A 450333-nucleotide genomic window follows, 5' to 3' on the forward strand; every position below is an offset into this window, starting at 1 on the left:
GCACTGGAGGTCGAGCGTGAGCGCGTCCGCCGGGTCCTGCGCGCCCCACATGCTCCACATCAGGCGCCGGTTGACGGCCGCGGCCACGGCAGAAGAGGTTGGCGCGGCGAAACTTCCGGGCCAGCGCCTGCGCGGCCGGCAGCAGCTCGTGGGGCGCGTGGACGGAGCGGACGAGGCGGCCGGCCAGCGCCTCCTCGGCGCCGAACAGGTCCGCGGTCATCACCCATTCCTGCGCCTGCTGCATGCCGACCAGCCGCGGCAGGAACCAGCACGAGCCGCCTCCATCGCCATGCCGCGCCGGTTGAAGACGAAGCCGACGCGCGCGCTGCTCGACATCAGGCGGACATCCATGGGCAGGCACATGGTGATCCCGACGCCGACAGCCGCCCCGTGATCGCCGCCACGACGGGCTTCAGGCATTCGAGGATGGCGAGCGTGATCGACTCCCGGGCCTCGCGCTTCTGCGGCCGGGGCGCCGTCGTTCCAGACCTGGAAAGCGCCGCTGCCGGCCGAGATGTCGGCGCCGGCGCAGAAGGCCCGCCCGGCACCGGTGACGACGATGGCCCGGACCTCATCCATCGCATTCACGTCGCGGAAGAAGCCGATCAATTCGCGGCTCATCACCGTATCGAAGGCGTTGAGCTTCTCGGGCCGGTTCAGCGTCAGGGTCATGACGCCGTCCTCGAGATGGGTGAGCAAAGTCTCGTAGGTCATGGATTTTCCTCTCCCGGTCGTTCCGCAGCGCAAGATCGAATGTCGTTGCGTGGCTGAGCGGTTTACGAAACATTCGCCGCCAACCCCGTCATTCGCAATCCCGGAGGAAGCCCGATGTCCCACCTGCTGAAGACCGTCGAGGACGGCGTCATGAAGATCACCCTCAATCGCCCCGACGCGATGAACGCGCTGTCGCGCGACATGATGGGTGGCCTGATGGAGGCGCTCGACGAGGCGGCGGGCTCGCGCGACGTCGGCTGCGTGGTGGTCCGCGGCGCCGGCGACAAGGCCTTCTGCGCCGGCGGCGACGTGAAGTCGATGGCGGCCGGCCGCGACCAGGACAAGACCTACGAGGACAAGGTTCACGACATCCGCCAGCGCATGCGCGTGTCGGAGCTGCTGCACGAGATGGGCAAGCCCACCATCGCGATGGTGAACGGCGTGGCGGCGGGCGCCGGCCTGTCGCTGGCGCTGGCGGCCGACATGCGCTTCGTGGGCAAGAGCGCCCGCATGACCACGGCCTTCGCCAAGGTCGGCTTCTCGGGCGACTTCGGCTCGCACTTCTTCCTGCACAAGCTGGTCGGCACGGCCAAGGCGCGCGAGCTCTACTTCACGGCCGAGATCCTGAACGCCGAGCAGATCGAGAAGCTGGGGCTGGCCAACCGTGTCGTCGACGACGCCAACCTCGACGGCGAGACGATGGCCTTCGCCAAGAAGCTGGCCGCCGGCCCGCGCGTCGCCTGGTGGCACGTGAAGAAGAACATGAAGGTGGCCGAGGAGGGCACGCTCTCCGAAGCTCTCGACAGCGAGGCCGCGCGCATGATCCGCACCGGCGAGACCGAGGACCACAAGGAAGCCGCGCGCGCCTTCGTCGAGAAGCGCGCCCCCGTGTTCAAGGGCTACTGAGCCGCCGGCGCGCCCGCCAGCGCGCGGCGCGGCCGACCAGTCCGGCGATGCCTTCGGGCATCGCGACGATGGCCGCGATCAGGAGGGCGGCGTAGAGCAGGGCCGACAGGCCCTTGCCGAGGCCCGCCGTCACGTCAGGGAAGAACTGCAGGAACAGGCCGCCGGCGATGGCGCCGGCGGGCGCCTGCATGCCGCCGATCACCAGGCCGAACAGCATCTGCACCGAGAGCGAGAAGGTGTAGCCGGTCGGTCCGACATAGCCGTACTGGAAGGCCGACAGGCAGCCGGCGAGCGCGATGTAGCCGCCGGCGATGGCCGAGATCGTCGCCCGCGCCTGGTCGACCCCAATCCCCTGGGCGGCGGCGGCGAGCTCGTTGTCGCGCGCGGCCCGCAGCGCGCGGCCCGAGCGGCTGGCGATGAGGTTGACCGCCAGCCACAGGCCGGCGCCGAGCAGTGCCAGCGTCATCAGGAACGCCCAGCGATCGTTGCTCAGCCCCAGCGGCGGCACGGGGAAGTCGAGGTAGAGGCCCTGGACGCCGCCGGTCCAGCGCTCGATCACGCGCCAGCGCAGGAGCTGCGGGAAGGCGAGCGCGAAGGCATAGGTCACCAGCGCCTGGGTCCACAGGCTCTGCCCACCGGCGATACGGCCGAGCGCCCAGCCCGCGGCATAGCCGGCCAGGGCCGCCAGCGGCAGGCCCCAGTAGGCGGTCACCCCGGCCTGGTTGGTGACGATGGCGGCGGCATAGCCGCCGATGCCGAACAGGGCGGACTGGGCGAAGGAGAACTGACCGCTTACCCCGCACAGCAGCACGAGGCCGACCAGGGCGATCGACCAGATCGCCGCCTGGGTGAAGCGGAAGACGATGAAGTCCGGCAGGCAGAAGGAGAGGGCGGCCGCTGCCACGAAGCCCATGGTCCACACGGTCCGCATGGTTCTACGATAGAGCGGATCGCGCCGGGGTGGAATCGCCCGGCGACGGCACGTCAACGAGACCAAGGGGAGGATTGCGATGAAGCTCCGGCAATGCGTGTTCGTGGCCGCCGATCTCGAGGCCTCGCGCGAGGAACTGTGCGACATCCTCGGCCTCGACGTGGCCTTCCGCGATCCCGGCGTGGCGAAGTGGGGCCTCGCCAACGTCGTCTGCCCGACCGGCAACGACTTCCTCGAGATCGTGGCGCCGATGCAGCCCGGCACCTCGGCCGGCCGCTACATCGAGCGGCGCAAGGGCGACGGTGGCTACATGGTGATCATCCAGGTGCCGGACGCCCGGGCGGAGCGGGCGCGGGTGACCGGGCTCGGCGTGCGCGCCGTCGCCCAGAAGGACCAGCCGGAATATGCCTACACGCACTTCCATCCCTCGGACACGGCCGGCGTGCTGCTGTCGCTCGACACGACCTTCGCGCCGCCCGGCGTCGATCCGAAACTGTGGTGGCCGCCGGCCGAGAAGGACTGGCGCCTGCACGCGCGATCGGACGTCACCAACGGCCTGGCCGGGGTCGAGATCCAGGCCGAGGATCCCGATGCCGCCGCCGCCCTGTGGTCGCGGCTGCTGAACCGGCCGGTCGTCGACGACATCATCCGGCTGGACGATGAAGGCCAGGTCCGCTTCACGCCCATCGTCGATGGTCGCGGTCCCGGCGTGTCGGCCTTCGACGTCAAGGTGGTCGACCGCGAGCGTGTGATCGCGGCCGCGAAGAAGCGCGGCCGCGACCGCGGCCCCGCTCAGGTCGAGGTCTGCGGCTGCCGCATCAACCTGGTCTGAGGCCGCGCGAACAGGAAGGTCAGCACGGCGAGGTTCACGAGGTTGAGGACGAGGCCGGCCGAGAAGGCAGGCAGGTAGCTGGCGAAACGGTCGTAGAGCAGGCCGGCGCCCCAGCCGCCGCCCGCCATGCCGAGCAGGCCGGCGAACATCACGGTCGGCACGCGCCAGTTCGCCTCGCGCACCGAGTAGCAGTCGCGGATCACGATGACGTAGGCCGGCAGAAGGCCCGACAGGCCGAGGCCGAAGGCGGCGGAGACCAGGTAGAGCGCGGCGAGATCGCGGGTCAGCAGGAAGCCCGCCAGCGCCGTCGCCTGGACCAGCGAGCTGAGCAGCAGTGTCGGGAAGCCGCCGATGCGGTCGCTCAGCCAGCCCCAGAACTGGCGCGCCAGGAACGCCGAGCCGAGCAGCACGGAGAGCATGGCCGCGCCGTACTGCGACGCGAAGCCGAGATCGCCGCAATAGGCGACGACGTGTTGCATCGGCATGGCCATCGGCACGCAGCACGAGAAGACCGCGACCATCAGCAGCACCATCAGGAGGTTGGGCGGCAGGCCGAGGGTCGACTCGCGGCGACGGTCGGCGCCAGGACCACCGGCATGGGTCGACGGTGCGATGGGCGCGGGATGGAGGAAGATCAGCGTGAGGGCCGCGCCCGACACCAGCACGAAGGCGGCGAAGGCCAGCATCGTGTGGCGCCAGCCGAGCCGGTCGATGCCCATCTGCAGCAGCGGTGGCCAGATCGCGCCGGCGACCGCCTGGCCGGAGGCGATCAGGGCCACCGCCGAGCCGCGGCGCTTCTCGAACCACAGGCTGACATAGGTGAGCAGCGGCGAGAACATGCAGGAGGTGCCGAACAGGCCCATCAGCACGCCGTGGCCGACATAGAGCTCGGCGAGGCCGCCCTGGGCCGAAACGAACAGACCCGCCGCGACCATGGTCGAGCCGAACAGAACGATGCGGCGGATGCCGATCCGTCCCGCCAGCCAGCCGGCGACGATGCCGCCGAAGGCGGCGCCGACATAGGGCAGGGAGGCCGCACCCGCCGGCCCCGAGCGCGCGGTGCCGAGCTCGGCCGCGACCTGCTTCATGGCGACCACGACGACCAGCGGCGCGCCGTAGGCGACGGTCATGATGGCCAGCGCGGCGGTCGCCGTGATCCAGGCGGTGCGGCTGTCGAGCAGGGACCTCACAGCGCCATCACCCGGTCGGCAAGGCGCCGCACGACGTCGGGCGAGACCTGGCGGGCGAGCTTGGCCTCGGCGCGTCGCCAGGCGGCGAGGGCGGCCTCGAGGCGTCGGGCACCGGCCTCTGTCAGCCACACCATGCGCTTGCGCTGGTCGCTCTCGACCACGGCGATCTCGACCAGGCCCTCGGCCGCCAGCGTGCGCAGCGTGCGCGACAGGGTCGACTGGTCGAGGCCCATGCGCTCGGCGAGCGCGCCCACCGTGTCGTCGTCGGCGGCGGCGATCTCCGCCATCAGCCCGAACTGCGGGAAGGAAAGGCCGGCGCCGGCCATCTCGGCCTCGAGGAACTGGGCGGCGCGCCGGGCGGCCCGCCGGAGGTTGAGGCCGGGACAGTCGGCGACGGCACGCCGTGCGTCGGCGCGCAGCGTGCGGGGTTGCTTGGAACGAATGGTCATCGTATGTAGGTACATAGAATGTAGATACATGGAAAGCAAGGGAGGATCGCGATGGCCACGCTCCTGATCGTCGGCAGCTACCTGTCGCCCTATGTCCGCAAGGTGCTGGCCTGCCTCGAGACCAAGGGCATCGCCTACGAGGTCGACCATTTCGTTCCCTTCTTCGGTGACGACCGCTTCTCCCGGTTGAGCCCGCTGCGCCGCATCCCGGTGATGGTCGACGGGGATCTCGTTCTCTCGGACTCGTCGGTGATCTGCCAGTACCTCGAGGACCGCTGGCCGACGCCCGCCCTGTTTCCCGCCGACATCGCCGACCGGGCGCGTGCCCGCTGGCTGGAGGAGTTCGCCGACACCCGCATGGGCGACGTCTTCATCTGGCGCCTGTTCAACCAGATGGCCATCCGGCCGGCGGTGTGGGGCGAGAAGGGCGACCGCGGGCTGTTCGACCGCACCGTGCGGGAGGAGGTGCCGCCGGTGCTGGACTATCTCGAGAGCGAGGCGCCGGCCGACGGCTTCCGCTTCGGGGCCGCGCTCTCGATCGCCGACATCTCCGTCGCCGCCTTCTTCCGCAACGCCGCCTGGGTGCGCTTCCGGATCGACGCCGACCGCTGGCCGAAGACCGCCGCCTGGGTCGGCCGCGTGCTCGCGTCGCCCGCCTTCACCCGGCTGGCGACGATCGAGGACGCGCTCCTGCGCGTTCCGATCGCCGAGCAGCGCGCGGCTCTCAAGGCGATGGGGGCGCCGATCAGTGCCGAGACCTATGCCGGCACCGCGCCACGGCGTGGTATAATATCACTCTAGGTGCGGCTGCGACCGCGGCGAGAGGTAATGCACGCGGTTCCTCCCTTCATGGCGGCACAGTTCATCACGGCCGTCGCCCTCGGCACCGCCGTCGGTGCTTTTGCCGGCTGGCAGATGGCCTTGCTGGGAGCCGGCGCGATCGGCGGCGGCACGGCGATCAGCATCGTCATTTCAGCCATGATCTGGCCGACCCAGCATGTTTCGGGCTGGAAGCTCGCACTCGTCGCCATGCTGGCGAATCCGACGATGCTGCTCGCGCTGCTGGCGACGGGCATTGGCTGGCAGTGCGCGATCGGCCGCATGCACGACTTCGGCTGCATCGCCTCCTTTGCAGGCGCCTTGGTCGTGATCATCTGCCTGCTGTCGGTCTGTGCCGGATTGCTGTGGCGCTGGTGGAAGGGTCGAACCGACGTGATGAAGACGTAGTCGATGCGCCGCATCCATCCTTTCGTTGCCGGCCACGTCGTGGCCGGCCTGATCGTCGGCGCCGGCGTGGGTGTCACGCTGGACGCCGAGGCGGCGGTCCTGGGCGGGGCGCTGCTCGCGGCCGGCGCGGCGGTGAGCTCGCTGGTCTGCTGGTGGAAGCCCGGCCTGGAGGCGCCGGCCTGGCAGCTCCTGCCGGTCGCGCTGCTGGCCAATCCCCTGATGCTCGTCGCGCTGGGCTACATGGCGAGCGAGTTCGACTGCGTGGTCGGCGCGCGGCGTGGCTGGGGCTGCCTGGGAACGGCGATCGCCATCGTGGTCGCCGGCGCCTGCGTGCCGCCGCCGCTCCTGGCCGGCGCCTGGCGCTGGTGGCGCCGGCGCCGTGCCTCGCCTGGCTGACCCGGCGCGCCTGCGGCGCCCCGCCGGATCAGGCGGCGATGGACTTGGCGAGCTTGTCGCGGATCATCGTCTCGGCCTCGCTGACGATGCGCTCGATCAGCTCCTTGCAGCTCGGCACGTCCCGGATCAGGCCCATCACCGTGCCCGCCGACCAGATGCCATGCTCGAGGTCGCCGGTCTCGTAGACGACCTTGCCGCGCGCGCCCGCCACCAGCGGGCCGATCTCCTGGATGGTCTTTCCCTCGTGCTCCATCTCGATCGCCTTCCTGGCGACCGAGTTGGCGTAGACGCGGCTCGTATTGCGCATGGTGCGGAAGATCAGGGAGGTTGCGCGCTCGTCGCCGTCGACCAGCGCCTGCTTCACCTTGTCGTGGATCGGCGCTTCCTTCGTGGCCATGAAGCGCGTGCCCATGTTGATGCCTTCGCAGCCCAGCGCCAGCGCCGCGACGAGGCCGCGCGCGTCGCCGAAGCCGCCGGAGGCCAGCATCGGGATCTTGATGACGTTGGCCGCGGCCGGCAGCAGGACCAGGTTGGGGACGTCGTCCTCGCCGGGATGGCCGGCGCATTCGAAACCGTCCATCGAGATGGCGTCGACGCCGGCCTTCTCGGCCGACACGCCGTGGCGCACCGAGGTGCACTTGTGGATCACCTTGATGCCGGCGTCCTTGAGCTTGGGCAGGAAGGGTTTGGGATTATTGCCGGCCGTCTCGACGATCTTGACGCCGGACTCGACGATGGCGTCGATGTACTCGCCGTAGGGGCGCGGCACCAGGGTCGGCAGGATGGTGAGGTTCACGCCGAACGGCTGGTCGGTCATCCCGCGGCAGCGCACGATTTCCTTGCGCAGGTCGTCGGGCGTCGGCTGGGTGAGGCCGGTGAGGATGCCGAGCCCGCCCGCGTTGGACACGGCCGAGGCCAGCTCGGCGCGGCCGACCCATTGCATGCCGCCCTGCACGATCGGGTGCTTGATGCCGAACAGTTCGGTGAAGCGTGTCTTGATCATTGGCCGTTTTCTCCCGCGCGTCTCCAGTCCGCGGCCAGCATTAGCGGACCGCGGCCGGAGGCACTAGCCGGGTTTCGGAACGGCCTTCCGCGGAGCGGCTAACCTAGACGAGCTTGGCATCCAGGGTGATGTCGGCCTTGATGACCTTGGACAGGGGGCATCCTGCCTTCGCCTTGCCGGCCAGCTCCTCGAAGGTCTTCTGGTCGGCGCCCGGGATCTTGGCGCGCAGCGTGAGATGGACGGCGGTGATGGCATAGCCGCCGTCGACCTGCTCGAGGGTCACCTTGGCGGTCGTGTCCATCTGCTCGGCGGTGAGCTTGGCCTCGCCCAGGATCAGCGACAGGGCCATGGTGAAGCACCCGGCATGGGCGGCGCCCAGCAGTTCCTCCGGATTGGTGCCTTTCTTGCCCTCGAAGCGGGCGGCAAAGCCGTAGGGATAGGTGCTGAGAGCACCACTTTCGGTCGAGATCGAGCCCTTGCCATCCTTGAGGCCGCCGGACCAGGCGGCGGACGCGGTGCGGTTGATCTTCATGCTGGACCTCCAATGTTGCCGGCGACGCTACACGCCCGGTGTGACGATCGTCGGTCAGACTTGGGGAGCCGCTCAGGCCGTTTCCAGCCAGGCCAGCACATCGGTCCGGGTCGGCGCCCGGCCGCTCAGCAGGTCAGCCATCGCGGCGACCACGTCGACATGGCCGACGCCGGGATAGAGCTTGAGCTCGACCGGCGCGCCGGCCGCGCGCCAGGCGGCGGCGAGATTGATGCTGTTGCGCGGCAGGACCGTGGTGTCGGCCGTGCCGTGGATCAGCAGCGCGGGCGGCAGGGGAGCACGGGCGAAGGTGATGGCCTCGATGCGCGGATCGTTGGCGCTGCCGAAGATATCGATCAGCCGGGCCGAGGTGAGTGGCAGGAAGTCGTAGGGGCCGGAGAGGCCGACGGCGCCGCGCAGTCTCGTGCGGTCGACTCCCGCTGCCGCGAGATACGGCGTGTTCGCCGCCAGCATCAGCGCGATGTGGGCGCCAGCCGAATGGCCCATGACGACCAGTCGGTCGACGCCGAACCGGTCGGCGCTCCAGCGCACGGCGCGCGCGCCGTCCTCGACGAAGGCGGGAAAGCGGACCTCGGGATAGAGGCGGTAGTCGGGGATGACGACAGTGTAACCCTGGGCGGCGAGCGCCTGGGCGACGAACAGGTAGTCGTCCTTGCTGCCCGAGTCCCAGGACCCGCCATAGAAGAACACCACCACCTTCCCGTCGGGTTGCGGCGTTTCGGGCCGGTAGAGGTCGAGCTTCTGCCGGGGGGCGGGTCCGTAGGCGATGTCGGCCTCGCGCGTGTAGCCGTCGCGCGGCACGGTCGTGTTGAGGAGTGTCGCCGGCGAGCAGGCGGCCGGCAGGGCCGAAAGACCGGCGAGGAGGGCGCGGCGGCCCCAGCTCATGCCGGGGCGATGGCGCGTACCCGCTCGGCCAGCGCCAGCGAGGCGGTGAGGCCGGGCGATTCGATGCCGAAGAGGTTGATGAGGCCGGGCACCCCGTGGTCGTCCGGCCCCTGGATCACGAAGTCCTGGGCGGGCGCGCCCGGCGGCACGGTCTTCGGCCGGATGCCGGCATAGCCCGGTTGCAGGGCACCATCCTTGAGGCCCGGCCAGTAGCGGCGGACGGCGGCGTAGAACTTGTCGGCACGGTGCGGATCGACCGTGTAGTCGATCTCGGGAATCCATTCGACGTCCGGGCCGAACTTGGCCTGGCCGCCCATGTCCACGGTGATGTGCACGCCGAGGCCGCCCGGTACCGGCACGGGATAGATCAGTCGGGAGAAGGGCGAGCGGCCGGCCAAGGTGAAATAGTTTCCTTTGGCGTAATACGCGGTCGGGACGCGATCGGATGGCAGGCCGACGATCTTGTTGGCGAGCGCCGGAGCGTGCAGGCCGGCCGAGTTGACCACCAGGCGGCAGCGCAGGCGCATCGGCTCGGCACCGCCGACCTCGACGTCGATGCCCTCGTTCATCACCCGGCCGCGCTCGACCGGGCTGTGGAAGGCGAACATGGCGCCCCGTTCCTCGGCGTCGCCCTGCAGGGCCAGCATGTAGGAATGGCTGTCGATGATGCCGGTGCTGGGCGACAGAAGGGCCGCCGTGCACTGCAGGTTGGGCTCGAGCGCGAGCGCCTCGGCGGCGCTCAGCAGGCGCATCCCCTCCACGCCGTTGGCCTCGGCGCGACCCTTGATCTCGGCCAGGCGCTCGCTCTCGGCCGGGTTGGTGGCGACGATCAGCTTGCCGCAGTTGACGTGCGGCACGCCGTGCTCGGCGCAATACGCATAGAGCATGCGCCGCCCCGCCACGCAGGTGAGGGCCATCAGGCTCCCCTTGGGATAGTAGATCCCGGCGTGGATGACCTCGGAATTGCGTGAGCTGGTCTCGGTGCCGATGCCCTCGGCGGCCTCGACCACGATGACCTCACGGCCAGCAAGGGCAAGGGCGCGGGCCACGGCCAGACCGACGACACCTGCTCCGATGACAACGCAGTCGACGGTTTCGAACGGGGACGAAGTCATGGGCGCATGCTACTAGAGCGGCGTCATGAGGCTAGCAAGACGTCCCGCGGCATGAAGGGCGCATTGGTGACGGGGGGCGCCGTGCGGATCGGCCGTGCGCTGGCCCTGGCGATGGCCGCCGACGGCTGGTTCGTGTTCGTGCATCACAACCGGTCGGCTGCCGAGGCGCGTCGGACGGTAGCCGAGATCGTGGCAGCCGGTGGCCGCGCCAAGTCTGTGCGTGCCGACCTTGCCTCGCCGCGCCAGGCCGAAGCGCTGGTCGGCCGCTGCCGGGCGCCTGGCGTCGCTCTCACCTGCCTGGTCAACAGCGCCTCGCTGTTCAAGCTCGACCGGGCGCCGACGGCGCAGGCCGCCGACTTCGACCGCCACATGGCGATCAACCTGCGGGCGCCGATGCTGCTCTCCCAGGCCCTGGCACGGCAGCTCCCGTCCCACGAGACCGGCGTGATCGTGAATCTGCTCGACCAGAAGCTCTACAACCTCAACCCCGATTTCCTCACCTACACGCTGTCCAAGGTCGGGCTGCAGGGGCTGACCACGCTGCTCGCCCAGGCGTTCGCGCCGAGGCTGCGCGTGGCCGGGATCGCGCCCGGCCTGACTCTGCGCAGCGGCAGCCAGACCGACGCGCGCTTCGCCGAGCAGCACGCCGACAACCCGCTGCGGGTCGGCGTCACGACCGACGACCTGGTGCGGGCGCTCCGCTTCATCCTGCAGACGCCCTCGTTCACCGGCGACACGCTGATCGTGGACAGCGGCGAGCATCTCACCGGGCGGCCGCGCGACGTCGCGTTCCACCGCAAGGCTGGAGCCTGACATGGAACGCCGCATCTTCCTCCGCGACTTCAGGCTGCCGGTGTCGATCGGCATCCACGATTTCGAGAAGGAGGGGCCGCAGACGGTGGTCGTCAACGTCGACCTCGTACTGGAGCCTCCGACGCGGGCGCACGAGGATCGCATCGCCAACGTGCTCGACTACGACAAGGTCCATGACGGCATCGTGGCGCTGGCGTCGTCGCGGCACTTCAACCTGCAGGAGACGCTGGTCGACGCCATCCTCGACCTCTGCCTCGGCCAGCCCGGGGTGATCGAGGCGCGGGTCTCGACGGAGAAGCCCGACGTCTACGGCGACTGCCGGGTCGGCTTCGAGGCGGTGCGCCGCCGCTCGGCCGGTTGACCGTCGCCGATGGTCGCTCCGTCCGCCGGCGCGCTGAAGCGCGCCACGCTGGTGCTCCTGCTGTCGGCGCTGATCTGGGGATCGATGATCCCCGTGCTGGCGGACCTCGCGGCTCACTACGACAAGTGGATGCTCTCGTGGCTGCGCTACGTGCTCGGCCTGCCGGTCCTGTGGCTGGCGGTGCTGCTCAGTCCGCAGCCGACTTCCGTGCGTCCCCTGCGGGCCGGCCGTCTGCTGGCGCTGGGCACGGCGATGACGGCCTTCTCGGTCCTCTACACGTTCGGCGTCGCGCACGCCCATCCCGCCACCTCGGCCATCGTCCTGATGTGCGGACCGGTCTGGGCCACGCTGCTCGCGCGGGTGATGCTGGGAGCCCGCATGCCGGCGGGCTTCGCCGTGACGCTGGCGGCCGTGGTCGCGGGTGGCATCGTCGTCGTGCTGGGTGCGCCGTCGCGCGGGACCGGCGGTTTCGGGCTGGAGGGCGGCGAGCCGCTCCTCGTCGTCGCCCAGCTCTGCTGGAGCTGGTACTCGATCAAGGCCCAGCAGTGGCTGGCCGACCGCGGCCAGATCGCGCTGTCGGCGCTGACCTCGACCGTCGCCGGCGTGCTGCTGGGCGGGGTCTGCCTCGTCGTCTGGGCGACCGTCGGCATCGAATGGCCCGCCGCGTCGCCGCCCGTGACCGACTGGATCATGATGGCGTGGATCGGCGTGATGGGCGTCGCCGTCGCGCTGCTCCTGTGGAACGTCGGCGTGTCCCTGGTCGGCGTGCCGGTGGCCTCGCTGTTCGGGAACTCCGCCCCGGTCTTCGCCATCGGCCTGGCGGCGCTGATGGGACGAGAGCCCACGCTTCTCCAGCTGACGGGCGGCGGCATCGTCCTGGCGGCGATCGCCCGCCATCAGCTCCTGCAGATCCGGCGGGCCCGGCGATGATGCGCGAGCATCGCCACCTGCTGGGCGCCTTCGCCGCCATGGTGTTCGTCGGCGCGAGCTGGGGCGCCAACCTGCCGGTCAGCAAGGTGATGCTCGGCTATTTCGACGTCTTCCCGATGACGGCGATTCGCACCGTGGCGGCCAGCCTCGTGCTGGCCCTGCTGCTGGCGGCCGTCGAGGGAGCGTCGGCCCTGCGCATCGACATCGGGCTTCGGCGCTTCGTCCTGCTCGGGCTGATGATGGGCGGCTTCTTCGCGACCTATTCGCTCGGCCTGCTGTTCAGCAACCCGATCACGGCGGCGGCGGTGCAGGTGGCGGGCCCGCTGGTGGCCGCCGTGACCGTCCGCTTCGCCACCGGCCAGCGCTTCGATCCCGGCTTCCCGACGGCACTGGGGCTGACCCTGCTGGGCGGCGCCATCCTCGCCTCGTCGGGCCTGGTCGCCGGCGGTTCGGTGAGCTTCGGCGGCGGCGAGATCATCGTGCTGCTGTCCAACGCCATCTGGACGCTCTACGCGATCAAGGCCCAGGCCTGGTTCAGCCGCGCCAGCCAGCTTCACCGCACCTACGTGGCGACCCTGTCGTCGACGGCCTGGCTGTCGGTGCTCAGCGTGGGGCTGGTGGCCCTGGGCTGGACTCGCTCGCCGCTGGAGGTGAGCGATCCCTGGACCTGGACGCAGCTGCTGGTCGTGGCGGTCCTGGCCGGCGGCCTCGGCGGCTACCTGTGGAACGTCGGCGCCAGCCGGCTCGGCGTGGCGATCGCCTCGCTGTGGGTCAACCTGGTGCCGTTCTTCGCCGTGCTGTGGTCGATGGCCTACGGGTTCGTCCCCAACGCCTTCCAGATCGTCGGCGGACTCGTCGCGCTCGGCGGAGTGGTCTACATGCAGTGGCGCAAGCTGCAGACGGCGGGAGGCTGAGCGGTTCCGTGGCGACGACGACAGGGTCCGGTTTCCGGACGCGCAATTGCCGATGGATCGAGGTGCGCGGCGCCGCCGACGCCCGCGGCCGCATCAACTTCATCGAGGCCGGCGCGGGGCTGCCCTTCCAGCCGCGGCGGCTGTTCTGGCTGCACCATATCGCACCCGGCCAGTGGCGCGGCCGGCACGGCCATCGCGAGAGCGAGCTCGTGCTGGTGGCCCTGCACGGCGGCTGCCGGGTGCATCTCGACGACGGTCGGGAAAAGGAAGCGGTCCCGCTGGACGACCCCGGACGGGCCCTCTTCATCGGCACCTGGGTGTGGCACGAGCTCACCGATTTCACAGACGGCGCCGCCATCCTCGTGATGGCCTCGACGCTGTACGACGAGGAGGAATACCTCCGCGACTACGAGGCTTTCCGGCAGGAGGCGGCGACGCGCCCATGATCCCCTTCCTCGACTTGAAATCGGTCTATGGCGAACTGAAGGACGAGCTCGATGCCGCCTATCGGCGGGTCATGGAATCCGGCTGGTACGTGCTCGGCCACGAGGTCGAGGCGTTCGAGGCCGAGTACGCCGCCTTCTGCGGCACGCGCCACTGCATCGGCGTGGGTAACGGGCTGGAGGCGCTCGAGCTGACGTTGCGCGCCTGGGACATCGGTGCCGGGGACGAGGTCATCGTCCCGTCGAACACCTACATCGCGACCTGGCTGGCGGTGAGCGCGGTGGGGGCGACGGTGGTGCCGGTGGAGCCGACGCCGGCCGGACCCAACATCGATCCCGAGCGCATCGCCGCCGCCATCACGCCGCGGACGCGCGCGATCATGCCCGTCCACCTGTATGGCGAGCCGGCCGACATGGAAGCGATCATGGCGCTGGCCGGACGGCACGGGCTCAAGGTCGTGGAGGACGTGGCGCAGGCCCAGGGTGCCAAGGTACGGGGCCGCCGCGCAGGGGCGCTCGGCGATGCCGGCGCGCACAGCTTCTTTCCGACCAAGAATTTCGGCGCCTTCGGCGACGGCGGCGCCGTCACCACTGACGACGCACGGATGGCCGACCGGCTGCGCGCGCTGCGCAACTACGGCAGCAAGGTCAAGTACGTGAACCTGGAGCGGGGCGTGAACTCACGGCTGGACGAGCTGCAGGCGGCCCTGCTGCGCGTCAAGCTGCCGAGGCTCGACGCCTGGAACGAGCACCGCCGCCGGCTGGCGGCGCGCTATGACGATCGGCTGGCGGGTGTCGCGGGACTGACGCTACCGCGGGCCCCGCAATGGGCCGAGCCGGTCTGGCATCTCTACGTCGTGCAGACGGACCGTCGGGCCGCTCTTATAGAAGCGCTGGCCAAGGAGAGTATCGGGTCGCTCATTCACTACCCGATCCCGCCGCATCTCCAGGAGGCCTACGCCGATCTCGGCCTCGGCCGCGGCGCCTATCCGCTGGCAGAGCGACTTGCGGACACGGTTCTCAGCCTGCCCATGGGCAGCCATCTCTCCGAGACGGCCGTCGACACGGTGGCGACGGCCGTCCGCAAGGCTCTGGAGTAGGACGAAGGCCTACCAGCCGGTCCGCTCGGGGCCGCCATGCTGGCTGCCCTGGTAGTTGCGGTAGTAATCCCAGCGCGACGAATAGACGTTCGACTTCTGGAAGTTCGGCGGCTCGGCGACATAGTAGGTGTTCGCCGGCGCGGCCGTCGTGACCGCCGCCGTCCCGACGGGAGTCGAGTAGTAGGTGGTCTGGGCAGGGACATAGGCAGTCTGCGCCCGCGGGACGTAGGTGGTCTCGGTCGCGCTGCAGCCGACGATGGCGGCGGCGGCGGTTCCGAGGATGATCAGGGAAACGACAGGCTTCATGGTGATCTCCTTCTGCGGGAGACAACCCGCCGCGCGCGTTTCGGTTCCCGCGTCCTCCGTGCCGCCACAATCATGTTAGTGTGCGCCGGCTGGGCCGGACCGGCCAGGGAAGGGAAACGCATGAAGATCGGCGCCGTGATGTTCTTCACGATGGAGTCCATGCAGCCGGGGCCGCTGGGGCAGGCCCTCGAGGCGCGCGGCTTCGAATCGCTGTGGGTGCCGGAGCACACCCACATCCCGTCGTCGCTCTCCTCCGCCTACCCGGCGAGCGGCGGCCTCGTCCGGGCCTACTACGAGCTGATGGACCCGTTCCTCGCGCTGAACACGGCCGCCAACGCGACCACGCGGCTCAGGGTCGGCACGGGCATCGCCCTGGTGATCCAGCGCGATCCGATCGTCACGGCGAAGATGGTGTCGACCATCGACCAGCTGTCGGGCGGCCGCTTCCTGTTCGGCGTCGGCAACGGCTGGAATCGCGAGGAGGTCGAGAACCACGGCACGGCCTTCGAGAGCCGCCACAAGCTGGCGCGCGAGCGCATCGAGGCGATGAAGGCGATCTGGACCGCGGACGAGCCCGAGTACCACGGCGAGTTTGTCGACTTCGACAGGATGAAGCAGTGGCCCAAGCCCTTCCAGAAGCCGCATCCGCCCATCATCGTCGGCGGTGCCTTCCCCTATGCCGCGCGGCGGGCGGTGCGCTACGGCGACGGCTGGATCCCGCGCGACGACTGGCTCGACCGGGACGGCATCGAGATTCTCGACAAGTTCCGGGCGATGGCGCGCGAGGCCGGGCGCGACCCGGCCGGCCTGCCGATCACCACCTTCCGGGTACCGCCCGACCTCGACCGCCTGAAGCGCTATCGCGAGCTCGGCATCGACCGCGTGGTCTTCTCGCTGCCGGCGGAGAAGGAGGACAAGCTCCTGCCGATCCTCGACCAGTGGGCTGACCTGCAGGTCCGGCTGGGCGCATAGTTGTCGGAGCGCGGACCTCCAGGTCCGCTCATGCAGGTCCGCATCATGATCTCGAGCGGACCTGGAGGTCCGCGCTCCAAGGAGGCGCCGGTCCTCCGTCAGCCGGCGAGGCCCAGCCGCTCGCCGCGATAGGCGCCGCTCATCACGCGCTCCCACCAGCCGCGATTGTCGAGGTACCAGCGCACGGTCTGGCGCAGGCCGGATTCGAAATCGTGGCGCGGCCGCCAGCCCAGTTCGGTCGCGATCTTGGTGGCATCGATGGCGTAGCGGGCGTCGTGGCCCGGCCGGTCGGTGACGAACTCGATCAGGCGGTCGTGCGGCCGGTGCGGGCTGTCGGGCACCATCTCGTCGAGCAGGCCGCAGATGCCGCGGACCACGTCGATGTTCCGCCGCTCGCTGTCGCCGCCGACATTGTAGGTCTCGCCGGGCGTGCCGCGGCGCAGCACCAGCGTCAGCGCCTCGGCATGATCCTCGACGTGCAGCCAGTCGCGCACGTTCTCGCCCTTGCCGTAGACCGGCAGGCTCTGGCCCCGCAGGGCCCGGATGATGGTCAGCGGGATCAGCTTCTCGGGGAAGTGATAGGGCCCGTAATTGTTGGAGCAGTTGGTGGCGAGCGTCGGCAGTCCGTGCGTGTGGTGCCACGCCCGCACCAGATGGTCGGACCCCGCCTTGCTGGCGGCATAGGGCGAGTTGGGCGCGTAGGGGGTGGTCTCGCGGAACCGGCCGGTGGCGCCGAGCGAACCGAACACCTCGTCGGTCGAGATGTGCTGGAAGCGGAAGCGGCCGCGAGCCCCGGCGTCGAGGCCGCGCCAGTAGGCCAGTGCCGCCTCGAGGAGGGTGAAGGTGCCGACGACGTTTGTCTGGATGAAGGGCGCCGCGCCGTCGATCGAGCGGTCGACATGGCTCTCCGCCGCGAGGTGGAGGACGGCATCGGGGCGGAAGGCTCGGAAGACCTCGTCGATCCCTGCGCGGTCGACGATGTCGACCTTGTAGTGGGTGTGGCGGTTGCTGTCGCGCACCTCGGCCAGCGATTCGAGGTTGCCGGCATAGGTGAGCTTGTCGACGTTGGCCACCGTCCAGTCGGTGTCGCGGACGATGTGGCGGACGACGGCCGAGCCGATGAAGCCCGCGCCGCCCGTGACCAGGATTTTCATCGTGTCGTTCTAGTGGTTGCGATCGCGGAGGAGTAGTTCGTTGCTGTCACCCCGAGCGGAGCGAGGGGCCCTTGAGGTTGGAGCAAAGGTCCCTCGCTGCGCTCGGGATGACAGCTGGTCTGTACCGGGGAAAGCGCTTTTCAGTGATGCAGGATCTGGCCCAGGAACAGCTTGGTCCGCTCGTTGCGCGGATTGGCGAAGAAGGCCTCCGGCTCGTTCTGCTCGACGATCTCGCCGCGGTCCATGAAGATCACGCGGTCGGCGACGGCGCGGGCGAAGCCCATCTCGTGGGTGACGACGAGCATGGTCATGCCCTCGCCGGCCAGCTCGATCATGACGTCGAGCACCTCCTTCACCATCTCGGGGTCGAGCGCCGAGGTCGGCTCGTCGAACAGCATGATCTTCGGCCGCATGCAGAGCGCGCGGGCGATCGCCACGCGCTGCTGCTGGCCGCCCGAAAGCTGGCCCGGATACTTCAGCGCCTGCTCGGGGATGCGGACCCGCTTCAGCAGGCTCATCGCGATCTCCTCGGCCTCCTTCTTCGGGGTCTTCTTCACCCAGATCGGCGCCAGCGTCAGGTTGTCGAGGATGGTGAGGTGCGGAAAGAGGTTGAACGACTGGAACACCATGCCGACCTCGCGGCGGATGGCCTCGATGTTCTTGACGTCGTTGCTGAGCGTCACGCCGTCGACCACGATGTCGCCCGCCTGGTGCTCCTCCAGCCGGTTGATGCAGCGGATCAGTGTCGACTTGCCGGAACCCGAGGGGCCGCAGATGACGATCTTCTCGCCTTCCTTGACCTCGAGGTTGATGTCGGACAGCACGTGGAACTGTCCGAACCACTTGTTGACCCCGGTCAACGTGATGACCGAGGGGGCGCTCGACAGGTCGTGGGCGGTGACGGCCATTGTGTCCTATTTCCCCGCCTATCGGCGGGTCCCCTTGTTCAGCTCGATCTCGAGATACTTGGCGTAGCGGGACATCGAGTAGCAGAAGCAGAAATAGATGAAGGCGGCGAACAGGTAGACCTCGCCGGGATAGCCGGCCCACGACGGATCGACGAGCGCCTGGTTGGCGGTCCCGAGGAAGTCGAAGATGCCGATGATCAGCACCAGCGACGTATCCTTGAAGAAGCCGATGAAGGTGTTGATCAGCGGCGGGATGACCACGCGCAGCGCCTGCGGCAGGATGATGAGCGTGGTTTTCTGCACGTAGTTCAGGCCCATCGCGTCGGCGGCCTCGAACTGCCCCTTGGGCAGCGATTGCAGGCCGCCGCGGATGATCTCGGCGATGTAGGCGCCGGCGAACAGGATGACGGCGACCTGGGCGCGCAGGAACTTGTCGAAGGTGACGCCGGTCGGCAGGAACAGCGGCAGCATCACCGACGCCATGATCAGCAGGCTGATCAGCGGCACGCCGCGAATCAGCTCGATGAAGCCGACGCACAGGCCCTTGATCAGCGGCAGGTTGGAGCGTCGGCCGAGCGCCAGCAGGACGCCGTAGGGGAAAGCGAAGGCGAGCCCGTAGGTGGCCAGGATCATGGTGACGGGCAGGCCGCCCCACAGGCCGGTCTCGACGTAGCTGAACGGCGCGATCGGCAGCTTCCAGCCCGGCAGGAGGCCGGTCATACGCAGCACCAGGCCGACGACGCCGATGGCGACGAGTGCCCGATAGGCGTTGATCTCGGCCGGCGAGCCCAGCGTCTTGCGCGCCGACAACCCGACCGCGCCGACCGCCAGCGCCACGGCGAAGAACAGGCTGAGCGGGATGTGAAGCTGGCCGAACATCAGCAGGAAGGTGACGAACGAGCCGATGCCCCAGATGACGAACAGGCGCCACGGCCGCCACATGCGCCGGTCGGCGGTGGTGACCAGCATCGCCAACATGGTGGCGACGGCGAGCAGCGGCCGCCACTGCTCGTCGTAGGGGAAGGTGCCGAAGAAGATCAGCCGCAGCTTCTCGCGGATCAGCGCCCAGCAGGCGCCCTGGCCGCGGCATTCGCTGCCGGTCTGGGCCGTGATGTTGGCGGTGAACACCGCCCAGTCGAGGAACCACGCCAGGATCCAGCCGATGGCGGCGACCAGGACGATCGTCGTGATGCCGTTGGCCCAGCTGGAGAACAGGTGCTTGCGCATCCAGCCGAAGGCGCCGCTGTCGTCTCTGGGAGGGGCGAGCTGCTTGCGCTCGCCGACGGGCATGGCGTCGGTCATGGCTCAGCGCTCCCTCAGGGCGATACGCTTGTTGTACCAGTTCATGAAGGCCGAGATGGATAGGCTGACCGACAGGTAGGCGGCCATGATGATCAGGACGTTCTCGATCGCCTGGCCGGTCTGGTTGATGGTGACGTTGATCGAGGCGACCAGGTCGGGATAGCCGATGGCGATGGCCAGCGAGCTGTTCTTGGTGATGTTCAGATACTGGCTGGTCATCGGCGGCACGATCACGCGCAGCGCCTGCGGCAGCAGCACCAGCCGCATCGACTGGCCGCGGCTGAGGCCGAGCGCTGCAGCCGCCTCGCTCTGGCCCTTGTGCAGCGCCAGGATGCCGGAGCGCACGATCTCGGCGATGAAGGCCGAGGTGTAGACGACGAGGCCGACCAGCAGCGCGGTGAATTCCGGCTGGATGACCGTTCCGCCCTGGAAGTTGAAGCCCCTGAGAGCCGGCCAGCTCATGTGGTGCGGTGCTCCGCCCAGCAGCCAGACGATGGCCGGCAGGCCGACGATCAGGCCGAAGCCCGCCGAGATGGCGGGGAAGGGCTGGCCGGTGGCGTCCTGCCGTCGGCGCGCCCAGCGGTGGAGCCACCAGGCGGCGACGATGCCGACCAGGAACGCCACGCCCATCCACTGGTGGATCGGGTCGGCGAGCGGGACGGGAAAATAGACGCCGCGATTGGACAGGAAGATGCTGTTCCAGAAGTTGATCGCCTGGCGCGGGCCGGGAAAGGCCTCGCTGATCAGCTTGTAGAAGAGGAACAGCCACAGCAGCAGCGGCACGTTGCGGAAGGCCTCGACGTACCATTCGCAGATCTTGGACAGCAGCCAGTTGTTCGACAGGCGCCCGACGCCGAGCAGCGTTCCCAGCACGGTGGCCAGCAGGATGCCCAGCACCGACACTTTCAGCGTGTTGAGCAGTCCGACCAGGATGGCGCGGCCGTAGGTGCTGGCCGGCGAATAGGCGATCATCGTGTCGCCGATCTCGAAGCCGGCCTCGCGGTCGAGATAGTGGAAGCCGCTGGCGATCTTCTGGCGTTGCAGGTTTTCGACGGTGTTCGAGACGAGATACCAGGCGAGCAGCCCGACGAGGCCGACCACGACGATCTGGAAGACCCATCCCCGGATGACGGGATCGTTCCAGGGAGCGACCCTGGCGCGCGGGCCGGAACTCACTGCTTGAACGGCCATTCGATCTGTCCCCCTGGCAGACGCCGTTTCACCGCGTCCCTTCGCCGATCTTCATTGCGGGCAGTGTAGGTTGGAATCCCGCGCTTGCAACCGGACCAGCGCTCCCCGCGCTGGCCCGTCTCGTTTCGGGTCCCGCACCCTCGCGGGCCGCGGACGATCACTAGCGGATCGGCGGGGCGTACTGCAGGCCGCCCTTGGTCCACAGGTTGTTCAGGCCGCGGTCGATCTTGAGCGGCGAGCCCATCCCGACGTTGCGGTCGAAGCTTTCTCCGTAGTTACCGACCTGCTTGATGATGTTGTAGACCCACTTCTCGTCGACCCCGAGCGCCTTGCCCATGCCCGGCGTCACGCCGAGGATGCGCTTGATGGTGGGGTTGTCGCTCTTCAGCATCTCGTCGACGTTCTTCGACGTGATGCCGTTCTCCTCGGCCTCGACCATCGCGTACTGGGTCCAGCGCACGATGTCGGCGAACTGGTTGTCGCCGTGCCGGACGGCCGGCGCCAGCGGCTCCTTGGAGATGATCTCGGGCAGGATGACGAAGTCGTCCTGGGTGAGCGGCGCCGGCACGTTGGCGACCCGGACGGCGGCAAGGGCCGACGAATCGGTCGTGTAGACGTCGCAGCGTCCAGAGAAGAAGGCCGCGCGGATCTCGTCGGCCTTCTCGATGACGACCGGCTTGAAGTTCATCTTGTTGGCGCGGAAGTAGTCGGCGAGGTTCAGCTCGGTGGTGGTGCCCGGAGCCACGCAGACCGTGGCGCCGTCGAGCTCCTTGGCGCTCTTCACGCCGAGTTTCTTGGGCACCATGAAACCCTGGCCGTCGTAGTAGGTGACGGCCGTGAAGTCGAGGCCGAGCGCGGTGTCGCGGGTCAGCGTCAACGTCGTGTTGTTCGACAGCATGTCGACCTCGCCCGACTGCAGGGCGGTGAAGCGCTGCTGCGAGGTCAGCGGCACGTACTTGACCTTCTCGGCGTCGCCGAAAATGGTCGCCGCGACGGCGCGGCACACGTCGACGTCGAGGCCGACCCACTTGCCCTGGCTGTCGGCGAGCATGAAGCCGGCCGTGCCGGTGCCCACGCCGCAGATCAGGTTGCCGCGCGACTTGACGGCGTCGAGGATCTGGCCCGCTCCGGCGGTCCCGGACAGGACCATGGCGGCAAGGCCGGTTGCAGCGGCCATCGTGATATTGCGCATTGAAGCCCCTCTTATGTTTTCTCCCGGCACGAGTGTCAGGCTTGGAGGGCGTGCAAGCAACAGGCCAAATGGCAAACCGCCGCCCGTGGGGGCGGCGGTTTCCGTCCTGATTTCCTCCGGGGGAGACCCCGCGCCGGTCGTCCCGAGCCCGGATGACCGCGCGATCTTCCCCTCGGTCCGAGGCGCCTTACCGGATCGGCGGGGCGTACTGCAGGCCGCCCTTGGTCCACAGGTTGTTCAGGCCGCGGTCGATCTTGAGCGGCGAGCCCATCCCGACGTTGCGGTCGAACATCTCGCCGTAGTTACCGACCTGCTTGACGATGTTGTAGACCCACTTCTCGTCGACGCCGAGCGCCTTGCCCATGCCCGGCGTCACGCCGAGCACGCGCTTGATGGTGGGGTTGTCGCTCTTCAGCATCTCGTCGACGTTCTTGGAGTTGATGCCCAGCTCCTCGGCCTCGACCTGCGCGAAGAGCGCCCAGCGCACGATGTCGCCGAACTGGTTGTCGCCGTGGCGCACCACCGGGCCGAGCGGCTCCTTGGAGATGATCTCCGGCAGGATGACGTAATCGGACGGGTTCGGGGCATTCGCCGCGCGGGTCGAGTAGAGGCCCGAGGCATCCGTCGTGAAGACGTCGCAGCGGCCGGCGAAGAAGGCGGCGCGCACCTCCTCGACCTTCTCGATGACGACCGGCTTGAAGTTCATCTTGTTGGCGCGGAAGTAGTCGGCGAGGTTGAGCTCGGTGGTGGTGCCGGGCTGCACGCAGACCGTGGCGCCGTCGAGCTCCTTGGCACTCTTCACACCGAGCTTCTTGTTCACCATGAAGCCCTGGCCGTCGTAGTAGTTGACGCCCGTGAAGTCGAAGCCCAGCGCCGTGTCGCGGGTCAGCGTCCAGGTCGTGGTGCGGACCAGCAGGTCGACCTCGCCAGACTGCAGGGCGGTGAAGCGCTGCTGCGCGGTGGTCGGCACGAACTTGACCTTCTCGGCGTCGCCGAAGATCGTCGCCGCGACGGCGCGGCACACGTCGACGTCGATGCCGGTCCACTTGCCCTGGCTGTCGGCGCTGGCGAAGCCGGCGACGCCGGTGCTGACGCCGCAGATCAGGTTGCCGCGCGCCTTGATGGCGTCGAGATCCTTGCCGGCGAAGGCGGTGCCGGCGCCGCCGACGAGCGTCGCCGCGGCGACGCCGGCGGCCAGGTACTTGCTGAGCATTTCGTCTTTCCCTCTTGAGTTTCCGTGATCCCCGTCGGCCACCTGCGGACCAGCCGCGGCGACAATGGCGCAATTCCTAGGCGATCGGGCAGGAGGGTGCAACGGCACCCGCCCGGGGAACCGGCCCGATGATGGCCGCGACCTGCTAGAGGCGGTCGAGGCTCTGCGAGGCGAAGGGGTTGTGGCTCCAGGGCTCCGCGCCGTGCAGGCCGCGGAACTGGTCCTGGCGCGTATTGTCTTTGCCGCCCGCGGCGCGGCGCACGTCCTGCTGCCACTGCCGGTAGGAGACGAGGCTCTCGCCGACCAGCACGCTGTCGCCGCCCTTCTCGGAGATGTACTTGGCCGGATCGACGAACTGGCCGTTCACGATCACGGAAAAGTGCAGGTGCGGACCGGTCGAGCGGCCGGTGGAGCCGACGAAGCCGATGAGGTCTCCCTTGCGCACGCGGCTTCCCGGGCCCATCCCGTCGGCGAAGCGCGACATGTGGGCGTAGAGCGTCTCGAAATTGTCGGCGTGGCTGATCTTCACGGTCCGGCCGTACTGGAAGTACCAGCCCTGATGGTTGATCATGCCGTCGGCGGCCGCGTAGATCGCGTCGCCGGTCTTGCCTTCGAAGTCGATGCCGTTGTGGAAGCCGCCGCCGCTCTTGCGGCCGTAGTAGCGGCGGGTGCCGAACGGCGAGGAAATCCGGGAATGGGGGCGCGGCTCCGCCAGGGCGCTGCCGCCCAGACGGCGACCGTGCTGGTCGAACCAGCCCTCGGGCTGGTTGGGCGGCGCGAACCACCAGAAGGTCTGCTTGGACGGGCCGTCGCCGAGGCTGGCGACCAGCAGGCGCGGCGCCCCGTCCGACGTACGGCCCTTCCACACGTCGACCTTGGCGGCGTTGGGCGCGAAGCCCGAGAGGGCCTGGGCCAGCTCCTTCAGGGTCGCGCTGCTGGCGCCGGTCGAGGCGAGGGTCGAGGCGAGCCCGGTCGTGGTGGTGCCCTTCACGAGGCTCACCGAGCCGGCGACGATCGTGCGCGCGCCGGCGCTGGCCGGCGCCGCCGTCGCCCCCGGCATGCTGGAGGTGCGCTCGTCCTCGGACTCGGTCGAGTTGGGCGCCAGCTTGAAGCCGTAGCTGCCGTCGGCACCGCGATGGAGATCGACGGCCAGCGACTTGGCGGAATAGATTTGCAGGGAGACGAGGCGCTTGGGCTGGCCGGCGCCCTGGGCGAGCAGGACGGCCCTCCCGGAGGACGCCGTCTTGGTGTCCATCTGGGCCATTGCCTTGCCGACGGCATCCGCCGCGGACTGCGCGTCGGCGGGATCGATGTTCATGGCGGACAGCTGGCCGGCGACCGAACCGTCGGCGGCGATCGAGAAGGGGCGGATGTCTTCGACCGGCGCGCTCGGCGCCGGCTGTGCGCGGGAGGAGGACTTGAGGTGGTGCTTGCTGGGCGCCTTGACCTGGGCCATCGACCCGGCGGCGCACACGAACTGAAGGGCGGAAAGTGCGAAGGTGGTGGCTAGAAGGCTCGGGACGATTCGCCAGCGCGGGGCGCGGTGGTCTTGCGTCGTCGTGAACGCCATCGGCCTCTCCCGTTCATTGAACTCGGCTACTCTTCTTCGTCATGAGGCCAATTGCGAACTCACCGACCCCCCGGTCGGCGCCCCCCGCTTTTGCCCTGCTGCGGGCGATACTGGCGACGGATAATCCACAAGTCCATAAAAAGTTGCAAAAATGCAACACCCGTGAAAGTGGCTTGAAATCTGCGTTCTGAAAGGCTTTGGCGATCCCGGCGCCGCGATTCCGGGGCGCCGGAGAAAGCCCTGAACGCCGGGCAACCGAGGCGATTCCGATGGTGCGAAGCAGTCGCGAAAACCGCCTTTCGAATCGGCAGGCGAAAGAGCGCCGCTGCTCGCTGGGCGCGTATGGCGGAACGTCGCAGGCGGTGAGAGGCTCGCGGAAGGCGGACGACGGTCCGTCTCCAGGGCTTCGGCCGTCGTGGCACTCGGGGCGCGGCATCGGCATGATGCGCTCCGGTAAGGTGCGTGAGGGGTGGCATGGTCGATCCGATTGAGCTTCTGGTGCAGGGCCGTGCCCACGAGCTCGGGCCGGGCTTTCCGGTCCGGCGCGTCCTGCCCAGCGTCAAGCGGCGCATGGTCGGGCCCTTCATCTTCCTCGACCATTTCGGCCCCATGACCGTGGCGCCGGGCGGCGACGGCATGGAGGTGCGGCCCCATCCCCACATCGGGCTCGCCACCGTGACCTACCTGTTCGAGGGCGGCATCTTCCACCGAGACAGTCTCGGCTACGCGCAGGCCATCCGGCCGGGCGACGTGAACTGGATGACGGCCGGCAGCGGCATCGCCCACAGCGAGCGCACCGAGCCGGAGATGCGCCGCACCGGCTTCCGCATGCACGGCATCCAGACCTGGGTGGCGCTGCCGCGCAGCCACGAGGAGACGGCGCCGTCGTTCGAGCATGTCGAGGCGCCGCGTCTGCCCGCCTGGCAGGAGGGTGGTGCGGCCTTGCGCCTGATCGTCGGCACCTATGGCGGGCGCACGGCGCCGACCACGCACTTCTCGCCGATCTTCTATGTCGCCGTCGAAGCGCCGGCCGCCGCCAAGCTCGCCATCCCGGCCGAGCATGCCGAGCGGGCGATCTACGTCGCCGATGGCGCCGCGGCGCTGGGCGACCGCCTGCTCACCGTGGGCGACCTGGCCGTCCTGCAGGCGGGGCAGCCGGTCGAGATCCTGGCCGGCGCCGACGGCGCCAAGCTGATGCTGCTGGGCGGGGCGCCGATCGACGGGCCGCGCCACATCTGGTGGAACTTCGTGTCGTCCGATCAGGCCCGTATCGATCGGGCCAAGGCCGACTGGCGCGACGGCCGCTTCGCCAGGGTGCCGGGCGACCCGGAATTCATTCCCCTGCCGGAGCGCTGATCGCCGGTGGCGACCAGCGCGTGTCCTCGTCGAGCGGGTAGACGGGCCGCGGCAACTGCGTCCAGGTGAAGTTGGCCAGCAGCGGCGAGGTCAGCCCGGGGCAGTCGACCTCGTAGATCTGGCCCGGCGCGAAGAACTCGTCGAAGCCGCCGCGGAAATGGCCGCGGCTCTTCACGACAACGACGCGGGCCTCGGCGATGTCGAGGCCGAACATCTCGAACTGCATCGGGTCCATGCACTGGCATCGGTTGCTGATCACGACGAGCTGGATGCCGCCCATGTCGAGCAGGGCGGACGGGCCCATGTCGGCCGAGACGTTCCTGAGCACGCCGCGGCGGCCGACATAGCGGCCGTCGGAGAGCTTCGCGACCCGGACCTCGCAGTCGTAGGGCAGGGAGAATTCCTGGTGGTCCTGCGAGTTGAAGGAGGCGGTGAAGGTCGCGCCCTCGCCCAGCGCATGTGCCCTGGCCGCGACGGCGGCATCGTTGAAGACGCCGAAGATCACGTGCTGGGCGCCCGCCGCCTTCAGCGCGCGCAGCAGGTAGGTGGTGTTGCCGCGCCCGCCGCCGCCCGGATTGTCGGCGACGTCGGCCAGGACGATCGCCTTGCGGCGACGGTCGCGGCCGACCGAGACGGCAAGCTGCACCGCGTCGGCCAGCGAGGTCATCTCGCGCTTGAAGCGCTCCTTCATGCCCCAGGCGCGCTCGGCGATGTCGAGCGCCAGCGCCGCGGCCGCCGCGCGGTTGCCGTTGCGCGCCGTGACGACCGCCGTCAGTCCGTTCTTCGGGCTGTCGCTGTAGGCGAAGCCCGCCATGACCGAGACGTTCATGATGTCGCCGCCGACGCGCGTCTGGCCGTACCTGATCAGGTCGGCATAGGGGCCCTTCGCCGTCAGCAGCGAGATCTGCGGCGGCACCAGCGGCAGCTTCACCATCTCGACCGCCGTGCGGGCGCCGGCCAGGCATTCGCGCATGTGCCGCCCCGCCTCGATGCCGCGCTCGTGGATGTCGATGTGGGGATTCTCGAGATAGCCGACGAACACCGACAGGTTGTCGGTCATGCGGCGCGAGACGTTGGCGTGCAGGTCGAAGGTCGACACGACGGGCACGTCGGGGCCGACGATGCGGCGGATCAGGTCGAACAGGTCGCCGTCGGCATCGTCGGTGCCCTGGGCCAGGGCGGCGCCGTGGGCCGAGACGAAGACGGCGTCGAGCGGCAGCGCCGCCTTCAGCCCGGTCTCGATCTCTCCCAGGAACGCGTTGAAGAAGCCTTCCTCGACCGGGCCGCCCGGTTGCGCCTGGGACACGCGCAACGGCACCGGCGTCCAGGTGCCCGTGCGATCCATCTCGGCGAAGAAGCCGGGCAGGTCGGGCAGGGTGATCGAGGCCGGCGAGCGGCATTCGCTCACGATCTGGTTGCCGCGGATGTCGACGTCGGTCTCGAAGTCGGCGGCCGTGGTGACGGGCGAGAAGCGGTTGCACTCGATCGCGAAGCTGAGAACGGCAACCCGCGGATTGTCCTTGGACACGTCTCCTCCTGGCTGCGGCCGGAACGGTCTAGCCGCGCGCTGCGAGGAACTCCTCGACAAGCCGGTTGAAGGTAGCGGCGTCCTCGAAATATGGCGAGTGGCCGGCCTGGGGAAGGAGATGGGCCTGGCCGCAGGGCAGGCTTGCCGCGATGGCGGTTGCCAGGAAGGGCGGGAAGACGATGTCGCGGCCGCCGGCGATCAGCAGCGTGGGGACGCTGAACTCGGCGAGGTCGGCGAGACGCCGCCGCGCCGTGCGCCGCAGGCCCTGGCGCAGCTTATCCTTGTCCAGGGCGCCGGCCATGGCATCGATGCCGGCATAGAGCTGGTGCAGGGCGGGCGAGCGCGCCGCCGCGTCGCGGCCCATCGCCGGATGGATGCCGTCGGCGAGGCCGGCGGCGGCCTCCGCCTCCGCGGCCTTCGCCCAGGCATCGTAGGCGCTGCCGCCCGAGGGATCGCAGCCGCGCCGGTCGAGCGTGCCCGAGGTCGAGCTCAGCACCAGCGCCTCGACCCGGTCGCGATGGGCGAGGGCGTATTCGAGCATCGTCCAGCCGCCCATCGACTGGCCGATCAGGCGAACCTCGTCGAGGCCGAGATGGTCGATCAGGGCGGCGAGGTCGCCGGCATAGTCCGCCGGATCGGGACCGCCCGGGATGGCGGTCGAGGGCGCGAAGCCGCGATGGGCGAAGGCGACGCAGGTGTGGCGCGGCGCGAAATGAGCGACCTGCTGCCACCAGCTCAGATGGTTGCCGCCCAGCCCGTGGGCGAAGACCAGCGCCGGCCCGCTGCCGGTGACTTCGTAATAGAGCGTGCCGAAGGGACGATCGAGCCGGCCGGTGCGGCGCGGCGGGGCGACGTAGGTCATGGATGGGTCCGGGCAAGAAGAGTGGCTAGATCGTCGGCCAGCGCGGCCGGGGTGGCAACATCCAGCCGGGCGCGCACGGAAGAGGAGGTGTCGAGCACCTCGACCGCATCGCCGCGCACCGCGAGGACCTGGCCGCTGACCGCCCGGGCGGCCGGCGTGCAGAGCGCCGCGACGAGACCGGCCGTTGGCGTCGCGTCGTCGCCGCTGGCCGGCCGCAGGACGGCGTTGACCGTCGTTCCCGCAGGCGCGAGTTCGTCTGCGGCAGCGCGCATCAGCGCCAGCAGACCGGCGTCGGTCGCAGCGGTAGCCGCCTGGCCGTCGTGGTAGTCGGCGTCGGCCGAGGAAGAGATGAACACGACACGGCCACGCCCGTCGCGCGCTGCGAGGGAAGGCGCCGCCGCGGCCAGGAGGTGGAAGGCGGCGGACAGGTTGGTGTGCAGCACGGCCTCCCAGTCGCCCGGCTCTGCGCGGCCGATGCGAACGTCGCGACGGATGGTGGCCGCATGGATCAGCAGATCGAGCCCACCGAACGCCCTCACCGTGCGGTCGACCAGCTGCCTTGCGGCGCCCGGCGAGGCGACGCTGTCGGCGAACGCGACCGCCTCGCGGCCGAGGGCGGCGGCGACCGCGGGCGCGACGGTCGGATCGGCGCCCATCCCGGCCTCGGACGTTCCGCTGTCGGCCACGACGACGCGCGCGCCTTCGGCGATCAGCCGGCCGGCGATCGCGCGCCCGATGCCGCTCCCGGCGCCGACGACGATCGCGATGCGGCCATCCAGGAGCGCCGTCACATGTCGGCTCCCGTCTTGCGTCCCGCCGCCGCCATCTCGGCCGCCGTGTAGAAGGCATCGGCATGGATGTCGCCCTGGCGCAGGCCGCGCTGCTCGAGCAGGCGGGCGGTCGCCTCGACCATGGGAGGGGGACCGGCAAGATAGGCCTTGCAACCGTCGAACGTCGCGAAGTCGGCCGCCAGCGCCTCGTGCACAAGCCCGCTCCTCGACCCCGCCGACGCGCCCTCGCTCACGACCGGCACGAAATGGAGGTTCGCATGGCGCCGCGCCAGGGCGGCGAAATGGTCGTGCAGGTAGAGGTCGCGCGGCTCGCGGACGCCGAAATAGAAGTGGATCGGCTGCGGCAGGCCCTTCTGCAGCGCGCGCTCGACGATCGCCTTGATCGGCGCCATGCCCGAGCCGCCGGCCACGGCGATGATGGGGCCGCGATGGGATTCGCGCAGGTAGGCAGGGCCGAACGGCCCCTCGACGGACACCGGGTCGCCCAGGGCCAGCCGGCCGAAGACGTGGGGCGAGGTGGCGCCGCTCGCGGTGCGCCGCACGTGGAACTCGAGCACGGGATCGCCGGGCGGGTTGGCCATGGAATAGTCGCGCGGCGGGCAGGTTTCGAAGGTAACGGAAGCGAACTGGCCGGCCGAGAAGTCGAAAGGTCCGCCGGCTTCCACCGAAAGCCGCACGCGCTTGATGTCGTGCGTGGCGTCCTCGAGCCCGACCACGCGGCACTCGAGTCGGCGGCGGGGATGGGTGACGAGGTCGTCCTCCTCCACCCAGGCGACTTCGCAATCCTCGCGCGGACGGGCGCGGCAGGCGAGGATGAGGCCGCGGGCGCGCTCGGCGTCGGAGAGTGCGAACTCCGAGTAGGCCGCGAGGCCGACCGCGCCCCGCACCAGCACCGACTTGCAGGCGCCGCAGTTGCCCGACTGGCAGCCGAACGGGTAGTCGATGCCGGCGTCGAGCGCAGCCTCGAGGATGGTGGCGCCGCCCAGGACGTCGACGGTGCGTTCGGCCTGTACGACGCGGACTTTGAAACTCATACGGGCGTCCCGCACAATTTGTTTGATCGCCAAACAATCGGCGTTTACCACTGGCAGCATGGGCCGTCCACCGGACAGAGGGAGCGACAGCGCCGACAGACGTCGGCTCGACCACGGCCTTCTGCCGTCGCTGCTGGGCTACGTGCTGCAGCGCGCCCAGACCTCGGTGTTCGCCGACTTCTCCGCAACCTTCGCCCGCGCCGGCGAGGCGGTGACGCCGGGCGAATTCGGCTTGCTCGTGCTGGTCGACCGCAATGCCGGCATCAGCCAGACCCGCCTGGCCGGCGCGCTGGGCATCGACCGCTCGACCCTGGTGCCGATCCTCGACCGGCTGCAGGACCGTGGCCTGCTGGCGCGCAACCGCTCGCCGACCGACGGCCGCACGCACGCGCTGGCGCTGACGGCGGCCGGCAGGAAGGCGCTGGCACGCTTCTCGCGCCTGGTGCGCGGCCACGAGAAGCGGGTCGCGTCCGGGCTTTCGGCGGACGAAACGCGGACGCTGATCGCGCTGCTCGACAAGGTGCACCGGGCGGCGCGTTCGCTATAGTCCGCCGCCCATGAGCACGACCCATCCCGACTTCGCCGGCATCGACGTCGCCTCGCTCGACGATGCGGCGGCGCTGCGCATCCTCAAGGCCAATGCCGCCGGCCCGACCCGCGTCCTGAACGGCGAGATCCAGGACATCGATTCCCGGCGCGGCACCTGCCGCTACCGGTTCGAGATCGTTCCCGAGTTCTGCCATTCGCAGGGCCGCATCTGCCAGGGCGGGTTCCTGACCGGCATGGTCGACGTCGCGATGGCCAACGCCGCCATGGCCAGAAGCGGCTTCACCGTCGCGGTGCCCACGCTCGAGCTCAAGATCAGCTTCCTGGAAGCGGTCGGTCCCGGCATCGTCGTCGCCGAGGGGCGCGTGCTGCGCTGGGGCGGCTCGGTCGGTTTCCTCGACGGCGACATCCGCGACGCCGAGGGCCGGCTGGTGGTGCACGCGACCTCGACCATCAAGATCGTCCGGCCGAGGAAGTAGCAACCACTGTCACCCCGAGCGAAGCGAGGGGCCTTTCCCGTTGCCTTGAAGGTCCCTCGCTCCGTTCGGGATGACAGTCGCCTCGGGGCCTAGCCGAACCTCTCGATCCAGTGCTCGGCGATCTGGCGGCGGGTCGCGAACCAGGCGCCGCCCTTGCCCTTCATGTGCGAGACGATGCGGTCGAGGGCGGCGATGCGGCCGGGCCGGCCGATCATGCGCAGGTGCAGGCCGATCGACATCATCTTCGGCGTGCGGGCGCCTTCCTCCCACAGCGTGTCGAAGGCCTCGGTCGTGTAGTCGGCGAAGTCGCGCGCCGTCACGAAGCGGTGGAAGCCCTGGTGATAGTGCATGTCGTTGGTGTCGAAACTGTAGGGCAGCACGACATGGCGGCGGCCGGCGATCTCGACGAAGAACGGCAGGTCGTCGGAATAGTCGTCGCTGTCGTAGAGGAAGCCGCCGTCCTCGACCAGCAGGCGGCGCGTGTTGGGCGACGGCGCCGAACGCGTGTGCCAGCCCACCGGCCGCTGGCCGGCGATCCCGGTCAGCACCTCGACGGTGCGGGCGATCGCCCGGCGCTCGTCGGCCTCCGCCATGTGGGCATGTCGTTCCCAGCGCCAGCCGTGGCAGGCGATCTCGTGGCCGCGCGCCACCGCGTCCTCGATCAGCCAGGGCGACAGCGCCGCCGCCTGGCCGCAGGCGCTGACCGTGGCGGCCACACCCTGCCGCTGCAGGGAGTCGGCCACGCGCCACCAGCCCGCCTTGGTGCCGTACTCGAAGTGCGATTCCATGCAGCGGTCGGGAACGCCCGTGATTTCGTCGGTGACCTCGTAGACCTTCTCGTTCGAGGCGTCGCCGGCCGACAGCGACATCTCGGCGCCTTCCTCGAAATTGATGACGAACGAGACGGCGACGCGCGCGCCGTCCGGCCAGCCTGCGTCGGGCGGAGTGCGGCCGTAGCCCTTGAGGTCGCGGCTCACCGTGTCACGCGTCCCGGTGGCCGATCACGGCGGCCAGACTGGCGGACAGGCCCTTGGAGTCCTTGGCGTCGGGGCGGCGGTAGGTGCCGACCGTGGCCTTGCGCGGCTGCATGCGCACCAGCCCCTCGGCCATCACCACGGCGGCCTGGATGCCGTCGACCAGCGGCACCGGCACGCGTTCTCGGATCTTGTTGGCGAGGCCCGCCAGCGGCGCGCCGGCGAGGATGATCACGTCGGCGGCGTCGTTCTTCACCGTGCGCAGCGCGAGGTCGACCAGCACCGACTCCTTCTCGTCCTGCACCGCGTCGATCGAGGTGAAGCCCTCGTCGAGCATGCGGATGGCGGCGCAGCGCTCGGTCATGCCGTGCCAGGCCACGATCTCGGCGAACCACGGCTCGAGCGAGCGCGAGAAGCTCACGATGCCGAAGCGGCGGCCGAGCGTGCAGGCCATCAGCATCGCCGCCTCGGCCATGCCGACGACGGGGAAGTCGAACAGCTCGCGGGCACCGCCCAGGCCCGGGTCGCCGAACGCCGCGACGATGGCGGCGTCCATCGTGCCCCGCCGCTCGGCCAGCATGTCGAGGGCGGCGGCTGCGCCGATCGCGGCCTCGGCGCGGGTGGCAATGTAGGGCACGCCATAGGCGGCCGTCATCGGCTGCAGCTCGGTGCCGGGGCTGGCAACCAGCTTGCCGGAGGCGACCAGCCGCTCGGTGACGCCGGTCGAGGTGTTGGGATTGGCGACGAGAATCTTCATGAGGGAATCCTATCCGATCGGGTGGCGGCCGGCGCGTTGCCACAGGCGGTTGGCGACGGCCTGGGCGCGCGCGACGATGGCATCGCCGTCGGCCAGCGCGAGCCGGCCGCCGGCCAGCACGACGCGGCCGTCGACGATCACCGTGTCGACGTCGTGTCCGGACGCGCCGTGGACCAGCAGCCCATAGCCGTCGACCAGCGGCGCCAGCGACGGCGAGGTGCGGTCGAGCAGCACGATGTCGGCACGCTTGCCGATTTCGAGCGAGCCCACCGCGTCGCCGAGACCGAGCGCGGCGGCGCCCGCTGCCGTGGCCCAGCCGAGCACGGTGCGGGCATCGAGCACGTGGCCCTGGCGGTGGATGCGCTGCATGGACAGTGCCCAGCGCATCGCCTCGACGAGGTCGCCGGAGAAGGTGTCGGTGCAGAGCGCGATGCGCGCGCCGGCCTCGGCGAGCTCGACGATCGGCGCGATGCGCCCGCCCTTGGCGTTGCCGATCGGCGCATGCGCCACCGTCATGCCCGAGCGGCCGCACAGCGCGATGTCGTCGTGCTCGAGATGGATGCAGTGGGCGGCGATCAGGCGCCGGTCGAGCAGGCCCAGCCGATCCATGAGCTGCGGCGGGGTGAGGCCGCTGCGCGCCTTCACGGCCTCGACCTCGTTGGGGAGCTGCGACAGGTGGGTGTGGATGTTGCCGCCATGCGCTTCGACCAGCTTCGCGACCTCGCGCAGCAGGTCGTCGGAGCAGGTGTCGGGCGCGTGCGGCGCCCAATCGCAGCGGATGCGGCCGCCGTCGTGGCCGTTCCAGCGCTCGATCAGGGCGGCGTTCTCGGCGAGGCTCGCTTCGCCGATGCGCGTCAGGTGCTCGTAGCGCCCGGTCGCCAGCGCCGCGGGGTCGGCGTCGTGCACGCGGCCGGCGATCACCGCGCGCACGCCGAGCTCGGCGGCGGCACGCGCCAATGACTGGGGATAGCGGTAGAAGTCGACCACCGTCGTGCAGCCCGAGCGCAGCACCTCGTAGAGGCCGAGGCAGGACAGCGCGTGGGCGTCGTCCTCGCTCAGCCAGTGGCCCTGCGGAATGCCCGGCGTGTACATCGGCGCGAGGCCGACATCCTCGATCATGCCGCGCGTGATCATGAGCGGCGTGTGGTTGTGCACGTTGACCAGGCCGGGCAGGGCGAGCCGGTTGCGGCCATCGATGCGTGCCGCCGGAGTCCAGCGCGCGGCGACGTCGCGGGCCGGCCCGATGTCGACGATGCGGCGGTCGCGGATGGCGATGGCGCCGGAGGAGAGGATCCGGTCCTCGCCGTCGAGGGTGAGGATCAGCGTGTCGTCGACCAGCAGGTCGCAAGGGTCGGGGGTGTCGGTCATGTCTTCGGTCGGCGGCAGCAAGGACTATGCCGCGGGTCCGGCCTTGAGCCGCGCCACTTCCTCCTCGAGCTCGCGGATGCGGCGGGCGAGCTGGTCGACGGCGGGTGCGACCTCGGCCTCGGTGTATCGCGGCACGATGTGCTGCTGGCAGTTCACGTCCCACACGTCGAGCGTGAAGGCGATCGCGCGCTGCGGCCGGGCGCGATAGGCCGGGTCGACCAGCCGCTCCATCAGGGCGGGATCGTCCTCGATCACCCGCGCGCGGCCCCACAGCTTGACGCGCTGGCGGGTGGCGAAGTGCAGGATGAAGAGGTGGGCGCGGTCGTTCTCCTTGAGATGACCGAGCGTTATGTACTGCCGGTTGCCGGCGAAGTCCGCGAAGGCCAGCGTGTTGCTGCCGATCGCCTTCAGGAAGCCCGGCGGCCCGCCGCGGTGCTGGATATAGGGCTGGCCGTCGGCGCTGGCGGTGCCCAGGAAGAACGTGTCGACGACCGAAAGGAACTGGCGCAGATCGTCGGTGATCTCGGTCTTCCAGTCGCGGTCCTCGAACATCGCCCGCGACCCCAGACGCGCCTGCTCCGCCTTGACGGCGGGCGAGAACATCACGTCTTCGGGGTCGGCCATGGCTACTCCAGCTTCTTGCCGAGCTGGCCTGCCACTTCCTGGATGAACTGCCAGGCGACGCGGCCCGAGCGCGAGCCGCGCGTGACCGACCATTCGATCGCCTGCTTGCGCAGGCTGTCGGTGGGCACGTCGAGGCCGTAGCGGCTGGCATAGGCCTCGATCATGGCGAAGAAAGTGTCCTGGTCGGCATTGTGGAAACCCAGCCACAGGCCGAAGCGGTCGCTGAGCGACACCTTCTCCTCGACCGCCTCCGAGGGATTGATGGCCGTCGAGCGCTCGTTCTCGATCATGTCGCGCGGCATCAGGTGGCGGCGGTTGGAGGTCGCGTAGAACACGACGTTCTCGGGCCGGCCCTCGATGCCGCCTTCCAGCACCGCCTTGAGCGACTTGTAGGCGGCATCCTGGCCGTCGAAGGACAGGTCGTCGCAGAAGACGACGAAGCGGCGCGGCGAGGTCCGGATCATCGCCAGTAGGGCGGGCAGGGACGGGATGTCCTCGCGATGGATCTCGACCAGGGCGAGCGGGCCGGGCGGACCGCCCATCTCCCGGTTCACGTGGGCGTGAACGGCCTTCACGATCGAGCTCTTTCCGGCGCCGCGCGAGCCCCACAGCAGGGCGTTGTTGGCCGGAAGGCCCTGCGCGAAGCGCCGCGTGTTCTCCAGCAGCGTCTCTTTCTGCCGGTCGATGCCCTTCAGGAGATCGAGCTCGACGCGGTTGACGCGGGGAACCGCCTCCAGCCGATGGCCCGACGCGTGCCAGACATAGGCCTCGAACCCCTCGATGTCGGCGGTGGCGGCGGCCGGCGGGGCGAGCCGGTCGAGCGCTTCGGCAATGCGTGAAATCGTGGCTTTAAGGTCTTGATCCATCGTGTCGGGCGGCGTCAAAAGGGAGCGACCATACGCTCCTGCCCTTGCGTTGCAAAGCGGGGGGAGACCGCTATAGTCCGCGCGCTTTTTCGGCAGGCACCGGGCTGCGGGGCCGCCGGGCAGGCCGCCGGAATTTTCGAAGGATCGGAGCGGAAGATGTTCATTTCCCAGGCATGGGCGCAGTCGGGCGGCGCGGGTGGTGGCGATTTCCTCGTCCAGCTGTTCCCGCTCATCCTCATCTTCGTCGTTTTCTATTTCCTGCTGATCCGCCCGCAGCAGGCCAAGGTGAAGGCGCAGCGCGAGATGCTGGCCGGCGTCAAGCGCGGCGACCGGATCGTCACCGGCGGCGGCATCATCGGGCTGGTGACCAAGGTGATCTCCGACGACGAGATCCAGGTCGAGCTGGCCGAGGGCATGCGGGTGCGCATCCTCAAGCAGACCATCTCCAGCATCCTGGCCCGCGGCGAATCGGTGCGCGGCCCCAAGGAGGGCGAGGAGGACCTGAAGCCGATGCTGCCGCCGCCGGCGCCGGCCCCCGAGCGGAAGAGCCTTCTGGGCAGCCTGTTCGGCGGCAAGAAGTAGCCGCAATTTCGCGTCAGTAGGTCGGGATGCTCAATCTTCAGCGGTGGCAGACGTTCGCCGTGATCGCCTTCACGGCGGTCGCCGCGCTGTTCGCTCTGCCCAACGTCTTGCCGGCGCCGGTGCTCGATCATCTTCCGGGATGGTACCAGCAGAGCCGCATCAACCTCGGGCTCGACCTGCGCGGCGGCGCCCACTTCCTGCTCGACGTCGACCTGCGCTCGGTGATGAACGAGCGCCTGACCAACCTCGGCGACACGGTCCGGGGCGAGCTGCGCAAGCAGCAGGTGCCCTACAAGGACATCACCGTCGATTCCGGAAAGGCCGTCGTCGTGGTGCTGCGCGACGCCGACCAGCGCGCCCGCGCGGTCGAGGCGATCCGGGCGCTCGACCCCTCGCTCGCGGTCTCGGGCGACGGCGACACGATCCGCCTCGCCTATTCGGAGCAGGACCTGACCCGGCGCAAGAAGGAGGTGCTCGACCAGTCGATCGAGATCCTGCGCCGCCGCGTCGACGAGACCGGCACCATCGAGCCGACCATCGTCCGCCAGGGCGACGACCGCATCCTGTTGCAGATCCCGGGCATCAAGGACACGACCGACCTCAAGCGCAAGATCAACCAGACCGCCAAGCTCACCTTCCACCTCGTCAACGAGGACGTGGCGGCGGCCGGCCAGAACATCCCGTCGGCGCTGCCGCCGACGACCATGCTGGTGCCGACCCGCGAGGGCATGCAGCAGCTCAAGGCCACCAATCCCAAGGCCTGGGAAGACATCCAGGCGGCCAATCCCAAGCTCTCGCCCGACCAGATCTGCCGACGCTACCAGCCGCAATGCCTGCCGGTGCTGAAGCGCATCGTGGTCGGCGGCGAGGATCTCGACGACGCCAAGGCGACCTTCGAGCAGCAGCAGGGCGGCCGGCCGATCATCTCCTTCACCTTCAACGCCGCCGGCGGCCGCGCCTTCTGCGCCGCCACCCGCGCCAACGTCGGCAAGCGCCTGGCCATCCAGCTCGACAACGAGATCATCAGCGCGCCGGTGGTGCAGGGGGCGATCTGCGGCGGCAGCGGCATCATCACCGGCACCTTCACCACCCAGCAGACCCAGGAGCAGGCGCTGCTGCTGCGCTCGGGCGCGCTGCCGGCCACGCTCACCATCATCGAGGAGCGCACGGTCGGCGCCGACCTGGGTGCCGACGCCATCCACGACGGCACGGTGGCGGCCCTGGTCGGCACGGCGCTGGTCGTGGTCTTCATGCTGATCGTCTACGGGCCGGTGTTCGGCGGCTTCGCCAGTCTCGCCATGGTGGTCAACATGCTCCTGGTGTTCGCCGGCATGTCGATTCTCGGTGCTTCGCTGACGCTGCCGGGCATCGCCGGCCTGGTGCTGACCGTCGGCATGTCGGTCGATTCCAACGTGCTCATCTACGAGCGCGTCCGCGAGGAGAAGGCCAACGGCCGGACGCCGCTCAGCGCGCTGGCCACGGGCTACGAGCGTGCGCTCACGGCGGTGATCGATTCCAACCTCACGGCCCTGATCGCGGGCATCCTGCTGTTCGGCTTCGGGTCCGGCCCCATCAGGGGCTTCGCCACGTCGCTGACGCTCGGCCTGCTCACCCATCTGTTCACCGCCACCATCTTCACCCGCATGCTGCTGGCGCTCTGGGTGCGCTGGCGGCGGCCGACCGAACTGCCGATCTGAGGCGCCGCCATGCTGTGGAGACCGCACCACCTCATCCGCCAGCGGACGAACTTCGACTTTCTGGGGAAGCGCAAGATCGCGCTCGCCGTCTCGACGCTCATCAACATCGCCTCGCTGGTCGGCGTCTTCGTCTTCGGCCTCAATTTCGGCATCGACTTCCAGGGCGGCATCGCCGTCCAGGTGCGGGCCAAGCAGGGCAACGTCCAGCTCGAGCAGCTGCGCTCGGAGCTGGGGGCGCTCGGCGTCGGCGAGGTCGCGCTGCAGGAGTTCGGCGACGCCACGACCGCCCTGATCCGGGTCCAGCGCCAGGAAGGCGATTCGCAATGCGTCGCCAACGCCGACCGCGTCATCAAGCGCCGCGCCGGCGACGGCTGGAGCGCGAAGCCCGGCCCCGCCGGAACCGGCGATGTGGAGTTCGCCGCGCCCCAGGCGATGGACGCGGCCAACTGGCGCGACGCGGTGAGCCGGGTCGGCCTCACGATCCAGGAGCGCCAGCTGCCACGCGGCACGGTCAACACGGCCAGGATCGAGATGACGCCCGAGCAGCGCGCCGAATGGTGCCAGCAGGTGGCGATCAAGCTGGTCGAGGACGCGATCGGCAAGGACTACGAGCTGCGCGGCACCGAATCGGTCGGCCCCAAGATCGGCGCCGAGCTGATGCAGAACGGCATCATCGCCGTGCTGGCGACGCTGGGCGCCATCGCGATCTACGTCTGGTTCCGCTTCGAATGGCAGTTCGGCGTCGGCGCGCTGATCGCGCTGCTGCACGACGTGCTGTGCACCGTCGGCCTGTTCGTGCTGCTCCAGCTCGACTTCAGCCTGACCGCGCTGGCCGCGCTGATGACCATCGCCGGCTACTCGATCAACGACACGGTCGTCATCTTCGACCGCGTGCGCGAGAACATGCGCCGCTACAAGAAGATGGGGCTGATCGAGCTCCTGAACTTCAGCATCAACGAGACCCTGGCCCGCACGCTGATGACCTCGGGCACGGTGTTCGTGGCCGTGCTGGCGCTGGTGCTGTTCGGCGGGCCCGTCCTCTACAGCTTCTCCATCGCCATGCTGTGGGGCGTGATCGTCGGCACCTACTCGTCGATCTGGGTCGCGTCCGCGTGCCTGGTCTACCTGAAGCTCCGTCCCGAGCAGCTGCGGACCGACGAGGACGACAAGGCCGAGAAGGCCAGGGCGTGAAGCCGCCGGCGCAGGGTCCCTTCGACAAGACGCTCCCCACGCCGGACCCGTCGCAGGTCCAGCTGATCCGCCGCTACGGGCCCGGTCGCTTCCTCATCGGGGAGCGGGAATGGCACGAGCCGGTGCTGGTGACGCCGCTGCGCACGGTCGCCTGGCCGGTGACGCGGGCCGAGGAGCTGGCGCTCGACAATCTCGCGGCCCTGCGCGAAGGGCCTGTCCCGGCCGAGCTCCTGGTCGTGGGCTGCGGCCCGCGCAGCATCTTCCTGCCGCCGCCGCTCAGGGCGTCGTTCAAGCAAGCGGGGCTGGGACTGGAAGTGGTCGACACGGGCTCGGCCTGCCGCATCTACAACGTGCTCCTGGCCGAGGAACGGCGGGTGGCGGCGGCGCTCATTCCGCTGTAGGCAGCGGTCATGCCGCTCGACCTCTACCTGGCCTTCGTCGCCGCCTGCGTCGTCCTGATCGCGATTCCCGGTCCCAACGTGGCGCTGATCGTGGCCAACAGCGTGGCCCATGGCGTGCGCTTCGGCCTCGTCACCGTCGCCGGCACCTCGGCCGCGATGGTCGTGCACCTGACGCTGACGGTGCTGGGGGCCGGCGCCCTGCTCGCCCTGCTGGCGGAAGGCTTCGAATGGCTGCGCTGGCTGGGCGTCGCCTATCTCGTCTGGCTCGGCGTCGCGGCCTGGCGGTCGACCGCGCCCGACCTGTCGGCGGTGGGGCCGCAGCATCGCTCGGCACGCCTGATGTTCGGCCGCGGCCTGCTGGTCGGCCTGACCAATCCCAAGACGCTGCTCTTCTACGGCGCCTTCTTCCCGCAATTCGTCGTCCCGGAGGCCGACATCGCGGGCCAGCTCCTGCTGCTGGCGGCGACGTTCCTGGTCGTCGCCGTCGTGCTCGACAGCGCCTGGGCATTGCTGGCGGCCCGCCTGCGTGGCCTTCTGGCGGCGCGCGCCCGGCTGCGCCAGCGTCTCACCGGCGGGTTGCTGGTCGGGGCGGGGGTCGGCCTCGCGCTGGCGCGGCGTCCCTGAGCGGCACCGCGCCGTCGCCGCTCAGACCGGCGCGTTCTGCTGCGCCACCATGCAGTAGAGCATGGCGATCGAGAGCATGGTGTTGAACCGGCTGGCATAGAGGGCGGGCTTGGCCGCCGCCGCCTTCTCCTCGGCCGTCGCCTCGACCAGGCCGAGGATCCGGCGCTGGTTGGGCCAGATGATGAACCAGACGTTGAAGGCCATGATCAGGCCCATCCACATGCCGAGGCCGATCATCACGACGCCCGTCTGAAGCGTCAGCGCCTCGACGATGAAACGCTGCATCCAGGCCAGCAGGAGGCCGGTGACCACGGTGGCGAGGGCGGCGTAGCGGAAGAACAGCAGCACCGTGGGGGCGATGTACCTGGTGATGGCGCTGCGGCTCTCGACCGGCTGGATCTGCGGCATGGTCGGCACCTGCACGAAGTTCAGGTACCAGAGCAGCCCGATCCACAGCACGCCGCTCAGGACGTGCAGCCAGCGCATGACGAAGGTGGCATAGGCGTGGTCGACCTTGAGCGTCTGACCGGTGGCGAGGCCCACGACGACGACCATGAGGATGAGAAGAACGACTCCGGCGGTGACCGTCCGGCCGGGAGATGTGAAGATGAAACCCATGTCAGCTTTCCTCTCCATCTTGTTGCGGAGACTGGGAAATCTCCGATTTATGCAGTGTACGCGCATGTCCGGATTTTCACAACCAGCGCAGGTGGAAAAGGTCGTCCGATGACGGCGCCCTACCGCGCTCCCGAGGCCTCGCACCGTTATGCGCTCGAGCTCGTGCGCGGTGCCGACCGCGACCGTTTCCTGGGCGCGCTGTTCGCGCCCGAGCCGGCGCGGTCGGGGCTGCTGGCGCTGCTCGCCTTCGAGCACGAGCTCGGGCGGACGCGCTCGGTGACGCGCGAGCCTCTGCTGGCCCGCATCCGGCTGGAATGGTGGCGCGAGGCGGTGGGCGAGGCGCTCGGCACCGGCCCGCCGCGGGCCCAGCCGATCGTCGAGGCGCTGAGCGAGACGGTGCGGCGTTGCGGTCTCGACCCCGCGACGCTCGACGCGATGATCGCCGCGCGCGAGGAGGAGATCGAGGGGGCGCTCGACGTCGTGCGCGCGGGTCACGCCCTGGCCGATCTCGAGCTCGCCGTGCTGGGCATCGAGGACGAGCCGTCGCGGCGCGCGGCGCGCGCCGTCGGCGCGGCCTGGCTGATGGGGCCGGGACCCGAGCGCGACGCCCTGCTGGCCGAGGCCCGCGCGCTGCGTCCGCAAGTCGATCCGCGCGCCGTGCCGGTCCTGCTGCCCGCGCTCGCGCTCGACGACCTGCCGGCGTGGCGCAAGCCGCTCGCCTATTGGTGGGCGGCGCGGCGTGGGCGATATTGACTGAAACGAGTGGAGGCATCGTGGCGCGCGTCAAGGCCAACGGCATCGAGATCGAGTACGAGACGGCCGGCGACAAGGGCAACCCCGCCCTGTTGCTGGTGATGGGGCTGGGCGCCCAGCTCACCATATGGCCCGACTCCCTCGTCGAGGGACTGGCGGCGAAGGGCTTCCACGTCATCCGGTTCGACAACCGCGACACCGGCCTGTCGACCGACTTCGGCGCCGCGGGCCTGCCCGACATCCCGGCGGCGATCGGCAAGGTCATGAAGGGCGAGCCGGTACCTGCGCCCTACCGGCTGCCCGACATGGCGGCCGATGCGGTGGGGCTGCTCGACGCGCTGGGCATCGAGAGCGCCCATGTGGTGGGCGCCTCGATGGGCGGCATGATCGCCCAGATCGTCGCCGCGACCTATCCGGCGCGCACGCGCTCGCTGGTGTCGATCTATTCGACGAGCGGCCGGCCCGGACTGCCCACAGGCAAGCCCGAGGCGCTGGCCATGCTGACGGCGCAGCCCGAGGGACCGTCGCGCGAGCAGCGGGTGACGCACGGCATGAAGCTGCGGCGCGTCATCGCGGGCTCGGGGTATCCGATTCCCGAGGCCGAGCTGCGCGCCTTCGTCGAGAAGAACGTCGACCGCCGCTGGTATCCGGAGGGCGGCGCGCGCCAGTACCTGGCGATCATCGCCTCCGGCGACCGGGTCGAGCTTCTGAAGACCATCAAGGTGCCGACGCTGGTGCTGCATGGCGAGGAGGATCCGCTGCTGCCGGTCGAGTGCGGCCGCGACGTCGCGCGGCTCGTGCCCGGCGCCGAGATCGAGACGATCGCGGGCTGGGGCCACGACTTTCCGCCGGCGCTCGTTCCGCGACTGGTCGACCGCATCGCGGGGTTTTGCAAGGCGGCGTGACCGGGAGATTGCCTTCGACTGCGATACGGGGGACGCTCGGGCAACGATCGTGATCCTCGCCGCCCACGGGCGCGGGACGTCAGGGAGGCGGCAGGCATGAAGTTCGGCATCTTCTACGAGCACCAGCTCCCGCGGCCATGGGGCCCGAAGAGCGAGTACCAGCTGCTGCAGGACTCGCTCAGCCAGATCGAGCTCGCCGACCGCCTGGGCTACGACTATGCCTGGGAGGTCGAGCATCATTTCCTCGAGGAGTATTCGCACTCCTCGGCGCCGGAAGTGTTCCTCGGCGCGGCCAGCCAGCGCACCAAGAACATCCGGCTCGGCCACGGCGTCGTGCAGCTCACCACCAACCAGCCGCATCGCGTCGCCGAGCGCGTCGCCACGCTCGACCTGCTGTCGGGCGGCCGCGTCGATCTCGGCATGGGCGAGGCGGCGGGTCCGGCCGAGCTGCATCCCTTCAACATCCGCGTGCGCGACAAGCGCGAGCGCTGGGAGGAGGCCGTGAAGGCCATCGTCCCGATGTTCACGAAGGAGAGCTGGGAGTTCCACGGCCAGTACTACGACTTCCCGGCGCGCAACGTGATCCCCAAGCCGTTCCAGAAGCCGCATCCGCCGCTGTGGGTCGCCTGCTCCAACATCCAGACGATCGGCAAGGCCGGTGAATGGGGCATGGGCGCGCTCGGCTTCACCTTCGTGACGCCGGAGGCGGCGCGCGCCTGGGTGCACAAGTACTACAACAACCTGCTGAACAATCAGGCCAAGCTCGCCGACTATCCGAGCAACCCGAACGTCGCGATGGTGTCGGGCTTCATGTGCGCCGCGACCGACGCAGAGGCCGAGGCCAAGGCGGCGGGCTGGACCTTCTTCATCTTCGCGCTCAGCTACTACGGCCGGAAGGGCGTCGACGCGCCGGGCACGTCCGATCTCTGGCAGGAGTACCAGAGCTGGCGCGGCGGACCGGAAGAGAAGAAGGCGCTGGAGTCCGGCCTGATCGGCTCGCCCGAGACGATCCGGCGCAAGCTGCGGCTGTTCCAGCAGAGCCGCGTCGACCAGGTGATCCTGCTGAACCAGGCGGGGAAGACCAGCCACAAGGACATCTGCCACTCGCTGGAGCTGTTCGCACGCGAGGTGATGCCCGAGTTCCACGCCGCCGAGGCCGAGCACGCGGCCTGGAAGCAGAAGGTGCTGGCGCGCGAGATCGTGCTCGAGGATCTCGACGTCCAGAAGTACGACATCTACAGCCACCAGAACGAGCACATCGTCCGGCTCACGCCGGAGCAGCTCAAGGCCAAGATGGCCGAGAAGGAAGCCGCGGCGAAGCGGGCGTGATTGTCGTGCTTTCAGGCTCCTCTCCCCCAAGGGGGAGAGGAACATGAACCACGTCCCCGTCCTGATTGCGGGCGGCGGGCCGGTCGGGATGACGCTGGCGCGCACGCTCGCTGCGCTCGGCATCCGCTGCCAGCTGGTCGAGCGCAACGCCTCGACCACGCGGCATCCCAAGATGGACATCACCAACGGTCGCTCGATGGAGCTGTTCCGGCGGCTCGGCCTGGCGGACCGGCTGCGGGCGGCGGCGGTGCCGGAGGAGAACTGCTTCGACGTGTCGTGGATCACGTCGCTGGCGCGCGACCGGGGCGGGCGCGAGCTGCATCGCTTCCGCTATCCCTGTGTCGCCGAGAAGCGCGCCGAGATCCTCGCCTGCAACGACGGCACGCAGGCGCGCGAACCCGCCATGCGGGTGAGCCAGGTGAAAATCGAGCCGGTCCTGCAGGCCGCGATCGTCGGCGATCCGCGGGTCGACGCGCGCTGGGGCGTGGCGCTGGAGGATTTCACCCAGGATGCCGACGGCGTCACCGCGACGCTGCGCACCGTCGAGACCGGCGAGACCGGCGAGACGGAACAGGTCCGCTGCGACTTCCTGGCCGGCTGCGACGGCGGCTCGAGCATCGTGCGCGACCGGCTGGGCATCGGCCTCGAGGGCAGGGCCGCGGTCGCCCATCGCTACATGATCCATTTCCGCTCCGATGCGCGCGATCTGCTGCAGGCCTTCGGCATTGCCTGGCACTACCAGACCGCGCGCGGCACGCTGATCGCCCAGGACGATCGCGATACCTGGACGCTCCAGACGCGACCGCCGCCCGGCACGGACGTGGATCGCCTCGATCCTCATGCCGTGCTCGACGCCTGGGCCGGCCGGCCGTTCGAGCGCGAGGTCCTGGTCGACAATCCCTGGTTCACGCACCTCCTGCTGGCCGAGCGCTACGCCGGCGGCCGCGTGTTCCTGGCCGGCGACGCGGCGCACCAGTACATTCCGACCGGCGGCTACGGCATGAACACGGGCATCGCCGATGCCGTCGACCTCGGCTGGAAGCTCGCCGCCACGCTCAGGGGCTTCGCCGGCCCCGGCCTGCTGCGCTCCTACGAGGCCGACCGCCGGCCGGTCGGCCTGCGCAACCGGCAGGCGTCGGAGCGCCATACCGATGTGCGCATCCGGATCGGCGAGCTCTACGAGCGCATCGCCGATCCGCAGGCGCTCGGCCGCGAGATCGCCGCGCTGGGCAACGCCGAAAACGAAAGCTGGGGCATCGAGCTCGGCTATCGCTACGACGGCGTCGAGGGCGATCCCGTGCGCTACGAGCCGACCACCGCGCCGGGCGCGCGCCTGCCCAGTACCTTCCTGCGCGACGGCTCGGCGCTCTACGACCGGCTGGGCCCGTGGTTCACGCTGCTGGTGTTCGGCGGCGCCGATCCGTCGCCGCTGATCGACGCCGCGCCGGCGCCGCTCGACACGGTGATCGTCGACGATCCCGCCGTGGCGCCGTTCTACGAGGCCCGCCTCGTGCTGGTGCGGCCCGACACCCATGTCGCGTGGCGCGGCAACGGCTGCGCCGACGGACGCGCGGTGTGGCGGGCGGTGCTGCAATGACGAGGATCGCGGTGGCCGGGGGCGGCATCGGCGGCCTTGCGGCGGCGCTGCATCTCCTGCAGGCCGGGTTCGACGTCCAGGTCTACGAGCAGGCGCCGCGCATCGGCGAGGTCGGTGCCGGCATCCAGATCAGCCCCAACGCCGCGCGCCTGCTGATCCGCCTTGGCCTGAAGTCGGCGCTCGACCGCGCCGGCGTGCGTCCGCAGGCCGTCCACCAGAAGCGCTGGGACGACGGGCGCACGCTGCAGCGCGCGCCGCTGGGCGCGGCGGTCGAGGAGACGTTCGGCGCGCCGTACTACCATGTCCATCGCGGAGATCTCGTCGAGCTGCTGGCCGCCGCGCTGCCGCCGGAGCGCCTGCATCTCTCGCATCGGCTCGTCGACGTCGCGGAGACCGGCGGACGGGTCACGGCGCAGTTCGAGAACGGAGCATCGGCCGAGGCCGACCTGCTGGTCGGCGCCGACGGCATCCACAGCCGCGTGCGTCACATCCTGTTCGGCGCGGAGAAGCCGCGCTTCACGGGCTGCGTGGCGTGGCGCGGCCTGGTCCCGGCCGAGCGCGTGCGCCATCTCGGCATCGAGGTCGCCTCGCACAACTGGATGGGACCGGACGGGCACGTGGTCCACTACTGGGTCGGCGCCGGGCGGTTCATGAACGTGGTCTGTGTCACCGAGCACGGGGCGTGGACGGACGAGTCGTGGACGCAGAAGGGGCGGGTCGACGAGGCGCTGGCGCGCTACGAAGGCTGGCATCCGATGGTGCGCGGGCTGATCGAGGCCTTTCCCGAGACCTTCGTCTGGGCCCTGCATGACCGCCTGCCCCTGCCGCGCTGGAGCGAGGGCCGGATCACGCTGCTGGGCGACGCCTGCCATCCCATGCTGCCCTTCATGGCGCAGGGTGCGGCGCAGTCGATCGAGGACGGCGCCACGCTGGCCGCCGTGCTGACGGCGATGCAGGGCGACGTTCCCGCGGCGCTCGCGCGCTACGAGGCGCTGCGCAAGCCGCGGGCCACCCGTCTGCAGGAGGCAAGCTCGGCCAACCGCATCCGGTTCCACTTGCCCGACGGGCCGGCGCAGGAACAGCGCGACGCGGCACTGGCCGCGTCCGGAGATCGATCGATGGCCAATATCGGCTGGCTCTATGCGCACGATGCCGGGCAAGGGACCTGAGCCCGCCCGAAGGGAGACGTCTGGAATGTTCGAGCGGTGCTTTCAACGGGCCATGGCGGCGGGGGCACGCCTTCTGGACGGCGTGCTGCAGGGCCTTCTGACGAGGCCTTCTGGTCTCGCGCCAAGGCAGCTCCTTGGCCGGCCTCTGTGCGCCGAAGAGGGCGGTGGCGTAGTTCCCTCCTGTCGTCCTGAGCGAAGCGAAGGACCTCATGGCCGTGAAACAGGGACTCCGGTGGCCATCATCATGAGATCCTTCGCTTCGCTCAGGATGACATCGGGCTCCAGGGGCGGGCGTCCCCTCATCGCACCGCGGCCGCGGTCATGACCCTCGTCTCGGTCACCGTCCGGCCTGGGGACCAACTGGAGCTTCTTCGTTGCCGAGGTGTTGCGCCGTCACCAACGCGGCGCTGCCGCTGTTCGGCGCGCTCCTCGTCTATCGCTTCGACCAGTGGGTGACCCTGCCGCGCCCCTGACCGACTCGCGACTTCGGGCGGCCGCCGCGATCCCGTAAGGGGGACCGCGGCTCGAGCCGCCCGAAGCTTGTATGGGCTGGAGGGCCTAGTAGTAGTTCTGGCGCGGGGCCGTGGCGGCACCGATGGCCGCGCCGCCGACGGCGCCGACCGCCGCACCGGCCAGCGGGTTGCCCGCCGCCGCGCCCACCAGGGCGCCGCCGCCGGCGCCGATCGCACCGCCGGTCAGGGCGCGGTCGACCGGGCGGTCGCCGCAGGCAGCCGTGGCCAGCGCCAGGGCGCCGACGATCGCGAAGGTCTTGATCCGCAGCATGTTCGCCTCTCCTCGTTTGTGTCTCGACGGGGTGAACGGCGAAGGCGACCAGAGGGTTGCAGCGGAACCTTCAGGCGATCCCGTGGCCACTTCTCGGCCACGGGACGTCGCGTGCCGCGACGGTTCAGGCCTTGCTCGGGTCGATCAGGAACTTCTCGCCGGTCGCGCGCTTGCCGTAGGCGGCGATGTTGGCGACGTCGAGCGCCTCGGGCAGCGACACGGTCCTCGTATAATGGCTGGCGAAGGTGGTCTTGAGCCCCTTCACGACGCGCTCGCGCAGGCGGACCTGCTCGGGGCGACCGATCTTCTGGAGGAATGGCGTCAACAGCCAGCCGCCGACGCCCCAGGCCATGCCGTAGTTGCGCGTGAGCTCGACCGGACCGGTGGCGAGGCTGCCGTAGATGTAGACCTGCTTGTGCGTGGTGGAGCCGTAGCGGCTGTACTCCTTGGCCGTCTTGCCGAGCGCGATCTCCATGCAGGTCAGGATCTGGCTGGCGAGCTTGCCGCCGCCGATCGCGTCGAAGGCGATGGTCGCGCCGGTCTCGACCAGCGCCTGCGTCAGCGCGTCCATGAAATCGGGCGCCGTCGAGTCGACGACATGCTTCGCACCGATATCGTGCAGGATCTTCGCCTGGGCGGCGCTGCGCACGATGTTGACCAGCGGGATGCCGTCCTCGAGGCAGATCTTGTTCAGCATCTGGCCGAGGTTGGAGGCGGCGGCGGTATGGACCAGCGCCGTGTGGCCCTCGCGCTTCATCGTCTCGGTCATGCCGAGCGCGGTCAGCGGGTTGACGAACCACGAGGCGCCCTCGGCTGCCGTGGTGCCGGCCGGCAGCGGCTGGCAGTCGGTCGCCTTGAGCAGGCGGTACTGGGCGTACATCGCGCCGCCGATCATCGATACGGTCTTGCCGAGCAGCGCCTGCGCCGCCTCCGACGAGCCCGCCTTGACCACCGTGCCGGCGCCCTCGTTGCCGACCGGCATCGCCTGGTCGAGGCGGGCGGCCAAAAAGGGCAGGGATGCCGCCGGTACCTTGGCCGTCACCTTGACGCCGGCGCCGCTGCCCGACGCCTTGAAGGTGGCCATGTCGGCCGGCCCCAGCAGCAGGCCGAGGTCCGAGGGGTTGATCGGTGTCGCCTCGACCTTGACGACGACCTGGTCGGGGCCGGGCTCGGGGGTCACGACCTCCACGAGCGACAATTCGAGGTCGCCGCCCTTGCTGATGCGCGAGCGTAGCTGCAGTCCCTTGGTCTCGGTGGCGCTCATGGCCCTGTCTCCCGCTGTTCGTCGATGGGCAGCGTTGTTAGCATGCCGCCGACCGGACAGGGGAGAGCGCGATGGCGAACTGGCAGGCATCCCTGCTGATGCAGACGCTGAGCACCGGGACGGTGCTGGTCCTCCAGCGCGACAGGGCGGATCCCGACGAGGTCCCGACCCTGCACGGCGGCGACACGTTCTACGGCAGCCTGCCCGACGGCGACCCGTTCGGCGGCACGGTGATGGAGCGGCACGACAACCGCGCCGTCGTCGAGGTCGCCCAGAAGCGCTACCGGCTGCACAAGGCGCAGCCGCACGAGACCACGGACCGCGACCTCAACATCGACCAGCCGCACGAGTTCTGGGTCGTCGACTGAGCCGTCGCGCGGCGGATCGCGCCCGTGTCGCGCGCGGCTGACGCTTGACGCGTCCAGTATATTGGACAAGCCTCCAGAACGATGGATATCAACGATCGCATCGCCGCGCGCGTGCGCGGGTTGCGCGCCGAGCGCGGGCTGGCGCTCGACGCCCTGGCCGGCCAGTGCGGCGTCAGCCGCTCGATGATCTCGCTGATCGAGCGCGGCGAGTGCAGCCCGACGGCGGTCGTGCTGGAGAAGCTCGCGACCGGGCTCGGCGTGCCGCTCGCCGCGCTCTTCGAGGCGCCGTCGCCGCCGGCCGATCCGGTGTCCCGCCGCAAGGACCAGGTCGAATGGCGCGATCCGGCGTCGGGCTACGTCCGGCGCAACGTCTCGCCGGCCGGCGTCGCCTCGCCGCTGCAGATCGTCGAGGTCGTCTTTCCCGCCGGTGCCCGCGTCGCCTACGAGACCGGGGCACGGCCGGGCGTCACGCATCAGCAGATCTGGGTGCTGCAGGGGACGATGGAGGTGACGCTGGGGGAGGCGCGCCACACGCTCGCTTCCGGAGACTGCCTCGCCATGCAGCTCGACCGGCCGATCACCTACCGCAATCGCACGGCGAAGCCCGCACGCTACGCCGTGATCATCGACCACCGGCCGCACGGCTGAACGGCCCGGCCATGGACGCGATCGACGTCGCCGCCGCGCTCGCGAGCGCCGCCCTGCACGCCGGCTGGAATGCAGCCGTGAAGGCGAGCCGCGATCCCGCGCGCGCCATGGCGGCGCAGATGCTGGTGGGCGCGCTGCTCGTCGTGCCGGCGCTCTTCTGGTCGGGTTTGCCGGCGATGGCCGCCTGGCCCTGGATCGCCGCTTCGACGGCGATGAACGTGCTCACCATCCGCGCGCTCCTGCGCGCCTACGAGCTGGGCGGCTTCGGCGTCGTCTATCCGGTCAACCGGGCGATCGCCGTCCTCCTGGTCGTCCCGCTGGTGGCGATCTTCGCCGGCGGCTGGCCGGGTTCGGCCGCGCTCTCCGGGATTACCGTCATCGCTCTGTCGCTCGCGGTCCTGTCCTGGGACACGCTGCGCGATCGCGGCTTCTCGAGGCCGGCCCTCGGCTGGACCTGCATGGCCGGACTGGGGACGGCGGCCTACATCCTGTGCGATGCCCAGGGTGTGCGGGCGGCGGGATCGCCGCTCGCCTACGGCTTCGTCGTGTCGATCACCAATGCCGCGGCGATGTGTTGGCGGCAGCGCGAAGCAGGCCCGCCCTGGCGGTGGCTGCGCGATCACTGGGTCGTCGCGACGCCCGTCGCGCTGGCATCGATGGCGTCGTATCTCCTCATCCTCTGGGTCTGGGCTCACGCGCCGATCGCCCCGGCCGCGGCCCTGCGCGACACCAGCGCGGTCTTCGCGCTGCTGATCGCCGTCCTCTGGCTCAAGGAGTCCTTCACGCGGGCGCGAATCCTCGCCGTGCTGCTGGCCGCCGCCGCCGTGCCGCTGCTGCGGCTGGGCTGAGGGCGAGCGTTCAGGCCGGCCGCGACGGGACGCTCCGCCCCGCCGCGTGCTCGACGATGCCCTCGGGGAGGGACGCGGTGTCGATGATCAGAAGCAGCCCGTCGCGCAGCGGCCGGCGAAGATCGACGTCCGGCGGCATCGTCACGAGCTGCGACGATCGCCCCAGCTTCCGGATGGCGTTGCGGGAGAGCCCGAGCTCGCTCGCCAGCAGCCGATCGGCGCGCAGTCCGGTCGCCTGGGATACCCGGCACTCGATCTCCAGCCGCTGGAACGGCCGCGATCCTTCGGACAGCACCTGCCTCGTCACCAGCACCTCGTCGAATTCCCGCACCTGTGCCGTCCATCGCCCGAGGCTCGCGGCGTCGAAAGCGAGGCGATGCACCAGGTCGGGATCGTTCGCTTGCAACGCCTGGAGGAGCGGACGGCCGAGGGTGGAGACCTCCCGGCGTTCCACGACGGGGCGGTTCCACGTCCCGTCGCAGGCGGTGCATCGATAGATCAGCCAGGCATCGATGCGCCGGCCGTTGGCATTGACCCGGAACCTGTCGCTGCTGCGGAAGCATCGCGAGGCACGACAGCGGCTGCAATGGAGCCAGGGTTGCGGGGCTAGAAGGGGAGTGATCGTCCATCGGACGCTGAGGATGCTGGACACGCCGGTTGGCTCTTCCCGTTGGGAAGCCCGGCGAAGCGGCGACAGGAGCGAGGCCCGGGACGGGCACGGCGTGGCAGGGACGATCGAGAAGCGGACAGGGAGCAGCTCGTGCAGCCGTCGGGAGGACGCGCGCGGTCAGCGATGCCAAACCGGTCTCCAACCGCCGCCCCGACGAGCTCATGCGCAAAGACACGCGGCGTCGCAGGGGCGTCGCCGCACGATCGGGGAACTGCTGAGACCGGCGTTTACTTGGGCAAGGGAGACTCTGCTGCTTTCTGCTGGCTTGCCCTGCCTAGTCGAGGGGGGCCGAACTGGCAAGCCGACGCGCCACGACGGCCGATCGCTCGTCCGGCGCCGGTCGCCGATCCGGGGTTCACACCGTCTGCACCCTGTCGTAGGACAGACTCCATGACGGATAATCGTGACCTTCGCCGTCGGTCGCTGCTGCAGGCGGGACTTGGCGCGGCGGCGCTCGCTTCGGTCGACGGGCCGGCGATCGCCCAGACCGCCGGTGGCGGGGCCGCGCCGGCTCGTCCGGCCAGCCGCGCCTCGCCGCTCGGCCGTCCCTACAACGTCGTCCTCGTCATCACCGACGAGGAGGCCCACCATCTGCGCCCGGCGGAAGGCTACGCGACGCCGGCCCGCGAAGAGCTGCAGCGTCGCGGCACGACGTTCCTCAACCACTATATCGCGGCGGCGATGTGCACGCCCTCGCGCGGCGTCATGGTCTCGGGCGTGCCGCCGCAGGTGAACGGCGTCTACGACCAGATGGAGCTCGGCTACGTGCCGAGCCTGTCGCCCGAGCGGCCGAGCCTGGGCAAGATCTTCAAGAAGCTGGGCTACGCGACGACCTGGTTCGGCAAGTTCGAGCTGCGTCGCGACATCATCTATCCCAAGCGGACGGTGAACTACAGCGACGCGCTCACGGCCTACGGCTTCGACAATTTCGCGCCCGACGGCGACAAGGTCGGCGCGCCGAACCAGGGCTACGACACCGACGTCTACACCGCCGCCGAGGCGGTCCGCTGGATGCGCACGCACGGCCAGGCGCTGAACGCGGCCGGTACGCCCTGGCTGCTGGTGGTGAGCTTCGTGTCGCCGCACGACATCATGTACGGCGACGTCAACCAGCCGGGCCGGCCGGAGCAGAAGTCCATGGTCGGCCAGACCATCACGCCGCCGCCGGACAACGAACTCTATGCGAAGCGATGGCGCTTCGCGCCGTCGCCCAGCCAGCGCGAGCCGCTCGACAAGCCCGGCCGGCCGCGCGCCCAGCTCGCCTACAAGGTCGGCTGGTCGGCTTTCCTGGGCGAGATCCCGGTCGATGCCGACGCGATGTGGACGGACTACTACAATTTCTATCTCAACCTGATCCGCGACAACGACCGCAACCTGCAGACCGTCATCGATGCGATGTCGGCGCTCGACCTCTGGTCGTCGACCGTGATGGTGCGCACCGCAGACCATGGCGAGCTCGGCGGCTCGCATGGCGGCCTGCGGGGCAAGGGTCCGCTGCCCTACGAGCAGGAGACGCACGTGCCCATGGTCGTGGTCCATCCCGAGCATGCCGGCGGACGGACGTGCCGGGCGCTCACGAGCCACATCGATCTCGTGCCGACGCTCGCCGGCCTCGGCAGTGGCGAGGCGGCGCGCCGGGAGATCGAGGCCGCCGGGCTGCCGGGGCGCGATTTCAGCCCGCTGCTGCGCGATCCCGGCCAGGCGGCGCTGGACGCGGTGCGCGAGGCCGTGCTGTTCAACTATGTCGGCCTGCAGACCGTCGATCCGCTGTACATGATGCGCGTGTGCCGCGACGTGGCGACCCATCGCGCGGCGCCGCCCTTCACCGAGGTGCGGCCCGACATGACCTTGCGCGGCTTCATCAGCTTCGCCTACGACGGCCGCCACAAGTTCTCGCGCTACTACGCGCCCGACAATTTCAACACGCCGACGACGTTCGAGGCGCTGCTGGCCGGCAACGACCTCGAACTGTTCGACCTCGAGCGCGACCCCGACGAGCTGGTCAACCTCGCCGTCGACCCGCAGGCCCACCGCGCCCTTATCCTGCGCCTGAGCGAGCAGCTCAACCGGCTCATCGCGCGCGAGGTCGGCGTCAACGACGGTCGCTTCCTGCCCGAGGTCCTGCGCCGCCGCTGAGCGGCGGCACGCCCGGCCCGGTCAGGACGGGAGGCGGCGCAGGAGATAGGTGTCCATGATCCAGCCGTTGGCCGCGCGAGCGGCATGCCGCCGGCGATGGATTTCCTCGGCGACGTCGTCGATGCGGCCGGCGACCAGGATCTGCCTGGCCGTGCCGAGATAGGCGCCCCAGAAGATCTCGACGTCCTGGCCGACGAAGCGGCGATAGGTGTCCTCGCCGTCGAGCAGCACGACGACGCTGGCGATGCCGGGCGGGAAGCCGTCGGCGAGCAGCCGGCCGGTAGTGACCGTCACCGCCTCGGCGATTCGGTTGAGCGGGATCCTGTGCGCGGCCGCCAGTGCCTGGATGGCGGTGATGCCGGGAATGACCTCGTGCGTGAAGGCGAGGCCGGCCGCCTTGAGGGCATCGAGGTTGCGCAGCGTGCTGTCGTAGAGCATCGGATCGCCCCAGACGAGGAAGGCGCCGGTCTCGCCCTCCGCCAGCCCCTCGATCAGCGTCCGGAACACCGCCTGCTTGGCCTCGTTCAGCGCGTCGACGCAGGCTCGATAGTCGGCCGGCGCGCCGTCGCGCGGCGGGCTCGGCGCTTCGGCGATGCGGTAGGGCCGCTCGCCGGCATGGCGGCGCAGGATCTCCTCGCGCAGGCCGCGCAGGTCGGCCTTCTCGCGGCCCTTGTCGAGCACGAAGAAGACATCGGCGCGGCGCAGCGCCTGCACCGCCTGCAGGGTGAGCTGGTCGGGATCGCCGACGCCGATGCCGATGACGAGGATGGTCTTCATGGCGGCCTTGTCGCACCCGCGACAAGCACTATGGTTATTGTTCCGGCAATACTTCCGTGCTACCATTCAGCGAGGCATTCGCTCTATTCATCGTTGGTTCGTCGGTGTGATGTCGGGGAGCGCCACGGCTCCCCGACGAACTCGTCAGCGAAACTATCTTTTCTATCTTAATTCGGCGGGACGCCACGGATAGGGCAGCACCTCGAGTGAGCCCACAAGTGCTTGCGTCCTGGGCGCTCCAATTAAGATAGGGCGAAACCATCCTAATCCATCTAGTTGAGGAGGTGACGCTCGCCCGACGGTGTCGCTGGCGCGAGTAGACGGCGCGCGGCGGCGCAATCGGCGGCGGCCCGGGCGCCGTCCTCACCGGCGGCGCTGCGGGCGATGCAGCGGTTGAGATGGGCCTGCCCGAAGCCCGGGTCGATCGCGAGGGCCGCGTCGTAGTCGGCCACGGCGCCGGTCCGGTCGCCGATGGCGAAGCGGACATAGCCGCGATTGTAGTGGGCGAGCGCATGGCCTGGCTGGCGGGCGAGGGCCTCGTCGAGGTCGCGCCGCGCCGCGTCGAAGGCGCCATCGGCCGCCAGGAGGGCGGCACGGTTGACCCGCGCGTCGACGTTGCCGGCGTCGAGCGACAGCGCGGCCTGGTAGTCCGACCGTGCCAGGGTCGGCTGACCCAGCGCGGCGCGGGCGACGCCGCGCAGCACGCGCGCCTGGGCCTCGGCCGGCGCGAGCGCGACGAGCCGGTCGAGGTCGGTCAGGGCGGCGCGGTAGGCGCCCTGCCGCAGATGGGCGTCGGCCCGGAACGTCAGGGCGTCGCGGTTGCGGGGCTCGACGACCAGCACGCGGTCGAGATCAGGCAGCGCCCGAGCCGGCGCGGCGCCGAGGGTGGACAGAAGGACGGCGCGGTTGAGCAGGGCCGGCACGGAGTCGGGAAACCGCCGCAGCACATCGTCGTAGGCGGCGAGCGCGCCGTCGACGTCGCCTTTCCGGTGCAGCGCGTAGGCGCGCTGGACGTCGGCCGAGGAGTTGTCGGGGCCGACCGGGGCATGCGGCCGCGCGGCGGCGTAGTGCGTGGCGGCGATTCGCAGGGCGTTGCCGGCCAGCGCGGCCTGCTCGGGCTCGCGTCCCGAGGCGGGAAGAGCGGCGGTGAGGATCGCGACGAACAGCACGAGGCGAAGGATCGGGGACGGGGACATGGCGGGCTCCTGATGGGAGCCACCATGGCGGCCGGCGGTAACCCGCCGATTGCGCGGGCGCGGCGAATCGTTTCGTGCGTTGCGTCGATTGGCGGTCGGGCCGGACGGTCAGGCGCCAGTCCAGGCCCGTCGCGTCGTCGAGAAGGCGAGCAGCAGCGAGAAGGCGACGATGCCGGTCGCAACGCAGGCGTAGAGGCCGGACACGCCCCAGCCGAAGCGGTCGAGCGCCAGCATGCTGCCGCCGGCGGCGATGGTGATGCGCGTGAGGTTGGCGGCGACCGGCCAGTACATCTCGCCGGTGCCCTGAGAGGCGAAGTAGAGCGCCATCGCCACGCCGAAGAAACCGTAGGCCGGGCCGACGATGCTGAGATAGTGACGGCCCGAGGCCAGCGCGCGCGGATCCTGGGTGAACAGGCCGAGCCACAGGTCGGGCCACAGCGCCACGACGAGGCCGATCAGTGCCGCGACCGCGCCGGCCATCGCCGCGCCCGTCCAGGCCAGGCGCCGGGCACGGGCGTACTGGCGGGCGCCGATATTGGTGCCGACCAGCGCGGTCAGCGCTGCGCCGATGCCGAAGCTGATCGGGATCAGCATGTACTCCAGCCGGCTGCCGATCCCGTAGCCGGCAATGGCCCCGTCGCCCTCGCGGCCGATCAGCCCGGTCACGACCAGCACGGTGCTGTTGGTGAGGATCACGACCAGGCAGGCGATCAGGCCGACCTTCAGGATGTCGTTGAAGGCGCGCCAGCGGAAGCCGTCGCGCGGCCAGCGCAGCCGCAGCGCGGCGTTGGCACCGGTGAGGCGGCTCAGCATCCACACCGCGGCGATGGCGAAGGCGATCACGGCGGCCAGCGCCGGGCCGCGGATGCCGAGCGCCGGCAGGCCGAACCAGCCCAGCGTCAGTGCGCCGGTGAGCGGGATCTGCAGCGCCGCCGTCGCGACCAGGGCATATCCCGGCGTCTTCATGTCGCCGGTGCCGCGCAGGACGGATGCCATCGAATTCGCGACCCAGTGGGCCGAGCAGCCCAGGAAGAGGATCGTGGCGAAGGCCTCGGCGCGGTCGAGCGCAGCGCCGCTGCCGCCGAGCAGGCCGAAGATGCTGCGACCGAAGCCCACGAACACGATGGCGAACAGGACGGACATGCCGAGCGCGATGGCGAGCGCATGCGCCGCCGCCGCCTCGGCGGCCGCCCGGTTGCCGGCGCCGAGCGCGCGCGCCACGGAGGAGGAGATGCCGCCGCCCATGGCACCTGCCGACATCATGCCGAGCGTCATCTGGGTCGGGAAGACGAGGGCGAGCGCGGCGAGGTCGACGGTGCCGAGCCGGCCGACGAACAGCCCGTCCGAGACGCTCACCAGGCTCTGCATGGCCACGTTCAGGACGTTGGGCGCGGCCAGCGCCAGGATGGTGGGCACGATCGGCCCGGCCAGCATCATCTGCCGGCGCTCGGCGGGACTCATGGGCTACCTGTGTAGATACACGTTTGACGCCGGCAATCTGGCAGAGTTCGGCAGAATTGCCCACGAGCTTATCTCATGGGGGCATGCGCGGGATGTGTCGGAGAAGCGGGGGCGGCGGCGCGGGACGCGATCGGCCCCCGCACGCTGTCACATCCTGCTGCCGCCCACGGCCTTCTCGATGGCCTTGTCGGTTCGCCAGTTGCTCAGCGCATAGATGGCCCACAGGGTCGCCGGCAGCCAGCCGATCAGCGTGATCTGCAACACCAGGCAAATGACGCCGGCGATCGGCCGGCCGATCGTGAAGAAGGTGAGCCACGGCAGGAGCAGGGCGATCAGGAACCTCATGCCGTCTTCTCCTCACACCGTCCGCGCCTCGCTGCGGAGACGTGCGCCATCTTTCCAGCGCCGAGGGCCGAAGTCACGTCTGAGGAAGACGCCGTAACCTGCCGCCGTCACCCCGCCGCGCGCAGCGCCACGATCGCGTCGGCGAGCTGGTCGACCGTGCGCACCTCGGCGACGATGCGGGTGGGGATGGAGACGTCGAAACGATCCTCCAGCTCCATGAGCATGTCCATGAGCGTGAGCGAATCGATGGTGGCGCCGTCGCTGATGACGGTCTGTCCCGTGATCGGCGCCTCCCGGGTCTGGTAGGGCGTGAGGTAGCGGCGGATCTCGCGCAGGATGTCGAGCTGCAGGGTCACATGCTCGACCGCACCGAAAGCAAGACTGTTGGGGCTCTGCACGTCGGCCTCCGTTGAGTGGGTCAGGGAAGTTCATGTGACCGCGCCGCGGAGCCGAAGGGAAATAACGATTGATTTCGGGCTGTTGCGTCCTGTTACGGAGTGTTACTCCGCGGCGAGCGGCGCGGGGCCGAGCCAGCCGTCGAGATCGCGCAGGGCGCGTGCACTCAGTGCCTGCTTGCGCTCCTTGCCACGCAAGGTGCCCTCGATCGGCGGAAAGAGTCCGAAATTGACGTTCATCGGCTGGAAGGTGCCGGCATCGGCGCCGCCGGTGATGTGGGCCAGGAGCGCGCCCATCGCCGTCGTGGATGGCGGCGGTGCGGCGGTGATGCCCTGCCGCTCGGCGGCCGCGAAGCGGCCGGCCATCAGTCCCACGGCGGCGCTTTCGACATAGCCCTCGCAGCCGGTGATCTGGCCGGCGAAGCGCAGACGGGGTAGCGCCCTGAGACGCAGGGCGCCGTCGAGCAGGCGCGGACTGTTGAGGAAGGTGTTGCGGTGCAGGCCGCCCAGGCGCGCGAACTCGGCGTTCTGCAGGCCGGGGATGGTGCGGAACAGCCGGGTCTGCTCGCCGTGCTTCAGCTTGGTCTGGAAGCCGACGATGTTCCACAGCGTGCCAAGCGCATTGTCCTGGCGCAGCTGCACGACCGCCCACGGCCGGTGGCCGGTCCGCGGGTCGCGCAGGCCGACGGGCTTCATCGGCCCGAAGCGCAGCGTCTGCGGGCCGCTGGCGGCGATCACCTCGATCGGCTGGCAGCCGTTGAAGTAGGGCGTGTTGTGCTCCCACTCCTTGAACTCGGTCTTGTCGCCGGCCAGCAGCGCCGCCACGAACGCTTCGTACTCCGCCTTGTTCATCGGGCAGTTGAGGTAGTCGGCGCCGTCGCCGGCGGGGCCGCCCTTATCGTAGCGCGACTGCTTCCAGGCGATCGACAGGTCGATGCTCTCGTAGTGCACGATCGGCGCGATGGCGTCGAAGAAGGCGAGGGACTCCTCGCCGCTCAGTGTGCGGATCGCGTCCGCCAGGGTCGGCGAGGTGAGGGGACCGGTGGCGACGATGACGCTGTCCCAGTCGTCCGGCGGCAGGCCGGCCACTTCCTCGCGCCGTAGCTCGACCAGCGGATGGGCGAGCAGCGTCTCCTGGACGGCCGCCGAGAATCCGTGACGGTCGACGGCGAGCGCGCCGCCGGCCGGCAGCTTGTGGCGGTCGGCCGCGCGCAGGATCAGCGAGCCCGCCCGGCGCATCTCCTCGTGCAGGAGGCCGACGGCGTTGTTGGCGGCGTCGTCGGAGCGGAAGGAATTCGAGCAGACGAGTTCGGCGAGGCTGTCGGTCAGATGCGCCTCGGTCCCGCGCACCGGCCGCATCTCGTGCAGCACGACCGGAACCCCGGCCGACGCGATCTGCCACGCCGCCTCGGAGCCGGCGAGGCCGCCGCCGACGATATGGATGGGCGAAGTGCTTGACGTCATGCGGTCCGGATGGGTTCCTGTCAGGACGACGACTATTAGATGGGGGAGCCTGCCATGGCCATCAAGTTCAACAACCCGAAGACCGTGTCGCTGGCCGGCAAGTACAGTCTCGGGGCCGAAGTTCCGGCGGGAAGCCGGCTCTACTATGTCTCCGGCCAGGTCGGCGTCGATTCCAAGGGCAAGCTGCAGGCCGGGATCGAGAAGCAGGTCGACCAGGTGTGGAAGAACATCCGCGAGGTGCTGAAGAGCGGCGGCATGGGCTTCGGCGACGTCGTGAAGGTCAACGTCTTCCTCACCGACAGCCGCTTCATCGTGCCCTATCGCACGATCCGCGACCGATACTTCCCGAAGGCGCCGTATCCCGCCTCGACGCTGCTGATCGTCCAGGGCCTCGCCGATCCCGGCATGCTGGTGGAGGTCGAGGTGGTGGCCGCCAGGTAGCGACTGCCGGCCCTTGACCGTTTATGCTCAAAAGTAGCATTATTCTATAATACTCAGTACGAGCATAAAAGGTTTCCGCCATGGCAAGGTCGCTCAAGGTCGCGCTGGCCCAGCTCAATCCCAAGGTCGGCGACGTCGCGGGCAACCTCGCCAAGGTGCGGGCCGCACGGGCCGAGGCGCGCCGGCAGGGCGCCGATCTCGTGCTGACGCCGGAGCTGGTCCTGTCGGGCTATCCGCCGGAGGACCTGGTGCTGAAGCCGGCCTTCCAGCGGCGTTGCCACGAGGCGGTCGAGGCGCTGCGCGCCGACACGCTGGACGGCGGACCGGCGCTGTTCGTGACCACGCCGTGGCGCGAGGGCGACAGGTTGCACAACGCCATCGTCGGCCTCGACTGCGGAACGGTGATCGGCAAGCGTTTCAAGGTCGACCTGCCGAACTACGGCGTGTTCGACGAGAAGCGCGTCTTCGCCCCCGGCCCGATGCCCGGCCCGCTGGTGTTCGACGGCGTGCGCATCGGCGTGCCGATCTGCGAGGACGTGTGGTCGCCCGACATCGTGGAATGCGTGTCGGAGACCGGCGGCGAGATCCTGCTGGTGCCCAACGGCTCGCCCTTCGAGCTGGGCAAGACCGACATCCGCGTGCAGCTCGGCGTCGCGCGCGTGGTCGAGAGCGGCCTGCCCTTCGTCTATCTCAACCAGGTCGGCGGCCAGGACGAGGTCGTGTTCGACGGCGGCTCGTTCGTGCTGGGCGCCGACCGGGCGCTCAAGGCGAAGCTCGCCTCGTTCCGCGAACAGGTGACGACCGTCGAGTTCCGGCAGGGCGGGCCGGGGCAGGGCAGCGGCTGGGAGTGCCTGCCCGGTCCGATCGCACGGGAACTGGGCGAGGTCGAATCGATCTACCAGGCGATGATGCTCGGCCTGCGCGACTACGTCGACAAGACGGGCTTTCCCTCGGTCGTGATCGGCCTGTCGGGCGGCATCGATTCGGCGCTGACCGCTTGCGTGGCCGCCGACGCGCTGGGACCCGGGCGGGTCCACACGATCATGATGCCGTCGCCGCACACCAGCCGGGAGTCGCTCGAGGATGCGCGCGCCTGCGCCGAGGCGATCGGCGTGCGCCATGACATCGTGGACATCGCCCCCGCCATGGAGGCCTTCCGGACGATGACCCGGCCGCTGTTCGGCGACGCGCCGCCCGACGTCACCGAGGAGAACATCCAGAGCCGGGCCCGCGGCGTCACCCTGATGGCGGTCTCCAACAAGCTCGGCGGCATGGTGGTGACGACCGGCAACAAGTCGGAGATGGCGGTGGGCTACGCCACGCTCTATGGCGACATGTGCGGCGGCTACAACGTGCTGAAGGACGTCTACAAGACCGCGGTCTTCGCGCTCTGCCGCTGGCGCAACGAACATCGTCCCGACGGCGGCCTCGGTCCTGCGGGCCGGGTGATCCCGGAGCGCATCCTGGCCAAGCCGCCCTCTGCCGAATTGCGGCCGGACCAGAAGGACGAGGATTCGCTGCCGCCCTATCCGGTGCTCGACGCCATCCTGAAAGGGCTGGTCGAGGGCGACCTGGCGACGGACGAGGTGGCGGCGCAGGGGCATGATGTCGCCACCGTCGAGCGGGTCTGGCGCCTGCTCGAAGCGGCGGAGTACAAGCGGCGGCAGGCCCCTCCGGGCGTCAAGATCACCACCCGGCTGATCAGCAAGGAGCGGCGCTATCCGATCGTCAACGGATTCCGGGGCTAGGCCATGCTGATCGCGCAGATCTCGGACATGCACATCAAGGCGCCGGGGGAGCTGCTCTACAGACGCATCGACACGCCGAACCATCTGGCGTGTGCCGTTGTCCACATCAATGCCCTGCGGCCGCGGCCCGACGTCGTCCTCGCGACGGGCGACCTGGTCGAGGGTGGCCGGGCCGACGAGTACGCCCATCTGCGCGACCTCCTCGCGCCACTCGCCATGCCGGTCTTCCTGGTGCCCGGCAATCACGACCGACGGGCAACGCTGCGCGAGGCCTTCGCCGACCATGCCTATCTGCCCGCGACCGGCTTCATCCAGTATGCGGTTGAAGGGTTTCCGGTGCGCCTGATCGGCCTCGACACGCTGGTGGAAGGCAAGGGGCACGGCGCGCTGTGCGACCAGCGGCTCGGCTGGCTGGAGGCGCGCCTCGGTGAAAGCGCCCGGCCGACCGTGCTGTTCCTTCACCATCCGCCGTTCGATTGCGGGATCGATTCTTTCGATGGGATGCGCCTGAACGAAGGGGCCGAACGGCTGGCGGCGATCGTCCGTCGCCATCCGCATGTCGAGCGGGTCATGTGCGGCCACGTGCATCGTCCCATCCAGATGCGCTGGGCCGGCACGCTCGCATCGATCGCGCCCAGCACGGCACACCAGGCGACACTCGATCTGCAACCGGATGCGCCGCTGTCGCTGATGATGGAGCCGCCGGGTCTGGCCCTGCATCTGTGGCGCTCCGGCAACGGCCTGGTGACCCATGTCAGCTACACAGGAACCTACGAAGGTCCCCAGCCGTTTCGGCCGCTGACATGATCACCACCGTCTGACATGACGATCGCCCAGACCGCGACGCAAGCGGCCAATCCGCAGCCCAGTCGCTGGAGCCTCGAAGGCCTGTTCAAGCGCCTGGGGCCGGGGGTCATCACCGGGGCGGCGGACGACGATCCCAGCGGCATCGCAACCTATTCCCAGGCCGGCGCGCATTCGGGCTTCGGCCTGCTCTGGACGGTCGTCCTGACCTGGCCGCTGATGGTGGCCGTGCAGTCCGTCAGCGCCCGGATCGGCCGTGTCACCGGACGGGGCCTCGCGGCCAACATGGTGCAGGCCTTCCCGCGCTGGGTCGTCACGGGCCTGGTGGGGCTGCTGTTCGTCGCCAACACCATCAATCTCGGCGCCGATCTCGCCGCGATGGGCGCCGCGACCAAGCTCGTGCTGGGCGGCAGCGCACGCCTCTACGCCGTGCTGTTCGCGCTCGGGTCGCTGGCGGCGATCGTCTTCATTCCCTACCACCGCTACGTCGGCCTGCTGAAGTGGTTCACCTTCTCGCTGCTCGCCTATGTCGGCGTCGTGTTCGCGGCCAGGATCGACTGGCTGGCGGTCGCGCACGGCGCCTTCGTGCCGCAGGTGAAGCTGACCGGCGAGAGCCTCACTCTGGTCGTCGCCATCTTCGGCACCACCATCAGTCCCTATCTCTTCTTCTGGCAGAGTTCCCAGGAGGTCGAGGACGAGGAGGCCGATCCGGATGCCGCGCCGCTCAAGGAACGGCCCGACCAGGCCGAGCGCGAGCTCAACCGCATCGGCTGGGAAACCTGGGTCGGCATGGCGATGTCGAACCTGATCGCCTTCTTCATCATCCTGACCACCGCCGTCACCCTTCATGCCCACGGCAAGCTGGACGTCGAATCGGCGGAGCAGGCGGCCGAGGCGCTGAAGCCGATCGCCGGCGAGGCGGCGTTCGTGCTGTTCAGCCTCGGGCTGATCGGCACCGGTCTGCTCGCGGTCCCGGTGCTGGCCGGATCGGTCGCCTATGCGCTCGCCGAGGTGCGGGGCTGGCGCTCCGGCCTCGAACGGCCATTGCACGAGGCGAGGCCCTTCTATCTTGTGATCGCGCTCGCCATCCTCGTCGGCGTCGGCCTGGGCTTCACGCCGCTCACCCCGATCAAGGCCCTGCTGTGGAGTGCCGTGGTCAACGGCGTGATCGTCGTGCCCATCATGGTCGCGATGATGATCGTGGCGAGCCGGCCGAAGATCATGGGCAGCTTCGTCGCGGCGCCCTGGCAGAGGATCCTGGGCTGGGCGGCGACCGCGGTGATGGCGGCGGCGGCCGTCGCCATGTTCGTCGCGCTCTGACGGTCAGTCGCGCACCGCGGGCAGCACAACGCGCGTGAAGATGCCGGCGGGTATCACGCCCTGCAGTCCGCTGGCGTAGTGGCCGGCGCTGATCATGACCACGAGGTCGAGGGCGGGAACGATGTAGAGACGTTGGCCGCCGAGGCCCACGCCGGCCACCCAGCTCAGCTCCGCGCCGTTGTGGAAGCTGCGGCCGAGCCACCATTGATAGCCGTAGAAAAAAAGCCCGTCGCCGTTGATGCGCGGCCGGATCGACTGGGCGGCCCAGCCGGCAGGAACGACCTGCCGGCCGTTCCACTGCCCGTCGGTGAGCAGCAGGCGGCCGAGCTTGGCCGTGTCGCGCGGCCTGAGCCGCAGCCCTGAGGCGGCGGCGCGCAATTCCCCGGCCAGCGGCAGGCCGATCCATTCGAAGCTGAGAATGTCGAGCGGCATGAAGAGCTTGTCGCGCGCATAGTCGTCGAGCGGCTGGCCGGCCGCCTTGCTGACGGCGGCGCCGAGGATGGTCGTGTTGCCGCCGTTGTAGTTGTAGGTCGATCCGGGAGGGGTGACGACCGGCTGCTCGAACACGTACTTCAGCGGCGTGGGCGATGCGATCAGCCGACGTTCGCTGTTGGCCGGGTCGGTGTAGGGGATGGACTCGTTCCACTTCAATCCCGACGACATGGTCAGCAGGTTGGCGAAGGTGATGCGCGCATTGTCGGCGGTCCTGAGCGGCGCGAGCTCGGGAAAGAAATCGATGGCGGGCGAATCGAGCGACGGGAAACGTCCTTCGCCGAGGGCAATGCCGACCAGCAGGGAAGTCACGCTCTTCGAGATCGACCGCAGGTCGTGCCGGGTCTCGGGCCCGAACTGCACGGTGCCGAGGGGACGGCCCCAATTCTCGTCCGCGCCGGTGAAGTAGCGCTCCATGACGAGCCTGCCGTTGCGTGCCACGACGACCGCATGGATGTTCGCGTCCGGCCATTGCCCGAGGAAGGCGTCGAGCCGGCAGAGCTGGGCCGGATCGATGCCGACCTCGGCCGGCGCAGCGATGCTCCACCCGTCGTCCAGGGGCGCGGGCGTGCCGCAGGCCTCGCCGTCCCTGGCGTGGGCGGGGAGGCAGAGCGCCAGGAGCACCAGCAGGGACATGAGAGACTTTGTCATCGAGCCCGAGCATACATCGTGCGCGTTGCGCCGACATCGCGTGATAGCGTCCGCGCCATGAAACTCTACTCGGGACCGCTCAGCATGTTCGGCGCCAAGGCCGAGATCGCAGCCCGTGAGAAGGACATTCCCTTCGAGCTGGTCATGGTGCCGTTCGCCATGAAGACGCTCTACCAGCCGAAGCATCCCGAGGTGCTGCGCATCAACCCCAAGCAGCAGGTCCCGGTGCTGGTCGACGGCACCGTCGAGATCTTCGATTCGACGCAGATCTTCGAGTATCTCGAGACGGTCCGGTCCGATCCGCCACTGTGGCCCGCCGATCCGGCGGCGCGCGCGCGGGCGCGGCTGCTGGAGCACAAGTCGGACGAGGTCTACTTCCCGTCGGTCATCCGGCTGATGGGCCTGCAGGCGACGCCGGAGGACCCTGCCGCCGTCGCGGCGCGGGCCGCCGCCGTCGCCTTCTACGACGCGCTCGAGCGTACGATGGACGGCCGGACCTCGCTGGCCGGCAACTACTCCTATGCCGACATCGCCTTCTTCATGGCGCAGCTGTTCGGAGAGCGCATGGGCGCGCCGCTGGGCGCCGGCCATCCCCGTCTGATCGCCTGGCGTGCGCGCATGGGCGAGCGACCGGCGGTGCGTCGCGTCGCCGGTGCCATGGCGCGTTACCTGCAATCGCAGGGCCGGCCGCTGCCGGATTTCCTGGCGCCGCTTGCAGCCGCGGCATGACCCGCGTGCTCTTCCTGCCCGGCTCGGGCGCGTCGCCGGACTTCTGGAAGCCGGTCGGCGAGCGGCTGCCGGCGGCCTGGCCGAAGGAATATTTCGGCTGGCCCGGACTCGGCCATCAGCCGCATGATCCCGCCGTGCGCGGCTGGGACGATCTGGTCGCCATGGTCGCGGCGCGGATGGACGAGCCGGTCGACCTGGTCGCGCAGTCGATGGGCGGCGTCATCGCCGCGCGTCTCGCGGTCGAGCGTCCGAACCTGGTGCGCCGCCTGGTGCTGACCGTCACGTCGGGTGGCGTCGACATGGCCGGGATGGGCGCCTCGGACTGGCGGCCCGACTATCGCGCGGCCTTCCCGAACGCGGCAGCCTGGATCACCGAGGACCGGCCGTCCGCGGCCCTGCCGGTGGAGAAGATCGCGGCGCCGACTTTGCTCCTGTGGGGCGACGTCGATCCGATCAGTCCGGTCGCGGTCGGCCGCCATCTCGCGGCCCGCCTTCCCGACGCGAGCCTCCATGTCGTGCCCGGTGGCGACCACGATCTGGCGCGAACGCACGCCGAACTCGTGGCGGGCCTGGTCGCCCGCCATCTCGGCTGATCAGGCGGTCGGTTGCCGACCCACCACGACGAGGTCCGCGCCGGCGCCTCGGCGTAGGACGACGATCTCGCCGCTGGCCGGCGACACCGCGCTCAGGCCCGAAATCACCACCTGGTGGGTCACCAGAACGGTGGCGCGCTCGAGCGGCAGCGCGGCGAGCCAGGCCCGCAGGTCGGCGATCTGCTGCGCGCCGCGGCCACGGTCCTCGGCGAAGGAATTGAGCAGCGGCTGCGGAACCACCTCACCCAGGCCCAGCAGCGTCGCCGTCTCGAGGCAGCGGCACCATTGGCTGGAGAAGATCTGCGCGCGCGCGACATCGTTGGCGCGAAACAGGTCGCCGATGCGCTCGGCCTGCCGGCGGCCCTCGGCGGACAGGTTGCGCTGGGTCGCGCAGTCGCCGAGGCGAAAGCCCGGGGGATCGAACGTTCCCGGCGCCACGGCATGGCGGATCAGCGCGACGTGCGCGGGCGAGCGCAGGGCGGCCCAGAGCGCGCTCGCGCGCACGGCACGGCCGGCGCCGAGCAGGGGTGCTGCTGCCAGGCCGGCGAGACAGAGCCGACGGCTCGCATCGCCCCGGATCACCGCTTGACGGTCCGGCCGAGCGCCGTCTCGTAGACGCGCAGGATCGACGAGCTGTCGCTCGAGCCCAGCTTCATGCCCCGGGCCAGCCGCTGCAGGTTGTGGGTCGAGGACCCCTGCGGCAGCGGCACGCCGAGCTCGTCGCCGAGCTCGAGAGCGAGGTGGAGGTCCTTGTAGGCGAGGTCGAGCGCGAAGCTCGCCTTGAACTCGCCGCTCAGCGCCCGCTCCGACAGGCTGCGAAAGCCGTTGGAGTTGCCGCTGGAGTTCGACACGACCTGGATCAGCTTGGCCGGATCGAGTCCCGCCGTGACGCCCAGCATCAGCCCTTCGGCGGCCGCGGCGGCGTTGCAGAAGGCCAGCATGTTGTTGACCAGCTTGGCGACTGTACCGGTTCCCAGCTCGCCCATGTGGATGACGTTGGCGCTGAACGACTGCAGGACGGGCAGCGCGTCGTCGAACACCTTCTTGTCGCCGCCCACCATGATGGCGATGGTGGCGGCCTCGGCGCCCACGGTGCCGCCGCTCACGGGCGCATCGAGCATGGCGATGCCTTTTTCCGCCATGGCCGCGCCGATCTTCTTCACCATCGTGGGCGCGTTGGTGCTGAGGTCGATGTAGGTCTGCCCCTTGCCGATGCTGGCGAGGATGCCGCCGTCGCCCAGCGTCACCGCCTCGACGTCCTTCGGCATCGGCAGCGAGGTCATCACCACGTCGGCGCCCTTCGTCACCTCGGCGATCGACCGGCCGGCCGTGGCGCCGAGGTCCGTGCAGGTCTTCACGGCGGCCTCGTTGAGGTCGAACACCGTCACCTGGTGATTGCTGCGCTTGATGATGTTGCGGCACATGGGGCCGCCCATGTTGCCGACGCCGATGAATCCGACCTTCACGCTGCCCTCCCGCGACGATGCGACGGCCGACTATACGCCGCGCCGCAGGAACCCGCAGGGGTGACTTTCGCGTTGCAATGCCGACGGCTGCCATGCGAAGGCGGCGCCATGGGAAGGCGATGACCCGCGATCTCGACCGCGCCCGCGATCTGCGCCGCATCAAGCTCCTGGCGACGGGGCTGCTGATCCTGACGGCGGGCCTGTTCGTCGTCGCCCGCCATTTCGAGCCGCTGCACTGGGCCTGGGGCTATGTCGCCGCGTTCGCCGCCGCCGCGACGGTCGGCGGCCTGGCCGACTGGTATGCGGTGGTCGCGCTGTTCCGCCGGCCGCTCGGCCTGCCGATCCCGCACACCGCCATCGTGCCGCGCAACCACCTGCGCATCGCCGATACGCTGGGCGAGTTCATCGAGACCAACTTCCTGGCGCCGGAGCCGGTCGAGGCGAGGCTGCGGGATGTCGACTTCGCGGCGCTGGTCGCCGACTGGCTGTCCGAGCGTGCGCGCGCCGCCGCCCTCGCGGACTTCGCGCTGCAGCTGCTGCCGCAGGCATTGGCCGCGATCGAGCAGTCGGGCCTCAAGCGCTTCGTCGGACAGGGGATCATGGGCGAGCTCGAGCGGGTCGAGCTGGCGCCGCTGGCCGCCAGCCTGCTGAGCGCCATCACCGAGAAGGGCCGGCATCAGCGCCTCCTCGACGAGCTGCTGGGCGCGCTGGACAAGGTGCTGGCCGACGAGGCGACGCTGGCCGCCCTGCGCGAGAAGATCCGCAAGGAGCTGCCGGCGCTGTTCAACCTCTACCGGGCCGACGCCTACCTGCTGCGCAAGATCGTGGCGTCGACCAGCGCCTTCATCCAGGAGGCGCGGGCCGATCCCGGCCATCCGCTGCGCGGCGAGTTCGACCGTTTCGTGGCCGGCTACATCGAGCAGCTGCGCAGCTCCGAATCCTTCGCGCGGCGCGCACAAAACCTGAAGCGCGACCTGCTCGCCCGTCCCGAGCTGGCGGCGCTGGCCGAAGGCGCGTGGGAAAGCCTGCGGGCCTTCATCGAGCAGGACGTCGCCGCCGACGACGGCCAGGTTCGCCGCGAGCTGGTGTCGATGCTGGTGGCGATCGGCGGCCAGCTGCAGCGCGATCCGGCGATCCGGGCCGAGATCAATCGCGGCATGGTCCGCGTGCTGGGCGAGTTCGTCCAGCGGCAGAAGAGCGGTGTCGGACGGTTCATTGCCGACCAAGTGAAGTCGTGGGACATGTCGGTGCTGATCTCGCGCATCGAACTCACCGCCGGTCCCGACCTGCAGTACATCCGGTTCAACGGCACGCTGATCGGCGGGCTCGCCGGATTGGCCTTGCATGCGCTGGAGCAAGGGTTGAAGCTTGCCACCTGACCCAAGGAGGTTCGCATGGCCGACTCATCGCAGAACTTCACCGACATGTTCCGCAAGCTGGGCGAGCAGCTCAACCTGCCTCAGGTCGACATGGCCAGGATCATGCAGCACCACCAGAAGAACCTCGATGCCATGACACGGTCGTGGCAGGCGATGGCGACCGGCGCCGGCGAGATCGCCAAGAAGCAGCGCGCCATCTTCGACGCCGCGGTCCAGGACGTGTCGGCGATGGTGAAGGACTACCAGCCGACCGGCAGCCCGCAGGAGATGGTGACCAAGCAGACCGAGTTCGCCAAGAAGGCGATGGAAGCGGCGATCGCCAACACGCGCGACATCGCGGAGCTCGTTCAGAAGTCCAGCACCGAGGCCTTCACCATCGTCCAGGACCGCATGAAGGAATCCTACGACGAGATCCGCTCGAGCCTCGAGAAGAAGCCCTGAGGGAACTCCCCTAGCAGCCGGCCCTCGCCGCGTGGCTATACTGCGCCCGATCAGGGGGATTGAGGGCGCATGGATCGGTTCTGGCTGAAGAGCTACCCGCCGGGGGTGCCGTCGGACATCGATCCCTCGCTGTACCCCAGCGTCGTCGACCTGCTCGAGGAGAGCTTCGCCAAGTACCGCGACCGCGACGCCTATGTCTGCATGGGCAAGGCGCTGACCTTCGGCGAGGTCGACCGGCTCTCGCTCGCCCTGGCGGCCTGGCTGCAGGGGCGGGGGCTCGCGCCGGGCGCGCGGGTGGCGCTGATGATGCCCAACGTGCTGCCCTATCCCGTGGCCCTGGCGGCGGTGCTGCGGGCAGGGCTGATCGCAGTCAACGTCAATCCGCTCTACACCGCCCGCGAACTCCATCATCAGCTCCAGGACTCGGGAGCCGAGGCGGTGATCGTGCTGGAGAACTTCGCGGCGACGCTCGAGGCCGCGATTGCCGGCACGGCGGTGAAGCACGTGGTCGTGGCGTCGATGGGCGACCTCATGGGCTTCCTCAAGGGGCTGGTCGTGAACTTCGCCGTGCGCTCGCTGCGCCGGATGGTGCCGCCCTGGTCGCTGCCGGGTCATGTGCGGTTCGGTGACGCGATAGCCGCCGGCTCGGCGATGTCCTTCAGGCGGCCCGACATCGCGCCGGGGGACGTCGCGGTTCTGCAGTACACCGGCGGGACCACCGGCGTCGCCAAGGGCGCGACGCTGCTTCACCGCACCATCGTCGCCAACCTGCTTGCCTCGGAAGCCTGGATGCAGCCCGGTCTGCGGCGGAAGACGCTCAGCGGACAAATCACCATCGTCTGCGCGCTGCCGCTCTACCACGTCTTCGCGTTCATCACCTGCGGGCTGCTCGGCATGCGCACCGGCGCCCTCAACATCCTCATCCCCAACCCGCGCGACCTCGCCGGCACCGTCAAGGAGCTGGCCAAGCACCGGATGAACATCTTCCCGGGCGTGAACACGCTGTTCAACGGACTGGCCAACCGGCCGGACTTCGCCCGGCTCGACTTCTCCGGGCTGGTGATCACCAACGGCGGCGGCATGGCTGTGCAGGAGGTGGTGGCGCGCAAGTGGCTGGCGATCACCGGCTGCCCGATCGTCGAAGGCTACGGACTCAGCGAGACCTCCGCCGGCGTTACCTGCAACCCCACCGATTCGGATGCCTATACCGGCACGATCGGCCTGCCGCTGCCCAACGTCGAGATCCGAATCCTCGACGACCGGGGCAACGACGTGGCGCTGGGCGAGCCGGGCGAGATCGCCATCCGCGGGCCGCAGGTCATGCGGGACTACTGGCAGCGGCCGGACGAGACGGCACTGGTCATGACACAGGACGGCTTCTTCAAGTCGGGCGACATCGGCGAGATGGACGCGCGCGGCTACATCCGGATCGTGGACCGGAAGAAGGACATGATCGTGGTCTCGGGATTCAAGGTCTATCCCAACGAGGTCGAGGCGGTGGTCGCGGGCCATCCGGGCGTCCTGGAATGCGCCGCCGTCGGGGTGCCCGACGCCGGGTCGGGCGAGGCCGTCATGCTGTTCGTGGTGAAGAAGGATCCGTCGCTCACCCGCGAGGCGCTGGACGAGTGGTGCCGGCACGAGCTGACCGGCTACAAGCGGCCGAAGTTCATCGAGTTTCGCGCCGCGCTGCCCAAGACCAACGTCGGGAAGATCCTGCGGCGCGAGCTGCGCGACGGCGTGGTCGGGAAGGCCGCCTGACCGGTTGCCCCGATTCTTCCCGCACCGCGCAGGGACCATGGCAACCCGATCGCACCCCCGCACGTTCCCCGGGTCACGAATCCAGAGGAGGGGTGTCATGAAGTCACTGAAGATCGCTCTCGCCGCCGCCGTGGGCCTGTCGGCGGCCGCCTGCAGCTATACCGAGACCCGCACCGAGGCGCCGGCCCCGGCGACTGCGGCGGTCTACACCGCCCCGGCGCCCGTTCCGGGGTCGACGACGGTCTACACGACCGCCCCGGCGTCCCGGACGACCTTTGTTCCTTCCGCGACCACGCCGCCCGCGGGCGAGCAGGCCTTCCGCGACGAGTACGGTTTCCGCTATGATGGCCAGGGGAACAGGCTCGACGCGCGCGGCAACATCATCAGCCCGCAGTCGACCAATCCCTGATATGGGGGCGCGATGGCTGCGAGATGGTTGATTGCTGCAACGGCGGGCGCGGTTCTCGCCGGGTGTAATCCGCTGCCGCGGCCCGACTATGTCGACGTCCAGTATCCGGCGTCCTATCGGACCGAGCCGAGCGGTGTTCGGATCGACAATGCCGACTACCGGCTCGACAATCAGGGTTACCGGATCGATGCCCAAGGGGCGCGCATCGGCATGGTCGACGTGCCGGTGAAGACCGAGGGCGACAATTCCAACGCCATCGCCGGCTACTACATCAGCAGCACGGGCCAGACGGCGCCGGGGCGGGTCGCGTCGACCAGCGACGTGACCGTCACCCCGAGCGCCCTGCCGACGCCTGCCCAGATGCCGCAGCAGGCGCCGATCCAGCCCTCGTCGGGCAACCTGCCGCCGCCGCCGGGCTATCGCTGATAGCCCGCCGGCCGCAGCGGCCGGTCTACTCGATCTTCACCCCGGCCGCCTTGATCACCGGCGCCCACTTGGCGATCTCGTCCTTGATGAACTTCGCCGTCCGCTCCGGCGAGGTGTCGGTCGTCGGCACCGCGGCAATTCCTTCGAGGAACTTCACCATGTCGGGGTCCTGCATCAGCTTGCGCGACGCCTGGTCGAGCGTGTCGACCACCGGCTTGGGCAGGCCGGCCGGCCCGAGGATCAGGTTGAACGTATAGGCTTCGTAGCCCGGCACGCCGGCCTCGATCATCGTCGGGATCTCGGGCGCGATCGGGGCGCGCTTGGCATGGGCGTAGGCCAGGATGCGGACCTTGCCGGCGCGATGCTGCTGCAGCGTGGTGCTGAAGGTCTCGAACATCCAGGCGCACTGGCCGGACATGACGTCCTGGAGGGCGGGCGCCGAGCCGCGATAGGGAACGTGCACGACGTCGATGCCGCCGACCTCGCGCTTGAAGTACTCGGTGGCGAGATGAAGGATGCTGCCGTTGCCCGACGAGGCGTAGGAATACTTGCCGGGGTTCTTCTTCATCAGCTCGACGAGGCCCATGACCGTGTCGGGCATCGACGGGTTGACCACCAGCACCAGCGGGTTGACGCAGATCGACGAGATCGGCGTGAAGTCCTTCACGGCGTCGTAGGCCGGGTGGACGAAGGCGGTGGGGTTGACGGCGTGGGTCGAGGACGGCGCGAACAGCAGCGTGTAGCCGTCCGGCTTGGCGTTCTTGACCTCGACGGCGCCGATCGAGCCGGCGGCGCCGGCCTTGTTGTCGACGATCATCGTCTGGCCGATCAGCGGCGTGATCTTCTCGGCCACCTTGCGGCCGATGATGTCGGTCGGTCCGGCCGGCGCGAAGGGCACGACCAGGCGCACGGTCCGTTCGGGATACTTGGCGTCGGCCCGGGCAACGGCCGGGGCCGCCAGGGCGCCGAGGCCGGCGGCGAGCAGGTGACGTCTTTTCATGCGATTCCTCCGGGACGCGGTACTTTCACTCGATTGTCGAAGGGAGCGACGGTCGCCCGACACGGGCGCCGGTCCGCCGCCGCGTGGTCGATGGGGCTGGTGGCGGCACGAGCCCGCCGATGGTCGCTGATGGGTGCCCGCAGGTTTCGTTCCGGCTGAGCATTCGTTCCTCCCTGGCGGCGCGAGATTAGGGTGGTCTGTGGCCTGATGGAACGGCCGGCGATTGCACAGGCAGCGAATCGGACGCCCGAGTCTCTCCTGGCGAACGGCGCTCCCGGCTCCGGCTCGCCCGACCCGACCCGGCACCGCCGGCCGGATCGATTGCCCGCGCCGGGGGTGTCCGCTAAGGTGCCGGCATGTCGTCCCTTCCGGTCCCCGCCGCGGTCACTGCGCGATGTAACTGAAGTCCCGCCCGTCTTCCGGGCGCCAGGACTTTGGGCAATCACATTCGGGGAATAGGGGCCATGTCCCTCGTCGTCTACAACACGCTGTCGCGCGAAAAGGAAACGTTCGCACCGCTCGATCCGGGCCATGTGCGCATGTATGTCTGCGGCCCGACCGTCTACGACTACGTGCACATCGGCAACGCGCGGCCGGTCGTCGTGTTCGACGTGCTCTACCGCCTGCTGAAGCGGCGCTATCCGCGCGTCACCTATGTGCGCAACATCACCGACATCGACGACCGCATCATGGTGCGGGCGGCCGACAACAAGGAGAGCATCGAGGCGCTGACCACGCGCACCGCCGACGCCTATCGCAGCGACATGCGACGGCTGGGCGCGCTCCCGCCCGACGCCGAGCCGCGCGCGACGCAGTATGTCGGCGAGATGATCGCCATGATCGAGCGGCTGGTCGCCAACGGCCACGCCTATGCCGCCGAGGGCCACGTGCTGTTCAGCGTTCCGAGCATGGGCGACTACGGCCGCCTGTCGCGGCGCTCGCGCGATGAGCTGGTCGCCGGCGCCCGCGTCGAGGTCGCGCCCTATAAGAAGGATCCCGCCGACTTCGTGCTGTGGAAGCCGTCGGCGGCCGACCAGCCGGGCTGGGCGAGCCCGTGGGGCCGCGGCCGGCCGGGCTGGCACATCGAATGCTCGGCGATGAGCGGCAAGCTGCTCGGCGAGACCTTCGACATCCATGCCGGCGGCCTCGACCTGATCTTCCCGCACCACGAGAACGAGATCGCGCAAAGCCGCTGCACCTTCGGCCATCCGCTGATGGCGACCTACTGGATGCACAACGGCTTCCTCAACATCTCGGGCGAGAAGATGAGCAAGTCGCTCGGCAACTTCTTCACCGTGCACGAGCTGCTCGACCAGTATCCCGGCGAGGCGATCCGCCTGCTGCTGCTGTCGGCGCACTATCGCCAGCCGCTGGATTTCACCCACGAGGGGCTGGTGCAGGCCAAGGCGACGCTCGACCGCTGGTACGGCGCGCTGCGCGGCCGGGACGTCGCCGCCGCGCCGGCGGTGCCGCAGCCGGTCGAGGACGCGCTGTCGGACGACCTCAACACGCCGCTCGCCATCAGCGCCATCCACCAGCTCGACGATCCCGCCCTGCTGCGCGCGGGCGGGCAGGCGCTCGGCCTGTTGCAGCAGGACGCCGAGGCGTGGTTCCGCTGGACGCCGGAGGGTGTCTCCGGCCCGAGCGAAGCCGAGATCGAGGCCGCCATCGCTGCCCGGCAGGCGGCGCGCAAGGCGAAGGACTTCAAGGAGTCCGACCGCATCCGCGACGAGCTCAAGGCCGGCGGCGTGATCCTTGAGGACGGTCCCAAGGGCACGAGCTGGAAGCGGGGCTAGAGACCCGCGGCAGATTGAAGAACGAGCCGGAGGCTCGCGGTCCGAAAGACCATGAGGCCTTCCGCTCTGCTGGACCGCGAGCCTCCGGCTCGCTCATGATTCGGCAGCGGACCCGTCACCGCTTCTCGAACAGCACGCTCTGCACGGCGCGGCCGAAATAGCCGTCGCGGTCGGCGAGGCGCGCCGCGGCGATGCCGATCGAATCGGGGCCGGCCCAGGTCTCGGCGTCGAGCAGGATCCACTCGCCGACCGGCTCGCGCGCCAGGCTGAGGGTGAGGTCGCCGTTGATGAAGGTCCAGTGCGCGAAGTCGAGCACCGCCGAGGTGCCGTTGCAGAAGTCGGCGGCGATGGCGGCGCGCATCAGCGGCGACAGCGGGGCGCCCTCGACGATCGGGCGGGCGGCGCGATACCAGATGGCGGCGGGGCCGGGCGTGCGGAACGATCCTTTCGCCACCCGCATCTCCAGTCCCGACAGGAACGGCGTGTGCGACAGGCCCGTCTCGGTCGGGTCGGGACTGTCCTCGGGGCTCCGGATGTCGATCGGCGGCCACGGCGCCTCGACCGGCAGGACCTGCTCGAGGCGGCGCACGCGCAGCGCGGTGGCGCGCACGACCTCGTGGTTGCCGGCACGCAGGCGGATCGACACGAGCTGGATCTTGCGGCCCTCGCGCAGCACCTCGGTCTCGATGGAAAGCGGCGCCACCGGCACCGGCCGCATCAGGTCGACCGTGAGCCGCGCCACCCGCATCGGCACGGGAGCGGGCAGCCGCTCGATCGCCCAGCAGATCAGCGAGGAGGGCGCCGCGCCATGCTGCAGGCCGCGATCCCACGGCCCTCCGGCAAAGGCGCTGGTCTGCGCCGTCGCGCCCTCGATGCGGTAGATCGCCTCCATCTGGCCACTCCGTGCAGAACCCGGGACATCGCGGTCGACGCGCGCCGCATCGGTCGGGAACCGGAAGTGCGGCGCGCCTTCATAATGTTCGCGCCGACTGCCGGCAATCGGCGACGCGCGAAGGGATGCGCCCGGCACCGTCAGCCGTCGATGACGCGACGGGTAATGACTTGACGAAAGGCCATTCCGTATTTAACAAGTCAGTTAAATATGGATCCGCTCTCCCAGACCTTCTCGGCCCTCGCCGATCCGACGCGGCGCGCCATCCTGGCGCGGCTGGCCACCGGCGCCGCCACCGTCGGCGAGCTCGCCGAACCGTTCGACATGTCGCTGCCGGCGGTGTCGCGGCATCTCAAGGTGCTGACCGAGGCGGGGCTGATCGAGCGCCACACCGAGGCGCAGTGGCGGCGCTGCGCGCTGCGCGCCGAAGGCATGCGCGCCGCCGCCGACTGGATCGAGGAGTATCGCCGGTTCTGGGAGCAGCAGTTCGACCGGCTGGACAACTATCTCAGGCGCACGGCGCCGCAACCGGGGAAGAAGGGCCATGGTCGCAAGCGCCGTTCCTGACGACCGCACGCTGGAGATGGTGCGGACCTTCGACGCGCCGCCCGAGCGCGTGTTCGCCGCCTGGACCGATCCGGTGCAGCTCCTGGACTGGTTCGGTCCGCCGGGCATGCGCAACACCCACTGCCGCCTCGACCTGCGCGTCGGCGGCGGCTGGGAACTGACGGCCGAGGGACGCGGGACGACGCGGGCGCTGTCCGGCCGCTACCTCGCCATCGACCCGCCGCGCCTCCTGGCGTTCACCTGGGCCTGGCACGAAGCGGGCTCTCTCGACACGCCGCGCGAGCACGAGACGGTCGTGACCCTGGCGTTCCGCAGCGTGGGCCACCGCACCGAGATGACGCTGACCCAGACGCGCTTCCGCGACGCCGACGGCGCCGCGCGGCACCGCTGGGGCTGGACGGGCACGTTCGAAAGGCTGGACGCGTTCCTGCGCCAGCACGGGGATCATCCCGAAGGAGGGGACAATGGCTGACATCAGGATCTACGGCGTGACGCCCAGCAGCTTCACCCGCACCGTGCGTCTCGCCTGCCACGAGAAGGGAATCGGCTACGAGCTGGTGCCGACCATCCCGAGCCAGGCGGGCGCGCTCAATCCCTTCCACAAGATCCCGATCATCACCCACGGCGATCTGACGCTCTACGAATCAACGGCGATCCTGCGATACCTCGACCGCACATTCCCCGGCCCGAAACTGTGGCCGGAGGAGTCGCGCGCCGCGGCGTTCTGCGACCAGTGGATCAGCGCCTTCTGCGATTCGATGGTCAACTCGGCATTGCGCTATCTCGCCCACCAGTTCGGGTTCCTGCCCGTGCCGCAGGAGATGGCCGACAAGTATCTCGCGAAGGCCCGCGAGGTCATCCCGGTGTTCGACCGCCAGCTCGGCTCCTCGCGCTACCTGGTCGGCGACCGCGTGACGGCGGCCGACCTGTTCCTGGCGCCGCTGGCGCTCTTCCTGCCGCAGGTCCCCGGGCTGAAGGAGATCGCCGAGTCGGCGCCGAACCTCGCGCGCTGGTCGGCCGACATGTCGGGCCGGCCGAGCCTGGCGGCGACCGTACCGGACCCGATTCCCGCCGTTGCCGCTTGAAAGCCGGCCCGGCGTCATCACCTAATGCCGGTACCCGATCACACGGACCGACACAGATGACACGCAAGGCTACCTGGCACGGCAAGACGATCGCCGAGAGCGATCGCACCCTGGAGGTGGACGGCTACGTTTACTTCCCGCGCGACACCGTTCGCATGGACCTGCTGAAAAGCACGGACCGGACGGCGAACGACCTGAAATGCCCGCACGGCGTCCAGTTCTACGACGTCGTCGAGGGCGGCACGACCAGCCCGCGGGCGGCATGGTCCTACGAGGCGCCGCAGGCGAAGATGAAGCCGGTCGATCACTGGATCGGCTTCTGGGAAGACGTCGCCGTCGACTGATGCCCTTCGAATACGCGAGCGTCGAGGAGGCGATCGGACGCCGCGGCCTGCGCATGATCGTGGTCGGCGGCGTGCCGAGCCCGTGGGGCGAGGCGGCCAAGGGCATCCTGCACGTGAAGGGGATTCCCTGGACGGCCGTTCGCCTCGCGTACGACAGCGAGCCGCTCAGGCGATGGGCCGGCCAGCGCAGCGGCCCGGTGGCGATCCACGACGACGAGCGGCCGCGCTCGGGGTGGGCGGAGATCCTGCTGCTGGCCGAGCGGCTGGCGCCGGAGCCGGCGCTGCTGCCGCGCGACGCCGGCCAGCGTGCCCTGGCCTTCGGCCTCGCCCACGAGATCTGCGGCGAGGACGGGCTCGGCTGGGCCCGACGCCTGCAGCTGATCCATGCCGGCCTACGCGGCGAGGGCGGTTTCGCGCCGCCGGTCGCGGCCTATCTGGCGAAGAAGTACGGCCATTCGGAAGCGGCCGGCGCGGCGGCGACGGCGCGCGTCGTTTCCCTGCTCGGCCTCCTCGCGACCCGGCTGGCCGCCCAGCGCGACGCCGGCAGCCCCTACTATGTCGGGACGTCGCTGACGGCGGTCGACATCTACAGCGCCACCTTCATGGCGCTGTTCCGGCCCCTGCCGGAGGATCTGTGCGTGATGGACAAGGGCTCGCGCGCCGCGTTCGAAACGCTGGATGACGCGACCCGAGGGGCGCTCGTCCCGATGCTGCTCGAGCATCGGGACCGCATCTATCGGGAGCGGCTGGAACTGCCGCTGTCGCTTTAGGCCGCGACCCGGCTTAGCTGGCCGGCGAGATCTTCGTGATGGTGAGCGGGGTCGTGAGGCCGATCACGACGTCGCCGACCTTGATCTTCTTCAGCATGTCCTGCTTGGCGATGCTGGTCGCCTTGTAGGTGCGCACCGTGCCGCCGTCGCCCTCGATCACCGACACCGTGTTGTTGGCGAGATCGACCGCCGTCACGGTGAGCGTGAACCGGCCGGCCTCGATGTCGGTGCGGTTCGGCTTGACGTTCATCTGGTCCTTGCGCGCCGCCTTGGAGCCCGGGCCCTTCTGGCGCAGGTTCAGCATGTTCACGACCTGCGTGTAGGTCACGTTCGCCATCGAGCCGTCAGCGATCGCGCCGAGATTGCCCGCGCCTTCGCTCACCGGCAGGACCAGCACCTGGCCGTCCGGCAGCGAGAAGACGACGGTGCGGCCCTCGGTGTCGACGCTCATGACCCGGACCGTCTGGGTGACCGAATCGCTGAAGGACACGCCTTCGCGCGGCACGGCCTGAACCTGGGCCGACGCCTGTCGCATGGGCAGGGTCGTCCCCACCGCCACGACCGCCGCCAGCAGGGAAGCTCCCGCGGCCCACTTGATCGAACGGATTGTCATCGGCGTGTTACCTCGTAAAACCCTAACGCGCCGGACAATAGCGATCCGAACCGGCGACGCAACCTCCAAGCCGGGTTGGCGAGGAAGGCGACGGGGGATCAAGTCAGGCGACGTGCGAAAGGACGGCGCGGGCGACCGCGTCGGGCTGGTCGAGATAGGCGAGATGGCCGGCGCCGGCGACCGTCTCGACGCGGGTCGAGCCGTTGATGCCGCGGGCGAACTTGCCGGCATAGGCCGGCGGCAGGACGGCGTCGCCCTCGCCCCACAGGATCAGCGTCGGGGCGGCGATCAGCGGCAGGCGCTTCTCGAGCCTGGTGTTGCCGAGTGGCCAGAAGGCGCGCGCCGCCGCCTCGGAGGCGCGGGTCATCTCGATCGGCCATTCGATCGAGTTGGCGCCTTCGGGCGCCGCCACCAGCTCGTTCCACTTTTCGGCATCGGCGCACATCAGGCCGGCGACCTTGTCGCGGCGCTGGGCCCACGGATCTGCGGCGGGCTCGTCCTCGTCGAACAGGCCGAACGGGGCGATCAGCACCAGCCTGCGGACATGGCCGGGGAAGATCGCGGCCATCTCGGCGGCGAACGCCCCGCCCACCGAGGCGCCGACGAGATCGGCGCCGGCCAGGCCGGCCTTGTCGAGGATCTGGCGGACCGCCAGCACCCAGTCCAAGTGGCTGTCGAGCGCGGTGTGCCCGGCGGCGCCGGGATAGCCCGGCAGGGACGGGGCGATCACGGTCCGCGTTTCCGCCAGCCGGTCGAGGAAGGGCAGCCAGCGCGGCAGCCCGCCCAGCCCGGCGAGGAAGCCGAGTTTGGGGCCACTCCCCTTGCTCCACACGCGGCAGGGGAACCCGTTCACCTCGACGGTGCTGGTCGTGGGCTGGGACAAGGGTCTACTCCGCGGCGGCGAGGTGCGAACGGAAGGCGGGCACGGCGGCGCGCTGCTCGCGCGCCATCGGTTTGGGCCACCACTTGTCCTCCCAGTCGCCGAACAGGTCCTTGACCTTGGGCATCACCTTCTCGGCGAAGAGGCGCGTGTTGTACTTGGTGACGTCCTTGCTCATGTTGCCGTACTGCAGCAGCAGCATGAGATGGCCGACGTTGAGGCTGGTGCCGACATGGCGGATCTGCTCCACGACCTCGTCGGGCGAGCCGATCAGCACGTAGCCGCCGTCGACGATGTCCTTCATGTTGGTCGCCTTCAGCGCCGCCTTGGTCGACGGATTGGCGATGTTGGCCGCCTTGGTCATCATGCCCTCGATGCCGGCCCGCTGCGTCGCCTCGGTCGTGTAGCCGGGCGGCAGCGCGAAGCGCGGATCGACGTGCAGGCAGCGGCCGTAGAAGTACTCGGCCGGCTCGGTATAGAGGTCGAGCGCCTGCTGGCGGCTCTCGGCGACGCCGACGAACTGCAGGAAGCCGGCGCGGTAGGGATTGCGGTCCTTGCCGAGCTTGGCCATCTCGTTCCAGAAGCCCTGCATCGTCGTCAGCCCGGCCTTGTAGCCGTAGTACGAGAGATAGCAGTAGACGTAGTCCATCTCCGCGCACCACCGCCAGGTCTCGACCGAGCCGCCGCCCGGAATCCAGATCGGCGGATGCGGGTCGTTCTGGATCGGGCGCGGCCAGATGTTGACGTAGCGCTGCTGGTTGAAGCGGCCGGAGAAGGCGAACGTGTCCTTCTCGGTCCACGCCTTCTTCACCAGGTCGTGCGCCTCGTAGTAGCGCTCGCGCAGCTGGCTCGGGTTCTGGCCGTAGGCGTAGCAGGTGTCCATCGGCGATCCGACCGGGAAGCCCGCGATCAGCCGGCCGCCGGAGATGCAGTCGATCATCGCGAACTCTTCGGCGACCCGCGTCGGCGGATTGTAGAGCGCGAGGGAGTTGCCCATCACGCAGAGCGCGGTGTCGGTGGTGCGCCGGGCCAGCGAGCTCGCGATCAGGTTGGGCGAGGGCATCAGCCCGTAGCCGTTGGAATGGTGCTCGTTCACGCAGATGGCGTCGAAGCCGCACTCGGCGGCGTATTCGAGCTCATCCATGAAGTCGTTGTACATGTGATGCGCTCGGCGTGGGTCGAACAATGACGAATGAATGTCGACCCACACCGAGGGATGCTTCTGATTGAAGTCGTCGGGAAGCTCCGTGTACGGCATCAAGTGAAACCACATGAGCTTCATTGGCGTCCTCCCTACCCGGACCGTAGGTAAATGGTCGTTTACCTACCGCAGCCTTCCGTGTTTGGCGGGGAGGGTCAATGTGGGATTCTCGATTTTCGTGGGTAATTAAGTTGTTTTTCCGCTGACTGAATTGCAACGTTGTGAAATTTGTGCGTTGCACTCTCGCGCGCGCAGCAATAGGTTTGCCGCACTGCGAGAGGGAGTCAGCAACAATGTCCGTGGTCGCCTTCAGCCCCCGGCCTCATCCGACGGCCAACCAGCCGCGCAAGGATCTCTACGAGATCGGCGAGATCCCGCCGCTCGGCCACGTGCCGAAGAACATGTACGCCTGGGTGATCCGGCGCGACCGTCACGGTCCGCCCGAGCAGTCGATGCAGCTCGAGGTCGTCCCCACCCATGCTATCGGCGAGGACGAGGTGCTGGTCCTCGTGATGGCGGCGGGCGTCAACTACAACGGCGTGTGGGCCGGGCTCGGCCTGCCGATCTCGCCGTTCGACGTGCACAAGCAGCCGTTCCACATCGCGGGCTCCGATGCCTCGGGCATCGTCTGGGCGGTCGGCGCCAAGGTGAAGCGCTGGAAGGTCGGCGACGAGGTCGTCATCCACTGCAACCAGGATGACGGCGACGACGAGGAGTGCAACGGCGGCGATCCGATGTTCTCGACCAGCCAGCGCATCTGGGGCTACGAGACGCCGGACGGCTCGTTCGCGCAATTCTGCCGCGTCCAGGCTCGCCAGCTCATGAAGCGCCCGGCCCATCTCACCTGGGAGGAGGGCGCTTCCTACACGCTGACGCTGGCGACCGCCTACCGCATGCTGTTCGGCCATCGTCCGCACATCCTGCGGCCGGGCCACAACGTGCTGGTGTGGGGCGCGGCGGGTGGCCTGGGGTCGATGGCGATCCAGCTCATCGCCACGGCCGGCGCCAACGCCATCGGCGTTATCTCCGATCCGTCGAAGACGGACTTCGTGATGCAGCTCGGGGCCAAGGGCGTCATCAACCGCAACGACTTCGACTGCTGGGGCCAGCTGCCCGACGTCGACGACCAGAAGAACTACGCCGAGTACATGAAGAAGGTCCGCAAGTTCGGCGCGGCCATCTGGGAGATCACCGGCAAGGGCAACGACGTCGACTTCGTGTTCGAGCATCCCGGCGAGCAGACATTCCCGGTCTCGTGCAACATCGTGAAGCGCGGCGGCATGGTCGTCTTCTGCGCCGGCACCACCGGCTTCAACCTCACCATGGACGCCCGCTTCGTGTGGATGCGCCAGAAGCGCATCCAGGGCAGCCACTTCGCCAACCTCCTGCAGGCGAGCCAGGCCAACCAGCTCGTGGTCGAGCGCCGCATCGATCCCTGCATGAGCGAAGTCTTCGAGTGGGCCGACATCCCCAAGGCCCACACCAAGATGTGGAAGAACCAGCACAAGCCCGGGAACATGGCCGTGCTGGTCTCGGCCAAGCGGCCCGGCCTGCGCACGCTCGAAGACGCGCTGGACGACTGATGCTGCTGGACAATCTGCTCGGCCTCGCTTCCCAGGCGGAGGGCGACGCCGAGGCGTACGAGGTCGCCGCCCGAGAGGCGGTGCGCCGGCTGGTGGCGCCCACCGGCAAGGTCGATCCGGCGATCCTGGAGCGCGAGCAGTTCGCCGCGCACGGCTTCGCCTGGATCGCGACCTACGTCTCCGCCCTGCGCCAGATGCGGCGCTGGGCCGAGCAGGGGCCGAAGGGAGAGCTCGAGCTCCTGATGCTGCAGTCGGCATTCGGCGAATACCTGGCCCAGCTCTCGGGCGGCATCGCCATCAGCCAGGTCGAGATCGTGCGGCCGGGCGACCTCGGCCTCGACGCGAGCGCCCTCGATACGCCGGCGGTCGCCAAGCTCGTCGCCGCCAACAGCTCGGCCGTGCGCCTGCGCATCGCCGAGCTGATCGCCGACGGACTCGACACCGGCAATTTCGGTGCGCTCGGGCTCGATGACGAGGCTCTCGAGGAGGTGCGGCGCCAGTTCCGCCGGTTCGTCGACGGCGAAGTGGCGCCCTACGCCCACGACTGGCACCTGAAGGACGAGCTGATCCCGCTGCCGGTGGTCGAGAAGATGGCCGAGCTCGGCGTCTTCGGGCTCACCATTCCCGAGGAATGGGGCGGGCTCGGCATGGGCAAGCTCGCGATGTGCGTGGTCACCGAGGAACTGTCGCGCGGCTATATCGGCGTCGGCTCGCTCGGCACGCGCTCGGAGATCGCCGCCGAGCTAATCCGCGCCGGCGGCACCGAGGCGCAGAAGGAGAAGTATCTCGGCCGCATCGCCTCGGGCGAGCTGCTGCCGACCGCGGTCTTCACCGAGCCGAACACCGGCTCGGACCTCGCCAGCCTGCGCACGCGCGCGGTGCTGGAAGGCGACGTCTACAGGATCCAGGGCAACAAGACCTGGATCACCCACGCCGCCCGCGCCGACATCATGACCCTGCTGGCGCGCAGCGACGCGTCCAAGCCCGGCTACCAGGGCCTGTCGATGTTCCTGGCCGAAAAGCCCCGCGGCACCGACGGCGAGCCGTTCCCCGCCAAGGGCATGAGCGGCGGCGAGATCCGCGTGCTGGGCTATCGCGGCATGAAGGAATACGAGATTGGCTTCGACGGCTTCGAGGTCCCGGCGGCGAACCTGCTGGGCGGCAAGGAAGGGCAGGGCTTCAAGCAGCTCATGGCGACCTTCGAGAGTGCCCGCATCCAGACCGCGGCGCGTGCCGTCGGCGTGGCGCAGAACGCGCTCGAGCTCGGACTGCGCTACGCCCGGGAGCGCATCCAGTTCGCCAAGCCGCTCTATGCCTTCCCGCGCGTTGCCGGAAAGGTCGCCTGGATGGCGGTCGAGACCATGATCGCCCGCCAGCTCACCTATTTCGCCGCCCGCGAGAAGGACAGCGACCGCCGCTGCGACATCGAGGCGGGCATGGCCAAGCTGCTGGCCGCGCGCGTGGCCTGGAGCAATGCCGACAACGCCCTGCAGATCCACGGCGGCAACGGCTATGCGATGGAATACCCGGTGAGCCGCGTCCTGTGCGACGCCCGCATCCTCAACATCTTCGAGGGCGCCGCCGAGATCCAGGCCCAGGTCGTCTGCCGCGGCCTGATCGACGGACGGAACTGACCGCCGGGAACGGGACGGTCGGGAACGGGGCGGCCGGCGCGTCGTTGCCCGAGACACCGGCGCGCCCCGCTTCCGACGCAAGTTGGACTTCTTGGCGGCAGCCGGGGATAGCGGCCGGGGAGCGGCCGTAGCGCCTTGTGGGGCGGCGTTCGTGCCCCGAAGGACGGGCCGACACATGAGCAACGACATCGACGCCGCGCTTGCCCTCTCCCGGTTTGGTCTCGGGGCGAAGGACGGCAGCCTGTCTGCGATCCAGCCCGATCCGCGTGCCGCCTTGCGCCGCGAAATCACCGAGCGGGCGCTGGCGATGCCTGCCGGGCCCGATCTCAAGTCCTCCGCCGAGCTGCTGGTGGAGCTCTTCGCCTATCAGAAGGCGCAGCGCCTGGAGCGCGAACGCAAGAAGACCGAAGCCTCCGGCGACAAGGCGAAGTCGGGCCCTGCGATGGCCGAGATGGCCAAACCCGAGGGCGGGATGGAAGCGGGCGAGATGACGCGCCGCCGCTTCCTGCGTCCGTCGATGGAGAAGCCCGCGCCAGGGCCCGGGACAGGGAACAAGCCCGCGACCGGGAAGGCGATGGCGGACTACAAGCCGCAACTCGTCTACCTCGCCGAGGTCGATGCCCGCTTCAACGGCACGATCCGCGAGCCGGTGGTCGGCTTCCCGGAGCGGTTGGCCATGTTCTGGGCCAACCATTTCGCGGTCGCGGTCAACAAGGGCGGGGAGGTCCGGGTGACCGCCGGCGCCTTCGAGCGCGAGGCCATCCGGCCGCACCTGTTCGGCCGCTTCGAGGACATGCTGCTGGCCGTCGAATCCCATCCCGCCATGCTGGCCTTCCTCGACAACCAGCAGTCGATCGGACCGGGCTCGCGGGCCGGCGCGCGCTCCAAGCGCGGCCTGAACGAGAACCTGGCGCGCGAAATCCTCGAGCTCCACACGCTCGGCGTGAACGGCGGCTACAGCCAGCGCGACGTCACCTCCCTGTCCGCGATCATCACCGGCTGGACGATCGCGCGCGGCCAGCAGATCGCCCGTGGCCAGCCGCTCGGTCCGCCGGGGACCTTCGCCTTCAATCCGAATACCCACGAGCCGGGCCCCCAGACGGTGCTCGGCGTCAGCTATCCCGACCGGGGCGTCGAGCAGGGGCGGGCCGCCCTGCGTGCCCTCGCCAGCCATCCTGCGACGGCAAAGCATCTCGCGCTCAAGCTGGCGCGGCACTTCGTGGCCGACGCGCCGCCGCCCAACCTGGTGGCGCGCCTCGCCGAGACCTTCGCCCGCACGCGCGGCGACCTCTCGGCCATCTACCTCGCGCTCATCGATTCGCCGGAGGCCTGGACGCCGGAACGCCGCAAGATCCGTTCGCCTCAGGAATACGTGGTGGCGATGCTGCGGACGAGCGGCGAGCGTCCGCGCCCGCAGGCGATCGTCGGCCTGCTGCGGGCGCTCGGCCAGCCGCTGTGGAACCCGTCGGGTCCGAACGGCTATGCCGACAGTGTCGATGCCTGGGCCTCCTCGGAGGGGCTCGCCACGCGCATCGACGCCGCCAACCTCGTCGCGGCGTCCGCGCGCGGCCATGGCGATCCGAGGAACCTGGTGCGCGAGGCGCTGGGTCCGCTCCTGTCGCCGCAGACGGATCAGGCGATGGCGCGGGCCGAGGACCGCAAGCAGGCCTTGTCGCTCGCCTTCCTGTCCCCCGAGTTCCAGAGGCGCTGACCATGGTTCTCCCGTTTCGCCTTCCCTCCCTGTCGCGCCGCTTGATCGCCGGTGGTGCGGGTGCCGTCTTTGCCTCGGCCTTCATGCCGCGGGTGCTGAGCGCCGCCGGCGCTCGCGATCCCAGGCTGGTGGTCATCGTGCTGCGCGGCGCCCTCGACGGGCTGAGCGCGGTCCCGCCGGTCGGCGATCCCGCCTACAGGGAGCTGCGCCAGCAGCTCGCGTTCGACCTCGACGGGCCGAACAAGGCCGTTCGTCTCGACGACCTGTTCGGTCTGCACGGCAGCATGGGCACCGTCGCGCGGCTCTATGTGGCCCGCGAGGCCGCGATCGTCCATGCCAGCGCCACGCCCTACCGCGAACGCTCGCATTTCGACGGACAGGACGTGCTGGAATCGGGCTATGCCGCTCCGGGCCGCATCGACTCCGGCTGGCTCAACCGCCTGATCGCGGCCCTGCCACGGGGCGAGCGGGTCGCCACCCAGGCGCCGCCGCGCGGCCTGGCCGTCGGTCCGACCGCGCCGCTCGTGATCCGCGGCCCCGCGCCGGTCCTGGGCTGGGCGCCGGCGACCCTGAAGGCGGCCGATCCGGACCTGCCGCGGCGGTTGACCGACCTCTACGCCCACACCGATCCGATGTTCGCTCGGCTGCTCGAGGAAGGGATCGAGACCGGCAAGATCGCGGCGGGGCTCGACATGAAGGCCCGCGGCAGCGCCGGCGATCCGGTCGGCATGGAACAGATGGCGGCCGGCGCGGCGCGCCTGCTGGCCCAGCCCGCCGGCCCGCGCGTCGTCGCGCTGGCCTTCGAGGGCTGGGACACCCATGCCCAGGAGCTCGGCCGCCTGGCGCGGCTGCTGAGCGGCCTCGACGGCGCCATCGCCGCCTTCCACAAGGAGCTCGGCCCGGCGTGGAAGGACACCGCGGTCGTCGTCGTCACGGAGTTCGGCCGCACCGCGCGGGTCAACGGCACGCAGGGCACCGATCACGGCACCGGCACGGTCATGCTCCTGGCTGGTGGCGCCATCCGGGGCGGCCGCGTGATCGGCGACTGGCCGGGCCTGGCGCAGAACCGGCTGCGCGACGGCCGCGACCTTGCACCGACGACCGACACGCGGGCGGTGATCAAGGGCATCGCCGCCGACCTGTTCGGCGTCTCCGCCGCCGCGCTCGACCGCGACGTGTTCCCGGAGTCGGCCGCCGCCCGGCCGATGAAGGACGTGGTCGCCTAGTCTAGGGGCGAATCAGTGGAGCGGGGACCTCCAGGTCCGCATCATGATCATGAGCGGACCTGGAGGTCCGCGCTCCGGCAGCATCACAACTTCTCCGCGACGCTCGCGGCTCACGAGGCCGGCGCGTCGCGCCGGTCGGCGACGTTCAGTCCCATCACCTTCTTCGGCGGATACTTGCGGAAGGTCGCGAGATGGTGGCGTGCCCCCAACTGGAACGCTTCGACGTAGGCCAGCTTGCGCGTCAGGTAATTGTGCTGCTCCTTGGGGTCCAGATAGAGGTTGAACAGCTTCGGGTAGGTGTAGCGCTCGAGCACGCCGGTGAAGCCGCCGGGACCCGCCGCATCGGTGGCGTCGTCGCTGGTCGCCGACAGGACCATCTTGTACTCGCCGCACCGCAGGCCCGAGAAGGTCTGCGACAGCCAGTAGTAGTGGTACTTGCGGTTCGACAGGCCCTCCGGCGCCAGCAGGAAGCTCGTCTGGTCGACGCCGTCGATGTAGCGGTCCGACGGCAGCAGCTCCGACGCGCCGGCCAGCCCGAGCGCCGTCGGCAGCAGGTCGTTGAAGTCGAACAGCCCGTCGCTCTGGCGGCCGGCATCGATCGTGCCGGGCCATACCATCAGGCCGGGCACGCGCACGCCGCCTTCCCAGGTCGAGCCCTTGGCGCAGCGGAACGGGGTGAAGGCCGAATCGGGCCAGGTCTCCATGTGCGGGCCGTTGTCGGACGACACGAAGATCAGCGTGTCCTCGAGCTGGCCCGATTCGCGCAGCGCCTCGACGAGGCGACCCATGATGTCGTCGAGCTCGAGCAGCGTGTCCTTGTAGGGGTGCTTCGCCGGCGAGCGGCCGAGGTACTTCTCGTGCGGATAGTTGTCGAAGTGGGCCCCGCGCGTGCAGTGATAGAGCAGCCACGGCCTGTCGCTCGTCGCCTGCTTCTTGATGAAATCGATGGAGTAGCGGCACCACTTCTCGTCGAGCTCCGAGAGGACGGGGATCGTCACCTCCTCGACATTGGTCGCCTCGCCGCCCCTGGTCGCGTGCACGAAGCAGCGGTTGAAGGGCATGTTCTTGATCCACTCGGTGCGGGCGCCGGAGTAGACGATCTCCGGGAAGAAGTGCGGATCGCGCCACTCGGTGTACATGTCCGACACCGACAGGAAGCCGTAGAAGTCGTCGTAGCCGACATGCTGCGGCTGGCTCTCGCGGTTCTCGCCGATATGCCATTTGCCCACGGCCTGCGTGGTGTAGCCGGCCTGGCCGAGCAGCATGGGCAGCGTGATCTCGCCCTGCAGGCCGCCCGGTTCGCCGTACATCGGCGGGCGGTGCAGCCCGTGGCGGTTGGGCACGCGGCCGGTGTGCAGCGTGGCGCGCGAGGGCGAGCAGGACGGCTCGGAATAGCACGAGGTGAGCTGCAGGCCGTTGCGCGCCAGCCGGTCGAAATGAGGCGTCGGCGCGCCGACCGCGACTCCGCCGCCGTAGCAGCCGAAGTCGCCCCAGCCGACATCGTCCATCAGGTAGATCAGGATGTTGGGCTTCTTCCGTCGCGCCGCGAGCTTGCGGGCGGCCGCCTCGATGTCGGCGCGGTGCTCGAAGGCCGGTTCGAGATGGTCCGCCCGGCGCACGGTCGGCGTGGCGATGGCATCGAATGTCGTCATGTTTCCCCCGTCGGTCTTGGCTCTTCCATAGCCGCGCCCGGCACGGGCGTCAGCCGGCATCGGCGGCGATGTCGGCGGCAAGCGTCCGCAACAGGGGGCCGTAGCGCGTGCCCGCCGCCGTCTCGTCCATGGCCGAGCGCGTGAAGCGCATGGAGATGCAGCCGAGCACGCGGCCGCGCCGGCGGATGGCGACGGCGATTCCCTGCAGGCGCGCCGGCCGGTCGAGGACGGTGAAGGCGTGGCCCTGGCGGCGGATCCGGGCGAAGGCCGCCTCCATCGCCGCGTCGGGGCGGACGCCGAGGTCGCGCAGGGTCGCGGCGCGCTCGTCGTCGGGGCAGAAGGCGAGCCAGACGCGGCCCAGCGCGCCCGACAGGATCGGGCTTCGCCGCTGCAGCGCGGCGCGCTCGAACGACAGCGGGCTCTCGGGCGCGGTGGAGAAGCGGATGGTCATGGCACGGTGGCTGATCGTGCCGAGATACAGCGGCCAGCCGTGCGCCCGGGTGAAGCGGCGCATGTGCGGCGCCGCGGCATCGACCAGATGGTCGATGAAGCGGATGCCCTGGGCAAGGCCGAGAACGCGGTCGGTGAGCCGGTAGCCCATGCTGCGCGAGATGCGCGTCACGTAGCCCAGATCGATCAGCGTGTGCAGGAGGCGCACCACCGTGGGGCGGGGCAGGGCGGTCTCGGCGGCCAGTTCGGAGATCGTCCCGTGCGGGCGGCGGCTCAACGCCTCGACCAGCGCGAAGCTTCGCCGGACGGGATCGACGGTGCGCGACATGCCGCCGACGTTATTCCGTACGACGGACTTCGTCGACTCGGGCGGAGCCAGCCGCGACCGGTCGCGCTAGGCTTCGCGCAACAACGAAATACCGGAGGAAGCGCCATGCGGCGCAGCAGCTCATGATCCGCAGACGACACCTTCCCCTGCTGCTGGGCGCGGCCGCCGCCGCCCGGCCGGCGCTGGCCCAGGCGCCGAAGTTCCCGTCGGGACGCGTCACCGTCGTCGTGCCGTTTCCCGCCGGCGCCGCGACGGACATCAGCGCCCGCATCTACGCCGAGCGCCTGTCGGCCCTGTGGAACCAGCCCGTGGTCGTCGACAACAAGGGGGGCGGCAACGGCATCCCGGCGGCCGAGGCGGTGGCGCGCGCCAGGCCCGACGGACTGACGATCTTCGCCACCTCGGCGATGACCCAGGCGGTCAACCCCGCGATCTACGACAAGCTGCCCTACGACCCGATCGCGAGCTTCGAGGCGGTCACCCGCATGGGCACGTCGCCCTTCGTGCTGCTGGTCGACCGGAACAGCCCGATCAACAGCGCGGCCGAGCTGACGGCGAAGCTCAAGGCCGAGCCCGGCAAGCACAATTACGGCGCCGGTGCGCTGCCCGCGCGCGTTGCATCCGAGCTCTACAAGCTCGCCGCCGGCGTCGACGCGACCTACGTCGGCTACAAGAGCAATCCGCAGGCGATCCCCGACGTGCAGAGCGGCCTGCTCACCTTCATGATGATCGACACGGTGAACGCCAAGGTCGCGATCGACCGCGGCGCCCTGAAGGGCCTGTTCGTGACCGACGCCGAACGCTATGCCGCCGTGCCCGACCTGCCGACCGCGGCGGAGGCGGGCTACCCCGACGTGCTGCTGACGACCTGGACCGGCTTCTACGTCCCGAAGGGAACGCCGCGCGAGATCGTCGAGACGATCAACGCCGACATCCGCAAGGTCGCCGCCCTTCCCGAGGTCCTGGAAAGGCTGGCGTCGATCGGCGGCGTCCCCAAGCTGATGAGCCAGGCCGAGTTCGCCGCCTTCACGGCCTCGGAGAAGGAGCGCTGGGGCAAGATCATCAATCGTGCCAATATCAGGCTGGAGTAGGAGAGAGCCATGCAAGGTTCGCTGCGCGGCAATGGCGGCCCCCGCTACCGTCACACGGCCGATGAAGGGGCGCCGTACGAGACCATCACCATCGACAAGCTGACGCCCATCATCGGGGCGGAGATCGGCGGCATCGACCTCAGCCAGCCGCTCGGCAATCGCCAGCACGACGAGCTGCATCGCGCGCTGGCCGAGAACCTGGTCATCTTCTTCCGCGACCAGCACGTCTCGCCCGACCAGCATCTCGCCTTCGGCCGCATGTTCGGCGACCTGCACGTCCATCCGGCGGCGCCGCACGAGGCGGGCAAGCCCGAGCTCATGGTCATCCACGCCGACAAGGACAGTCCGCGGGCCAACGGCGAGGGCTGGCACACCGACGTGAGCTGCGACCTCGAGCCGCCGATGGGCAGCATCCTGTACATCAAGACCTGTCCGCCCAAGGGCGGCGACACGCTGTTCGCCAGCATGTACGCGGCCTACGAGGCGCTGTCGGACCGGATGAAGGCCTATCTCGAGGGCCTGACCGCGATCCATGACGGCGAGCAGGTGTATCGCGGCCTCTACCGGAACTACGGCGTTGCCGACAAGCCGGAGTATCCGCGGGCCGAGCATCCGGTGATCCGCACGCATCCGGTGACCGGCAGGAAGGCACTCTACGTCAATCGCGGCTTCACGCGCGCCCTCGTCGGCGTGCCGCGCGACGAGAGCGACGGCATCCTGCGCTATCTCTACGAGCACATGGAGAATCCGCTGTTCCAGTGCCGCTTCCGCTGGCGCGAGAACTCGATCGCCTTCTGGGACAATCGCTGCGTCCAGCATCGCGCGATGTGGGACTACTGGCCGCATACGCGCAGCGGAAACCGGGTTACAGTGGCCGGCGACAAACCCTACTGACGTCGGCCCCTTCGGCGGGCCTGGCAACCCGAAGAAGGCCGTACTTGCTTGTGATCTTCGATTGCGACGGCGTGCTGGTCGACAGCGAGCCGCTCGCCAATGCGAGCTTCTCCCGTGCGCTCCAGCCGCACGGGCTCGACTGGACGGTCGAGGAGACGATGCGGCGCCTGATGGGCCGGTCGCTGGCATCCTGCATCGAGATCTGCGAGGCCGAGCTCGGCCGCAAGCTTCCCGAGGATTTCCTCGAGAAGATGCAGGCCGTGACCTACCGACACTTCTGCGAAGCGCCGCTGCAGCCGGTTGCGGGCGTCCGGGCCGCGATCGAGGCGATGCAAGCCAGCGGGCTCGCGACCTGCGTGGCCAGCTCGGGTTCGCCGGACAAGATGCGCTTCACCCTCGGCCTGACCGGCCTGTGGGAGCTGTTCGAAGGCCGCATCTTCAGCGCCAGCCAGGTGCCGCGCGGCAAGCCGTTCCCCGACCTCTTCCTGCATGCCGCGATCGCCATGGACGAGCAGCCCTTCGCCTGCACGGTGATCGAGGACTCCGTGCCCGGCATCCAGGCGGCGCGGGCGGCGGGGATGCGGGCGCTCGCCTACGCCGGCGCGCCGTATGCCGACCGGGCGGCGCTGGCGGCCGCGGGCGGCGAGCTGTTCGACGACATGGCGCTGCTGCCCGCGCTGGTGCGGCCGTGACCGGCTCGTGGTCGATGGGCGCCGGCACGGCCGAGCGCGTGCTGGTGGTCGGCGCCGGCATGGCCGGCCTGGTGGCCGCGCGTCTGCTGCACGATTCGGGCTTCGCGGTCACCGTGCTGGAGGCGCGACCCCGGCTCGGCGGCCGCACCTGGACCGACAGCACGCTCGGCGCGCCGCTCGACCTCGGCGGCTCGTGGGTGCACGGCGTCGATGGCAATCCGCTCACTCTGTGGTGCGAGAAGCTGGGCATCGCCCTGGTCGAATCCCAGGGCGACCGGCTGCTGATCGACGACCGCGCGACGGCGCCGACGCGCGAGGGCCAGCGCCGCCGGGCCGTGATGGGCCGCATGGCCTTCCGGGCCGCCATCGAATGGGCGAGCTGGCGCAGCCGGGCGCTGACGCGGGTCCACGGGCCGCGCTCGATCTCGGTCAGGCAGGCGGTCGAGCCGCTGGTGCGCGCCTCCTGGCTCTCCGATGTCGACAAGCTGGTGATCGGCACCTTCATCGAGATGAGCGAGGGCGTGCAGGGCGCGCCCTGGGACGCCATCGCCGCGGAGGAATGGTTTCCCACCGAGGGGCTCGAACGCAACGCCCAGCCCCGCGGCGGCTTCCACACGCTGGTCGAGGACGCCGCCCGGGGCCTCGCGGTGCGGCTCGGAGCGCCGGTGCAACGCATCCTCTGGACCGGCTCGAGCGTGGAGGCGGTGCTGGCGAGCGGCGAGCGCCTGTCCGCCGACCGGGCGCTGGTCACCGTGCCCGTCGGCCTGCTGCGGGCCGGGCTGCCGGCGCTCGACCCGGCGCCCCCGCCGGACCAGCAGACCGCCATCGGCCGGCTGGGCTACGGCGCCGGCGTGCTGGGCAAGATCTACCTGCGGTTTCCCCGCCGGTTCTGGCCGGAGCATCCCAAGTGGTTCGGCCGCCTGCCGGATTCGCCCGAGCGGCGGGGCACCTTCAACACCTGGGTCAGCCATCTCGACGAGACCGACCAGCCGATCCTGCTCAGCTTCAGCAACGGTCCGACGGCGGCACGGCTTGACCGCAGCGCCGGCGACGACGAAGTAAGGGCGCTGGCGGTGTCGTCGCTGCGCAAGATGTTCGGCGACGCGGTGGTCGAGCCGGAGGCGATGCTCTTCCCACGGTGGCTGAGCGATCCGTGGTCGCGCGGCGGCTATTCCTATCCGGGGGTCGGCAGCGCGCCGGAAGACCGCGCGGTCCATGCGCGGCCGCTCGGCCAGCGCGTGTTCTTCGCCGGCGAGGCCACCGAGCCGGTGGAGTACGGGACGGTGCATGCCGCCCTGTGGTCCGCCGAGCAGGCGGCGGAGGCGATCTTCCGGCGGGCGACGGGCGTCGCGGCGACACAGGCGGCGCGGCCGTGGGCCGGTGCGCGCCGGGGTGCCGGGCGGCACAACGAAGGGATGTGAGCGATGGCGGCGAAGATATTGTTCGTGCTGGTGATCGTGTCGGGGCTCGCGACGCTCGCCACCCTGTTCATCGGGCTCATCAGCATGAGCCGGAATGCCAACAGCAGCGTCGAGGGCGGGCGGCGCAGCAACCGCATCATGTGGTGGCGCGTGCGGCTGCAGTTCCTGACGATCATCCTGATCGGCCTTTGGTACCTCGCGAGCCGGGCCTGAGCGCATGGTCACGCTGACCCGCATCTACACCCGCGGCGGCGACGCCGGCGAGACCTCGCTGGGGCGCGGCGAACGCGTGCCCAAGCACGACGTGCGGGTCGAGGCCTACGGCACGACCGACGAGGCCAATTCGGTGATCGGCCTGGCCCGCGTCGCCATCGCGCGCGCCGCCGCCGGCGATCCCCGGCTGGCCGAGGCCGACGCCATGCTGGGCCGCATCCAGAACGACCTGTTCGACCTCGGCGCCGACCTCTGCACGCCCGAGGGCGAGGAGCGGCGCGGCGAGGGGGCGCTGCGCATGGTCGCGTCCCAGGTCGAGCGCCTGGAACGCGAGATCGACGCCATGAACGCCGAGTTGCAGCCGCTGAAGTCCTTCATCCTGCCCGGCGGCAGCGAGGCGGCGGCCTGGCTGCATCTTGCACGCACCGTGGCCCGCCGCGCCGAGCGCTGCATGACCCGCCTGGCGGCCGACCAGCCGGTCAATCCCGAGGCCATCAAGTACATCAACCGGTTGTCGGACCATCTCTTCGTGCTGGCGCGACGCGTGAACGACAACGGCGCCAACGACGTGCTCTGGGTGCCGGGCGGCAGTCGTTGATCGAGGTTCGTGACGTGGAGAGCACGGATCATCCGGAGTGGCACAGGATGTGGCGGGCCAATTGCGCTCACTACGGCGTCTCGATACCCGCGGCGGATGACCGCGAGCTGTGGCGCCGGATCATGGACCCGGACTATCCGATGGGCGCGCTGATAGGCGGTACGCCGTCCGTCGGCATTGCGAACTACGTGCTCCACCCTCACACGTTCAGCAGCCGCATGGTCTGCTATCTCGAAGACCTCTGGGTCGAGCCGTCCGCACGAGGTGCGGGATGGGGTCGCAAATTCATCGATGCGCTCGTCGCCCGCGGTCGCGACCGGGGATGGCGCCGAGTCTACTGGCATACGGAACGCGACAACGTGGCGGCGCGCCGGCTGTACGACCGTGTCGCCCGCGCCACCGACTACGTTCGCTACGACATATCCATGCCGTGACGGTGCGACGCGCGCCCTTCGGTTGCCGGGTGGAGCCCGCCCGCTGCTACAAGCTGTTGAAAAAACGAACAAAAACGTCCCGCCCTGCGATTTTGTGCAGTGCGCCATAGCCTTGACATGGTCGGCTGAACACCCCTACACGAAAACCCCTTCGCCGGGCGGGAGGTCTGGCGGCAACTCACCTATAGGCGCAACGCGATGAAAGTGCTGGTCGCGGTCAAGCGGGTCATCGACTACAACGTCAAGATCCGCGTCAAGGCCGACAACACGGGCGTCGAGACGGCGAACGTCAAGATGTCCATGAACCCCTTCGATGAGATCGCCGTGGAAGAGGCGATCCGCATGAAAGAGAAGGGCGCCGCGACCGAGATCATCGCCTTTTCCGCCGGCCCGGCCCAGTGCCAGGAGACGATCCGCACCGCGCTCGCCATGGGCGCCGACCGCGGCGTGCTGGTGCAGACCGACGCCGAGCTGCAGCCGCTGGCCGTCGCCAAGCTGATGAAGGCGGTGGTCGACAAGGAGCAGCCCGGGCTGGTCATCGTCGGCAAGCAGGCGATCGACGACGATTCCAACCAGACCGGCCAGATGCTGGCCGCGCTGCTGGGCTGGTCGCAGGGCACCTTCGCCAACAAGCTGAACGTCGCCGACGGATCGGTCGAGGTGAAGCGCGAGGTCGACGGCGGCCTGGAGAACATCAAGCTCAAGCTGCCGGCCGTGATCACGACCGACCTGCGCCTCAACGAGCCGCGCTACGCCTCGCTGCCCAACATCATGAAGGCCAAGAAGAAGCCGATCGAGACGCTGGCGCCGGACGCGCTGGGCGTCGACGTCGCGCCGCGCCTCAAGACGCTGAAGGTCGAGGAGCCGCCCAAGCGCAAGGCCGGCATCAAGGTGAAGACCGTCGCGGAGCTGGTCGACAAGCTGCGCAACGAAGCGGGAGTGATCTGACATGGCCGTCCTGGTTGTCGCCGCGCACGACGGCAAGACCGTGCGCAGCAACGTCGCCAATGCCGTGACGGCGGCGGCGCAGATGGATCCCGAGGTCCATGTCCTGGTGGCCGGCAGCAACGCCGGCGAGGCCGCCAAGTCGGCCGCCGCCCTGCAGGGCGTCGCCAAGGTGCTGGAGGCCGAGGACGCGGCCTACGCCAACTGGGTGGCCGAGGACGTGGCGCCGCTGGTCGTCAAGCTGGCGCCGTCCTACAGCCACGTCGTGATGGCCGCCGATTCGGTGGGCAAGAACGTCGCCCCGCGCGTCGCCGCGCTGCTCGACGTCGCCCAGGTCTCCGAGGCGATCCAGGTCGTCTCGCCCGACACGTTCGTGCGGCCGATCTACGCCGGCAACGCCATGGCGACCGTGCAGACCGCCGACAAGATCAAGATCGTCACCATCCGCCCGACCAACTTCAAGGCCGCGGCGGCCGGTGGATCGGCGCCGGTCGAGAAGGTCGACGGCACCGGCTCGACGGGCCTGTCGTCCTATGTCGGCGCCGAACTGTCGAAGAGCGAGCGGCCCGAACTGACCAGCGCCAAGATCGTCGTCTCGGGCGGCCGCGGCCTGGCCAGCGGCGAGAACTTCAAGATGCTCGAGGACCTGGCCGACAAGCTCGGCGCCGGCCTGGGCGCCAGCCGCGCCGCCGTCGACGCCGGCTACGTGCCCAACGACTACCAGGTCGGCCAGACCGGCAAGGTCGTGGCGCCGGACCTCTACATCGCCGTCGGCATCTCCGGCGCGATCCAGCATCTTGCCGGCATGAAGGACAGCAAGACCATCGTGGCGATCAACAAGGACGAGGAAGCGCCGATCTTCCAGGTCGCCGACTACGGCATCGTGGGCGATCTGTTCCAGATCGTGCCCGAGCTGACGGCCGCGGTGGAAAAGAAGTAACGCGGAGTATCGCGTCATGATCAAGCGCATCGGCGTCATCGGCGCCGGCCAGATGGGCAGCGGCATCGCCCATGTCTGTGCTCTCAAGGGCTTCGACATCCGGCTGTCGGATGTCGACCAGGGCCACCTCGACAAGGGCATCGACGCGATCGAGCGCAACATGGACCGGCAGATCGGCCGGGGCATGATCCGGCCGGAGGAGAAGGACGCGGCGCTCGGGCGCATCTCGACCAGCGTCGACTACAAGGCCTTCGCCGACTGCGACCTGATCGTCGAGGCGGCGACCGAGAACGAGGGCGTCAAGCGCGAGATCTTCAAGAAGCTGTGCGAGGGCCTGCCGCCGAACGTGCTGCTGGCGACCAACACCTCGTCGATCTCGGTGACGCGCCTGGCGTCGGTGACCGACCGGCCGGGCAAGTTCATGGGCATGCACTTCATGAACCCCGTGCCGATGATGGGGCTGGTCGAGCTGATCCGCGGCATCGCCACGGAGGAGGAGACCTTCCGCACGGTTCGCGACGTGGTGGTGCGCCTCGAGAAGAAGCCGGTGAATGCCGAGGACTTCCCGGCCTTCATCGTCAACCGCATCCTGCTGCCCATGATCAACGAGGCCGTCTATGCCCTCTACGAGGGCGTCGGCAACGTCGAGGCGATCGACACGGGCATGAAGCTCGGCGCCAACCATCCGATGGGACCGCTCGAGCTGGCCGACTTCATCGGCCTCGACACCTGCCTGTCGGTGATGCAGGTCCTGCACGAGGGCCTGGCCGATTCCAAGTATCGCCCGTGCCCGCTCCTGGTGAAGTACGTCGAGGCCGGCTGGGTCGGCCGCAAGGTCAAGCGCGGCTTCTACGACTATTCGGGCGAGCGGCCGGTCCCGACCCGCTAGAAGCGACGGTCGTCTGCGAGGGCATATGAGCGTGAAGGCGGCGAGCATGACGGCCCTGGCGGGCTTGGCAGCGCTGGTCGGCGTGGTCCTGCCGGTCGTTCCCGCCGAAGCGCAATGGGTCTTTCTCGCCCGCCGCGCGCTCGGCCGCATCGAGCACATGCGCGAGGGCGGACAGCAGCCGGGCCAGTCGCAGTCCGACTTCGCCACGGTGATCCTCGATGCGCCCGCGGCCCGCGTCTACGAGACGGCGCTGGCGGCGGCGCGCAAGAATCCGAGGGTGGCGGTGATCATGCAGGATCCGGGGCAGCATCGGCTGCAGATCGCCGAAGGCGACCGGACGGCGACCCTGACCGTCGTGCCATTCAGCGACGAGGTCTCGCAGCTCATGATCGCGGGCCACGCCCGACCGGGCGAATCGCCCACCGCGTCGCTGGTCGTGCAGGCCGTCCTGCGCATCTGCCGGGAGATGGGCAAGCACTGCCAGCTGGGCGGCTGACTCCGGATCTCCGACGGGCCGTCCGCAACGGGGCGGCTACAGCGCCGCCTTCATGAGCGCGATCCCCTCGGGGGAATCCCAGTCGGCATCGCCTTCGATGCGGCCGATCTCGCGGCCCGCCGGATCGACCAGGATCGAGGTCGGCAGCAGCGACACGTCGAGCGTCGACATCGCCTTGCGCCCCTTGTCGTAATAGATGCCGAGATGGGTGAGCCCCTTCTCCTTGTAGAAGGGCGGCACCTTGGCCCGCGACGGCCCGTCGAGCGAGATCGGCAGCACCACGAACTTGTCCTTGGGCAGCGCCGCCTGCAGGCGGTCGAGGCTCGGCATCTCTTTCACGCAGGGCGCGCACCAGGTCGCCCACAGGTTGATCAGGCGGACCTTGCCCGTGAGGTCGGCGAGGCGCATCGGCTTGTCCTGCGCGTCGAGGAATTCGAGGTCCGGCATCGGCTTGGGCGGGACGGTCGGCTTGAACCGTTCCATGGCCCCCTTGATGAGCGTCGGCGGCAGCGCGGCCGCGGCGAGGCGGGGCAGCGCGATCGCGGCGACGATGCCGCTCACGACCGCCCGGCGGCCAGGGAGGAAATCTCGTACGGGATATGCCATAAGCCGCGTTCCTGAAGGTTCAATGGCTCATATTCATGGCACGGAAGAACACGACTGCGCGAGCACGCAAGACGCCGGCGGGCAAGCGGCCCTCCAACACGATGTGGGGCGGCCGATACAAGCTCGGCCCGGCCGAGATCATGGAGAAGATCAACGCCTCCATCGGCTTCGACCGCCGGCTCTACGCGCAGGATATCGAAGGCTCGATCGCCCACTGCGACATGCTGGTGGCGCAGGGCATCCTGACGCCCAAGGACGGGCGCGCCATCAAGCGCGGCCTCGCGCTGGTGCGGGCGGAGATCGAGGCAGGTCACTTCAAGTTCTCGACCAAGCTCGAGGACATCCATTTCAACGTCGAGGCGCGGCTCACCGAGCTGATCGGGCCGGCCGGCGGGCGCCTGCACACGGCGCGCTCGCGCAACGACCAGATCGCCCTCGACGTGCGCCTGTGGGTGCGCGACACGATCGACCGCTTCGAGGCGATGCTGCGCGACCTGCAGGAAGCGCTGATCGACCGTGCCGAGGAGCATGCCGCCACCATCATGCCGGGCTTCACGCATCTGCAGACCGCCCAGCCCATCACCTTCGGCCATCACCTGCTCGCCTATGTCGAGATGGTCGGCCGCGACCGGAGCCGGTTCGCCGACTGCCGCGCGCGTCTGAACGAATCGCCGCTCGGCGCGGCGGCGCTGGCCGGCTCGCCTCATCCGATCGATCCGCGCAAGACGGCGAAGGCGCTGGGCTTCGCGCGGCCGATGGCCAACTCGCTCGACGCCGTCTCCGACCGCGACTACGTCGTCGAGTTCATCGCCGCCGCCTCGCTGACCGCCGTGCATCTGTCGCGCCTGTCCGAGGAGATCGTGATCTGGTGCTCGGCGCCGTTCCGCTTCATCTCGCTCTCGGACGCCTTCACGACCGGCAGCTCGATCATGCCGCAGAAGCGCAACCCCGACGCCGCCGAGCTGACCCGCGCCAAGGTCGGCCGCATCGTCGGCGCCTTCACGGCGCTCTGCATCATCCTGAAGGGCCTGCCGCTGACCTACGGCAAGGACATGCAGGAGGACAAGGAGCCGCTGTTCGACGCCGCCGATTCGCTGGAGCTCGGCATCGCGGCCATGACCGGCATGGTGCGTGACCTCAAGGCCAATCCCGGGCGCATGCGCGCGGTCGCCTCGGCCGACTACTCGGTCGCCACCGATCTCGCCGACTGGCTGGTGCGCCAGGTCGGGTTGCCGTTTCGCCAGGCCCATCACGTCACCGGACGCCTGGTCGGGATCGCCGCCGACCGGGGTGTCGACCTCGACAAGCTGGCGCTGGCCGAGATGCAGGCGGTCGAGCCCAAGATCGATCGCGGCGTCTATCGGGTGCTGACCGTCGAGGCTTCGGTCAATGCCCGCCGGAGCCTGGGCGGCACCGCGCCGTCCAACGTCGTGCGAGCCGTGGCCGAGGCCCGCAAGCGCTTCCTGGGAAGGAAGTAGGATGAGCGACCCCAACGCTCCTCTCATGTTCCTCTCCCCCTCGAGGGAGAGGTTAGGCGAGGGCCCCCAACGCGCAGATCGTCTCCTTCATCGCCCCCTCACCCAGCCTCCCCCCCAAGGGGGAGAGGAGCATGATCTTCAGGACGGCCGAGCATCATGACCTTCTTCTCCTACAAGGACGGCGAGATGCACGCCGAGGGCGTGGCGCTCGGTGCCATCGCCGACAAGGTCGGCACGCCGTTCTACTGCTACTCGGCCGGCGCGCTGCGGGCGGCCTGGCAGGAATTCGCCGACGGCATCAAGGGGTTCGACGCCGATATCTGCTACGCGATGAAGGCCAATTCGAGCCTGGCGGTCATCCGCCTGTTCGGCGAGCTGGGCGCCGGCGCCGACATCGTGTCGGTAGGCGAGATGCGCCGCGCCCTGGCGGCCGGCATCCCGGCCGGGCGCATCGTCTATTCCGGCGTCGGCAAGAAGGCCTCCGAGCTGATGGCCGCCCTCGAGGCGGGCGTCGGCCAGATCAACGTCGAAAGTTCGGCCGAGCTCGAGACGCTGAACGCCGTGGCCGGCCAGCTCGGCGTCCGTGCCGACATCACCATCCGGGTCAACCCCGACGTCGACGCCGAGACGCATGCCAAGATCACGACGGGCCGCAAGGAGAACAAGTTCGGCATCGACATCGATCTCGCGCGCGAAGCCTTCCGGCTCGCCGGCGGCCTGCCCAACCTGCGGGTCGTGGGCGTCGCCATGCACATCGGCTCTCAGCTCACCTCGCTCGAACCCTATCGGGCGGCGATCGTGCGGGTCCGCGAGCTGATCGGCCAGCTCCGCGAGGACGGCCACCGCATCGAGCGCTTCGACATCGGCGGCGGGCTCGGCATCGTCTATGCCGCGGAGAAGCCGCCGGCCGTGGGCGACTTCGTCGCCCTGGTGGGCCGCGAGACGGCGGGGCTCGGCTGCAAGCTCACCTTCGAGCCGGGCCGCCGGCTCGTCGGCGAGGCGGGCGTGCTGGTCTCCGAGGTGATCCTGGTGAAGCCCGGCGCGGCCAAGACCTTCGTGATCGTCGACGCGGCCATGAACGACCTCATCCGGCCGACCCTGTACGAGGCCTGGCACGATATCGTGCCGGTGCGTGAACGCCCCGGTGCCGCCACGATCCGTTGCGACATAGTCGGGCCGATTTGCGAGTCGGGCGACTTTCTCGCACAGGACCGTGATCTGCCGCCGCTGGCTGCTGGCGACTTGGTCATGGTACGCTCGGCGGGTGCCTACGGGGCGGTGATGGCGTCGAGCTACAACAGCCGCCCGCTGGTGCCCGAGGTCATGGTCGATGGCACGCGTTTTGCGGTCACCCGCCCGAGGCCGACGATCGACGAAATGCTAGCGGCCGAACGGTTCCCGCCCTGGGTGGAGCCACCCGGTACAGAGTGAAAGGACGGCGATGGACGCCAGCCAGACCACGAGCTTCCAGGCCCCCGGCGTGGGGCGCAAGATCGGTTTGGCCTGGCTGGCGCTGGCGTGGGAAGGATTGTGGCCGCGGCTGGCGCCGGCGCTCGCCTTCGTCGCCCTGTTCGTGGCGGCCGCCCATCTCGACCTCTTCGCCGGCCTCGATCCCTGGGTCCATACCGGCCTGCTCGCGGTCCTCGCCCTTGCCCTGATCGGTCTTCTCGGATGGCGCCTGTGGGATTTCGCGTGGCCCACGCGGGAAGCCGCCATCCGGCGGCTGGAGCGCGACAGCGGCGTGCCGCATCGTCCCCTGGTCGCGGTCCAGGATCGCCTGGCGTCCGGCGGGACCGATCCCATGGCGGCCGCCCTGTGGGAGGCCCATCGCCGCCGCGAGGCCGAGCGGCTGGCCAGCCTGTCGAACGGTCCGGCGCATCCCGGGCTCGCGGTCCTCGACTCCTGGGCGCTGCGCTTCGTGCCGGTGCTGGCCCTGATCGTTGCGCTGGCGGTCGCCGGCGGCTGGCGCAGCGACCGGATGCTGGCGGCCGTGACCCCGGCCTTTCCGCCGCCGCCGCCCGTCGTCGCCAACCTGTGGATCGCGCCGCCGGCCTATACCGGCAAGCCGCCGATCTATCTCGACATGGCCGAGCACGACAAGGTCCTGCGCGTCCCGGTCGGCAGCAAGCTCGCGGGCTTCGTCGACGACGTGCGCGGCCGCAAGCCGCCGCAGCTCCTGGTGGACGGCAAGGCCACGGACTTCGCGACCGTCGGCAAGGGCAAGTTCCAGGTCGAGCAGGTCATCACCGAAGGCAAGGAGATCGCGCTGCAGGCGCGCGGCGAGCAGCAGGCGCACTGGAAGCTCCACGTCATTCCCGACCTCGCGCCGACCATCGAGTTCGCCCGGCCGATCGGCGTCGACAAGTGGTCGACCAAGGTCGAGTACATCGCCGGCGACGATTTCGGCGTCACCGGCGTGCAGCTCCAGATCCGCCTGCACGGCAGCGTGCTGGGCGACGACATGCTGAGCGACGACGAGGAGCCGGAGGTGCTGCGCATCGACCTGCCCGTCGCCGGCAACACCAAGAAGGTCGCCGACACCTTCGTCCGCGACCTCACCAGCCATCCCTGGGCCGGCCTCAAGGTCACGGTGATGCTGTTCGCGACCGACGCGATCGGCCAGAAGGGCCGCAGCGCGGTCGAGACCTTCCTGCTGCCCGAGCGCGTGTTCAACGATCCGACAGCGCGGGCGCTGATCGTTCTGCGCAAGGCGCTGACGCGCGATCCCAAGGCCTATCGTGCCGACGTGGCCGACGGCATGCGGATGATCCAGGCCAAGCCGGACGATTATCGCAACGACCCCGTGGTCCAGCTCGGCCTGCGCGTCGGCGCGGCGCGGCTGGCGCAGGGCACCGACAAGGAAAGCATCACCGAGACGCAGAAGCTCCTGTGGGACCTCGCCATGCGCATCGAGGGCGGCGCCATGTCCGACGCCGAGCGCGCGGTCGAGAACGCTCGCCAGGAACTGCGCGATGCCATGCAGCGCCAGGCCGGTGACGAGGAGATCGAGCGCCTGATCCAGCAGCTCTACGACGCCATGGCGAAGTGGCAGAAGGAGCTGGCCGAGAAGATGAAGGATCCCGAGGAACGCCGCCGCATGCAGGAGCAGGCGGAGAAGATGGATCCGAACAACGCCATCACCGGCGACGACATCCAGAAGATGCTGGATAAGATCCGCGAGATGGCGAAGAACGGCCAGCGCGAGGAGGCCAAGCGCCTGCTCGAGGAGCTGCGCAAGATGATGGAGAACGCCACGCCGATGATGGCGGGCCCCAACCAGCAGGGCCAGCAGGGACAGCGCGGCCAGCAGGGCCAGGGCAGCCAGCAGGGCCGCGAGATGATGAACCAGCTCGACCGCCTGTCGCGCCGGCAGAACCAGCTGCTGGGCGAGTCCGAGCGCGAGGGCCGCCAGCAGCAGGGTCGCCAGGGTCAGCAAGGCCAGCAAGGGCAGCGCGGCCAGCAGGGTCAGCAGGGGCAGCAGGGCCAGCGCGGGCAGGGCAACCAGCCCGGCGACGGCCAGTGGGGCGACCAGCAGCGCGGCCAGCAGGAGGGCCTGCGCCGGCAGCTCGGCGAGTTCATGAACAAGCTCGACGAGAACGGCATGGGCATGCCGGAATCGCTCGGCCGCGCCGAGCGCTCGATGCGCGAGGCCGAGGAGGCTCTGCGCCGCGGCGATCCGCGCGAGGCCTCGCGCTCCCAGCGCCGCGCGCTCGACAATCTGCAGCAGGGCATGACCGACATGGCCGAGCAGATGCGCCAGCGCGGACCGGGCAACGGCCAGGACATCGCCGAGATCGAGGAGCGCGAGCGCCGCAACGAGGACCGCGATCCGCTGGGCCGCTCCGACGGCAACTACGGCGATGCGGTCGACACCGGCACCGACAAGGTGCCGCTCGAGCTGGAGCGCCAGCGCAGTCGCGAGATCCTGGACGAGCTGCGCCGCCGGGCCGGCGAGCAGCGTCCCAAGGAAGAGCTCGACTACATCGATCGGCTGCTGAAGACCTACTGACGTCCGGAAGCGGCGCGATGTGGTCCGTAAAGGCGCTCGCCGGGGTGCTCCTTCTGCTGGCCCTCGGCGCAGGACCGCTGGCGTCTCAGACCCAGGCGGACATGAACGCGCAGGTCGGTGCCGAGCTCGAAGCGTCCGATCAGCGGCTGAACACCGCCTACAGGGCGCTGCGCGCCAAGATCTCCGAGGCGGGCAGGGGGAGGCTGCAGGCCGCCCAGCAATCGTGGCTGCGCTTCCGCGACCAGGAATGCACCTTCGAGACGGCGGGCACGGTCGGCGGCTCGATCCACGGCATGATGGTCGCCCTGTGCCAGAAGCGTCTCATCGACCAGCGCACCGCGGACCTGGAGAAGCTGCTGAACTGCCAGGAGGGCGATCTCTCCTGCGCCGGGCTGTAGTCGCCCGGCGGGCGGGCTAGACCGTCTTCTCGACGACCCCGATGTACGGCAGGCCGCGGAAGCGGTGGGCCCAGTCGAGCCCGTAGCCGACCAGGAACTCGTCGCCGCAGGTGAAGCCCACGAAGTCGGCCTCGAGCGGGGTCTTCCGCTTGCCCGGCTTGTCGAGCAGCGTGCAGACCGAGACATGCCGCGCGCCGCGCTCGAGAAGCAGGTTGCGGGCGAAGCTCAGCGTCAGCCCCGATTCCAGGATGTCGTCGACCAGCAGCACCTCGCGCTGGCGCACGTCGTCGACGATGTCGCGTACCACGCGGACGCGGCCGCTGGTCACCGTGCCGGTGCCGTAGCTCGACAGGGTGAGGAAATCCATCGACCAGTCGGCGCCGGCCAGGCTGAGCGCGCGGATCAGGTCGGCGGCGAACACGAAGCTGCCCTTGAGCACCGACACGACCAGCGTGTCGGCGGGCAGCCGGGCGGCGAGCTCGCCCGCCATGACGTCGACGCGGGCGGCGATCTCGGCGGCGGAGAAGCGGATCGTGACGTTGGGACGGCCGGACATGGATCGCTCGCGGGTCAGTGGCGAAAGAAGCTCGCCATGGTGTCGGGATCGAGCGCGCTCCGCCACTGCGGCGGCAGGCGGTCGGCGATCTCGCTGGCGAAGGCGAGGGCGGCGAGAACGGCCACAAAGGCGACGCCCAGGATACCGGCCAGCCAGGCATGCGACCGCGGCCGCGGTGGCGGCGTGGTCAGCGCCGGCAGGCCCGCCTTGTAGGACGATGGCGGCGCCCCGGGCGGGGCGACGGGCGGAGGCTCGACGCGCGGCGGGGGAGGCGGTGCGGCGGCGACGGCCTCGGCGGTCGCACGCTCGCGCCATTGATGGCTGCAGCGGGCGCACTGGACGGTGCGGCCCGCCGGGCCGATCGCCAGCGGATCGACGGCGTAGCGCGCACGGCAATTGGGGCAGATGACTTGCATGGACGAGGGGGGTGCTTGCGGCCGGACATTAGGCCACTAATAGTGGGCTTACAACCAACACCACCCCGCCTCGTGATCTCCGCCATGCTCGGCCTCCGGCTGCGTTCGTTCCTGTTCAATGTCGGCTGGTATGTCGGGACGGCGGTCATCGCGATCGTCGGGCTGCCGATCCTCCTGATGCCGCGACGCGCGGTGGTCGCCTGGGCCGACCTGTGGATCGACTTCTGCCTGTGGTGGCTGCGGATCACGTGCCGCATCACGCATCGCGTGCGCGGGCTCGAGAACCGGCCCGCTGGCCCGGTCATCCTCGCCTGCAAGCACCAGTCTTCGTGGGAGACGCTCGCCTTCCACCGCCTCTTCCCCAATGCCGCCACGGTGCTGAAGCGCGAGCTGGTCTTCATCCCGGTCGTCGGCTGGGCGATGGCCCGGGCCGGCAACATTGCCGTCGAGCGCGGCAGCGGCGCCTCGGCGCTGCGCGGCCTGCTGCGCCAGGCACGGGCGACGCTGGCGGCGGGGCGCTCCATCCTGATCTATCCCGAGGGGACGCGCACGCCGGTCGGCTCCGACGCCCCCTACCAGGCCGGCACGGCGGCGCTCTATCGCCAGCTCGGGGTGCCGGTGGTGCCGGTGGCGCTCAATTCCGGCGTCTTCTGGGGCCGCCGCAAGTTCATCAAGTGGCCGGGCGTGATCGATGTCGAGGTCCTCGAGCCGATCCCGCCGGGGCTCGACCGCGAGACCTTCATGGCCACCCTGCGCGAGCGCATCGAGGGGGCGACGGGCCGCCTGGTGGCGGACGCGGAACGGCGGCCGGCCTGGAACGAACGCGGAACAAGCTGTTGATATCGGCCCCTGCGAAGCCTAGGTTTCGCAGATGGATTGGGCGCCCGTCTCCCAGCGTATCTGGGACATGAAGTATCGGTTCCGCGACGCCTCGGGGGCGTCCGATGCCGACATGGAGGCGACCTGGTGGCGCGTAGCGCGGGCGCTGGCGGCGCCGGAGCGCGATCCCGACCTGTGGGCCGGTCGCTTCCACGAGGCGCTCCAGGGCTTCAAGTTCCTGCCTGCCGGACGCGTGATCGCCGGGGCCGGCACGGGCCGATCGGTGACGCTGTTCAACTGCTTCGTGATGGGTACGATCCCCGACGACATGTCGGGCATCTTCGAGAACCTGCGCGAGGCCGCGCTGACCATGCAGCAGGGCGGCGGGATCGGTCACGATTTCTCGACGCTGCGGCCGCAGGGCGCGCCGGTGAAGGGCGTCGGCGCCGATGCATCGGGCCCGCTCTCGTTCATGGACGTGTGGGACGCGATGTGCCGCACCATCATGAGCGCCGGCAGCCGCCGCGGCGCGATGATGGCGACGCTGCGCTGCGACCATCCCGACATCGAGGCCTTCGTCGACGCCAAGCGCGACCCGCAGCGGCTGCGCATGTTCAACCTCTCGGTGCTGGTCAGCGACGCCTTCATGAAGGCGGTGAAGGACGATGGCGACTGGGACCTGGTGTTCGGCGGCCGAGTCTTCCGCACGGTGCGGGCGCGCGCGCTCTGGGAGCGCATCATGCGCGCGACCTACGACGTCGCCGAGCCCGGCGTCATCTTCATGGACCGCGTCAACCGACGGAACAATCTCTACTACTGCGAATCCATCCAGGCGACGAACCCATGCGTCACCGCCGAGACCATCGTCCAGACGGCGGACGGGCCGCGACAGGTGGCCGAGCTGGTCGGCCGGCCATTCGTTGCCCGGGTCGACGGCGAGGATTTCGGCAGCGGGCCGGAGGGCTTCTTCAGCACCGGTATCAAGCCGGTTCTGCGCCTGTGCACCACGGCCGGTCACAGCCTGCGCCTGACTGCCGACCATCGGGTGCTCAAGGTGACGCGCCTGACGCGGTGGTCGCGCGACACGGGCTGGGCGGCGGCCGGTACGCTGAAGCCCGGCGACCAGGTCGTCCTGCACGACCATCGCCGTGCCCCGGCATGGTCCGGTCGCCATGGCGAGGCCGAGGGTTACCTGATGGGCCTGTTGCTGGGCGACGGCACCCTCAAGGAGGACAAGGCCGTCCTCAGTGTCTGGAAACCGGCGGCCGCCTGCAACGGCGACACCGGACCCGCCGGAGTGGACGGGGTCATGGCGGCGGCGCTCGCCGCCGCACGGACCCTGCCTCATCGCGCCGATTTCGCCGGCTGGATGGAGGTGAAGGGCCGCAACGAATGGCAGCTCTCGCTTGGTGCGGTCCGCCGTCTCGCCGACGGGCTGGGCGCGCGGCCGGGCGGCAAGACCGTCACGCCCTCGATGGAACGGACCTCGTCGGACTTTCATCGTGGCCTGCTGCGCGGCCTCTTCGATTCCGACGGTTCGGTACAGGGGACACAGGCCAAGGGTATCAGCGTCCGGCTGAGCCAGAGCGACCTGCCGGCGCTGGAAGCCGTGCAGCGGATGCTGCTGCGCTTGGGCATCGCCTCGACCGTCTACCGCGACCGTCGGACGGCCGGGCGGCGCCCGCTGCCCGACGGGAAGGGCGGCCACGGGCTCTACGACTGCGCCGCTCAGCACGAGCTCGTGATCTCGGGCGAGAGCGTCGGCGCCTTCGCCGACCGTGTCGGCTTCGCCGATACCGAAAAGGCCCTGCGGCTGCGGACGCTGCTCACGGGCTACCGGCGGCTGCCCAATCGTGAGCGGTTCGTGGCCGAGGTCGAGAGCGTCGAGGCAGATGGCGTCGCCGAGGTCTACGACGTGCAGATTCCGGGCGTGAACGCCTTCGATGCCAATGGCTTCTACGTGCACAATTGCGGCGAGCAGCCATTGCCGCCGTACGGCGCCTGCCTGCTGGGCTCGGTCAACCTGGCCGCCTTGGTGAAGGACCCGTTCACGCCGCAGGCCCGCCTCGACGGCGAGGCGCTGGAGCGGCTGGTACCGCTGGCGGTGCGCATGCTCGACAACGTGATCGACGTGTCGCGCTTTCCGCTGCCGCAGCAGGAGAAGGAGGCGAGGGCCAAGCGCCGCATCGGCCTCGGCGTCACCGGCCTCGCCGACGCGCTGATCTTCTGCGGCGTGCGCTACGGGTCGCCCGAGGCCGAGGCGCTCGCCCGCGACTGGCTGGGCGCCGTGCAGCGCCTGTCGTATCTCGCCTCGGCCGACATCGCCGCCGAGAAGGGCAGCTTCCCGCTCTACGACCGTGCCCGCTACCTGGCCGGCGAGACGGTGAAGGCGCTGCCCGAGGAGGCTCGCTCCGCCATCGGCCGCTACGGCATCCGCAACGCGCTCCTGAACTCGATCGCACCGACCGGCACGATCTCGCTGCTGGCCGACAACGTCTCGTCCGGCATCGAGCCGGTCTTCGCCTTCAGCTTCGTGCGCCACGTCCTGCAGCCCGACGGCACGCGCCGCGAGGAGCAGGTCGAGGACCATGCGATGCACGTCTGGCGCTCGCTGAAGGGCAGCGAGCCGCCGCCGGCCGACATCTTCGTCGACGCCCAGACCCTGACGCCCGCCGACCATCTCGCCATGCAGGCGGCGGCCCAGGACTATGTCGACAGCTCGATCTCCAAGACCATCAACCTGCCGCGCGACATCTCCTTCGAGGCCTTCCAGGGCGTCTACGAGGAGGCCTACGCGTCGGGCTGCAAGGGCTGCACGACCTACCGGCCCAACGACGTCACCGGCGCGGTTCTCGAGGCGCGTCCCGCCGAGCCGCGCAGCCTCCCCGTGCCGACGACGGGCCGCGACAGCGGCGTGGTCTACATCGCCCAGCCGCTCGACCGGCCGGAGGAACTGCCGGGCCGGACCTACAAGACCAAGTGGCCGGGCAGCGACCACGCCATCTACATCACCATCAACGACGTGGTGCAGGACGGCCGTCGCCGGCCGTTCGAGATCTTCATCAACTCCAAGAACATGGAGCACTACGCCTGGACCGTGGCGCTCACGCGCATGATCTCGGCGGTGTTCCGCCGCGGCGGCGACGTGTCGTTCGTCGTCGAGGAGCTGAAGGCGGTGTTCGACCCGCGCGGCGGGCACTGGATGGAAGGGCGCTACGTGCCCTCGCTGCTGGCGGCGATCGGCGGCGTGATCGAGCGCCATCTGGTGGAGATCGGCTTCCTGGCGCCGGCCGAGCCGGCGGTGGCGGGCGACGCGGCCGAGGCCGCCCTGAGGCTCGCCGCGGGCGCCCGCGAGGCGGCGGGCGACGGCTCGAGCGGCGGGGCGGGCGCGCGCCCCTTGGGGCAGTGCCCGAACTGCGGGGCGGCCGCTCTGTCGCACCAGGAAGGCTGTGACGTCTGCCTGAATTGCGGCTATTCCCGCTGCGGCTGAGCATCGGGCGGGCGCGACCGGCCGGGCCGTGATTCGGCCCGCGAATTGACCTATGAGTGGACAGGATCCGGACCGGGCAGGAGGCAGGATGGGTCGGCGGACGATTCTGGCGACGATTTTTCTGGCAGGCGCGCTGATGGCCGGAACGGGGACGGTAACCGCCCAGCCGCTGCCGTCCGACCGCAGCGACCTGGCCTATTCCTATGCGCCGCTGGTCAAGCGCGTCTCGCCGGCCGTCGTGAACATCTACACCACGACCACGGCCCGGGCGCCGCGGCGGCTGCCCTTTCCCTTTCCCGGCATGCCGCTGCCGCCGCAGGCCGGCGAGCGGGTGCAGAACTCGCTCGGCTCGGGCGTCGTGGTGAATGCGGACGGGCTGATCGTCACCAATGCGCACGTCGTGAAGGGCGCCGACGAGATCCGCGTGGTGCTGGCCGACCGCCGCGAGTTCGAGGCCAAGCTGGTCACCCAGGACGAGCGCTACGACCTCGCCCTGCTGCGCCTCGACACGAGCGGCGAGAAGTTCCCGTTCCTCGAGCTGCGCGATTCGGATTCGGCCGAGGTCGGCGACATCGTGCTGGCGATCGGCAATCCGTTCGGGCTGAACCAGACGGTGACCAGCGGCATCATCTCGGCGGTGGCGCGGTCGGCCGGCGGGGTGAACGATTCGAACTTCTTCATCCAGACCGACGCGGCCATCAATCCCGGCAATTCGGGTGGCGCGCTGGTCAGCCTCGACGGCCGGCTGATCGGCATCAACACCGCGATCTATTCCCAGACCGGCGGATCGGTCGGCATCGGCTTCGCGACGCCCTCCAACATCGTCGCCCGCATGGTGGCGATCGGCGAGAAGGGCGGCCGGATCGTGCGGCCCTGGCTGGGCATCAGCATGCAGCGCGTCACGCCGGACATCGCCGCGGGGTTCGGTCTCGCGCGCCCGGCCGGCTTGGTTATCAAGGAAGTCTATCCGGAAGGGCCCGGCCGGGATGCCGGCCTTAAGCGCAACGACGTGATCATCGCCCTGCGCGACCAGCCGATCGACGACGAGGCCAGCCTCCGATTCCGGCTGGCGACGCTGCAGGTCGGCAACACCGTCCCCGTGCACGTCATCCGCGGCGGCAAGGAGGTGGTGGTGCACCTCAAGCTCGCGGCACCGCCCGAGGATCCGCCGCGCGACTACTCCGTGCTGCAGGGCCGCCAGCCGCTGTCCGGCGCCGGCGTCGCCAACATGTCGCCGGCCGTCGCCGACGAGCTCGGGCTCGTCGAATGGCGCCCCGGCGTCGTCGTGCTCGAGGTCAAGCCCGGCTCCTATGCTGGCCGCTTCGTGCGCCCCGGCGACATGATCCTGGCGGTCAACGGCCAGGAGGTTAAGAACGTGGCCGAGCTCCGGAAGCGGGTCGGCTCCAGCGTGGCGAGCGTCAGCATCGCCCGCGAGGGCATGGTGTCGACCGTCCAGTTCCGCTGAGACGGGCCGAGCCGTGCCGGCCGAACTCTTCGCCTCGCTCGCCCCGACGCCGCTGGCCGAGCGCCTGCGGCCGGGCGCGCTGGGCGACATCCTGGGACAGGACCATCTGCTCGGTCCCGAAGGGCCGCTCGGCCGCATGCTGGCGGCCCGCAAGCTCGCTTCGCTGATCCTGTGGGGGCCGCCGGGCTGCGGCAAGACGACGATCGCCCGCCTGCTGGCCGAGAACACCGACCTGCATTTCGAGCCCCTGTCGGCCGTCTTCTCCGGCGTGGCCGACCTCCGCCGGATCTTCGAGGCGGCCCGCCAGCGCCGCCGGGACGGCAAGGGCACGCTGCTGTTCGTCGACGAGATCCACCGCTTCAACCGCGCCCAGCAGGACGGCTTCCTGCCCTATGTCGAGGACGGCACGGTGACCCTGGTCGGCGCGACGACGGAGAACCCCTCGTTCGAGCTGAACGCCGCGCTGCTGTCGCGCTGCCAGGTGCTGGTGCTGCGCCGGCTCGACGACCGCGCCCTCTCGACGCTGCTGTCGCGGGTCGAGGCGGCGCTCGGCCGCCCGCTACCGATCGACGAGGAGGGCCGCCAGGCCCTGTTCGCCATGGCCGACGGCGACGGGCGCTATCTGATCACGCTCGCCGAGCAGCTCTCCCAGCTCAAGGACAAGGGGCCGGTGCCGCCGGCCCGGCTGGCGACGCTGCTGCAGAAGCGCGCGCCGCTCTACGACAAGGCGCAGGAAGCGCACTACAACCTGATCAGCGCCCTGCACAAGTCGCTGCGCGGTTCCGACGTCGATGCGGCGCTCTACTGGTTCGCCCGCATGCTGGAGGGCGGCGAGGACCCCAAGTACATCGCCCGCCGGCTGGTGCGCTTCGCCGTCGAGGATGTCGGCATGGCCGATCCCCAGGCGCTCACCCAGACGCTGGCGGCGTGGGACACCTACGACCGGCTGGGCTCGCCCGAGGGCGAACTGGCGATCGCCCAGGCCGTGATCTATCTCGGCACCGCGCCGAAATCGAACGCGGGCTACGTCGCCTTCGGCGCGGCCAAGCGGGCGGCCAAGGAGCACGGCTCGCTGACGCCGCCGATGCACATCCTGAACGCGCCGACCAAGCTCATGAAGGAGCTGGGCTACGCCAAGGGCTATGCCTACGACCACAATGCCGAGGACGGCTTCTCGGGACAGAACTACTTTCCCGACGGCATGGCGCGCGAGGAGTTCTACCGTCCCGTCGAGCGCGGCTTTGAGCGCGAGATCCAGAAGCGCCTCGACTACTGGAAGAAGCTGCGCGAGAAGCGGCGATAGCGGGCGCCACGCCGTAGCGCATCATTGGAGCGCGGACCTCCAGGTCCGCATCATGGTCATGAGCGGACCTGGAGGTCCGCGCGCCGGCTAGGGCTTGGCCATCGCCCGCACGACGCGGCGGTCGCGGCCGTAGACGTCGTCGCGGAAGGTCGGCACGCCGTCCGGCGCCGCGCTCACCGTCCGGTAGGTCACGTAGAGCGTGATCGGCTCGGGAAAGGTGTAGTGGGCCTGCTGGCCGGCATCGATCACCTGGCGCACGCGCTCCTTGCTGAAGCCGCCGCGGCCGCCGAACGCCTTTTCGGCGAAGTCGAGCGGGTTCTGCAGGCGGATGCAGCCGTGGCTGAAGTTGCGGCTGCCTTCCGTGAACAGCCAGCGGCTCGCCGTGTCGTGCATGTAGATCCCGTACTGGTTGGGGAACGGGAAGAAGATGTAGCCCAGCGCGTTGCCGGCGCCGGGATCCTGGCGGATACGGAACGGGAAGGCCTTGGGATGCACCGAATTCCAGTCGACCGTGTTGGGATCGAGCTCGGTGTCGTCGCTCCAGCTCTCGAAGATCTTGAAGCCGGCGGCCTGCAGCGCATTGGGATCGCGGCGCAACATCGGCAGGTATTCCTCGCCCGAGATCGACTGCGGCACGGTCCAGTAGGGGTTGGTCTGGAACCCTCGCATCGTCGACTGGATCTCGGGTGTCGGATTCCGGGGCGTGCCCACGATCACCAGGCTGCGGAAGACCGGCTCGCCGCCGTCGACAAAGACCATCGAGTAGTCGCCGGCGTTCACCAGGACGTAGCGGGTGCCCAGGTCCTCGGGCAGCCAGCGGCGGCGCTCGAGGTTGGCGATGATCTGGACAATGCGCTCGTCGATCGAGGTGTTGAGCGACTGCAGGGTCTTGGCGCCGATGATGCCGTCGACCGTGAGGCCCTTGGCTTCCTGGTAGGCCTTCACGACCGCGACCAGCGGCTCGTCGTAGCTGTCGGCCGTCGTGACGGGAGCGGGTACCGCGAGGTCGAGCTCGGCCAGCCGATTGCGCAGGAGTTCGACGCGCGGATCGGTCGCGCCGGGCTTCAGCGCCGCGCCGTCGGGCACGGGCGTGTAGGCCGCGCCGTCGCGCTTGGCGCGCCACGTGGCGAGCGCCTTCTGCAGGGCCGGATAGTCGCCCTTGGGCGGCAGGCCGGCGAGGTAGGCGGCGAAGTCCGTCGCCTCCGCGGCGGCCTTCAGCAGGTCGGCGCGCTCGACCTTGCGCTGCTTGATGTCGATCTCGCGGTCGACCCGGTTGGCCCGCACGCGGCCGGTCGAGATGTCGCCGGCATAGGCCACGAAGGCCGCCGTGAGCAGCGTCTCGGCCAGGGCCGGGTCGGCGCCCGGCGCGGCCGCCTTCTCGAGGGCGGCGAGCCCGTACCAGGAAGGATCGAGCCCGTGATCGGGGGCGGAGCGGATCGCCTGCAGCAGGGCGGCGGCACGGGCCTCGCCCGCTGTCGAGCCGACCCACAGCGTCTCGTTGGCGAAGGATGGAAACGGCCCCGTAAGAGGGGCCAGGAAGGCCAGCAACGCGGCGAGCAAACGGAAGCGAATCACGCAGGAATCCTAGCAGGAATCGCCGGAATCGTCCATTGGGGCGCGAAATCGTGGGCGCGCAGGAACTCGATCAGATCGCCTGTCGCCCGTCGCTTGAGCTCGGGCGTGCCGCCGCCGCCGCGGGCGCCACGGGTGACGCAATGGCGCCGCGCCCAGGCCTGGTACTCCGGCTCGCTCATCGCCCGTCCCGCCGCGACCACGAAATGCCGGCCGTCGTCCTCGATGTAGTTGCGGCAGCACGACCAGTTCTCGGCATCCTTGATGTCGAACACCGGCCCGACCGATTCCCAGCCATGGTGGGCGCTGCCGTAGACCTTGACCCGGATCCGGTCGTTGCCGGCCAGCCGCATGCGATGGGCATACTCCACAGCGAGCGGCGCCGGCGTGTAGTCGTCGCGCGCCGCCAGCATGAAGAACATCGGCCTCCCGAAGGTGGCGGCATCGCGATGCTGGGCGGTGGCGCCGGGGCAGATGGCGACGTGCAGGTCGAAAAGCGCGCCAAAGTCGCCGCGCCAACGCCGACGCACGGTGATCGCCGCGTTGAGCGCCGCGCCGCCGCCCTTGGACACGCCCATGATCCCGATGCGCGCCGGATCGATGCGCGGGTCGTCGCGCAGCAGGGCGAGCGCGGCGAAGGCGTCGCCCTCCATCTGGGCGGCGGAGACCAGGCTCTGGTCGGCGACGGTGCGGCGCACGCCGCGGCTCGTGAAGCTGTCGACGATCAGGGCGGCCACGCCCGCGTCGTTCAGCGCCTGGGCGTAGTAGTGCTCGCGGTGGCGCTGCACGCCGGCGCTGCTGGTCAGGATCACCATGCAGGGCGCCGGGCAGGGCGGGGACGATGCGTCGCCGGGCGGCAGGTGGAGGGTCGCGGCCACCCGTGCCGGCCGGCTGGCGGCCGGATGGTCGAAGGTCAGGGTGTCGAACGACAGCGACTCCATGGACCCTGTGTACCTTGTCGCCTAGGTTGCGCGCCATGACCGCCGGCCCCCAGGTCCATGCTCGCGTCCGCACGCGCGCCGTCTCGAAGGACGAGGCGGGGCTGCGCCTGGACCGATGGTTCCAGCGCCATTTCCCCGATCTTGGGCACGGCGCGCTGCAGAAGCTGCTGCGAACCGGGCAGGTGCGGATCGACGGCCGCCGCGCCGAGGGTCGCGACCGCGTCGAGCCGGGGCAGACGATCCGCCTGCCGCCGGGGGTCAGCGTCGCCCCGCCGCCGCGGCCGCGCGAGATCCCGACCGTGTCGGACCGGGACGCCGCCGAAATTCGCGCGCTGGTCATCCACAGGGACGACGAGGTGATCGTGCTCAACAAGCCGCCCGGGCTAGCGGTGCAGGGCGGCACCGGCACCGAGCGGCATGTCGACGGCATGCTGGACGCGCTGCGCTTCGATGCCGCCGAGCGGCCCCGGCTGGTGCACCGCCTCGACAAGGACACGTCCGGCCTGCTGCTGCTCGCGCGGACCGGACAGGCCGCTCGCCGGCTGGGCGAGGCCTTTCGCGACCGCGAGACCGAGAAGCTGTACTGGGCCGTCGTTGTGGGCGCGCCGCCGCGGGCCGAGGGCGCGATCGACCTGCCGCTCGCCAAGCGCCCCGGACCGGGCGGGCTCGGCCGCGACCGCGAGCTCGTGCAGGTCGACCACGAGGAGGGCCAGAAGGCCCTGACTCATTTCAGGGTGCTGGATCACGCCGGCAAGCGCGCCAGCCTGCTGGCGCTGTGGCCGCGCACCGGCCGCACCCATCAGCTTCGCGTCCATTGCGCCGCCATCGGCTGCCCCATCCTGGGCGACGGCAAGTACGGGGGCGAGGAGGCGCTGCTGGCCGCCGTCGCCGATGCCCGTCGCCTCCACCTCCATGCCCGCCGGCTCGCCCTGCCGCATCCTTCGGGCCGCGGCGAGCTGGTCGTCGAGGCCGAGCCGCCGCCGCACTTCCGCCGCACGCTGGCGGCATTCGGCTTCTCGATCGACGGCGTTTGAGCGAGAATCGGACCGCATGCGCGTTCTCTGGAAGCGGCTGACCTGGCTCCTCATCCTGGCGATCCCGATCGCGGCGGTGATCGGCGTGTGGTGGCTCGGCTCGCGCGACCTCTCGCAGTACCAGGCGCGTCTGGCCGGGCAGATCCAGAAGGTGACGGGCCGCGAGCTCGTCGCCCGGGTGCCGCTCTCGGTCAAGCTCGGCACCGAGCCCGCCATGGTCGCCGAAGGCGTGACGCTGTCGAATGCCCCCTGGGGATCGCGGCCGGAGCTCGCGCGCGTGCGCAAGGTCACGCTGTTCCTCGATCCGGTCTCGCTGTTGCTGGGCGAGATCAAGATCGGTCGGGTCGTGCTGGAGGGCGCCGACATACTGGTCGAACGCGACGAGGTCGGCGACACCAACCTCGAGATGCTGCCGCCGCCGGACGGGTCGGGACCGCATCCCTCGCAGCACCGCTCGCTGCGCCTGCGCGCCGCGCCGGTCTTCCCCTGGATCGGCGACATGGAGCTGCGCGATTCCGTCCTCACGGTCGCCGAGGGCGGCGACCGGCCGCCGGTCGTCATCGAGATTCCGTCGGCCCGGCTCAAGGCGGCGGCGTCGAACCAGGCCCTGCAGATCGAGGGCCGCTTCGCCGCTCCCGGGGCGGCGGCGCTCGACCTGTCCGGCACCGCCGGCTCGTTCGACGGCTGGATGCGCGGCATCCCCGGGAACATCGACCTGCAGGGGGGATTCGGCGGCGGCAAGATCGCGGTCAAGGGCGGCATCACCACCAAGGGCACGGGCCTGCAGATTTCGGCCGAAGGTCCGGATGTGGCCGTGTTCGGTCCCTACATCCGCCTCCCGGTACCATCGGGCGGGCCCTACACGCTGAATGCCCGCGCGGCCACGCAGCGCAACGCGTTCAAGGTCGAGGTCACCACCCTGAAGGTCGGCTCGAGCGAGGCGACGGGCGATGCGCTGTTCCGGGTCGACCGCCGCGGCACGCCCACGGTCTCGGTCAATGCCGACGTCGCGCGGCTCGACTTGGACGGGCTCAAGGCGCCGCCGTCGGCGCCCGCCCCCGATACGCCGCCGGGGCCTGCCCGGCTCGTCCCGGTGCTGCCGTTCTCGGCCACCTGGCTCGGCCGCTCCACGATGTCGGTCAGCGTCCGCCTCACCGAGGTCGTCGGGCTCAGCAGCCCGGTCCAGAACGCGTCCGTGTCGCTGAACGCCAGCGCGCGACGATTCGCCTTCCGCGCCGCCGGCACGGTGGGCGGCGGCACCGCGGGCATCGACCTCGTCTACGATCCGACGGGCCGCATCGGCCAGGCGACGCTGACGGCCTCGGCCAACCGCGTGTCGCTGGGCGACCTGACGCGCCTGATCGGCTTCGACCTCGGGCTGCGCGACGCCGTGGGCGACATCGACCTGCGCCTGCGCGGCGGCGGCCGCAACACCCGCGACGCGCTCAACAATGCCAGCGGCTCGATCGAACTGGTCGTGACCAAGGGCCAGTGGCCGCGCGACCGCCTGTCGAGCTGGCCTCCCGAGACCCAGCGCCTGCTCGGCGGCAGCGGCTCGGTGCCCTTCAACTGCATCGCCGGCCGCTTCGACGTGAGCGGCGGCACGGCTTCGCTCCGCCGCCTCGTCGTCGACACGCCGCGCGCCACGCTCGTGGGCGGCGGCTACGTGCACATGCGCAGCGAGGGCTGGGAGTTCATCCTGGCGCCCGAAGCGCGCGATCACCAGAACGCAGGCCTCGCCGTGCCGCTGCGGCTGAAGGGCGGCAGCGGCCGCGACACGGCGGCTGCGCTCGAGCCCAATCTCGCGCGCCTCATCATCGGCGCGGGCACGGTCCCCAGCCTGGTGGCGCAGGTCAACCAGGCCGGCCGTCAGCCCAACGCCAATCCCTGCGCCATCGTCGCCCCGCGCGTCGACGGGCTGCGGCCGGGTCTGCGGGCACAGCTCCCGGTGCCGCCGGCCGACCACCGTCGCGGCGGCCGGCCGTCGCGGACGCCGGCGCCGCAGCGCAGCCAGCAGCGCTGACCCGCGCCCTTGTCGGCGGCCCGGCCGGGCGTGTAAGCCCTCGCCTCGATGAAGCGGTTCTACAAGGAGACGGCGACCGAGGCCGGAGAGGGCGGCCATCGCGTGCTGCTCGACGGCCGGCCGATGCGCACGCCCGCCAAGGCCGTGCTGGTCGTGCCCACGCCCGCGCTGGCCGAGGCGATCGCCGCGGAATGGCGCGCGGTCCCGGCGGACGCCGAGATCAACGTGTCGCACCTGCGGCTGACGCGCCTCGCCACCACCGGACTGGACCGCGTGACCGGCCAGCGGGAGCGCGTGCTCGAGGACACGGCCAAGTACGCCGCCTCCGACATGCTGTGCTATCGCGCGCCCGAGCCGCCGACGCTGGTCGAGCGCCAGCGGGCGACCTGGCAGCCGCTGCTCGACTGGGCCGCCGAGCGCTACGGCGCGCCGCTGGCGGTGATCGAGGGCATGACCTTCGCCGAGCAGCCGGCCGCCGCGGTGGCGCGCCTGCGCGAGGCCGTCGCGGCCCACGGCGATCTCGCCCTGTCGGCGCTCTACAATCTCACGCACATCACCGGCTCGCTAGTCGTGGCGCTGGCGGTCGCCGAGGGACGCCTGTCGGCCGCCGAGGCATTCGCCGCTGCCCAGCTCGACGAGCTCTACCAGATCGAGCGCTGGGGCGAGGATCCGATCGCCGCGCAGCGGCACGAGGGCATCCGCCGCGACATCGACGCGGCGGCGCGCTTCCTGGCGCTGCTCGGGACAGACAGGCTGAGGGGGGAGTGATGGGCGCGGGAACGAAATTCCGGGAGATCCTGGCCAGCAAGGGCCTCGTCGAGGCGATGGCGGCGCATAGCCCGCTGTCGGCGATGCTGGCGGCCGAGGCTGGCTTCGACGCGATCTGGGCGTCGGGCTTCGAACTGTCGGCGATGTACGGCGTGCCCGACGTCAGCATCGTGTCGATGACCCAGCATCTCGACATGACGCGGGCCATGGCCGAGCGCTCGGGCCTGCCGGTGGTGGCCGACATCGACACCGGCTTCGGCAATGCCATCAACGTGCTCCATGCCGTCGACCAGTACGAGCGGGCCGGCGTGGCGGCCATCGTCATGGAGGACAAGAGCTTCCCCAAGGTCACCAGCCTGATCGCCGGCGGCCGCCAGGACATGGTCCGCGTCGAGGAATTCCAGGGCAAGATCGAGGCCGCCTGTGCGGCGCGCCGGGACCGGGACCTGGTGATCGTCGCGCGCACCGAGGCGCTGATCGCGGGCCTCGGCCAGGACGAGGCGCTGCGCCGCGCGCGCGCCTACGAGCAGGCCGGCGCGGACCTCATCCTGGTCCATTCCAAGCAGAAGACGCCCGACGAGATCGAGGCGTTCGTCGCGGCCTGGGACGGCAAGGCGCCGATCGCGCTGGTGCCGACGGCCTATCCGCAGATGACCGTCGCCCGCGTGCGCGAGCTCGGGAAGATCGGCCTGCTGATCTGGGGCAACCATGCGATCCGCGCCTCGGTGCGCGCCATGCGCGAGACCTTCGCCCGTATCCGCGCGGAGGGCGGCATCCACGGTGTGGAATCGAGCATCGCCTCGGTCGACGAGGTGTTCGACCTGCAGGGCATGCGCAAGGTCAAGGACGACGAGAAGCGCTTCCTGCGGTAGAGGTCACATCTGGACGCAGGCGTCCTAATGGCCGAAAACGGAAGGCAAGGGGCCGGAGAACCATAGATGCAGCAGATGTTGGAAGAGCTCGAGCGCCGTCGTGCCGCGGCACGCCAGGGCGGAGGGCAGCGCCGCGTCGAGGCGCAGCACGCCAAGGGCAAGCTGACGGCCCGCGAGCGCATCGATGCGCTGCTCGATCCCGGCTCGTTCGAGGAATACGACATGTTCGTCGAGCATCGCTCGATCGACTTCGGCATGGAGAACCAGAAGATCCCGGGCGACGGCGTGGTGACAGGCCACGGCACGATCAACGGCCGTCTGGTCTATGTCTTCAGCCAGGATTTTACGGTGTTCGGCGGCGCGCTGTCGGGCATGCACGCGGCCAAGATCTGCAAGGTCATGGACATGGCCATGAAGGTCGGGGCGCCGGTTCTTGGGCTGAACGATTCGGGCGGCGCGCGCATCCAGGAAGGCGTCGATTCGCTGGCCGGCTATGCCGACGTCTTCCAGCGCAACGTGCTGGCCTCCGGCGTCATCCCGCAGATCTCGATGGTCATGGGCCCGTGCGCCGGCGGCGCGGTCTATTCGCCGGCGATGACCGACTTCATCTTCATGGTGAAGGACAGTTCCTACATGTTCGTCACCGGTCCCGACGTCGTGAAGACCGTGACCCACGAGACGGTCACCCAGGAGGAGCTGGGCGGGGCGCTCACCCACACCCAGAAGTCGGGCATCGCCGACCTCGCCTTCGAGAACGACGTCGAGGCGCTGCTGCAGCTCCGCCGCTTCGTCGACTTCCTGCCGTCGAACAATCGCGAGAAGCCGCCGGTGCGCCCGACGGTCGATCCGGCCGACCGCGACGACCTCTCGCTCGACACGCTGGTGCCCGACAATCCCAACAAGCCCTACGACATCAAGGAGCTGATCCTGAAGGTCGTGGACGAGGGCGACTTCTTCGAGCTGTCGCCGGAATGGGCGGGCAACATCGTGGTCGGCTTCGGCCGCATGGCCGGCCGCCCGGTGGGCTTCGTCGCCAACCAGCCGATGGTGCTGGCCGGGTGCCTGGACATCGACAGCTCGCGCAAGGCGGCGCGCTTCGTGCGCTTCTGCGACGCCTTCAACTTCCCGATCGTGACCTTCGTCGACGTGCCGGGCTTCCTGCCGGGCACGGCGCAGGAATATGGCGGCATCATCAAGCATGGCGCCAAGCTGCTCTACGCCTATGCCGAGGCGACGGTGCCCAAGGTCACGGTGATCACCCGCAAGGCCTATGGCGGCGCCTACGACGTCATGGCGTCCAAGCACCTGCGCGGCGACCTGAACTATGCCTGGCCGGGCGCCGAGATCGCCGTCATGGGCGCCAAGGGCGCCGTCGAGATCATCTTCCGGTCCGACATCGGCGACGCCGCCAAGATCGCCAAGCGCACCGAGGAATACCGCGAGAAGTTCGCCAATCCGTTCGTGGCGGCCAACCGCGGCTTCATCGACGACGTGATCATGCCGCACGGCACGCGCCGCCGGATCTGCCGGGCGCTCGCCACGCTCGAGAACAAGAAGCTCGACAATCCGTGGCGCAAGCACGGCAACCTGCCCCTGTGACGGAATGGCGGTGCATCTGCCACCGGAGGAGCGGATGAGGCGCGCCCGCATCGTGCGCCAGCACCTCATCGCGGCGCTGCTCACGCTCCTGGTGCTGATCGCCGTGAACGCCATCTTCAGCAGCCGCTATCCGTGGTGGCTGTGGGTGCTGGTGGCCTGGCTGCCGCTGATCGCCGCCCATACGGCGTGGGCCAAGGGCCTTTTCGATCGAGAGAGAAAGGAACCGTGACGATGGCCGCCAAGAAGAAGGCCGCGAAGAAGAAGGCCGTGGCGAAGAAGGCGCCGGCACCCAAGGCTGCGATGCCCAAGGCCGCGCCGGGCCAGCCGGCCGACGGCCGCCCGCTGTTCGACAAGATCCTGATCGCCAACCGGGGCGAGATCGCCTGCCGCGTCATCCGCACCTGCAAGCGGCTCGGCATCAAGACGGTCGCGGTCTATTCGGAGGCGGATGCCGACGCGCTGCACGTGCGCGAGGCCGACGAGGCGGTGCTGATCGGGCCGCCGCCCTCGACCCAGTCGTACCTGCTGGTCGACAAGATCGTCGAGGCCTGCCGCAAGACCGGCGCCCAGGCGGTCCATCCCGGCTACGGCTTCCTCTCCGAGAAGCAGGAGTTCCAGCAGGCGCTGGCCAAGGCCGGCATCGTCTTCATCGGCCCCGAGGCCCGCGCCATCCACGCCATGGGCGACAAGATCGAGAGCAAGAAGCTCGCCCAGAAGGCCGGCGTCTCGACCGTGCCGGGCTGGCTGCATGCGCTCAAGAATGCCGACGAGGCGGTGAAGATCGCCAACCAGGTCGGCTACCCCGTGATGATCAAGGCCTCGGCCGGCGGCGGCGGCAAGGGCATGCGCATCGCCTGGAACGACGCCGAGGCGCGCGAGGGCTTCACCTCGGCGACCAACGAGGCCAAGTCGTCCTTCGCCGACGACCGCGTGTTCATCGAGAAGTACGTCGAGGAGCCGCGGCACATCGAGATCCAGCTCATCGCCGACGGCAAGGGCAACTGCCTCTACCTCTGGGAGCGCGAGTGCTCGATCCAGCGCCGCCACCAGAAGGTGATCGAGGAGGCGCCGAGCCCGTTCCTCGACGCGAAGACGCGCAAGGCGATGGGCGAGCAGGCCGTCGCCCTGGCCAAGGCGGTCAAGTACAGGAGCGCCGGCACCGTCGAGTTCATCGTCGACAAGAACCGCAAGTTCTACTTCCTCGAGATGAACACCCGCCTGCAGGTCGAGCATCCGGTGACCGAGCTGATCACCGGCCTCGACCTGGTCGAGCTGATGATCCGCGTCGCCGCCGGCGAGCGGCTGCCGCTCGAGCAGAAGGACGTGAAGATGAACGGCTGGGCGGTCGAGGCGCGCCTCTACGCGGAGGACCCGTTCCGCAACTTCCTGCCCTCGACCGGGCGGCTGGTGAAGTATCGCGAGCCCGCGCCCGGCCCGGACGTCCGCGTCGACACCGGCGTCTACGAGGGCGGCGAGATCTCGATGTTCTACGACCCGATGATCGCCAAGCTCTGCAGCTACGGGAAGACCCGGCTGGAGGCGATCGACCGCATGCGCCGGGCGCTGGACGAGTTCTATGTCCGCGGCGTCTCACACAACGTGCCGTTCCTGGCGGCGCTGATGGCCCATCCCCGCTTCCGCGAGGGCCGGCTCACGACCAACTTCATCGCCGAGGAGTTCAAGGGCGGCTTCACCGCGGCCCATCTGCCGCCGCGCGACCCCGCCCTGCTGGCGGCCGTGGCGGCCGTCGCCGACCGCATCAAGGCGGCGCGGCTGGGGACGACGCAGGACCGGCGCGTGGTCATGCTGAACCGCGAGCCGACGGACGTGACGGTGACGGCCGGCAATCCCGGCGGCTTCAGCGTCGAGACGGGCGGGCGCACGCTCGCCGTCGAGACGGACTGGACCCCCGGCGAGCCGCTGTTGCGCGCCACCATCGACGGCCACGCCGTGGTCGTGCAGATCGACGCCGTGGCCTCGGGCTGGCGCCTGATCAACGAGGGCGGGCAGGCCGAGGCGCTGGTGCTGACCCCGCGCCAGGCCGAGCTCTATGCCCTGATGCCGGTGAAGGCGGCGCCCGACACCTCGAAGTTCCTGCTGTCGCCGATGCCGGGCCTGCTGGCCTCGGTGGCGGTCCACGAGGGCCAGGAGATCAAGGCGGGCGAAGCCCTGGCCGTGGTCGAGGCGATGAAGATGGAGAACGTGCTGCGCGCCACGCGCGACGGCACGGTCAAGACCCTGCATGCCAAGGCGGGCGACAGCCTGCGGGTCGACCAGAAGATCATCGAGTTCGCCTGAACCGATGGCGCTTCAGGCTCGCCTCGTCATCACCGGCCGGGTGCAGGGCGTCGGCTATCGCGACTGGACGATCACGACCGCGCGCCGGCTCGGCCTCACCGGCTGGGTCCGCAACCGCACCGACGGCGCGGTCGAGGCGCTGATCGTCGGCGAGGACGCGGCGGTCGGCGAGATGATCGCCGCCTGCCGGCGCGGCCCGGCACTAGCAAGCGTCGACAATGTCGACATCGAGCCGGTCGACCTCGACGTGCTGCCCGAGGGGTTTCGCCAGTTGCCGACGGCGTGAAATGCGTCCTCCCATCGCTCGTGCGATGGGGAGGAACGTTACGCGGCGGCCGACGGTCTGACGTCCTGGCCGAACACCCCGTCGAACGTCTCGGCCAGTGCGGTGTCCAGGTCGGCCAGGGTGACCGGAAGGCCGAGGTCGACCAGCGACGTCACCCCGTGGTCGGAGATGCCGCAGGGCACGATCCCGGCATAGTGCGACAGGTCGGGCTCGACGTTGATCGACAGGCCGTGGAACGACACCCAGTGGCGGATGCGCACGCCGATGGCGGCGATCTTGTCCTCGCGGGGGCTGCCGTCGGGCAGGGGAGGCTTGTCGGGACGGGTCACCCAGACACCGACCCGGCCGGCCCGGCGCTCGGCCGTGACGCCGAACCGGGCGAGGCTGAGCATCGTCCAGTCCTCGAGGCCCGACACGTAACGCCGCACGTCCTGGCCGCGGGGCGCGCAGGTCGAGCATGACGTAGGCGATGCGCTGGCCCGGCCCGTGATAGGTGTACTGGCCGCCGCGGCCGGAGACGTGGACCGGCAGGCGCGACGGGTGGAGCAGGTCGGACGGCCGGGCGCTGGTGCCGGCCGTGTAGAGCGGCGGGTGCTCGAGCAGCCAGACCAGCTCGCGCTCGCGGCCCGCCCGGATATCGGCGACGCGGGCCTCCATGGCCTGCAGGGCCTCGAGATAGGGGACGGGGCCGTCCGAAATACGCCACTCCGGCTGGTTCATTGTGGCAAAATCGTTCCTCGGATGGGCGTCCGCAAGGGGACGACTTGCCACTGGCATGATGGTGTCGGAGCTGCCTTGCCACTGGGGTGCCTATTTGGTATCCCCCGCCCCATCGACCGGCGCGGCCATGGCGGAATTGGTAGACGCGCTAGCTTGAGGTGCTAGTGCCGCGAGGCGTGGAAGTTCGAGTCTTCTTGGCCGCACCAAACTCGCCGGTTCGATCGAAAAGGTGACAGTGTCGCCGCCCTTCGGGGCGGCCCTTTTTGTTGGGGGGAACGGGCGTGGCGGACGAACTGACCGAAAGCGCGCTCCGCTACCATCGCATCCCCCGGCCCGGGAAGATCGAGGTCGTCCCGACCAAGCCCCTGGCCACCCAGCGCGACCTGTCGCTGGCCTACTCGCCGGGCGTCGCCGCGGCCTGCAACGAGATCGTGCGCGATCCGGCAATGGCCGCAGAGCTCACCGGTCGGGCCAACCTCGTCGCTGTCGTGACCAACGGCACGGCGGTGCTGGGGCTGGGCGACATCGGCCCGCTCGCCGCCAAGCCGGTCATGGAAGGCAAGGGCGTCCTGTTCAAGAAGTTTGCCGGCATCGACGTCTTCGACATCGAGCTGGCGGAGAAGGACCAGGAGCGGCTGGTCGACATCGTGGCCGCCCTCGAGCCGACCTTCGGCGGCATCAACCTCGAGGACATAAAGGCGCCGGAGTGCTTCTACGTCGAGCAGAAGCTGCGCGAGCGCCTGTCGATCCCGGTCTTCCACGACGACCAGCACGGCACCGCCATCATCGTGGGCGCGGCCGTCCTGAACGGCCTGTCGCTGGTCGGCAAGGACATCGCGACGGTGAAGCTGGTCGTTTCCGGCGCCGGCGCCGCGGCCCTGTCCTGCCTCGGCCTGCTCGAGAAGCTCGGCCTGCCGCGCGAGAACATGTGGGTGACCGACATCAAGGGCGTGGTCTGGAAGGGCCGCAACGAGCTGATGGACCCGTGGAAGGAGCGCTACGCCCGCGACACGCCGGCGCGCAGCCTGGGCGAGGTGATCGACGGCGCCGACGTCTTCCTCGGCCTGTCGGCCGGCGGCGTGCTGAAGAAGGAGATGGCGGCCCGCATGGCGGCGCGGCCGCTGATCCTGGCGCTCGCCAATCCCAATCCCGAGATCACGCCCGAGGACGTCGCCGCCGTGCGCGACGATGCGATCGTCGCCACCGGCCGCAGCGACTATCCCAACCAGGTGAACAACGTCCTCTGCTTCCCTTACATCTTCCGCGGTACGCTGGATGCGGGGGCGCGGACGGTCAACGACGAGATGAAGATCGCCTGCGTGCGCGCGCTCGCCTCGCTGGCCCGCAAGGAGCCGTCCGAGGTCGTGGCGCGGGCGTTCGGCGAGCAGGCCGGCGGCGGCTTCGGCGCCACCCAGATCATCCCCAAGCCGTTCGACCCGCGGCTGATCGTCGAGCTGGCGCCGGCGGTGGCGCGGGCGGCGATGGATTCGGGCGTCGCCACGCGGCCGATCGCCGATTTCGAGGCCTATCGCCAGCAGCTCAGCCAGTTCGTCTTCAAGTCCGGCCTGGTCATGCGGCCGGTCTTCGAGCAGGCGCGGGCGCGGCCCAAGCGGGTGATCTTCAGCGCCGGCGAGGACGACCGCGTGCTGCGCGCCGCCCAGATCATCCTGGACGAGGGCGTGGCCGTGCCCATCCTGATCGGGCGGCCCGAGATCGTGCGCCGCCGTGCCGAGCGGCTCGGCCTTCGCTTCCGGCCGGGCGTCGATGCCGAGCTGATCGATCCGTCGAGCGATCCCCGGTACGACACGTACTGGGGCGCCTACCACCAGATCATGGAACGGCGCGGCGTCACCGAGCCGACGGCGCGCAACCTCGTGCGCACCAGCCCGACCCTGATCGCCGCCCTGGCCGTGCGCCTGGGCGACGCAGACGCGATGATCGCCGGCACCTACGGCCGCTTCCGCACCCATTTCGGCCATATCCGCGAGGTGATCGGCACGCGCGAGGGCGTCAAGCGGATGGCGGCGCTCAGCCTGGTGGTGATGCCGACGCGCGCGCTGTTCATCGCCGACACCTACGTCAACGACGACCCCGACCCGGAAACCCTGGTCGACATCACCCTGCTGGCCGCCGATGCCGTGCTGCGCTTCGGGATCCAGCCCAAGGTGGCATTGATCTCCCATTCGAGCTTCGGCAGCTCGGACCATCCCTCGGCGCGCAAGATGGCGGCGGCGGTGAAGATGCTGCAGCAGCGGGCGCCGGCGCTCGAGGTCGAGGGCGAGATGCACGGTGACGCCGCCCTCGACGAGGAGATCCGGAACAACGTCTTCCCGCGCTCGCGCCTCAAGGGCTCCGCCAACCTGGTGATCTGCCCGTCGCTCGATTCGGCCAACATCGCGTTCAATCTCGTGCGGAATGCCGTCGACGGCCTCCATATCGGACCGATGCTCCTGGGGACCGCCCTGCCGGCGCATGTGCTGACGGCGTCGGTCACGGCGCGCGGCATCCTCAACATGACCGCCCTGGCGGTCGTCGAAGCCCAGCGCCTGGCCGAGGCGCGGGGATGAGCGGCGAGCCGGACGTCCTCGACGAAGTTCCGCCGGAGCTGGTCCGGCGCGTCGAGGAGGCGCTGGCGGAAGATCGCAGCGAAGAGCTCAGGGGGCTGCTGGGCGGGCTGAGCGCTGTCGGCCAGGCCTCCATCCTGGAGCAGCTCTCCGAGCCGGAACGAGACCAGCTCGTCACGATCACCAAGGGCGAGCTCGATCCGGAGACCCTGATCGAGCTCGACGAGGAGGTCCTGGAGAGCGTCCTCGACCAGCTCGACAGCAAGGACATCGCCGCCGCCGCGCGCGAACTCGAGACCGACGACGCGGCGAGCATCCTCGAGGAGCTGCGCGACGAGGAGCGGCAGGAGGTCCTGGCCGAGCTGCCGGCCGCCGAGCGCGCCGAGATCGAGAGCGCCCTCGCGTATCCCGAGGGGACGGCCGGGCGATTGATGCAGCGGTCGCTGGTCAAGGTGCCCGACAGCTGGGCGGTCGGCGAAGTCATCGATCACTGCCGCGAGGCCACCGACCTGCCGGACGACGTCTACGACATCTTCGTCGTCGATGCCGGCGGACGACTGCGCGGCTCGGTCCCGCTCGGCCGCATGCTGCGCACCAAGCGGCCGGTGCCGATCGTGAACATCGTCGATCCCGACATCCGGTCGGTGCCCGCAACCGCCGATCAGGCCGAGGTGGCTCATCTCTTCCGCGACCACAATCTCGTATCCTGTCCGGTGGTCGACAGCCGCGGCCGGCTGGAAGGCGTGATCATGGTCGACGACGTGGTCGACGTGATCGACGAGGAGGCCGAGGAAGACCTGCTGAAGATGGGCGGCGTCGGCCACGACGACATGTATGCCAGTCCGGTGCGCACCGCCCGCCTGCGCATGGTCTGGCTCACCGTCAATCTCGCGACCGCCGTGCTGGCCTCCCTTGTCATCGGGCAGTTCGAGCATTCGATCGAGAAGCTCGTCGCGCTGGCCGTGCTGATGCCGATCGTCGCCTCCATGGGCGGCAATGCCGGCACGCAGACGGTGACCGTGGCGGTGCGCGCGCTGGCGACCGGGCAGCTCACCGCCGCCAACGCGCTGCGCTTCGTCGCCAAGGAGGCGGCGGTGGGCGGGCTGAACGGCTTCCTCTTCGCTTTCGTCATGGGCGCTGCGGTCGTCGCCTGGTACGGCGACTGGCGGCTGGGCGCCGTCATCGCCGCGGCCATGGTCTGCAACCTGATCGCCGCGGCACTCGCCGGCACGCTGATCCCGCTCGGCCTGCAGAAGTTCGGCATCGATCCCGCCGTGTCGTCGACCGTGTTCCTGACGACGGTGACCGACGTCATCGGCTTCTGCGCCTTCCTCGGGCTGGCCACGATCTTCCTGCTCTGAGCCTGGGACGCCGGCGACTAACGGGCGAAGTCGAGGCGCTCGTCGCGTCCGGCGCGCCCCGGCCAGGGATGGCGCGAAGCGGCGTCGCGCAGGGCGGCCAGAACCTCGCTGTCAATTTCCTCCCGCCAGGTCAGCACCACTCGACGTTCGAGCGCGAGGCCGCGGATTTCGGCCGACGCCATGCCGTCGCGCAGCAGCGAGCGGGGCATCAGGCTGACGCCGAGGCCCGACTGGACGGCCGCGGCGCAGCGTTCCTCGTCGGCCGACCTCAGGACGGCGCGCGGACGGATGCCTCCGGCACCGAAGCCGCGGGTGGCGTCCTCGTGCGCCTCGCAGGCGGCGCGCAGGACGAACGGCGTCTCGGCGAGTTCGACCATCGACCATCGGTCACGGGTCGCGATGCGGTCGTCGATCGCCGAGGCGAGGACGAAGGGCTCGCGCCACAGGGACTCCACGCAGGCTCCCTCGACCGTGGCGCGGGCGGCAAAGAGAGCGGCATCGCAGCGGCCGCGGCGGCAGCGTTCGGCCACCGCCGCGCTGGTGCCTTCCGAGACCTCGACATCGAACGGCTGGAGGCGCCGGGCCGCCGCCAGCCACTGCAGCGCCGAAGCGATGGGCAAGGTCGAGGCAATCGCTATTCGCAGGAGGCGCGGCCGTGCGCTCGACCGCTCCTCGGCCCGCGCCAGGCGCCAGGCCTCGACCATGGCGCGCGCGTGCGGCAGCAGGCGGTGGCCGGCGGCGGACAGGCCGCTCTGCCGGCCCCGTACCAGGAGACGTGCCCCGACCTCCTGTTCCAGCCGCGCGATCCCGGCGGACAGGGTGGGCTGGGTCACATGGCAGTGCTCGGCCGCGGCGGTGAAGCTGCCGGTCTCGGTCACGGCCAGGAAGTAGCGGACGAAGGCCAGGTTCATGGATAGATAATGTCGATATAGAGGAAAGAAATAATCGATTTTCCCTATCTTAGGGCCTGTCCTAGGGTCCGGCCATGAGCAATCTCGACCTTGCGATCACGCCGGAGGGCATCGCCGTCGTCACCCTCGCGCGGCCGCCGATGAATGCCATGGACGCCGCGCTGCTGGAGGAGCTGGCGATCCTCTTCGACGGGCTGGGCGGCGATCCCTCGGTGCGGGCGGCGGTCATTGCCGGCGAGGGACGCGCCTTCTCGGCGGGTCTCGATCTCAAATCCGCTCCCGGCCTCGATCCTCTCGGGCGCCGTCGGCTGGTCGACGCCCTCAACGGAGCCTTCGGCACCCTCTACGGCTGGCCGAAGCCCCTGGTCGCGGCGGTCAACGGCCATGCCATCGCGGGCGGCCTGATCCTCGCCCTGTGCGCCGACTGGCGTCTGGTGGCCGAGGCGCCGATGCAGGTGAGCCTGGCGGAGATCCGGGTCGGCGTGACCTATCCGGTGGCGCCGCTGGAGATCGCCCGGAAGGAACTCACGCCGTCCGTGGCCCGCCGCCTGGTGCTGCTGGGCGAGGCGCTCGACGCCGACGCGGCCTGCGCGCTCGGCGTGTTCGACCGACGCGTGCCGCGGGCGTCGCTCCGCGACGAGGCCGTCGTCGCCGCCGAGCGCCATGCGGTGCTGCCGCCACAGGCCTTCGCCACGACCAAGCAGGAGCTGCGCGCGGAGGCGTTGATGCGCATCCGCCGGGCGCGGGCGGGCCAGGGCGAGCCGCGGCTGGCGGGCTGGCTGGGCGAGGAGATGCGGCGGGCGTCGGACGCGGTCCTGCGCGCATCGTCGCCCGCGAGGCGGGGGACGGCCTGACGGCGGCGCGCGCGGGACGCACGACGATGACGTTCGGCGGTTCCCACGCCGACGCGTCCTGCTCTATCGTGACGGTCGGGAGGAACCTAGATGTCGGCGATCGTCCGCATGGCCGGCGTGCTGGCGCTGCTCGTGCTGGCATCGACGGCGTCGGCACAGAACAGGGTGCCGACGGAGCGCGCCCTCGAGGCGCTGGTCAAGGCGAACCTGCTGTCCTTCAACGATGCCAACGTGACGGGCAACTACGACGTCTTCCACGCCAAGCTCTCCAAGCCGTTCCGCGACCAGTTCCCGCCCGACCGGCTGAAGTCCCGCTTCAAGGAATTCCACGCCCGGCACATCGACTTCGACGTCATCGCCGCGCTCAAGCCGCAGTACGAGCCGGCGCCCCGGGTCGACGACGACGGCAAGCTGCTGGTCGAGGGCTTCTTCCCGACCGAGCCCCTGCGCCTCCATTTCGACCTGAAGTTCATCCCCTCGGACGGCGAGTGGAAACTGATCGCCATCAACGTCAAGATCGGCTCGCGCTGATCGCGCCCCTCAAGCAAGGCAAGGCAAAGACATGATTCCCAACGCGATGCCGCCCTTCGATTTCGGCCTGGGCGAGACGGCCGATGCGCTGCGCGACCAGGTCCAGCGCTTCGCCGCCGACCAGGTGGCGCCGATCGCCGCCGAGCTCGACAAGACCGATCGTTTCCCGCGCGAGCTGTGGCCGAAGATGGGCGAGCTCGGGCTGCACGGCATCACCGTCGAGGAAGAGTATGGCGGTTCGGGTCTCGGCTATCTCGAGCACGTCATCGCGGTCGAGGAGGTGAGCCGGGCCTCGGCCGCGGTCGGGCTCTCGTACGGAGCGCATTCCAATCTCTGCGTCAACCAGATCAGGCGCAACGGCAACGACGAGCAGAAGAAGCGCTTCCTGCCCAGGCTGATCTCGGGCGAGCATGTCGGCAGCCTCGCCATGAGCGAATCGGGCGCAGGCTCCGACGTCGTCTCGATGAAGCTGCGCGCCGACAGGAAGGGCGACCGCTACGTGCTGAACGGCACCAAGATGTGGATCACCAACAGTCCGGACGCGCAGGTGATCGTGGTCTACGCCAAGACCGATCCCGCCGCCGGCCCGCGTGGCATCACCGCCTTCATCGTCCCGACCGACGCCAAGGGCTTCAAGGTGGCGCAGAAGCTCGACAAGATGGGCATGCGCGGCTCCTCGACCGGCGAGCTGGTGTTCGAGGATTGCGAGATCCCGGCCGAGAACGTGCTGGGCCAGGTCGGCAAGGGCGTCAACGTTCTGATGAGCGGCCTCGACTACGAGCGCGCCGTCCTGGCGGCGGGGCCGATCGGCATCATGCAGGCGGCCCTGGACGTCGTCGTTCCCTACGTCCACGAGCGCAAGCAGTTCGGCCAGGCGATCGGCGAGTTCCAGCTCGTGCAGGGCAAGCTCGCCGACATGTACACGACCATGAATGCCTGCAAGGCCTATGTGTACGCCGTCGCCAAGGCCTGCGACCGCGGCCAGACCACGCGCAAGGACTCGGCCGGCGCCATCCTCTATGCCGCCGAGAAGGCCACGCTGGTGGCGCTCGACGCCATCCAGCTGCTGGGCGGCAACGGCTACATCAACGACTATCCGACCGGCCGCCTGCTGCGCGACGCCAAGCTCTACGAGATCGGCGCGGGCACCAGCGAGATCCGCCGCATGCTGATCGGCCGCGAGCTGTTTGCCGAGACGGCCTGATCCTTCCTCCCCGCGCCGAGCGCGAGGAGGAGAATTTGACGGCTGCGGTGTTTACGTACACACTGTGTACGTAAACCATGCCGCGCTATCTCACCGACCAGGACATCGCCGACTTCCGCGCCGAGCTGTGCAAGGTCGCGACCGAGCGCTTTGCCCGCTTCGGCTACGACGGCGTGACCATGCGCCAGCTCGCCGAGGCGCTGGGCTGCAGCCCGAAGACGCCCTACCGCTACTTCAAGGACAAGGCCGACATCCTGGCAACGGTGCGAGCCCAGGCCTTCGCCAAGTTCTCCGACGCGCTCGAGAAGGCGAGGGCTGGCGTCAGCGATCCGGGCGAGCGCGGGCGTCTGACCAGCGAGGCCTATGTCGGCTTCGCGCTCAAGAACCCGCACGCCTATCGCATCATGTTCGAGATCGATGCGCCGGTGGACGAAAAGCACCCCGAGCTGGGTCCGGCTGCCGAGCGGGCGGCACGTTACATCACCCGCGGCGCCGAGGAACTGGCGGAGGCCGGCGTCATCGAGGCCGACGCCAAGCTCTTCGGCTGGTCGATGTGGGCAGCGCTGCATGGCATCGTCATGCTCCACCAGTCCGGTATGCTGACGCACGGGCCCGACTACAAGACGCTCTCGTACTTCATCGGACTGACCATGATGAAGGGCGCCGGCGCGAAGTTCGGTCCAGGCGGAATCGCGCAAGCAGCGAAGGGCAGGAAGAAATGACACCGGGAGTGACCGCGGGCGATCGCTTCAGGAGCTGGGCCGAGATCCAGGCCAACGCCGCGCGCGGCGCCGGCGGATTCGCCTCCCTCGGGCTCGGCGAGGACGATGCCGTCGCCCTGATGCTGCGCAACGACTTTCCGACCTTCGAGGTCAACATGGCGGCGGGCCAGCTTGGCCTCTATGCCGTGCCGATCAACTGGCACTTCACGCCGGAGGAGGCGGGCTACATCCTGGCCGACAGCGGCGCCAGGGTGCTGGTCGCGCACAGCGACCTGCTGGCCCAGATCGCCGGCGGCGTGCCGGCCGGCGTCACGGTGCTGGCCGTGCCGACGCCCGAAGAGATCGCCGCCGCCTACGGCGTCCCGGCCGAGAAGCGGGTTGCGCCCGAAGGCGTCGAGACCTGGGAGGCCTTCGTGGCGCGCCATGCGCCCAACGCCCAGCCGGCCAAGGCGGCGCGCGGCAGCATGATCTACACGTCGGGCACGACCGGCCGGCCCAAGGGCGTGCGCCGCCAGCCGGCCTCGCCCGAGCAGCAGCAGCTCGCCGCTGGGGAGGCCGCCCGCTACTGGGGCATCAAGCCCGATCCCTCGACGGTCGTGATGATGAACGGGCCGATGTACCATTCCGCGCCCGCCGCCTACGGCATGGGCAGCGCGCGGCTCGGGTTGCACATGGTCCTGCAGCCGCGCTTCGATGCCGAGGACATGCTGCGGCTGATCGATCGCCACAAGGTCAGCCACATGCATATCGTGCCGACCATGTTCGTGCGCCTGCTGCGGCTCCCGGACGAGGTCAAGCGGCGCTACGACCTCGGCTCGCTGCGCTGGGTCGCTCACGGCGCCGCGCCCTGCGCGCCGGCGGTGAAGCGCCAGATGATCGAGTGGTGGGGGCCGGTCATCAACGAATACTACGGCGCCACCGAGACGGGCATCGTCGTCTGGCACGATTCGCAGGAGGCGCTCCGGAAGCCGGGTACCGTGGGCCGTGTCGTCGAGGGGGCGGCGCTGCGCATCGTCGACGAGCAGGGCCGCGACGTGAAGCAGGGCGAGGTCGGCGAGATCTACGTGCGTGGCCCGCACCTCGCCGAGTTCACCTACAACAACGACGACGCCAAGCGGCGCGAGATCGCGCTCGGCGACCTCGTGACGGTCGGCGACGTCGGCTACCAGGATGCCGACGGCTACGTCTTCCTGTGCGACCGCAAGCGCGACATGATCATCTCGGGCGGGGTCAACATCTATCCGGCGGAGATCGAGGGCGCGCTGATCCAAATGCCGGGGGTCCGCGACTGCGCGGTCTTCGGCATCCCCGACGAGGAGTTCGGCGAGCAGATCTGCGCCTATGTCGAACCGCAGGCCGGCGCGGCGATCGATGCGACAGCCGTCCGGGGCTATCTCGGCCAGCATCTGGCGCGCTACAAGGTGCCGAAGGTCGTCGAGTTCGCGGCCGCCCTGCCGCGCGAGGATTCGGGCAAGATCTTCAAACGCAAGCTTCGCGCTCCATATTGGGAGAAGGCAGGCCGCAGCATCTGAGGTGAAGCGCATGGCCGACGACGACGTGACCCTGTTCGGCAAGCTCAAGAGCAAGCTGATCGACAGCAAGCAGAAGTGGGCCGAGGACGGCCGCCTGCTCACCGGGAAGACGGCGGCCCACTCGCAGCGCCTGCCGCCCGGCCAGCGCCTGGTCGAGAACTGGCCGGTCCTGGATCTCGGAATCCAGCCCGAGATCCCGACGCATGCCTGGCGGCTGTTCGTCGACGGCGAGGTCGAGGCGCCGGCGACCTGGAAGTGGGGCGAGTTCACCGACCTGCCCAAGACCAGGCTCACCACCGACATCCACTGCGTCACCGCCTGGTCGCGCTACGACAACCGGTGGGAAGGGGTGAGCGCGCGCGACCTGCTGGCCATCGTGAAGCCCAAGCCATCGGCGCAGCATGTCATCTTCCACTCCTACGACACCTACACGACCAACGTGCCGCTCGTGGACTTCGCGGCCGAGGACGTGCTGCTGGCCTGGAGCTGGAACGGCGAGCCGATCAGCCGCGAGCATGGCGGGCCGCTGCGCGTGGTGATTCCCAAGCTCTACTTCTGGAAGAGCGCCAAGTGGATCAAGCGCGTGGAGTTCTCCATGCACGACAAGCCTGGCTTCTGGGAGGTGCGCGGCTACCACAACTACGGCGACCCGTGGCTCGAGCAGCGCTACGACGAGGAGACCTGACGATGGCATCCGCGCACGACTTCACCTTCACCACGATCGACAACAAGCCGCTCGACATGAAGGACTTCGCCGGCAAGCCGGTGCTGCTGGTGAACGTCGCCTCCTTCTGCGGGTTCACGCCGCAATATGCCGAGCTCGAGACGCTGCACGAGACCTACGGGCCGCGCGGCCTGGTCGTGCTGGGCGTGCCCTGCAACGATTTCGGCGCCCAGGAGCCGAAGACCGAGCCGGAGATCGCCCGGTTCTGCCAGACCTCCTTCGGCGTGAAGTTCCCGCTGACCGCCAAGCAGAAGGTCATCGGCCCCGACGCCCACGCGCTCTACCGCTGGATCGCCGACGAGGCAGGCGAGGGCGCGACGCCCAAGTGGAACTTCCACAAGTACCTGATCGGCAAGGACGGCAGCCTGCAGGGCGCCTGGCCGAGCCGCGTCCGTCCCACCGGCCCGGAGATCACCGGCGCGGTCGAGAAGGCGCTCTGAGGCTGGTAGAGCGCCGCAGCGACGCGCTCACATCGTCAGATCTCGGCGTAGATCTCGATCACGTTGCCTTCGGGATCGCGAAAGAAGATCGTGCGATGGCCGAACGGATGGTCGGTCAACGGCGAGAGGAGCTCGACGCCCTTGGCTTCGAGCGCTGCGGCGCATTCGGCGACGGCGGGCGGCGGCACGCGGAACGCGAGCTGCAGCGACGCCGTCCCGACCGCCGGCGCCGGGTCGCCGAAGCGGCCGTGCACGGTCAGCGCCAGCGTGTTGGCGCCCACGCGGAACTCGATCCAGCGCTCGCTCAGCACGCGCAGCAGCGGGAACTCCATGACCGTCTCGTAGAAGTGCCGCATCGCCGCGAGGTCGCGGGCGAAGATGACCGTGTAGTCGATCTGGCGGATCTGGCTCAGCGCCTGCATGGGTTGCTCACTTCAGCACGTTGGCGACCGCGTCGAACACCGCGTGGAACATCTCGGTCGTCAGACGGCCGGTGTTCGTGTTGTAGCGCGAGCAGTGGTAGCTGTCGGCCAGGATGAGGCCGGTCGGCAGGTCGTGCAGGCGGCCGTGGATGAAGGGAAAGGCGCTCGCGGGCCGCATGGTGAGGGCGCGCAGGATCTGGTCGTGCGCTCCCTTGCCCAGCGCCACGATGACCTTCAGGTCCGGCATGACCGCCAGCTCGGCCTGCAGGAAGGGCCGGCAACTGGTGAATTCGGCGGGCAGTGGCTTGTTCTCGGGCGGCAGGCAGCGCACGGCGTTGGCGATGCGGCAGTCGAGCAGGCGAAGCCCGTCGGCGGGGTCGGCGCGGTAGGTGCCCTGGGCGAAGCCGTATTTCAGCAGCGTCGAGTAGAGGAGGTCGCCGGCATAGTCGCCGGTGAAGGGTCGCCCCGTGCGGTTGGCCCCGCGCATGCCGGGCGCCAGGCCGACAATCAGCAGCCTGGCGTCGAGGTTGCCGAAGGAGCGGACGGGGGCGTTGCACCAGTCGGGGTACTGGCCCTGCAGTTCGTGGCGGAAGGCGACGAGGCGGGGGCAGCGGGGACAGTCGGCAGGAGGCTCCGCGAAGGTCGAGGCGGCCACGGCTGGCTAGGCCGAGCGCACCAGAGGCTCGCTCGGGCTCTCGCCCTCGCCGTTGGCGGCCGGCCGCGAGGGCCTCTCCGACGGGTTGCGGGCGATCAGCGGGGCCAGCTCCGAGAGCTCGATGAAGTCGTCGGCCTGCCGCCGCAGCTCGTCGGCCACCATGGGCGGCGAGGACTTGATGGTGCTGACGACCGAGACGCGCAGGCCCTTGCGCTGCACCGCCTCGACCAGGCGCCGGAAGTCGCCGTCGCCGGAGAACAGGATCACATGGTCCAGATGCTCGGCCATCTCGAGCACGTCGATGGCCAGCTCGATGTCCATGTTGCCCTTGATCTTGCGCCGGCCGGTGGCGTCGGTGAACTCCTTGGTCGGCTTGGTGACCATCGTGTAGCCGTTGTAGTCCAGCCAGTCGATCAGCGGGCGGATCGGCGAGTATTCCTGATCCTCGACCAGGGCCGTGTAGTAATAGGCCCGGACCAGGCGGCCCTTCTCGCGGAAGACCTTGAGCAGCCGCCGGTAGTCGATGTCGAAGCCGAGGGAACGGGCGGCCGAGTAGAGGTTGGCGCCGTCGATGAACAGCGCAACGCGCTCGTTTTCGTAGAAATTGCCCTTCATGGCCTGAGATCCTGTCGAATATGCGCAGATCGAACGAAATTTTATCGAGTATGGAGAGGATAATACCGGAGCCGCTTCCCACTCGACGTTAACTCTAGGACATTAGGGTATATCCAACAACGGTTTGGCGGATCCTGACGGTGGAAAAACCCGGGCCCTCCTCGATCTATGTCGGCCTCGGCGGCAACCTGGAGCATCCCGCCATCGGTGGCCCCCGCCAGGTGCTGGAAGCGGCCCTCGAGGCCCTGGCGCGCCGCGGCGTCATCCTGCGGCGCCTGTCGCCCTGGTATCGTACCGCGCCGGTGCCGGCATCCGACCAGCCCTGGTATGTCAATGCGGTGGCCGATGTCGCGACCGACCGGCCGCCGGACGCCTTGCTGGCACTGCTGCACGAGGTCGAGGACGCGTTCGGCCGCCGCCGCAGCGTGGCCAACGCGGCCCGAGTCATAGACCTCGACCTGGTGGACTATCGGGGCCTTCGGGCGCCGGGCGGGCCCGGCAGGGCCATCCTGCCGCACCCCCGCCTGGAGGGCCGGGCGTTCGTGCTGCGCCCCCTGGCCGACCTGGCGCCGGACTGGCGCCATCCGGCGTCCGGCACCCCGATCCGGGCCCTGCTGGCGGCCCTGCCGGCCGATCAGGCCATCGAACGGCTCTAGCCGGGCCGAGGACATTGCCCCTTTGCTGCCCTTGTCTTTTGGGGCGGGGAGGGTATAACCGCCCGCTCCCGCGAAATCAGAGGCTGCCATGGCGCGCGTCACCGTCGAAGACTGCATCGTGCAGGTCCCCAACCGTTTCGAGCTGGTCATGTTCGCCGCCCAGCGGGCGCGCGACATCTCGGCCGGCGCCCAGATCACGCTCGACCGCGACCGCGACAAGAACCCGGTGGTGGCGCTGCGCGAGATCGCCGAGACCAAGCTCGACCAGGCGGTCCTGAAGGATTCGCTGATCTCCGGCATGCAGAAGCACGCCGACATCGACAAGCCGGAAGAGGTCAACGAGATGGCCGAGCTCGAGCAGGAGCTCGCCGCCGCGCTGGCGCAGGGCGGCGCCGAGGCCGCCCAGCCCAAGGCCCTGCCGATGGCCGAGGAAGACGACATCGTCGAGTAGGGGCGAGCGCGGCCGGAAGAGCCGCGCTCCGGCCACGAAACATCGTGGAGCGGGCGCAATCGTCCCCATATAATGGGCGATTGCGATGATTCGTCAGTTCGAACTGGTTGAGCGCGTTCATTCCTACGATCCGGATGCGGACGAGGACATGCTGAACCGTGCCTACGTGTACGGGCTGAAGAAGCACGGCACCCAGCTGCGCGCCTCGGGCGACCCCTATTTCTCCCACCCGGTCGAGGTCGCGGGCATCCTGGCCGAGATGAAGCTCGACACCGCCTCGATCGTGACCGGCCTGCTGCACGACACGCTGGAGGACACGGACGCCACGCGCGACGAGATCGCCGGCATGTTCGGCGAGAGCGTGGCCCGGCTGGTCGACGGCGTGACCAAGCTCAGCCGCCTCGAGGTGCAGTCGGAGAGCACCAAGGAAGCCGAGAACCTGCGCAAGCTGGTGCTGGCCATGTCCTCGGACATCCGCGTGCTCCTGGTGAAGCTCGCCGACCGCCTGCACAACATGCGGACGCTCCACCATATCAAGGATCCGGCGCGCCGCCGGCGCATCGCCCTCGAGACGATGGACCTCTATGCGCCGCTCGCCTCGCGCATCGGCATGGAGAACATCAAGCGCGAGCTCGAGGAGCTGGCCTTCGCCGAGCTCAATCCCGACGGCCGTGCCTCCGTCGTGGCCCGGCAGGGATACCTGCGCGAGCGCGGCGAGCAGCTCGTCCCGCAGATCGAGGCGGAGCTGGTCAGGACGCTGAAGGAAGGCGGCCTCGCCGCCCACGTCTCGGGCCGCGAGAAGACGCCCTATTCGATCTGGCGCAAGATGCAGACCAAGAACGTCTCGTTCGAGCAGCTCTCGGACATCATGGCGTTCCGCATCATCGTGGCCGATATCGGCCAGTGCTACCAGGCGCTCGGCCTGCTGCACGGCCGCTACCAGGTGATTCCCGGCCGCTTCAAGGACTACATCTCGGTCCCCAAGCCCAACGGCTATCGCTCGCTCCACACCGGCGTCATCGGCCCGCTCGGCCAGCGGATCGAGATCCAGATCCGCACGGAGGACATGCAGGACCAGGCCGATCGCGGCGTCGCCGCCCACTGGATCTACAAGCAGGGTGGACCCTCGACCGACGCGCCGCAATACGCCTGGCTGCGCAGCCTGATCGAGATCCTCGACAAGGCGCCCAACGCCGAGGAATTCCTCGAGCACACCAAGCTCGAGATGTTCCAGGACCAGGTCTTCTGCTTCACGCCCAAGGGCAAGCTGATCGCCCTGCCGCGCGGCGCGACGCCGATCGACTTCGCCTACGCCGTCCACAGCCAGGTCGGCGACACCTGCGTCGGCGCCAAGATCAACGGCCGCATGCTGCCGCTCCGGACGCAGCTCTCCAACGGCGACCAGGTCGAGATCATCACCTCGAAGGCCCAGACGCCGTCGCCGACCTGGGAGCGCTTCGTCGTCACCGGCAAGGCCAAGGCGGCGATCCGGCGCTTCATCCGCACCCGCCAGCGCGAGCAGTACCTGCAGCTCGGCCGCTCGCTGCTCGACAAGACCTTCCACGAGGAGGGCTACGAGGTCACCGAGAAGGGGCTGGACGGGGTGCGTGCCAACTTCAAGCAGGCCAGCACCGACGACCTCGTCGCGGCCGTCGGCGCAGGGCTGATCGGCTCGCGCGAGGTGCTGACGGCGGTCTATCCCGGCCTGAAGCAGCCGGCGCGCAAGGACGGCGGCGCCGATGTCGTGCCGATCGCGCGGGCGCGCAACAAGGCGGCGGCGGATGCCGGGCGCCCGGTGCCGGCCGATCCCAACCAGATCGCCATCCGCGGCCTGATCCCCGGCATGGCCGTCCATTTCGCGCGGTGCTGCCATCCGCTCCCCGGCGACCGCATCGTCGGCATCATCACCACCGGCAAGGGCGTGACCATCCACACGATCGACTGCGCCACCCTGGAGAGCTTCTCCGATACGCCGGAGCGCTGGATCGACGTCGGCTGGGACACGATGGAGGGGGTCCCGCAGGGCGTCTACACCGGCCGGCTCAAGGTCACGGTGGCCAACCAGCCCGGCAGCCTGTCCAAGCTTTCGACGGTGATCGCCCGTCACGAGGGCAATATCTCCAACCTGCGCATCGTCAACCGGTCGATGGACTTCTTCGACATGGTGATCGACGTCGAGGTGGCGGACGTGAAGCATCTCGCCAACATCACCGCCGCGCTGCGCGCGACGCCGGCCATCAACGCCGTCGAACGGGCGCGGAATTGATGATTGCAACCAGACTCCCTCCCCGGCGCTGCTGGGGAGGCAAAGGACGAGTGAGTAAATGCCCCCGCTTCCCCATCAGCGCCTCGGCGTCAACGTCGACCACGTAGCCACCGTGCGCAACGCCCGCGGCACGCCCACCCCCGATCCGCTGCGTGCCGCGCTGCTCGCCGCCAGGGCCGGCGCCGACGGCATCACCGCCCATCTTCGCGAGGATCGGCGGCACATCGTCGACGACGACATCGCCCGCCTGAAGGACGGACTCGGCCTGCCGCTCAACTTCGAGATGGCGGCGACCGAGGAGATGGTGGCGATCGCGCTGCGCCACCGGCCGCACGCTGCCTGCATCGTGCCCGAGAAGCGCGAGGAGCGGACGACCGAAGGCGGGCTCGACGCGGTCGGCCAGCACAACCATCTCAAGCCGCTGGTGGCGCGGCTTGCCGACGCCGGCATCCGCGTCTCGCTGTTCATCGAGGCCGATCCGCGCCAGCTCGACATGGCGGTGGCGCTGGGCGCGCCCGTCGTCGAGCTGCATACCGGCCGCTACTGCGAGATCGAGGGCGAGGCGCAGCAGGCGGAACTCGCCCGCATCGCCAGGGCCGCGGCCTACTGCGAGCAGCTGGGGCTGGAATGCCATGCCGGGCACGGGCTGAACTACGACAATGTCGGGCCGATCGCGGCCATCCCCAACGTGCGCGAGCTCAACATCGGCCACTTCCTGATCGGCGAGGCGATCTTCGTCGGGCTGGAGGCGGCGATCCGCGAGATGCGCCGGCTGATGGACGCCGCGCGCGGGGCTGCGGCGTGATCGTCGGCATCGGCAACGACCTCTGCGACATCAGGCGCATCGAGAAGTCGCTGGAGCGCTTCGGCGACCGCTTCGTGCAGCGGGTCTTCACGCAAATCGAGCAGCAGCGCTCGGAAGCCAGGGCGGGGCGCGCTGCGAGCTACGCCAAGCGCTTCGCGGCCAAGGAGGCCTGCGCCAAGGCGCTGGGGACGGGCCTGCGGCGCGGGGTGTTCTGGCGCGACATGGGGGTCATCAACCAGCGCGGCGGCAAGCCCACCCTGGCGCTGTCCGGCGGGGCGCTGGCCCGCCTGCTCGAGATCACCCCGGACGGGATGGAGGCGCAGATCGACCTCACCCTGACCGACGAGTATCCGCTGGCGCAGGCGATCGTCATCATCTCGGCCGTGCCCAGGGCATGAGCGACCGGGCGCCGCCGCTTCCGCCTGTTGCGCCCCCGCGCGCCTCGCCGCGGCGCCGGCGGTCCCTGCACCGTGCCGCCCGGCCATCCCGTCCTGGGCGACAAGCGCGACGATTCGCTCGACCGCCGGTTCCGGGTCCGGCGGGACCGGTATCTGCCCGCCCGCCACGTCGAGGGGGCGGCGATCCGGGTCCACTGGGCCGGCCTCGATCATTTCGACGGGACCGGTACAGCCCTGAAATGACCACAAACGCAGCGCTCCCATGCCGCGGCGTGCCGGGAGACAGCGCCTTCGGGGCCTGCTATAGGCCCGGTTTGTCGGGATGGTAGGCGATGACGGACGTGGCTGAGCGCCGCAAGCGTGGACAGGACAAGGCTGGGGGCTGGGGCGAGACCGTCCGCACGGTGGTCTATGCGGTTCTTATCGCGCTGGTGGTGCGCACCTTCGCCATCGAGCCGTTCAACATCCCCTCGGGCTCCATGATCCCGACGCTGCTGGTCGGCGACTATCTCTTCGTCTCCAAATACTCGTACGGCTACAGCAAGCATTCCTTCCCCTTCTCGATGGGGCTTTTTCCCGGCCGTATCTTCGGATCGCCGCCGGAGCGCGGCGACGTGACGGTCTTCAAGTATCCGGGCGACCAGGGGCAGGGGCTCAACAGGACCGACTACATCAAGCGCGTGATCGGCATGCCGGGCGACCGGATCCAGGTGACCAACGGGATCGTCCACATCAACGGCAAGGCGGTCGAGCGCATCAAGATCGGCGACTACGTCAAGCCGAACAACGGCCACTACCAGAAGGGCACGTTGTACCGCGAGACGCTGCCCAACGGGCGCAGCTACACGGTGCTGGAATATTCCGACAACGGCATGTCGGACAACACGCCGGAATTCCTGGTCCCCGCCAACAGCTACTTCGTGATGGGCGACAACCGGGACGACTCGCTGGACAGCCGGACCCGGCTGACGCTGCGCGACTATTCCGGCGGCACGCGCGACCGCGACCAGCTCGGCTGGTACGTCCCAGCGGAGAATCTGGTGGGCCGCGCCGAATTCATCTTCTTCTCGCACGATCCGGCCGTCGCGGGCTGGCTGGAGCCGTGGAAATGGCCGCAGGCGATCCGGTTCAACCGCTTCTTCATGGCCATCCACTGACGGCTGGCGATGTCGACCTCGCGGCCCTGGCCGAGGTGGTGGGGCATGCGTTCGCGCGGCCCGAGCTCGCCGTCGAGGCGCTGACCCATCGCGGCGCGCTCGACCGGCGGTCCGATCTCAAGGCAGCCTTCCCGCACGGCAACGAGCGGCTCGAATTCCTGGGCGACCGAGTCCTGTCGCTGGCCATCGCCGACCAGCTGCTGCGCCGCTTCCCCGACGAGCGCGAGGGCCAGCTCGCCCGGCGCCATGCCGCCCTGGTCAGCGCCCGAACCCTGCGCGAGATCGCCGAGGCGATCGGACTCTCGTCGCACCGCATTGTCTATCGCGGGGCGCCGCCGATGACGCCGACCATCCTGTCCGACATGCTGGAGGCGATGCTGGGGGCGGTCTATCTCGACGGCGGCTTCGATGCCGCGGCCGCGGTCGTCGAGCGGCTGTGGAGCGACCGGCTGGGCCGCGACAATCCCGCGCCGCGGCCGCCCAAGACGCAGCTCCAGGAATGGGCCCAGGCGCGCGGCCTCGCGCTGCCGGCCTACAAGCAGGTCGGCCGCGAGGGCACCGAGCACGAGCCGCTCTTCCTGGTCGAGGTCCGGGTCGGCACGCTGGTGCCGGCGCAGGGCCGCGGCCGGACCAAGCGCGAGGCCGAGAGCGCGGCGGCCGCCGCCATGATCCAGCAGCTGAGCACCCCATGAACGCACCGCGCACCCGCGCCGGTTTCGCCGCCATCGTCGGCGCGCCCAACGCCGGCAAGTCGACCCTGGTCAACGCCCTGGTGGGCTCCAAGGTCTCGATCGTGTCGCCCAAGGTCCAGACCACGCGCATGCGCGTGATCGGCATCGCCATGGCCGACCTCGACGACGGCACGCGCGCCCAGGTCGTGCTGGTCGACACGCCGGGCATCTTCCGCACCGCCAAGCGGCGGCTGGAGCGGGCCATGGTGGCGGCCGCCTGGCAGGGCGCCGAGGACGCCGACGTCGTGGCGCTGATGGTCGACGCCGAGCGCGGCATCGGCCCGGAGACCGAGGCCATCGTCGAGCGGCTGAAGGACCAGCGCATGCCGCGCTACCTGGTGCTGAACAAGATCGACCTGGTGCCGCGCGAGCGGCTCCTGGCGCTGACCGCCGACCTCAATGCCCGGCTGCCCTTCGAGCGCACCTTCATGGTGAGCGCGCTGAAGCAGGACGGGATCCGGGACGTGCTGGCCACGCTGGCGGCCGCGCTGCCCGAGGGCCCGTTCCTCTATCCCGAGGACCAGGCCGCCGACCTGCCGATGCGCCTGCTGGCCGCCGAGGTGACGCGCGAGCAGGTCTTCCTCCAGCTTCACCAGGAACTGCCCTACGAGGCCGCGGTCGAGACCGAGAAGTGGGAGGAGCGGAAGGACGGCAGCGTGCGCATCGAGCAGACGATCCACGTCCAGCGCGACGGCCAGCGCGCCATCTTCCTCGGCAAGGGCGGGACCCGCATCAAGCAGATCGGCGCCCGCGCCCGCCACGAGCTCGGCCGCATGCTCGACCGGCCGGTCCATCTCTTCCTGCACGTGAAGGTGAGCGAGCGCTGGGCCGACGATCCGGCGCATTACCGGGCCATTGGACTGGACTACGAGCCCAAGTCATCCTGAGCGGCCATGGAATGGACCGACGAGGGCATCGTCCTGTCTGCCCGGCCGCACGGCGAGGGCGGGCTTGTCGTCTCGCTGCTGACCCGCGAGCACGGCCGGCATGCCGGCTTCGTGCCGGGCGGCGGCTCGCGGCGCGCGCGGCCGGTCTGGCAGCCGGGCAACCTGGTCGAGGTAGGCTGGCGGGCGCGGCTGGCCGAGCAGCTCGGCAACTATGCCGGTGAGCTGCGCGAGCCCCACGCCGCACGGGCGCTCGACAGCGCCGTCGAGCTGGCGGGGCTGAGCGCCGCCTGCGCCGTGCTCGACGCCGCCCTGCCGGAGCGCGAGCCGCATCCGGCGATCTTCGAGGGCGTCTCCGCCTTCCTGGGGACGCTCGGCCATCCCGGCTGGCCCGCGATCTACGTCCGCATCGAGCTCGGCCTGCTGCAGGAGCTGGGCTTCGGCCTCGACCTCGCCCGGTGTGCCGCGACCGGCACGACCGAGGACCTGGCCTACGTCTCGCCGCGCACCGGCCGGGCCGTCAGCCGGGCCGCCGCCGCGCCCTACAAGGAGAAGCTGATCGAGCTGCCCGGCTTCCTGTCCACCGGCGGGCTTCCGGGCGACGACGAGGAATTGCGCAAGGGGCTCGACCTGACGGGTTTTTTCCTCGAGCGCCACGTCTTCTGGCCGCACAACAAGCCCTTGCCTGCCGCGCGGGCGAGATTTATGGAGACGCTCACCCTGCCATCCCGAGCGTAGCGAGGGACGACAGGGAGGCAGCAACAACGGTCGCGGACCAACCGCGGACCATTCCCCTCTCGCGTCGTGTAGATGGCAAAACGCAGCACCAACGTCGTTCCGCTGGCGGCCGTGAAGCCGGTGTCGTTCGGGGAGGCGCTCTCCGAGCGCTACCTGTCGTACGCGCTGTCGACCATCATGGCCCGCTCGCTGCCCGACGTGCGCGACGGGCTGAAGCCGGTGCATCGCCGGCTGCTCTACGCCATGCGGCAGCTGCGGCTCGACCCCAACAGCCCGTTCAAGAAGAGCGCGCGCGTGGTCGGCGACGTGATCGGCCAGTACCATCCGCATGGCGACCAGTCGATCTACGACGCGCTGGTGCGCCTCGCCCAGGACTTCGCCGCACGCTATCCGCTGATCGAGGGCCAGGGCAACTTCGGCAACATCGACGGCGATAATCCGGCGGCCATGCGCTACACCGAGGCGCGCCTCACCGAGGTGGCCGAGGCGCTGCTGGCCGGCATCGACGAGAACGCCGTCGACTTCCGGCCCAACTACGACGGCTCGACCGAGGAGCCCGTGGTCCTGCCGGGCGGCTTCCCCAACCTGCTCGCCAACGGCGCCGCCGGCATCGCGGTCGGCATGGCCTGCTCGATCCCGCCGCACAATGCCGGCGAGCTGTGCGACGCGCTGCTGCACCTGATCAAGACGCCCAATGCTCGCATCGATACGCTGGTCGATCTCGTGAAGGGCCCGGACTTCCCGACCGGCGGCATCCTGGTCGAGCCGCGCGAATCGGTCGTCGAGGCCTACAAGACCGGCCGCGGCGCCTTCCGGCTGCGCGCCCGGTGGCAGAAGGAGGAGCTGCCCCGCGGCCAGTACCGGATCGTCGTCACCGAGATCCCCTACCAGGTCCAGAAGGGCAAGCTGATCGAGCGCATCGCCGAGATCATCAACGCCAAGAAGCTGCCCATCCTCGAGGACGTACGCGACGAATCGGCCGACGACGTGCGCATCGTGCTCGAGCCGCGCACCGGCCAGGTCCCGGCCGAGCTGCTGATGGAGCAGCTCTTCAAGCAGACCGACCTCGAGATCCGCTTCCCGCTGAACCTGAACGTGCTGGACAAGGACAATACGCCGCGCGTGATGGACCTTCGCCAGGCGTTGCAGGCCTTCCTCGACCATCGCCGCGAGGTGCTGGTGCGGCGGTCGACCCATCGGCTGGCCGAGATCGAGCGGCGGCTGGAGATCCTCGACGGCTACCTGATCGCCTATCTGAACCTCGACAAGCTGATCAAGATCATCCGCGAGGAGGACGAGCCCAAGCCCAAGATGATCAAGGCGTTCGGGCTCACCGACCTGCAGGCCGAGGCGATCCTCAACATGCGGCTGCGCGCCCTGCGCCGCCTAGAGGAGTTCGAGATCAAGGGTGAGCACAAGAAGCTTACCGCCGAGCGCAAGGACCTCAAGGCGCTGCTCAAGGACGAGACGCTGCAGTGGGGCCGCATCGCCGACGAGGTCCAGGAGACGAAGAAGAAGTTCGGGGCCAAGACCACGCTCGGTCGCCGCCGCACCGAGCTGGCCGACGCCCCTGCCGAGATCGAGCATGCGATCGAGGACTTCGTCGAGCGCGAGCCGATCACCGTGGTCCTGTCGGAGAAGGGCTGGATCCGCGCCGCCAAGGGCCATCTCGACGAGAAGGCGACGGCCGACCTCAAGTACAAGGAAGGCGACGGAAGGCGCTTCGCGCTGCACGCGCAGTCCACCGACAGGCTCCTGGTATTCGCCACCAACGGCCGCTTCTACACGCTGGGCTGCGACCGGCTGCCCGGCGCGCGCGGGCATGGCGAGCCGATCCGGCTGATGATCGAGTTGGGCAACGAGCAGGACATCGTCACCCTCGAGGTGCTGAAGGGCGGCCGCCGGTTCCTCGTCGCCTCCGATGCCGGCCGCGGCTTCGTCGTGCCCGAGGACGAGGTGGTGGCGCAGACGAAGAACGGCCGGCAGGTACTGAACCTCGCCGACAAGGAGAAGGCGCAGGCCTTCGCCGTGGTGGCCGAGGGCGCGGATTCGATCGCGGCGCTGAGCGAGGGCCGCAAGCTCCTGATCTTCCCGCTCGATCAGGTCCCGGAGATGGGCCGCGGGCGCGGCGTGCTGCTCCAGAAGTCCAAGGGCGACCGCCTGTCGGATGCCCAGGCGTTCCGGCTGCAGGACGGACTGCCCTGGGCCAACCGGGTGATCGCCGCCAGCGAGCTCAAGTTCTGGCGCGGCGAGCGCGCCCAGGCCGGCCGCATGCCCGAGAAGGGCTGGCCGCGCGCCAAACGCTTCAAGGACTGAACACCATGGACCTGGCGCTGATCTGGAAGGCCGTGCTGATCGGCGTCATCGAGGGGTTCACGGAGTTCCTGCCCGTGTCCTCGACCGGCCACATCATCCTGGCCGAGGAGGTGCTCGACTTCGAGGGCCCGCCGGGCAAGGTCTTCGAGATCGTCATCCAGCTGGGTGCGATCCTCGCGATCTGCTTCCTCTACCGGGCCAAGCTGATCGCCACGGCCGCGGGCCTGGTCCAGCGCCAGGCGTCGGCCGTGCGTTTCACGGCGGCCATCGTCGTCGCCTTCCTGCCGGCCGCCGTGGTCGGCGTGTTCGCGCACAAGGCAATCAAGACCCTGCTGTTCGACGCCCGCGTCGTGGCGGTGGCTTTGATCGTGGGCGGCATCGCCATCCTGGTGATCGAACGGTTCGCGCAGAGGCCGCGCATGAAATCGGTCGAAGAAGTCGGGCTGAAGACCGCCTTCCTGATCGGGCTCTGCCAGTGCCTCGCCATGATCCCCGGCGTGTCGCGCTCCGGCGCCACGATCATGGGGGCCCGGGTCTTCCGCGTCGACCGTGCGGCGGCCGCGGAGTTCTCGTTCTTCCTGGCCATTCCCACGATGCTGGGCGCCACGGTCTACGACCTCTACAAGAACTGGTCGACGCTGGACTGGAGCGGGGGCGGCGTGATCGCCATCGGCTTCGTCGCCGCCTTCCTTTCTGCAGCCGTCGTGGTGGGACCTTTCGTGCGGTTCATCAGCCGGCACGGTTTCGGCGTGTTCGCCTGGTACCGCATTGCGCTGGGCGCATTGGCGCTTGCGCTTCTGTACATGCGTTGAGGCTTGCCGCCCGGGGGCGCGTGCCATAAGCCCGCGCCATCACAGCGTTCCGGGAGTCTGCCTTTTCATGCAACGTCGTAAGTTCCTGCGTACCGCCGGGGTGGGTGCCGCCGCCACGGCCGCCACCGGTGGCCTTGCCGCCCCCGCCATCGCCCAGTCCGCGCCCGAGCTCAAGTGGCGCATGACGTCGAGCTTCCCCAAGTCCCTGGACACGATCTTCGGCGCCTCCGAGATCTTCGCCAAGTACGTCGCCGAGGCCACCGACAACAAGTTCCAGATCCGCGTGTTCGCGGCCGGCGAGATCGTGCCCGGCCTGCAGGTCGCCGACGCCGTCCAGAACGGCACCGTCGAGATGGGCCACACCGCCTCGTACTACTACGTCGGCAAGGACCCGACCTTCGCGCTCGATTGCGCCATCCCGTTCGGCCTGAACGCGCGTCAGCAGGATGCCTGGCAGAACTGGGGCGGCGGCCGCGAGGCGATGGCCGACTTCTTCAAGGACTACAACATCCACTCGATGCCGTGCGGCAACACCGGCGGCCAGATGGGCGGCTGGTTCCGCAAGGAGATCAAGACGGTCGACGACCTCAAAGGCCTGAAGATGCGGACCAGCGGGTTCGCCGGCCTGGTCCTCACCAAGCTCGGCGTGGTGCCGCAGCAGATCGCCGGCGGCGACATCTATCCGTCGCTCGAGAAGGGCGCGATCGATGCCGCCGAATGGGTCGGCCCCTATGACGACCAGAAGCTCGGCTTCAACAAGGTCGCGCCCTACTACTACTATCCCGGGTGGTGGGAAGTGGGTCCCCAGCTCTCCGCCTACGTGAACCTCGGCAAGTGGAACGAGCTTCCGAAGGCATACCAGGCGATCGTCGAGGCTGCGGCCGCCAAGGCCCACACGGCGATGCTGGCGAAGTACGACGCCCAGAATCCCAAGGCGCTGCGCGAGCTGGTCGCGGGCGGCACCAAGCTGCTGCCGTTCGCGCCGGCCATCCTCGAAGCCTGCTATGTCGCGGCCAACCAGGTGTACGACGAGACCATGGCCAAGAACGCGCGCTTCAAGAAGATCTACGAGCCGTGGAAGGCGTTCCGTGGCGAGTCGGTCCTGTGGTTCCGCGTCGTCGAGAACACGCTGGACAACTTCATGGCCCGCCAGTCGGCAGCCAACAAGCTCTGACCTTCGGCGCCACCGCGCCGTCGCGAAAGCCCCGCCTCGGCGGGGCTTTCTTTTTGGGCCGGCGAACGACCGGACGGCGTCTGGAAGAGGCGCCGGGCGGACACATTGAACGCTTGTAAGGAGCCGGCAAGGTTCGCTGCAGAGAGACCGCAAAACCGGACCTTTTTGCCTTCGGGCCGGAGGCAAATGCGCACGAACAAGGCAGACTTCGTCTTTCCAAACAGTATTCCGCGTGCCAGTCTTGCGCCGCCAAAGGGGGGCCGCGTGGGCTTCCCCGTAGGGAGGTAGAATACAGATGAAGCGTAGAAAGTTTATCAGGACCGCGGGCGTCGGCGCCGCGGGCGTTGCCGCCGCCTCGACCGTCGTCGCCGCGCCGGCCATCGCCCAGAGCATGCCCGAGGTGAAGTGGCGTTTGACCTCGAGCTTCCCGAAGTCGCTCGACACGCTGTACGGCGGCTCCGAGCTTTTCGCCAAGACCGTCAGCGAGATGTCGGACGGCAAGTTCCAGGTCCGCGCCTTCGCCGCGGGTGAGATCGTCCCGGGCCTGCAGGTCGCCGACGCCGTCCAGAACGGCACCGTCGAGGCCGGCCAGACCGCCGCCTACTACTACTTCGGCAAGCATCCGAACTTCGTCTTCGAGACCGGCCTGCCGTTCACCATGAACCAGCGCCAGTACTATGCCTGGCTGGACTTCGCGGGCGGCCACGAGCTCGTGAACGAGTTCTACAAGGAATACAACTTCCGGTCCTTCACCTTCGGCGGCACGGGCTGCCAGATGGGCGGCTGGTTCCGCAAGGAAATCAAGTCGATGGACGACATGAAGGGCCTGAAGTTCCGCGTCGGCGGCTTCGCGGGCCTGATCCTGCAGCGCCTCGGCGTCGTTCCCCAGCAGATCGCCGGCGGCGACATCTATCCGGCGCTGGAGAAGGGCACGATCGACGCCTGCGAATGGGTCGGTCCGTACGACGACGAGAAGCTCGGCTTCAACAAGGTCGCCAAGTACTACTACTATCCCGGCTGGTGGGAGGGCGCGTCGGTCGGCTCGCTCTACGTCAACAACAAGGCCTGGGAAGAGCTTCCCAAGCCCTACCAGGCGATGGTCGAGGCGGCTGCCGGCCGCGTCACCTCGTGGATGGTGCCCAAGTACGACGCCTCCAACCCGGCGGCGCTGCGCCGCCTGGTCGCCGGCGGTACCGAGCTGCGGCCGTTCCCCCGCGCCGTGCTCGAGCCCTGCTTCCTCGAGGCCTACAAGTTCTATGACGAGCTGTCGGCCAAGGATCCGAAGTTCAAGAAGATCTACGACAGCCTGAAGGCGTTCCGCACCGACGAGAATCTGTGGTTCCGCGTCGCCGAGAACACCTTCGACAACTTCAACTTCTCGATGTCGGCGCAGGGACGATAGTCGCCGCGTCGGCCCAGACCGCAAAAGGAAAGCCCCGCCGGCGACGGCGGGGCTTTTTCTTGGGCCGCGGGAGGGCTTGCGGCCGCCGCTACTTGAAGACGGGCGGCGGCGCCGGCTCCTCGTTGGGCGGGGCCTGCAGCTCGATCTTCACCTTGCTCGGATCGACTTTGGGGCCGTCGTCGAGGCCTGCCGTCACCAGGCCCGGGAAGGCGATGACGATGGCCACCATGATGACCTGCACGAACACGAAGGGTATGGCGCCCCAGTAGATCTCCGCCGTCGTGACCCCGTCCATCGTTCGGCCGGTGACCTTGTCGACGTACTTCCCGTCGGGCGCCACCGAGCGCAGGTAGAACAGGGCGAAGCCGAAGGGCGGGTGCATGAACGAGGTCTGCATGTTGACGCCCAGCAGCACGCCGAACCAGATGAGGTCGATGCCCAGCGACTCGGCGGGCTTGGCCAGCAGCGGGATGATGATGAAGGCCAGCTCGAAGAAATCGAGGAAGAAGGCCAGCAGGAAGATCAGGATGTTGACGACAATCAGGAAGCCGATCGCGCCGCCGGGCAGGGCGAGCAGCAGGTGCTCGACCCACAGGTCGCCGTTCACCCCGTAGAAACTCAGGCTGAAGACGCGCGCGCCGACCAGGATGAAAACCACGAAGGCGGTGAGCTTGGCCGTGGTGTCCATCGCCTGCTTGAGCAGGTCGAACGACAGGCGACGGTTGGCGATCGCCAGCAGGAGCGCGCCGGTGGCGCCCATCGCGCCGCCCTCGGTGGGGGTGGCGAGGCCGATGAAGATCGTTCCCAGCACCAGGAAGATGAGGGCGAGCGGCGGCATCATGACGATGACGACCTGCTGGCCGAGGCGGCTCAGGATGCCGAGCTTGAGGATGCGGTTGGCGAGGGCCACGGCATAAGCCACGAGACCTGCCGCCGCCCACGCCCAGATGCCCTCCCATTCGAGGAAGTGCGAAAGGCCCAGCGCGATCACCACGACGGCGACCACCAGCACGAGCAGCGACGTGTAGCCGGCGCTGCCGTCGTCCTCCTTCAGCTGGCGGGCCTCCGGCGGCAGCGCCGGCGCACACGACGGATTGAGGATCGTGCGCGACAGGACGTAGCCGACGTAGAGGCCGGTCAGGACCAGGCCGGGGAAGATCGCGCCCTTGTACATGTCGCCGACCGAGCGGCCGAGCTGGTCGGCCAGCACGATCAGCACCAGGCTGGGCGGGATGATCTGGGCCAGCGTGCCCGAGGCCGCGATGACGCCGGATGCCAGCTTCCGGTCGTAGCCGTAGCGCAGCATGATGGGCAGCGAGATCAGGCCCATCGAGATCACCGATGCGGCGACGACGCCCGTCGTGGCGGCGAGCAGGGCGCCGACGAAGACCACGGCGTAGGCGAGGCCGCCGGGCAGCGGTCCGAACAGCTGGCCGATCGTGTCGAGGAGATCCTCCGCCATGCCCGACCGTTCGAGGATCAGTCCCATGAACGTGAAGAACGGGATGGCCAGCAGCGTGTCGTTCTCCATGATGCCGAACATGCGGTTCGGCAGGGCCTGGAGAAGGTTCGGCGTGAACAGCCCGAGCTCTATGCCGGCGATTGCGTAGAGCAGGCCGAGCGCGGACAGCGAGAAGGCGACCGGGTAGCCCATCAGCAGGAAGAAGACGAGCGACGCGAACATGATCGGCGCCATCTCCGCCTTGATCCAGGCGGCCGGCACGCTCTGCGGTGCGAAGAACGCGATCGCCATCAGGGCGACGAGCGCGACAAGGAACGCGTAGAAGAACCCGCGAAGGACTTTCATGGCGGGATCCTCAGTGCGTCTTGGGCTGGCTGCGTGGATCGACGTAGACGCCGCGCATCACGCCGATCTGCTTGATGATCTCCGAAATGCCCTGCATCAGCAGCAGGCCGAAGCCGACGATGATCATCAGCTTGGCCGGCCAGCGGATCAGCCCGCCGGCGTTGCTCGAGACCTCGCCGATCCGCCAGGATTCGATGAAATAGGGCCAGGACTCGTAGAGCATGATCAGGCAGAGCGGCACCAGGAAGAAGACGTGCCCGAACAGCGCGATGCGGTGATTGGCCCGCTCCGAGAGATGGCTTGCGACGATGTCGATCCGGATGTGCTCCTTGCGCAGCAGCGCATAGCCGGCACAGCCCAGGAAGATGACGCTGAACAGGTACCACTGCATCTCGAGCCAGGCATTGGAGCTGGCGTTGAAGAATTTGCGGGATACCGCGTTCGTGGTGCTGATCAGCACCGTGATGAGAATGAGCCAGTACAAGGTCCGACCGACCAACTCGGTGGTCTTGTCGATAATCGCACTCAACTTGAGAAGTCCCGACACTGGCTTCCCCCTACCGAATAACCAATTCTTCTTTGCTTGCGGTCGTCGGTAGCGGGGATCGAACCCCGTCCACCACGCGACAGGACGCCACATCTAGCAGAAAAAGCCGGTAGTGGAAGCAGTTTGACGATGCCGGGTGAACTCCAGCCCGGAACTGGGGTTTGCCGGCACTTCAGTCCCTGTGCGGCGGCAGGCCGAAGACCGGTGGGGCGTTCTCCGGTTCCGCCGGCTGCAGCTCGATCCTCACCTTGGCCGGGTCGATGCCCGACGGCTCGTCGAGGAAGTAGGTCACCGACTCCGGCAGGGCGATCACGATCACCACCATGATCAGCTGGAGCACCACCCAGGGCACCGATCCCCAGTAGATGTCGGCGCTCTTGACCTCCTTGGGCGCCACCGACCGCAGGTAGAACAGCGCGAAGCCGAACGGCGGATGCATGAACGACGTCTGCACGTTGACGCACAGCATGACGCCGAACCAGATCAGCGCGGCGTCGTGGCCGACCACCGGCTCCAGGATCTTCTGGGCGACCGGGGCCAGCATCGGGACGATGATGAAGGCGATCTCGAAGAAATCGAGGAAGAAGGCCAGGAAGAAGACGAAGAGGTTCACGACCACCAGGAAGCCCCAGACGCCGCCGGGCAGGCCCGACATCAGATGCTCGACCCAGAGGTTGCCGTCGACGCCCTGGAAGGTGATGGAGAAGCAGGTGGCGCCGACCAGGATGAAGGCGACCATGGCGGTGATGCGCATGGTCGCCTGGCTGGCCTGCACGATGAGGTCGCGCAGCTCGCGCACCTCCCAGGCCCGCCAGCACAGCCAGACGATGGCGGCGAACATGACGGTGAAGGCCAGCTGGAAGGGGAGCGACTTGAAGGCGACCATGCCGATCGCCGTGCCCGCGATCGCCGCCGCGCAGCCGCCCCAGAAGACCCACTGGTCGAACCGCGTCAGCGGCGCGTTGCGCACGACGGCCAGGACGATGGCGCCGATCGCGCCCATGGCGCCGGCCTCGGTCGGCGTCGCCAGGCCCATCATGATCGTGCCCAGCACGAGGAAGATGAGGACGGCGGCGGGAATGATGCCCCAGGCGCACTTCACGAGCAGCGCCTTGCCGAACAGGGTCCGCGGCACCGGCGGCAGGGCCTCCGGCTTCACCAGGGTGAGGTAGAACGTGTAGCCGGCGAACAGGGCGATCTGCAGGATCGAGGGTCCCCAGGCGCCGAGGTACATGTCGCCGACCGAGCGGCCGAGCTGGTCGGCCAGCACGACCAGCACCAGCGACGGCGGCACGAGCTGGGTGATCGTGCCCGACGCCGCCAGGACGCCGGTGGCGTAGCGGATGTCGTAGTTGTAGCGCCGCATCACCGGCAGGGTGATCAGCGCCATGGCGATGACCTGCGCCGCCACCGTGCCGGTGATGGCGCCCAGGATGAAGCCCACGATGATGGTGGAATAGCCCAGCCCGCCCTTCACCGGCCCGAACAGCTGGCCCATCGATTCGAGCATGTCCTCGGCCAGCCCGCACTTCTCCAGGATCGCGCCCATGAAGGTGAAGAACGGGATGGCGAGCAGCAGCTCGTTCGACAGGATGCTGCCGAAGACGCGCCCCGGGATGGCCTGCATGAAGGCCATCGTGAAGTAGCCCATCTCGATCGAGACGAAGCCGAAGAAGAAGCCGACGGCGGCCAGGGAGAAGGCGACCGGGTAGCCGATGATCATGAACACGACGAGGCCGCCGAACATCAGCGGCGGCATCCACTCGAGCGGGATGGTCACTGGGTCGGCCTCTCGTAGTGGGCTTCGAGGCTCTCGACCGGGAATCCGTTGAGGAAGGCGACGCGCTTGATCAGCTCGGACAGGCCCTGGAGGGCGACGAGCACGAAGCCGACCGGCATCACGAGCTTGATCGGCCAGCGCAGCAGCCCGCCGGCGTTCGAGGACCCCTCGAAGGTCGCGTAGGACTGCATGAAGAACGGCCAGCTCAGCCAGGCGAGGATGGTGCAGGTCGGCAGGAGGAAGATCAGCGTGCCGAGGATGTCGATCCACAGCTGGCCGCGCCGCCGCAGCATCATGTAGAGCAGGTCGACGCGAACGTGCTCGTTGCGCTTCAGCGTATAGGAAGCGCCGAACATCACGATGACCGCGAACATGTACCACTGCATCTCGAGCCAGGCGTTCGAGCTGCGGTCATAGGCGTAGCGGATCATGGCGTTGCCGCCGCTCACGACGCAGGCGAGCAGCACCAGCCAGTTGCAGACGTTCCCGATCTTCTCGTTGACCTTGTCGACGATGCCACTGAACCAAAGCAGCGAACGCATCCGGCCTCCCCGGCGGACCCTTGTCTTTACTTATCGCCCCCAGGGAGCGGGCCTACATACAGGGAGTCGATGAAGGCGGCCAGCGCCATCGTCGGGCGATGTCGGGCAGGATCCCTCGCGGCGGCGCAGCCATCGCCTCAGGCCGCGGGAAGCTCCATCCAGCCCTCGGGGCCGAAGAACTCGAGCGGCCGGAAGGCGCGCTTGTAGGCCATCTTGCTGGAATCGGCGATCCAGTAGCCGAGATACACGTAGGGCAGGCCCCGCCGGGCCGCGGCGTCGGTCAGCCAGAGGATCATGTGCGTGCCGAGTCCGCGGCGCGGATCCTGCGGATCGAAGAAGCTGTAGACGGCCGACACGCCGCTCGCCAGCCAGTCGACCAGGCAGGCGCCCACGAGGCGCCCGTCGGCCGAATCCTCGCGGAACTCGACGATGGCCGTCTCGACCGGGCTCTCCTCGACCATGGCGCGGTAGTCGTCGAAGTCCATGTCGGCCATGTCGCCGTCGCGATGGCGCGCCATGACGTAGCGCGAGAACAGGCTGTACTGCTCGCCTGTGGCGAGGGCCTGGGTCTCGACGGCATGCACGTGCTCGTTGAGCCGCATGATGCGGCGCTGCGCCCGGCTGGGCTCGAAATCGCGGACCCGGATGCGCACCGGCACGCAGGCGCGGCAGCCTTCGCACAGGGGCTTGTAGACGAAGTGGTGCGAGCGCCGGAAACCGGCGTCGGTCAGCGTGTCGTGCTGCGAGATCGCGTCCGGTCCGCTGAGCTCGGTGACGAGCTTCGTCTCCAGGCGATGCGGCAGATACGGGCAGCGCATCGCCGGCGTGGTGCGAAAGAATCGCAGGGTCTGGACGTTCTGGCGGATGAACATGTTTCAGGTCGAGTGTAGCGTGTCGTCCGGCGAAGGAAAGAACCGGGTTTGTCGACGAAGGTCGATAGCCGTTCTCAATTCAGGGCCTTTGCCTCTGTCGCACCATCCGGCGAAACGGGACGAGCGCCAGGCGCACCAGTTTGGGCAGAAGCCAGACGAGCAGCGCGACGAACAGCGCCAGCAAGCACAGAAAAGTGATCGGATGGGCGATCGCGAGCGCCAGTCCGCCGACGACGCCGACATCCTCCGCCAGCGACGCCGCGACATTGCTGAACGGCTCGGGCGAGGTGTTGATGAGGGCGCGGGTGCCGGTCTTGGCGACGTGGGTGCCCGCCGCCAGCGTGCCGCCGAGCAGGCCGGCAATGATCGCGACCTCGGGGCTGAGCCCGGCCGCCGCGCCGTAGGCCAGCAGCGCGCCGGCCGGCACGCGGACGACGGTCTGCAGCATGTCGTTGATACTGTCGACGTAGGGCACCTTGTCGGCGAGGAAGTTGAGCGCGAACAGCACCGCCGCGACGCCCAGGACCCACGGCGAGGCCAGCACGTGCAGGTCGCTCGGCAGGTCGACCAGCCCGAGGCGCTGCACGGCGCCCAGCACGAGGACCGCGGCATAGGCGTTGAGACCGCTGGCCCAGCCGGCGCCCAGCGCCACGGCGAGCGTGGCGAGCGTCTCGGCGCTCATGGCGCCTCCGGCCGCTAGAGGGCCCGCCGCGCCTTGAGCGCGGTGGCCAGCGTGCCGTCGTCCAGCCAGTCGAGCTCGCCGCCCACCGGCACGCCGTGGGCGAGGCGGCTGATCGGAACGCCGAGGGCCGACAGCCGCTCGGCGAGGTAATGGGCGGTGGTCTGGCCGTCGACGGTGGCGTTGGTGGCCAGGATCACCTCGCGCACGCCGCCGGCCGCGACCCGGCTCACCAGGGTGGCGATGTTGAGCTCGTCCGGACCGATGCCGTCCAGCGCCGACAGCGAGCCGCCCAGCACGTGATAGCGGCCCGAGAAGATGCGGCCGCGTTCCATCGCCCACAGGTCGCCCACGTCCTCGACGACGCAGACCAGGCCGGCGTCCCGGCTGTCATCGGCGCAGATCGAGCAGGGCACGACCGTGTCGAGATTGCCGCAGACCGTGCAGGCGCGGATCGCCCGCGCGGCGTCGGCCAGGGCCGTTCCCAGGGGCTGCATGAGGGTCTCGCGCTTCTTCAGCAGATGCAGCGCCACCCGCCGCGCCGACCGCGGCCCGAGCCCCGGGAGCCGGCCCAGCAGCTGGATCAGGCGCTCGATCTCGGGACCGTTCATGGCGAAGTCTTGCGGACCGCGGGCCTCCAGGCCCGCTCATGGAGGTGGGCCTGGAAGCCCGCGGTCCAATGAGACGAAGCCATGGCTCTAGAGCTTGAAGCCCGGCGGCAGGGGCAGGCCGCCGGTGATGGTGCGCATCTGCTCCTGCACCGTCTGCTCGACCTTGGTGCGGGCGTCGTTGGCGGCGGCCACGATCAGGTCCTCGACCACGCCCTTGTCGGCGGGCACGAACAGCGAGGCATCGATCTCGACCTTGCGCGTCTCGTTCTTGCCGTTGACCGTCACCTTGACGAGGCCGGCACCCGAGGATCCCACGATCTCGAGCCGCTCGAGCTGCGCCTGCAGCTCCTGCATCTTCTGTTGCATCGCCTGCGCCTGCTGCATCAGGCCGCCCAGGTCCTTGAGCTTGTCGAACATCAGTTACCTGCCAGATTGGCCCTGTAAGACAAGGGCTCGGGTGAGAGCTGTGCCAACGTCGCCTAGCTCGCGGGGCGTTTCGCCAAGGCGAGGCCGAAGCCCAGCGCTGCCATGAGCGCGCCGGACGCTTCCCGCAGGCGACATATCAAGTATGGCCGTGCCGCCGCACCTTGCCGAATCCGGTTTGCGGCCAGAGCCACCACGATGTCGGCAAGCGTGTTGAGGGAGACCGAAATGAAGCCAAGGACCACGAACTGCAGCGCAACGCTGCCGCTCGCCGGGTCGACGAACTGCGGAATGAACGCGAGGAAGAAGGCCGCGGTCTTTGGATTCAGTGCCTCGATCAGAACGCCTTCTCGAAAGGCGCGGCGGGGGCCCATCGGTGGGGCCGCGCCGTCGCCCCTCGAGGCGGCTGCCGCATCCCGGCGGGCGGCCCGAAACGTGCGAACGCCGATCCAGACAAGATAGGCTGCTCCGATCAGCTTGAGGATCGTGAACAGCTCGGCGCTTGCCAGCACGATTGCCGATACGCCCAGGCTCCCGGCGACGACGTGGAACATTCCGCCCACGCCCGTGCCGAAGCTCGATGCGACGCCTTCGGCGCGCCCGCCTGCCAGGGTTCGGGCCGCCACATAGAAGATCCCCGGACCCGGGGTCATGGCCAGAAGCAGGGCGGCAGCGACGTAAACGGTCAGCTGAGTAGGATCGACCATCAGTACTCGCTTTCCGGAATGTCGTCGTCGGCGGGATAGTCGTCCATGGCGGGCGGCTCGTCGGCGGGGCCGACCAGGTCCGACACCAGGGACGATCGGTCGCCCTTGCGCCGCACGGCATCGAGCCGGGCGCCGGGGAACGTCTTCAGGATCGCCTGCACCATCGGGTTGCTTTCGGCCTGGCTGCGCAGCTCGTCGCCCTTCGTGGCCTTCTGCTCGCTCAGGGTCGGCTTGCCGGGGGCCGAGGAGACCGAAGCGATCCAGCGCCGGCCCGTCCACTGGCTCAGCAGCTCGCTCAGCCGAGCCGCGAGGTCGGGCGGCGCCTTGGGCTGCGGGCGGAACTCGATCAGCCCCGGCTCGCAGCGCACCTCGTGGACATGGTGCATCAGATGATGGACCAGGCGCGCCTCGCGCCGCGCCTCGAACAGCGCCACGACCTCGGTGAAGGAGCGCGGCGCTGGCGCGGCTGCGGCAGGCTGGGCCGCCGCCGCGGCCACGGGCTGGGGCGCGAGCCGCGCCGCCGCTCCGCCGCCGCCGCCGCCGCCGCGCGGTGCCGGGACGGAGGGTTGCGCCGCCGCCGGGGCGCCGCCGTTCTGCAGCGCCTTCAGGGCGTCGGACGGGGCCGGAAGGTCGGCGACGTAGCACAGGCGGATCAGGGCCATCTCGGCGGCGCGCAGCGGCGAGGGGGCCGTCAGCGTCTCCTGCAGGCCCTTCAGCAGCAGGGTCCAGGCCCGCGTCAGCGAAGCCATCGTGAGCTTGCCGGCCATCGCCAGTCCCTGGGCGCGGGCGCTGTCGGCTGAGGCCGCGGCGGCGTCCGGCGCCACCTTCAGGCGGGTCACCCAGTGGGTCAGCTCCAGCAGGTCCTGCAGCACGACCACCGGGTCGGCGCCCGAATCGTGCATCTCGCCCAGCGCCTCGACCACGCCCGCGGCGTCGCCGCGCATCGTCTTCTCGAACAGGTCGAGCACGCGGCCACGGTCGGCCAGACCCAGCATGTCGCGCACCTGGGCGGCGTCGACCACGCCGCCGCCGTGGGCGATCGCCTGGTCGAGCATGGAGAGCCCGTCGCGCACCGAGCCGTCGGCGGCCCGGGCGAGCAGGGTCAGGGCCTCGGGCGAGATCTCGACCTTCTCGGTCTCGGCGATCCGGCCGAAATGCTCGATCAGCACCTGCTGCGGCACGCGCTTGAGATCGAAGCGCTGGCAGCGGCTCAGCACCGTCACCGGGACCTTGCGGATCTCGGTGGTGGCAAACAGGAACTTCACGTGCGGCGGCGGCTCCTCCAGCGTCTTCAGCAGCGCGTTGAAGGCCTTGTCCGACAGCATGTGGACTTCGTCGATGATGTAGACCTTGTAGCGGGCCGAGACCGGGCGATAGCGCACGCCCTCGATCAGCTCGCGCACGTCGTCGATGCCGGTGCGCGAGGCGGCGTCCATCTCGATCACGTCGACATGGCGGTCCTCGGTGATCGCCTTGCAGTTCTCGCAGACGCCGCAGGGATCGACCGTCGGGCCTCCGGTACCGTCGGCGCCCGTGCAGTTCAGCGCGCGGGCGATGATGCGGGCGGTCGTCGTCTTGCCGACGCCGCGCACGCCGGTGAGCATGAAGGCATGCGCGATGCGGCCGGTCGCGATGGCATTGCGCAGGGTGCGCACCATGGCTTCCTGGCCGACCAGCGTGGTGAAGTCGACGGGGCGGTATTTGCGGGCCAGTACCCGATAGGGAAGCGTGTCCTGGGCTTCCGGCATGGCGACATCCCGCTCGTTGCCGCGGCCCCTGGCGCCCGGCGGTCGTCGCGCCCGGCTGGCGGCCCGCCGCGGCGGCAGACGCAGGCGAACCGGTGAGGGACCGGCATGACCCGAAGCGAATTCGTTACGGCTGCTTCCTTCCGGATCTGACCGGGTTGGCGACTGCTCCGCCCACACCGGCCCCTCGACTTTCTTATATCAGGAGTCCGGCGCCTCCGCGCAAGGCCGGCGCGGCCTTGTGAGCGGTTCGCGCGGGCCGGGCTGTTGAAAAGGCCAGTTACCCCGGAAATCCACCGTTTTGTCCCCGGAAATCCGCAGGAGGCGCGCAACCATGGTCACAATTGCCGCGTACGGCCGGCCTCAGTGGGCGAAGTTGCGCATGCCGCCGTCGACCGGGATGACGGTGCCCGTGATGTAGCCGGCGGCGGACGAGGCGAGGAAGGCCACGAGATGGGCCACGTCCGCAGGCTCGCCGAAATGGCCCGCCGGGATGTTGCGCTCGATGAAGGCCCGGCGCGATTCCTCGGTGGGATGGAGCTTCTCCAGGATCTGCTCGCTGTTGATGCGGCCGGGCTGGATCGAGTTCACCGTCACCCCGTCGGCCGCCACGTCGCAGGCCAGCCCCTTGGCCCACAGGTGCAGGGCCGCCTTGGCGGCGACGGCGGCGTTCAGCCCGCGCGGCTCCATCGTGCCGGTGATGTTGACGATTCGCCCCCACCGCCGCTGGCGCATCGCCGGCAGCAGCGCGATCGAGAGCCGGCGCGCCGAGGTGAAGTTGAGCGCCATGGCTTCTTCCCAGAAGGCCTCGTCGGCATCGACCGTGGTCGGGCGCGAGCCGCCGGCGCAGTTCACCAGGATGTCGACCGGGCCGAGCGCGGCGGTCGCCTCCCGGGCGAGGCGCTCGAGGTCGGCCACCGCGGTGACGTCGCCGGCCAGCGCGGTCAGGTTGGCGTGCGGCGCGATGCGCTCGACCCGCCGCGCCGTGGCGGCGACGCGCACGCCCTGGTCGGCCAGCAGGCGGGCGATGCCGGCGCCGATGCCGGCGCTGGCACCCGTGACGAGAGCCGTGCGGCCCTTCAGTTCGTAGTCCATGACGGGCGGCGACCGCTCAGGTGCCGCGGCTCGGCACCACCGCGATGTCGACGGACGGGCGCAGTCCGGCGCAGACCTTCAGCACGTCGTGGATGTTGCTCTTCAGGAACTTGTCGAAAGGAGTCTCGTCCTTGACCGCGCCCTCGTCGAGGGCGGCGTAGGCCTGCTGCTTCAGGATGTAGTCGAAGCGCGCGGCCCACTTGCGGGCGCCCAGCCGCGCCGTGGTCGAGCAGTTGTCGACCATGAACGACACGCCCTTGTAGTCCATGTAGGGGTTGAGCGAATCGACGGCCTCGATGATCGATTCGTTGGCGATCTCGGAATAGGGGTGGCCGCGATCCTTGAGCAGGTCGACCTGGGCCATCATGCAGGCCATGTAGACGCCGGCGGTCTCGGGGTTGATCGGGGCATAGTTGCGCTCGCTGTTGGCGCGCACCTTCTCGCCGACGACCCACATGTCGGTGCCGTCGATCTTGCCCATCGGATAGGTGCCGTGGCGGCGCGTCGCCTGGATGACGCTCTTCACCTCGTTGCCCGAGGCGACGTCGTCGTAGATCTCCTCGAGGATCTCGCGGCAGGGATGGTAGGAGGCGTTGTAGGCCTTGCGGAAGGCCGCCTTCTCCTTGTCGTCGAGCTGCTCGTAGACGGCCTTGAGGCCGGAGCGCGAGATGGTCTTGCTGATCGGCCCGGTGATCGACTCCGAGGTGTTGAGATAGGCGTCGTCCTTGCCCATCCCCTGGCCGACATAGCGGGCGTACAGGCTCTCGGCGATGCCGTGCACGGCGCCCAGCAGGATGCCGCGCTCGCCGAAGATGTCGGACTTGTACTCGGATTCGAGCGTGGTCTCGAACGTGTAGGGCGAGCCCAGCGCCACCGACCAGCCGAGCGCATAGTCGGTCGCCTTGCCGTTGACGTCCTGGTGCACCGCGAAGGAGGCGTTGATGCCGGCGCCGTTGACCTCGCGGCCCTGCTCGTAGAGCCGGCGCACCGACGGGCCCATGCCCTTGGGGCAGACGGCGATGACGTTGATGTCCTTGGGGAAGTCCTCGCCGCGCGCCTGCAGGTGCGACAGCAGGAAGCCGTGGCTCAACCCGAGCGTCGTGCCGGGGCGGAAGGCGGCGAAGATCTCCTTGTAGTTCTCGGCGAAGGCGGCGTCGGAGATCAGCAGCAGCGACATGTCGCTCTCGCGGATCACGTCGTACATCTCGCCCAGCGTGCCGTTCGCCTTGGTGAAGCCGACGGCCTCGGCCTCCTTCATCGACGACGAGCCCTCGCGCAGCCCGACCTTGACCTTGATGCCGGTGCCCTCCAGCGATTCGCGCAGGTTCTGGGCCTGGGCCGGACCCTGCGAGGACCAGCCGATGACGCCGATCTGCTTGATCCCCTCGAACGCCTTGGGCAGCAGCGGGAAGAGGTGCCGGCCGCCGGCGACGATGGTCTCCTCGCGGTCGGCCATCTTGACGACGCGGGTTTCGAACACCTTGGAGGTGAAGCTCATCGGACTGATCCTCGGTCTTGGACGGATTTTGTTGCTGCCGTGCTGGTAGAACGACAGGGGGGCGGAGTTAAGCACGCGCGTGGTCGCAGCACCATGGCGCCTCTTGCCGCCGATGCGGGGCGCGCTACAGTCGCGGGCCGCTCTCGTGAGGAATTCCATGGCCGCCCGCAAGAAGAAGACCGCTTCGAAGAAACCCGCCGCCCGCAAGGCCGCTAAGAAAAGGGCCGCCGCAAAGAAGCTGCCGGCCCGCAAGGCCGCGAAGCCCCCCGCCCGAAAGGCCGCGACCCGGAAGAAAGCCCCGAAGGCGGCCGGCAAGAAGGTCGCGGCCCGGAAGGCCGCGAAGCTGGCAACCCGGCGTCCGGCGCCCAAGGGCAAGGTGACGAAGCGGAAGGTGGCCCGGAAGGTCGCGCCCGCCCGGCTGCCGATGGCGCCGCCGGCCGTCACGGCGCTCGACGAGCGCATCGCCCTCGTCCGCGCCAACCTGCGCGAGCTGGTCGAGATGGCCGCCGGGTCGGCCGGCGCGGCCAGCGAGGAGCTGATGTCCCAGCGCATCACCGAGCAGGAAGAGAAGCTGCGCGAGCTGACGCAGCAGCGCGACGAGGCCGCGAAGCAAGGCTGACGCCGCCGTCCGGCGGGACGCTACCCAGGGTGCTACCCCCGCACCGGCCGGACCGGGCCATGACCGCCGAATGGGGCTGCGGCCCCGTCCGGATCGGGCTAGACTGTCTCCACGTTTTCACGACGAGCGTTGTCCTCCGGGTTCTCGGCTGGACACTCCGGCTCCTGCGCCCGGTGGTGGTGCGTAGCGAAACGTAAAGTTGGCCGCGATTCCTCGACGCGCCGTTGGCGCGCGTCCAGGCACGCGTCGTTCCAGCATCTCGAAAACGATACAACTGACCGGAGGAAACCATGGCTCGCATTGCGCGGCGTCGCGTTCTCACCCTGTCGGCATCCGGCGGCCTGGCCGCCATCCTGGCCAGCGGCCGCGGTCCGGCGCTGGCCCAGGACAAGACCGTCCACTGGCTGCGTTGGGCCGACTTCGTGCCGGCGTCCGACGTGCTGCTCAAGGGACCGATCACCGAGGAATGCAAGAAAGCCACCGGCATCACGCTCCGGCTCGAGACCGTGAACGCCAACGACCTGCAATCGCGCATCACGTCGGGAATCCAGTCGGGCACCGGCGCCGACGTCATCATGGCGTTCGGCAACTGGCCGCAGCTCTATGCCGAGAGCCTGGCCGATGCCGGCGACGTCGCCGAGGAGATCGCCGCCGCGCAGGGCGGCTACTACGACGTCTCCCGGCTGGTGGCGACGGTTCGCAACAAGTGGATCGGCGTGCCGTGGACGACCGGCGGCGGCCTCATCGCCTACCGCAAGTCCTGGCTGGAGGAGGTGGGATACAAGTCCTTCCCCGACACCTGGGAGACGTTCCGCGACGCCGGCCGCAAGCTCAAGGCCAAGGGACGGCCGATCGGGCAGACGGCCGGCCACACGTTCGGCGACGCGCCCGGCTGGTGGTATCCCTTCCTCTGGTCGTTCGGCGGCAAGGAAGTCGATGCCGACGGCAAGACCGTGCTCAACAGCAAGGAGACGGTGGAGTCGATCAAGCTCGCGGTCGCGCTCTGGAAGGAGACGATGGACGAGGGCGGTCTCGCCTGGGACGACACCAACAACAACCGGGCCTTCCTGTCGCAGACGATCAGCGCCACCAACAACGGCGCCTCGATCTACATCGAGGCCAAGAAGAAGCCCAAGACCTACCTGACCGAGAAGGGCACGCCGATGTTCGAGGACATCAGGCATGCCCCGATCCCCAAGGGAGCGGCCGGCCAGTTCAACCTGCCGGGCGTCTTCACCGACATGATCATGGGCTACTCCAAGAACCAGCCGGCGGCGAAGGAGTTCCTGCGCTGGGTCCATTCCAAGCCGGTCTACGACCAGTGGTTCACCTCGCAGCAGGGCTACACGTCGGGCGCCACCAAGGACTGGGCCAAGCACGCCGTTTGGGACGTCGATCCGGTGCTGAAGCCGTTCAAGGACCTGCCGGCGTTCGGCCGGCTCGCCGGCTATGCCGGCCCGCCCGACCGCCGGTCGGCCGAGGTGATCAGCAAGTACATCATCGTCGACATGTACGCCAAGGCGATCCAGGGCATGCCGGCCGAGGAGGCGGCGAAGTGGGCCCACGGAGAATGCGCCAAGGTCTACGTCTGACGCGATGCGCCCCCTTCCCCGTGCATGGCGCGCGGGGAAGGGGGCGGCTCATGGGAGCGCGGACCTGGAGGTCCGCGCTCCGATCCCTTGTCGTCTACGCCCAGAGCGCGATCGCGAGGCCGATGGCCAGGGCGATGAACGACAGGACCGTCATCACCGGCAGCGGCGGTCGCGGCTTGTGACCGGCTTCCATGGACATGTGGGACATGCGGCCTCCGCCTTGCGAGGCGTGGCCACCGGAGTGATGGCCGCCGGTCGCCGAGCGCCCCATGTCCATTCCGGCGCCGCCCATGTCCATTCCGGCTCCGCCGTGCGCCATGGCGGCCGGCGCCGACGCGGGGCGCACCGTCATCATGCCGTGCTTGAGATGGTTGGCGACCAGCCACCAGTTCATCGGATAGGCGATGACGAAGCCCACGAGCAGGCCCATCGACATCACGAACCAGAAGCGCGGCGAGGTCGGATCGCCGGCGGCCTCGACGTACCGGCGCAGGATCATCACCGTGGGGATCATGCCGGCCATCAGGAGGTTCATCGACAGAAGCTCGGAGAGGAAGGTGCTCCTGAGCGCGCGCGTGTAGGAGCCGCCGGCCATGTCGCGCATGAACAGGGCCTGGAAGATCGGCCAGCCGAAGGCGAAACCCAGGAAATATTCCAGGCCAGCTTCGGCGAGGCCGGTGATGCCGAACACGCTTGCGATCACGGCGCCGGCGATGATGCCGATGCCGTCGCCCGCCACGCAGTGCATCGCCGAGCCGAGCGTCTGGCGCCATTGCGCCGCCGTGTACTGCTCGTGCGTGCCGGGCAGGGGCTCGCGGCAGCCGAGAACGTAGAGGAAGGCGCCGATCACGCCGGTGTAGGCGGTCAGCAGCACGAAGCCCCACTTCATCACCGGCGATTCCGGTGTCGTCCGGATGTCGATGACGACGAACAGCAGGGAGGCCGCGGTGAGCAGGAACCACAGCAACATCACGCCGTCCAGCATCGGCTCCTCCTCGATGGCGTGCGCGATGCCGAGGGGGTCGCGATCGGCCACTGGTTGCGGCTTGCCCGATCCCGATTGTCCTAGGGGATTCGCCGCGATGCTTCAATCCGGCGACGCAGGCGAGCGCCTTCCGCGCGATGTGCCGGCGTCTGTCCAAGGTCGTCCTGCGATCGTATAGTCCGGTGCATCCCGGTCGGCCCGCATCGGCGGTTCCGGCGCCCGATGACGCGAAGCCAGCCGTGAACCGTCCCCTTGCCAACCCGACCGAGGTCCCGCCGGAGCCGATCCCGCTTTCGGTGCTGACCGGCTTCCTCGGCAGCGGCAAGACCACGCTCCTGTCGCGCGTGCTGGGCGTTCCCGACCTCAGGGACACCGCCGTCCTGATCAGCGAGTTCGGCGCGGTCGCCCTCGACCATCAACTGCTCGACGCCACGGTCGACGATGTGGTCGAGCTGCCCAACGGCTGCACCTGCTGCGCCGTGCGACAGGGTCTGGCCGAATCCTTCTATCGTCTCCTGCGGTCGCGCCAGGCGTCCGGCCGGCCGCCGTTCCGGCGCATCGCGCTCGAAACCAGCGGTCTCGCCGATCCTGCGCCCACGCTCTACACGCTCTCGGCCGACGCCTTCCTCGAAGCCTCGCTGCGCCTCGACCGCGTCGTGACCACGGTCGATGCCGTGCTGGGCGAGGCCACGCTCGACCGCTACCCGGAGGCCGTCGCGCAGGCGGCGGTGGCCGATCTTTTGCTTCTGACCAAGACAGACATGACGCCCGTCCCGGAGAGCCTCGTGCAGCGGCTGGCGGCGCTGAACCCGCTGGCGCCCATCGCCGACGCCCGCGAGGCGGCGCCGGAGGCGCTGCTGTTCGGCGGCGCGCCGCGCGCGCTGCCGCGGCCGCGTCCCATCGCTTCGGTAGTGCATGCCCACGGCATCCGCTCCCTGTCGATCGCCCTGCGGCGGCCGATGACGCGCCTCGCCTTCGCGAGGGCGCTGGGCGGCCTCGCCCGCGACCATGGCGAGAAGCTGCTGCGGGTGAAGGGCCTGGTCGACTTCTCGGACCGGCCGTCAGGGCCGGAGAGCAGCGGGCCGGCCGCCATCCACGCCGTGCAGCACACGCTCTACCCGCCGCGCTGGCTGGCGCGCTGGCCCGACGGCGACCGCACCAGCCGCCTCGTCTTCATCGTGCGCGATCTCGAGCCGGACGAGATCCTGGACCGCTTCGCCGAGGGCGAGCCGGCCCGCCTCGAGTCTCCGGCAGGAGTGACCTGATGCTCGATCTCGCCATTACCGGCGGCACCTGCGTGCTGCCGACCGGAACCCAGCCCGCCGACATCGGCGTCAAGGACGGACGTATCGCCCTGGTCGGCGCGCCGGGCTCGCTGCCCGAGGCGGCGCGCACCGCGTCGGCCAAGGACCGGCTGGTCATCCCGGGCGGCATCGACCCGCACATCCATTGCTCGATGCCGGTCAAGGCGCCGGGCCGGCCCGACGTGCTCACCGATCCGCCCTCGCAGGTCAGCAAGGCGGCGCTGCACGGCGGCACCACGACTCTGCTCGACTTCGTGCAGTGCGTGCACGACCGTACCATCCAGGACTCGATCGAGGCGACGCAGGCGCACTGGAAGGAGTCGTGCTACTGCGACTACGGCTTCCATCTCACCCTTATGGGCGAGGTGCCGACCCCGCATTTCGGCCAGCTCGCCGACGCGATGCAGGACGGCCATGCCAGCATCAAGATCTTCACCACCAACATCCGACCGGGGAACCTCGGCCGCATGGTGCCGCACGGCCACATCTGGGAGGCGCTGAAGGTCGTGGCGGGAGCGGGCGGTATCGCCTGCATCCATGCCGAGGACAACGACATCGTGATGTTCATGTACGAGAAGCTGATGCGCGAGAATCGCGTCGGCTTCGAGCACATGGCCGAAGTCCACAACACGCTCTCCGAGGAGCTGAGCTTCAACCGCGTGATCCGGCTGGCCGAGAACGTCGAGGGCGCGGCGCTCTACATGGTGCACGTCTCGGCCGCGACCGGCGTCGCCGCGCTGGAAGCCTCACGGGCCCGCGGCTTCCCGATGTATGGCGAGACCCTCCACCAGTACCTCCTGTACAACGCCGAGGACTACAAGCGGCCGGGCGGGCAGATGTTCCACACCTATCCGTCGCTCAAGTATCCGGAGGACCAGAAGCGGCTGTGGGAGGCGACCAACCGCGGCGCCATCCAGGTCATCGCCACCGACGAGCTGTGCTGCCCGCTGCGCGTCAAGCTGCAGGGCAGTCGGATCGACGACACGACCGGCGGCAACTCCGGCGTCGAGCCGCGCGTCGGCCTGATGTACACCAACATGGTCACGAAGCGCGGCTACTCGGCCGCGCATTTCGTCGACATGGTGTCGAGCAACGCCGCCCGCATCATGGGCCTCTACCCGCGCAAGGGCGCGCTGGCCGCCGGTTCCGACGCCGACATCGTGCTGCTGCAGACCGGGATCGAGAAGACGATCACGGCCGCCGATCTGCACGAGACCGACTACACGCCCTGGGAGGGCCACGTCGTGACGGCCTGGCCGACCACGACCATCCTGCGCGGCAACGTCGTCGTCGAGGACGGCGCCTTCAGCGGCGACCTGAAGCACGGGCAGTTCCTGAAGAGGAAGGTTGCCGACGAGATCCGCAGCCGGCCGGCTGTTTAGGTCCAGCAATCGCTGTCATCCCGAGCGCAGCGAGGGACCTTTAGGTATCAGGAAAGGTCCCTCGCTGCGCTCGGGATGACAGAAACGCCTTAACCGGCGCGCGCCTTGCTCGTCGCGGCCTCGTCGACCACGCCCTTCGCCGACACCACGACCCCATAGTCCCGGAGCGCCGTCTCGACCGAGATCACGCCGTCCAGCACGTCGTCGGCGACCTTGGCCGGATCGCGTTCCAGCGGGTTGCCGTAGCCGCCGCCGGCGGGGCCGTAGCAGACGAAGCGGCCGTCCTTGCCGATGTGCATGTAGGGGACCTTGGAGGGGAGGGCGCGGGCGGCGTTGCTGCCGGGCATCATCAGGTCGAGCTTGGCCGGCATGCCTTCGCCGCCGCCCAGGAAGCCCCAGGGGCGGTAGCGATGGCCCTCGCCCTCGACCGAGGCGCCGCCGTCGCTCAGGAAGGTGAACTCGCGCACCGAGCCCAGGCCGCCGCGCCACTTTCCGGCGCCGGCCACGTCCTCGCGCAGCTCGTAGCGCAGCACGCGCAGCGGCAGGTGGGTCTCGATGTCCTCGATCGGGTTGTTGCGGGTGTTGGCGTAGAGCGTGTCGACGGCGTCCATGCCGTCCTTGCCCAGCCGCCCGCCGTAGGAGCCCTCGAAGATCTCCATGTGCACCCAGTGCGTCTCGTCCTTGAGGCCGGAGAAGGCGATGACCTTGAGGTTGCCGATGCCGGCCGAGACGTTGCCCGGCATGGCGGCCGACAGCGCCTTCATCACCGTGTCGGCGAGCTGGTTGCCCGGGCAGAAGCGGGCGATGGTGGGGGCGGGGAAGGTCGGGTTGGCCAGGCACCCCTTGGGCGCCACGATGGTGATCGGCCGGATCAGGCCGGCATTGACCGGGATGTGCCCGTGCACCTCGGTGTCGAGCAGCACCGAGCGGATGGTGAGCCAGATCGCGATGTCGGCCGTGCCCTCGAGCGGCATGTTGATCGGCCGGTCGGGCACCTGCGGCGCCGTGCCGGTCAGGTCGACGACCAGGCTGTCGTCCTTCTTGGTGATGGTGACGACGATCGGCAGCTCCTTCTTGGAAGGATCGTCGCTGTCGAGATAACCGTCGATTGCCGTCTCGGCGCGGTAGACGCCGTCGGGCAGCTTCGCGATCGCCTGGCGCATCAGCCGCTCGGCATGGTCCATCAGGGCGGTACAGGCGAGGTCGAAGGTCTCGAGCCCGTAGCGCTCGACCAGCTCGGCCATGCGCTCGGCGCCGATCCGGGCGGCCGCCACCTGGGCATCCATGTCGCCGACCACGAGGTCGGAGGCGCGGATATTGTCGCGCACGATCTGCCAGACCATGTCGTTCTTCACGCCGCAGTCGTAGACCTTGATCGCCTTGAACTGCAGCCCCTCGGCATAGGCGTCGATCGCCTCGACGATGCCGCAGGAGCCCGGCGACAGGGCGCCGATGTCGAGATGGTGCGCGGTCGTGGCCGCGAAGGCGATCAGCTTGCCCTGGACGAAGACGGGCACGATGAAGGCGACGTCGGGCCCGTGGCTGGCACCGGAATAGGCGTCGTTGTGCATGACCACGTCGCCCGGCCGGAACTGGTCGCCGCGCTCGGCCAGGATCTTCTGCACGCCGCGCACGTAGCCCGGGATGGGGCCGGACTGCAGCGGCGTCGACTGCGCCGATTCCGCGAGGCCGCGCCCCTCGGCGTCGACCAGGGCCGCTCCGAAATCCTCCGATTCGCGGATGATCGAGGAGTAGCTCATGCGCATGAGCTTGTAGCCCATCTCGATCGCGATGTTCTCCAGCGCGCCCTGGATCACCGAGGTGGTGATGGGATCGATGCGGTCGGGCTTGGTCGCAGGCTGGCGGCGGGGGGCGGTGGTCATGGTTCACTCCTTCTCCGTCATCCCGACCGGAGCGCCGCAGGCGCGCAGTGGAGGGACCTTTCTTTGTGTCGACACAAGAAAGGTCCCTCGGCTTCGCTTCGCTGCGCTCGGGATGACAGTGGGGTTAAGCATCGCTCTGCCGGATGATCAGGTTGCCGGCCGCGTCGGCCTCGAACGTGTGCCGGGGCGGCACGACGGTGGTCGAGTCCATCTGCAGCACGATGGCGGGGCCGGGGATGCGCTCGCCGACCGGCAGCCGGTCGCGGCGGTAGAAGGTGGTGGGATAGTCGCCGAGCTTGCCCTCGACCCGGAAGGTGCCGGTGCCCTCGCGCACGCGGGCAGCGTCGAGCGAGCCCGCCTCGCCGACGGCGGGTTTGGCGATCTTGGCAGCGCTGGCGGCGCCCACCAGGCGCAGGTTCACGATCTCGATGCCGGAGTCGGCGAAGTGGTGGCCGTACTCGCGGCGATGGACCTCGTGGAAGGTCTCGAACACCCGAGCCAGGACCTTGTCGTCGATCGGCCCGTCGGGGATCGGCACCTTGAGCTCGTAGCCCTGGCCGACATAGCGCAGGTCGCCGCGGCGCTCGAAGCTGACGTGCCCGAGGTCGACATCGTCGGCCGTGAAGCGCTCGGTGAGCTCCTTCTCCATGGCGGCGAAGTCGGCATTGATGCGCGCGATGTCGGCCGCGCCCGAGACCTGGAAGGAGGTGCGGATGGCGTCGTAGCGCAGGTCGCTGATCAGCAGCCCCACCGCCGAGGTGATGCCGGGATGCGGCGGCACGATGACTTCGGGGATGCCCAGCATGTCGGCGACCTCGGCGCCGTGCAGCGGGCCCGCGCCGCCGAAGGCGACCAGCGCGTAGTCGCGCGGATCGATGCCCTTCTGGACGGTCCGCGACCGGATGGCGTTGGCCATGTTGGCGTTGATCAGGGTGATCACGCCCTCGGCCGCCTCGCGGTCGGAGAGGCCCAGCTCGCGGGCGAGTTCGCCGATCACGCGGCGCGCCGCGACCTCGTCGAGCGACATGCTGCCGCCCAGGAAGTTGCCGCGGTCGAGGCGGCCCAGCACGACGTTGGCGTCGGTGACGGTGGCCCGGGTGCCGCCGCGGCCGTAGGCAGCGGGTCCGGGCACGGCGCCGGCCGAGCGCGGTCCGACCTTGAAGGCGCCGGCCTGGTCGACATGGGCAATCGAGCCGCCGCCGGCGCCGATCGTGTGGACGTCGATCATCGGCACCAGGACGGGGAAGCCCGCGATCCAGGTATCGCGCGCGGTCGCCTCGCCGAAGCCGCCCTGGGTGACGATGCCGATGTCGGCCGAGGTGCCGCCGACGTCGAAGGTGATGAGGTTGCGCTGGCCCGACAGTGCCCCCGCCCAGTCGCCGCCGATCACGCCGGCGGCCGGCCCCGACAGAAGGGTGAGGACGGGTCGCTCGGCCACCATGCCGGGCGTGGCGACGCCGCCGTTCGAGGCCATGATGCGCAGGTCGGCCTTGAAACCGGATGCCTCGATCTCCGATTCCAGCCGCGTCACGTAGTTGCGCACCTTGGGGCCGACGAAGGCATTCATCGCCGTCGTGGTGAAGCGCTCGAACTCGCGGAACTGCGGCGACACCGACGAGGAGGTCGTGGCGAAGCAGCCGGGATACTCCTCGCGCACGATTTCCATGGCCCGCGCCTCGTGCGCGGCGTCGAGATAGGAGAAGAGGAAGCAGATGGCGATCGCCTCGACGCCGGCTTCCTTCAGCTCGCGCACCGCCTGGCGGACGCCGGCCTCGTCGAGCGGCTCCAGCTCCTCGCCGCGCGGCGGCACCAGCCGCTCCGTCACCGTCTTGCGATGCCGGCGCTTGACCAGGGGCCGGTCCTGCCAGGGGATGTCCTGCATGATCGAGTAGTGCTGCGGCCGCTGGTGGCGGCCGATGTGCAGGATGTCGCGATAGCCGCCGGTCGTGATCATGCCGGTGACGGCGCCGTCGTGCTCGAGGATGGCGTTGGTGGCGATGGTGGTGCCGTGGAAGACGACGTCGATCGTCTCGCGCGGGATGCCGTACTTGTCGCAGAGCGCCATCAGGCCGGCGACCACGCCGCGCGAGGGATCGTCCGGGGTTGTGGATACCTTGTGGACAGCCGTCCGGCCGGCCTCGGTGTCGGCAAAGACCAGGTCCGTGAAGGTACCGCCCACATCCACGCCGATCAGCCGCATTGACCTTCCTCCAGACTCAGACGGCCTCCCCGCGCCACGCGGGGAGGTGTCGGCGCACAGCCGACGGAGGGGGCATGAGCCCTAGCATCGTGGCTCAATGACCCCTCCGTCCGCTCCGCGGACACCTCCCCAGCTTCGCTGGGGAGGAGCTTTTCCTCAAGCAGCAAGAGTTGCGCCATGAAGTGGCGATTTCCTCCCCCGGCTATTTTACAGTGCTGGCATGGGGCTTGCTTCCGGGGGACCAATGGCAACGAAGCCCGACGTCGAACTCGTCTCCGTGACCAAGCGCTACGGCGACACCGTGGCGGTGGACGCGGTCAGCCTGCGCATCCCCGCGGGTTCCTACTGCTGCCTGCTCGGTCCCTCCGGCTGCGGCAAGACAACGACGCTCCGCATGATCGCCGGCCACGAGGAGGCGAGCGAGGGCGACATCATCCTGGGCTCGGAGAACATCACGCACCTGCCGCCCGCGGCGCGCGGCACCGCCATGATGTTCCAGAGCTACGCGCTCTTTCCGCATCTCGATTGCACCGACAACGTCGCCTTCAGCCTGCGCATGCGCGGCGTCGACAAGGACAAGCGCCGGGCGCAGGCGCTGGAGATGCTGAGGCGCGTGCAGATGGAGCCCTATGCCGGCCGCCTGCCGGCCCAGCTCTCCGGCGGCCAGCAGCAGCGTGTGGCGCTGGCCCGCGCGCTGATCACTGACCCGCAGGTGCTGCTGCTCGACGAGCCGCTGTCGGCGCTCGACCCGTTCCTGCGCGTGCGCATGCGCGAGGAGCTGAAGGCGCTGCAGACGCGGCTCGGCATCAGCTTCGTCCATGTCACGCACAGCCAGGACGAGGCGATGGCGCTGGCCGACCTCGTAGTGGTGATGAACCAGGGCCGGATCGAGCAGGCGGCGACCGCTCGCGAGGTCTTCAACAAGCCGGCCTCGGCCTTCGTCGCCCGGTTCATCGGTGGCCATAACGTGCTGCCGGCGGCTGTGGCGCGCGCCAAGGGCGAGGCGGCCTACGTCGCCATCCGGGCCGACCGCATCACCGTGCAGCCGGGCACGGCCCCGGTCGACGCCACCTCGCTCGCCGGGATCACGCGTTCGGTCGAGTATCTCGGCGCAACCGTCCAGGTCGGCGTCGACGTCAACGGTCTCGATACCCTGTCGGCCGTCGTGCCGGAGGCGCGGTTCGATGCCAGTCCTGTCGCCCCCGGCCAGCCGGTGGTGCTGTCGTGGACGCCCAAGGATGTGCATGTCCTCGGGCGATAGAGAGAGGCGGCAGCCCGCCGCCGAAAACTGAAAAGGAGGAGGAGCAGATGGCTCGCAGGCAGAAATTCGGACGGCGCAGCGTCCTCAAGGGGGCGGCCGGCGTGGCCGGCGCCGCTCTGGGAAGCGGCGCGGTCACCGGCTTCCCGACGATCTGGGCGCAGAACAACAAGAACATCGTGCTGCGCCAGTGCGGCACCGGCGTGTCGGCGATCAACGAGATCGCCGAGAAGTGCAAGGCCGACCTCGGCATCACCCTGCAGATGACCGCGCTCGACTCCGACGCCGTCGTGCAGCGCGTCGTCACCCAGCCGAACTCGTTCGACATCGGAGACATCGAGTACTGGATGATCAAGAAGGTCTTCCCGGGCGGCAACCTGCAGCCGATGGACGTCAAGAAGATCAAGTATTTCGACAAGATCGTGCCGATCTTCACCACCGGCAAGCTGAAGGCCGATTCGGTGGTGGCCCAGGGCACGGCGCCCAACACGGTGAGCTTCGTCGAGGGCGCGGGTTCCACCAAGTTCGCCAAGGGCCAGACCCAGTGGTTCACGGCCGTGCCGACGATCTACAACGCCGACACGCTCGGCATCCGCCCCGACCTGGTCGGCCGCAAGATCGAGAACTGGAAGGACATCCTCGATCCCAAGTTCAAGGGCAAGACGGCGATCCTCAACATCCCGTCGATCGGCATCATGGACGCCGCGATGATCTGCGAATCGGCCGGCATCGTGAAGTACGGCGACAAGGGCAACATGACCAAGGCGGAGATCGACAAGACCATCGATTTCCTGATCAAGACCAAGAAGGACGGCCAGTTCCGCGCCTTCTGGAAGACCTTCGACGAATCGGTGAACCTGATGGCCTCGGGCGAGGTCGTGATCCAGTCGATGTGGTCGCCGGCCGTCTCGGCGGTGCGCGGCAAGGGCATCCCCTGCACCTACCAGCCGCTGAAGGAAGGCTATCGCGCCTGGGGCGGCGGCCTGTCGCTGGCCAAGCATCTCAAGGGCGCGCAGCTCGATGCCGCCTACGAGTACATCAACTGGTACCTGTCGGGCTGGGTCGGCGCCTTCCTCAACCGCCAGGGCTACTACTCGGCGGTGCTGGAGACGGCCAAGGCCAACATGACGCCCGACGAGTGGGGCTTCTGGATGGAAGGCAAGCCGGCCAAGGGCGACATCAAGAACCCGCAGGGCCAGGTGGTCGAGAAGGCCGGCGCCGTGCGCGACGGCGGCTCCTTCTACGACCGCATGGGCGCCGTCGCCTGCTGGAACGCGGTGATGGATGAGGACCGCTACATGGTCCAGAAGTGGAACCAGTTCATCGCCGCTTAGTGTCGTCTCTTCCCTCTCATGTTCCTCTCCCCCTCGGGGGAGGTTAGGTGAGGGGGCTTCGACGAGACCCTGTAACCCCCTCACCCAGCCTCTCCCCCCTCGCGGGGGAGAGGAGCATGAGAGTCGTTCTCAGCTGATCCAATGAAACGCGTCTCCGCCTGGGTCACCTATCTGCAGGTCGCGCCGCTCGCGCTGGTGTTCCTGCTGTTCCTGGTCGTGCCGATCGCCACCATCGTGGTGGTGAGCTTCTTCGACTACAACACGACCCAGATCATCCCGGCGTTCCTGCTGCAGAACTACGAGGAGCTGATCCTCTCGCCGGTCACCTGGCAGACCTACCTGCAGACGGTCGAGTTCGCCGCCATCACCTGGCTGCTGACCCTCGCGATCGGCTTCACCGTCGCCTATTTCCTGGCCTTCCACGTCCAGTCGACGACCTGGCAGATGGTGCTGTTCCTGGTCTGCACCATCCCGTTCTGGACCTCGAACGTGATCCGCATGATCTCGTGGATCCCGTTCCTCGGCCGCAACGGTCTCGCCAACATGACCCTGATCCAGCTCGGCCTGATCAAGGAGCCGCTGGAGTTCCTGCTGTTCTCCGACTTCGCCGTCGTGCTGGCCTACGTGCATCTCTACACGCTGTTCATGGTGGTGCCGATCTTCAACTCGATGATGCGCATCGACCGCAGCCTGCTCGAGGCGGCGCGCGACGCCGGCGCCAGCGGCTGGCAGACGCTGCGCACCGTCATCGTGCCGCTGTGCAAGCCCGGCATCGCCATCGGCTCGATCTTCGTCGTCACCATCGTGATGGGCGACTTCGTGACGGTGCGGCTGATGAGCGGCGGCCAGAGCGCCTCGGTCGGGCTCATGATGATGAACGCCATGTCGCTGCTGCAGTACCCGGCCGCCGCCGCCAACGCCGTCGTGCTGCTGCTGCTGGTTCTGTTCACCGTGGCCGCCATGATGCGGCTCGTCGACATCCGCAAGGAGCTGTGAGGTGAACCGCCGCCGCGGTCCCGGCTACTGGCTGCTCGCCGGCTTCTTCGCGCTGTTCGTGCTGTTCCTCTATGGCCCGACGCTCACCATCCTGGTCCTGTCCTTCCAGGGTCCGTCGGGCGGTCTCACCTTCCCGATGAACGGCGTGTCGCTGCACTGGTTCAAGAACCTGTTCGAGACCCAGATGGTCGGCGACTTCGCCGGCTCCTTCCAGCGCTCGATCGCGCTCGGCATCGCGGTCATGATCGTGACGGTCATCGCCTCCTTCTCGGCCGGGCTCGCCTTCCGCAGCCGCTTCCGCGGCAGCTCCCTGATCTTCTACCTGGCGATCGCCAGCCTGATCGTGCCCTCGATCCTGATCGGGCTGGGCATCGGCCTGCTGTACCGCGTCATGGGCTGGGAGGCGGCCTGGTACAGCTCGGCCTTCGGCGCCCATCTCACCTGGACGCTGCCGTTCGGGTTGCTCATCATGTTCGCCGTGTTCAACCGATTCGACCGGCGCTACGAGGAGGCGGCCCGCGACCTCGGCGCCACGGCCTGGCAGACGATCCGATTCGTCGTTATCCCGATCCTGCTGCCCAGCCTGATCGGCGTCGGCCTGTTCGGCTTCACGCTGTCCTACGACGAGTTCGCCCGCAGCCTCTATACTGCGGGCACCTTCAACACCCTGCCGCTCGAGATCTACGGCATGACGACCAACGTCACGACCCCCGTGCTCTATGCGCTCGGTACCGTGACCACGGCGGTCTCGTTCCTGGTGATCGGGCTGGCGGTCGCGTCGTTCACATGGGTGCGCCGCCGGCGCGAGCGCCACGGCAGCGACGCCGGCAAGGCGGCCTGATGAGCGGCCCGACGCGGCGCGCCCGGGTGCTGCGGCTGGCGACCGCCGGCCCGCAGGACACCGCGCCGCTGGCCGCCGCCATCGACCGCGGCGAGGTCGACCCCGCGACTGTCGTCGCCATCGTCGGCAAGACCGAGGGCAACGGCTGCGTCAACGACTTCACCCGCGGCTACGCCACGCTGGCGCTGAAGCTGCTGCTGGCCGAGCGGCTGGGCTGCCCGCTGGCCGAGGTCGAGGCGCGGGTCGCCATCGTCATGTCGGGCGGCACCGAGGGCGGGCTGTCGCCCCATCTCCTGGTGTTCTGCCGCGTGAGCGCCGGCGCGGAGGCCGCCCCGTCGGGCAAGCGGCTGGCGATCGGCGTCGGCCTGACGCGTGCCTTCCGCCCGGAGGAGATCGGTCGGCAGGCGCAGATCGCCGCCACGGCCGGGGCCGTCACGGCGGCGATGCGCGATGCCGGCATCGACCGTCCGGGCGACGTGCACTTCGTGCAGATCAAGTGCCCGCTGCTCACCAAGGAGCGCATCGAGGAGGCGGCGCGGCGCGGCGCCACCGTCGCCACCGACGACACCTATCATTCGATGGCGCTGTCGCGCGGCGCCTCGGCGCTGGGGGTCGCGCTGGCGCTGGGCGAGGTCGACGCCGCCCCCGAGGCGGCGGTCTGCCGCGACTGGTCGCTGCATTCGGGCGTCGCCAGCACCTCGGCCGGCGTCGAGCTGCTGCGCAACGAGGTCGTGGTGCTGGGCAACGCGGCCGGCTGGGCTGGCGACCTCGCGATCGACCACGAGGTGATGCGCGACGCGATCGACGCCGGGGCCGCGCGGCGCGTGCTGGAGCGGCTGGGCGGCGAGACCGTGGCCGTGCTCGCCAAGGCCGAGGCGGCGCCCAGCGGCGAGATCCGCGGCCGCCGCCACACGATGCTGGACGACAGCGACATCCATTCGACCCGCCACGCCCGCGCCCTGGTCGGCGGCGTGCTGGCCGGCGCGGTCGGCGACACGCTGCTCTACGTCTCCGGCGGCGCCGAGCACCAGGGCCCGCCCGGCGGCGGCCCGGTGGCGATCATCGCGAAGGTGTAGGGGGCCGGTGCCGCGTCAGGTCGGCCACTGGCGGCGGATCGGGTCGCTGCCGTCCCAGTCGACGGCGGCCGCCCGGATGGCGTCGAAGATCCGGCGCCGCGCATCGGTCATGTGGGCCATCTCGATCACCGTGCCCGGGTGGCCTTCGTCCTGGAGATAGACGAAGCGGCCGCGCGCGCTGTCGCCGTGCTGTCCGATGACATAGCCAGAGCGGACCGCCTGCAGGAGCCGGTCGTCGTAGTCGACCGGCCAGCTCGACCAGTGCTGCATGCCCTCGTGGCCGGCCGCCAGGAAGTCGCGGTACATGCTGGGCGTCGTGCAGCGCTGCTGGATGAGCTCGAGCTGCACGTCGCCCGAGTTGGCGAGCGCGATCGAGACATGGATGTCGTCGTGGCGCGTGCCCCGGTAGCTGAACTCCGTGAGCGCGAGCTTGTCGGTGTAGAACCACGGGCCGACCGCGCACACCTCGATCCAGTGCTTCATCGCGGCCTCGATGTCGCGCACCACGATACCGATCTGGCGCAGGTCCCCGAACCGACGGCTCATTGCTTCTTCTCCGTTGCCTGGCCAATGGTGAAGCGGGCAGGGGAGGCCGGCAACCCGGCGCGGCGCGGCCGGGCTCGACGGGCGAAAGCCGGTTGGGCATTGGGCGTTCCGCGGCGCTGTCCTAGAGTTTCGCCATGAACGATCCCTATGCCCGTCTCGGCGTCCGTCGCCGCATCAATGCCGCCGGCGCCCTGACGCGGCTGGGCGGCGCCGTCATGGCGCCCGAAGTCGTCGAGGCGATGGCGGCGGCGTCGCGCGCCTCGGTCGACATCGGCGAACTGCAGGACGCCGCCAGCGCGCGCATCGCCGAGGCGACGGGCGCGGAGGCCGGGCTGGTCACCACGGGCGCGGCGGCGGCGCTGACGCTCGCGGCCGCGGCGGCGATCGCGCGCTGGGACGTGGCCAGGATGGCGGCACTGCCGCATGCCGAGGCCTATCCCCATCACATCCTGATCCCGCGCACCCACAGGACCGGCTACGCCCACGCGCTCGCGGCGTCGGGCGCGCGGCTGGTCGATATCGGCCACAACGACCGCGGCACGGGCGCGGGCGTGCGCGGGCTCGAGGCCTGGGAGATCGAGACGGCACTCTCGCCTTCGGTGGTCGCCATGGCCTTCTCGGCCAATGCGACCAGCCTCGCCGACCTTCCGACTGCCGTGGCGGCCTGCCGCGCCGCGGGCATCCCGCTGATCGTCGACGCCGCCGCGCAACTGCCGCCCCGGGAGAATCTCGGGCGCTTCATCGCCATGGGCGCCGATCTCGTGGCCTTCTCCGGCGGCAAGGCGCTGGGCGGGCCGCAGGCGTCGGGCATCCTGGCCGGGCGGCGCGATCTCGTGGCCTCGGCGCTGCTGCAGCAGCTCGACATGGACGTGTCGCCCGACACCTGGACGCCGCCGCGGCTGGTCGACCGGACGAATCTCCGCGGCGTGCCCCATCACGGCATCGGCCGCGGCTTCAAGGCGGGCAAGGAGGAGATCGTGGGCCTGCTGGTCGCGCTCGAGCGCTTCGTGCGGGCCGACGACACGGCGGAGAACGCGCGGCTTGAGGCGCGGCTGAAGGTGATCGCGGCGGAATTGAACGGTCGTGCCGCGACATTGGTGCCGGCCTCGGTCACCGGCCGCGTGCCGGTGCTGGAGATCGCGGTACCGGATGCGCTCGGGCTGAGCGCCCGCCTGCAGCGCGGCGATCCCCCGGTCCATCTGTCGGAGCGGCACGCCCAGCGCGGCGTGCTCACCCTCGATCCCCAGGTTCTGCTGCCCGAGCACGACGCGCCGCTCGCCGCGGCGCTGCGTGCCGCCCTTTAGAGTGTGATGACAGGGGGCGCCTCATTGCTGGGCGCGCAGGTCCGCTCATCATCATGATGCGGACCTGGAGGTCCGCGCTCCAATGACACGCCACGGAGTCGTGCGCGCCCCCGGCGGCGGGCCGGTTCGCGCATTCCCGGTCACTCGATCGCGAGCGCGCCCTCGTCGCGGTAGGCCCAGCAGGCGTCCGGGGGCAGGGTCAGCGAGACCTCGCCGTCCTGGTGGCGTGCCGCGGTGCCGAGCTCCAGCGCCTCGAGGCGCTGGCCGCCCAGCTCGACGTCGTAGAGCGTCTGCATGCCCTGGTAGCGGCGTTCGATGACGCGGCCGGTGAAGGCGTTGGCCGGACCGCTTTCGCCCAGCCGCACGTTCTCGGCCCTGAGCGCCACGCGCGCCTTGTCGCCGGCATTGAGCGGCTGCGGCGTCCAGGTCTCGATGCGGCCGGCGGCCCCGAGATCGATGGTCGCCTTGTCGCCGCTTCGCTCCAGCACCTTGCCCAGCAGCACGTTGGAGGCGCCGGTGAAGTTGGCGACGAAGGGATCGGCCGGACGATTGTAGATCTCGTTCGGGGCGGCCATCTGCAGCAGCTTGCCGTCCTTCATGACCCCGATCCGGTCGCCCAGCACCACCGCCTCGGACTGGTCGTGGGTAACGTAGAGGCCGGTCATGCCGGTCTGCTTCAGGATGCGCCGCAGCTCGTCGCGCAGGCGGATGCGCAGCTTGGCGTCGAGGTTGGAGAGCGGCTCGTCGAGCAGGATGAGCTGTGGCCGGTAGACCAGGCTGCGGGCCAGCGCCACGCGCTGCATCTGGCCGCCCGACAGCGAGGTCACGGGCCGCTCGGCGTATTCGGCCAGGCCGACCAGGGCCAGGGTCTCGTCGACCTTGGCCTTGATGTCGCCGCCGGCGCCGCGGCGGTGCTTCAGCGGATAGGCCACGTTCTGCCGCACCGTCATGTGCGGCCACACGGCATAGGACTGGAACACCATGCCGATGTCGCGCTCGCGCGGGCTCACCAGGACGCCGCGCTCGGGCTCCGACACGACGCGGTCGCCGATCGAGATGCGGCCGCCGGTCGGATGCTCGAGGCCGGCGACGCAGCGCAGGGTCGTGGTCTTGCCGCAGCCGGAAGGGCCGAGCAGGACCACGATCTCGCCCGCCGGGACGTCGAAGCTCACGACGTCGACGGCGGGCTTGCCGGTTGCGAAGCGCTTGACGAGGCGCTCGATGAGGAGGGCCGAGCTCACTGACGGTAGCCGTAGGTCTTGTTCCACTCCTCGAGCCACGGCGTGCGCAGCTTCTCGAACTGCTCGAAGTTCGGCACCCACACCTTGATGGTCTTGGGGTCCCAGCCCTTCGGGAAGGCTGGCGGCTCCTTGAGCGAGGTGATGTTGCCGAGCTTGGTGATCTGGAAGGCCTGGCCTTCCTTGCTCAGGCGCCAGTTCATGAACAGCCGCGCCGCGTTGGGGCTCTTGGCCGTCTTGGTGATGCCGTCGGCGTAGGGGTTGATCGGCACGCCTTCGGGCGCGAAGACGGCCTCGGCCGGGGCGCCCTCGACGATCTTGGTGTAGATGATGTTGTAGAGCAGCGGCGCGATCGAGATCTCGCCGCGCACCAGCGCGTCGGAGGTCGGCGCGCCAGACGGGAACAGCACGACGCCCAGCGCCGCCTGCTTCTTCCAGTAGTCCTCGCCCAGCACCTGGCGCTCGAACATGACGCGGGTCCAGGTCGTGCCGCCCGACGGCCCGACTACCTGGCCGATCTGCTTGTCCTTGTACTCGGGCTTGGTGAGATCCATCCAGGTCTTGGGCGGCGTCTTCACCAGCTGGGTGTTGTACGCGATCGACCAGCCGATCGTGGCGCCCGGCCACAGCTTGGGCGAGACGACCGCGTCGGGCCGGTAGTCGGCGGCGTTGGGCGGCGCATAGTCCTGGAACAGGTCGGCGATCGCCAGCATCAGGCCGCGGTCGGAATGGTTGACGACGTCGGCCGCGAGCTTGCCCGCCGCCGCTTCCGTCTTGATGCGGGTGATGAGCTGGCCGCCCGGCGCGCGCACCATCGCGACCTTGATCTTGGGGAAGGTCTTGTTGAACTCCTTGATGACCTCCTGCTCGACCTCGGCGAAATTGGCCGTGTAGTAGGTCAGACCGCCTTCCTTCTCGGCGGCGGCGATCACTTCCTTGGAGCCGAACTTCTCCTGCTGAGCCTGCGCCGTCACGCCGCCGCTGATGATCCCGGCGGCGCCGAGGACCGCCGTCCTGGTGAATGTGCGTCTTTTCATCGAATCCTCCTTGAAGCGTCGTTCTGTCAGCCGACGCGCGCGCTGCCCTGCGCGGCGTCGCGGGAAAGCCAGGTCGTGAGCCCGAGGAGACCGCCCAGGATGGCGGTCTGCACCAGGCTGAAGGCGGCCGTCTTTCCGGTGTTGCCGCCTTCGTAGTAGTCGAGCAGCAGCACCGCCATCACGGTGGTGTCGCTGGTGTAGAGGAACAGCGAGGAGCCGAGCTCGCGGATCGCCAGCACGAACAGCAGCGTCATCGACGCCACGACGCCGGGCTTGGCCAGCGGCAGGACGATCGTGCGCACGGTGCCGAGCAGCCCGCGGCCGCAGATCCAGGCGGCCTCCTCGAGCTCCTTGTGGATCTGCAGGAACGAGGTCGACAGCGCCTTCACCGTGTCGGGCATGAAGCGGGCGACGAAAGCCAGCGCCAGGATCCAGATCGTTCCGTAGAGGCCGCCCGGCAGGCCGATCCACGCCCAGAGATAGGCGACGCCGACCACCAGGCCGGGGATTGCCACCGGAAGCGTCGCGAGCAGGTCGATGGCGCGTCGTCCCGGCGCGGCGGTGCGGTTCACCGTGTAGCCGATGGCGAAGGCGAGCGCGCCGCCGACCAGGGCGGTGATAACCCCGACCTTCAGCGTGTTCCAGATCGACAGCATGGTGAGGGGGTTGGCGAACACCGCGTCGAAGTGCGTCCAGCTGTACTGCTTCATGTCGAACACAGCGGCGAAGTCCTTGAAGAACAGGAACTTGCGGAAGGCGGCGATGACCAGCGCCAGGGTCGGCAGGACGACGACCACGAACAGGTAGACCAGCGCCAGGCCGAAGGTGAACCAGCGCCAGCGGCCGAGGTTCAGTGCCCGCGGCCGGAACGCCTTGCCGGCCACCGTCGCGAAGCTCTTGCCGGCGAGGATTCGCTGCTGCGCCCAGACCAGGATGGCGGTGACCGCCATCAGCAGGATCGCGACCGCGGCCGCGGTGTTGTAGAGCGGCGGCGCCCAGGCGGTGAGCTTGAAGATGTAGGTGGTCAGCACGCTGATGTTGGCCGGCGCGCCGAGCGCCGCCGGCACGCCGTAGATGCCCAGCATGACCACGAAGGACAGCAGCGATCCGGCCAGGATCGCCGGGGCGATCAGGGGAAAGGTGACGGTGAACAGCGTCGTGAAGGCCGAGGCGCCGGACACTTCCGACGCTTCCTCCAGGCTCGGGTCCATGTTGCGCAGCGCCGAGGCCGTGAACATGTAGACGTAGGGCGCGTAGTAGATGCCGAAGACGATGATGAGGCCCGACATCGAGTAGAAGTCGAAGCGGAAGTCGATGCCCATCCATTTCAGAACGATGTTGAGCAGCCCCGTCTTGGGCGAGCCCAGGATGCCCCAGGCGACGCCGGCGACCAGGGGCGGCACGAACAGGGGGACCATGCTGGCGCCGGCAATGAAGCCCTTGAACGGCGTGTTGGTGCGCACGACGATCCACGAGAAGGCGAGGCCGATCACCACCGCCAGCACCGTGCCGCCGCCGCAGGCGGCCAGGGCGTTGAAGAAGGCGAGGTGGACGTTCTCGTTGCCCAGCACGTCGAGGAAGTGCTTCACCGACGGGCGGAAGGCGCCGAACCCGTCGACCACGGGGTTCGAATCGCTCAGCGCGCCGAACACCAGCATCAGCAGCGGATAGATGACCAGGAAGGCCAGGACGATCAGCAGTGCGCTGACCCAGAGGGGGGCGGCCCAGCGGCGCGAGACCCCGCTCGCCTCCCGCGCAACTGGCAGGGCATCAGCACTCGTTGCCGTCAACGCTTGACCACTCCTCCCGACGGCCGCTGTCGCACGGCGCTGTCTTGTTGCGGCGACCGTAGCCCATTGCCGTTTCCGGCGCTACGGCTCGCTGCGGGCTTCCGGAGCACCCGTATCAAAACGGCGTGCCGCTGCGCGGACGGGCGGCGATTCATTTCACCGGCCGCGGCAGTCATTTCCTCAGGCGGCGCGAGCGGTTGCGACGCCGCAGTCCCGGCCGCGACGTCCGATCGGGACTACTCGTCGCCGTTCACGCCGGTCAGGAACTTCTTGTCGTAGGAGTCCATGATCCGCTGCCAGCTCGTCCGGGTGCCGCGGGCCGACCAGTCGAGGATGGGCGCCACGGTCTTGATGGTGAAATCCGACATGGCGTAGGACGAGCCGGTGACGCCGTTGGTGATGATGTCGGTGTTCCGCGTGCCGTCCGGATCGGCGCCCGAGGCCTTCGCCGCGAAGTAGGAGGCGTTGTAGTAGCTGTAGCTCGAGCAGCCGAAGAACCCGTAGATCTGGTACTGGCCGACGTTCATGCGGATGGGCGCGCCGATCTGGTCGGCCATGTACTGCAGGTCGAGGCCGCCGACGCGCGAATGCCCGGAATAGAGGAAGACCGAGCCGCGCTCCGCCGCTTCCTTGGCCATGCAGAAGAAGGCGTTGCTGTCGTCGCCGATGTTGACGACTCCCCAGAACAGGCGGACCACCACCCGCCGCGCGCCGTCCTGGCGCACGAACTCCTCGACATGCCCCGGCGACGCGGCCAGCGACTTCGGCGTGCCGCACTCGCGCCCGCGCTCGTCGAGAGCGACCAGGCGGCCGGCGAAGCCGCGGCCAAGCAGATAGTCGCGCGTGTCGCGGTAGTTGGCGGCGTTGTAGTCCTTGTTGCGGTCGGGAGCCGACCGGCCGTTGGCGTCGTCGTCGGCGCCGAATGCCAGCACCATGCGGATCTCGCCCCGGTCGTTGGCCAGCCGCTCGTAGGCCGGCACCGTGTTCGCCGAGTTGGCGCGCTTCTTGGTGATCGCGCCGCTGGCGGTGAAGTAGTCGACGCCTTCGGCCAGCCGGCAGCCCTTGGCCGAGGGATTCCAGAAGTAGGCCATGCGGTACTTGCTGCCGTAGCTGAAGCACTCGTCGGTCGAGCGCGGCCAAACCTCGGCCGGATTGAGCGGCAGGCGGATCTTCAGGACGTCCTGGATCGAATTGTCGAGGACGAAGGTGCCGCTGTAGCGATAGCGCGCGTAGAGCCGGCCGGTCCGGGCGTCGCGGGTCTTCTCGAGGACGTCGATCTGGCCGTCGGCCTTGCCGGCGGACTTCGGCGGTGCCGCCTGCAGCGGGCCGGCGAGGAACAGGAGCTGACGGTTGATGTAGGTGGGCGTGATCAGGAAGTCGGGCGTGTCGTCGGGGATCTCGACCATGCCGGTGAAGGTGACGTCGGCTTCGTACGAATCGCGAGAGTAGTAGGCGAAGGCCGGAGCGGCGGTGGCGAGAAGAACGCCGCCGGCGAAGGCGGCGGACAGCAAGCGGTCGAGCATGGCCTGACGTTTCCTCCCATCATCGGGATCGTGAACGAAGCGAAGCGCGAAATGCGGCGATGAGGGGCGCTGGCGCGGCGCACGGATTGCACGGTCCGCCGGCGGAGAGACCACGAGCGTGGTCTCGCGAGACGTCCGACGCTAGGATTCGAGGATGCGACTGAAGACCCACGACCGCTACGACTACGTGCCGATGCGCGGGCGCGCCGACTACCGCTGGCCGCAGGGGCGGCGACTGGCCGTCTATTTCGCGCTCAACCTCGAGCATTTCTCCTACGGCGAGGGGCTCGGCGCCGAGCTTGCCCCGGGTGGCCCCCACCCCGACATTCTCAACTTCGCGTGGCGCGATTATGGCAACCGGGTCGGCGCCTGGTACATGCTCGACGCCTTCGACGCGCTCGGCCTGCCGCTGGCGGCGCTGGTGAACAGCGCGATGTACGACTACGCGCCCGCGCTGGTTGCGGCCTGCCGCGCGCGCGGCGACGAGATCGTGGGCCACGGCCGCACCAATGCCGAGCGGCAGGGCGTACTCGGCGAGGAGGCCGAGCGCGCGTTGATCGCCGAGGCGACGGAACGTGTCGCGCAGTCCGAAGGCCGCCGCCCGGAGGGCTGGCTCGGCCCGTGGATCTCGCACAGCCACGTCACGCCCGACCTGCTGGCCGAGGCGGGCTACACCTATCTCCTCGACTGGTGCATGGACGACCAGCCGGTCTGGTTCCGCTGCCGCGGCGACCGGCGGATCCTGGCGGTGCCCTACCCGCAGGAGGTGAACGACATCCCCGCCATCGTCGGCCGCAAGATGGGCGGCCCTGAGTTCGCCGACATGATCGTCGACAATTTCGACGAGATGCTCGACCTGTCGCGGGACCGGCCGCTGGTCATGGGGATCGCGCTGCACGCCTACCTTGTCGGACAGCCGCACCGGCTGCGCCATCTCAAGCGCGCGCTGCGCCACATCGCCCGCCACCGCGAGACCATCTGGCTCGCCACGCCCGGTGCGATCGCGCGCCATTGCGCGGCGCTGCCGGCGGGGACCGTCCCCTGAGGGGCGGGGCCCTCAGCTCATGATGAGCAGCAGGCGGCGGTAGGTATCGGGTTCCTGGGGGAGCGCTTCGAGGGCGCGGCCCTGGGGCAGCGGCGAGCCGGTCAGGACCATCTCGTGCAGGCAGTCCCGGGCGCGCCCCGACAGGCGGCGCAGCACCTCGCCCTCGGTCTGGCCGGAGGCGGCGACGCCCGGCAGGTCCGGGATCCAGCCGCTGAAGTCCCCGTCCTCGCTGCGATCGATCAGCGCGTAGTAGCAGGCGTCCATGCTGTCCCCCGTGTCGGGGAATGGTTCGGGGCGCCGCCGCCGCCGTCATTGATCTGGATCAAGCGGTCGGCCGTCGGCACAGCTGTAACGCCGTCGCCCGCTGACCCGTCCTTTCCCGCAGAGGGAGGGCAGGATCATGCGACGCTGGGCACTCATCGCGCTGTCGGGAACGCTTCTGGTCGGGGGATGCTCTGGCGCCGTGCATCGCCTGCCGCAGGTCAGCGACGGCGAGGTGGCCGCGGCGCTGGCGGAGGTCCGGGCGGAGAAGGGCGGGCTGATGGGCCGCCCGGTCTCCGACGGCGAGGTCAGGGAGACCCTGCGCTCGGCGATCCAGCGGGTCCGTGAGCCCGCCCTGCAGGTTTGCCACGAGATGAACGTCGGCCCCTGCACCTGGCAGTTCCGCATCTCGCGCGACCACGCGCTGAACGCCAGCGCGATGCTGAACGGCCTGATCGTCCTCAACCGCGGTCTGGTCGAGCACGCCGCCAACGAGGAGGAGATCTGCCTGGCGATCGCTCACGAGATTTCCCACCAGGCGGCCAACCACGTCGTCCAGGGCCTGCGCAACCAGATGATCGGCGCGGCGATCGGCGCGGTGGTGCTGGGCGCGGGCACCGCCGTGGCGACGTCGGGGCGGCGCGACAGCGCCCAGGCGACCCGTAGCGCTGCCGAGCTCGGCATGCAGGTGGGCGCCATGATCGGGCGCCTGTCCTTTTCGAAGGAGCAGGAGCGCGAGGCCGACTATCTCGCCGCGCTGATCCTCTACCGTGCCGGCGTCGACCTCGAGAAGGCCCGCGGCCTGCTGGTCGGCATGGCCCGCGAGTCCCGGCGCACGACGACCACGATGTTCGACAGCCATCCGGTCGGCCCGGAGCGGCTGGCCGCGTGGGATCGCGCGGTCGCGGAGGTGCGGGCGTCGGGCGGAAGCCTGCCGCCGCGGGCGAAATGAGTCCGGAGGGAGAGGGAAGAAGCGGCGGGCGCCGCTCCCGATCAGCCTCCGGGCCTCTGATGTTGCCTCAGGCGGCCAGGGCCAGGCCGCGCTCCTCCAGCCGATCACGAATGACGTCCAGCGGTCGGCGACGGTCGACGACCACCGCCGCGGCGCTGCGCAGACGAGACTTCAGCTCGTTGCGCCCGCCGTCGAAGCTCAGCACCGGCGCACAGGGCGTCTTCGAGGCGCCGCCCCTGACGCCGCCGGTTCCGGTCGCCGCCGGACCGCGCAGCGTCTCGCAGGCCGCGCCCTCGGCGTCGATTACGTCGTGACCGTCGAGCTCGATGTTGAAATAGTCGAGCCGGCCGCGGTCCGAGACATCCTCGACCACGATCGACTCGCCGTTGACCAGGTCGCCGACCGGCACCAGCACCTCGTCCAGGAACAGCGCATGGGTCGGGGTGAGGTAGAGGTCGCGGGCCGGCACGCCCTCGTCCAGGGCGGACGGCCGGATGCGGACCGGCCGCGCTTCGGCCGGCCACCGACCGTCGACGGCGTCGCGCCGGATGGCGTGACGGCCGATCGCCTTGATGGCGCTCACGCCGCCGAAGCGGGTCACCACGCGGTCGCCCACCGCCAGCGTCTCGATCTTGCGGTACCCTCGCTCCGTGCGAATGCGCGTTCCCCGAAGGAAGCAGTTCCAGCTCCCGCCGCCGCCGCCATGCCAGTGGCGGGCGCTCGCCGGTCCGCCCGTCGCCGACAGGCCGGCAAGGGCGCCGACCACCAGTGCCGCGCTCTTGGTCAGGTTACGGCGCGTGCGATTCACTTGGGCCGCGCCCTTGGTGAGGGTCCCCATATTCGCCTCCACGACTTGTATTTCACCCGGTGTGCAAACAGCCGAACCAATGTGGCGAAAATAAGGAGCCGGGGCCGAAACTGCCGGGCTCAGTCTGGCCGATTGTCGCGGGTCCGCGCTCAGCCGCGACGGCCGGGCGCAGTGTCCCGCAGGTAGGTGAGGGCAGCCTGCACGCCGCCCGCCTGGTGCGGCACCTTGGCGAGGCCAAGCGCCATCTCGACCCCCGACAGCGTGCCCAACAGCATCAGGTCGTTGAAGTCGCCGAGATGGCCGATGCGGAAGACCTTGCCCGCGACCTTGCTGAGGCCCTGGCCGAGCGACAGGTTGAAGTTCTCAAGCGCGATCTTGCGGAAGGCATCGGCGTCGTGGCCCTCGGGCAGCACGATCGCGGTCAGTGCGCCCGAATAGGCCGCGGGGTCGCTGCACAGGATCTCGAGGCCCCAGGCCTTCACGGCGGCCCGCGTCGCCTCGGCGTGGCGCTGGTGGCGGGCGAACACCGCGTCGAGCCCTTCCTCCAGCAGCATGTCGCAGGCCTCGTTCAGGCCGTAGAGCAGGTTGGTCGCCGGCGTGTAGGGGAACCAGCCGTTGGCGTTGGCCGCCAGCATCTCCTCCCAATTCCAGAAGGCCCTGGGCATCGTCGAGGCCTTGGAGGCCGCGACCGCCTTCTCGCTGACCGCATTGAAGCTGAGGCCCGGCGGCAGCATCAGGCCCTTCTGCGAGCCGGCCACCGTCACGTCGACGCCCCAGGCGTCGTGGCGGTAGTCGAGCGAGCCCAGCGAGGAGATCGTGTCGACCAGCAGCAGGGCCGGATGGCGGGCGGCATCGATGGCGCGGCGGATGGCGGCGATGTCGCTGGTGACCCCGGTCGAGGTCTCGTTGTGGACGATGCAGACGGCCTTGATGGCGTGGTCCTTGTCTTCCTTCAGCCGCTTCTCGATCGCCGCCGGGTCGGCCGGCTTGCGCCAGTCGCCGCCCATGAACTCCGACTTGATACCGAGCCGGTCGGCCATCTTCTTCCACAGCGAGGCGAAGTGGCCGGTTTCCCACATCAGCACCAGGTCGCCGGCCGACAGGGTGTTGACCAGCGCCGCTTCCCACGCGCCCGTGCCCGAGGCGGGGAAGACGATCACCGGCTGCTTGGTCTGGAAGACCTGCCGCACGCTGCGCAGGACCTTTCGGGCCAACGCGTTGAACTCGGGTCCGCGGTGATCGATGGTCGGATGATCCATCGCCCGCAGGATCCGGTCGGGCACGTTGGTCGGCCCGGGAATCTGCAGGAAATGCCGCCCGCTGGGGTGGGAGTTCAGCCGCATTTGAAGCCCTCCGTCTTGCGCATCGTGTATACAGGCCCCCGGCCGAGCGCCATACAACGACGATTGGGGGAAACAGGACAATGATCAGGCATCATCGGGACGCGACCGTCGATCCGGCATCGGGGACGTCGCGGCGCCGCGTCCTTCGGCTCGGCCTGGCGGCCGCGCTGGCGGCGCCGGGCGTGGCACGGGCGCAGCAGGGATGGCCGCCGGCGACCATCACCTGGGTCAATCCCTTTCCCGCCGGCGGCGGCACCGACGTCTTCGCCCGGCCGCTGGCCGCCCAGGTCGGCGAGCAGCTCGGCTGCCAGATCATCATCGACAACAAGGGCGGGGCGGGCGGCACGGTCGGCGCCTCGCAGGCCGCGAAGATGAAGCCCGACGGCTCGGTGTTCTTCGTCGGGGCCATCCACCACACGATCGCGCCGTCCATCTACAAGAACCTCGACTACGATCTCGAGAAGGATTTCGTGCCGGTGACCATGATCGCGCTGGTGCCGCAGGTCATCTCGATCAACCCCAAGCGCGTGCCGGTGAAGACCGCCGCCGAGTTCGTGGCCTATGTGAAGGCCAACCCGAACAAGGTGAACTACGCCTCGCCGGGCGCCGGAACCGCTCACCACCTGGCGGGCGAGCTGTTCAAGCTCGAGACCGGGACCGAGCTCGTGCACGTACCCTATCGCGGCGCCGGGCCGGCGATGCAGGACCTGCTGGCCGGCAACGTCGACATGATGTTCGACGGGATGGGCACCTCGGCTTCGCAGATCCGCACGAACCGGCTGCTGGGGCTGGCAGTCGCCACGCCGGAGCGAAACGCGGAATTCCCCGATATCCCGACCGCCGCCGAGATTGGCGCGCCCAACTGGATCGTGTCGACCTGGTACGGGCTGTGGGCGCTCAAGGGCACGCCGCAGCCGATCGTCGACCGCATGCACGCCGAGGTCGTGAAGGCGCTGGCGACGCCCAAGCTGCAGGCGATCTGGAAGGACCAGACCGCTCAGGCGGGCGGCGAGAGCCAGGCCGACTTCGCGAAGCGTATCCGCACCGAGATCGAGAAGTGGCGGAAGGTCGTGGCCGCCGCCGGCGTGAAGCTGGACTGATCGGGCCGGGCGCGCCCGTCCCGGGAGGCTTCGCCCCCGGGACGGCGGTGCGTCTATAGTGGCGGAGATGGCCGACCTCGAAACCACCCTGCGCCGCACCGTGAAGGGCGACGTTCTGTTCGACGCCGCCTCGCGCGGGCGCTATTCGACCGACGCCTCGATCTACCAGGTCGAGCCGGTGGGTGTCGTGCTGCCGCGCGACGAGACCGACCTCGCGCTGGCCCTCGACGTGGCGCGCGACGCCGGGGCCGCGATCCTGCCGCGCGGCGCCGGCACCTCGCAATGCGGCCAGACGGTGGGACCGGCGCTGGTCGTCGACGTCTCGAAATACCTGCGCGAAGTCGTGGGCTTCGACAAGAACCGCGCCGAGGTCACGGTCCAGCCGGGTGTCGTGCTCGACCAGCTCAACGCCTGGCTCCGGCCGCACGGGCTCTGGTATCCGGTCGACGTCTCGACCTCGGCGCAATGCACGCTGGGCGGGATGGCCGGCAACAATTCCTGCGGCAGCCGGTCGATCCGCTACGGCAACATGGTGCACAACGTCGCCTCGATCGACGCCATCCTGGCCGACGGCACGCGCGCGCGCTTCGGCTCGACGCGGCCCGAGGACATGCCGGCCTCGGTGCGCGCCATCGCCGACAAGGTGGCGGCTCTCGCTTTCGCCGAGCGCGACGAGATCGAGCGCCTGTACCCCAAGGTGCTGCGCCGCGTCGGCGGCTACAACCTCGACATCTTCTTCCCGCAGTCGGAGCGGCCCTACACGCTCGACAATTCGGTGAACCTTGCCCACCTGCTGGTCGGCAGCGAGGGCACGCTGGCGGTGACCGAGCGCCTGACCCTCAAGCTCGCGCCTTTGCCCAAGCACAAGACGCTGGGGGTCGTGAACTTCCCGAGCTTCTACAAGGCGATGGAAAGCGCCCAGCACATCGTCCGCCTGAAGCCGACGGCGGTCGAGCTGGTCGACCGGACCATGATCGAGCTGGCGCGCGCCAACCCGTCCTTCCGCCCGGTCATCGAGCGCGCCCTGATCGGGCAGCCCGAGGCCATCCTGCTGGTCGAGTTCGCGGGCGAGGAGAGGGAGCAGCAGCTCAGCGACCTCGCGCGCCTGGTCGAGCTGATGGGCGATCTCGGCCTGCCGGGGAGCGTCGTCGAGATGCCGGAGCCCCGTCCGCAGGCCGCGCTCTGGGAAGTGCGCAAGGCCGGGCTCAACATCATGATGTCGATGAAGGGTGACGGTAAGCCCGTCTCCTTCATCGAGGATTGCGCGGTGCCGCTCGAGCACCTGGCCGACTACACGCAGCGGCTGACCGACGTCTTCACCCGGCACGGGACGCGGGGCACCTGGTATGCCCACGCTTCGGTCGGCACGCTGCACGTGCGGCCGATCCTCGACATGCGCAACGAGGGCGCGGCCAGGATGCGGGCGATCGCCGAGGAGGCCTCGGCGCTGGTGCGCGAGTACAAGGGCGCCTTCTCGGGCGAGCACGGCGACGGGCTGGTGCGCTCGGAATGGGTGGCCTGGCAGTTCGGGCCGCGGCTCACCCGTGCCATGGAAGAGGTCAAGGACCTGTTCGATCCGCGGGGCCTGCTCAACCCGGGCAAGATCGTGCGGCCGTCCCGGATGGACGACCGCTCGCTGTTCCGCTTCAAGCCGGGCTACGCCAACATCGCCTACAAGCCGGCCCTCGACTGGTCGGCCTGGAACGTCCAGAACGATCCGCTGACCGAGGCGCTCACCGCGCCGGGCAGCGGCGGCGACCCGACCGGCGGCTTCGCCAAGGCCGCCGAGATGTGCAACAACAACGGGCATTGCCGCAAGTTCGACGCCGGCACGATGTGCCCGTCCTTCCGCGTGACGCGCGACGAGAAGCACCTGACGCGCGGCCGCGCCAACACGTTGCGCCTCGCCCTGTCCGGCCAGCTCGAGGGCGCACTGGCGTCCGACACCGTGGCCGCGGCCCTCGACCTCTGCGTGAGCTGCAAGGGCTGCAAGCGCGACTGCCCGACCGGCGTCGACATGGCCCGCATGAAGATCGAGGCGCGCTCGGCTCGCCGCATGGCGAAGGGACTGCGCTGGCGCGACCGGCTGATCGGCAGCCTGCCCGCGGTCGCGCCATGGGCGCGGCGGCTGCCCTGGCTGTTCAATCTCGCCTGGTTCGTGCAGCCCTATCTCGGCTTCGCCAAGCAGCGCCGCCTGCCGCAATGGCGGCGCGACACGTTCCTCGCCACGACCGGCGTCGACCAGGCCGACGCCACGGTCGTGATCTTCGCCGATACCTTCTCGAACAATTTCGAGCCGCAGGTGCTTCACGCGGCACGTCGCGTGCTGGAAGCGGCCGGCCATCGCGTCGCGGTCGCCTGGCCCGACCTGGGCGCGCCCGCCCTGTGCTGTGGCCGGACCTACCTCGCGACCGGCCAGGTCGACCGCGCGCGGGAGGAGGCGCGGCGGCTGCTGCGGGCGCTCTCGCCCTTCGTCGCCCGCGGCGTGCCGGTGGTCGGGCTCGAGCCGTCCTGCCTCTTCACCCTGCGCGACGAGATCCAGGCGCTGGGGCTGGGCGAAGAGGCCCGCGCCGCCGGCGACAATGCCTTCTTGTTCGAGGAGTTCCTGGTGCGCGAGAAGAAGGCGGGGAGGCTCGACCTGCCGCTGCGGCCGTTGCCGCAGAAGGAAGCCTTCCTGCACGGCCATTGCCATCAGAAGGCGTTTGGCGCCATGGGCGCGGTCGAGGAGGCGCTGGCGCTGGTGCCCGGCCTCGCGGTCACGCCGATCGAGTCGAGCTGCTGCGGCATGGCCGGCAGCTTCGGCTACGAGGCCGAGCACTACGAGACCTCGATCGCCATGGCCGAGCTGTCGCTGATGCCGGCGGTGCGCAAGGCGCCGCCCGACGCGCTGATCGTCGCCGACGGCACGTCCTGCCGCCACCAGATCGCCGACGGCGCGGCCCGCCAGGCGATCCACGTCGCCCAGGTGCTGGCAGCGGCCCTGGAATAGAACGGAGGCGTTCCACGCCGCCCCTTCTCTGGAGAGGGAGGGTGTGGGGCGTCGCGGTCCAGTCGAGTCGATTGCAGCCCCGCCGCCGCTATGGCACGGTCCGCCGCCTATGCAGCAGCGCCTGAGAAATCCCTATTCCAGCGCGGACATTGACCGCGCGAGCCACGAGCGGGAGAGCGACGAGCGGATGATCGAGCTTGCCTCTTCGGGGGCGGCCCGGTTCGTGCCGATCGACACCGAGAAGAACCTCGTGAAGGCAGGGGGCAGCCCGGAGGCGGTATTCCTGCAGGGCATGATGGGCCGCGCGATCGCCAATGCCGCCGAGCACCACATCTTCCTGGGCTACATCGAGGGCGTTCCGTACTTCGCCGTCGACGTCACCGGCAAGGACGTGCCGCTGAAGGAGCTCGGCGAGTTCGTCGACCTCCGCCAGGTTGGCGCCCTGCTGTTCGCCCGCGAGGGCTCGATCCTGGCCTATGCCCGCGGCATGACCTACTGGCACCGCCGCCACCGTTATTGCGGCAGCTGCGGCGCCACGACCCGGGTCGGCAAGGGCGGCCACGTCCGCATCTGCACCAACGAGAACTGCAAGGCCGAGCACTTCCCGCGCACCGACCCGGCGGTGATCATGCTGGTCCATCACGGCGACAAGTGCCTGCTCGGCCGCGGCAAGCATTTCCCGCGGGGCATGCACTCGACCCTGGCCGGCTTCGTCGAGCCGGGCGAGAGCTTCGAGGATGCCGTCGCGCGCGAAGTCTACGAGGAAGTGAAGGTGCGGGTGAAGGACGTCGTCTACCGGTCCTCGCAGCCCTGGCCGTTTCCCGCATCGGTAATGATCGGCTTCCATGCCGAGGCCGAATCGCTCGACTTCAGCGTCAATGAGTCCGAGCTCGAAAGCGCCCGCTGGCTCACCCGCGAGGAGCTGCAGCCGGAGAACCTGCCGAAGGACGGCTCGTTCTTCATGCCCCGCCGCGATTCCATCGCCCGCCGCCTGATCGAGGAATGGCTGGGCCACGAGGCCGGCCCGTCGATCGGTGGCTGATGCCGATTATTCCTCCCTGCGCGAAGCGCGGGGAGGTGCCCGCGCAGAGGGCGGAGGGGTCATGAGCATTCGCGATGTTGCTCATGACCCCTCCGGCCCTTCGGGCCACCTCCCCAGCGTAGCTGGGGAGGCAACACATTGGGGAAAATCATGACCGTCCAGCTCTTCACGCCCGTCGAGATCGGCGGCGTCACTCTGCCCAACCGCATCGTCGTGTCGCCGATGTGCCAGTACGCGGCGAGCGACGGCTCGGCGCAGCCCTGGCACCACGTTCATTACGGGATGCTGGCGATGTCGGGCGCCGGGCTGCTCTGCCTCGAGGCGACGCATGTCGAGCGGGACGGGCGAATCACCCAGGGGTGCCTTGGCCTGTACAGCGACGAGAACGAGGCGGCGCTGAAGCCGGTCGTCGACTGGGCGCGCGCCTGGATGCCCCATGTCAGGCTCGGCGTGCAGCTTGCCCATGCCGGGCGCAAGGCGTCGGCCCAGCGTCCCTGGAAGGGCGGTGGTCCGCTCACCCGGGCCGATGCGCCGGACCTGCCCTGGACCACCGTGTCGGCCTCGGCGATCCCCTATGACCGGACGTGGCACACGCCGCTGGCGCTCGACGCGGTCGGGCTGAAGCGGATCAAGCAGGCCTTCGTCGACGCCACCCTGCGCAGCGCCCGGCTGGGCTTCGACGTGGTCGAGATCCACGGCGCCCACGGCTACCTGCTGCACCAGTTCCTGTCGCCGATCACCAACACGCGCGGCGACGAGTATGGCGGCAGCGCCGAGAAGCGCCGGCGCTTTCCGCTCGAGGTGTTCGAGGCCTGCCGGCGGGTGTGGCCGGCCGACAGGGCGATCGGCATGCGCCTGTCCTGCGTCGACTGGGTCGAGGGCGGTCTCGGTCTGGACGAGACGGTCGAGACGGCCCGCCAGCTCAAGGCGCTGGGCTGCGACTTCATCGACGCCAGCTCGGGCGGCAACGCGGCGGCGCAGAAGATCGCCGTCGGGCCGGGCTACCAGGTCGAGTTCGCCGCCCGCATCCGCCGCGAGGCGGACATCAGGACCTGGGCGGTCGGCGTCATCACCGAGCCCGAGCAGGCCGAGCGCATCATCGCCTCGGGCGAGGCCGACTGCACGGCCCACGCGCGTGCCTTCCTCCTCGATCCCCGCTGGGGATGGAACGCGGCCCGCGCGCTCGGAGTGGAAACGCCGCCCTTGCCGCTGCCCGCTGCCCGCGCCACAACCATACTGCCCTTCCGGCCCCAGCCTGCGGTGGCCCGGGCGGCCGAATAGGAAAACGCCGAAAATGTCGAGCGTACTTCTTGCCGAGGACGAGTTTCTGATCCGCGCCGTGCTGGTGGACGCGCTGGAGGCGCTGGGTATCGCCTGCATCGAGGCCGGGACGGGGCAGGAGGCCCTCGACGTGCTGGCGGGCCAGGCGCCGCTTGCCGCCGTGATCGTCGACCTCGGCTTGCCCGACATGCCGGGCCAGGCGGTCATCGAGGCTGCCCGCCGCGACCGGCCGGCGCTGCCGATCATCTGCTGCTCGGGCTCGGGGGCCGCCGCGGCGCCTCCCGGCATTCACGTCTTTCCCAAGCCTTACAGTGCGGGCGATTTGTCGAAGTTCGTGGCGTCGCTCGTGGGAAAAGCCTGAACCCGGATGCGGCGTCTCCTCAAGCTGCGCACCTGGAAGCTGCGGAGTACGACCGCCGCCGAGACCGCAATGGTGCTGGCCGTGGCGACGCTGGCCGTGCCGCTGCTGCTCTTCGCCGGGGCGGCCTGGCTGGCCCATGGCGAGACCTGGGCGCAGGCGGAGGAGCGCCTCGGCCGAACCCTCGACCTGCTCTACACGAACGTCCGCGCCTCGTTCGAGATCGACTACCTGATCGCCGCCAACGTCATGGACCAGCTGGAGGACGATTCCAACGCGTCCATCCGGGCCAAGGAGCAGGAGGTCCATCTGCGCCTCAAGCGCCTGGTGGAGCGGCTGCCCCAGATCGAGGATGTGTGGGTGCTCGACGACCAGGGGCGGCCGCTCGTGGCCGCGAACCTCTTCCCCGCACCGGGCGAGAAGGTCTTTTCCGATCGCGCCTATTTCGGCGCGCACCGCGACGATGGCCGCCAGCGCTTCGTCAGTGAGCCGCTGCGCGGACGGGGCAAGGAGATCGACTTCTTTCAGTACAGCGAGCGGCGTCAGGGACAGGACGGGGCATTCAGCGGCGTGGTCGTCGTGTCGATGTCGCCCAGGTATTTCATCGACCGCTTCGCGCAGGCGGCCGATGCCGACAAGTTCACGACCTCGATCGTCCGTGCTGACGGAGAGATCCTGGTGCGCTATCCGGTCGAGGAGGGGACCGGCCGGCTGGCGGCCAACACGGGCTTCATGCGCAGCATAGCCGACCGTCCGGAGAGCGGCCGCTACGTGACCCAGGCCTCGGGCGTCGATGGCGTGCCGCGTCTGTTCATGTATCGCAAGCTGCCCGACCTGCCCATCTACGTGGCCAGCGGCTATTCGCTGCAGAGCATCCGCGACGAGTGGATCGGGCGGATGTCGTCCCACCTGATCTTCGGCATCCCCGCCACGCTCGCCCTGTTCGGCCTGGCGGTGCTGGCCTCGCGTCGGGCCATGCAGCAGACCGATGCACTGTTGCAGCTGCGCGAGGAGCAGCTCCGCCGCCAGGGGGCCGAGGAGAGCCTGCGCCAGTCGCAGAAGATGAATGCGGTCGGTCAGCTCACCGCCGGCATCGCCCACGACTTCAACAACCTGCTGACGGGCATCGGCGGCGCGGTGGAGATGATGGGCCGCCGCGTCGCCCAGCCCTCGGCCGACTTCAACCGCTTTCTCGAGCTGGCCCAGGCCGGCGTGTCGCGGGCCGCGACCCTGACCCAGCGGCTGCTCGCCTTCTCCCGCCAGCAGCCGCTGCAGATCGACGTCATCGACGTCAACAAGCTGGTCGCCGGCATGTCCGAACTGCTGCGGCGCACGCTGGGCGAGCGCGTCCGGGTCGAAACGGTGCTGGCCGGCGGCCTGTGGCGGGCGAAGGCCGACGCGATCCAGCTCGAGAGCGCGATCCTCAACCTCGCCATCAACGGGCGCGATGCCATGCCGGAAGGTGGCGCGCTGACGATCGAGACCGCCAACGCCCACCTCGATGACGCCTATGCCGCGGCGAATGCCGAGGTGACGGCGGGTCAGTACGTGCTGATCGCCGTGTCGGACACGGGGAACGGCATGGACCAGGAGACCATCGCGCGCGCCTTCGAGCCGTTCTTCACCACCAAGCAGCGCGGGCAGGGAACCGGCCTCGGCCTCAGCATGACCTTCGGCTACATCAAGCAGGTGGGCGGCCACCTGAAGATCTACAGCGAGCCGGGTCACGGTACGGTGGTCAAGATCTACGTGCCGCGGGCGCTCGAGGAAGCCCCGCCCGAGCCCGAGGCCGCCAGGCCGCCGGCGCGGGACGCCGGCAGCGGCCCGGTCGTGCTGGTGGTCGAGGACGACGCGGTCGTACGCGATTTCGCCATCTCGGCCTGCCGCGAGATCGGCTGCACGGTGTACCAGGCCGGCGATGCGCCGGCGGCGCTCGCAATCCTGCAGGCGCACGACGACGTCCAGCTCCTGTTCACCGACGTCGGCCTGCCGGGCGACATGAACGGCCGCCAACTCGCGTCCGCCGCCACCGTGCTGCGGCCCGATCTCAAGGTGCTGTTCACCACGGGCTACACCGCCAACGCGATCGTGCACCATGGCGTGCTCGATGCGGGCGTCAACTTCATCGGCAAGCCGTTCTCCATCCCCGCGCTCGCCGCCAAGTTCAAGTCCATGGGATTCTGAGCGGCGGAACCGCCTGCGGTTTCACCGGATCGGAAAGACATTTATCCTGCCGGGCAATGAGCGACACTGAGTCTCCCCCAGCGCCGCCACGACCCGATCTTCCGGGCACGTCGCCCGCTGCCCGGCCTGCCGCGGCGCCTTCGCCGGCACCTGCCGCGGCTCCGGCGCCTGTTCCTGCGCCACCTCCTGCACAAGTGACCGCACCCCCGGCCGTGCCGGCAGCTCCCGTCGCCGTGCCGCCCGCGCGCAGCGTCAGCCGCCTGCGCCGCCTGGTCGGGGTGGGGGGCACGATCCTCGCTTTGTTCATCGCCTGGGAGGTGCTGACCTACTACGTGGCCTACACAGACGACGCTTACGTGCGCTCCGACCTGGTGGCCGTGGCGCCCGAGGTGACAGGCCCGATCATCGAGCTCTCGGTCGTCGACAACCAGGCAGTGAAGAAGGGCGACCGGCTTTACCGGATCGATCCGGTGCCGTTCCAGCTCGAGGTCGACACGCGCCAGGCGCAGATCGAGGAGCAGACGGCCCTGGTCAAGGTGGCGCGGGAGGAGCTGACCACCGCGAAGGCTTCGCTCGACGCGGCGAGGTCGAGCCACACCTATGCTGCCGAGCAGCAGGCGCGCTATGCCGTGCTGGCGTCCGAGAACAACGCGCCGCGCTCCGAGCTCGATCGCGCCAATGACGAGCTGCGGCGGGCGACCGCCGACATGACCATCGCCACCATCGCCATCGAGAAGGCGCAGACCAGCATCAACGTCCACCAGGCCGCGCTCGATGTCGCCAAGGCGGAGAAGGCGACCGCCGAATGGCGGCTCGGCAAGACCGACGTGTTGGCGCCGGCCGACGGCTGGATCAACAACCTGACCCTCAGGGTCGGCGACACCGCGACCGTCAACATCCCCAACATCGGCATCGTCGACGCCCACGCCTGGCGGATCATGGCGAACTACAAGGAGTACTATATCCGCCCGCTCAAGGTCGGCGGCACCGCCTGGGTGTGGCTCGACAGCGACCCCTGGACCTTCCACAAGGCGCGCATCGCCGGCATCGCCCGCGGCATCAGCCGCAGTCCCGAGCCCGGGATGCTGCTGCCCTACGTCGCGCCGACCACCGACTGGATCCGCCTGCAGAGGCGCATCCCGGTCACGATCTACCTCGACGAGGCGCCGCCCGACGGCAAGCTCTACATGGGGGCGGACGCGCGCACCGTCATCTTCCCGCGATGATCCGCCGGCTGCTGCGCGCCATCAGCGAGGATTTCGCCGAGCTTGCCGACCTCGTGTGGACCTCGCTCGAGGGCTACGGCCGCGAGCTCCTCGAGCTCGGGAGCGATCCGGTGCGCACGCGCCAGGGGATCGTCGCCGCCTGCTCGGTCGTGCTGGCGACCTTTCTCGCCCTCCTGCTCGAGATCGAATCGCCGTGGTGGGCGGCGATCAGCGGGTTCATGTCGCTGATGGCGACCGGTGCGGGCTCGCTGCGGCGCGGCCTGCTGCGCCTCACCGGCACCGCGGCCGGCGCGTTGCTGGGCTTCGTCATGGCGCGCTGGCTGCCCTACGACCATGTCGCGCTCACCCTGTTCCTGGCCCTGGTGACGATGCTGGGGGTGATCGCCATGCAAGTCAGCCCGCACGGGCTCGCCTTCCTGTTCCTCACCATCACCTCGAGCATGGTGCTGCTGATGAGCCTGAACAATCCCGAGCAGGCGGCCGCCGTGGCCTACTACCGCGTGCTCGAGGTCGCGGTCGGGGTCGGCTCGGCGATCGTCGTCGCCAAGCTGCTGCAGGACTGGCACGCCGAGCCGCCGCCGCAGGCGCCGGGATGGCGGCACCTGCTCGGGGCGCAGTGGCCGGTGGTGCTGCACGGGGTGCGTTCCGCGATCGCGGTGGTGGCGGTCCTGTGGATCTGGATCATGATCGACCTGCCGGAGGTGGCGGAGATGGCGATCACGGTCGCCGTGGTCATGTCGGCGCCGGTGATCGCCGACGGCGGGCTCGGCACGCGCCATGCCGTGGCGGTGCGCTCGATCCATCGCTTCCTGGGATGCCTGATCGGCGGCGTGGTGGCGCTGGCCTTCCTCGCCATGCAGATCGAATCCTTCGCCTGGTGGCTGGCCCTCATCGGCGCCGCCGCCTGGATCGGCATGCACATCCAGTCCGGCCCGCACGGCGTCGGCTATGTCGGCACCCAGTCGGGCTTCGTCTTCATCATCACCATGGTGCAGGGCGCCGCGCCGCCCGACAGCATCATGCCCGGCGTCGACCGCTTCATCGGCATCACCGGCGGACTCGGCATCCTGCTGGTGATCTCCCTGCTGCTGTGGCCGAGCGACAAGGAGCTCGCGGAGGAGAAGGCCTCGAGCCTGGAATGACGGTCGTCGCATGAGCCCGATCCTGCGGGCGATCCTCGCCATCATCGTCTCGGTCCTGTGCTTCTCGGTGCTGAACGCGATGTCCAAGACGCTGAGCCAGCACTATCCGGTCATCGAGGTGATCTGGGCGCGCTACTTCTTCGCCTTCATCCTGATGCTGGCCCTGTTCCTGCCGCGCAGCGGCCGCGACCTGTTCCGCTGGCGCAACGTCGGCTCGCAGGTCGTGCGCGGCCTGCTGCTGTTCTTCTCCTCGTACCTCTACTTCCACGGCATCGTGTACCTGCCGCTGGCCACCGCCGCCTCGATCTCGCTCACCAGCCCGCTGGTCGTGACCGCGCTCTCGTCGCGTTTCCTCGGCGAGCCGGTCGGGCCGCGCCGCTGGGCCGCCGTCGCCGTGGGCTTCGCCGGCGCGCTGATCGTGGTGCGCCCGGGTCACGCCCACTTCGACTGGCATGCGCTGCTGATCGTCGGCAGCACCCTGTGCAGCGCCCTCTACCAGCTCTTCTCGCGCCGCTACGGCCAGACCGAGCGGCCCGACGCCTCCGCCACCATGGCGACCATCGTCGGCACCGTGGTCGCCGCGCCCCTGCTGCCGTTCGAATGGGTGACGCCGACGGGCGGCCTGCATTGGGTCCTGTTCGCCGGCATGGGCGTGATGGCGGGCGTCGGCCACTACTTCCTCACCATCGCCTACAGCCAGGCGCCCGCCGCCGTGATCGCCCCGTTCAACTACCTGCAGCTTCTGGGCGCGGCGCTGCTGGGCTTCGTGGTGTTCGGCGACATTCCCGACTTCTGGAGCTGGGTCGGCGCGGCCGTGATCGTGAGCTCGGGCCTCTACATCGGCCATCGCGAGCGCCTGCGCCACAGGCTGGCCAAGCAGGGTCAGCCGCCCGCGAGCCCGCCGAACAAGAATTGACCATCTGACCAAGATTTGAGCGGGCTCTTCGCTCTCCACGCCCGGCGTGAGGGAGAGTCGGTGTCTCGTGGCGACGGAGAGTTCGCCAGCACCAGCGCCTGAACCGACGACCCTCTCTCCGGCATCGCGGCAGAGGAATGACTGGCATGCGCCTTGCACAGTCTTCCGCAGCGCAGGCCGCATCAGCGGTTCTCTCGGTTGGCGTGCCGACAATTTCGATGACGGTTGCCCCGTTTGGGCAACCGCCAGGGAGTTGATCAGCCCAGTGTACCGACAAGCCGCAATCCCCCATCCCACCGCTCCGCTGATCGAGGAGGGCATCCATGTGTGACCGTATTGGCTGTACGCACGTTCCGAACCTGTCCGGCATGGACTTCACCGGTGCGGCCGCCGCACCGTCGCGCCGCGGCTTCCTGAAGGGCGCTACCGGCGGCGCCATCGCCATGGCGATGGGCCCCGGAATGATGGGCTTTGCCGGCAGCGCGCATGCCGGCGCGCCGTTGAAGTCGACCCACGGCTCGGGCTTCTGCAACCTCAACATCTTCCTCGCGCATTCGCGCCAGTACGCCAAGGCGGCGGGCACCGAGCTGGTGTTCGTGAACACGCCGACCTCGGCCGAGATGGTGACCTTCCTCGGCATGGGCCAGGTCGACATCGGCCTGATGCCCTACACCAGCTTCATGGCGCTCTACGACAAGGGCGCGCCGGTCAAGATCGTCGCCGGCGGCGGCATCGAGGGCTGCGCCATCGTCGCGCGCCCGGGCCTCGACAAGCCCGAGAAGCTCAAGGGCAAGACGCTGGGCACCTTCCAGATGGATACGCTGGAGGTCATGCCCTACGACTACCTGAAGAAGCACAACATCTCGTTCAAGGACGTCACCGTCCGCTACATGGGCAACACGCCGGAGGCCGTCGAGGCCTTCAAGGCCGGCGCGCTGGACTGGATCTGCACCATCGAGCCCTACGCCTCGGCGCTGGTGAACGACGTCAAGGGCGCGGTCATGCTGACCGACGGCACCGACCTCTACGGCAAGGGCTACACCGACTGCGTGCTGGCCGCGCGCGCCAGCCTGATCAAGGACAATCCGGCCGGCCTCAAGGCCATCATCAAGGGCATGATGCAGGCCCAGCTCGACGCCGAGACCCACACCGATGAGGTGCTGAAGGAGCTGGTCGGCAAGTACTACAAGACCTCGATGGAGAACGCCCGCATCGCCAAGGGCAAGCAGCCCGCCGTCGTCGATGCGCGCAGCCAGACCGACTTCATCCTGAAGCGCACCGACAGCGTCATGGAGATGGGCTACATCAAGAAGAAGCCCGGCCGCGACGCCATCGACTGGACGATGCTCGAGGAGGTCATCAAGGAGAACCCCGACCTCTACGGCAAGCTGAAGTACAAGTCTGCCTGAGATGGCTGTCGTCGAACGCGACGCCACCCCAAGACCCTCAGGCCGGGGCGCCGCCGCCGGGACATCCCGCCCGGCGGCGGCAACGCGCCCGTCGCCCGCCCGCCGTCTTTCCTCGATCGCCGGCATGGACTGGCTGTCCAAGATCGGCTGGACCTGCCTGTCGGTCGCCCTGTTCGCCGGCCTGTGGGAACTGTGCTGGGCGATGGGCTGGGCGGATCCCAAGCTGCTGCCGCCGCCGCACATCTTCCTCTCGAACTTCGCCGAGCAGGGAAAGTACTTCAACACCGCGACCCGCTGGCAGGTCGGCGTGTCGATGGGCGAGGGGCCGTCCGCCTTCGAATCGGTGATGATCACCGTCGCCGCCACCACCATGCGCGTCTTCGTCGGCCTGGTGCTGGCCTCGGTGCTGGCGATCGGCATCGGCGTCGCCATCCGCTACTGGCATCTGTTCGACCGGCTGGTGCTGCCGACCGTCACGCTGCTCTCGCCGGTGTCGCCGATCGCCTGGCTGCCGGTCGCGATCTTCCTGTTCGGCATCGGCAACGCGCCCGCCATCTTCATGGTGGTGGTGGCGCTGTTCTTCCACATGGTGCTGGCGACCATCGCCCAGATCGACGGGGTGAGCCCCAACCTGATCAACGTGGCGCGCACGATGGGCGCGTCGAAGCATCAGATCTACGGCCGGGTCATCGTGCCGGCCATCCTGCCCGGCATGCTGCAGGTCCTGCGGATGAACCTGTTCGGCGCCTGGATGGTGGTGCTGATCGCCGAATCGACCGGCGTCGGCTACGGCATGGGCCAGGTGATCATGCTGGCGCGCAACACCTTCAACCCGTCGCTGGTGTTCTTCACCATCGCGGTGATCGGCGTGCTGGGCTTCGCCTTCGACTGGCTGCTGCGCTTCGCCCAGCGCCGCATCCTCTACTGGCTGCCCGATACCCAGGAGAAGCTGCGTGGCCTCTGACGTCGACCAGCCTTTCTCGGCCTCGCCGTTCTCGTCCCGCGACGCCGTCGTCTGCCGCGGCGTCGGCAAGACCTGGGCGGCCGGTACGCGGCGCGCCCACGAGGCGCTGCGCGACATCGACCTCGACATCGCCCCGGGCGAGTTCGTGGTCTTCCTCGGCCCCTCGGGCTGCGGCAAGAGCACGTTGCTCTACCTCATCGCCGGCTTGGAGGACGCCACCGAGGGCCAGACCTGGTCGTTCGGCGACCTGGTCGAGACGCCGTCTCCCGAGCGCAGCCTGATCTTCCAGGAGACCTCGCTCTTCCCCTGGCTGACCGTGTGGCAGAACGTGAGCTTCGGGCTCGCCATCCGCGGCGCCTCGCAGGCCGAGCGCCGGTCGGTCGCCGCCGAGGCGCTGCAGCGGGTCGGCCTGAAGGCGGCCATGGAAAAGCGGCCCGACGAATTGTCCGGCGGCATGCGCCAGCGCGTGGCGGTCGCCCGCGCGCTCGCCATGCGTCCCAAGGTGCTGCTGATGGACGAGCCCTTCGCCGCGCTCGACGTCCAGACGCGCGCCCGCATGCAGGATTTCCTGCTCGACGTCTGGCGCGATTCCGGCGCCTCGGTCCTGTTCGTGACCCATCACATCGACGAGGCGGTGGCGCTGGCCGACCGCGTCGTCGTCTTCACCTCGCGGCCCGGCCGCATCAAGACCATCGTGCCGGTCAACCTGCCGCGGCCGCGCAACCTCTTCAGCCGCGAGGCCGAGGCCATGCGCATCCAGCTCACCGAGCTCCTGCGCGACGAGGTCGACCGCGCCTTCGCCGAGCAGGAGGCGATGGCCTGACGCAGCCCATCAGCACGACACTTCATGTTCCTCTCCCCCGATCGGGGGAGAGGCTAGGTGAGGGGGCATCGACGGCTCTCTGCAACCCCTCACCCAACCTCTCCCCCTTGCGGGGGAGAGGAGCCTGAATTCTGAAGAGACGAGTTTGCAAGGAGGACCCATGCCCACCAGTCTCATCCGCAGCCGCGCCGCCATCACCGGCGTGAAGGACCGCTTCGCCTGGAACGAGATCAAGGACGGCGCGGTGCTGCAGGAGGACGGCGTCATCGTCGCGGTCGGCACCTACGACGATCTTCACGCCAAGCACCCGACGGTCCCGGTCATCGGCACGGGCAAGGAGATCCTGCTGCCGGGCTTCGTCAACGGCCATCACCATGTCGGCCTGACGCCGGTGCAGCTCGGCTCGCCCGACATGCCTCTCGAGCTCTGGTTCATCACGCGCATGGTGATCCGCAACCTCGACCTCTACCTCGACACGCTCTACTCGGCCTTCGAGATGATCGGGTCGGGCATCACCACGGTGCAGCACATCCACGGCTGGATGCCGGGAACGCTCGACGAGGTGCAGAAGCGCTCGGGCGACGTCATCCGCGCCTACGAGGATGTCGGCATGCGGGTCAGCTACTGCTACGCCGTGCGTGACCAGAACCGGCTCGTCTACCAGGCCGACGAGGAATTCGTGGCCTCGCTGCCGAAGGAGTTGCAGGGTCCGATGAAGCGCTGGTTCGACCGCTTCAAGATGGGCCTGGACGATGCCATGGACATGTTCAAGTCGTTCCATTCCCAGCACCACAACAAGCGCCGGGTGAAGATCCAGCTCGCCCCGGCCAACCTGCACTGGTGCTCCGACACGGCGCTCAAGGCGCTGGCCGATGCCTCGGAGAAGTACGACGCGCCGATGCACATGCACTTGGTCGAGACGGCCTACCAGAAGGAATATGCCTGGCGGCGCGGCAACTGCACGGCGCTGGAGTACATCGACCGGTTCGGCTTGGTGAACCACCGGCTGACGCTCGGCCACGGAGTCTGGCTGTCGGAGAAGGACATCGACCGCCTGGCCGAGGCCAAGGGCTGCGTCTGCCACAACTGCTCGTCCAATTTCCGCCTGCGCTCGGGCGTGGCGGCGCTGAACTTCTTCGAGAAGAAGGGCGTCAACACCGCGATCGGCCTCGACGAGGCCGGCATCAACGACGATCGCGACATGCTGCAGGAGCTGAAGCTGGTGCTGCGCGCCCATCGCGTGCCCGGCATGGTCGAGGCCGACGTGCCGACCATGGCGCAGGTGCTGCGCATGGCGACGGTCGGCGGCGCCCGGACGACGCCCTACGGCGAGAGCCTGGGGGCGCTCGAGGTCGGCAAGGCGGCCGACATGGTGCTGCTCGACTGGGACAAGGTGGCCTATCCCTATCTCGACGAGCTGACGCCGACCCTCGACGCCGTCGTCCAGCGCGCCAAGAACGACGCCGTCACCATGACCATGTGCGACGGCGAGGTGATCTACCAGGACGGCACGTTCACCAAGGTCGACCGCACGGTGGCGCTGAAGGCCCTGCACGACGACCTCAGCAAGGCGCTGAGCGACGACGAGGTCGAGCGCCGCAAGCTCTCGAAGGCCCTGCTGCCGCACGCGCGCAAGTTCTACGAGAACTACATCGACACCTCGAAGCACCAGCCGTTCTACCGGCCGAGCTCGATGGTGTAGGCCGGGCTACGCGCCGGCCGCATGACCCGCCGCATCCGGGTCGTGCATCGAACCTGCCGTCGAGTCCCGGCGGTCCCTAGCGCCGCCATCCTCCCAGGCGGAGCACCTGACGGGCGAGCCAGGGAACCGTCGTCGGGCGCACCAGCCTTGCGTCGTAGCCGGCGAAGCGGCGATCGTTCTCGGAGAGGCATACGCCCAGCAGTTCGCGGAAGCCCATCGGCACGGGGCTGACCGCCTGGGCGCCGTGGACGGTGAAGTTGTCGTTGCGCGGCTTCCTGTCGATGGTGCGGGCAAGGCCGACGCGCAGCACGGCGATATGGATCCACACGCCCGCGACGCGCAGCTCGAAGCGCAGGCGGCGCCACGGCGACAGCCTGGCGCGATGCCAGGCCAGCCAGTTGGCGAAGAACAGGATGTGCCGGCACTCCTCCTGGATCACCGGCTCGAACGTCTCCACGAGCTCGGCCGGAAAGAAGCCGGAGCGGCGGGCGAGGTCGAACAGGCCGAACGCGAAGAAGCTGTCGATGCATTCGGAGAAGCCGGTCAGCAGGTATCCCCATTCGGCGTCGCGCGGCACGTCGTAGGCCGGCTCCTTGTCGAGCGCGATGCCGTAGGTCTCGACCAGCCGCGACAGAACCTGCTTGTGCCGGTCTTCCTCCCAGGCGTTCAGCATGATCGTCGCCTGCATCTCGCGATCGCCGAGCGAGGCGGCATAGGCGGCGAAGCGCAGGCGGGCCTGGCCCTCGGTCTGCACCGCGATGTCCCAGATCGGCAGCGAGGTCAGCCGCTGGAGTTCCTCGGGCGCCAGCCGCGGCCAGTCGATGACGGCTGGCCGGTAGGGGTTGAAGGTCTCGTGGAACATGGCGCAGATGGCGCGCCGGTGGGCCTCGGAGCCGGGCTGCAGCGGTCCCGCCTCGGCGCTGGTCCAGGCGCGCGACACGCGCTCGGCGGCCGCGACCTCCTCGGGGGTCGCCGCCGCATGGCCGTTGCGCGGCGGCTCGAAGGCCTCGACGAGCGCCATCAGCGCGTCGATGTCGACGCCCCTGCGGAGCGCCGCGCCGGTGATGCCTCCATCCATGGACTGTCCGTTCCCCGCTGTGGATTCGCCGCTGCCGCAGGAGTCTCGATTCCCGGGCGAGCGGACCGGCCCGAGACGGGCGGCGCGCCTCACCATGCGTCGTTCCGAGGGTGGCGGCCCGACAACGATGCCGCCGGGCATTTGGCGGTTTCAAGTCAAATCTCTGCGTTCTCCGCGGGGCGGGCGCGACGCGGCGTCACAAGAGCGTTTCGCGCCGTCCGGGTGCCGGTGTAGCCTCGTGGGGGCGCCGGGGGCTTGAGTGGAGTGATCATGAGGTCGAAGGCGGGCTCCTGGCCGATCCGGGTCTTGCGCGTCGTCGGGCAGGTGGCGGTGGTCGTCGCCATCACCCTGGCCCTCGACTATCTCCTCCTGGCGACGGTGTTCTCCGACTGGAAGCGCAACTGGCGCGATGCCGCGACCGCCTACACGCAGGCCTATGTCCACGTGCCGTGGCACCACGACCTGGCGCCCAACCAGAATTCCGAGCGACCGTGGGGCCGCTACGTCTATCCGTTCCGCACCGACGGATACGGTTTCCGCACGGGCCGCTGCGCGCCGGGCGAGGCCGACCGCAGCAAGCCGGCGATCTTCGTCATCGGCGATTCCTTCACCGAGGGGCTGGGCGTGCCCTACGAGGACAGCTTCGCCGGCATGATCGCCTGCGCCGCGGAAAAGGAAGGCAAGGCGGCCTGGAATCTCGGCGTTCTGTCGTTCAGCCCGGTCATCTACCTCCGCAAGCTCGAGGCGGCGGCCGAGAAGCTCGGCGTCAAGCCCGTCGAGGTCTTCGTCTTCCTCGACCTCTCCGACATCACCGACGAGGCCATGATCTATCGCGTCGCGCCCGACGGCACGATCGCGATGGCGCCGTCGTACCACTGGTTCGACACCGGCCAGTTCCTGCTCGGCAACTTCGCCACCTTCCGCCTGTTCTACAATCTCTGGCTCACGGTCGGCTCGGCCGCTCCCGACGAGCGCTGGCGCGGCAGCTGGAGCCTCGATCCGGCGGCGATGGAGAAATGGGGCCGCCGCGGCCTCGCGCTGGCCGACGGCAACATGGACAGGATCGCCGCGCTCTGTCGGCAATGGAACGCGCGCCTGACGCTGGTCGTCTATCCCTGGCCGGCCAACGTCGTGGCCGGCGACCGGAACAGTGTCCAGGTGACGCACTGGCGCGACTGGGCCGCCCGGCACGGCGCGCGCTTCGTCGACGGCTTCGCGCCGTTCTTCCGCGAGCCCGCCGAGGAGGTGGTGCGCAAGTACTACATCCCGGGCGACGTGCACTTCTCCGCCGCCGGCCACCGCCTGCTGTTCGACGAGTTCCGGCGGACAATGGGCGAGTTCTGAGTCGGCTCTGCGGGGTTCGTCACCTTCAGTGCGTCTCGAACTGAGGCCGCAGCGCGACCAATTTCGCGGCGACACCCTTGCTGGCCTCTGCTAGCTCCGGCCGAGGGCTCAGTCCCATATGGCCAACCGCGACGCCGTAGAGATATTCGGCGATTTCGTCCGCCGTGGCGCGGTCGTCCATCAGCATTACATAGGCCTTGTCGGCGTAGGCGTCGTATTCGTCGGCGCCCTGGCCCGAGTCGTTGATCCCGATGGGATCCCATTCTCGAAACAGGATGGTCCGGACCCTCGCTCGATTTTCGCGAGACTGATACTTGTTTCGACCGTGAGCCATTGCGGAACCCCAAGACCGTGGAGGTGACTTCATCGGATGGCAGGCGCTGTCGGTGCACGAACGCCATGGGAGAGAAACTACCGCGCCATCCCTGTCGCGCCGTCCGGCACGTCGTAGAAGGCGAGCGTCATCGCGACGCTCGTGTAGTGCCCCATCAGGGTGATGACGTCGGTGACGCCGACATGGCCGAGCACCGCCACGGCGCGATCGTGCATCCCGCGCGAGACCCAGCGGCCGGCCGAGAGCACGACGGCCATCTCGTAGACCACCTGCTCGCGCGCATCGTCGAACGCCGTCGGCAGGCCGGCCAGGATCGCCTCGACCTTGGCCGCCGGCAGCCCGGCCGTCTTGGCGATCCGCTCGTGCGCCGCCGTCGGATAGGCCGAGCGCCAGTGGCTGGTGATGACGCAGACGGCGATCTCGCGCTCGCGTTCGCTGAGCGAGTACCGGCCGGGCTGGAAATGCGCACCGAACGGGCCTGCCACCTTGGCGAGCCGGGGATTGTGCACCCAGATCTTGGTCGGGCCGGGCAGGCGGCCGCGGCTCTCGATCATCGCCCTGTAGCCCTCCTGCTGCTCCGGGCTCATCTCCTCGAACGGGATCTCGGCATAGCGGCCGAAGGTCGGGGTCTCGGGCATGGCGGTTCCTCCCGTGCCGGCTGGGTTGTGGCTGCGATTCCGGCTACACTGTGCGGCGATAGCCGATGGAAGGGAGCAAGTCGATGACTGCGCAGACCAGAGGCCGTATCCGCCATGTCGCCTTGAGCGTGCGGGACCCGTGGGAGACCGCCGCCTTCTACAAGCAGGCGCTCGGCCTCGAAGAGGTGCTGGAGCTCGACGGCCCGCTGGCCGAGGGCGTGTTCCTGACCGACGGGGTGGTCAACCTCGCCCTGCTGCACTTCAAGAGCGACGAGGCCTCGCAGGGCACCGGCGTGGACTTCGTCGGCATCCACCATATCGGCTTCTGGGTCGACGACGTGGTCGAGCAGGGGAAGATCGCGCGCACCACCGGCGCGACCTGGATCATGGGCGATCCCAACAACCCGCACGGCTACGAGATCAAGCACACCGATCTCGACGGCATCATCTTCGACATCGCCGCGCACGGCTGGGTCGGCTCGCAGAAGGAGCCGGGCGGCGAGGGCAACGTGGCCAACCCCAATCCGAGACGGCGCCTGGCGAAGTTCGACGAGCGCCGGGCGCGGGCCGAGGCCAAGGTCGCGGCGATCCGCGCCGGGAGCGTGCCGGCCGCCGCCGAGTGATCAGCGGCCGGTGTAGGCCACCGCCTCGATCTCGACCTTCATGCGCGGATCGACCAGCGCCTTGACCTCGACCAGGGTCGAGACCGGCTTGTGCTCGCCGAAGTAGCGCTGGCGGATCGGGTTGATGCTGGCGCGCTCGGCGATGTCGGTCATGAAGACCTGCACCTTCACCACCTGGTCGGACCGGCCGCCGGCATGGCGCAGGCACGTGTCGATCGACTTCAGCGCGATCTCGAACTGGGCGACCGTGTCCGCCGGGATCGTGCCGTCGGCTTTCATCCCGACCATGCCCGAGAGGTAGATGAAGTCGCCGGCCCGCACGACGTGGCAGTAGTGACTGACCGGCTCCAGCTCGCCGGGGACCATGAAGCGCTCGATGGGCATGTCGACGACCTCCCTGTGGTGACAGGCGGAAGCCTATCACGCGCGGCCGGGACGGACCCTCGTTACTCCGCGGCCGGGGCCGCCTTCTCGGCCTCGAACTGGGCGAAGGCGTCCAGCGCGTGGGTGGCGTACATGACCGACGGGCCCGCGCCCATGTAGATCGCCATGCCCAGCGTCTCCAGCACCTGCTCGCGCGTGGCGCCGTGCTTCAGCGCGGCCTTGACGTGGAAGCCGATGCAGTCGTCGCAGCGGATCGCGACCGCGATGCCGAGGGCGATCAGCTCCTTGGTCCGGCCGTCGAGCGCCTGCGGCGCCGTCGCGGCCTGGGCAAGGCCCGCGAATGCCTTCATCACCTCGGGCGCTCCGCCGCGCAGGGTGCGCAGCTGCGCCGTCAGTTCGCTCACGTTGGCAGGCCAGTCCTTCATGCGTGTCTCCGATGCTTGCGGAGACCCTACGGGACGAAGCGGGCGGGCGGTTTGATCCAGGTCACGCGGCCCGGCGACGGGATGGCCGTCAGGCGGCGGAGGCCGCGAAAGCGCGGCACTGCTCCATCACGCCGTCCTTCATGGCCTCGAAGTGCGTCGTACGGTCGAGCTCCGGCCGCTGATGGTACCAGCCGATCTGCGCCAGCCCGCGCACCAGCCGGAACATGGAGACCGCCGCCAGCACGGCATCGGGCAGCGGCCGCACCGTGCGGTAGCCCTCGACATAGGCGCGCTCGACGGCGGCCCGGTCCGGGCCTTCGGGCTGGGTCACCAGCGCCACCGCGATGTCGTAGGCGTGCCAGCCCCAGGCCGCGTCGTCGAAGTCGATGACGGTCAGCCGGTCGCCGTCGACCAGCACGTTGCCGGGATGCATGTCGGCGTGGATCATGCTCCAGGCGTCGGGGCCACGCGCCAGGCGGGCCAGCGCCGCGTGCAGGCGATGGCGCGTGTCGAGTGCCAGCCGGCGCTCGGCGGGCGACAGGTCGGCGTGGTCCCAGAAGGGGCCCCAGTGCGGCGCCTCGCCCATGAAGCCGTCGGCGTCGAGGGCGTGACGGGTGAACGCGGCCGGCGGCCGCCATGCCGCCGCCTGCTCGTGCAGCGACGCGGTGAGCGCGCCGAGCGCGGCGAAATGGCCGCAGGCCAGGGCGGGATCCGGCGTCTCGCGCAGCACCTCGGCCAGCATGCGGCCCGTCGTCCAGCGCGCCAGCCCGGCGAAGCGCCGCTCGCCCGTGGCGGCCACCGTCACCTCGGCATATTCCTGGCCGTCGCGGGTGCGCACCGGAGCCTGCACGCCGATGCCGGCCGCGGCCAGGGCGCGGACCCAGGCGCGCTCCGAGACCAGCTCCTCGAGCGTGTGGTACCACGGCCGGTGCAGCCGCAGCGCATAGCGCGCGCCGTCGCTTCGGTCGGTCACGCGATAGGTGACGTTCTCCGACAGCGACACCAGCTCCACCGAATCGGTCTCGATGGGGAAGGCGGCGAGCGCGGCCATCGCCGCCGGCCGGAAGGGATCGGCGCTGCCGGCCGCCGGGTCAGCCATCGATTTCGGCGATCGTGGCGTCGAAGGCCTCGAGGAAGGCGTCGGCATCGTGCCGGGCGAAGACCAGCGGCGGGCGGATCTTGACGACGTTGCGGAAGGCGCCGGCGTTGCTGGTCAGGAAGCCGCGATCCTTCAGCCGGTTGACGACGGCGATCGCCTGTTCGGGATCGGGGTCCAGCGCGTCGCCGCCCTTCACCATCTCCACGCCGATGAACAGGCCGTGGCCGCGCACGTCGCCGATCGCCGCGCAGCGCGGCTTGCGCTCCGCCAGCGCCGCCTTGAGGGCGGCACCGACGCGCGCGACGTTGTCCAGGAGCCCGTCGCGCTCGATGACGTCGAGCACCGCCATGCCGACCGCGGCCTGCAGGGGGCTCGAGGCGAAGGTGTTGAAGTAGCGCGTGCGCGCCCGGAAGCCGTCGACCAGCGCCTTGCTGGCGGCGGTGGCGGCCAGCGGCAGGCCGTTGCCCATGGGCTTGCCGGTGACGACGATGTCGGGCGTGAAGCCCGCACCCTCGTAGCCCCACCAGCGCCCGGTCCGGGCGTAGCCGGCCTGGACCTCGTCGGCGATCACCAGTCCGCCCGCCGCCCGCACCATCTCGGCAGCGCGCGCCATGAAGCCCGCCGGCACGTCGGGCAGGCCTTCGTTGGCGAAGATCGAGCAGACGATCAGGCCCGCGAAGCCCGTTCCGTCCTCCTCGAAACCGCGGATGACGCCGCGCAGGCGCTCGAGATAGGCCTCCGCCAGCTCCGCCTCGCTGGCACCCGGCACGAGGGGGCGCAACGTCTCGGGGAAGGGGATGGCGCGGACGTCGCCCTGGCTGTTGTGGCCGCTCCCCGGAGCCTCGCCGATGCGCGTCATCTTGCCGACCGCCTCGCTGTTGCCGTGGTAGGTCGCGTTGGTGCAGACGATGCCCTGCCGGCCCGTCGCGCCGCGGGCGATGCGCAACGCAACCTCGTTGGCCTCGGTGCCCGAGCAGCTGAAGACGACGCTCTCGATCGCGGGACCGTGCAGCGCCGCGAGCCGCTCGGCCAGGGCGACGATGCCTTCGTGCAGGTAGCGGCTGTGCACGTTCAGCGTCGCCTGCTGGCGCGCCATCGCCTCCACGACGTGCGGGTTGGCGTGCCCGACGCAGGGGACGTTGTTGTACATGTCGACATAGCGGCGGCCTTCGGCGTCGAACAGGTACGTTCCCTCGCCGCGGACGATGTGGATTGGCCGGTCGTAGAACAGCGGTGCGCCGGCTCCCAGCGCACGGTCGCGTCGGGCGGCAAGCATCGTCGTGTCCATGCAATTCTCTCCGGCGGCCTGTGAGGAAACACAGCCTAACAGGAAACCCGGAACCAGCGCGAAATTGCGCAGCGATTCACGAACCGGCATGGTGGTTTCTGTCGATTCAGTCCGCGTGAAATGCAACTTTCGATCAATGCGCGTCGTGCCCCCACGTTCTGTGGCAGAGTTGCGTCGCCATCGCGGGTCCGTCTCTCGGGGGAGATCGCGGACGTGCCGCGATCGCTTCTTGGGGGAAACGCATGCCCAAAGGGTCGACGGTCGGCCTGCCGCGTCTGCTGGCAGCGGTGGCGTTCGCGCTCGCCGGCGCACCGGCCGCGCAGGCGCAGAGCTGGAACCTCTACAACGGCTACACCAGCAGCTTCTTCGTCCCGTTCGTCGGAGCATCCGCCGGACAGCCGGACGCCACCCAGCAGGTCAACCTGACGCTCAACTTCGGCGACACGACGAAGACGACGCCCTTCACCATGGACACCGGCTCGACCGGAATCGCGGCGTCCGACGTCTACTTCAGACCGAACGCCAGGACCGATACGTTCATGGGCAACAGCTCGATCACCTACACCAGCAACGACCTCGTCGAGAGCGGCAAGCTCTACCTGACCAACGTCGTCATCAGCGGCCTCGGCGGCAATACCGTCACGGCGCAGGTGCCGGTGCTCCAGGTCCTGACCGAGTGCCCGACGAGCAATCCCGACTGCGACCATCGGCCCGGGAAGTCCATCGCCTACATGGGCATCGGGTTCGACCGCGGCAGCGGGCCCGCGACGATCAACAAGAATCCCTTCCTCGCCCTGGTCGGCACCAACGTGCCCGGCCTGAACATCAATGCGATGCGGGCGGGCTACGTCATCACCAACAGCAGCAACAACCCGAATGGACAGGCGGGCGTGACCCTCGGCCTGACCGCCTCGAACACGTCGGGCTTCAACACCTTCGTCAAGCTCTCCGCCAACGGCCCCAACACGCCCGGCTGCACGGCGCCCCGGCCGGACTGCGTCTACGACTGGACCGCGCCGACCGCGCAGGTTTCGGTCAACGGCCAGGACGCCGGCACCGGCAAGGTGCTGCCCGACAGCGGCATCACCTACATGATCCTCGAGACGCCGATCGCCAATCAGCTGGCCGCCGGCGGAACCTGCCCCGCGGGAGCGGCGGCCAAGCGCTGCGCTCCCGACGGCACCACCGTCCAGGTGTCGCTGCCCGGGTTGGGGAGCGGGGCGCTCTACCAGTTCGCGGTCGGTGCGGACGGCAACCCGACCACGCCCAAGGCCGTGGCGTACTTCAACAACACGATGTCGGTGAACACCGGCGTCTCGTTCTATGGCGCCATCGACTATCTCTACGACGCCGCGGCCGGCTTCGTCGGCTACCGCTGGAACGGGGCGTCCGGCGCGATCGGCTCGGTCAGGCCGCTGCTGGCGCTGCAGGGCACGGTGACCTTCGACAGCGGGTTCGCGACGGATTTCCCCATCCTCCTGATGCCCGGCGGCGCGACGCTACGCGGCCCGTCGGGCGGCAACCCCGGCCTGCTCTACGGCAACGTGGTGGGGCCGGGCTCGCTCACGGTGGCGAGCGGCAACTACTGGCTGATGGGAACGGACAACACCTTCACGGGCGGCACGACGGTGAATGGCGGAAGCCTGACCCTTGGTGCCGGCGCCACCCTGCCGTTCGCCGGCGCCCTCGCGCTGAACGGCGGCACCTTCGACCTCAACGGCAACACCCAGGTGCTGGGCGCGCTCGGCGGCGCCGGCGGCAACCTGGCCATGCGCGGCGGCATGCTGGTGCTGAACACCGCCCAGGCCAGCGTACTGGGGTCGTCGATCACGGGGGGCGGCATGCTCGTCGTGCAAGGCGGCGGCTCCCTCGATCTCGTGGGCAACAGCGGGACCTACAGCGGCTCCTCTGTCGTCGCTGGCGGCAGCACCCTGTCGGTCAACGGGTCGCTGGGCGGCAACGTCTTCGTCGGCCCGACCGGCATCCTCGGGGGAAACGGCGCGGTCGGCGGCGACGTCTTCAGCGGCGGCACGTTGGCGCCGGGCAACTCGATCGGCACGCTGACCGTGTCGGGCAACTTCACCAACACGGCGAACGGCAGCTACGCCGTCGAAGTCGGCGGGGCGGGGGCCGGCGACCGGCTGAACGTCGGCGGCAGGGGGACGCTGCAGGGCGGCCAGGTGGTCGTCACCGCGCTGCCGGGCATGAGCTTCGCTCCTTCGACGACGTACACGATCCTGAATGCGGCCGGCGGGCTGAGCGGCACCTTCACGTCGGTGAACGAACTCTACCCGTTCCTGCTGTCGAACCTGAGCTACGACGCCAACAACGCCTATCTCACCCTCGACATCGGCGGCTTCGCCGCGGCGGCGGCGACGCCGACCCAGGCGGCCGTCGGCAACGTGCTGGACGCCAATGTCGGCAACGCCACCGGCGACTTCGCCATCGTGCTGGGCGCGTTGGCCTTCAACACTACCTCGAACGCCACGGCGCAGTACGTGCTGCAGTCTCTGTCGGGCAACAACTACGCCGGCTTCTCGACGGCGATGGTGCAGGGGGCGCAGCTTTTCATGAACAACTTCTTCGGCCAGGCGGGCGGCGGGTCGGGCGGCGGGGCCGGCAGCGGCACCACGCGCGTGGCGCTGGCCGAAGCCTGCGAGGTCGCCTGCGATGCTGGCGCGACCCCGGCCTGGGGAGCGTGGGGCGGCGCGCTGGGCGGGCTGGGGACGCTCGGCAACGGCGCCGCCACCGGCGCCGTCACCTACAATGCCGGCGGCTTCGCAGCCGGCCTCGACCGCGCGGTCGCGCCCGGCGCCCGCGTCGGCATCACCACCGGCTACACGACCGGCAGCCAGTGGGTCTCGGGCTTCAACGGCATGGGCCGCTCCGACACGGTCAATGTCGGCCTCTACGGCGGCTACACCCAGGGCCCGCTCTACCTCGATGCGCTGGCGGGCTACGCCTGGTCGTGGAACCAGATGTGGCGCCAGATCGCCGTCCCCGGCCTGCAGCAGCGCACCGCCTTGGGCCAGACCGGCGCCAACCAGTGGTACGGCCAGCTCGAGGGCGGCTGGCGCTTCGAGCTCGGCCCCCAATCTCCAGCGTCGGCACAAGCCTTCGTGACGCCGTTCGCCCGGCTGCAGGCCTATACCGGGACCCAGAACGGCTTCACCGAGGCCGGTGCGCAGTCGCTCAACCTCAGCGTCGCCCAGCAGACGACCAATTCCTTGCGCTCGGTGATCGGGGCCCAGCTCGGCGGTTCGATGGACCTCGGCTGGCGCGAGCGGCTGGCGGTGCAGCTGCGGCTGGGCTGGAGCCACGAATATGCCGACGTGTCGCGGCCGGTGACGGCGACGCTGGCCGGCGCACCGGCCATGCCGTTCACGACCTACGGCATCTCGCCGACGCGCGACGGCGTGGTCATCGGCCTTGGCGCCAACACTGCCATCGCCGAGGCGACCCGGGCCTATCTCCGCTACGAGGGCAACATCTCGGGACAGGACTCCGCCCACGCACTGACCGCCGGGCTGCGCATGACCTGGTGACCGGGCGACGGTCGGTGAGGACGTCGAAGGGCCGTCGCTACAGCGGCCAGAACACCAGCAGGGCGGGCACGCCGACCAGCAGCACGACGATCTCGAGGGGCAGTCCCATCCGCCAATAGTCCGAGAAGCGGTAGCCGCCCGGCCCCATGATCAGGGTGTTGTTCTGATGGCCGATCGGGGTCAGGAAGGCGCAGGAGGCGGCGACGGCGGCGCCCATCAGGAACGTGTCGGGATTGACGCCCAGCCGCTGCGCCAGCTCGATGGCGAGGGGACCGGCGATCACCATCGTCGCCACGTTGTTCAGGATGTCGGACAGCGTCATGACGATGACCATGAGGACGACCAGGCTGAGAACGGCCGACTGTCCCTCGGTCACCGACAGGATGGCGTCGGCCACCAGCGCCGTGCCGCCCTGCCGGTCGAAGGCCGTCCCGAGCGGCAGGAGGCAGGCCAGCATGACGACGACCGGCCATTCGATCCGGTCGTAGAATTCGCGGGCTCTCACCAGGCCGGTGGCACCGTAGCCGATCACGGCCAGCGCGATGGCGACGGTGAAGGGCAGCAGCCCTGCGCTTGCCGTCGCCACGGCGGCGGCAAACAGGCCGAGCGCGATCCCGATGCGGGCGGGGCTGACCGGTGCGACGCTGGCCTCGGCGACGGGGATCACGCCCAGGGTGCCGAGCGTCGTGGTGCTGCCGGCGCCGCTGCCGGCCAGCAGCAGCAGGTCGCCCGCCTCGATGGCGCGATGCCGCGTCTCGCCCTCGACGAATTCCCCGGCCCGCGAGATGCCGAGCAGGGTGACGCCGTAGCGGCCGCGCAGATCGAACTCCACGGCGGTGCGGCCGGCCAGGCGGGAATCGGTGCGCACGACGGCTTCGACGATGGTCAGGGCCGGCTTGCGTGCTTCCTGCTCTTCCTTCGGTTCCCCGCCGGCTGACTCGCCGTCGGCCTGGCTCTCGCCGGCCTCGTCTTCATCCGCCTCGTGCAGTCCGAGGATCCGGATGAACTCGGCGATGGCTTCGGTCGAGCCTTCGACGAGAAGGAGGTCTTCGGCCTGCAGCACCATCGACCGCGCGCGCCCGTGATGGGTGTGGCCGGCGCGGCGCACGCCGAACACCAGCACGTCGGCGGCCTCGGCGTCGTCGTCCAACTCGGCGACGAGGCGGCCGATCGCGGGCGATTCCGCGGGCACCAGCAACTCGGCCTTGAACGAGGTCTCGCGGTCGAGCGCGCCGGCCGGATCGGCGCGCGCGGCCAGCAGATGGCGGCCGATGAAGGCCACGAAGGCGATGCCCGCCAAGGCGATGGAAAGGCCGACGGGCGTGAAGTCGAACATGCGGTAGGGCTCGCCGAGCCGCTCCTGGCGCACGGCCGACGCCAGGATGTTGGGCGGGGTGCCGATCAGAGTCACCATGCCGCCCAGGATCGCGGCGAAGGCGAGTGGCATCAGGGTGAGCGACGGCGGCCGCCCGGCGGCCCGCGCCGCCCGGATGTCGAGCGGCATCAGCAGCGCCAGCGCCGCCACGTTGTTGACGACGCTCGACAGCAGCGCGCCGACGCCGCTGACGATGACGATGTGTGCGCCAACGCCGCGCTTGTCGTCGACCAGGCCGCGGGTCGCGAGGGCGAGCACACCGGAATTCTCGAAGGCCACCGAGGCCACGAGGACCAGCGCCACGATGACCACGGCCGGATTGGAGAAGCCCGAGAAGGCATCGTCGGCCGGCACGAATCCAAGCACGACGCCGAGCATGAGGCCCGCCGCGGCCACCAGGTCATGACGGAAGCGGCCCCACAACAGGGCCGCCAGAACCAACGCAAAAAGCGCGAACAGTCCGACCTGGTCGAAAGTCATGTCAGGCCGGGGTCGCGCGATCGTTCGCCGCGGCCGGCCTCGAACGGGCGCGTCGTGCGGGGCGCGCCGGCACGGACGACTCCAGGCAACATCCGTGCGCCGATGATCGAGGCTCCTTGGTCCACGCCGTGATCATAGCATCCCCCTCGACCTGGCCGTACAGGCACGGCCGGTGCCGGCGAAAAGTCCCGATGGAGACCGGCTGCGAGGCGAGACAGGGGTGCCGTCGCTCCCGATGGAATGTCCTCAGCGGCGCGACAGCCGTGCGATGAAGAAGCCATCGATGCCGCCGCGCTCGGCCCACATCGAGGGCAGCGTTCGCACATCGCCCGCCGGCGTGACGGCCGCTTCCACGCCGGGCAGCTCGCCGGGTTGCACGGGCAGCCGCTGCAGTCGCGGGTCGCGCGCCAGCAGCGCCTCGAGGCGCGCCGGTCCTTCGTCCTCCTGCAGCGAGCACACCGCGTAGACCAGGACGGCGCCCGGCTTCAGCAGCTCGACGGCGTGCGCCAGCAGCCGGTCCTGCGTCAGGGTCAGGCGGGCGACGTCGTCGGGGCCCTTCAGCCAGGCGATGTCCGGATGCCGCCGCAACGTGCCGGTGCCGGAGCAGGGCGCGTCGAGCAGGATGGCGTCGAACGGCGCGGCGGGGGTCCACTTGGCGGCGTCTGCCGTCACCAGCTCCGCGGCCAGTCCGGCGCGCTGGAGGTTCTCGCCGACCCGCGCCATGCGGCGGGCGGAGATGTCGACCGCGGTGACCGCGGCGCCGGCCGCGGCAAGCTGCAGGGTCTTGCCGCCGGGCGCGGCGCAGAGATCGGCCACGCGCCGGCCCGCGAAATCACCCATCAGGCGGACGGGCAGGGCGGCGGCGGCATCCTGCACCCACCAGGCGCCCTCGGCGAAGCCCGGCAGCTCCGTGATGTTGCCGCCCGGCGGCCGGCGGATCGTGCCGGAGGGCAGCAGCTCGCCTTCGAGCCGGCCGCTCCAGAACAGCGCGTCGGCGCGCGGCGTGACGTCGAGCGGCGCCTCGATCAGATGGGCAGCGGCGATGGCCCGGCTGTCGGCCTCGCCGTAGCTCTCCACCCAGCTGTCCCAGAGCCATTGCGGCGTGTTGAGCCGCGCCGGGTCGCGGTCGCCCAGCAGGGCCGCGCCGTCGCGGGCGACCCGTCGAAGCACGGCGTTGGCCAGTCCCTTGAGATGGGGCAGGCCGGTATCGGCGACCAGGCGCACGGACGTGTCGACGGCGGCGTGCGCCGGCGTCCCGAGGAACAGGAGCTGCGCGGCGCCAAGCCGCAGCACCAGCCGGCCGACGGCATTGTTGCCCTCCAGCGGCCGCTGGACCAGGTGGCCCAGCACGGCGTCGATCTCGCCCAACCGGCGGAGCGTGGTGGCCAGCAGCAGGCGCACGAACGCCCGATCGCGCGGATCGAGGCCGGCGAAGCCCGGATGGCGGGTCAGCACGTCGTCCAGCGGCTGCCCCTTCTCGAGGCAGGCGGTCAGGATGTCGAGGGCGACCCGTCGGGAAGCGACCGCGGTGTCCATCGGGCGGCGGCTATAGCTGCCGGCCCGGGGATTGTCACCTCTTCCCGGCCGGGCTGCTCCCGACCTCCGTGTGGATGACGGGTGTTTGATCGACGGGGTAGGGAAGCGGGTCGACGGGCGCGGGCAATGCTTTAGGGTGCGCGCCGAAAGGATCTTGCATGAAAAGAGTGGGTTCGTTCCTCGGGGACTGGTGGCGGCTCTGCATCCCGTACTTCCGGTCCGAGGAGCGATGGATCGCCATCGCCCTGCTGGTCGGTGCCATCGCGCTCACCTTCGGTGGCGTCGGCCTCGAGGTCCTGTTCAACGAATGGAACCGCCGCTTCTACGACAGCCTCCAGAACAAGGACGAGGCGACCTTCTGGCGGGAGATCACGTTCTTCTCCTGGCTGGCCATGCTCTACATCGCCGTCTTCGTGGCCCGCGCCATCGTCAGCCCCTATCTGCGCCTGCGCTGGCGGCGCTGGCTGACGCGGCATTACCTCTCTCACTGGCTGGACGGCCGCGGCTACTACCGCATCGAGCTGCAGCGCTCGGTCGACAATGCCGACCAGCGCATCGCCGAGGACCTGCGCCAGCTCGGCGAGTACACGATGTCCCTGCTGCTGGGTCTGCTGAGCGCCATCGCGACCCTGATCTCGTTCCTGATCATCCTGTGGAGCCTCTCGGGGCCGCTGTCGCTGAAGCCGATCGGGATCGACGTCACCATCCCCGGCTACTTGGCCTGGGTATGCCTGATCTACGCCGTCGTCGGCACCTGGCTCGCCAACATCGTCGGCCGCCGCCTGATCCCGCTCAACTTCCAGAAGCAGCAGTTCGAGGCCAACTTCCGCTTCTCGCTCGTGCGGGTGCGCGAGAACGCCGAGGGCATCGCCCTCTACCGCGGCGAGGAACGCGAGGCCGAGGCGCTGAACCAGCGCTTCGCCGACGTTTTCGCCAACGGATGGAAGGTTCTGTTCACCGAGGCGCAGCTCGTCTTCTACCAATCGGGCTACAGCCAGCTCGCCATCATCTTTCCCTTCGTGGTGATCGCGCCGGCTTTTTTCTCGGGGGCGATCACCTTGGGCGTCATGACCCAGACGGCCTCGGCCTTCGGCCAGGTCCAGGGGGCGCTGTCCTTCTTCGTGCAGAACTACACCAACCTCGCCGAGCTGCGCGCCGTCATGGACCGCCTCCTCGGCCTGCAGGCCGCGACCGACGCCCGTCCCGACACCGCCATCGAGGTCGTGCCGCGAACGGAGGGCGGCGATGTCGGCGCCGCGAACTTGACGCTCGGCCTGCCGAACGGCCAGGCGCTGCTGTCCGACGCCACCTTCGTGCTGCCGCAAGGCCGCTCGACCCTGATCACGGGCGCGAGCGGTTCGGGCAAGAGCACGCTCTTCCGCGCGCTGGCCGGCATCTGGCCGTTCGGCCAGGGCAAGGTCGAGGTGCCGGCCGGCGCACGCGTGCTGTTCCTGCCGCAGAAGCCGTACATTCCGATCGGCACGCTGCGCGATGCCGTCCGGTATCCCGACGAAAACTCGCGGGCGAGCGATGCCGAGATCGTCGACGCACTGAAGGCGGCGCGGCTCGGCCATCTCGCCGACCGGCTCGACGAGGTGGCGCACTGGAGCAACCGGCTTTCGGGCGGCGAGCAGCAGCGTCTCGCCATCGCCCGCGCACTGGTCTTCAAGCCCGACTGGCTGTTCCTCGACGAGGCCACGGCGTCTCTCGACGAGGCGACGGAGACGGCGGTCTACGAGGAGCTGAAGGGCCGGCTGCCGACGACGACGCTGGTCTCGATCGGCCATCGGCCGTCGCTCAGGCAATGGCACGACCGTCAGCTCGACCTGCAGCGCACGCCGGGCGAGGTCGGCCGGCTGGTCGAAGCCTGACCGTCTATCGTTGATCCGCAACCCACCATCGCGAGTTCATGGCGCAGGCATTCGATATCGGAAACTGGCTGAGCGACGAGGCTCTCGAGGATGCCGAGCCGCCCGCGTTGCTCGAGGCCCTGTGCCACCGGCTGACCGGCCTCGGCTTTCCCATCCTGCGGGTCCAGATCGCATTTCCGATGCTGCACCCGCTGTACCAGGCGAGCATCCTGAGCTGGTCACCCGACGGGGGCATGATCAGCACCCAGATGACGGCCGAGGAGGGCACGCAGGAAAGATTCTTGAGGAGTCCCATCGCCTTCGCCCTGGCCCGCGGCGCCTCGACGATCCGCCGCCGCCTGACGGGGCCCGAGGCCCGCCTGGACTTCCCTGTTCTCGAGGAACTCCGGGCCAGGGGCGGCACGGACTACCTGCTCGTGCCGGTCAGCTTCGAGCCGACGGGAACGAACGGCGTCATGTGCTCGTGGGTGGCGGACCGCCCGTCGGGCTTCAGCAATCCCGAAATCGACGCCTTGACGCACATCGCCCGGCAACTCGCCATTGCCATCCGGGCGAAGATCGAGCGACGGATCGCCCGCAATCTGGCCCACGTCTATCTCGGGGAGCGCGCGGGATCCGCCGTCCTCAACGGCCTCATCAAGCGGGGAGACGGCGAGAAGCTCGCCGTGGCGCTCTGGTACAGCGACCTGCGCGGGTCGACCCGGCTTGCGGATTCGATGACGACGGAATCCTTTCTCGACCTGCTCGGGCGGTACTTCGAGATGACCGCCGGCCCGGTCCTCGATCAGGGCGGAGAGGTGGTGTCGTTGATCGGCGACGCGGTGCTGGCGATCTTCCGGACCGATGAGGCGGAGGCCAGCGCCTGCCCGAGGGCGCTGCTGGCGGCCCGGCAGGCGCGACGCCTTCATCGGGCGAGTTCGGAGGGCCGCGAGCGGCCGGAGTTCGACTTCGGGATCTCGCTCCACCAGGGCACGGTGCTCTACGGCAATCTCGGCGTACCGGAACGTCTCCAGTTCACGGTCGTCGGATCGGCGGTCAACGAGGTCGTCCGTCTGCAGGACCTCACCAAGTCCCTCGACGCGCCGATCGTGGCCAGCGATGCCTTCGTACGCGCGTCGAGCGCTTCCTGGCAGCCCCTCGGCATCCACGCGCTCCGCGGCGTCCAGGTTCCCGTTTCGGTGTGGAGGCCGGACGATCTCGATTGAACGGCCACGCTTCTCCTAAAGCGCGATGATTTGAAATCCATCCTGCTGGGGGCGCGCCACTCCGAGGTTGTGAAGGTATCGGAGCACGCCCGAGCAGCGACAATCGGGTTCCTCTCCCCCGATAGGGCAGGGCTATCGCATATGACCGCAAAATCCCCGTCATCCCGACCGAAGCCGCGCGTAGCGCGGCGGAGTGGAGGGACCTTTTCGGGCGCGCTGCCGACAAGAAAGGTCCCTCGACTTCGCCGCCCTTCCGGTGGCTCCGCTCGGGATGACGGAGAAATTGATCAGAGCGATAGCCCTGCCCTATCGGGGAAAAGGAGCATGAGGAAGAATGCGTCCTTTCGCTGCCCGGGCACGCCGCTCCGATAGCTTCACATTCTCTCCGTGACGCATCATTGAAGCGCGGAAACAAAGACGCGCCACGGAGTGGCGCGCCCCCGGCAATGAGTGACCCAATGTCATCGCGCTCTACACCAGCCAGCCGTGGCCGGAGGCGCTGGTGAAGTCGAGTTGCACGACCAGGTCGTTGAAGTCCTGGTCGCCGCCGCCGTAGGTGTCTTCCCAGCCGTAGGTGTTCAGCCCGTAGTTCCAAAGGTGATTGACGGCCTGGCCGCCGACGCTCTCGTTGGCATTGGCGAACGCCCAGTAGAAGGCGCCGGTCGTCAGGTTGTCGAGGCGCATGGCGATGAAGTCGCCGGCGTCGACGCCCGTCAGCAGCACCTGCGCGAACTGGCCGTAGCCCGGTCCGGTGATCGACGTGTCGCCCGACATCGTCTGGTAGGCACGGCCCTGGACGGCGGCGGCATAGGCGGCATGGCCCGGCGTCAGGCCCTCGATCGTGCCGGCCAGGTCGTCGACCTTGTAGACCGTGAGCTGCAGCGTGTTCTCGCCGCCCTGGCGCAGCCGCAGCACCGCGGTCTGGTCGTACTGCCCGCCCACCGTCTCGGCCACCATCACCGACCGCGCCACGCGCACCGTGTCAGTGCTGGCGAAGAAGTCGGCGAAGCCGAACGAATTGCTGAGGCTCGCCTGCACGGCATTGCCGGCGACCCCGTCGATGGCGAGCGACAGGCTGGCGCTGCCGCCGACATGCGCGTAGCCCGACGCGCCCTGCGCCTGCCTGTCGAACAGCAGCACGAGTCCGGGATCGAAGTCGGCCTGCAGGGACTGCTGCGCCAGCCGGCTGCTCCAGGCGAAGCTGCCGGAGGCGCCGCTGGCGAAGGTCGACGACTCGCCGCCGAGGTCGAGAAGAACGGTCGAGCCGCTGCCCGGCGACGTCGTCTGGAACAGCAGCGCCTGGTCGGCGCCGCTCTGCCAGCCACCGTTGCCGTCGTCGTCGAGCATCGCCGGGCTGGAGCTGAACGACACCTGGGAGTGGGCGATGGCGCTCAGCGAGCGGGCCAGCAGGAGGCCGTTGGGCGTGCCGAGCCCGCTCACCAGATCGTAGCCGACCGTCGCCGAGTAGCCATGGCCGGTCGGTATCATGTAGAGGCCCAGGAAGGGATTGAAGTAGTCGGACGTGACATCGTCGCGGGTGGTGAAGAAGCTCGTGACGTTGTCGCCGAGCTGGATGTCGTTGAACGAGCCCGGCGCGACGACGGCGGCGATGTAGAGCAGGTCGTTGTAGAAGCCGAGATCGGGCAGGCCCTGGTCGTGGAAGATGGCGTTGAACTGCGCGGTGAGCGACGCCCAAAGCGGCGAGGCGGCGCTGGTCCCGCCGCCCTGGCCGATCAGGTTCGTCTGGGTGCCGTCGAGATAGCTGCTGTTCAGGACGGCATAGTGGCTGTCGCCGCTCGACAGCGCGGCGACATCGGGCAGGCCACGCGCGCCGCCGGTGAGCGACGCGAGGCCGAAGGCGCTCTGATAGTCGGGGATGGGTACCGTCGGGGCGAGGCCGCCGGAGCCGACCTGCTTGGAGCCGAAGCCGACCTCGAGCACCGGCTTGTGGTTTCGGTCCGCTGCCTCCACCACCAGCGACTGCCAGACCGTCTCGAACAGCATCGTGAGCGTGTCGGCGGCGCCGAACGGCCCGGGGGCCGCGGCTGACAGGCTGGAGGGCAGGCTCTTGAGTCCGGCCGCGACCAGCGCATAGACCGTGCCCGGATCGTCCTGGAGGGCGAGATGCAGAAGCGACTCCAGCGTCGGATCGCTGAGCGCGCTCGACAGGCCGACGATCGACGTTCCCCCGACCAGCAGGTCGAACGGCGACGAGTGGTCGCTCGGGTAGTTGGCCGCGCCGTTGGCGATCGCGGCGCTCGACCCCAGGTCGCCGGCCGCCCTGTGCACCGAGACATTGGCGAGAACGCCGTCGATCATGAGCTGCTGGAATGCCCAGTAGAACGGCGACTGGGCCGTGCGCTGGCCGATGATGCCGAACGAGCTGCTGAGCACGGCGGGCTGGTGGACGGTGTCGAAGAAGGCCTGCTGATAGGCGTTGTAGGGCGAGCCGCTCAGCATGGAATAGAGGAGCTGGCTGCTGTTGGGCGCCGCCCCGGCAATGACCGAGATGTCGAGGGTCAGTTCGCCGCTGGTCGAACCCGGGACGTTGGTCCCGGACAGGATCTGGAACTGCGCTTCCGTCACCGGCGCGAGGCCGACCTGAACGCGATACTGGTTGTAGGCCGCGAAGAGGGCGGCCTGGTCGGGAACATTGGGTTCGACGAGGGCGATCGGCGCCGTCGCCACGTCGGCCCCGAGCGGGAAATTGTAGTGCGCCGCGATCGCCGCGGGCGTCGCCATCACCGCGTCGGCGCTGGCATTGCCGATGCCGAGCGGCCCCTTGGTCAGGGTCACCGGGTCGGTGAAAAGCACGGTGGGATTGGTGATTCCCGCCTGCTGCTCGAACCACAGGCCCGCGATCGCACCGGAAGTGACCGCGGCATTCAGGTCGAGGTTGCCCGCCCAGGCGAGCGTCTTGCCGGTGGCGGAGGTGACCTCCAGCAGCGTCGTGCCGAACAGCGTCGCGAACTGGGCGCTGTCGACCGTGACCCAGATCGTGCGGTCGGCGGCCGAGGAGACGTAGCCCAGATCCGTCGGCGCGGTGAGGGCCGCGCTGCCCACCAGGGCCGCGATCTGGGCCACGGTGGCATTGTAGAGGGCCGGGTCGGCGCCGTAGGTCGCCCACACGGCATCCGGCGAGCCGAGCGCCGCCAGGCCCGCCTGCCGTTGCGCCCAGTTGCCCGACAGCAGCGACGCCGGATCGTTCGCCCGGTCGAGCACGAGCGCAACGGTGATCGTCTTGTCCCGCGCTGCAGGATCGACGGTCGTGCTGGTCGCGCCGTACTGGAAGAGCCAGGCCAGCGTCGCCCAGCTTCCGTTGGCGAGGTCCTGATACTGCTGCGCGGTGTAGAGGTTGGCGCCGAAGGCGTCGAGAAACGTCGAGTTCTGGAAGACGGTCATGGCGAAGGCCCCTCGTGTAGACGCCGCGCAACCGACCTTGCGCTCAGCGGTCGAGGTCGAGGGCCTCTGCGGAAGGTGCTGTCTGGAGGTTCATGCGACCGTCGTAGATCGGGCGACCGCCCGTCGTCGGGCCGGGATACTGCACGAACAGGACGGTGCCGCCGGTCTCCGTTCGCATCTCGTGCTCGACATGCGGGTCGGGCATGAACACCAGCGTGCCCGGGCCGTAGGTCCGGCGGCCCATGCGGAACTCGCCGTCGATGATGTACCAGACCTGGGCGAAGTCATGCTTGTGCAGGGGAAAGCCCGAACCGGGCTCGTAGCGCAGGAAGCCGATGTTGGGTGTCGTCGGCTGGTCCGGCGTCGGATGGAACAGGAACTTGGTGGCGTTGCCGAACCGCCCCATCTGCCAGTCCATGTCGTCGGGATGCCTGAACTGTGGCTCGGCGTGGCCGTTGGACGGACCGGCGGCGGTGTCGCTCATGCATTGCCTCCCCCTGCGGAGCGCCGAGCATGACACCGGATGGCGCCGGTTGCACCACACCGGCATGCGAGGTCACATTTCGCGCGCGACCTGGGCGTAGGAGATGAGGGCGAACAGCGCGGTTCCGCCGAAGACGTTGCCGAGGAGGGTCGGCAGGGCGAAGCCGATCAGCATCTGGCCGATGTCGAGCTCGCCGCCGAGCACCAGCATGAAGGCTTCGAGGCTTCCCGCTACGATGTGCGCGAAGCCGCCGACGCCGATCAGGTACGTCATCATCGCGATGACCAGGAACTCGGCGCCTTTCGAACTGGGGATCAGCCAGACCAGGGCCGCCATGAGGAAGCCCGCCGAGATGGCGCGGAACAGCATTTCCCACCAGCCATGATCGAGGGCGTGGCGGCTGATCTGGAGCATGCCGGTCCGGATCTCGTCGGGCACGGCCGGCGTGAAGCTGCAGAAGGCTGCGGCGACCAGCGTGCCGGCGACGTTGGCGCCGAGCACGAGTCCCCAGACCTGCAGCAACCGCAGGAGATGGGGCCGGGAAGGACGGCTGAGAACCGGAAGCACGAGGGTGATGGTGCTCTCGGTGAAGAGCTGCTGGCGCGACAGGATCACCATCAGGAAGCCGACCGGATAGCCGAGGCCGACCACCAGCGGACGCCAGGTCGAATCCGGCAGGTGCAGCATGAGTATTGCCTGGGCGAGCAGGGAGAAGCTGATCGACAAGCCGGCTGCGAGGCCCGACCAGAGCATTGATCCGAACGGGCGTTCGAGCTCCTCCACGCCGGCCTCGCGCACGATCTCGTAGATCACCGGCTGACGGAGGCGGGTTCGTTCCTCGACGTCGCGGACTTCCTGCTCGGTCTTGAGGGGTGACTTGGGCGACAGTGACAGGCACTCCGGCGGTCGGGACGGTGCCAACCAACGTCGATCCGGCACCGCCGTTGCGGATGTCCTCGTTCCCTGTGCGGTGGACCCCCGCCCATTGGTCCGGACAATAACTTGTGTTATTATGACGCGCGACCCGATCATGACGGGGAGAGACAAATGTCGCTGTGTCGCGATTCAGGCGACACGGATCCGCGCCCGGGAACGGCGATTTCGCGGTTCCGTCAAGGGGTTGGACGCTCGACTGCGAGTCCCGGGCGAACCCGAAACCGATCGGCGCCTCGCCTCGGGCCGTCAGGCCGCCCGGGCCCGGTCGAGTTCGGCGGCGCCGGCGCGCAGGCGGGGGATCAGCTCGCGGCCGAAGTCGATCGTGTCCTCGAACGGATCGAAGCCGCGGACCAGGAAGGAGTGGATGCCGAGCTTGTAGTATTCGAGCATCGCGGCCGCGACCTGCTCCGGTGTGCCGACCAGGCAGGACGTGTTGCCGAGCGCACCGGTCGCCGCGGCGATCGGCATCCACAGCCGCTCGTCGTGGACGTCGCCGGCGGCGGCGAACTCGAGAAGGCGCTGGGCCGACTGGTCGAGCGGCTTCTTGCCGTTGCCGAAGCCGGTCGCGTCGCCGGGCTTCTGCACGGAGGCGAGGATGCGCCGCGCGCGGTCCCAGGCCGCGCCCTCGGTCGCGCCGAGGATGGGGCGGAACGACATGTTGAAGGTCGGGGTGCGGCCGAACGCGGCGGCGCGGGCACGGAACTCGGCGATGCGCTGGCGCGTCGGCGCCAGCGGCTCGCCGAACATGGCGAAGACGTCGCAATGGCGGGCGCCCATCGCCAGAGCGCCTTCCGACGAGCCGCCGAAGAATATCTCGGGATGGGGCTGCTGCAGGGGCTGGATGTCGGACCTGGCGCCGCGCACCTTGTAGAAGGCGCCGTCGAAGTCGAAGCGCCTGGCGCTGCTCCAGGCGAGCTTCATGACCTCGATATACTCGGCGGCGCGGCGGTAGCGTTCCTCCTTCGGCGCGAAGTCGCCGTCGCCTTCCTGCTCGGCGTCGCTGGCGCCGGAGATGATGTGGAGCGCGATGCGGCCTTCCGTCAGGTGATCGAACGTGGCGATCTTGCGCGCGGCCAGGGTCGGCGCGACGAAGCCCGGCCGGTGGGCGATCAGGAAGCCCAGCCGCTCGGTATGATGCGCGGCGTACTGCGCCACGAGGAAGCCCTCGGCCGACGAGGCGGTGTAGCCGACCAGCGCGAGGTCGAAGCCGGCGCGGTCGTGCGCCTGGGCATAGGATTTGAGATAGGGCGCGGAGATGCCGCCCTTGATGATATGCACCGTGGCCTCGCCGCCGGGCGGCGCCACGCCGATCATGCCGATCACGCGCACGGGCATTGTTTCCTCCGTCGTGTCTGGTCGCCGACTCGCACAATGCTATCCTGAGTCCCATATCGAGGGTAAGCCGCCGGGAGCCCGAACATGTCAGATGCGAAACCGTTGTCGTTCCACGTGCCGGCGCCGGCGGTGCGGCCCGGCGGCACGCCGGACTTCACGGATGTTCAGATCAGCCGCGCGGGCGAGGTCGAGCGGCCGCCGGTCGACGCGGCGCCCGAGAAGATCCGCGAGCTCGCCTTCAAGATCATTCGGGTCCTCAACCGCAATAGCGAGGCGGTGGGGCCGTGGTCGGGGCTGCTGAGCGACGCCGAGCTGCTCGAAGGCCTGCGTCACATGATGACCCTGCGCGCCTTCGATGCCCGCATGCAGATGGCCCAGCGCCAGGGCAAGACCTCGTTCTACATGCAGCACATGGGCGAGGAGGCAGTAAGCTGCGCCTTCCGTAAGGCGCTGGAGCCCGGCGACATGAACTTCCCGACCTATCGCCAGGCCGGGCTGCTGATCGCCGGCGGCTATCCCATGCTGTCGATGATGAACCAGATCTATTCCAACGAGCTCGATCCGCTGAAGGGCCGCCAGCTGCCCATCATGTACTCGTCGCGCGAGCACGGCTTCTTCTCGATCTCGGGCAACCTCGCCACGCAATACATCCAGGCGGTGGGCTGGGCGATGGCCTCGGCGATGAGGGGCGACACGAAGATTGCCGCCGGCTGGATCGGCGACGGCTCGACGGCCGAGTCCGACTTTCATGCCGCGCTGGTCTTCGCCTCGACCTACAAGGCGCCGGTGGTGCTGAACATCGTGAACAACCAGTGGGCCATCTCGACCTTCCAGGGCATCGCCCGCGGCGGCGCAGGCACCTTCGCCGCCCGCGGCCTGGGCTTCGGCATCCCGGCTCTGCGCGTCGACGGCAACGACTACCTCGCCGTCCATGCCGTGGCGAAGTGGGCGGTCGAGCGGGCGCGGCGCGACCTCGGGCCGACGCTCGTCGAGTACGTGACCTACCGCGTCGGCGCGCACTCGACCTCGGACGATCCGGCGGCCTACCGGCCCAAGGCGGAATCGGATGCCTGGCCGCTCGGCGATCCGGTGCTGCGCCTCAAAAACCACCTGATCGTGCGCGGCGCCTGGAGCGAAGAGCGCCACAAGCAGGCCGAGGCGGAGATCATGAGCGAGGTCATCGCCGTGCAGAAGGAGGCGGAGAGCCACGGCACGCTCCATACCGGCCCGCACCCGTCGGCCCGCGACATGTTCGAGGGCGTCTACGAGACCATGCCACCGCACCTGCGCCGCCAGCGCCAGCAGGGAGGCGTGTGATGTCATTGCCGGGAGCGCGCCATTCCAGTGGCGCATCGTTTGTCGAACACACCCCCCATGAGCGCCACTCAAGTGGCGCACTCCGAGCGATGAGCCTGACCGATGCCGCGTAAGACCATGGTCGAGGCGATCCGCGACGCCATGGACGTCTGCATGGAGCGCGACGACAAGGTCGTCGTGTTCGGCGAGGATGTCGGCTACTTCGGCGGCGTCTTCCGCTGCACCCAGGGGCTGCAGCGCAAGTACGGCGCCAACCGCTGCTTCGACGCGCCGATCAGCGAATCGGGAATCGTCGGCGCCGCCGTCGGCATGGCGGCCTACGGGCTTCGGCCCTGCGTCGAGATCCAGTTCGCCGACTACATGTACCCGGCCTACGACCAGATCGTATCGGAGGCGGCGCGGCTGCGTTATCGCTCCAACGGCGAGTTCACCGCGCCCATCGTCGTGCGCATGCCGACGGGCGGCGGCATCTTCGGCGGCCAGACCCACAGCCAGAGCCCGGAGGCGCTGTTCACCCACGTCTCCGGCCTGAAGACGGTCGTCCCGTCCAATCCCTATGACGCCAAGGGTCTGCTGATCTCAGCCATCGAGGACAACGATCCGGTGATCTTCCTCGAGCCCAAGCGCCTCTACAACGGCCCCTTCGACGGTCATCACGAGCGGCCGGTGACGCCGTGGTCGCGCCATCCCCAGGGCGAGGTGCCGGACGGCCACTATACCGTGCCGCTGGGCAAGGCCGCGATCCGCCGCGAAGGGGCGGCCGTCACGGTCCTCGCCTACGGCACGATGGTCTACGTCGCCGAAGCGGCAGCGGAGGAGACGGGGATCGACGCCGAGATCGTCGACCTGCGCACCCTGCTGCCCTACGACCTCGACACGATCGTCGCGTCGGTCAAGAAGACCGGGCGCTGCGTCGTCGTCCACGAAGCCACCCTGACCTCGGGTTTCGGCGCCGAGCTCAGCGCGCTGGTGCAGGAGACCTGCTTCTATCACCTCGAGGCGCCGGTCACGCGGGTCGCGGCTGGGACACACCCTATCCGCATGCCCAAGAATGGGACTATTTCCCCGGCCCGGCCCGGGTCGGGCGCGCCCTCAAGGCCGTGATGGAGGCCTGAGATGGGCACGCGCATCGTCAAGCTTCCCGACGTCGGCGAAGGCGTGGCCGAGGCCGAGATCGTCGAATGGCACGTCCAGGTCGGCGACTCGGTGCTGGAGGACCAGATCCTGGCCGCCGTCATGACCGACAAGGCGACGGTCGAGATCCCTTCGCCGGTGGCGGGGACCGTGGCCGCGCTGGGCGGCGAGGTCGGCAGCGTGCTGGCCGTCGGTGCCGAGCTTGTGCGCCTCGAGGTGGCCGGCGAGGGCGAGGCGGCCGTCGAGCCGGCGCCGCGCGAGGCCCCCCGCTGCGGCGCCCGCGGCCGCCGAGCCTCCGCCGCCGGAGCGGCTGCCGACGCCCGCTCCGGCGCCGGCCGCATCCCGGCCGAAGCCACCCACGCGTCCGGTCCCGGCCGCGACGGCCGCGGCGCTCGGTCCGCCGCGGCCGGCGGGCGAGAAGCCCATCGCCTCGCCGGCCGTGCGCCGCCGTGCCCGCGAGGCGGGCGTCGACCTGCGCCAGGTGCGCGGCAGCGGACCCGCCGGCCGTATCGGGCACGACGATCTCGACGCTTTCCTGAACGCCGGACCGCAGGCAGCCCGTCCGACCGGCGGCCGCGCGCCGCGCACCGAGGTCGAGACCGTCAAGGTGATCGGCCTGCGTCGGCGAATCGCCCAGAAGATGGCCGAGTCCAAGCGGCGGGCCGCTCACTTCTCCTATGTCGAGGAGATCGACGTCACGGCGCTGGAGGAACTGCGCGCCCGGCTGAACGGCGAGAATGCCGAGCGGCCGCGACTCACCCTGATGCCCTTCCTGATGCAGGCTCTCGTCAGGGCGGTCGCCGACTTCCCGCAGATGAACGCGCTCTACGACGACGATGCGGAAATCATCGAGCGCCACGCCGGGGTGCATATCGGCATCGCCACCCAGACCCCGTCGGGGCTGATGGTGCCGGTGGTGCGCCACTGCGAGGCGCGCGGCCTGTGGGACTGCGCCGCCGAGGTGCGGCGGCTGGCCGACGCGGCGCGCGACGGCCAGGCCACGCGCGAGGAGCTCTCCGGCTCGACCATCACCATCACCAGCCTCGGCCCGCTGGGCGGCATCGTCACCACGCCGGTCCTGAACCGGCCGGAAGTGGCGATCGTCGGCGTCAACCGCCAGGTCGTGCGGCCCGTCTGGCAGGGGGCGGAATTCGTGCCGCGCACGATGATGAACCTCAGCTCGTCGTTCGACCATCGCGTGGTCGACGGCTACGACGCCGCCCGCTTCGTGCAGCGTATCCGGGGCCTGCTCGAGGCGCCCGCCACGATCTTCATCGAGGGATGACATGGCCGACCTGAACGCCAAGCTGGTGATCGTGGGCGGCGGGCCCGGCGGCTATGTCTGCGCCATCCGCGCCGGACAGCTCGGTCTCGACACCGTGCTCGTCGAGCAGGGCGGCCGCGACGGCGGGCTGGGCGGCACCTGCCTCAACGTCGGCTGCATCCCGTCCAAGGCGCTGATCCATGCCGCCGACGCCTACCACCAGGCCGTCGAGCAGGCGCACGCGTCGCCGTTCGGGCTGCGGGTCGAGCGGCCGAGCATCGACTTCGCGCGCACCATCGAGTGGAAGGATTCGGTTGTCGGCCGCCTGACCGGCGGCGTCGGTGCTCTTCTGAAGCGCCATCGCGTGCGCATCCTTCACGGCCATGCGACGCTCGAGGACGGCAAGACGGTAAAGGTCGATACCGACACCGGCGTGCAGACCGTCCGGGCGGAGCATCTCGTGCTGGCCACGGGCTCGGTGCCGGCGGCGCTGCCCGGCCTGCCGTTCGGCGGCCCGGTGATCTCCTCGACCGAGGCGCTGTCGCTGCCATCGATCCCCGACCGCCTCGCCGTCGTCGGGGCCGGTTACATCGGGCTGGAGCTCGGCATGGCCTACGCCAAGCTCGGCGCCAGGGTGACGGTGGTCGAGACGCTGGACCGGATCTTGCCGGCCTACGACGCGGAGCTCGTGCGTCCCGTGGCGCGCCGCCTCAAGGCGCTGGGCGTAGAGGTCCTGACGGGCGCCCGCGCGGCCGGGCTCGCCGAGAATGGCGAATCGCTGCTCGTCGATGGCGAGGGCGTCCCGCGCCGCCGCGTGCCGGCCAATCATGTGCTGGTGGCGACGGGCCGGCGCGCGCGCCTCGACGGATTCGGGCTCGACCGGCTCGACCTTACGATGGTCGGGCGCTTCGTGCAGGTCGACGAGCGCTGCGCCACCTCGATGCGCAACGTCTGGGCGGTGGGCGACCTCACCGGCGAGCCCATGCTCGCCCACCGCGCCATGGCGCAGGGCGTGGTCGTGGCCGAGTGCATCGCGGGCCAGCCCAGCGCGTTCGACGCCACCGCCATCCCGGCCGTCTGCTTCACCGATCCCGAGATCGTCACCGTCGGCCTGTCGCCCGACGCCGCGCGCGAGGCCGGTCGCGAGGTCGTGACGGCGCTCTTTCCGCTGCAGGCCAACGGGCGCGCGCTGTCGATGGGCGCCGAGGAAGGCTTCGTGCGCGTGACGGCGCGGGCCGACAACCACCTCGTGCTGGGCATCGCCGCCGTCGGTGCCGGCGTCGCCGAGCTGGCGGGCGAGTTCGGCCTGGCGCTGTCGATGGGCGCCCGGCTGGAGGATATCGGCGGCACCATCCATGCCCATCCGACCCTGGGCGAGGCCTTCCACGAGGCCAGCCTGCGCGGCCTCGGCGAGGCGCTGCACATCTGACCGGCCGCGCGGTCAGGCGGCAGCAGGGGGCTCGACCGTGACCTGCGAGATGATCCAGGCCGAGTACCAGCGCAGCATCCAGGGTATGGGGATGATCAGCACGCAGACGAGGACGAGCACCAGCGTGCGCCACAGGATCGCCAGGCCCGAGGCGGCGAACTCGAAGCGGGCGGTGCCGGCGACATTGCCGAGGATCCAGCGCGCCAGGCCCTTCACGACCCAAGCCCAGCCGATGATCGTGACGAAGGAGACCAGCAGGAGGAGATGCCAGCCGAGATAGGGCCAGAAGCCGCCGCGGAAGGCGAGGCGCAGCGCGCCGTCGTCCGTCGTGACGTGGACCCACAGCCACTTCAGCACCGCGAAGCTGAGCGCCCAGGTGGCGATCATCCAGAGGACGCCGATCTCCCGGGGGAAGCCCGCGCGCTCGGCGGCGGCGTGCAGCCAGGGCAGGGCGGCGATGCCGACGAGCACGGGCCAGATGTCGCCGGGACGGCCGGTGAAGACGAGGCGCCGCCCGTCCGGCAAGGACGCGTGCTCGGCGAGGAAGCGGTAGAGGATGGTCGCCGTCCACGGCGCCGGCACGATCAGGGCGTTGCCGATTCCGGCCAGGAGAATGCGCCCGAAGAAGCCCCAGACCGGCAGGTCGGGCCGCAGGCCGTTGCCGGCAATGCTCATTCTTCTCCCCCGCGCAGTGGCGAGGGCAAGAGTACCAAATTCCCGGACGGGGTGTTCAGGCGGGATCGTCGGCCGCGGGATAGAGACCCTGGAGGACGGATTCGAAATGGTCCTTCACGGACTCGTTGCAGAGACAGGCCCGTGCCCTGAGTGCGTCGAAGTTGCGGATCAGCAGCGCGCCGCGGCCGGTCTCCAGGATCCGCTCTGCCTTCATCGTCTGGATGACCCGGCTGGTGTAGCTGCGGCCCACGCCCAGCATGCCGGCCAGCTCTTCCTGCGTGATCGGGACCTTGTGGTCGCCGGTGCGTTCGACGGACGCGAGAATCCACTTGGCGGTGCGCTGCTCGATGGAATGGATGGCGTTGCAGGCGGCCGACTGGAAGATCTGGGCCAGCAGGCAGTCGGCGTAGCGCGCGAACAGGAGCCGCAGGCTCGTCGACTGCTCCTTGGCGTCGTTGAGGACGCTCACCGGCATCTGCATGAAGGTGCCGGGATACTTGATCCAGATCTTGCAGTAGGCCGGAAGCCGGCCGAGGCTCACCAGTCCGCCGATCGCGCCTTCTCGGCCGACCAGCGCAGTTTCGACGTCGCGGCCGTCCTCATTGACGACGAGATAGGACACCAGCGCCGGTCCGCACGGGAAGAGGACCAACTCGACATTGTCACCGGGATTGTAGACGAGATCGCCGGCGGCGCGCGAAACCCCCGCGAGGCGAGGGGCCAGCAGATCATAGTCGGCCGGCTGCAGCCGGCGCAGAAGGTTGTTCTGAGGCCGGTCATCGGCCGCCGGCGACGGTTGAGTGCTTCTGAGTTCGAAAACCGACATGGCCGACGGACATACAAGGATATGACCGCGCGACTATGTTCACAAGTGGACAGAGCGGGCAAGCAGATCCTGCTAGGGTCCTGCCGGCTGCGGCGCCAACGCTGTCAAAGGTAGTGTCGCATGGCCGTCAGAACGTCGTTCATCCCGACAGGCTTCTGCAGGAAGGGGATCGCCGCCAACTCGGCCGGAACGGCGTGGGGACTGGTGCCCGAAACGAAAATGAGCGGAATCCGTTGTTCCTGGAGCTTTGCAGCGAAGGGATACGAGCGACCATCTGCCACTTCGACGTCGAGCAGCGCGCAGTCCACCCGCGACCCGGCCAGCTGGCCGGCTTCGGCGACGCTGGTGGCGATGCACGCCGTGCATCCCTCGAAAGCGTCTTCGATGGAGGAGGCCATCACGGTCGCGACCAGAGGATCATCTTCCAGAATGAGAACTATTCTTGCCATGACAGCGCAATGTTCCGCGCGGCCGAAAGTTCCCCGCCGGCTTTCCGCCGGTGAGTGACGTCCGCGCGACCCCGAAAGGGGCTACTGCGGAGCTGGCCGGCAATGCCACTATTGGCCGGATGAGCAGTCCCCAGCCGGGCGCCCGCGCACCGGCGCAACCCCAATCGCTGCGCGATCTGCTCCGTCGATCCACGGCCGATCTCCACGCGGCGCTCGATCTGGGCCTTTCGCCCCTGTTCGATGAGGGCGAGCGCGGCTACCGGTCGTTTCTCGCCAGTTCGGCCCGGGCCCTCCTGCCGCTCGAGGCTGCCCTCGAGGCCGGTGGCATCGACCGTGTCCTGCCGGACTGGCCGGCCCGCTCGCGGCGCGCCTGCCTGCTCGAGGATCTGGCGGCGCTCGGAATCCCGACGGAGGATGGTCCGGCCGGCCCCGGTCGGATCGAGGGCGAGGCCGCGCTGCTGGGCACGGCCTACGTGCTCGAAGGTTCCCGCCTCGGCGCGCGCCAACTGGTCCGCCTGGTTTTGGCCCATCGCCGGCCGGGCGGCGCCGGAACGCGCTATCTGAGCCACGGGGCCGATCGTCCCCTCTGGCGGAGCTTCCTCGAGATCCTCGAACGCTCCCTCCCGGCACGCCGTGAGCCCCAGCGCACGGTTGCCGCGGCACGCGCGGCCTTCGGGCTGTTCCAGGCCGCCTTCGTCGTCGGCCGCTGAGCAGTTCCCGGGCATCCACCCATGAATTCCGCGCTGCCTGAGCAGACCGACCTTACCAATTGCGACCGCGAGCCGATTCATCTGCTCGGCGCCATCCAGCCGTTCGGCTTCCTGCTGGCAGTCTCGCGGGCCGAATGGGTGGTGCAGCGCGCCTCCGCCAATGCCGCCGACTGGCTGGGGGCGGCCGGCACCTCGCTGATCGGCCAGCCCCTTCTTTCCATCTTCAGCCCCGAGACCGTGCACCTGATCCGCGGGCACCTGCAGACCGCGATCATGGCCAACACCCGGGCCCGCATCTTCGGGGTGGAGCTGCGGCCGCGGCTGACCTGCGACCTCGCGGTCCATCTGGTCGACGACCTGGTGGTGATCGAGGGTGAACGGTCGGACGACGAGCCCTCCTTCAACGCCGCCGCCACCATCACCGGCATGATGGCGGGCCTCGCCCAGGCCGACAGCGACCGCGTCTTCTACCGCATGGCCGCCCGCAACATGCGGGCCCTGACCGGCTTCGACCGGGTGATGATCTACCGCTTCGACCAGGACGGGTCGGGCGAGGTCATCGCGGAGTCCGCCAATGCCGGCCTCGAATCCTATCTAGGCCTTCATTACCCGGCTTCCGACATTCCCCGGCAGGCGCGCGCCCTCTACGAGCGCAACTGGCTGCGCATCATCCCCGACATCAATGCCGAGACCTCGCCGGTCGAGCCGACGCTCGACGCCGAGGGGCGCCCGATCGACCTGTCGATGAGCATCCTGCGCAGCGTCTCGACGATCCACATCGAGTATCTGCGCAACATGGGCGTGCAGGCCTCGATGTCGGTGTCGATCCTGCGCCAGGGCCGCCTGTGGGGCCTGTTCGCCTGCCACCACTATGCGACGCACCATGTCGGCTTCGCGCGGCGGACCGCCTCCGAGCTGTTCGGCCAGATGTTCTCGCTGATGATGGAGAGCCGCGAGCGGGAGAGCGAATCGGCCTACGAGGCGCGGGCCCAGCGGCTTCACCAGCGCCTGATCGCCGCGATGGCGAGCGAGGCCTCGCGGTTCGAGAGCATCGTCGCGCAACTCGATGGCATCGCCGATCTCCTGACCTGCGACGGTGTCGGCCTGTGGACCGACGGCCAGGCGACCTTGAAGGACCGGACGCCCTCCGCGCCGCAGTTCGCCGAGCTGGTCGCCCATCTCGACACGAAGGACATCACGGAGGTCTACGCCCAGCACGACATCGGCGCCGAGTTCGAGCCGGCCCGGGCCTATGCCGACCGCGCGGCCGGCATGCTCGTGGTGCCGCTGTCGCGACCGGCGCGCGACTACCTGGTCTTCTTCCGCGAGGAGGCGGCGCGCTACGTCAACTGGGCGGGAGACCCCGCCAAGCCGGTGAAGGTGGGGCCGCTCGGCGACCGGCTGACGCCGCGCAAGAGCTTCGAACTCTGGAAGCAGGCGGTCCGCGGCCAGTCGCTGCCGTGGAAGCCGGTGGAGGTCAGGATCGCCGAGAATCTCCGGGTCAGCCTGCTCGAGGTGATCCTCAGCCTGACCAGCCAGACGGCGATCGAGCGCAAGCGAGCGCAGGAGCGCCAGGAACTGCTGATCGCCGAGCTGAACCATCGGGTCCGCAACATCCTCGGCCTGATCCGCGGGGTGCTGAGCCAGAGCCGTGACACGACCGACAATGTCGAGGCCTTCACCAAGGTGGTCGGCGGTCGCGTCCAGGCCCTGGCCCGGGCGCACGACCAGGTGACCGCCGAGCACTGGGGGCCGGCCCGCTTCAAGGCCCTCGTGATGGCGGAAGCCGGTGCCTATCTCGGCCAGAACGCCAGCCGGGTCGAGGTCGAGGGGCCCGATGCGCTGATCGAGCCCCAGGCCTTCACGACCGTTGCGCTGATCATGCACGAGATGGTGACCAACTCGGCCAAGTACGGCGCGCTCAGCGACAACCGCGGCCGCGTTGGCATCGCGACGCACTTCGATGCGGCGGGCCGCTACTGGATCGTCTGGCGCGAGGAGGGGGGGCCGCCGGTCAAGCCGCCGACCCGGCACGGTTTCGGCAGCGTCGTGATCGAACGGTCGATGGTGCACGACCTGCAGGGCGAAGCGCGCGTGGAGTTCGCCCCGGCAGGCGTGCAGGCGGAGTTCGTCGTGCCCGCTTCATTCGTCTCGGTGCCGAAGGAGGCGCCGGCGGGCGAGCGGCCGACGCGGGCGGAGGTGGCGCGGCCCCCGCACGCCGTGCCGGCCGATGTGCTGGTCGTCGAGGACAACATGATCATCGCGCTCGATACGGAAGGCATGATCCGCGGCCTCGGCGTGGCGTCGGTTCGGGTGGCGAGCAGCCGCATGGCAGCCCTGAGCCTGGTTCAGGAGCGCCGGCCCGACTTCGCCTTCCTCGACGTCAACCTCGGGGCGGAGACGAGCTTCGAGGTCGCCGAGGAGCTGCTGCGCCGGGGCGTCCCTTTTGCCTTCACGTCGGGCTACGGCGAGCAGGCGGCCTTTCCTCCCGAGATGTCCGGGATCCCGAGGGTCACGAAGCCGTACACGTCCGAATCGCTGCGCGAGCATCTTGCCGCAGGCGATCGGGATCCGCTCCACCAGCCGGCCGGATAAGCGGCGAAATCCGGGACTTGGTAGAGCGCTCCTGCTGGAATCGCACGCTTCGGCGGTATTCCAGTGCAATTAGCAGAGGCTCGCACGACACCTGAACCGAACGAGATCGTTTCCCCCAACGCCCATCCGAGGCGACCAGGCGTTCGTATGAAACTCGGTGGCGTTGAGGAACAACGGAGGAAGAGGGTGAACGGGGACTTGGCGCTGGCGCGGTTCGTCGAGGATCTTTCGGAGCTGGCGATCGTGATGCTCGACCGCAATGGCGTGATCGACGACTGGAACGCGGGAGCTCAGCTGCTGTTCGGTTTCCCGCTCGAGGAGGTCGAGGGTCGCCACCTGGCGATCATCTGCCGCGACGGTGCCGAGCGCCTGATCGACGACGCCCTCATCTGGGGACAGCATCAGTCGACCTGTACGCTGGTCGCGAAATCGGGCGCCCATTTCGAGGCGAACGTCATGCTGAAGCCGGTGCGTGACGCGCACAACCGGCACATCGGTTTCGGCCTGATCGCATTCGGGCCTCAGGAGATCGTGTTCCGGCAGGAACCCCAGGCGGCCGGCCTCGTGCCGGCGCATGGCGCCAAGATCCTGCTGGTCGACGACGACGACGGCGTCCGCGTCGAGATCGAGGAGCAGCTGCGCGACATGGGTCACGAGGTGGTCGCGGCGTCGAGCGGCGAGGAAGCGTTGAAGGCGCTGGAGCGCGCCGGCGACTTCGACGTCCTGTTCACGGACGTCGTCATGCCGAGCGGCATCGGTGGACGCGACCTCGCCGACCGGGCGCGCCAGGTCCGGCCGTCGCTCAAGGTCCTGTTCCTGTCCGGCTATCTGCAGAACGCGCTGCAGGACCGCGGCGACCTCGATGCCGGCGCGATCTGCCTCGCCAAGCCCTACCGTCGGGCCGAGCTCTCCCAGGCGCTGGACAATCTCCTGTTGGCGGGGGCCTGACGGACCCAGCATGGCGAAAGACCGGTCGCGCAAGGCGGCACCGCGCAAGCGCACCGCCAGCGCGTCGCGGCGTCCGTCGTCGCATGTCCAGGACGCCGCCCTCATCAAGTTCCTCACCGAGAACGTGCCGGACTACGCCGTCATCCTGCTCGATCTCGACGGCCGGATCCTGACGTGGAACGCCGGCGCCGAGCTCATCAAGGGCTATGCCGCGCGGGAGATCATCGGCCAGAACTTTGCCCGCTTCTACCCGCCCGAGGACATCGCATCGGGCCGGCCCCAGAAGCTGCTCGACCTGGCGCGCCGCAATGGGCGCCACGAGGAGACCGGACGGCGCGTTCGCAAGGACGGCTCGATCTTCTGGGCCAATGTCGTGATCGTGCCCCGGTTCGACAGCAGGAAGCGCCACATCGGCTACGGCAAGCTGACCCGCGACGTCACCGCCCAGGTCGAGGCGGCGGCCACCGAGCGCCGGCTGCACCAGTTCGTCGACGTCATCCGCGAGACGATGATCGACGGGCTGATCGTCATCGATTCCAGCGGCATCATCCGGGTATTCAATCCCGCGGCCGAGCAGATCTTCGGCTACTCCGCCAGCGAAGTGGTGGGCGAGAACCTCCGCATGCTGATGCCCATGCCGGTCCGCGGGAGGCACGACGGCTATCTCAGGCGCTATGGCGAGACCGGCATCCGCAGCGTCATCGGCACCGCCCGCGAGGTCACGGCGCAGCGCAAGGACGGCACGACGCTGCCGGTGAGCATCGCCGTCGGCGAGGCGAAGTTCGACGACGAGACGATCTTCGTGGGCGTGGTGCACGACCTGACCCGCCAGAAGGCGGTGGAAGGCGACCTGCGCCAGGCCCAGAGGCTGGACGCGATCGGCAAGCTCACGGGCGGCATCGCGCACGACTTCAACAACATCCTCATGGTGATCATGTCGAACGTCGAGGCGCTGCTCGAGGGCCGTGCGACCGAGCCCGTGCTGCAGCGGCGCCTGGGCCGCATCTCGCAGGCCGCGGAGCGGGCCGCCGAACTCACCGGACGTCTCCTCGCCTTCGCCCGCAAGCAGCCCCTGAAGCCGCAGCCGGTGGACGTCAACGAGGTCGTGCTCCAGACGTCACGGCTGCTGGAGCGCACGCTCGGCGAGCATGTCGAGCTCGAGACGAATCTCGACGGCGCGCTGTGGATCGTCGGCGTCGACCGGACCCAGCTCGAATCGGCGCTCGTGAACCTGTGCATCAATGCTCGCGACGCCATGCCCGAAGGCGGGCGTCTGGTGATCGAGACGCGCAACGCCGTGGTCGGGCCCACCGACGAGTCCACGGTTCCTCCCGGCGCCTACGTGATTCTGGCGGTGCGCGACAACGGGCTGGGCATCGCGGCGGACGTCATCGAGCATGTCTTCGAACCCTTCTTCACCACGAAGGGAGCCGGCAAGGGCACGGGGCTCGGGCTCAGCATGGTCTACGGCTTCATGAAGCAGTCGGACGGTCATGTGACGATCCGCAGCGAGGTCGGCCGGGGCACCGAGGTGCGCCTGTACCTGCCGCGAGACCAGGGGTCTGCGGTCGCCTCGGCGCTGCGGCCGCAGACGGCGGTGGAAGGTGGCAGCGAGCGCATCCTGGTGGTCGAGGACGACGATCATGTCCGCGAAGGCGTCGTGGCCCAGCTCGAGAGCCTCGGCTACGCGCCCACCGAGGCGGGCAGCGGCGCCGAAGGCCTCGATCGGCTCAAGGCCGGCGAGCCGTTCGATCTGCTCCTGACCGACGTGGTGATGCCCGGCGCCATCAACGGCCATGCGCTCGCGAAGGCGGCGGCCGAGGTGGCTCCCGAGCTGCGCATCGTGTTCATGTCGGGCTACACCGAGGACACGATGGTCCACCAGGGGCGGCTCGATCCCGGCGTCCGCCTCTTGCGCAAGCCATTCCACAAGGAGGATCTGGCGCGCATGGTGCGCGGCGCGCTCGACGAGGCCGACGGAAACCCGGGCCTTTCCTCCGAGAGCCCGGGTTCCGGCCCGAGCGCCTGACGTCCGGCGACGCGGCGTTCAGCGGCTTTCGGCCTGCTCCGCCGCCTTGATGCGCTCGAGCAGCGCTCGGTCGCGCGTTTCCCGGACGAGCCGAGCATGGAGCGGCGCCAGTGCCTGCGCGAAGCCCGCCCGGTCGACGTCCTCGACGACTTGGCCACCACTCGCTTCGAGGGTCTGGCGGACGCCCGCCTCGAACTCCTCCCAGAGGCTGCGGAAGTAGGGGACCGAGTCGCGGGCCGCCTGGCGGATCAGGTCCTGGTCGGCGGGCGGCAGCCTGTCCCAGACCGGCTTCGAGAAGACCAGGACGGCGGGAGGACGGGTGTGCTCCGTCAGGCTGTAGACCTTGGCCACGAGATGGTGGCGCGACGTCACGTAGGAGGCGAGGTTGTTCTCGGCCGCATCGATCGTGCCGGCCGCCAGGGCGGCGTTCACCTGGTTGTAGGGCATGGGGATGGGCTGCGCGCCCAGGGCCTTCATGACCTGGGCCATCGCGCTCGACTGCTGGACGCGGACCCGCAGTCCCGCGAGGTCCTTCACGCTGCGGATGGGCCGGTCCCTGGTGTAGATCGACCGCGCGCCCGGATCGTAGAAGCAGAGCGCGACCAGGCCGTGGTCATTGAAGGACGCGAGGATCTCGGCGCCCACCGGACCGTCGAGGACCCGTCGCATGGCCGTTCGCGACGGCACCAGGAAGGGCAGGGCGGGCACGACCGTGGTCGGGACGAGGGAATGCAGTGCCGCGACGTTGAGGCGGGCCATGTCCAGGTCGCCGGTGCGGAGCTGGGCGATGGTGAAGCTCTCGGAATCCTGGTCGCCATGGCCGAGCGAGCCGATCTTCAGGCGGCTATTGCTGCGCTGGCGCAGCAGCTGGTCCATGTAGGCCACGGCCTTGACGGTCGGATAGTCTGCCGCTTCGACATCCGACGAGCGGAGGTCCCGGGCGGAGGCGACGGATGCCTGCCAGCCGACGGCGGCGATCAACAGGAGAAGAAGACGCTTCATGGCAGTCCCTGCTCGTCCATGGTCACGGCCTTCGGCTCAGCAACCGATCTCCCCATGGGCGAGGCTACAGGAGCCGGTCGAAGTTTCAACCGGCTTGCGGGCAACTGCTGCCCGGGCGAATCGATCCGTGCGGCCACGCAGGCACTACGCCGGCAGGGGCCCCGCGGATGCGTCCGCGGGAACTGACTTTGACGTGATCGGGAGCGCCGCCGCCTACCTCAGGCTGGCGTTGATCCTGTCGAGCGCCGCCGAACCCGGGCAGAGGTCCGGCGTGTTCAGCGTGTTGAGCGGCGCCGCCACCGTGTTGAGGTGGTGGTGCAGGTCCTTCGGGGTCGGGTCGAGATAGAGCAGTCCGGTGATCACCTCGCCGGCCGCCAGCCCTTCCTGGACGCGCTTCATGGCGGCGACCTTGTCGGACGGGTCGTACTCCTCGCCGAGCTTGCGCAGGCGCAGCCACGACCCGTCGTGCTGCTGCACGGTGGTGAGGGTTCCCGGCTCGTACTGGGTCGTGATCTCCTCGCGGCCCTCGATGAAGTCGATGCGGTTCAGCGCCTCGTTGTGCTCGCGCACATAGTCGTAGCTCTTGGTCGAGCCGGCATGGTTGTTGAAGGCCACGCAGGGGCTGATGACGTCGAGGAAGGCGGCGCCCTGGTGCTCCATCGCCGCCTTGATCAGCGGCACGAGCTGGTGCTTGTCGCCCGAGAAGGAGCGGCCGACGAAGGTAGCGCCCATCAGGATGGCGAGCGACACCATGTCGATCGACTCGTCGGAATTGGCCACGCCCTTCTTGCTGATCGAGCCCTTGTCGGCGGTCGCCGAGAACTGGCCCTTGGTCAGGCCGTACACGCCGTTGTTCATGACGATGTAGGTCATGTTCACGCCGCGGCGCATGACGTGGGCGAACTGGCCGAGGCCGATCGAGGCGGAGTCGCCGTCGCCCGAGACGCCCATGTAGATCAGGTCGCGGTTGGCGAGGCTGGCGCCGGTCATCACCGACGGCATGCGGCCGTGCACGGTGTTGAAGCCGTGGCTGGCGCCCACGAAATAGGTCGGCGCCTTCGACGAGCAGCCGATGCCCGACAGCTTGGCGACGCGATGGGGCTGGATGTCGAGCTCGTAGCAGGCCTGGATGATGGCGGCGCTGATCGAATCGTGGCCGCAGCCGGCGCACAGGGTCGAGACCGCGCCCTCGTAGTCGCGGCGGGTGTAGCCGGCCTTGTTCCTGACCAGCGACGGATGGTGGAGCTTGGGCTTGGCGATATAGGTCATGACGCCGCCTTCTCGAAGGGAATCACCTTGGACTTGCCGATCTTCGCGGCGATGTCGGCCGCGATGAAGCGCGCCGTGATCGGCGTGCCGTCGTAGTGCAGGACAGGTACGAGCTTGCGCGCGTCGAGCGTGAACTCGTTCATGATCATCGAGCGCAGTTGCCCGTCGCGGTTCTGCTCGACCACGAACACCGTCTCGTGCTCGTGGATGAAGTCCTCGACCGCCTGGGCGAAGGGGAAGGCGCGCACGCGCAGCGCGTTGACGTGGTTGCCGTCGGCCTCGAGATGGTCCAGCGCCTCGGCCATGGCCGGGCTGGTCGAGCCGAAGTAGATCACCCCGTGGCGCGTCGCCTTGGGCGAGGAGTAGCGCAGCGGCTGCGGCGCGATCCGTCGTGCCGTGTCGAACTTCTTCTGCAGCCGCTCCATGTTGCGCACGTAGACGGCGCCTTCCTCGGAGTAGCGCGCGTACTCGTCCTTGGTCGTCCCGCGGGTGAAGTACGAGCCCTTGGTCGGATGGGTGCCGGGGTAGGTGCGGAACGGGACGCCGTCGCCGTCGACGTCGAGATAGCGGCCGAAGTTCTTGCCGGCCTCCAGCTCCTCGGCGGTCATCACCTTGCCGCGGTCGTAGACCCGGCTCTCGTCCCATTCGAACGGCTGGCACAGCCGGTGGTTCATGCCGATGTCGAGGTCGGTCATGACGAACACCGGCGTCTGCAGCCGGTCGGCGAGGTCGAGCGCGCCGGCCGTGAAGTCGAAGCACTCCCGCGGATCCTCGGGGAACAGCAGCACGTGCTTGGTGTCGCCGTTGGAGGCGTAGGCGCAGGACAGCAGGTCGGACTGCTGCGTGCGGGTCGGCATGCCGGTCGACGGCCCGCCGCGCTGCACGTTCACGATCACCGCCGGGACCTCGGCGAAGTAAGCCAGGCCGATGAACTCGGTCATCAGCGAGATGCCCGGGCCCGACGTCGCCGTGAAGGCGCGCGCGCCGTTCCAGCCGGCGCCGATGACCATGCCGATCGAGGCGAGCTCGTCCTCGGCCTGGACGATGGCGTAGCGGGCCTTGCCGGTCTCCTTGTCGTGGCGCAGCCGCTTGCAGTGCGCCATGAAGCCTTCGGCGAGCGAGGAGGAGGGGGTGATCGGGTACCAGGCGCAGACCGTGGCGCCGCCGTACACGGCGCCCAGCGCCGCGGCGTTGTTGCCCTCGACGAAGATGCGGTTGCCGACATTGTCGGCCCGCCGCACCTTGAGCTTCACCAGGTCGGGATCGAGATGCTGGGTCGCCCAGTCGCGGCCGAGGTTGAGCGCCTTGACGTTGGAATCGAGCAGCTTCTCCTTGCCCTTGAACTGCTCGCCGAAGAGCTTCTTGATCTCCTCGGGATCGATGTCGAGCAGGATCGACAGCGCGCCGACATAGATGATGTTCTTGAACAGCTGGCGCTGGCGGGCGTCGGTGTAGGTCGCGTTCGTGATCGCCGTCAGCGGCACGCCGATGATGTTGATGTCCTCGCGGAACATCGACGAGGGCATCGGCTTGGTGCTGTCGTAGAACAGGTAGCCGCCCGGCGTGATCTCCTTCACGTCCTCGGCCCAGGTCTGCGGGTTCATCGCGACCATCATGTCGACGCCGCCGCGCCGGCCGAGCCAGCCGCGCTCGGTGACGCGCACCTCGTACCAGGTCGGCAGGCCCTGGATGTTCGACGGGAAGATGTTGCGCGGGCTGACGGGCACGCCCATGCGCAGGATCGACCGGGCGAACAGCTCGTTGGCCGAAGCCGAGCCGGAGCCGTTGACGTTGGCGAACTTGACGACGAAGTCGTTAACGGCAGCTAGTGCTTGCGGCATGCGTGCCCCGCGTGAGTCATCTCGATGTAGTACTTGCGCATGTCCCACGCGCCGGTCGGGCAGCGCTCGGCGCACAGCCCGCAGTGAAGGCAGACGTCCTCGTCCTTGACCATGATGCGGCCGGTCTTGAGGTCGTTGCCGATATAGAGGTCCTGGGTCGGGTTCACGGCCGGCGCGTTGAGCCGGTGCCGGACGTCCTTCTCGTCACCGTTCTCGGTGAAGGTGATGCAGTCCATCGGGCAGATGTCGACGCAGGCGTCGCACTCGATGCACAGGTTGCCGGTGAACACCGTCTGCACGTCGCAGTTCAGGCAGCGCTGCGCCTCCTCGAAGGCGAGCTTGGGATCGAAGCCCAGCTCGACCTCGGCCATGATGTCCTTCAGCGCCTCCTGCTTGGCGCGATGCGGCACCTTGAACCGATGGTCGTTGGTCGGAGCGTTGTCGTAGCTCCACTCGTGGATGCCCATCTTCTGGCTGACGATGTTGACGCCCGGGGCGGGGCGGTCGCCCGGATCCTCGCCGGACAGCATCTTGTGGATCGAGATCGCCGCCTCGTGGCCGTGCGCGGCGGCCCAGATGATGTTCTTCGGCCCGAAGGCGGCGTCGCCGCCGAAGAACACCTTGGGCTGGGTGCTCTGGAAGGTCGCCTCGTCGAGGCGGGGCAGGCCCCACTTGTCGAACTCGACGCCGGCGTCCTTCTCGATCCAGGGGAACGCGTTCTCCTGGCCGATCGCCACCAGCACGTCGTCGCACGGATAATGCTCGTCGGGCTCGCCGGACGGGACCAGCGAGCGCCGGCCCTTGGCGTCGTACTCCGCCTTCACCTTCTGGAAGAGCACGCCGGTCAGCTTGCCGTTCTCGTGCGTGACTTCCTTCGGGACCAGCATGTTGAGGATCGGGATATCCTCGCCCATCGCGTCTTCCTTCTCCCAGGGAGACGCCTTCATCTCGTCGAAGCCGGAACGGACGATCACCTTGACGTCCTCGCCGCCCAGCCGGCGGGCGGTGCGGCAGCAGTCCATCGCGGTGTTGCCGCCGCCCAGCACGATCACGCGGCGGCCGACCTTCGTGGTGTGGCCGAACGAGACCGACGACAGCCAGTCGAGGCCGATATGGATGTTGGCCGCGGCTTCGTTGCGGCCCGGCACGTCGAGGTCGCGGCCGCGCGGCGCGCCCGAGCCGACGAACACCGCGTCGTAGCCTTCGGCCAGCACCGCCTTCATCGAGTCCACCTTCTGGTGGCGGAAGGCGATGTTGCCGATCCCGGTGATGTAGCCGACTTCCTCGTCGATCACCGATTCGGGCAGGCGGAAATGCGGGATCTGGGTGCGGATGAAACCGCCGAGCTTGGGATCCTGGTCGTAGATCACAATCTCGTAGCCCAGCACCGCGAGGTCGCGCGCCACCGTGAGCGACGCGGGACCGCCGCCGATGCAGGCGACGCGCTTGCCGTTGCGGGCCGGCGCCTTGGGCATCGCGGCCCGGATGCCGTCGTCGTCCTTGTAGTCGGCGGCGACGCGCTTCAGCCGGCAGATCGCGACCGGCTCCTTCTTGCCCTTGACCAGCGTCTCGTCCTCGACGCGGCTGCGCCGGCACGCGGGTTCGCACGGCCGATCGCATGTGCGGCCCAGGATCCCGGGGAAGACGTTGGACTTCCAGTTGATCATGTACGCGTCGGAATAGCGACCGTGCGCGATCAGACGGATGTACTCGGGAACCGGGGTGTGGGCAGGACAGGCCCACTGGCAATCGACGACCTTGTGAAAGTAGTCGGGGTTCTTGATGTCGGTCGGCTTCAACAGCAACTCCAGGCGGCGGCGGCCATCACCAAATGAGCAGCGAGGTCCCGGTAAATGACAATTCAGATTACCTCAAAAGGGTCGCGCATTCAGGAGATTCGCACTCGGAACGTCAAGAACCTGTTGGCCTCGCGCGCGGATTTGAACGATCTAATCCCTACGTCATCAAGGGCTTTGACCTGTCCCGCCGCTACCGGAGCGAAACGTGCGCGGCGAGGTCGCCGTCGCGCGGCGGAACATGGCGCTGAACGCGCTGATGCTGTCGTAGCCGAGATCGAGGGCCACCCGCGTCACCGGCTCGCCGGCGCCCAGCCGGCCCATCGCCTCAAGGAGGCGCGCCTGCTGGCGCCACGCCCCGAAGCTGAGGCCGGTCTCGCTGCGGAACAGCCGGGCCAGGGTGCGCTCGCTGACGCACGCGTCGCGGGCCCAGTCGGCCAGCCCTCGGCGGTCGCCCGGCTCGTCGAGGATCGCCCGGCAGACCGCCATCACCCGGGGATCGCCGGGCAGGGGCAGGTCGAGGGGCAGGGACTGCAGGCCATGCAGTTCCGAGAGCAGCAGGGCCACGAGATGGCCGGCCGGCCCGGCCTCGTCATAGTCCAGTGGCAGCTCGGTCGCGCGCACGATCAGCTCGCGCAGGAGCGGCGATACCGGGAGCACATGGCAGGTCCGCGGCATGGCCAAGGCGGCATCCTCGCGCAGGTAGAGCGTGCGCATGGTGACGTCGCTGAGCATCCGGATCGAATGCTCGATGCCGGGCGGCATCCACAGCGCGCGCTGGGGCGGCACCATCCAGAGGCTGCCCGCCGCCGAGACCCGCATCGCGCCAGCCGGCGCATAGATGAGCTGGGCGCGCAGATGCCTATGCGGCGCGATCGTGAAGCCGCGGGCGAAGTCCTTGGGCATGGCGGCGATGGCCCGCGGCACCCTCTGGTAATCCCCAGGATCGGTCGATCTTCCGCGACGTTGGCCGGTTTGCGACATTCCTTGGCAGTTTGCCGTGAGACAGACAAAACGGAAAGGCCTTCAATACGTTTGTCCCTTCGCCAGGCAAGAAAATGTCCCACACCAGCCCGTCGTCCATCCTGCTCAACATCGGCCATGCCATGGATCACTGGATCCTGGTGGTGTTCGCCTACAGCTGGGGCGTCATCGCCGGCGCCTGGGGCGTGGAATGGACCGAGCTCACCCCCTTCAACTACGGGGCGCTCTTCATGTTCGGCGCCGGCTCGATCGTCAGCGGCCGGCTGGGCGACCATTGGGGCCGCTGGATCATGATGGTGATTTTCTTCACGGGCATGGGCGTGTCGGCCCTGGTGATCGCGCTCTGCACCAACAAATGGCAGATCGGCGCGGCGCTGACCCTGATGGGCGCCTTCGCCTCGATCTACCATCCGGTCGGCATCCCGATGCTGGTCCAGAAGGCGAAGAACCCGGGCTTCACGATCGGGCTCAACGGCCTGGCCGGCAACATGGGCATCGCGATCGCCGCCGGCGTCTCGGTCTATATCGGGCAGCGCTTCGGCTGGCAGATGGCCTTCGTGATCCCGGGCGTGATCTGCCTCATTTCCGCGGTCGCCTTCGTGCTGCTGGTGCCGCGCGAGGAGGAGGCCCCGGCCAAGCGCAAGGCCAAGATGAACGACCTGCCGCCGTCGATCATGGCGCGCGTCTTCGGGATCATGACCTTCACCGCGGTGACGGGAAGCATCATCTTCAACTTCACGACCAACGGGAACGGCGAGCTGCTGCGCGATCGCGTGAAGGGCGCGGTCGAGGATCCGGCCGAGCTCGCCACCATGCTGTTCGTCATCTTCGCCCTGGCCTCGCTGGCCCAGCTCGTGGTCGGCAAGCTGATCGACCGGTTTCCGCTCAAGACGATCTACATCCCGATCGTCCTGCTGCAGGTGCCGCTGTTCCTGATCGCCTCCCAGGTCGAGGACTGGGCGCTGTTCATCACCGCCATCGGCTTCATGCTGCTGGTGTTCGGGGCCATCCCCTTCACCGACGCGATGATCGTGAAGTACATCGACGACCGCATGCGCAGCCGTGTCACCGGCGCGCGGCTCGCCATCGGCTTCGGCGTCAGCTCCTTCGTCGTGGCCCTGATCGGCCCGACCGTGAAGGCGGCGGGCTTCCCGGTGGTGCTGATGGTGCTGGCCGGCGTGGCCTTCCTGTCCTTCTGCGCCCTGTCGCTGCTGCCAAGCGAGCACGAGACCGGCAAGGCGCATCTCAAGCCGGCGGAGTAGGGCGGCCCTTCCGCCGCGTATCGGCTAGACCGGTCAACACTTCTCAGGCCACGCGACAATCTGCTCATGCTCGATAACTGCGCCGGCATGGCCGCCTTTCCGTGCCCGCAAGAATAACTACCGTATTGAATTATGAGCACTTTAGTTATATAACAATCCGAGGAGACCTATCTCGGAGAACGTGATGTCGGACCCTGGCTTCGATCCCGCATGGCCTTGGCCGCGCTTCCCGAATCGACCCACGGGCCTTCCGGGATTTCACGCCATTCCGCCGGACGAGATCGCCGGGGATGAACCGGGTCTCTTTCACTGGAAGCCCCCGCAGATGAGCCTGGACCCGATGGTCTCGGCCGTGGCCGGTGGGAAGGGAAACGGTGAGACCTTCCGGTGGCCTGAACTTCCCGGTCAAACCACGGCTCTCGATGCAACTGAGCTTCCCTCGCTCCGGTACAGCGTGGCGGACGGGCCGCCAGGCTTTCATCTCGGCGAATCTTGGCTCCCGCAGCCCGCACGGAACGCCGCGCCCGCCGACTTCGCCGCGTCCTTCTCCGATTCACCATCGGTGCTGCCTTCCAGCGCGCCTCTGGCTTCGGTCATGGCCGCTCCTGCGAGCGCCGGCGCGTTCGACATAAGCACTATCGGGAGCCGCCTCGGCTCCATGGTTGGACAACTCGCCTCGCGTGCGGCTCCCGAGATTGCGAAACTCGCAGGACGTGCCGCCCCTGCAGCGGCGGAGCTTGCCGCAGGTGCTGTCCCGGCATTGGCCGGCGCGGCGTCCGCTGCGGCAGGCGTGCTGCCCATGCTCGTCACTCCGACCAATTCGCAGTCGGACATGACCGACCTCGGCGACGGCCTGCGCGCCCGAAGCGCGCCTGGACAGCGAACGATGGAGATCCAGCGCCGCGTCGATGACGGCCTGTTCGGAACCGGCATCGGCGCGAAATGGACAACCCTTCCTGTCGATGCCGAGCGCGTCATCGGCCGGGATGGGAGAGAAAGCACGGTCATCAATCGTCATCAACTCAATCAAGCCCTCGGGCTGACGACGCCTTCCGAAGACGCCCTCGTGAGCGCCATGGCGCGGCCGCCGAAGGACGAGCCCCCTGGCCAACTTCCCCCGATCGCTCCTCAGCCTGTCGCAAGCCCAGCCCCTCCCGGCGCCGCTGTCCGACCCGCACCGCAGTCGATTCTGCGTACCAAGATCGATGCCCGGACGCTGGAAGAGGCGAAGCGGTCCGACCCCGACGAGGAGCGAGTGCTGGCGTGCCGCGCCGTCCGGACCTTGCCCGGCAAGCCGGCACAAAGCGGTCAGTACGACGGGCGCGATGGGATCGATACGGCAGTCGGCGTCCGTGTCGCGCCGGGGTTTCCGGCGCCAAAGGCAGGCTATGAGTATGCGCCCGACTATGCGCGACATTCGATCGGGCACAGGGGGGAACTCGAACTTGGCAACAGGATCCGGACCGCCGTTCCCTACGAAATCTTCGTGCACTATGGCAATCCGGCTGGCGACACTGGGCCTGACGCCCTGACGGTTGGTCCGGACCGCCGATTCATGGAATGGGATTCTCGGTGGCGAAGCGCGAAGCGTCGGCTCGGCCCAAGCTTGGCGACTTCGCGGACGCTTTCCCCTGAAAAGGTAAATAAATACGTCTCAGCCGCTGTCGCTGCGGGTACGCTGTCTCCGGCGGTGGCAGCAGAGGCGGTCGCAGAGCTGCGGAAGGGCAACTACAATCTTTGCACAGTTGGTACCGGTAATGCCTCTGACGGGTACGTCGAACTCGTGCGGAATCACCTTTCAGAAGGGCCGCGGAGGTGACACATGACAAATGAATTCGATCCGGTCGGCGAGCGCGCCTTTTGGTTTCGGTACAATCTCGAGCAGACGATCAACAACGAGTTCTCTGGTCCTTCAATCGCGCCTTCGCGCGCCATGTACGCCCCCATGCAGGCCGGAAGCCTGGTGAGTGGCTACCTGCTCGGCCTCTCCAAGGAACTTCATTCAACGGTCGAAAGGCTCATCGCGTGGATGGAGAGTGAACCGGAACCTACCCGTGCGGACTATGAGGGCAAGGGGTATTTCGAAGACGATTGGCGGGCTACGCTCTACAAGTGGCGGCAGGTCCTGGGCGTCTGCAAGTGGTTGGCAAGAGGCGAGCGCGCGCACGTCGACCTCACAGCCTCGATTGCAGCGGATTGGCAGGGACTGCGAATGGCGGACCCCAAGGACGAAACGGGCTTGCTGGAGAGCCGACGGAGCGTCATGGGCCAGCACCTCGCGGTCGCGCTGGCAGCAGATGCTCCGCTTTTCGGTCTTGAAGTGTTCGAAGCCACGCAGATGAAGATGCCGATGGAACTGCATTCACGGATTCGGTTTGGGCACTGGGCATGTCGGCATCTGGTCGACGGTGGTACTCGCGACCAGACGTTCGTCAGTCGCGGCCGTCAAATGTTGAAGCAGAACCTGTTGTCGCTCTACGAGGGAGGCGACACGTTGGAACTGGCTCTATGGCTGAAGGCCATCTATTTCGACAGCGGCGTCGCGGACACGCCCGAAGCAACGTTTGCCCGAGCCTATGATTCGATGCCGGGTATCGACCGACCGGATTTCATTGCACCATAGGCGAACGGCCTTTCCGATCCAGTCGGAAGCACCCCTTGCCTCCGGCCGTCGCCGGCCCCCAAAGTGCGCCGCCGCACTCTTTGGGAAAGACAGCAAGATGGCCTCAACTTCCGCCGTTCCGGTTCCGGCGTCGCATCTCGACGCCGCGCGCGATGCCGAGCCCGCCACGCGGGCAGCCAACGAGGCGATGGCGGCGCGGCTGCCGTTCGACGAGACCGGCGACTTCGAGGCGGCGCAGCGCGGGCTGATCGCGCCGGTGCCGGACGGCATGGTGCGCGCGGCGAACGGCAGCGTGCTGTGGAACCTGGGCGAGTACGCCTTTATCGACGGCGAGCTGGCGCCGGCCACGGTCAATCCCAGCCTGTGGCGCATCGCGCGGCTCAACATGGCCAACGGCCTGTTCAAGGTGACGGAGCGGCTCTACCAGCTGCGCGGCTTCGACATTTCCAACATGACGGTGATTGAGGGCGACAGCGGCCTGATCCTGATCGATCCGCTGACCACCGCCGAGGTTTCGCGGGCGGCGCTGGCGCACTACTTCGCGCATCGTCCGAGGAAGCCGGTGGTGGCGGTGATCTACACCCACAGCCACGTCGACCACTATGGCGGCGTGCGCGGCGTGGTCGACGAGGCCGACGTCAAGGCGGGCAAGGTGGCGGTGATCGCGCCGGCCGGATTCATGGAGGCAGTGACCGGGGAGAACGTGCTGGCCGGCCTGCCGATGGCGCGCCGGGCCCAGTTCCAGTTCGGCACCATGCTGCCGCGCGGGCCGCGCGGCCAGGTCGATGCCGGGCTGGGCAAGAGCGTGGCCCGCGGTACGCTTGGCCTCATCGCGCCGACCCTCAGCATCGTGCAGCCGGTCGAGGAGCATACGGTGGACGGCATCCGCATCGTCTTCCAGCTTGCGCCGGAGACCGAGGCGCCGGCCGAGATGCACATGTTCTATCCGCAGCTCAGCGTGCTCAACATGGCGGAGAATGCCTGCCCGCTGCTGCACAACTTCATCCCGCTGCGCGGCGCCGTGGCGCGCGATCCGCGCATCTGGGCCAAGTATATCGGCGACGCCATCGCGATGTACGCGCCGGCGAGCGAGATCCTTATCGGCCAGCATCACTGGCCGGTCTGGGGGCGTGCGGCGATCCTCGACCATCTCGAGGCGCAGCGCGATCTCTACAAGCACATCCACGACCAGACGCTGCGCTACATGAACAAGGGCTGGCGGCCGGCCGAGATCGCCGAGGCGATCGACCTGCCGCCCGGCCTGGCGACGCGCTGGTCGGTGCGCGGCTACTACGGCTCGGTCAGCCACAACGTGAAGGCCGTCTACCAGCGCTATCTGTCCTGGTACGACGCCAATCCCTGCAACCTCCATCCGCTGCCGCCGGCGCCGGCGGCCGCCAAGTTCGTCGAGTACATGGGCGGCGCGGCCGCGGTCGTCGCGAAGGCCCGGGCCGACTTCGCCCGCGGCGAATTCCGCTGGGTCGCCCAGGTCATGAAGGAGGTGGTCTACGCCGAGCCCGGCAATGAAGAGGCGAGGGCGCTGTGCGCCGACGCGCTCGAGCAGATGGGCTATCAGGCCGAATCGGCGACCTGGCGCAATGCCTTCCTGTACGGCGCCCAGGAGCTGCGCCACGGCGTGTTCGGCCTCTCGGCCCGGCTCGCGGTCGGCGCCGACATGCTGTCGGGTCTTTCCACCGACACGTTCTTCGACATGCTGGCGATCCGTCTCGACGCGTCAAAGGCAGCCGGCCGCTCGATGGTGGTCAACTGGCACTTCACCGACCGCGACGAGAGGCTCGCGCTCACGCTCAGCCATTCGACCCTGACGCATCGCCTCGGCGAATGGTCGGACCGGGCGTCGGCGACGATCGTGACGACGCGCGCGACGCTCGACGCCATGGTGCTCGGCAAGACCAGGCCGGCCGAAGCGGTGCAGTCCGGCGCGCTCCGCATCGACGGCGACGCGGCATCGCTCGCCCTCCTGTTCGGCATGCTCGACACGTCGACCAACCTGATGTTCGACATCCTCACGCCGGGAGAGGGGCGCGGATAGGATTTCCCGCGCCGCTTGACATCGGGCGGCGCGGCCCCTGTGATGCGCGACAAGGGGAGTAACCCCAAAGCGACATAGGGAGGACTTGATGTCCAAGGGCAGCATCGCCCGCATTGCGGGCGGAGTCGTGGCCACTGTCGCGGCACTTGGTTTCGCGTTTGCCGCACAAGCCCAGGATAAGAAGCTCAAGATCGGCGTCGTCTACGACCTCACCGGCCCGCTTGCCGGCGGCGGCTCGGAGCTGCAGTACATCGGCGCCAAGATCGTGCTCGACCAGTTCACGAAGACGGGCGTCGAGGGCTACAAGATCGAGGCGATCTACGCCGACGCCCAGAGCAAGCCGGACGTCGCCATCAACGAGGCGGTGCGGCTGATCGAGCAGGAAAAGGTCGACATGCTGCTCGGCTTCTATTCGTCGGCGCAGTGCGTGCCGGTGGCCGCCCGCGTCGAGCAGCTCAAGAAGTTCATGTGGATCACCACCTGCATCTCCTCGGCCGTGCTCGAGAACCGCAATCTCAAGTACGTGTTCCGCGCGCAGCCGAGCGGCCGGCAGTTCGGCCTGATGACGATGGACTTCATGGCCCAGAACGCCAAGTCCAAGCTCGGCAAGGATCCCAAGGACCTGCGCGTCGCGATCGTGCACGAGGACGGCGCCTACGGCGTCGACGTCGGCAAGGGCAACGAGGCGGGCGCCAAGAAGGCCGGCTTCAACATCGTCCTGAACGAGGGCTACTCCGCGACGGCGCCGGACCTGTCGGCCCTGGTGACCAAGCTCAAGCGGGCGCGGCCCGACGTGGTCTTCCACACCGGCTACAACCCGGACATCACGCTGCTGCTGCGCCAGGCGCGCGAGCAGGGGCTGAAGTTCCTCGCGCTGGTCGGCCACGGGGCCGGCTATGGCGTCTACGAGAAGCTGAAGGAAGGGCTGGGCAAGGACGTCAACTACTTCTTCAACACCGACCCGATCTCGATCTGGCTGACCAACCCCAAGACGCTCGATCCCGCTCTGGTGCCTGAGATCAAGCTGGTCGGCGAGGAGTTCGACAAGGTGAAGCCGGGCGTGGCCATCCGGTCGGCGCATGTCGGCATGGCGGCGTCCAACACCTACCTGTTCCTGACCGACGTGCTGCCGCGCGCCATCAAGAAGTACGGCGGCATCGATTCCGAGGCGCTGCGCAAGGCCGCCCTCGACACCGACATCAAGGAAGGCGGCACGATGCTCGGCTTCGGCGTGAAGTTCGAGGGCGAGGGCCAGCCGATGGCCGGCCAGAACGACCGCGCCTTCCCGGTCATCATCCAGTACATCGACGACAAGTCGTACGTCGTGTGGCCCAAGAGCCAGGCGCAGCGCGAGGCCGTGCTGCCGTTGCCGGCAGGAACCACCTACAGCAACGCCAAGTAGCGGCGGAGCGTCACGGCCGTGCTGGTTGTCGAGGGGTTGGTCAAGCGTTTCGGCGGTTTCACGGCCGTCAGCAACGTGTCGTTCGCGGTCGATCAGGGCGAGATCCTCGGCCTGATCGGCCCCAACGGCTCGGGCAAGAGCACGATCTTCAACATGCTCTCCGGGACGTTCCCGCCTTCGGCGGGATCGATCCGCTTCGAGGGGCACGAGATCGCGGGACTGGCCCCGCATCGCGTCATCAACCGCGGGATCGGCCGCACCTTCCAGATCCCGCGGCCGTTCCGCCGCCTCACCATCTTCGAGAACGTGGCGCTTGCCGGCTTCTACGGCCAGGGGCGGCACAGCCGCGCGCGGGCCGACGAGGCGGCCGAGCGGGCGCTCGCCATGGTCGGCCTGCCGACCGACCGTCGCTCGCCCGTGGACGGGCTGGGTGCCGCCGGATTGAAGAAGCTCGAGCTCGCCAAGGCGCTGGCCACCGGCCCCAAGCTGCTGCTGGCCGACGAGAGCCTGGGCGGCCTCGACGAGGCTGAGATGGACCAGGCGGCCGACATGCTGCGCAAGATCCGCGACGAGCTCGGCATCACCATCATCTGGGTGGAGCATATCATGGGCGTGCTGATGCGCGTGGTCGACCGGGTCATGGTGCTGGATCACGGCGAGAAGATCAGCGAAGGGCTGCCGACCGAGGTGTCCAACGACCCGCGGGTCATCGAGGTCTACCTCGGCACCGACGCCGACGCGACCCAGGCGGTCGCCGCCCAGGCGCGGCGCTGAGGCCGACGGGAATGCTCGATCTCCGATCGGTCGACGCGGGCTACGGCAGCTTCCAGGCGCTCTTCGACATCAACCTCGAGGTCCGGGCGGGCGAGGCGGTGGGCGTGATCGGCCCGAACGGCGCCGGCAAGACGACGCTGATGCGGGTGATCTCCGGCCTCATTCGGCCCATGCGCGGCTCGATCTCGATGGAGGGCGCCGACGTGGTCGCGACGCCGGCCCACCGCATCGTCGGGCTGGGCATCGCCCACGTTCCCGAGAACCGGCGCCTGTTCCCGCGGCTCACGGTCGAGGACAATCTCAAGATGGGCGCCTACATGCCGCAGGCGCGGGCGAAGTTCGCGCAGCGGCTGGAGGAGGTGTTCGAGCTCTTCCCGCGGCTGAAGGAACGGCGCGGCCAGATGGCCGGCACCATGTCCGGCGGCGAGCAGCAGATGTGCGCCATCGGGCGCGCGCTGATGAGCGAGCCCAAGCTGCTCCTGCTCGACGAGCCCTCGGCCGGCCTGGCGCCGGTCGTCGTCCAGCAGGTCTTCGAGCTGGTGAAGCGCATCCGCGCGGGCGGGCTCACGGTGCTGATCGTCGAGCAGAACGTGCAGCAGGTGCTGAAGGTGGTCGACCGGGCGTACCTGCTGGAGGCGGGCTCCATCCGCGCCTCGGGCAGCGCCGCCGAGCTCCTGGCGAGCGACACGATCAAGCAGGCGTATCTCGGCGTGTAGGTCCGCGCTCCAACGAGGGGAAGTTGATGCAGTCGTTCCTCGAGATCTTCGACATCTACCTTCTGGAGGCCGTGGTGAACGGAATCCTGCTGGGCGGCCTGCTGGCGCTCCTGGCGCTCGGCCTGAACCTGATTTTCGGCGTCATCGACGTGACCTGGATCTGCTACGCCGAGCTGGTGATGATCGGCATGTACGGCATGTACTGGCTGGTCCAGTATTTCGGCGTCTCCTACTGGCTGGCGGCGCCGCTGGCGATCCTGCTGGTCGCCGGCCTGGGGGCGCTGCTGCACTTCGTGGTCATCGCCCCGCTCCTGTCGGGGCCGCCCATCAACCAGCTGCTGGCGACCGGCGGAGTCTTGTTCGTCCTGCAGAGCTTCGCCACCGTCGCCTTCGGCATCGACTTCCGCAACCTCGGCATCCGCCTCCCGGTGCTGGCCTTGGCCGACATGCACTTCAGCTACTCGCGGCTGCTCGCCTTCGGCGCGGCGTTGATCGGCATGGTCGTGGTCTACCTGTTCATGACCCGGACCTTCACGGGCACCGCCATCCGCGCGATCTCGCAGGACCGCCAGATCATGGCGCTGATGGGGGTCGACACCAAGCGCCTCTACCTCGTCACCTCGGCGCTGGGCGGCGCACTGGCCGGCCTCGCCGCCTGCCTGCTGGTCCTGCAGTACGACGTCCATCCCTTCGTCGGCCTGTCCTTCGGGCCCATCACCTTCCTGATCTGCGTGCTGGGAGGCCTGGGCAATTTCGTCGGCGGCTTCGTCGCGGCCTTCCTGTTCGCCGAGATCATCTCGCTGGGCGGGCTCTTCTCGGACCTCGAATGGGGCTACGTGCTGGCCTTCGCCTTCTTCATCGTGATGATGTTCGTGAGGCCGTCGGGCCTGCTGGCGAGGCGCTCGTGAGCGGGCGCGTCGCCGCGCCCTGGGCGATCGCCGCCATCGTGCTGGTGGCGCTGCCGTTCGTCTATTCCGACCCGTACCACCTGCACATCCTCGTCCTCGTCCTGATCTGGTCGTTCGCCTACACGTCGTGGTCGATGATGGGCCGCTTCGGGCTGGTGTCGCTGGGCCACGGCGGCTTCATGGGCGTCGGCGCCTACGTGACGGCGCTGCTGTGGAACCATGCCGGCCTCACGCCGTGGATCGGCATCCCGATCGCCATGGCCTGCGCCGGCGCGCTCGCGCTGGTCGTGGCCTATCCCTGCTTCCGCTTCAGGATCACCGGCCACTACTTCGCCCTGGTGACGCTGGCGCTGTCGGGGATCGTGCTGCAGGTCATCACCGCGACTCGCGACTGGACCGGCGGCTCGCTGGGCTACACGCCGGAGCGCACCAAGGGCAGCCAGCTCGTGGCGCTGCAGTTCGACGACAAGACGGTCTGGTACCTGATCGCGCTGGGCGTCTGGGCGATCGGGCTGGTGATCTGGTATCGCGTCGATCGCAGCATGGGCCGCTATGCCATGGAGGCGATCTCCGAGGACGAGGACGCCGCGGCCGCCGCCGGCGTCAACGTGACGGCGGAGAAGCTCAAGATCACCGTGATCAGCGCCCTCATGACGGCCTTCGCGGGCGCGATGTACTGCCAGTACCAGATGTTCATCTCGCCCGACACGGTGAGCGGCATCGCAGTGTCGCTGCAGATGGTCTTCGCCGTGGTCGTCGGCGGCATCTACGTCGCACTCGGCCCGACGGTGGGCGCGGTGATCACGCTGCTGCTGGCCGAATCGCTGCGCATCTTCTTCGGCACCGGCGCGGTGGGCTGGGACAATCTCGTCTACGGCGTGCTGCTCGTGACGTTCATCATCTTCCTGCCCAAGGGAATCCTCGGCACCCTGCTCGAGCGCCGGGCTAGAGGCGGTGACGCAGCGCGCGCCACGCCCAGTAGAGCCGCTGTCGGAAGCCCAGCCAGGCCGGGATGAAGACGCCGTCGTACTGGCTCACCTGCTTCGGCGGCTGACGCCAGCCCGGCGTCGGCCGGAACAGCGGGTCGGCGGCGTGGCGCGCGACATACTCGCGGTAGCCGAGCCTCTGCCCCTTCACCTCCGGCACCAGCAGGTCGAGCAGCCGGTCGGGATCGACCCAGCGCGCGAAGGCGTCGCGATGGGCCTGCACGGTCTCGGCCGCGCAGTCGGCGAGGCCGAAGATCTCGAACAGGCAGGCCTGCTTGACCGGCTTCGCGCTCGACAGCGCGTCGCGGAAGTACAGGGCGTCGCTCGACAGAAGCTGGCCCTGGATGGTCGGGCCGGCCACCGGGCGGCCGTCGGCGTCGCGCGAATCGTAGAGGTACGGATAGGGCAGGGCCATGCGGCTGAAGCGATAAACGTCGAGGTCGTAGAGCTGCAGTCCGTTCGCCCGGCAGTGGATGTCGAAATCGGCGAACGAGGGCTGGCCCGACGGCGACTGGCCGAAGTTGAGCTCTGCGATCAGGCCGAGCACGGGCTCGAGGTCGGCGCCACGCAGCACGTCGAGCTCGGCGCCCTCGGCATCGAGCTTGATGAAGTCGGGTCGGCGCCCGCCCAGCGCGTCGCGCAAGGTCGTGGTCTGGACCACGACCTCGCTCTCGACGGCGAGATTGTCGGCGAAGGCATAGCGTCGCCCCCACTCCGGCACGGTGGGATAGAAGGTCGTCGAGGCGGCGTGGCGCGTCACGTAGAGCGTGCGCGGCCCGTTCTCCGCGCCCAGCGCCGCGGCGATGAACGTGACCTGCGGATCGCCGGCCGCGTTCAGGCGGGCGCATTCCTTGGCATCCGGCTCGAAGGCGACGATCCGGAGATGCTGGCCGAAGACCTTCCAGTACCATTCGACGCCGCCGCGCGCGCCGACGTCGACCACGATCACGGGATCGGCGGCGAAGGCGCCGGCGGCGACCAGAGCCTTCGTCATCGGCGGGTCGCCGGCGATGTGCAGGTTCGGCATCAGGGGACCGACGCGGCGAGGGGCCGCTCGAGCGCGGCGATCTCGAGCGGGGCCCCGCGGCCGCGCACCGCGAGCGTCGGCAGCGGCAGGCTGCGGAGGCCGGGCGGCAGGCCGGCGCGGGCCAGCAGGTCGGCGGAGACCAGCACGTCGTGGCCCAGCGTCTTGGCGGAGTCGAGCAGCCGGGCGGCGACGTTCAGCGTGTCGCCCACGAAGGCGATCTCGCGGCGCAGGTCTCCCATTTCGCCGGCGACGATGTCGCCGTGGTGCAGCGCGGCCCGGAAGGTCGGCTCGACGCCGAAGCGCCGACGGTATTGCTCCCGATTGGCGGCGATCAGGTCGCGGGCGACGAACGGACAGTTCAGGACGTCGCCGTCGTCCAGGCCCGCGTCGCCCGACCAGGTGAGGATGGCCTCGTCGCCGACATACTTGTGGATCTCGGCCTCGCATTCCAGCGCGGCGTCGGTGATGTCGCGGAAGAAGGTGTTGAGGAGCTCGTGGAAGCGCACCGGTCCCAGCCGTTCGGCGACGCCGGTCGAATCCTTCATGTCGATCAGCAGGAACGTCCTCCGCTCGGTCCGGGGTTGAACGTAACGGCCCGTCACGAAGTTCCGGAGCGTGCCGAAGCCCAGCAGCCGGCCCATCTCGAAGCCAAGGTTGCCGACGACCGACATGCCGACGGCGAAGGCGAGCGAGCCTTCGAACAGCCCGTCGCCGAAGGCGCGATGCGTCATCCATGGCATGAACAGCAGCCGCACCAGGACGAGGCCGCTGATGATGATGACGAAGTAGACGAGCACCTTGAGGGCGAAATAGAGCGCGAGCGGCAGGCGGCGCAGGCGCCGCAGCCGTCCCGGACGCGAGCTGCGGATTTCGAACAGGACGACCGGCGTGGCGATCAGGAACGACGTCACGATGCCGACGAGGGCCGACAGGAGGACGCTCGAGTCCGCCGGCGTGGTGAGCATGCCGAAAATGGCGCTCACCGGCGCGCTGACGAGGTTTACGCCGGCGACGATCCGGAGCTCCCATCGGCCGCGCCGGGACAGGCTCATGCGGGCCGGCGCTCCAGGGCCGTCCGGAAGGTGGCATGATCGACGTTGCCGCCGGAACAGACCACCGCGACGGTGCGGCCCTCCACCGGCAGTCGGCCGGTAAGCGCTGCAGCGAGCGCCACCGCTCCGCCCGGCTCGACCACGAGCTTGAACTCGCGGAACGCCGTCTCCATGGCGTCGAGCACCTCCTCGTCGCTGACGACGAGTCCCGGACCGAGGAGCTGTCGGGCGATCGGGAAGGTGACGTCGCCCGGTGTCGGCGCCAGCAGCGCGTCGCAGATCGAGCCCGACAGGCGCTCGTTCTTCTGCCTGGCTCCGGCCGCCAGCGAGCGCGCGAGATCGTCGAAGCCGGCCGGCTCGCCGGCATGGACCGCGGTCGAGGGGCTGAGCCCCTTCACGGCGATCGCGATTCCGGTGGCGAGGCCGCCGCCCGAGCAGGGCGCCGCCACCGCGTCGAGCGTGACGCGGAGCGCCTGCGCCTGCTCGACCAGCTCGAGGCCCGCGGTTCCCTGGCCGGTCAGGATCCAGGGATGGTCGTAGGGCGGCACGACGGTCGCGCCGGTCTCGCGCGCGATGCCGAGGCCGATCTCCTCGCGGCTGTCCTTGACGCGGTCGTAGAGCACGACCTCGGCGCCCGACGCCCGGGTGTTGGCGACCTTGAGGGCCGGCGCGTCGGCCGGCATGACGATGGTGGCCTTCATGCCCAGCAGGCGCGCGGCTTCCGCCAGCCCCTGGGCGTGGTTGCCCGACGACCAGCCGACGGCGCCTTTGGCGCGGTCGGCCTCGCTCATCGACGCCAGGAAGTTGTAGGCGCCGCGGATCTTGAAGGAGCCGGTGCGCTGAAGGCACTCGGCCTTGACGAACAGGCGTCCGCCCAGCCGCTCGTTCAGCCGCGCGTTCTCGAGCAGCGGCGTGCGCACGGCGACGCCGTCGAGACGGCGGGCGGCGGCCTGGACGTCGGCGAGGGTGGGAGAGGCCGGCATCAAGCGATCCCGAGCAGGGCCGGCAGTTGCGAGAGGTCGCGGACCTCCGCCACCGTCTTGCCGGGCAACCGGTCGTCGGGCGCACCGGCGCGGTTCACCCACACCGTCGAGAAGCCGAAATGCGCGGCACCGTGGGCGTCCCAGCAGTTCGACGACAGAAAGCACACGCGGTCGGGCGTCACGCCGCAGCGCGCCTCGACCAGGCGATAGACCCGCGGGTCGGGCTTGAACACACCGGCCTCATCGACGCTGAGAACGGCGTCGAGCCGGTCGCCGAGGCCCGACGCCGCGACCATCGGGTCGAGCAATTCCGGATTGCCGTTGGAGAGGATGGCGGTCCGCATGCCGGCGGCCTTCAGGCGGCTCATCATGGACGGCACCTCGGCGAACGGATCGAGCGCGAGATAGGCGCCCATCAGCTTGTCGCGCACGCCGGCCTCGCCGATCCCGTGGGCCTCGAGGCAATGGTCGAGCGCCTCGCCCGTGACCTGCCAGAATGGCGCGTAGGCGCCCATCCCGTTGCGCAGCCACGTGTACTGTATCTGCTTGGACCGCCACATCTCGGACAGCGCGTCCGCCCTGGGACCGATGGCGGCGCGATGGCGTGCGACCGCCGAGTTGAAATCGAACAGTGTCCCATAGGCGTCGAAGACGCAGATCTCGATCCGGCTGAGTGCAGCGGTCATGAATTGCTCCCGTGGGCCGAGGACCGTAAGCTAACAGCATGTTCGTCGCCATCGTTCAAATCCCGATGACCAAGCGACCCCGCGACGCGGCGGTTGAGGCGGCGCGCAAGTCGGCGCCGACCTATACCGCCCTCGGCGCCAAGGGACTGCTGAAGAAGTACTACCTGAACGGCGAGGCCGGCGGCGGCGGGGTCTATCTCTGGGAATCGGAAGCCGCGGCGCGCGCCTGGTACACGCCGGAATGGGAGAAGCGCATGGCGGCGGCGTTCGGCGCCGTGCCGACGGTGACCTACTACGACAACCACGTCGTGGTGGACAACGCGGCGGGCACGGTCACGGTCGACGGCACGGGCTAGCCCGAGCCCGACGCACCACGGCGCGGGCCGGCGGCCCGAAGACGCCGGGAATAACGGGAGGAGCAAGATGCAGAAGCGCAGGCTGGGCCGCACGGGCCTGGAAGTGTCGGTGCTGGGCTACGGAGCCGGCGCGGTCGGCGGGCTGTTCACCAAAGGCGCGGCGAACGACCAGGAACGGGCGGTGGCGCGGGCCATCGAGGCCGGCATCAACTATTTCGACACGGCGGCACTCTACGGCAACGGCGAATCCGAGAAGAACCTCGGCCGCGTGCTGAAGGCGCTCAAGGCCGACATCGTGCTCGGCACCAAGGTGCGCCTGTCGGCCGAGCATCGCGGCGATGTCGGCAAGGCGATCGAGCAGGGCATGGACGACAGCCTGCGTCGCCTTGGCCGGGACGCGGTCGACCTCTTCCAGCTGCACAATCCGCTGGTCGCCCAGGATGGCGGCGACAGGCTCGCGATCGACATCGCGCTCGAGCAGGTGGCGCCGGCTCTGGAGAAGCTGCGCCGTGCCGGCAAGACGCGGTTCATCGGCTTCAGCGGCGTCGGCGAGACCGCGGCGCTGCACCGCGCCGTCGACTCCGGGCTCTTCGACACGGTTCAGGTCGTCTACAACGCCCTCAATCCCAGCGCCGGCGGCGCGATGCCGGCGGGCGCGCCCGGCCAGGACTATGGCCGCCTGCTCGACAAGGCGAAGGCGGCCGACATGGGCACGATCGTCATCCGCGCACTGGCGGGGGGCGCGCTCGCGGGCACCGCCGACCGCCATCCGCTGGCCATGCAGGACGTCGCGCCGATCGGCTCGGCGCCGGATTTCGCCGGCGACGTCGCGCGCGCCCGCGCCCTGCAGCCGCTGCTGGCCGACGGCGGCTGCACGAGCCTGACCGAGTTCGCCGAACGGTTCGTCATCGCCCATCCCGCGGTCTCGACCATGCTCGTCGGCTATTCGACCCTCGACCATCTCGAGGCGGCGATCGCCGCCGTGAACAAGGGCCCGCTGCCCGAACCCGTGCTGCGCCGGATCGGCTGACGGGTTTCAGCCGGAGCGTGATGACGGTCGCTCATTCGCTGGGGGCGCGCCACTCCGTGGCGCGCAGGATCATGTTCTTGTGGACCGCGGGCCTCCAGGCCCGCTCATGATCATGAGCGAGCCTGGAGGCTCGCGGTCCGGAAGACGATGAGCACATCTCGGCACGCCACGATTTCGGAGTGGCGCGCCCCAGCGAGAAGGTGAACTTCAAGCCTCACGCGCTAGAGGCCGAGGCCGCGCGCGATGATGTTGCGCTGGATCTCCGACGTGCCCTCGCCGATCACGTAGACCAGCGCGTCGCGGTGGATGCGGCCGACCGGGTACTCGCGCATGATGCCGGCGCCGCCATGGATGCGGATGGCGGCTTCCGATACGCGCACGGCGCATTCCGAGGCGACCAGCTTCACCTTCGCCGCCGTCGCCGGATCGAGCGTGCCGCGATCCACTCGCCAGGCGCCGTGATAGACCAGCCAGCGCGCGGCCTCGATGTCGGCCGCCATGTCGGCGAGCTTGTGGGCGATCGCCTGGTACTGGCCGATCGTCCGGCCGCGGACCTTGCGCGCCTTCGCATAGTCGAGCGCCGCTTCCAGCGCCGCCTGGGCCATGCCGAGCGCGTTGGCCGCCACGCCGACCCTGTTCTCGGCCAGGCTGTCGAGGATGATGGGATAGGTGCCGGTACGCCCGCCCAGCAGGCAGTCGTCGGGAACGAACGCGTCCTCGATGTACAAGAGGCCGGTGTCGGATCCGCGGATGCCTTCCTTCTCCAGCCGCGTGACCGCGATGCCGGAGTTCGGCAGCTCGACGATGAACAGGCTGATCGCGGCCGGTGTTAGCTCCGGCTGCGTGCGCGCCGCCAGGACCAGGAAGTCGGCGATCGGCGCGTTGGTGATGTAGAGCTTGGAGCCGGTGAGCCGCCAGCCGCCCGGCACCTTGTCGGCGCGCGTGCGCAGCGCTCGGATGTCGGAACCGCCATCGGGCTCGGACAGGGCGAAGCCCGCGATGCGCTCGCCCTGCAGGCCGGGGCGGAAGAAGCGCTCCTTCTGCGCGTCGGTGCCCGCTTTCCAGATCGGCCAGAGGCCGAGATGGCTGTGCGCCGACCAGGACGAGGCGAAGGACTGGCAGACCCGCGACATCTCCTCGCGCACGATGCAGTCGGAGACCTTGTCGAAGCCCGAGCCGCCATCCTCCTCCGGATAGCGCACCCCGATCAGGCCGAGCTCGCCGAAGCGCCGGAAGAGGGGACGGGGAAAGGTCTCCGTCTCGTCGGCCTGCCGGGCGAGCGGGGCGAGCTCCGTCTCGGCGAAGCGGCGGACGGTCGCGCGCAGCGCCTCCTGCTCGGATGTGAAGGCGAAATCCATGAAGTCCCCCCGTCGTCTTGTGGGCGACAGCGTACCCGCCGGCATTCGTGAGCGCCCCCGTCGGGAGCGCGGGCGGGATCGCAGGGCAGAAGCCGGCGTGTGGAATGTCGACCGGTCCGGTTGCCGGCGCGCCGAAGAGGCCGATACTTCCGACGCCGTGGAACCGGATCGCCACCGGCGGCGATGCCCGGGACGGCAGGAAGAAAGAAAAGGGGAGGGAAGCGCCGGTCGATGTCGTCCGCACTTCGCCGGCAGGGCCTGATCATCGTCGGGACCCTGGCCACCGCCTACGTCGCCAGCCACTTCTTCAGGGCATCCAACGTGACCATCGGCCTCGACCTCATGCGCGACCTGCGCATCGGGCCCGAGGCGCTGGGCGCGCTGACCGGCGCCTTCTTCTTCGGCTTCTCGGCCATGCAGATTCCCTGCGGCTTCTTCTTCGACCGGTTCGGCCCGCGCCGCACCATCTCCGGCATGCTGCTGGTGGCGGTGCTGGGCGCCACGCTCTTCACCGTTGCGCCCAACTGGGAGCTGCTGCTCGCCGGACGGACGCTCATGGGGGCCGGCTTCGGCGTCATGCTGATCGGGACCATGATCGTGATCTCGCGCTGGTTCCCGCCCGACCGGTTCTCGACCCTGTCTGGGATCGTCCTGTCGATCGGCCTGATCGGCAACCTGCTGGCCACCACGCCGCTCGCCTGGGGCACCGAGCAGATCGGCTGGCGCGGCGTGTTCGCGCTCGTGGCCGGCTTCTCGGTGATCGCCGCCCTCGCAGTCTGGCTGATCGTGCGCGACGCGCCGCCGGGGCATCCTTTCCTCGAGCGCCAGGCCGAGAAGCCCGCCGAGATGATACGCGGGCTGGGCGAGGTGCTGCGCAATCCGCAGCTCCCGTTCATCCTGACCCTGAACTTCTGCAACTACGCCTGCACCTTCACCGTGCAGGGCCTGTGGGGCGGGCCGTTCCTGCGCGAGGTCCATGGCCTCGACCGCATCCAGTCGGGCAACGTGCTGCTGACCGCGGTGATCGCCTACCAGATCGGCATGCTGGTGTTCGGCCCGCTCGATCGGCTCCTCGACACGCGCAAGTGGATCGCCTTCGGCGGCACCACGGCGATCGCCACGATCCTCGGCGCTCTCGCCCTCTGGGGACAGGCGCCGCTGTGGTTCGCCGCCGGCGCGATCGTGGCCATCGGCTTCCTCAGCGCGTCCAGCACCATGGTGATGACCCACGGTCGCGGCATCTTCCCGGACCGCCTGATCGGACGCGGCATGGCGACCATGAACACCAGCGTCATGCTGGGCGTCGCCTGCATGCAGACCCTGTCCGGGATCATCCTGGGCTCGTTCGCGCCGCTGCCCGACGGCGCGCTGTCGGAGACGGCCTATCGCACCCTGTTCGGCTTCATGTGCGTCGTGCTGGTGATGGCGCTCTCGGTCTACGGCCGGGCGGCCGACGTGAAGCCGAGCGAGGAGCTGCGGGCGCGCGCCCTCCGGCGCTGACGTCGCGGAAGGCTTCGCGCGCCGTGCCGCTCAGCTCCGTCCCGCCGCCGGCGGCACCGGCTTGAACGGTCCATTCAGCCGGTCGCGGTAGACGGTGACGCCCTCCATGATCCGCTGCACGTAGTTGCGCGTCTCGCCGTAGGGGATCGTCTCGATCCAGTCGATCATGTCGATCTTGCCGGCGCGCGGGTCGCCCAGCGAGTCGAGCCAGCGGGCGACGCGGTTGGGGCCGGCATTGTAGGCGGCGAGCGCGATCTCGTAGGAGCCGCCGAAGCGCTTCAGCATCTCGGCCAGGTACTGGCTGCCGAGCTGGACGTTGTAGGCGGGATCGGCCGTCAGCCTGTGCTCGATGAACGGCATGCCCAGCCGGCCGGCAACGTCGCGCGCGGTGCCGGGCAGCAGCTGCATCAGTCCGAGCGCGCCCGAGGGCGAGACGGCGGCGGCGTTGAACGAGCTTTCCTGGCGGGTGACGGCGAGCGCCAGCGCCCGCTCGACCGAGCCGGTGGCGCCGAGGTCGACGACCGGGAAGGCGGATTCGAGCAGCACGACGCCGTTGCCGGCGGCCCGGCGGGCGACGGTGAGCGCCACGTCGGGCCGCTTCAGGTCGACGGCGAGCTGGGCCAGCAGCGCGGTCTCTCCCGGCGTGCCGACCATGCGGGCGAGCCGTAGCAGGAACGGCTGAGCGCGGTCGAAATCGCCGGCCTGGGCGAGAAGGCGCGCCACCGCCGCCAGCTCGCGCCCGTCGAGGGACCGACGATCGGCGTCCGCGATCGCGGGATCGGCCGGCAGCGTCGCGGTCGTGCCCGGCAGCTTGCGCGCCGCCTGCTGGCCATAGAAGGTCTGCCCGAACGCGGCGGCGCGCCCGTACCACTCCCTGGCATCCTTGGCGCGCTTGGCGGCCTCGTGGGTGCGGCCGAGCCAGTAGGCCGCCCGGCTCTTCGAGATGTCGGTCGACACGCCGTCGTACAGGACCTGGAAATGCTTCTGCGCCTCGGCCGTCTTGCGGAGCTGGCGGAGCGCGATCCAGCCGGCGAGGAATTCGGCCTCGGCGAAGGCCACGCCCTTGGCGTGGCCATGGGCCACGACGACGGCATAGGCGTCGGCGGTCCGGCCATTGGCGAGAAGGTCCCGTGCCACGAGGTTGCGCTCGCTCCACCAGGCATCCGTCTGGTTCGCGACCGGCTTGGCCAGGAGTGCCTTGGCGTCGTTCAGCTTGCCGGTGCGGCGCAGCCAGCGGATGCGCTCCAGGACGATCGCCGGATCGTCGAGCCGGGCCGGCGTGACGCGCTTCAGCATGTCGCCGGCGTCGGCGGCGCGGACGGCCATCGCGAGCCGCGCCTCGGCCAGCGGCTGGTACTCGGGCGGCAGCTTGGGCAGCAGCTCGCGCGCCACCGGGGCGCGGCCCTCCCGCAGGATGCGGTCGAACCGGGCGACATGGTCCTGGCCGGTCAGCAGGTGCCCGTAGCGGTTCAGGAAATCGGTCTCGTCGGAACTGCGGAAGGTGGCGAGGCGCCAGCTGTCGCGGGCGAGCCTGGGCACGTCGCCCGGGCTCGCCTCCTGCGCCGCCTCGAGACGGCGCATGTGCCCGGTGCTGGTGAGCGGCGGGAAGGCGGTGAAGTAGCGATGGACCTCGGCCGCCGGGATCTCCGGCGCCAGCCGGTCCTCGGCCTGGCGGCGCAGCACCTCGGGCTCGGGCCAGTCGGGGTTCTCGCGCAGGAAGCGCCAGGTGTCGGCGAAGCTCGCCTCGCCGCGCGGCGCCGTCCGCAGGATGCTCCAGGCGACGTAGCGATCGAGCAGGGGCTGGCGGAAGGACGCGACCGCCGCCCGCGCGTCGGTCAGGCGGCCGTCGTCGAGGGCCTTGAGGGCGGCGGCGAACGCCGCCGCCTCGGCCGGCGTCAGCGGCTTGGCGGGCTGGGCGGCGGCCGGCGCGGAGGACGTGGCCGTCTGCGCCCGGGCGGCGGTGCCGGCGGCCAGGGGAGCCGCCAGGGCGGCGGCCACCAGGAGGGGGGTGAGAGGGGATTTCACGCTAGGAATCGTAGGCAGGGACTTGCGGCATCACAATGGCAAGTTCCCCGGACCGGTTGCTCGCCTTGCCGGGGCCGGGTCGCGGGCCTAGATTGGGCGGTCTCACAAGAACGCGGAGGGAGCCATGTTCACCGGGTCGCTCGTTGCCCTTATTACCCCGTTCAAGAACGGATCGGTCGACGAGAAGGGATTCGAGAAGTTCGTGGCCTGGCAGATCGAGGAAGGCACGGACGGGCTGGTGCCCTGCGGCACCACGGGCGAATCGCCGACGCTGTCCTACGAGGAGCACAAGCGCGTCATCGACATCTGCATCGCAACCGCCAAGGGGACGGGCGTGCCGGTGATCGCCGGCACCGGCTCGAACTCGACGGACGAGGCGATCGACCTCACCCGCCACGCCAAGCAGGCCGGCGCCGATGCCGCCATGCTGGTCGTGCCCTACTACAACAAGCCGACCCAGGAAGGGCTGTTCCAGCACTTCAAGGCGGTGGCCGAGGCGGTCGACATCCCGATCCTGCTGTACAACGTGCCGCCGCGCACCGGCGGCGACATGCAGGTCGACACCGTGGTGCGCCTGTCGCAGGTGAAGAACATCATCGGCATCAAGGACGCGAGCTACGACATGGCCCGTCCGACGCTCACCAAGCTGCGGGCGAAGAAGGGCTTCATCCAGCTCTCCGGCGAGGATGCCAGCGCCGTGGGCTTCCTGGCCCAGGGCGGCGACGGCTGCATCTCGGTCACGGCCAACGTGGCGCCGCGCCTGTGCGGCGACATGCACGACGCCTGGAAGAAGCGCGATCTCGACAAGGTGTTCGAGCTGCAGGACCGGCTGATGCCGCTGCACAAGGCGCTGTTCGTCGAGACCAGCCCGGCGCCCGTGAAGTACGCCTGCGAGCTGATCGGCCAGGCCAGCGCCCGGCTGCGCCTGCCGCTGGTCGAGTGCACCGAGCCGACCAAGAAGCAGGTGCATGATGCGATGGTGCATGCGGGGCTGATCAATTAGTCGAGACGCTGCCACGAGCGCGCTGTCATCCCGAGCGCAGCGAGGGACCTTTCCTGTGGCCTGAAGGTCCGTCTCTACGCTCGGGATGACAGTGGTCGCGTTGCGGCGCCGAGCGCAGTCAGAAAGGCGATTTCATCGTGGCAAAGAAACCGGAGCTGGACCGCACCGTCGTGGCCCAGAACCGCAAGGCGCGGCACAACTACTTCATCGAGGAGACCTTCGAGGCGGGCCTGTCTCTCACCGGCACCGAGGTGAAGTCGCTGCGCGGCGGCCGCAGCTCGATCGCCGAGTCCTACGTGACGGAGGAGGGCGGCGAGGCGTGGCTGGTCAATGCCAACATTCCCGAATACGCCGCGGGCAACCGCAACAATCACGAGCCGCGCCGGGCGCGCAAGCTCCTGCTGCATCGCAAGCAGATCAACAAGCTGATCGGCGCCATCCAGCGCGAGGGCCGCACCATCGTGCCGCTGCAGGTCTATTTCAACCCGCGCGGCCGCGCCAAGATCGAGATCGCGCTGGTCACCGGCAAGCAGGCCCACGACAAGCGCCAGTCCATCAAGGACCGCGACTGGCAGCGCCAGCGGGCCCGGCTGCTCAGCCATCGGCGCTAGTTTCTGTCGTCCTGAGCGCAGCGAAGGACCTCATCGCCGCCGGCAAACGGCATGAGATCCTTCGCTACGCTCAGGATGACAACGTACGGTGGCCCACGCTAGGAACCCCCATGCTGCTCACCGAAGAACAGACCCTGATCCGCGACACCGCGCGGGCCTTCGCGCGGGAGAAGGTGGCGCCGCACGCGCGCGCCTGGGAGGCGGCGGGCGCCATCCCCAAGTCGCTGCTGGGCGAGATGGGACGGCTCGGCTTCATGGGCATGTGCGTGCCCGCCGAATGGGGCGGCGCCGGCGCCGACATGGTGTCCTACGTGCTGGCGCTGGAGGAGATCGCGGCGGCCGACGGCGGCCTGTCGACCGTGATGAGCGTCAACAACTCGCCGGACTGCGCCGCGCTCATGGCCTACGGCTCGCCCGAGCAGAAGGAGCGCTGGCTGAAGCCGCTGGCACGTGGCGAGCTGCTGGGCGCCTTCTGCCTCACCGAGCCGCAGGCGGGCTCGGACGCCTCCAACCTGCGGACCCGGGCCGAGCGCCGGGGCAACGGCTGGGTGCTGAACGGGGTCAAGCAGTTCATCACCCAGGGCAGCACGGCCGACGTCGCCCTGGTGTTCGCCGTCACCGACCCGGCCGCGCCCAAGCGCGGCATCTCCTGCTTCATCGTGCCGACCGCCACGCCCGGCTATCGCGTCGCCTCGGTCGAGAAGAAGCTCGGCCAGAAGTCGTCGGATACCTGCCAGATCGCCTTCGAGGATTGCGCGGTCGGGGCGGATGCGATGCTGGGCGCGGAGGGCGAGGGCTACCGGATCGCGCTCGCGAACCTCGAGGCCGGCCGCATCGGCATCGCCGCCCAGGCCGTCGGCATGGCGCGCGCCGCCTTCGAGGCCGCCCGTGCCTATGCCGGCGAGCGCCAGGCCTTCGGCACGGCGATCGTCAACCACCAGGCGGTGCAGTTCCGCCTCGCCGACATGGCGACCAAGATCGCGGTGGCGCGCCAGATGGTCCTGCATGCGGCAACGTTGCGCGACGCCGGCCGCCCGTGCCTCACCGAGGCCGCAATGGCGAAGCTATATGCCTCGGAAATGGCCGAGGAAGTGTGCTCGGCCGCCATTCAGGTTCACGGTGGATACGGATACGTGTCGGACTACCCGGTGGAGAAGATCTGGCGCGACGTTCGCGTCTGCCAGATCTACGAAGGCACCAGCGACGTCCAGCGCATCCTGATCGGCCGCGGCCTGGCAGCTTTGTAGCGCCCGCAGTCCTTGTCTCCGAACCATCGTCATGCCAAGGTCACCCGGTGTGAAGAAGGGGCCGCCGAAGCGGCTTTGGGGGACGGGGGAGCCCGGGCGACGGATGGTCGGTCGTGCGCCGTAACATTTTCATTGTTGCAGGGATCGCCGCAGCGTCGCTGATGGCGACCATCGCCGTTGCCGGCGACACCGAAACAGCCAAGCCCACGGATATCGGGCCGCAGCCGGGCCGGATCATCAAGATGCAGACGGCGTTCAATCCGGCGCTGCCCGGATCGGGCGAGGCTGTCCGGACCTTCACCCGCACCATCAAGCACATGTCCGGCGGCCAGCTCGTGATCAAGATCGTCGAGCCCGGGCGTCTCGCCCCCACCGCCGACATGCTCGACGCGATCGTGGCCGGCGACCTGGAGGCCGCCTTCACCTGGAGCGGCTATGCCGCCAGGAAAGCGCCGGTATTCGGCGTCTTCGCCACCGTGCCGTTCGGCCCGGGGCCCGAGGACATGACGTCCTGGATGATCGAGGGCGACGGCAGCCGCATCCATCGCGCCGCCTACGAGAAGCTCGGGGTCACCGGCGTCCCCTGCGGCGTCCAGGGCGGCAAGGGCGGCGGCTGGTTCCGCGGCGACTTCGCCACGGTCGACGACTTCAAGGGCCAGCGCCTGCGCTTCACCCGCTTTGCCGGCGAGATCGTGGCGCGCATGGGCGCCACGGCGGTGCCGGTGCCGCCGGGCGAGTTCTTCTACCAGCTGCAGCAGGGCAAGGTGGACGGCGGCGAGATGTCGACGCCGGCGATCGACGCCGCGCTGGGCTTCGACAAGCTCGGCCTGCCCTATTTCATGCCGGGCTGGCAGCAGCCTTCCGCGGTGCTCGACTTCCTTATGCGCAAGGACAAGTGGGACGCGCTGTCGTCCAGCCAGCGCGCCCAGATCGAGACGGCCTGCCGTGCCAACATCTCCTGGATGCTCAGCCACTCGCCGCACGTGCAGGGCACGGCGCTCGAGAAGCTCAAGGCGGCCGGCGTCGCCGTCCGGGAATGGTCGCCCGAGGTGATGAAGGCCTTCCGCGACAATGCCGAGATCGTCCTGAAGGAGGAGGCCGACCGCGATCCCGACTTCGCGGCCGCGCTGGCCAACCAGCGCGCCTTCGTCCGCCAGAGCGTCGACTGGCGAAAGCTGTCCCGGCTGCCGTGACCTGATTTTCCTCCCGGGGCAACGCCCCCGGGGAGGCAGTTGCACGGGGCCGCCCGTCCGGGCAGGTTGACCCGGCCATGACGATCCTCAGCTCGCAGGTCGATACCCGCTCCGACGCCTTCAAGCGCAACGCCGAGGCGATGCGCGCCCTGGTCGCCGACCTCCGGGACCGCACCGACAAGGTGCGGCTGGGCGGCGGCGAGGAGAGCCGCAAGCGCCACGTGGCGCGCGGCAAGCTCCTGCCGCGCGAGCGGGTGAGGGCGCTGCTCGATCCCGGCTCGCCGTTCCTCGAACTGTCGCCGCTGGCGGCCATGGACATGTACGACAACGAGGCGCCGGGCTCGGGCGTCATCACCGGCGTCGGCCGCGTGAGCGGCGTCGAATGCGTGATCGTGTGCAACGACGCCACGGTGAAGGGCGGCACCTACTATCCGATGACGGTGAAGAAGCATCTCCGCGCCCAGGAGGTGGCGATGGAGAACCGGCTTCCCTGCATCTACCTGGTCGATTCGGGCGGCGCCAACCTGCCGCAATGGCCCGAAGTGTTCCCCGACAAGACCCATTTCGGCCGCATCTTCTACAACCAGGCCAACATGTCGGCGCAGGGCATCCCGCAGATCGCCTCGGTGATGGGCTCGTGCACGGCAGGTGGTGCCTATGTGCCGGCGATGAGCGACGAGACCGTCATCGTGCGCAAGCAGGGCACGATCTTCCTGGCCGGTCCGCCGCTGGTGAAGGCGGCGATCGGCGAGGTGGTGAGCGCCGAGGATCTGGGCGGCGCCGACGTGCACGCCCGCACCTCGGGCGTCGCCGACCATTATGCCCACAACGACAGCCATGCGCTGGGCATCGTCCGGCGCATCGTCGCCAACCTCAACTGGAAGAAGAGCCCGTCGGCGTCGCTGATCGAGCCGTGCGAGCCGCGCTATTCGGCCGACGAGCTGTACGGCGTCGTGCCCGCCGACAACCGCACGCCGTTCGACATGCGCGAGGTCATCGCCCGCCTGGTCGACGGCAGCGAGCTGGACGAGTTCAAGCACCTCTACGGCACGACGATCGTCACCGGCTTCGCCCGCATCTGGGGCCATCCGGTCGGCGTGGTCGCCAACAACGGCATCCTGTTCAACGAATCGGCGCTCAAGGCCGCGCACTTCATCGAGCTCTGCGGCCAGCGCGGCATCCCACTCCTGTTCCTGCAGAACATCACGGGCTTCATGGTCGGCCGCAAGTACGAGGCGGGCGGCATCGCCCGCGACGGCGCCAAGATGGTGACGGCGGTGTCGACGGTGAACGTGCCGAAGTTCACCGTGATCGTCGGCGGCAGCTACGGCGCCGGCAACTACGGCATGTGCGGCCGCGCCTACGGGCCGCGCTTCCTCTGGATGTGGCCCAGCGCGCGCATCTCGGTGATGGGCGGCGAGCAGGCGGCCAGCGTGCTGGCCACGGTGCGGCGCGACAATATCGAGGCGCGCGGCGGCACCTGGCCCAGGGAAGAGGAGGAGGCCTTCAAGCAGCCGATCCGCGAGCAGTACGACCGCGAGGGCCATCCCTACTACGCCACGGCGCGGCTGTGGGACGACGGCATCCTCGATCCGGTCGACACGCGCATGGCGCTGGCGCTCGGCCTGTCGGCGGCGATGAACCAGCCGATCGGCCCGACCAAGTTCGGCGTCTTCCGGATGTGACGGACGTGGCCGCTCCGCTCCGGACCGCCGTCGCCGACGGCATCGCGACCCTGACGCTTTGCCGGCCGGCCGCCATGAACGCGCTGGACGGCGACACCGCGCATGTCTTTATCGACGCCGTCGAGGCCTGTGCCGTCGACGAGCGGGTGCGGGTCCTGGTGGTGGCGGGCGAGGGCCGGTCCTTCTCGGCCGGCGGCGACTTCAACTGGGTGCTGACCTGGCCCGGGCTCGATGCCATCACCCGGCGCGTCGGCGCCGATCTGATGATGGGGGCCGTCCAGGCGCTCTACGACTTCCCCAAGCCGTCGATCGCCCGCGTCCACGGAGCGGCCGTCGGCGGCGGGATCGGGCTGATGCTGGCCTGCGACTTCGCGGTCTGCGCCGACACGGCGCGGTTCGGGCTGACCTCGGCGCGTAACGGGCTCCTGGCGGGAATCGCCATCCCGGTCCTGATCGAGGCCGTCGGTCCCCGCGTCGCCCGCCAGCTCCTGATGCATGGCGGCGTGTTCGACGCCGGCACGGCGCTGCGCCTCGGCATGGTCGACCAGGTCGTGGCGGCCGCCGATCTCGACACGGTGGTGGCGACGCTGGCGCGCGAGCTTCTGCTGGGCGCCCCGTCGGTGCAGCGGCTGGTCAAGCAGCTCGTCCCCCGTCTCGACGGCATGACGCACGACGCCGAGGCGGCCGACCTGATCGGCGAGCATGTCGCGGCGCAATGCACCAGCGACGAGGCGATCGAGGGCATGAGGGCCTTCCTGGACAAGCGCAAGCCGAGGTGGGCAACGTGACAGGCTTCCCGGGTCTGGCGAGGGCGTCGTGCCTTGTTGCGGCCGCAGCATTCCCTGTCGCGGCGCAGGCGCCCGCGCCGCGCGGCAACGAGCGGGAAGCCTACCAGGAGATCGCGGCCACGTTGATGGCAATGCCTTTCACGGTCGGCGGAGTCGCGGTGATGATGGTCGTGGCGCGCAGGTGCCGACCCGACAAAGAAGGGCAATGGAAGCGCGTCATCGACGCCATCGACCAGCGGTTCGTGGTATGCGCCACCCAGGAGCCGCGATGGCAAGTGGACGTGTCGAGAGAGTTCGCGAAGGAGGAGGCGCATGCCCGCGCCAACGGCTCCAGCGTCGGGTACGGGTCGTTGGCGCTTGAGCGGTTCTGGTCGTCGGCGACCCGGCAAATCGACGAACGAGGGACAGCGGTCTGCGCCAAGCTCGGACTCTTTGTCGACCCCGCTGCGGTGTCGGACAAGGCCAGGGCGGATTACCTGCAGGCCGATCCGAGTGCGACACCGCAGAAATTGGAGGCGGCGCTTCAGCGCGCGCGGTCTCTCCTGGCGTTCGGCATCGATACCGCATGGATAGACAGGCCCTGCAGGACGTTCTGGCCGGATGCCGGCCCTCAGAAATGACCTAGGATGACCGGTAAGATGTTCTCCAAGATCCTGATCGCCAATCGCGGCGAGATCGCCTGCCGGGTCATCAAGACGGCACGGCGGCTGGGCATCAAGACCGTCGCGGTCTATTCCGATGCGGACCGTACCGCGCGGCACGTGGCCATGGCCGACGAGGCGATCCATATCGGCCCGTCGCCGGCACGCGACAGCTATCTCGTGGCCGACCGGATCATCGCCGCGGCCCGGCGCACCGGCGCCCAGGCGATCCATCCCGGCTACGGCTTCCTGTCGGAGAATGCCGGCTTCGCCGAGGCCTGCGCCGCGGCCGGCATCGTCTTCATCGGACCGCCGCCCGCCGCCATCCGCGCCATGGGCTCCAAGAGCGAGGCCAAGAAGATCATGGAGAAGGCCCGGGTGCCCTTGGTGCCCGGCTATCACGGCGACGGCCAGTCGCCCGATCTCCTGGCCAAGGAGGCGGCGCGCATCGGTTTCCCGGTGCTGATCAAGGCCTCGGCCGGCGGCGGCGGCAAGGGCATGCGCGTGGTCGAGGAGGCCGCGAAGTTCGCGGACGCCCTGGCCGGCGCCAAGCGCGAGGCCAAGGCCTCGTTCGCCGACGATCATGTCCTGGTCGAGAAGTACCTGACCCGCCCGCGCCATATCGAGATCCAGGTCTTCGCCGACGACCACGGCCAGTGCCTGTACCTGTTCGAGCGCGACTGCTCGATCCAGCGCCGCCACCAGAAGGTGATCGAGGAAGCGCCGGCGCCGGACATGGATCCGGCCCGCCGCAAGGCGATGGGCGAGGCGGCCGTGGCGGCCGCCCGGGCGATCGGCTACCGCGGCGCCGGCACGGTCGAGTTCATCGCCGACCAGGACGGCACCTTCTTCTTCATGGAGATGAACACCCGCCTGCAGGTCGAGCACCCGGTGACGGAGATGATCACGGGCCAGGACCTGGTCGAGTGGCAGCTTCTGGTCGCGGCCGGTGGCAGGATGCCGTTGACGCAGGACCAGCTCGCGATCGACGGGCATGCCGTCGAGGTCCGCCTCTATGCCGAGGACCCGGCGCGCAACTTCCTGCCCTCGACCGGCACGCTCGCGCACCTGCGCCTGCCGGACGAAGGGCCGCACGTGCGCGTCGACACCGGCGTGCGGCAGGGCGATACGGTGACGCCGTTCTACGATCCCATGATCGCCAAGGTGATCGTGCACGATCGCGACCGCACCTCCGCGCTGCGCCGGATGGCGGCGCTGATGGGCGAGACCGAGGTGGTCGGGGTGACGACCAACGCGGCGCTGCTCCAGGCGCTGTGCGCCCATCCCGCCTTCGTCGGCGGCGAGGTCGATACCGGCTTCATCGAACGCCATCGCGCCTCGCTGTTCGCGGCCCTGGAGCCGGCCGACGACCGCATGGTGGCGGTGGCGACGCTGGCGCGGCTCATGGAGGTGGAACCGGCGGGCACCCCGGCGGATCCGTGGGACGTGAGGAATGGCTTCCGGCTCCTCGAGGAGGGCCACGACGTCGTGCGCTGGAAGGACGGCGAGCGCGAGATCGCCGTGACGGCGTGGCGCCGCCGCGACGGCGCGATCGGTCTCGACCTGCCGGGCGGCGCCCTCGAGGCGCGCGTGCGGCGCACCGAGGAGGGCCGACTGGCGATCCGGCTGGGCGACGACACGTTCACGGCCACCGCCGTGCGCCGCCCGACGGCCGACGGGACGGACTACGTGCTGTTCGCCGACGGCGCCAATCGGCGGCTGGCACTGGTCGATCCGCTCGACGTCACGCAGTACGAATCCGTCGCCGCGGCCGGTGGCGCCGTGAGGGCGCCGCTCCCCGGCAAGATCATCGACCTTCGGGTCAAGGCTGGCGACAGCGTGAGCAAGGGACAGGTCCTGCTGGTGCTCGAGGCCATGAAGATGGAGCACACGCTCTCCGCGCCCGCCGACGGCACGGTCAAGGCCGTGCGCTACGCCGTGGGCGAGCAGGTGGTCGAGGGCGCCGAGCTGGTGGAGCTGGAGACGGGCTGACGGGGCCAGGGAGCGTCTTTCCTGCTGGGGGCGCGCCACTCCGGTGGCGCGTCATCGGAGCGCGGACCTCCAGGTCCGCTCATGACCATGATGCGGACCTGGAGGTGTCCGCGCTCCGATAGCTTCACAATCTCTCCGTGGCGCTCTTCCTAGGCGTCTCGATATCTCTCGAGCGCCACTGGAGTGGCGCGCCCCCCAGCAATGAGGCGACACCTCCGTCAGTGCACGACCACCTTGCGATAGAGATGCCAGGTCGCGTGGCCCAGGATCGGCAGGACGATGGCCAGTCCCATCAGCAGCGGGATGGCACCGATCACGAGGCCCGCGGCGATGACCAGCCCCCAGGCGGCCATGGGGCCGGGGTTGGCGCGAACGGCGGCGACCGAGGTCGCCACGGCGCGGCCGACGCCGACATTGCGATCGAGCAGCAGCGGGAAGGACACGACGCTCATCACCAGCACGGCGAGGGCGAAGACGAAGCCCACCGCGATTCCGGCGATCACCATGGTCCAGCCTTCCGGCGTGGTCACGGCGTCGCGGGCGAAGGCCACCGCCGAGACCGGCGCGTCGGGCCCGAGCGTGACGGTGTAGATGAGGTTGGCTGCGAACAGCCACAGGGCGAACAGGCCGAGCAGCACGAGGCCCAGCGCCAGGATCGAGCCGATCGCAGGCGAGCGCGCGACGGCGAAGGCGTCGGCCCAGCCGCGGGCGATGCCGAGCTCACGGCGGCGGCTCATCTCGTAGAGGCCGACGCCGAACAGCGGCGCGATCAGCGCGAAGCCGGAGACCAGCGGGAAGACCAGCGGCAGCATCCCGTAGTCGAAGGCGAAGCGCGAGATGACCAGGCCGGCGATCGGGTAGAGCAGGCACAGGAACACGACGTCCGTCCGGCAGGCGCCGAAATCGCGCGCCCCCTCGCGCAGGGCCTGGCGCAGGTCGTCGAGGCCGATGCGTCGCACGACCGGCGGCGCCGTGCCGTGGGCGTCCCACGCCCCTTCGAGCGTGGTCGCGGTCGATCCGATGGCGTGGCCGGCCCCCTTGAGGCCGTCCCACCCCCATTCGATGGGATTCCTGACGTGATGCTGCGCGGCCATGGTCCACTCCTTCCGAAACAGAAGGTCGCGGCCCGGGCGTGGCGCAAAGGCGTGGCACTGATGCTGGTACGAGTCGCTGGCCACGGGAGCCGCGATCCGCCACTGCCTGAAAGTCTACGCCGATCAGGGGCCGGGGAAAGCCCCCGATCGACTGTTTGCGGTTCTAATGCAGGAACTTCAGGTACTGGCCGACGAAGTCGCAGCCGACGTCCTTGGCGTAGGCGTCGATCAGCTTTTTCGTGATCGGGCCGGGAGTCTTGCCGTCGGCGACGGGCGCGCCGTTGAAGCTGCGCACCGGCAGGATGCAGAGGCTGGTGGACGTCAGGAACATCTCCTCGGCATTGGCGGCGTCGAACATGTCGATGTCGCCCGCCGTGCACTCGATGCCAAGGCGCTTGGCCATGTCCATGGTCATCTGGCGGCTGACGCCCGGCAGCACGTAGCGCTCGGACGGCGTGAACAGCGCGCCGTCGCGCACGATGAAGATGTTGCTGCCCAGGCCCTCGGCCAGGTTGCCGTTCTCGTCGAGCAGGATGGCCCAGGCGTCGGGGTTCAGCGCCTTCACCGGCTTCTCGGCCATGATCATGTTGAGATAGTTGTGCGTCTTGGCGCGCGGGCTCAGCATCGACGGCGCGGTGCGGCGCATCGTGGTGGTGATGACATCGGCGCCGTCGCGGAATAGCGGCGCGCGCTTGGCGAGCGGCAGCGGCAGCACCTCGATCACGACGTTCGGACCGGTATGGTCCCAGCCCTCGTCGCCGACCGCGTCGACGCCGCGGCTGACGCGCTGGCCGACCCACCAGTCGCCGACGGCGGCGCGCAGATGCTCGTTGCGGGCCACGACCTCCTCGCTGTGCGCCACCATCTCCTTCGGGCCGATGCCCGGGTCGATCTGCAGGTACTTCAGCGACCGGTAGAAGCGGTCGATATGCTCCTTCAGGCGGAACGGCTGGCCTTCGAAGGTGCGCGTCATGTCGAAGGCGCCGTCGCCGTACTTCCAGCTTCGGTCACGGAACGGGATCATGACCTGGTTCTCGGGCATGAACGTGCCGTTGAACCAGGCGATGCGCTGATTGCTGAGTTGCTGGGCCATGTCGGATCCTTTCGGTCAGGGAAAGACGGCTTCCCCGGACGGGGAAGATGGGGGACGGCGGCGACGGCGGGTCTCGACGGGCCGGGCCGGCGCGATCATGCCGGCTGCGTCGGCGAGGCCTGCGACGTAGGTGAGCGCGCCGCCGATGTCGGCGACGATCTCGCGGCGGGCGGTGGCGGCGTCGTGCGCCTGCACGGCGCGGATCAGGCGCAGCCGGCGCTCCGGACCGCGCGGCGAGGCGACGAAGTCGGGATAGAGGAGGTTGAGATAGGGGCCGGTCTGAAGCCACAGGCCCTCGATCACCCGCTGCAGCGTCGGCAGGCCGGCGATTGCATAGAGAGCGAAGTGGAATTCGCGGATCTTCTGGCGGTCGGCCGCGAAGTCGCCACGGTTGCGGGCCTCGAGCAGTTCCGACGCGATGCGGCGCAGCCGGGCGACCTGCTCGCGGGTCGCCCGCTTGGCCGCCTTCTCGACAGCCAGGCCCTCGACGGCGAGGCGGATGTCGCGCAGCTCCAGCACCTTGTCGCGCGTCATCAGGGGCACCCGCACCGAGCGGTTGGGTTGCATCTCGAAGGCACCCTCGGCGACCAGCAGGCGGATGGCCTCGCGCACCGGCGTCAGGCTGACCCCGACCTCGCCGGCGACGAACCGGAAGGAAAGCTTCTGGCCCGGCGTGAAGCGGCCGGCCGTGAGCGCGTCGCGCAGCCAGCCATAGACCTGGCGGCGCAGCGAGGTGTCGGCAGGGGGTCTCGACGGCATCGGCGGGCAGCATAGACCATCTGCCCGGAAATTTGTGATCACAAATTCTCATTGCCGCCACCCGGGCGCCGAGGCATCGTTCTTGCTCCGGGGGAGCCATGCGCAGCTACGCCAAGTCGATCGAGTACTACGAGCGGACCCGGAAGAGTCTCGCCGGCGGCGTCAGCAGCAACGTCCGCTACGCGGCAACTCCGGTTCCCCTGTTCTTCGAGCGGGGCGAGGGCGCCCGCCTCTTCGACGTCGACGGCAACGTGCACATCGACTACGTGCTGGGCAACGGGCCGGCGATCCTGGGCCATGCGCCCAAGCCGGTGATCGAGGCCGTGGCCGCCACCCTGGCGCGCGGCCAGGTCTATGCCGCCCAGCATCCCGGCGAGACGGCGCTGGCCGAGCGTCTGTGCCGCCTGCTGCCGGGCGTGGAGGTCGTTCGCTTCGCCTCGTCCGGGACGGAAGCCGTGCTGATGGCTTTCCGCCTCGCGCGTGCCTTCACCGGCCGCACCAAGATCCTGAAGTTCGAGGGCCACTATCACGGCTGGAGCGACCAGGCCTTCATCAGCGCCCGTCCCGCCCTGAACGAGGCCGGGCCCGCCGACTGTCCCGTCCCGGTGGCGGGGTCGCCGGGCATGCCGCAGAGCGTGCTCGACGACACGGTCGTCGCCGGCTGGAACGACCTCGACCTGCTGGCCGCGGCCTTCGAGCGCCACAAGGGCGAGATCGCCGCCATCATCATGGAGCCCGTCATGGTCAATGGCGGGCCGACTCCGCCAAAGCCGGGCTACCTGGAGGGTGCGCGGGCGCTCTGCCGCGAGCACGGCGCCCTCTTCATCTGCGACGAGGTGATCACCGGCTTCCGCGCCGGGCTGCGCGGCGCCCAGGGCCTCTACGGCGTCACGGCTGACCTGACCGTCTATGCCAAGGCGGTGGCGGCGGGCTTCCCGCTCGCCCTGGTCGGCGGGCGGCGCGACGTCATGGACACGCTGCTCGACAAGGGCGTGATGCACGGCGGCACCTACAACGGCAACGTCCAGAGCATGGCCGCGGCGCTGGCGGCGCTCGACGTGCTGGAAGCCGACGACGGTGCCGTCTACCGAGACCTCGACGCCCGCGGCACGCGCCTGATGCGGGGTCTCGCGGCGCTCGGCGCCAAGCATCGCGTCGCCGTCAAGGTGCAGGGATTGCCGGCGATCTTCCAGGTCTACTTCACCGAGGGGCCGGCGCCGACCAACTACCGCGAGGCCGTCGCCTGCGACCGCGACAAGGCGCTCGCCTTCCACCGTGCGCTGCAGGAGGAAGGCATCCGCACCAATCAGAACGCCAAGTGGTTCCTGTCGACGGCCCACGACGACGCCATCATCGACGAGACGCTGGCGGCCGCCGGCCGCGCCATGGCGGCGGTGGCATGACGGCGGTGGAATGAGCGACATCCGCCTGGAAGGCGTGACGCGGCGCTATGGCGCCCAGGGTGCGCGGCCCAAGATGATCGAGCACGGCCTCCATCACGGCCAGACCGGGATGCCGTCGAGCCCCGCGGTTTCCGGCAGGCCGCAGATGAGGTTCGCGTTCTGCACCGCCTGGCCGGCTGCTCCCTTGCCGAGATTGTCGACCACGCCCATCGCGATCACGAGGTTGCGCTCCGGGTCGGCCGCATAGCTGACGAAGGCGATGTTCGAGCCGGTGGCCCATTTGGTCTGCGGCGGCCGGTCGGTCACGCGGACGAAAGCCCGTCCGGCGTAGAAGCGCCGGGCCGCGTCCAGGCACTGGTCCGTGGTGGCGCAGCCGCGGCAGTACATCGTGGCGAGGACGCCGCGGGTCATCGGCACCAGGTGCGGCGTGAACACCAGCCCCTCTGCGCTGCCGCCGCTCAGCCGCTCGATCGTCCGGGCCATCTCGGGCATGTGGACGTGCTTGAGCAGGCCGTAGGGCACCAGGTTCTCGTTGCTCTCGGCGTAGCCGAACCGGCTGTCGGCGCCGCCGCGGCCAGCGCCGGAGATGCCGGTCTTGGCGTCGATCACGATGTTGCCGGGCTCGATCAGCTGGCCGGCCAGCAGCGGCGCCAGCGCGGTCAACGCCGCCGCGGGGAAGCAGCCGGGGTTGGCCACGCGGGTCCGGCCCTCGATCTCGGCGGGCCAGACGTCGGCCAGGCCGTAGGCCCAGCCATCGACGTAGCGGTGGTCGCCGCCGATATCGACGATCTTCACGCTCCTGGGGACGCGCGCCAGCGCTTCGGCCGAGGCGCCCGTGGGCAGCGACGCGAACAGCACGTCGAGCGGCGGCAGGGTGGCGGGATCCCACTTCTCGATCACCAGGTCGGCCAGCCTCGCCGGCACACCGGGGAAGCGGTCCACCAGACGGCTGCCCGCGCTGCCTTCGCCCGCGGCGTAGACCAGCTCGAAGGACGGGTGGCTCGCGACCAGGCGCAGGGCTTCGCCGCCGCCGAAACCGCTGATGCCGACAATGCCGACGCGAATGCTCATGGTGATGTCCTTCTGGAGTTCGGGCAAAAGAAAACCCCCGGGAGCCGAGGGCTGCGGGGGTTCAGGAATGCGGGCCGGTGTCGCTCCGGCGGGTGGGATCTGCTGTCAGGCAGTCGCCACGACGACGGACGTCGATCGACGCGCAGCCCGAAGAGCCGCCGCTTGGAGGCAGTGACGTCGGCGTCGATCAGAAAGGGTCCGGTTCCCGGGCATGGGCCGGGACACTGTCGCCGCTCCCATCGATCGTCAAGCCGAATGTCTGCCGACGGCCCATCTCCCGGTGTGTCTTTAGCTGCTAGAAGATGGTCTGGAACGGAGGAAACCATGACTCTTCCCAGGCGGGTGCGGCTGGTCGAGGTGGGCCCGCGCGACGGGCTGCAGAACGAGGCGCGGCCGGTGCCGGTCGACGCCAAGGTGGCGCTGATCGATGCGCTTACCGCGGCAGGGCATGCCGCCGTCGAGGCCGGTAGCTTCGTGTCGCCCAAGTGGGTGCCGCAGATGGCCAACACCGACCAGGTGATGGCGCGGATCGAGCGCAAGCCGGGAGTCGCCTACCCGGTGCTGGTGCCCAACAAGCAGGGCATGAACGGCGCCGTCGAGGCGAAGTGCGAGGAGATCGCGGTCTTCACGGCCGCCTCGGAAGCGTTCTGCCGCAAGAACACCAACTGCTCGATCGACGAGAGCTTCGAGCGCTTCGCCCCGGTGATGGAGGCGGCGCAGAAGCACGGGATGAGGGTGCGCGGCTACGTCTCGACGGTGGTCGCCTGTCCCTACGACGGCAAGGTGGCGCCGGCCAAGGTCGCCGAGGTCTCGGCCCGCCTGTTCGCGATGGGCTGCTACGAGGTCTCGCTCGGCGACACGATCGGCGTCGGCACGCCGGCCGAGTGCGTCGCCATGATCGAGGCGGTGGCCGAGAAGGTGCCGCGCGAGAAGATCGCCGGGCATTTCCACGACACCTACGGCCAGTCGCTGGCCAATATCCTTGCGGTCATGGAGCGCGGCATCGCGGTGTTCGACACCGCCGTGGCGGGGCTGGGCGGCTGCCCCTACGCCAAGGGCGCCTCGGGCAACGTCGGCACCGAGGACGTGGTCTACATGCTGAACGGGCTCGGCATCGAGCACGGAGTCGATCTCGACGCCGTGGCGCGAGCCGGGCGCGACATCTGCGCCGCGCTCGGCCGCGAACCCGCATCGAAGGTGGCGCAGGCGCTCAAGGCGAAGCTCGCCGCCTGAGGCGGCGGCGCGCACGAACGTTCAAGACGATGGCGGCGCCGTCCGCCATACCGGCGCCATGGACGGGATCGCGGGATTTCTCCTGGCCGCGGTGGCCCTGGCCGGCAGCCCGGGACCGGCCACGCTCAGCCTGACGGCGACGGGCGCCGCCTTCGGCGCGCGGCGCGGGCTGTCGTACCTGGCCGGAATCGTGGCCGGCATGGTCGTGGTCATGGCGGTGGTGGCGAGCGGGCTCGTCGGCCTGCTGATGGCGATCCCCGGGGCGGCGCCGGCCGTCGGCGCGCTGGCGGCGGCCTACTTCCTCTACCTCGCCTGGCGCATCGCGACAGCGCCGCCGCTCGGCGCGACCGGGGCGAAAACCCACGCGCCGACGCTCGCCGCGGGGTTCCTGCTGTCGCTGGTCAATCCCAAGGGCTATGCGGCCATGGCGGCGCTCTATTCCGGCTTCGTGCTCGTGCCCGGCCGGGTGTCGATCGACATCGCGGCCAAGATGACCGTGCTCACGATGGTCATCGTCTCCGTGAACGTCGCCTGGCTGCTGGCCGGGGCGGGCCTGACCCGCGTCTTCCGCGACCCGCGCAGCAACCGCATCGTCAACCTCCTGTTCGCCGTCCTGCTGGTGGCGTCGGTGGCGCTGGCGCTGCTGGCGTAGCGTGATGACGTGGTGTGTCGTTGGAGCGCGGACCTCCAGGTCCGCATCATGATCATGAGCGGACCTGGAGGTCCGCGCTCCGATGGATTCGCACCCTCTCCGCGGCGCTCTTTGTCGGCGATTCAACGTCAGTTGAGCGCCACGGCGTGGCGCGCCCAGCCTGGCGCCTGTCAGGGACGCGTGAGGATGTGGACGGTGACGGCGCTGGAATGCCCGGCAGCGTCGACCACGGCGAGGCGCGCGGCGCCGGGTCCGTCGGGCACCCAGCGCGTGCCGGCGAGCGGCCGTCCGTCGACCAGCCAGCGCAGGTTGCCCTGACCGCCGCGGGCGCTGAGCGGCACGGCCTCGTGCGACGCCAGTTCGATACGCGCCTCGGCCGGCGGATAGGCGATGCGCAGCCCGTCGCCGTCGGACGAGGGGCCGAGGGTGCGCAGGCGCACCGGCAGGTCGCGCCACGACGCGGCGCGCAGCACGTCGGGTGGCGGTGGCGGCGCGATATTGTCCTCGGCGGGCAGCCGGTCGAAGGCCTTGAACAGGATGGGCAGGGCGGCGAGGCGGCCGAGCGCGCCGGGACGCGACGTGCCGTCGGGATGGCCGACCCACACCACGACCGTCCAGTTGGCGCTGTAGCCGGCGGCCCAGGCATCGCGATAGCCGGCCGAGGTGCCGGTCTTGTACGCGATCCGCCGCTCGCGCAGCTTGACGGGCAGCGACGCGAAACCTTCGGGCAGCGGCGCGTCGGCCAGGACGTCGCCGACGTACCAGGCGGCGGCCGGCCCGATCAGGCGGACCGGTTCGGACTCGGGCCGGTCGCGCCGGATGCGGGGCGGTGCGAAGCTGCCGCCGCGCGCCAGGCCGGCGTAGAGGCCGGCCATCTCGAGCGGCGAGATACCGGCGCTGCCCAGCGCGATGCCGAGCGAGGCCCCGGCATCGCCCGGCGGCAGGCGCGGCGAGGCGCCGGCCGTCCGCAGGGTCGACAGGAAGCGCTGCGGACCGACCTTCTCCAGCGCCAGCACGGCCGGGACGTTCAGCGACTGCTGCAGCGCGCGGCGGACCGTGACCGCGCCCTGATGGCCGCGGTCGAAGTTGCGCGGCAGCCAGTCGTGGAAGCGGATCGGCACGTCCTCGACGAGCGACTCGGGATGCAGAATGCGATCGTCGAAGGCCAGGGCGTAGATCATCGGCTTCAGCGCCGAGCCCGGCGAGCGGTGGGCGCGCACGAGATCGACCTGGCCGGCGGCGCGGCCGAAATAGTCGGTGCCGGCCTGCCAGACGACGACCGATCCGCTGCGATTGTCCATCACGACGATGGCGATCTCGGCCCGGTCGGCGGTGCCGGCGCGCTCGTCGCGGGCCAGCCGCGCGAGCGACGACTGCAGCTCGAAGCGCAGGGTCGTGGGCACCACGGCACCGGGCGACTGGCCGGCGAGCCAGGCCGACAGGTGCGGGGCATGCAGCGGCATGGCGAGCCGGCGGCCGGCGACCGCACGGCTGGTCGCGAAGTCGCGCTGCGCGGCATCGACGACGCCATGCTCGAAGCCGCGCGCCACCACGCGGTCGCGCGCGGCCCGCGCCGCCGCGGCATGGCGGTCGGGCCGGCGGCGCTCCGGCGACTGGGGAATGGCGACCAGCAGGGCCGCCTCGGCGGCGCCGAGATGGCGCGGCTCCTTGCCGAAGTAGGCGAACGAGGCGGCGCGCACGCCCTCGATGTTGCCGCCCATCGGCGCCAGCGTGAGGTAGATCGCCAGCACCTCGCGCTTGGAGTAGCGCCATTCGAGTTGCAGGGCGCGGGCCGACTGGAGCAGCTTGGTCCCGAGGCCGCGATTGGCGCGCTGGAAGCGGGTGGGCTCGAGCAGGCGGGCCGCCTGCATCGACAGGGTCGAGGCGCCCGAGACGATGCGGCCGCGCGCCACCCACTGCTCGGCCGCACGCGCCACCGCCAGCGGATCGACGCCAAAATGCTCGTCGAAGCGGCGGTCCTCGTAGGCCTTCAGCAGGGCGAGGTAGAGCGGGTCCACGTCCTCGACGGCGGTCCGCAGGCGCCACTTCCCGTCGGTTGTGGTGAAGGCGCGCAGCATCCGGCCGTCGGCGTCGACCACCTCGGTCGAGCGGTCGAGGTAGCGCGACAGTTCCGGCGGGAAGAGCCGGTCGAGCGCGAGCCCGGTGGCTGCGAGCATCGCCGCTCCCAGCGCCAGCCCTGCCAGGAGGCCGCGCCACCGCATCAGCGCGGCGCGATCTCGACGCGGCCCATGTCGGTGCGGGCGTGGACCCGCGGCGCATACATGTCGGAGACGTTGGCGGCAGGCAGGGCGAAGCGGCCCGGCGTCACCGCCCGGACGATGTAGGCGACATGGAAGGAGTTGATCTGGCTCTTGTCGTCGGCCTCCCACCACATCGCATAGGGCCGCCGGCCGAGGTTGAGCGACGCGAAGAAGCGATCGTCGCGCGCCTCGGCGATGCGCGTTTCCGTGATCTTGCCGAGGAAGCCGAACGGCTTGGCGGTCTCCTCGGTCAGCACCGATTCGATCTCGAACCCGGCGGGCAGCAGGTCGAGCAGGGCGACCTCGTGGTAGCCGCCCTCGAGGTTGCGGCCGGTCAGCGACACGATGAGCCGGTCGTTCTGGCGCAGCTCGCGCAGGTTGGCCGCCCGGCCCTGCAGGGTGAGGTATTCGCGGCGCAGGCTGAGCCCGCGCGAGGCCGCCGGCAGCGGCTCGTTGGGCACGCCGCGCGCCGTCACCTGCATCCACACGGCGCTGTCGCTCTCGTTCTTGAGCCTGAGGCCTCGGGCGATGGCGGCGGCGTCCGGATTGAGCACCACGGGCTCCCGGGCCGCCGTCCGGCGCTCGCCGTCGACGGCATAGGCGAGCTCGTGGCCGCCGCCCAGGGCATGGGCCGCCAGCACCAGCCAGGCCTGTTCCTGGGTGGTGGTGTCGTCGATGCGGGCCGTGAGCCGGTCGCCGACCATGGTGGCGACCTGCATCAGGCCCTCGCGCCCGCCGGCCTCGGCGGCCAGCGCCAGCAGGGCGGCGCGGTTGCGCAGGGGCGAGCCGTAATAGTCCGAGCGGCTCCAGGCATTGACCATCTCGCGCGCCTTGGCGAAGGCGAGGCGCGCCCGGCCGGGCTCGGCGACGTGGTTGAGCGCCGCGGCGAGCTGCGCCCAGGCCAGCCCCTCGGTGATCTTCGGGCCGCCATTGTCCTGGAAGTAGCGGACGCGTCCGGGATCGGCGATGCCGGCCTTGGCGAGCACGTACCAGGCATAGGCCTGGGCATTGGGCGAGAACTTGTCGACGATGCGGTTGAGCGTCGTCAGCGCACGCTGCAGCGCGACGGCCGGCACCGCCATCTGGTGGTCGCGGGCGCGCAGCAGGAAGTCGAGCACGTAGGCCTGCAGCCACTCGGCGGCGGGGGAATAGGGACCCCACATGCCGAACGAGCCGTCGACCATCTGCATGTCGACGATGCGGTAGATCGCATCCTGCACGCGCTCCGGGACGCGCGGGTCGGTGGGCCCGTAGCCCAGCAACGCGACATCGTTGTAGTAGAGCAGCGGCAGGGCGCGGCTCGTGGTCTGCTCGATGCAGCCGAACGGATACTTGTCGAGCGCGCGCAGCAGCGCCGCCACGTCGATGCCCGGGACCCGCGTCAGCGACACGCCTACCTGGACGGTGCCCGGCGCGAACCCGGCCGTGACGTTGCGGTCGAGGGTGAGCTCGCGGCCGGGCTGCAGCTCGGCCACCGTGTCTACGGCGCTCGGCGTCTGCGCCGGCCGCACCTGGATGTCCCATTCGCGGCGCACGGCGAAGTTGCCCGGTCCCTTGACCTCGACGGCGACCTTGCCGAAGCCGGCATTGCGGCCGGCCAGCAGCGGCCAGGTCAGGAGCTCGCGCTGGTTGGCGGCGAGCCGCCGCGTCTCGGCGACCGGCCGCTCCAGGGCGACCGCGCCGGTGGCCTCGACGGTCAGCCGGTAATCGCCGGGCTGGCCATCGACATTGTGCAGCGACAGCGCCACGCGACCGTGATCGTCGGGCGAGAGGAAGCGCGGCAGCACGACGTCGGCCGTCACCGCGTCGCGCACGAACAGCCGACGCTCGGCGCCGCCGACCCGCGACTTGCCGTAGGCCACGGCCATCAGCCTGAGCTGGCCGACGAAGTCGGGGATCTCCAGCGCGATCCTGGCCTCGCCCTTGTCGTCGAGCACCACCGGGCCGCTGAACAGGGCGACGGTGCGGGTGGGCACGATGTCGAGCCCGCCGATGTCGCCGGCGTCACCGCCGGTGCGGATGCGGCCGAGATCGTCGGCGCGCGTGTCGAGCAGGCGGCCGTAATCGTCGCGCATCGCGAGGCCGAGCCGGCGCTTGCCGTAGTAGTAGCCGGCCGGGTCGGGCGTGCGGAAACGGGTGAGCTGCAGGATGCCTTCGTCGACGGCGGCCAAGGTCACGAACGCGGTCTCGCCGCCCAGGTTGGCGACCTTGATGGGCACCTCGATGCGCTGGCGCGGGACGATCTTCTCGGGCGCCTCGATCTGGACTCCGAGCGTGCGCAGGCCGGGATCGATGCCGAGCCAGGCCAGACCGATGGCGCGCGTCGGCGTGCGCTCGGCCGGCTTGTCGAGCGGTCGCCAGGCGGTGACCAGGGCATAGGCGCCGGCGCCCCATTCGGCCGCGATGGGGACCTCGATGGTGGTGCCGCCGGCCGGCACCTGGACGTTGCGCGTCGACACGATCCGGTCGGTGGCGATGGCGAGCAGCGCCTCGCCCGCGAACGGCGCCTCGATGCGCAGGCGTGCCGTCTCGCCCGGCTTGTAGTCCTGCTTGTCGCTGGCGACCCGCAGCGTGTCAGGCGCCTCCTCGGCGTCGCCGCCGCCGTACCAGCCGACATAGAAGGTGACGGCGCTGGTGGCGTTGCCCTGGGCGTCGACCAGGGTCAGGCGATGGCGGCCCCAGCCCAGCGTGAACGCGAGCCGCGTCGGCGCGTCGGCTTTCAGCGCCACGGTGTCGGCGTTCAGCAACCGGTCGTGGGCGACCGACTGCCAGCGCCAGCGGCCGTCGACCTGGTACCACTGGTAGGCGTACTCGGTGCGCTCGAGCTTGTACTGCACGGCCGGGCGGGCGACCTGCTTGCCGGCGGCGTCGACCGCCACGAGGTCGAACTGCGTCTCCGTGCCCTCGCGGGCGTAGCGGCCCTCGAACGCCGGCCGGATGCCGAGATAGACGTCACGCATGCGCATCGGCGACGCGAGCTCGGCCCGCGTCGCGCGGCCGCCGCCGGGCTCGAAGACGCGCAGCTGGACCTGGGTGCGCAGCGGCAGGGGCGTGTCCTTGACCTCGGCGCCGCCCCATTCGATGCGGGTCTTGCCGGCCGTGTCGGTGTCGGGCGCCTGGAGCGTGACGAACGGTGGCTCGAAGGCCTGCCGGTCGGCCTCGGAGCCGAAGCTGTAGGCGGTGAAGCCGGGGAAGGGCTGCGGGTCGATGGTGACGCGCATGTCCGCCTCGACCGACAGGCCGGAGGCCGGCGCGCCGTAGAGGAAGTCGGCCTGCACGTCGAACACGTTCACCCGCGAGGGCCGGACGATCGGCTGCGCGGCGGTGAGCTCGACCTTGAGCTTCTCCGGCACGAAGTCCTCGACCGAGAACTCGACCCGACCCACCGGCGCCGCCTTGGGATCGACGTGCGCCGCGACGCTCCAGCGGCCGCGGCGCGACGACTTGGGCAGCTCGATCGGCTGGTACACCGCGCCGGCGCCCTGCAGCGCATGGGTGAAGCGGGTGAACTCCGTGCCGTCCGGCCTCTTCACGATCAGCGTGACCGGGATGTCGGCCAGGGCGACGGCCGCATCGTTTCGCAGCAGCGCCATCAACTGCACCGTCTCGCCGGGCCGGTAGATGCCGCGGTCGGTGTAGAGATAGCCGTCCACCGGTCCCGGCGCCTCGCGGCCGTCGACGCCGCGGTCCGAGAGATCGAAGGCCGCCTTGTCGAGCTCGAGCCGGCTGAACTCCTGCCTGGCGGCATCGGACGCCATGAGCGCGCCCGGCCGGGCGGCCCCCTTGCCCTTCAGCAGGCCGGCGGCGAAGGTCACGCGTCCGTCGGCCGAGGTCACGGCCTTGGCCATCGGCTCGTTGCCGCGCGACAGCAGCACGACCTCGAGGCCGGCCAGGGGCAGGGCGGTCTGCAGCGAGCGGGCGAAGACGTTGAGCCCGTCGTCGCCGGTGAAGCTCGTCAGCGCGATGTCGGTGTCCATCACCCACATGCCGACCGAGGGGCCCGCGCCCTGTTCCTCGTCGTCGTAGTTGCGGGCCGGCGGCCGGGCGGCATCCCAGACGACCACGAAGTAGGCGCCGGGCTTCCAGTCGCCGACCGTCTCGCGGATCGGGAAGGCGGTCGTCACCGGCTGGTTGGGGACGTTGCGCACCTCCATCGTGCCCTGCCACTGCAGGGCGCCGTTGCGGCCGTTCAGCCAGCCGTACAGGGACCAGGAATCCGTGAGGGGCTCGCCGCCGGGGAAGGTCGCGTCGTAGCGGTCGCGGGCGAAGCGGTCGATGGCCCGCTCGTTGACGCGATAGACCGCGATGCCGACCTTCGACACGTTGATGGTCGTCACGGGCAGGCCGGCGGCGCTGCCGCGCGGCAGGATGAAGCCCTTGCCCGGCAGCTTGACGACGGCCGGGCGGGCGCCGAGCGCCAGCTCGACGGACGCTTCCTGGGCGAGCTTGACGCCGTCGCGGCCGGGAAAGCCGGCCAGCAGGCGGACCTTGTAGTTCTCGCCGTAGGTCAGGCCGCCCAGGCAGAGCCGGTCGTCGACCACGCGCCACGCCGTCTTCACCTCCGGCTCGATGCGGACATAGTCGGCGTAGCTCACGCCCGACGGCGCCAGCGGCTTGTTGAAGGCGAGGCAGGCCTCACCCTCGGCCTGCCGGCTGTCGATGGCGATCCGCCGGAAGGCGAACGCCTCGTCCGGCGCCGCGGCCGGCTGGGGCAGGGGAACGGGCGCCGTCGAATCGGCATTGGCGGGCGTGGCGGGAGCGGGGGCCTGAGGAGCCGGCGTGGCAGCCGGGGCCGGCGTCGACGGCGCCTGGGCGGTGGCCGCCGGGGCAGCGGGCGCTGCCGGCGCGGCGGGCGTTGCTGGTGCGGGGGCCGTGGCGACCGGCCTGTCCAGGGAATCGATCGGCCGGCCGATCAGGTAGCCCGCGATCCCCGATCCCAGCATCAGAGCCACGACCAGGGCAGCCAGTGTCGACCGATTCATGAGCGCTCCCGCGAATGCGAGCGGAGTCTATGCCGCAGATTGTGCAAAGTTTGTGGAGTCTGACGGTGCGGCTGCGAATCTTCCAGCCTGTGGCGCGCATACCACGCCCGTTCCCGCACTGTGGATAGCGTGGGCTTGGCCGCCATCCTGCCGCGTACTAAGCGCAAGGCATGGCGTTGAACATGATCAAGCTTGCCGTCGGCGTCGACGATCTCGACCACATGAAGCGGCTGCAGGCGGCCCGGCGCAAGCAGCGCGGCCAGGGACCCCGCTCGCCGCACTGGGTCTACACGCGCAACACGCCGCGCCGGACGGAGGAGCTGCTGGCCGGCGGCTCGCTCTACTGGGTCGTGCGCGGCGTCATCCGCTGCCGTCAGGAGCTGGTCGGCTTCGAGGAGGACGTGAACGCGGAGGACGGCCGCAAGTACTGCCGCATCCAGGTCAAGCGCACCCTGATCAAGACCGCGCCGCAGACCTGCAAGGCCTTCCAGGGCTGGCGCTACTTCGAGGCCGACCGCGCGCCACCCGACCTGTCGAAGGGCGACACGCTGGCCGACATGCCGCCGGAGATGGCCGCCGAGCTGAAGCGCCTGGGCCTGCTCTAGGTTCTGTACTCATAAAGGGATTCCCCTGAGGTCGTAGCTGTGATTCAAGCATCCAAACGGTCGGGAGCTTGTTCATGGCACGGTTTGACCTGAGCGAGAGAGAGTGGACAGTGATCTCGCCACTGCTGCCGAATAAGCCGCGGGGAGTGGCGCGCAAGGACGACCGGCGGGTCTTGAACGGGATCTTCTACACGCTGCGGACGGGCTCTCCGTGGCGCGACCTGCCGGATCGCTATGGGCCCTATACGACTTGCTACAACCGCTTCAACCGCTGGGCCAAGGCCGGCGTCTGGCTGAAGGTGTTTGAGGCCTTGGCCCAGCATTCACCGCAGTCCTTGCAACTCATCGACAGCTCGATCATCCGAGCTCATCAGCACGCCGCCGGGGGTAAAAAGGGGGTCCGGATCACGCCATCGGTCTGTCTCGTGGAGGACTGAGCACCAAAATCCACGCCGTGGTGGACCGTGACGGTCTGCCCATCCGAATCGCTCTCACCGCCGGGCAAACCCACGATCAAACCGCGGTTCCAGCGCTCTTGAGCGATCTGCCGCCAGGCTGCGATGTCGTCGCTGATCGGGGCTACGACAGCAATGCCGTTCTCGACTTCATCCATCAGGCCGGAGCACGTGCCCACATTCCCAGCCTCAGCCGCAGGCTGGTCCGCCGGACGGTCGATCCGGCGATCTATCGCCAGCGCAATCTCGTCGAGCGCTTCTTCAACAGGCTCAAGCACTTCAGGCGCGTCGCGACACGGTTCGACAAGCTCGCCCGAAACTATCTTGCCGCCGTCCTGCTCGCTTCCACCAGACTATGGCTTCGAACTTATGAGTCCACGACCTAGTCGGGCGAGATCCTGCTCGTCCTTATCGGCTGGTCAGCTTCAGTTCGATGCGCCGGTTGCGCGCGTTGTCGATGGCCGACAGGGGCTGGTACTCGCCGTAGCCCGCGGCGACCAGCCGGTCGTTGGGAATGCCCTCGCTGTGCAGGAACTTCACCACCGCGATCGCGCGCGCCGCCGAAAGTTCCCAGTTCGAGGGGAAGACCGCGTTGCGGATCGGCTTGTCGTCGGTATGGCCGTCGACCTGCAGCACCCAGTTCAAGTTCTTGGGAATGCGCCGCGAGATTTCGACCAGCCGGCTCGCGACCTCGGCGAGCTGCTTCTCGCCGGCCGGCTGGAGCTGCGCCGAACCGGACGGGAACAGGACCTCGGACTGGAAGACGAAGCGGTCGCCGACGATCTGCACGTCGCGCTGTCCGGACAGCGCCTCGCGCAGCTTGCCGAAGAATTCGGACCGGTAGCGCGCCAGCTCCTCGACCTTGCTGGCGAGCGCCCGGTTGAGCTTCTGGCCGAGGTCGACGATCTGGGCTTCCTGCTCCTTGCTCTTCACGTCCGCCGCGTCGAGGGCGGCGTTGAGGCGGGCGAGCTCCTGCTTCACGCCGGCCAGCTCGGCGGTGAGGCGCACCACGGCGGCCTTCTGCTCGGCGCTGAGCTTCTGCTCCTCGGTGAGGTCGCCGAACAGCCGGCCCTTCTCCTGATTGGCCGCCGCCAGCGAGGCGGCGAGGCGGGTCAGCTCCAGCCGCTGGCGCTCGATCTCCTTCTGCATGTCGGCCGCCTTGGCCGCGGCGTCCCGGGTCCGGGCGTCGTCCTCCCTGGCCCTGGCTTCGGCTTCCTTCGCCTTCGCCTCGGCGGCCTTGGTCTGGCTCTCGAGGGCGGCGGCCAGCCGGTCCCGCTCGGTCAGCATCGCGGTCAGCCGCTCGCTGAGACGGTCGCGCTCGGTCGTCAGGCCCTCGGCGGTCCGGCGCTGGGTGGCAAGCTCGGTGCCCAGTCGGTCGCGTTCGGCCTTCAGGGCCTCGGACGCCTGACGTTCGGCGGCCAGCTCGCCGCCCAGCCGGTCGCGGTCGCCGCGGGCCTCGTTGAGCTGCAGCGTGAGCTGCTCGAGGTCGCGCTGCAGGTTCTGGCTCGACCTCTTCTCGATCGAGAGCTGGTCGGCGAGGTCGCCGAGCTGCCGGGTGAGCTGGTCGATGGCGCTGTCGCGGCTGGTGAGGGCGTTGGACAGGGTGAACTGGGCGACGCTGAAGATCGACAGCAGGAAGATCAGCACCATCAGCAGGGTGGTCAGGGCGTCGACATAGCCCGGCCAGGTGTAGTCGCCGCCGCCGCCGCGCCGGCGCGCGGAGATGGCGGCCATCGCCTAGCCCTCGCCCGGCTGCTGCACCTGGCCGCGCGCCGAGGCCATGGTGCGGGCGAGCAGCCGGAACTCGCCGCGCAGCTCGTCGGCCAGCGCGGTGCGGCCGCGGACATTCTCCTCGATCAGCCGTGCCAGCAGCGCCTCCAGCGTGCGCTGGTGGGTGACCAGCGCCTCGCGGTCCACCGTCGAGCCGGCGCTGCGCTCGACCGTCGCCTGCATGTCCTCGGCGAGCGCGGCGCGCATGCGCGCCCCGTCCTCGACTAGGCGGGCGAGCAGCCCCTCGACCGTGCGCTGATGGGCGACCAGCGCCTCGCGGTCGCCGTCGCCCGATCGTTCGCCGAGCCGGCTGATGGCGCCGCGCAGCTCGACCGACTGCTCGGCCATGCGCGCCAGCAGCGACTGCTGCCCGCGCATCGCCTCGGCCAGCGCCGCCAGGCGCTCGACCAGGGTGGCGCTGGCGGCCGATGCGGCCTCCCGGCCTTCCTCGGCGCGGCGCAGCGTGCGCGTCATGTCGTCGAGGCCGTCGGCGGTGCGCTCCAGCAGCGCCTCGACATAGGCCGAGACGCCCTGCTCGCCGTCGATCTGCACGCCGCTCGACAGCCGCGTCGCGCCGGCCAGCCACTCCTCCAGCTCGGTGTGGAAGCGACCCTGGGCCTGGCTCGCCTGCAGCTCCAGGAAACCCAGCACCAGCGAGCCGGAGAGGCCGAACAGCGAGGCGCCGAAGGCCGTCGCCATGCCCTTGAGCGGACCCTCGACGCTGGCCTTGAGCTGGGCGAACATCTCGATGGGATCGGCGCCGCCGATCTTGAGTCCGCTGATGGCGTCGGCGACGGCGCCGATCGTCTCGAGCAGGCCCCAGAAGGTGCCGAGCAGGCCGAGGAAGATCAGAAGGCCGGTGAGGTAGCGGCTGAGCTCGCGGCGCTCGTCCAGCCGGGTGGCGATGCCGTCGAGCACCGCGCGCGTCGCCGTGGGCGACAGGCGCAGCCGGTCCTGGCGCTCGCCCAGCATGGTCGCCAGCGGCGCCAGCAGGTCGATCGACTGGGTGTCGAGCAGGGGAGCGCCCTCCTCGCGATAGTGGTAGCGGCGCAGCCACTTCACCTCCGGCCACAGCGAGAGGACCTGCCGCATCACGAAGAAGATGCCGATCACCAGCACGGCGACGATGACGCTGTTCAGGATCGGCGTGTTGAGGAACACCCGCAGCAGGTCGACATGCAGCACGTAGGCGAGGCCTGCCACGGCCGCCAGGAACAGCAGCATGCGGACGAGATAGGGAAGGGGACTGCTCATGCCGTCAGAAGGGGGCCGCGATTCCTGCCGTCCCTCGCGACCGGACCATCGCTTGTTCTCCTGCCGGAGCGGGGGCGAGGCGGTACGCGGCGACCGAAGACGGCGGCATAACTGGTTGGCCTTTCGACGGGAATTGCCTTTCGACCATAACCAATGGCCGGTGCCTGCTCAACCGGCCGGGCGGTCGCGCCCGCCGGTCCTGTGGAGCGTTTGTCGCAGGGAATCGCCCCGCCTAGAGCATCGAGCGTTCGGTCGGAATCGGCCGAACGCTCGATGTCGGAAGCCGGAGCTGCCCGTCTTGATGCGTTTCCGCCAATTCGGGACCGCTCAGGCGGTCCCGATTTAGCGCAAGCCGCTCTAGATGGTCGCCAGCAGCTCGACCATCGGCTCGTGCAGGCCGAAGTTGGAGGCCAGCAGCGAGGGCCCGCCCAGCTCGTAGGGCTTTCCGGCGGCGTCGCTCACCACGCCGCCCGCCTCGCGCACCATCAGGATGCCGGCGGCGACGTCCCACGGCGCCAGCCCGAACTCGAAGAAGGCGTCGTAGCGGCCGGCGGCGACGAAGGCGAAATCGAGCGAGGCGGCGCCCCAGCGACGGATGCCGGCGGTGCGTCGCGTCACCGTCTCGAGCTTGGGGAAATAGGCGTCGTGGCCGCCCTTGCCGATATTGGGGATGCCGGTCGCCACCAGGGCACGCGCGGGATCCTTGCGGCCCGACACGCGCAGCCGGCGCGAGCGCGCGTTCGGCGTGTCGACGAAGGCGCCGTTGCCCTTCTCGGCCCAGAAGAGCTCGTCGGAGATCGGCTGGTAGATGACGCCGGCGATGATCTCGCCCTCGCGCTCCAGGCCGATCGAGATGGCGAAGTGGGGCACGCCGTGCAGGAAGTTGGTCGTGCCGTCGAGCGGGTCGACGATCCAGCGGTTGCGCCCGTCGCCCTTGGTCTCGCCGCCTTCCTCGCCGAGGAAGCCGTACTCGGGCCGCGTGCGGGCGAGCTCGGCGCGCACCGTGCGCTCGGCCTTGATGTCGGCGTGGCTGACGAAGTCGCCGGGTCCCTTTTCGGAGACCTGCAGGTGCTCGACCTCGCCGAAGTCGCGTTTCAGGTTCTTGGCCGCGGCGAAAGCGGCGCGGATCATCACCGTGATGGTGGCCGAACGCGGGGCGAGCGAACGCCGCTCGGGCGGCCCCGAGCGCTCGCGCCCGGTGGTCATCGGGGCGCGTCCGATCCGGGCGACGGGACGGTCGGGCGCGCGGCTCATGGTCAGTCCTTGGCGCGTTCGAGGTAGCTGCCATCCTCGGTGTTGATGACCAGCTTGGTGCCGACGCCGATGTGCGGCGGGACCATGACGCGGACGCCGCCCTCGACGATGGCGGGCTTGTAGGACGAGGAGGCGGTCTGGCCCTTGACCACGGCGTCGGCCTCGACGACCGCGAGGACCACCGTCTTGGGCAGCTCGGCGCCGACCGGCGTGCCTTCGTAGAGCGAGACGTTCACTTCCATGCCGTCCTGCAGGAAGCGCGCCTGGTCCTCGTCGAGGACGTCGGAGCCGACCACGAGCTGCTCGAACGTCTCCTTGTCCATGAACGTGTAGCCGTTGTCGTCCTTGAACAGGTAGGTGCACTCGCGCTCGTCGATATGGACGCGCTCGATGGTCTCGCCGGACCGGAAGCGCTCCTGCAGCTTGTTGCCCTCGCGCAGCGCCTTGGCCTCGATGGCGACGAAGGCGCCGCCCTTGCCGGGGCTGATGTGCTGGACCTTGGCCGCAACCCACAGCTTGCCGTTGTACTCGATGACATTGCCGGCGCGGATGGAATTGACGGGCACTTTCATGGGCTTACCGCAGGTCGGATGAATGGAAGCGGCCTCGTCCGCTCAAGGCGGTACGAGGCCGGCGCGCGGCTTGTATCAAAGGCGGCGGGGGGCCGCAACCGGGGCCATTTCCGGGGCAACGAGCCTCAGAGGGAGGCCAGGCCCGCCGGCGCGGCGTTCGTCGTCTGTTCAGGGCTTGTTGAAGTCGGCCGCGAGTTTGGCCGCCAGTGCGAAGGCCGCGGTCCTGAATATCTCTCGAACATCCCTGCGACCGTCATAGGGCACTTCGTAATGGAAATACTGGAAATAGATCGCATTGCCGGTGGCGACCGGGTTGCCGGGGTCGGGCCTGGCCCTGGCCTCGTGGAGGGCGTTCGACTTCGAATAGACGATCGCCCTGCTGCCGAACCTCAGCACGATCTCACCCGATTCCGTGAGCACGTAGCTCATACTGTAGAAGAGGAGGTTCACCGCGGTCGATCTGTCCAGGATGACCCGCTGAATCGGTTCCTGGCAGTTCGTCTGAACTTCCTGCCGGACGCTCATCTGGACCGATGTCACCTTTGCCAATTCGGTCCTGGCGGCTTCGAGGACAACGGCACGGAAATCATAGCCTGCCAGCGCCTGCCTGATCAGTCGGGCGCGCTCGTCGAGTTCGCGCTGCCTTTGCGCACGGTCGATGCCCCGCACAACCGCGCCGATCACGCCGACGATCGCCGAGGCGGTCGTGTCTGTCTTGCCCGACGAGGTCTTGATCGTCGAGTCAACCGGCTCGGGCGTGGAGATTCTTGTGACGAAAAGGTCGCTCTGGTCGACGCAGACCACCACGTCGACGGAGACCAGGGTCGATATCTGCTGGCGGGTGAGGGAGTGGATCTGGCAGCCGCTCGCTGCAACGGCAAGCCCGACGAAGAGCAGCATCCTGAAGATCATGGTCTCATGTCCCGTGGTCGAGGAGGGTCGCCAGCTGAAGGGCGAGGTTGTCGAGAGCTTCCGCGATCGCCGCCTCGAGTTGCCCCGGCTGGCCGTAATCGATAGTGGCCGCGGGCACGACGCGGTGCAGCGTCTGGCGGAAGATGGCGTTCCCGGGCGCAGTCGGATTGGACTCGTCGGGCTGTGGCCGGAAGCGCTTGAGCCGGTCCGCGCGCGGGAACAGTTGGGCTTCGCCTTTCAGGGTGAGCCCGCTGCCGTCGATGTAGCGGATGACGTCGAGGAACAGCACGGCGTCGGCCATCGACCGGTCGAACGCCTCGTTCATCCCGGCCGTCGACGGAACGGTGATGACCCGGCGCTCGAAGGCCACGGAAACGCTCCTGAGAGTCGCCAACCTTTGCGTCACGGCCGCGGCCAGGGAAGAGCGGAAGTCCACCGACCGCATGGTCCAGTCGACCTGCGCAGCGAGCTGTCGGCGGCGGTCCATCTCCGATTGGAAGGCGTGGTTGAACGGCGCCAGGGTGATCCCCGTCCCGCGAAGCGGCAGGACGATGACGAGTTCGATGCGGCCGACGCTCGCGAGTGCCTGCCTGGTGAGAAACTTCGACGGTTCCTCCTGGCAGGCCGCCAGCAGGAACAGGAGAGCGAGCGCCACAGCTCTCATCGAGTTGGCATCGGTGTCGTCTCGTCAGGGGATTCGCGTCGCAGCCGATCGGTGAAGCGCATGTCCGTTCCGTGCTCGGGCCGAGGATCGACAGCCCGTCGACCATGTTAGCAACCATCGGTGGCGGAATCCCCGCCGTCTTGGCGTCAGCTCGAAAGAATGGAAGCGGCGTCCTTCGCACGAGGCGGTACGAGGCCGGCAGGCGCCGAGCATCGAAGGCGGCGGGAGCCGCGACCCGGCCCTATCTTGCCCTGTTCAGGTCCCGGGCAAGGTCCGCGGCGAGGCGCTTCGCCACCTGTCTGAACTTCGCTGGCACATCGTCGCCGGTACGGTATTTGAAGGAGCTCGCGAACCGCCGCCGATAGAAGGCATTGCCGTCGGCCAGCGGGTCGGCATTGTCCGGCTGAGGACGAAGGTGCTTCAGGCGCTCCGTCCTGGGAAGCAGGACGGCGGTGGCTTCGAAGTCCAGGACATAATCGATGTCGTACAGTTGCCGGAAGGAATACTCGACGTCGAAGTAGAGCACGGCGCTGGCGCTGGATCGCTCGTAGATCGATCGGAGCTCTGCGCGCGACGTGAGCGGTGGTGGACGGACCTCGAGCTTGATCGTTCTGACCGCGGCAAGCTCGTTCTTGGCCGCGGCGAGCATGTCGGGCGCGAAATCGTACGTTCCCATGGCACGCACGAACGAGGAGAAGCGGGATGCGACGGCCTGCTGGCGTCGGTCCTCTGCGGCCGAGGCGGAAACGTCGGCCGATGCGTTGGCGACCAGCTGGGAAACCACGCGCCCGACCCCTCCGGAAGTGTCGATCGGCGGACGTTTCGGCGGGTCGGGCGGCGGCGGCATCTTGACGAAGGGAACGCTCTGGAAGGCACCGACGATCACGTCGACATCATCGATGCCGGCCACCTGTTGCGCGTTCAGCGACCTTCCGGCGCAACCGCCCACCAACAGGGCAAGGATGACCAGTCCCGCGGCCTTCACTTCGGCCTTCGCTCGGTCAGCCGCAGCTCCGCCTGCTTCTTCTTCGGCAACGCCGAAGCGATGACGGCGTGCGCCCGCGCGATGTAGGCCTTCATCTCGCGGTCGGTCAGCGACTTGGGGTCGTCGACCGATACCCACTTGGCGCGGGCGAGGTAGGGGGCGGGGCGGAAGCCCGGGGAGCGGCTGAGCGCGTCGTAGTGCTCGGGGGCCGACTTGAAGGAGATGCGGCCGATCGAATGGTCGGCGGGCGCGATCAGGCAGAACATCTTGCCGCCGACCTTGAAGACGATCACGCCCTCCCATTGCACAGTCCGTGTCGCGGCCGGCAGCCTGCGGCAGAAGGCATCGATCTGTCGGGGGGTCATGCAACGAGCCTACACGGCCCGGTCGTCGCGTGCGATGGTCGGCCATGACCGAATGGCGTCCCGACAAGCTGGCCAAGCGCCTGCCCAACCTGGAGGCGCGCGCCCGCCTCCAGGCGGCGTTGCGCCAATGGTTCGCCGACGAGGGATTCGTCGAGGTCGAGACGCCGATCCTCCAGGTGGCGCCCGGCGCCGAGGTGCATCTCGCCGGGTTCGTCACCGACTGGGAGCTGCCCGACGGCGAGGAGCGCGAGCGCTGGCTGCACAGCTCGCCCGAATTCTCCATGAAGAAGCTGCTGGCCGGCGGCCTGCCGAAGCTGTTCCAGTTCGCCCGCGTGTTCCGCAACGCCGAGGGCTCGGCGCTGCATCATCCCGAGTTCACGATGCTCGAATGGTACCGCGCCGGCGTGGGCTACGAGACGATCATGGAAGACTGCGCCCACCTGCTGGCGCTGACCGGCGTCGAGGCGCTGCGCTGGGCCGAGCATCGCTGCGATCCGCAGGCCGAACCCGAGCGGCTGACCGTCGCCGAGGCGTTCGAGCGCCATGCCGGCGTCGACCTTTTCGCCACCATCGGCGACGGCGAGAGGCTCGCCGCGAAGACAGGCATCGCCATGCACCCCGGCGACTCGTGGGACGACGTCTTCTTCCGCGTCATGTTCGACCGCATCGAGAACAAGCTCGGCATCGGCCGGCCCACCATCCTGTGCGAGTACCCGATCGGCATGGCGGCGCTCGCGCGGGCCAAGCCCGGCGATCCGCGCGTGGCCGAGCGCTTCGAGCTCTACGTCTGCGGCGTCGAACTGGCCAACGCCTTCGGCGAGCTCACCGACGCCCGCGTCCAGCGCATCCGCCTGCAGGCCGACATGGAGGAGAAGGAGCGGCTCTACGGCATACGCTGGCCGGTCGACGAGGATTTCCTGGCGGCGCTGGACCACGGGCTGCCCGACTGCTCGGGGATCGCGCTGGGCTTCGACCGGCTGGTGATGCTCATGACCGGCGCCAGTCACATCGAGGACGTGCTCTGGCTCCCGGTGCGCTGACGCGGCATGAGCGGATGGACGATGGATAGAGCGGCGATGGTTTCGGAGCCTATCACGAACGGCAGTGCTCGACAATAACCAGAGTATTTACCGAATCGTCCATCCGCAGCGGGTTCTTTTCTTGCGACTTTTTGGGCTCCAGGCGACGCCAGGGGTAGGCCGCGCTCGCCGGAGCAACACCATGCGTGGTGCCGGGCCCGGCGGGTGCCGGCACTGCCGTCACTCGGCCGACGCGAAGATCTCGTTGAACGCCGCGACGGCGGCCTTCGGTCCGCCGGCATGGTTCCAGACGCCGCCGGCGACGGCGAGGAAGTCGGCGCCCGCGGCCACCAGCGGACGGCAATTGTCGACGGTGATGCCGCCGATCGCCACGCAGGGCACCTCCATCAGGCCGCTCCACCAGTCGAGGATGTCGAGCTCGGCCGGCGTGGTCCCGGCCTTGGTGCTGGACGGGAAGAAGGCGCCGAAGGCCACGTAGTCGGCGCCGGCCTCGGCGGCCTCCATGGCGAGATGGCGCGAGGCCTTGCAGGTCACGCCGACCTGGCGGTCGGGCCCGACGATGCGCCGGGCCTCGGCATAGGGCGCATCGTCCTGCCCGACATGGACGCCGTCGCAGTCGAGCTTCACGGCGAGATCGGGACGGTCGTTCAGGATGAAGGCGACGTCGCGCTGCTGGCAGAGCGGCCGCAGCGTGTCGGCGGCGCGCGCGATCGCCTCGTCGGAGACGTCCTTCAGGCGCAGCTGGAAGGCCGCCACGTCGCCGCCGTCGAGGGCGGCGCGCAGCTCGTCGGCGAAGATGGCCGGATGGTCGAGGCGCTCGGGGGAGATGAGGTAGAGACGGCAGGTCGCTGGCATGGGGCAGCCTGTGTGGGGGCGGGTCCGGCGGCCGTCAAGATGGGGCAGCACCGGTCGCCACGGCCGGCTGGCGCCGCGAAGTCAGGGCGACGCGATCGATCCCGCCTGGGCTAAACTATGGGCGCGGTAGACGAGTGCGCGGCGATGGGACGACGCTGCGAGCATCATGCTGAGACGTGTCGGTTTACGGTCGATGCGGCGTTGTGGAGAAAAGCCGCTGCTCTGTGGCGGCACCTCGCCACATGTCCGCTGCTGGTCCCCGTCCACCGGCGGGCGCATCTCGGTCCATGGTAGTTGCAATCGTTATCCGGCTGAGTGCTCAAGGTCGTCTGTCTGTCTGACCGGCCGAATGCCGCAACTACCGCAGATCGAAAGCTCGTGAGGCAACACATTCTCAAAGAGTTTCCAAAGATCTGCGTCCGATACGCCACCCACATTGTGGTGGCAGTCTCCTTCTTTTGCTTCGTCTTTGGTTACCGTGTGCCCAGACGGAAGCACCGTTGTGTCAAAGCGCCAGAAAATGGGAGGGTCGCCTACGATACCCGGATAGGTGTAGTAGCGTTTGATATGGTCGCAAACGTCCGCGCCTGATTCTTCGACGCACTGTGCGCCGACCACGGATAGACATTGGTCCGACTTTGAGTTGCGGAATGCAGCGCGACTCCAGCGCTTGCGCCTTGAATCAAATTTTGCGGGATGTAAGAGCCTGAGAACTTCCATCGTGTAGCCAATGCTATCTTGGTCACAATTTCTGATTGCGACAAGCCGTCAAAGTGGCTTACCTGTCGGCCCTTGTGATCGTGCGCGAGAACACAGGCAAGATCATCTTCTACAATAATCTCGAAATGGTCAGCGGCGAAGTCTCCGGAGACAACGATCTCTCCGTCTGTCCCAGGAAAAGCGTTTGTCTCTTCAGCTCCCAACCGCTTCAGAATTACATTCCATTGTAGCGCGGCCTCAATGACCTCGCTTCTTATCGGCCCGCCACGCCCGTAGTCCCATCCCGCTGAAAGATGAGCAAACTGACTGATTTTGCGAGCCGTCGAATCACTCAGCAACGCGAGGACTGCCCCAGTCCTCGCTGGTGCAGTCGTCGACCAGAAAAGATGTATTTGGGAGGAAGTTCCGGTCATTTCTTCGACATACTGCTCTCGACTTGGGTTGCGGTAACAAACTGCGTGCCAAGACCAGTCTCCAAGCTCTGGATCAAGCCATTCAGCTCTTGGCTTAAGGTCTTCAACGACTCAAATGAAAGATTGAGGACCGATTGAGGGGCGCCGTTAGTCATGAAGACCACGAAAGCATCGGTGTTGGTGTGGCCGACGCCGAATCCATTTGCATAGACCTTCGGAGTTGTGCCCCGAAGCGCTGCCACCATCGCAGCTTGTTCGGCGCCGCGTTCTACGTCGGCTGTATCAGTCATCATTTTCCCTCTTTTCAAGTCAATATAGTATCGAGAGGGCGCCGATTCTACCGTAGTAATCTTCCCTCTTTGCAGCACGCTATGGGATTTAATCGGGTGAGTACGCTAGTGTGATGAAGGTATTATAATACCCCATCTTGGATTGCCCAAGCCGGAAGGACACTTGGCCCTCTTTGACAACCTGAACCGGCCTTCGATGATTAGCGACTATCAGATGCAGGCCGGTGTGGGGGCGGCCGGAATGCTGGGCAATTCAGCCCCGCGGCCGGGATGAGGAAGCCGAGCCGGCTCCCAGGAACTCAGGAATCCGACCGCCCTTTGGATGAGCGGGCAACATCCTTAGCGTAGCGCGTGGACGGCGAGAGAGTGTATCCAGATCACTGGACGGTCGAGGCTTCACGGCGACCGTTTCCTCTTGCGACGCGGGCGCTCCTCGGGCGCGAGTAAGCTGTCGAGCCAACGCTGCGCCGCGCGGCGTCGGGTGAATATGCGAAGGGGCCGCTTGCCCGTCGCGACGAGACCCAGCATGCGCGCAAGGGCGCTCGTCTTCTCTTTCTGCAGCACGATGGCGAGGTGCCCCAGCACGTTTCCCTGGTAGGACTGCAACCGGACACCGATCTGCAGGGTCTCGAACGCGTCGACCGGCGCGGTTCCCTCGAGCCCGTCGAAGAGCTTGCGGTAGCTCATCGCATCGCCGTTGACGATGACGTCGAGAGCCTTTTCGACGTTCTGCGCGGCACGTCGCCCACCGCGGTGATGGTCATGATCCGCAGGCGAGGGTCGAGGGTCCAGTGAAGAGGCATCGGGCTACCGGCTCCCTCCGTGGCGCGGTGCGCCCGGAGGGGAGCCCTTGCGGCCTCGGAAGCCGGCGTCGCGGCTACATCTTGCCCTGGTAGATGCCGATGATCTTGTCGAGCATGTCGAGCGCTTCCTGGCGCGGGCGCTGGAAGGTGTTGCGGCCGATGATCGAGCCGTTTGCGCCGCCGTCGCGCAGGCCGCGGATCTCGGTGAACAGGCCTTCCAGGTCCTTCGCCTCGCCGCCCGAGAAGACGACGATGCGGCGGCCGGCGAAGGTCGCCTGCATGACGTGCTTGATGCGGGCCTGTAGCGTCGAGATGTCGATGTTGGCCTTCTCGAAGGCGGCCTTGGCCTCGGGCTGCCACAGGACGTTGGTCGGCGGCTTCACCTTGATGATGTGGGCGCCCAGCAGCGCCGCCATGTGGGCGGCGTAGGCGCAGACGTCCATCGCCGTCTCGCCGGCCTTGTCGAGCTTGCCGCCGCGCGGGTAGGACCACATGACGACGGCGAGGCCGACCGCCTTGGCCTCCTCGGCGAGCGCGCGGATCTCCTCCATCATCTCGTACTGGTCTTCCGAGCCCGGGTAGATCGTGAAGCCGATCGCCGCACAGCCGAGCCGCAGCGCGTCGCTCACCGAGCCAGTCACGGCCTGGTCCTTGTTGGTCGACAGCGAGTTGGCCGAGTTGAGCTTGAGGATGGTCGGGATGGCGCCGGCGAAGGTGTCGGCGCCGGCCTCGAGCGGGCCGAGCGGCGCGGCATAGGCGTTCAGCCCGGCGTCGATGGCGAGCTGGTAGTGGTAGTGCGGATCGTAGGCCGCCGGGTTCGGCGCGAACGACCGGTCGGGGCCGTGCTCGAAGCCCTGGTCGACCGGCAGGATCACCATCTTGCCCGAGCCGCCGAGACGGCCGTGCATCAGGATGCGCGCGAGGTTCGCCTTGGTGCCGGGGCAATCGCTCTCGTAGTTGTCGAGGATCTTCTTGACCGTCCGCGTGATCTTCATCGCCAGCTCCCAAGGGGTTCATTGCGACCCGAAACGGGGCTGGTGATAGCGGGCAGGCCCTATTCGTTCAAGCCCTTGCCCGGATAGGGGTGGGTGGATTTCCAGTGGTTGGCGATGTCCAGCCGGCGGGTCACCCAGGCACCCTTCTGCTTCTGGATATGGTCGAGCAGGCGCCACAATCCCGCTATGCGGCCCGGATGGCCGATGAGACGCATGTGCAGGCCGATCGACATCATCTTGGGGGCCGTGGCGCCCTCGGCATACAGCACGTCGAAGGCGTCGCGGCACAGGGTGTACCACTGCTCGGAATTGGTCATGCCGGCGGCGTACTTGCCGTCGTTGTTGGTCAGCGAGTAGGGCACGATCAGGTGCGGCTTGCCCTCGACGGTCTGCCAGAACGGCAGCTCCTCGCCGTAATAGTCGCTGTCGTAGGTGAAGCCGCCATGCTCCAGCAGCAGGCGGCGCGTGTTCACGCTCGGTCCGTAGCGGCAGTACCAGCCGGCCGGCGCCTCGCCGACCGTCTGCTTCAGCGAGGTCACCGCCTTCGCGATGTGCTCCCGCTCCTCGGCCTCGGTGAGCTTGAAATGGCGGACCCAGCGCCAGCCGTGGCAGCAGACGTCGAAGCCCGAATCCCGGATCGCCTCGGCGGCTTGCTTGTTGCGTTCCAGCGCCAGCGCGCAGCCGAACACGGTGAGCGGCAGGCCGCGCTCCTGGAAGGCGCGCATGATGCGCCAGAAGCCGACGCGGCTGCCGAACTCGAACATGCCCTCGGCGGCGAGGTCGCGTCCCTCGAGGCCCTGGGACGAGCTGCTCGTCTCGGTGAGGCCGCTCTCGGTGTAGCCTTCGCCGTCCTGGACCGAGGGCTCGGAGCCTTCCTCGTAGTTCATGACGAAGTTCACGGCGACGCGGGCGCCGTTCGGCCATCTCGGGTCGGGCGGATGCGCGCCGTAGCCCACCAGGTCGCGTTTCGGCTGCCAGCTCATGTCGGTCTCCTCACCAGTTCGGCGCCCATCTGTCGGGCGATGTCGGCGATCTTGGCATTGGGCTCGCGCATCGAGATCCGTCGCACGCCGGCGCGCAGGCAGGCCAGCGCGTGGCCCGGCGCGTCGCCGCAGTCGACGATCAGCTCGAAGGCGACGTCGGGGAATTCCGCCTCGGCGCGCTCCTGCAGGGCACCGAGATAGCCGCCGCCCCAGAACGAGGCCGCGCCCTCCGGCGTGACCAGGACCGGCGAGGTGCCGTCGGCGCGCGCGGCCGCGAGCGCGGCCTCCGTCGAGCGCCAGTCGCGCACGAGGATCACGGGGCGGGGCATGACGAGCAGGCTTAGCGCAACGCTCCTCTCCCCCGCTAGGGGGAGAGGGCGGGTGAGGGGGGTGCACCCGTCGGCTCCCCCTCTCCTAGCCTCTCCCCCTAGCGGGGGAGAGGAGCATGACAGGGCGGGGGGTGCGAGCCTCGTGTCGTCCTGAGCGCAGCGAAGGACCTCATCGCCGTCGGCAAGCGGCATGAGATCCTCCCCTTCGGCTACGCTCAGGGCAGGCGCTCCGCTCAGGATGACAGAGGGAACGGGGGCGAGGTTGGTGCTACCGCTCATCCAGTCCCTTGCCCGGATAGGGATGGGTCTTGATCCAGTGCTTCGCGATCTCGACCCGCTTGGTGATCCACACGCCCTTGTGCTTCTGCATGTAGTCGAGCAGGCGCTCCAGCCCGACGGCGCGGCCGGGATGGCCGATCAGGCGGGCGTGCATGCCGACCGACATCATGCGCGGCTGGGTGGCCCCCTCGCGGTACAGCATGTCGAAGGAATCCTTCAGGAGGGCGAACCACTGGTCGGCATTGCCGATGCCGACCATGTACTTGCCGTCGTTGGTCGTGAGCGAGTAGGGCACGACCAGCTGGCCCTTGCCATCGACATTGACCCAGAAGGGCAGCTCGTCGCCGTAGTAGTCGCTGTCGTAGGTGAAGCCGCCTTCCTCGACGATCAGCCGGCGGGTGTTCTCGCCGGGCCCGTAGCGGCAGTACCAGCCCTCGGGGCGGCGGCCGATCATCTTCTGGGTGGAGGCGACGGCCCTGGCGATGTGCAGGCGCTCCTCGGCCTCGTCGAGCTCGTAGTGCTTGATCCAGCGCCAGCCGTGCGAGCAGATGTCGTGCCCGGCCTCGGCGATCGCCGCCGAGGCCTCGGGATTGCGCTCGAAGGCCAGCGCGCAGCCGTAGATCGTCATCGGCAGGTCGCGCTCGCGGAACAGGCGCATGATGCGCCAGAAGCCGACCCGGCTGCCGTACTCGAACAGGCTCTCGGCCGCGAGATCGCGGCCCGAGATCGTCTGGCCCATGCCGTGGGCGTCGCTGAGGCCCGTGTCGCTGTGGCCCTCGCCGTCCTGGACCGACGGCTCCGAGCCTTCCTCGTAGTTCAGGACGAAGTTGACGGCCAGACGCGCGCCGTCGGGCCACTTCGGGTCGGGCATGTTGGCGCCATAGCCCACGAAATCGCGGCGCGGCTTGTACGGCATCGCGGGGCTCTCCGCAGTCGGGTCAGGGGATGAGGACGGTGAAGGGGGTGACCGGGACGAACTCCTCGTCGCCCGTGCCGCCGTCGCGCCACATGAAGACGGCGAAGCTGCCGGGCCGGTCGAGGGTGGTGAGGCCGTGATGCCAGGTGTTGGGCCGGTAGGTGACGCCCTGCCGGCCGGTGGCGATGAAGGCCCGGATGCCGGCGAGGTCGGGGCCGCCCGCCGCGGCGTGCGGCGCCACGACGATCAGCCAGCGCGCCGCCTCGACCGGAACGAAGGTTTGCGACGAGAATTCGTGGCGCTCGAGCATGTCGGTGCGCAGCGGCCGGTCGGGCGTCTCGGCCCGGAAGGCGAGCGACAGGCTGGGACGGGCGTCCGGCCGCAGGTTGCCCAGCGCCTCCTCGTAGTAGATCCGGCCCGGCGAATCGGGGACGTCGATCACCTCGCCGAACGGGGCGAAGGCCTCGCGGGTGAGCGGCTGCGTCTGGATTTCCACCGGCATCTCTCCTAGTCGCGCATGCGGCGGGTCAGTCCCACCGTCCATTCCATGATCAGCATCAGCACGAAGGCGCAGGCGATCAAGACGCCGGAGACGGCGGCGACGCGGACGTCGAGGGTCGATTCCATCATGCCCCACATGCGGATCGGCAGCGTGTCCGTGCGCGCGTTCGACAAGAAGAGCGAGACCGGCACGTTGTCGATCGACGCCATGAAGGCGAGGAAGGCGCCGGCGGCGATGCCCGGATAGATCAGGGGCAGGGTCACGCGGCGCAGCGTGTAGAACCACGAGGCGCCCAGGCTGCGCGAGGAATCGTGCAGCGCCGGGTCGAGCTGGGAGAGACTGGCCGTCGTGGTGCGCAGGATGAACGGCATGGTCACCATGAGATGGCCGGCGATCATGAGGTTGAGCGAGGGCCGGAAGCCCAGCGTCGAGAAATAGACCAGGGCGGCCAGGCCGAAGGCGATGCCCGGCAGCACCAGCGGCGACATGAAGAGATTGTCGGCGACCCGCGCCGAGCGGGCGCGGTTGCGGGCGAGCGCGAGCGCCGCCATCGTCGCCAGGACGACGCCGATCAGCGTCGAGAGGGCGGCGACCTCGAGCGAGTTGCCGGCGGCGCGGTGGATCGGCCGCGACTTCGAGGGATCGAACAGCAGCTCGTACCACTGGAACGAAAAGCCCTGCGGCGGGAACTTCAGCGACCGGCCCTCGGTGAACGAGGTCATGAGGGCGATGACGACCGGCGAGACGATCACCAGGAGGGCCACGATGGCGATGCCGCCGATCACCAGGCTGTAGGAGACGTCGAGGAGGCTGTGCCGCCGGCCGGTCATGGATCACCTCGTCGCGTTCAGGCCTGGAGATGCCGGCTCGAGCGCCGGCCCATCCAGGAGAGGGCGGCGATCACCGAGAGGACCGAGACGACGAGCGAGAGCGACGCCACGGCGGCGAGCGGCCAGTTGTAGACGACCAGCGACTGCTGCCAGATCACCAGCGGCAGGTAGATCAGCCGGACGCCGCCGATCACCGTCTGCGAGATGAAGGCGGTGGTCGAGCTGGCGAAGACCAGCAGGCAGCCGGCCACCAGGCCGGGCATCGACAGCGGCAGGATGACGGTGAACAGGGTGCGCCAGCGCGAGGCGCCGAGTGCCGCGGAAGCGTCACGCAGGTTGGGGTCGAGCCGCGACATCACGCTGATCAGGGGCAGCAGCATCAGCGGCATCTCGATCTGGGTCAGCGAGATCACCAGCCCGAGCTCGGTCTGCAGCAGCTTCAGCGGCTCGGAGATCACGCCCAGCCAGATCAGGGTCTGGTTGACGACGCCCTCGTGGCCCAGCACCACGATCCAGGCGAAGGTGCGCACCACGACCGACAGCAGCAGGGGCAGCACCACGATGAAGATCAGGATCCGCTGCAGGCGCACCGGCAGGTCGATGTAGACCAGCGCCAGCGGATAGCCGACGACGACCGTCGCGCAGACGGTCTTCAGCCCGAGCAGCAGCGTGTCGAAGATGACCTTGTAGTTGAACGGGTCGCCGAAGAATTTCGTCCAGCTGGCGAAGCCCGGCTGGGTGATCTTGTCGTCGTTGAAGAAGCTGGTTCCGACCAGCAGCAGCAGCGGCGCCAGGAACAGCGCGGCGAAGGCGAGCGCCAGCGGCAGCGCGAGCTGCCATTCGGCGAGGCGGAATCGACGTTCCTCCCCAGCGAAGCTGGGGAGGTGGCCCGAAGGGCCGGAGGGGTCATGGACAACGGTACTGATGCTCATGACCCCTCCGCCCCCGAAGACGGGGGCACCTCCCCATCGCGGATTCCGCGATGGGGAGGAGGTTGAGGTGGGCGAAGCGCAGGCTCACTTCGCCATTTCCTTGTTGAACTTCTCGATCCAGGCGGCGCGCAGCGGGTTGATCTTGGCCCAGTCGTGGACGACGTACTTGGTCATGTCGTCCAGGCTCTTCATCGGCAGCTCGGCCGGGATCGGCACGTCCTTGTTCACCGGCACGAAGTTGTAGGGCGGCTTGGTGAGGGCTTCCTGCGCGTCCTTGCTGACGACCAGGTCGAGGTACCTGTAGGCGTTGGCCGTCTGGTCGGTGCCCTTGGCGATGTGCATCGTGGTGTAGAAGGCCACGGCGCCGCTCTCCGGCTTCACGAACTCGACGTCGACACCCTTGCCCTTCAGCGTCGCGACGGTCTGGGTGTTGGTGTACATGACGTCGCACTGGCCCTGCTGGAAGAGGCCCGGCATGGCCGCCGGCAGGCCGACCGCGGCGATCTTGGGCAGCACCTTCTTCAGCTCGGCGAGCGCCGGATCGACGTTGGTCAGCGAGCCGCCGAACAGCTTGGAGATCTCGATCAGGGACGAGGTGCCGAACGTCGTCTGGAAGCCGGTGATGCCGAGCCGCGACACCCAGGGATCCTTGAGCAGGTCGCCCCAGCCCTTGGGCGGCGGCACCTTCTTCGGGTTGTAGGCGATGCCCACGACCTGGGCGCTGACGCAGACGCCGGCGTCGTCGGTGAAGCCGTCCGGCAACTTGGCGTAGTTGGCGAGCTTCTTGCCGTCGAACTTGTCGAACAGGCCGGCCTCGATGCCGACGATGCGCGGGCCGGGATCGAGCACGAAGACGTCGAACGGCGGGGCGCCGCGCGCCGCCTTGGCCTTGCCGATCTGGTCCATCGCGAACAGCGGCGCCAGCTCGAGGTCGATGTCGTCCTTCTTCTTCAGCATCGGCGCGATGACCGAGCGGTAGGCCTCTTCCCAGGTGCCGGGATAGGTCGTGGCGATCACCTGGCCCTTGGCGTGGGCAAGGCCGGGAAGCAAGGATGTGCCGCCGAGCGCGGCGGCGCCGGCCAGGAGGGTTCTGCGATTGACGGTCATGGGACGACTCCGTTCGGCTTAGGGCGATGAGCGCGGGAAAAGGGACGGGTGGGCATCGGCGGCCAGGGTGCAGAAGCGGCGCTGCCCTTCGGCGGGCGTGCGCCGGCGCGGCTCGACGATCTTCAGGGCGGCACCGTCGGCGGTGCGCGCCTCGTGGACGAGCTGGGAGCCGAGCGGCAGGCTGAGGCCCGGCTCGATCGGCCAGCTCCCGGCCGTGGCGACCGACGACAGGACGAGCTGCTCGGGACGGACCGACAGGACGACGAGACCGTCGGCGCCGATCCCGGCCGGCGCCGGCAGGCGCAGCGTCGCGCCGGCGTCGAGGACGACCGTGGCCATGTCGCCGACGAGGCCGGTCACGCGGCCGGCCAGCAGGTTGGTGGTGCCGATGAAGCCGTTGACGAACAGCGTCCGCGGCCGGTCGTAGACCGCGACCGGCGTATCGAACTGCTCGACCCTGCCGCTGTTCATCACGGCGATGCGGTCGGCCACGCTCATCGCCTCGTCCTGGTCGTGCGTGACCAGGATGGTGGTGAGTCCGAGCTGGCGCTGCAGGCGCTTGACCTCGATCTGCATGTCGAGCCGCAGGTTGCGGTCGAGGGCGGCGAAGGGCTCGTCGAGCAGCAGGATGGAAGGCTCGACGGCGAGCGCCCGGGCCAGCGCCACGCGCTGCTGCTGGCCGCCGGAGAGCTGTCGCGGCAGGCGGGCGCCGAAGGCCTCGAGCTGGACCATCTCCAGCATGCGGGCCACCCGCCCGTCGACGGCCGGGCCGCGCTGTCCGCGTGCCCTCAGCCCGTAGGCCACGTTCTCGGCCACCGTCATGTGTGGGAACAGCGCGTAGTTCTGGAAGACGATGCCGACGTTGCGCTGGTTGGCGGGAAGGTGGTCGATACCGGCGCCGTCGACCAGCACCCGGCCGCCGGCCTGGCGGACGAAGCCCGCGATGACGCGCAGCAGGGTGGTCTTGCCGCAGCCCGAGGGGCCGAGCAGGGCGACGACCTCGCCAGGCTCGATGGCCAGCGACACGCCGTCGACGGCGACGGCCGCGCCGTAACGCACGGTCAAGTTGTCGACGTCGAGGGTTCGCCCGGCGGGCGACGATTGCTGTGGAGTGGGTGCTAGCGCTGGCACATCTGCTTCCTTCCCCCGCGACAAGGACGCAAGGCGCGTGCCAAGGACGGCTGGCACGAAAGGCGCTACAAGGGGCTGCATGATGGCCGGATGTGCACATCCGGGCAGGAAATGTGCACATTTTCGTGCCAACGATTCCGTGAGGAGGCAGATGGCGGGGCGGCGGGCGAGGCAGGGAGCGGTACGGCGGCGCAAGGGCGACGTCGCGACCGACAGCGCCGTCTACGACGCGATCCGTCAGGCGATGCTGAGCGGCCGCCTGCGGCCCGGCACCAAGCTCCAGGAGCCGGTGCTGGCGCGCCTGCTCAAGGTCAGCCGCGAGCGCGTGCGCAAGGCGCTCCACCGGCTGGTCCACGAGCGCTGGCTCGAGACGGTGCCCAACCGCGGCACCTTCGTCCCGGCGCCGTCGGTCGTGGAGCTGCGCGGCCTCTACGAGGTCCGCGCCCTGCTCGAGGACGCCGTGGTTTCGCGGCTGGCGGCCAAGGCGGGGAACGGCGCGGCGTCCCGGCTGCGCGCGCACATCGCGCGGGAGCGCGCGGCGGTGAAGGCCGGCGACCGCAGCCGGCTGTTCGGCCTGTCCACCGAGTTCCACGCCCTGCTGGCGGATCTCTGCGGCAACGAACCCCTGGCGCAGACGCTGCGCGCGCTGCTGCCGCGCTCGTCGCTGCACTTCTCGCTGTTCGCGCCGCCGGCCTTCGACAACTGCGCCGGCCCGCACGACCACGGCGACATCGTGAAGGCGGTGCTGGCGGGCGATGGCGGGCGGGCGCGCACGCTGATGCGCGAGCATCTCGGCGGGCTCGTCGACCTCCTGGCGGTGCAGGAGGCGCCGCACGACGACGCGCCGCTCGAGGAGATCTTCCGCGACGGGCTGGGCGAGCGGCCCCGCGCCGGCAGGACATGAAAAAGGCGCGCCGGGCGGGCGCGCCTTTCGCTAGAGCGGGATGACCTCCGGTCTACCGCTTGCCGGGAGCGTCATGGGAGCGCGGACCTCCAGGTCCGCATCATGATCGTGAGCGGACCTGGAGGTCCGCGCTCCGTGAGCTTGACGCGCGACCCCAGCAATGAGTCGTCGCGTGACCGGTCAGAGCTTGCCCATGGCCACGGCCGTGTCGGCCATGCGGTTGGAGAAGCCCCATTCGTTGTCGTACCAGCTCATGACGCGCACCAGCGTGCCGTCCATGACCTTGGTCTGGTCCATGTGGAAGGTCGACGAGTGGCTGTCGTGGTTGAAGTCGATCGAGACGTTGGGCTGGTCGGTCCAGCCCAGGATGCCCTTGAGCTGGTTGGCGGCCGCGAGCTTCACGGCCTTGTTGATCTCGTCCTTGTCGGTCTTGCGCTTGGCGACGAACTTGAAGTCGATCATCGAGACGTTGGGGGTCGGCACGCGGATGGCGACGCCGTCGAGCTTGCCGTTGAGCTCCGGCAGCACCAGGCCGACGGCCTTGGCGGCGCCGGTCGAGGTCGGGATCATCGACAGGCCGGCGGCGCGGGCGCGGTACATGTCCTTGTGCATCGTGTCGAGCGTCGGCTGGTCGCCGGTATAGGCATGGATGGTCGTCATGAAGCCATGCTCGATGCCGACCGCATCGTTCAGCACCTTGGCGACCGGGGCCAGGCAGTTGGTGGTGCACGAGGCGTTGGAGACGACGACATGCTCCTTGGTGAGCTTGTCGTGGTTGACGCCGTAGACGACCGTCAGGTCGGCATTGTCGGCCGGGGCGGAGACCAGCACGCGCTTGGCGCCGGCGGCGAGATGGGCCGAGGCCTTGTCCTTCGAGGTGAAGATGCCGGTGCACTCGAGCGCGATGTCGACGCCCAGCGCCTTGTGCGGCAGCTTGGACGGATCGCGCTCGGCGGTGACCTTCACCTTGCCGCGGCCGACGTCGATCGTGTCGCCGTCGACCTTGACCTCGCCGTTGAAGCGGCCGTGCACGCTGTCGAAGCGGAACAGATGGGCGTTGGTCTCGACCGGGCCGAGATCGTTGATCGCCACGACCTCGATGTCCTTGCGGCCCGATTCGATGATCGCCCGCATGATGTTGCGGCCGATGCGACCGAAGCCGTTGATTGCAACCCGAACAGCCATGTTCTTCCCCTCCGTTACTGCTTCAGCCGGCGCGCCGCGTCGGCGATCGCCTCGGCCGTGATCCCGAAATGCTTGTACAGGTCCGAAGCCTTGCCGGACGCGCCGAAGCCGGTCATGCCGACGAAGGCGCCGTTGCGCCCCAGCCAGCGATCCCAGCCGAAGCCCGATGCCGCCTCGCAGGCTACCCGGACCGTCCCCTCCGGCCCAAGGACCTCGTCGCGGTAGGTTTCGTCTTGCGCGGCGAAGAGCTCCCACGACGGCATCGACACGACCGCCGCCTCGATGCCCTCGCGCGACAGCAGCTCGCGCGCGGCCAGGGCGAGCTGCACCTCGGAACCCGAGGCGATCAGGCGGACCGCGGCCGAGGGCTCGCCGGCCAGGATGTAGGCGCCGCGGGCCGAACGGTTGCTGTCGCCGGCGTCGCGGATCGTCGGCAGGTTCTGGCGGGTGAGCGCGATGACGCTCGGCGTCTTCTTGGACTCGAGCGCGATCTGCCAGCACTCCGCCGTCTCGATCGTGTCGGCGGGCCGCATGACCTGCAGCCCCGGGATCGCGCGCAGGGCCGCGAGGTGCTCGACCGGCTGGTGGGTCGGCCCGTCCTCGCCGAGGCCGATCGAATCGTGGGTCATGACGTAGATCACGCGCAGCCCCATCAGGCTCGCGAGTCGAATCGAGGGACGGCAGTAGTCGGTGAACACCAGGAAGGTGCCGCCGTAGGGGATGACGCCGCCGTGCAGCGCCATGCCGTTCATCGCCGCGGCCATCGCGTGCTCGCGGATGCCGTAGTGGATATAGCGGCCGCCGGGATTCTCGACCGTCGCCGGCTTGATCGTCGCGGTCTTGGTGTTGTTCGAGCCGGTGAGATCGGCCGAGCCGCCGATCGTGTCGGGCAGCACCGGGTTGATCACCTCGAGCGCTTCCTGGCTCGACTTGCGGGTCGCCCAGGACGGCTTCTCGGCGGCGACCTTGGCCTTGAAGGCATCGATCGCCTCGCCGACGGCCGGCGGCAGGTCGCCCTTCATGCGGCGGTCGAACTCGGCGCGGTCAGCCTCGGCCATCGTGGCGTGCCGCTTCAGCCACTTGCGCCGCACCGACTTGCCGCGGGTGCCGACCTTACGCCAGGCGCTGAACACCGGCTCGGGGATCTCGAAAGGCGGGTAGGGCCAGCCGAGCTTCTCGCGCGCGCCGGCGATCTCGTCCTTGCCGAGCGGCGAGCCGTGGGTCGCCGCAGTGCCGGCCTTGGTCGGCGCGCCGTAGCCGATCACCGTCTTGCAGGCGATCAGCGACGGCTTGTCGGTCGTGTTGCGCGCCTTGCGGATGGCGCGCGTCACGGCATCGGGATCGAGCCCGTCGACCGCGATTACCTGCCAGCCGGCGGCCGCGAAGCGCTTCTTGTGGTCCTCCGACGTGGACAGCGAGGTCGGACCGTCGATCGAGATGCTGTTGTCGTCGAACAGCACGATCAGCCGGCCGAGCCCCATATGGCCGGCCAGGGTGATGGCTTCCTGGCCGACGCCCTCCATGAGGCAGCCGTCGCCGGCGATCACATAGGTGTAGTGGTCGACGACGTCGCGGCCGAAGCGCTCGGCCAGCGCCCGCTCGGCGAGCGCGAAGCCCACGGAATTGCCGAGACCCTGGCCGAGCGGCCCGGTGGTCGTCTCGATGCCGCTGGCATGGCCGTATTCGGGATGGCCGGCGGTGCGGGAGCCGAGCTGGCGGAAGTGCTTCAGCTCGTCCAGCGTCATGTCGGGATAGCCGGTGAGGTAGAGCAGCGAATAGAGCAGCATCGAGCCGTGGCCGGCCGACAGGATGAAGCGGTCGCGGTCGGGCCAGTGCGGGTCGGTCGGATCGAACTTCAGGAACTTGGTGAACAGGACCGTGGCGACATCGGCCATGCCCATCGGCATGCCGGGATGGCCGGAATCGGCCTGCTGGACGGCGTCCATGGCGAGGGCCCTGATGGCGTTCGCCATGTCGCGGCGGGCGGCGTTCTGATCGGTCATGAAGGGCGCCCTACGGTGTTTTTCGGCGGCGCGCAACATGCCGACGGCCCATCGGCGCGTCAATCCGCAATGCCCCTCTACAGACCCACATGTAGCGTTGCAGGACGCTCCACAGCGCCAAAATGTTGACCGCTCACCGACGCTCAACCTATCCTTGACCGATGGAGCAGGTGCAGCCGGCAGAACAGACACCACCCTCCGGCGGGAGAGCCATGTCCAAGGACACCAGTGCGGCGGATCGCGTGGGAAGCGCGCTCGACCGGCTGGAATCCATGGTCGAGGACCGGCTGCGCGCCGAATCGGCCAGATCGGACGACCTCGCACGGCGGCTGGAACGGCTGGAGCGGCAGCACGACGATCTGAGGAAGGTAGCGTTGGAGGTCGAAGGCCGGCTCGAGCGGGCGATGGAATACATCCGCTCGCTCCTCGCGGCCGATCAGAAGTAGACTGAGCATCCCCTCGACGCCCGACAGGGCGCAATAAAAGGAGTAGCGGACAATGCCGCAAGTCTCGATCCAGATCGCCAATCGGACCTACGAGCTCGCCTGTGGCGAAGGCGAGGAGCAGCGCGTCCACGAACTCGCCTCCTATGTCGACGAGAAGGTCGCCGACCTGCGTCGCCAGATGCCGGGAGCGCCCGAAGTCAAGCTGGTGGTTTTCGCCGCCCTCATCCTGGCGGACGAAAGCCGCGAGGCCCGCGGCATCGCCAAGGCGGCGGAAAGCGCCCGCGCCACGGCCACCGACAGCGCGGAGACGCTGGCCACCGCGCTCGAGGACCTGATCACCTCGCGCGTCGACAAGATGTCGAAGAAGGTGAGCGGCGCGGCCTGACGGCATCAGGGCGGCTCTTCGGGGTCGGGCGAATCGTCGCCCGGCCCGATTGCAGCCCGCGCTTCCAGTGCCTAGATTAGAGGTGGGGCGGATTTCTGCGCGGTGCGCGGTTCGCTCAAAAACCCCGGGGCCAATAAAGATCTCCTGGGAGCTGTCCCTGGCCTCGACCGTGGTCCTGGCTACACGGTGCCCACCTGCTTTTGCAGGCCTTGGAGGTTTTTACGACCACGGCCCATCGTGGAGCCGCCCCACCTTGCTCCTTCCTTCGCCATGCCCCTGACCGACGACAAGCGCGCGCTGCGCGCCACCATGCTGGCCTGGCGCAAGGCCCAGCCCGAGGAGGACCGGCGCGCGGCGTCAGCTGACCTGGTCGCCACCTTCCGGCGCGAACGGCCGTTCGAGACGCCGGCGATCGTCTCGGGTTTCTGGCCGATGGGGGAGGAGATCGACATTCGTCCCCTGCTGGGCGCGCTGGCCGAGGCCGGCTGCCGGCTGGCGCTGCCGGTCGTGCGGGGCCGGGGCCGGCCGCTCGAGTTCCGCGCCTGGCAGCCGGGCGATCCGCTGGAAGCGGGCGTCTTCGGCACGCAGCACCCGCCGGCCGACCGCGAGGTGCTCGAGCCCGACGCGCTGATCGTTCCGCTGCTCGCCTGCGACCGCGACGGCTGGCGGCTCGGCTACGGCGGTGGCTTCTACGACCGGACGCTCGCCGGCCTGCGTGCCCGCCGCGCCGTCAAGGCGGTCGGCGTGGGGTTCGACGGCCAGCTCGTGGCCGAGGTGCCGCGCGGCCCGCACGACGAGCGTCTGGATTGGCTGTTGACCGGCAAGCGGGCTTACGCCTTTGTCTAGGGCATGAAGGTTTTGTTCTGTGGAGACATCGTCGGCCGGTCCGGCCGCGATGCGGTGATCAAGGAAGTACCCCGCCTGCGCCAGGAGCTTGGCCTCGACTTCGTGGTCGTCAACGGCGAGAACGCCGCCGCCGGCTTCGGCATCACCGCCCGGATCTGCGCCGACCTGCACGAGGCCGGGGTCGACTGCATCACCACCGGCAACCATGTCTGGGACCAGCGCGAGATCGTCCCCTACATCGCCCAGGACAAGCGCCTGCTGCGCCCGCTCAACTTTCCGCCGGGCACGCCCGGCTGGGGCGCCAACCTCTTCCAGACGGGACGCGGCCACAAGATCGTGGTGATCAACGTCATGTGCCGGCTGTTCATGGACGCACTCGACGATCCGTTCCGTGCCCTCGACGCGGAACTGGCGAAGTACACGCTGGGCGGCACGGTCCAGTGCGTGCTGGTGGACGTCCACGGCGAGGCGACCAGCGAGAAGCAGTCGATCGGCCACTATTGCGACGGGCGGGTCTCGGCCGTGCTGGGGACGCACAGCCACATCCCGACCGCCGATTGCTGGATCCTTCCCGGCGGCACCGCCTACCAGACCGACGTCGGCATGTGCGGCGACTACGATTCGGTGATCGGCATGAAGAAGGAGATCGCCATGCAGCGCTTCGTCCGCAAGATGCCGGGCGAGCGCCTGGCGCCGGCCGAAGGGGAGGGGACTTTGTGCGCGGCCCTTGTCGAAACCGACGACCGGACCGGCCTCGCCTCCTCGGTCCGCCCCATCCGGCTGGGCGGCAGATTGCCCCCAGCGCCGTGACAATCCTGTATCTTGTGTGAACTGGGGGTCGTTCCTATCTATTAGATGTAGGTTGAAGAGCCTCGTTGACGTCCTGGGGAAAACACGGCATCCTTTTGAAGTTAAACGATTTTTCGCTGCATTTGCGGCGACTGTCTTAAGGTTAGAGGGGGCGTCGGAATCTAGGTTCCGACGTTTTTTAGCGGGGGCTTCGGCCCCCGCCTTTTTTTGTGCCGCACCCCCCTCGGGCGTGTCTAACACTCCCAAAGCCCACGAGAAGTGGTATAGCCGGCCCATCTCATCACTGAATCTGGTTGTCGGGCGATGGCTGGCCATTCCCAATTCAAGAACATCATGCACCGCAAAGGGCGCCAGGACGCCCAGCGGGCCAAGATCTTCACCAAGCTGATCCGCGAGATCACCACGGCGGCGCGCCTGGGCGCGGCCGACCCGGCCTCCAACCCGCGGCTGCGGGCGGCCGTGATCGCCGCGCGCGACGCCAACATGACGCGGGACACGATCGACCGTGCGATCAAGCGCGGCTCGGGCGGCGACGCCGACGCCAACTACGACGAGATCCGCTACGAGGGCTACGGCCCGGCCGGCGTGGCGCTCATCGTCGAGGCCCTGACCAACAACCGCAACCGCACGGCGGGCGAGGTCCGGTCGATCTTCTCCAAGCATGGCGGCAATCTCGGCGAGACCAACAGCGTGTCGTTCATGTTCGACCGCATGGGCGAGTTCCGCTACCCGCTGGCCGCCGGCACGGCCGACGAGGTGCTGGAGAAGGCCATCGAAGCCGGCGCCGACGACGTGGTGAGCGGCGAGGGCGAGGAGGGCGTGCACGAGATCTACTGCGCCCAGGACAGCTTCAACACGGTGCGCGAGGCACTCGAGGCGTCGCTCGGCCAGCCGTCGGTCGCCAAGCTGACCTGGCGGCCCAAGACGACCGCGCCGGTCGAGGGCGAGACGGTCCAGACGCTGCTCGACCTGATCGGCGCGCTCGACGACAACGACGACGTGCAGAACGTCTACGCCAATTTCGAGGTGTCCGACGACGCCCTGGCGAAGTTCGCGGCCTGACGTGACGGCGCGATGAGACTGATCGGCCTCGATCCCGGTCTTCGGCTGACCGGCTGGGGCGTGATCGAGGTCGATGGCAACCGGCTGCGCCACGTCGCGCACGGGGTCGTGCGGGTGCCCGTCGAGGGAGGCCTCGCGGACCGGCTGCGGGCGCTGTTCGACGGCGTCGCGTCCGTCGTCGAGGCGCAGCGGCCGCTCGAGGCCGCGATCGAGGAGACCTTCGTGAACGTCAACCCCGCATCGACGCTGAAGCTCGGCCAGGCGCGCGGCGTCGTCATGCTGGCGCCGGCGCGGGCCGGGCTGCCGGTCTTCGAGTATGCCGCCAACCTGGTGAAGAAGTCGGTGACCGGGGCGGGGCACGCCGACAAGCGCCAGATCGCCATGATGGTGGGCCGCCTGCTGCCCGGCATCGAGGCGACCAGCGATGCCGCCGACGCGCTCGCCATCGCCATCTGCCATGCCCATCACCGCGCCACCGCGAAGCGGGTCGAGGCGGCGCTGTGATCGCCAGGCTGAAGGGCACCGTCGATTCGGTCGACGCCGACAGCGCCGTCATCGACGTCGGCGGCGTGGGCTACCTCGTCTCGGCCTCGTCGCGGACGCTGCGCGACCTCGCCGACGGCGCCGCCGTGTCGATGCTGGTCGAGACGATCGTGCGCGAGGACGCGATCTCCCTCTACGGCTTCCTCGACGTCGCCGAGCGCGACTGGTTCCGCATCCTGACCACGGTCCAGGGCGTCGGCGCGCGGGTGGCGCTGTCCATCCTGTCGACCCTGTCGCCCGACGAGATCGTCCGCGCCATCGCGGCGCAGGACCGGTCGACGCTCAGCCGGCCGGCGGGCGTGGGGCCGAAGCTCGCGGCCCGGCTGGTCACCGAGCTCAAGGACAAGGCGGCCGCTTTCGGCGTGGCGCCGGTCTCGCGCGGGGCCGCCGCTCCGTCCGCCGCCGCGCCGGCGGGCTCGGTCAACGAGGATGCCGTCTCGGCCCTCGTCAACCTCGGCTACAAGCGGGTGGAGGCGTTCGGCGCCGTGGCGCGGGTCACGCAGCGTCTGGGTGAGGGCGCGACCTTCGATGCCGTCGTGCGGGCCGGCCTGCAGGAGCTGGCGCGATGAGCGGGCCCGGCGAGGGCGGCGAGCGGCTGGTCGGCGGCAAGCGCGGCGAGGAGGATTCGGCCGAGCTGGCGCTCCGGCCGCAGACCATCGACGACTTCATCGGCCAGAAGCAGCTGCGCGAGAACCTCAGGATCTACGTCACCGCGGCCAAGGCGCGCGGCGAGGCTCTCGACCACGTGCTCTTCCACGGCCCGCCCGGCCTCGGCAAGACGACGCTGGCGCAGATCGTGGCGCGCGAGATGGGCGTCGGCTTCCGGGCGACCTCGGGACCGGTGATCCAGAAGGCCGGCGACCTCGCCGCCCAGCTCACCAACCTGCAGCCGCACGACGTGCTGTTCATCGACGAGATCCACCGGCTCAACCCGGCCATCGAGGAGGTCCTCTATCCGGCGATGGAGGATTTCCAGCTCGACCTGATGATCGGCGAGGGGCCGGCGGCGCGCTCGGTGCGCATCGAGCTGCCGCCCTTCACGCTGGTCGGCGCGACGACGCGGTCGGGACTGATGACCCGCCCGCTGCGCGAGCGTTTCGGCATTCCCCTGCGCATGGTGTTCTACGAGCCGGCAGAGCTCGAGACGATCGTCCAGCGGGCCGCCCGCGTGCTGAAGATGCAACTCGCGCCCGACGGCAGCGCCGAGATCGCCAAGCGCTCGCGCGGCACGCCGCGCGTCGCCAACCGGCTGCTGCGACGGGTGCGCGACTTCGCGGCGGTGGGCGGCCACGCCGTCGTCGATGCCGGGGTGGCCGACGAGGCGCTCACGCGGCTCGAGATCGACGGGCGCGGCCTCGATTCCATGGACCGGCGCTACCTCGCCTGCATCGCCGAGAACTATGGCGGCGGGCCGGTCGGGGTGGAGACGCTCGCGGCGGCACTCAGCGAGCAGCGCGACGTGATCGAGGACGTGATCGAGCCGTACCTGATGCAGCTCGGCCTGCTGATGCGCACGCCGCGCGGCCGGCTGCTGTCGGAAGGCGGCTACCGGCACATCGGGCGGGCGATCCCGAGCGACCAGAAGCGCCAGCTCGACCTGCTTGCCGCCGGCGACGATTCGGGGGACGCGTGAGCGGCGCGCCGGCGGCCGGACCCGCGTGCGGCCGACTGGCCGACGGCGCCCACGTCCTGCCCCTGCGCGTCTACTACGAGGACACCGACGCCGCCGGCATCGTCTACTACGCCAACTGGCTGCGCTTCCTCGAGCGCGGCCGCACCGAGCTCCTGCGCCTGCTCGGCCAGGAGCACAGCGCGCTGCGCGCCGAGCGTGGGGTGAGCTGGGTCGTGCGGCGCTGCGCCATCGACTACCTCAAGCCGGCGCGGCTGGACGATGCGATCGAGATCGTCACGCGCTGCGGGGAATTGCGCGGCGCGTCGCTGGACATGGTCCAGCACGCCCAACGCGACAACCAGATCCTGGTCCGCGCCGAGCTCGTCGTCGCCTGCATCGGCGAGGACGGCCGGCCGGTCCGATTGCCGCCGCACGTGCGGACTGCCCTGGCCCAGGTGTCGACCGAGAAGGTCACGACACGGGGCTCGCCCCGCTCGCGCCATATTCAGGTATAACCTTTTGAACCAACGGAGATTCCAATGGACGCGTTTGCCCAGGTCGCCGGCACCCCCCTCGGCGACGGGACCGGTACGATCGACATGTCGGTCTACGGCCTGTTCATGCAGGCCGATTGGGTCGTCAAGGCGGTGATGATCGCCCTGCTGCTCGCCTCGTTCTGGTCGTGGGCCATCATTTTCGAGAAGGTGCTGCGGCTTCGCTCGCTGAAGAAGAGCGCCCAGTCGTTCGAGGACACGTTCTGGTCGGGCGTCTCGCTGGAGGACCTCTACGATCGCGTCGGCACCAAGCCCGACGATCCGATGTCGAGCGTCTTCTCGGCGGCCATGCGCGAGTGGCGTCGCTCGGTCTCCAAGGGGCTGGCGGCCAGCGCCACGGCGCGGGCCGCGCTGCGGCAACGCATCGAGCAGGTCATGGGCGTCACGATCCAGCGTGAGATGGAGGCGATCGAGAAGCGGCTGGGCTTCCTCGCGACGGTCGGCGCCAACGCCACCTTCGTCGGCCTGTTCGGCACGGTGTGGGGCATCATGAACAGCTTCGGTCACATCGCGCAGTCGAAGAACACGTCGCTCGCCGTGGTGGCGCCCGGCATCTCGGAGGCGCTGTTCGCCACGGCGATCGGCCTCGTTGCGGCGATCCCGGCGGCCGGCGCCTACAACATCCTGTCGGGCCAGGTCACGCGCTACGCCCAGCAGCTCGAGGCCTTCGCCGGCGAGTTCATCACCATCCTGTCGCGCCAGCTCGAGGAGCAGGTCTGATGGCCGGCATCATTCCCGCCGCCGGCTCGGTCAGCGGGGGCGGGCGCTTCCGCCGCCGGCGCTACACGCCGATCGCCGACATCAACGTCACGCCGCTGGTCGACGTCATGCTGGTGCTGCTGATCATCTTCATGGTGACGGCGCCGCTGTTGCAGGTCGGCGTGCCGGTCGACCTGCCCAAGACCAGCGCCCAGCAGGTCGGCGGCAAGGACGAGCCGCTGGTCGTCTCGGTCAACGCCCAGGGCGAGGTGTTCCTCGGCGAGACCAAGTACGACCTGCCCGAGCTCTCGGCCAAGCTGAAGGCCGTGCACGAGGAGAAGCCGGACCAGCGCGTCTTCATGCGCGGCGACAAGGCGGTCGACTACGGCAAGATGATGGAGGTCATGGGCGTGGTGATCGACAGCGGCTTCCGCCAGCTCGGCCTGCTCGGCGAGGCGGCGCAGCAGCTCGGCAAGGGCACGGTGTCGCCGGCACCCGCGCAGGCGCCGGCCGGCCCGGCGCCGCGCGGCGGCACGCCGGCTCCCGCGCCGACTGCCATCCCGAAGCGCTGACGGGAGGGACCGGCAGGGATCGATGTCCGCCCGCATCCCCCAGAGCCTGGAAATGCGCACGCCGGCCATCGTGTCGGCGATGCTGCATGTCGTCGTGCTGGGGGCGGCGGTGATGAACCTCGACTTCTTCAGCCGCCCGCCGATGATGGAGCCCGAGCCGGTGATGGTCGAGTTCGAGGCGATCGACAAGCATGCGGCGGCGCCCAAGATCGGCAATCCGCCGCCGCAGCCCAAGGACGTGCCGGTCGCCGAGGAGGCAACCAAGGCGCCGCCGCCCAAGAGCGCCGAGCCGCCGCCGGCGCCGGAGAAGCCCAAGCCGGAGCCCGTCGAGGCCAAGCAGCCGCCGCCGCAGCCGGTCGAGAAGCCCAAGCCGCAGGAAGCCAAGCCGCAGGACGACCAGATCGCGCTCAAGCCCAAGGAGCCGGAGCCGCCCAAGGTCGAGAAGCCGCCCGAGCCGCCCAAGCCCGAGCCGCCCAAGGAGGTGAAGAAGCCCGAGCCGCCCAAGCCGCCGCCGCCGAAGCCGACGCCGCCCAAGCAGAAGAGCGTCGATTCGATGATCGACGACATCCTGAAGAACAAGGAGTCGACGCAGAAGCACCAGACGCCGGAGCAGCAGCCCAAGCCGGTGCAGCAGGTGACGCGGCAGGCCGCGGCCGCCCCCAACCTGGCCGCCGTCGTCACGGCGAGCGAGATCGAGGGCGTGCGCAACAAGATCCGGCCGTGCTGGAACACGATCGGCGGCTCGCGCGACCAGGGCATGATCATCACGCTGATCGTCCAGATGAACCAGGACGGCACGCCGGTGCGCGCCGACCTGAAGGATATCGGCCGCTACAACCGCGACGCCGCCTTCCGGGCGGCGGCCGACGCGGCCCATCGCGCCATCATGAACCCGCGCTGCCAGCCCTGGCCGTTGTCACCGGAAAAATACAATTCCTGGCGGACAATCACTTTCAACTTCGACCCGCGCGACTACTGATGGCGAGCTTGTCGACGATCTCGCCCACGGCGGCTTTGGTCGCGATCATGATGACCGCAAGCGCTACGTCGAGCGCTGGCATGGCGCAGTCGTCGCAGCCGAAGCCGACAGTCGATTCGATGATTGATGACATTCTGAAGCAGAAGCGACCTCGCCAGGGAAGCACTGCGCAGCCGGCCGCCCCTGCGCCCGCGTCAACCGCCGCCGCCGCGCCGTCGGCCTCGCCATTGGGCGAGACAGGCATGACGGCGAACGAGATCGAAGCCTTGCGCAACAAGATCCGGCCTTGCTGGCAAACGGTGCCCAAGGGGGCTTTGGTAACTATTCGCGTCGAGGTCGGTCGCGACCGCGTTCCGGTCAAGGCCGAGATCGTCGACAAAGAGCGCTACGCAAGCGACAAGGATTTTCGCGCGGCGGCCGATGCCACCCATCGCGCCATCATGAACCCGCGCTGCCAGCCTTGGCCGTTGTCACCGGAAAAATACAATTCCTGGCGGACAATCACTTTCAACTTCGACCCGCGCGACTACTGACAGGCCGCTGCGTTATAGAGACCCCCCTCCATGAACAACCCTCCATCAACAAGAGGTCCGACATGAAGCTTCACCGACGGTCGACCATCCTGGGCGGCGCCGCCCTGGCGGCCGGCTCCGCCGCCTGGCCGGCCCACGCCCAGCTGACGATCGACATGACCCGGCCGTCCTTCGAGCCGGTGCCGATCGCCATCGTCGATTTCGGCGGCGACAGGGTCGGCGCCGACATCGCCAACGTGGTCCGCAACGACCTGCAGAATTCCGGCCTGTTCCGCTCGATCCCCCCGAGCTCCTTCATCGAGCGCGACGTCGGCGCGAGCGCCGCGCCGCGCTTCGCCGACTGGCGCAGCATCGGCGCCGCGGGCCTGGTCGTGGGCCAGGTCCAGCAGACCGGCGGCAGCATCAAGGTCGACTTCCGGCTGTGGGACGTCGTGGTCGGCCAGCAGGCGACCGGCCTGTCCTTCACCAGCCAGCCCGGCAACTGGCGGCGCCTCGCCCACATCATCGCCGACGCGATCTACAAGCGGGTCACCGGCGAGGAAGGGTACTTCGACACCCGCGTCGCCTATGTGTCTGAGACCGGGCCGCTCAACGCCCGCGTCAAGCGCATCGCCATCATGGACCAGGACGGTGCCAACAACCGCTTCCTGACCGACGGCCGCACGATCGCCATCACACCGCGCTTCTCGCCGACGCTGCAGGAGATCGTCTACATGGCCTACGGCGAGGGCACGACCCCGCCGCGCGTCTACCTGCAGAACGTCGACAGTTCCCGCCGCGAGCTGCTCGGCAACTTCCCGGGCATGAGCTTCGCGCCGCGCTTCTCGCCCGACGGCACCAAGGTCGTGATGAGCATCTCGTCCGAGGGCAAGACCAACATCTACGAGATGGACGTGCGCGGCCGGGCACTGCGGCGGCTCACCAACTCGTCGGCCATCGACACCTCGCCATGCTTCTCGAACGACGGCACGCAGATCGTCTTCAATTCCGACCGCGGCGGCACCCAGCAGCTCTACGTCATGGGGGCGGGCGGCGGCGGCGAGCGGCGCATCAGCTTCGGGCAGGGGCGCTACGCGACCCCGGTCTGGTCGCCGCGCGGCGACTGGATCGCCTTCACCAAGATCACGAGCGGCGGCTTCGGCATCGGCGTGATGCGGCCCGACGGCAGTGGCGAGCGCCTGCTGGCCAACGGCTTCCTGGTCGAAGGTCCGACCTGGGCGCCCAACGGCCGCGTGATGATGTTCTTCCGCCAGCAGCCCAACTCGGGTGGCCGCGCCGGCTCCGTCACAATTCACCAGATTGACATAACCGGCCGGTTCGAACGTCAGGTACCAACGCCGACCGACGCGTCGGACCCGGCCTGGTCGCCCTTGATTCCGCAATGATGCGGAATATGATCGATTCCATCGGCCCGGGCGTACCCCTCGCTCGGGTCGATGCTCTCAGGGAGTGCTGGTAAATGAGGATTTTCAAGGCTTTCGCCGCGGTCGTGGCGATGTTGGTCATGGCTGCGTGCAGCAACGAGCAGTCGCAGCAGACCGCCACGGCGACGTCGACCGTCACTCCCGGATCGGTTGCGGACTTCCGACAGAATGTCGGCGACCGCGTCTTCTTCGACACCGACCAGTCGACCATCCGCGAGGATGGCCGCCAGACCCTGAACCGTCAGGCCGAGTGGCTGAAGAAGTATACGAACTATCCCATCACCATCGCCGGCCACTGCGACGAGCGCGGCACCCGCGAGTACAACCTGGCGCTCGGCGAGCGCCGCGCCAACGCCGCCCGCCAGTACCTGATCGCCCAGGGCGTTCCGGCCTCGCGCATCAAGACCATCAGCTACGGCAAGGAGCGTCCGGATCCGGTCGGCTCCGACGAGGCGGCGTGGGCGCGCAACCGCCGCGCCGTGACCGAGCTGCAGTGACCCGCGCACCCCGCGTGTGATCCCGAACGCCGGTCGCCCAGCGACCGGCGTTTGCTTTTGCGGCCCCCGCCGGCGGCGCATTGCACCCGGTGTGGTCCTGCCTGAAAATGGCCGTGTTTCCCCTCAAACTGTCGCCGTCCACCCATGAAGTACCGCCTTCTCCCGCTGATCGTCCTGGCTCTCGTGCTGCCGACCGCGGCCGGCGCGCAGCGCGTCGATCCGGTCTACATCGAGGACCGGCTGAACCAGCTCCAGCAGGCCATCACCAACCTGACGGGCCAGCTCGAGCAGCTGCAGCACCGCAACCAGCAGCTTCAGCAGCAGCTCGAGAAGATGCAGGCCGACTACGAGTACCGGCTCGACCAGCTGGACAAGGGCGGGGGCGGCGGCCGTCCGGGCGGCGGGGCGACGCGCCCGGGCCCGAGCCATTCCGCGGCGGCGCCACCGCCGCCCGCGGCGGCTCCGGCGGCGTCCGGCGAGCAGGCCTATCACGACGCCTTCAAGAAGCTGCAGGACGGCGACTATGCCGGCGCCGAGCGCGGCTTCAAGACGTTCCTCCAGAGCAACCCGCGCAGCAGCCTGGCCGGCAATGCGCAGTACTGGCTGGGCGAGAGCTACTACGCGCGGCGCGACTACCAGAGCGCCATGGCCGCGTTCGCCGAGGGCTACAAGACGTACAAGACCAGCGCCAAGGGGCCCGACAACCTGCTCAAGCTCGGCATCACGCTGGCCGTGCTCGGCCGCAAGGCCGATGCCTGCGCCGTCTTCTCCAAGTTCAGCAACGACTATCCGCGCGCCACCGATCTGCAGAAGCGCCGCATCGATCAGGAGCGCCGGAAGAACGGCTGCGGGTGAGCGCGCCCGCTCGCCAGCCTCTCGACGCCGACGCCTTCGCGCAGCTGATGGCGCCGCTCGGGCCGTTCGAGCGGCCGCCCACCGTGGCTGTGGCCGTTTCCGGCGGCCGCGATTCCCTGGCACTCGCATTGCTGGCCCAGAGGTGGGCCGTGGCGCGCGGCGGCGCGGTCGTGGGCCTCATCGTCGATCATGGATTGCGGCCCGCCTCGGCGGGCGAGGCGGCGCAGGCTGCCGCGACGCTCGAGGCGCTGGGCTGCAGGCAAGAGATCCTGTGCTGGACGGGGGCCAAGCCCGCGAGCGGCGTGCAGGCGGCGGCGCGGGCGGCGCGCTACGCGCTGCTGCGCGAGGCCTGCGGCCGGCGCGGCATCCTGCACCTCCTTCTCGCCCATCATGCCGACGACCAGGCGGAGACCGTCGCCATGCGCGCGGCCCGGCAGAGCGGCGGCGACGGGCTCGCCGGCATGGCGGCCGTGGTCGAGCTGCCCGAGGTCCGCCTCCTGCGGCCGCTCCTGGCGGTGGGCCGGGCGCGCCTTACGGCCACGCTGGAGGCCAACGGCATCGCCTGGCTGGACGATCCCTCCAACCTCGACCCGCGGTTTGAGCGGGCGCGGCTGCGCCTGGCCGGCGCTCCGGGCGGCGTGCCGGCGCCGTCCGCCACCATCCGTGCCGACCGCGAGCGCGCGCTGGCAACCGCCGCCGTCGCCTCCCTGGCCGACCGGGAAGACGGCATCGTCATCGACCCGACGGCGTTCGCCGGGCTCGAGGAGGGCGTGCGGACGCGGCTGCTCAGCCGCGTGGTGCAGTCGGTCGGGGGGCGGGACCATCCGCCGCGGCGCGACCGGCTGGCGCGTGCCGCGACCCGGCTGGGGGCCGCCGGACCGCGGGGAAAGTCGGGACGGGGCCAGGACTTCACCCTGTCCGCCTGCCGGCTGGAGCTGCGGCAGGGTGCCGGAGGCGGCCCGCCGGGCTGGATTGTCCGGCCCGAGCATGGCAGGAGATTTGCCGGAACCGGGGCTCAGCCCTTGATTCCCGCCGCATATTTTGCTTGCGGTGCGTCCGCAGCTTCCCATCTAGAATGACATTCCATCCAACCGGACAGAGCCCGTGAACCCTTTCAACCGCAACGCCGCCCTCTGGATCGTCATCGTCCTGCTGCTGGCCCTGCTGTACAGCGTGTTCCAGGGCGGAACGACCCGGTCGACGGGCAACACGGTCTCCTATTCCGACTTCGTGCGCGCCGTCGAGCAGCGCCAGGTCCAGGACGTCCGCATCCAGGGCAACACGATCACGGGCACCTTCCGCGAGCCGCGCAACGGCGTGCAGAAGTTCGCGACCTACGTTCCGTCGACGCCGGTCGACGAGCAGCTCATGCCGATGCTGATCAAGAACGTCGATCGCGTCGATGCCGGGCCGGCGGAGGAGGGCGTCAACCTCGGCTCGATCTTCGTGAGCTGGCTGCCCGTGCTGGTGCTGGTCGGCGTCTACATCTTCTTCCTGCGCCAGATGCAGAGCGGCACCGGCCGCGCCATGGGCTTCGGCAAGTCGCGGGCGCGCCTGCTGACCGAGAAGCACGGCCGCGTCACCTTCGAGGACGTCGCGGGCATCGACGAGGCCAAGTCCGAGCTCGAGGAGATCGTCGACTTCCTGAAGGACCCGCAGAAGTTCCAGCGCCTGGGCGGCAAGATCCCCAAGGGCTGCCTGCTGGTCGGCCCGCCGGGCACGGGCAAGACGCTGCTGGCGCGCGCCATCGCCGGCGAGGCCAACGTGCCGTTCTTCACCATCTCGGGCTCCGACTTCGTCGAGATGTTCGTGGGCGTGGGCGCGAGCCGCGTGCGCGACATGTTCGAGCAGGCCAAGAAGAACGCCCCCTGCATCGTGTTCATCGACGAGATCGACGCGGTCGGCCGCCATCGCGGCGCCGGCCTGGGCGGCGGCAACGACGAGCGCGAGCAGACGCTGAACCAGCTGCTGGTCGAGATGGACGGCTTCGAGTCCAACGAGGGCGTCATCCTGATCGCCGCGACCAACCGCCCCGACGTGCTCGATCCGGCGCTGCTGCGCCCGGGCCGCTTCGACCGCCAGGTCATCGTGCCCAACCCGGACGTCGGCGGCCGCGAGAAGATCCTCAAGGTCCACATGCGCAAGGTGCCGCTGGCGCCCGACGTCGACCCGCGCGTGCTGGCCCGCGGCACGCCGGGCTTCTCCGGCGCCGACCTCGCCAACCTCGTGAACGAGGCGGCGCTGCGCGCGGCGCGCGTCGGCAAGCGGCTCGTCACCATGGCCGACTTCGAGTACGCCAAGGACAAGGTCCTGATGGGCACCGAGCGGCGCTCGATGGCGATGACCGACGAGGAGAAGAAGCTCACGGCCTATCACGAGGCCGGCCATGCGCTGGTCGCCATGCACGTGCCGAAGAGCGATCCGCTGCACAAGGTCACGATCATCCCGCGCGGCCGGGCGCTCGGCGTCACCATGCAGCTGCCCGAGCGCGACCATCTCAGCCACACCAAGCAGTTCCTGGAATCGCGGCTGGCCATCATGTTCGGCGGCCGCACCGCGGAGGAGATCATCTTCGGCGCCGAGAACGTGACGACGGGTGCCGCGAGCGACATCCAGGTCGCCACCCAGACGGCGCGCGGCATGATCACCGCCTACGGCATGTCGGAGAAGCTCGGCCGGGTGCGCTACCAGGCCAACGAGCAGGAAGTGTTCCTCGGCCACGCGGTGACGCAGACGCAGAACGTCTCCGAGGCCACCGCCCAGCTCATCGACCAGGAGGTGCGCCGCCTGATCGAGGAGGCCGAGGGCAAGGCCCGCAGCATCCTCACCGACCATCTCGAGGACCTGCACATGATCGCCCGGGCGCTGCTCGAGTACGAGACGCTGAGCAACGACGAGATCGGCCAGATCCTGCGCGGCGAGAAGATCGTGCGCGACGACACCGGCGGCGCCGGCAGCCACGACCGCCGCCGCCGCGCCTCGGTGCCGACCAGCTCCGGCCAGGGCGCCAGCCCGGGTCCGGGCCCCAGCCCCGAGCCGCAGCCGGGCGTCTGACCCTGCGGCCCCTCCGTCCGGCGCATCGCCGGACGGATCGCCGGCCATGACCATCCCTCCCGCGCCCGTTCCTCTCGCGCCCGCCCGCTCCCCGAGCATCCGCTTCGCCGGCCTCGCTCTCGATCGCCCGAGGATCATGGCGATCGTCAACGTGACGCCGGATTCCTTTTCCGACGGCGGCGAACGCCTCGACCCGGCGCGGGCCGTCGACGACGGCCTGCGCTTCGTCAGCGAGGGCGCCGACATCGTCGATGTCGGCGGCGAGTCGACGCGGCCCGGCTCGCGACCGGTTGATGCCGACGAGGAGCTGCGGCGCGTCCTGCCGGTCGTCGAGGGGCTCGCGCGGCGGGACGTCGCCGTGTCGGTCGACACGAGGCGCGCCGCCGTGGCGCGGGCCTGCCTCGATGCCGGCGCGCGCGTCGTCAACGACGTGTCGGCGCTGCAGGACGATCCGGCGCTGCTGCCGCTGGTCGCCGGGCGGGGAACGCCCGTGGTGCTGATGCACCGCAAGGGCCGCGCCGAGGACAAGTACGTCGTGCCGCGCTACCGCGACGTCGTCGAGGAGGTGCGGGACTTCTTGGTGGCGCGCGCCGAGGCCTGTTGCGCGGCCGGCGTCCGGGCCGCGGACATCGCCATCGATCCCGGCCTGGGGTTCGGCAAGAGCGTCGAGGAGAACCTCGCCCTGGTCGCCGGCTGCCGGCGGCTGGCCGATGCCGGCCATCCGGTGCTGATCGGGGCGTCGCGCAAGAGCTTCATCGGCCGGCTGACCGGCGTCGAGGAAGCGCGGCGGCGCGATCCGGCCTCGATCTGGCTGGCGGTCGAGGCCAGCCGGCGCGGTGCAGTGCTGCTGCGAGTGCACGACGTCGCCGGGACGCGGCAGGCCCTCGCGGTCTCGCAGGCGATGCGTTAGGTTTCCGGCGATGTCCCGTTCCCTTTTCGGCACCGACGGCGTGCGCGGACGCGCCAACAGCGAGCCCATGACCGCAGAGATCGCCATGCGAATCGGCATGGCGGCCGGCCAGGTCTTCAACCGCGGCGACCACCGCCACCGCGTCGTGATCGGCAAGGACACCCGCCTGTCGGGGTACATGATCGAGCAGGCCATGACCGCCGGCTTCCTGTCGGTCGGCATGGACGTGCTGCTGCTGGGACCGCTGCCGACGCCGGCCGTCGGCTTCCTGACCCGGTCGATGCGCGCCGATGTCGGCGTGATGATCTCGGCCTCGCACAATCCCTACGAGGACAACGGCATCAAGCTGTTCGGCCCGGACGGCTTCAAGCTGTCGGATGCGGTCGAGACGCAGATCGAGGCGCTGGTGCGGGCGTCGGGCGGGGTCAGGCTGGCGGCGGCCGACATGATCGGACGCGCCAGGCGGCTGGACGACGCCGAGGGCCGCTACATCGAGGCGGTGAAGGCCTCGGCCGGGCGCGGGCTCGACCTGACGGGGCTGCGCATCGTCGTCGATTGCGCCAACGGGGCCGCCTACAAGGTGGCGCCCACCGTGCTCTGGGAGCTGGGCGCCGAGGTGATCCCGGTCGCGGTCTCGCCGGACGGCTTCAACATCAACGGCAACTGCGGCTCGGCCCATCCGGGCAAGCTGCAGGAGCAGGTGGTCGCCTACCGCGCCGACATCGGCATCGCCCTCGACGGCGACGCCGACCGCGTCGTGCTGTCCTGCGAGCGCGGCCGCCTGATCGACGGCGACCAGCTGATGGCGACCATCGCCGACCGCTGGGCGGGCGAGGGCCGGCTGGTCGGCGGCGGCATCGTCGCCACCGTGATGTCCAATCTCGGCCTCGAGCGTTTCCTGGCGGCGCGCAAGCTCAGGCTGGAGCGGGCGGCGGTCGGCGACCGCTACGTGCTCGAGCGCATGCGGGCCGACGGCTTCAATCTCGGCGGCGAGCAGTCGGGACACATCATCATGACCGACCATGCGACGACGGGCGACGGCCTGATGGCCGCGCTGCAGGCGCTGTCGGCGATGATCAAGAGCGGCCGGCCGGCGAGCGAGACCTTCCACGCCTTCGACCCGGTGCCGCAGCTCCTGAAGAACGTCCGGGTCGGCGACGCCAATGCGGCGCTGTCGGCCGACGCCGTGACGCGCGCCATCGCGTCGGCTGAGGAGCGCCTCGGCAACGGCGGGCGCATCCTGGTGCGCAAGTCGGGCACCGAGCCGCTGATCCGGGTGATGGCCGAGGGTGACGATTCGGAGCTCGTGCGCACGGTCGTCGACCAGATCATCGAGGCGATCCCCCGGCAGGCGGCATGAAGGGCCGCGTGCTGATCGTCGCCGGGTCCGATTCCGGCGGCGGCGCGGGCATCCAGGCGGACATCAAGGCGGTCACGGCGCTGGACGGCTTCGCCGCCACCGCGATCACGGCGCTCACCGCCCAGAACACCGAGGGCGTGCACGGCGTCGTGGCGATCGATCCGGCGTTCATCGCGCAGCAGATGGAGGTGGTCCTGACCGACATCGGCGCCGATGCGGTCAAGACCGGCATGCTGCACAGCGCCGAGGTGATCGCCACGGTGGCCGCGACGCTGGCGCGCCACGCGCCGGACGTGCCGCTGGTCGTCGATCCGGTGATGGTGGCCAAGGGCGGCCATCGCCTGCTGCTGAGCGAGGCCGAGGCCGCATTGCGCGACACGCTGCTGCCGATGGCGGCGCTCGTCACGCCCAACCTGCCCGAGGCCGAGGTGCTGGCGGGCTTCCCGGTCCGCGAGGAGAGCGACATGCGCCGCGCCGCCGAGCACCTGATCGGGCTCGGGGCGCAGGCCGTGCTGCTGAAGGGCGGCCATCTCGAGGGCGACACGATCGTCGACCTGCTGCTGCAGCGCGACGGGAGCCTCGAGCGCTTCGAGGACCGTCGTATCGCCAGCCGTCATACCCACGGGACGGGCTGCACGCTCGCCTCGGCGATCGCCGCCGGCATCGCACAGAAGATGACCCTCGTGGAGGCGGTCCGGCGGGCGCGGGCCTATGTCCGGCGGGCCATCGAGACCGCCCCCGGCCTCGGCCGCGGCCACGGCCCGCTCAATCATGCGGTGACGGTTCGTTCCTGAGCACGATCACATCTGATCGACTCATTGCTGGGGGCACGCCATTCCATGGCGCTCTCGTCTTTCCTCCCTGCGCATCAGCGCGGGGAGGTGGCCCGTAGGGCCGGAGGGGTCATGGAGTCCAACCGCGATGCCCCTGACCCCTCCGTCCGCTGCGCGGACACCTCCCCAAGCCCCGCTTGGGGAGGCAGAGACAAGCGCCACGGAACGGCCCGCGCCCAGCAAGATTGATCTCGAGTCATCATGCGCTGGTCTTTCGGACCGCGAGCCTCCGGCTCGCTCATTGTCTCGAGCGAGCCGGAGGCTCGCGGTCCGGAAGACACGAGAGGACGCGCCCCGCCGTTCAGATCAGCGCGGCGTTCTTGTCGACCGGCGCCGCCGGCAGCCACTTGCCGGCCTCGGCCAGCACGAGGAAGTCCCATAGCGCCCGGTTGAAGGCGTCGGGCTCCTCGATGTTCACCGTGTGGCCGGTCTTGGCGAACATCGCGAGGCCGGCATTGGGCAGCACCTGCTTCAGCCAGAGGCTGGGCTGCAGGCAGGGTTCGTCCTCGTCGCCGCAGACGATCAGCACGGGCAGGTCGAGCGCCTTCCACTCCGCTTCGAAGTCGTAGAGCGACGGCCGCTTGCCCTGATACTCCTGCATGGTGTTGGCCGAGCCCGTGTCGTCGTGCTCCGACAGGTGCTTCACGAACTCTGCAAAGCCGCGCGGATCCTTCAGCCGGAAGCGGGAGCGCGTCGGGTTGCTGTTCAGGCTTTCGGCATAGGTGGCCATGCCCGCGCGGCGGATGCGCTGGGCCGTGGCCTGCGCGTCGGTCTTGAAGCGCTCGTGGCCCTCGCGGCCGGCGCCCGAGCCGATTCCCGCCAGCGTGAGCGACAGCGCCCGGTCGCGATACTGCCGCCCGAAATGCGCTGTCGCGAAGGCGCCCTGCGAGAGGCCGACGATGTGCGCCTTGTCGATCCCGAGATGGTCGAGCATGTGGCGGGCATCGTCGATCGCGTGCTTCTGGCCGTACATCGCGGCCTCGGCCGGCACGTCCGAGCCGGGATAGCCGCGGAAGGAGTAGGTGATGCAGCGGTAGCGCCGCGCGAAGAAGCGCATCTGCGGTTCCCAGCTGCGCCAGTCGCCGCTGTACTCGTGGACGAACAGGATCGGCGTGCCCTGGCCGGCCTCCTCGAAGTAGAGTTTCACACCGTCGGGGGTCGTCGCCTGCGGCATTGCCTGTCTCCCGTCTCCGTTCGCGTCGAGGGGCAACGATACGGGCTTTCCCCCGTGCCAAAAGGAAAAACGACCGGCCCGGCCCTTGCTAGACTGCGCGCATGAGCGCGCCCGCCCCTTTCAGTCCCCGCCACGAGCAGATCTTCCCGGTCTTCCAGGAGCAGGACCTCGCGAAGCTGCGCCGCTTCGGCAGCCTGCGCTCCTTCGCGGCCGGCGAGGCGCTGGCCGAGTCGGGCAAGGCCAGTCCGGGCATGTACGTGATCCTGTCCGGCGAGGTCGAGATGAGCCGCCGCGAGGCCGACGGCCGGCGCGACCTCGTCGCCACCCACGGGGCGGGCGGCGTGTCGGGCGAGCTCACCGCGCTCTCCGGCCGGCCGAGCCTGGTCGACGCCGTCGCCACCCGCCCGGTCGAGGCGGTGCTGGTCGCCCCCGACCGGCTGCACGACCTGATGATCGAGGAGGCGGAACTCGGCGAGCGCATCATGCGCCTGTTCATCCTGCGCCGCGTGCTCCTGCTGCAGAGCGGCGCCGGCGGGCCGGTGATCGTCGGTCGCGCCGACCAGGGCGCGGTCCTGCGCCTGCAGAACTTCCTGTCGCGCAACGGCCACCCGTTCCAGACGCTGGATCCGGGCAGCGATGCCGGCGCGCGGGCGCTGATCGAGCGCTTCAAGGTCGGGCCGCACGACCTGCCGATCGTGCTCTGCCCCAACGGCGAGCTGCTGCGCAACCCGAGCGAGGTGACGCTGGCGCGCTGCATCGGCCTGGTCGGCGCGATCGATCCGGCAAAGGTCTACGACGTCGCCATCGTCGGCGCCGGGCCGGCCGGGCTCGCGACCGCGGTGTATGCCGGCTCGGAGGGGCTGTCGACGATCGTGCTCGACAGCCGCGCCTTCGGCGGACAGGCCGGGGCGTCGGCGCGGATCGAGAACTATTTCGGCTTCCCCACCGGCATCTCGGGACTGGCGCTCACCGCCCGCGCCTTCAACCAGGCGCTGAAGTTCGGCGTCGACATGGCGATCCCCGACGAGGTCGCCGACGTCCGTTGCCTCGGCGACCGGTTCCGCCTCACCCTCGCGAGCGACGAGCAGCTGCAGGCGCGCGCCGTCGTCATCGCCAGCGGCGCGCGCTACCGGCGCCTCGACGTGGCCAACGTGGCCGACTTCGAGGGCAGCGCGCTGCACTACTGGGCCTCGCCCCTCGAGGCCAAGCTGTGCGGCGGCCAGGAGGTCGCGCTGGTCGGCGCCGGCAACTCGGCGGGGCAGGGCGCCATCTACCTCGCGCCGCGTGTCGCCAAGCTGTGGCTGCTGGTGCGCGGCGGGGGGCTCGAGGACACGATGTCGAGCTATCTGGTCGAGCGCATCGCGGCCCAGCCCAACATCGAGGTGCTGACCGAGACCGAGATCGTGGCGCTGGACGGAAGGGACGGCGACCTCGAGACCGTGCGCTGGCGGCACCGTCCCTCCGGGCGCGAGACCGAGCGGCCGATGCGGCACGTCTTCCTGTTCATCGGCGCGGAGCCCAACACGGCGTGGCTGGCGCAATGCGACGTGGCGCTCGACGACAGGGGGTTCGTCCGCACCGATCCCGGCTGGGACGGCGGGCGCCGGCCGATGGAGACCAGCCGCCGCGGCATCTTCGCCGTCGGCGACGTCCGGTCGGGGTCGGTCAAGCGCGTGGCCGCGGCGGTGGGCGAGGGCGCGCAGGTCGTCTCGGCCCTGCACGCCTATCTCGCCGACTGACCGTCAGGCGCCGAACCGCTCCAGCCGCTCGAGCACCGCCGGGATCCTGTCGTCGGCCACGTTGGCGAAGGCCAGCCGCACGAAGCGCTCCTGGCCGGCGCCGAACATGTCGCCGGGGATGGTGAGCAGGTTCTCCTCGTCGGACAGGCGCCGCGAGACCTCCGTCGAGCGCTGGCCGGCGAAGGGATGCTCCACGTAGGCGAAGTAGGCGCCGATGCTGACCAGGCGCCAGCGGTTGGAACGCTGCAGGCCCTGGCCCAGGAGGTCGGCCCGGGCCTTGAGCCCTTCGGTGTTGCGCCGCGCCCAGGGCAGCAGGTTGCCGAGCCCGTACAGCGCCGCCTCCTGGCCGAGCCGCGGCGGGCAGATCGAGACGCAATCCATCGCCTTCTCGATCTGGGCGATCAGCTCGGCGCCGGCGGTGACCGCGCCGACGCGGTAGCCGGTGAGCGCGAACACCTTGGAGAAGCTGTAGAGATGCACCAGGGTGCGGCGCCAGCCGGGATCGGCGAAGAGTTCGTGCGGCCGCTCGCCCTCGGGCAGGAAGTCCTTGTAGGTCTCGTCCAGGATGAGGGCGATGCCGCGCCGGCGGGCGAGCTCGTAGAACTCGTGCAGGGTCTCGCGCGGATAGACCGCGCCGGTCGGGTTGTTCGGCGAGATCAGGACGATGGCGCGGGTCCGGGGGCCGATCAGCGGCTCGGCGTCGGCCGCCGACGGCACCGCGCCCGAGCCGGGACGGAAGTCGAGCGGCACCGGCTCGACGCCCTGCATGCGCATCCACATGTCGTGATTGAAGTAGTGCGGCCGCGGCAGGATCACCTGGTCGCCCGCCTTGGCGAGGCTCATCAGGGCGAGGCAGAAGGCCTGGTTGCAGCCGGAGGTGATGCCGACCTCGCCGGCGGTGACCGGTGCGCCATAGAAGGACGAGATATGGCCGGCGTAGCGTTCGCGCAGCGCCGGCAGCCCCAGGATCGGCGTGTAGCCGTGCATCGCGGGGTCGAGGAGCAGCTCGCCGAGATGACGGCGCAGCTCGATGGCCGGCGGGTAGCCGGGCACGGCCTGGCTGAGGTCGATGAGAGGCCGCTCGGCCGGAAAGGTGCGGCCGAGCACCCATCGCCGGGTTTCGCCGATCGGAGAGGGCTCGACGGCGGCGAGCCAGGGGTTCACGCCAGGGATGCCTTCCTTGCCGTGGATGGAATTCACACTGCCGTTCTGCACGAACGTCCTCCCGTTGCGAAACGCGGCCGGAGCATCCGGGTCTTGCACCGGCCTGTCAAACAACGGACCCCATCCCTTGGCTCGAAAGGCGTTGCCTGCGCCGCAGCTTGTGCCTATCGTCGCCCGCAAGGCTCCCGGATGAGAGTCAGTTTAGTAAGTGCGACAGGAGGAATAGTATGGTTTCAAGGAAAGTAAGCCGTCGTCGTTTCGTTGCGGGAACTGCAGCCGCATCGACGGTGATGGTTGCCGCACCGTTCGTACGCGGCGCGTATGCGGCCGGCAAGCTCTCGCTCGGATTCTGGGATCACTGGGTTCCCGGCGCCAACAAGGCGACCGAAGCGCTCGTGAAGGAATGGGCCGACAAGGAGAAGGTCGAGGTCACGCTCGACTTCATCACCTCGCAGGGCAACAAGCTCCTGCTGACCACCGCCGCCGAATCGCAGGCCAAGTCCGGCCACGACGTTCTCGCCTTCTCGACCTGGCTGCCCTCGCGCTACTCCGAGCAGCTCGTCCCCATGAACGACATCATGGAGCCGCTCATCAAGGAGAACGGCGCCGTCAACGGCACGGTCGAGTATCTCGGCAACCTCAAGGGCAAGTGGCTCGCGGTGCCGGCGACGGTCGGCAGCCAGATCAAGGGGCCGTGCTCGCGCATCGACCTCATGAAGCAGCTCGCCGGCATCGACGTGCAGGCGATGTATCCGGCCGGCGCCGCCCCCAAGGCCGACGCCTGGACGCTCGACGCCTTCCTGAAGGCGGCGGAAGCCTGCAACAAGGGCGGCCATGCCTTCGGCCTCGGCCTCGGCACGACGTCGGACTCGGTGGACACCGCGGGCGCCATCTTCCACAGCTTCGGCGCCGAGCTCGTGAACGCCAAGGGCGACATCACCGTCAAGTCGGACAATGTCCGCAAGGCGCTCGACTACTACAAGAAGCTGATGTCGTTCCTGCCGGAAGATGCGCCGGCCTGGGACGACGCCTCGAACAACAAGTGGCTGGTGTCGGGCAAGGGTGCGCTGATCTGCAACCCGCCGTCGGCCTGGGCGGTCGCCAAGCGCGACGCGCCGAAGGTCGCCGAGCAGTGCTGGACGCACGGCTTCCCCGCCGGCCCGGCCGGCCGCTTCGGTCCGTTCCTGCCGTACTTCTGGGGCGTCTGGAACTTCAGCAAGAACCAGCCGGCGGCCAAGAGCCTGCTGACCTTCCTCAGCCAGGCCACGTCGGCCGAGAAGATGGTCCAGGCGAGCGCCGGCTACGACCTGCCGTCGTTCGAGAAGCTGACCACCTTCAAGACCTGGGCCGAGGAAGCGCCGCCGAAGGGCACGCTCTACCACTATCCCAACCCGCACAACCACCAGAAGCTCTCGATCGCCGCAGCGCCCGCGCCGCACAAGATCGCCGAGCAGATCTACACCCAGGGCATCATGACCCAGATGGTCGTCCGCCACGGCAAGGGCGAGGCCATGGAGAAGACGCTCGACTGGGCGTCGCAGGAGATCGAAGGCTTCATGCGCAACTAGGCGCGCACAACAAGAACAAGGTCGAGGGGCGCCGCCGGGAGGCGGCGCCCATTCGGCTCGGTAAAAGGGACTGAGAACGCCCGGAGAGTACAATGGCAGACATCGCCGCCAGAGGGGCCGTCAGGGCCACAGGCGACAATCGGAGCAGCCTCCACAAATTGATGCAGCGCAAGTCGACCATCGCCTTCCTGATGGCCCTGCCGCTCATCCTCCTCATCCTCGTCCTGGTAGCCTATCCGGCGGGCTACGCGGTCTACCTGGCGATGCTCAACAAGGGCATGACCCGGTTCGTGGGCTACGACAACTTCACCTTCCTGTTCGGTCGCGAGACCTTCTGGATGGTCGTCTACCAGTCCTGCCTGTTCGCCATCACCGCCGTGATCTTCAAGGCGATCATCGGCTTCGTGGTCGCGCACTTCGTGCACAACATTCCGACCAAGGGCCAGCGCAAGTGGCGCGGCATGCTCCTGGTGCCGTGGGTCATCCCGCCGGCGATGAGCACGCTCGCCTGGCTGTGGCTGTTCGACCCGTCCTACAGCGCCTTCAACTGGATCCTGAACAACCTCGGCTTCGACAGCATCCCGTGGGTGGGCGAGACCGGGTGGGCGCGCTTCTCGGTCATCCTGGTCAACGTCTGGATCGGCTCGCCGTTCTTCATGATCATGTACCTCGCGGCGCTGAAGTCCGTGCCCGAGCAGCTCTACGAGGCGGCCTCGATCGACGGCGCCACCTGGTGGCAGCGCATCTGGTACGTGACCCTGCCGATGATGCGCAACATCATCGCCATCACCGCGCTGTTCTCGCTGATCGTGACCTTCGCGAACTTCGACATCGTGCGCGTGCTGACCAAGGGCGATCCGCTGAACACCACGCACGTCTTCGCCACCTGGGCGTTCCGCGTCGGCATCGAGAGCGGCGACATCCCGCTCGGCGCCTCCGTGTCGCTGTTCATGGTGCCGATCCTGGCGGTCGCCGCGACCTTCATCCTGCGCGACATCACCAAGCGGGGGAGTGAAGTCTAATGGCAAACGCCACAGTCGCTTCCCCCACGGCCACGACCATCGCGGGCCAGAAGTACGGCAGCATGAGCCGCGACCGGCGCTGGGCACTGCGCTGGTCCTACTTCTTCCTCGTGCTGTTCGCGATCTTCTTCCTGATGCCGCCGGTGTACATGCTGATCACCTCGCTCAAGTCGAGCCAGGAGATCTCGGCGGCGACCAACCCGTGGTGGGTCAACTCGCCGACGCTCAGCAACTACATCGAGCTGCTGACGCAGAACCAGTACCTGATCTTCTTCCGGAACTCGGCGATCGTCGCGGTCCTCACCGTGATCATCACGATGGCGATCAGCGTCATCGCGGCCTTCGCGCTGGCGCGCATGAAGTTCTGGGGATCGGCGACGCTCGCCACCGGCGTGTTCCTCACCTACCTGATCCCCGAGACCCTGCTGTTCATCCCGCTGTTCAAGATGTTCGCCTGGGTCAACGAGACGATGGGCATCCAGCTGATGAACCACTGGTGGACGCTCATCATCCTCTATCCGACGCTGACCGTGCCGTTCTGCACCTGGATCATGATCGGCTACTTCGCGTCGATCCCCAAGGAGCTCGACGAGGCGGCGCTGATCGACGGCGCGACCTGGACGCAGACGCTCACCAAGATCTTCATCCCGGTGGCGCTGCCCGGCATCATCGCCGCGACGATCTTCTGCTTCACGGTGGCCTGGGCGCAGTTCCTCTATCCGCTCGCCTTCACCACGTCGACGACGGAGCTGGTCCTGCCGGTCGGCATCGTGACGACGCTGATCAAGGGCGACGTCTTCAACTGGGGGCAGATCATGACCGGCGCCTTGCTCGGCGCGGCGCCGCCGCTCATCATCTACGCCTTCCTTATGGACTACTACATCGCAGGCCTGACGGCCGGCGCGACGAAGGGCTGAGGGTTACCGACGATGGCACAGGTTACGTTGCGTAAAGTCATCAAGAAGTACGACGAGGTCCTGGCGGTGCGGGGCATCGACCTCGACATCACCGACAAGGAGTTCATCGTCCTCGTCGGGCCCTCCGGCTGCGGCAAGAGCACGACCCTGCGCATGATCGCCGGGCTCGAGGAGATCTCGGGCGGCGACATCGCGATCGGCGGCGACGTCGTCAACGACGTGCCGCCGAAGGACCGGGACATCGCCATGGTGTTCCAGAACTACGCGCTCTACCCGCACATGAACGTGTACGAGAACATGTCGTTCGGGCTGAAGCTGAAGCGCACGCCCAAGGACGAGATCGACCGGCGCGTGAAGCAGGCGGCGCAGATCCTCGACATCACCGAGTTGCTCGACCGCAAGCCCAAGCAGCTCTCGGGCGGCCAGCGCCAGCGCGTCGCCATGGGCCGCGCCATCGTGCGCGATCCCAAGGTCTTCCTGTTCGACGAGCCGCTCTCGAACCTCGACGCCAAGCTGCGCGTGCAGATGCGCACCGAGATCAAGAAGGTGCACCAGAAGGTGCGCACCACCACCGTCTACGTGACCCACGACCAGATCGAGGCCATGACGCTGGCCGACCGGGTGGTGGTGATGAACGCCGGCCTGATCGAGCAGGTCGGGTCGCCCAACGACCTGTACCACTCGCCGGCCACCAAGTTCGTCGCGGGCTTCATCGGCTCGCCGGCCATGAACTTCATCCCCTGCCAGCTCGAGCAGGCGGCGGGCGCGCTCCGCGTGCGCCTGAGCGACAAGCTGGGCTTCCCGGTCCCCGCGGACCGCACCGCGCGCTACACGCCCTATGTCGGCAAGCCCAACCTCGTGCTCGGCCTCCGGCCCGAGCACATCTTCGAGACCCGCCCGCACATCGAGCCGAACCAGCACGATTTCGACATGTCGATCGACGTGGTCGAGCCGATGGGCATGGAGACGCTGGTCTATTTCACGATCTCGGGCGTCGAGGTCTGCGGCCGCGTCAACCCCAACGCCGGGGCGTCGACCGACAAGCCCATGAAGCTGCGGGCGGACCTCAGCAACATGCATCTGATCGACGACAGCACGGGCAAAGTGCTTTAATTGACAGCGGCGAGCTTCTCGGCTCGCCGCTGTCATCCCGAGGCCGGAAGGCCGAGGGACCTTTGCAAAGCAACGAAAGGTCCCTCGCTGCGCTCGGGATGACGGGGAGCCAGTTTCAAGGAGAATCGAATGGCTGCGTTGACGGGCAAGGTCGCCTGGGTGACCGGTGCCGGCTCGGGTATTGGCCAGGCGGCGGCGATCGCGCTTGCGAAGGAGGGGGCCACGGTGGTCCTGACGGGGCGGCGCAAGGGGCCTCTCGACCAGACCGCCGCCATGATCAAGAAGGCGGGCGGCAAGTCGGAGGTCAAGGCGGGCGACCTCATGAAGGCCGCGGTCGTGACCCGCATCGCCAAAGGCATCGAGAAGGCCTACGGCCGCTGCGACATCCTGGTCAACAATGCCGGCCTCAACATCCTCGAGCGCAAGTGGAGCCAGCTCACCCCGGCCAGCGCCGAGACGGTGATCGACGGCAACCTCGCCAGCGCCTTCTACTGCGTCACCGCCGTGCTGCCGATGATGCGCAAGCGCAAGGACGGCGTGCTGATCCACACCTCGTCGATGGCCGGCCGCTATCCCAGCATCCTGAGCGGCGCCGCCTACTCGGCGGCCAAGCACGGCGTCGTGGCGATGAGCCACACGATCAACATGGAGGAGTGCGTCAACGGCATCCGATCCTGCGCGGTCTGCCCCGGCGAGGTGGCGACGCCCATCCTCGACAAGCGGCCGGTGCCCATCACCAAGGCCGAGCGGGCGCGCATGGCCCAGTCGGAGGATGTCGGCGACCTGATCCGCTATATCGCCTGCCTGCCGGCGCACGTCGTGATCAACGAGGTCATGATCAACCCGACCTGGAACCGCGGCTACGTCGCTGCCCTGCAGCGCGCCAAGTCCTGACATGACGTTCACCATCAAGGCGAAGGCGCTCGAGGCCTTCGTCGCGGACATCTTCGCCACCGCAGGATGCTCCAGGGAGGAAGGCGACCGCATCGGCCGCTACCTGGTCAGCGCCAACCTGTCGGGCCACGACAGCCACGGCGTGGTGCGCGTGCCGCGCTACGCCGAGCAGAAGAAGGCCGGCACCGTGGTCGCCGACGTGACGGTCGACGTGCTGGTCGACACGCCGGTGATCGCCGTCGTCGACGGCAAGTACGGCTTCGGCCAGACGGTGACGCCGCAGGCCGTGCGCATCGGCATCGACAAGGGCCGCCGCAACGGCCTCTCGGCCGTGACCCTGCGCAACGCCGGCCATGTCGGCCGCGTCGGCGACTGGGCCGAGATGGCGGCCGAGGCCGGGCTCGTGTCGGTCCATTTCGTCAACGCCTCGGGCAGCGTGCTGGTGGCGCCCTTCGCCGGCGTCGAGCGCCGGTTCTCGACCGCGCCCTATTGCGTGGGCGTGCCGCGGCCGGGCCAGGCGCCGCTGGTGCTCGACTTCGCCACCTCGGTCGTGGCCGAGGGCAAGGTGCTGGTGGCGAGCCAGGGCGGCAAGAAGGTGCCGGACGGCGCGCTGATCGGCCCGGACGGGCAGCCCAGCAGCGATCCGCACCTGCTCTACGGCGACTACACGCCGACCGGCCCGCGCCAGCACAGCAAGGGCACCGGCGCGATCCGCGCCTTCGGCGACCACAAGGGTTCGGGCCTCGCCTTCATGTGCGAGATCCTGGGCGGCGCGCTCTCGGGCACCGGCGCCACCGATCCCGACCGCGGCCGCTTCGCCAACGGCATGCTGTCCTTCTACGTCGATCCCAAGGTCTTCGATCCCGTCGGCTTCTTCCCGCGCGACGTCGCCAAGTACGTCGACTTCGTGAAGAGCTCGCGGCCGGCGGCCTCGGGCGGCGAGGTCCTGGTGCCGGGCGAGCCGGAGGCGCGCACGCGCGCCCAGCGCCTGGCCGACGGCGTGCCGCTGCCCGACGACACCTGGGCCGCCATCGTCGAGACCGCCCGCTCGGTCGGGCTCGACGAGCGCCGCATCCAGCAGGCGACGGCGTAAGGGCGAGGGCGGGCGCCAGATTCCTGGCGCTCTCGTCTTCCTGCCGGGGGCGCGACACTAAAGCTGATGAGTTGAAGTCGGTTCCGTCGTCCCGACCGGAGCCGAGCGTAGCGAGGCGGAGCGGAGGGACCTTCTCTCCACGACAAGCCGCTTATCGTGGAGAGAAGGTCCCTCCGCTCCGCGCTTCGCGCTCCGGTCGGGACGACGGAGCCAACGCCATTACGCTCTATCGGCGGAGGTTACTCCGCCTGAAGTGGAGCGCCCCCAGCAATGAGTCGACCGAACGCCCTAGCGCCCCGGCCGCTTGCGCAGCCGGTCGATCGCGCCGGCGACCGGATCGACGAAGGCCTGGGTGGCGACATAGTCGTCGTGCAGCAGGCGGCGCAGCGCCTCCAGCCGGGCGCTGTTCGCCACCATGCCGGTCGCGACCTCGAGCTGGGGCAGGTCCATGTCCCACAGGCGCACGACCATCACCGCGTAGCCGAGGTCGAGGGCGTGGTCGATCTCGGTGCGCAGGTCGGCGACCAGCCGCTCGTCGCTCCAGTCGGGATGGCGCAGTACCTGGCCCGTGAAGCCGATCCACTTGAAGCGCGGCTGCTTCTGCGGCGCCGGGCCCAGCGCCGCCGTGCCGGGCTCGTTGGTGCCCCAGTGCAGCGAGCCGTAGACCATGGCCCAGTCGAAATCGTGCATCAGCCAGACCGTGCGGTCGGGAGCGGCCTCGCGCTCCAGCCGCTCGATGGCGTGCTGCCAGGCGCTGTCGAGCCCGCGCAGCGGGGCGAGGCTCCAGACGTTGTAGGCGAACAGCGCCACCGACAGGCCGCCCAGCGCCGCCAGCCCGCGCCCGCCCCAGCGGTCGCGCGCCGCGACCAGCACCAGGGCCCAGGCCACGGTCAGCCAGCCCATGACGTTGATCTGCATCTGCGGATCCTGCGGCTGGGAATAGAGGTTGAAGACGCAGCCCGCGACGAAGGTGACGCCGAACACCGCGGCCAGCGCGCGCGCTCGCGGGTCCTGCCGGGCGCGCCAGAGCATCGGCACGGCCACGACGGCCACCGCCACCATCCAGACCGTGGCGGTGTAGCGCCAGATGTCCCAGCCCGGGAGGCCGGGGATCGCCGCCACGCCGGCGCCCAGCAGGTAGGCCACCATGCCGTCCCACAGGTAGCCGACCTTGGCCCAGGTGAAGCCGGCCCACACCGAGCGCACGGCCTTGCCGGTCCAGATCAGCTCGAACGCCCCGACCGACTTGTCGTGGCCCTGCCAGGCCCAGGCGACGACGGCGGCGGTCGCGACCAGGGCGGCCAGGAACAGCGCGATCCAGCCGAGGCGCCGCGCCGGGCGGGGCTCGCAGAGCCACAGCGCCGCCAGCAGGGCGGGCAGGCTGGGGAACATCAGCCGCCATTCCATCAGCCAGGCCAGCGAGAACAGCACCGAGACGGCGATCACGCGCAGCGCCGTCGGCCGCGCCAGCCAGACGCTGCCCAGCGCCAGGGCGGCGAACAGCACCGCGTAGCTCGCCATGATGTCCTCGTTGATGATCGCGAGGAACATCACGAAGCTCGAGGCGAGGTGGAACAGCGCGGCCAGCAGCGCCACCCGCCGGTCGCCGGTGACGGTGCGGACCAGCAGGTAGACCGCGGCGAGGCAGAGGCTGCAGCTCACCGCGTTCAGGATGGTCATCTGCCGCCGCGGATCGCCCGCGAACACGCCCATCAGGTCGAGCAGCCGGCAGAGCGCGCCGTAGAGCGGATACCAGAGATAGTTCGATGGATAGAGCGGCGCGGTGGCCGGGTCCGTCACCCAGGGCCGGAGCTCCAGGCTCTTGAACACGCCGTTGCCGGTCAGCCCGCCCTGGGCATTGTCGAACCAGACGATCAGTCCGATCAGCAGCGCGCTGCCGCCCAGCACCAGCAGGGCGAGATCGGCGAGGGTGGCGGCGGGAGACGGCGGTTGGCGCGGGGAAGAGTCGGCGAGGACCAGGGACGTCACGGCGGGGCGGAGCTTCGGCCAGAACGGCCCGGCGTGCAATGCGGCACCTTGCGGACCGTCGGGTCGCGGACCATCGCCGCGCGGGCCGTGGCGGAGGCGGTTCGTCTGCTGCTACCGTTCGGGTCGTCTGCATCGGAAGGAAAGCACCGAGGACCATGGACGCGTGGTCGCCCCTGGACGCCGTGCGCGCCTGGAAGGGATTCGACCGCTGGCGGGGGCGATGGCCGGGGGCCGGCGACCGGCCGCGCGTCTTCGCCTTCGGCTCGTGCCGCGTCCACGACCCTCTGGCGGCCGCCCACCGGATGGGCACGGTCGATCCGCTCGCCCGCCACATCCGCGCCCCCTGGCCGATCTTCGTCCACGACATACGCGAGACGCTGCAGCTCGCGCGGCTGCTGGCGGGCGAGGCCGTGCTGCCCGACGACATCGCGCCCTTCGTGTTCCGCGGCGGCTGGCGGCCGCCGCCCCGTCCCGCGCTGCTGGCCGCCGCCGGCTGCGTGGTCGTCGAGGTGTGCACCGACCGGCACTACGGGGCGATGGGCCATGCGCTCAACATCAACGAGATCCATCGCCAGATCGTCGAGCCGGCCGGCGAGGCGGGCACGGCCTGGTGGGCCGACGCCCACGCCGGCCACGCGCCGGCCGCCGCCGTCGTCGAGGCCGCCGAGCAGGCGCTGCGCCGGTCCGGGCGGCTGACGCCGATGCACGAACGCCTGCTGCGCGAGATCGTGCTCGTCACCCTCTCGGCGGCCGAGATCGCCGACGGTCTCGCCGAGCTGCATCGCCGGCTTGCCATCCCGATCCTGGTCGTGCCGCACGTCGCCGTCCGTCTTCCCGACGGCACCCTGCTGGCCGAGCGCGTCGCCCACATCGAAAAGGTGATCGAGGCTGCGCGGCAGGCGGGGATGCCGGTGCTCAACCCGCGGTCCTTCGTCGGCCGGGACGGCCAGTCGCGGGCGATGGGCGACCGCGGACGGGACTTCCATCACTACGCCACGGACTACCTGCCGGTGGTCGGGAGTGAGATTGTGCTAGCTATCGTCTGCGCGCTCGACTTTTGATCGAGCAGGCGGAAGATGATGCAAAAGCGAGAGTGCAAGCACCTCTGCCGATTGAGCCAAATCCTACACCTGCTTCCTACGGTGATAAGCTCAAGTCCCTTCGCGGGAATGACTAGGTTTCCGATTCTTGACGTGCAGGATGTCAACAGCACGCAGCTCCCGATGACGTCACGAGTGAAGCTTGGCGCCGCTAGCGCAAGCGCAATTCCTTGCCAACTCTCACCAAGAATCCCTGCTTTTTCAGGACGATATCGATGTCGCCATCTTGAAGGTCGACATCGGGACCGCCGAGGTCGCGTGCCTCGGATACAAGGCGCTCCCTGGAGAACGTCGCACCTTCCTCTGTGGTCAAGGATAAGGCTGCAACCTCCAAAAGAGTGATTATTGCTTCGAGATCCCTTCCCGAGATGACCTTATTGGTTTCGCGCGCGCGTCGCCCCGATTCGTAAGAGTAGCGTTGCTCAGCAACGTCGAAATCGTATGACATTGGCTTGGCCTCCCGCCGTTCATCCCTTGATGACCTGCTAAGCAGATCGGTCGCGGTCTTGTCCATAGTCCGTAACGTCGGTGTCTGTTTGCCGGCCGGTCGTCGCCCGCGCGGCAACCGGTGCTGGTCACGAGCTTCCTTACCCAGCTCTGCAACAGCGTCCCAGTGATTGGCTTTGAGGAGAGCAAGGAGCTTCTCGCCAGGGAGTGTGCCTCCAAGGGCAGCGGCCCGACGCATTCCTTCCGCCAAGATCTCGTGCTTGTCCGTGAGAACGTCGGCGACCTGCTGTCGTTGCTTCTCGCACAGTGCGGCCACGACCATCATACCGGACCTCGGGCCGAGCGCGCAGTCGAACACCTCGGGCCTATAGATGACGCGCAGGTTTCGCGCTGCGCCTAGACGGCGAAGTGGAAGCGGATGATGATCAAACAGAAAGAACTTCTTCTCGGGATAGCGTCCCACAAACTTGACTAGCGCCTCGGCTTCTTGGACGAATGACGCGGGCGCGAACATGAGGTCGACGAAGAATACCAAGTCGGCCCTGAGTACTTCTGGAAACGCTTCAAGGTTAAGCCACGCCTTGTGGTCCCGGGTCCGCTGCGGATCAACGACCGTGTTGACCTTGAATGTCTCAATCCGGGCGAGATTGCGACGGACCTGCTCGGTGATCAAATGGCCGTCTGCATCGGCGTGTCCGATGACTACGACGTTCTGAGTCATGGCAGGCACCCGAGCTGTTGAGCCATGACGAGAGGCACAACCATCGACACCTTTGCTTTGGCACGGTTGTCGTCACCGCCAAGAGACCCTTTTCGGCCTTCGATCGACCGTTCCCAAAGCTTGTCGAACGTGGCCGCTGGTAGAGACTCCAGCTCGATATGAGCGAGATTGGCCTTTACCGTAGGAGTGCCGGTTTTCGGATCATTGTCCAATGGAACGCCCACAAAAATCTCCAAGGCCGTGATCGGTGCGCGCCTGGTCGTGGGAAACTCAACGTAAGGCCCGAGTACAAGCGCTTCAGATGGGCAAGTTCCTGAGCCAAAGGGAATCTGCCTCGCGATATGCATGGTCACCATCTGCTGTGGTGGCGGAGGGGCGAGCATGCCCGTTGTGACGGACCATTGCGCATGATCTCTTAGACCGAGCATGACGCGCGCCGCTTCTTCCAGGTCGCTAATCCCCGGGAGAAGGATGGTGGCGGCGCTGACTTCAGGATCGCTGACAAGCATTTCGACCTTGGTGGCGAGATCGGCTGCGGCGCGGACTGCCCCTCGTCCTGTGGGGACAGAAACAATGCGCTGCGGATGGTCGCCATAGCGAGCCGCGAGAAAGCGGGCAAACATGCAGCCGACAGCTGGCTTGCGACGCCAGTCGAGATAGTCGCTTTCGGTCGACATCCGCCGTGATGCCTCCCCCAAGCTGCGGATACTATACTCAACATATCATATGCATTTATGCTGCGACAACTATATGTTGTGGTTGTCTACATGCTTCATGCATTGTTGTCTGCGCGCCCCTGTGCCGCACCGTGACCTCCCCGTGGCAAGAAATCGTTCAACCGGCCGGCGCGATCGGGTCGACGTACATGGCCGAGCGGCCGTGCCACGGAAAGACCCGCCCGACGGCGCGGGGCTCGAGTTGGGGGAGGGCGGCCACCGCCTCCGGCGACATCTCGAACTCGACCCAGCGTTCGGGCTTGCTGATCAGCATGCGGGCGCGCGCAGCCGGCAGGCCGATCGTTTTCCAGTCCCAGCGCAGCTGTTCGCCCACCGGGTAGCCCCTCTCTGAGCCAGAATGATCAACGCCTTCACCGCGTGCAGGATGGCGGCCTTGAGTGCGGGATGCTCTGTCCCGGTTCTCAATCGGACGATAGGCGACGATTCCCAGCTCGATACTAGACGGCGAACGATAGCGGAACTCTTCCCGAGATTTGCCCCAGCTTTTCGGTCCGTCGTGGTCCCTCCGGGACCAATTGTGCACGGTGCGACGCTGGTCGGCGATGGGCGAAAAGTGCTGATTTCAAGGGAGTTTCGGCTGGCGCTCCCTACGGGATTCGAACCCGTGTTTCAGCCTTGAGAGGGCCGCGTCCTGGGCCTCTAGACGAAGGGAGCGGAGGCCGGAGGGGACTGATAGTCGAAGGGCCGCGGGGGCGCAAGCCCGGCCGGCGCGGCCATTTGGCGGTGACCGGGGGGCCCGCGGGCCGTAAGCTCGCCCCCTTCGCCCGGAGGACCGCCATGGACATGCATATCGCCCAGGACCTGCCGCTGACCGGCGTCGACGTCTATTCCCTGCCGCCGACGAGGGCGAGGCCGTCCTGCGCCGCCAGCTCGCCGCGGCCTACCGGCTGGTCGACCATTTCGGCTGGACCGAGCTGATCTACGGCCACCTGACGGCCCGCGTGCCGGGGGAGAAGCCGCACTTCCTGATCAACCCGTTCGGGCTCAACTACGACGAGGTCACCGCCTCCAACCTCGTGAAGATCGACCTCGACGGCAACAATGTCGGCGAGTCCCCGTACCCGGTGAACTATGCCGGCTTCGTCATCCATTCGGCCGTCCACATGGCCCATGTCGCGCGCCACAAGGTGGTGATGCACACCCACACGCGGGCGGGCATGGCGATCTGCGCGCTGAAGGACGGGCTGCTGCCGATCTCGATGGTCTCGACCGCCTTCCACGGCAAGCTGTCGTACCACGACTACGAGGGGCCGAGCCTCGACCTCGACGAGCGCGGCCGGCTGCTCGCCAACCTCGGCGACAACCAGGCGATGATGCTGCGCAACCACGGCATCCTGACGACGGGCCGGTCCGTGCCCGAGGCCTTCCTGCGGCTCTACCGGCTGGAGCGCGCCTGCCAGATCCAGGTCGACGCGGCCGCCGCCGGCACGCTCAACATCATGGGCGGCAACCTCGCCGCCAAGTCGGGCGCCGACATGGACCGCTTCTCGGAGATGGAATCGGCCGTCGGCATCGGCGACCTCGAGTTCGCCGCCCTGATCCGCAAGCTCGACAAGGTGGACACCGGCTGGCGGCACTGAGGGGGCTGTCATCCCGACCGGCAAAGGTCCCTCGGGCGTCGCCCTCGGGATGACAGTCATCACTTGCGGTAGAGATCGCTCAGCGTGCCGCTGGGCGCCTTGATGTCGGCGATGCGCCAGCCCATGCCGGTGCGCACCAGGTCCAGCGTGATCTGCGTCGGCTTTCCCTGGTTCTCGAAGCGGACCGTGCCGACCGCCTTGCGGCCTTCCCCCGTCACCGAGATGGCGAGCTTGGCGATGTCCCAGTCCTGCGCATCCACGAAGGGATCGCCGTCGAGGCGCGGCGCCTCGCCCCGCCGGCGCGCCTCGCGCATGTCGTCCTCGATCCGCCGGGCGAGCTCGGGCGCGAAGAAGCGGTCGACCTGCCAGTAGGGCTGGCCCTTGAAGTCGAGGTCGGGATAGGGCGTGTAGATCCCGCGCAGGAACGCTTCCGGTGTCAGCGTATCGCGGGGTGGCGCCGTGGCCGCCTGCGCCAGGGCCTGCATGGGACCGAGCCCGAGTGCCGCCGCGGCGAGCCCCGCGAGCAGGCGTCGCCGGTCAGGCACGGAAGGCCGTGCGGTCGGTGCCGGCGTAGAGGGCCTTGGCCGAGCGCTCCACGGCGTCGCGATGGGCAGCGAGCGCCGCCTCGTCGAGGTCGCGGCGCGGGTCCGGTTCGTGATCGAAGTTGCCGAACGTGTCGCGGCCGCGCACCAGCATGGCCGAGTCGCGGACCTTGAGCTGGCGGACGTGAGGCGGGATGTAGCGGATGGCGTAGCCGATGCGCCGGTCGTCGGTCGTGTTGGGCCCCGAGCCGTGCACCAGCAGCACGTGGTGCAGCGACATCTCGCCGGCTTTCAGCGGCACGTCGACGCCTTCGCCCGCCGGCACGTCGACGGCGATCTCCTGGCCGCGGCTCAGCAGGTTGTCGCTGTCGAACGTGTCGCGATGCTCGATCTGGCTCCTGAGATGGCTGCCCGGCCAGAACCGCATCGCGCCGCTCTCGACCGGCGCGTCGGCGAAGGCCACCCAGGCGGTCACCACCTCGTCGGTGCTGAGGCCCCAGTAGGTCGCGTCCTGGTGCCAGGACACGAAGGAGGGCGAGCGCGCCTCCTTGGTGAAGAAGGTCGTGCTCCAGCACAGGATGTCGGGGCCGATGATGTCCTCGACGGCATCGAGGATCGCGGGATGGCGGGCGAGCTCGTTCGCCCAGGTGAACAGGAGATGCACCTTGTGGCGCATGTTGCCCTGCAGCGGGCCACCGAGCGCGCGCTCCTGGGCCTCCAGCCGGTCGCGATAGGCGCGGGCCTCCGCGGCCGGCAGCACCCTGACCGGGAAGTGGAAGCCGTCCCGCCGGTAGCGCGCCACCTCGGCGTCGGAGAGGACCTTCGGCATGGCCCGAGCATAACCCACCGGGGCTGCGGGGCCACCGTGAAATCCCGCCTGTAACGCCGGGCCCGCCAGACTCGTCTCTTCCCCGGTTGCAGAGGAAGAGAGACATGGTGGCGTACGGTCTGGCGGCGCTTCTGGTCGTGGGTTTGCCGGTGTGGCTGGTGATCCGGCTCCGGCGGCGGGCTGCCGTCGCAGGCGAGCCGCTCCGGGGCTTCGGTGGCTGGCTGGCCCTGTTCGCCTTTCTGCTTTGCCTCGGATTCGTCAGGTACGTCGCCGAGCTGGTGCTGGCGGCGCCGGACGTTCTGGCCGCGCTGGACAACGCGGCGGCGCGCGGTCCGTTCGCCGTCGTCGGCCTGGTCTCCCTCGCGACGATGGCGCTGTATTTGTGGGCCATCGTCACCCTGTTCCAGCGCAAGCGCTTCTTCCGGAAAGTCTACGCCGCCCTGTGGGCCCTGTCTTTCGTGGCGCCGTTCTGCCTGCTGGTGCTGCTTGCCGTACCGGGCGTGAGGGTCGACTCGCTGTTCGGCGACGGCGATCTCGTGCAATGGATCGCCGGGTCGATCGGCATGGGCCTGTGGTACTGGTACCTCTGCGTCTCGACGCGCGTCAGGAACACGCTGGTCAACTAAAGCATGATGAGATTGGCTGGAAACAGCCAATCTCATCATGCCCTCCGGCAACCTACGACATTCGCGCGCGCAGATGAGATGAGGTGGAATTGCAAGCGATTCCACCTCATCTCATCCCGCTCCCGGCAAACTACTTCCTCTCGCCGATCTTGCCCTTGGCGATGAACAGCTTGTCGGTCTCAGCAGCCAGCACGCCGCCCAGCAGGAGCCTGCTGGTGTAGATGTCCTTGCCGGCGTCGACGACGGCCTCGGCGCGGATATGGATGTCGGGGACGTACTGGCCCACGAACGGCGTGTCGGACCCGTAGACCATGCGCGGGATGCCGGCCCAGACCATGGCGCTGGCGCACATCGGGCAGGCCTCGCCGGTGCCGTACATGGTGAGGTTCTCCCAGCCCGTGTTGCCGTGCCGGGCGATGTAGGCGTTCATCGCCATCACCTCGGAATGGAACATCGGGCTCGCCGCCACGTCGGCGACGCCTTCGCCCACGACCGCGCCGGTGCGCTCGTCGACCAGCACCGAGCCGAAGGGCCGGCCGGGGTTGCGGTTCGCCTGAGCGATCGCGAGCCGGATGTATTTCTCGTGCCGGGCGAGCTCGGCCGGGCTGACGCCGGTCGGCTTCGTCCGGGTCTGCGCCTGCGCCCCGGAGTTCAGGGCGGCGAGGCCCACGGCGGCTGTCGCGCCGGCGACGACGGCGCGGCGGCAGGTCAGTCGGGACATCGTCGGTCTCCGTGTCAGAAGAATTTCCAGAAGATCCAGATCGAGAGCGCGTAGATGGCAACGATCAGGCCGGCCCCCAGCAGGTTGGCGCGCAGCGCGTTGCCCCTGGGGAACATCCACCAGCCCATCCGGTTGGCGACCCACGGCACGCCGAAGCCGGTCAGCGCCACGCTGAAGATGTTGCCGAGGAAGAGATTGACGGCCCACGGCAGGTGAAGCCTGTCCTGCAGGATCGGCGTGCCGATCCAGACGCCCCACAGGAAGACGATGGGGTAGAGGAGCAGCAGGACGATGAAGTCCATCTTCCAGACCGAAAGGCGCCCCGACCCGATCGACTCGTCGCGGAACCACTGCTCGAAGCCGGTGCCGATGCGGGCGTGGAACTCCTCGGTGAGGGGCGCCGCCTCCTCGACGAGCCGGTGGCGCACCGGCGAGTCGAGCCAGGCCTGCAGGTTGGCCTGGTTGTCGAAGCGCAGGATGGCGACGTAGTCGTCCTGCACGCCGGGCACCGCGGGCTCGAAGCGGTAGCCCTGCAGGCCGGGCGCCTTCGACTGGGCGGCGGCGATCCGGCGCTCCCAGGCGCGGTATTCGGCCTCCCTGCCCGGCTTCACGCGCGTGCTGATCACCGCCGAGACCGGCGCCGGCTTCAGGCCGCCATCGTCGTCGCGCACGATGTGGACGTCGTCGCGTCCGACCAGGAAGTCTGCTGCGCCCTCGATGCGGTTCTGGCGCTCGGGCGAGGCCAGCCAGCGCTGCGCGTCCTCCATCGTGTGGAAGCGCTGCAGGATCACCCAGTCGACCTGCAGGGGCGGGTTGGGCGGCATCAGCCGCTGCTCCACGAAGCCCGGGAAGCCCGAGACGAGGTGGCTGGTCTCGCCCTGCCAGCGCGCGAAATCCTCGGATCGCTCCGGGCGCACGCTGGTCTGGGTGACGATGCTGACGGTCATGTGACGCTGGCCAGGGTCTCGAACAGCCGGTCGGGCGTGAAGGGCAGGTGGGTGAAGCGGGCGCCGGTGGCATGGGCGAGCGCATTGGCCACGGCGGGCGCCACCGGGTTGATGGCGCATTCGCCCTGGGACTTGGCGCCCAGCGGGCCGATGGAATCGACGGTGTCGGCGAAGAAGATGTCGGTGTGCGGCGTGTCGGCGAAGGCGGGGACGCGGCAGTTGCGCAACTGCGGGTTCACCATGTGTCCATCCTCGTGGACCATGTTCTCGATCAACGCCCAGCCGTAGCCCATGGCGACCGCACCGTCGAGCTGGCCGCGGCACTGCATGGGGTTGATCGGCCGGCCGATGTCGGCGGCGTGCACGCTGTGCAGGATGCGGATCTCGCCGGTGACGCGATGCACGGCGAGCCGTACCCCCTGGACGTTGAAGGCGATGGTGCGGGGCGACAGGTAGGCCTTGCGCGAGACGGCGAAGCGATGGTCGACCCGGGTGCCCTCGGCGTGCAGGTCGCTGAGCGCGATGCGCCGGTTGCCGCAGATCACCGCGTCGTTGTCGAGCCGGCACTGGTCGGCCGGCGTCCCGGTGTGGCGGGACGCGAAGTCGAGGATGTCGGCCTTCATCGCCTCGGCGGCGGCGAGGACGGCCTTGCCCGCCACCACCGTGCCGGTGCTGGCGAAGGTGCCGGTGTCGTAGGGCGTGCGGTCGGTGTCGGCATTGACGATGGCGACGTCGGCGGCGCGCACGCCGACCACGGCGGCAGCCATCTGCCTGTGGGCGGTGGCGATGCCGTTGCCCATCTCCGACGAGCCGCAGGCCAGGTGATAGGTGCCGTCGGCCAGCAGCTTCATCTCGGCGCCGGACCGGTGCTCGGTCGGCGGCCCGCATTCCAGCATGGCCATCGCCGAGCCGGTGCCCTCGAGCCAGTCGTCGCCCTCGGGCTTCGGCGTGCCGTTGCCCTTGGCGAGCTCGCGCTGGACGATCTCCAGGCACTGGTCGATGCCGTGGCTGCCGAAGCTCGCGTCGCTCGGCTCCTTCCAGATCGATTCGACATTGTCGCCGGGGCGCACGACGTTGCGCCACCGCATCTCGAAGGGATCGATGCCGAGGGTGGCGGCCAGCTCGTCGATGGCGCATTCCATGGCGAAGGTGGTCTGCGAGGCGCCGTAGCCGCGGAAGCCGCCGCCCGGGATCATGTTGGTGTAGACGACGCGGCCGCGTCCCTTCTTGTTGGGGCAGCGGTAGGCGGCGAACGGGCTGGCCATGGCCGCCGCCAGGGTCTCGCTGGCGTGGTTGCCGTAGGCGCCGGTGTTGGACACGACGTCGACGTCGAGCGCGACCAGCGTGCCGTCCCGGCGGGCGCCCAGCTTGATCCGGCTCGTCATCTGGTGGCGGGTCGTGGCGCCCAGGAACTCGTCCTCGCGCGTCCATTCCCATTTCACCGGCCGGCCGCCCAGCTTCATGCTGGCGAACAGCGGCAGGTCCTCGGAGACCATCTCCTGCTTGCCGCCGAAGCCGCCGCCGACGCGCTCCGTGAAGACGTGGATCTGCGCGGCGGGAATCCCCATCAGGTAGGCGAGCTTGGTGCGGGCGGCGAAGGGGCCCTGCGAGCTGGTGCGCACATGCCAGCGGCCGTCCTCGCCCTTCCAGGCGATCGATCCATGGGTCTCGAGATGGACGTGCTGGACCCGCGAGGTCGAATAGGTCTTCTCGTGGACGATCTCGGCCTCGGCGAAGCCCTTCGCGACGTCGCCGATCTCGCCCTGCAGGGTGCAGAAGATGTTGCCGCTGTCGGCGACGACCTCGCCGCGGTCGTGGAGGACGGGCGCGGCCGGCTCCATGGCGGCGAAGGGGTCGAACACCGCCGGCAGGATCTCGTAGTCGACGACCAGGGCGCGGACGCCGGCCTCGGCCGCCGCCTCGCTCCCGGCGACCACGGCGACCAGCCGCTGGCCGACGAAGCGCGCGACATTGTCCAGCATGTAGGTGTCGTCGGGATCGACCAGATGGTCCTCGTGCAGCGCCGTGCTGTAGAGCCGGCGCGGCACGTCCTCCCAGGTGTAGACGGCGACCACGCCGGGGACGGCCAGCGCCTTGCTCTTGTCGATCTTCGTGAGGCGGGCATGGGCGTGCGGCGAGCGCAGCACCTTGAGGTGCAGCAGGCCCGCGATCGCGACGTCCATCGTGTAGCGCGCCTTGCCGGTCAGGATGGCGTCGGTGAACGGGTTGGGCAGGCTGGCGCCCAGCGCCCTGCCGGCGACGTCGTCCTCGATGTTCTTCCGGCCGCTGAGGGCATCGACGATCGAGCGGTAGCCGGTGCAGCGGCAGATATTGCCCTTGAGCGCGTGCGGCAGGTCGGCCTTGTGCGCCGCGTCGAAGGCGGCCGAGGCCGTCGTCATCATCATGCCGGCGGCGCAGTAGCCGCACTGGAAGGCCTGGGCGTCGTGGAAGGCCTGCTGGATGGGATGCAGCCTGCCGTCCTGGCCGAGCCCTTCGATGGTGGTGATCCTTCGGCCCTCGCCGCGAAAGGCCGGGACCAGGCAGGAGTGAAAGGGCGTGCCGTCGATCCACACGGTGCAGGCGCCGCAGTCGCCGGCGTCGCAGCCCTTCTTGACCCCGAAGACCTCGAGATCGCGCAGGAAGGTGCGCAGGCACTGGCCGGGCGCCGGTTCCGCCGAGTAGAGGCGGCCGTTGACCTCGTACTTGCTCATGACAGCTCCGCGCGGATCTGCTCCGCCAGATAGAAGGTGACGTGGCGCTTGTAGGGGGCCGAGCCGTGGACGTCGTGGAACCACGCGTCCGGCGGCAGGCGGTGGTCGATGGCCTCGCGCAGCTCCGCCGTCGCCGGTGTGCGGGCGAAGCGCAGATGGACCGGCCGCGGCGTCGCGGCGCTGACCGTGAGCAGGAAGTCGCTGCCGTCGTCGTTCACCGTGGCGAGGATCAGCGCCGCCGAGCGGCCGAGATGCGTGAGCGAGACCTGGCGCATGGCGGCGCGCTTCCGGAGTGCGAACGCCGGCAGCAGGATGGAGCGCAGCAGCTCGCCCTTCTGCAGGACGTTGGTGTGCATGCCGGTGACGAAGTCGACCACCGGCACCTGGCGCGGCTTGCCGTCCCGCGGCCACAGCGTGCACACGCCCTCGAGCCCGGCGGTGAGCGACACCATGGCCCCGGCCGGCAAGGACATGCAGAGGTTGCCGCCGACGGTCGCGGCGTTCCAGATCTTGAACGACATCAGGAACGCGTCGATGCACCGGTCGAACAGGGGCACGGCCTTCCAGTCCGGCGGTCCCGCGAAGTCGTGCAGCTCGACGATCCGGCAGGTGGCGGCGATCTCCAGCCCCTCCGGCGTCACGGTGAGCGGCGGCCAGCCGAACTCGCGGAGGTCGACGAGCGTGTCGGTGGTGACCTGCGGTTCGGAGAACAGCCAGGTTCCGCCCGCGAGATAGGCGTGGCCGTCGCGCCAGCCGATCTCGTCGACCGACCTCGGCCGCTTCACCTCGACGATGGTGTTGAGATTCATGCCCCGTCTCCCTGGTCTCGCGGTCACCCCGAGCGCTTCGCGCCCGGGGTGTCCGTCGTCACTTGAGGTCGTCGAGCGACGACGGGCCGGGGCCGGGCGTGACCAGGGTCGGCCACTGCTTCGAACCGAAGGGGACCGCCGGCGGCAGGACGGGCGGCTTCCCGCGGCTCTGCATCTCCGAGATGATGGTCTTGCGGCCGTCGCCGCCCATCAGCTCGAAGTCCATCACGTGATGGTTGCCGAAGAACAGCTCGCCGACCGAGCGGTCGCCGATGATGCGGGTCATCGAGACCAGCATCTCCTCCGGCGTGGTGGTGAAGCCCATGGTCTCGATCAGCATCAGCCGGTGGTTGATCGCCTCGGCCCCGAAATACTGGGCGAGCACGGAGAACAGCACGTTGTTCTGGCGCGCCACGTAGATGGTGTTGGAGGCGGCGTAAGTCTTTTCCATGTCGGGGCCGAGCATCTTCGACCATTCGTCCATCACGCCCATCCAGTGCTTGACCTGGGTGGCGGCCGCCCAGTTGATGATCAGCTTGATGTTGGGCGCCTGCTTCCTGGCGAAGGCCAGCAGCGGCTCGAGGGTCACCACACCCTTGGCCAGGCAGTCGTCCATGTAGGCGACGTTGGCGGCCAGGATCTCCTTCACCGTGCCCTTCCAGTCGGGCTGGATGTCGGTGCTGGCGTCGATATTGTCGAGCGCGGTCTTCATCTGCGTGCGATAGGCCGCCATCGGCGCGATCCAGCGCTTGTCCTCGGGATTGTTGACCGAGGGGATGACGACCTGGCTGATCGCCATGGAGCTGTGCCCGGTCGACTTCAGGATCTGGTAGACCTTGGGCACCGACGGGGCGGTGATCGTCGGCTGGCCGGGCCGGTAGAGCATCATGCGGCCGCCCTCGCCGGTGAACATCGCCAGGATGATCGGATGCCTGGCCAGGATGTTCTGGCGGTAGATGCTCGATGCCCGGTCGTAGAGCGAGAACATGCCGATGTTGAGCTGGAGCACGTCGCGCGTGGCGAGCGCGGCCGGCGACGACGGCGTGTTGCCCGAGATGGCGGAGAGATAGTCGGGAAGGGCGGACGGGACCTGCGCCGCCGCCGGGCCCACGGCCAGCCCCGCGGCGAGCACGCCGGCCGCGAGGTGCAGCATCCCTCTCTTCATCGCTCCTCCCTTTCTTTCCTTCGTTTGGGTCCTTGTGTGTTCCCTGGCCCGGGACGGTCGGTCGATTCGGGTGGTCATGACAACTCCTTTCAGAACAGCGGGGTGACGCGCAGCGTCCCGGTGAGCGCCCCCGGCGTCGACGGCGAGGCGCCGGGCGTCGGGATGTAGGTCACGGTCGGCTGCAGGAAGGTCGCGGCGAACAGATGGGCCTGGTAGTAGGCCTGGAGCATCAGCTCGTTCTGCCGCCGGAAGAGGTTCTGGTTGAGCTGCGAGGCGTTGGCGCCGAACTGGTAGAAGATCGAGACCGACGAGGCGGACACGCTCGGGTTGACGCCGTAGGTCACCCGCTGGGAGCCGAACAGGTAGAAGCCGCCCGTGCCGTTCTCGGTGACGTGCCGCGCCGACAGCATGCCGGTCTGCCGCCACAGGCCGATGGCGAACTGCCCGGGATGCTCGCCCTCGCCGAGGAGGTAGTTGACGCCGATCTCCCCGATGTTGAACCAGTAGCCGTTGAACATCGGCGGGGCGAGCCCGGTCTGGACGCCCCGCGCGCGGTTGCCGTCGTAGAAGCCGATATTGGAATAGAAGGACTTCACCGGCGTGAAGGTGACGGTCACGCCGTTGGCCGGGTTGTAGTAGCCCATCATGGCGCCGATCATCGAGGCGTTCACGAAGACCGGCGTCCACAGGAGGCCGCTGATGGCCGGGATGTTCTGGTTCACGTCGGCGAGCGCGACGGGCCGCAGGACGTTGCCGAAATCGTAGCTCGGGATGACGCGGCCGATGCGCATCGACAACACGTCCTTCTTCATCTCCTGGAGGTACCAGGCATCGAGGAGCTCGGTCCGGTCGTAGGGCGGCTGTCCGACGATGCTGTTGTAGCCCGCGACGCTGCCGGCCTGCCGGTTGGTCTCGCCGCCGTCGAACTGGAGGAACTGGACGCCGAAGGCCGCGCCCTGCCACCCGGCCAGCTTCCCGGCGTCGACATGGAGGCCGAGGAACAGCGCCTGGTTCTTGGTCCAGCCGCCCGGGACGGTGCCGCCCGCGGCCACCAGGTTGGTATCGGCCAGCCACAGTCCGCCAAGCTTGATCCCCCATTCGTCCTTCAGGCCGAGCGTGCGACCGAGCCAGCCGGTGCCGACGACGGAGTAGTCCGTGGCCGACGGATTGCCGCTGACGGCGGCCGAGGCCTGGGCCATCGCCTGTCCGGCGCCGAGCGAGAGGCCCATCGCGCATCTTCCTGCGGGGCGGGTGCCTCGTGGGGTCAAGAAAGGATCAAGAGAGGTTCGTGGCCTCTCTTCTCACAGGCTCTGCAATTCCATCGGCTCCCCACAAACGGGGGCGTTTGCCGCGTACGGGCCGAGCGACTAGGGTCGCGCAACTTCCAGCCTGGGCGAAGCCTCGCGGCATGTCGGTCTACGCGTTCGGTCCCTTCATCCTCGACGTTCCGGCGCGACACCTGACGCGCGACGGCCGTCGGCTGGCCGTCCCCGGAAAGGCCTGGCAGATCCTGCTGATGCTGGTCGAGGCGGGGGGACGGCTGGTGTCGCACGAGACGTTCCGGGCCAGGCTGTGGCCCAACATCGTGGTCGAGGACCGCACCCTCACCGTCCACGTCTCGACCCTGCGCAAGGCGCTGGGGGCGGGTACCGCCGACCTGATCGAGACCGTGTCGCGCGAAGGCTATCGCCTCGCCGTGCCGATCCGGGTGCTGCCCGACACCGGCCCGCCGGGAGCGAGCGCGTCGCCGGCCGCGACGGCGAGCACGCTCGCCGTGCGGCCGTTCGCGACCGCTGGCCTGGCCACGGCCGAGAGCTATCTCGGCGTCGGCATCGCCGACGCGGTGACGACGGCGTTGGGCGGCGTGCCCGGCGTCATGGTCTCGCCGGTCGAGGCCGTCGAGGACCTGGCGGGTGCGCGGTCGCTCGGCGTCGAGCATCTGCTGGAAGGCTCGGTCCAGCGTGGCGCCGAGAGCCTCAGCGTCGAGGCCAGCCTGATCGACGTGGCGAGCGGGCGCACCGAATGGCGCGAGCGGTTCGAGCGGCCGCGGGGCGATGGCGTCGCCCTCCAGGACGCGATCGCCAGCCGCGTCGCGGTCTCGCTGCCGGACTCGCCGTTCCCGGGGGAGGGCCACGCCGTTCGGAGCTACCGGCCGCAGACGGCGGACGCCTATTTCCTGCAGCTCGAGGCGCGCGCCCATCTGAAGCCGTTCACCCGACTGCCGCTGATCAAGGCGTTGACCCTGTTCGAGCAGGCGCTGAAGCACGATCCCGACTACGCGGCGGCCCATGCCGGGCTCGCCTCGACCTACCTCCTCATGGCCTCCACGGCGATGCTGCGGCCGCTCCAGGTCGACGAGGCGATGCCGATGGCCCGCCGGCATGCGCTGCAGGCGATCGCCCTCGACGAGGGGCTGGCCGAGGCCTGGGCCGCGCTCGGCCGCGTCAAGATGGAGTACGACTGGGACTGGGACGGCGCCGAGGCCGATCTCGCGCACGCCGTCGCCCTCAATGCCAGCTCGGTCGAGGCGCTCGGCACGCTTGGCCAGTTCCTGAGCGCGATGGGCCGGCACGACGAGGCGATCGAGACCATGGAGCAGGCCCGCCGGCTCGATCCGCGCAGCGTCGCGACGCTGCAGCATCTGGCCATCGTCTACTGGATGGCGGGGCACGCCGACCGGGCGCTCGCGGCGGTGGACGACAGCCTGAAGGTCCTGCCCGGCTCCACGCGCGCCCATTACGGGCGCATGATGATCCTCGACCAGCTCGGCCGGCGGGAGGAGGCGATGGTCGAGCGGCTCGCAACCCTGCGCGGGTTGAGCATCGCCGCGGGCCTCGCCGAGCATGTGGAGGCGGTGGCGATCGAGCGGGGCTGGCGCGAGGCCATGATCGTCTGGATCGGCCTGCTCGAACGCACCAACCGCTGGGAGGGCGCCGCGCAGCAGTGGATGGCGCTGGGCGAGGCGGGACGCGCGCTCGATGCCCTCGAGCATTGCGTCAGGGCGAGGACGACCTACCTGTGCTTCGTCGCGCAGAATCCCTGTTTCCGGCCGCTCCGGGGCGAGGCCCGCTTCGCCCGGGTGCTGAGCGCGCTGGGGCTCGACGGCAAGGGCGGCGTCGGCCGGGGCCCGAGATGAACGTCGGGCCGAACGGGCTGACCGCACGGCATTGACGGTTCCGGCGTAGCCATCGGCGCTGACCGGCATGACGGGCGATCCCTCTGAATCCGGCGCGCGGCCGCTTCTTCCGCTCCCCCGAGCCCGCGCGCTTTGGCATTATTGCGGCGGGGGTGGGCGACGGTGAGAGCCAGCCGTCTCAGTTCGGGGACTTCATGCTTGTCCAGGCGTCTCAGCCTTACGGCCGACTGGTCGATCTGACGACGGACGGGGTACCGGCCGGCGAGCGGATCGACTATTGGCGCGACGTCGTCCTGCGCCGCACGCGGCCGGAGCTGCCGCAGGGCGGGCAGGCGTTCCGCGCCCATCTGAGGCGCGTCGTCCTGGAGGAGGTCGAGCTCATCGAGCATGCGTCCGACGCGGTGGTCTCGGGCCGCTCGCCCGGCCGTACGCGCTTCGACGGCGGCGACGACATCGCGCTCGAGCTCATCCGCAGCGGGACGTCGCTGCTCACCCACAATGGCCGGCACAGGCTGGGCGCGGGCGACCTCTGCCTGGTCGACTATGCCCGGCCGCTGCAGATCGAGCGGACGCGCCATCGCGCGAGCGGCATCGTGCTGTCGCGGCGCCGGGTGCGCGAGGTCCTCGGCGACGACCTCTCGGCCCTGGCCGGTCGGCGCATCCCGGCGCGCGGGCTTGCGGCCGTGCTGCGGGCGCAGATGAGCAGCGCGCTCGACGAGGCGCCGCACATGACGGAGTCGGAAAGGGTGATCGCGACGAACGCCGCCGCCGAGATGGCGCTGGCGATCCTCCAGGCGGGGCGGTTCGGAGCGGCCGACGCCGAGCGGTTCGGCGAGGGCCTGTACCGGGCGGCCTGCGCCGTCATCGAGCGGCGCTGCGCCGATCCCGGCCTGAGGCCGGAGCATGTGGCCAGCGCCGTCGGCTGCTCGCGCGCCACCCTGTACCGGCTGTTCGCCCGCCGCGGCGAGGGCGTCGCGGGCGTGGTGTGGCAGGCCCGGCTCGAGCGGGCGCGCCGGCTGCTCGGTTCGGCCGAAGGGATCGGCGTGCCGATCGGCGAGGTCGCGACGCGGAGCGGCTTCGTCGACGTGCCGACCTTCAACCACATGTTCAGGCGGCGCTACGGGATGACGCCGAGCGATGCGCGGCAGGCGGGCGCGATGGCACCGCCGCCGACCGCGCGCGACGCCTGACCGGCAGCGGCGTTCAGGCCAGCGCGGCCAGCCGCGCCGCGTGGCGATTGTGCTCGGCGACGACGCGCTCGAGGTCGACCGTCACGATCCGCCCGTCGCGCACGACCGGCCGGCCGCCGACCACGGTATGGCGCGCGGGCTGCGGGGCGCAGAACACGGCGGCGGCCACCGGATCGGCGAGCCCGCCGGCGAAGCCCACGGCGTTGAGGTCGAGGGCGAAGAAATCGCACATCCTGCCGGGCGCCAGCGCGCCGATGTCGTCGCGTCCCAGCAGGGCCGCGCCGCCGCGCGTCGCCAGCTCGAGCGCCTGGCGCGCCGTCATCCATTCGCCGTCGCGGCTGGGATCGGCGGTCGAGACCGTCGTGTCCGGCCCCTCGGGCGGCCTGAGGCCGATCTGCAGGCGCGCCAGCAGCATCGCCTGACGGACCTCGCCCAGCAGGTTGTTGCCGTCGTTGCTGGCCGAGCCGTCGACGCCGATCCCGACCGTCACGCCGGCTCGGCGGTACTTCATGATCGGCGCGATGCCCGAGGCCAGCCGCATGTTGGAGCAGGGGCAGTGGCAGACGCCGGTACCGGAGCGGGCGAAGGTTGCGATCTCGGCGTCGTTGACGTGGACGGCATGGGCGTACCAGACGTCGCGGCCGGACCAGCCGAGCGTGCCCATGTAGTCGACCGGCCGCCGGCCGAACCGCTCGAGCGTGTAGCGCTCCTCGTCCAGCGTCTCGCAGAGGTGGGTGTGCAGGCGCACGCCGCGCTGGCGGGCCAGCGTGGCCGACTGGCGCAGCAGCTCGGGCGAGACCGAGAAGGGCGAGCAGGGGGCGAGCACGATCTGCGTCATCGCCCCGGGCGCGGCGTCGTGGTAGCGGCCGATCACCCGCTCGCAGTCGGCGAGGATCTCGTCCTCGTCCTCGACACAGGAATCGGGCGGCAGGCCGCCCTTCGACTCGCCGAGCGACATCGATCCGCGCGACACCACGAAGCGCATGCCGATCTCGGCCGCGGCGGCGATCTGATCGTCGACCGCGCAGCCGTTGCGGAACACGTAGGCATGGTCGAACACCGTGGTGCAGCCCGACAGGGCGAGCTCGGCGCAACCGACCAGCGTCGCCGTCCGGCTGGCTTCGGGCGTGCGGGCGGCCCACAGGCGATAGTGGGCGCGCAGCCAGCGGAAAAGGTTGTTGTTCTGCGCGGCGGGAAGGTTGCGGGTCAGCACCTGGTCGAGATGGTGATGGCCGTTGATCAGCCCCGGCAGGACGAGGTGGTCGCGCAGGTCCATCACCGTGTCGGCCGTCGCCGGCAGCGACGATGTCGGGCCGACGGCGCGGATGACGCCGTCGACAGCGAAGAGACCGGCATCGGCGAGCTCCCGCCGCTCGTCGTCCATGGTGGCGACCAGCGCGTTCCTGACGAGCAGCGAGGGCATGGTGGTCCGCCTCTCAGGTCGGCTTCGAGCGGGTCTCCAGGTCGGGCAGGCGATGGGCCGTCACCGGCGGCGCCGGCCCGTCGAAGCGCTCGATCTCGACCAGGCAGGTCTGGGCGATGCAGCCTTGGCTGAGCTTGGAGGCGCCGATGTCGAGCGTCAGCGCGTTCGGATTGCCGTGCTTCTCCAGCGGCTGATTGGAGCCGGAATCGGCGGGATCGAACCAGGCGCCGGTCGAGAGGCGCACGACGCCGCGGCGGATGCGATCGCTCAGCCGGGCGGCGGCGAGGCAGGCGCCGCGGTCGTTGTAGACTCGCAGCAGGTCGCCGTCGGCGATGCCGCGCGCCGCCGCGTCCTCGGGATGCATCGTGACCGGCTGGCGGCCGCGGATCTTGGTCGAGCGGGCGTGCGGGCTGTGGTCGAGCTGGCTGTGCAGCTTGTCGGCCGGCTGATCCGACAGCATGTGCAGCGGATAGCGCTCGGCGAGCCGCGCGCCCAGCCATTCGGCCGGCTCGAACCAGGTCGCGTGGCCCGGGCAGTCGTCGTAGCCGAACGAGGCGATCTTCTCGGAGAAGATCTCGATGCGGCCCGACGGCGTCTTGAGCGGATGCTTCGCGGGATCGGCGCGGAAGGAAGCCAGCATGACCGGCTCGCGGCTGGTGCCCTCCGCCTCGGCCATGCCGGCCTGCCAGAAGGCGTCGAAGGCGGGGATCGTGACGCCGGCCTCGGCCGACTTCCTGCGCGACAGCTCGTAGAGATGCTGCAGCCACGCCATCGTGTCGCGGCCCTCGGTGTAGGTCTCCCCCTGGCCCAGACGCTCGGCGAGCTGCGAGAAGATCCAGTAGTCGTCGCGCGCTTCGCCGACCGGCTCGCGCGCCTTCTTCATGGCGATGAGGTAGGGCTCGCGGCTGCCGTAGCCGATGTCGTCGCGCTCGAGGCTGGTCGTGGCGGGCAGCACGATGTCGGCCATGCGCGCCGCCGGCGTCCAGAACTGCTCGTGGAACACGATGGTCTCGGGCTTGCGCCAGGCCGTCATCAGACGGTTGAGGTCCTGGTGATGGTGGAACGGGTTGCCGCCCGCCCAGTAGACCAGCCTTATGTCGGGATAGACGAGGTCGCGGCCGTTGTACGGCACCTTGCCGCCGGGATTGAGCAGCATGTCGGTGAAGCGGGCGACCGGGATGAAGTCGCTGACCGCGTTGGTGCCCTGCGGCAGCGTCGGTCCGCTGTACTTGGGGAAGGCGCTGCCCATCAGGTTCACCGGGCCGTAGCCGACGGCGAAGCCGCCGCCCGGCAGCCCGACCTGGCCCAGCATGCAGGCGAGCGTGACCAGCGCCCAGAACGGCTGCTCGCCGTGATGGCTGCGCTGCAGCGACCAGTTGATGCTGACGGTGGTGCGGGTCGCGGCCATCTCCCGCGCCAGGCTGCGAATGCGGGAAGCCGCGATGCCGGTGATGCGCTCGGCCCATTCCGGCGTCTTGCCGGCCAGCGACGGAGCGAACCTGTCGAAGCCCACCGTGCAGCGGTCGAGGAAGGCGCGGTCGTGGAGGTTCTCTTCCAGCAGCACATGGCAGAGCGCCAGGATCAGGGCGGTGTCGGTGTTGGGGCGGATCGCCAGCCATTCGACGGTGCCGCCGGTGTCGAGATCGTCGGCGGTCGGCGTGACGTTGACGAAGCGCACGCCCTTCGCGCGCATGCCGTAGAGGCCGCCCTTGACGTGGTGTCGGGTGGCGCCGCCGGCGTTGATCTGGCTGTTCTTGTGCGGCACGCCGCCGAACGAGACGAAGAGCTTGCAGTGCTCGGCCATCACGTCCCACGGCGTGTGCATGGACATCAGCTCGTCCATCGGCGCCACGATGTGCGGCATCAGCACGCGCGCCGCCGCCAGGCTGTAGGAATCCTGGTGCCGCACGTAGCCGCCGACGGCATTCAGGAAGCGGTGGACCTGGCTCTGGGCGTGGTGGAAGCGGCCGGCGCTCGACCAGCCATAGGAGCCGCCGAAGATCGAGCGGTTGGAATGCTTCTCCTTCACCCGCCGGATCTCGGCCGCGACCAGATCGAGGGCCACCGGCCAGTCGACTTCGACGAAGGGTTCCTGGCCGCGCCGCTCGGGCGCCGCACCCGGACCGTGCTCGAGCCAGCTTCGGCGCACCGACGGGCGGCGCACCCGAAGGCGCGTCACCTCGTCCGACAGCATGTGCAGGCCGATCGGCGAGGGATCGGGATCGCGCGAGAAGGGGTGGAGCTTCACCGCCTTGCCGTCGTCGTCGTACTCGACCTCGTAGACGCCCCAGTGGGCGGCGGTGAGGGTGCGCTGATGGGTCATGGAGGGCTCACGCTGACTTGGCGATGGACAGGAAGCGGTCGATGTCGGCGGGGTCGGTGTCGAAGGCCGTGACCAGGCGGTAGGCGCGCTCGCCGGGCCGGTCGGACGGCCAGGGATGGTACTGGGCTCCCTCGGCCTGCAGGGCGTCGTGGATGTGCGCCGGCAGGACGACGAAGATCTCGTTGGCGTCGACCGGATAGAGGAGCTGGGTGCCCTTGAGCGGCGTCAGCCCGGCGACCAGCCGCCGTGCCATGCCGTTGGCGTGGCGGGCATTCTCGAGCCACAGCCCGTCGGCGAGGTAGGCGTCGAGCTGGGCCGACAGGAGGCGCATCTTGGAGAGGAGATGGCCGCCCCGCTTGCGGCGGAACTCGAACTCGCGGGCAAGGTCGGCGTCGAAGAAGACGACCGCCTCGGCGGCCAGGGCGCCGTTCTTGGTGGCGCCCAGGCTCAGCACGTCGACGCCGGCCTTCCACGACAGCTCGGCCGGCGAACAGCCGACGAAGCTCAGCGCATTGGCGAAGCGGGCCCCGTCCATGTGGAGCTTGAGCCCGTGCCGATGGGCGGTCGCGGCGAGGGAGGCGATCTCCTCCGGCGCGTAGGCCGTGCCGCATTCCGTGACCTGGGTGATGCTGACGGCGGCGGGCTGCGGATGGTGGACGACGCCGTAGACCGGCTCGGCCAGCGCCTGCGCCAGCCGGCGCGGATCGATCTTGCCGGCCTCGCCGTCCAGCAGGCAGAGCTTGGCGCCCGACGTGAAGAACTCCGGCGCGTTGGCCTCGTCGACGACGATGTGCGCCTGGGCGTGGCAGTAGATGGCCCCCCAGGACGGCGTGCAGCAGGAGAGGGCGAGCACATTGGCGGCCGTGCCGGTGGCGACGGGAAAGGCCACCAGGTCCGGCTTGTCGAACAGCTCGCGCAGCCGGCGCTCGACGCGCTGCGTCCAGTCGTCGGCGCCGTAGGACGGCGCCGTGCCGCTGGTGAAGGCGCGGGTGACGGAAGCGAGGATGTCGGGATGGGCGCCGACCTCGTTGTCGCTGCGGAAGTTCATGCCTGTTCCTTGCGCCGGCGGACGGGGGCCTGGCGTCCCGCGCCGGTCGCCGTTGTCGGGGGAGAAGCCGTCATCTAGCGTCCGGCATCGGGAGGAAACTGCACCGTGCCCAGCAGCGTGCCGCTGCGCGGATCGACGATGTAGGCCGCGGCCGGACCGCCGGGCAGCTCGACGTGGACGACCAGCCGGTCGCCGGCCGCCGTCATCGAGACCACACGCGAGCCCGAGGGCAGCGCGATGCGCTCGCTGAAGGCGCCGGCTGGCGAGCGGCCGGTGTTGGGCGTAGACATGCGGCGGGCGATCTCGGCCACCACAACGATGAACCCCGCGACGAGCAGCAGGCTCATGACGATGACCAGCACCTTCAGCCAGCGCGGTGCAAGAGCCTGAGCAGAGGACGCCAAGAACACTCCATGAGCGATGCCGGCCGCCACTTCGTGACCATCGACGACAGTGCCTCGGGCGATCGGCTCGACCGCGCCCTCGCGATGGCGCTGCCGAGCCTCACGCGCAGCCGCGTGAAGGCATTGATCGAAGGCCGCCGGGTGGCGCTGGCGGACGGCCGGACGATAGAAGAGCCATCCCGCAAGGTCAAAACAGGCGAGCGCTTCGTCGTCGACATTCCCGAGCCGGAGCCGGCGGAGCCGACGCCGCAGGCGATCGACCTCGAGATCCTCTACGAGGACACCGATCTCCTGGTGCTGAACAAGCCTGCCGGGCTGGTCGTCCATCCCGCCCCGGGCAATCCCGACAGGACCCTGGTCAACGCCCTGCTGGCGCATTGCGGCGACAGCCTCTCGGGCATCGGCGGCGTCCGCCGGCCGGGGATCGTCCACCGCCTCGACAAGGATACGTCAGGCGTCATGGTGGTGGCCAAGAACGACGCCACGCACCGCGCCCTGGCCCGGCTGTTCGCCGCCCACGACCTGACCCGCATCTACAAGGTGCTGGTCTGGGGGGCGCCAACCGCACCGAAGGGGACGGTCGACGCGGCGATCGGCCGCCATCCCGTCGACCGCAAGCGCATGACGGTCCGCCGGACCGGCGGCCGGGCGGCCCTCACGGAGTACTGGGTGGAAGAGCGGTTCGGTCCGCCGATCCGGCCGGTCGCCAGCCTGATGGGCGCGCGGCTGCATACGGGGCGGACGCACCAGGTCCGCGTCCATCTGGCCCATCTCGGCTGCCCGGTCGTGGGCGATCCGGTCTACGGCCGCCGCGCGGGCAACGCGGCTGCTCCCGCCTCGTTGAAGAGCTTCGGACGGCAGGCGCTGCATGCCGCCATCCTTGCCTTCAGACATCCGACGACCGGGCGGGAGATGCGTTTTGCCTCAGAATTGCCAGAAGACTTCAAGACCTTGGTGTCAGACCTGAACGACGTTAAGTAAACCATAGTAACCGAGGGGATTAGTTGGTTTTTCTTGACCAGAAGGGCAAACGGTCCCTAGAGTCGGCTTTAGCAGTCGACGAGTGTGAGTGCTAAACGCTCGTTCAGCCACGTATCGAGAAAGGGGGAGCCTATGAGTGCTACCGCTAACCTTCCCGCCCTGCCGTCGTCCCTCACCCCCGAGGGCAATCTCAGCCGCTACCTCCAGCAGATCCGCAAGTTTCCGCTGCTGGAGCCGCAGGAGGAGTTCATGCTCGCCAAGCGCTGGCGCGAGCACGGGGACAGCCAGGCCGCCCACAAGCTGGTGACGTCGCATCTGCGTCTGGTCGCCAAGATCGCCATGGGCTACCGCGGCTACGGCCTGCCGGTCGCCGAGCTGATCTCCGAGGGCAACGTCGGCATGATGCAGGCGGTCAAGCGGTTCGACCCGGACCGCGGCTTCCGCCTGGCCACCTATGCCATGTGGTGGATCCGCGCCTCGATCCAGGAATACATCCTGCACAGCTGGTCGCTGGTGAAGATGGGCACCACGGCGGCGCAGAAGAAGCTGTTCTTCAACCTGCGCAAGCTGAAGGGCCAGATGCAGGCGATCGAGGAGGGCGACCTGTCGCCCGAGCAGGTCAGCAAGATCGCCACCCGCCTCGGCGTGCCCGAGGAGGAGGTGGTGAACATGAACCGCCGCCTGGCCGCGCCGGATTCCTCCCTCAACGCCCCGGTCAAGGCCGAGGGCGACATGGAGTGGCAGGACTGGCTGGTCGACGACAGCCCCAACCAGGAGGCGCGTCTGGCCGACAGCCAGGAGCTCGGCCAGCGCAAGCACATGCTGGCGGCCGCGCTGAAGCAGCTCACCGACCGCGAGCGGCACATCATCGTCGAGCGCCGTCTGGTCGACGAGCCCAAGACGCTCGAGGACCTGTCCGCCAAGTACGGGATCAGCCGCGAGCGCGTGCGCCAGATCGAGGTGCGCGCCTTCGACAAGCTGCAGAAGGCGATGAAGAACATGGTCGTCGAGGCGGCCAACCGCTCGGCCAAGCTCGCCGCGGCGAACTGATCGATCGACGTCTCCGGGCGGCGCGCGTGCTGCGCGTCGCCCGGTAGCGCATCGGGAAGCGGGCCCCGCCGCCCTATCTGCGGCGCGCGACCATGAAGGGGCGCCTTCCCTTGTCCCCGACCGAATGGCCCTCGGTGGCCAGAATATCGAAGCCGGCTTCCTCGATCCGCCGGCGGAGGTCGGCTGTCCGGAAGACGCCGACATGGGGAGCCTTGCCGATCGCGCGCATCACCGGCAGGGCCAGGCGGACGATCGGGTTCATTTCCCCGACGCAGGGTGTCTTGGAGATGAACAGGCCCTCCGGCGCGAGCAGCGCATGGATGCGGCGCAGCGTGCCCGGCAGGTCGCGGACGAGGTGGAGGTAGTTGAAGGCGAGGATGGCGTCGAAGGCCGTCGTCCCGGGCGCAAGGCCCTCTGCGGTCACTGTGCGGAAGGCCAGCCCCGGCACGGGGTCGGCCACGAGCTTGCCGTCGGCGATCGCGATCATCTCGGGCGAGATGTCCGTCGCCAGGTAGTCGCGCACTCGGCCGGCGAGCCGCAGCGCCGTCGTCCCCGTGCCGCAGCCCAGTTCCAGCACCCGGTCGTCCCTCCGCAGCAGGCCGGCGGTCCGGTCCAGCGTGCGCTCGTAGCCGGCAGGGTCGGCGATCGCGCTCGCGGCATATTTCCGCGAGGTCCGGTCCCAGAAACGCGCGTCGCTCGCCATGCTCATGCGATTGCTCCTGTTGCGGCGTGCCTTGCGGGCATTCCTGGGGGAAGATGCGGTGGTTGGGCGAAAGACCCGGGAGGCCACCATGACCGATACGATCCTAACGGAGACGCTGCCGTCCGGCATCGCCCGCATCGTGCTCAACCGCCCCGACACGAGGAATGCGCAGGACACCGCCTTCCTCTACGCCCTGAACGAGGCGTTCGACCGCGCCGCCCAGGACGACACGATCAAGGTGATCGTTCTCTCGGCTAACGGTCCGCACTTCTCCTCGGGCCACGACCTGCGCGAGGCCGACGGGCACGGCAACATGCGGAAGCACGAGACGGTCGGCACCTGGGGCGGCTTCGGCAAGCCCGGCGCCGAGGCGCAGTACGCGCGCGAGCAGGAGATCTACCTGGGCTTCTGCGAGCGTTGGCGCAACATTCCCAAGCCCACGCTGGCCCTGGTCCAGGGCAAGGTGATCGCGGGCGGCCTGATGCTGATGTGGCCCTGCGACCTGATCGTCGCCGCCGACGATGCCGAGTTCCTCGACCACACGGTGGCGATGGGCGTGGGCGGCGCGGAGTTCTTTGCCCATCCCTGGGAGATGGGCGTGCGCAAGGCCAAGGAGTTCCTGTTCACCGCCGACTGGATGACGGCCGAGGAGGCGCACCGGCTGGGCATGGTGAACCACGTCGTGCCACGCGCCGAGCTGGAGCCCTTCGGCATCGCCATGGCCGAGCGCATCGCCCGCAAGCCGCTGTTCGCGCTCCGGCTCACCAAGCAGGCGATCAATGCGGCGCAGGATGCCCAGGGGCGGGTGGGCGCCATGCAGACCTCCTTTGCGCTGCACCACCTGGCCCATGCCCACAACATGCTGGCGCATGGCAAGCTGGTCGACCCCACGGGATTGATGCCGGCGATAAAGAAGCACCAGAAGGCTGCGGAGTAGCGGGGGGGGCGCGCCACTCCGCTGGCGCGTCATTTTGTTGCTCGAAGGGATGATCGCGCCACTGGAGTGGCGCGCCCCCAGCAGGTAGTTTCCGCGCCACCATGAAGCCCCAGAACATCGCCCCGAAGAGCATCGCAATCGTCGGCGCCACCGGCGCGGTCGGCGTGGAGATTCTCCGCGTCCTCGAGCGGCGGAACTTCCCGGTCGCCTCCCTGAAGCTGCTCGCCTCCGCGCGCTCGGCCGGCAAGACGCTCGAGTTCCAGGGCAAACCGCACAGGGTCGAGGAGCTGACGGCCGGCGCGTTCAAGGGCGTCGACATCGCCTTCTTCAGCGCCGGCGCCACGCGTAGCCGCGAGTTCGTGCCGGCCGCCCGGGCGGCGGGCTGCGTCGTGGTCGACAACTCCTCGGCCTTCCGCATCGATCCCGACACGCCGCTGGTCGTCCCCGAGGTGAACCCCGGCGATCTCCAGCGCCACAAGGGCGTCGTCGCCAACCCCAACTGCACCGCGGCCATCCTGTCGGTCGCCGTGTGGCCGATCCACAAGGCCGCCGGTGTCCGGCGCATCATCGTGTCGACCTACCAGTCGGCGTCGGGAGCCGGCGCCGCGGCGATGCAGGAGCTCGAGGACCAGGCGCGCGACTTCGCCGCCGGCAAGGACATCAAGCGCGCGGTGTTCCCGCACCAGATCGCCTTCAACGTCTTCTCGCACAACACCAAGGTGGCCGAGAACGGCTACAACGAGGAAGAGAACAAGGTCGTCGAGGAGACGCGCAAGATGTTCGGCATGCCCGACCTGCCGATCGCGCCGACCTGCATCCGCGTCCCCGTGCTGCGCGCGCATTCCGAGTCGATCACGCTCGAGCTCGACAGGCCGCTGTCGCCCGAGGAGGCGCGCGCGATTCTGGCCAACGCGCCGGGCGTCAAGCTGGTCGACGACGCCGCGTCAAACCACTTCCCGATGCCGCTGGAGGCGAGCGGCGACCTCGACGTCCATGTCGGCCGCATCCGCCGCGACCTGTCCAACCCCAACGGGCTCATGCTCTGGGTGGCGGGCGACCAGCTGCTGAAGGGCGCGGCGTGGAACGCCGTGCAGATCGCCGAGGAGCTGGCCAAGCTCTCGGCCAAGCCGATGGCGGCGGAATAACTCAACGCAGCCGCTGGCGCCGCGGCTCTTTCGTCGGGTCTACCCTCCCGGCTTGCTGGCTGGATCTGGCTTTTTCGGCTGCGCTGGTTCGTTCTGCGAGTTGCCTTGCGACGCGTTCGCGACGGTCTGGATTTCCAGATATCGTTTGGACGCCTCTTCGAGGAGTGGGGTCTTCGGCAGGACTTTGAGCGGCGGCTTGATTTCGCCTGCGGCGTCCGCTTTGCACTCAAGCTTCCATAGATCGAGGGCAAGCTGAGCGTGGAGCTGGGAAAGGCTCGCTAACGTTCGCGACGATTGAGTCCATTCCGCTTGCGGGCCATAGAAGGCGACAACGGCAGCAGCCGCCGTTCCGAGCGCAGGGAAAATCACAGCCAGAACCCGAATGGTTCGTTGCGTCACGCCCGGGCCTTGCCCGAACTCCGTCGTACTCAGGCTAACCAACACGGTGGTCATCAAACCGAGGCCGATCGTGACCAGTGCCGCGACCTGCCAGACGTTGTACGCAGACTTGGCCCTGTCGCTCAGCAACGTTCGCTGATTGGCCAGGACCCTGCTGAGTTCCATGTACCCTCGCTCGTGGGTCGTGGGCGCACGCTGCCCGTTGGGCATGGTCTCGGTCTTCTTGTCGCGGTTCCATAGACGAGGGTTCTCCGTATACATCTCGCCGACGAAGAGCGGCAGAAACTCGACCTTGGAGATCGACTCCGTCCCGGTGCATTCGAGGATCCGACGGACGATCGAGTAGTGATCTGTCCATTCGGGTCTGCCCGATTCTTCCAAATGAGGCGGCCTGGACTCTGGTGAAGCGTCCTTGATCCGCTTGGCCGCTGCGTCAAAGCCCAGCGCCGACGCCAGCCGTATATCGGCCTCACGAGAGGTTAGTAGAACGACGACGGTGACAACGGCGACGACGCCGATGACCGCGAAGCTCAGTGCGGCAATTCGCTTCAGAATGTTCAAGAATCGCTCCCCGAGCGCCCGGTAGTGGGTTGTAGTTTGTCATCTCTACAACCGTATGATGCGGCGCGGACGAGTGCAATTCCCGTGACACCTATACCTTCTCGATCACCGCGGCCCTGAACCGCTTCATCTCGGCCAGCGTGGCGTCGACGTCGGGACGGCCGCCGAAGTCGATGTCGATTGCCGTCACGCCGGCGTCGCGCAGCGCCCGGAAGTCGGCGACGAGGTCGGCCTCGCTGCCCGAGAACAGCCGCCGCTCGCCGTCCGTGGCCTGGGGCGGCACCGACGCGCCGTAGCGCTTCACGCGGAAGGCCACGCCGACCGCGCCGGGCGCGCGCCCGGCCTCGGCCACAGCCTTGCGCAAGCGGCCGATGCCGGCGTGCAGGCGGGGCAGCGTGTCGAGGAGATGCTTGTTGTTCGAGCCGATCGGGTACCAGGCATCGCCCACGCGCGCAGCGCGACGCACCGACGGGCCGCCCTCGCCGCCGACCCAGATGGGCAGCGGCTTCTGAACCGGCTTGGGCTCGAAGGCGATACCCTCGAAGTCCGTGTAGCGGCCATGGAAGCTCGGCTCCGCCTCGTTCCACAGCACGCGGAACGCGTCGACATACTCGTCGGTCACCGCGCCGCGTTCCTCGAACGGCGTGGTCACCACGGCATCGAACTCGGTCTTGAGCCAGCCCGCGCCGATGCCGACCACCAGCCGACCGCCCGACAGCACGTCGAGCGTCGCCAGCATCTTGGCGGCCAACACGGCCGGCCGGTGCGGCACCACCAGCACCGCGGCGACCAGCCGGATGCGCGAGGTCCTGGCGGCGATCCAGGTCATGCCGACGATCTGCTCGTGCCGCTCGAGCGGCGCTTCCTCGTAGAACTGGCCGGATTCGGAATAGGGGTAGCCCGGCACCTTGGTATTGGGCAGCACGACATGGTCGGTCAGCGTCAGGTAGTCGAAGCCCATGGCTTCGCCTTCGGTGGCGAGGCGCGTCATGTCGGCGACTCCGGAGAGCGGGCCGGAATTGGGCAGGTTGAAACCGATTTGCATGCGCCGTCCCCCCGACAGCACGCCTGTCGGAACGGACCGCAGGCGAGTTTTGAACAGTCGCGACCGGGCACCCTATAGTCAACCGAACGAAAACCGAGGAAGCCGCTCATGCAAAACCGCGTTCCGCCAGTCCTTGCCAGCGCTCCGGAGCGCGCGCGCGCCGTGCAGGCGGTCCTGGACAAGCATGGTCCGGAGGCTGACAGGCGGCGCGAGCTCACGCCCGAGATGGTGGACGCGCTGGTCGGGCAGGACCTCTTGCGCATGCTGCTGCCCAAGAGCATGGGCGGGCAGGAGGTCGATCTCATCGACTACTGCAAGGCCTGCGAGGCCGTGGCCTGGGCCGATGCGAGCACGGGTTGGTTCGTCAACCAGTCGAACGTGTCGATGGCGACCTCGGCCGCCTCCATGCCCTACGAGGCAGCGGCCGCCACCTTCGAAGGGCCGACGGCCGGCCTCGCCTGGGGTGCGAAGCACGACAAGAGCCAGGCGATCCGCGTCGAGGGCGGCTATCGCCTGACCGGCACCTGGAGCTTCGCGAGCGGCGGGCGCCACACCAAGTGGCTGGGCGCGCACAGTGCCGTGCAGAACCCGGACGGCACGCCGCACATGCGCTACGGCCGGCCCGACGACCGCAGTTTCGTCTTCCTGCGCAGCCAGGCGAAGATCGTCGACGACTGGCATGTGCTCGGCCTGCGCGGCACCGGCAGCGACAGCTATACGGTCGAGGACCTGTTCATTCCCGACAGCCACGCGCCGGCGCGCGACATCCCCGACGAGCGGCGCGAGAAGGGGCCGATCTATCCGATCGGCTCGACGCTTCTCTACGCCATGGGCTTCTGCAGCGTCACCATCGGCATCGCGCGCCGCATGCTCGACACCTACGTCACCGTGGCCAAGGGGCGGCACAGCCGCTCATCGCCCATGGCGATGATCAACAACCATGCCATCCAGCGCGAGATGGCGGTGCTGGAGGCGCGGCTCTCGGCGGTGCGCGCCTTCCTGCACGAGGCGGTGCGTGAGGTCTACGACGCCTCGGCCAAGGGCACGCTCGACGTCGATCTGCGCATGCGGCTGCGCCTTGCCACCACCTGGGGCATGAACGAGGCGACCGACGTATCGATCGCCTGCTATCGCGGCGCGGGCACCATGGCGATCTCCGAGAAGGCGCCCTTCGAGCGCCGCTTCCGCGACGCCATGAGCGCCAGCCAGCACCTGCAGGGCATGTGGCCGATGGCCGAGATGGTCGGCCGGCACCTGATCGGCGCGGACAACGTGGTGCAGTTCATCTGAGGGCAGTTGCAGGAGGGTCGCTGCGCTCGCGATGACAGACTTGTCGTAACTCGTGGAGAGGAAGCCATGCCGCCCACCATCGACGTCCAGGTCCATGTCTACGAGCGCAACTATCCCGGCCGGCCGTGGCATGCCGTGCTGCACGGACCGCCCGAGGTCACCGGCGACCAGATGGTGACGGCGATGGACGAGGTCGGCGTCGCCGGCGCCATCCTGGTCTCGCCCTACACGCAGTACCGCTACGATGCGAGCTACGCGCTCGAGGTGCGGGCGAAGCATCCGACGCGCTTCGCGGTGGTGAAGCCGGTCGATCCGACTGACCCGGGCGTCGGCGAGACCATCGCCGACTGGAAGAGGACGCCGGGAACGGTCGGCATCCGCCTCATGATGGCGGCGGCGCCCGTCGCGCCGGACGATCCCGGCGTCAACCGCGTGCTGGCCGAGGCGGCGCGCCACGCGCTGCCGGTGAACGTGCTGAGCTGGGGCCGCATCGCGCAGGTCGGTCCGCTGGCCGCGCGCAACCCCGACACGCGCATCGTCGTCGATCACATCGGGCTCCAGCAGCCCTTCGAGCCGCCCAAGCCCGCCGAGCCGTGGGCCGACCTGCCGAAGCTGCTGGCGCTCGCGCAGTATCCCAACGTCGTGGTCAAGATCAGCGGCGCCGGCACGCTCGCGAAGCAGCCATTCCCGTACCCCGACATCTGGGACCCGCTGCGCCGCATCTTCGACGCGTTCGGCTTCGAGCGCTGCATGTGGGGCACCGACTGGACGCGGGCGGTGGCGTTCCTGACCTACAAGGAAGGCGTCGATGCGTTCACGACCAGCGATCGGCTCACAGACAACGAACGGTCAGCCCTCATGGGCGGCACGCTGACGAAGATCTACGGCTGGGCGCCGGGCCGCTGAGGCGCAACCCGCCGCGTCGGTGCCCGTTGCCTTCCCTCAACCAACGAAAGGGAAGGCCATGAGCAACCGGCGAGTTTTCTGCGCCCGCGGCCTGCTGGCGGCGCTCCTGGTCGCCGGCTGTGCGGTCGGCCCGGCCGGCGCCAGTTCGGGCGACGAATGGGAGGCCTTCCAGAAGAAGGTCGCCAAGGCCTGCATCGAACGGGCGATGGCCGGCGACTTCAAGACGGCGACCGCCCATGTCGATGCTTTCGGCACCGAGACCTACGGGCTCGCCCTCGTGTCCGGCACCCTGAAGTCCGGCAAGGAAGAGAAGGCGCTTTGCGCAATGGACAAGAAGAGCGGCAAGGCCGAACTGGGCGGCGAGAGCGCCAACTGGGTGACGCCGAAGCCGTAGGCGCCGGGTCGCCGGCCTATCCGCGCAGCGCCGCGGTGCGTCTGGCGTCGATGCTGCGACCGTCGGCGGCGAGCGCCACGCCGTAGACCCTCTCCGCCGCTGCCGCGCTCACGATGCCGTCGCGCACGTCGCGCAGCACCCGCTCGGGATCGCGCGTCTTCGGATCGCCGAAGCCGCCGCCGCCGGGCGAGCGTGCGCGGTAGGTCGCGGGCCCGTGGCGCTGGATGCCATACTTGGGGGCCTCGACATGGCGGCCGTCGGCCAGCGTGAGATCGACGCTGCCGCCGGCGCCCGCCGCGCCGCCGGCGACCCCGTAGCTCGAGGGCGCGCCCACGCCTTCGCCGCGGAAGGCATAGTCTGCCGTCGTGAACATCTCGACCTCGTAGTCGCAACCGGCGCCGCCGCGGAAGCGGCCGGCCCCGGCGGTGTCGCAGCGCAGCTCCTGGCGATGGAATCGGACGGGATAGAGCTGCTCGTAGGTCTCGAGGTTGGGGAGCGTGAGGCCACCCAGGGTGATGAGATGGCCGATGAGGTGAAAGCCGTCGCGGCCCTCGACGGCGCCGCCGGCCGGCGCGCCGGCCCACTGGTACATGACGTAGCGGCCGCCATCGTCGCGCAGGCCTGCCGTCACCGCGTGCACCGCCTTCGACCATCCCGCCGAGCCGCGCTCGGGAAGCGCCTGGCCCAGCGCCTTCCACATGGCATGGATGATCTCGTGGGCGACGAACACGGTGTTCATCGTCATGGGCGCGGGCGGCAGGGCGTTGACCAGCGTGCCCTCGGGCAGGCGGATCTCGACGCTGCGGAACGTGCCTTCGTTCTTGGGCAGGTCGGGCTCGAAGAACGACGACAGCGCCATGAACACAGCCGAGGTCGAGTTCGCGATCGAGCTGTTCTTGAAGCCGCGCACCTGGGGCGAGGTGCCGGCGAAATCGACGACGAGGCGGCCGGCTTCGACCGTCAGGGTGACGGCGATGCGGCCGTCGATCGGCTGAAAGCAGTCGTTGTCGACCGGCTCCTCGGCGCGCCAAACGCCGCGCGCCAGCCGGTCGAGGCAGGCGCGGAAGCGGCGGTCGGCATGGGCCAGCACGCCCTCGAACAGGCCGGCGGCCTGCTCGATGCCCAGTTCCTCGACCAGCGCCGCGAGGCGCTCGGCGCCGATCCGGGTCGAACCGATCATTGCGCGCAGGTCGCCGTCCTGGGCCTCGGGGAGACGGGTGTTGATCATCAGCAGCCGCCACAGGTCCCGGCGCGTGCGGCCGCGCTCGATCAGCTTGAGCACCGGCAAGCGGATGCCTTCGTGGAAGATCTCGGTCGCGGCCGCGTTGTAGGTGCCGGCGACGCCGCCGCCGATGTCGGCCTGGTGGGCGCGGTTGCAGGCGAAGGCGACCAGCCGGCCGCCGACGAACACCGGCCGAGCGATCACCCAGTCCGGCAGGTGGTTGCCGCCGGCCGTGTAGGGATCGTTCAGCAGGAACACGTCCTCCGGCTCGATCTCGTCCGCGAAGTCGCGCAGGATCGCCCGCACCGCGAAGCCGCCGCCGCCGGTGTGGATCGGGATGCCGTCGGCCTGGCTGATCAGCGTGCCGCCGGCATCCGCCAGGAAGCAGGAGAAGTCGTGGCTCTGGCTGAAGATCGGCGAGCGGGCGGTGCGCGTCATCACCCAGCCCATCTGGTGCGAGATGTGGTCGAGCCGGTTCTGCACCAGGGCCAGCGTGACGGGATCGAGTTCAGGGGTCATGGGTCAGCTCACGGCTGGGGGCGCGGCACTCCAGTGCCGCTCGGGCAGTGTTTCAGCGTCAGGAACGAGCGCCACTGGAGTGGCGCGCCCCCAGCGATGAGTCGACCTGACGTCGCGTGCCCGGCCCATCATGCGGTCGCTCCGATGTGAACCAGAAAGTCGTCGCGTGCGTCGACCTCGAGACGGTCGCGCGGTCCGACGAAGGCGGTGGTGGTGCGTTCCTCGATCAGCAGCGGTCCGTCGAGCGTGCAGCCCGGCCGCAGGTCGGCGCCGTCGTAGACCGGAACCTCCTGCCAGCCATGCGCCGGGTCGATCCACACCCGGCGGCGTTCGCGCGGCTTCGGCGGTGCGGCCTGGGGCGTCCGCGCGGCGGGCGGCGTCCAGTCGAGCAGGCCGCGGCCGACCACGCGCAGCGCCGTGATGTCGATGCGGCCGCCCGGCTGGATGTGCCCGAACAGGCGCTGATGCTCGGCCTCGAAGGCCGCGCGCGCCGCCGCCGCGTCGAAACCCTTGCCGAGCGCGACCCGTACCGGCCACTGCTGGCCCTCGTAGCGCAGGTCGACCTCGCGCGAGAGGACGGCCGTGCCGTCGCCGAAGCCCTCGCGGCCGAGCGCCTCGCGCGCCCGCGCCTCGAGCTGGGCGAAGGCGGCGTCGAGGCCGGCACGGTCGACCGCGTCGAGATCGGCGAGGAAGACCTGGAGATAGTCCTGGCGCACGTCGGACTGCAGCATGCCCATGGCGCAGAACGCGCCGGCCGCCCGCGGCAGCAGCGCGCGCCGGCAGCCCAGCGCGCGGGCGACCGCCGCGCCATGCATGGGCCCGGCGCCGCCGGCCGCGACCAGGGTAAAGGTCGCAGGATTGTGGCCGCGCTCGATGCTGAGCCGCTCGACCGCATGCAGGAGGTTCTGCTCGAGCAGGCGGATGACGCCCGCGGCCGCATCCTCCACCGACAGGCCGAGCGGCCGGGCGAGGCGGGTCTCGATCGCCCGGCGCGCCAGTGCGCCGTCGAGCGTCACGCCGCCCGCCAGCGGCCCCGGGCGCAGGCGGCCGAGCACGAGCTGGGCATCGGTCACGGTGGGATTCTCGCCGCCCAGCCCGTAGGCGGCGGGACCGGGGCGCGCTCCGGCGCCCTGCGGGCCGGCATGCAGCAGCCCGGCATCGTCGACCCAGGCGACGGTGCCGCCACCGGCGCCCACCGTGTGGATCTCCACCGACGGCGTCGTGAGGTGATAGCCGTCAATGGTGAGCTGGTCGGCGACCGGCACGTCGCCGTTCGCCATCACCATGACGTCGCAGCTCGTGCCGCCGATCTCCATGGAGATGAAGTTGGCGGGCTCGCCCGCCGCGCTGCAGCCGCGCAGCGCGCCGACGCCGGCGGCGGGGCCGGACAAAACCAGCATCACCGGCCGGCTGGCGACCTGGTCGACCGAGACGGCGCCGCCGTTGCTCTGGAGCAGGAGGACGGGGCGGGGCAGGCCGAGCTGGCGAAGCTGCCGGTCGAGGGCGCGCAGGTAGCTGCTGACCTTGGGCGCCACGTAGGCGCTCACCACGGCGGTCGAGCTGCGCTCGTACTCACCCATGGTCGGCATGACCTCGCTGCTGAGCGAGACCCAGTCGCCTTTCCACGCCGTGGCCAATCGCTCGCCGGCCAGGCGCTCGTGCCTGCCGTCGAGGAAGGAATTGAACAGGCAGACCGCGACCGATTCGACGCCTTCCGCCGTGAAGACCCGGGCCGCCGCCTCGACATCCTCGGCGGCCAGCGGCGCGAGCTCGGCGCCGTCGGGGCCGATGCGGCCGCGGACCGGCAGGCGAAGGTAGCGCGGGGCCAGGACCTCGGGGAAGGGCGAGCGGTGGTCCCACTGGTTCTCGCGGATGCCGCGCCGGATCTCGAGCGAATCGCGGAAGCCCTCGGTGGTCAGCAGGCCGACCCGGGCGCCCTTCTTCTCGAGGATCGTGTTGGTGGCGACAGTCGAGCCGTGAACGAACAGGCCGCAGTCGCGCAGCAGCGCGGTGAGCGGCAGGTCGAGCTCATGGGCGGCCAGCCGCAGGACGCCCAGCACCCCCTCGCTGGGATCGGCCGGGACCGACGGCGACTTGAAGATGCGGACGGCGCCGGCAGCATCGCGCAGCACCATGTCGGTGAAGGTGCCGCCGACATCGACGCCGATGCGCCAGGGGGCGACGAGAGAAAAGGGGGACGCGTTCATGCGGGAAGGCCGGAGCTTAGCGGCCGCGGCGACCGGGGGCGAGCCCCGCGGTCTGCATCCCGAGTGACCAGTTTGCACAACCCTTGGGCGCGGCTCTGGCGCCGTCCTCACTGGCAGGATGTCGGCCGGATTGCTATCAAGGCAGGGAAGAAGCGGCAGGCCGGCCATGAGATGTGCCAACTGCGCGGCGGACAATGCGCCGGGCAACAGGTTCTGTACAAATTGCGGCGGTGCGCTCGATTCGGCCTGTACCCAGTGCGGACGGGCCTTGTCGCCCGCGGCCCGATTCTGTGGCTGGTGCGGGGCGCCGCGCGAATCGTCGATGCCACTCGCCGAGCTCCATGGCGAGCGCAAGCAGGCGACGGTGCTGTTTGCCGATATCGTCGGCTCGACCGAGCTTATTGCCGGCCTCGACGCCGAGCAGGCGGCTGACCGGCTCCAGCCCCTGATCGCGAGCATGATCGAAGCGGTTCGCCGCTTCGACGGAACCGTCATGGGAAAGACGGGCGACGGGCTGAAGGCGATCTTCGGCGCGCCGCGCGCGCTCGAGGGGCACGCGCTGCTGGCCTGCCAGGCGGCTCTCGCCATGCAGTCGGCGATGGCGTCACAGCCCGAGCCGGTCCCGGTGCGCATCCGCGTCGGCCTGCACTCCGGCGAGGTCGTGGCCGGTGCCGACCCTCGCGAACTGGAGGCGCAGGGCATCACCCTGCACATCGCCAGCCGGCTCGAGCAGGCGGCGGAACCGGGCGGCATCCTCATGAGCGCCACGTGCCGCGAGCTGGTCGGCGCCTACTGCGACACACTGACGGCCGGCTGGCGTCTCCTCAAGGGCATACCCGCGCCCGTCGAGGTGTTTCGTCTCATCGGGTTGAAGACAGGAAGTGCCGCCGACCGGTTCAGCGATTCGAACCTCGCGCCGATCCGCGGGCGGGAGAGCGAGCTCGACATGCTGAAGCGGGCGCTGCTCGACGCGGAGCGGGGCGCCGGAAGCGTGATCGGCATCGTGGCGCCGCCCGGCATCGGCAAGAGCCGCCTCTGCTTCGAGTTCGCGGAATGGTGCCGCCAGCGTCACGTCGATGTCTACGAGGCACGGGCGCATATCTTCGGCAAGGCGACGCCGCTGCTTCCCATTCTGGAGCTGATGCGCGCCTTCTTTCGAATCACGACCGGCATGGATCCCGTCGTCGCGCGCCGGCAGATCGAGGACAGCCTGCTGTCGCTCGACCCGTCCTTCGTCGCCGACGCGCCGTTCCTGGCGGATTTCCTGGGCGTTCCGCTGCCGGAGATTCGGGATCAAAGCGTCGATCCGACGGCACGCCATGCGAGGCTGCGCCAGCTCGTCGCCCGGATGGTCAAGGCCGAGGGCAGGCCGCTCTCGGTCGTCATCTTCGAGGATCTTCATTGGCTGGACGAACCCAGCCAGGACTTCCTGAAGACCATCGTCGAAGCGGCCGCCGGCACCAACTTCCTGGTGCTGCTCAACTACCGTCCGGCCTGGGAATGTCCCTGGCGCGACCTGCCGCACTTTCGTCAGCTGGCGCTCGTGGAGCTGGAAGGGTCCGACATCGAGACCCTGGTGGAGGATCTCGTCGGCGACGAGCCGGCGCTGAGGAAGACCGTGCTGCGGATCGCCCGCCAAAGTGACGGCAATCCATTCTTCGCGGAGGAACTCGTGCGGGCCCTCGTCCGCAGCGGTGTCCTGGTCGGCGAAAGCCATCACTACCGGCTGGGATCGAAGGATTCCGACGAGCCGATCCTGCCGCCGACGATCGAGGCCGCCATCGGCGCCAGCGTCGACATGCTCCCCGAGCAGGAGAAGACCCTGCTCCAGATCGGCGCCGTGATCGGCAAGGAGTATCCGGCGGCCCTGGCCTGCGCGGTCGCCGGCCTGTCCCGTCAGCAGGCCGGCGAGCTGTTCGGCCGGCTGTCCGCGCTGGGGCTGATCAAGGCCTGTTCGACGGCCAATGGACCCGGCTTCGTCTTTCGGCATCCCCTGATCCAGGAAGTGACCTACGCCATGCAGCTTCGGTCGCGAAAGGCGGCCCTGCATGCTGCCGTGGCGCACGCCATCGCGCACAGCGAGTGGGGGCTGCAGGACGAGTTCGCCGCGCTGCTGTCGCATCACTATGAGGCCGCCGGCCAGTCCATTGCGGCCGCGCGCCACCTCGTTCGGTCGGCGGCATGGGTCGGCCGAACCAACACGTCGGAAGCCTTCCGCCAGTCGAGGAAGACCCGCCGGCTTCTCGGCTCGCAGGTTGCCTCCCGAAATGTCGAGGTGATGCGCGCGGTCGCGAGTGCCGCGGTCCTGACGTTCGGCTGGCGGGTCGGCATGACAGCGGACGAGGCCGAACCGTACACGGAGGAGGCGCTGCGCTACGCGCGCGAGTTCGCCGATGACGAGGCCGGGCCGGAAGTCCTGATGCAGTACGGCCGCTTCAAGGCGTCGACGGGGTCTGCGGACGAGTACGCGGCCTTGATGGAGGAAGCGCTGGCGATGCCGGCGACCGACCTCGGGCGCATCGCCACCATCCAGGCGTGCCTCGCGCAGGCTCACTGGATGAGCGGATTCCTGGAGAAGGCGGAAGCCGCCTGCAATACGGCACTCGAGACCCTGGCCGTCCGCCGGCGGCTCGGCATCAACGGCATCGTCGGCCTCGACGCGCCGCCTCATACCTCCTTCGACGTCGAGCACTGGATCAACTGCCTGAAAGCCCAGGTCCTGGTGTGGCTCGGTCGCTTCGACGAGGCGGATATCCTGCTCGAGGACGCATTTCGCGCCGAGGGCACGCACCGGGAAGCCCCGGTCGTGCAGTACATCGCCCACCTGGCGTCGGTGGAACTGGCCTGTCATCGTCGGGATCCGGTCGCTGCCCGGCGCCACGCCGACCGGATTCGCGCCTATGCCGACCAGTCGGAGATCCCGTATCTGCGCGTCAACGCGTTGTTCGCGTCGGCGCGTGCCAAGACGTCGTTCGACGATTGCGCCGAAGCGGCGCGCGACCTGCAGGCGTGCCTGGACCTGGCGGCCGCCGCGAACGCGGGACGCGAGCACCAGTCGTACCTGCTGGCCGAGCTCAGCTACGCTCAATATGGCAGCGGACTGCACGCCGAGGCCGCGGCGACCGCGCGTGACGCTCTGGAGATGGCGCACCGCCGCCACCATCGCCTCGCCGAATGCCTCGCAAGCATGATCTACGCCGCGGGCAGTGCCGTCAGTAACGCATCGGTTGTAAATCTTGAAGTCGAGCAGTATCTTGCGCGGGCCGAGGATCTGGTCCGGGTGACCGGCGCTTCGCTGCTGGCGAGGCGACTGGAGATGCTGCGGGGCGACGTGAGATTGCGCGTGACCCAGCGGGCCCTGGAGGGCCAGACGGGATAAACTGCGAGACAGGGGGCATCATGGGTGGACTGGTCAGCGACAGCGCCACGCGGGACGTGATCGCGCAGATCAATGCTCGCTTCGAGGCCGGCGATGCGATCGCCGAGGCGGCCGCACTGCAGAAGAAGTTCAAGGTCTTCTCGAAGGAGCACAGCCTGTACGACAGCTGGCTGGTGTTGGGAATCAGGGCTTCCGATCCGCCGGAGCGGACGCGCTGGAAGAAGTGGACCGAGGTGACCCTGAGAGGCTACCCGTCGGATATCGATGCGCTTGATGGCCACGACCGGCTTGTGAAGGCGTTCCAGGAAAACCTGGAATCCGACAATCCGCTGCCGATGTTCTACAAGCATCACCTCATCGCTGACGACAAGCGGGTCCTCGTTTCGGGTGGACAGGGCCCGTACTTTTCGCTGGCGGAGCATGTGGTGATGTCCATTCCGATCAAGCAATCCAGCGGCTGACGAAGCGATGGTCGCGCCGGCCGCCCTGGCGCCGGTGCATGCCGGGATCGAGGCCTACTACGGCGCCAAGATCGCCTTCCACGGAGCGACGCCGCGCGGCGTCGACTGGACGTGCGCTCCAACCCAGGAGCTTCGCTTCATCCAGCTCCTGAAAGTCTGCGACTTTGCGCGGCCGTTCTCGCTGAACGACATCGGATGCGGCTATGGCGCCCTGATCGGCTTCATCTTGCGCCATCATCCGCGGGCAGACATGGACTACCTGGGCGTTGATCTGTCGCCGGCAATGATCAGGCGCGCGCGGCGCCGTCATCGCGCGGCGGACCGACGGCGCTTCGTCGTTGGCTGCGACATTCCGCGGACCGCCGACTATGCCGTCGCCAGCGGCATCATGAACGTGATGCTCGACCAGCCGCGGGAACTCTGGGAGGCCTTCGCCGCCGATACGCTGGAGCGCATGCGGGCATCGAGCCGGCTGGGCTTCGCCGTGAACTTCCTGGCCGAGAAGCCCGACGGGAGTCCGCCGGGCCTCTATCGCACCGACCCGGCGCGCTGGACCTCGTTCTGCCGCGAGACGCTGCGCTGCGACGTCGAGCTCGTCGAGGGTTACGGGATGCGCGAGTTCACCATCCTCGCGCGCCCCGCATAGCCGCCTTCAACTCCTGATCATCACCTCGATCAGGGTCGGCCCGTCCGTCCGGGCGAGCGCCTGGTCGAGGGCGGCGTCGAAGCCCGCTGCCGAGTCGACGCGCTCGGCCGCCAGGCCGAAGCCGCGGGCGATGCCGGCGATGTCCATCGGCGGATCGTTGAAGTCCATGCCGATCGGCTTGTCGTTGCCGTGGAACAGCTTCAGGCGGTTCTTGAGGATCTGATAGCCCTGGTTGTTGGCGATCACGAAGATCACCGGCAGCTTCTGGTTGGCGGCGGTCCACAGCGCGGTGATCGAGTACATGGCGCTGCCGTCGCCGATCACCGCCACCACGCGCCGCTTGGGCTCGGCTACCTGCACGCCGACCGCCGCGGCGATGCCCCAGCCGATGCCGCCGCTCACGTTGCCGAAGAAGCTGTTGCGATCGCGGAAGGGGAAGTAGTGGAACAGGGTCGTCGTGCTGGTGAGGCCTTCCTCGACCAGGATCGCATCCTCGGGCATCTTCTCGCAGAGCCGCATCATCGCCCATTCGGCCGGCAACGGCTTGCCGGCGTCCGGCGCGGCCAACTTGACCTTCCTCTGCGCGCGTTGGGCGCTCCAGTTGCGGGTCGCGATCTCCGCCAGTGACGCCTTGGCCCTGTCGGCGAGGGCGCTGCCGCCCAGCCTGGTGAGCAGCGGCACCAGCGCCTTCAGCGTCTCCTTCACGTCGGCGCGCAGCGCGATCTCGGCCGGGAAGTTCTTGCCCATCTCCCAGTCGCGCAGCCCGACCATGGCGACGGACGTCGTCTCGGGCAGCGGCTCGGTCTCGCTCCACACCGACATCTTCAGCACGTCGGCGCCGACGCAGAACATCAGGTCGTAGTCGGAGAGGATGCGCCGCACGTTCTTCTGGTCGCGGTTCAGCGCGCCGAGATAGGCCGGATGCTCCGAGGGGAAGTGGGCACCCCACGCCACGGTCTGCTGCAGCACCGGCGCGCCGAGCACCTCGGCCAGCGCGGCGGCCTCGGCGAAGGCGTCGGAGGTGGCGATCTCGTGGCCGGCCAGGATGACGGGCTGGCGGGCGGACAGGAGGCGCCGGGCGAGGCTTTCGAGCGCCGCATCCGACGGGCGCACGGCGGTGTCGACACGGGTTGCGGCGCCCATGTCGACCGCGGCCTCGTTGTTCAGGATGTCGCCGGGCAGCGAGATGAAGACCGGGCCGGTCGGCGCCGTGGTCGCGACCTTGGCGGCGCGGCGCAGGATGCGCGGCAGGTCCTCGATGCGGTTGACCTCGGTCGCCCACTTGACGACCGGCTGGGCGATCGGGACCAGCGGCGCGTAGAGCAGGGGCTCGGTGAGGCCGTGGCCCTGTTCCTGCTGGCCCGCGGTCACGATCATCGGCGTGCCCGACATCAGCGAGGTGTAGATCGAGCCGATCGCGTTGCCGAGGCCCGGCGCGACATGGACGTTGCACGAGACCAGCTTGCCGGACGCCCGCGCATAGCCGTCGGCCATGGCGATGACCACGGCTTCCTGCAACGCCAGCACGTAGCCCATCTCCGGCGCCGAGGAGAGCGCGTGCATGATCGGCAGCTCGGTGGTCCCGGGATTGCCGAACATCTTGCTGACCCCTTCGTCGCTCAGGACGCGCAGGAAGGCATCGCGGCCGGTGATCGTGTTGGGAACGGGGGCGTCGGGCATGGTTTCCTCCTTGGACACCGTACGGTAGCGTGGCCCGCCGGTGCGTGAAATGATGCCGGCCGATCCGCCTCCCCGGTCCGCCGCAATGCGAAAGGAAGCATGACCGACCTTGCCGCCAGGGTGGCGCGACTGCCGTTCTGGCAGGCGCCCGTGGAGATCGCGCCGCTGGAGGGCGGGCTGACCAACGTCTCCTTCGTCGTGACCTGCCGCGACGAGAGGTTCGTGGCCCGCTGCGGCGAGGACATTCCCGTCCACCATGTCTTCCGCGACCGTGAGCGGGCCGCGTCGCGCGCGGCCTACGAGGCGGGCCTGTCGCCGGAACTGCTCCATGTCGAGGGCGACATCACCGTGCTGCGTTTCATCGCCGGCCGCACCTTCGCGGAGGAGGACCTGCGCGCCGACGTGGAGCGGCTGGCGGCGCTGCTCGGGGAGTGCCATGCCCGGGTCGGGCGCCACGTCCGCGGGCCGGCCAACATCTTCTGGGTGTTCCACGTGATCCGCGATTACGTCTCCCGGATCGACGCCGATCGCGCCTACCTGGCGCTGGCTGACCGGCTGGAGCAGCTGCAGGTGCCGATGCCCATCGTGTTCGGCCATCACGACCTGTTGCCCGGCAACGTCATGGACGACGGCAACCGGCTCTGGCTCATCGACTGGGAGTATGGCGGCTTCGGCACGGCCATGTTCGACCTCGCCAACTTGGCGTCGAACGGTGGCTACGGGCCGGCCGAGGACGAGGCCCTGCTGCATGCCTATTTCAAGGGCAGCGTGGATGACGGGCTGCGGCGTGCCTTCGCCGCCATGAAGGCGGCGAGCGCGCTGCGCGAGGCGCTGTGGGCGATGGTGTCGGACGTCCATCTCCGCACGCCCGGCGTCGACTACAAGGCGCACGCCGCAATTTACCTGGCGCGCTTCGAGACCCTGATGGCGATGCCGGCGCTGCGATCTCCCTCATAGCGTGTGAGGCGGCCCGCTCCTTGCATGCTCTCCCGCAGTTCGGGAGTTCGCGTCATGAAGCGTCTTGTATTCGCGGCGTTGTTGCTGGGGGCGTCCCTCGCGCCGCTATCGTCCACCCTGGCGCAGGACAAGGTGCTGCGCATCGCCATGACGGCGTCGGACATCCCGACCACGACCGGCATGCCCAACAACGGCTTCGAGGGCATGCGCTTCCTGGGCTTCCCCATCTTCGAGGGCCTGGTCCTGTTCGACCTGACGCGGACCGACCGGCTGGCGACGCTGCGGCCGGGCCTGGCGGAGAAGTGGGAGCAGGCGCCGGACGACAAGAAGACCTGGCTCTTCCACCTGCGCAAGGGCGTGAAGTTCCACGACGGCACGGATTTCAACGCCGATGCCGTGACCTGGAATCTCGAGCGGATCTTCAACAAGGAGAGCCCGCAGTTCGAGCCCCAGGCCACCGGCATCATGCGCTCGCGCGTGCCGATCCTCGCCTCCTGGAAGAAGGTCGACGACAGCACCGTCGCGCTCACCACCACGATCGTTGCGTCCTACTTCCCGTGGATGGTGCCCTACATGCTTCTGGCTTCGCCGGCATCGTGGGAGAAGGGCGGCCATGATTGGGCCAAGGTGGCAATGCTGCCGGCGGCCGGCACCGGCCCGTTCAAGATCACGGGCGTCGTGCCGCGCCAGTCCGTGACCCTGTCGCGCAACGATGGCTACTGGGATCCGGCCCGGAAGCCCAAGGTCGACCAGGTCGTCCTGCTGCCCATTCCCGAGGCCAACACCCGGCTCGCCGCCCTGCGCTCGGGCCGCGTCGACTGGATCGAGGTGCCGCCGCCCGACGGCATCCCGTCGCTGAAGCAGGCCGGCTTCGTGATCTCCACCGGCACCTATCCGCACATCTGGCCGTGGTTCTACAACATGGCCGCCAAGGACAGCCCGCTCGCCGACGTGCGCGTGCGCCAGGGGCTGAACTACTGTGTCGACCGCAATGCCATCGTGACGCTGCTGAACGGCACGGCCGAACCCTCGGTCGGCTGGCTGAAGGCCGACGACCCCGCGTTCGGCAAGCCCGAGAACCGCTACACGTTCGATCCCGCCAAGGGCAAGAAGCTGCTGGCCGAGGCCGGCTACTCCGACAAGAAGCCGCTCAGCTTCAAGGTCATGGTCTCGACCTCCGGCTCGGGGCAGATGCTGCCGCTGCCGATGAACGAGGCGCTGCAGGAGAACCTCAAGCAGGCCTGCGGCGTGGAGGTGCAGGTCGAGGCGGTCGAATGGCAGGTCCTGCTGAACGCCAGCCGGGCCGTGCCCGACGATCCCTCGCTCAAGGGCGCCATGGCGATCAACGTCAGCTCGCCGTCGAGCGACGTTGGCATGATGTACCGCTACTTCGCCGCCGCCAACTTCTCGCCCAAGGGCTCGAACTGGGAGCAGTGGAAGGACGACAAGTTCGAGGAGGCGCTGAAGACCCTGTCGGAAGCGACCGACGAGGCGACGATCCAGAAGAACTTCGCGATCGCCCACGAGCGGCTGGTCGACAACCCGCCGTGGCTCTACATCGTCCACGACCTCAACCCGCGCGCCTTCAGCAAGAAGGTCAAGGGGTTCGTATCGCCTCAATCCTGGTTCGTCGACCTCACCCTGGTCGATCTGCAGTAGCCCGGCCGGCCGCCGAGGCTTGATGGACATTGGGCCGGCTCATTGCTGCGCGCGCCACTCCGAGGTCGTGAAGCTATCGGAGCGCGGACCTCCAGGTCCGCTCACGGTCATGATGCGGACCTGGAGGTCCGCGCTCCAATGACGCGCCACGGGAGTGGCGCGCCCCCGGCAAGATGGCGATGGATCTCAGGTCATCGCGCCGTAGCCCTGCGCGCGAATTCTCAGCGGGCGCAGAGGTACGGCAGGTTGGCCACCAGCTCGACGGAGCAGACCTGCGCCGGGTAGAGAAGCCTCACGGCGATCAGCACGGCGACGAGGAAGAGCGCGGGGCGAAGCAGGCGCAGCACCGTCGGCACCACCAGCCGGACGACGACATAGGCGGCCAAAAGGCCGACGATCACCGCCAGCACGCGATACTGCGTGCTCCAGGATTCCCAGCTTCCCAGGTCGGCGCGCGCGAGCAGTTCCTTGAGGTAATCCAAGGTCAGTCGCGGAACGGATCCGTCATCATGATCGTATCCTCGCGCTCCGGGCTGGTGCTGAGCAGGGCCACCGGGCAGCCGACCAGCTCCTCGACTCGACGCACGTACTTGATGCACGTCGCCGGCAGTTCGGCGAACGAGCGCGCGCCGCGCGTGCTCTCGCCCCAGCCCTCGAAGGTCTCCCACAGGGGCTTGAGCTTGGCCTGCGCGCCCATGGTGAAGGGGAAGCGCTCGATGCGTGTGCCGTCCAGCTCGTAGCCGACGCAGACCTTGATCTCCTTCAGCCCGTCGAGCACGTCGAGCTTGGTGAGCGCGATCCCGTCGATGCCGTTCAGCTTCACGGCCTGGCGCACCATCACCGCGTCGAACCAGCCGCAGCGGCGGCGCCGGCCGGTGTTGGTTCCGAACTCCATGCCGCGGTCGCCCAGCAGCTGGCCGATCTCGTCCTTGAGCTCGGTCGGGAAGGGGCCGTCGCCGACGCGCGTCGTGTAGGCCTTGGCGATGCCCAGCACGTAGCCGACCGAGCCGTTGCCCATGCCGCTGCCGATCATCGCCTGGGCCGCCACCGTGTTCGACGAGGTGACGAAGGGGTAGGTGCCATGATCGATGTCGAGCATGGTCGCCTGCGCGCCCTCGAAGAGGATGCGCTTGCCGGCGGCGCGCAGCCCGTCCAGCCGCTCCCACACATCCTCGGCGAAGGGCTGCAGCTTGGGCGCCAGCGCCAGCAGGTCGGCGGTGAGCTTCGCGGCATCGACCGGCGGCTTGCCGAGCCCGGCGCGCAGCGGATTGTGATGGGCGAGCAGGGTGTTCACCTTGCGCGGCAGGATGTCGGGCTCGCCGAGGTCGCCGACGCGGATCGCGCGGCGGCCGACCTTGTCCTCGTAGGCCGGGCCGATGCCGCGCCGCGTCGTGCCGATCCGGATGATGTCCGGCGCATCCTCCCGCCAGCCGTCCAGGTCGCGGTGGAGCGGCAGGATCAGCACGGCATGGTTGGCGATCTTGAGGGTCTGCGGCGTCACCGACACGCCCTGGCCCGAGACCCGGCTCACCTCCTCGAGGAAATGCCAGGGATCGATCACCACGCCGTTGCCGATGATCGAAAGCTTGCCGGCGCGCACCACGCCCGACGGCAGCAGCGCGAGCTTGTAGGTCTGGTTGCCGATGACCAGCGTATGGCCGGCATTGTGGCCGCCCTGGAAGCGCACCACCACCTCGGCCCGCTCCGACAGCCAGTCCACGATCTTGCCCTTGCCCTCGTCGCCCCACTGGGCGCCGATCACTGCCACGTTGGCCATTGCCCTCGTCCCATGCCCGTTCCAGGCCGTTCGCGCACACGAAAACGCCTCCCCGGCGCGGTCCCGGAGAGGCGTGAGCGTGGTTAGCACGGGAGAGGGAGGAGGGCGAAGGGAAACTTCCGCGCAGCCTGTGGCCATCACGAAACTTCGGGACGTTCTGTGCGATTTGCCACAGAACGCGGATACGGCTTTCGGCTCCACTTCCAATGCGGCAATAGCGCCGCGAATTTGGGGGTAGCATGGCCAAGATTGCGGGGGACGGGCCGCAGAAGCCGCGGAAGCGGCGCCTGACGGCGAAGCAGAAAGTATCCAGCCTCTACCAGCTCTGGCACAGCCTTCAGGACATGAAGGACGAGGCCGCCAGCATGAAGGACCAGGAGCTCAGCCTGCTGATCGGCATGATCGAGCTGCTGGTCGAGGAGCGGACGGCCGGCCTGACCCTGCCCAACGGCCGGGCGCTGGCCGCCGCCGATACGACAAGCCCCAACTGAACCGGGCCGCTACAGCGGCACGGCCTCGCCGTCGACCAGGGCGTGGCCGCACTGCATCCGGCGGGCCTCGGCCCGCGGATCCGCACAGGGCGCTACGCCCCGGACCACGGCATAGCCCTTGGCCTGCCAGGGCCCGGCCTCCCGCCACGGCGTTCCGGACGGCATGAAAAGGCGCGGCCGGACAGGGGCCGCCTGCGATGCGGCCAGCACGGCGTCCATGTAGAGCGTGAACCCGGTCGCCGGCTCGCTGACCCCGTCCTCCGGGTAGCCCGCGGAGTAGCGCCCCCCGCGCGCCAGTTCCTGGCGCCCGGTCAGGGCAAAGACCGAGAACGACACGCCGGTCTGGTACTCGAGGCCGCGATATTCCACGGGATCGAGCGTCACCGGCAGGTCCTCGTCGGCCGCCCGGACCAGTTTCACGACCTCGGCCAGCCGCGCGGCTTCCGCGGCCGCCGCAGCCGGCAGCTTCAGTGCCAGCAGGCGCGCGATACCTGCCTCGGCGGGGCCGGCCGCACGCTGGAGGCCGACGAAGAGGTCGGCGGCCTTGGTGTTGCCGGCCAGGGCCTTGGCGACGTCGCCCTCGTCCTTGCGATCGAGGGCACGGCGCAGCCGCCGCAGCGTCTCGGCCGGCAGCTTGAGGCCCGCCCCCACGGCCGCGACGAGGGTGGGGAGGTTCAGGTCCACGGTGAGCGCGGCTACGCCCACCGCCCGGAGCGCATCGACGGCGAGCAGGACGGCCTCGGCGTCGGCTTCGGCGGAATCGACCCCGATCAGCTCGGTGCCGACCTGGGCGAACTGGCGTTCGGGCTTCAGGGCGCCGCCGCGGACCCGGATGACGTTGCCGCCATAGGAGAGGCGCAGAGGCCGCGGCTCGTGCTTCAGCCGGGTCACGGCGATGCGCGCCACCTGCACGGTCATGTCCGGGCGCACGCCCATCATGCGCTGCGAGACCGGGTCCATGAGCCGGAAAGTCTGGGGCGCCAGCGCGGCCCCCGGGCCGCCGAGCAGCGATTCCTCGAATTCGACCAGGGGCGGCTTGACCCGCTCGTAGCCGAACGCCGCGAAGCGCTCGATGGCCACGTCGATTGCCCGGGCTTCGCGGGCGGCGTCCGGAGGCAGGAGGTCGCCCAGGCCGGCGGGAAGCAGGCCGCGATGGTCGTTGTCGTTCATGGCGCTGGTTGATAGCCGATTCGTGCCTTTCGCGTCATGACAATGGATGGGATTGCGACTAAGTCGCGTTATCTCTAGAGTTGCCGGGCCGGTCCGACGAGGGCCGGTGACGTTGGGGGATCAAGGCGCTTCCGGTGCGATCGAAGACCACGGATCTTTTCGTCGAGCATCGCCGCTCGCTCGTCGAGTACGCGGCCAGCATCGTGCAATCGCGGTCTCTTGCCGAGGACGTCGTCCAGGAGGCGTGGATGCGTTTCGACGACGCCGCCCGCCGGCATCTTTTCGACGAGCCGCTGAGCTACCTGTACCGCATCGTAAGAAACCTGGCGCTCGACGGTTGCCGAAGGCGCGCCAGGGAGGGAAGGCACGTCGTCGAAGGCGCCGACCTCGTGGCGGCAGCGGTGGCGGAGGACCGGCCCTCGCCCGAGGCGGAGGTCGTGGCCCGATCGGAGCTCCGCCTGGTGCGGGAGGCGATGCTCGAACTGCCGGAACGGACTCGGATCGCGCTCGAAATGCATCGGTTCGGCGGCGCCACGCTGCACGAGATCGCGGACTTCCTCGGATTATCGGTGGGGCTGGCGCATTCCCTGGTCGTGCAGGGACTGGATCACTGCCGGGAAAGGCTCGTCCGGCGCGGGTCGACGTCGGTCTCCCGCCGCGGGAAAAACTGAAAATCGGGCTGCCTCCATCGTGTAGGGAGTGACGTGACCTCCGGTCACGTGACGGAAAGAGGCATGGCGGAAACATCCAAGCCGGCGAACGACGGCGGGCCAACGACGGCAAGCGCCTGGCTGGTCGCCCTCGCGGAAGACGGGGACAGTGACGAGCTCCGGCGCCGTTTCGAGCGGTGGCTGGCGGCCGACCCGGTCCATGCTCGCGACTGGGAGGAAATCTCGCGCACCGCCGAACTCGTGCGCTCGGGTCCCCCCTTGCACGAGCAGGAATGGGGCGCATTCCTGCGGCAGCGCCGGGCGGCGCGGTCGGTCGCGCAGGCGGCGACGGTGCACGCGGTGCCGGCGGCGCCCGCCCCGGTCGCGCGCGGCCCGTTCGCCGCACGCCGCGCCTTCCTCGTCGCGGCGCTCGCGGCGGCGGCCTGCCTGCTTCTGGTGGTGGGCACCCCGCTGCTGACGCGCTTCGGTTCGGATTTCGTCACGGCGACCGCCGAGCGAAGCGTCGTCGATCTGGTCGACGGCACGCGCGTCCATCTCGGGCCGGAGAGCGCCCTCGACGTCGCCTACGACCGCAACGCCCGGCGCGTGCGGCTGGTCCGGGGGCAGGCCTTCTTCGAGATCGCGGAGGATCATGCGCGTCCCTTCGTCGTGTCGGCCAAAGAGGTCGAGGTTCGCGACATCGGCACCGCCTTCGACGTCCGGCTCGATTCGAGCGTCACGGACATTGCGGTGCGCGACGGCATCGTCGAGGTGACGGCGGCCGGAACCACGAGGTCCGTGGCGGAGCGGCTGGAGGCGGGCGACTGGCTGCGCGTGCCGCGCTCGGGACCGATCGAGCGTGGCCGCCTGGCAGCGGACGCGGTCGCCGCCTGGACGCAGGGCCATCTCGTCGTGAAGAGCCAGCCGGTCGCCGAGGTTGTCGCTGCGCTGCGCCCGTACTTCGACGGGCTGGTCGTGCTGCGCGGCGCCTCCCTGGCCGCCCAGCCGCTCACCGGCATCTACAACCTGTCGGACCCGGTCGAGGCGCTGCGCGCCGTCGCGCGTGCGCAAGGGGCATCCTTCCATCGTCTGACGCCCTGGCTCGTCGTCATCGCCGGCGACTGATCGTCGTCAGACAAAAATTGAAAATGGATTCCGGCGCCGTCGTCTGATGATCGGAGGCGGACGTCGCATCGCAGTCGCACGCGCGCTCGGCCACAACGCAAACGGGGAGCGTTTCGAATGCGAGCGATCGCGGCTGCGCGGCATGCAGGTGCCATCACGCTGATCCTGCTGGCCGGCGTGGGGCCTCTGGTGGACGGTCGGTCGGTCTTGGCGCAGGAGGCGCCGGCAGCAGGCCCGGCGTCGCGCGTCCGCAGCTTCGACATCGGCGCACAGTCGCTGGCCGACGCTCTCGCGCAGTTCGGGCGGCAGAGCGGCCTCCAGGTCTCGGTCCATGGCGACCTGGTGCGGGGTCTGACGACGCCGGGCGTCAACGGCACGATGTCTTCCCAGCAGGCGTTGAGCCAGCTCCTGGCCGGCACGGGCCTCGTCTTCTCCATCAGCGGCGGCGGGACCGTGACCCTCCAGAAGCCGGGCGCCGGCCTCGCGCCCGGCATCATGCAGCTCGATCCGGTGCAGGTGCAGGGCAACACCGTGCCGACTCAGGCGATGATCGACAACATTCCGCCGCCCTATGCGGGCGGCCAGGTCGCGACCGGAGGCCAGCTCGGCCTGCTGGGCAATCGCGACGTCATGGATACGCCGTTCAACCAGACCAGCTACACGGCGAAAAAGGCGCAGGACCAGCAGGCGTCCACCGTCCGCGACGTGCTGATCGACGATCCATCGATCCGCAGCTACTTCCACGACGGCAGTGCCGGCGTGGATGCCTTTCGCATTCGCGGCTTCCCGGTCACCGGCAGCTCGGGCATGACCTACGGCGGCCTCTACGGCATGCTTCCCTACACGTCCGTCATGGCGGAGATGGCCGAACGGATCGAGGTGCTGAAGGGCCCCTCGGCCTTGCTGAACGGCATGTCGCCGGCCGGCAACATCGGCGGCACCGTCAACGTCGTCCCCAAGCGCGCGCCGGACGAGCCGCTGACGCAGGCGACCGCCAGCTACGGATCCACGGCACAGTTCGGCGGCCACGTCGACCTGGCGCGGCGGTTCGGCGACGAGAAGCAGTTCGGCGTGCGCTTCAACGGCGTGTTCAGGGCAGGCGAGACCGCGGTCGCGAACAACACAGACGAGCGGGCTCTCGGCGTGCTGGGCCTCGACTTCCGCGGCGAGCATGTCCGCCTGTCGGCCGACCTCGGCTATCAGTATCAGTATATCGGCGGACAGATTTCCTACCTGAGCCTTGCTGCCGGGGTGCCGCTGCCGTGGGCGCCGAATGCCCGCACCAACCAGGGACAGCCCTGGAACTACATGGCCCGCAAGGACCTGTTCGGCGTGATCCGGGCAGAGGTCGACCTGACGGAGCGCATCACGGCCTACGCCGCCTTCGGGGCGCACGACAACCGGCTGCTGGGCCTCTATTCGATCACGAACACGATCACCAATGTGAACGGCGCGGCGACCGCCACCGCCCCGGTGAACCGGAGCTGGTACACGACGGAACTGACGGCGGATGGCGGCGTGCGGGCGCTGACCGACACCGGTCCGATCGGTCACGAATTCGCCCTGACCGCCACGACGTACGAATACGTCGTCGGAAACGGCAGCGTCCCGGCCGCGGCCTTCGCCACGAACATCTACAATCCGACGATCGTCGCGCAGCCCAATCTGCCGATGCCGGCCTCGAACAAGGTCGGGACCCAGAGCCTGTCGGGTCTTGCCATCGCCGATACCCTGTCCGCCGCGGACAAGCGCATCCAGCTCACGGCCGGCCTGCGCCTGCAGAACGTGACCTCCACCAGCTACAACTTCACGACGGGCAAGCCGACCTCCGGCTACGACCAGAGCGCGCTCACGCCGGCCGTCGCGCTGGTCTTCAAGCCCTGGGAGAACGTCACCTTTTACGGCAACTTCATCCAGGGCCTGCAGCCGGGATCCGTCGTCGGCACGACCTTCGCCAATGCCGGTGAGATCTTTCCGCCCTTCGTCTCGACCCAGTACGAGGCCGGCGTGAAGGTCGACTGGGGCAAGTTCACGACCACCGCCAGCCTGTTCCAGATCACGCAGCCCAGCCTGCTCACCGACGTCGCCACCAACACGCAGTACATGGGCGGCCAGCAGCGCAACCAGGGCCTCGAGCTCAATGTCTTCGGCGAGCCGCTTCCGGGCGTGCGGCTGCTGGGCGGGGCCATGTTCCTCAATCCCGTGCTCACCCAGACCCAGGGCGGGACGACCGACGGCTGGATCGCGCCGATGTCGCCGCAGCTCAACGTCAATCTGTCCGGCGAATGGGACCTGCCGTTCGTCCCGGGCCTGACCCTGAACGGGCGCGTCGTCTACACCGGATCGCAATACATCGACACGCTCTTTCCCCGTCGCAGCCTGCCGGCATGGACACGCTTCGACCTGGGCGCCCGCTATGCGTTCGACAATCCCGCGGCCAAGGGAAAGCTGCTCGTCGCGCGCCTGAACGTCGAGAACGTCCTCGACGCCAACTACTGGGCCGGCGGCTTCAGCGCCTCCACCCTGTCCCTGGGCGCGCCCCGCACGTTTCGTCTCTCCCTGACCGCGGATTTCTGATCGCCGCCGGTGTCGATTCTCCGGTGAGGCTCGCTCCGGAAGCCGCAGGGGACCCGCAAGCGGTCGGCTCGTATGCCTCCCCTGCAAGAAGAGGGTGAAAGTCGGGGCTTCTCGTTCGTCCAAGGAGAGGAAGGGACAGGGCTCCCCGGAGGTGTTTCGTGAAGCAAGTCATCGGTGCCGCAGCGGCCGTCATCTGCCTCCTGGCTGCGGGAGCGGCGTCGGCGCACCATATCTGGCTGGAGCCCGACGGCGCGGGGCTTCGCCTCTCCTTCGGCGAGTTCGGCGACAACCTGCGGGAGACGTCGCCGGGCCTGCTGGACAAGGTCGAGCCGCAGGCCAGGATCGCGGCGGAAGGGGCCGGACGGCCGCTCGCCCTGTCCAAGTCGTCGAACGGCTTCGCCGTCGCGATCGAGGCGACGCCGTCGGGAGCCGTCGTGGCCGAGGACGTGCGCTATCCCATCTTCGAGCGCAAGGGGGAGGGCGGCACGACGCGGTCCGTGTGGTGGCCGGCGGCCCGCTTTGCCGCCAGCGCCGCGCCCGTCAAGCCGGTCCTGACCCTGGACGTCGTTCCGGCCGGCGACGGCCGCTATCGGGTCTTTTTCCAGGGCAAGCCTCTGCCCAAGGCGAAGGTCGAGGTCATCGCGGCCTTCGGCTGGACCAAGGAGGCGCGCACGGACGAAAGCGGCTCCTTCGCGGTCGCCCTGCCGTGGCGCGGGCTCTACGCCTTCGAGGTTCATCACATCGACAAGGCCGCCGGAAAGCGCGGCGACGAGGCCTACGACAGCGCCAACTACGTCACCACGCTGACCTACGTCCAGCCGAGTGGCCTCGACATGCCGCCGCTGCCGCCGGCCGCCAAGCCGAATTGAGGGCGGCGACACAAACGAACGCCGCATCCTTCAATTTCGAACAAAAAATGCTGTGCCCTCGGTCGTCATAAGGATGTGGGGCACGCGCAGAGGGCTGGAGCCCCTTTCGTCGTTTCCGCCAGCCGCTCCGAGGCTGGCGCTGGGGAGCAGGGTGCGGTGCAACGCAGGACGGCCATGGCCACAACCTCGATCGTGCTGCGTGTCGTGGCAGCCTTCGGTGGGGGCTACGTCGTGGCGGCCGGCCTGGCGGCCCTGGCGGCGGTGATCCTGCCGCGCGCCACGGCGATGCTGCGCAGCGAAGCGGTCGTGCTGGCCTCCATGCTGGCCTTCCTGGTCTATCTGGGCGTGCTGATCTGGGCATTCGCGGAACGGCGGCTCGGACGCCTGTGGCTGGTGGTCGTCGTCGCCGCGGCCGCCTCCTGGCTCGGTGCCTGGGGCATCGCCAGCGCGGCCGCGCGCGGAGGCTGACATGGAACAGGGCTTCCGCGCCTCGATGAACGGGCTTCACACCTGGGCGGGCGTCATCCTGGGTGGGGTTCTGTTCGCGATCTTCTGGATGGGATCGCTGTCGGTCTTCGATCGCGAGATCGATCGCTGGATGGCGCCGATGAGCCGTCTCGCGCCGCCCGGGCAGGAAAGGGCATCGCTCGAAACGCTGCGCCCCCTGTACGACGAGGCCGTGGCTGCCAAGGCGTCGACCTGGTACGTCATCTTCCCGACGCCGCGCGAGCCGGCCCTGAGCGTCCTCTGGCGGGTCGGCGGGCGCGACATCGTTCGCTTCGTCGATCCGGCGACAGGCGCGGCGCTGCCCGAGCCCGGCACGCTGGGGGGGACCCGCTTCATCTATCCCTTCCACTACATGCTGCACATCCGGCTGGCGAACCTCGGCTACTGGATCGTCGGCCTGGCGGCGATGGCGATGCTGGCGCTCTGCGTCTCCGGCGTCGTCATCCATCGCAAGATCTTCACCGACTTCTTCACCTTTCGCGCCGACAAGAAGCCGCGTCGGCTCCTGCTCGACCTGCACAACGTGACCGGGGTCCTGGGACTGCCGTTCCACTTCGTGATCACGCTGTCCGGCCTGGTGATCTTCTGGTCGACCTATTTCCCCCTGTCCTGGCAGATGGCCTATCAGGGCGACCGTCAGGCGATGGTCAGCGAGACCTACGACATCTTCAGGAGGCCGAAGGCCGGCAGTCCGGGCGGCCTGGGCTCGCTCGACGGCATGATGGCCGAGTTGCAGCGCCGCTGGGACGGCGGCACGCCGCGCTATGTGTTCGTCACCGGTCTGGGCGACGCGGCGGCCGTGGCCCAGTTCGGACGCATCGAGGATGACGCGGTCGAGGGTTGGACCGACATTGCCTTCTTCGACCTGATGACCGGCGCCTTCCTGCACGAGCGCCGGGAGTCGGCGCCGGTCATGACGGCGCAACGGTTCATCACCGGCATGCACATGCTGCCGTTCCGCCACTGGACCCTGCGCTGGCTCTACTTCGGACTGGGGCTGATCGGCTGCGTGCTGATCGCCACCGGCTACCTGTTCTGGCTGGAATCACGGCGCCGGCGGCATGCCGATCTCGGCCTGCCCGGCGTGCGCATCGTCGAGGGGCTCGCCATAGGATCGGTGACCGGCATCCTGATCGCCACGTGCGCCTATCTCGTGGCCAATCGCCTGCTGCCCCTCGGCGCGACGCTGCTCGGCGTCGAGCGCGCCGCCCTCGAGGTCTGGACGTTCTACCTGGTCTGGCTGGCGACCTTCGTCCACGCCTGGGGACGGCCGGGACGGGCGTGGGCCGAGCAATGCGGTGCGCTGGCGGCCGTCGCCATCGCCGCTGTCGCGCTCAACTGGATCACGACCGGAGACCATCTCGTCCGGAGCCTCGTGCACCGGCATCTCTGGCCGATCGCCGGCATGGACCTCGTGCTCCTCGTCGGAGCCCTGGCGGCCGGCTTCGCGGCGCGGCGGCTCTCGCGCCGCCGGCTGGCGGCGACGCGGGTGCGCCATGCCTGAGGCGGTCCTGCTCGCTGCCGTGCTCGCTGCCGTGTACGGCGGCTTCGCCACCCTGGCGATGAGCCAGGACCGCCACTGGCATGCGCTGGGCGGCGGCCGCCACTGTCCGCGCCGGGCGCGGATCGTGTTGCGGCTGGCGGGCTACGGCCTGCTGTTCGTCGCCCTGGTCCTGTCGCTGGTGCGCGACGGTCCGGCGTTCGGGTCGCTGCTCTGGGCAACGGCCGTGGGGGCCGGCGCCCTGGCCGTCGTGGCCACCCTGTCCTGGCGGGCACGCTGGCTGCGTCCCGCCCGGTCTCTCGTTCAACATATCGGCTGAGGGTCGAGTTTTCATGCGTCTCGTTGTTGCGATCTCCTTCCTTCTGGCGTCGTTGTCCGGCCCGGTCCTGGCCCAGACCGGCGGCACGGCGAAGCCTCCGGCCGCAGAGGCGGCGGCTCCGGTCGCAACACCGCCTGCATCGGCCGGCGCGCAGCCGGCGCCGACCGCTCCGAGTGCCGGTCCTGCCGCAGGCACGGCGTCGCCGCCGGCGCAACGGTCTCCGACGACGACGCAGTCCGCGCCGAGCCCCGCAGCGGCCGCGCCGACTGCCGCGCCGTCCCCGGGTGAAGGCGCCCCGACGGCCAGCCAACGTGTTCCCACCGCTCCCCCGGCTGGCCAGGCCCCGGCCGCCACGCCATCCGCCGGTGCAGGGGTGCCGACGACCGGCCAACGCGTTCCCGCCGCTCCCTCGACAGGCCCGGCGCCGGCCGCCACGCCGGGAGCTCCGATCGCGCTGCAACGCAATCCGGCCGCCGGGCCAGCGGCAGCGCCGGCTTCGCAGCAGCCCGCCTCGACGACCGCCCAGCCTGCCCCGGTCGCCGGCCAGATGCCCGCGGGCGAGGGGCCCCCACCCGAAGGCGAGGCGGTGCCGGGCCTGCCGCCGGCGGAGGGAGCGGCAACGGCGGGACCCGCGGACACCGCGCTCCTGCCGCGCGACCTGTCGGTCTGGGGCATGTTCCTTGCCGCCGACTGGCTGGTGCAGGCGGTCATGGTCGGGCTGGCCGCCGCCTCGGTCATCACCTGGACCGTCTTCCTGGCCAAGAGTCTCGAGATGGCGGCGGCCTTCCGCCGCCAGCGGGCGGTCCTGCGGGCGGTCGACAGCGCCCCGTCGCTCGACGCGGCGCCGGCCGATCCCCTGGTCGACGCGGCGCGGGCCGAGCGCCGGCTGTCGGGCGATGTGCAGGACGACCGTGACGGCGTGAAGGAGCGGGTGGGCTCGCGGCTCGAACGGCTCGAGACGGCCGCCGGCCGCCGCATGCTGAAGGGAACCGGCGTGCTCGCGACCATCGGCGCCACGGCACCCTTCGTCGGCCTGTTCGGCACGGTCTGGGGCATCATGAATTCCTTCATCGGCATCTCGCGCGCCCAGACGACCAACCTCGCGGTCGTGGCGCCCGGTATCGCCGAGGCGCTGCTGGCCACCGCCCTGGGTCTCGCCGCCGCCATCCCGGCGGTCGTCATCTACAACCACCTGGCGCGTCGCGTCGCGGCCTACCGTGCCCTCGTCGGCGACACGTCGGCGGCCGTGCTGCGACTCGTTTCCCGGGAGCTCGGCAAATGTCGGTAAAGCTCGATCACGGCGAGGACGAACTCACCGAGACCCACGAGATCAACGTCACGCCGTTCATCGACGTGATGCTGGTGCTGCTGATCATCTTCATGGTGGCCGCGCCGCTGGCCACCGTGGATGTCCCGGTCGAGCTGCCGTCGTCGACGGCGGAACGCCGCCCGCGGCCCGATACGCCCCTCTACCTGACCTTGAAGAGCGACCTGTCTTTCGTCCTCAAGGACCAGCCGGTCAGCCGCCAGGGGCTGGCCGGAGCCCTCGACCAGGCCACCGGCGGCCGCAAGGAGGAACGCATCTTCCTGCGGGCCGACAAGACGGTGCCCTACGGCGAGCTGATGCAGGGCATGAACCTGCTGCGAACGGCGGGCTACCTGAAGGTGGCGCTGGTCGGCATCGAGCAATGAGGGAAGGCGCCCGCTGGGTCGGCAGTCTCGTCTTCGTGCTGGCCCTGCACGCCGGCGCGGTCGGGCTGGCGCTCGGCTGGAGCCGGCCCGAGATTCCGGCAGCGCCGCCGCCGGCGGCCGTCATGCTGGACATGGCGCCGATGCCTGCCGCGCCCGAGGCGACGCCGAACGACGCGCCGCCGGCGCCCGAGCTCAGCGAGGCCGTGCCCGACCCGGAGGAGCCGCCGCCGCCGGTCGATCTCAAGCCGACTCCCATCGAGATCGAGACGGCCCTGGCGCCGCCTCCGGTCGTCGTGCCGCTGGCCGAGGTCGTGCTGCCCGAGCCGGAGCCGCCGCCGCCGGTCGACCTCAAGCCGCCGCCCGACAAGCCCAAGCCCGTGGAGCGTCCCAAGCGGCCGCAGCCCAAGCCGCGTTCGGTGGCGGCCGCGCCGCAGGCGGCTCCCGACCAGAGCCAGCGCGCCGCGGCGCCAGCCCCCGGAGCCTCGCCGCAACCGCCGTCGGCGGCGCTGCCGACCTGGAAGGGCCTGTTGCTGCGCCATCTCGAACGTCACAAGCGCTATCCCTGGGAGGCGCAACGGTCGCGGCACGAAGGCATCGTCTATGTGCGCTTCACCATGAGCCGCGACGGGCGCGTACTGGCGCTGCGCATCGAGCGCGCTTCCGGCCACGCATCGCTCGATCGCGAGGGGATCGAGCTGCTGCAGCGCGCGCAGCCGCTGCCGCCGCTGCCGTCGGACCAGCCGGGCGAGTCGCTGGAGCTCATCGTGCCGATCCAGTTCTATCTCAAGCGGTAGCCGTGACGGAGCTCGAGGACCTCTGCCTTCGCAAGGGGCTGCGCCTCACCGAGCACCGCCGCATCGTGCTCGAGATCCTCGATTCGGCGACCGATCATCCGTGCGCGCGCGAGATCCATCGACGGGCGGCCGACGGCCATCGCATCGGCCTGGCGACGGTCTATCGCACGCTGAACAGCCTCACCGCAGCCGGCGTGCTGACGCGCCTGACGCTGAGCGACGGCCGGACGCGCTACGAGCGGGCAGGGGCCTCGCATCCACATCTGATCGACGTCGACACCGGCGAGATCCTCGCCCTCGACGAGGACGAGCTTGCCCGGCTGATCGAGGACACGGCCACCAGCCTCGGTTTTCGCCTCGTCGGGTATCGCCTGCGCATGTTCGGGGTGAAGCCGTGAGCGCCGGGGTTGCCGGTCGGCGAAGCCTGGCTTATAAATCAATTGCGACTAATTATCAGTTGAAGACAGCGCCGCCCTGCCGTGACCGCCCCGTCGTCTCTTGCCCTCTATCTCTCGCTGCGCGGCGCGCTGGTGAACTATGCCAACGGCATCGTCGGCGACCGGGCCCAGGCGGAAGACGTGGTGCAGGAGGCCTATATCCGCTTCGCCGCAGCGGACGCCGCGCCGATCGCCCATCCGGCGAGCTACCTGTACCGCATCGTCCGCAACGTCGCGCTCGACTGGGTCCGGCGACCGTCGACGGAGCCGCTGTCCGCCTTGCCGCACCGCGCCGAGGAGATGCCGCACGATGCGCCGACGGCCGAGCGTGTCGTCCTCTATCGCGACGAGCTGCGCGTTCTGAGCGAAGCGCTGGCCGAACTGCCCGAGCGGACCCGCCGGGCCTTCACCCTCTACCGGCTCGAGGGCCAGACCCTGCAGCAGGTCGCCGACCGGCTCGGCATCTCGGTGGTGCGGGCGCATCAGCTGGTGAAGGAAGCGCTCCTGCACGGCGCCCGGCGCCTCGAGGGGCTGGACGACTGATCCCGACGTGGAAGTCTTTCCGACGTCCCCTTAAAAGCGGGTTCTGGCTTTCGTCTGATGTCAGGCAGGTTCCCGCGCGTGCGCGGGCGAGCGAGGATCCCACCAGTGACGTCGACGGCAAACGAGGATGAGGCGCGCGAGCGGGCCGTCGACTGGCTGATGCAGGTCCAGGCCTCGCCCGATGATGCCGAACTCCGACGCGACCTCGACCGGTGGCTGGCGCAGAGCCCGGTGCATCGCCGAGCCTATGCCGGAGTCCAGCGCGTGTGGCGGGTCGCGGAAGGGCTCCCGGGCGAGGGCGATCCGGCTTCGCCGGCCGCCATGCCGATGGCGCGACCGGGCCGTCTTCGCACGACAGGCTGGAGCCTGGCGGCCGCGGTTGCGATCGCCGCGTGCCTGCTGCTCGTCGTCCTGCCGGCGATCCAGCTGAGGTTGGAAGCCGACGCCATCACCGGCACGGCCGAGCTGCGCGATCTCGTGCTCGACGACGGAAGCGAGGTCCATCTCGATGCGGGGAGCGCGGTCGCCATCGACTATGGCGAAGCGCGGCGGCAGGTGAGGCTCTTGACCGGCGAGGCGTTCTTCGAGGTCGTGCACGGAACGCGACCCTTCGTGGTTCGGGCGGGCGGCGTGACCGTCACCGTCGTCGGCACGGCCTTCTCGGTACGCGCCGGCCAAGAGGCGGTGGCGGTGGCCGTGCGCTCCGGGATCGTCGAGGTGAGGGTGGGCGGCCGGCCCTTGCCGGAGCGGCTGACGCCGGGCGAGCGGCTGCGGATCGACAGCACCGGCGGGGTCGAGCGCGGCGAGGTGGCGCCGGGCGACATCGCCGCCTGGCGGCAATGGCGCATGGTCGTCGACGGCATGCCCCTGACCGACGTCGTGGAGACGCTCGGCCGTCACTACGACGGCATGATCGTGCTGCGCGATCCATCACTGGCGGCGCGACGTGTCACGGGCGTGTTCGACCTCGGCCGCCCCATCGAGGCGCTCGAGACGGTGGCGCGGGCGCAACATGGCTCCATCACGCGCATCACGCCCTACGTCACCCTGGTCTCCGGTCCGTGAAGGCCGCACGGCGACTTAGAGAAAAATCGAGCAGCTCGCCTTAAATCGCTCTCCGCTCGCCCGTCTTCTGCTCATCACGTTTGCTTGAGTGGGGAGAATTCGTGGCATCGGTCGATCGTGGAAGTGCCGCTGCGGTGGCGCTCGTTGCACTGGCCCTCGCCGGCCCGTCGAATGCACAAACCGCGACGCCGCCGCTCGCTGCACCGCTGACCGCGCAGGCCAGCCGGGTCGTCTCCTTCGACATCCCGGCGCAGCCGCTCGGCCAGGCGCTGACCGCCTTCGGCCGCCAGGCCGGGGTCCAGATCGCCGTCGATTCGGCAGCCGTCGCCGGCCGGAGCAGCGCGGCGGTCGCGGGCTCGATGACCCCCGAGCAGGCACTGCGGCAGCTCCTCGCCGGCACCGGTCTCACCTTCCAGTTCACCTCGCCCAACGCCGTCACGGTGGCCGGCGTCACGACCGCACCGGGCGCGCTCCAGCTCGACCCGGTGCGCGTGCAGGCGAGCGCGCCGCCGCCGCAGGCAGAGATCGGCAACCTGCCGCCGGCCTTTCCCGGTGGCCAGGTCGCGCGCGGCGGCAAGGTCGGCCTGCTCGGCAACCGCGACTACATGGACACGCCGTTCAGCGAGACGGTCTATACCGAGCAGTTCATCAAGAGCCAGCAGGCGCGCACGCTGACCGACGTGGTGGCGAGCGATCCGACCGTGCGGTCGGGCTTCCCGGACGGCAACTCGTTCGACGACCGAATGATGATCCGAGGCGTGACGGTCACCAATCCCAATTACGGGCTGGGCGGCCTGTTCGGCATCGTCCCGGCGGAAGCCGACATGACCGGGATCGAGCGCGTCGAGGTGTTTCGCGGGCCGACGGCGTTCCTGAACGGCGCGCTGCCCGGCGCCGTGGGCGGCACGATCAATCTGGTGCCCAAGCGCGCCACCAGCGAGCCGATCACGCGCGCCGTGGCCATGTACCAGTCGTCCACGCAGTTCGGCGGCAGCATCGACTTCGGCCGGCGCTTCGGACCCGACGACAGCGTCGGCCTGCGCCTCAACGGCACCTACACGAACGGCGACACGGCGATCAACAACCAGGCGGCCGAACGGCTGGCGCTCACCGCCGGCTTCGACTTCCGCGGCGAGAACACGCGCATCGATGCCGATATCGGCTTCCTGCGGCGCGACGTCGACGCCTTCCAGGGCGGCATCTTCCTGTCGGCCGGCGTGCAGCTTCCGCCGGCGCCCAACGCCGCCAACAGCTCCTACCAGCCGTGGGAGCGGCTCCAGGGCAACGATCTCTACGGCGCCATGCGCTTCGAGCACGACATCGTCGACGGCCTGACGGGGTTCCTCAAGGCCGGCGCCAAGCGCAGCAACCTCACGACGGTTTTCGTCAACCAGAACATCGTCAACTGGAACGGCAATACCACCGTCCTGTCGTCCGGCCAGTATCTGCAGAACACCGAAGCGCTGTCTCTGGAGGCCGGCGCGCGGGCGGTCTTCAACACCGGTCCGGTCAAGCACGAGGCGGCGCTGGTCGGCGACTACCTGAAGACGCAGAACTGGTCGTTCACGAATCCGCTGACCGTGACCAACAACGCCAACATCTACAGGCCGATCGCGCTGCCTTATCCGAGCTTCTTCGGTTTCCGGCAGAACGCGCCGATGACGTCCGATTCGGTCTTCACCAGCCTCGGCCTGGTCGATGCGCTGTCGTTCGCCCAGGACCGGGTTCAGATCATCGGCGGCGCGCGGCTGCAGCGGCTGCAGACGGCCAACTACAACATCGTGACGGGGCTGCCCTCGTCGGGCAACGACCAGACCGTCGTGTCGCCGTCGGCCAGCATCGTCGTGCGCCCGTGGAAGGAGCTGTCCTTCTACGGCAACTACATCCAGGCCCTGCAGCAGGGACCGATCGCCGGGGCGGGGCTGGTGAATGCCGGCCAGCAGTTTCCGCCCTTCGTCTCGACGCAGTTCGAGCTGGGCGCCAAGCTCGATCTCGGAAACTTCGGGGCGACGCTGAGCGCCTTCCAGATCCAGATCCCGAGCTCGTTCGTCGACACCTCGACCAACTCGCTGGTGACCGACGGCCTGCAGCGCAACCAGGGTCTGGAGTTCACCATGTTCGGCGAACCGATCGACGGGTTGAAGCTGCTCGGCGGCTTCACGCTGCTGAACGCCACGCTGCTGAACACCCAGAACGGCACGGCCAACGGCAACAAGGCGGTGGGCACGGCGCCGTTCCAGCTCGCCCTGACGGCCGACTGGGACACGCCGTTCGCCAAGGGCCTCGGCGTGATGGGCCGCGTGGTCCATGTCGGGCAGGTCTATCTCAACACCGCGAACACCCAGTCCGCGCCGGCCTGGACGCGGTTCGATGCCGGGCTGCGCTATGCCATCGAGCGTTCGGCCAAGCTGCCGCCGGTCACGGTGCGGGCCAACGTCATCAACCTGTTCGACGACAACTACTGGATCGCGACCAGCGGCTGGGTCCTGCAGAACACCCCGCGCACCTTCTACGTCTCGCTGACCGTCGATTTCTGAGGCGCCTCGTCGAGGTCGCGGCGCTTCGTGGGTTGTCGCGGTCCCATAAGGCGCCTGCTCGACGAACTGCCAGGCTACCTCCAGCGTATCGTGCGCAATCCGATGGTCGCCGCCGGCAGACCCACGAACGCCCGTACGTCTCAACCTGGTACCCAAGCGCGCCGGCGACGAGCCAATCAACAGCGTGAACGCTCCCACTTTCGCGGGCTGCATGATCTACACGAGCATGCAGTATCTCGACCGTGCCAACACGCAGAGCATCTCCGGCTGGACGCACTTCCGCCCCGACGGCAAGCCGATCGCCGTGCGGTTCAACGTCGAGAACCTGTTTGATCTCAACTACTGGGCGTCGGCCTCGGTCAACTACGGCCTGGCCATGGGCACGCCGCTCACGTTCCTGCTGTCGCTCAGCACCCAGTTCTGACGGCGCGTCGAATCAGCCGACGACGTAGTCCTGGTACAGCGAGCGGAGGTCCTGGGTTTCCTGCGGCGTGATCTCGCCGTCCAGGACGCGGGCCTCCCAGCTGCGCAGCCGGCGCTTGACGTCGATCGGCGTACGCGGGCTCAACAGCACCATGAAGAGCTGCTCGTGGGGCGACAGGTCGCGGTCGCGCCGGTAGCCGAACGGTCCCGAGCCGGGCGCCGGCGCGGGGGCGGGCACGGCGCGGCTCTCGAGATCGCGCGCCAGCACGTCGTCCCAGCTGAGGCCCGCCTCGCGGATCATGGTCGAGGCGAGCTGGGCGGCCGCCAGCGCCTCGCCGGCATTGGGACTGTCGAGGACCTCGAGGACCTTCACCAGCGTGGTGCGGTTGAATGTCGACATGGTTTCCGCTCCACCACCGCCGACGGCCCGGGGGAGGGCGCACCCGGCGGATGCTTCTTTGACTATTGGATGAGCAGGCGGCACTAAGCCCCCGCAAGATATAGTCGCCCCCTTCTCGAGGCAATCGCACCGTGGCGTCCCGTCCGTCCATCTTTGCCGTCTACCTGGCGGGCCTCGGCAGCTGGTTCGTGCCGCTCGGCATCCAGCAGGTCCTGTTCGCCTGGCTGGCCGCCATCGTCCTGCACATGGACGCCTTCTCGGTCGGCGTGGCGCAGATGGCGCTGATGGCACCCGGCCTGCTGTTCCTGCCGCTGGGCGGCCTGGTGGCCGACCGCGGCGACGCGCGCCGGCTGCTGCTGCGCTACCACGTCCTCTACGCCCTGCCGCCGCTCGCCCTGGCAGGCCTCCTGTCGCTGGGCGAGCTCAGCTATCCGCTGCTGATCGCCTATGGCCTCGCCGCCGGCTCGATCGGCGCCTTTGCGGTCCCGACCCGCGATGCGCTGCTGCCCATGGTGGCCGGAGGCAACCTTCCGCGCGCCGTGGCCCTCGCGACGGCGCTGCAGTTCATCGGCCAACTCGTCGGCATCGCCGCGGCCTCCCAGGCCGACCGGACCGGCGCCGTGCCGCTCCTGGTGGCGCAAGCGGTCCTGGTGCTGGCCGGCGCGCTGGCGGTGAGGCGCCTGCCGGCGCCGCCGCCCCATCCGCCGACCGTCCATCGCGGCTTTTGGCGCAGCATCGGGGACGGCATCGCCGAGGCCGCCCGCTCCGAGCAGATGTGGCCGGTGCTGCTGCTGAACTTCGGCATCGGCGTCTTCTATGTCGGCCCGTTCATGGCCGTGCTGCCGCTGGTCGTGCGCGACACCTATCAGGGCGGCGCGGCCGAGATCGCCTACGTCAACCTCGCCTTCTGGGCCGGCACCATCGTCGCGGCCTTCGCCTTCGCCGGGCTGGCGCGGCGCCTGTCGCGGCGCGGCCGTCTGGTGGTCAGCGCCGTCTCGGTCGGCGTGGCGATCCTGCTCGCCATGGCGCTGCGGCCGCCGTTCCTCGCCTTCAACGGACTCTGCTTCATCTGGGGGCTGGGGGCGGGGATTACGATGACCCAGGGCCGGACGATCCTGCAGATCGTGGCGCCGCCGACCCATCGGGCGCGGCTCATGGCGCTGTTCCAGCTCGGCCTGGGCGGCGGCGGTCCGATCGGCGCCTTCATCGCCGGTTCGCTGGCGGCGTTGCTCGGCCTCCAGCTGGCGCTCGTCCTGCCGGCTCTGGCGATGATCGTGCTGATCGCGCTGGTGCTTGCCTTTTCGCGCATCTGGTCGATGCGCACGGTCGAGTAGGTCTCGTCGACCCTACTCGGCCGCCTGGCGCTGCCCGAGCCCCAGGGTTCGCCAGACGTCCTGCAGCGCCTCGACCAGCCGGTCCATGTCGGCGTCGCCGTGCAGCGGCGTCGGCGTCAGCCGCAACCGCTCGGTGCCGCGCGGGACGGTCGGGTAGTTGATGGGCTGCACGTAGATCGAATGGCGGTCCATCAGCAGGTCCGTCGCCTGCTTGGCGAGGGCTGCGTCGCCGACGAACAGCGGCACGATGTGCGTCGACGAGGGCATCACCGGCAGTCCGGCAGCGGCCAGCTTCCGCTTCAGCGAGGCGGCGCGCTCCTGGTGGCGGACCCGCAGCTCGGGATGGGCCGTGAGGTACCGGATGCTGGCCAGGGCCGCGCCGGCGATGGCCGGCGGCATGGAGGTCGAGAAGATGAAGCCCGCGCCGCAGGAGCGGACGAAGTCGATGGTGGCGGCGGTCGAGGCAATGTAGCCGCCGACCACGCCGAACGCCTTGGCGAGGGTACCCTGAACGATGTCGACCTTGGCGAGGGCGCCGTCGCGTTCGGCCACGCCCGCGCCGCGCTCGCCGTACATGCCGACGGCATGGACCTCGTCGAGATAGGCCAGCGCGCCGTGGCGATGGGCGAGGTCGCAGATCTCGCCGATCGGCGAGATGTCGCCGTCCATCGAGTACACCGATTCGAAGGCGACGATCTTCGGCGTCGCCGGATCGGCAGCGGCGAGCAGCTCGGCAAGGTGATCGACGTCGTTGTGCCGGAAGATCCGGCGGCTCGCGCCGGAGTGGCGGATGCCGGCGATCATCGAGGCATGGTTGAAGGCGTCCGAGTAGATCTCGCAGCCGGGCAGCAGCGCGCCCAGCGTCTGCAGCGTCGTCTCGTTGGCGACATAGCCCGAGGTGAAGACCAGGGCCGCTTCCTTGTCGTGCAGGCGCGCCAGCTCCTGTTCCAGCGCCACGTGCAGCGTGTTGGTGCCCGAGATGTTGCGCGTGCCGCCGGCGCCCGAGCCCTGGGCGCCGATCGCCGCCTGCATCGCGTCGATGACGGCCGGATGCTGGCTCATGGCGAGATAGTCGTTGGAGCACCAGACGGTGACGTCGCGCACCGTGCCGCCCTGATGGAAGCGAGCCCGCGGGAAGGATCCGGCCACGCGCTCCAGCTCCGCGAAGACGCGATAGCGGCCCTCATCGTGCAGCCGCCGCAGATGGCCGGCGAAGAATGTCTCGTAGTCCATTGGCCCGTGCATCTCCCGCGGCCGCGATCTTAATGGGGATTTCCGCGACCGGCAGGGACATTATGGTCGCGCCGCGGGCAAGATCGTTGAGCAAGGTCAAGCACGGTCGCGTGATCCTGGATGCGAACGACTCGCAACAGTCCGTCGCGACGTGATCAGACGAGCAGGACTGCCAGCAGGGCCACGCTCAGCAGCAGCGACACCGAGAGCAGGGGCAGGGCGCCCAGCCAGCGTGTCGTCGGGGGAAGATCGTCCCAGTAGGTCAAGGTGGGAGCGGCGGCCCAGAGGGCGAACAGCAATCCCAGGACCCAGAAGCCGACGGCCAGGGGAAAGGCGATGTTGACCTTGTCCTGCGCGACGTCGGCGATTCCGGCCGCGACGAAGGCGGGCGGCCCGGAGGCGGTGAACAGGGCCACCGCCCAGATGGCGCGATTGCGGATGCGCTGGCCGGTCCCGAGGGGCGGCGTCCGCGAAGGACCCGCCGCCGGGTCGCCGCCGCCGTCAGCCCTTGAGATGGCCTTCCGCCTTGAGGTCGGCCAGGGCGGCGTCGAGCGACTGGCGCAGACGGCCGAACAGGTCGGCCAGCTCTTCCTCGTTGATGATCAGCGGCGGACAGATGGCGACGCGGTCGCCCATGTTGCGGATGAACAGGCCGCGTGCGACGGCGTGGTTGTAGACCCGGTTGCCGGCGCCGACCGCGGCGAGGTCGAACGACGCCTTGGTCTTCTTGTCGGCCACGATCTCGAGCGCGCCCATCATGCCGATGCCCATCGCCTCGCCGATCAGGGGATGGTCGGCAAAGGACTGGATGTGCTTCTGGAAGACCGGCGACAGCCGCTTGGCATGCCCGAACAGGTCGATCTCGTCGTAGACCTTCTGCGCCTCGAGGGCGACGGCGGCTGCCACCGGATGGCCGGAGTAGGTGAAGCCATGGCCCCAGGTGCCGATCTTCTCGCTCTCGGTCGCCAGCGCCTGGTAGACCTTGTCGGTGATCATCACGGCCGAGATCGGCAGGAAGGAGGCCGACAGCGCCTTGGCGCAGGTCAGGATGTCGGGCTTGATGCCGAGCGTCTGGCTGCCCCAGACGTTGCCGGTGCGCCCGAAGCCGCAGATCACCTCGTCGGCGATGAACAGCATGTCGTACTTGGCGCAGACCGCCTGGATCTTCTGATAGTAGCCCTTGGGCGGAACGATCACGCCGCCCGCGCCCATCACCGGCTCGCAGATCATCGCCGCGACCTGCTCGGCGCCGCCTTCCTTGATGATCAGCTGCTCCAGCTCCTCGGCGCAGCGGGTGGCGAACTGCTCCTCGGTCTCGCCCTCCTGGCCGAAGCGGTAGTAGTGGGGGCAGCCGGTGTGCACGACGCCCTGGATCGGCAGATCGAAGGAGCGATGGTTGTGCGGCAGGCCGGTCAGGCTGCCCGACGCCACGGTGATGCCGTGATAGCCCTTGATGCGCGAGACGATCTTCTTCTTCTGCGGCCGGCCCAGCGCATTGTTCATGTACCAGACCATCTTCACGACAGTGTCGTTGGCCTCGGAGCCCGAGTTGGCGAAGAAGACCTTGGACATCTCGACCGGCGCCATCGCCTTGAGCTTCTCGGCGAGGTTGATCGCCGGCTCGTGGCTGCGCTGGTTGAACGCATGGTAGAAGGGCAGCTGCTTCATCTGCTCGTAGGCGACCGTCGCCAGCCGCTCGTTGCTGAAGCCCAGCGCCGCCGACCAGAGGCCGGCCATGCCCTCGATGTATTCCTTGCCGTCGTCGTCGGTCACGTAGATGCCGCGGCCGCGCACGATGGTCAGGGGGCCGGTCTCCTCATGCTTGCGGAAATTGGTGTAGGGGTGCAGGTGATGCGCGATGTCGCGCGCGGCGTTTGAGTTGCCGCGGAAGCTGCGTGAGACGTCGTTCATGAACGCACCCTGAGGAAAAGGTAAGCTGGCCGCCAAGATAGCGGCCGCCGCAGGGCCCGTCCAACCGCTCCTACCATGCAAATTTTTTGGGTAATTGACGGGCAGACACCGTCGGTGCAATTTGCCTCAAGATATGCGCTCGCGCATAGGTCCAAGCGGTCGGGGAGACCGAACGGCACTCCCGCGGGGGAGCGCCACGAAGGGGTAATTCAATGGGTTTCAATTTCCGTCATTCTTTGGCGCTGGCGACGGTCGCCTGCGTGGGGCTGGCGTTCGTGCCGGCCGAGGCAAAAACCTTCAAATGGGCCAACTCGGGCGATGTGAGCTCGATGGATCCCTACGCTCGGCAGGAAACCTTCCTGCTGACCTTCAACTCCAACATCTACGAGCCGCTGGTTCGCCGCGACAAGAACCTGAAGCTCGAGCCGGCGCTCGCCACCAAGTGGGGCCAGATCGACCCGACGACCTGGTTCTTCGACATCCGCCCGAACGTGAAGTTCCATGACGGCTCGACGCTCACCGCCGACGACATCGTGTTCTCGCTCAACCGCGCCAACGGCCCGGGCTCGAACATGCAGAGCAACTTCGTGTCGGTGAAGGAGATCAAGAAGGACGGCGACATGCGTGTCGTCGTCACCACCAAGTATCCCGACCCGCTGCTCGCCGACAAGTGGGCGGCTCTCGGCATGATGTCCAAGGCTTGGGCCGAGAAGAACAACGCCGTCAACTCCGCGGACATGACGAAGAACGAGGAGAACTTTGCGACCCGCAACGCCATGGGCACGGGCCCCTTCATGCTGAAGGACCGCAAGCCGGGCGAGAAGACGATCCTGGTCAACAATCCCAACTGGTGGGACAAGCCGCAGCACAACCTCACCGAGGTGATCTTCACGCCGGTGCCGAACCCCGCGACGCGGGTGGCTGCGCTGAAGTCGGGCGATATCGACATGACCTACGAGGTGCCGCCGGCCGACACCGACTCGCTGAAGAAGGACCCCAACATCAAGGTCCTCGAGGCGCCCGAGACCCGCGTGGTCTTCCTCGGCTTTGACCAGGAGCGGCCCGAGCTGCTCGAATCGAACGTCAAGGGCAAGAACCCCTTCAAGGACAAGAAGGTCCGCGAGGCGATCCATCGCTCGATCGACGTCGAGGCGATCAAGCGCACCGTCATGCGCGGCCAGGCCTACCCGACCAACCTCATGGTTGCCCCGGTCATCAACGGCTACATGAAGGACCTCGACAAGCGGCCGGCGCTGCTCAAGCCGGAAGAGGCCAAGAAGATGCTGGCTGACGCCGGCTATCCGAACGGCTTCGAGGTCGGCATGGACTGCCCGAACGACCGTTACGTCAACGACGAGAAGATTTGTCAGGCGGTCGTGGCGATGCTTGCCAAGATCGGCGTCAAGGTGAACCTCAAGGCGCAGACGCGAAACCTCTACTTCGCGAAGATCCTGCGCAAGAACGACCTGTCGCCGGGCGAGACGAGCTTCTACATGCTCGGCTGGTCGCCGGCGCAGACCTACGACGTGCACAACGTGTTCGAGGCGCTGATCCAGACCCCGAACAAGGCGACGAAGAAGGGCCAGTTCAACGCCGGCGGTTACTCCAATCCCAAGCTCGACGCGCTCGCCGACAAGCTCGAGCAGGAGACCGACAAGGCCAAGCGCGACGCCATGATCGCCGAGGCCACCAAGCTCTATGTCGACGACTTCGCCTACATCCCGCTGCACCAGCAGGCGGTCGTGTGGGCGACCCGCAAGAACGTCGACCTGGTCCAGCCGGCCGACAACTCCTTCCCGCTGCGCTTCGTCACGGTGAAGTAGTCCCAGAACGGAAGAACGACGACCGGCCCCGGATGTGAATGCCGCATCCGGGGCCGGTTCCGTTCTGGCGTCAATCCTGCTAGGCCTCGGCCGGGCCACGATCCATACATGATTGCCTTCATCCTGCGACGAATCCTGCAATCCATCGCCGTTCTGGTGGCGGTGGGGCTGGTCGCTTTCTCGCTGTTCCGCTACGTCGGTGACCCGATCAACGCCATGGTCGGCCAGGACACCTCGATGGAGGAGCGCGCGGAACTGCGCCAGAAGCTCGGTCTGAACGATCCTGCGCCAATCCAGTTCTTCCACTTCATCGTCAATGCAGCCCAGGGCAATTTCGGGTTGAGCTACCGGACGTCCGAGCCGGTCGGCCGCATGATCGTCGAGCGGTTGCCGGCGACCCTGGAACTCTCGTTCTGCGCCGCCCTGTTCGCCCTGCTCGTGGGCGTGCCGATGGGGGTGTATACCGGCCTCTATCCGAGGCACTGGACCAGCCGGCTGTTCCAGGCGGTGTCCCTGATCGGCGTCTCCCTGCCCACCTTCCTGATCGGCATCCTGCTGATTCTGGTGTTCGCCGTGAACCTCCACTGGTTGCCGTCCTTCGGGCGCGGGGAGACGGTGCAGATCGGCTGGTGGACGACCAATTTCCTGACGATCTCGGGCCTCAAAGCGCTGATCCTGCCCTCGATCACGCTGGGCCTGTTCCAGCTCACCCTGCTGATGCGCCTGGTGCGCTCGGAGATGCTGGAGGTGATGCGCACCGACTACATCAAGTTCGCCCGCGCCCGCGGCCTCACCAACCGGGCGATCAACTTCGGCCATGCGCTCAAGAACACGCTGGTGCCGGTGATCACCGTGACCGGACTCCAGCTCGGCAGCCTGATCGCCTTCGCCATCGTCACCGAGACCGTGTTCGCCTGGCCGGGCGTCGGCCAGCTCTTCATCCAGTCGGTTCAGTTCTCCGACATCCCGGTCATGGCGGCCTACCTGATGCTGATCGGCCTGCTGTTCGTGCTGATCAACCTGGTCGTGGACCTGCTCTATTTCGTGGTCGATCCGCGCCTGCGCAGCCAGGGCGGCGCGGCCCGCGTGGCGGGGCACTAGGATGGCGATGCAGCAACCCGCACCCACGAGCTGGCTGCACCGCGTCTCCGACAGCGACATCTGGTGGAGCTTCAAGTCCTCGCCGCTCACCGTGACGGCGGCGATCGTCACCCTGGTGATCGTGGCGGGGGCGTTCCTCTCGCCCGTGCTGGCGCCGCACACGCCGTTCGATCCGGCGACGATCAGCCTCAGCGACGGCCTGAAGCCGCCGGTGCTGTTCTCGCCGGACGGCGAATGGACCTTCGCGCTCGGCACCGACGACCAGGGGCGGGACGTGCTGAGCTCGATCATGTACGGCACGCGCCTGTCGCTGGTCGTGGGCTTCGCGTCGGTCGTCGTGGCGATGCTGCTCGGCATCACGCTCGGCCTGGTCAGCGGCTATTTCGGCGGCGCCGTGGACGCGCTGATCATGCGCATCGCCGACGTCCAGCTCACCTTTCCGGCCATCCTGGTGGCGCTGCTGATCGACGGGGTGGTGCGGGGCATCATCTCCGTCCAGCGCCATGACGAGATCGCCATCTTCGTCATCGTCGGCGCCATCGGCCTCAGCTTCTGGGTCCAGTATGCCCGCACCGTGCGCGGCTCGGTGCTGGTCGAGAAGAACAAGGAATATGTCCAGGCGGCCCGGGTGATCGGCCTGTCGCCGGTGCTGATCATGGTGCGCCACGTGCTGCCCAACGTCACCGGCCCGGTGCTGGTGATCGCCACCATCAATCTCGGCCTCGCCATCATCACCGAGGCAACGCTTTCCTTCCTCGGCGTCGGCCTGCCCTCGACCGAGCCGTCGCTCGGCACCCTGATCCGGCTCGGCAACGAGGTGCTGCAGTCGGGCGAGTGGTGGATCACCGTGTTTCCGGGCATCACGCTCGCCGCGCTGGTGCTGGCCGTCAACCTCCTGGGCGACTGGCTGCGCGACGCCCTCAACCCGAAGCTCCGCTGATGGCCGCGACCACGAACAATGCGCCGCTTCTGGAGGTCAAGAACCTCCGCGTCGAGTTCCCGACCCGGCGCGGCACGCTGCTGGCCGTCGACGACGTGTCGTTCGACATCGCGCCCGGCGAGGTGCTGGGGGTAGTGGGCGAGTCCGGCGCCGGCAAGTCGCTGACCGGCAATGCCATCATCGGCCTGCTCGAGCCGCCCGGCCGCATCGCCGCCGGCGAGATCCGGCTGGAGGGGCGGCGGATCGACAACCTGCCCTACGAGGAGATGCGCAGGATCCGCGGCCACCGGATCGGGGCGATCTTCCAGGACCCGCTGACCAGCCTGAACCCGCTCTACTCGGTGGGCCGCCAGCTCATCGAGACCATCCAGACCCACCTGTCGCTGTCGGGCTCGGCGGCGCGCGCGCGGGCGCTCGAGCTCCTGAAGGAGGTCGGCATTCCCGGCGCGGAGAGCCGGCTCGACCACTATCCGCACCAGTTCTCCGGCGGCATGCGGCAGCGCGTCGTCATCGCGCTCGCGCTCTGCGCCGGTCCGCGCCTGATCGTGGCCGACGAGCCGACCACGGCGCTCGACGTGTCGATCCAGGCACAGATCATCGCGCTGCTGAAGCGGCTGTGCCGCGAGCACGGGACCGCCGTGATGCTGGTGACCCACGACATGGGCGTGATCGCCGAGACGGCCGACCGGGTCGCGGTGATGTATGCCGGCCGCGTCGCCGAGATCGGCCCGGTGCGCGACGTGGTCAAGCACGCCCAGCACCCCTACACCCGCGGCCTCATGGGCTCGATCCCAAGCCTCGGCGTGCGCAGCGAGCGCCTGACCCAGATCGACGGCGCCATGCCGCGGCTCACCGAGATCCCGCCGGGCTGCGCCTTCAACCCGCGCTGCACCCTGCGCGGGCAGCGCTGCCTCAGCGAACGGCCGGAGCTGATGGCGGCCGGTGCCAGCCGCGCCGCCTGCTGGCTGCATGACCGTGGCGGCGTCGGCGCCCCGGTAGGGAAGGAGCTGGCCGATGCCTGACGCTCCCGTGCCCGCCGGCGGCATGAGCCAGTTCGTCCGGATCGAAGGGCTGAAGCGCTACTTCGACGTCTCGGCGCCCTGGCTGGTGCGCACCCTGGAAGGCCGGCCGCGCCAGATCGTGCAGGCAGTCGACGGCATCGACATCGAGATCGCCAAGGGCGAGACCTTCTCGCTGGTCGGCGAATCGGGCTGCGGCAAGTCGACGGTGGCGCGCCTGGTGGTCGGTCTCTACCCGCCGAGCGCCGGGTCGATCGCGTTCGACGGCAACGACATGAGCCACCGCCGCAGCCGCAGCGACATGGCGGCGCTGCGCCGGCGCATGCAGATGATCTTCCAGGACCCGTTCGCCAGCCTCAACCCGCGCTGGCGCGTGTTCGACATCGTCGCCGAGCCGATCCGCGCCTTCGGGCTGGCGAGTGACAAGGCCGATCTCGAACGGCGGGTGGGCGAGCTGCTGCGCCAGGTCCGCCTGACGCCGGCAGACGGCCGCAAGTTCCCCCACGAGTTCTCGGGCGGCCAGCGCCAGCGCATCTCGATCGCGCGGGCGCTCGCCAGCGAGCCCGAATTCCTGGTGTGCGACGAGCCGACCTCGGCGCTCGACGTGTCGGTGCAGGCGCAGATCCTGAACCTGATGGTCGACCTGCAGCGGCGACTGCAGCTCACCTACCTGTTCATCAGCCACAATCTCGCGGTCGTCTATCACATCTCGACGCGGGTGGGCGTCATGTACCTCGGCCGGCTGGTCGAGGTGGCGCCGACCGAGACGCTGTTCCGGCGGCCCAAGCACCCCTACACGCGGATGCTGCTCGACACGATCCCCGACCTCGACATGACGGGGCGCCAGCGCGAGCCGGTGGCGGGCGAGGTGCCGAGCCCGCTCAATCCGCCGTCGGGCTGCAGCTTCCATCCGCGCTGCCCCTTCGCCAACGAGCGCTGCAAGAGCGAGCGACCCAAGGCGCTGCCCATCGAGGGCGGCACGGTGGCCTGCCACGCGATCGAGGAGGGCAGGCTTCCGGTGGAGGAGCGGACCTACGCCGGGGCTTCCGCCTGAGGACGGCGTCCCTGCAGGAGGCGGAAAGACCGTCGACGACCTAGCGTCCAGGTTGCATGATGGCTGGTCTGCGACCCTGCATGATCGGTCTGCTTGACCCTTGCAGGGTCTCCCGTACGATCCGAGGCCAAGCTTTTCCCTGGAGTTGCCCCGCATGCCGGTCATCAATCGTATCGCGTCGTTTCACAAGGACATGAACGCCTGGCGGCACGACATCCACAGCCATCCCGAGACGGCGTTCGAGGAAGTGCGCACGGCCGACATCGTTGCCGACAAGCTGAAGTCCTTCGGCCTCGAGGTCCATCGCGGGCTGGCCAAGACGGGCGTGGTGGGCGTGCTGCGTTCGGGCAGTTCCAAGCGGGCGATCGGACTGCGCGCCGACATGGACGCGCTCGACGTGCACGAGACCAACGACTTCGACCACAAGTCGACGATTCCCGGCAAGATGCACGCCTGCGGCCATGACGGACACACTGTGATGCTGCTCGGCGCCGCCAAGTACCTGGCCGAGACGCGGAACTTCGACGGCACCGTCTACTTCATCTTCCAGCCGGCCGAGGAGAACGAGGGCGGCGGCCGCGTCATGGTCGAGGAGGGGCTGTTCGACAAGTTCCCGGTCGAAGGCGTCTACGGCATGCACAACATCCCGGGCATCCCGGTCGGCCGCTTCGCCGTCCGCCCCGGTCCGATGATGGCGGCCTACGACATCTTCGAGGTCGTGGTGAAGGGCGTCGGCGCGCACGGCGCCATGCCGCATCACGGCATCGACCCCGTGGTCGTCGGCAGCCACATCGTGACGGCGCTGCAGTCGATCGTGGCGCGCAACGTCGATCCGATGGACACGGCGGTCGTGTCGACGACGCAGATCCATGCCGGCGATACCTGGAACGTCATCCCGCAGGAATGCGTGCTGCGCGGCACCGTCCGCACCTTCAAGAAGCCGGTCCAGGACCTGATCGAGAAGAAGATCGAGCAGATCGCCCGCAATGTCGCGGCCGGCTTCGGCGCCGAGGTCACCAAGTGGCGCTACGAGCGGCGCTATCCGGCAACGGTCAACAGCGAGCAGGAGACCGAGTTCGCCGCCAAGGCGGCCTCGGCGCTGGTCGGCCTGGAGAACGTGAACCGCAACCCGACTCCCGCCATGGGCAGCGAGGATTTCGCCTGGATGCTGCTGAAGAAGCCGGGCTGCTACATCTGGATCGGCAACGGCGACGGCGTCGGCAGCTGCATGGTCCACAACCCCGGCTACGACTTCAACGACGAGATCCTGCCGATCGGCGCCTCCTACTGGGCGACCCTCGTCGAGCAGCAGCTCGCCCGCGAGGCGCTGCCGCAGGCGGCGGAGTAGGGCCGCTCGTCGACCGGCGGTGACGCCGTGATGTTCGCAGCGCATCCCTACACCGGCCAGCGCATCGGCCTGGCGACCATGCACGAGAAGGAGCGGGCGGTGGCCCCGCCCTTCCGGCGGCTGCTGGGCGCCGAGGTTCTGCCCGTGCCCCAGCTCGACACCGACGAGCTCGGCACCTTCTCGGGCGAGGTGCCGCGGCCCGACGCGCTGATCGAGACCTGCGCGCTCAAGGCCGAGCTGGCCTTCCGGACGATGGACGTCGACTGCGCCATCGCCAGCGAGGGCAGTTACGGGCCGATCGACGCCGTGCCGCTGGTCCCGAGCGGCGTCGAGATCATGGCCTTCGTCGATCGCCGGCGCGGCCTGCGCCTGATCGAGACCCTGCCGACGCATCGCACCAACTGGCGCCTGGTGCGCTTCCGCGCCGGCGATCCCAACATCCCGAAGGCGATCGAGGCGATCGGCTTCCCGCACTACGGCGTGTTCGTGCTGTGCAGCAGCGACATGGCCCATCCGGTGAAGACCGGCCTCGACACGATGGAGCAGGTCGTCGCCACGATGGATCGCGAGGCCCGCCGTTCCGAGGATGGCAAGGCGGTACTGATCGCCGACATGCGCGCCCATCGCAATCCCACGCGCATGCGCGTGCTGCGGGCGCTGTCCTACAAGCTCGCCCGGCGCCTGGCGCGGCTCTGCCCGAAATGCCAGGCGCCGGGCTTCGGCAGCATCGGCAATCGCCGCGGGTTGCCCTGCGAGGCTTGCGGCGATCCGACCCATTGGGTCCATTTCGAGATCGACGGCTGCTCGATCTGCGGCCATGCCGAGACGCGGCCGCGTCGGGACGGGCGTATGACGGCTCCCAGCCGGTCGTGCCCGAGCTGTCGTCCCCCTCCCGGACTGGGGAAGAGCCGGCTCTCACCGACAGTTTCCGCGTTCTAGCCAGGGCCCAGAAACAACAAAGCCGCCCGGAGGGCGGCTTTGTGCCGACGGCGTCGACCTTATTGGCGGCTCGCCACGTCAGGAACGATCCCGGTGCCGAGTGCCTCGAAGGCTTCAAGCGTCGCATTGGTGAGATTCACGGGATCACCTCCTTTCGATGTTGATGGGGACCCGAGCTTCGCACATTCCAGTCACAGAAGGAACATTTGTCGCTGTGGGGCGTTGGCGGTGTACTCCGCCCTCCCTCCAACAAGACCAAGGCAGCGACCGATGAAGCATGCCGTCCTGATCCTCGGATCGCTCCTCGCCGTCGCCGGCTGCGCCCAGTTCGAGGCAATGGTTCCCCAGAAGGATCCCCTCTCGACGCCGATGACTCCGGCCGAGGTCGACTGGTCCCGCAAGAGCGGCGCCAGTACGGTGAGCGGCAGCGCGATCGTGAAGTCGGGCGGCGAGACCCACACCTGCGCCGGACAGTCGGCGATCCTCATTCCCGACACGCCCTATGCGCAGGCCCGCATGACGGCGATCTTCGGCAATTCGAGCCGCGGGCGCCGGGCCGCCAGCCTCGGCCCCGTCAAGTTCGAGCGCGACGATCCGCTCTACGTCTCGACCCTGCGCACGACCCGCTGCGACGCGGGCGGCAGCTTCTCCTTCCAGCGCATTCCCGACGGGACGTGGTACGTGACCACGACGGTCAAGTGGCAGGACGGATCGAAGGCCGAAGGCGGATCGATGATGCGCCGGGTCGACGTCAATGGCGGCCGGCTGGTCAAGGTCTCGCTGCCCTGACGAGCGCCGACCCGCGACATCGACGACGCGAGGTCTTTCGATCCACCGGTCCATATCGCCTCGTCGTCGGGTGATGGACTATAGTGACTCCATGAGCGTGGCGAAGAAGCGGGTTGCGACGAAAGCGAAGCCGAAGGCCGTCAAGACGACGGCCCTGTCGCTTCGGGAACGACAGACATTGAACGCGGCCTACCGGCAAAGCGGCGTCAAGGCCGGCGACCGGTCGCTGTACGGCGTCGGGGATCAGACCTTCGACACGCTCGTCGAGCGGGGCCTCCTGGAACAGATGGCGCACCCCGAGACGGGACGGCTGATGTACCGGACGACGGCGCCCGGGAAGGCGGCGCTGCAGGCGCCTCCGGCGCCCGAGCCGGCGAAGGCTCCGGCGAAGGCCGTCGCCAGGAAGGCGACGCCGGCGGCGAAGCCTGCCGTCGCCAAGGTCGCCAAGCCGAAGAAGCGCGCCTGAAGGCTCGCGCGTCCGCGAGCTCGCGCCGGCGGTGCGCTATCCCGCGACGTCCGTTGCCAGGTGGAAGAGGCAGTCGCCGCGCTCGCAGCGCGCCGGCACGCGCTTGCAGAGGACGAGCCCGGCCCGCTTGAAGGACAGGGTCTCGGGCGTGCGCCACGGCGTGTGGTGGAAATGGATGCGGGCGGCCGGTTGGCCGGCCGAGACCTCGGCGCCGAGGTCGACCAGCGGCTCGAACAGGCCGCCGTCCGAGGCATAGACGTAGTAGTCGTCGCCGCCGATCTCGGTGAGGCGCGTGGGCGTCGGGGGCGGGACGGGGCCCTGCAGCAGGCCGACATGCGCGAGCACGCGTCGCATCCCGTCCTCCGCGACCTTGAGCGAGGCGGGCGTCACCAGCCCGCCGCCGCCCAGTTCCGTTCCCATCGAGATCACGCCCTGGCGCGCCGAGGCCGAGGTGAAGGTGCGGCCGCCGCCCTGCGGCGCCGCCGAGAGGTAGCTCACGGGCGCGCCGAAGGCCTTGAGCAGGCCGATGACCCTCTCCATGCGCTGGCCGTCCTCGTGACGGGCCGCGAGGGCGCTCGGAATGTAGGTGAGCGAGCTGCCGCCGGAATGGAAGTCGAAGCTGTAGTCGAAGCCCGGGAGCAGGGCATGCTCGATCCAGTAGGCGATCTGCTGGGTGATCGTGCCTTCGGCGTCGCCGGGATAGGACCGGTTGAGGTTGCCCTCGTCGATCGGCGAGGTCCGCTTGCCTTCCATCGCTGCCGGGAAATTTGCCGAGGGCAGGATGACCAGGCGTCCCCTCACGTCCTTCGGCTCGAGCGCGCGGATGAGGTTGCCGAGCGCGATCTGACCCTCCCATTCGTCGCCATGGTTGCCGGCCTGCATCAGTACGCTCGGTCCCTCGCCGTTCGCGATGCGCACGATCGGGATGGGAATCCAGCCATAGGCGGAGCGATGGACCGAATGCGGGACCCGCACGAACCCGGTGGCCTTGCCATCGCCCTTGAGGTCGATGTCGGCCGAGAGCCGGCTCATCGCCGAGAAATCCGTACGCTGCATGCCGCCGTCCTTGCTCCTGCTCTGCGCCGCCGACCGGAGGCGGGCTGCGGCGCGAGCATAGCCTGACGGTTCGTCCTTGGCGTGGACCTCAGGCGAGGCGCTGGCGTCGCTCGGCTTCCGCCGCGCTGGGCTCGGCGAGCTGGAAGTCGCCGGTCCGCACCGGCCCGTCCGGCGTGAAGCTGCTGACCACCACGCCGGTCGGATAGGCCTTCGAGGCCTGGAGCTTCAGGGCGCCGGGCGCCGTGCCCGGGCCGAACAGGCGCTTGCCCGTGCCGAGCAGCACCGGGAAGGTGAGCACGATCAGCTCGTCGACGAGCTGCGCGCGCCACAGCGTCTGGAGGAAGTCGCTCGAGCCCTGGACGACGAGGTCCGGCCCGTCGCCGGCTTTCAGCGCCTGCAGCGCGGCGACGACATCGTCGCCCAGCCGGCGGCTGTTCTGCCATTCGAGCCGCGACGGGCCGCGCGTCGCCACGTACTTCGTCACCCGGTTGAACACCGGCGCGATGGGATCGTCCGGATCGGTCACGAAGGGCCAGTGGGCGGCGAAGATGTCGTAGGTCTTGCGCCCCAGGAGCAGGTCGAACGGCCGGTCGAAGACCTGGCCCATGGCCGCCCCGAGCGCCTCGTCGAAGTAGGGGGCGGTCCAGCCGCCGTACGCGAAGCCACCCGTCGGATCCTCCTGCGGGCCGCCGGGCGCCTGCATGACTCCGTCCAGGCTGGTGAAGGTGGCGACGACGACCTTGCGCATGGGACTCTCCTGTGGGCTTCCTGGCCCAAGGACGTTCGGCGCGGCGCCATCCCGACAGTTCCGGCAGCCTTTTCCTGGGCTGCCGGCGTCACGCCGCGGCGCGGCGTTCCCGGCGTCAGGCCGCGACGGAAACCGGCTTCAGGGTCTCGCAGACCCAGCGGGCGAGGCCGGTCATGCGCGCGTCCTCGTGCTGCTGGCCCATGAGCTGGACGCCCACGGGCAGGCCGCCCACGCTCATCAACGGCATGGTCACGACGGGCGCGAACAGCATCGACGAGGGTGCGTTGAATACGAAGTCGCCAGTCGGACGCGGCGCCAGCGGCTGGCCGGGAACATCGCCCGCCCAGAGCGGCGCGGGACCGGGGCAGGACAGGGTGATCGCGGCATCGGCCAGAGACGCCGTCATCGCATGCACCGTCTGCGCCTGCTGCCGGGCGAGCAGGCTGGCGCGGTACTCGTCCACCGTCATGGCCTCGGCCTTGAAGAGTGCGGTCTTGGCGCGCTCGCTCAGGCCATCGGGCGAGGCGTCGAGCATGCCGCGCTGGTACCAGCGGTTCTCCCAGCCGGTGATGCCACCGCACACGGCGCGGCCCTTCTCGATCGCCTTCTCGAGAGCTTCGACAAAGGCGTGATCCTTGCGCCGTATCAGGGTGACGCCGGCCTTCTCGAGCTGCTCGAGCACCTTGGCGAAGGCCTCCTTGGCCGGAGGATCGGCATCGGGCCACCCCTCGGTCTCAAGCACCATCAGCCGGCCGGGCCGGATCGCGGCCGGCAGCGTGTCCGGCCCCATCAGGCCGAGGCTGCCGCGGTCGCCGCCGCACCGCTTGGCCTGCTCGATCGCCACCTGCCACATGTCGGCGAGGCAGCCGGCATGCGGGCCGTGCGTGCTCATGCTGGTCGCCATGCGCTCGCCGCGGTTGATGCCACCCTGCGTCGGCTTCAGCGCGAAGTTCCCGCAATAGGCGGCGGGGCGGATGATCGAGCCGCCGACCTGGGTGCCGATCGCGGCTGGCATCATGTTGGCGCCGACAGCGGCGGCCGAGCCCGAGGAGGAGCCTCCCGGCGTCCGGGTCGGGTCGAACGGGTTGGTGGTCGGCCCCGGATGCGATCCGCCCAGCTCCGCCGTCACCGTCTTGGCCAGGATCACGGCGCCGGCCTGGCGCAACGCCCAGACGCCGGCATTGTCGCGCTCGGGGAAGTTCCCCTTCATGGCCACGCAGTTCATCTCGGTGGGCATGTCCCGCGTCTCGAGCAGGTCCTTGATGCCGATCGGCATGCCGTCGATGGACGAGTGGGGACGGCCGGCCTTCCAGCGGGCCGTGCTCTCGTCGGCGGCGGCGCGGGCGCCGCTCTCGTTGATCGCCGTCAGGGCCTTCACGATCGGCTCGCGTCTGGCGATGGTCTCGAGGCAGCGCTCCAGATAGGCGCGTGGGGTGTCGCCACCGTCGCCGAAACGGCGGGCGGCATCGTGGAAGGTGAGGGGCTTGTAGTCCGAGTACGCGGTGCTCATGGGCGGACGCTAGCACAGCCGAGCTCCCGGCGGACGACATGTCGCTTCGACAGGCGAACCGGAATCCGGGGACGGGTGCGAGCGCGCGCAACGCCCGCCGATCGGGAGCGGTTGCGGCGGTTGCGCGCGCGGACATGTCATGGGCCCGTGCAGCGGCGAGCGAGCATCCGCCGCGCACAAGCGGCGTTGGCACACACCAACACACGGAGAGACAACAGATGATCCGCTCGGTCACACTCGCCACCCTTGCCGCCACGGCCGCCCTGGCGGCGATTCCGCTCGTGGCTTCCCAGCCCGCCAATGCCCAGGTCAGCGTCCAAATCGGAACGGCGCCGCCGCCGGCGCCGCGCAACGGTGCCTGGGGTGACCGTGATCGTGACGGGATCCCCAACCAGCTCGACCGCTACAGCAACAACAACCGCAGCGATCGCCGGGCCTTGGGCGACCAGGACCATGACGGCGTTCCCAACCGCCACGACACCGACAAGGACGGCGATGGCGTTCCCAATCGATGGGATCGCAACGACAACAATCCTCATCGCCGCTAGGGGATCGACATCCCGTCCGGCCGAGTCGCGGCCGGACGGGATGATTTTCCATCGTCCGGCTGGCGCGATAGGTTGGGCCCATGTCCCGGTCCACCCGCGCAACGCTCGCCCTCGAGAAGGCGGGGATTGCCTTCACGGTTCACAGCTACGAATACGATCCGGACGCCGACAGCATCGGTCTGCAGGCGGCGTCCGCACTCGGCGAGCCGCCGGGACGCGTTCTCAAGACGCTGATGGTGCTGGCCAACGGCCGCCCGGTCGGGGCGATCGTCCCGTCGGACCGCGAAGTATCCATGAAGAAGCTCGCCGCTGCCGTCGGCGCGAAGGCGGCCCAGATGATGAAGCCTGCCGAGGCCGAGCGTCGCTCGGGATACCGGGTCGGGGGCATCAGCCCGTTCGGGCAGGCGCGGCCGCTCCCGGTCGTCCTGGAGGAGCAGGCGATAGAGCATCGCCTGGTCTACATGAATGGCGGCCAGCGCGGCCTTCAGGTGCGGCTCAGCCCAGGCGACGCGGCCGCCGTCCTGAAGGCCATCGTCGCGCCCATTGCGGCCTGACGGCACCCTGTCGGTTGGCCGGCGGGCGCCGCTGTCATGTGTGGCTGCCGCCGGGCCCGGGCTCGGCTAAACCTGAGCCATGCCATGGGAGCGCCGCAGTTCCGACCCTACATAGGCGAGAATGTCCCTCGATCCGCTTTCCCGGCTGGGTGACCTCGCGGCCGGGTCCCTCGATGCCATAGCCTCGGCGCTGGCGACGGCCTCTCCCCTCGGCCAAGGCTCCCATCGCATCGCCGTCACCGGGCTGCAGCGGGCCGGCAAGACCGTGTTCGTCACGTCCTTCGTGCATGCGCTGCTCCACGCCAAGGACGCACCGGTCGAGGCCTTCCCGTTCTTTCCCTGGCGCGAGCGGCTGCGCACGGTCGAACTCCTGTCGATTCCCGGCCTGCCGCCATTTCCTTACCGCGAGCGCCTGGCCGACCTCCTGGCCGATCCGCCGCGCTGGCCCGAGCCGACAGAGGGGTTGAGCGGGGTGCGGGTGCGCCTGCGCCTGTCGCCGCCGGCCCGCCTCGATCGCCGGCTGTTCTCGCCGCAAACGCTGCACATCGACCTGGTCGACTATCCCGGGGAATGGCTGCTCGACCTGCCGATGCTGTCGCTCGACTACGACGAGTGGTCTCTGCAGATGGAGGAAATGGCCGCCTCGGGCCGGCGGGCCGCCTTGTCGGAAGCGTGGCGCGCCGAAGCGGCGAAGCTCGACCCGGCCGCGGCTGCGGACGACTTCGCGCTGGCGCGCGTCGGCGGCGCCTATGTCGAGTATCTCAAGCGGTGCCGAGCCGCCGGGCTGCATTTCCTGCAGCCCGGTCGATTCATGGCGGGCGGCGCGCCGCTGGGATCGCTGTTCTTCCCGCTCAGTCGCGCGCGCGGCGCCCGGAGCGGCACGGCGGGCGCCGCGCTGGCCCGGCGCTACGAGGCCTATCGCCGCGTGGTCCGTCGCTTCTATGCCCAGGTCTTCGGTCGCCTTCGGCGGCAGGTCGTGCTCGTCGACCTGCTGACGGCCCTCCAGCAGGGCCAGGAATCCTTCGCGGACCTGGCGCTGGCTACGCGCACCGTCGTCGAGGCCTTCGAATCGCTCAAGCATCCGCTCGCCCGGCTGCTGCCGGTCGGCCGGCTCGACCGGCTGTCGCTGGTCGCGACGAAAGCCGACCACATCACGTCCGGGCAGCACAACAACCTGGTCGGCCTGCTGCGCGACATGCTGGGCGAGCCTTTCGTGCGGGCCAACGCGCGGCAGGCCGGCCTGCTGGCCGTGGCATCGGTGCGGGCGACGTCGCAGGTGACGCGGCTGTGGCGGGACGAACCGCTGCAGTTCCTGCGCGGCGTTCCTTCCGGCCGCTCCGAGGTCGTCGAGGTCCGGCCCGGGGAGATTCCCGGCCAGATCCCCGGCCGCGACGACTGGAGCGGTTTCGTGTTCAACATCCGGGGCTTCGAGCCGCCCCGCCTCGAGGCACCGTTCGAGCGGCCGCTGCCGCACATCAACCTCGACAAGGTCCTGCAATCCCTGATCGCGTGAGAGGCCGCCATGACCGTGACCACCACTGACAGAGATCTCGTCGATCGCGAGTTCAGGCCGGACGAGTTGCCGGCCGCCGAACCGGTCGCGTTCGACCGCGACGACGAGATCGGGCGGACCGCCGGCGAGGCGCGGCTGAGCCCGGCGGCCTGGCTGGCGCTCGGCTCGACGGCGCTGATCTTCGCGCTGATCGTGGTCAACGCCGCGATGACGCTGGCGGTCGACGCCGTGCGCGACCGCAACGTGGTCGACGGGCTCTACTTCGTGGCGCTGGTGGGACTGGTGGGTTCGCTGCTCTACCTGATCGCGCAGCAGACGCGGGCGCTGCGCAAGCTCAAGTCGGCCGAGCGTGCCCGCGAGATGGCGGGGCAGCTCGCGAAGCTCGACGGCGCCGGCAGCGGGCTGCGGCTCCTTGGCGCGTTGCGCGCCGTCTATTCCGACAGGCCGGAAATCCTCGGCCGGCTGAACGCCGCAGCTCTGGCCCTGCAACCGCACCATTCCGATCGTGACGTCATCGACCTGCTCAATCGCGAGGTCTTCGTCCCCATGGACAGCGAGGCCGACCAGCGCATCCAGAAGGCGGCGCTGCGGGCCGCCTTCGGGGTCAGCTCCTGTCCGCATCCGGCGCTCGACGCCGTCGTGGTCGTCGTCCTGAGCGTGATGCTGATCCGTGACCTGATGACGGTCTATGGCCTGCGCCACAGCATGCGCAGCCTGTTCCGTGTCCTGACGCGAGCGCTGTTCCTCGCCTCGTCGACGGCGGTGATGAGCACCGCCGTCGAGTTCGCCGTGAAGGCCGCGCAGGACCGGCTGGCCGCGGCCGTCGTCGGGACCGCCGGCGAGGCACTCGTCGTGGCGCGCCGCATGCTGGCGCTCGGCGCCCTGGCCAAGGCGGAGATCCGGCCGCTGCCACTGGCCTGAGGCAAACGCTCGGAGCAGCCGGTTGGCACTCTGTCGCCGGTCAAGTCTCCGGAGGCACAGGGCGGCTAGACGTTCGTATGGCTGAAACGCTGGCTCGCCATCGTGGTATCGCAGGACATCGAACTGCATTACCGAGGAGCAAGCCATGCCATTCGTCACCACCAAGGACGGCGTCGAGATCTTCTACAAGGACTGGGGCAAGGGACAGCCCATCGTGTTCAGCCATGGCTGGCCGCTGTCGGCCGACGACTGGGACGCCCAGATGATGTTCTTCCTGGATCATGGCTTTCGCGTCGTCGCCCACGACCGGCGCGGACATGGCCGCTCCGCCCAGGTCGCCGACGGTCACGACATGGACCACTATGCCGACGACCTGGCGGCGGTCACCGCCCATCTCGACCTCAAGGACGCGGTGCATGTCGGCCATTCGACGGGCGGCGGCGAGGTCGTCCACTACATCGCACGTCACGGCGAGACGCGCGTGGCCAAGGCGGCGATCCTGTCGGCAGTGCCGCCGCTGATGGTCAAGACCGCGGCCAATCCCGGCGGACTGCCGAAGGACGTGTTCGACGGCTTCCAGAAGCAGCTCGCGGCCAACCGGGCGCAGTTCTACCACGACATCCCGTCCGGGCCGTTCTACGGCTTCAATCGGCCGGGCGTGAAGACCGATCCCGGCGTGGTGCTGAACTGGTGGCGGCAGGGCATGATGGGCGGGGCCAAGGCGCACTATGACGGCATCGTCGCGTTCTCCCAGACCGACTTCACCGAGGACCTCAAGAAGATCACGGTGCCGGTGCTGGTGATGCACAGCGAAGACGACCAGATCGTGCCCTATGCCGATTCGGCCCCATTGTCGGCCAAGCTGCTGAAGAACGGCACGCTCAAGACCTACAAGGGCTTCCCGCACGGCATGCCGACGACGCACGCCGACACGATCAACGCCGACCTGCTGGCATTCATAAAGGGGTAATGCCTCCGGGCGGTGACATGCGGGGGCGGCGGTTGACGCCGCCTCCGCCTGTGGTAGCCAAGATCATGACCAGGATCACCATCCTCTCCGCCGCCCTCGCGCTGGCTGTCGCACCGATGGCCTTCGTCTCTCCGGCACGCGCTGACGAAGCGGCCTGCAAGGCCGTGTTCGATGCCGTCGTGAAGCAGTCCGGTCTCCCGGTCCGCCAGAAGATGACGATCGAGACCGACGGCGCGCCGGGCCGAAAGATGGAGAGCGAGATGGTCCATATGGGCGACAAGCTCTACATGCAGATCAACGGCCAGTGGATCACCCGACCCTACGACGCCAAGAAGGTGGCGGAGGATGCGCGCAAGGCGATGGCGAGCCCCGACCACAGCTGCACGCGGGTGGGCAGCGAGTCGGTCGACGGCAAGCCGGCGGATCTCTACAGCGTCAAGAGCAAGGCCGACAACGGCATCACCACGGAGTCTCAGATCTGGATCGCGAAGGATCGCGGCGTGCCGCTGCGCCAGAAGACGGTGATGATGCCCCCGGGCAAGCCGAAGATGCAGAACGAAGTCAGCTTCGCCTACGACAACGTCACGGCGCCGGCAGGCGCGAAGTAGACGAGGGCGCGCCGACGCTTGCTTGCGGGTCGATCGTGCATGACCGGCCGCCCTGGCACGTAGCTGTTCTTCAGGCGGCGATCCTGGATCGGCTGCAGGACTTCGATCCGCGCGTCGTCGGCACGCCGCCTCTCGGCCTGGCGGTGGAGGGCAGCGACATCGATGTCGTGTGCGAGGCCGGTGATCTGCTGGCCTTCACCACCGCGGTGTGGACGGGCTTCGCGGAGCAGGAAGGGTTCAGCGTGAGGCAATGGCGGGGCGAGGGGCGCCCGGTCGTCGCGCGGTTCTGCGCGCATGGCTGGCCATTCGAGATCTTCGGCGCGGCCCGGCCGGTGGAGGAGCAGGCCGGGTGGCGCCACTTCACCGTCGAGCGTCGGCTGCTGGCGCTGGGCGGGGAGCGCCTGAGGAGCGCGGTCATGGCCTACAGGGCATCAGGCCTCAAGACCGAGCCGGCCTTCGCCGCCGCTCTCGGCCTGCAGGGCGACCCCTATGCCGCCCTGCTGACCCTGTACGATTGTCCCGACCGATCGATGCCGCGCCTTCCCGGCGGCGGCACGGGCGGCTAGAGGAGCGTCACCTTGCCCGTGGCGATGTTGTAGACGCCGCCCACGACCTTCACCTTTCCGGCAGCAACAGCCTCGCCGATGATCGGCTTCGCCTCCTGGAGCCGCTTGACGTTGTAGCGGACATTCTGGGCGATCGCCTCGTCCAGCGGATTGGCGGCCTTGGCCTTTTCGGCCAGGTCGATGGCGGGCTTGATGGCGTTCACGAGGTCCGGCAGGTGGCCGGGCAGCGTGATCTTGTCCTTCATCACCTTGATGGTGGCGTCGATCGCGCCGCAGCCGGAATGGCCGAGGACCATGATCAGCGGCATGCCGAGGACCGCCACGCCGTACTCGAGGCTGGCGAGCCCGTCGGTCGTGACGAAGTTGCCGGCGACGCGCACCACGAACAGCTCGCCCGGTCCCTGGTCGAACACCAACTCAGGCGCGACGCGCGAGTCCGCGCAGCTCACGAGGCCGGCGACAGGATACTGCGCGCCGGCGCGCGCGGCCCGGCCGGCGGAGAAGTCCTTGTTCTGCATGGCGTTGCCGGCGTAGCGCGTGTTGCCTTCCATGATTCGCTTCAGTGCGGCGTCGGGCGTGATCGCGTTGGGCGGAGTCGGCAGCTGCGCCCGCGCTGGCGTCGTGAATTGCGTGGCGACGAGCGCTGCGGCACCCGCTGCGAGCAGGCCGCGGCGGGGAAGATGGCTCGAATGGTCGTTGCACATCGGGCTGTCCTTTCAACTACGCCGTCGGCCATTGTGACGGCCACCGAATCCCTATAGAGGGAATGACAGCGACCCAAGTCCAAACTTTGCAGGGGGTTTTGCTTCGTGCGACTGGAGCGGGCTTATTCCGGCGTGCCGACGAGGGTCTTCGGCCGCGCGCCGAGCGCAATGCCCGATCGTTTTCTGGCGTCGGTCGAGCGATTGCGGCGGTTGAACCGCTTCGCACCGGCGCTTGCACGCTATTGCCGGCAGATGTCACGCGAGGCCGACGCCGCGTGGCCCACACAGAAGCTTTTCGATCAGCTCGACCGGTACGTGACGGGCTACCTGCTCATCCACAACTACTATGCCTGGCGGTGCGATGACGCAGAGGTTCCGACACTCGCTGCCCTGCAACGGGTGACGAGTCCGAGCGCTCGCCATACCGCAGGGTTCGTTTCGGCCCTCAAGACGCACCGGTTCGTCGTCGCCGAACCCGACCCGGCGGACGCGCGGCGCCAGCGGCTGCGCCCCGGGGCGGAAATGATCCGCCAGATTGGCCGTTCAGCCGTCCTCTTCGTGGCGGCTGTCGACCACATGCGGAACCGCCGGCCCGGCTGGGCAGCCGAGCTCGACGACACCGACAGGCTCGGCGAGATGGTCTACAGGTCGGCGGCGTTCGTGCTGGGAAACGGCACGCTCATCCACGACTTTCCGCGTGTCCTGTCGTTTGCAGGCCGAGACTGCGGTTATCCGCTGCTGACCGCGATCATGGGCGCTCACTATGCGGCGACGGTCGCCGGCGCGCCGGCCGCTGTGCCACTGACCCTGCGTGCGCTTGCCAGCCGATTCCAGGTGTCGCGCGCCCATGTCGGCAATCTGCTGGACGAAGCGGCGCGGGCCGGCTGGTTCGCGACCGGCCGTGATGGGCGACTGGCCGCGATCGATCCGAGCCTGGTCCAGGAATTCGAGAACTGGGCGGCGTGGCAGATGGTTCACTACGATTCCCTCGCGTCCATCGTCAGCGGGAGGCAGTGAGGCAGGCGGGGATCAGAACGCGCCGACATACTCGAAGTCGAGCGCATTTCTGACATTGTCGACCTTCCACGAGCTCAGCCGCCGCAGGAAGCTCTGTCCGAGCAGGGCGCGGCTGCGCGGCGCGCCGACGGTCGCCAGCACGTTCTCCATGGTGCGCCCGCCGATTTGAAGGGTGCGCAGGCGGAACACGCGCTGCTGCATGGCGCTGCCGTCGGCCAGGATGAAGCGGTGCTGGCCCATATAGTCCGATTCGGTCAGCGTTCCGGCCTTCGTCAGCGCCTCGACGGTTTCTGCCGGGATCTGCACGGTGGCGGCGCCGGAATCGAGGATGAAGTGCGCGGCGCCCTGGCCGTTCAGCGTGGCCGAGAGAGCGAACACGCCGCCGACACGCTGGAAGGGCGTGGTGTCACCGGCGCCGGCCGCCGTCGGCCCGTCGGCGCAGGCGGACCAGGAACCGCTTCTGTCGGTGCGCGGGCAGTAGCTTGCCAGCGCCAGCAGCTTCGACAGCGTGTCGCGCTGTTCGCAGGCCGCGATGGCGGCGCGCGCCGAGACCGCCTGGTTGCGGCAGATCACGTCGCTTTCCGTCCATCGCACGCCGAGAAGGTGGGGCGACACGGGCGTGTCGAGTCGTGGCGACTGCGCCCCGGCCGTTCCGGCCGCGACGGCGGCCGTCACCATTCCTACCAAGAATGTCCGCATCATGGATCGACCGCCCCTGTCGCGGCAGCCTGCCACGCAGCCGCGGGTCCGTCGATTGACGAAAGCGGTCCATGGCCAGGTGGACGAGGGCGACCCATATCGGAACGATGGTTGCCCTTGTCGTTCCAGGCCTCGACGCCATGGCGCACCGCCTCATCCAGCCGCCGGGCGCGCCTCTTGTCGATTTCGCCCTGCCGGCCGGCGAGGCCGCGCTCGTGCCGCCCGATTCCGTCTCCTGGCGCGTCTTCCGCAATCCCGTGGCGATGTTCGTCGGCGGCGTCGCGGCGGTGATCCTCGAACTGGCCGAGCCCGCGGTGCGGTCGGGCGTGTGGGACCATAGCGGCTTTCGCAGTGATCCGGCGCGCCGCCTGCGCCGCACGGGCCTTGCCGCGATGGTGACGGTCTACGGCGCAGCCAGCGTCGCCGAGAAGATGATCGCGGGTGTCGTCGGCATGCACGAGCGGGTGCAGGGCACGACATCGGACGGCCAGCCCTACCGTGCCAACGACGTGCGCCTGCTGACATGGGTGCAGGTGACGGCCGGCTACGGCTTCCTGGAGGCCTATGCCCGCCATGTGCGCCCGGTGCCGCAAGGCGCGCGCGACCGCTTCTATGCCGAAGGAGCGCCGGCGGCGCGCCTCTACGGCGCCCTCGGGGCGCCGGCCTCGGAGGCGGAAGTGCGTGCGCTGTTCGAAGCGCAGCGCGACCGCCTCGAACCCTCGCCGATCATCTTCGAGTTCCTCGACATCATGAAGGGCGCGCCGGTCCTGCCGGCTTTCCTGCGACCCCTGCAGCGCCTGCTGGTCAGGGCGGCCGTGGAACTCGTACCGCCGTGGGTCCGCGAGCGACTGCAGCTCGGCCGCGCGCACGGCCTGCGAGGGTGGGAGGCCCGGCTGGTGAGCGGCGCGGGCGCGCTGGCCGACCGCATCGTCCTGCGCTCCAGCCCGGCCACACAAGCGTGCCGCCGGCTGGGACTACCCGAGGACTATCTCCTCCGGGAGCGGCCGTTCGCTCAGGCGTGAGGGCCGAGCAGGCAGAACATCGCGCCCTGCGGGTCGAGCCCCTGGACGATCCAGCTGCCGCCGGGCACCTCCATCGGGCCGTTGATGACCGAACCGCCGGCGGCCTTGAGCCGTTCCAGCGCCGCGCTGATGGAATCGACGGTGAAGTAGTAGGCCCAGAACGGGGCCGGCACGGCGGCCGGCTTGGTCATCATCCCGCCGATCGGGGCGCCGCCGGCGGCGAACAGCTGGTATTTGCCCATCTCGCCCATGTCCATCGCCTCGGCCTTGGTCCAGCCGAACAGGCCGGAATAGAAGTCGAAGGCCTTCTCTCCGTCGGCCGCCATCAGCTCGTGCCAGCCGACCGTGCCCGTCCGTGGCTCGGTTCCGGCCGCCGGCGCCGGCATTGCCTCGAGCGGCTTGAACAGGCAGATGACGGCGCCCTGCGGATCGCCGATCACGGCGAAGCGTCCGACATTGGGGATGTCCGTCGGCGGCACGTGCAGCGCGCCGCCCGCCTTGCCGGCGCGGTCGGCATGGGCGTCGACGTCCTCCACGCCGACGTAGCCGACCCAGCCCGGCCGGACGCCGGCCTCGCAATCCTTCGGCGTCAGCTTCATCAGGCCGGCCATCGGCTGCGTGTCGGCGAGGAACAGCGTGTAGTCGAGGCCGGGCTGGCCCGAGTCGCCACTCTTCCAGCCGACGACCTTGGAATAGAAGGACTCCGCGGCCTTGGTGTCGGTGGTCATGAGCTCGTACCAAACGAACGCGTTCGCCATGTCGGTCTCCTTCAGATCTTGGTAGTGAGGGCTTCGAGCTGATCGGTGCAAAGGCCCCATCCCTGGTGGAAGCCCATCTTCTCGTGCGCTTCGCGGTCGGCCACCGACCAGTGACGGACGCACGCCGTATAGCGCGTCTTTCCGGCCTCGTCGTCGAGAGTGATGATCAGGGTCATGAACGGCTTGTCCGACGGCTCCCATGCGCTGCCATAGGCATCGGTGGAGACCAGACGCCGCTCCGGCACGACCTCGAGATAGACGCCGCGGTTGGGCATGTCGTTGCCGTCGGGCCCGCGCATCACGATCAGCGCCGAACCGCCCGGGCGCACGTCGAGCTCCGCCACCGGCGTGGTCCAGGGCCTGGGGGCGAACCACTGTTTCAGCAGGGTGGGCTCGGTCCAGGCGCGCCACAGCTTGTGCCGCGGACAGTCGATCAGGCGGGTGAGGACAAGGTCGCGGTCGGCCGGCATCGGACATCTCCAGGTGGGGTTTGCTATCCCGAGGACGAACGGGATATCCAGGTCCCGACATCGGCCGTCCGGCGAATTCCGGCGGCCCCCGGACGGAGCTGATCACGTGACGGTGACGATTTATGGCATCAGGAACTGCGACACGATGAAGAAGGCGCGCGCCTGGCTGGATGCCAGGGGCGTCCCGTATGTCTTTCACGACTACAAGACGGCAGGCGTCGAGCGCGCCCAACTCGAAGCCTGGTCGTCGGCCGTCGGCTGGGAGAAGCTGCTCAATCGGGCCGGAACGACGTTTCGAAAGCTGCCCGACGGCGACAAGCAGGAACTCGACCGCGACCGGGCGATCGCGCTCATGGCGGCCCAGCCGTCGATGATCAAGCGACCGGTGCTCGAGACCGGGGGCCGGCTGCTGGTCGGCTTCAAGCCGGAAGAGTACACGGCGGCCTTCGCCTGAGCCGGCGGCCGGGCCGGTCAGCTCCGTAGAAGCTGCAGCCGGCGCTCGAAGATGGCCAGGACGTCCTCCAGGGAATCGCCGTGCGCCAGCCGGCGCGGACCGTTGTAGACCATGTAGCGGCTCTGGCTGCCCCCGGGCGGCACCTTGGCGATGGCGAAAAGCGGCTGTTCGGCGGTGTGGCGGAAGATGGAGAAGATCGCGATGCCCGGCCGGAAGTCGATGGCATAGTCCCGCCACTCGCCGGTCGCGACCCGCATGCTGTACAGGTTCAGGAGCCGAGACAGTTCCCGGCGGTCGAATGCGACGATGCGGCGTCGGGCCCGTTGATCGGCCAAACGGTAGAGGTTGCTCATGCCGCCGCGACTTGCATCATGACGTTGGCGCGAATTGTTGCAGAACCGCGAGGAGGGGTAAAGCGCCCCCAGAAAGCCTTGGTTCCGTGGTTTGCCAAAGGCCGGGCGGGGGTCTATGAACGCGCCTGAAGCCGTTGATATTTCGCGATAAATCCTGGAGCGAACGTGTCAGATTCCGCCGCCTTTCATGAGATCGACGACGCCGTCCGCAAGGACGAGCTCCGGGATTGGTGGAAACGCTGGGGCACCTGGGTCGTGGCCGCCGCCGTGCTCGTCGTCGTGGCCGCCGCCGCCACCGTCGGGTGGCGGCAGTACCGGACAAGCCAGCGGGCCGAGGCCAGCGCGGCCTATTCGGACGCGCTGCTGCAGGTCGCCAAGGATCCGGCGGCGGCGCGCACGGCTCTGGAAAGCCAGGCCGCCAGCGCGCCCGAACCCTACCGGTCGATGGCGGCCTTGCTCGCCGCCCAGCTGCGCGAACCTCCAGACGCCGAGATCGCCGCGCTGGTTGCGGTGGCTCCCACCCTTTCGGCGCCCGAACTCAGGGACCTCGCGCGCGTGATCGCCGCCTACAAGAGCGTGGATACGCCCAAGGCGCAGGAAATGGTGGCCCAACTCGAGCCCTTGGCGGGGCCCGACGGCGCGTTCCGGCTGAGCGTCCAGGAGTTGCAGGCGCTGGTGGCGGCGCGCAAAGGCGACGTCAAGCGCGCCCGCGAGCTGTGGAGCGAGATCGCCAAGGACCGGCAGGCCCCGCAGGGCGCCGCACAGCGTGCGGCTGCGATGCTCAATCTCTACGGGGCACCGGAGGCGAAGTAGGGATGTCCATGGTCCGTCCGGCGGGTATCTCCCGCTTCTGCCTCGCTCTCGTGCTCGCCACCGGGCTCTCGGGCTGCGATTCGATCGGCGACATCTTCGGCAAGAGCAAGACGCCACTGACCGGCGAGCGCATTCCGGTCTTCTCTGAGCGGGGCGACATCGAGCCCGATGCCGACATGGCGGGCGTCGAAGTGACCCTGCCGGCGCCCACCGTCAACGAGTCGTGGCCGCAGTCCGGCGGCTTCCCGAACTACGCGATGTACAACCTCGCGGTCAGCGATGCGCCGCAGGTGATCTGGCGGGCGGATGTCGGCGCGGGCTCGACCTCCTCGCGGATCCTCACCTCGCCGCCGATCGTGGCCGAGGGCAAGGTCTTCGCCAAGGACGCCGAGAGCACGATCTCGGCCTACAATGCCGATACGGGCCAGCTCCTGTGGCGCGTCACGCTGAAGCCCGAGAAGGCGCGCGACGGCGACGAATTCGGCGGCGGCCTCGCCTACCATGGCGGGCGGCTGTTCGCGACCACGGGCTACGCGGCGGTCTACTCGCTCAACCCGGCCGACGGATCGGAAATCTGGATGTCGACGGTGAGCGCGCCCGTGCGGGGAGCGCCGCTGGTGTTCGCCGACCGTGTCTACGTGATCGGCATCGACAACAAGCTGCAGGCCCTGGCCGCCGTCGATGGCGCCGAGCTCTGGCAGTACACCGCGCTGCAGGAGACGGCCGGCTATGTCGGCGGCAACAGTCCGGCAGGCGCGCGGGACTACATCGTGGCGCCGTTCACCTCTGGCGAGCTGGTCGGCCTGCGCGCCGACAACGGTCGTCCCGTCTGGAACGAGACGATGATCGGCACGCGCGGCGAGGTGCGAGCCTTCGGCAACCTGACCGACATTCGCGGCCGGCCGGTGATCGATCGCGGCGTCGTGCTGGCGATGGGCACCGCGGGACAGCTCTCGGCCGTCGACCTCAATTCCGGCCAGCGCATGTGGGAGCGCAATATCGGCGGCAACCAGACGCCGTGGGCGGCCGGGCGCTTCCTGTTCGCCACGACCGCGACGGCCGACATCGTCGCCGTGGCGCGCGACACCGGCAAGATCAAATGGGTGACGCCGCTCACGCAGTACCACGACGACAAGCGGCGCAAGCCGGTCCTGTGGTCGGGCCCCGTCCTCGCGGGCGATCGGCTGCTGGTGGGCGGCACTCTGGGCGAGCTGCTGGCGCTGTCTCCCTACACCGGCGCGGTGCTGGGCAAGATCGACTTGCGCGATCCGATGCGCCTCGGCCCGGTGATCGCCAACCGCACCATCTACGTGCTGACCGACACGGGCAGGCTCATTGCCCTCCGCTGACGACCGACGGCCTCCGCTTCCCACGGTCGCCATCGTCGGGCGGCCAAACGTCGGCAAATCCACCCTGTTCAACCGCCTGGTGGGCCGCCGCCGCGCCATCGTCGACGACACGCCCGGCGTGACGCGCGACATTCGCGAGGCGCCCGCGCAACTCGGCGACCTCGCCTTCACCCTGCTCGACACGGCGGGCTGGGAAACGGCGGGCGGCGAGGCGCTGGAGGCGCGCATGCGCCGCTTCACGGAGCGTGCCGTCGACAGCGCCGACGTGGTCCTGTTCCTGCTCGATGCGCGGGCGGGCGTGTTGCCGCTCGACGAGAGCTTCGCCGGCTGGCTGCGCAAGCGGGCGGACAAGGTCATCCTGGTGGCCAACAAGTGCGAGGGCCGCGCCGGCCGACAGGGGCTGGCTGAGGCGCACGGTCTCGGTCTCGGAGAGCCGATCCCGGTGTCGGCCGAGCATGGCGAGGGGCTGAGCGACCTGCACGAGGCGCTGGCGCGTCATATCCAGCCGATGGCCGAGGAGGAGGACGAGGCCGACGGCGAGCCCGGCGAGGGCGATGGAGCCGAGGAGGACGACGATCCCTCGCGGCCGCTGCTGCTGGCGATCGTCGGCCGTCCCAACGTCGGCAAGTCCACCCTGCTGAACCGGTTGGTCGGCGAGGAACGGGTGCTCACGGGTCCCGAGGCCGGCATCACGCGCGACGCGATCCGGGTCGAGTGGGAATGGAAGGGACGGCCGATCCGCCTGGTCGACACGGCCGGCATGCGCCGCCGCAGCCGCATCGAGGCCAAGCTCGAGGCGGCCTCGGTCGCCGACACGCTGGATACCATTCGCCTCGCCGACGTGGCCGTGGTGGTGCTCGACGCCGCCAACATGCTGGAGAAGCAGGACCTCGCCGTGGCCGGCTGGGTGATCGAGGAAGGCCGCGCGCTGGTGATCGCGGTCAACAAGACCGATCTGCTGGCCGACGACCAGGCGGCCGCAAGCCGGGCCTGGCGCAAGCTGTCGGACCGGCTCGAAGCGTCGTTCGCCCAGGTGAAGGACGTGCCCATCGTCGGCTTCTCGGCCCTGACCGGCCGCGGCCTCGACCGGCTGATGCCCAAGGTCTTCGAGACCTACGAAATCTGGAACCGGCGGGTGCCGACCCCGAAGCTCAATCGCTGGCTGCGCGAGATGGAAACGCTGCATCCGCCGCCGCTCGCCAGCAACGGGCGGCGCATCCGGCTGCGCTTCATCACCCAGATCAAGAAGCGGCCGCCGACCTTCGTGGTCTCGGTGAGCCAGCCCGAGGAGCTGGGAGGCGACTATCTTCGCTTCCTGATCAACCGCCTGCGCGACGATTTCGGGCTGCCGGGCGTTCCCATACGCCTCACCATGCGAAAGCCCAAGAACCCTTACGCCGGACGGGCGCGCAAGCGCTGAGGCGGTCGAGCCGTGTTGCGGGGACGCTTCCGGCAGCCATAGAATAGTCCCGTCTGGTCTCGCGCGGGGGGCACCGTGCCCATCGACCCTGCACCTTCTCCGGCCTCGGAGGCCAAGCCGGCATCGCCGGCATCCGGGGCAAAGCCGACGACCTCGGCCTATTCGCTGTTCGAGGATGTCGTCCGGTGGCTTGAGCTCGTCCGCAAGGTCGCCGTCTCGGTGGCAGTGACGGTCGGCGTGAGTCTCGTGGCGATCCTGATCTTCCGCGAGGGCTGGAAGGATGGGATCGTCATCGAGCCGGTGATCGTGCAGTTGCCCGACGTGAAGGGCGCGCCGACCTCCGACCTGGCGGCCCAGCAGATCGCCAAGCAGATCGACCTGATCCAGCGCGCCGGCGTCAGCGAATGGCGCAAGCTCTACGTCGACCAATCGTCCAACCCGATCGACCTGCAGCTGCCGGGAGCGCCGCTGTCGCTGCGCGCCAGCGTGCGCGAGATCGCCGGGATGTTCGGCGCCGCGCGGCCGACCATCCGCGCCTCGATCGTCGTCCGGGCCCAGCCGGCGGGCTACGTGGCGTCGATCAGCATGGCGGGGCAGCTCGGCGCCCGGGCCACCTGCGAGGCCGGCGACACGCCGACGGCGCTCGACGAGATCTTGGAATGCGTGGCGTTGAGCGCCATCGCCTTCATCGATCCCAAGGTGGCGGCGTCCTACGTGTTCGCCGCCGAAGCCCGGCGCTGCAGCAATCTCGATGCCGGGGTGCCGCCCGAGATACCCATCGTCGCCCGCGAGGAGTGGCGCATCCAGGGGCGCCGCGAGCGCTGCGCGTTCGCCCGGACCCAAGGCCTGATCGCCCGCATCCTGGAGCGCGGACGGGACGAGGACCTGCCCTGGGTTCCCTACGTGTACGGGCGCATCCATCTCGCCCGCGCGGCGGCCCTGTCGGGTCTCGACCGCCCCCAGCAGCTCAGCGAGCTCGACCAGGCGATCGGCCGCTTCGGGGAATCGCTGGGCCACATGCCGGATTCGCCGACCGCGCTGGCGATCCTCATCGACGCCTATGTACGCAAGGGCGTGTCGATCCACGAAGGGACGGCCGGCCTGCCCTGGTCGCAGGACCGCGCCTCGCAGGTCCAGTGGCAGCTCTATCTCGCCGAGTCGACGTTTGCGGATGCGGTCAAGAAGCTGAACGCCATCCCGCAACGGCGCAGCGACGTGCTGGATGCCCTGGTGCGCCGGCTCGAAGGCTACCTGATCTACCGGCAGTGGATGCTGATCGCCCATCGCCGCAGCCAGTCGGGGAACGTGTCGGTGGCGATCGGCCATCCCGAGGAGATGGCCATGCTCGCCGACGCCGCGCGGCGCTACGCGACGGCCGCGACGAAGAGTGCGGCGCCGGCGTCGCTGTTCGTGGAATGGGGCAACGTCCTGCGCGCCAGCGGCGATTTCGGCGGCGCGGCCGAGAAGTATCTGCGCGCCGCCGACCTCGATCCGACGGATTCGACGCCGCGCCTCAACACCGCCGTGGCCTTCCTCGACCGGGTCGAATACGGGCCGACGCCCAGCGATCGACTGGATCTGCTGATCGCGCTGGGGGCGGCGTCGGATTACCTGTCCTGGACGTCGGACGGCGGCCCCTATCCCAGCTTCAGCCGCAAGATCGAGAACGCGCTCGGCCGCTCGGGCCACGACGAGGATGCTCAGGGCTTCGCAAGCTGTCGTCGGGCGCCCCCGGCCCGGACCGTCACGCCCTCGCCGGACACGCCCGACGAGGTCGCGCGCTGGAAGGAAGCGGCGGAGCTGAAGTACTGCATCGATCGCGCCATCGAGCGCATCAACGGCCGCATCATCGCCGGCGACCGTGCGCCGGTCCGCCCCGCCAAGGTTCGATAGGCCAAGGTTCGATAGGCCCGCCCGGCGGGTGGGCGAGACGGACAGTCAGGCGGGCGGCGCCGGAAGGTCGCTGTCGCCCGCGATCCACTCTCCGGTGACGGTGCACGACGGCAGCGCCAGCCGGATCAGCCCCTCGGCGTGGGCATCGGGAGGCGGCAGCTGCTCGGGATTTTCGCCCGGGAAGGCCTGGGCGCGCATCGCCGTGCGCATCGGCCCCGGATTGTAGAGATTGGCCCGCACGGCCGTGTGCGCGACCTCGGCGGCGTAGGTGCGCACCAGCTCCTCGAGCGCCGCCTTGCTGGCGGCGTAGGCGCTCCAGTAGGGAACGGCGCGGCGCGCGATGCCGGAAGTGACGAAGATCGCGCGGCCGGCATCGGAGGCGCGCAGCAGTGGGTCGAGCGAGCGAATCAGTCGCCAGTTGGCGGTGACGTTCACCGACATCACCCGCTCGAAAACGTCGGGCTCGATATGGCCGACCGGCGACAGCATGCCGAGCACGCCGGCATTGCCCAGCAGGACGTCGAGGCGGCCGAAGCGTTCGTGGAGGGCGGCGCCCAGCCGGTCGATGCCCGGCCCGTCGGTGACGTCGAGCGGCACCAGCGTCGCCGTGCCGCCGACCGCGCGGATGCGGTCGTCGACTTCCTCGAGGCCGCCGACCGTGCGGGCGACCAGGATACAGTGGGCGCCCTCGCCGCCGAAGGCGACGGAAGCGGCGGCGCCGAGCCCGCGCGAGGCGCCGGTGACCAGCGCGACGCGACCGGCCAGCCGGCCGGGAGAGGCGGCCGTCATGGGCGGGCCCTCAGGCCGATTCGGCGAGCAGGGAAAGCTGGCGATCCTCGACGCCTTCGAGGTCATCCAGCGCGACCGGATAGTCGCCGGTGAAGCAGGCGTCGCAGAAGGTCGGATCGTCCGGGCTGCGGCCGGGCAGGCCCATGGCGCGATAGAGCCCGTCGATCGACAGGAAGGCGAGGGAATCGACGCCGATGAACTTGGCCATGCCGGCGACGTCGTAGCGCGAGGCCAGCAGCTTTTCGCGCTGCGGCGTGTCGATGCCGTAGAAGCAGGGGTTGGTGGTCGGCGGCGCGGCGATGCGCATGTGGACCTCGCGCGCCCCGGCGTTGCGGACCATCTCGACGATCTTCATCGAGGTGGTGCCGCGCACGATCGAATCGTCCACCAGGATCACCCGCTTGCCCTCGATATGGGCGCGGTTGGCGTTGTGCTTCAGGCGCACGCCAAGATGGCGGATGTGGTCGGCCGGCTCGATGAAGGTCCGGCCGACATAGTGGTTGCGGATGATGCCGAGCTCGAACGGCAGGCCCGACTTCGCCGCATAGCCGATCGCCGCCGGCACGCCCGAATCGGGCACCGGCACGACGACGTCGGCCGGAATCGGGCTTTCCTTGGCGAGCTCGATGCCGATGCGCTTGCGGGCGTCGTAG

At 69.3% G+C, this 450333-nt stretch carries 424 protein-coding genes, 2 tRNA genes, 2 other RNA genes and 5 pseudogenes (1 of these 433 only partly in view); 255 read left to right on the top strand and 178 right to left on the bottom strand.

Translation table 11 applies throughout. The features are described from left to right. Both ACO073_RS11320 and ACO073_RS11325 read right to left on the bottom strand, forming a co-directional pair. Positions 1–244, bottom strand: a pseudogene (locus ACO073_RS11320) (hypothetical protein); the annotation flags it as partial. Beyond that, on the bottom strand, positions 220–714 hold the full coding sequence (locus ACO073_RS11325; RefSeq protein WP_421997482.1) for an enoyl-CoA hydratase-related protein: 495 nt from the start codon (positions 712–714) through the stop codon (positions 220–222). The pseudogene ACO073_RS11320 and the gene ACO073_RS11325, both read right to left, overlap by 25 nt. A gap of 114 nt (positions 715–828) precedes the next feature. On the opposite strand from ACO073_RS11325, the gene ACO073_RS11330 reads away from it, so the two are divergent. Then, entirely contained in the window at positions 829–1620 is a 792-nt protein-coding gene (locus ACO073_RS11330; protein WP_421997483.1) for an enoyl-CoA hydratase, read from the top strand. On the opposite strand, the gene ACO073_RS11335 is transcribed toward ACO073_RS11330, so the two are convergent. After that, positions 1607–2551 (bottom strand): branched-chain amino acid ABC transporter permease, encoded by a 945-nt coding sequence (locus ACO073_RS11335; RefSeq protein WP_421997485.1) that lies wholly within the window; start codon positions 2549–2551, stop codon positions 1607–1609. The two genes, ACO073_RS11330 and ACO073_RS11335, sit on opposite strands and share 14 nt — an antisense overlap. A gap of 79 nt (positions 2552–2630) precedes the next feature. Between ACO073_RS11335 and ACO073_RS11340 the strand changes: the two genes are divergently transcribed. Next, a complete protein-coding gene (locus tag ACO073_RS11340; protein WP_421997486.1) occupies positions 2631–3383 on the top strand; it encodes a VOC family protein in 753 nt (250 codons plus the stop codon). Here ACO073_RS11340 and ACO073_RS11345 read toward each other — a convergent pair. Together ACO073_RS11345 and ACO073_RS11350 are read right to left on the bottom strand one after the other, a co-directional pair. Next, positions 3344–4573 (bottom strand): MFS transporter, encoded by a 1230-nt coding sequence (locus ACO073_RS11345; protein WP_421997487.1) that lies wholly within the window; start codon positions 4571–4573, stop codon positions 3344–3346. The genes ACO073_RS11340 and ACO073_RS11345 overlap by 40 nt on opposite strands. Further along, a complete protein-coding gene (locus tag ACO073_RS11350; protein ID WP_421997488.1) occupies positions 4570–5022 on the bottom strand; it encodes a MarR family winged helix-turn-helix transcriptional regulator in 453 nt (150 codons plus the stop codon). Before ACO073_RS11350 ends, ACO073_RS11345 begins: the two co-directional genes overlap by 4 nt. A 51-nt stretch (positions 5023–5073) precedes the next feature. On the opposite strand from ACO073_RS11350, the gene ACO073_RS11355 reads away from it, so the two are divergent. Genes ACO073_RS11355 through ACO073_RS11365 form a run of 3 tightly spaced genes read left to right on the top strand, consistent with a single transcriptional unit; the run spans position 5074 to position 6645 of the window. Beyond that, a complete protein-coding gene (locus ACO073_RS11355; RefSeq protein WP_421997490.1) occupies positions 5074–5823 on the top strand; it encodes a glutathione S-transferase family protein in 750 nt (249 codons plus the stop codon). Beyond that, on the top strand, positions 5824–6249 hold the full coding sequence (locus ACO073_RS11360; protein WP_421997491.1) for a hypothetical protein: 426 nt from the start codon (positions 5824–5826) through the stop codon (positions 6247–6249). Between the two features lie 3 nt (positions 6250–6252). After that, entirely contained in the window at positions 6253–6645 is a 393-nt protein-coding gene (locus ACO073_RS11365; RefSeq protein ID WP_421997492.1) for a hypothetical protein, read from the top strand. A 28-nt stretch (positions 6646–6673) separates the two neighbouring features. Here ACO073_RS11365 and ACO073_RS11370 read toward each other — a convergent pair whose 3' ends face one another. The 4 genes from ACO073_RS11370 to ACO073_RS11385 all read right to left on the bottom strand — a co-directional run bounded on the left by ACO073_RS11370 (position 6674) and on the right by ACO073_RS11385 (position 10198). After that, entirely contained in the window at positions 6674–7648 is a 975-nt protein-coding gene (locus tag ACO073_RS11370; RefSeq protein ID WP_421997494.1) for an NAD(P)H-dependent flavin oxidoreductase, read from the bottom strand. A 103-nt stretch (positions 7649–7751) separates the two neighbouring features. Then, positions 7752–8180, bottom strand: a complete 429-nt coding sequence (locus tag ACO073_RS11375; RefSeq protein WP_421997495.1) for an OsmC family protein — start codon at positions 8178–8180, stop codon at positions 7752–7754. A 72-nt stretch (positions 8181–8252) separates the two neighbouring features. After that, entirely contained in the window at positions 8253–9083 is an 831-nt protein-coding gene (locus ACO073_RS11380) for an alpha/beta hydrolase (RefSeq protein ID WP_421997496.1), read from the bottom strand. Beyond that, positions 9080–10198 (bottom strand): NAD(P)/FAD-dependent oxidoreductase, encoded by a 1119-nt coding sequence (locus tag ACO073_RS11385; protein WP_421997497.1) that lies wholly within the window; start codon positions 10196–10198, stop codon positions 9080–9082. Before ACO073_RS11385 ends, ACO073_RS11380 begins: the two co-directional genes overlap by 4 nt. Before the next feature lie 6 nt (positions 10199–10204). Here ACO073_RS11385 and ACO073_RS11390 point away from each other — a divergent pair, with 6 nt between their 5' ends. Genes ACO073_RS11390 through ACO073_RS11415 form a run of 6 tightly spaced genes read left to right on the top strand, consistent with a single transcriptional unit; the run spans position 10205 to position 14759 of the window. Continuing rightward, a complete protein-coding gene (locus tag ACO073_RS11390) occupies positions 10205–11011 on the top strand; it encodes an SDR family oxidoreductase (RefSeq protein ID WP_421997498.1) in 807 nt (268 codons plus the stop codon). Between the two features lies 1 nt (position 11012). Next, on the top strand, positions 11013–11372 hold the full coding sequence (locus tag ACO073_RS11395) for a dihydroneopterin aldolase (RefSeq protein ID WP_421997499.1): 360 nt from the start codon (positions 11013–11015) through the stop codon (positions 11370–11372). A gap of 9 nt (positions 11373–11381) precedes the next feature. Next, positions 11382–12302 (top strand): DMT family transporter, encoded by a 921-nt coding sequence (locus ACO073_RS11400; RefSeq protein ID WP_421997500.1) that lies wholly within the window; start codon positions 11382–11384, stop codon positions 12300–12302. Then, on the top strand, positions 12299–13216 hold the full coding sequence (locus ACO073_RS11405) for a DMT family transporter (RefSeq protein ID WP_421997501.1): 918 nt from the start codon (positions 12299–12301) through the stop codon (positions 13214–13216). Before ACO073_RS11400 ends, ACO073_RS11405 begins: the two co-directional genes overlap by 4 nt. Positions 13217–13224: 8 nt before the next feature. Further along, positions 13225–13662, top strand: coding sequence for a sugar 3,4-ketoisomerase (locus tag ACO073_RS11410; protein ID WP_421997502.1), 438 nt, complete (start codon positions 13225–13227; stop codon positions 13660–13662). Beyond that, positions 13659–14759, top strand: coding sequence for a DegT/DnrJ/EryC1/StrS family aminotransferase (locus tag ACO073_RS11415; RefSeq protein ID WP_421997503.1), 1101 nt, complete (start codon positions 13659–13661; stop codon positions 14757–14759). The genes ACO073_RS11410 and ACO073_RS11415 overlap by 4 nt, the downstream gene beginning before the upstream one ends. 9 nt (positions 14760–14768) lie before the next feature. On the opposite strand, the gene ACO073_RS11420 is transcribed toward ACO073_RS11415, so the two are convergent. Further along, positions 14769–15065 (bottom strand): hypothetical protein, encoded by a 297-nt coding sequence (locus ACO073_RS11420; protein ID WP_421997505.1) that lies wholly within the window; start codon positions 15063–15065, stop codon positions 14769–14771. A 120-nt stretch (positions 15066–15185) separates the two neighbouring features. Between ACO073_RS11420 and ACO073_RS11425 the strand changes: the two genes are divergently transcribed. Next, a complete protein-coding gene (locus ACO073_RS11425) occupies positions 15186–16037 on the top strand; it encodes an LLM class F420-dependent oxidoreductase (protein ID WP_421997506.1) in 852 nt (283 codons plus the stop codon). A gap of 98 nt (positions 16038–16135) precedes the next feature. On the opposite strand, the gene rfbB is transcribed toward ACO073_RS11425, so the two are convergent. The 7 genes from rfbB to ACO073_RS11460 form a co-directional block, all read right to left on the bottom strand. Continuing rightward, the gene (gene rfbB / locus ACO073_RS11430; RefSeq protein WP_421997507.1) at positions 16136–17191 is read right to left on the bottom strand and encodes a dTDP-glucose 4,6-dehydratase; all 1056 of its coding nucleotides are present in this window, start codon (positions 17189–17191) and stop codon (positions 16136–16138) included. 140 nt (positions 17192–17331) lie between these two features. Then, complete coding sequence (locus tag ACO073_RS11435) at positions 17332–18099, bottom strand: amino acid ABC transporter ATP-binding protein (protein WP_421997508.1); 768 nt, start codon at positions 18097–18099, stop codon at positions 17332–17334. Positions 18100–18117: 18 nt separating this feature from the next. Next, complete coding sequence (locus ACO073_RS11440; RefSeq protein ID WP_421997510.1) at positions 18118–19401, bottom strand: amino acid ABC transporter permease; 1284 nt, start codon at positions 19399–19401, stop codon at positions 18118–18120. Positions 19402–19404: 3 nt separating this feature from the next. After that, positions 19405–20592 (bottom strand): amino acid ABC transporter permease, encoded by a 1188-nt coding sequence (locus ACO073_RS11445; protein ID WP_421997511.1) that lies wholly within the window; start codon positions 20590–20592, stop codon positions 19405–19407. 160 nt (positions 20593–20752) lie between these two features. Further along, positions 20753–21784: an amino acid ABC transporter substrate-binding protein gene (locus tag ACO073_RS11450; RefSeq protein WP_421997512.1), complete on the bottom strand. Its 1032-nt coding sequence runs from the start codon at positions 21782–21784 to the stop codon at positions 20753–20755. Positions 21785–21971: 187 nt separating this feature from the next. Further along, positions 21972–22997: an amino acid ABC transporter substrate-binding protein gene (locus ACO073_RS11455; RefSeq protein WP_421997514.1), complete on the bottom strand. Its 1026-nt coding sequence runs from the start codon at positions 22995–22997 to the stop codon at positions 21972–21974. 145 nt (positions 22998–23142) lie between these two features. Then, a complete protein-coding gene (locus ACO073_RS11460) occupies positions 23143–24567 on the bottom strand; it encodes a M23 family metallopeptidase (RefSeq protein ID WP_421997516.1) in 1425 nt (474 codons plus the stop codon). A gap of 474 nt (positions 24568–25041) precedes the next feature. Between ACO073_RS11460 and ACO073_RS11465 the strand changes: the two genes are divergently transcribed. Continuing rightward, positions 25042–25923 carry a pirin family protein gene (locus ACO073_RS11465; protein WP_421997517.1) on the top strand — a complete coding sequence of 294 codons (882 nt, stop codon included), beginning with the start codon at positions 25042–25044 and terminating at the stop codon, positions 25921–25923. On the opposite strand, the gene ACO073_RS11470 is transcribed toward ACO073_RS11465, so the two are convergent. From ACO073_RS11470 to ACO073_RS11485, 4 genes are read right to left on the bottom strand one after another with little or no spacing between them, the layout of a single operon-like run. Then, a complete protein-coding gene (locus tag ACO073_RS11470) occupies positions 25901–27451 on the bottom strand; it encodes a M81 family metallopeptidase (RefSeq protein ID WP_421997518.1) in 1551 nt (516 codons plus the stop codon). The two genes, ACO073_RS11465 and ACO073_RS11470, sit on opposite strands and share 23 nt — an antisense overlap. Before the next feature lie 28 nt (positions 27452–27479). Beyond that, positions 27480–28313, bottom strand: coding sequence for an alpha/beta fold hydrolase (locus ACO073_RS11475; protein WP_421997519.1), 834 nt, complete (start codon positions 28311–28313; stop codon positions 27480–27482). Continuing rightward, positions 28310–29104, bottom strand: a complete 795-nt coding sequence (locus ACO073_RS11480) for an SDR family NAD(P)-dependent oxidoreductase (RefSeq protein WP_421997520.1) — start codon at positions 29102–29104, stop codon at positions 28310–28312. The genes ACO073_RS11475 and ACO073_RS11480 overlap by 4 nt, the downstream gene beginning before the upstream one ends. Then, positions 29101–30138, bottom strand: coding sequence for a 2Fe-2S iron-sulfur cluster-binding protein (locus ACO073_RS11485; protein WP_421997521.1), 1038 nt, complete (start codon positions 30136–30138; stop codon positions 29101–29103). The genes ACO073_RS11480 and ACO073_RS11485 overlap by 4 nt, the downstream gene beginning before the upstream one ends. Before the next feature lie 58 nt (positions 30139–30196). Between ACO073_RS11485 and ACO073_RS11490 the strand changes: the two genes are divergently transcribed. Next, positions 30197–30685 carry a MarR family winged helix-turn-helix transcriptional regulator gene (locus ACO073_RS11490; protein WP_421997522.1) on the top strand — a complete coding sequence of 163 codons (489 nt, stop codon included), beginning with the start codon at positions 30197–30199 and terminating at the stop codon, positions 30683–30685. A gap of 10 nt (positions 30686–30695) precedes the next feature. Then, a complete protein-coding gene (locus ACO073_RS11495; RefSeq protein WP_421997523.1) occupies positions 30696–31163 on the top strand; it encodes a PaaI family thioesterase in 468 nt (155 codons plus the stop codon). 89 nt (positions 31164–31252) lie between these two features. Here ACO073_RS11495 and ACO073_RS11500 read toward each other — a convergent pair whose 3' ends face one another. Genes ACO073_RS11500 through ACO073_RS11520 form a run of 5 tightly spaced genes read right to left on the bottom strand, consistent with a single transcriptional unit; the run spans position 31253 to position 35752 of the window. Further along, positions 31253–32140: a polysaccharide deacetylase family protein gene (locus ACO073_RS11500; protein WP_421997524.1), complete on the bottom strand. Its 888-nt coding sequence runs from the start codon at positions 32138–32140 to the stop codon at positions 31253–31255. A 4-nt stretch (positions 32141–32144) separates the two neighbouring features. After that, positions 32145–32894, bottom strand: coding sequence for an aspartate/glutamate racemase family protein (locus ACO073_RS11505; protein ID WP_421997525.1), 750 nt, complete (start codon positions 32892–32894; stop codon positions 32145–32147). Positions 32895–32903: 9 nt separating this feature from the next. After that, a complete protein-coding gene (locus ACO073_RS11510; RefSeq protein WP_421997526.1) occupies positions 32904–34262 on the bottom strand; it encodes an amidohydrolase family protein in 1359 nt (452 codons plus the stop codon). Between the two features lie 24 nt (positions 34263–34286). Continuing rightward, positions 34287–34886 (bottom strand): pyridoxamine 5'-phosphate oxidase family protein, encoded by a 600-nt coding sequence (locus ACO073_RS11515; RefSeq protein ID WP_421997527.1) that lies wholly within the window; start codon positions 34884–34886, stop codon positions 34287–34289. A gap of 2 nt (positions 34887–34888) precedes the next feature. Continuing rightward, positions 34889–35752: an ATP-binding protein gene (locus tag ACO073_RS11520; RefSeq protein WP_421997528.1), complete on the bottom strand. Its 864-nt coding sequence runs from the start codon at positions 35750–35752 to the stop codon at positions 34889–34891. Positions 35753–35908: 156 nt separating this feature from the next. Here ACO073_RS11520 and yajC point away from each other — a divergent pair, with 156 nt between their 5' ends. The 5 genes from yajC to ACO073_RS11545 are packed head-to-tail and all read left to right on the top strand — an operon-like array spanning position 35909 to position 40247. Continuing rightward, the gene (yajC, locus tag ACO073_RS11525) at positions 35909–36334 is read left to right on the top strand and encodes a preprotein translocase subunit YajC (protein ID WP_421997529.1); all 426 of its coding nucleotides are present in this window, start codon (positions 35909–35911) and stop codon (positions 36332–36334) included. A 26-nt stretch (positions 36335–36360) separates the two neighbouring features. Further along, complete coding sequence (secD, locus tag ACO073_RS11530; RefSeq protein ID WP_421997531.1) at positions 36361–38031, top strand: protein translocase subunit SecD; 1671 nt, start codon at positions 36361–36363, stop codon at positions 38029–38031. 9 nt (positions 38032–38040) lie between these two features. Then, on the top strand, positions 38041–39222 hold the full coding sequence (gene secF / locus ACO073_RS11535) for a protein translocase subunit SecF (protein WP_421997532.1): 1182 nt from the start codon (positions 38041–38043) through the stop codon (positions 39220–39222). Continuing rightward, the gene (locus tag ACO073_RS11540) at positions 39219–39623 is read left to right on the top strand and encodes an Mth938-like domain-containing protein (RefSeq protein WP_421997533.1); all 405 of its coding nucleotides are present in this window, start codon (positions 39219–39221) and stop codon (positions 39621–39623) included. Before secF ends, ACO073_RS11540 begins: the two co-directional genes overlap by 4 nt. A 9-nt stretch (positions 39624–39632) precedes the next feature. Beyond that, entirely contained in the window at positions 39633–40247 is a 615-nt protein-coding gene (locus ACO073_RS11545) for a LysE family translocator (protein WP_421997534.1), read from the top strand. A gap of 21 nt (positions 40248–40268) precedes the next feature. On the opposite strand, the gene ACO073_RS11550 is transcribed toward ACO073_RS11545, so the two are convergent. Then, entirely contained in the window at positions 40269–40865 is a 597-nt protein-coding gene (locus ACO073_RS11550) for a urate hydroxylase PuuD (protein WP_421997535.1), read from the bottom strand. A 108-nt stretch (positions 40866–40973) separates the two neighbouring features. Here ACO073_RS11550 and ACO073_RS11555 point away from each other — a divergent pair, with 108 nt between their 5' ends. The 5 genes from ACO073_RS11555 (at position 40974) to ACO073_RS11575 (ending at position 46618) form a co-directional block, all read left to right on the top strand. After that, positions 40974–41618, top strand: coding sequence for a squalene/phytoene synthase family protein (locus tag ACO073_RS11555; protein WP_421997537.1), 645 nt, complete (start codon positions 40974–40976; stop codon positions 41616–41618). 20 nt (positions 41619–41638) lie between these two features. Further along, positions 41639–42523, top strand: coding sequence for an alpha/beta fold hydrolase (locus ACO073_RS11560; protein ID WP_421997538.1), 885 nt, complete (start codon positions 41639–41641; stop codon positions 42521–42523). Positions 42524–42619: 96 nt separating this feature from the next. After that, positions 42620–43852, top strand: a complete 1233-nt coding sequence (locus ACO073_RS11565; RefSeq protein ID WP_421997539.1) for an LLM class flavin-dependent oxidoreductase — start codon at positions 42620–42622, stop codon at positions 43850–43852. A 43-nt stretch (positions 43853–43895) separates the two neighbouring features. After that, a complete protein-coding gene (locus ACO073_RS11570) occupies positions 43896–45449 on the top strand; it encodes an FAD-dependent monooxygenase (RefSeq protein WP_421997540.1) in 1554 nt (517 codons plus the stop codon). Next, entirely contained in the window at positions 45446–46618 is a 1173-nt protein-coding gene (locus ACO073_RS11575) for an FAD-dependent monooxygenase (RefSeq protein ID WP_421997542.1), read from the top strand. Before ACO073_RS11570 ends, ACO073_RS11575 begins: the two co-directional genes overlap by 4 nt. Positions 46619–47176: 558 nt before the next feature. On the opposite strand, the gene ACO073_RS11580 is transcribed toward ACO073_RS11575, so the two are convergent. Both ACO073_RS11580 and ACO073_RS11585 read right to left on the bottom strand, forming a co-directional pair. Beyond that, positions 47177–47401 carry a hypothetical protein gene (locus ACO073_RS11580; protein ID WP_421997543.1) on the bottom strand — a complete coding sequence of 75 codons (225 nt, stop codon included), beginning with the start codon at positions 47399–47401 and terminating at the stop codon, positions 47177–47179. A 124-nt stretch (positions 47402–47525) separates the two neighbouring features. Then, positions 47526–48665 carry a zinc-binding dehydrogenase gene (locus ACO073_RS11585; RefSeq protein ID WP_421997544.1) on the bottom strand — a complete coding sequence of 380 codons (1140 nt, stop codon included), beginning with the start codon at positions 48663–48665 and terminating at the stop codon, positions 47526–47528. Positions 48666–48736: 71 nt separating this feature from the next. Between ACO073_RS11585 and ACO073_RS11590 the strand changes: the two genes are divergently transcribed. The 3 genes from ACO073_RS11590 (at position 48737) to ACO073_RS11600 (ending at position 50529) form a co-directional block, all read left to right on the top strand. Next, positions 48737–49033, top strand: coding sequence for a hypothetical protein (locus ACO073_RS11590; RefSeq protein WP_421997546.1), 297 nt, complete (start codon positions 48737–48739; stop codon positions 49031–49033). Positions 49034–49114: 81 nt separating this feature from the next. Further along, entirely contained in the window at positions 49115–49681 is a 567-nt protein-coding gene (locus ACO073_RS11595; RefSeq protein ID WP_421997547.1) for a helix-turn-helix domain-containing protein, read from the top strand. A gap of 11 nt (positions 49682–49692) precedes the next feature. Continuing rightward, a complete protein-coding gene (locus ACO073_RS11600; protein WP_421997549.1) occupies positions 49693–50529 on the top strand; it encodes an EamA family transporter in 837 nt (278 codons plus the stop codon). A gap of 10 nt (positions 50530–50539) precedes the next feature. Here ACO073_RS11600 and ACO073_RS11605 read toward each other — a convergent pair whose 3' ends face one another. Further along, positions 50540–51181, bottom strand: a complete 642-nt coding sequence (locus ACO073_RS11605) for a DUF1062 domain-containing protein (RefSeq protein WP_421997551.1) — start codon at positions 51179–51181, stop codon at positions 50540–50542. Between the two features lie 408 nt (positions 51182–51589). Between ACO073_RS11605 and ACO073_RS11610 the strand changes: the two genes are divergently transcribed. Beyond that, entirely contained in the window at positions 51590–53335 is a 1746-nt protein-coding gene (locus ACO073_RS11610; protein ID WP_421997552.1) for a sulfatase-like hydrolase/transferase, read from the top strand. A 21-nt stretch (positions 53336–53356) separates the two neighbouring features. Here the strand turns inward: ACO073_RS11610 and cobF are convergent, their stop codons facing one another. The 6 genes from cobF to trmFO all read right to left on the bottom strand — a co-directional run bounded on the left by cobF (position 53357) and on the right by trmFO (position 58973). Beyond that, complete coding sequence (cobF, locus tag ACO073_RS11615; RefSeq protein WP_421997553.1) at positions 53357–54112, bottom strand: precorrin-6A synthase (deacetylating); 756 nt, start codon at positions 54110–54112, stop codon at positions 53357–53359. A gap of 272 nt (positions 54113–54384) precedes the next feature. Beyond that, positions 54385–55308 carry a tetratricopeptide repeat protein gene (locus ACO073_RS11620; RefSeq protein ID WP_421997554.1) on the bottom strand — a complete coding sequence of 308 codons (924 nt, stop codon included), beginning with the start codon at positions 55306–55308 and terminating at the stop codon, positions 54385–54387. Between the two features lie 108 nt (positions 55309–55416). Beyond that, a complete protein-coding gene (locus tag ACO073_RS11625) occupies positions 55417–56769 on the bottom strand; it encodes an MATE family efflux transporter (protein ID WP_421997556.1) in 1353 nt (450 codons plus the stop codon). Positions 56770–56916: 147 nt separating this feature from the next. Next, positions 56917–57114: a YqaE/Pmp3 family membrane protein gene (locus tag ACO073_RS11630; RefSeq protein ID WP_421997557.1), complete on the bottom strand. Its 198-nt coding sequence runs from the start codon at positions 57112–57114 to the stop codon at positions 56917–56919. Positions 57115–57221: 107 nt separating this feature from the next. Beyond that, entirely contained in the window at positions 57222–57512 is a 291-nt protein-coding gene (locus ACO073_RS11635) for an acyl carrier protein (protein ID WP_421997559.1), read from the bottom strand. A 102-nt stretch (positions 57513–57614) separates the two neighbouring features. Continuing rightward, the gene (trmFO, locus tag ACO073_RS11640; RefSeq protein ID WP_421997560.1) at positions 57615–58973 is read right to left on the bottom strand and encodes a methylenetetrahydrofolate--tRNA-(uracil(54)-C(5))-methyltransferase (FADH(2)-oxidizing) TrmFO; all 1359 of its coding nucleotides are present in this window, start codon (positions 58971–58973) and stop codon (positions 57615–57617) included. A 54-nt stretch (positions 58974–59027) separates the two neighbouring features. Between trmFO and ACO073_RS11645 the strand changes: the two genes are divergently transcribed. The 4 genes from ACO073_RS11645 (at position 59028) to ACO073_RS11660 (ending at position 63286) form a co-directional block, all read left to right on the top strand. Next, on the top strand, positions 59028–59414 hold the full coding sequence (locus ACO073_RS11645) for a RidA family protein (RefSeq protein ID WP_421997561.1): 387 nt from the start codon (positions 59028–59030) through the stop codon (positions 59412–59414). A gap of 80 nt (positions 59415–59494) precedes the next feature. Beyond that, complete coding sequence (locus tag ACO073_RS11650) at positions 59495–61162, top strand: NAD+ synthase (protein WP_421997563.1); 1668 nt, start codon at positions 59495–59497, stop codon at positions 61160–61162. Positions 61163–61165: 3 nt separating this feature from the next. Further along, on the top strand, positions 61166–61969 hold the full coding sequence (locus tag ACO073_RS11655; RefSeq protein WP_421997564.1) for a phosphodiesterase: 804 nt from the start codon (positions 61166–61168) through the stop codon (positions 61967–61969). 15 nt (positions 61970–61984) lie between these two features. Beyond that, positions 61985–63286 carry an NRAMP family divalent metal transporter gene (locus tag ACO073_RS11660; protein ID WP_421997565.1) on the top strand — a complete coding sequence of 434 codons (1302 nt, stop codon included), beginning with the start codon at positions 61985–61987 and terminating at the stop codon, positions 63284–63286. Between the two features lie 3 nt (positions 63287–63289). On the opposite strand, the gene ACO073_RS11665 is transcribed toward ACO073_RS11660, so the two are convergent. Next, on the bottom strand, positions 63290–64429 hold the full coding sequence (locus ACO073_RS11665; RefSeq protein ID WP_421997566.1) for a serine hydrolase domain-containing protein: 1140 nt from the start codon (positions 64427–64429) through the stop codon (positions 63290–63292). Between the two features lie 57 nt (positions 64430–64486). Here ACO073_RS11665 and ACO073_RS11670 point away from each other — a divergent pair, with 57 nt between their 5' ends. Continuing rightward, entirely contained in the window at positions 64487–65158 is a 672-nt protein-coding gene (locus tag ACO073_RS11670) for a glutathione S-transferase family protein (RefSeq protein WP_421997567.1), read from the top strand. Next, entirely contained in the window at positions 65155–65751 is a 597-nt protein-coding gene (locus ACO073_RS11675) for an alpha/beta fold hydrolase (RefSeq protein ID WP_421997568.1), read from the top strand. Before ACO073_RS11670 ends, ACO073_RS11675 begins: the two co-directional genes overlap by 4 nt. Here ACO073_RS11675 and ACO073_RS11680 read toward each other — a convergent pair whose 3' ends face one another. Both ACO073_RS11680 and ACO073_RS11685 read right to left on the bottom strand, forming a co-directional pair. Further along, the gene (locus ACO073_RS11680; RefSeq protein ID WP_421997569.1) at positions 65752–66333 is read right to left on the bottom strand and encodes a histidine phosphatase family protein; all 582 of its coding nucleotides are present in this window, start codon (positions 66331–66333) and stop codon (positions 65752–65754) included. Continuing rightward, positions 66330–67217: an NAD(P)-dependent oxidoreductase gene (locus ACO073_RS11685; protein ID WP_421997570.1), complete on the bottom strand. Its 888-nt coding sequence runs from the start codon at positions 67215–67217 to the stop codon at positions 66330–66332. Before ACO073_RS11685 ends, ACO073_RS11680 begins: the two co-directional genes overlap by 4 nt. Positions 67218–67336: 119 nt before the next feature. On the opposite strand from ACO073_RS11685, the gene ACO073_RS11690 reads away from it, so the two are divergent. The 5 genes from ACO073_RS11690 (at position 67337) to ACO073_RS11710 (ending at position 71630) form a co-directional block, all read left to right on the top strand. Then, complete coding sequence (locus ACO073_RS11690; RefSeq protein ID WP_421997572.1) at positions 67337–68596, top strand: DUF445 domain-containing protein; 1260 nt, start codon at positions 67337–67339, stop codon at positions 68594–68596. Between the two features lie 15 nt (positions 68597–68611). Then, positions 68612–69037 (top strand): phasin family protein, encoded by a 426-nt coding sequence (locus ACO073_RS11695; protein WP_421997573.1) that lies wholly within the window; start codon positions 68612–68614, stop codon positions 69035–69037. A 69-nt stretch (positions 69038–69106) separates the two neighbouring features. After that, positions 69107–70795, top strand: a complete 1689-nt coding sequence (locus ACO073_RS11700) for a long-chain-fatty-acid--CoA ligase (RefSeq protein ID WP_421997574.1) — start codon at positions 69107–69109, stop codon at positions 70793–70795. A gap of 97 nt (positions 70796–70892) precedes the next feature. Next, positions 70893–71204: a hypothetical protein gene (locus ACO073_RS11705; protein ID WP_421997575.1), complete on the top strand. Its 312-nt coding sequence runs from the start codon at positions 70893–70895 to the stop codon at positions 71202–71204. 27 nt (positions 71205–71231) lie between these two features. Beyond that, positions 71232–71630 carry a hypothetical protein gene (locus ACO073_RS11710; protein WP_421997576.1) on the top strand — a complete coding sequence of 133 codons (399 nt, stop codon included), beginning with the start codon at positions 71232–71234 and terminating at the stop codon, positions 71628–71630. A gap of 25 nt (positions 71631–71655) precedes the next feature. On the opposite strand, the gene ACO073_RS11715 is transcribed toward ACO073_RS11710, so the two are convergent. Then, the gene (locus ACO073_RS11715) at positions 71656–72630 is read right to left on the bottom strand and encodes a Bug family tripartite tricarboxylate transporter substrate binding protein (protein ID WP_421997578.1); all 975 of its coding nucleotides are present in this window, start codon (positions 72628–72630) and stop codon (positions 71656–71658) included. 464 nt (positions 72631–73094) lie between these two features. On the opposite strand from ACO073_RS11715, the gene cysS reads away from it, so the two are divergent. Further along, positions 73095–74426, top strand: coding sequence for a cysteine--tRNA ligase (gene cysS / locus ACO073_RS11720; RefSeq protein WP_421997579.1), 1332 nt, complete (start codon positions 73095–73097; stop codon positions 74424–74426). Between the two features lie 115 nt (positions 74427–74541). Here the strand turns inward: cysS and ACO073_RS11725 are convergent, their stop codons facing one another. Continuing rightward, positions 74542–75318, bottom strand: a complete 777-nt coding sequence (locus tag ACO073_RS11725; RefSeq protein WP_421997580.1) for a thioesterase family protein — start codon at positions 75316–75318, stop codon at positions 74542–74544. 210 nt (positions 75319–75528) lie between these two features. On the opposite strand from ACO073_RS11725, the gene ACO073_RS11730 reads away from it, so the two are divergent. The 5 genes from ACO073_RS11730 to ACO073_RS11750 are packed head-to-tail and all read left to right on the top strand — an operon-like array spanning position 75529 to position 78084. Next, the gene (locus ACO073_RS11730) at positions 75529–75885 is read left to right on the top strand and encodes an ArsR/SmtB family transcription factor (RefSeq protein ID WP_421997581.1); all 357 of its coding nucleotides are present in this window, start codon (positions 75529–75531) and stop codon (positions 75883–75885) included. Beyond that, entirely contained in the window at positions 75863–76357 is a 495-nt protein-coding gene (locus ACO073_RS11735) for an SRPBCC family protein (protein WP_421997582.1), read from the top strand. Before ACO073_RS11730 ends, ACO073_RS11735 begins: the two co-directional genes overlap by 23 nt. After that, on the top strand, positions 76350–76970 hold the full coding sequence (locus ACO073_RS11740; RefSeq protein ID WP_421997583.1) for a glutathione S-transferase family protein: 621 nt from the start codon (positions 76350–76352) through the stop codon (positions 76968–76970). Before ACO073_RS11735 ends, ACO073_RS11740 begins: the two co-directional genes overlap by 8 nt. A gap of 56 nt (positions 76971–77026) precedes the next feature. Further along, positions 77027–77314: a DUF427 domain-containing protein gene (locus ACO073_RS11745; protein WP_421997585.1), complete on the top strand. Its 288-nt coding sequence runs from the start codon at positions 77027–77029 to the stop codon at positions 77312–77314. After that, positions 77314–78084, top strand: a complete 771-nt coding sequence (locus ACO073_RS11750; protein WP_421997586.1) for a hypothetical protein — start codon at positions 77314–77316, stop codon at positions 78082–78084. The genes ACO073_RS11745 and ACO073_RS11750 overlap by 1 nt, the downstream gene beginning before the upstream one ends. A gap of 13 nt (positions 78085–78097) precedes the next feature. Here the strand turns inward: ACO073_RS11750 and ACO073_RS11755 are convergent, their stop codons facing one another. From ACO073_RS11755 to ACO073_RS11765, 3 genes are all read right to left on the bottom strand, one after another. Then, positions 78098–78697 carry a hypothetical protein gene (locus ACO073_RS11755; RefSeq protein ID WP_421997587.1) on the bottom strand — a complete coding sequence of 200 codons (600 nt, stop codon included), beginning with the start codon at positions 78695–78697 and terminating at the stop codon, positions 78098–78100. Positions 78698–78800: 103 nt separating this feature from the next. Beyond that, complete coding sequence (locus tag ACO073_RS11760) at positions 78801–79580, bottom strand: alpha/beta fold hydrolase (protein ID WP_421997588.1); 780 nt, start codon at positions 79578–79580, stop codon at positions 78801–78803. A gap of 4 nt (positions 79581–79584) precedes the next feature. Next, positions 79585–80721 carry an LLM class flavin-dependent oxidoreductase gene (locus ACO073_RS11765; protein ID WP_421997589.1) on the bottom strand — a complete coding sequence of 379 codons (1137 nt, stop codon included), beginning with the start codon at positions 80719–80721 and terminating at the stop codon, positions 79585–79587. A gap of 350 nt (positions 80722–81071) precedes the next feature. Between ACO073_RS11765 and ccrA the strand changes: the two genes are divergently transcribed. From ccrA to ACO073_RS11785, 4 genes are all read left to right on the top strand, one after another. Beyond that, positions 81072–82361: a crotonyl-CoA carboxylase/reductase gene (ccrA, locus tag ACO073_RS11770; RefSeq protein ID WP_421997590.1), complete on the top strand. Its 1290-nt coding sequence runs from the start codon at positions 81072–81074 to the stop codon at positions 82359–82361. Next, on the top strand, positions 82361–83995 hold the full coding sequence (locus tag ACO073_RS11775) for an acyl-CoA dehydrogenase family protein (protein WP_421997591.1): 1635 nt from the start codon (positions 82361–82363) through the stop codon (positions 83993–83995). Before ccrA ends, ACO073_RS11775 begins: the two co-directional genes overlap by 1 nt. Positions 83996–84170: 175 nt before the next feature. Then, positions 84171–85706: a DUF1800 domain-containing protein gene (locus ACO073_RS11780; protein ID WP_421997592.1), complete on the top strand. Its 1536-nt coding sequence runs from the start codon at positions 84171–84173 to the stop codon at positions 85704–85706. A gap of 2 nt (positions 85707–85708) precedes the next feature. Then, positions 85709–86932 carry a DUF1501 domain-containing protein gene (locus ACO073_RS11785; RefSeq protein ID WP_421997593.1) on the top strand — a complete coding sequence of 408 codons (1224 nt, stop codon included), beginning with the start codon at positions 85709–85711 and terminating at the stop codon, positions 86930–86932. Between the two features lie 110 nt (positions 86933–87042). On the opposite strand, the gene ACO073_RS11790 is transcribed toward ACO073_RS11785, so the two are convergent. Continuing rightward, entirely contained in the window at positions 87043–88584 is a 1542-nt protein-coding gene (locus ACO073_RS11790; RefSeq protein WP_421997594.1) for an arylsulfatase, read from the bottom strand. A gap of 49 nt (positions 88585–88633) precedes the next feature. Then, the gene (locus tag ACO073_RS11795; protein ID WP_421997595.1) at positions 88634–89362 is read right to left on the bottom strand and encodes a helix-turn-helix domain-containing protein; all 729 of its coding nucleotides are present in this window, start codon (positions 89360–89362) and stop codon (positions 88634–88636) included. Between the two features lie 122 nt (positions 89363–89484). Between ACO073_RS11795 and ACO073_RS11800 the strand changes: the two genes are divergently transcribed. The 11 genes from ACO073_RS11800 (at position 89485) to ACO073_RS11850 (ending at position 97975) form a co-directional block, all read left to right on the top strand. Next, complete coding sequence (locus ACO073_RS11800; protein ID WP_421997596.1) at positions 89485–90453, top strand: Bug family tripartite tricarboxylate transporter substrate binding protein; 969 nt, start codon at positions 89485–89487, stop codon at positions 90451–90453. A 9-nt stretch (positions 90454–90462) separates the two neighbouring features. Next, entirely contained in the window at positions 90463–91347 is an 885-nt protein-coding gene (locus tag ACO073_RS11805; RefSeq protein ID WP_421997597.1) for a TauD/TfdA dioxygenase family protein, read from the top strand. Between the two features lie 50 nt (positions 91348–91397). After that, positions 91398–92039: an HAD family hydrolase gene (locus ACO073_RS11810; RefSeq protein ID WP_422002122.1), complete on the top strand. Its 642-nt coding sequence runs from the start codon at positions 91398–91400 to the stop codon at positions 92037–92039. Continuing rightward, on the top strand, positions 92036–93460 hold the full coding sequence (locus ACO073_RS11815; protein ID WP_421997598.1) for a flavin monoamine oxidase family protein: 1425 nt from the start codon (positions 92036–92038) through the stop codon (positions 93458–93460). The genes ACO073_RS11810 and ACO073_RS11815 overlap by 4 nt, the downstream gene beginning before the upstream one ends. A gap of 3 nt (positions 93461–93463) precedes the next feature. Continuing rightward, positions 93464–93673 carry an HIG1 domain-containing protein gene (locus ACO073_RS11820; protein WP_421997599.1) on the top strand — a complete coding sequence of 70 codons (210 nt, stop codon included), beginning with the start codon at positions 93464–93466 and terminating at the stop codon, positions 93671–93673. A 4-nt stretch (positions 93674–93677) separates the two neighbouring features. Further along, entirely contained in the window at positions 93678–94271 is a 594-nt protein-coding gene (locus tag ACO073_RS11825) for a cob(I)yrinic acid a,c-diamide adenosyltransferase (protein ID WP_421997600.1), read from the top strand. Next, positions 94268–94705, top strand: coding sequence for a GNAT family N-acetyltransferase (locus ACO073_RS11830; RefSeq protein WP_421997601.1), 438 nt, complete (start codon positions 94268–94270; stop codon positions 94703–94705). Before ACO073_RS11825 ends, ACO073_RS11830 begins: the two co-directional genes overlap by 4 nt. A gap of 198 nt (positions 94706–94903) precedes the next feature. Further along, on the top strand, positions 94904–95653 hold the full coding sequence (locus ACO073_RS11835) for an electron transfer flavoprotein subunit beta/FixA family protein (RefSeq protein ID WP_421997602.1): 750 nt from the start codon (positions 94904–94906) through the stop codon (positions 95651–95653). A 1-nt stretch (position 95654) separates the two neighbouring features. Continuing rightward, a complete protein-coding gene (locus ACO073_RS11840; protein WP_421997603.1) occupies positions 95655–96590 on the top strand; it encodes an electron transfer flavoprotein subunit alpha/FixB family protein in 936 nt (311 codons plus the stop codon). A gap of 16 nt (positions 96591–96606) precedes the next feature. Then, positions 96607–97479 (top strand): 3-hydroxybutyryl-CoA dehydrogenase, encoded by an 873-nt coding sequence (locus ACO073_RS11845; protein ID WP_421997605.1) that lies wholly within the window; start codon positions 96607–96609, stop codon positions 97477–97479. A 46-nt stretch (positions 97480–97525) separates the two neighbouring features. Further along, positions 97526–97975 (top strand): hypothetical protein, encoded by a 450-nt coding sequence (locus ACO073_RS11850; RefSeq protein ID WP_421997606.1) that lies wholly within the window; start codon positions 97526–97528, stop codon positions 97973–97975. 36 nt (positions 97976–98011) lie between these two features. Here the strand turns inward: ACO073_RS11850 and ACO073_RS11855 are convergent, their stop codons facing one another. Next, positions 98012–98536 (bottom strand): TlpA family protein disulfide reductase, encoded by a 525-nt coding sequence (locus tag ACO073_RS11855; RefSeq protein WP_421997607.1) that lies wholly within the window; start codon positions 98534–98536, stop codon positions 98012–98014. An 80-nt stretch (positions 98537–98616) separates the two neighbouring features. On the opposite strand from ACO073_RS11855, the gene argH reads away from it, so the two are divergent. The 4 genes from argH (at position 98617) to ACO073_RS11875 (ending at position 104466) form a co-directional block, all read left to right on the top strand. Continuing rightward, the gene (gene argH, locus ACO073_RS11860) at positions 98617–100059 is read left to right on the top strand and encodes an argininosuccinate lyase (RefSeq protein WP_421997608.1); all 1443 of its coding nucleotides are present in this window, start codon (positions 98617–98619) and stop codon (positions 100057–100059) included. A 156-nt stretch (positions 100060–100215) separates the two neighbouring features. Continuing rightward, positions 100216–101490 carry a diaminopimelate decarboxylase gene (lysA, locus tag ACO073_RS11865; RefSeq protein ID WP_421997609.1) on the top strand — a complete coding sequence of 425 codons (1275 nt, stop codon included), beginning with the start codon at positions 100216–100218 and terminating at the stop codon, positions 101488–101490. Positions 101491–101500: 10 nt separating this feature from the next. Continuing rightward, positions 101501–104068 carry a TIGR02302 family protein gene (locus ACO073_RS11870; protein WP_421997610.1) on the top strand — a complete coding sequence of 856 codons (2568 nt, stop codon included), beginning with the start codon at positions 101501–101503 and terminating at the stop codon, positions 104066–104068. Positions 104069–104085: 17 nt separating this feature from the next. Then, positions 104086–104466: a lysozyme inhibitor LprI family protein gene (locus ACO073_RS11875; protein ID WP_421997611.1), complete on the top strand. Its 381-nt coding sequence runs from the start codon at positions 104086–104088 to the stop codon at positions 104464–104466. Between the two features lie 16 nt (positions 104467–104482). Here the strand turns inward: ACO073_RS11875 and hpt are convergent, their stop codons facing one another. Further along, positions 104483–105022: a hypoxanthine phosphoribosyltransferase gene (gene hpt / locus ACO073_RS11880; RefSeq protein ID WP_421997612.1), complete on the bottom strand. Its 540-nt coding sequence runs from the start codon at positions 105020–105022 to the stop codon at positions 104483–104485. Positions 105023–105036: 14 nt separating this feature from the next. Continuing rightward, positions 105037–105438, bottom strand: coding sequence for a zinc-ribbon domain-containing protein (locus ACO073_RS11885; protein WP_421997613.1), 402 nt, complete (start codon positions 105436–105438; stop codon positions 105037–105039). An 84-nt stretch (positions 105439–105522) separates the two neighbouring features. Between ACO073_RS11885 and ACO073_RS11890 the strand changes: the two genes are divergently transcribed. The 4 genes from ACO073_RS11890 (at position 105523) to ACO073_RS11905 (ending at position 112515) form a co-directional block, all read left to right on the top strand. Then, on the top strand, positions 105523–106278 hold the full coding sequence (locus ACO073_RS11890) for a lysophospholipid acyltransferase family protein (protein WP_421997614.1): 756 nt from the start codon (positions 105523–105525) through the stop codon (positions 106276–106278). Positions 106279–106309: 31 nt separating this feature from the next. Next, positions 106310–109747 carry an LAGLIDADG family homing endonuclease gene (locus ACO073_RS11895; RefSeq protein ID WP_421997616.1) on the top strand — a complete coding sequence of 1146 codons (3438 nt, stop codon included), beginning with the start codon at positions 106310–106312 and terminating at the stop codon, positions 109745–109747. Between the two features lie 136 nt (positions 109748–109883). Next, complete coding sequence (locus ACO073_RS11900) at positions 109884–111212, top strand: Do family serine endopeptidase (RefSeq protein ID WP_421997618.1); 1329 nt, start codon at positions 109884–109886, stop codon at positions 111210–111212. A gap of 13 nt (positions 111213–111225) precedes the next feature. Then, positions 111226–112515, top strand: coding sequence for a replication-associated recombination protein A (locus tag ACO073_RS11905; protein ID WP_421997619.1), 1290 nt, complete (start codon positions 111226–111228; stop codon positions 112513–112515). An 87-nt stretch (positions 112516–112602) separates the two neighbouring features. Here the strand turns inward: ACO073_RS11905 and ACO073_RS11910 are convergent, their stop codons facing one another. Then, entirely contained in the window at positions 112603–114090 is a 1488-nt protein-coding gene (locus ACO073_RS11910) for a L,D-transpeptidase family protein (protein WP_421997620.1), read from the bottom strand. Further along, positions 114087–115028 carry a dienelactone hydrolase family protein gene (locus ACO073_RS11915; protein WP_421997621.1) on the bottom strand — a complete coding sequence of 314 codons (942 nt, stop codon included), beginning with the start codon at positions 115026–115028 and terminating at the stop codon, positions 114087–114089. Before ACO073_RS11915 ends, ACO073_RS11910 begins: the two co-directional genes overlap by 4 nt. Before the next feature lie 35 nt (positions 115029–115063). On the opposite strand from ACO073_RS11915, the gene ACO073_RS11920 reads away from it, so the two are divergent. The 8 genes from ACO073_RS11920 to ACO073_RS11955 all read left to right on the top strand — a co-directional run bounded on the left by ACO073_RS11920 (position 115064) and on the right by ACO073_RS11955 (position 123908). After that, the gene (locus ACO073_RS11920; protein ID WP_421997622.1) at positions 115064–116062 is read left to right on the top strand and encodes an RluA family pseudouridine synthase; all 999 of its coding nucleotides are present in this window, start codon (positions 115064–115066) and stop codon (positions 116060–116062) included. A gap of 16 nt (positions 116063–116078) precedes the next feature. Continuing rightward, positions 116079–118085, top strand: coding sequence for an AsmA family protein (locus ACO073_RS11925; protein ID WP_421997623.1), 2007 nt, complete (start codon positions 116079–116081; stop codon positions 118083–118085). A gap of 48 nt (positions 118086–118133) precedes the next feature. Further along, positions 118134–118853: an ATP12 family chaperone protein gene (locus ACO073_RS11930; RefSeq protein WP_421997624.1), complete on the top strand. Its 720-nt coding sequence runs from the start codon at positions 118134–118136 to the stop codon at positions 118851–118853. Then, positions 118853–119725: a phosphonopyruvate hydrolase gene (locus ACO073_RS11935; protein ID WP_421997625.1), complete on the top strand. Its 873-nt coding sequence runs from the start codon at positions 118853–118855 to the stop codon at positions 119723–119725. The genes ACO073_RS11930 and ACO073_RS11935 overlap by 1 nt, the downstream gene beginning before the upstream one ends. A 66-nt stretch (positions 119726–119791) precedes the next feature. Next, positions 119792–121324 (top strand): acyl-CoA carboxylase subunit beta, encoded by a 1533-nt coding sequence (locus tag ACO073_RS11940; RefSeq protein ID WP_421997626.1) that lies wholly within the window; start codon positions 119792–119794, stop codon positions 121322–121324. Between the two features lie 34 nt (positions 121325–121358). Then, entirely contained in the window at positions 121359–121553 is a 195-nt protein-coding gene (locus ACO073_RS11945; protein WP_421997627.1) for a hypothetical protein, read from the top strand. 113 nt (positions 121554–121666) lie between these two features. Then, a complete protein-coding gene (locus ACO073_RS11950) occupies positions 121667–123622 on the top strand; it encodes an acetyl-CoA carboxylase biotin carboxylase subunit (RefSeq protein WP_422002123.1) in 1956 nt (651 codons plus the stop codon). A gap of 4 nt (positions 123623–123626) precedes the next feature. Then, entirely contained in the window at positions 123627–123908 is a 282-nt protein-coding gene (locus ACO073_RS11955; protein ID WP_421997628.1) for an acylphosphatase, read from the top strand. A 38-nt stretch (positions 123909–123946) separates the two neighbouring features. Here ACO073_RS11955 and lipB read toward each other — a convergent pair. Then, a pseudogene (gene lipB / locus ACO073_RS11960) lies at positions 123947–124628 on the bottom strand (lipoyl(octanoyl) transferase LipB). Between the two features lie 121 nt (positions 124629–124749). Here lipB and ACO073_RS11965 point away from each other — a divergent pair. The 3 genes from ACO073_RS11965 to mgtE all read left to right on the top strand — a co-directional run bounded on the left by ACO073_RS11965 (position 124750) and on the right by mgtE (position 128553). After that, positions 124750–124834: transfer RNA gene (locus ACO073_RS11965), tRNA-Leu, on the top strand. Between the two features lie 75 nt (positions 124835–124909). Then, positions 124910–127195 carry an NADP-dependent malic enzyme gene (locus ACO073_RS11970; RefSeq protein ID WP_421997629.1) on the top strand — a complete coding sequence of 762 codons (2286 nt, stop codon included), beginning with the start codon at positions 124910–124912 and terminating at the stop codon, positions 127193–127195. Then, positions 127192–128553, top strand: coding sequence for a magnesium transporter (mgtE, locus tag ACO073_RS11975; protein WP_421997630.1), 1362 nt, complete (start codon positions 127192–127194; stop codon positions 128551–128553). The genes ACO073_RS11970 and mgtE overlap by 4 nt, the downstream gene beginning before the upstream one ends. Before the next feature lie 17 nt (positions 128554–128570). On the opposite strand, the gene ACO073_RS11980 is transcribed toward mgtE, so the two are convergent. Beyond that, positions 128571–129464, bottom strand: coding sequence for a LysR family transcriptional regulator (locus tag ACO073_RS11980; RefSeq protein WP_421997631.1), 894 nt, complete (start codon positions 129462–129464; stop codon positions 128571–128573). Between the two features lie 74 nt (positions 129465–129538). Between ACO073_RS11980 and ACO073_RS11985 the strand changes: the two genes are divergently transcribed. The 7 genes from ACO073_RS11985 to ACO073_RS12015 all read left to right on the top strand — a co-directional run bounded on the left by ACO073_RS11985 (position 129539) and on the right by ACO073_RS12015 (position 135471). Continuing rightward, positions 129539–130318, top strand: coding sequence for an enoyl-CoA hydratase/isomerase family protein (locus ACO073_RS11985; protein ID WP_421997632.1), 780 nt, complete (start codon positions 129539–129541; stop codon positions 130316–130318). A 90-nt stretch (positions 130319–130408) separates the two neighbouring features. Continuing rightward, positions 130409–130849: a hypothetical protein gene (locus ACO073_RS11990; RefSeq protein ID WP_421997634.1), complete on the top strand. Its 441-nt coding sequence runs from the start codon at positions 130409–130411 to the stop codon at positions 130847–130849. Between the two features lie 31 nt (positions 130850–130880). Continuing rightward, positions 130881–132053 carry an isovaleryl-CoA dehydrogenase gene (locus ACO073_RS11995; protein WP_421997635.1) on the top strand — a complete coding sequence of 391 codons (1173 nt, stop codon included), beginning with the start codon at positions 130881–130883 and terminating at the stop codon, positions 132051–132053. A 77-nt stretch (positions 132054–132130) separates the two neighbouring features. Then, positions 132131–132775 carry a TetR/AcrR family transcriptional regulator gene (locus tag ACO073_RS12000; RefSeq protein WP_421997636.1) on the top strand — a complete coding sequence of 215 codons (645 nt, stop codon included), beginning with the start codon at positions 132131–132133 and terminating at the stop codon, positions 132773–132775. Continuing rightward, positions 132772–134307 (top strand): acyl-CoA synthetase, encoded by a 1536-nt coding sequence (locus ACO073_RS12005; protein ID WP_421997637.1) that lies wholly within the window; start codon positions 132772–132774, stop codon positions 134305–134307. The genes ACO073_RS12000 and ACO073_RS12005 overlap by 4 nt, the downstream gene beginning before the upstream one ends. A gap of 10 nt (positions 134308–134317) precedes the next feature. After that, a complete protein-coding gene (locus ACO073_RS12010; RefSeq protein WP_421997638.1) occupies positions 134318–134992 on the top strand; it encodes a sulfite oxidase-like oxidoreductase in 675 nt (224 codons plus the stop codon). A gap of 2 nt (positions 134993–134994) precedes the next feature. Then, positions 134995–135471 carry a glutathione peroxidase gene (locus tag ACO073_RS12015; protein WP_421997639.1) on the top strand — a complete coding sequence of 159 codons (477 nt, stop codon included), beginning with the start codon at positions 134995–134997 and terminating at the stop codon, positions 135469–135471. A gap of 35 nt (positions 135472–135506) precedes the next feature. On the opposite strand, the gene ACO073_RS12020 is transcribed toward ACO073_RS12015, so the two are convergent. The 3 genes from ACO073_RS12020 to ACO073_RS12030 are packed head-to-tail and all read right to left on the bottom strand — an operon-like array spanning position 135507 to position 137163. After that, positions 135507–135893 carry a VOC family protein gene (locus ACO073_RS12020; RefSeq protein WP_421997640.1) on the bottom strand — a complete coding sequence of 129 codons (387 nt, stop codon included), beginning with the start codon at positions 135891–135893 and terminating at the stop codon, positions 135507–135509. A gap of 7 nt (positions 135894–135900) precedes the next feature. Next, positions 135901–136548: a uracil-DNA glycosylase gene (locus ACO073_RS12025; protein ID WP_421997641.1), complete on the bottom strand. Its 648-nt coding sequence runs from the start codon at positions 136546–136548 to the stop codon at positions 135901–135903. A gap of 6 nt (positions 136549–136554) precedes the next feature. After that, a complete protein-coding gene (locus ACO073_RS12030; protein WP_421997642.1) occupies positions 136555–137163 on the bottom strand; it encodes an NYN domain-containing protein in 609 nt (202 codons plus the stop codon). A gap of 140 nt (positions 137164–137303) precedes the next feature. Between ACO073_RS12030 and folK the strand changes: the two genes are divergently transcribed. The 14 genes from folK (at position 137304) to ACO073_RS12100 (ending at position 150953) form a co-directional block, all read left to right on the top strand. Next, positions 137304–137819 carry a 2-amino-4-hydroxy-6-hydroxymethyldihydropteridine diphosphokinase gene (gene folK / locus ACO073_RS12035; RefSeq protein WP_421997644.1) on the top strand — a complete coding sequence of 172 codons (516 nt, stop codon included), beginning with the start codon at positions 137304–137306 and terminating at the stop codon, positions 137817–137819. A gap of 88 nt (positions 137820–137907) precedes the next feature. Next, the gene (gene rpoZ, locus ACO073_RS12040; RefSeq protein ID WP_421997645.1) at positions 137908–138270 is read left to right on the top strand and encodes a DNA-directed RNA polymerase subunit omega; all 363 of its coding nucleotides are present in this window, start codon (positions 137908–137910) and stop codon (positions 138268–138270) included. 85 nt (positions 138271–138355) lie between these two features. Continuing rightward, complete coding sequence (locus ACO073_RS12045) at positions 138356–140536, top strand: RelA/SpoT family protein (protein ID WP_421997646.1); 2181 nt, start codon at positions 138356–138358, stop codon at positions 140534–140536. Positions 140537–140594: 58 nt separating this feature from the next. After that, the gene (locus ACO073_RS12050; protein ID WP_421997647.1) at positions 140595–141341 is read left to right on the top strand and encodes a pyridoxine 5'-phosphate synthase; all 747 of its coding nucleotides are present in this window, start codon (positions 140595–140597) and stop codon (positions 141339–141341) included. Beyond that, positions 141338–141739 carry a holo-ACP synthase gene (gene acpS, locus ACO073_RS12055; protein WP_421997648.1) on the top strand — a complete coding sequence of 134 codons (402 nt, stop codon included), beginning with the start codon at positions 141338–141340 and terminating at the stop codon, positions 141737–141739. The genes ACO073_RS12050 and acpS overlap by 4 nt, the downstream gene beginning before the upstream one ends. A 27-nt stretch (positions 141740–141766) precedes the next feature. Continuing rightward, entirely contained in the window at positions 141767–141982 is a 216-nt protein-coding gene (locus ACO073_RS12060) for a hypothetical protein (RefSeq protein ID WP_421997649.1), read from the top strand. A gap of 89 nt (positions 141983–142071) precedes the next feature. Then, a complete protein-coding gene (gene lepB, locus ACO073_RS12065; RefSeq protein ID WP_421997650.1) occupies positions 142072–142896 on the top strand; it encodes a signal peptidase I in 825 nt (274 codons plus the stop codon). Then, positions 142848–143588 carry a ribonuclease III gene (gene rnc, locus ACO073_RS12070; protein WP_421997652.1) on the top strand — a complete coding sequence of 247 codons (741 nt, stop codon included), beginning with the start codon at positions 142848–142850 and terminating at the stop codon, positions 143586–143588. The genes lepB and rnc overlap by 49 nt, the downstream gene beginning before the upstream one ends. Then, complete coding sequence (era, locus tag ACO073_RS12075) at positions 143585–144514, top strand: GTPase Era (RefSeq protein WP_421997653.1); 930 nt, start codon at positions 143585–143587, stop codon at positions 144512–144514. The genes rnc and era overlap by 4 nt, the downstream gene beginning before the upstream one ends. A gap of 6 nt (positions 144515–144520) precedes the next feature. Continuing rightward, entirely contained in the window at positions 144521–145249 is a 729-nt protein-coding gene (gene recO / locus ACO073_RS12080) for a DNA repair protein RecO (RefSeq protein ID WP_421997654.1), read from the top strand. Positions 145250–145321: 72 nt separating this feature from the next. Further along, entirely contained in the window at positions 145322–147565 is a 2244-nt protein-coding gene (parC, locus tag ACO073_RS12085; RefSeq protein WP_421997656.1) for a DNA topoisomerase IV subunit A, read from the top strand. A 5-nt stretch (positions 147566–147570) separates the two neighbouring features. Continuing rightward, positions 147571–148377, top strand: coding sequence for an undecaprenyl-diphosphate phosphatase (locus ACO073_RS12090; RefSeq protein WP_421997657.1), 807 nt, complete (start codon positions 147571–147573; stop codon positions 148375–148377). Between the two features lie 67 nt (positions 148378–148444). After that, positions 148445–149551: a TRAP transporter substrate-binding protein gene (locus ACO073_RS12095; protein ID WP_421997658.1), complete on the top strand. Its 1107-nt coding sequence runs from the start codon at positions 148445–148447 to the stop codon at positions 149549–149551. Positions 149552–149846: 295 nt separating this feature from the next. Then, positions 149847–150953, top strand: a complete 1107-nt coding sequence (locus ACO073_RS12100; protein WP_421997659.1) for a TRAP transporter substrate-binding protein — start codon at positions 149847–149849, stop codon at positions 150951–150953. An 88-nt stretch (positions 150954–151041) separates the two neighbouring features. Here ACO073_RS12100 and ACO073_RS12105 read toward each other — a convergent pair whose 3' ends face one another. The 13 genes from ACO073_RS12105 to ACO073_RS12165 all read right to left on the bottom strand — a co-directional run bounded on the left by ACO073_RS12105 (position 151042) and on the right by ACO073_RS12165 (position 163259). Further along, entirely contained in the window at positions 151042–152706 is a 1665-nt protein-coding gene (locus tag ACO073_RS12105; RefSeq protein WP_422002125.1) for a TRAP transporter large permease, read from the bottom strand. Positions 152707–152770: 64 nt separating this feature from the next. Next, positions 152771–153307 carry a TRAP transporter small permease subunit gene (locus ACO073_RS12110; protein WP_421997660.1) on the bottom strand — a complete coding sequence of 179 codons (537 nt, stop codon included), beginning with the start codon at positions 153305–153307 and terminating at the stop codon, positions 152771–152773. A gap of 172 nt (positions 153308–153479) precedes the next feature. Further along, the gene (locus ACO073_RS12115) at positions 153480–155066 is read right to left on the bottom strand and encodes a TRAP transporter large permease (protein WP_422002126.1); all 1587 of its coding nucleotides are present in this window, start codon (positions 155064–155066) and stop codon (positions 153480–153482) included. A 17-nt stretch (positions 155067–155083) separates the two neighbouring features. Beyond that, positions 155084–155629 (bottom strand): TRAP transporter small permease subunit, encoded by a 546-nt coding sequence (locus tag ACO073_RS12120; RefSeq protein ID WP_421997661.1) that lies wholly within the window; start codon positions 155627–155629, stop codon positions 155084–155086. Between the two features lie 137 nt (positions 155630–155766). Then, the gene (locus ACO073_RS12125; protein WP_421997662.1) at positions 155767–156501 is read right to left on the bottom strand and encodes an arginyltransferase; all 735 of its coding nucleotides are present in this window, start codon (positions 156499–156501) and stop codon (positions 155767–155769) included. A gap of 79 nt (positions 156502–156580) precedes the next feature. Beyond that, the gene (locus tag ACO073_RS12130; RefSeq protein WP_421997663.1) at positions 156581–157183 is read right to left on the bottom strand and encodes a DUF4126 domain-containing protein; all 603 of its coding nucleotides are present in this window, start codon (positions 157181–157183) and stop codon (positions 156581–156583) included. Positions 157184–157197: 14 nt separating this feature from the next. Beyond that, positions 157198–157791, bottom strand: a complete 594-nt coding sequence (gene recR / locus ACO073_RS12135; RefSeq protein ID WP_421997665.1) for a recombination mediator RecR — start codon at positions 157789–157791, stop codon at positions 157198–157200. Positions 157792–157878: 87 nt separating this feature from the next. Then, positions 157879–158208: a YbaB/EbfC family nucleoid-associated protein gene (locus ACO073_RS12140; RefSeq protein ID WP_421997666.1), complete on the bottom strand. Its 330-nt coding sequence runs from the start codon at positions 158206–158208 to the stop codon at positions 157879–157881. A 62-nt stretch (positions 158209–158270) separates the two neighbouring features. Beyond that, positions 158271–158921, bottom strand: coding sequence for a LysE family translocator (locus ACO073_RS12145; RefSeq protein ID WP_421997667.1), 651 nt, complete (start codon positions 158919–158921; stop codon positions 158271–158273). Next, positions 158921–160753, bottom strand: a complete 1833-nt coding sequence (locus tag ACO073_RS12150; RefSeq protein ID WP_422002127.1) for a DNA polymerase III subunit gamma/tau — start codon at positions 160751–160753, stop codon at positions 158921–158923. Before ACO073_RS12150 ends, ACO073_RS12145 begins: the two co-directional genes overlap by 1 nt. Before the next feature lie 7 nt (positions 160754–160760). Further along, positions 160761–160855: signal recognition particle sRNA small type (ffs, locus tag ACO073_RS12155), an RNA gene on the bottom strand. A gap of 174 nt (positions 160856–161029) precedes the next feature. After that, positions 161030–161761: an SDR family NAD(P)-dependent oxidoreductase gene (locus ACO073_RS12160; protein ID WP_421997668.1), complete on the bottom strand. Its 732-nt coding sequence runs from the start codon at positions 161759–161761 to the stop codon at positions 161030–161032. Between the two features lie 16 nt (positions 161762–161777). Beyond that, positions 161778–163259, bottom strand: coding sequence for a hypothetical protein (locus ACO073_RS12165; protein WP_421997670.1), 1482 nt, complete (start codon positions 163257–163259; stop codon positions 161778–161780). A 157-nt stretch (positions 163260–163416) separates the two neighbouring features. On the opposite strand from ACO073_RS12165, the gene ACO073_RS12170 reads away from it, so the two are divergent. Both ACO073_RS12170 and ACO073_RS12175 read left to right on the top strand, forming a co-directional pair. Beyond that, positions 163417–163878 (top strand): hypothetical protein, encoded by a 462-nt coding sequence (locus tag ACO073_RS12170; RefSeq protein ID WP_421997671.1) that lies wholly within the window; start codon positions 163417–163419, stop codon positions 163876–163878. Between the two features lie 290 nt (positions 163879–164168). Then, a complete protein-coding gene (locus tag ACO073_RS12175) occupies positions 164169–165470 on the top strand; it encodes an ABC transporter substrate-binding protein (RefSeq protein WP_421997673.1) in 1302 nt (433 codons plus the stop codon). Positions 165471–165564: 94 nt separating this feature from the next. Here the strand turns inward: ACO073_RS12175 and ACO073_RS12180 are convergent, their stop codons facing one another. After that, positions 165565–166506, bottom strand: coding sequence for a DUF4396 domain-containing protein (locus ACO073_RS12180; RefSeq protein WP_421997675.1), 942 nt, complete (start codon positions 166504–166506; stop codon positions 165565–165567). A 188-nt stretch (positions 166507–166694) separates the two neighbouring features. On the opposite strand from ACO073_RS12180, the gene ACO073_RS12185 reads away from it, so the two are divergent. After that, positions 166695–167720, top strand: coding sequence for a CobW family GTP-binding protein (locus ACO073_RS12185; protein ID WP_421997676.1), 1026 nt, complete (start codon positions 166695–166697; stop codon positions 167718–167720). Next, positions 167720–169141 (top strand): dihydroorotase, encoded by a 1422-nt coding sequence (locus ACO073_RS12190; protein WP_421997677.1) that lies wholly within the window; start codon positions 167720–167722, stop codon positions 169139–169141. Before ACO073_RS12185 ends, ACO073_RS12190 begins: the two co-directional genes overlap by 1 nt. An 89-nt stretch (positions 169142–169230) precedes the next feature. Here ACO073_RS12190 and ACO073_RS12195 read toward each other — a convergent pair whose 3' ends face one another. Together ACO073_RS12195 and ACO073_RS12200 are read right to left on the bottom strand one after the other, a co-directional pair. Continuing rightward, positions 169231–171024 carry a hydantoinase B/oxoprolinase family protein gene (locus tag ACO073_RS12195; protein ID WP_421997679.1) on the bottom strand — a complete coding sequence of 598 codons (1794 nt, stop codon included), beginning with the start codon at positions 171022–171024 and terminating at the stop codon, positions 169231–169233. A 124-nt stretch (positions 171025–171148) separates the two neighbouring features. Further along, positions 171149–173224: a hydantoinase/oxoprolinase family protein gene (locus tag ACO073_RS12200; RefSeq protein ID WP_421997680.1), complete on the bottom strand. Its 2076-nt coding sequence runs from the start codon at positions 173222–173224 to the stop codon at positions 171149–171151. 244 nt (positions 173225–173468) lie between these two features. On the opposite strand from ACO073_RS12200, the gene ACO073_RS12205 reads away from it, so the two are divergent. The 5 genes from ACO073_RS12205 (at position 173469) to ACO073_RS12225 (ending at position 178729) form a co-directional block, all read left to right on the top strand. After that, positions 173469–174485: an ABC transporter ATP-binding protein gene (locus tag ACO073_RS12205; RefSeq protein ID WP_421997682.1), complete on the top strand. Its 1017-nt coding sequence runs from the start codon at positions 173469–173471 to the stop codon at positions 174483–174485. A gap of 47 nt (positions 174486–174532) precedes the next feature. Next, positions 174533–175816 carry an ABC transporter substrate-binding protein gene (locus ACO073_RS12210; RefSeq protein WP_421997684.1) on the top strand — a complete coding sequence of 428 codons (1284 nt, stop codon included), beginning with the start codon at positions 174533–174535 and terminating at the stop codon, positions 175814–175816. Positions 175817–175957: 141 nt separating this feature from the next. Then, a complete protein-coding gene (locus tag ACO073_RS12215; RefSeq protein WP_421997686.1) occupies positions 175958–176812 on the top strand; it encodes an ABC transporter permease in 855 nt (284 codons plus the stop codon). 1 nt (position 176813) lies between these two features. After that, positions 176814–177653: an ABC transporter permease gene (locus ACO073_RS12220; protein ID WP_421997688.1), complete on the top strand. Its 840-nt coding sequence runs from the start codon at positions 176814–176816 to the stop codon at positions 177651–177653. Next, positions 177653–178729, top strand: coding sequence for a ring-opening amidohydrolase (locus ACO073_RS12225; protein ID WP_421997689.1), 1077 nt, complete (start codon positions 177653–177655; stop codon positions 178727–178729). Before ACO073_RS12220 ends, ACO073_RS12225 begins: the two co-directional genes overlap by 1 nt. 15 nt (positions 178730–178744) lie before the next feature. On the opposite strand, the gene ACO073_RS12230 is transcribed toward ACO073_RS12225, so the two are convergent. Next, the gene (locus ACO073_RS12230; protein WP_421997690.1) at positions 178745–179275 is read right to left on the bottom strand and encodes a VOC family protein; all 531 of its coding nucleotides are present in this window, start codon (positions 179273–179275) and stop codon (positions 178745–178747) included. Between the two features lie 134 nt (positions 179276–179409). Between ACO073_RS12230 and ACO073_RS12235 the strand changes: the two genes are divergently transcribed. Beyond that, entirely contained in the window at positions 179410–180579 is a 1170-nt protein-coding gene (locus ACO073_RS12235; RefSeq protein ID WP_421997692.1) for an aminotransferase class V-fold PLP-dependent enzyme, read from the top strand. A gap of 140 nt (positions 180580–180719) precedes the next feature. Here ACO073_RS12235 and ACO073_RS12240 read toward each other — a convergent pair whose 3' ends face one another. The 4 genes from ACO073_RS12240 to ACO073_RS12255 form a co-directional block, all read right to left on the bottom strand. Next, complete coding sequence (locus ACO073_RS12240; protein WP_421997693.1) at positions 180720–181820, bottom strand: ABC transporter ATP-binding protein; 1101 nt, start codon at positions 181818–181820, stop codon at positions 180720–180722. Beyond that, entirely contained in the window at positions 181817–182854 is a 1038-nt protein-coding gene (locus ACO073_RS12245) for an extracellular solute-binding protein (RefSeq protein ID WP_421997694.1), read from the bottom strand. The genes ACO073_RS12240 and ACO073_RS12245 overlap by 4 nt, the downstream gene beginning before the upstream one ends. A gap of 26 nt (positions 182855–182880) precedes the next feature. Then, entirely contained in the window at positions 182881–184644 is a 1764-nt protein-coding gene (locus ACO073_RS12250) for an ABC transporter permease (protein WP_421997695.1), read from the bottom strand. Positions 184645–184880: 236 nt separating this feature from the next. Next, complete coding sequence (locus ACO073_RS12255; RefSeq protein ID WP_421997696.1) at positions 184881–186167, bottom strand: hypothetical protein; 1287 nt, start codon at positions 186165–186167, stop codon at positions 184881–184883. 154 nt (positions 186168–186321) lie between these two features. On the opposite strand from ACO073_RS12255, the gene ACO073_RS12260 reads away from it, so the two are divergent. Then, the gene (locus tag ACO073_RS12260) at positions 186322–187212 is read left to right on the top strand and encodes a polysaccharide deacetylase family protein (protein ID WP_421997697.1); all 891 of its coding nucleotides are present in this window, start codon (positions 186322–186324) and stop codon (positions 187210–187212) included. A 12-nt stretch (positions 187213–187224) separates the two neighbouring features. On the opposite strand, the gene ACO073_RS12265 is transcribed toward ACO073_RS12260, so the two are convergent. After that, complete coding sequence (locus tag ACO073_RS12265; RefSeq protein ID WP_421997698.1) at positions 187225–187476, bottom strand: type II toxin-antitoxin system HicB family antitoxin; 252 nt, start codon at positions 187474–187476, stop codon at positions 187225–187227. Between the two features lie 136 nt (positions 187477–187612). Here ACO073_RS12265 and ACO073_RS12270 point away from each other — a divergent pair, with 136 nt between their 5' ends. Further along, a complete protein-coding gene (locus ACO073_RS12270; protein ID WP_421997699.1) occupies positions 187613–188425 on the top strand; it encodes a M48 family metalloprotease in 813 nt (270 codons plus the stop codon). A gap of 67 nt (positions 188426–188492) precedes the next feature. Here ACO073_RS12270 and ACO073_RS12275 read toward each other — a convergent pair whose 3' ends face one another. Together ACO073_RS12275 and ACO073_RS12280 are read right to left on the bottom strand one after the other, a co-directional pair. After that, entirely contained in the window at positions 188493–189263 is a 771-nt protein-coding gene (locus ACO073_RS12275) for a Hint domain-containing protein (protein ID WP_421997700.1), read from the bottom strand. Between the two features lie 119 nt (positions 189264–189382). Further along, entirely contained in the window at positions 189383–190576 is a 1194-nt protein-coding gene (locus tag ACO073_RS12280; protein WP_421997701.1) for a pyridoxal-phosphate-dependent aminotransferase family protein, read from the bottom strand. Between the two features lie 80 nt (positions 190577–190656). Between ACO073_RS12280 and ACO073_RS12285 the strand changes: the two genes are divergently transcribed. The 13 genes from ACO073_RS12285 to ACO073_RS12345 all read left to right on the top strand — a co-directional run bounded on the left by ACO073_RS12285 (position 190657) and on the right by ACO073_RS12345 (position 207712). Beyond that, entirely contained in the window at positions 190657–191676 is a 1020-nt protein-coding gene (locus tag ACO073_RS12285) for a Bug family tripartite tricarboxylate transporter substrate binding protein (protein ID WP_421997702.1), read from the top strand. A gap of 67 nt (positions 191677–191743) precedes the next feature. Further along, positions 191744–194665 carry an FAD-binding and (Fe-S)-binding domain-containing protein gene (locus tag ACO073_RS12290; protein ID WP_421997703.1) on the top strand — a complete coding sequence of 974 codons (2922 nt, stop codon included), beginning with the start codon at positions 191744–191746 and terminating at the stop codon, positions 194663–194665. A gap of 187 nt (positions 194666–194852) precedes the next feature. Further along, positions 194853–195707 carry an NAD(+) diphosphatase gene (nudC, locus tag ACO073_RS12295; protein ID WP_421997704.1) on the top strand — a complete coding sequence of 285 codons (855 nt, stop codon included), beginning with the start codon at positions 194853–194855 and terminating at the stop codon, positions 195705–195707. Positions 195708–195857: 150 nt separating this feature from the next. Continuing rightward, complete coding sequence (locus ACO073_RS12300; RefSeq protein WP_421997705.1) at positions 195858–196988, top strand: NADH:flavin oxidoreductase/NADH oxidase; 1131 nt, start codon at positions 195858–195860, stop codon at positions 196986–196988. 13 nt (positions 196989–197001) lie between these two features. Continuing rightward, a complete protein-coding gene (locus ACO073_RS12305) occupies positions 197002–197349 on the top strand; it encodes a response regulator (protein WP_421997706.1) in 348 nt (115 codons plus the stop codon). A 6-nt stretch (positions 197350–197355) separates the two neighbouring features. Further along, positions 197356–199530, top strand: a complete 2175-nt coding sequence (locus ACO073_RS12310) for an ATP-binding protein (RefSeq protein ID WP_421997707.1) — start codon at positions 197356–197358, stop codon at positions 199528–199530. A gap of 194 nt (positions 199531–199724) precedes the next feature. After that, positions 199725–200756: an HlyD family secretion protein gene (locus ACO073_RS12315; protein ID WP_421997708.1), complete on the top strand. Its 1032-nt coding sequence runs from the start codon at positions 199725–199727 to the stop codon at positions 200754–200756. After that, positions 200753–201898 carry an FUSC family protein gene (locus ACO073_RS12320; RefSeq protein WP_421997709.1) on the top strand — a complete coding sequence of 382 codons (1146 nt, stop codon included), beginning with the start codon at positions 200753–200755 and terminating at the stop codon, positions 201896–201898. The genes ACO073_RS12315 and ACO073_RS12320 overlap by 4 nt, the downstream gene beginning before the upstream one ends. Positions 201899–201908: 10 nt before the next feature. Further along, on the top strand, positions 201909–202814 hold the full coding sequence (locus tag ACO073_RS12325) for a DMT family transporter (protein ID WP_421997710.1): 906 nt from the start codon (positions 201909–201911) through the stop codon (positions 202812–202814). Positions 202815–203137: 323 nt separating this feature from the next. Then, the gene (locus ACO073_RS12330; RefSeq protein ID WP_421997711.1) at positions 203138–204223 is read left to right on the top strand and encodes an ABC transporter substrate-binding protein; all 1086 of its coding nucleotides are present in this window, start codon (positions 203138–203140) and stop codon (positions 204221–204223) included. A gap of 124 nt (positions 204224–204347) precedes the next feature. Next, positions 204348–205187 (top strand): ABC transporter permease, encoded by an 840-nt coding sequence (locus ACO073_RS12335; protein ID WP_421997712.1) that lies wholly within the window; start codon positions 204348–204350, stop codon positions 205185–205187. Continuing rightward, entirely contained in the window at positions 205177–206010 is an 834-nt protein-coding gene (locus tag ACO073_RS12340) for an ABC transporter ATP-binding protein (RefSeq protein ID WP_421997714.1), read from the top strand. Before ACO073_RS12335 ends, ACO073_RS12340 begins: the two co-directional genes overlap by 11 nt. Before the next feature lie 160 nt (positions 206011–206170). Beyond that, complete coding sequence (locus tag ACO073_RS12345; RefSeq protein WP_421997715.1) at positions 206171–207712, top strand: amidohydrolase family protein; 1542 nt, start codon at positions 206171–206173, stop codon at positions 207710–207712. A gap of 76 nt (positions 207713–207788) precedes the next feature. On the opposite strand, the gene ACO073_RS12350 is transcribed toward ACO073_RS12345, so the two are convergent. Then, positions 207789–208790 (bottom strand): hypothetical protein, encoded by a 1002-nt coding sequence (locus ACO073_RS12350; RefSeq protein WP_421997716.1) that lies wholly within the window; start codon positions 208788–208790, stop codon positions 207789–207791. A 270-nt stretch (positions 208791–209060) separates the two neighbouring features. On the opposite strand from ACO073_RS12350, the gene ACO073_RS12355 reads away from it, so the two are divergent. Next, positions 209061–210134, top strand: a complete 1074-nt coding sequence (locus ACO073_RS12355; protein WP_421997717.1) for a hypothetical protein — start codon at positions 209061–209063, stop codon at positions 210132–210134. A 25-nt stretch (positions 210135–210159) separates the two neighbouring features. On the opposite strand, the gene ACO073_RS12360 is transcribed toward ACO073_RS12355, so the two are convergent. Both ACO073_RS12360 and ACO073_RS12365 read right to left on the bottom strand, forming a co-directional pair. Further along, positions 210160–210468, bottom strand: coding sequence for a hypothetical protein (locus ACO073_RS12360; protein ID WP_421997718.1), 309 nt, complete (start codon positions 210466–210468; stop codon positions 210160–210162). Positions 210469–210545: 77 nt separating this feature from the next. Continuing rightward, on the bottom strand, positions 210546–211106 hold the full coding sequence (locus tag ACO073_RS12365) for a carboxymuconolactone decarboxylase family protein (RefSeq protein WP_421997719.1): 561 nt from the start codon (positions 211104–211106) through the stop codon (positions 210546–210548). Between the two features lie 83 nt (positions 211107–211189). Between ACO073_RS12365 and ACO073_RS12370 the strand changes: the two genes are divergently transcribed. Beyond that, entirely contained in the window at positions 211190–211729 is a 540-nt protein-coding gene (locus tag ACO073_RS12370; protein WP_421997720.1) for a VOC family protein, read from the top strand. On the opposite strand, the gene ACO073_RS12375 is transcribed toward ACO073_RS12370, so the two are convergent. From ACO073_RS12375 to ACO073_RS12390, 4 genes are all read right to left on the bottom strand, one after another. Then, a complete protein-coding gene (locus ACO073_RS12375; protein ID WP_421997722.1) occupies positions 211730–212113 on the bottom strand; it encodes a RidA family protein in 384 nt (127 codons plus the stop codon). Between the two features lie 62 nt (positions 212114–212175). After that, on the bottom strand, positions 212176–212538 hold the full coding sequence (locus tag ACO073_RS12380; protein WP_421997723.1) for a carboxymuconolactone decarboxylase family protein: 363 nt from the start codon (positions 212536–212538) through the stop codon (positions 212176–212178). Positions 212539–212626: 88 nt separating this feature from the next. Then, on the bottom strand, positions 212627–213637 hold the full coding sequence (locus ACO073_RS12385) for a phosphotransferase enzyme family protein (RefSeq protein ID WP_421997724.1): 1011 nt from the start codon (positions 213635–213637) through the stop codon (positions 212627–212629). Further along, on the bottom strand, positions 213630–214925 hold the full coding sequence (locus ACO073_RS12390) for an aspartate aminotransferase family protein (protein WP_421997725.1): 1296 nt from the start codon (positions 214923–214925) through the stop codon (positions 213630–213632). The genes ACO073_RS12385 and ACO073_RS12390 overlap by 8 nt, the downstream gene beginning before the upstream one ends. A gap of 242 nt (positions 214926–215167) precedes the next feature. Between ACO073_RS12390 and ACO073_RS12395 the strand changes: the two genes are divergently transcribed. Next, complete coding sequence (locus tag ACO073_RS12395) at positions 215168–218470, top strand: autotransporter domain-containing protein (protein WP_421997726.1); 3303 nt, start codon at positions 215168–215170, stop codon at positions 218468–218470. Positions 218471–218507: 37 nt separating this feature from the next. Here ACO073_RS12395 and ACO073_RS12400 read toward each other — a convergent pair whose 3' ends face one another. Then, a complete protein-coding gene (locus tag ACO073_RS12400) occupies positions 218508–220325 on the bottom strand; it encodes an SLC13 family permease (RefSeq protein ID WP_421997727.1) in 1818 nt (605 codons plus the stop codon). Between the two features lie 246 nt (positions 220326–220571). Continuing rightward, positions 220572–221861 carry an RsmB/NOP family class I SAM-dependent RNA methyltransferase gene (locus ACO073_RS12405; protein ID WP_421997729.1) on the bottom strand — a complete coding sequence of 430 codons (1290 nt, stop codon included), beginning with the start codon at positions 221859–221861 and terminating at the stop codon, positions 220572–220574. A gap of 158 nt (positions 221862–222019) precedes the next feature. Between ACO073_RS12405 and ACO073_RS12410 the strand changes: the two genes are divergently transcribed. Both ACO073_RS12410 and ACO073_RS12415 read left to right on the top strand, forming a co-directional pair. Next, positions 222020–223732, top strand: a complete 1713-nt coding sequence (locus ACO073_RS12410) for an ABC transporter ATP-binding protein/permease (protein ID WP_421997730.1) — start codon at positions 222020–222022, stop codon at positions 223730–223732. A gap of 38 nt (positions 223733–223770) precedes the next feature. After that, entirely contained in the window at positions 223771–224937 is a 1167-nt protein-coding gene (locus tag ACO073_RS12415; RefSeq protein ID WP_421997731.1) for an adenylate/guanylate cyclase domain-containing protein, read from the top strand. A 471-nt stretch (positions 224938–225408) separates the two neighbouring features. On the opposite strand, the gene ACO073_RS12420 is transcribed toward ACO073_RS12415, so the two are convergent. From ACO073_RS12420 to ACO073_RS12435, 4 genes are all read right to left on the bottom strand, one after another. After that, positions 225409–228339, bottom strand: coding sequence for a DUF4114 domain-containing protein (locus tag ACO073_RS12420; RefSeq protein WP_421997733.1), 2931 nt, complete (start codon positions 228337–228339; stop codon positions 225409–225411). Positions 228340–228382: 43 nt separating this feature from the next. After that, positions 228383–228823 carry a cupin domain-containing protein gene (locus ACO073_RS12425; protein WP_421997734.1) on the bottom strand — a complete coding sequence of 147 codons (441 nt, stop codon included), beginning with the start codon at positions 228821–228823 and terminating at the stop codon, positions 228383–228385. A 72-nt stretch (positions 228824–228895) separates the two neighbouring features. Then, on the bottom strand, positions 228896–229744 hold the full coding sequence (locus tag ACO073_RS12430) for a formate/nitrite transporter family protein (protein WP_421997735.1): 849 nt from the start codon (positions 229742–229744) through the stop codon (positions 228896–228898). 261 nt (positions 229745–230005) lie between these two features. Further along, on the bottom strand, positions 230006–231094 hold the full coding sequence (locus ACO073_RS12435; RefSeq protein WP_421997736.1) for an LLM class flavin-dependent oxidoreductase: 1089 nt from the start codon (positions 231092–231094) through the stop codon (positions 230006–230008). Positions 231095–231178: 84 nt separating this feature from the next. On the opposite strand from ACO073_RS12435, the gene ACO073_RS12440 reads away from it, so the two are divergent. The 5 genes and pseudogenes from ACO073_RS12440 to lpdA all read left to right on the top strand — a co-directional run bounded on the left by ACO073_RS12440 (position 231179) and on the right by lpdA (position 236238). Continuing rightward, positions 231179–232411: a 3-methyl-2-oxobutanoate dehydrogenase (2-methylpropanoyl-transferring) subunit alpha gene (locus ACO073_RS12440; protein ID WP_421997738.1), complete on the top strand. Its 1233-nt coding sequence runs from the start codon at positions 231179–231181 to the stop codon at positions 232409–232411. A 102-nt stretch (positions 232412–232513) separates the two neighbouring features. After that, a pseudogene (locus ACO073_RS12445) lies at positions 232514–233526 on the top strand (alpha-ketoacid dehydrogenase subunit beta). A 1-nt stretch (position 233527) separates the two neighbouring features. Then, positions 233528–233698: pseudogene (locus tag ACO073_RS12450) on the top strand (biotin/lipoyl-containing protein); the annotation flags it as partial. Positions 233699–233984: 286 nt separating this feature from the next. Continuing rightward, the gene (locus ACO073_RS12455; RefSeq protein ID WP_421997739.1) at positions 233985–234830 is read left to right on the top strand and encodes a dihydrolipoamide acetyltransferase family protein; all 846 of its coding nucleotides are present in this window, start codon (positions 233985–233987) and stop codon (positions 234828–234830) included. Between the two features lies 1 nt (position 234831). After that, positions 234832–236238, top strand: a complete 1407-nt coding sequence (lpdA, locus tag ACO073_RS12460) for a dihydrolipoyl dehydrogenase (RefSeq protein WP_421997740.1) — start codon at positions 234832–234834, stop codon at positions 236236–236238. Positions 236239–236250: 12 nt separating this feature from the next. On the opposite strand, the gene ACO073_RS12465 is transcribed toward lpdA, so the two are convergent. The 3 genes from ACO073_RS12465 to ACO073_RS12475 form a co-directional block, all read right to left on the bottom strand. Then, on the bottom strand, positions 236251–236913 hold the full coding sequence (locus ACO073_RS12465; RefSeq protein ID WP_421997741.1) for a hypothetical protein: 663 nt from the start codon (positions 236911–236913) through the stop codon (positions 236251–236253). Between the two features lie 55 nt (positions 236914–236968). After that, positions 236969–237739: a Crp/Fnr family transcriptional regulator gene (locus ACO073_RS12470; protein ID WP_421997743.1), complete on the bottom strand. Its 771-nt coding sequence runs from the start codon at positions 237737–237739 to the stop codon at positions 236969–236971. Between the two features lie 104 nt (positions 237740–237843). Beyond that, the gene (locus ACO073_RS12475; RefSeq protein WP_421997744.1) at positions 237844–238188 is read right to left on the bottom strand and encodes a response regulator; all 345 of its coding nucleotides are present in this window, start codon (positions 238186–238188) and stop codon (positions 237844–237846) included. A gap of 119 nt (positions 238189–238307) precedes the next feature. Here ACO073_RS12475 and ACO073_RS12480 point away from each other — a divergent pair, with 119 nt between their 5' ends. The 4 genes from ACO073_RS12480 (at position 238308) to ACO073_RS12495 (ending at position 244470) form a co-directional block, all read left to right on the top strand. Continuing rightward, positions 238308–238898 carry a biliverdin-producing heme oxygenase gene (locus ACO073_RS12480; RefSeq protein ID WP_421997746.1) on the top strand — a complete coding sequence of 197 codons (591 nt, stop codon included), beginning with the start codon at positions 238308–238310 and terminating at the stop codon, positions 238896–238898. 21 nt (positions 238899–238919) lie between these two features. Continuing rightward, positions 238920–241493, top strand: coding sequence for an HWE histidine kinase domain-containing protein (locus ACO073_RS12485; protein WP_421997747.1), 2574 nt, complete (start codon positions 238920–238922; stop codon positions 241491–241493). Positions 241494–241679: 186 nt separating this feature from the next. Beyond that, a complete protein-coding gene (locus ACO073_RS12490; protein WP_421997749.1) occupies positions 241680–242441 on the top strand; it encodes a response regulator in 762 nt (253 codons plus the stop codon). Positions 242442–242451: 10 nt separating this feature from the next. Continuing rightward, positions 242452–244470, top strand: coding sequence for a PAS domain S-box protein (locus tag ACO073_RS12495; protein ID WP_421997750.1), 2019 nt, complete (start codon positions 242452–242454; stop codon positions 244468–244470). Positions 244471–244488: 18 nt separating this feature from the next. On the opposite strand, the gene ACO073_RS12500 is transcribed toward ACO073_RS12495, so the two are convergent. From ACO073_RS12500 to ACO073_RS12520, 5 genes are all read right to left on the bottom strand, one after another. Continuing rightward, the gene (locus tag ACO073_RS12500) at positions 244489–245472 is read right to left on the bottom strand and encodes a TRAP transporter substrate-binding protein (protein WP_421997751.1); all 984 of its coding nucleotides are present in this window, start codon (positions 245470–245472) and stop codon (positions 244489–244491) included. A gap of 213 nt (positions 245473–245685) precedes the next feature. Continuing rightward, positions 245686–246741, bottom strand: coding sequence for a 2-oxoacid:ferredoxin oxidoreductase subunit beta (locus ACO073_RS12505; protein WP_421997753.1), 1056 nt, complete (start codon positions 246739–246741; stop codon positions 245686–245688). Continuing rightward, the gene (locus ACO073_RS12510) at positions 246738–248582 is read right to left on the bottom strand and encodes a 2-oxoacid:acceptor oxidoreductase subunit alpha (protein WP_421997754.1); all 1845 of its coding nucleotides are present in this window, start codon (positions 248580–248582) and stop codon (positions 246738–246740) included. The genes ACO073_RS12505 and ACO073_RS12510 overlap by 4 nt, the downstream gene beginning before the upstream one ends. Further along, positions 248567–250381 (bottom strand): FAD-dependent oxidoreductase, encoded by a 1815-nt coding sequence (locus ACO073_RS12515; protein WP_421997756.1) that lies wholly within the window; start codon positions 250379–250381, stop codon positions 248567–248569. The genes ACO073_RS12510 and ACO073_RS12515 overlap by 16 nt, the downstream gene beginning before the upstream one ends. 165 nt (positions 250382–250546) lie before the next feature. Then, a complete protein-coding gene (locus ACO073_RS12520) occupies positions 250547–251305 on the bottom strand; it encodes an AraC family transcriptional regulator (RefSeq protein ID WP_421997757.1) in 759 nt (252 codons plus the stop codon). Between the two features lie 131 nt (positions 251306–251436). On the opposite strand from ACO073_RS12520, the gene ACO073_RS12525 reads away from it, so the two are divergent. From ACO073_RS12525 to ACO073_RS12565, 9 genes are all read left to right on the top strand, one after another. Further along, the gene (locus ACO073_RS12525) at positions 251437–252624 is read left to right on the top strand and encodes an MFS transporter (protein WP_421997758.1); all 1188 of its coding nucleotides are present in this window, start codon (positions 251437–251439) and stop codon (positions 252622–252624) included. 184 nt (positions 252625–252808) lie between these two features. Continuing rightward, positions 252809–254443, top strand: a complete 1635-nt coding sequence (locus tag ACO073_RS12530) for a hypothetical protein (protein WP_421997759.1) — start codon at positions 252809–252811, stop codon at positions 254441–254443. A gap of 3 nt (positions 254444–254446) precedes the next feature. Next, a complete protein-coding gene (locus tag ACO073_RS12535) occupies positions 254447–255247 on the top strand; it encodes a hypothetical protein (protein WP_421997760.1) in 801 nt (266 codons plus the stop codon). Positions 255248–255344: 97 nt separating this feature from the next. Beyond that, complete coding sequence (locus ACO073_RS12540) at positions 255345–257300, top strand: alkyl/aryl-sulfatase (protein WP_421997761.1); 1956 nt, start codon at positions 255345–255347, stop codon at positions 257298–257300. Positions 257301–257388: 88 nt separating this feature from the next. Next, on the top strand, positions 257389–258702 hold the full coding sequence (locus ACO073_RS12545; protein WP_421997763.1) for an ABC transporter substrate-binding protein: 1314 nt from the start codon (positions 257389–257391) through the stop codon (positions 258700–258702). An 18-nt stretch (positions 258703–258720) separates the two neighbouring features. Further along, positions 258721–259476, top strand: a complete 756-nt coding sequence (locus tag ACO073_RS12550; RefSeq protein WP_421997764.1) for an ABC transporter ATP-binding protein — start codon at positions 258721–258723, stop codon at positions 259474–259476. A gap of 11 nt (positions 259477–259487) precedes the next feature. Next, positions 259488–260192 (top strand): ABC transporter ATP-binding protein, encoded by a 705-nt coding sequence (locus tag ACO073_RS12555; protein ID WP_421997765.1) that lies wholly within the window; start codon positions 259488–259490, stop codon positions 260190–260192. A gap of 26 nt (positions 260193–260218) precedes the next feature. Continuing rightward, positions 260219–261100: a branched-chain amino acid ABC transporter permease gene (locus ACO073_RS12560; RefSeq protein WP_421997767.1), complete on the top strand. Its 882-nt coding sequence runs from the start codon at positions 260219–260221 to the stop codon at positions 261098–261100. After that, positions 261097–262116 carry a branched-chain amino acid ABC transporter permease gene (locus ACO073_RS12565; RefSeq protein ID WP_421997768.1) on the top strand — a complete coding sequence of 340 codons (1020 nt, stop codon included), beginning with the start codon at positions 261097–261099 and terminating at the stop codon, positions 262114–262116. Before ACO073_RS12560 ends, ACO073_RS12565 begins: the two co-directional genes overlap by 4 nt. On the opposite strand, the gene ACO073_RS12570 is transcribed toward ACO073_RS12565, so the two are convergent. The 4 genes from ACO073_RS12570 to ACO073_RS12585 are packed head-to-tail and all read right to left on the bottom strand — an operon-like array spanning position 262046 to position 265834. Continuing rightward, entirely contained in the window at positions 262046–263113 is a 1068-nt protein-coding gene (locus ACO073_RS12570; RefSeq protein WP_421997769.1) for an FkbM family methyltransferase, read from the bottom strand. The genes ACO073_RS12565 and ACO073_RS12570 overlap by 71 nt on opposite strands. Then, positions 263113–264165: an adenylate/guanylate cyclase domain-containing protein gene (locus tag ACO073_RS12575; protein ID WP_421997770.1), complete on the bottom strand. Its 1053-nt coding sequence runs from the start codon at positions 264163–264165 to the stop codon at positions 263113–263115. Before ACO073_RS12575 ends, ACO073_RS12570 begins: the two co-directional genes overlap by 1 nt. After that, positions 264162–265148: a threonine ammonia-lyase gene (locus ACO073_RS12580; RefSeq protein WP_421997771.1), complete on the bottom strand. Its 987-nt coding sequence runs from the start codon at positions 265146–265148 to the stop codon at positions 264162–264164. Before ACO073_RS12580 ends, ACO073_RS12575 begins: the two co-directional genes overlap by 4 nt. Beyond that, positions 265148–265834, bottom strand: a complete 687-nt coding sequence (locus ACO073_RS12585) for a haloacid dehalogenase type II (RefSeq protein ID WP_421997772.1) — start codon at positions 265832–265834, stop codon at positions 265148–265150. Before ACO073_RS12585 ends, ACO073_RS12580 begins: the two co-directional genes overlap by 1 nt. A gap of 65 nt (positions 265835–265899) precedes the next feature. Between ACO073_RS12585 and ACO073_RS12590 the strand changes: the two genes are divergently transcribed. Both ACO073_RS12590 and ACO073_RS12595 read left to right on the top strand, forming a co-directional pair. Then, positions 265900–266190, top strand: a complete 291-nt coding sequence (locus ACO073_RS12590) for a monooxygenase (RefSeq protein ID WP_421997773.1) — start codon at positions 265900–265902, stop codon at positions 266188–266190. A 67-nt stretch (positions 266191–266257) separates the two neighbouring features. Then, positions 266258–267220: an aldo/keto reductase gene (locus ACO073_RS12595; RefSeq protein ID WP_421997774.1), complete on the top strand. Its 963-nt coding sequence runs from the start codon at positions 266258–266260 to the stop codon at positions 267218–267220. A gap of 221 nt (positions 267221–267441) precedes the next feature. Here the strand turns inward: ACO073_RS12595 and ACO073_RS12600 are convergent, their stop codons facing one another. Further along, a complete protein-coding gene (locus ACO073_RS12600) occupies positions 267442–268578 on the bottom strand; it encodes an acyl-CoA dehydrogenase family protein (protein WP_421997775.1) in 1137 nt (378 codons plus the stop codon). A 231-nt stretch (positions 268579–268809) separates the two neighbouring features. Here ACO073_RS12600 and ACO073_RS12605 point away from each other — a divergent pair, with 231 nt between their 5' ends. After that, on the top strand, positions 268810–270078 hold the full coding sequence (locus ACO073_RS12605; RefSeq protein ID WP_421997776.1) for an MFS transporter: 1269 nt from the start codon (positions 268810–268812) through the stop codon (positions 270076–270078). 30 nt (positions 270079–270108) lie between these two features. Here ACO073_RS12605 and ACO073_RS12610 read toward each other — a convergent pair whose 3' ends face one another. Then, entirely contained in the window at positions 270109–272103 is a 1995-nt protein-coding gene (locus tag ACO073_RS12610) for a transglycosylase SLT domain-containing protein (protein WP_421997777.1), read from the bottom strand. 124 nt (positions 272104–272227) lie between these two features. Between ACO073_RS12610 and dapA the strand changes: the two genes are divergently transcribed. The 8 genes from dapA (at position 272228) to ACO073_RS12650 (ending at position 281263) form a co-directional block, all read left to right on the top strand. Further along, entirely contained in the window at positions 272228–273106 is an 879-nt protein-coding gene (dapA, locus tag ACO073_RS12615; RefSeq protein WP_421997778.1) for a 4-hydroxy-tetrahydrodipicolinate synthase, read from the top strand. A gap of 137 nt (positions 273107–273243) precedes the next feature. After that, positions 273244–273717 (top strand): SsrA-binding protein SmpB, encoded by a 474-nt coding sequence (gene smpB / locus ACO073_RS12620; RefSeq protein ID WP_421997779.1) that lies wholly within the window; start codon positions 273244–273246, stop codon positions 273715–273717. 110 nt (positions 273718–273827) lie between these two features. After that, positions 273828–274964: an acyl-CoA dehydrogenase family protein gene (locus ACO073_RS12625; RefSeq protein ID WP_421997780.1), complete on the top strand. Its 1137-nt coding sequence runs from the start codon at positions 273828–273830 to the stop codon at positions 274962–274964. A gap of 113 nt (positions 274965–275077) precedes the next feature. Next, complete coding sequence (locus tag ACO073_RS12630) at positions 275078–276157, top strand: TRAP transporter substrate-binding protein (protein WP_421997781.1); 1080 nt, start codon at positions 275078–275080, stop codon at positions 276155–276157. Positions 276158–276234: 77 nt separating this feature from the next. Then, positions 276235–277842 (top strand): carboxyl transferase domain-containing protein, encoded by a 1608-nt coding sequence (locus ACO073_RS12635; protein ID WP_421997782.1) that lies wholly within the window; start codon positions 276235–276237, stop codon positions 277840–277842. A gap of 5 nt (positions 277843–277847) precedes the next feature. After that, positions 277848–278630: an enoyl-CoA hydratase/isomerase family protein gene (locus ACO073_RS12640; protein WP_421997784.1), complete on the top strand. Its 783-nt coding sequence runs from the start codon at positions 277848–277850 to the stop codon at positions 278628–278630. After that, the gene (locus ACO073_RS12645) at positions 278627–279250 is read left to right on the top strand and encodes a hypothetical protein (RefSeq protein WP_421997785.1); all 624 of its coding nucleotides are present in this window, start codon (positions 278627–278629) and stop codon (positions 279248–279250) included. The genes ACO073_RS12640 and ACO073_RS12645 overlap by 4 nt, the downstream gene beginning before the upstream one ends. Positions 279251–279268: 18 nt before the next feature. Continuing rightward, positions 279269–281263: an acetyl/propionyl/methylcrotonyl-CoA carboxylase subunit alpha gene (locus tag ACO073_RS12650; RefSeq protein ID WP_421997787.1), complete on the top strand. Its 1995-nt coding sequence runs from the start codon at positions 279269–279271 to the stop codon at positions 281261–281263. Between the two features lie 218 nt (positions 281264–281481). Here the strand turns inward: ACO073_RS12650 and ACO073_RS12655 are convergent, their stop codons facing one another. The 3 genes from ACO073_RS12655 to ACO073_RS12665 all read right to left on the bottom strand — a co-directional run bounded on the left by ACO073_RS12655 (position 281482) and on the right by ACO073_RS12665 (position 284209). Continuing rightward, entirely contained in the window at positions 281482–282357 is an 876-nt protein-coding gene (locus tag ACO073_RS12655) for a DUF2189 domain-containing protein (RefSeq protein WP_421997788.1), read from the bottom strand. Positions 282358–282520: 163 nt separating this feature from the next. After that, positions 282521–283450 carry an aminotransferase class IV gene (locus tag ACO073_RS12660; protein ID WP_421997789.1) on the bottom strand — a complete coding sequence of 310 codons (930 nt, stop codon included), beginning with the start codon at positions 283448–283450 and terminating at the stop codon, positions 282521–282523. A 15-nt stretch (positions 283451–283465) separates the two neighbouring features. Then, entirely contained in the window at positions 283466–284209 is a 744-nt protein-coding gene (locus tag ACO073_RS12665) for a GntR family transcriptional regulator (RefSeq protein ID WP_421997790.1), read from the bottom strand. Positions 284210–284307: 98 nt separating this feature from the next. On the opposite strand from ACO073_RS12665, the gene ACO073_RS12670 reads away from it, so the two are divergent. Beyond that, complete coding sequence (locus ACO073_RS12670; RefSeq protein ID WP_421997791.1) at positions 284308–285612, top strand: aspartate aminotransferase family protein; 1305 nt, start codon at positions 284308–284310, stop codon at positions 285610–285612. 93 nt (positions 285613–285705) lie between these two features. Here the strand turns inward: ACO073_RS12670 and argC are convergent, their stop codons facing one another. After that, entirely contained in the window at positions 285706–286683 is a 978-nt protein-coding gene (argC, locus tag ACO073_RS12675) for an N-acetyl-gamma-glutamyl-phosphate reductase (RefSeq protein ID WP_421997792.1), read from the bottom strand. Positions 286684–287007: 324 nt separating this feature from the next. Here argC and ACO073_RS12680 point away from each other — a divergent pair, with 324 nt between their 5' ends. Together ACO073_RS12680 and ACO073_RS12685 are read left to right on the top strand one after the other, a co-directional pair. Continuing rightward, positions 287008–287916 carry a hydroxymethylglutaryl-CoA lyase gene (locus tag ACO073_RS12680; protein ID WP_421997793.1) on the top strand — a complete coding sequence of 303 codons (909 nt, stop codon included), beginning with the start codon at positions 287008–287010 and terminating at the stop codon, positions 287914–287916. Between the two features lie 58 nt (positions 287917–287974). Further along, positions 287975–288568 (top strand): LysE family translocator, encoded by a 594-nt coding sequence (locus tag ACO073_RS12685; protein ID WP_421997794.1) that lies wholly within the window; start codon positions 287975–287977, stop codon positions 288566–288568. 170 nt (positions 288569–288738) lie between these two features. Here the strand turns inward: ACO073_RS12685 and pbpC are convergent, their stop codons facing one another. Both pbpC and ACO073_RS12695 read right to left on the bottom strand, forming a co-directional pair. Next, entirely contained in the window at positions 288739–290790 is a 2052-nt protein-coding gene (gene pbpC / locus ACO073_RS12690; protein ID WP_421997795.1) for a penicillin-binding protein 1C, read from the bottom strand. Then, positions 290790–295811 (bottom strand): alpha-2-macroglobulin family protein, encoded by a 5022-nt coding sequence (locus ACO073_RS12695; protein WP_421997796.1) that lies wholly within the window; start codon positions 295809–295811, stop codon positions 290790–290792. The genes pbpC and ACO073_RS12695 overlap by 1 nt, the downstream gene beginning before the upstream one ends. A 182-nt stretch (positions 295812–295993) precedes the next feature. Between ACO073_RS12695 and ACO073_RS12700 the strand changes: the two genes are divergently transcribed. Both ACO073_RS12700 and ACO073_RS12705 read left to right on the top strand, forming a co-directional pair. Next, positions 295994–296416: a DUF1489 family protein gene (locus ACO073_RS12700; protein WP_421997797.1), complete on the top strand. Its 423-nt coding sequence runs from the start codon at positions 295994–295996 to the stop codon at positions 296414–296416. Between the two features lie 74 nt (positions 296417–296490). Further along, positions 296491–297257 (top strand): IS5 family transposase gene (locus tag ACO073_RS12705; RefSeq protein WP_421997798.1). Its coding sequence is split into 2 segments (ribosomal slippage): positions 296491–296815 and positions 296815–297257, totalling 768 coding nucleotides; the frame shifts between segments, so codons are not numbered across the junction. Positions 297258–297279: 22 nt separating this feature from the next. Here ACO073_RS12705 and ACO073_RS12710 read toward each other — a convergent pair. The 8 genes from ACO073_RS12710 to ACO073_RS12745 form a co-directional block, all read right to left on the bottom strand. Beyond that, entirely contained in the window at positions 297280–298605 is a 1326-nt protein-coding gene (locus tag ACO073_RS12710) for a peptidoglycan -binding protein (RefSeq protein WP_421997799.1), read from the bottom strand. 3 nt (positions 298606–298608) lie between these two features. Continuing rightward, positions 298609–299895, bottom strand: coding sequence for a flagellar motor protein MotA (locus ACO073_RS12715; RefSeq protein WP_421997800.1), 1287 nt, complete (start codon positions 299893–299895; stop codon positions 298609–298611). A 357-nt stretch (positions 299896–300252) separates the two neighbouring features. Next, positions 300253–301101, bottom strand: coding sequence for an inositol monophosphatase family protein (locus tag ACO073_RS12720; protein ID WP_422002129.1), 849 nt, complete (start codon positions 301099–301101; stop codon positions 300253–300255). A 50-nt stretch (positions 301102–301151) separates the two neighbouring features. Continuing rightward, positions 301152–301721 (bottom strand): elongation factor P, encoded by a 570-nt coding sequence (gene efp / locus ACO073_RS12725; RefSeq protein WP_421997801.1) that lies wholly within the window; start codon positions 301719–301721, stop codon positions 301152–301154. 168 nt (positions 301722–301889) lie between these two features. Beyond that, complete coding sequence (locus tag ACO073_RS12730) at positions 301890–302621, bottom strand: hypothetical protein (RefSeq protein ID WP_421997802.1); 732 nt, start codon at positions 302619–302621, stop codon at positions 301890–301892. A 16-nt stretch (positions 302622–302637) separates the two neighbouring features. Next, the gene (locus tag ACO073_RS12735; RefSeq protein WP_421997803.1) at positions 302638–303297 is read right to left on the bottom strand and encodes a hypothetical protein; all 660 of its coding nucleotides are present in this window, start codon (positions 303295–303297) and stop codon (positions 302638–302640) included. 241 nt (positions 303298–303538) lie between these two features. Further along, positions 303539–304282: a hypothetical protein gene (locus tag ACO073_RS12740; protein ID WP_421997804.1), complete on the bottom strand. Its 744-nt coding sequence runs from the start codon at positions 304280–304282 to the stop codon at positions 303539–303541. Beyond that, positions 304279–304647, bottom strand: coding sequence for an MmcQ/YjbR family DNA-binding protein (locus tag ACO073_RS12745; RefSeq protein ID WP_421997805.1), 369 nt, complete (start codon positions 304645–304647; stop codon positions 304279–304281). Before ACO073_RS12745 ends, ACO073_RS12740 begins: the two co-directional genes overlap by 4 nt. A 44-nt stretch (positions 304648–304691) precedes the next feature. On the opposite strand from ACO073_RS12745, the gene epmA reads away from it, so the two are divergent. Beyond that, entirely contained in the window at positions 304692–305687 is a 996-nt protein-coding gene (epmA, locus tag ACO073_RS12750; protein WP_421997806.1) for an EF-P lysine aminoacylase EpmA, read from the top strand. 219 nt (positions 305688–305906) lie between these two features. Here epmA and thiE read toward each other — a convergent pair whose 3' ends face one another. The 13 genes from thiE to ACO073_RS12815 all read right to left on the bottom strand — a co-directional run bounded on the left by thiE (position 305907) and on the right by ACO073_RS12815 (position 316700). After that, positions 305907–306542, bottom strand: coding sequence for a thiamine phosphate synthase (gene thiE / locus ACO073_RS12755; protein ID WP_421997807.1), 636 nt, complete (start codon positions 306540–306542; stop codon positions 305907–305909). A 533-nt stretch (positions 306543–307075) separates the two neighbouring features. Then, complete coding sequence (locus ACO073_RS12760; RefSeq protein ID WP_421997808.1) at positions 307076–307675, bottom strand: hypothetical protein; 600 nt, start codon at positions 307673–307675, stop codon at positions 307076–307078. Continuing rightward, positions 307672–307965: a hypothetical protein gene (locus ACO073_RS12765; RefSeq protein WP_421997809.1), complete on the bottom strand. Its 294-nt coding sequence runs from the start codon at positions 307963–307965 to the stop codon at positions 307672–307674. The genes ACO073_RS12760 and ACO073_RS12765 overlap by 4 nt, the downstream gene beginning before the upstream one ends. A 396-nt stretch (positions 307966–308361) precedes the next feature. After that, positions 308362–308652 carry a hypothetical protein gene (locus ACO073_RS12770; protein WP_421997810.1) on the bottom strand — a complete coding sequence of 97 codons (291 nt, stop codon included), beginning with the start codon at positions 308650–308652 and terminating at the stop codon, positions 308362–308364. 190 nt (positions 308653–308842) lie between these two features. Beyond that, positions 308843–309763: a class I fructose-bisphosphate aldolase gene (locus tag ACO073_RS12775; protein WP_421997811.1), complete on the bottom strand. Its 921-nt coding sequence runs from the start codon at positions 309761–309763 to the stop codon at positions 308843–308845. Positions 309764–309822: 59 nt separating this feature from the next. Beyond that, positions 309823–310746 carry an allantoinase PuuE gene (locus ACO073_RS12780; protein ID WP_421997812.1) on the bottom strand — a complete coding sequence of 308 codons (924 nt, stop codon included), beginning with the start codon at positions 310744–310746 and terminating at the stop codon, positions 309823–309825. Then, positions 310743–311075 (bottom strand): hypothetical protein, encoded by a 333-nt coding sequence (locus ACO073_RS12785; protein ID WP_421997813.1) that lies wholly within the window; start codon positions 311073–311075, stop codon positions 310743–310745. Before ACO073_RS12785 ends, ACO073_RS12780 begins: the two co-directional genes overlap by 4 nt. 268 nt (positions 311076–311343) lie before the next feature. Continuing rightward, positions 311344–312270 (bottom strand): allantoinase PuuE, encoded by a 927-nt coding sequence (locus ACO073_RS12790; protein WP_421997814.1) that lies wholly within the window; start codon positions 312268–312270, stop codon positions 311344–311346. Positions 312271–312292: 22 nt separating this feature from the next. Then, complete coding sequence (locus ACO073_RS12795) at positions 312293–312766, bottom strand: ureidoglycolate lyase (RefSeq protein WP_421997815.1); 474 nt, start codon at positions 312764–312766, stop codon at positions 312293–312295. A gap of 11 nt (positions 312767–312777) precedes the next feature. After that, positions 312778–313602 (bottom strand): ABC transporter permease, encoded by an 825-nt coding sequence (locus ACO073_RS12800; RefSeq protein WP_421997816.1) that lies wholly within the window; start codon positions 313600–313602, stop codon positions 312778–312780. Between the two features lie 17 nt (positions 313603–313619). Next, positions 313620–314534: an ABC transporter permease gene (locus ACO073_RS12805; RefSeq protein WP_421997817.1), complete on the bottom strand. Its 915-nt coding sequence runs from the start codon at positions 314532–314534 to the stop codon at positions 313620–313622. 84 nt (positions 314535–314618) lie between these two features. After that, complete coding sequence (locus ACO073_RS12810; protein ID WP_421997818.1) at positions 314619–315641, bottom strand: extracellular solute-binding protein; 1023 nt, start codon at positions 315639–315641, stop codon at positions 314619–314621. Positions 315642–315659: 18 nt separating this feature from the next. Further along, positions 315660–316700: an ABC transporter ATP-binding protein gene (locus tag ACO073_RS12815; RefSeq protein WP_422002131.1), complete on the bottom strand. Its 1041-nt coding sequence runs from the start codon at positions 316698–316700 to the stop codon at positions 315660–315662. A 223-nt stretch (positions 316701–316923) separates the two neighbouring features. On the opposite strand from ACO073_RS12815, the gene ACO073_RS12820 reads away from it, so the two are divergent. Then, positions 316924–317676, top strand: coding sequence for a GntR family transcriptional regulator (locus ACO073_RS12820; protein ID WP_421997819.1), 753 nt, complete (start codon positions 316924–316926; stop codon positions 317674–317676). 180 nt (positions 317677–317856) lie between these two features. On the opposite strand, the gene gap is transcribed toward ACO073_RS12820, so the two are convergent. Both gap and tkt read right to left on the bottom strand, forming a co-directional pair. Then, on the bottom strand, positions 317857–318861 hold the full coding sequence (gap, locus tag ACO073_RS12825; RefSeq protein WP_421997821.1) for a type I glyceraldehyde-3-phosphate dehydrogenase: 1005 nt from the start codon (positions 318859–318861) through the stop codon (positions 317857–317859). Between the two features lie 14 nt (positions 318862–318875). Next, complete coding sequence (tkt, locus tag ACO073_RS12830; protein WP_421997822.1) at positions 318876–320864, bottom strand: transketolase; 1989 nt, start codon at positions 320862–320864, stop codon at positions 318876–318878. Between the two features lie 212 nt (positions 320865–321076). Between tkt and ACO073_RS12835 the strand changes: the two genes are divergently transcribed. The 22 genes from ACO073_RS12835 (at position 321077) to thiD (ending at position 338799) form a co-directional block, all read left to right on the top strand. Then, positions 321077–321310: a hypothetical protein gene (locus ACO073_RS12835; RefSeq protein WP_421997823.1), complete on the top strand. Its 234-nt coding sequence runs from the start codon at positions 321077–321079 to the stop codon at positions 321308–321310. Between the two features lie 52 nt (positions 321311–321362). Continuing rightward, a complete protein-coding gene (locus ACO073_RS12840; protein ID WP_421997824.1) occupies positions 321363–321695 on the top strand; it encodes a cell division protein ZapA in 333 nt (110 codons plus the stop codon). Between the two features lie 89 nt (positions 321696–321784). Next, positions 321785–321943, top strand: a non-coding RNA gene (gene ssrS, locus ACO073_RS12845) — 6S RNA. A 22-nt stretch (positions 321944–321965) separates the two neighbouring features. Then, positions 321966–322541: a 5-formyltetrahydrofolate cyclo-ligase gene (locus ACO073_RS12850; RefSeq protein ID WP_421997826.1), complete on the top strand. Its 576-nt coding sequence runs from the start codon at positions 321966–321968 to the stop codon at positions 322539–322541. Positions 322542–322544: 3 nt separating this feature from the next. Continuing rightward, positions 322545–323351 carry a TIGR00282 family metallophosphoesterase gene (locus tag ACO073_RS12855; RefSeq protein ID WP_421997827.1) on the top strand — a complete coding sequence of 269 codons (807 nt, stop codon included), beginning with the start codon at positions 322545–322547 and terminating at the stop codon, positions 323349–323351. A 303-nt stretch (positions 323352–323654) separates the two neighbouring features. Then, entirely contained in the window at positions 323655–324413 is a 759-nt protein-coding gene (locus ACO073_RS12860) for a YebC/PmpR family DNA-binding transcriptional regulator (protein WP_421997828.1), read from the top strand. Between the two features lie 12 nt (positions 324414–324425). Continuing rightward, the gene (ruvC, locus tag ACO073_RS12865) at positions 324426–324917 is read left to right on the top strand and encodes a crossover junction endodeoxyribonuclease RuvC (protein ID WP_421997829.1); all 492 of its coding nucleotides are present in this window, start codon (positions 324426–324428) and stop codon (positions 324915–324917) included. Continuing rightward, positions 324914–325525: a Holliday junction branch migration protein RuvA gene (gene ruvA / locus ACO073_RS12870; protein WP_421997830.1), complete on the top strand. Its 612-nt coding sequence runs from the start codon at positions 324914–324916 to the stop codon at positions 325523–325525. Before ruvC ends, ruvA begins: the two co-directional genes overlap by 4 nt. Continuing rightward, positions 325522–326589, top strand: coding sequence for a Holliday junction branch migration DNA helicase RuvB (ruvB, locus tag ACO073_RS12875; protein WP_421997831.1), 1068 nt, complete (start codon positions 325522–325524; stop codon positions 326587–326589). The genes ruvA and ruvB overlap by 4 nt, the downstream gene beginning before the upstream one ends. Further along, positions 326586–327083 carry a tol-pal system-associated acyl-CoA thioesterase gene (gene ybgC / locus ACO073_RS12880; protein ID WP_421997832.1) on the top strand — a complete coding sequence of 166 codons (498 nt, stop codon included), beginning with the start codon at positions 326586–326588 and terminating at the stop codon, positions 327081–327083. Before ruvB ends, ybgC begins: the two co-directional genes overlap by 4 nt. 24 nt (positions 327084–327107) lie before the next feature. Continuing rightward, complete coding sequence (tolQ, locus tag ACO073_RS12885) at positions 327108–327842, top strand: protein TolQ (RefSeq protein ID WP_421997833.1); 735 nt, start codon at positions 327108–327110, stop codon at positions 327840–327842. Beyond that, positions 327842–328393: a protein TolR gene (tolR, locus tag ACO073_RS12890; protein ID WP_421997834.1), complete on the top strand. Its 552-nt coding sequence runs from the start codon at positions 327842–327844 to the stop codon at positions 328391–328393. The genes tolQ and tolR overlap by 1 nt, the downstream gene beginning before the upstream one ends. Before the next feature lie 22 nt (positions 328394–328415). Then, positions 328416–329372, top strand: a complete 957-nt coding sequence (locus ACO073_RS12895) for a hypothetical protein (RefSeq protein WP_421997835.1) — start codon at positions 328416–328418, stop codon at positions 329370–329372. Then, a complete protein-coding gene (locus ACO073_RS12900) occupies positions 329372–329905 on the top strand; it encodes a hypothetical protein (protein WP_421997837.1) in 534 nt (177 codons plus the stop codon). Before ACO073_RS12895 ends, ACO073_RS12900 begins: the two co-directional genes overlap by 1 nt. Positions 329906–329967: 62 nt before the next feature. Further along, entirely contained in the window at positions 329968–331290 is a 1323-nt protein-coding gene (gene tolB / locus ACO073_RS12905) for a Tol-Pal system beta propeller repeat protein TolB (protein WP_421997838.1), read from the top strand. A 74-nt stretch (positions 331291–331364) separates the two neighbouring features. Further along, a complete protein-coding gene (gene pal / locus ACO073_RS12910; RefSeq protein WP_421997839.1) occupies positions 331365–331826 on the top strand; it encodes a peptidoglycan-associated lipoprotein Pal in 462 nt (153 codons plus the stop codon). Between the two features lie 144 nt (positions 331827–331970). Further along, a complete protein-coding gene (ybgF, locus tag ACO073_RS12915) occupies positions 331971–332681 on the top strand; it encodes a tol-pal system protein YbgF (protein WP_421997840.1) in 711 nt (236 codons plus the stop codon). Continuing rightward, complete coding sequence (gene tilS / locus ACO073_RS12920) at positions 332678–333760, top strand: tRNA lysidine(34) synthetase TilS (protein ID WP_421997842.1); 1083 nt, start codon at positions 332678–332680, stop codon at positions 333758–333760. The genes ybgF and tilS overlap by 4 nt, the downstream gene beginning before the upstream one ends. Positions 333761–333785: 25 nt before the next feature. Then, the gene (ftsH, locus tag ACO073_RS12925) at positions 333786–335735 is read left to right on the top strand and encodes an ATP-dependent zinc metalloprotease FtsH (RefSeq protein WP_421997844.1); all 1950 of its coding nucleotides are present in this window, start codon (positions 333786–333788) and stop codon (positions 335733–335735) included. 46 nt (positions 335736–335781) lie between these two features. Further along, the gene (gene folP, locus ACO073_RS12930) at positions 335782–336645 is read left to right on the top strand and encodes a dihydropteroate synthase (RefSeq protein ID WP_421997846.1); all 864 of its coding nucleotides are present in this window, start codon (positions 335782–335784) and stop codon (positions 336643–336645) included. A 10-nt stretch (positions 336646–336655) separates the two neighbouring features. Next, positions 336656–338005, top strand: a complete 1350-nt coding sequence (gene glmM, locus ACO073_RS12935) for a phosphoglucosamine mutase (RefSeq protein ID WP_421997847.1) — start codon at positions 336656–336658, stop codon at positions 338003–338005. Further along, complete coding sequence (thiD, locus tag ACO073_RS12940) at positions 338002–338799, top strand: bifunctional hydroxymethylpyrimidine kinase/phosphomethylpyrimidine kinase (RefSeq protein WP_421997849.1); 798 nt, start codon at positions 338002–338004, stop codon at positions 338797–338799. The genes glmM and thiD overlap by 4 nt, the downstream gene beginning before the upstream one ends. A 340-nt stretch (positions 338800–339139) precedes the next feature. Here the strand turns inward: thiD and ACO073_RS12945 are convergent, their stop codons facing one another. Further along, positions 339140–340012, bottom strand: coding sequence for an alpha/beta fold hydrolase (locus ACO073_RS12945; protein ID WP_421997850.1), 873 nt, complete (start codon positions 340010–340012; stop codon positions 339140–339142). 101 nt (positions 340013–340113) lie between these two features. On the opposite strand from ACO073_RS12945, the gene ACO073_RS12950 reads away from it, so the two are divergent. Then, on the top strand, positions 340114–341751 hold the full coding sequence (locus ACO073_RS12950; protein WP_421997851.1) for an FAD-dependent oxidoreductase: 1638 nt from the start codon (positions 340114–340116) through the stop codon (positions 341749–341751). Positions 341752–341754: 3 nt separating this feature from the next. Here the strand turns inward: ACO073_RS12950 and ACO073_RS12955 are convergent, their stop codons facing one another. Beyond that, a complete protein-coding gene (locus ACO073_RS12955) occupies positions 341755–342966 on the bottom strand; it encodes an aminotransferase (protein ID WP_421997852.1) in 1212 nt (403 codons plus the stop codon). Positions 342967–343142: 176 nt separating this feature from the next. Here ACO073_RS12955 and ACO073_RS12960 point away from each other — a divergent pair, with 176 nt between their 5' ends. The 6 genes from ACO073_RS12960 (at position 343143) to ACO073_RS12985 (ending at position 349522) form a co-directional block, all read left to right on the top strand. After that, positions 343143–344483, top strand: coding sequence for an ABC transporter substrate-binding protein (locus ACO073_RS12960; RefSeq protein WP_421997853.1), 1341 nt, complete (start codon positions 343143–343145; stop codon positions 344481–344483). Between the two features lie 92 nt (positions 344484–344575). Continuing rightward, positions 344576–345505, top strand: a complete 930-nt coding sequence (locus tag ACO073_RS12965) for a carbohydrate ABC transporter permease (RefSeq protein WP_421997854.1) — start codon at positions 344576–344578, stop codon at positions 345503–345505. Further along, the gene (locus ACO073_RS12970) at positions 345505–346422 is read left to right on the top strand and encodes a carbohydrate ABC transporter permease (RefSeq protein ID WP_421997856.1); all 918 of its coding nucleotides are present in this window, start codon (positions 345505–345507) and stop codon (positions 346420–346422) included. Before ACO073_RS12965 ends, ACO073_RS12970 begins: the two co-directional genes overlap by 1 nt. A gap of 12 nt (positions 346423–346434) precedes the next feature. Further along, entirely contained in the window at positions 346435–347535 is a 1101-nt protein-coding gene (locus ACO073_RS12975) for an ABC transporter ATP-binding protein (protein ID WP_421997857.1), read from the top strand. A gap of 129 nt (positions 347536–347664) precedes the next feature. Next, entirely contained in the window at positions 347665–348429 is a 765-nt protein-coding gene (locus tag ACO073_RS12980) for an SDR family oxidoreductase (protein ID WP_421997858.1), read from the top strand. Position 348430: 1 nt separating this feature from the next. Continuing rightward, positions 348431–349522, top strand: a complete 1092-nt coding sequence (locus ACO073_RS12985) for a malate/lactate/ureidoglycolate dehydrogenase (RefSeq protein ID WP_421997859.1) — start codon at positions 348431–348433, stop codon at positions 349520–349522. 288 nt (positions 349523–349810) lie between these two features. On the opposite strand, the gene ACO073_RS12990 is transcribed toward ACO073_RS12985, so the two are convergent. Then, positions 349811–351511: a hypothetical protein gene (locus tag ACO073_RS12990; RefSeq protein ID WP_421997861.1), complete on the bottom strand. Its 1701-nt coding sequence runs from the start codon at positions 351509–351511 to the stop codon at positions 349811–349813. Positions 351512–351666: 155 nt separating this feature from the next. Between ACO073_RS12990 and ACO073_RS12995 the strand changes: the two genes are divergently transcribed. Beyond that, positions 351667–352572, top strand: a complete 906-nt coding sequence (locus ACO073_RS12995; RefSeq protein WP_421997862.1) for a hypothetical protein — start codon at positions 351667–351669, stop codon at positions 352570–352572. Positions 352573–352762: 190 nt separating this feature from the next. Here ACO073_RS12995 and ACO073_RS13000 read toward each other — a convergent pair whose 3' ends face one another. From ACO073_RS13000 to ACO073_RS13015, 4 genes are all read right to left on the bottom strand, one after another. Continuing rightward, positions 352763–353779 (bottom strand): hypothetical protein, encoded by a 1017-nt coding sequence (locus tag ACO073_RS13000; protein WP_421997863.1) that lies wholly within the window; start codon positions 353777–353779, stop codon positions 352763–352765. Further along, complete coding sequence (locus ACO073_RS13005; RefSeq protein WP_421997864.1) at positions 353776–354456, bottom strand: hypothetical protein; 681 nt, start codon at positions 354454–354456, stop codon at positions 353776–353778. The genes ACO073_RS13000 and ACO073_RS13005 overlap by 4 nt, the downstream gene beginning before the upstream one ends. Before the next feature lie 157 nt (positions 354457–354613). Further along, positions 354614–354829 (bottom strand): hypothetical protein, encoded by a 216-nt coding sequence (locus ACO073_RS13010; protein ID WP_421997865.1) that lies wholly within the window; start codon positions 354827–354829, stop codon positions 354614–354616. Between the two features lie 265 nt (positions 354830–355094). Then, positions 355095–355170 (bottom strand) — tRNA-Glu (locus ACO073_RS13015). 123 nt (positions 355171–355293) lie between these two features. On the opposite strand from ACO073_RS13015, the gene ACO073_RS13020 reads away from it, so the two are divergent. Together ACO073_RS13020 and ACO073_RS13025 are read left to right on the top strand one after the other, a co-directional pair. Then, positions 355294–355434, top strand: coding sequence for a hypothetical protein (locus ACO073_RS13020; protein ID WP_421997867.1), 141 nt, complete (start codon positions 355294–355296; stop codon positions 355432–355434). Further along, complete coding sequence (locus ACO073_RS13025) at positions 355404–356096, top strand: class II aldolase/adducin family protein (RefSeq protein WP_422002133.1); 693 nt, start codon at positions 355404–355406, stop codon at positions 356094–356096. Before ACO073_RS13020 ends, ACO073_RS13025 begins: the two co-directional genes overlap by 31 nt. 59 nt (positions 356097–356155) lie before the next feature. Here ACO073_RS13025 and ACO073_RS13030 read toward each other — a convergent pair whose 3' ends face one another. Then, on the bottom strand, positions 356156–356641 hold the full coding sequence (locus ACO073_RS13030) for a DUF3828 domain-containing protein (RefSeq protein WP_421997869.1): 486 nt from the start codon (positions 356639–356641) through the stop codon (positions 356156–356158). Next, the gene (locus ACO073_RS13035; protein ID WP_421997870.1) at positions 356634–357467 is read right to left on the bottom strand and encodes a phytanoyl-CoA dioxygenase family protein; all 834 of its coding nucleotides are present in this window, start codon (positions 357465–357467) and stop codon (positions 356634–356636) included. The genes ACO073_RS13030 and ACO073_RS13035 overlap by 8 nt, the downstream gene beginning before the upstream one ends. 104 nt (positions 357468–357571) lie before the next feature. On the opposite strand from ACO073_RS13035, the gene ACO073_RS13040 reads away from it, so the two are divergent. Further along, the gene (locus ACO073_RS13040; RefSeq protein WP_421997871.1) at positions 357572–358093 is read left to right on the top strand and encodes a DUF2569 family protein; all 522 of its coding nucleotides are present in this window, start codon (positions 357572–357574) and stop codon (positions 358091–358093) included. A gap of 130 nt (positions 358094–358223) precedes the next feature. Here ACO073_RS13040 and ACO073_RS13045 read toward each other — a convergent pair whose 3' ends face one another. The 6 genes from ACO073_RS13045 to ACO073_RS13070 form a co-directional block, all read right to left on the bottom strand. Further along, positions 358224–358814: a nucleoside deaminase gene (locus ACO073_RS13045; protein WP_421997872.1), complete on the bottom strand. Its 591-nt coding sequence runs from the start codon at positions 358812–358814 to the stop codon at positions 358224–358226. Between the two features lie 14 nt (positions 358815–358828). Beyond that, positions 358829–359761: an antibiotic biosynthesis monooxygenase gene (locus ACO073_RS13050; RefSeq protein ID WP_421997873.1), complete on the bottom strand. Its 933-nt coding sequence runs from the start codon at positions 359759–359761 to the stop codon at positions 358829–358831. Further along, on the bottom strand, positions 359758–362472 hold the full coding sequence (locus ACO073_RS13055) for a molybdopterin-dependent oxidoreductase (RefSeq protein WP_421997874.1): 2715 nt from the start codon (positions 362470–362472) through the stop codon (positions 359758–359760). Before ACO073_RS13055 ends, ACO073_RS13050 begins: the two co-directional genes overlap by 4 nt. Continuing rightward, positions 362469–363281 carry an FAD binding domain-containing protein gene (locus tag ACO073_RS13060; RefSeq protein ID WP_421997876.1) on the bottom strand — a complete coding sequence of 271 codons (813 nt, stop codon included), beginning with the start codon at positions 363279–363281 and terminating at the stop codon, positions 362469–362471. The genes ACO073_RS13055 and ACO073_RS13060 overlap by 4 nt, the downstream gene beginning before the upstream one ends. Positions 363282–363339: 58 nt before the next feature. Next, positions 363340–364446 carry a hypothetical protein gene (locus ACO073_RS13065; RefSeq protein ID WP_421997877.1) on the bottom strand — a complete coding sequence of 369 codons (1107 nt, stop codon included), beginning with the start codon at positions 364444–364446 and terminating at the stop codon, positions 363340–363342. An 89-nt stretch (positions 364447–364535) separates the two neighbouring features. Continuing rightward, positions 364536–365675, bottom strand: a complete 1140-nt coding sequence (locus ACO073_RS13070; RefSeq protein WP_421997878.1) for a carbohydrate porin — start codon at positions 365673–365675, stop codon at positions 364536–364538. 179 nt (positions 365676–365854) lie between these two features. Between ACO073_RS13070 and ACO073_RS13075 the strand changes: the two genes are divergently transcribed. Beyond that, on the top strand, positions 365855–367582 hold the full coding sequence (locus ACO073_RS13075; RefSeq protein ID WP_421997879.1) for a winged helix-turn-helix domain-containing tetratricopeptide repeat protein: 1728 nt from the start codon (positions 365855–365857) through the stop codon (positions 367580–367582). A 194-nt stretch (positions 367583–367776) separates the two neighbouring features. After that, on the top strand, positions 367777–368772 hold the full coding sequence (locus ACO073_RS13080; protein ID WP_421997880.1) for a helix-turn-helix domain-containing protein: 996 nt from the start codon (positions 367777–367779) through the stop codon (positions 368770–368772). Between the two features lie 13 nt (positions 368773–368785). Here the strand turns inward: ACO073_RS13080 and ACO073_RS13085 are convergent, their stop codons facing one another. The 4 genes from ACO073_RS13085 to ACO073_RS13100 all read right to left on the bottom strand — a co-directional run bounded on the left by ACO073_RS13085 (position 368786) and on the right by ACO073_RS13100 (position 373970). Next, entirely contained in the window at positions 368786–370195 is a 1410-nt protein-coding gene (locus ACO073_RS13085; RefSeq protein WP_421997881.1) for an 8-oxoguanine deaminase, read from the bottom strand. A 13-nt stretch (positions 370196–370208) separates the two neighbouring features. Continuing rightward, positions 370209–372518, bottom strand: a complete 2310-nt coding sequence (locus ACO073_RS13090) for a molybdopterin-dependent oxidoreductase (RefSeq protein WP_421997882.1) — start codon at positions 372516–372518, stop codon at positions 370209–370211. 7 nt (positions 372519–372525) lie between these two features. Further along, positions 372526–373566 carry a threonine aldolase family protein gene (locus ACO073_RS13095; RefSeq protein WP_421997883.1) on the bottom strand — a complete coding sequence of 347 codons (1041 nt, stop codon included), beginning with the start codon at positions 373564–373566 and terminating at the stop codon, positions 372526–372528. A gap of 74 nt (positions 373567–373640) precedes the next feature. Next, the gene (locus tag ACO073_RS13100; RefSeq protein WP_421997884.1) at positions 373641–373970 is read right to left on the bottom strand and encodes a DUF6476 family protein; all 330 of its coding nucleotides are present in this window, start codon (positions 373968–373970) and stop codon (positions 373641–373643) included. A gap of 9 nt (positions 373971–373979) precedes the next feature. Here ACO073_RS13100 and ACO073_RS13105 point away from each other — a divergent pair, with 9 nt between their 5' ends. Beyond that, entirely contained in the window at positions 373980–374951 is a 972-nt protein-coding gene (locus ACO073_RS13105; RefSeq protein WP_421997885.1) for an RluA family pseudouridine synthase, read from the top strand. 132 nt (positions 374952–375083) lie between these two features. Next, a complete protein-coding gene (gene rpoH / locus ACO073_RS13110; protein WP_421997887.1) occupies positions 375084–376001 on the top strand; it encodes an RNA polymerase sigma factor RpoH in 918 nt (305 codons plus the stop codon). Positions 376002–376074: 73 nt separating this feature from the next. Here the strand turns inward: rpoH and ACO073_RS13115 are convergent, their stop codons facing one another. After that, positions 376075–376710: a class I SAM-dependent methyltransferase gene (locus tag ACO073_RS13115; protein ID WP_421997888.1), complete on the bottom strand. Its 636-nt coding sequence runs from the start codon at positions 376708–376710 to the stop codon at positions 376075–376077. Positions 376711–376792: 82 nt separating this feature from the next. Between ACO073_RS13115 and ACO073_RS13120 the strand changes: the two genes are divergently transcribed. Together ACO073_RS13120 and ACO073_RS13125 are read left to right on the top strand one after the other, a co-directional pair. Beyond that, positions 376793–377641 carry an enoyl-CoA hydratase gene (locus ACO073_RS13120; RefSeq protein WP_421997890.1) on the top strand — a complete coding sequence of 283 codons (849 nt, stop codon included), beginning with the start codon at positions 376793–376795 and terminating at the stop codon, positions 377639–377641. Positions 377642–377742: 101 nt separating this feature from the next. Further along, the gene (locus ACO073_RS13125; protein WP_421997891.1) at positions 377743–378786 is read left to right on the top strand and encodes an aspartate-semialdehyde dehydrogenase; all 1044 of its coding nucleotides are present in this window, start codon (positions 377743–377745) and stop codon (positions 378784–378786) included. A gap of 39 nt (positions 378787–378825) precedes the next feature. Here ACO073_RS13125 and ACO073_RS13130 read toward each other — a convergent pair whose 3' ends face one another. Both ACO073_RS13130 and ACO073_RS13135 read right to left on the bottom strand, forming a co-directional pair. Continuing rightward, positions 378826–379746, bottom strand: a complete 921-nt coding sequence (locus ACO073_RS13130; protein WP_421997892.1) for a hypothetical protein — start codon at positions 379744–379746, stop codon at positions 378826–378828. 91 nt (positions 379747–379837) lie between these two features. After that, positions 379838–380791, bottom strand: a complete 954-nt coding sequence (locus tag ACO073_RS13135) for a TIGR03619 family F420-dependent LLM class oxidoreductase (protein WP_421997894.1) — start codon at positions 380789–380791, stop codon at positions 379838–379840. 108 nt (positions 380792–380899) lie between these two features. Between ACO073_RS13135 and ACO073_RS13140 the strand changes: the two genes are divergently transcribed. From ACO073_RS13140 to ACO073_RS13150, 3 genes are all read left to right on the top strand, one after another. Further along, positions 380900–382081, top strand: coding sequence for an acyl-CoA dehydrogenase family protein (locus ACO073_RS13140; protein ID WP_421997895.1), 1182 nt, complete (start codon positions 380900–380902; stop codon positions 382079–382081). 66 nt (positions 382082–382147) lie between these two features. Beyond that, positions 382148–382987 (top strand): amidohydrolase family protein, encoded by an 840-nt coding sequence (locus tag ACO073_RS13145; RefSeq protein ID WP_421997896.1) that lies wholly within the window; start codon positions 382148–382150, stop codon positions 382985–382987. A gap of 58 nt (positions 382988–383045) precedes the next feature. Then, positions 383046–383381 carry a hypothetical protein gene (locus tag ACO073_RS13150; protein WP_421997898.1) on the top strand — a complete coding sequence of 112 codons (336 nt, stop codon included), beginning with the start codon at positions 383046–383048 and terminating at the stop codon, positions 383379–383381. A 16-nt stretch (positions 383382–383397) separates the two neighbouring features. On the opposite strand, the gene ACO073_RS13155 is transcribed toward ACO073_RS13150, so the two are convergent. Then, complete coding sequence (locus ACO073_RS13155; RefSeq protein WP_421997899.1) at positions 383398–385122, bottom strand: hydantoinase B/oxoprolinase family protein; 1725 nt, start codon at positions 385120–385122, stop codon at positions 383398–383400. Between the two features lie 128 nt (positions 385123–385250). Beyond that, positions 385251–387329 carry a hydantoinase/oxoprolinase family protein gene (locus tag ACO073_RS13160; RefSeq protein WP_421997900.1) on the bottom strand — a complete coding sequence of 693 codons (2079 nt, stop codon included), beginning with the start codon at positions 387327–387329 and terminating at the stop codon, positions 385251–385253. A 166-nt stretch (positions 387330–387495) separates the two neighbouring features. Between ACO073_RS13160 and ACO073_RS13165 the strand changes: the two are divergent. From ACO073_RS13165 to ACO073_RS13180, 4 genes and pseudogenes are all read left to right on the top strand, one after another. Next, positions 387496–387621 (top strand): annotated as a pseudogene (locus ACO073_RS13165) (double zinc ribbon domain-containing protein); the annotation flags it as partial. A gap of 30 nt (positions 387622–387651) precedes the next feature. Beyond that, a complete protein-coding gene (locus ACO073_RS13170; RefSeq protein WP_422002134.1) occupies positions 387652–390708 on the top strand; it encodes an ATP-binding protein in 3057 nt (1018 codons plus the stop codon). Between the two features lie 20 nt (positions 390709–390728). Continuing rightward, positions 390729–391169, top strand: a complete 441-nt coding sequence (locus tag ACO073_RS13175; RefSeq protein ID WP_421997901.1) for a hypothetical protein — start codon at positions 390729–390731, stop codon at positions 391167–391169. Positions 391170–391176: 7 nt separating this feature from the next. Then, complete coding sequence (locus ACO073_RS13180; RefSeq protein WP_421997902.1) at positions 391177–391815, top strand: methyltransferase; 639 nt, start codon at positions 391177–391179, stop codon at positions 391813–391815. Positions 391816–391821: 6 nt separating this feature from the next. On the opposite strand, the gene ACO073_RS13185 is transcribed toward ACO073_RS13180, so the two are convergent. Next, a complete protein-coding gene (locus ACO073_RS13185; RefSeq protein ID WP_421997903.1) occupies positions 391822–393495 on the bottom strand; it encodes a thiamine pyrophosphate-binding protein in 1674 nt (557 codons plus the stop codon). 99 nt (positions 393496–393594) lie between these two features. On the opposite strand from ACO073_RS13185, the gene ACO073_RS13190 reads away from it, so the two are divergent. Next, entirely contained in the window at positions 393595–394452 is an 858-nt protein-coding gene (locus ACO073_RS13190) for a phosphotransferase (RefSeq protein WP_421997904.1), read from the top strand. Positions 394453–394506: 54 nt separating this feature from the next. After that, on the top strand, positions 394507–396111 hold the full coding sequence (locus ACO073_RS13195) for an ABC transporter substrate-binding protein (RefSeq protein WP_421997906.1): 1605 nt from the start codon (positions 394507–394509) through the stop codon (positions 396109–396111). 221 nt (positions 396112–396332) lie between these two features. Here the strand turns inward: ACO073_RS13195 and ACO073_RS13200 are convergent, their stop codons facing one another. Together ACO073_RS13200 and ACO073_RS13205 are read right to left on the bottom strand one after the other, a co-directional pair. Then, the gene (locus ACO073_RS13200) at positions 396333–396593 is read right to left on the bottom strand and encodes a hypothetical protein (protein WP_421997907.1); all 261 of its coding nucleotides are present in this window, start codon (positions 396591–396593) and stop codon (positions 396333–396335) included. Between the two features lie 2 nt (positions 396594–396595). Continuing rightward, positions 396596–397888: an adenylosuccinate synthase gene (locus ACO073_RS13205; protein WP_421997908.1), complete on the bottom strand. Its 1293-nt coding sequence runs from the start codon at positions 397886–397888 to the stop codon at positions 396596–396598. A 239-nt stretch (positions 397889–398127) separates the two neighbouring features. Between ACO073_RS13205 and ACO073_RS13210 the strand changes: the two genes are divergently transcribed. Further along, positions 398128–398379, top strand: coding sequence for a hypothetical protein (locus ACO073_RS13210; RefSeq protein ID WP_421997909.1), 252 nt, complete (start codon positions 398128–398130; stop codon positions 398377–398379). 9 nt (positions 398380–398388) lie between these two features. Here ACO073_RS13210 and ACO073_RS13215 read toward each other — a convergent pair whose 3' ends face one another. After that, positions 398389–399549: an ATP phosphoribosyltransferase regulatory subunit gene (locus tag ACO073_RS13215; protein ID WP_421997910.1), complete on the bottom strand. Its 1161-nt coding sequence runs from the start codon at positions 399547–399549 to the stop codon at positions 398389–398391. Positions 399550–399683: 134 nt separating this feature from the next. On the opposite strand from ACO073_RS13215, the gene ACO073_RS13220 reads away from it, so the two are divergent. The 15 genes from ACO073_RS13220 to ACO073_RS13290 all read left to right on the top strand — a co-directional run bounded on the left by ACO073_RS13220 (position 399684) and on the right by ACO073_RS13290 (position 414589). Beyond that, positions 399684–400220: a sigma-70 family RNA polymerase sigma factor gene (locus tag ACO073_RS13220; protein ID WP_421997912.1), complete on the top strand. Its 537-nt coding sequence runs from the start codon at positions 399684–399686 to the stop codon at positions 400218–400220. A gap of 63 nt (positions 400221–400283) precedes the next feature. Continuing rightward, the gene (locus ACO073_RS13225) at positions 400284–401324 is read left to right on the top strand and encodes a FecR family protein (protein ID WP_421997913.1); all 1041 of its coding nucleotides are present in this window, start codon (positions 400284–400286) and stop codon (positions 401322–401324) included. A 117-nt stretch (positions 401325–401441) separates the two neighbouring features. Further along, positions 401442–403901, top strand: a complete 2460-nt coding sequence (locus ACO073_RS13230) for a TonB-dependent siderophore receptor (RefSeq protein ID WP_421997914.1) — start codon at positions 401442–401444, stop codon at positions 403899–403901. A gap of 158 nt (positions 403902–404059) precedes the next feature. Continuing rightward, the gene (locus tag ACO073_RS13235; protein WP_421997915.1) at positions 404060–404770 is read left to right on the top strand and encodes a DUF4198 domain-containing protein; all 711 of its coding nucleotides are present in this window, start codon (positions 404060–404062) and stop codon (positions 404768–404770) included. 174 nt (positions 404771–404944) lie between these two features. After that, positions 404945–405238, top strand: a complete 294-nt coding sequence (locus ACO073_RS13240; protein ID WP_421997916.1) for a hypothetical protein — start codon at positions 404945–404947, stop codon at positions 405236–405238. 1 nt (position 405239) lies between these two features. Further along, entirely contained in the window at positions 405240–406781 is a 1542-nt protein-coding gene (locus tag ACO073_RS13245) for a PepSY-associated TM helix domain-containing protein (protein WP_421997917.1), read from the top strand. Next, positions 406774–407097, top strand: a complete 324-nt coding sequence (locus ACO073_RS13250) for a DUF3325 domain-containing protein (protein ID WP_421997918.1) — start codon at positions 406774–406776, stop codon at positions 407095–407097. Before ACO073_RS13245 ends, ACO073_RS13250 begins: the two co-directional genes overlap by 8 nt. Positions 407098–407470: 373 nt before the next feature. Continuing rightward, positions 407471–408385, top strand: coding sequence for a tonB-system energizer ExbB (gene exbB / locus ACO073_RS13255; RefSeq protein WP_421997919.1), 915 nt, complete (start codon positions 407471–407473; stop codon positions 408383–408385). Next, positions 408376–408789 (top strand): TonB system transport protein ExbD, encoded by a 414-nt coding sequence (exbD, locus tag ACO073_RS13260; RefSeq protein WP_421997920.1) that lies wholly within the window; start codon positions 408376–408378, stop codon positions 408787–408789. The genes exbB and exbD overlap by 10 nt, the downstream gene beginning before the upstream one ends. Continuing rightward, positions 408786–409583: an energy transducer TonB family protein gene (locus tag ACO073_RS13265; protein ID WP_421997921.1), complete on the top strand. Its 798-nt coding sequence runs from the start codon at positions 408786–408788 to the stop codon at positions 409581–409583. The genes exbD and ACO073_RS13265 overlap by 4 nt, the downstream gene beginning before the upstream one ends. 2 nt (positions 409584–409585) lie before the next feature. Continuing rightward, positions 409586–409981 (top strand): Fur family transcriptional regulator, encoded by a 396-nt coding sequence (locus tag ACO073_RS13270; protein ID WP_421997922.1) that lies wholly within the window; start codon positions 409586–409588, stop codon positions 409979–409981. An 81-nt stretch (positions 409982–410062) separates the two neighbouring features. After that, positions 410063–410563: a sigma-70 family RNA polymerase sigma factor gene (locus ACO073_RS13275; RefSeq protein ID WP_421997923.1), complete on the top strand. Its 501-nt coding sequence runs from the start codon at positions 410063–410065 to the stop codon at positions 410561–410563. Positions 410564–410668: 105 nt separating this feature from the next. Then, on the top strand, positions 410669–411628 hold the full coding sequence (locus ACO073_RS13280) for a FecR family protein (protein WP_421997924.1): 960 nt from the start codon (positions 410669–410671) through the stop codon (positions 411626–411628). 101 nt (positions 411629–411729) lie between these two features. Further along, entirely contained in the window at positions 411730–414165 is a 2436-nt protein-coding gene (locus ACO073_RS13285) for a TonB-dependent siderophore receptor (RefSeq protein WP_421997925.1), read from the top strand. A gap of 184 nt (positions 414166–414349) precedes the next feature. After that, positions 414350–414589, top strand: coding sequence for a hypothetical protein (locus ACO073_RS13290; protein ID WP_421997926.1), 240 nt, complete (start codon positions 414350–414352; stop codon positions 414587–414589). 12 nt (positions 414590–414601) lie between these two features. On the opposite strand, the gene ACO073_RS13295 is transcribed toward ACO073_RS13290, so the two are convergent. Continuing rightward, positions 414602–414988 carry a hypothetical protein gene (locus ACO073_RS13295; RefSeq protein ID WP_421997927.1) on the bottom strand — a complete coding sequence of 129 codons (387 nt, stop codon included), beginning with the start codon at positions 414986–414988 and terminating at the stop codon, positions 414602–414604. A 131-nt stretch (positions 414989–415119) separates the two neighbouring features. Here ACO073_RS13295 and ACO073_RS13300 point away from each other — a divergent pair, with 131 nt between their 5' ends. Next, positions 415120–416322, top strand: coding sequence for an MFS transporter (locus ACO073_RS13300; RefSeq protein ID WP_421997928.1), 1203 nt, complete (start codon positions 415120–415122; stop codon positions 416320–416322). Positions 416323–416334: 12 nt separating this feature from the next. Here ACO073_RS13300 and hemA read toward each other — a convergent pair whose 3' ends face one another. The 3 genes from hemA to ACO073_RS13315 form a co-directional block, all read right to left on the bottom strand. Beyond that, positions 416335–417555 carry a 5-aminolevulinate synthase gene (hemA, locus tag ACO073_RS13305; protein ID WP_421997929.1) on the bottom strand — a complete coding sequence of 407 codons (1221 nt, stop codon included), beginning with the start codon at positions 417553–417555 and terminating at the stop codon, positions 416335–416337. A 155-nt stretch (positions 417556–417710) separates the two neighbouring features. Continuing rightward, complete coding sequence (locus ACO073_RS13310; RefSeq protein WP_421997930.1) at positions 417711–417971, bottom strand: hypothetical protein; 261 nt, start codon at positions 417969–417971, stop codon at positions 417711–417713. Positions 417972–418056: 85 nt separating this feature from the next. Next, on the bottom strand, positions 418057–419466 hold the full coding sequence (locus ACO073_RS13315; protein ID WP_421997931.1) for an aspartate aminotransferase family protein: 1410 nt from the start codon (positions 419464–419466) through the stop codon (positions 418057–418059). A 212-nt stretch (positions 419467–419678) separates the two neighbouring features. Between ACO073_RS13315 and ACO073_RS13320 the strand changes: the two genes are divergently transcribed. The 9 genes from ACO073_RS13320 (at position 419679) to ACO073_RS13360 (ending at position 428945) form a co-directional block, all read left to right on the top strand. Further along, positions 419679–421289 (top strand): ABC transporter substrate-binding protein, encoded by a 1611-nt coding sequence (locus ACO073_RS13320; RefSeq protein WP_421997932.1) that lies wholly within the window; start codon positions 419679–419681, stop codon positions 421287–421289. Between the two features lie 108 nt (positions 421290–421397). Continuing rightward, positions 421398–422390: an ABC transporter permease gene (locus tag ACO073_RS13325; protein WP_421997933.1), complete on the top strand. Its 993-nt coding sequence runs from the start codon at positions 421398–421400 to the stop codon at positions 422388–422390. Positions 422391–422397: 7 nt separating this feature from the next. Then, positions 422398–423330 carry an ABC transporter permease gene (locus ACO073_RS13330; RefSeq protein WP_421997935.1) on the top strand — a complete coding sequence of 311 codons (933 nt, stop codon included), beginning with the start codon at positions 422398–422400 and terminating at the stop codon, positions 423328–423330. Continuing rightward, complete coding sequence (locus tag ACO073_RS13335) at positions 423330–424352, top strand: ABC transporter ATP-binding protein (RefSeq protein ID WP_421997936.1); 1023 nt, start codon at positions 423330–423332, stop codon at positions 424350–424352. The genes ACO073_RS13330 and ACO073_RS13335 overlap by 1 nt, the downstream gene beginning before the upstream one ends. Positions 424353–424374: 22 nt before the next feature. Further along, a complete protein-coding gene (locus ACO073_RS13340) occupies positions 424375–425403 on the top strand; it encodes an ABC transporter ATP-binding protein (protein ID WP_422002136.1) in 1029 nt (342 codons plus the stop codon). 154 nt (positions 425404–425557) lie between these two features. Continuing rightward, the gene (locus tag ACO073_RS13345; RefSeq protein WP_421997937.1) at positions 425558–426751 is read left to right on the top strand and encodes a M20 aminoacylase family protein; all 1194 of its coding nucleotides are present in this window, start codon (positions 425558–425560) and stop codon (positions 426749–426751) included. A gap of 30 nt (positions 426752–426781) precedes the next feature. Continuing rightward, positions 426782–427690, top strand: a complete 909-nt coding sequence (locus ACO073_RS13350) for a DUF6671 family protein (protein WP_421997938.1) — start codon at positions 426782–426784, stop codon at positions 427688–427690. A gap of 270 nt (positions 427691–427960) precedes the next feature. Then, complete coding sequence (locus tag ACO073_RS13355; protein WP_421997939.1) at positions 427961–428479, top strand: hypothetical protein; 519 nt, start codon at positions 427961–427963, stop codon at positions 428477–428479. Positions 428480–428570: 91 nt separating this feature from the next. After that, positions 428571–428945, top strand: a complete 375-nt coding sequence (locus tag ACO073_RS13360) for a hypothetical protein (RefSeq protein ID WP_421997940.1) — start codon at positions 428571–428573, stop codon at positions 428943–428945. A gap of 36 nt (positions 428946–428981) precedes the next feature. Here the strand turns inward: ACO073_RS13360 and ACO073_RS13365 are convergent, their stop codons facing one another. From ACO073_RS13365 to ACO073_RS13375, 3 genes are all read right to left on the bottom strand, one after another. Beyond that, on the bottom strand, positions 428982–430001 hold the full coding sequence (locus ACO073_RS13365; protein WP_421997941.1) for a succinylglutamate desuccinylase/aspartoacylase family protein: 1020 nt from the start codon (positions 429999–430001) through the stop codon (positions 428982–428984). An 88-nt stretch (positions 430002–430089) separates the two neighbouring features. Beyond that, on the bottom strand, positions 430090–430749 hold the full coding sequence (locus tag ACO073_RS13370; RefSeq protein WP_421997942.1) for a dihydrofolate reductase family protein: 660 nt from the start codon (positions 430747–430749) through the stop codon (positions 430090–430092). A 115-nt stretch (positions 430750–430864) separates the two neighbouring features. Then, complete coding sequence (locus ACO073_RS13375; RefSeq protein ID WP_421997943.1) at positions 430865–432259, bottom strand: amidase; 1395 nt, start codon at positions 432257–432259, stop codon at positions 430865–430867. 218 nt (positions 432260–432477) lie between these two features. On the opposite strand from ACO073_RS13375, the gene ACO073_RS13380 reads away from it, so the two are divergent. The 7 genes from ACO073_RS13380 to ACO073_RS13410 all read left to right on the top strand — a co-directional run bounded on the left by ACO073_RS13380 (position 432478) and on the right by ACO073_RS13410 (position 437939). After that, positions 432478–432807 (top strand): hypothetical protein, encoded by a 330-nt coding sequence (locus tag ACO073_RS13380; protein ID WP_421997944.1) that lies wholly within the window; start codon positions 432478–432480, stop codon positions 432805–432807. A gap of 80 nt (positions 432808–432887) precedes the next feature. Then, entirely contained in the window at positions 432888–433361 is a 474-nt protein-coding gene (gene ybaK, locus ACO073_RS13385; RefSeq protein WP_421997945.1) for a Cys-tRNA(Pro) deacylase, read from the top strand. A gap of 121 nt (positions 433362–433482) precedes the next feature. Further along, positions 433483–434874: a YcjX family protein gene (locus ACO073_RS13390; protein WP_421997947.1), complete on the top strand. Its 1392-nt coding sequence runs from the start codon at positions 433483–433485 to the stop codon at positions 434872–434874. A 9-nt stretch (positions 434875–434883) separates the two neighbouring features. Beyond that, a complete protein-coding gene (locus ACO073_RS13395; RefSeq protein ID WP_421997948.1) occupies positions 434884–435795 on the top strand; it encodes a DUF697 domain-containing protein in 912 nt (303 codons plus the stop codon). Positions 435796–435940: 145 nt separating this feature from the next. Further along, complete coding sequence (locus ACO073_RS13400) at positions 435941–436765, top strand: alpha/beta fold hydrolase (protein WP_421997949.1); 825 nt, start codon at positions 435941–435943, stop codon at positions 436763–436765. A gap of 65 nt (positions 436766–436830) precedes the next feature. Continuing rightward, complete coding sequence (locus ACO073_RS13405) at positions 436831–437373, top strand: hypothetical protein (RefSeq protein ID WP_421997950.1); 543 nt, start codon at positions 436831–436833, stop codon at positions 437371–437373. Between the two features lie 35 nt (positions 437374–437408). Continuing rightward, the gene (locus tag ACO073_RS13410; protein WP_421997951.1) at positions 437409–437939 is read left to right on the top strand and encodes a DUF4269 domain-containing protein; all 531 of its coding nucleotides are present in this window, start codon (positions 437409–437411) and stop codon (positions 437937–437939) included. On the opposite strand, the gene ACO073_RS13415 is transcribed toward ACO073_RS13410, so the two are convergent. Next, positions 437936–438643: a carbonic anhydrase gene (locus tag ACO073_RS13415; protein WP_421997952.1), complete on the bottom strand. Its 708-nt coding sequence runs from the start codon at positions 438641–438643 to the stop codon at positions 437936–437938. The two genes, ACO073_RS13410 and ACO073_RS13415, sit on opposite strands and share 4 nt — an antisense overlap. Positions 438644–438775: 132 nt before the next feature. On the opposite strand from ACO073_RS13415, the gene ACO073_RS13420 reads away from it, so the two are divergent. Next, complete coding sequence (locus ACO073_RS13420) at positions 438776–439660, top strand: hypothetical protein (RefSeq protein ID WP_421997953.1); 885 nt, start codon at positions 438776–438778, stop codon at positions 439658–439660. Positions 439661–439672: 12 nt separating this feature from the next. On the opposite strand, the gene ACO073_RS13425 is transcribed toward ACO073_RS13420, so the two are convergent. Next, positions 439673–440362, bottom strand: a complete 690-nt coding sequence (locus ACO073_RS13425; protein ID WP_421997954.1) for a retropepsin-like aspartic protease family protein — start codon at positions 440360–440362, stop codon at positions 439673–439675. Between the two features lie 104 nt (positions 440363–440466). On the opposite strand from ACO073_RS13425, the gene ACO073_RS13430 reads away from it, so the two are divergent. Next, entirely contained in the window at positions 440467–441381 is a 915-nt protein-coding gene (locus tag ACO073_RS13430; RefSeq protein WP_421997955.1) for an oxygenase MpaB family protein, read from the top strand. Here ACO073_RS13430 and ACO073_RS13435 read toward each other — a convergent pair. Together ACO073_RS13435 and ACO073_RS13440 are read right to left on the bottom strand one after the other, a co-directional pair. After that, complete coding sequence (locus ACO073_RS13435; protein WP_421997956.1) at positions 441372–442139, bottom strand: VOC family protein; 768 nt, start codon at positions 442137–442139, stop codon at positions 441372–441374. The genes ACO073_RS13430 and ACO073_RS13435 overlap by 10 nt on opposite strands. An 11-nt stretch (positions 442140–442150) precedes the next feature. After that, positions 442151–442609, bottom strand: coding sequence for an SRPBCC family protein (locus ACO073_RS13440; RefSeq protein WP_421997957.1), 459 nt, complete (start codon positions 442607–442609; stop codon positions 442151–442153). 106 nt (positions 442610–442715) lie between these two features. Here ACO073_RS13440 and ACO073_RS13445 point away from each other — a divergent pair, with 106 nt between their 5' ends. Next, a complete protein-coding gene (locus ACO073_RS13445; protein WP_421997958.1) occupies positions 442716–443063 on the top strand; it encodes an ArsC family reductase in 348 nt (115 codons plus the stop codon). Positions 443064–443080: 17 nt separating this feature from the next. Here ACO073_RS13445 and ACO073_RS13450 read toward each other — a convergent pair whose 3' ends face one another. Continuing rightward, positions 443081–443416: a DUF2794 domain-containing protein gene (locus tag ACO073_RS13450; RefSeq protein WP_421997960.1), complete on the bottom strand. Its 336-nt coding sequence runs from the start codon at positions 443414–443416 to the stop codon at positions 443081–443083. Positions 443417–443581: 165 nt separating this feature from the next. Between ACO073_RS13450 and ACO073_RS13455 the strand changes: the two genes are divergently transcribed. The 4 genes from ACO073_RS13455 (at position 443582) to ACO073_RS13470 (ending at position 448891) form a co-directional block, all read left to right on the top strand. Further along, positions 443582–444229 carry a tetratricopeptide repeat protein gene (locus ACO073_RS13455; protein ID WP_421997961.1) on the top strand — a complete coding sequence of 216 codons (648 nt, stop codon included), beginning with the start codon at positions 443582–443584 and terminating at the stop codon, positions 444227–444229. 2 nt (positions 444230–444231) lie between these two features. Next, positions 444232–445578: a PQQ-binding-like beta-propeller repeat protein gene (locus tag ACO073_RS13460; RefSeq protein WP_421997962.1), complete on the top strand. Its 1347-nt coding sequence runs from the start codon at positions 444232–444234 to the stop codon at positions 445576–445578. Continuing rightward, positions 445565–446998, top strand: coding sequence for a ribosome biogenesis GTPase Der (gene der, locus ACO073_RS13465; RefSeq protein ID WP_421997964.1), 1434 nt, complete (start codon positions 445565–445567; stop codon positions 446996–446998). The genes ACO073_RS13460 and der overlap by 14 nt, the downstream gene beginning before the upstream one ends. Positions 446999–447073: 75 nt before the next feature. Continuing rightward, the gene (locus ACO073_RS13470; RefSeq protein WP_421997965.1) at positions 447074–448891 is read left to right on the top strand and encodes a hypothetical protein; all 1818 of its coding nucleotides are present in this window, start codon (positions 447074–447076) and stop codon (positions 448889–448891) included. A 45-nt stretch (positions 448892–448936) separates the two neighbouring features. On the opposite strand, the gene ACO073_RS13475 is transcribed toward ACO073_RS13470, so the two are convergent. Next, on the bottom strand, positions 448937–449680 hold the full coding sequence (locus ACO073_RS13475; RefSeq protein ID WP_421997966.1) for an SDR family NAD(P)-dependent oxidoreductase: 744 nt from the start codon (positions 449678–449680) through the stop codon (positions 448937–448939). Between the two features lie 10 nt (positions 449681–449690). Further along, a protein-coding gene (gene purF, locus ACO073_RS13480) for an amidophosphoribosyltransferase (protein WP_421997967.1) crosses the window boundary here: on the bottom strand, positions 449691–450333 show its 3' end. Its footprint extends 818 nt past the window's final position; 643 of the gene's 1461 nt are visible here — the last part of the coding sequence; the start codon falls outside the window, past its right edge; its stop codon occupies positions 449691–449693.

This window comes from Reyranella sp., assembly GCF_965229815.1.
Lineage (GTDB): Bacteria > Pseudomonadota > Alphaproteobacteria > Reyranellales > Reyranellaceae > Reyranella.

What these genes read in the sequence shown, in the direction of transcription:
- lpdA (WP_421997740.1), top strand. Translation starts at nt 234,832, where the DNA reads ATGGCCGACCTGAACGCCAAGCTGGTGATCGTGGGCGGCGGGCCCGGC.
- ACO073_RS13150 (WP_421997898.1), top strand. Translation starts at nt 383,046, where the DNA reads ATGAGCAACCGGCGAGTTTTCTGCGCCCGCGGCCTGCTGGCGGCGCTC.
- ACO073_RS12895 (WP_421997835.1), top strand. Translation starts at nt 328,416, where the DNA reads ATGTCCGCCCGCATCCCCCAGAGCCTGGAAATGCGCACGCCGGCCATC.
- ACO073_RS12300 (WP_421997705.1), top strand. Translation starts at nt 195,858, where the DNA reads ATGACCGTCCAGCTCTTCACGCCCGTCGAGATCGGCGGCGTCACTCTG.
- ACO073_RS13205 (WP_421997908.1), bottom strand. Translation starts at nt 397,888, where the DNA reads ATGGCCAACGTGGCAGTGATCGGCGCCCAGTGGGGCGACGAGGGCAAG.
- ACO073_RS12600 (WP_421997775.1), bottom strand. Translation starts at nt 268,578, where the DNA reads ATGGATTTCGCCTTCACATCCGAGCAGGAGGCGCTGCGCGCGACCGTC.
- ACO073_RS11825 (WP_421997600.1), top strand. Translation starts at nt 93,678, where the DNA reads ATGGTCACGCTGACCCGCATCTACACCCGCGGCGGCGACGCCGGCGAG.
- ACO073_RS12230 (WP_421997690.1), bottom strand. Translation starts at nt 179,275, where the DNA reads ATGAGCCGTCGGTTCGGGGACCTGCGCCAGATCGGTATCGTGGTGCGC.
- ACO073_RS12970 (WP_421997856.1), top strand. Translation starts at nt 345,505, where the DNA reads ATGGCAAACGCCACAGTCGCTTCCCCCACGGCCACGACCATCGCGGGC.
- ACO073_RS12590 (WP_421997773.1), top strand. Translation starts at nt 265,900, where the DNA reads ATGACCAAGCGACCCCGCGACGCGGCGGTTGAGGCGGCGCGCAAGTCG.
- ACO073_RS12385 (WP_421997724.1), bottom strand. Translation starts at nt 213,637, where the DNA reads ATGGCTGACCCGGCGGCCGGCAGCGCCGATCCCTTCCGGCCGGCGGCG.
- ACO073_RS11545 (WP_421997534.1), top strand. Translation starts at nt 39,633, where the DNA reads ATGCCGCTCGACCTCTACCTGGCCTTCGTCGCCGCCTGCGTCGTCCTG.
- ACO073_RS12850 (WP_421997826.1), top strand. Translation starts at nt 321,966, where the DNA reads ATGCCCCTGACCGACGACAAGCGCGCGCTGCGCGCCACCATGCTGGCC.
- ACO073_RS11985 (WP_421997632.1), top strand. Translation starts at nt 129,539, where the DNA reads ATGAGCAATCTCGACCTTGCGATCACGCCGGAGGGCATCGCCGTCGTC.
- ACO073_RS12390 (WP_421997725.1), bottom strand. Translation starts at nt 214,925, where the DNA reads ATGGACACGACGATGCTTGCCGCCCGACGCGACCGTGCGCTGGGAGCC.
- ACO073_RS12540 (WP_421997761.1), top strand. Translation starts at nt 255,345, where the DNA reads ATGGCCTCAACTTCCGCCGTTCCGGTTCCGGCGTCGCATCTCGACGCC.
- ACO073_RS13195 (WP_421997906.1), top strand. Translation starts at nt 394,507, where the DNA reads ATGAAGCGTCTTGTATTCGCGGCGTTGTTGCTGGGGGCGTCCCTCGCG.
- trmFO (WP_421997560.1), bottom strand. Translation starts at nt 58,973, where the DNA reads ATGACGTCAAGCACTTCGCCCATCCATATCGTCGGCGGCGGCCTCGCC.
- ACO073_RS11875 (WP_421997611.1), top strand. Translation starts at nt 104,086, where the DNA reads ATGTGGTCCGTAAAGGCGCTCGCCGGGGTGCTCCTTCTGCTGGCCCTC.
- ACO073_RS13090 (WP_421997882.1), bottom strand. Translation starts at nt 372,518, where the DNA reads ATGACCCATCAGCGCACCCTCACCGCCGCCCACTGGGGCGTCTACGAG.
- ACO073_RS11765 (WP_421997589.1), bottom strand. Translation starts at nt 80,721, where the DNA reads ATGGATGAGCTCGAATACGCCGCCGAGTGCGGCTTCGACGCCATCTGC.
- ACO073_RS13460 (WP_421997962.1), top strand. Translation starts at nt 444,232, where the DNA reads ATGTCCATGGTCCGTCCGGCGGGTATCTCCCGCTTCTGCCTCGCTCTC.
- ACO073_RS12170 (WP_421997671.1), top strand. Translation starts at nt 163,417, where the DNA reads ATGGCCGCCCGCAAGAAGAAGACCGCTTCGAAGAAACCCGCCGCCCGC.
- ACO073_RS12505 (WP_421997753.1), bottom strand. Translation starts at nt 246,741, where the DNA reads ATGACCTATATCGCCAAGCCCAAGCTCCACCATCCGTCGCTGGTCAGG.
- ybgF (WP_421997840.1), top strand. Translation starts at nt 331,971, where the DNA reads ATGAAGTACCGCCTTCTCCCGCTGATCGTCCTGGCTCTCGTGCTGCCG.
- ACO073_RS12395 (WP_421997726.1), top strand. Translation starts at nt 215,168, where the DNA reads ATGCCCAAAGGGTCGACGGTCGGCCTGCCGCGTCTGCTGGCAGCGGTG.
- ACO073_RS11705 (WP_421997575.1), top strand. Translation starts at nt 70,893, where the DNA reads ATGAAGTCACTGAAGATCGCTCTCGCCGCCGCCGTGGGCCTGTCGGCG.
- ACO073_RS12580 (WP_421997771.1), bottom strand. Translation starts at nt 265,148, where the DNA reads ATGCCGGCCTCTCCCACCCTCGCCGACGTCCAGGCCGCCGCCCGCCGT.
- ACO073_RS12695 (WP_421997796.1), bottom strand. Translation starts at nt 295,811, where the DNA reads ATGAATCGGTCGACACTGGCTGCCCTGGTCGTGGCTCTGATGCTGGGA.
- ACO073_RS13070 (WP_421997878.1), bottom strand. Translation starts at nt 365,675, where the DNA reads ATGGGCCTCTCGCTCGGCGCCGGACAGGCGATGGCCCAGGCCTCGGCC.
- ACO073_RS13405 (WP_421997950.1), top strand. Translation starts at nt 436,831, where the DNA reads ATGACCAGGATCACCATCCTCTCCGCCGCCCTCGCGCTGGCTGTCGCA.
- ACO073_RS12280 (WP_421997701.1), bottom strand. Translation starts at nt 190,576, where the DNA reads ATGCGGCTGAACTCCCACCCCAGCGGGCGGCATTTCCTGCAGATTCCC.
- ACO073_RS12805 (WP_421997817.1), bottom strand. Translation starts at nt 314,534, where the DNA reads ATGAGCATCAGTACCGTTGTCCATGACCCCTCCGGCCCTTCGGGCCAC.
- ACO073_RS11495 (WP_421997523.1), top strand. Translation starts at nt 30,696, where the DNA reads ATGAGCACGACCCATCCCGACTTCGCCGGCATCGACGTCGCCTCGCTC.
- ACO073_RS11515 (WP_421997527.1), bottom strand. Translation starts at nt 34,886, where the DNA reads ATGGCCGACCCCGAAGACGTGATGTTCTCGCCCGCCGTCAAGGCGGAG.
- recR (WP_421997665.1), bottom strand. Translation starts at nt 157,791, where the DNA reads ATGAACGGTCCCGAGATCGAGCGCCTGATCCAGCTGCTGGGCCGGCTC.
- lysA (WP_421997609.1), top strand. Translation starts at nt 100,216, where the DNA reads ATGACCTTCTTCTCCTACAAGGACGGCGAGATGCACGCCGAGGGCGTG.
- ACO073_RS12175 (WP_421997673.1), top strand. Translation starts at nt 164,169, where the DNA reads ATGGCTCGCATTGCGCGGCGTCGCGTTCTCACCCTGTCGGCATCCGGC.
- ACO073_RS12685 (WP_421997794.1), top strand. Translation starts at nt 287,975, where the DNA reads ATGGACGGGATCGCGGGATTTCTCCTGGCCGCGGTGGCCCTGGCCGGC.
- ACO073_RS11490 (WP_421997522.1), top strand. Translation starts at nt 30,197, where the DNA reads ATGGGCCGTCCACCGGACAGAGGGAGCGACAGCGCCGACAGACGTCGG.
- ACO073_RS11820 (WP_421997599.1), top strand. Translation starts at nt 93,464, where the DNA reads ATGGCGGCGAAGATATTGTTCGTGCTGGTGATCGTGTCGGGGCTCGCG.
- ACO073_RS11890 (WP_421997614.1), top strand. Translation starts at nt 105,523, where the DNA reads ATGCTCGGCCTCCGGCTGCGTTCGTTCCTGTTCAATGTCGGCTGGTAT.
- ACO073_RS11610 (WP_421997552.1), top strand. Translation starts at nt 51,590, where the DNA reads ATGACGGATAATCGTGACCTTCGCCGTCGGTCGCTGCTGCAGGCGGGA.
- ACO073_RS12345 (WP_421997715.1), top strand. Translation starts at nt 206,171, where the DNA reads ATGCCCACCAGTCTCATCCGCAGCCGCGCCGCCATCACCGGCGTGAAG.
- ACO073_RS11350 (WP_421997488.1), bottom strand. Translation starts at nt 5,022, where the DNA reads ATGACCATTCGTTCCAAGCAACCCCGCACGCTGCGCGCCGACGCACGG.
- ACO073_RS12500 (WP_421997751.1), bottom strand. Translation starts at nt 245,472, where the DNA reads ATGAAGCGTCTTCTTCTCCTGTTGATCGCCGCCGTCGGCTGGCAGGCA.
- cysS (WP_421997579.1), top strand. Translation starts at nt 73,095, where the DNA reads ATGTCCCTCGTCGTCTACAACACGCTGTCGCGCGAAAAGGAAACGTTC.
- ACO073_RS13155 (WP_421997899.1), bottom strand. Translation starts at nt 385,122, where the DNA reads ATGACCCCTGAACTCGATCCCGTCACGCTGGCCCTGGTGCAGAACCGG.
- ACO073_RS11590 (WP_421997546.1), top strand. Translation starts at nt 48,737, where the DNA reads ATGGCGAACTGGCAGGCATCCCTGCTGATGCAGACGCTGAGCACCGGG.
- ACO073_RS13295 (WP_421997927.1), bottom strand. Translation starts at nt 414,988, where the DNA reads ATGTCGACATTCAACCGCACCACGCTGGTGAAGGTCCTCGAGGTCCTC.
- ACO073_RS11955 (WP_421997628.1), top strand. Translation starts at nt 123,627, where the DNA reads ATGGCGCTTCAGGCTCGCCTCGTCATCACCGGCCGGGTGCAGGGCGTC.
- ACO073_RS11835 (WP_421997602.1), top strand. Translation starts at nt 94,904, where the DNA reads ATGAAAGTGCTGGTCGCGGTCAAGCGGGTCATCGACTACAACGTCAAG.
- ACO073_RS12820 (WP_421997819.1), top strand. Translation starts at nt 316,924, where the DNA reads ATGGCGGGGCGGCGGGCGAGGCAGGGAGCGGTACGGCGGCGCAAGGGC.
- ACO073_RS12130 (WP_421997663.1), bottom strand. Translation starts at nt 157,183, where the DNA reads ATGAGCGCCGAGACGCTCGCCACGCTCGCCGTGGCGCTGGGCGCCGGC.
- tolQ (WP_421997833.1), top strand. Translation starts at nt 327,108, where the DNA reads ATGGACGCGTTTGCCCAGGTCGCCGGCACCCCCCTCGGCGACGGGACC.
- ACO073_RS12760 (WP_421997808.1), bottom strand. Translation starts at nt 307,675, where the DNA reads ATGACCGGAACTTCCTCCCAAATACATCTTTTCTGGTCGACGACTGCA.
- ACO073_RS13350 (WP_421997938.1), top strand. Translation starts at nt 426,782, where the DNA reads ATGTTCGCAGCGCATCCCTACACCGGCCAGCGCATCGGCCTGGCGACC.
- ACO073_RS11780 (WP_421997592.1), top strand. Translation starts at nt 84,171, where the DNA reads ATGAGCAACGACATCGACGCCGCGCTTGCCCTCTCCCGGTTTGGTCTC.
- ACO073_RS11460 (WP_421997516.1), bottom strand. Translation starts at nt 24,567, where the DNA reads ATGGCGTTCACGACGACGCAAGACCACCGCGCCCCGCGCTGGCGAATC.
- ACO073_RS11945 (WP_421997627.1), top strand. Translation starts at nt 121,359, where the DNA reads ATGAGGCGCGCCCGCATCGTGCGCCAGCACCTCATCGCGGCGCTGCTC.
- ACO073_RS11655 (WP_421997564.1), top strand. Translation starts at nt 61,166, where the DNA reads ATGCTGATCGCGCAGATCTCGGACATGCACATCAAGGCGCCGGGGGAG.
- ACO073_RS12190 (WP_421997677.1), top strand. Translation starts at nt 167,720, where the DNA reads ATGCTCGATCTCGCCATTACCGGCGGCACCTGCGTGCTGCCGACCGGA.
- ACO073_RS13430 (WP_421997955.1), top strand. Translation starts at nt 440,467, where the DNA reads ATGGTTGCCCTTGTCGTTCCAGGCCTCGACGCCATGGCGCACCGCCTC.
- ACO073_RS13415 (WP_421997952.1), bottom strand. Translation starts at nt 438,643, where the DNA reads ATGTGCAACGACCATTCGAGCCATCTTCCCCGCCGCGGCCTGCTCGCA.
- ACO073_RS11745 (WP_421997585.1), top strand. Translation starts at nt 77,027, where the DNA reads ATGACACGCAAGGCTACCTGGCACGGCAAGACGATCGCCGAGAGCGAT.
- nudC (WP_421997704.1), top strand. Translation starts at nt 194,853, where the DNA reads ATGATCGAGCTTGCCTCTTCGGGGGCGGCCCGGTTCGTGCCGATCGAC.
- ACO073_RS11790 (WP_421997594.1), bottom strand. Translation starts at nt 88,584, where the DNA reads ATGACGACATTCGATGCCATCGCCACGCCGACCGTGCGCCGGGCGGAC.
- ACO073_RS11895 (WP_421997616.1), top strand. Translation starts at nt 106,310, where the DNA reads ATGGATTGGGCGCCCGTCTCCCAGCGTATCTGGGACATGAAGTATCGG.
- ACO073_RS11620 (WP_421997554.1), bottom strand. Translation starts at nt 55,308, where the DNA reads ATGTCCCCGTCCCCGATCCTTCGCCTCGTGCTGTTCGTCGCGATCCTC.
- ACO073_RS12530 (WP_421997759.1), top strand. Translation starts at nt 252,809, where the DNA reads ATGTCGGACCCTGGCTTCGATCCCGCATGGCCTTGGCCGCGCTTCCCG.
- ACO073_RS13125 (WP_421997891.1), top strand. Translation starts at nt 377,743, where the DNA reads ATGAAGCCCCAGAACATCGCCCCGAAGAGCATCGCAATCGTCGGCGCC.
- ACO073_RS13355 (WP_421997939.1), top strand. Translation starts at nt 427,961, where the DNA reads ATGAAGCATGCCGTCCTGATCCTCGGATCGCTCCTCGCCGTCGCCGGC.
- ACO073_RS11505 (WP_421997525.1), bottom strand. Translation starts at nt 32,894, where the DNA reads ATGAAGATTCTCGTCGCCAATCCCAACACCTCGACCGGCGTCACCGAG.
- ACO073_RS11435 (WP_421997508.1), bottom strand. Translation starts at nt 18,099, where the DNA reads ATGGCCGTCACCGCCCACGACCTGTCGAGCGCCCCCTCGGTCATCACG.
- ACO073_RS11730 (WP_421997581.1), top strand. Translation starts at nt 75,529, where the DNA reads ATGGATCCGCTCTCCCAGACCTTCTCGGCCCTCGCCGATCCGACGCGG.
- thiE (WP_421997807.1), bottom strand. Translation starts at nt 306,542, where the DNA reads ATGCCAGCGACCTGCCGTCTCTACCTCATCTCCCCCGAGCGCCTCGAC.
- ACO073_RS12440 (WP_421997738.1), top strand. Translation starts at nt 231,179, where the DNA reads ATGTCAGATGCGAAACCGTTGTCGTTCCACGTGCCGGCGCCGGCGGTG.
- ACO073_RS13050 (WP_421997873.1), bottom strand. Translation starts at nt 359,761, where the DNA reads ATGACCGTCAGCATCGTCACCCAGACCAGCGTGCGCCCGGAGCGATCC.
- ACO073_RS12860 (WP_421997828.1), top strand. Translation starts at nt 323,655, where the DNA reads ATGGCTGGCCATTCCCAATTCAAGAACATCATGCACCGCAAAGGGCGC.
- ACO073_RS12310 (WP_421997707.1), top strand. Translation starts at nt 197,356, where the DNA reads ATGCGGCGTCTCCTCAAGCTGCGCACCTGGAAGCTGCGGAGTACGACC.
- ACO073_RS12465 (WP_421997741.1), bottom strand. Translation starts at nt 236,913, where the DNA reads ATGAGCATTGCCGGCAACGGCCTGCGGCCCGACCTGCCGGTCTGGGGC.
- ACO073_RS12545 (WP_421997763.1), top strand. Translation starts at nt 257,389, where the DNA reads ATGTCCAAGGGCAGCATCGCCCGCATTGCGGGCGGAGTCGTGGCCACT.
- ACO073_RS11980 (WP_421997631.1), bottom strand. Translation starts at nt 129,464, where the DNA reads ATGAACCTGGCCTTCGTCCGCTACTTCCTGGCCGTGACCGAGACCGGC.
- ACO073_RS13095 (WP_421997883.1), bottom strand. Translation starts at nt 373,566, where the DNA reads ATGAACTTCCGCAGCGACAACGAGGTCGGCGCCCATCCCGACATCCTC.
- ACO073_RS13400 (WP_421997949.1), top strand. Translation starts at nt 435,941, where the DNA reads ATGCCATTCGTCACCACCAAGGACGGCGTCGAGATCTTCTACAAGGAC.
- ACO073_RS12335 (WP_421997712.1), top strand. Translation starts at nt 204,348, where the DNA reads ATGGACTGGCTGTCCAAGATCGGCTGGACCTGCCTGTCGGTCGCCCTG.
- ACO073_RS12525 (WP_421997758.1), top strand. Translation starts at nt 251,437, where the DNA reads ATGTCCCACACCAGCCCGTCGTCCATCCTGCTCAACATCGGCCATGCC.
- ACO073_RS11415 (WP_421997503.1), top strand. Translation starts at nt 13,659, where the DNA reads ATGATCCCCTTCCTCGACTTGAAATCGGTCTATGGCGAACTGAAGGAC.
- ACO073_RS12105 (WP_422002125.1), bottom strand. Translation starts at nt 152,706, where the DNA reads ATGGCGATCGCGTTCTTCGCACCGCAGAGCGTGCCGGCCGCCTGGATC.
- ACO073_RS12665 (WP_421997790.1), bottom strand. Translation starts at nt 284,209, where the DNA reads ATGCCGTCGAGACCCCCTGCCGACACCTCGCTGCGCCGCCAGGTCTAT.
- ACO073_RS11785 (WP_421997593.1), top strand. Translation starts at nt 85,709, where the DNA reads ATGGTTCTCCCGTTTCGCCTTCCCTCCCTGTCGCGCCGCTTGATCGCC.
- ACO073_RS11735 (WP_421997582.1), top strand. Translation starts at nt 75,863, where the DNA reads ATGGTCGCAAGCGCCGTTCCTGACGACCGCACGCTGGAGATGGTGCGG.
- ACO073_RS12975 (WP_421997857.1), top strand. Translation starts at nt 346,435, where the DNA reads ATGGCACAGGTTACGTTGCGTAAAGTCATCAAGAAGTACGACGAGGTC.
- ACO073_RS12355 (WP_421997717.1), top strand. Translation starts at nt 209,061, where the DNA reads ATGAGGTCGAAGGCGGGCTCCTGGCCGATCCGGGTCTTGCGCGTCGTC.
- ACO073_RS11580 (WP_421997543.1), bottom strand. Translation starts at nt 47,401, where the DNA reads ATGCTGCGGATCAAGACCTTCGCGATCGTCGGCGCCCTGGCGCTGGCC.
- ACO073_RS11475 (WP_421997519.1), bottom strand. Translation starts at nt 28,313, where the DNA reads ATGACCTACGTCGCCCCGCCGCGCCGCACCGGCCGGCTCGATCGTCCC.
- ACO073_RS12735 (WP_421997803.1), bottom strand. Translation starts at nt 303,297, where the DNA reads ATGAGAGCTGTGGCGCTCGCTCTCCTGTTCCTGCTGGCGGCCTGCCAG.
- pal (WP_421997839.1), top strand. Translation starts at nt 331,365, where the DNA reads ATGAGGATTTTCAAGGCTTTCGCCGCGGTCGTGGCGATGTTGGTCATG.
- ccrA (WP_421997590.1), top strand. Translation starts at nt 81,072, where the DNA reads ATGTCCGTGGTCGCCTTCAGCCCCCGGCCTCATCCGACGGCCAACCAG.
- mgtE (WP_421997630.1), top strand. Translation starts at nt 127,192, where the DNA reads ATGAGCGGCGAGCCGGACGTCCTCGACGAAGTTCCGCCGGAGCTGGTC.
- ACO073_RS12305 (WP_421997706.1), top strand. Translation starts at nt 197,002, where the DNA reads ATGTCGAGCGTACTTCTTGCCGAGGACGAGTTTCTGATCCGCGCCGTG.
- ACO073_RS12960 (WP_421997853.1), top strand. Translation starts at nt 343,143, where the DNA reads ATGGTTTCAAGGAAAGTAAGCCGTCGTCGTTTCGTTGCGGGAACTGCA.
- ACO073_RS13240 (WP_421997916.1), top strand. Translation starts at nt 404,945, where the DNA reads ATGGCCACAACCTCGATCGTGCTGCGTGTCGTGGCAGCCTTCGGTGGG.
- ACO073_RS12985 (WP_421997859.1), top strand. Translation starts at nt 348,431, where the DNA reads ATGACGTTCACCATCAAGGCGAAGGCGCTCGAGGCCTTCGTCGCGGAC.
- ACO073_RS12835 (WP_421997823.1), top strand. Translation starts at nt 321,077, where the DNA reads ATGTCCAAGGACACCAGTGCGGCGGATCGCGTGGGAAGCGCGCTCGAC.
- ACO073_RS13315 (WP_421997931.1), bottom strand. Translation starts at nt 419,466, where the DNA reads ATGAACGACGTCTCACGCAGCTTCCGCGGCAACTCAAACGCCGCGCGC.
- ACO073_RS11595 (WP_421997547.1), top strand. Translation starts at nt 49,115, where the DNA reads ATGGATATCAACGATCGCATCGCCGCGCGCGTGCGCGGGTTGCGCGCC.
- ACO073_RS12625 (WP_421997780.1), top strand. Translation starts at nt 273,828, where the DNA reads ATGCTGCTCACCGAAGAACAGACCCTGATCCGCGACACCGCGCGGGCC.
- ACO073_RS12165 (WP_421997670.1), bottom strand. Translation starts at nt 163,259, where the DNA reads ATGAGCTTCACCTCCAAGGTGTTCGAAACCCGCGTCGTCAAGATGGCC.
- ACO073_RS12605 (WP_421997776.1), top strand. Translation starts at nt 268,810, where the DNA reads ATGTCGTCCGCACTTCGCCGGCAGGGCCTGATCATCGTCGGGACCCTG.
- ACO073_RS13245 (WP_421997917.1), top strand. Translation starts at nt 405,240, where the DNA reads ATGGAACAGGGCTTCCGCGCCTCGATGAACGGGCTTCACACCTGGGCG.
- ACO073_RS12980 (WP_421997858.1), top strand. Translation starts at nt 347,665, where the DNA reads ATGGCTGCGTTGACGGGCAAGGTCGCCTGGGTGACCGGTGCCGGCTCG.
- era (WP_421997653.1), top strand. Translation starts at nt 143,585, where the DNA reads ATGAACGCACCGCGCACCCGCGCCGGTTTCGCCGCCATCGTCGGCGCG.
- ACO073_RS13450 (WP_421997960.1), bottom strand. Translation starts at nt 443,416, where the DNA reads ATGAGCAACCTCTACCGTTTGGCCGATCAACGGGCCCGACGCCGCATC.
- ACO073_RS13250 (WP_421997918.1), top strand. Translation starts at nt 406,774, where the DNA reads ATGCCTGAGGCGGTCCTGCTCGCTGCCGTGCTCGCTGCCGTGTACGGC.
- ACO073_RS13055 (WP_421997874.1), bottom strand. Translation starts at nt 362,472, where the DNA reads ATGAGCAAGTACGAGGTCAACGGCCGCCTCTACTCGGCGGAACCGGCG.
- ACO073_RS11510 (WP_421997526.1), bottom strand. Translation starts at nt 34,262, where the DNA reads ATGACCGACACCCCCGACCCTTGCGACCTGCTGGTCGACGACACGCTG.
- ACO073_RS12480 (WP_421997746.1), top strand. Translation starts at nt 238,308, where the DNA reads ATGAGCAGTCCCCAGCCGGGCGCCCGCGCACCGGCGCAACCCCAATCG.
- ACO073_RS11935 (WP_421997625.1), top strand. Translation starts at nt 118,853, where the DNA reads ATGGGCGCGGGAACGAAATTCCGGGAGATCCTGGCCAGCAAGGGCCTC.
- ACO073_RS12370 (WP_421997720.1), top strand. Translation starts at nt 211,190, where the DNA reads ATGACTGCGCAGACCAGAGGCCGTATCCGCCATGTCGCCTTGAGCGTG.
- ACO073_RS12375 (WP_421997722.1), bottom strand. Translation starts at nt 212,113, where the DNA reads ATGCCCATCGAGCGCTTCATGGTCCCCGGCGAGCTGGAGCCGGTCAGT.
- efp (WP_421997801.1), bottom strand. Translation starts at nt 301,721, where the DNA reads ATGAAAGTGCCCGTCAATTCCATCCGCGCCGGCAATGTCATCGAGTAC.
- ACO073_RS11630 (WP_421997557.1), bottom strand. Translation starts at nt 57,114, where the DNA reads ATGAGGTTCCTGATCGCCCTGCTCCTGCCGTGGCTCACCTTCTTCACG.
- ACO073_RS12290 (WP_421997703.1), top strand. Translation starts at nt 191,744, where the DNA reads ATGGCCGACCTCGAAACCACCCTGCGCCGCACCGTGAAGGGCGACGTT.
- ACO073_RS13060 (WP_421997876.1), bottom strand. Translation starts at nt 363,281, where the DNA reads ATGAATCTCAACACCATCGTCGAGGTGAAGCGGCCGAGGTCGGTCGAC.
- ACO073_RS11370 (WP_421997494.1), bottom strand. Translation starts at nt 7,648, where the DNA reads ATGATCAAGACACGCTTCACCGAACTGTTCGGCATCAAGCACCCGATC.
- ACO073_RS11335 (WP_421997485.1), bottom strand. Translation starts at nt 2,551, where the DNA reads ATGCGGACCGTGTGGACCATGGGCTTCGTGGCAGCGGCCGCCCTCTCC.
- ACO073_RS11695 (WP_421997573.1), top strand. Translation starts at nt 68,612, where the DNA reads ATGGCCGACTCATCGCAGAACTTCACCGACATGTTCCGCAAGCTGGGC.
- ACO073_RS12655 (WP_421997788.1), bottom strand. Translation starts at nt 282,357, where the DNA reads ATGGCCGCGCAGCATCACGTCAGGAATCCCATCGAATGGGGGTGGGAC.
- ACO073_RS12095 (WP_421997658.1), top strand. Translation starts at nt 148,445, where the DNA reads ATGCAACGTCGTAAGTTCCTGCGTACCGCCGGGGTGGGTGCCGCCGCC.
- ACO073_RS11600 (WP_421997549.1), top strand. Translation starts at nt 49,693, where the DNA reads ATGGACGCGATCGACGTCGCCGCCGCGCTCGCGAGCGCCGCCCTGCAC.
- ACO073_RS13435 (WP_421997956.1), bottom strand. Translation starts at nt 442,139, where the DNA reads ATGGCGAACGCGTTCGTTTGGTACGAGCTCATGACCACCGACACCAAG.
- ACO073_RS11520 (WP_421997528.1), bottom strand. Translation starts at nt 35,752, where the DNA reads ATGGATCAAGACCTTAAAGCCACGATTTCACGCATTGCCGAAGCGCTC.
- hemA (WP_421997929.1), bottom strand. Translation starts at nt 417,555, where the DNA reads ATGGACTACGAGACATTCTTCGCCGGCCATCTGCGGCGGCTGCACGAT.
- ACO073_RS12495 (WP_421997750.1), top strand. Translation starts at nt 242,452, where the DNA reads ATGGCGAAAGACCGGTCGCGCAAGGCGGCACCGCGCAAGCGCACCGCC.
- ACO073_RS12715 (WP_421997800.1), bottom strand. Translation starts at nt 299,895, where the DNA reads ATGAGCAGTCCCCTTCCCTATCTCGTCCGCATGCTGCTGTTCCTGGCG.
- ACO073_RS13085 (WP_421997881.1), bottom strand. Translation starts at nt 370,195, where the DNA reads ATGCCCTCGCTGCTCGTCAGGAACGCGCTGGTCGCCACCATGGACGAC.
- ACO073_RS13440 (WP_421997957.1), bottom strand. Translation starts at nt 442,609, where the DNA reads ATGCCGGCCGACCGCGACCTTGTCCTCACCCGCCTGATCGACTGTCCG.
- ACO073_RS12275 (WP_421997700.1), bottom strand. Translation starts at nt 189,263, where the DNA reads ATGGGGACCCTCACCAAGGGCGCGGCCCAAGTGAATCGCACGCGCCGT.
- ACO073_RS13005 (WP_421997864.1), bottom strand. Translation starts at nt 354,456, where the DNA reads ATGTCGACCGAAAGCGACTATCTCGACTGGCGTCGCAAGCCAGCTGTC.
- ACO073_RS11995 (WP_421997635.1), top strand. Translation starts at nt 130,881, where the DNA reads ATGATTCCCAACGCGATGCCGCCCTTCGATTTCGGCCTGGGCGAGACG.
- ACO073_RS13115 (WP_421997888.1), bottom strand. Translation starts at nt 376,710, where the DNA reads ATGAGCATGGCGAGCGACGCGCGTTTCTGGGACCGGACCTCGCGGAAA.
- ACO073_RS13215 (WP_421997910.1), bottom strand. Translation starts at nt 399,549, where the DNA reads ATGAACGACAACGACCATCGCGGCCTGCTTCCCGCCGGCCTGGGCGAC.
- ACO073_RS12125 (WP_421997662.1), bottom strand. Translation starts at nt 156,501, where the DNA reads ATGTTCATCCGCCAGAACGTCCAGACCCTGCGATTCTTTCGCACCACG.
- ACO073_RS12595 (WP_421997774.1), top strand. Translation starts at nt 266,258, where the DNA reads ATGCAGAAGCGCAGGCTGGGCCGCACGGGCCTGGAAGTGTCGGTGCTG.
- ACO073_RS12000 (WP_421997636.1), top strand. Translation starts at nt 132,131, where the DNA reads ATGCCGCGCTATCTCACCGACCAGGACATCGCCGACTTCCGCGCCGAG.
- ACO073_RS12210 (WP_421997684.1), top strand. Translation starts at nt 174,533, where the DNA reads ATGGCTCGCAGGCAGAAATTCGGACGGCGCAGCGTCCTCAAGGGGGCG.
- ACO073_RS11555 (WP_421997537.1), top strand. Translation starts at nt 40,974, where the DNA reads ATGACGGCGCCCTACCGCGCTCCCGAGGCCTCGCACCGTTATGCGCTC.
- ACO073_RS12010 (WP_421997638.1), top strand. Translation starts at nt 134,318, where the DNA reads ATGGCCGACGACGACGTGACCCTGTTCGGCAAGCTCAAGAGCAAGCTG.
- ACO073_RS13065 (WP_421997877.1), bottom strand. Translation starts at nt 364,446, where the DNA reads ATGAAGAGAGGGATGCTGCACCTCGCGGCCGGCGTGCTCGCCGCGGGG.
- ACO073_RS12285 (WP_421997702.1), top strand. Translation starts at nt 190,657, where the DNA reads ATGATCAGGCATCATCGGGACGCGACCGTCGATCCGGCATCGGGGACG.
- ACO073_RS11365 (WP_421997492.1), top strand. Translation starts at nt 6,253, where the DNA reads ATGCGCCGCATCCATCCTTTCGTTGCCGGCCACGTCGTGGCCGGCCTG.
- ACO073_RS12790 (WP_421997814.1), bottom strand. Translation starts at nt 312,270, where the DNA reads ATGCCGTACAAGCCGCGCCGCGATTTCGTGGGCTATGGCGCCAACATG.
- ACO073_RS13190 (WP_421997904.1), top strand. Translation starts at nt 393,595, where the DNA reads ATGACCGACCTTGCCGCCAGGGTGGCGCGACTGCCGTTCTGGCAGGCG.
- ACO073_RS13105 (WP_421997885.1), top strand. Translation starts at nt 373,980, where the DNA reads ATGAGCGATGCCGGCCGCCACTTCGTGACCATCGACGACAGTGCCTCG.
- cobF (WP_421997553.1), bottom strand. Translation starts at nt 54,112, where the DNA reads ATGAAGACCATCCTCGTCATCGGCATCGGCGTCGGCGATCCCGACCAG.
- ACO073_RS11585 (WP_421997544.1), bottom strand. Translation starts at nt 48,665, where the DNA reads ATGAGCGCCACCGAGACCAAGGGACTGCAGCTACGCTCGCGCATCAGC.
- ACO073_RS11565 (WP_421997539.1), top strand. Translation starts at nt 42,620, where the DNA reads ATGAAGTTCGGCATCTTCTACGAGCACCAGCTCCCGCGGCCATGGGGC.
- ACO073_RS12670 (WP_421997791.1), top strand. Translation starts at nt 284,308, where the DNA reads ATGCGCAGCTACGCCAAGTCGATCGAGTACTACGAGCGGACCCGGAAG.
- ACO073_RS12995 (WP_421997862.1), top strand. Translation starts at nt 351,667, where the DNA reads ATGGACGCGTGGTCGCCCCTGGACGCCGTGCGCGCCTGGAAGGGATTC.
- ACO073_RS12050 (WP_421997647.1), top strand. Translation starts at nt 140,595, where the DNA reads ATGCCCCCGCTTCCCCATCAGCGCCTCGGCGTCAACGTCGACCACGTA.
- ACO073_RS11660 (WP_421997565.1), top strand. Translation starts at nt 61,985, where the DNA reads ATGACGATCGCCCAGACCGCGACGCAAGCGGCCAATCCGCAGCCCAGT.
- ACO073_RS12255 (WP_421997696.1), bottom strand. Translation starts at nt 186,167, where the DNA reads ATGCTCGACCGCTTGCTGTCCGCCGCCTTCGCCGGCGGCGTTCTTCTC.
- ACO073_RS11675 (WP_421997568.1), top strand. Translation starts at nt 65,155, where the DNA reads ATGACCCGCGTGCTCTTCCTGCCCGGCTCGGGCGCGTCGCCGGACTTC.
- ACO073_RS13020 (WP_421997867.1), top strand. Translation starts at nt 355,294, where the DNA reads ATGGACATGCATATCGCCCAGGACCTGCCGCTGACCGGCGTCGACGTC.
- ACO073_RS12510 (WP_421997754.1), bottom strand. Translation starts at nt 248,582, where the DNA reads ATGCCGCAAGCACTAGCTGCCGTTAACGACTTCGTCGTCAAGTTCGCC.
- ACO073_RS12320 (WP_421997709.1), top strand. Translation starts at nt 200,753, where the DNA reads ATGATCCGCCGGCTGCTGCGCGCCATCAGCGAGGATTTCGCCGAGCTT.
- ACO073_RS13370 (WP_421997942.1), bottom strand. Translation starts at nt 430,749, where the DNA reads ATGCGCAAGGTCGTCGTCGCCACCTTCACCAGCCTGGACGGAGTCATG.
- ACO073_RS11845 (WP_421997605.1), top strand. Translation starts at nt 96,607, where the DNA reads ATGATCAAGCGCATCGGCGTCATCGGCGCCGGCCAGATGGGCAGCGGC.
- ACO073_RS12900 (WP_421997837.1), top strand. Translation starts at nt 329,372, where the DNA reads ATGGCGAGCTTGTCGACGATCTCGCCCACGGCGGCTTTGGTCGCGATC.
- ACO073_RS13040 (WP_421997871.1), top strand. Translation starts at nt 357,572, where the DNA reads ATGGTGGCGTACGGTCTGGCGGCGCTTCTGGTCGTGGGTTTGCCGGTG.
- ACO073_RS13140 (WP_421997895.1), top strand. Translation starts at nt 380,900, where the DNA reads ATGCAAAACCGCGTTCCGCCAGTCCTTGCCAGCGCTCCGGAGCGCGCG.
- gap (WP_421997821.1), bottom strand. Translation starts at nt 318,861, where the DNA reads ATGGCTGTTCGGGTTGCAATCAACGGCTTCGGTCGCATCGGCCGCAAC.
- ACO073_RS12330 (WP_421997711.1), top strand. Translation starts at nt 203,138, where the DNA reads ATGTGTGACCGTATTGGCTGTACGCACGTTCCGAACCTGTCCGGCATG.
- ACO073_RS11755 (WP_421997587.1), bottom strand. Translation starts at nt 78,697, where the DNA reads ATGACAATCCGTTCGATCAAGTGGGCCGCGGGAGCTTCCCTGCTGGCG.
- ACO073_RS12425 (WP_421997734.1), bottom strand. Translation starts at nt 228,823, where the DNA reads ATGAGCGACACCGCCGCCGGTCCGTCCAACGGCCACGCCGAGCCACAG.
- tkt (WP_421997822.1), bottom strand. Translation starts at nt 320,864, where the DNA reads ATGACCGATCAGAACGCCGCCCGCCGCGACATGGCGAACGCCATCAGG.
- ACO073_RS12945 (WP_421997850.1), bottom strand. Translation starts at nt 340,012, where the DNA reads ATGCCGCAGGCGACGACCCCCGACGGTGTGAAACTCTACTTCGAGGAG.
- ACO073_RS12635 (WP_421997782.1), top strand. Translation starts at nt 276,235, where the DNA reads ATGACGATCCTCAGCTCGCAGGTCGATACCCGCTCCGACGCCTTCAAG.
- ACO073_RS11645 (WP_421997561.1), top strand. Translation starts at nt 59,028, where the DNA reads ATGGCCATCAAGTTCAACAACCCGAAGACCGTGTCGCTGGCCGGCAAG.
- ACO073_RS12765 (WP_421997809.1), bottom strand. Translation starts at nt 307,965, where the DNA reads ATGACTGATACAGCCGACGTAGAACGCGGCGCCGAACAAGCTGCGATG.
- ACO073_RS13160 (WP_421997900.1), bottom strand. Translation starts at nt 387,329, where the DNA reads ATGAACGCGTCCCCCTTTTCTCTCGTCGCCCCCTGGCGCATCGGCGTC.
- ACO073_RS12840 (WP_421997824.1), top strand. Translation starts at nt 321,363, where the DNA reads ATGCCGCAAGTCTCGATCCAGATCGCCAATCGGACCTACGAGCTCGCC.
- ACO073_RS12030 (WP_421997642.1), bottom strand. Translation starts at nt 137,163, where the DNA reads ATGAAGGGCAATTTCTACGAAAACGAGCGCGTTGCGCTGTTCATCGAC.
- ACO073_RS13225 (WP_421997913.1), top strand. Translation starts at nt 400,284, where the DNA reads ATGGCGGAAACATCCAAGCCGGCGAACGACGGCGGGCCAACGACGGCA.
- ACO073_RS13390 (WP_421997947.1), top strand. Translation starts at nt 433,483, where the DNA reads ATGTCCCTCGATCCGCTTTCCCGGCTGGGTGACCTCGCGGCCGGGTCC.
- ACO073_RS12200 (WP_421997680.1), bottom strand. Translation starts at nt 173,224, where the DNA reads ATGCGGCTGATCGGCGTGGATGTGGGCGGTACCTTCACGGACCTGGTC.
- ACO073_RS11550 (WP_421997535.1), bottom strand. Translation starts at nt 40,865, where the DNA reads ATGGGTTTCATCTTCACATCTCCCGGCCGGACGGTCACCGCCGGAGTC.
- ACO073_RS12015 (WP_421997639.1), top strand. Translation starts at nt 134,995, where the DNA reads ATGGCATCCGCGCACGACTTCACCTTCACCACGATCGACAACAAGCCG.
- ACO073_RS12720 (WP_422002129.1), bottom strand. Translation starts at nt 301,101, where the DNA reads ATGACCACCGGGCGCGAGCGCTCGGGGCCGCCCGAGCGGCGTTCGCTC.
- folP (WP_421997846.1), top strand. Translation starts at nt 335,782, where the DNA reads ATGACCATCCCTCCCGCGCCCGTTCCTCTCGCGCCCGCCCGCTCCCCG.
- ACO073_RS11700 (WP_421997574.1), top strand. Translation starts at nt 69,107, where the DNA reads ATGGATCGGTTCTGGCTGAAGAGCTACCCGCCGGGGGTGCCGTCGGAC.
- ACO073_RS12365 (WP_421997719.1), bottom strand. Translation starts at nt 211,106, where the DNA reads ATGCCCGAGACCCCGACCTTCGGCCGCTATGCCGAGATCCCGTTCGAG.
- ACO073_RS12005 (WP_421997637.1), top strand. Translation starts at nt 132,772, where the DNA reads ATGACACCGGGAGTGACCGCGGGCGATCGCTTCAGGAGCTGGGCCGAG.
- ACO073_RS11355 (WP_421997490.1), top strand. Translation starts at nt 5,074, where the DNA reads ATGGCCACGCTCCTGATCGTCGGCAGCTACCTGTCGCCCTATGTCCGC.
- tolB (WP_421997838.1), top strand. Translation starts at nt 329,968, where the DNA reads ATGAAGCTTCACCGACGGTCGACCATCCTGGGCGGCGCCGCCCTGGCG.
- lepB (WP_421997650.1), top strand. Translation starts at nt 142,072, where the DNA reads ATGACGGACGTGGCTGAGCGCCGCAAGCGTGGACAGGACAAGGCTGGG.
- ACO073_RS12535 (WP_421997760.1), top strand. Translation starts at nt 254,447, where the DNA reads ATGACAAATGAATTCGATCCGGTCGGCGAGCGCGCCTTTTGGTTTCGG.
- ACO073_RS11800 (WP_421997596.1), top strand. Translation starts at nt 89,485, where the DNA reads ATGATCCGCAGACGACACCTTCCCCTGCTGCTGGGCGCGGCCGCCGCC.
- ACO073_RS12780 (WP_421997812.1), bottom strand. Translation starts at nt 310,746, where the DNA reads ATGAGCTGGCAGCCGAAACGCGACCTGGTGGGCTACGGCGCGCATCCG.
- ACO073_RS11900 (WP_421997618.1), top strand. Translation starts at nt 109,884, where the DNA reads ATGGCCGGAACGGGGACGGTAACCGCCCAGCCGCTGCCGTCCGACCGC.
- ACO073_RS12855 (WP_421997827.1), top strand. Translation starts at nt 322,545, where the DNA reads ATGAAGGTTTTGTTCTGTGGAGACATCGTCGGCCGGTCCGGCCGCGAT.
- ACO073_RS11425 (WP_421997506.1), top strand. Translation starts at nt 15,186, where the DNA reads ATGAAGATCGGCGCCGTGATGTTCTTCACGATGGAGTCCATGCAGCCG.
- secF (WP_421997532.1), top strand. Translation starts at nt 38,041, where the DNA reads ATGCTGTGGAGACCGCACCACCTCATCCGCCAGCGGACGAACTTCGAC.
- ACO073_RS11920 (WP_421997622.1), top strand. Translation starts at nt 115,064, where the DNA reads ATGACCGCCGGCCCCCAGGTCCATGCTCGCGTCCGCACGCGCGCCGTC.
- ACO073_RS12405 (WP_421997729.1), bottom strand. Translation starts at nt 221,861, where the DNA reads ATGGACACCGCGGTCGCTTCCCGACGGGTCGCCCTCGACATCCTGACC.
- ruvC (WP_421997829.1), top strand. Translation starts at nt 324,426, where the DNA reads ATGAGACTGATCGGCCTCGATCCCGGTCTTCGGCTGACCGGCTGGGGC.
- pbpC (WP_421997795.1), bottom strand. Translation starts at nt 290,790, where the DNA reads ATGCGGTGGCGCGGCCTCCTGGCAGGGCTGGCGCTGGGAGCGGCGATG.
- ACO073_RS12415 (WP_421997731.1), top strand. Translation starts at nt 223,771, where the DNA reads ATGGCGCAGGCATTCGATATCGGAAACTGGCTGAGCGACGAGGCTCTC.
- ACO073_RS12650 (WP_421997787.1), top strand. Translation starts at nt 279,269, where the DNA reads ATGTTCTCCAAGATCCTGATCGCCAATCGCGGCGAGATCGCCTGCCGG.
- ACO073_RS13035 (WP_421997870.1), bottom strand. Translation starts at nt 357,467, where the DNA reads ATGCCGAAGGTCCTCTCCGACGCCGAGGTGGCGCGCTACCGGCGGGAC.
- ACO073_RS13340 (WP_422002136.1), top strand. Translation starts at nt 424,375, where the DNA reads ATGAGCCAGTTCGTCCGGATCGAAGGGCTGAAGCGCTACTTCGACGTC.
- ACO073_RS11665 (WP_421997566.1), bottom strand. Translation starts at nt 64,429, where the DNA reads ATGACAAAGTCTCTCATGTCCCTGCTGGTGCTCCTGGCGCTCTGCCTC.
- rnc (WP_421997652.1), top strand. Translation starts at nt 142,848, where the DNA reads ATGGCCGCAGGCGATCCGGTTCAACCGCTTCTTCATGGCCATCCACTG.
- ACO073_RS12770 (WP_421997810.1), bottom strand. Translation starts at nt 308,652, where the DNA reads ATGAGCTACCGCAAGCTCTTCGACGGGCTCGAGGGAACCGCGCCGGTC.
- ACO073_RS11330 (WP_421997483.1), top strand. Translation starts at nt 829, where the DNA reads ATGTCCCACCTGCTGAAGACCGTCGAGGACGGCGTCATGAAGATCACC.
- ACO073_RS12045 (WP_421997646.1), top strand. Translation starts at nt 138,356, where the DNA reads ATGATTCGTCAGTTCGAACTGGTTGAGCGCGTTCATTCCTACGATCCG.
- rpoZ (WP_421997645.1), top strand. Translation starts at nt 137,908, where the DNA reads ATGGCGCGCGTCACCGTCGAAGACTGCATCGTGCAGGTCCCCAACCGT.
- ACO073_RS11390 (WP_421997498.1), top strand. Translation starts at nt 10,205, where the DNA reads ATGCTACTAGAGCGGCGTCATGAGGCTAGCAAGACGTCCCGCGGCATG.
- ACO073_RS11925 (WP_421997623.1), top strand. Translation starts at nt 116,079, where the DNA reads ATGCGCGTTCTCTGGAAGCGGCTGACCTGGCTCCTCATCCTGGCGATC.
- ACO073_RS11690 (WP_421997572.1), top strand. Translation starts at nt 67,337, where the DNA reads ATGACCCGCGATCTCGACCGCGCCCGCGATCTGCGCCGCATCAAGCTC.
- ACO073_RS13180 (WP_421997902.1), top strand. Translation starts at nt 391,177, where the DNA reads ATGGTCGCGCCGGCCGCCCTGGCGCCGGTGCATGCCGGGATCGAGGCC.
- ACO073_RS13320 (WP_421997932.1), top strand. Translation starts at nt 419,679, where the DNA reads ATGGGTTTCAATTTCCGTCATTCTTTGGCGCTGGCGACGGTCGCCTGC.
- ACO073_RS11670 (WP_421997567.1), top strand. Translation starts at nt 64,487, where the DNA reads ATGAAACTCTACTCGGGACCGCTCAGCATGTTCGGCGCCAAGGCCGAG.
- ACO073_RS12225 (WP_421997689.1), top strand. Translation starts at nt 177,653, where the DNA reads ATGAGCGGCCCGACGCGGCGCGCCCGGGTGCTGCGGCTGGCGACCGCC.
- ACO073_RS13375 (WP_421997943.1), bottom strand. Translation starts at nt 432,259, where the DNA reads ATGAGCACCGCGTACTCGGACTACAAGCCCCTCACCTTCCACGATGCC.
- ACO073_RS11420 (WP_421997505.1), bottom strand. Translation starts at nt 15,065, where the DNA reads ATGAAGCCTGTCGTTTCCCTGATCATCCTCGGAACCGCCGCCGCCGCC.
- ACO073_RS13145 (WP_421997896.1), top strand. Translation starts at nt 382,148, where the DNA reads ATGCCGCCCACCATCGACGTCCAGGTCCATGTCTACGAGCGCAACTAT.
- ACO073_RS13080 (WP_421997880.1), top strand. Translation starts at nt 367,777, where the DNA reads ATGCTTGTCCAGGCGTCTCAGCCTTACGGCCGACTGGTCGATCTGACG.
- ybaK (WP_421997945.1), top strand. Translation starts at nt 432,888, where the DNA reads ATGTCCCGGTCCACCCGCGCAACGCTCGCCCTCGAGAAGGCGGGGATT.
- secD (WP_421997531.1), top strand. Translation starts at nt 36,361, where the DNA reads ATGCTCAATCTTCAGCGGTGGCAGACGTTCGCCGTGATCGCCTTCACG.
- ACO073_RS11915 (WP_421997621.1), bottom strand. Translation starts at nt 115,028, where the DNA reads ATGGAGTCGCTGTCGTTCGACACCCTGACCTTCGACCATCCGGCCGCC.
- ACO073_RS11375 (WP_421997495.1), bottom strand. Translation starts at nt 8,180, where the DNA reads ATGAAGATCAACCGCACCGCGTCCGCCGCCTGGTCCGGCGGCCTCAAG.
- ACO073_RS11380 (WP_421997496.1), bottom strand. Translation starts at nt 9,083, where the DNA reads ATGAGCTGGGGCCGCCGCGCCCTCCTCGCCGGTCTTTCGGCCCTGCCG.
- ACO073_RS12160 (WP_421997668.1), bottom strand. Translation starts at nt 161,761, where the DNA reads ATGGACTACGAACTGAAGGGCCGCACGGCTCTCGTCACGGGTGCCAGC.
- ACO073_RS12555 (WP_421997765.1), top strand. Translation starts at nt 259,488, where the DNA reads ATGCTCGATCTCCGATCGGTCGACGCGGGCTACGGCAGCTTCCAGGCG.
- ACO073_RS11725 (WP_421997580.1), bottom strand. Translation starts at nt 75,318, where the DNA reads ATGGAGGCGATCTACCGCATCGAGGGCGCGACGGCGCAGACCAGCGCC.
- ACO073_RS12710 (WP_421997799.1), bottom strand. Translation starts at nt 298,605, where the DNA reads ATGGCCGCCATCTCCGCGCGCCGGCGCGGCGGCGGCGGCGACTACACC.
- exbD (WP_421997920.1), top strand. Translation starts at nt 408,376, where the DNA reads ATGTCGGTAAAGCTCGATCACGGCGAGGACGAACTCACCGAGACCCAC.
- ACO073_RS12470 (WP_421997743.1), bottom strand. Translation starts at nt 237,739, where the DNA reads ATGTCGGTTTTCGAACTCAGAAGCACTCAACCGTCGCCGGCGGCCGAT.
- ACO073_RS12680 (WP_421997793.1), top strand. Translation starts at nt 287,008, where the DNA reads ATGACTCTTCCCAGGCGGGTGCGGCTGGTCGAGGTGGGCCCGCGCGAC.
- ACO073_RS11455 (WP_421997514.1), bottom strand. Translation starts at nt 22,997, where the DNA reads ATGCTCAGCAAGTACCTGGCCGCCGGCGTCGCCGCGGCGACGCTCGTC.
- ACO073_RS11325 (WP_421997482.1), bottom strand. Translation starts at nt 714, where the DNA reads ATGACCTACGAGACTTTGCTCACCCATCTCGAGGACGGCGTCATGACC.
- ACO073_RS11795 (WP_421997595.1), bottom strand. Translation starts at nt 89,362, where the DNA reads ATGTCGCGCACCGTCGATCCCGTCCGGCGAAGCTTCGCGCTGGTCGAG.
- ACO073_RS11805 (WP_421997597.1), top strand. Translation starts at nt 90,463, where the DNA reads ATGCAAGGTTCGCTGCGCGGCAATGGCGGCCCCCGCTACCGTCACACG.
- ACO073_RS12380 (WP_421997723.1), bottom strand. Translation starts at nt 212,538, where the DNA reads ATGAAGGACTGGCCTGCCAACGTGAGCGAACTGACGGCGCAGCTGCGC.
- ACO073_RS12950 (WP_421997851.1), top strand. Translation starts at nt 340,114, where the DNA reads ATGAGCGCGCCCGCCCCTTTCAGTCCCCGCCACGAGCAGATCTTCCCG.
- ACO073_RS11650 (WP_421997563.1), top strand. Translation starts at nt 59,495, where the DNA reads ATGGCAAGGTCGCTCAAGGTCGCGCTGGCCCAGCTCAATCCCAAGGTC.
- ACO073_RS12700 (WP_421997797.1), top strand. Translation starts at nt 295,994, where the DNA reads ATGATCAAGCTTGCCGTCGGCGTCGACGATCTCGACCACATGAAGCGG.
- ACO073_RS11340 (WP_421997486.1), top strand. Translation starts at nt 2,631, where the DNA reads ATGAAGCTCCGGCAATGCGTGTTCGTGGCCGCCGATCTCGAGGCCTCG.
- ACO073_RS12475 (WP_421997744.1), bottom strand. Translation starts at nt 238,188, where the DNA reads ATGGCAAGAATAGTTCTCATTCTGGAAGATGATCCTCTGGTCGCGACC.
- ACO073_RS12575 (WP_421997770.1), bottom strand. Translation starts at nt 264,165, where the DNA reads ATGAGCCTGTCCCGGCGCGGCCGATGGGAGCTCCGGATCGTCGCCGGC.
- ACO073_RS11775 (WP_421997591.1), top strand. Translation starts at nt 82,361, where the DNA reads ATGCTGCTGGACAATCTGCTCGGCCTCGCTTCCCAGGCGGAGGGCGAC.
- ACO073_RS12400 (WP_421997727.1), bottom strand. Translation starts at nt 220,325, where the DNA reads ATGACTTTCGACCAGGTCGGACTGTTCGCGCTTTTTGCGTTGGTTCTG.
- tolR (WP_421997834.1), top strand. Translation starts at nt 327,842, where the DNA reads ATGGCCGGCATCATTCCCGCCGCCGGCTCGGTCAGCGGGGGCGGGCGC.
- ACO073_RS13075 (WP_421997879.1), top strand. Translation starts at nt 365,855, where the DNA reads ATGTCGGTCTACGCGTTCGGTCCCTTCATCCTCGACGTTCCGGCGCGA.
- ACO073_RS12560 (WP_421997767.1), top strand. Translation starts at nt 260,219, where the DNA reads ATGCAGTCGTTCCTCGAGATCTTCGACATCTACCTTCTGGAGGCCGTG.
- ACO073_RS12120 (WP_421997661.1), bottom strand. Translation starts at nt 155,629, where the DNA reads ATGCGTTCGCTGCTTTGGTTCAGTGGCATCGTCGACAAGGTCAACGAG.
- ACO073_RS11440 (WP_421997510.1), bottom strand. Translation starts at nt 19,401, where the DNA reads ATGACCGACGCCATGCCCGTCGGCGAGCGCAAGCAGCTCGCCCCTCCC.
- ACO073_RS11385 (WP_421997497.1), bottom strand. Translation starts at nt 10,198, where the DNA reads ATGACTTCGTCCCCGTTCGAAACCGTCGACTGCGTTGTCATCGGAGCA.
- ACO073_RS11625 (WP_421997556.1), bottom strand. Translation starts at nt 56,769, where the DNA reads ATGAGTCCCGCCGAGCGCCGGCAGATGATGCTGGCCGGGCCGATCGTG.
- ACO073_RS12800 (WP_421997816.1), bottom strand. Translation starts at nt 313,602, where the DNA reads ATGACCGGCCGGCGGCACAGCCTCCTCGACGTCTCCTACAGCCTGGTG.
- ACO073_RS12145 (WP_421997667.1), bottom strand. Translation starts at nt 158,921, where the DNA reads ATGGTCGATCCTACTCAGCTGACCGTTTACGTCGCTGCCGCCCTGCTT.
- yajC (WP_421997529.1), top strand. Translation starts at nt 35,909, where the DNA reads ATGTTCATTTCCCAGGCATGGGCGCAGTCGGGCGGCGCGGGTGGTGGC.
- ACO073_RS13045 (WP_421997872.1), bottom strand. Translation starts at nt 358,814, where the DNA reads ATGTCCCGACTGACCTGCCGCCGCGCCGTCGTCGCCGGCGCGACAGCC.
- ACO073_RS12965 (WP_421997854.1), top strand. Translation starts at nt 344,576, where the DNA reads ATGGCAGACATCGCCGCCAGAGGGGCCGTCAGGGCCACAGGCGACAAT.
- ACO073_RS11395 (WP_421997499.1), top strand. Translation starts at nt 11,013, where the DNA reads ATGGAACGCCGCATCTTCCTCCGCGACTTCAGGCTGCCGGTGTCGATC.
- ACO073_RS12115 (WP_422002126.1), bottom strand. Translation starts at nt 155,066, where the DNA reads ATGCCGCCGCTGATGTTCGGCGGCCTCGTCGTGTTCATGATCATCGGC.
- ACO073_RS12810 (WP_421997818.1), bottom strand. Translation starts at nt 315,641, where the DNA reads ATGACCGTCAATCGCAGAACCCTCCTGGCCGGCGCCGCCGCGCTCGGC.
- ruvB (WP_421997831.1), top strand. Translation starts at nt 325,522, where the DNA reads ATGAGCGGGCCCGGCGAGGGCGGCGAGCGGCTGGTCGGCGGCAAGCGC.
- ACO073_RS12195 (WP_421997679.1), bottom strand. Translation starts at nt 171,024, where the DNA reads ATGACCACCGCCCCCCGCCGCCAGCCTGCGACCAAGCCCGACCGCATC.
- ACO073_RS12775 (WP_421997811.1), bottom strand. Translation starts at nt 309,763, where the DNA reads ATGAAGATCACGCGGACGGTCAAGAAGATCCTCGACAACTACGAGAGC.
- ACO073_RS12100 (WP_421997659.1), top strand. Translation starts at nt 149,847, where the DNA reads ATGAAGCGTAGAAAGTTTATCAGGACCGCGGGCGTCGGCGCCGCGGGC.
- ACO073_RS13335 (WP_421997936.1), top strand. Translation starts at nt 423,330, where the DNA reads ATGGCCGCGACCACGAACAATGCGCCGCTTCTGGAGGTCAAGAACCTC.
- ACO073_RS12585 (WP_421997772.1), bottom strand. Translation starts at nt 265,834, where the DNA reads ATGACCGCTGCACTCAGCCGGATCGAGATCTGCGTCTTCGACGCCTAT.
- ACO073_RS12350 (WP_421997716.1), bottom strand. Translation starts at nt 208,790, where the DNA reads ATGGATGGAGGCATCACCGGCGCGGCGCTCCGCAGGGGCGTCGACATC.
- ACO073_RS12785 (WP_421997813.1), bottom strand. Translation starts at nt 311,075, where the DNA reads ATGCCCCGCCCCGTGATCCTCGTGCGCGACTGGCGCTCGACGGAGGCC.
- ACO073_RS12270 (WP_421997699.1), top strand. Translation starts at nt 187,613, where the DNA reads ATGCGACGCTGGGCACTCATCGCGCTGTCGGGAACGCTTCTGGTCGGG.
- ACO073_RS11405 (WP_421997501.1), top strand. Translation starts at nt 12,299, where the DNA reads ATGATGCGCGAGCATCGCCACCTGCTGGGCGCCTTCGCCGCCATGGTG.
- ACO073_RS13000 (WP_421997863.1), bottom strand. Translation starts at nt 353,779, where the DNA reads ATGACTCAGAACGTCGTAGTCATCGGACACGCCGATGCAGACGGCCAT.
- hpt (WP_421997612.1), bottom strand. Translation starts at nt 105,022, where the DNA reads ATGTCCGGCCGTCCCAACGTCACGATCCGCTTCTCCGCCGCCGAGATC.
- ACO073_RS13325 (WP_421997933.1), top strand. Translation starts at nt 421,398, where the DNA reads ATGATTGCCTTCATCCTGCGACGAATCCTGCAATCCATCGCCGTTCTG.
- ACO073_RS13185 (WP_421997903.1), bottom strand. Translation starts at nt 393,495, where the DNA reads ATGCCCGACGCCCCCGTTCCCAACACGATCACCGGCCGCGATGCCTTC.
- argH (WP_421997608.1), top strand. Translation starts at nt 98,617, where the DNA reads ATGGCACGGAAGAACACGACTGCGCGAGCACGCAAGACGCCGGCGGGC.
- ACO073_RS11450 (WP_421997512.1), bottom strand. Translation starts at nt 21,784, where the DNA reads ATGCGCAATATCACGATGGCCGCTGCAACCGGCCTTGCCGCCATGGTC.
- dapA (WP_421997778.1), top strand. Translation starts at nt 272,228, where the DNA reads ATGTTCACCGGGTCGCTCGTTGCCCTTATTACCCCGTTCAAGAACGGA.
- ACO073_RS13425 (WP_421997954.1), bottom strand. Translation starts at nt 440,362, where the DNA reads ATGATGCGGACATTCTTGGTAGGAATGGTGACGGCCGCCGTCGCGGCC.
- ACO073_RS12435 (WP_421997736.1), bottom strand. Translation starts at nt 231,094, where the DNA reads ATGCCCGTGCGCGTGATCGGCATGATCGGCGTGGCGCCGCCCGGCGGC.
- ACO073_RS12245 (WP_421997694.1), bottom strand. Translation starts at nt 182,854, where the DNA reads ATGAAAAGACGCACATTCACCAGGACGGCGGTCCTCGGCGCCGCCGGG.
- ACO073_RS12260 (WP_421997697.1), top strand. Translation starts at nt 186,322, where the DNA reads ATGCGACTGAAGACCCACGACCGCTACGACTACGTGCCGATGCGCGGG.
- ACO073_RS13265 (WP_421997921.1), top strand. Translation starts at nt 408,786, where the DNA reads ATGAGGGAAGGCGCCCGCTGGGTCGGCAGTCTCGTCTTCGTGCTGGCC.
- ACO073_RS11445 (WP_421997511.1), bottom strand. Translation starts at nt 20,592, where the DNA reads ATGGCCGTTCAAGCAGTGAGTTCCGGCCCGCGCGCCAGGGTCGCTCCC.
- ACO073_RS12660 (WP_421997789.1), bottom strand. Translation starts at nt 283,450, where the DNA reads ATGGCCCAGCAACTCAGCAATCAGCGCATCGCCTGGTTCAACGGCACG.
- ACO073_RS12265 (WP_421997698.1), bottom strand. Translation starts at nt 187,476, where the DNA reads ATGGACGCCTGCTACTACGCGCTGATCGATCGCAGCGAGGACGGGGAC.
- ACO073_RS12570 (WP_421997769.1), bottom strand. Translation starts at nt 263,113, where the DNA reads ATGCCGAACCTGCACATCGCCGGCGACCCGCCGATGACGAAGGCTCTG.
- ACO073_RS13395 (WP_421997948.1), top strand. Translation starts at nt 434,884, where the DNA reads ATGACCGTGACCACCACTGACAGAGATCTCGTCGATCGCGAGTTCAGG.
- ACO073_RS12360 (WP_421997718.1), bottom strand. Translation starts at nt 210,468, where the DNA reads ATGGCTCACGGTCGAAACAAGTATCAGTCTCGCGAAAATCGAGCGAGG.
- ACO073_RS13475 (WP_421997966.1), bottom strand. Translation starts at nt 449,680, where the DNA reads ATGACGGCCGCCTCTCCCGGCCGGCTGGCCGGTCGCGTCGCGCTGGTC.
- ACO073_RS11870 (WP_421997610.1), top strand. Translation starts at nt 101,501, where the DNA reads ATGGACGCCAGCCAGACCACGAGCTTCCAGGCCCCCGGCGTGGGGCGC.
- ACO073_RS12205 (WP_421997682.1), top strand. Translation starts at nt 173,469, where the DNA reads ATGGCAACGAAGCCCGACGTCGAACTCGTCTCCGTGACCAAGCGCTAC.
- ACO073_RS13170 (WP_422002134.1), top strand. Translation starts at nt 387,652, where the DNA reads ATGCCACTCGCCGAGCTCCATGGCGAGCGCAAGCAGGCGACGGTGCTG.
- ACO073_RS13230 (WP_421997914.1), top strand. Translation starts at nt 401,442, where the DNA reads ATGCGAGCGATCGCGGCTGCGCGGCATGCAGGTGCCATCACGCTGATC.
- ACO073_RS12410 (WP_421997730.1), top strand. Translation starts at nt 222,020, where the DNA reads ATGAAAAGAGTGGGTTCGTTCCTCGGGGACTGGTGGCGGCTCTGCATC.
- ACO073_RS12140 (WP_421997666.1), bottom strand. Translation starts at nt 158,208, where the DNA reads ATGTTCGACAAGCTCAAGGACCTGGGCGGCCTGATGCAGCAGGCGCAG.
- ACO073_RS13345 (WP_421997937.1), top strand. Translation starts at nt 425,558, where the DNA reads ATGCCGGTCATCAATCGTATCGCGTCGTTTCACAAGGACATGAACGCC.
- ACO073_RS11740 (WP_421997583.1), top strand. Translation starts at nt 76,350, where the DNA reads ATGGCTGACATCAGGATCTACGGCGTGACGCCCAGCAGCTTCACCCGC.
- epmA (WP_421997806.1), top strand. Translation starts at nt 304,692, where the DNA reads ATGACCGAATGGCGTCCCGACAAGCTGGCCAAGCGCCTGCCCAACCTG.
- ACO073_RS12485 (WP_421997747.1), top strand. Translation starts at nt 238,920, where the DNA reads ATGAATTCCGCGCTGCCTGAGCAGACCGACCTTACCAATTGCGACCGC.
- recO (WP_421997654.1), top strand. Translation starts at nt 144,521, where the DNA reads ATGGAATGGACCGACGAGGGCATCGTCCTGTCTGCCCGGCCGCACGGC.
- ACO073_RS11715 (WP_421997578.1), bottom strand. Translation starts at nt 72,630, where the DNA reads ATGAAAAGACGTCACCTGCTCGCCGCCGGCCTCGGCGCCCTGGCGGCC.
- parC (WP_421997656.1), top strand. Translation starts at nt 145,322, where the DNA reads ATGGCAAAACGCAGCACCAACGTCGTTCCGCTGGCGGCCGTGAAGCCG.
- ACO073_RS12020 (WP_421997640.1), bottom strand. Translation starts at nt 135,893, where the DNA reads ATGCAGGCGCTGAGCCAGATCCGCCAGATCGACTACACGGTCATCTTC.
- thiD (WP_421997849.1), top strand. Translation starts at nt 338,002, where the DNA reads ATGAAGGGCCGCGTGCTGATCGTCGCCGGGTCCGATTCCGGCGGCGGC.
- ACO073_RS13360 (WP_421997940.1), top strand. Translation starts at nt 428,571, where the DNA reads ATGAGCGTGGCGAAGAAGCGGGTTGCGACGAAAGCGAAGCCGAAGGCC.
- ACO073_RS11465 (WP_421997517.1), top strand. Translation starts at nt 25,042, where the DNA reads ATGGTCGATCCGATTGAGCTTCTGGTGCAGGGCCGTGCCCACGAGCTC.
- glmM (WP_421997847.1), top strand. Translation starts at nt 336,656, where the DNA reads ATGTCCCGTTCCCTTTTCGGCACCGACGGCGTGCGCGGACGCGCCAAC.
- ACO073_RS11990 (WP_421997634.1), top strand. Translation starts at nt 130,409, where the DNA reads ATGTCGGCGATCGTCCGCATGGCCGGCGTGCTGGCGCTGCTCGTGCTG.
- ACO073_RS11400 (WP_421997500.1), top strand. Translation starts at nt 11,382, where the DNA reads ATGGTCGCTCCGTCCGCCGGCGCGCTGAAGCGCGCCACGCTGGTGCTC.
- ACO073_RS11840 (WP_421997603.1), top strand. Translation starts at nt 95,655, where the DNA reads ATGGCCGTCCTGGTTGTCGCCGCGCACGACGGCAAGACCGTGCGCAGC.
- ACO073_RS13330 (WP_421997935.1), top strand. Translation starts at nt 422,398, where the DNA reads ATGCAGCAACCCGCACCCACGAGCTGGCTGCACCGCGTCTCCGACAGC.
- ACO073_RS11570 (WP_421997540.1), top strand. Translation starts at nt 43,896, where the DNA reads ATGAACCACGTCCCCGTCCTGATTGCGGGCGGCGGGCCGGTCGGGATG.
- ACO073_RS13210 (WP_421997909.1), top strand. Translation starts at nt 398,128, where the DNA reads ATGGCCAAGATTGCGGGGGACGGGCCGCAGAAGCCGCGGAAGCGGCGC.
- ACO073_RS13380 (WP_421997944.1), top strand. Translation starts at nt 432,478, where the DNA reads ATGATCCGCTCGGTCACACTCGCCACCCTTGCCGCCACGGCCGCCCTG.
- ACO073_RS11485 (WP_421997521.1), bottom strand. Translation starts at nt 30,138, where the DNA reads ATGAGTTTCAAAGTCCGCGTCGTACAGGCCGAACGCACCGTCGACGTC.
- ACO073_RS13175 (WP_421997901.1), top strand. Translation starts at nt 390,729, where the DNA reads ATGGGTGGACTGGTCAGCGACAGCGCCACGCGGGACGTGATCGCGCAG.
- ACO073_RS12730 (WP_421997802.1), bottom strand. Translation starts at nt 302,621, where the DNA reads ATGCTGCTCTTCGTCGGGCTTGCCGTTGCAGCGAGCGGCTGCCAGATC.
- ACO073_RS12215 (WP_421997686.1), top strand. Translation starts at nt 175,958, where the DNA reads ATGAAACGCGTCTCCGCCTGGGTCACCTATCTGCAGGTCGCGCCGCTC.
- ACO073_RS13120 (WP_421997890.1), top strand. Translation starts at nt 376,793, where the DNA reads ATGACCGATACGATCCTAACGGAGACGCTGCCGTCCGGCATCGCCCGC.
- ACO073_RS12745 (WP_421997805.1), bottom strand. Translation starts at nt 304,647, where the DNA reads ATGACCCCCCGACAGATCGATGCCTTCTGCCGCAGGCTGCCGGCCGCG.
- ACO073_RS11575 (WP_421997542.1), top strand. Translation starts at nt 45,446, where the DNA reads ATGACGAGGATCGCGGTGGCCGGGGGCGGCATCGGCGGCCTTGCGGCG.
- ACO073_RS12090 (WP_421997657.1), top strand. Translation starts at nt 147,571, where the DNA reads ATGGACCTGGCGCTGATCTGGAAGGCCGTGCTGATCGGCGTCATCGAG.
- argC (WP_421997792.1), bottom strand. Translation starts at nt 286,683, where the DNA reads ATGAGCATTCGCGTCGGCATTGTCGGCATCAGCGGTTTCGGCGGCGGC.
- ACO073_RS12325 (WP_421997710.1), top strand. Translation starts at nt 201,909, where the DNA reads ATGAGCCCGATCCTGCGGGCGATCCTCGCCATCATCGTCTCGGTCCTG.
- ACO073_RS11850 (WP_421997606.1), top strand. Translation starts at nt 97,526, where the DNA reads ATGACGGCCCTGGCGGGCTTGGCAGCGCTGGTCGGCGTGGTCCTGCCG.
- rfbB (WP_421997507.1), bottom strand. Translation starts at nt 17,191, where the DNA reads ATGAAAATCCTGGTCACGGGCGGCGCGGGCTTCATCGGCTCGGCCGTC.
- ACO073_RS12420 (WP_421997733.1), bottom strand. Translation starts at nt 228,339, where the DNA reads ATGACCGTCTTCCAGAACTCGACGTTTCTCGACGCCTTCGGCGCCAAC.
- ACO073_RS11885 (WP_421997613.1), bottom strand. Translation starts at nt 105,438, where the DNA reads ATGCAAGTCATCTGCCCCAATTGCCGTGCGCGCTACGCCGTCGATCCG.
- ACO073_RS12235 (WP_421997692.1), top strand. Translation starts at nt 179,410, where the DNA reads ATGAACGATCCCTATGCCCGTCTCGGCGTCCGTCGCCGCATCAATGCC.
- ACO073_RS11940 (WP_421997626.1), top strand. Translation starts at nt 119,792, where the DNA reads ATGCAGCAGATGTTGGAAGAGCTCGAGCGCCGTCGTGCCGCGGCACGC.
- ACO073_RS11750 (WP_421997586.1), top strand. Translation starts at nt 77,314, where the DNA reads ATGCCCTTCGAATACGCGAGCGTCGAGGAGGCGATCGGACGCCGCGGC.
- ACO073_RS11930 (WP_421997624.1), top strand. Translation starts at nt 118,134, where the DNA reads ATGAAGCGGTTCTACAAGGAGACGGCGACCGAGGCCGGAGAGGGCGGC.
- ACO073_RS13365 (WP_421997941.1), bottom strand. Translation starts at nt 430,001, where the DNA reads ATGCAGCGTACGGATTTCTCGGCGATGAGCCGGCTCTCGGCCGACATC.
- ACO073_RS13135 (WP_421997894.1), bottom strand. Translation starts at nt 380,791, where the DNA reads ATGCAAATCGGTTTCAACCTGCCCAATTCCGGCCCGCTCTCCGGAGTC.
- rpoH (WP_421997887.1), top strand. Translation starts at nt 375,084, where the DNA reads ATGAGTGCTACCGCTAACCTTCCCGCCCTGCCGTCGTCCCTCACCCCC.